Annotated in this window: 425 protein-coding genes, 13 pseudogenes, 2 CRISPR repeat arrays, 13 riboswitches and 1 other annotated feature (2 of these 454 running past the window's edge); of the genes and pseudogenes, 93 read left to right on the top strand and 345 right to left on the bottom strand. The window is 42.8% G+C overall.

All coding sequences use genetic code 11. From position 1 onward, the window contains the following. On the top strand, positions 1–428 hold the 3' portion of the coding sequence (locus E4K67_RS10845) for an ABC transporter ATP-binding protein (protein ID WP_135546474.1). The gene continues 322 nt to the left of window position 1, outside the view; the window shows 428 of its 750 coding nt (coding positions 323–750); its start codon lies off the left edge, out of view; the stop codon is at positions 426–428. Then, on the top strand, positions 415–1,107 hold the full coding sequence (locus tag E4K67_RS10840) for an ABC transporter ATP-binding protein (RefSeq protein ID WP_135546948.1): 693 nt from the start codon (positions 415–417) through the stop codon (positions 1,105–1,107). The genes E4K67_RS10845 and E4K67_RS10840 overlap by 14 nt, the downstream gene beginning before the upstream one ends. A 168-nt stretch (positions 1,108–1,275) precedes the next feature. Here E4K67_RS10840 and larAH10 read toward each other — a convergent pair whose 3' ends face one another. Genes larAH10 through E4K67_RS10825 form a run of 3 tightly spaced genes read right to left on the bottom strand, consistent with a single transcriptional unit; the run spans position 1,276 to position 5,327 of the window. Continuing rightward, entirely contained in the window at positions 1,276–2,559 is a 1,284-nt protein-coding gene (larAH10, locus tag E4K67_RS10835; RefSeq protein WP_135546473.1) for an NPN-dependent 2-hydroxyacid racemase, LarAH10 family, read from the bottom strand. Beyond that, positions 2,552–3,931 carry a (Fe-S)-binding protein gene (locus E4K67_RS10830; RefSeq protein ID WP_135546471.1) on the bottom strand — a complete coding sequence of 460 codons (1,380 nt, stop codon included), beginning with the start codon at positions 3,929–3,931 and terminating at the stop codon, positions 2,552–2,554. The genes larAH10 and E4K67_RS10830 overlap by 8 nt, the downstream gene beginning before the upstream one ends. Before the next feature lie 4 nt (positions 3,932–3,935). Next, positions 3,936–5,327, bottom strand: a complete 1,392-nt coding sequence (locus tag E4K67_RS10825; protein ID WP_135546469.1) for an FAD-binding oxidoreductase — start codon at positions 5,325–5,327, stop codon at positions 3,936–3,938. Positions 5,328–5,618: 291 nt separating this feature from the next. Here E4K67_RS10825 and E4K67_RS10820 point away from each other — a divergent pair, with 291 nt between their 5' ends. Then, entirely contained in the window at positions 5,619–6,431 is an 813-nt protein-coding gene (locus E4K67_RS10820; RefSeq protein WP_135546467.1) for a carbon-nitrogen hydrolase family protein, read from the top strand. Positions 6,432–6,562: 131 nt separating this feature from the next. Here E4K67_RS10820 and E4K67_RS10815 read toward each other — a convergent pair whose 3' ends face one another. Together E4K67_RS10815 and E4K67_RS10810 are read right to left on the bottom strand one after the other, a co-directional pair. Next, positions 6,563–7,228 carry an NUDIX hydrolase gene (locus E4K67_RS10815; protein ID WP_135546465.1) on the bottom strand — a complete coding sequence of 222 codons (666 nt, stop codon included), beginning with the start codon at positions 7,226–7,228 and terminating at the stop codon, positions 6,563–6,565. A 92-nt stretch (positions 7,229–7,320) separates the two neighbouring features. Continuing rightward, the gene (locus tag E4K67_RS10810) at positions 7,321–7,755 is read right to left on the bottom strand and encodes an acyl-CoA thioesterase (protein ID WP_199242512.1); all 435 of its coding nucleotides are present in this window, start codon (positions 7,753–7,755) and stop codon (positions 7,321–7,323) included. A 246-nt stretch (positions 7,756–8,001) separates the two neighbouring features. On the opposite strand from E4K67_RS10810, the gene E4K67_RS10805 reads away from it, so the two are divergent. Further along, a complete protein-coding gene (locus E4K67_RS10805) occupies positions 8,002–9,303 on the top strand; it encodes an aminotransferase class I/II-fold pyridoxal phosphate-dependent enzyme (protein WP_135546463.1) in 1,302 nt (433 codons plus the stop codon). A 153-nt stretch (positions 9,304–9,456) separates the two neighbouring features. Here the strand turns inward: E4K67_RS10805 and E4K67_RS10800 are convergent, their stop codons facing one another. Continuing rightward, positions 9,457–10,299, bottom strand: coding sequence for a class I SAM-dependent methyltransferase (locus E4K67_RS10800; RefSeq protein ID WP_135546944.1), 843 nt, complete (start codon positions 10,297–10,299; stop codon positions 9,457–9,459). Between the two features lie 279 nt (positions 10,300–10,578). Next, a riboswitch (SAM riboswitch) is annotated at positions 10,579–10,677 on the top strand. Between the two features lie 88 nt (positions 10,678–10,765). Here E4K67_RS10800 and E4K67_RS10795 point away from each other — a divergent pair. From E4K67_RS10795 to E4K67_RS10785, 3 genes are all read left to right on the top strand, one after another. After that, on the top strand, positions 10,766–11,791 hold the full coding sequence (locus E4K67_RS10795) for a methionine ABC transporter ATP-binding protein (RefSeq protein ID WP_135546461.1): 1,026 nt from the start codon (positions 10,766–10,768) through the stop codon (positions 11,789–11,791). Beyond that, on the top strand, positions 11,781–12,467 hold the full coding sequence (locus tag E4K67_RS10790; RefSeq protein ID WP_135546460.1) for a methionine ABC transporter permease: 687 nt from the start codon (positions 11,781–11,783) through the stop codon (positions 12,465–12,467). The genes E4K67_RS10795 and E4K67_RS10790 overlap by 11 nt, the downstream gene beginning before the upstream one ends. A 66-nt stretch (positions 12,468–12,533) precedes the next feature. Further along, on the top strand, positions 12,534–13,388 hold the full coding sequence (locus E4K67_RS10785) for a MetQ/NlpA family ABC transporter substrate-binding protein (RefSeq protein WP_135546458.1): 855 nt from the start codon (positions 12,534–12,536) through the stop codon (positions 13,386–13,388). A gap of 368 nt (positions 13,389–13,756) precedes the next feature. On the opposite strand, the gene E4K67_RS10780 is transcribed toward E4K67_RS10785, so the two are convergent. After that, positions 13,757–13,876: a DUF4023 domain-containing protein gene (locus tag E4K67_RS10780; protein ID WP_135546456.1), complete on the bottom strand. Its 120-nt coding sequence runs from the start codon at positions 13,874–13,876 to the stop codon at positions 13,757–13,759. 217 nt (positions 13,877–14,093) lie between these two features. Continuing rightward, positions 14,094–17,195 carry an isoleucine--tRNA ligase gene (ileS, locus tag E4K67_RS10775; protein ID WP_135546454.1) on the bottom strand — a complete coding sequence of 1,034 codons (3,102 nt, stop codon included), beginning with the start codon at positions 17,193–17,195 and terminating at the stop codon, positions 14,094–14,096. Between the two features lie 72 nt (positions 17,196–17,267). Beyond that, positions 17,268–17,501: a binding site (T-box leader), on the bottom strand. A gap of 431 nt (positions 17,502–17,932) precedes the next feature. Here ileS and E4K67_RS10770 point away from each other — a divergent pair. After that, positions 17,933–20,173 (top strand): ATP-binding cassette domain-containing protein, encoded by a 2,241-nt coding sequence (locus tag E4K67_RS10770; protein ID WP_135546452.1) that lies wholly within the window; start codon positions 17,933–17,935, stop codon positions 20,171–20,173. Positions 20,174–20,182: 9 nt separating this feature from the next. Here the strand turns inward: E4K67_RS10770 and E4K67_RS10765 are convergent, their stop codons facing one another. The 10 genes from E4K67_RS10765 to hisG form a co-directional block, all read right to left on the bottom strand. Then, positions 20,183–20,623: a DUF6773 family protein gene (locus E4K67_RS10765; protein WP_135546450.1), complete on the bottom strand. Its 441-nt coding sequence runs from the start codon at positions 20,621–20,623 to the stop codon at positions 20,183–20,185. Continuing rightward, positions 20,620–20,820 (bottom strand): helix-turn-helix transcriptional regulator, encoded by a 201-nt coding sequence (locus E4K67_RS10760; protein ID WP_135546448.1) that lies wholly within the window; start codon positions 20,818–20,820, stop codon positions 20,620–20,622. The genes E4K67_RS10765 and E4K67_RS10760 overlap by 4 nt, the downstream gene beginning before the upstream one ends. A gap of 218 nt (positions 20,821–21,038) precedes the next feature. Beyond that, positions 21,039–21,710 carry a bifunctional phosphoribosyl-AMP cyclohydrolase/phosphoribosyl-ATP diphosphatase HisIE gene (gene hisIE / locus E4K67_RS10755; RefSeq protein ID WP_135546446.1) on the bottom strand — a complete coding sequence of 224 codons (672 nt, stop codon included), beginning with the start codon at positions 21,708–21,710 and terminating at the stop codon, positions 21,039–21,041. Between the two features lie 171 nt (positions 21,711–21,881). After that, positions 21,882–22,667, bottom strand: coding sequence for an imidazole glycerol phosphate synthase subunit HisF (hisF, locus tag E4K67_RS10750; protein WP_135546444.1), 786 nt, complete (start codon positions 22,665–22,667; stop codon positions 21,882–21,884). After that, the gene (hisA, locus tag E4K67_RS10745; protein ID WP_135546442.1) at positions 22,657–23,436 is read right to left on the bottom strand and encodes a 1-(5-phosphoribosyl)-5-[(5-phosphoribosylamino)methylideneamino]imidazole-4-carboxamide isomerase; all 780 of its coding nucleotides are present in this window, start codon (positions 23,434–23,436) and stop codon (positions 22,657–22,659) included. Before hisA ends, hisF begins: the two co-directional genes overlap by 11 nt. Next, entirely contained in the window at positions 23,414–24,043 is a 630-nt protein-coding gene (hisH, locus tag E4K67_RS10740) for an imidazole glycerol phosphate synthase subunit HisH (RefSeq protein ID WP_135546440.1), read from the bottom strand. The genes hisA and hisH overlap by 23 nt, the downstream gene beginning before the upstream one ends. Before the next feature lies 1 nt (position 24,044). Then, positions 24,045–24,629 carry an imidazoleglycerol-phosphate dehydratase HisB gene (hisB, locus tag E4K67_RS10735; RefSeq protein ID WP_135546438.1) on the bottom strand — a complete coding sequence of 195 codons (585 nt, stop codon included), beginning with the start codon at positions 24,627–24,629 and terminating at the stop codon, positions 24,045–24,047. 52 nt (positions 24,630–24,681) lie between these two features. Next, the gene (hisC, locus tag E4K67_RS10730; RefSeq protein ID WP_135546436.1) at positions 24,682–25,767 is read right to left on the bottom strand and encodes a histidinol-phosphate transaminase; all 1,086 of its coding nucleotides are present in this window, start codon (positions 25,765–25,767) and stop codon (positions 24,682–24,684) included. Positions 25,768–25,770: 3 nt separating this feature from the next. Continuing rightward, positions 25,771–27,072: a histidinol dehydrogenase gene (gene hisD, locus E4K67_RS10725; protein ID WP_135546435.1), complete on the bottom strand. Its 1,302-nt coding sequence runs from the start codon at positions 27,070–27,072 to the stop codon at positions 25,771–25,773. 23 nt (positions 27,073–27,095) lie between these two features. Beyond that, on the bottom strand, positions 27,096–27,776 hold the full coding sequence (hisG, locus tag E4K67_RS10720) for an ATP phosphoribosyltransferase (RefSeq protein WP_135546434.1): 681 nt from the start codon (positions 27,774–27,776) through the stop codon (positions 27,096–27,098). Between the two features lie 315 nt (positions 27,777–28,091). Here hisG and E4K67_RS10715 point away from each other — a divergent pair, with 315 nt between their 5' ends. Together E4K67_RS10715 and E4K67_RS10710 are read left to right on the top strand one after the other, a co-directional pair. Further along, entirely contained in the window at positions 28,092–28,955 is an 864-nt protein-coding gene (locus E4K67_RS10715) for a response regulator (RefSeq protein ID WP_243454411.1), read from the top strand. Then, positions 28,946–29,419, top strand: coding sequence for a chemotaxis protein CheX (locus E4K67_RS10710; protein WP_135546433.1), 474 nt, complete (start codon positions 28,946–28,948; stop codon positions 29,417–29,419). The genes E4K67_RS10715 and E4K67_RS10710 overlap by 10 nt, the downstream gene beginning before the upstream one ends. Before the next feature lie 212 nt (positions 29,420–29,631). On the opposite strand, the gene E4K67_RS10705 is transcribed toward E4K67_RS10710, so the two are convergent. The 12 genes from E4K67_RS10705 to E4K67_RS10650 all read right to left on the bottom strand — a co-directional run bounded on the left by E4K67_RS10705 (position 29,632) and on the right by E4K67_RS10650 (position 42,540). Further along, entirely contained in the window at positions 29,632–30,114 is a 483-nt protein-coding gene (locus E4K67_RS10705) for a type I restriction-modification system subunit M N-terminal domain-containing protein (protein ID WP_135546432.1), read from the bottom strand. A 25-nt stretch (positions 30,115–30,139) separates the two neighbouring features. Then, entirely contained in the window at positions 30,140–31,219 is a 1,080-nt protein-coding gene (locus tag E4K67_RS10700) for a 6-phosphofructokinase (RefSeq protein ID WP_135546430.1), read from the bottom strand. 218 nt (positions 31,220–31,437) lie between these two features. Beyond that, complete coding sequence (gene hisZ, locus E4K67_RS10695) at positions 31,438–32,601, bottom strand: ATP phosphoribosyltransferase regulatory subunit (RefSeq protein WP_135546428.1); 1,164 nt, start codon at positions 32,599–32,601, stop codon at positions 31,438–31,440. 66 nt (positions 32,602–32,667) lie between these two features. Continuing rightward, positions 32,668–32,970, bottom strand: a complete 303-nt coding sequence (locus E4K67_RS10690; RefSeq protein WP_135546426.1) for a YerC/YecD family TrpR-related protein — start codon at positions 32,968–32,970, stop codon at positions 32,668–32,670. A gap of 209 nt (positions 32,971–33,179) precedes the next feature. Then, positions 33,180–35,105: a PAS domain S-box protein gene (locus E4K67_RS10685; RefSeq protein ID WP_135546424.1), complete on the bottom strand. Its 1,926-nt coding sequence runs from the start codon at positions 35,103–35,105 to the stop codon at positions 33,180–33,182. 265 nt (positions 35,106–35,370) lie between these two features. Then, a complete protein-coding gene (locus E4K67_RS10680) occupies positions 35,371–35,829 on the bottom strand; it encodes a pyridoxamine 5'-phosphate oxidase family protein (RefSeq protein WP_135546422.1) in 459 nt (152 codons plus the stop codon). 85 nt (positions 35,830–35,914) lie between these two features. Continuing rightward, entirely contained in the window at positions 35,915–36,841 is a 927-nt protein-coding gene (locus E4K67_RS10675; RefSeq protein ID WP_135546420.1) for a 3'-5' exoribonuclease YhaM family protein, read from the bottom strand. Between the two features lie 239 nt (positions 36,842–37,080). Beyond that, positions 37,081–38,058 carry a helix-turn-helix transcriptional regulator gene (locus E4K67_RS10670; protein ID WP_135546418.1) on the bottom strand — a complete coding sequence of 326 codons (978 nt, stop codon included), beginning with the start codon at positions 38,056–38,058 and terminating at the stop codon, positions 37,081–37,083. Then, complete coding sequence (locus E4K67_RS10665) at positions 38,045–39,241, bottom strand: helix-turn-helix transcriptional regulator (protein WP_135546416.1); 1,197 nt, start codon at positions 39,239–39,241, stop codon at positions 38,045–38,047. The genes E4K67_RS10670 and E4K67_RS10665 overlap by 14 nt, the downstream gene beginning before the upstream one ends. An 18-nt stretch (positions 39,242–39,259) precedes the next feature. Continuing rightward, positions 39,260–40,021: an acyl-[acyl-carrier-protein] thioesterase gene (locus E4K67_RS10660; RefSeq protein ID WP_135546414.1), complete on the bottom strand. Its 762-nt coding sequence runs from the start codon at positions 40,019–40,021 to the stop codon at positions 39,260–39,262. 23 nt (positions 40,022–40,044) lie between these two features. After that, on the bottom strand, positions 40,045–41,844 hold the full coding sequence (locus E4K67_RS10655; protein WP_135546412.1) for an ABC transporter ATP-binding protein: 1,800 nt from the start codon (positions 41,842–41,844) through the stop codon (positions 40,045–40,047). Between the two features lie 231 nt (positions 41,845–42,075). Then, positions 42,076–42,540: a NapC/NirT family cytochrome c gene (locus E4K67_RS10650; RefSeq protein ID WP_135546410.1), complete on the bottom strand. Its 465-nt coding sequence runs from the start codon at positions 42,538–42,540 to the stop codon at positions 42,076–42,078. Positions 42,541–42,931: 391 nt separating this feature from the next. Here E4K67_RS10650 and E4K67_RS10645 point away from each other — a divergent pair, with 391 nt between their 5' ends. From E4K67_RS10645 to E4K67_RS10635, 3 genes are read left to right on the top strand one after another with little or no spacing between them, the layout of a single operon-like run. Beyond that, complete coding sequence (locus E4K67_RS10645; RefSeq protein ID WP_135546408.1) at positions 42,932–43,198, top strand: FeoA family protein; 267 nt, start codon at positions 42,932–42,934, stop codon at positions 43,196–43,198. After that, a complete protein-coding gene (locus E4K67_RS10640; protein ID WP_199242511.1) occupies positions 43,195–43,968 on the top strand; it encodes a FeoB small GTPase domain-containing protein in 774 nt (257 codons plus the stop codon). Before E4K67_RS10645 ends, E4K67_RS10640 begins: the two co-directional genes overlap by 4 nt. Then, positions 43,956–45,356, top strand: coding sequence for a nucleoside recognition domain-containing protein (locus E4K67_RS10635; protein ID WP_135546404.1), 1,401 nt, complete (start codon positions 43,956–43,958; stop codon positions 45,354–45,356). The genes E4K67_RS10640 and E4K67_RS10635 overlap by 13 nt, the downstream gene beginning before the upstream one ends. A 70-nt stretch (positions 45,357–45,426) precedes the next feature. Here E4K67_RS10635 and E4K67_RS10630 read toward each other — a convergent pair whose 3' ends face one another. Further along, positions 45,427–45,852, bottom strand: a complete 426-nt coding sequence (locus E4K67_RS10630; RefSeq protein WP_135546940.1) for a metal-dependent transcriptional regulator — start codon at positions 45,850–45,852, stop codon at positions 45,427–45,429. 138 nt (positions 45,853–45,990) lie between these two features. Next, positions 45,991–46,183, top strand: a riboswitch (cobalamin riboswitch). Positions 46,184–46,324: 141 nt separating this feature from the next. On the opposite strand from E4K67_RS10630, the gene E4K67_RS10625 reads away from it, so the two are divergent. The 4 genes from E4K67_RS10625 to E4K67_RS10610 all read left to right on the top strand — a co-directional run bounded on the left by E4K67_RS10625 (position 46,325) and on the right by E4K67_RS10610 (position 49,298). Further along, positions 46,325–47,110, top strand: coding sequence for an energy-coupling factor ABC transporter permease (locus tag E4K67_RS10625; RefSeq protein WP_135546402.1), 786 nt, complete (start codon positions 46,325–46,327; stop codon positions 47,108–47,110). Next, entirely contained in the window at positions 47,107–47,517 is a 411-nt protein-coding gene (locus E4K67_RS10620; protein ID WP_135546400.1) for an energy-coupling factor ABC transporter substrate-binding protein, read from the top strand. Before E4K67_RS10625 ends, E4K67_RS10620 begins: the two co-directional genes overlap by 4 nt. Next, positions 47,514–48,287 (top strand): cobalt ECF transporter T component CbiQ, encoded by a 774-nt coding sequence (gene cbiQ, locus E4K67_RS10615; protein ID WP_135546398.1) that lies wholly within the window; start codon positions 47,514–47,516, stop codon positions 48,285–48,287. Before E4K67_RS10620 ends, cbiQ (E4K67_RS10615) begins: the two co-directional genes overlap by 4 nt. Before the next feature lie 141 nt (positions 48,288–48,428). Beyond that, a complete protein-coding gene (locus tag E4K67_RS10610) occupies positions 48,429–49,298 on the top strand; it encodes an energy-coupling factor ABC transporter ATP-binding protein (RefSeq protein WP_135546396.1) in 870 nt (289 codons plus the stop codon). Positions 49,299–49,747: 449 nt separating this feature from the next. Here the strand turns inward: E4K67_RS10610 and E4K67_RS10605 are convergent, their stop codons facing one another. Further along, the gene (locus E4K67_RS10605; protein WP_135546394.1) at positions 49,748–50,182 is read right to left on the bottom strand and encodes a Fur family transcriptional regulator; all 435 of its coding nucleotides are present in this window, start codon (positions 50,180–50,182) and stop codon (positions 49,748–49,750) included. 240 nt (positions 50,183–50,422) lie between these two features. Between E4K67_RS10605 and E4K67_RS10600 the strand changes: the two genes are divergently transcribed. The 5 genes from E4K67_RS10600 (at position 50,423) to E4K67_RS10580 (ending at position 54,368) form a co-directional block, all read left to right on the top strand. Then, positions 50,423–51,340, top strand: coding sequence for a metal ABC transporter substrate-binding protein (locus tag E4K67_RS10600; protein WP_135546392.1), 918 nt, complete (start codon positions 50,423–50,425; stop codon positions 51,338–51,340). Further along, positions 51,337–52,170: a metal ABC transporter ATP-binding protein gene (locus E4K67_RS10595; RefSeq protein WP_420841530.1), complete on the top strand. Its 834-nt coding sequence runs from the start codon at positions 51,337–51,339 to the stop codon at positions 52,168–52,170. The genes E4K67_RS10600 and E4K67_RS10595 overlap by 4 nt, the downstream gene beginning before the upstream one ends. Then, positions 52,154–53,011 carry a metal ABC transporter permease gene (locus tag E4K67_RS10590; RefSeq protein ID WP_199242510.1) on the top strand — a complete coding sequence of 286 codons (858 nt, stop codon included), beginning with the start codon at positions 52,154–52,156 and terminating at the stop codon, positions 53,009–53,011. The genes E4K67_RS10595 and E4K67_RS10590 overlap by 17 nt, the downstream gene beginning before the upstream one ends. 196 nt (positions 53,012–53,207) lie before the next feature. Next, on the top strand, positions 53,208–53,897 hold the full coding sequence (locus E4K67_RS10585) for a hypothetical protein (RefSeq protein WP_135546388.1): 690 nt from the start codon (positions 53,208–53,210) through the stop codon (positions 53,895–53,897). Between the two features lie 156 nt (positions 53,898–54,053). Continuing rightward, the gene (locus E4K67_RS10580) at positions 54,054–54,368 is read left to right on the top strand and encodes a CC/Se motif family (seleno)protein (RefSeq protein WP_135546386.1); all 315 of its coding nucleotides are present in this window, start codon (positions 54,054–54,056) and stop codon (positions 54,366–54,368) included. A 22-nt stretch (positions 54,369–54,390) separates the two neighbouring features. Here the strand turns inward: E4K67_RS10580 and E4K67_RS10575 are convergent, their stop codons facing one another. The 3 genes from E4K67_RS10575 to E4K67_RS10565 all read right to left on the bottom strand — a co-directional run bounded on the left by E4K67_RS10575 (position 54,391) and on the right by E4K67_RS10565 (position 56,101). Then, entirely contained in the window at positions 54,391–54,945 is a 555-nt protein-coding gene (locus tag E4K67_RS10575) for a manganese catalase family protein (RefSeq protein ID WP_135546384.1), read from the bottom strand. 425 nt (positions 54,946–55,370) lie between these two features. Then, complete coding sequence (locus tag E4K67_RS10570) at positions 55,371–55,559, bottom strand: ferredoxin (RefSeq protein ID WP_135546382.1); 189 nt, start codon at positions 55,557–55,559, stop codon at positions 55,371–55,373. 344 nt (positions 55,560–55,903) lie between these two features. Beyond that, entirely contained in the window at positions 55,904–56,101 is a 198-nt protein-coding gene (locus E4K67_RS10565) for a hypothetical protein (RefSeq protein ID WP_135546380.1), read from the bottom strand. Positions 56,102–56,648: 547 nt separating this feature from the next. On the opposite strand from E4K67_RS10565, the gene E4K67_RS10560 reads away from it, so the two are divergent. Then, a complete protein-coding gene (locus E4K67_RS10560; protein WP_135546378.1) occupies positions 56,649–57,554 on the top strand; it encodes a LysR family transcriptional regulator in 906 nt (301 codons plus the stop codon). A gap of 12 nt (positions 57,555–57,566) precedes the next feature. Then, positions 57,567–57,797 (top strand): hypothetical protein, encoded by a 231-nt coding sequence (locus E4K67_RS10555; protein WP_135546376.1) that lies wholly within the window; start codon positions 57,567–57,569, stop codon positions 57,795–57,797. Positions 57,798–57,923: 126 nt separating this feature from the next. On the opposite strand, the gene E4K67_RS10550 is transcribed toward E4K67_RS10555, so the two are convergent. The 3 genes from E4K67_RS10550 to E4K67_RS10540 all read right to left on the bottom strand — a co-directional run bounded on the left by E4K67_RS10550 (position 57,924) and on the right by E4K67_RS10540 (position 61,818). Beyond that, positions 57,924–58,235, bottom strand: a complete 312-nt coding sequence (locus E4K67_RS10550) for a hypothetical protein (protein ID WP_135546374.1) — start codon at positions 58,233–58,235, stop codon at positions 57,924–57,926. A gap of 158 nt (positions 58,236–58,393) precedes the next feature. Further along, entirely contained in the window at positions 58,394–59,239 is an 846-nt protein-coding gene (locus E4K67_RS10545; RefSeq protein ID WP_135546337.1) for a 4Fe-4S dicluster domain-containing protein, read from the bottom strand. Further along, entirely contained in the window at positions 59,236–61,818 is a 2,583-nt protein-coding gene (locus E4K67_RS10540; protein ID WP_135546372.1) for a molybdopterin-dependent oxidoreductase, read from the bottom strand. Before E4K67_RS10540 ends, E4K67_RS10545 begins: the two co-directional genes overlap by 4 nt. A gap of 421 nt (positions 61,819–62,239) precedes the next feature. On the opposite strand from E4K67_RS10540, the gene E4K67_RS10535 reads away from it, so the two are divergent. The 3 genes from E4K67_RS10535 to E4K67_RS10525 all read left to right on the top strand — a co-directional run bounded on the left by E4K67_RS10535 (position 62,240) and on the right by E4K67_RS10525 (position 65,417). Then, positions 62,240–63,391, top strand: coding sequence for a 2-deoxy-scyllo-inosose synthase (locus E4K67_RS10535; RefSeq protein WP_158408452.1), 1,152 nt, complete (start codon positions 62,240–62,242; stop codon positions 63,389–63,391). A 134-nt stretch (positions 63,392–63,525) separates the two neighbouring features. After that, on the top strand, positions 63,526–64,353 hold the full coding sequence (locus tag E4K67_RS10530; RefSeq protein ID WP_135546369.1) for a sugar phosphate isomerase/epimerase family protein: 828 nt from the start codon (positions 63,526–63,528) through the stop codon (positions 64,351–64,353). A gap of 35 nt (positions 64,354–64,388) precedes the next feature. Next, a complete protein-coding gene (locus E4K67_RS10525; protein WP_135546367.1) occupies positions 64,389–65,417 on the top strand; it encodes a zinc-dependent alcohol dehydrogenase in 1,029 nt (342 codons plus the stop codon). Here the strand turns inward: E4K67_RS10525 and lpdD are convergent. The 45 genes from lpdD to E4K67_RS10310 form a co-directional block, all read right to left on the bottom strand. After that, on the bottom strand, positions 65,369–65,800 hold the full coding sequence (lpdD, locus tag E4K67_RS10520) for a prenylated flavin chaperone LpdD (RefSeq protein ID WP_135546365.1): 432 nt from the start codon (positions 65,798–65,800) through the stop codon (positions 65,369–65,371). The genes E4K67_RS10525 and lpdD overlap by 49 nt on opposite strands. Continuing rightward, entirely contained in the window at positions 65,787–66,365 is a 579-nt protein-coding gene (locus E4K67_RS10515; RefSeq protein ID WP_135546363.1) for a UbiX family flavin prenyltransferase, read from the bottom strand. Before E4K67_RS10515 ends, lpdD begins: the two co-directional genes overlap by 14 nt. A 153-nt stretch (positions 66,366–66,518) precedes the next feature. Continuing rightward, on the bottom strand, positions 66,519–68,000 hold the full coding sequence (locus E4K67_RS10510; RefSeq protein WP_135546361.1) for a UbiD family decarboxylase: 1,482 nt from the start codon (positions 67,998–68,000) through the stop codon (positions 66,519–66,521). 131 nt (positions 68,001–68,131) lie between these two features. Next, positions 68,132–69,478, bottom strand: coding sequence for an MFS transporter (locus E4K67_RS10505; protein ID WP_199242509.1), 1,347 nt, complete (start codon positions 69,476–69,478; stop codon positions 68,132–68,134). Between the two features lie 1,033 nt (positions 69,479–70,511). Next, positions 70,512–70,643, bottom strand: coding sequence for a hypothetical protein (locus E4K67_RS31085; protein WP_274594843.1), 132 nt, complete (start codon positions 70,641–70,643; stop codon positions 70,512–70,514). Between the two features lie 25 nt (positions 70,644–70,668). Continuing rightward, complete coding sequence (locus E4K67_RS10500; RefSeq protein ID WP_135546359.1) at positions 70,669–72,159, bottom strand: sodium:solute symporter family protein; 1,491 nt, start codon at positions 72,157–72,159, stop codon at positions 70,669–70,671. A 665-nt stretch (positions 72,160–72,824) separates the two neighbouring features. Beyond that, positions 72,825–74,357, bottom strand: a complete 1,533-nt coding sequence (locus tag E4K67_RS10495) for a sigma-54 interaction domain-containing protein (protein WP_135546357.1) — start codon at positions 74,355–74,357, stop codon at positions 72,825–72,827. Positions 74,358–74,721: 364 nt separating this feature from the next. Then, the gene (locus tag E4K67_RS10490; RefSeq protein WP_135546355.1) at positions 74,722–75,546 is read right to left on the bottom strand and encodes a methyl-accepting chemotaxis protein; all 825 of its coding nucleotides are present in this window, start codon (positions 75,544–75,546) and stop codon (positions 74,722–74,724) included. A gap of 66 nt (positions 75,547–75,612) precedes the next feature. Then, entirely contained in the window at positions 75,613–76,554 is a 942-nt protein-coding gene (locus E4K67_RS10485; protein WP_206752190.1) for a branched-chain amino acid ABC transporter permease, read from the bottom strand. A gap of 69 nt (positions 76,555–76,623) precedes the next feature. Continuing rightward, positions 76,624–77,493 (bottom strand): branched-chain amino acid ABC transporter permease, encoded by an 870-nt coding sequence (locus tag E4K67_RS10480; RefSeq protein WP_135546352.1) that lies wholly within the window; start codon positions 77,491–77,493, stop codon positions 76,624–76,626. Positions 77,494–77,544: 51 nt separating this feature from the next. Continuing rightward, complete coding sequence (locus tag E4K67_RS10475; RefSeq protein ID WP_135546350.1) at positions 77,545–78,264, bottom strand: ABC transporter ATP-binding protein; 720 nt, start codon at positions 78,262–78,264, stop codon at positions 77,545–77,547. Further along, positions 78,261–78,986 carry an ABC transporter ATP-binding protein gene (locus E4K67_RS10470; RefSeq protein WP_135546348.1) on the bottom strand — a complete coding sequence of 242 codons (726 nt, stop codon included), beginning with the start codon at positions 78,984–78,986 and terminating at the stop codon, positions 78,261–78,263. The genes E4K67_RS10475 and E4K67_RS10470 overlap by 4 nt, the downstream gene beginning before the upstream one ends. 105 nt (positions 78,987–79,091) lie before the next feature. Then, entirely contained in the window at positions 79,092–80,399 is a 1,308-nt protein-coding gene (locus tag E4K67_RS10465) for an ABC transporter substrate-binding protein (RefSeq protein ID WP_135546346.1), read from the bottom strand. 236 nt (positions 80,400–80,635) lie between these two features. Further along, positions 80,636–81,976, bottom strand: a complete 1,341-nt coding sequence (locus tag E4K67_RS10460; RefSeq protein WP_135546344.1) for a uracil-xanthine permease family protein — start codon at positions 81,974–81,976, stop codon at positions 80,636–80,638. A 79-nt stretch (positions 81,977–82,055) separates the two neighbouring features. Further along, complete coding sequence (locus tag E4K67_RS30100; protein WP_199242508.1) at positions 82,056–82,223, bottom strand: hypothetical protein; 168 nt, start codon at positions 82,221–82,223, stop codon at positions 82,056–82,058. A gap of 59 nt (positions 82,224–82,282) precedes the next feature. Further along, positions 82,283–83,464: an acetyl-CoA C-acetyltransferase gene (locus E4K67_RS10455; protein ID WP_135546342.1), complete on the bottom strand. Its 1,182-nt coding sequence runs from the start codon at positions 83,462–83,464 to the stop codon at positions 82,283–82,285. A gap of 125 nt (positions 83,465–83,589) precedes the next feature. Further along, positions 83,590–84,234 (bottom strand): 3-oxoacid CoA-transferase subunit B, encoded by a 645-nt coding sequence (locus E4K67_RS10450; protein WP_135546341.1) that lies wholly within the window; start codon positions 84,232–84,234, stop codon positions 83,590–83,592. After that, a complete protein-coding gene (locus E4K67_RS10445) occupies positions 84,224–84,898 on the bottom strand; it encodes a CoA transferase subunit A (protein ID WP_135546339.1) in 675 nt (224 codons plus the stop codon). Before E4K67_RS10445 ends, E4K67_RS10450 begins: the two co-directional genes overlap by 11 nt. A 110-nt stretch (positions 84,899–85,008) precedes the next feature. Further along, a complete protein-coding gene (locus E4K67_RS10440) occupies positions 85,009–85,854 on the bottom strand; it encodes a 4Fe-4S dicluster domain-containing protein (RefSeq protein WP_135546337.1) in 846 nt (281 codons plus the stop codon). Then, entirely contained in the window at positions 85,851–88,433 is a 2,583-nt protein-coding gene (locus tag E4K67_RS10435; RefSeq protein WP_135546335.1) for a molybdopterin-dependent oxidoreductase, read from the bottom strand. The genes E4K67_RS10440 and E4K67_RS10435 overlap by 4 nt, the downstream gene beginning before the upstream one ends. Before the next feature lie 15 nt (positions 88,434–88,448). Further along, entirely contained in the window at positions 88,449–89,276 is an 828-nt protein-coding gene (locus E4K67_RS10430; protein ID WP_476728665.1) for a beta-keto acid cleavage family enzyme, read from the bottom strand. A gap of 81 nt (positions 89,277–89,357) precedes the next feature. After that, a complete protein-coding gene (locus E4K67_RS10425; protein ID WP_135546332.1) occupies positions 89,358–90,299 on the bottom strand; it encodes a cyclase family protein in 942 nt (313 codons plus the stop codon). 32 nt (positions 90,300–90,331) lie between these two features. Next, a complete protein-coding gene (locus tag E4K67_RS10420; RefSeq protein ID WP_243454410.1) occupies positions 90,332–91,276 on the bottom strand; it encodes a 3-hydroxyacyl-CoA dehydrogenase family protein in 945 nt (314 codons plus the stop codon). Between the two features lie 19 nt (positions 91,277–91,295). Further along, complete coding sequence (locus E4K67_RS10415) at positions 91,296–92,081, bottom strand: SDR family NAD(P)-dependent oxidoreductase (RefSeq protein WP_135546331.1); 786 nt, start codon at positions 92,079–92,081, stop codon at positions 91,296–91,298. A 33-nt stretch (positions 92,082–92,114) separates the two neighbouring features. Then, positions 92,115–92,456: a cupin domain-containing protein gene (locus E4K67_RS10410; RefSeq protein WP_135546330.1), complete on the bottom strand. Its 342-nt coding sequence runs from the start codon at positions 92,454–92,456 to the stop codon at positions 92,115–92,117. 312 nt (positions 92,457–92,768) lie between these two features. Then, on the bottom strand, positions 92,769–94,046 hold the full coding sequence (locus E4K67_RS10405; RefSeq protein ID WP_135546329.1) for a molybdopterin molybdotransferase MoeA: 1,278 nt from the start codon (positions 94,044–94,046) through the stop codon (positions 92,769–92,771). A 20-nt stretch (positions 94,047–94,066) separates the two neighbouring features. Then, a complete protein-coding gene (locus E4K67_RS10400; protein WP_135546328.1) occupies positions 94,067–95,089 on the bottom strand; it encodes a molybdopterin-binding protein in 1,023 nt (340 codons plus the stop codon). Positions 95,090–95,197: 108 nt separating this feature from the next. Continuing rightward, positions 95,198–95,328: riboswitch (molybdenum cofactor riboswitch) on the bottom strand. 207 nt (positions 95,329–95,535) lie between these two features. Beyond that, a complete protein-coding gene (gene purD / locus E4K67_RS10395) occupies positions 95,536–96,804 on the bottom strand; it encodes a phosphoribosylamine--glycine ligase (RefSeq protein ID WP_135546327.1) in 1,269 nt (422 codons plus the stop codon). Between the two features lie 109 nt (positions 96,805–96,913). Then, positions 96,914–98,458: a bifunctional phosphoribosylaminoimidazolecarboxamide formyltransferase/IMP cyclohydrolase gene (gene purH, locus E4K67_RS10390; protein ID WP_135546326.1), complete on the bottom strand. Its 1,545-nt coding sequence runs from the start codon at positions 98,456–98,458 to the stop codon at positions 96,914–96,916. After that, positions 98,459–99,073, bottom strand: coding sequence for a phosphoribosylglycinamide formyltransferase (gene purN / locus E4K67_RS10385; protein ID WP_135546325.1), 615 nt, complete (start codon positions 99,071–99,073; stop codon positions 98,459–98,461). Next, on the bottom strand, positions 99,070–100,083 hold the full coding sequence (gene purM / locus E4K67_RS10380; RefSeq protein WP_135546324.1) for a phosphoribosylformylglycinamidine cyclo-ligase: 1,014 nt from the start codon (positions 100,081–100,083) through the stop codon (positions 99,070–99,072). Before purM ends, purN begins: the two co-directional genes overlap by 4 nt. A gap of 12 nt (positions 100,084–100,095) precedes the next feature. Then, a complete protein-coding gene (purF, locus tag E4K67_RS10375; RefSeq protein ID WP_135546323.1) occupies positions 100,096–101,508 on the bottom strand; it encodes an amidophosphoribosyltransferase in 1,413 nt (470 codons plus the stop codon). Positions 101,509–101,657: 149 nt separating this feature from the next. Continuing rightward, on the bottom strand, positions 101,658–102,377 hold the full coding sequence (gene purC / locus E4K67_RS10370; protein WP_135546322.1) for a phosphoribosylaminoimidazolesuccinocarboxamide synthase: 720 nt from the start codon (positions 102,375–102,377) through the stop codon (positions 101,658–101,660). A 118-nt stretch (positions 102,378–102,495) separates the two neighbouring features. Next, positions 102,496–103,791: an adenylosuccinate lyase gene (purB, locus tag E4K67_RS10365; protein WP_135546321.1), complete on the bottom strand. Its 1,296-nt coding sequence runs from the start codon at positions 103,789–103,791 to the stop codon at positions 102,496–102,498. 93 nt (positions 103,792–103,884) lie between these two features. After that, a complete protein-coding gene (gene purE / locus E4K67_RS10360) occupies positions 103,885–104,385 on the bottom strand; it encodes a 5-(carboxyamino)imidazole ribonucleotide mutase (protein WP_135546320.1) in 501 nt (166 codons plus the stop codon). A gap of 262 nt (positions 104,386–104,647) precedes the next feature. Continuing rightward, positions 104,648–104,749: riboswitch (purine riboswitch) on the bottom strand. Positions 104,750–105,055: 306 nt separating this feature from the next. Beyond that, positions 105,056–105,874 carry a TIM barrel protein gene (locus E4K67_RS10355; protein WP_135546319.1) on the bottom strand — a complete coding sequence of 273 codons (819 nt, stop codon included), beginning with the start codon at positions 105,872–105,874 and terminating at the stop codon, positions 105,056–105,058. Positions 105,875–106,027: 153 nt separating this feature from the next. After that, the gene (locus E4K67_RS10350) at positions 106,028–106,837 is read right to left on the bottom strand and encodes an iron-sulfur cluster loop (RefSeq protein WP_135546318.1); all 810 of its coding nucleotides are present in this window, start codon (positions 106,835–106,837) and stop codon (positions 106,028–106,030) included. A gap of 557 nt (positions 106,838–107,394) precedes the next feature. Beyond that, a complete protein-coding gene (locus E4K67_RS10345; RefSeq protein ID WP_135546317.1) occupies positions 107,395–109,743 on the bottom strand; it encodes a coiled-coil domain-containing protein in 2,349 nt (782 codons plus the stop codon). A 162-nt stretch (positions 109,744–109,905) separates the two neighbouring features. Further along, positions 109,906–111,453 (bottom strand): B12-binding domain-containing radical SAM protein, encoded by a 1,548-nt coding sequence (locus tag E4K67_RS10340; RefSeq protein WP_135546316.1) that lies wholly within the window; start codon positions 111,451–111,453, stop codon positions 109,906–109,908. Positions 111,454–111,499: 46 nt separating this feature from the next. Further along, on the bottom strand, positions 111,500–112,834 hold the full coding sequence (gene bzaD, locus E4K67_RS10335; protein WP_135546315.1) for a B12 lower ligand biosynthesis radical SAM protein BzaD: 1,335 nt from the start codon (positions 112,832–112,834) through the stop codon (positions 111,500–111,502). A gap of 6 nt (positions 112,835–112,840) precedes the next feature. After that, positions 112,841–114,388: a DUF2284 domain-containing protein gene (locus tag E4K67_RS10330; protein ID WP_243454409.1), complete on the bottom strand. Its 1,548-nt coding sequence runs from the start codon at positions 114,386–114,388 to the stop codon at positions 112,841–112,843. Positions 114,389–114,434: 46 nt separating this feature from the next. Continuing rightward, complete coding sequence (gene purE / locus E4K67_RS10325) at positions 114,435–114,926, bottom strand: 5-(carboxyamino)imidazole ribonucleotide mutase (protein WP_135546314.1); 492 nt, start codon at positions 114,924–114,926, stop codon at positions 114,435–114,437. A 24-nt stretch (positions 114,927–114,950) separates the two neighbouring features. Beyond that, positions 114,951–116,249, bottom strand: a complete 1,299-nt coding sequence (bzaB, locus tag E4K67_RS10320; protein ID WP_135546313.1) for a B12 lower ligand biosynthesis ThiC-like protein BzaB — start codon at positions 116,247–116,249, stop codon at positions 114,951–114,953. 123 nt (positions 116,250–116,372) lie between these two features. Then, positions 116,373–117,659: a phosphomethylpyrimidine synthase ThiC gene (gene thiC / locus E4K67_RS10315; protein WP_135546930.1), complete on the bottom strand. Its 1,287-nt coding sequence runs from the start codon at positions 117,657–117,659 to the stop codon at positions 116,373–116,375. 150 nt (positions 117,660–117,809) lie between these two features. Further along, positions 117,810–117,990, bottom strand: a riboswitch (cobalamin riboswitch). 66 nt (positions 117,991–118,056) lie between these two features. Continuing rightward, the gene (locus tag E4K67_RS10310; protein ID WP_135546312.1) at positions 118,057–118,926 is read right to left on the bottom strand and encodes a 3'-5' exonuclease; all 870 of its coding nucleotides are present in this window, start codon (positions 118,924–118,926) and stop codon (positions 118,057–118,059) included. 116 nt (positions 118,927–119,042) lie between these two features. On the opposite strand from E4K67_RS10310, the gene E4K67_RS10305 reads away from it, so the two are divergent. After that, complete coding sequence (locus tag E4K67_RS10305; protein ID WP_135546311.1) at positions 119,043–119,207, top strand: cation-transporting P-type ATPase; 165 nt, start codon at positions 119,043–119,045, stop codon at positions 119,205–119,207. Between the two features lie 235 nt (positions 119,208–119,442). Here the strand turns inward: E4K67_RS10305 and E4K67_RS10295 are convergent, their stop codons facing one another. From E4K67_RS10295 to E4K67_RS10285, 3 genes are all read right to left on the bottom strand, one after another. Next, entirely contained in the window at positions 119,443–119,613 is a 171-nt protein-coding gene (locus tag E4K67_RS10295; RefSeq protein WP_135546310.1) for an aspartyl-phosphate phosphatase Spo0E family protein, read from the bottom strand. 177 nt (positions 119,614–119,790) lie between these two features. Beyond that, complete coding sequence (locus tag E4K67_RS10290; RefSeq protein WP_135546309.1) at positions 119,791–121,161, bottom strand: ATP-binding protein; 1,371 nt, start codon at positions 121,159–121,161, stop codon at positions 119,791–119,793. Between the two features lie 175 nt (positions 121,162–121,336). Then, a complete protein-coding gene (locus E4K67_RS10285) occupies positions 121,337–122,272 on the bottom strand; it encodes an ATP-binding SpoIIE family protein phosphatase (protein ID WP_135546308.1) in 936 nt (311 codons plus the stop codon). Between the two features lie 190 nt (positions 122,273–122,462). Between E4K67_RS10285 and E4K67_RS10280 the strand changes: the two genes are divergently transcribed. Then, positions 122,463–122,765, top strand: a complete 303-nt coding sequence (locus E4K67_RS10280; RefSeq protein WP_135546307.1) for an STAS domain-containing protein — start codon at positions 122,463–122,465, stop codon at positions 122,763–122,765. A 123-nt stretch (positions 122,766–122,888) separates the two neighbouring features. Here the strand turns inward: E4K67_RS10280 and guaA are convergent, their stop codons facing one another. From guaA to E4K67_RS10265, 3 genes are all read right to left on the bottom strand, one after another. Next, entirely contained in the window at positions 122,889–124,421 is a 1,533-nt protein-coding gene (gene guaA / locus E4K67_RS10275; RefSeq protein WP_135546306.1) for a glutamine-hydrolyzing GMP synthase, read from the bottom strand. A 25-nt stretch (positions 124,422–124,446) separates the two neighbouring features. Further along, complete coding sequence (gene hpt / locus E4K67_RS10270; protein WP_135546305.1) at positions 124,447–124,989, bottom strand: hypoxanthine phosphoribosyltransferase; 543 nt, start codon at positions 124,987–124,989, stop codon at positions 124,447–124,449. A 190-nt stretch (positions 124,990–125,179) separates the two neighbouring features. Beyond that, complete coding sequence (locus E4K67_RS10265) at positions 125,180–125,842, bottom strand: LolA-like protein (RefSeq protein WP_135546304.1); 663 nt, start codon at positions 125,840–125,842, stop codon at positions 125,180–125,182. 200 nt (positions 125,843–126,042) lie between these two features. Between E4K67_RS10265 and E4K67_RS10260 the strand changes: the two genes are divergently transcribed. Further along, a complete protein-coding gene (locus tag E4K67_RS10260) occupies positions 126,043–127,041 on the top strand; it encodes a DUF3231 family protein (RefSeq protein ID WP_243454407.1) in 999 nt (332 codons plus the stop codon). Positions 127,042–127,257: 216 nt separating this feature from the next. On the opposite strand, the gene E4K67_RS10255 is transcribed toward E4K67_RS10260, so the two are convergent. The 8 genes from E4K67_RS10255 to moaA form a co-directional block, all read right to left on the bottom strand. Further along, positions 127,258–127,944: an SGNH/GDSL hydrolase family protein gene (locus E4K67_RS10255; protein WP_135546303.1), complete on the bottom strand. Its 687-nt coding sequence runs from the start codon at positions 127,942–127,944 to the stop codon at positions 127,258–127,260. Positions 127,945–128,549: 605 nt separating this feature from the next. Next, a complete protein-coding gene (gene groL, locus E4K67_RS10250) occupies positions 128,550–130,187 on the bottom strand; it encodes a chaperonin GroEL (RefSeq protein ID WP_135546302.1) in 1,638 nt (545 codons plus the stop codon). Between the two features lie 35 nt (positions 130,188–130,222). Then, positions 130,223–130,507 (bottom strand): co-chaperone GroES, encoded by a 285-nt coding sequence (gene groES, locus E4K67_RS10245; RefSeq protein ID WP_135546301.1) that lies wholly within the window; start codon positions 130,505–130,507, stop codon positions 130,223–130,225. 265 nt (positions 130,508–130,772) lie between these two features. After that, positions 130,773–131,606, bottom strand: coding sequence for an NYN domain-containing protein (locus E4K67_RS10240; protein WP_135546300.1), 834 nt, complete (start codon positions 131,604–131,606; stop codon positions 130,773–130,775). A gap of 202 nt (positions 131,607–131,808) precedes the next feature. Beyond that, on the bottom strand, positions 131,809–132,306 hold the full coding sequence (locus tag E4K67_RS10235; RefSeq protein WP_135546299.1) for a MogA/MoaB family molybdenum cofactor biosynthesis protein: 498 nt from the start codon (positions 132,304–132,306) through the stop codon (positions 131,809–131,811). Further along, the gene (locus tag E4K67_RS10230; RefSeq protein ID WP_135546298.1) at positions 132,306–132,740 is read right to left on the bottom strand and encodes an MOSC domain-containing protein; all 435 of its coding nucleotides are present in this window, start codon (positions 132,738–132,740) and stop codon (positions 132,306–132,308) included. The genes E4K67_RS10235 and E4K67_RS10230 overlap by 1 nt, the downstream gene beginning before the upstream one ends. Before the next feature lie 195 nt (positions 132,741–132,935). Further along, complete coding sequence (gene moaC, locus E4K67_RS10225; RefSeq protein WP_135546297.1) at positions 132,936–133,406, bottom strand: cyclic pyranopterin monophosphate synthase MoaC; 471 nt, start codon at positions 133,404–133,406, stop codon at positions 132,936–132,938. 3 nt (positions 133,407–133,409) lie between these two features. Beyond that, on the bottom strand, positions 133,410–134,381 hold the full coding sequence (gene moaA, locus E4K67_RS10220; protein ID WP_135546296.1) for a GTP 3',8-cyclase MoaA: 972 nt from the start codon (positions 134,379–134,381) through the stop codon (positions 133,410–133,412). Positions 134,382–134,482: 101 nt separating this feature from the next. Next, a riboswitch (molybdenum cofactor riboswitch) is annotated at positions 134,483–134,614 on the bottom strand. 153 nt (positions 134,615–134,767) lie between these two features. On the opposite strand from moaA, the gene fdhD reads away from it, so the two are divergent. Next, complete coding sequence (fdhD, locus tag E4K67_RS10215; protein ID WP_135546295.1) at positions 134,768–135,553, top strand: formate dehydrogenase accessory sulfurtransferase FdhD; 786 nt, start codon at positions 134,768–134,770, stop codon at positions 135,551–135,553. Here the strand turns inward: fdhD and mobA are convergent. The 18 genes and pseudogenes from mobA to E4K67_RS10125 form a co-directional block, all read right to left on the bottom strand. Then, positions 135,543–136,103 carry a molybdenum cofactor guanylyltransferase gene (gene mobA / locus E4K67_RS10210; RefSeq protein WP_338031861.1) on the bottom strand — a complete coding sequence of 187 codons (561 nt, stop codon included), beginning with the start codon at positions 136,101–136,103 and terminating at the stop codon, positions 135,543–135,545. The two genes, fdhD and mobA, sit on opposite strands and share 11 nt — an antisense overlap. Positions 136,104–136,152: 49 nt before the next feature. Continuing rightward, a pseudogene (locus tag E4K67_RS30610) lies at positions 136,153–136,338 on the bottom strand (glutaredoxin family protein); the annotation flags it as partial. A 203-nt stretch (positions 136,339–136,541) separates the two neighbouring features. Beyond that, positions 136,542–137,216, bottom strand: a complete 675-nt coding sequence (locus tag E4K67_RS10200) for a class I SAM-dependent DNA methyltransferase (RefSeq protein WP_135546924.1) — start codon at positions 137,214–137,216, stop codon at positions 136,542–136,544. Positions 137,217–137,252: 36 nt separating this feature from the next. Beyond that, positions 137,253–138,275 (bottom strand): radical SAM protein, encoded by a 1,023-nt coding sequence (locus E4K67_RS10195; protein WP_135546293.1) that lies wholly within the window; start codon positions 138,273–138,275, stop codon positions 137,253–137,255. Positions 138,276–138,277: 2 nt separating this feature from the next. Further along, the gene (locus E4K67_RS10190) at positions 138,278–139,378 is read right to left on the bottom strand and encodes a radical SAM protein (protein ID WP_135546292.1); all 1,101 of its coding nucleotides are present in this window, start codon (positions 139,376–139,378) and stop codon (positions 138,278–138,280) included. Beyond that, positions 139,371–139,793, bottom strand: coding sequence for a glycine cleavage system protein H (locus tag E4K67_RS10185; protein ID WP_135546291.1), 423 nt, complete (start codon positions 139,791–139,793; stop codon positions 139,371–139,373). The genes E4K67_RS10190 and E4K67_RS10185 overlap by 8 nt, the downstream gene beginning before the upstream one ends. 68 nt (positions 139,794–139,861) lie before the next feature. Continuing rightward, positions 139,862–141,031 (bottom strand): (Fe-S)-binding protein, encoded by a 1,170-nt coding sequence (locus E4K67_RS10180; RefSeq protein WP_135546290.1) that lies wholly within the window; start codon positions 141,029–141,031, stop codon positions 139,862–139,864. Then, positions 141,028–142,539 (bottom strand): FAD-binding oxidoreductase, encoded by a 1,512-nt coding sequence (locus tag E4K67_RS10175; RefSeq protein ID WP_135546289.1) that lies wholly within the window; start codon positions 142,537–142,539, stop codon positions 141,028–141,030. Before E4K67_RS10175 ends, E4K67_RS10180 begins: the two co-directional genes overlap by 4 nt. 2 nt (positions 142,540–142,541) lie before the next feature. Continuing rightward, positions 142,542–142,973, bottom strand: a complete 432-nt coding sequence (locus E4K67_RS10170; RefSeq protein WP_135546288.1) for a glycine cleavage system protein H — start codon at positions 142,971–142,973, stop codon at positions 142,542–142,544. 14 nt (positions 142,974–142,987) lie between these two features. Then, entirely contained in the window at positions 142,988–144,562 is a 1,575-nt protein-coding gene (lipA, locus tag E4K67_RS10165) for a lipoyl synthase (RefSeq protein ID WP_135546287.1), read from the bottom strand. Between the two features lie 18 nt (positions 144,563–144,580). After that, positions 144,581–146,173 (bottom strand): 2-oxo acid dehydrogenase subunit E2, encoded by a 1,593-nt coding sequence (locus tag E4K67_RS10160; RefSeq protein ID WP_135546286.1) that lies wholly within the window; start codon positions 146,171–146,173, stop codon positions 144,581–144,583. Positions 146,174–146,231: 58 nt separating this feature from the next. Further along, on the bottom strand, positions 146,232–147,257 hold the full coding sequence (locus E4K67_RS10155) for an ATP-NAD kinase family protein (RefSeq protein WP_135546285.1): 1,026 nt from the start codon (positions 147,255–147,257) through the stop codon (positions 146,232–146,234). A gap of 83 nt (positions 147,258–147,340) precedes the next feature. Continuing rightward, positions 147,341–148,312 carry an alpha-ketoacid dehydrogenase subunit beta gene (locus E4K67_RS10150; RefSeq protein WP_135546284.1) on the bottom strand — a complete coding sequence of 324 codons (972 nt, stop codon included), beginning with the start codon at positions 148,310–148,312 and terminating at the stop codon, positions 147,341–147,343. A 24-nt stretch (positions 148,313–148,336) separates the two neighbouring features. Further along, positions 148,337–149,299, bottom strand: a complete 963-nt coding sequence (locus E4K67_RS10145) for a thiamine pyrophosphate-dependent dehydrogenase E1 component subunit alpha (protein ID WP_135546283.1) — start codon at positions 149,297–149,299, stop codon at positions 148,337–148,339. A 317-nt stretch (positions 149,300–149,616) separates the two neighbouring features. Further along, positions 149,617–150,675 carry a 2,3-butanediol dehydrogenase gene (locus E4K67_RS10140; protein WP_135546282.1) on the bottom strand — a complete coding sequence of 353 codons (1,059 nt, stop codon included), beginning with the start codon at positions 150,673–150,675 and terminating at the stop codon, positions 149,617–149,619. A 13-nt stretch (positions 150,676–150,688) separates the two neighbouring features. Continuing rightward, positions 150,689–151,840 carry a hypothetical protein gene (locus E4K67_RS10135; protein ID WP_135546281.1) on the bottom strand — a complete coding sequence of 384 codons (1,152 nt, stop codon included), beginning with the start codon at positions 151,838–151,840 and terminating at the stop codon, positions 150,689–150,691. A 475-nt stretch (positions 151,841–152,315) separates the two neighbouring features. Continuing rightward, positions 152,316–154,190, bottom strand: coding sequence for a sigma 54-interacting transcriptional regulator (locus tag E4K67_RS10130; protein ID WP_135546280.1), 1,875 nt, complete (start codon positions 154,188–154,190; stop codon positions 152,316–152,318). Positions 154,191–154,345: 155 nt separating this feature from the next. Next, positions 154,346–156,316 (bottom strand): sigma-54-dependent Fis family transcriptional regulator, encoded by a 1,971-nt coding sequence (locus tag E4K67_RS10125; RefSeq protein ID WP_135546279.1) that lies wholly within the window; start codon positions 156,314–156,316, stop codon positions 154,346–154,348. 108 nt (positions 156,317–156,424) lie between these two features. Here E4K67_RS10125 and E4K67_RS10120 point away from each other — a divergent pair, with 108 nt between their 5' ends. Continuing rightward, entirely contained in the window at positions 156,425–157,507 is a 1,083-nt protein-coding gene (locus E4K67_RS10120) for a lipoate--protein ligase family protein (RefSeq protein ID WP_135546278.1), read from the top strand. Here E4K67_RS10120 and E4K67_RS10115 read toward each other — a convergent pair. Next, on the bottom strand, positions 157,504–158,616 hold the full coding sequence (locus tag E4K67_RS10115) for a geranylgeranyl reductase family protein (protein ID WP_135546277.1): 1,113 nt from the start codon (positions 158,614–158,616) through the stop codon (positions 157,504–157,506). The genes E4K67_RS10120 and E4K67_RS10115 overlap by 4 nt on opposite strands. Further along, positions 158,592–159,650 carry a lipoate--protein ligase family protein gene (locus E4K67_RS10110; RefSeq protein WP_243454406.1) on the bottom strand — a complete coding sequence of 353 codons (1,059 nt, stop codon included), beginning with the start codon at positions 159,648–159,650 and terminating at the stop codon, positions 158,592–158,594. Before E4K67_RS10110 ends, E4K67_RS10115 begins: the two co-directional genes overlap by 25 nt. Positions 159,651–160,258: 608 nt before the next feature. Here E4K67_RS10110 and E4K67_RS10105 point away from each other — a divergent pair. The 7 genes from E4K67_RS10105 (at position 160,259) to E4K67_RS10075 (ending at position 165,831) form a co-directional block, all read left to right on the top strand. Continuing rightward, the gene (locus E4K67_RS10105; RefSeq protein WP_135546276.1) at positions 160,259–160,567 is read left to right on the top strand and encodes a DUF6506 family protein; all 309 of its coding nucleotides are present in this window, start codon (positions 160,259–160,261) and stop codon (positions 160,565–160,567) included. A 94-nt stretch (positions 160,568–160,661) separates the two neighbouring features. Continuing rightward, positions 160,662–160,762, top strand: a riboswitch (TPP riboswitch). Between the two features lie 133 nt (positions 160,763–160,895). Next, positions 160,896–161,096 (top strand): sulfur carrier protein ThiS, encoded by a 201-nt coding sequence (thiS, locus tag E4K67_RS10100; protein WP_135546275.1) that lies wholly within the window; start codon positions 160,896–160,898, stop codon positions 161,094–161,096. Positions 161,097–161,100: 4 nt separating this feature from the next. Further along, positions 161,101–161,904, top strand: coding sequence for a thiazole synthase (locus E4K67_RS10095; RefSeq protein ID WP_338031860.1), 804 nt, complete (start codon positions 161,101–161,103; stop codon positions 161,902–161,904). A 3-nt stretch (positions 161,905–161,907) separates the two neighbouring features. Next, positions 161,908–163,047, top strand: a complete 1,140-nt coding sequence (gene thiH / locus E4K67_RS10090) for a 2-iminoacetate synthase ThiH (RefSeq protein ID WP_135546274.1) — start codon at positions 161,908–161,910, stop codon at positions 163,045–163,047. A 63-nt stretch (positions 163,048–163,110) separates the two neighbouring features. Then, positions 163,111–163,764: a thiamine phosphate synthase gene (thiE, locus tag E4K67_RS10085; protein WP_135546919.1), complete on the top strand. Its 654-nt coding sequence runs from the start codon at positions 163,111–163,113 to the stop codon at positions 163,762–163,764. 96 nt (positions 163,765–163,860) lie between these two features. Beyond that, positions 163,861–165,141, top strand: a complete 1,281-nt coding sequence (thiC, locus tag E4K67_RS10080; protein WP_135546917.1) for a phosphomethylpyrimidine synthase ThiC — start codon at positions 163,861–163,863, stop codon at positions 165,139–165,141. Positions 165,142–165,375: 234 nt separating this feature from the next. Further along, the gene (locus tag E4K67_RS10075; RefSeq protein ID WP_135546273.1) at positions 165,376–165,831 is read left to right on the top strand and encodes a ferritin-like domain-containing protein; all 456 of its coding nucleotides are present in this window, start codon (positions 165,376–165,378) and stop codon (positions 165,829–165,831) included. A gap of 130 nt (positions 165,832–165,961) precedes the next feature. Here E4K67_RS10075 and E4K67_RS10070 read toward each other — a convergent pair. From E4K67_RS10070 to E4K67_RS10005, 15 genes and pseudogenes are all read right to left on the bottom strand, one after another. Beyond that, positions 165,962–166,120: pseudogene (locus E4K67_RS10070) on the bottom strand (DUF3102 domain-containing protein); the annotation flags it as partial. Positions 166,121–166,400: 280 nt separating this feature from the next. Then, positions 166,401–169,082 carry a formate dehydrogenase subunit alpha gene (gene fdhF, locus E4K67_RS10065; RefSeq protein ID WP_135546272.1) on the bottom strand — a complete coding sequence of 894 codons (2,682 nt, stop codon included), beginning with the start codon at positions 169,080–169,082 and terminating at the stop codon, positions 166,401–166,403. Between the two features lie 86 nt (positions 169,083–169,168). Next, a pseudogene (locus tag E4K67_RS10060) lies at positions 169,169–170,095 on the bottom strand (NADH-quinone oxidoreductase subunit G); the annotation flags it as partial. A 16-nt stretch (positions 170,096–170,111) separates the two neighbouring features. Further along, positions 170,112–171,902, bottom strand: coding sequence for an NADH-quinone oxidoreductase subunit NuoF (gene nuoF / locus E4K67_RS10055; protein ID WP_135546271.1), 1,791 nt, complete (start codon positions 171,900–171,902; stop codon positions 170,112–170,114). A gap of 13 nt (positions 171,903–171,915) precedes the next feature. Then, entirely contained in the window at positions 171,916–172,398 is a 483-nt protein-coding gene (gene nuoE / locus E4K67_RS10050) for an NADH-quinone oxidoreductase subunit NuoE (protein ID WP_135546270.1), read from the bottom strand. 21 nt (positions 172,399–172,419) lie between these two features. Further along, complete coding sequence (locus E4K67_RS10045) at positions 172,420–173,007, bottom strand: 5-formyltetrahydrofolate cyclo-ligase (protein ID WP_135546269.1); 588 nt, start codon at positions 173,005–173,007, stop codon at positions 172,420–172,422. 470 nt (positions 173,008–173,477) lie between these two features. Beyond that, on the bottom strand, positions 173,478–174,377 hold the full coding sequence (locus tag E4K67_RS10040) for a formate/nitrite transporter family protein (protein ID WP_135546268.1): 900 nt from the start codon (positions 174,375–174,377) through the stop codon (positions 173,478–173,480). A 519-nt stretch (positions 174,378–174,896) separates the two neighbouring features. Then, a complete protein-coding gene (locus E4K67_RS29720; RefSeq protein ID WP_158408451.1) occupies positions 174,897–175,049 on the bottom strand; it encodes a hypothetical protein in 153 nt (50 codons plus the stop codon). A gap of 262 nt (positions 175,050–175,311) precedes the next feature. After that, on the bottom strand, positions 175,312–176,337 hold the full coding sequence (tsaD, locus tag E4K67_RS10035; RefSeq protein ID WP_135546913.1) for a tRNA (adenosine(37)-N6)-threonylcarbamoyltransferase complex transferase subunit TsaD: 1,026 nt from the start codon (positions 176,335–176,337) through the stop codon (positions 175,312–175,314). Further along, complete coding sequence (gene rimI, locus E4K67_RS10030; protein WP_135546267.1) at positions 176,337–176,804, bottom strand: ribosomal protein S18-alanine N-acetyltransferase; 468 nt, start codon at positions 176,802–176,804, stop codon at positions 176,337–176,339. Before rimI ends, tsaD begins: the two co-directional genes overlap by 1 nt. Next, positions 176,797–177,522, bottom strand: coding sequence for a tRNA (adenosine(37)-N6)-threonylcarbamoyltransferase complex dimerization subunit type 1 TsaB (gene tsaB / locus E4K67_RS10025; RefSeq protein ID WP_135546266.1), 726 nt, complete (start codon positions 177,520–177,522; stop codon positions 176,797–176,799). Before tsaB ends, rimI begins: the two co-directional genes overlap by 8 nt. Positions 177,523–177,682: 160 nt before the next feature. Next, positions 177,683–178,162: a tRNA (adenosine(37)-N6)-threonylcarbamoyltransferase complex ATPase subunit type 1 TsaE gene (gene tsaE / locus E4K67_RS10020; protein ID WP_135546265.1), complete on the bottom strand. Its 480-nt coding sequence runs from the start codon at positions 178,160–178,162 to the stop codon at positions 177,683–177,685. 105 nt (positions 178,163–178,267) lie between these two features. Beyond that, on the bottom strand, positions 178,268–179,203 hold the full coding sequence (locus E4K67_RS10015) for a DMT family transporter (RefSeq protein ID WP_135546264.1): 936 nt from the start codon (positions 179,201–179,203) through the stop codon (positions 178,268–178,270). Further along, on the bottom strand, positions 179,200–180,351 hold the full coding sequence (locus E4K67_RS10010) for an amidohydrolase (protein WP_135546911.1): 1,152 nt from the start codon (positions 180,349–180,351) through the stop codon (positions 179,200–179,202). The genes E4K67_RS10015 and E4K67_RS10010 overlap by 4 nt, the downstream gene beginning before the upstream one ends. Positions 180,352–180,641: 290 nt before the next feature. Then, positions 180,642–180,998: a helix-turn-helix domain-containing protein gene (locus E4K67_RS10005; protein WP_135546263.1), complete on the bottom strand. Its 357-nt coding sequence runs from the start codon at positions 180,996–180,998 to the stop codon at positions 180,642–180,644. Between the two features lie 125 nt (positions 180,999–181,123). On the opposite strand from E4K67_RS10005, the gene E4K67_RS10000 reads away from it, so the two are divergent. Together E4K67_RS10000 and E4K67_RS09995 are read left to right on the top strand one after the other, a co-directional pair. Then, entirely contained in the window at positions 181,124–181,483 is a 360-nt protein-coding gene (locus E4K67_RS10000) for a response regulator (RefSeq protein WP_135546262.1), read from the top strand. 25 nt (positions 181,484–181,508) lie between these two features. After that, positions 181,509–182,174, top strand: a complete 666-nt coding sequence (locus E4K67_RS09995) for an HD-GYP domain-containing protein (RefSeq protein ID WP_243454405.1) — start codon at positions 181,509–181,511, stop codon at positions 182,172–182,174. Positions 182,175–182,273: 99 nt separating this feature from the next. Here E4K67_RS09995 and E4K67_RS09990 read toward each other — a convergent pair whose 3' ends face one another. The 17 genes from E4K67_RS09990 to E4K67_RS09910 all read right to left on the bottom strand — a co-directional run bounded on the left by E4K67_RS09990 (position 182,274) and on the right by E4K67_RS09910 (position 201,296). Continuing rightward, on the bottom strand, positions 182,274–184,445 hold the full coding sequence (locus E4K67_RS09990; RefSeq protein ID WP_135546261.1) for a Tex family protein: 2,172 nt from the start codon (positions 184,443–184,445) through the stop codon (positions 182,274–182,276). A gap of 125 nt (positions 184,446–184,570) precedes the next feature. Continuing rightward, entirely contained in the window at positions 184,571–185,272 is a 702-nt protein-coding gene (locus E4K67_RS09985; RefSeq protein ID WP_135546260.1) for a DUF2225 domain-containing protein, read from the bottom strand. Positions 185,273–185,399: 127 nt separating this feature from the next. Beyond that, positions 185,400–185,493: riboswitch (cyclic di-GMP riboswitch) on the bottom strand. 133 nt (positions 185,494–185,626) lie between these two features. Beyond that, complete coding sequence (locus tag E4K67_RS09980) at positions 185,627–186,976, bottom strand: MATE family efflux transporter (protein ID WP_135546259.1); 1,350 nt, start codon at positions 186,974–186,976, stop codon at positions 185,627–185,629. A gap of 164 nt (positions 186,977–187,140) precedes the next feature. Then, complete coding sequence (locus E4K67_RS09975; protein WP_199242506.1) at positions 187,141–188,310, bottom strand: aminotransferase class I/II-fold pyridoxal phosphate-dependent enzyme; 1,170 nt, start codon at positions 188,308–188,310, stop codon at positions 187,141–187,143. Between the two features lie 31 nt (positions 188,311–188,341). Next, a complete protein-coding gene (locus tag E4K67_RS09970; RefSeq protein ID WP_338031864.1) occupies positions 188,342–188,848 on the bottom strand; it encodes a peptidylprolyl isomerase in 507 nt (168 codons plus the stop codon). A 274-nt stretch (positions 188,849–189,122) separates the two neighbouring features. Continuing rightward, positions 189,123–189,332, bottom strand: coding sequence for a hypothetical protein (locus tag E4K67_RS09965; protein WP_206752189.1), 210 nt, complete (start codon positions 189,330–189,332; stop codon positions 189,123–189,125). A 100-nt stretch (positions 189,333–189,432) separates the two neighbouring features. Beyond that, positions 189,433–190,575, bottom strand: coding sequence for an ABC transporter permease (locus E4K67_RS09960; RefSeq protein ID WP_135546256.1), 1,143 nt, complete (start codon positions 190,573–190,575; stop codon positions 189,433–189,435). After that, positions 190,575–191,348 carry an ABC transporter ATP-binding protein gene (locus E4K67_RS09955; RefSeq protein ID WP_135546255.1) on the bottom strand — a complete coding sequence of 258 codons (774 nt, stop codon included), beginning with the start codon at positions 191,346–191,348 and terminating at the stop codon, positions 190,575–190,577. The genes E4K67_RS09960 and E4K67_RS09955 overlap by 1 nt, the downstream gene beginning before the upstream one ends. A 13-nt stretch (positions 191,349–191,361) precedes the next feature. After that, positions 191,362–192,384 carry an HlyD family secretion protein gene (locus tag E4K67_RS09950; RefSeq protein ID WP_135546254.1) on the bottom strand — a complete coding sequence of 341 codons (1,023 nt, stop codon included), beginning with the start codon at positions 192,382–192,384 and terminating at the stop codon, positions 191,362–191,364. A gap of 86 nt (positions 192,385–192,470) precedes the next feature. Next, positions 192,471–193,100: a TetR/AcrR family transcriptional regulator gene (locus E4K67_RS09945; protein WP_135546253.1), complete on the bottom strand. Its 630-nt coding sequence runs from the start codon at positions 193,098–193,100 to the stop codon at positions 192,471–192,473. Positions 193,101–193,339: 239 nt separating this feature from the next. Further along, on the bottom strand, positions 193,340–195,415 hold the full coding sequence (locus E4K67_RS09940; protein ID WP_135546252.1) for a sensor histidine kinase: 2,076 nt from the start codon (positions 195,413–195,415) through the stop codon (positions 193,340–193,342). Then, positions 195,390–196,076, bottom strand: coding sequence for a response regulator transcription factor (locus E4K67_RS09935; protein WP_135546251.1), 687 nt, complete (start codon positions 196,074–196,076; stop codon positions 195,390–195,392). Before E4K67_RS09935 ends, E4K67_RS09940 begins: the two co-directional genes overlap by 26 nt. A gap of 278 nt (positions 196,077–196,354) precedes the next feature. Beyond that, positions 196,355–196,627: a PDDEXK family nuclease gene (locus E4K67_RS09930; RefSeq protein ID WP_135546250.1), complete on the bottom strand. Its 273-nt coding sequence runs from the start codon at positions 196,625–196,627 to the stop codon at positions 196,355–196,357. Between the two features lie 1,142 nt (positions 196,628–197,769). Next, positions 197,770–198,174 (bottom strand): coenzyme B12-dependent isobutyryl CoA mutase small subunit, encoded by a 405-nt coding sequence (locus tag E4K67_RS09925; protein ID WP_135546249.1) that lies wholly within the window; start codon positions 198,172–198,174, stop codon positions 197,770–197,772. Between the two features lie 20 nt (positions 198,175–198,194). After that, a complete protein-coding gene (locus E4K67_RS09920; protein WP_135546248.1) occupies positions 198,195–199,832 on the bottom strand; it encodes an acyl-CoA mutase large subunit family protein in 1,638 nt (545 codons plus the stop codon). After that, a complete protein-coding gene (gene meaB, locus E4K67_RS09915; protein ID WP_135546247.1) occupies positions 199,825–200,781 on the bottom strand; it encodes a methylmalonyl Co-A mutase-associated GTPase MeaB in 957 nt (318 codons plus the stop codon). The genes E4K67_RS09920 and meaB overlap by 8 nt, the downstream gene beginning before the upstream one ends. After that, positions 200,778–201,296, bottom strand: coding sequence for a cob(I)yrinic acid a,c-diamide adenosyltransferase (locus E4K67_RS09910; protein ID WP_135546246.1), 519 nt, complete (start codon positions 201,294–201,296; stop codon positions 200,778–200,780). The genes meaB and E4K67_RS09910 overlap by 4 nt, the downstream gene beginning before the upstream one ends. A gap of 480 nt (positions 201,297–201,776) precedes the next feature. On the opposite strand from E4K67_RS09910, the gene E4K67_RS09905 reads away from it, so the two are divergent. The 6 genes from E4K67_RS09905 (at position 201,777) to E4K67_RS09880 (ending at position 206,466) form a co-directional block, all read left to right on the top strand. Further along, the gene (locus tag E4K67_RS09905; RefSeq protein ID WP_135546245.1) at positions 201,777–202,790 is read left to right on the top strand and encodes an ABC transporter substrate-binding protein; all 1,014 of its coding nucleotides are present in this window, start codon (positions 201,777–201,779) and stop codon (positions 202,788–202,790) included. A gap of 19 nt (positions 202,791–202,809) precedes the next feature. Further along, complete coding sequence (locus E4K67_RS09900) at positions 202,810–203,670, top strand: ABC transporter permease (RefSeq protein WP_135546244.1); 861 nt, start codon at positions 202,810–202,812, stop codon at positions 203,668–203,670. Then, positions 203,655–204,401 (top strand): ABC transporter ATP-binding protein, encoded by a 747-nt coding sequence (locus tag E4K67_RS09895; RefSeq protein ID WP_135546243.1) that lies wholly within the window; start codon positions 203,655–203,657, stop codon positions 204,399–204,401. The genes E4K67_RS09900 and E4K67_RS09895 overlap by 16 nt, the downstream gene beginning before the upstream one ends. A 238-nt stretch (positions 204,402–204,639) precedes the next feature. Further along, complete coding sequence (locus E4K67_RS09890) at positions 204,640–205,029, top strand: GntR family transcriptional regulator (protein ID WP_135546242.1); 390 nt, start codon at positions 204,640–204,642, stop codon at positions 205,027–205,029. Then, positions 205,022–205,717, top strand: a complete 696-nt coding sequence (locus tag E4K67_RS09885) for an ABC transporter ATP-binding protein (RefSeq protein ID WP_135546241.1) — start codon at positions 205,022–205,024, stop codon at positions 205,715–205,717. The genes E4K67_RS09890 and E4K67_RS09885 overlap by 8 nt, the downstream gene beginning before the upstream one ends. Continuing rightward, on the top strand, positions 205,714–206,466 hold the full coding sequence (locus E4K67_RS09880) for a hypothetical protein (protein ID WP_135546240.1): 753 nt from the start codon (positions 205,714–205,716) through the stop codon (positions 206,464–206,466). Before E4K67_RS09885 ends, E4K67_RS09880 begins: the two co-directional genes overlap by 4 nt. Positions 206,467–206,560: 94 nt before the next feature. Here E4K67_RS09880 and E4K67_RS09875 read toward each other — a convergent pair whose 3' ends face one another. The 11 genes from E4K67_RS09875 to E4K67_RS09825 all read right to left on the bottom strand — a co-directional run bounded on the left by E4K67_RS09875 (position 206,561) and on the right by E4K67_RS09825 (position 222,129). After that, the gene (locus E4K67_RS09875; protein ID WP_243454427.1) at positions 206,561–208,147 is read right to left on the bottom strand and encodes a methyl-accepting chemotaxis protein; all 1,587 of its coding nucleotides are present in this window, start codon (positions 208,145–208,147) and stop codon (positions 206,561–206,563) included. A gap of 501 nt (positions 208,148–208,648) precedes the next feature. Further along, complete coding sequence (locus tag E4K67_RS09870; RefSeq protein ID WP_243454404.1) at positions 208,649–209,284, bottom strand: acetate uptake transporter; 636 nt, start codon at positions 209,282–209,284, stop codon at positions 208,649–208,651. 240 nt (positions 209,285–209,524) lie between these two features. Then, on the bottom strand, positions 209,525–210,715 hold the full coding sequence (locus tag E4K67_RS09865; protein ID WP_135546238.1) for an acetyl-CoA C-acetyltransferase: 1,191 nt from the start codon (positions 210,713–210,715) through the stop codon (positions 209,525–209,527). Between the two features lie 126 nt (positions 210,716–210,841). Continuing rightward, positions 210,842–212,239: a GntP family permease gene (locus E4K67_RS09860; RefSeq protein ID WP_135546237.1), complete on the bottom strand. Its 1,398-nt coding sequence runs from the start codon at positions 212,237–212,239 to the stop codon at positions 210,842–210,844. 27 nt (positions 212,240–212,266) lie between these two features. After that, positions 212,267–213,013 (bottom strand): 3-oxoacyl-ACP reductase FabG, encoded by a 747-nt coding sequence (fabG, locus tag E4K67_RS09855; protein WP_135546236.1) that lies wholly within the window; start codon positions 213,011–213,013, stop codon positions 212,267–212,269. Next, positions 213,010–214,590 (bottom strand): acyl CoA:acetate/3-ketoacid CoA transferase, encoded by a 1,581-nt coding sequence (locus E4K67_RS09850; protein WP_135546235.1) that lies wholly within the window; start codon positions 214,588–214,590, stop codon positions 213,010–213,012. Before E4K67_RS09850 ends, fabG (E4K67_RS09855) begins: the two co-directional genes overlap by 4 nt. 321 nt (positions 214,591–214,911) lie before the next feature. Continuing rightward, positions 214,912–216,309 carry a GntP family permease gene (locus E4K67_RS09845; RefSeq protein WP_135546234.1) on the bottom strand — a complete coding sequence of 466 codons (1,398 nt, stop codon included), beginning with the start codon at positions 216,307–216,309 and terminating at the stop codon, positions 214,912–214,914. A gap of 66 nt (positions 216,310–216,375) precedes the next feature. Continuing rightward, on the bottom strand, positions 216,376–217,140 hold the full coding sequence (fabG, locus tag E4K67_RS09840; protein ID WP_243454403.1) for a 3-oxoacyl-ACP reductase FabG: 765 nt from the start codon (positions 217,138–217,140) through the stop codon (positions 216,376–216,378). A 23-nt stretch (positions 217,141–217,163) separates the two neighbouring features. Continuing rightward, a complete protein-coding gene (locus E4K67_RS09835; protein ID WP_135546233.1) occupies positions 217,164–218,717 on the bottom strand; it encodes an acyl CoA:acetate/3-ketoacid CoA transferase in 1,554 nt (517 codons plus the stop codon). A 367-nt stretch (positions 218,718–219,084) separates the two neighbouring features. Next, positions 219,085–220,818, bottom strand: coding sequence for a sigma 54-interacting transcriptional regulator (locus E4K67_RS09830; RefSeq protein WP_135546232.1), 1,734 nt, complete (start codon positions 220,816–220,818; stop codon positions 219,085–219,087). Positions 220,819–220,839: 21 nt separating this feature from the next. After that, on the bottom strand, positions 220,840–222,129 hold the full coding sequence (locus E4K67_RS09825; protein ID WP_135546231.1) for a DedA family protein: 1,290 nt from the start codon (positions 222,127–222,129) through the stop codon (positions 220,840–220,842). A 143-nt stretch (positions 222,130–222,272) separates the two neighbouring features. On the opposite strand from E4K67_RS09825, the gene E4K67_RS09820 reads away from it, so the two are divergent. Continuing rightward, on the top strand, positions 222,273–222,959 hold the full coding sequence (locus tag E4K67_RS09820; RefSeq protein ID WP_135546230.1) for a phosphatase PAP2 family protein: 687 nt from the start codon (positions 222,273–222,275) through the stop codon (positions 222,957–222,959). Between the two features lie 140 nt (positions 222,960–223,099). Here E4K67_RS09820 and E4K67_RS09815 read toward each other — a convergent pair whose 3' ends face one another. Continuing rightward, positions 223,100–223,318 (bottom strand): ammonia-forming cytochrome c nitrite reductase subunit c552, encoded by a 219-nt coding sequence (locus E4K67_RS09815; protein WP_243454426.1) that lies wholly within the window; start codon positions 223,316–223,318, stop codon positions 223,100–223,102. Between the two features lie 534 nt (positions 223,319–223,852). Between E4K67_RS09815 and E4K67_RS09805 the strand changes: the two genes are divergently transcribed. Next, the gene (locus E4K67_RS09805) at positions 223,853–225,049 is read left to right on the top strand and encodes an anaerobic nitric oxide reductase flavorubredoxin (RefSeq protein ID WP_135546228.1); all 1,197 of its coding nucleotides are present in this window, start codon (positions 223,853–223,855) and stop codon (positions 225,047–225,049) included. Positions 225,050–225,299: 250 nt separating this feature from the next. Here E4K67_RS09805 and E4K67_RS09800 read toward each other — a convergent pair whose 3' ends face one another. The 25 genes from E4K67_RS09800 to E4K67_RS09680 all read right to left on the bottom strand — a co-directional run bounded on the left by E4K67_RS09800 (position 225,300) and on the right by E4K67_RS09680 (position 252,965). Next, entirely contained in the window at positions 225,300–225,950 is a 651-nt protein-coding gene (locus E4K67_RS09800; RefSeq protein ID WP_135546227.1) for an HD-GYP domain-containing protein, read from the bottom strand. A gap of 23 nt (positions 225,951–225,973) precedes the next feature. Beyond that, positions 225,974–226,282, bottom strand: coding sequence for a DUF2325 domain-containing protein (locus E4K67_RS09795; RefSeq protein WP_135546226.1), 309 nt, complete (start codon positions 226,280–226,282; stop codon positions 225,974–225,976). Between the two features lie 37 nt (positions 226,283–226,319). Continuing rightward, positions 226,320–226,472, bottom strand: coding sequence for a FeoB-associated Cys-rich membrane protein (locus E4K67_RS09790; protein WP_135546225.1), 153 nt, complete (start codon positions 226,470–226,472; stop codon positions 226,320–226,322). Between the two features lie 29 nt (positions 226,473–226,501). Then, positions 226,502–228,550 (bottom strand): ferrous iron transport protein B, encoded by a 2,049-nt coding sequence (feoB, locus tag E4K67_RS09785; RefSeq protein ID WP_135546224.1) that lies wholly within the window; start codon positions 228,548–228,550, stop codon positions 226,502–226,504. A gap of 95 nt (positions 228,551–228,645) precedes the next feature. Next, positions 228,646–228,873 carry a FeoA family protein gene (locus E4K67_RS09780; RefSeq protein ID WP_135546223.1) on the bottom strand — a complete coding sequence of 76 codons (228 nt, stop codon included), beginning with the start codon at positions 228,871–228,873 and terminating at the stop codon, positions 228,646–228,648. A gap of 21 nt (positions 228,874–228,894) precedes the next feature. After that, positions 228,895–229,110: a FeoA family protein gene (locus E4K67_RS09775; RefSeq protein ID WP_135546222.1), complete on the bottom strand. Its 216-nt coding sequence runs from the start codon at positions 229,108–229,110 to the stop codon at positions 228,895–228,897. 186 nt (positions 229,111–229,296) lie between these two features. Continuing rightward, entirely contained in the window at positions 229,297–230,694 is a 1,398-nt protein-coding gene (locus E4K67_RS09770) for a methyl-accepting chemotaxis protein (RefSeq protein ID WP_135546221.1), read from the bottom strand. A gap of 364 nt (positions 230,695–231,058) precedes the next feature. Further along, positions 231,059–232,216, bottom strand: coding sequence for a metallophosphoesterase (locus E4K67_RS09765; protein ID WP_135546220.1), 1,158 nt, complete (start codon positions 232,214–232,216; stop codon positions 231,059–231,061). A 439-nt stretch (positions 232,217–232,655) separates the two neighbouring features. Further along, the gene (locus E4K67_RS09760; RefSeq protein ID WP_135546219.1) at positions 232,656–234,566 is read right to left on the bottom strand and encodes a heavy metal translocating P-type ATPase; all 1,911 of its coding nucleotides are present in this window, start codon (positions 234,564–234,566) and stop codon (positions 232,656–232,658) included. 128 nt (positions 234,567–234,694) lie between these two features. Further along, positions 234,695–235,114, bottom strand: a complete 420-nt coding sequence (locus E4K67_RS09755) for a MarR family winged helix-turn-helix transcriptional regulator (protein ID WP_135546218.1) — start codon at positions 235,112–235,114, stop codon at positions 234,695–234,697. Between the two features lie 134 nt (positions 235,115–235,248). Continuing rightward, positions 235,249–236,340, bottom strand: coding sequence for a sulfite oxidase (locus E4K67_RS09750; RefSeq protein WP_135546217.1), 1,092 nt, complete (start codon positions 236,338–236,340; stop codon positions 235,249–235,251). A 238-nt stretch (positions 236,341–236,578) separates the two neighbouring features. Continuing rightward, positions 236,579–236,779: a hypothetical protein gene (locus tag E4K67_RS09745; protein WP_135546216.1), complete on the bottom strand. Its 201-nt coding sequence runs from the start codon at positions 236,777–236,779 to the stop codon at positions 236,579–236,581. Positions 236,780–236,861: 82 nt separating this feature from the next. Beyond that, positions 236,862–237,476, bottom strand: a complete 615-nt coding sequence (locus E4K67_RS09740) for a nitroreductase family protein (protein ID WP_135546215.1) — start codon at positions 237,474–237,476, stop codon at positions 236,862–236,864. Between the two features lie 99 nt (positions 237,477–237,575). Continuing rightward, complete coding sequence (locus E4K67_RS09735; protein ID WP_158408450.1) at positions 237,576–238,196, bottom strand: DUF3793 family protein; 621 nt, start codon at positions 238,194–238,196, stop codon at positions 237,576–237,578. Positions 238,197–238,647: 451 nt separating this feature from the next. Continuing rightward, positions 238,648–239,691: a [FeFe] hydrogenase H-cluster radical SAM maturase HydE gene (gene hydE, locus E4K67_RS09730; protein WP_135546901.1), complete on the bottom strand. Its 1,044-nt coding sequence runs from the start codon at positions 239,689–239,691 to the stop codon at positions 238,648–238,650. 32 nt (positions 239,692–239,723) lie between these two features. Continuing rightward, positions 239,724–240,992, bottom strand: coding sequence for a [FeFe] hydrogenase H-cluster maturation GTPase HydF (hydF, locus tag E4K67_RS09725; protein ID WP_135546213.1), 1,269 nt, complete (start codon positions 240,990–240,992; stop codon positions 239,724–239,726). Positions 240,993–241,010: 18 nt separating this feature from the next. Next, entirely contained in the window at positions 241,011–242,444 is a 1,434-nt protein-coding gene (locus E4K67_RS09720) for an aspartate ammonia-lyase (RefSeq protein ID WP_135546212.1), read from the bottom strand. Positions 242,445–242,605: 161 nt separating this feature from the next. Further along, complete coding sequence (gene hydG, locus E4K67_RS09715) at positions 242,606–244,021, bottom strand: [FeFe] hydrogenase H-cluster radical SAM maturase HydG (RefSeq protein ID WP_135546211.1); 1,416 nt, start codon at positions 244,019–244,021, stop codon at positions 242,606–242,608. 3 nt (positions 244,022–244,024) lie between these two features. After that, positions 244,025–244,279 carry a TM1266 family iron-only hydrogenase system putative regulator gene (locus E4K67_RS09710; RefSeq protein WP_135546899.1) on the bottom strand — a complete coding sequence of 85 codons (255 nt, stop codon included), beginning with the start codon at positions 244,277–244,279 and terminating at the stop codon, positions 244,025–244,027. Between the two features lie 171 nt (positions 244,280–244,450). After that, positions 244,451–246,193, bottom strand: a complete 1,743-nt coding sequence (locus tag E4K67_RS09705; RefSeq protein ID WP_135546210.1) for an NADH-dependent [FeFe] hydrogenase, group A6 — start codon at positions 246,191–246,193, stop codon at positions 244,451–244,453. A 24-nt stretch (positions 246,194–246,217) separates the two neighbouring features. Further along, on the bottom strand, positions 246,218–248,104 hold the full coding sequence (locus E4K67_RS09700; RefSeq protein WP_135546209.1) for an NADH-quinone oxidoreductase subunit NuoF: 1,887 nt from the start codon (positions 248,102–248,104) through the stop codon (positions 246,218–246,220). Positions 248,105–248,173: 69 nt separating this feature from the next. Next, positions 248,174–248,662, bottom strand: coding sequence for an NADH-quinone oxidoreductase subunit NuoE family protein (locus E4K67_RS09695; protein ID WP_135546208.1), 489 nt, complete (start codon positions 248,660–248,662; stop codon positions 248,174–248,176). A 276-nt stretch (positions 248,663–248,938) separates the two neighbouring features. Beyond that, positions 248,939–250,111, bottom strand: coding sequence for a cache domain-containing protein (locus E4K67_RS09690; protein WP_135546207.1), 1,173 nt, complete (start codon positions 250,109–250,111; stop codon positions 248,939–248,941). 517 nt (positions 250,112–250,628) lie between these two features. Beyond that, positions 250,629–251,519 carry a formate/nitrite transporter family protein gene (locus E4K67_RS09685; RefSeq protein ID WP_135546206.1) on the bottom strand — a complete coding sequence of 297 codons (891 nt, stop codon included), beginning with the start codon at positions 251,517–251,519 and terminating at the stop codon, positions 250,629–250,631. Positions 251,520–251,852: 333 nt separating this feature from the next. Then, the gene (locus E4K67_RS09680) at positions 251,853–252,965 is read right to left on the bottom strand and encodes a cache domain-containing protein (RefSeq protein ID WP_135546205.1); all 1,113 of its coding nucleotides are present in this window, start codon (positions 252,963–252,965) and stop codon (positions 251,853–251,855) included. 375 nt (positions 252,966–253,340) lie between these two features. Here E4K67_RS09680 and E4K67_RS09675 point away from each other — a divergent pair, with 375 nt between their 5' ends. Beyond that, complete coding sequence (locus E4K67_RS09675; protein ID WP_135546204.1) at positions 253,341–254,270, top strand: magnesium transporter CorA family protein; 930 nt, start codon at positions 253,341–253,343, stop codon at positions 254,268–254,270. Here E4K67_RS09675 and E4K67_RS09670 read toward each other — a convergent pair. Together E4K67_RS09670 and E4K67_RS09665 are read right to left on the bottom strand one after the other, a co-directional pair. Further along, positions 254,239–255,390 carry an ATP-binding protein gene (locus E4K67_RS09670; protein ID WP_135546203.1) on the bottom strand — a complete coding sequence of 384 codons (1,152 nt, stop codon included), beginning with the start codon at positions 255,388–255,390 and terminating at the stop codon, positions 254,239–254,241. The genes E4K67_RS09675 and E4K67_RS09670 overlap by 32 nt on opposite strands. A gap of 15 nt (positions 255,391–255,405) precedes the next feature. Next, entirely contained in the window at positions 255,406–256,764 is a 1,359-nt protein-coding gene (locus E4K67_RS09665; RefSeq protein ID WP_135546202.1) for a sigma-54-dependent transcriptional regulator, read from the bottom strand. Between the two features lie 334 nt (positions 256,765–257,098). On the opposite strand from E4K67_RS09665, the gene E4K67_RS09660 reads away from it, so the two are divergent. The 8 genes from E4K67_RS09660 to E4K67_RS09625 all read left to right on the top strand — a co-directional run bounded on the left by E4K67_RS09660 (position 257,099) and on the right by E4K67_RS09625 (position 266,027). Next, positions 257,099–257,749: a hypothetical protein gene (locus E4K67_RS09660; protein ID WP_135546201.1), complete on the top strand. Its 651-nt coding sequence runs from the start codon at positions 257,099–257,101 to the stop codon at positions 257,747–257,749. Between the two features lie 2 nt (positions 257,750–257,751). Then, entirely contained in the window at positions 257,752–259,119 is a 1,368-nt protein-coding gene (locus E4K67_RS09655; RefSeq protein ID WP_135546200.1) for a 4Fe-4S binding protein, read from the top strand. A gap of 142 nt (positions 259,120–259,261) precedes the next feature. Beyond that, positions 259,262–259,849, top strand: coding sequence for a DUF2318 domain-containing protein (locus tag E4K67_RS09650; protein ID WP_135546199.1), 588 nt, complete (start codon positions 259,262–259,264; stop codon positions 259,847–259,849). A gap of 119 nt (positions 259,850–259,968) precedes the next feature. After that, on the top strand, positions 259,969–260,652 hold the full coding sequence (locus tag E4K67_RS09645; RefSeq protein ID WP_135546198.1) for an ABC transporter ATP-binding protein: 684 nt from the start codon (positions 259,969–259,971) through the stop codon (positions 260,650–260,652). Between the two features lie 12 nt (positions 260,653–260,664). Further along, positions 260,665–261,828, top strand: coding sequence for an ABC transporter permease (locus E4K67_RS09640; protein ID WP_135546197.1), 1,164 nt, complete (start codon positions 260,665–260,667; stop codon positions 261,826–261,828). Between the two features lie 218 nt (positions 261,829–262,046). Further along, on the top strand, positions 262,047–263,183 hold the full coding sequence (locus E4K67_RS09635; protein ID WP_135546196.1) for an ABC transporter permease: 1,137 nt from the start codon (positions 262,047–262,049) through the stop codon (positions 263,181–263,183). 773 nt (positions 263,184–263,956) lie between these two features. Continuing rightward, positions 263,957–264,649 carry a response regulator transcription factor gene (locus E4K67_RS09630; RefSeq protein WP_135546195.1) on the top strand — a complete coding sequence of 231 codons (693 nt, stop codon included), beginning with the start codon at positions 263,957–263,959 and terminating at the stop codon, positions 264,647–264,649. Between the two features lies 1 nt (position 264,650). After that, positions 264,651–266,027 (top strand): sensor histidine kinase, encoded by a 1,377-nt coding sequence (locus E4K67_RS09625; RefSeq protein ID WP_135546194.1) that lies wholly within the window; start codon positions 264,651–264,653, stop codon positions 266,025–266,027. Between the two features lie 130 nt (positions 266,028–266,157). On the opposite strand, the gene E4K67_RS09620 is transcribed toward E4K67_RS09625, so the two are convergent. The 3 genes from E4K67_RS09620 to E4K67_RS09610 form a co-directional block, all read right to left on the bottom strand. Continuing rightward, on the bottom strand, positions 266,158–266,415 hold the full coding sequence (locus E4K67_RS09620) for an SHOCT domain-containing protein (protein WP_135546897.1): 258 nt from the start codon (positions 266,413–266,415) through the stop codon (positions 266,158–266,160). Positions 266,416–266,488: 73 nt separating this feature from the next. Further along, on the bottom strand, positions 266,489–266,710 hold the full coding sequence (locus E4K67_RS09615) for an SHOCT domain-containing protein (protein WP_135546193.1): 222 nt from the start codon (positions 266,708–266,710) through the stop codon (positions 266,489–266,491). Beyond that, entirely contained in the window at positions 266,710–267,135 is a 426-nt protein-coding gene (locus E4K67_RS09610) for a hypothetical protein (RefSeq protein WP_135546192.1), read from the bottom strand. The genes E4K67_RS09615 and E4K67_RS09610 overlap by 1 nt, the downstream gene beginning before the upstream one ends. Before the next feature lie 856 nt (positions 267,136–267,991). Between E4K67_RS09610 and E4K67_RS09605 the strand changes: the two genes are divergently transcribed. Then, on the top strand, positions 267,992–268,192 hold the full coding sequence (locus E4K67_RS09605) for a ribbon-helix-helix protein, CopG family (RefSeq protein ID WP_135546191.1): 201 nt from the start codon (positions 267,992–267,994) through the stop codon (positions 268,190–268,192). 96 nt (positions 268,193–268,288) lie between these two features. On the opposite strand, the gene E4K67_RS09600 is transcribed toward E4K67_RS09605, so the two are convergent. From E4K67_RS09600 to E4K67_RS09520, 17 genes are all read right to left on the bottom strand, one after another. Continuing rightward, positions 268,289–268,606, bottom strand: a complete 318-nt coding sequence (locus E4K67_RS09600) for a TusE/DsrC/DsvC family sulfur relay protein (RefSeq protein ID WP_135546190.1) — start codon at positions 268,604–268,606, stop codon at positions 268,289–268,291. A gap of 588 nt (positions 268,607–269,194) precedes the next feature. Continuing rightward, positions 269,195–269,500 (bottom strand): 4Fe-4S binding protein, encoded by a 306-nt coding sequence (locus tag E4K67_RS09595; protein ID WP_135546189.1) that lies wholly within the window; start codon positions 269,498–269,500, stop codon positions 269,195–269,197. A gap of 18 nt (positions 269,501–269,518) precedes the next feature. Continuing rightward, the gene (locus E4K67_RS09590; RefSeq protein ID WP_135546188.1) at positions 269,519–271,279 is read right to left on the bottom strand and encodes an adenylyl-sulfate reductase subunit alpha; all 1,761 of its coding nucleotides are present in this window, start codon (positions 271,277–271,279) and stop codon (positions 269,519–269,521) included. A 20-nt stretch (positions 271,280–271,299) separates the two neighbouring features. Continuing rightward, on the bottom strand, positions 271,300–272,793 hold the full coding sequence (locus E4K67_RS09585) for an SLC13 family permease (RefSeq protein ID WP_135546187.1): 1,494 nt from the start codon (positions 272,791–272,793) through the stop codon (positions 271,300–271,302). 300 nt (positions 272,794–273,093) lie between these two features. Next, a complete protein-coding gene (locus E4K67_RS09580) occupies positions 273,094–273,747 on the bottom strand; it encodes a Crp/Fnr family transcriptional regulator (protein ID WP_135546186.1) in 654 nt (217 codons plus the stop codon). A 683-nt stretch (positions 273,748–274,430) separates the two neighbouring features. Further along, positions 274,431–275,081, bottom strand: a complete 651-nt coding sequence (locus E4K67_RS09575) for an amino acid ABC transporter permease (RefSeq protein WP_135546185.1) — start codon at positions 275,079–275,081, stop codon at positions 274,431–274,433. After that, complete coding sequence (locus E4K67_RS09570) at positions 275,078–275,749, bottom strand: amino acid ABC transporter permease (RefSeq protein WP_135546184.1); 672 nt, start codon at positions 275,747–275,749, stop codon at positions 275,078–275,080. The genes E4K67_RS09575 and E4K67_RS09570 overlap by 4 nt, the downstream gene beginning before the upstream one ends. Continuing rightward, positions 275,749–276,561, bottom strand: a complete 813-nt coding sequence (locus E4K67_RS09565; protein ID WP_135546183.1) for a transporter substrate-binding domain-containing protein — start codon at positions 276,559–276,561, stop codon at positions 275,749–275,751. Before E4K67_RS09565 ends, E4K67_RS09570 begins: the two co-directional genes overlap by 1 nt. A 96-nt stretch (positions 276,562–276,657) precedes the next feature. After that, positions 276,658–277,383, bottom strand: coding sequence for an amino acid ABC transporter ATP-binding protein (locus tag E4K67_RS09560; protein WP_135546182.1), 726 nt, complete (start codon positions 277,381–277,383; stop codon positions 276,658–276,660). Between the two features lie 316 nt (positions 277,384–277,699). Then, positions 277,700–279,325 carry a putative ABC exporter domain-containing protein gene (locus tag E4K67_RS09555; protein ID WP_135546181.1) on the bottom strand — a complete coding sequence of 542 codons (1,626 nt, stop codon included), beginning with the start codon at positions 279,323–279,325 and terminating at the stop codon, positions 277,700–277,702. Further along, on the bottom strand, positions 279,318–280,058 hold the full coding sequence (locus tag E4K67_RS09550) for an ABC transporter ATP-binding protein (protein WP_199242505.1): 741 nt from the start codon (positions 280,056–280,058) through the stop codon (positions 279,318–279,320). The genes E4K67_RS09555 and E4K67_RS09550 overlap by 8 nt, the downstream gene beginning before the upstream one ends. A 113-nt stretch (positions 280,059–280,171) precedes the next feature. Beyond that, the gene (locus E4K67_RS09545; protein WP_135546180.1) at positions 280,172–280,882 is read right to left on the bottom strand and encodes a gamma-glutamyl-gamma-aminobutyrate hydrolase family protein; all 711 of its coding nucleotides are present in this window, start codon (positions 280,880–280,882) and stop codon (positions 280,172–280,174) included. A gap of 85 nt (positions 280,883–280,967) precedes the next feature. Next, a complete protein-coding gene (locus tag E4K67_RS09540; protein WP_045574608.1) occupies positions 280,968–281,318 on the bottom strand; it encodes a type II toxin-antitoxin system PemK/MazF family toxin in 351 nt (116 codons plus the stop codon). Continuing rightward, a complete protein-coding gene (locus E4K67_RS09535; RefSeq protein WP_007778956.1) occupies positions 281,315–281,593 on the bottom strand; it encodes a CopG family ribbon-helix-helix protein in 279 nt (92 codons plus the stop codon). The genes E4K67_RS09540 and E4K67_RS09535 overlap by 4 nt, the downstream gene beginning before the upstream one ends. Before the next feature lie 258 nt (positions 281,594–281,851). Beyond that, a complete protein-coding gene (locus E4K67_RS09530) occupies positions 281,852–282,628 on the bottom strand; it encodes a type 1 glutamine amidotransferase (protein WP_135546179.1) in 777 nt (258 codons plus the stop codon). After that, positions 282,625–284,031: a Mur ligase family protein gene (locus E4K67_RS09525; protein ID WP_135546178.1), complete on the bottom strand. Its 1,407-nt coding sequence runs from the start codon at positions 284,029–284,031 to the stop codon at positions 282,625–282,627. The genes E4K67_RS09530 and E4K67_RS09525 overlap by 4 nt, the downstream gene beginning before the upstream one ends. 279 nt (positions 284,032–284,310) lie before the next feature. After that, on the bottom strand, positions 284,311–284,562 hold the full coding sequence (locus E4K67_RS09520; RefSeq protein ID WP_135546177.1) for a hypothetical protein: 252 nt from the start codon (positions 284,560–284,562) through the stop codon (positions 284,311–284,313). A 380-nt stretch (positions 284,563–284,942) separates the two neighbouring features. On the opposite strand from E4K67_RS09520, the gene E4K67_RS09515 reads away from it, so the two are divergent. From E4K67_RS09515 to E4K67_RS09500, 4 genes are read left to right on the top strand one after another with little or no spacing between them, the layout of a single operon-like run. After that, entirely contained in the window at positions 284,943–287,609 is a 2,667-nt protein-coding gene (locus E4K67_RS09515; RefSeq protein WP_135546176.1) for a sensor histidine kinase, read from the top strand. Between the two features lies 1 nt (position 287,610). Beyond that, positions 287,611–288,294 (top strand): response regulator, encoded by a 684-nt coding sequence (locus E4K67_RS09510; protein ID WP_135546175.1) that lies wholly within the window; start codon positions 287,611–287,613, stop codon positions 288,292–288,294. Positions 288,295–288,318: 24 nt separating this feature from the next. Beyond that, on the top strand, positions 288,319–289,653 hold the full coding sequence (locus tag E4K67_RS09505; RefSeq protein ID WP_199242504.1) for a TrkH family potassium uptake protein: 1,335 nt from the start codon (positions 288,319–288,321) through the stop codon (positions 289,651–289,653). 12 nt (positions 289,654–289,665) lie between these two features. After that, positions 289,666–290,316 (top strand): potassium channel family protein, encoded by a 651-nt coding sequence (locus E4K67_RS09500; protein WP_135546174.1) that lies wholly within the window; start codon positions 289,666–289,668, stop codon positions 290,314–290,316. Positions 290,317–290,401: 85 nt separating this feature from the next. On the opposite strand, the gene E4K67_RS09495 is transcribed toward E4K67_RS09500, so the two are convergent. The 8 genes from E4K67_RS09495 to E4K67_RS09460 all read right to left on the bottom strand — a co-directional run bounded on the left by E4K67_RS09495 (position 290,402) and on the right by E4K67_RS09460 (position 304,999). Beyond that, a complete protein-coding gene (locus E4K67_RS09495) occupies positions 290,402–292,636 on the bottom strand; it encodes a HelD family protein (protein ID WP_135546173.1) in 2,235 nt (744 codons plus the stop codon). A gap of 406 nt (positions 292,637–293,042) precedes the next feature. Next, positions 293,043–294,527 carry a glutamate synthase subunit beta gene (locus tag E4K67_RS09490; protein WP_135546172.1) on the bottom strand — a complete coding sequence of 495 codons (1,485 nt, stop codon included), beginning with the start codon at positions 294,525–294,527 and terminating at the stop codon, positions 293,043–293,045. A gap of 105 nt (positions 294,528–294,632) precedes the next feature. Next, a complete protein-coding gene (gene gltB / locus E4K67_RS09485) occupies positions 294,633–299,195 on the bottom strand; it encodes a glutamate synthase large subunit (protein ID WP_135546171.1) in 4,563 nt (1,520 codons plus the stop codon). Between the two features lie 587 nt (positions 299,196–299,782). After that, positions 299,783–300,733, bottom strand: coding sequence for an MraY family glycosyltransferase (locus tag E4K67_RS09480; RefSeq protein WP_135546170.1), 951 nt, complete (start codon positions 300,731–300,733; stop codon positions 299,783–299,785). Between the two features lie 326 nt (positions 300,734–301,059). Continuing rightward, on the bottom strand, positions 301,060–302,181 hold the full coding sequence (gene alr / locus E4K67_RS09475) for an alanine racemase (protein WP_135546169.1): 1,122 nt from the start codon (positions 302,179–302,181) through the stop codon (positions 301,060–301,062). Continuing rightward, on the bottom strand, positions 302,151–303,773 hold the full coding sequence (locus E4K67_RS09470; protein WP_135546891.1) for an NAD(P)H-hydrate dehydratase: 1,623 nt from the start codon (positions 303,771–303,773) through the stop codon (positions 302,151–302,153). Before E4K67_RS09470 ends, alr begins: the two co-directional genes overlap by 31 nt. 250 nt (positions 303,774–304,023) lie before the next feature. Beyond that, positions 304,024–304,380 (bottom strand): holo-ACP synthase, encoded by a 357-nt coding sequence (acpS, locus tag E4K67_RS09465; protein WP_135546168.1) that lies wholly within the window; start codon positions 304,378–304,380, stop codon positions 304,024–304,026. Positions 304,381–304,396: 16 nt separating this feature from the next. Beyond that, positions 304,397–304,999 (bottom strand): GntR family transcriptional regulator, encoded by a 603-nt coding sequence (locus E4K67_RS09460; RefSeq protein WP_135546167.1) that lies wholly within the window; start codon positions 304,997–304,999, stop codon positions 304,397–304,399. 246 nt (positions 305,000–305,245) lie between these two features. On the opposite strand from E4K67_RS09460, the gene eam reads away from it, so the two are divergent. After that, positions 305,246–306,493 carry a glutamate 2,3-aminomutase gene (gene eam, locus E4K67_RS09455; RefSeq protein WP_135546166.1) on the top strand — a complete coding sequence of 416 codons (1,248 nt, stop codon included), beginning with the start codon at positions 305,246–305,248 and terminating at the stop codon, positions 306,491–306,493. A 36-nt stretch (positions 306,494–306,529) separates the two neighbouring features. Further along, the gene (locus E4K67_RS09450) at positions 306,530–306,712 is read left to right on the top strand and encodes a hypothetical protein (protein ID WP_135546165.1); all 183 of its coding nucleotides are present in this window, start codon (positions 306,530–306,532) and stop codon (positions 306,710–306,712) included. Between the two features lie 141 nt (positions 306,713–306,853). On the opposite strand, the gene mnmL is transcribed toward E4K67_RS09450, so the two are convergent. After that, positions 306,854–307,768 carry a tRNA modification radical SAM protein MnmL/YtqA gene (mnmL, locus tag E4K67_RS09445; protein ID WP_135546164.1) on the bottom strand — a complete coding sequence of 305 codons (915 nt, stop codon included), beginning with the start codon at positions 307,766–307,768 and terminating at the stop codon, positions 306,854–306,856. A 320-nt stretch (positions 307,769–308,088) separates the two neighbouring features. Between mnmL and E4K67_RS09440 the strand changes: the two genes are divergently transcribed. Together E4K67_RS09440 and E4K67_RS09435 are read left to right on the top strand one after the other, a co-directional pair. Continuing rightward, on the top strand, positions 308,089–308,304 hold the full coding sequence (locus E4K67_RS09440; RefSeq protein ID WP_135546163.1) for a small acid-soluble spore protein Tlp: 216 nt from the start codon (positions 308,089–308,091) through the stop codon (positions 308,302–308,304). Positions 308,305–308,536: 232 nt separating this feature from the next. After that, positions 308,537–309,532, top strand: a complete 996-nt coding sequence (locus tag E4K67_RS09435) for a D-cysteine desulfhydrase family protein (RefSeq protein WP_135546162.1) — start codon at positions 308,537–308,539, stop codon at positions 309,530–309,532. Here E4K67_RS09435 and E4K67_RS09430 read toward each other — a convergent pair. The 18 genes and pseudogenes from E4K67_RS09430 to E4K67_RS09345 all read right to left on the bottom strand — a co-directional run bounded on the left by E4K67_RS09430 (position 309,523) and on the right by E4K67_RS09345 (position 325,423). Next, the gene (locus E4K67_RS09430; RefSeq protein ID WP_420841536.1) at positions 309,523–309,900 is read right to left on the bottom strand and encodes a VOC family protein; all 378 of its coding nucleotides are present in this window, start codon (positions 309,898–309,900) and stop codon (positions 309,523–309,525) included. The genes E4K67_RS09435 and E4K67_RS09430 overlap by 10 nt on opposite strands. Positions 309,901–309,966: 66 nt before the next feature. Next, positions 309,967–311,130 (bottom strand): annotated as a pseudogene (locus tag E4K67_RS09425) (DVU0298 family protein); the annotation flags it as partial. Between the two features lie 264 nt (positions 311,131–311,394). Next, positions 311,395–312,825 carry a HEAT repeat domain-containing protein gene (locus E4K67_RS09420; protein ID WP_135546161.1) on the bottom strand — a complete coding sequence of 477 codons (1,431 nt, stop codon included), beginning with the start codon at positions 312,823–312,825 and terminating at the stop codon, positions 311,395–311,397. After that, the gene (locus E4K67_RS09415; RefSeq protein WP_135546160.1) at positions 312,788–313,405 is read right to left on the bottom strand and encodes a 2-oxoacid:acceptor oxidoreductase family protein; all 618 of its coding nucleotides are present in this window, start codon (positions 313,403–313,405) and stop codon (positions 312,788–312,790) included. Before E4K67_RS09415 ends, E4K67_RS09420 begins: the two co-directional genes overlap by 38 nt. After that, a complete protein-coding gene (locus E4K67_RS09410) occupies positions 313,398–314,210 on the bottom strand; it encodes a 2-oxoacid:ferredoxin oxidoreductase subunit beta (RefSeq protein ID WP_135546159.1) in 813 nt (270 codons plus the stop codon). The genes E4K67_RS09415 and E4K67_RS09410 overlap by 8 nt, the downstream gene beginning before the upstream one ends. A 1-nt stretch (position 314,211) precedes the next feature. Continuing rightward, positions 314,212–315,327 (bottom strand): 2-oxoacid:acceptor oxidoreductase subunit alpha, encoded by a 1,116-nt coding sequence (locus E4K67_RS09405; protein ID WP_135546158.1) that lies wholly within the window; start codon positions 315,325–315,327, stop codon positions 314,212–314,214. After that, complete coding sequence (locus E4K67_RS09400; protein ID WP_075366122.1) at positions 315,320–315,535, bottom strand: 4Fe-4S dicluster domain-containing protein; 216 nt, start codon at positions 315,533–315,535, stop codon at positions 315,320–315,322. Before E4K67_RS09400 ends, E4K67_RS09405 begins: the two co-directional genes overlap by 8 nt. Positions 315,536–315,550: 15 nt before the next feature. After that, positions 315,551–316,432, bottom strand: a complete 882-nt coding sequence (gene sucD, locus E4K67_RS09395) for a succinate--CoA ligase subunit alpha (RefSeq protein WP_135546157.1) — start codon at positions 316,430–316,432, stop codon at positions 315,551–315,553. Between the two features lie 5 nt (positions 316,433–316,437). Beyond that, a complete protein-coding gene (gene sucC / locus E4K67_RS09390; RefSeq protein ID WP_135546156.1) occupies positions 316,438–317,556 on the bottom strand; it encodes an ADP-forming succinate--CoA ligase subunit beta in 1,119 nt (372 codons plus the stop codon). Between the two features lie 408 nt (positions 317,557–317,964). Next, positions 317,965–318,744 carry an energy-coupling factor ABC transporter ATP-binding protein gene (locus tag E4K67_RS09385; RefSeq protein WP_135546155.1) on the bottom strand — a complete coding sequence of 260 codons (780 nt, stop codon included), beginning with the start codon at positions 318,742–318,744 and terminating at the stop codon, positions 317,965–317,967. Beyond that, a complete protein-coding gene (cbiQ, locus tag E4K67_RS09380; protein WP_135546154.1) occupies positions 318,741–319,550 on the bottom strand; it encodes a cobalt ECF transporter T component CbiQ in 810 nt (269 codons plus the stop codon). The genes E4K67_RS09385 and cbiQ (E4K67_RS09380) overlap by 4 nt, the downstream gene beginning before the upstream one ends. Before the next feature lie 15 nt (positions 319,551–319,565). Then, positions 319,566–320,618 carry an energy-coupling factor ABC transporter permease gene (locus tag E4K67_RS09375; protein WP_135546153.1) on the bottom strand — a complete coding sequence of 351 codons (1,053 nt, stop codon included), beginning with the start codon at positions 320,616–320,618 and terminating at the stop codon, positions 319,566–319,568. A 367-nt stretch (positions 320,619–320,985) separates the two neighbouring features. Beyond that, on the bottom strand, positions 320,986–321,540 hold the full coding sequence (locus E4K67_RS09370) for a TlpA disulfide reductase family protein (RefSeq protein WP_135546152.1): 555 nt from the start codon (positions 321,538–321,540) through the stop codon (positions 320,986–320,988). A gap of 15 nt (positions 321,541–321,555) precedes the next feature. After that, positions 321,556–322,272: a cytochrome c biogenesis CcdA family protein gene (locus tag E4K67_RS09365; protein WP_135546151.1), complete on the bottom strand. Its 717-nt coding sequence runs from the start codon at positions 322,270–322,272 to the stop codon at positions 321,556–321,558. A gap of 637 nt (positions 322,273–322,909) precedes the next feature. Continuing rightward, positions 322,910–323,125: a hypothetical protein gene (locus E4K67_RS09360; RefSeq protein ID WP_135546150.1), complete on the bottom strand. Its 216-nt coding sequence runs from the start codon at positions 323,123–323,125 to the stop codon at positions 322,910–322,912. 317 nt (positions 323,126–323,442) lie between these two features. Then, positions 323,443–323,903: pseudogene (locus tag E4K67_RS09355) on the bottom strand (DUF3842 family protein). A gap of 118 nt (positions 323,904–324,021) precedes the next feature. Then, entirely contained in the window at positions 324,022–324,993 is a 972-nt protein-coding gene (locus E4K67_RS09350) for a biotin synthase BioB (RefSeq protein WP_135546149.1), read from the bottom strand. A gap of 196 nt (positions 324,994–325,189) precedes the next feature. After that, entirely contained in the window at positions 325,190–325,423 is a 234-nt protein-coding gene (locus tag E4K67_RS09345; RefSeq protein ID WP_135546148.1) for a helix-turn-helix domain-containing protein, read from the bottom strand. Positions 325,424–325,526: 103 nt separating this feature from the next. Here E4K67_RS09345 and E4K67_RS30095 point away from each other — a divergent pair, with 103 nt between their 5' ends. Together E4K67_RS30095 and E4K67_RS09335 are read left to right on the top strand one after the other, a co-directional pair. Then, entirely contained in the window at positions 325,527–325,697 is a 171-nt protein-coding gene (locus E4K67_RS30095) for a hypothetical protein (protein ID WP_199242503.1), read from the top strand. Between the two features lie 297 nt (positions 325,698–325,994). Continuing rightward, entirely contained in the window at positions 325,995–326,381 is a 387-nt protein-coding gene (locus E4K67_RS09335; RefSeq protein ID WP_135546147.1) for a type II toxin-antitoxin system HicB family antitoxin, read from the top strand. 532 nt (positions 326,382–326,913) lie between these two features. Here the strand turns inward: E4K67_RS09335 and E4K67_RS09330 are convergent. From E4K67_RS09330 to E4K67_RS09320, 3 genes are all read right to left on the bottom strand, one after another. Beyond that, positions 326,914–327,102, bottom strand: a complete 189-nt coding sequence (locus E4K67_RS09330) for a hypothetical protein (RefSeq protein ID WP_135546146.1) — start codon at positions 327,100–327,102, stop codon at positions 326,914–326,916. A gap of 3 nt (positions 327,103–327,105) precedes the next feature. Next, positions 327,106–328,275: a YibE/F family protein gene (locus E4K67_RS09325; RefSeq protein WP_135546145.1), complete on the bottom strand. Its 1,170-nt coding sequence runs from the start codon at positions 328,273–328,275 to the stop codon at positions 327,106–327,108. Positions 328,276–328,383: 108 nt separating this feature from the next. Next, a complete protein-coding gene (locus E4K67_RS09320; RefSeq protein ID WP_135546144.1) occupies positions 328,384–329,871 on the bottom strand; it encodes an alkaline phosphatase in 1,488 nt (495 codons plus the stop codon). Between the two features lie 418 nt (positions 329,872–330,289). On the opposite strand from E4K67_RS09320, the gene E4K67_RS09315 reads away from it, so the two are divergent. Next, positions 330,290–330,889: a type III toxin-antitoxin system ToxN/AbiQ family toxin gene (locus E4K67_RS09315; protein WP_135546143.1), complete on the top strand. Its 600-nt coding sequence runs from the start codon at positions 330,290–330,292 to the stop codon at positions 330,887–330,889. A 116-nt stretch (positions 330,890–331,005) separates the two neighbouring features. On the opposite strand, the gene E4K67_RS09310 is transcribed toward E4K67_RS09315, so the two are convergent. From E4K67_RS09310 to E4K67_RS31500, 4 genes and pseudogenes are all read right to left on the bottom strand, one after another. Continuing rightward, positions 331,006–331,410: a type II toxin-antitoxin system HicB family antitoxin gene (locus tag E4K67_RS09310; protein WP_135546142.1), complete on the bottom strand. Its 405-nt coding sequence runs from the start codon at positions 331,408–331,410 to the stop codon at positions 331,006–331,008. Between the two features lie 53 nt (positions 331,411–331,463). Next, the gene (locus tag E4K67_RS09305) at positions 331,464–331,652 is read right to left on the bottom strand and encodes a type II toxin-antitoxin system HicA family toxin (protein ID WP_135546141.1); all 189 of its coding nucleotides are present in this window, start codon (positions 331,650–331,652) and stop codon (positions 331,464–331,466) included. Between the two features lie 73 nt (positions 331,653–331,725). Next, positions 331,726–331,926 (bottom strand): annotated as a pseudogene (locus E4K67_RS09300) (DUF3102 domain-containing protein); the annotation flags it as partial. Positions 331,927–332,021: 95 nt separating this feature from the next. Next, positions 332,022–332,216: a hypothetical protein gene (locus tag E4K67_RS31500; protein WP_420841535.1), complete on the bottom strand. Its 195-nt coding sequence runs from the start codon at positions 332,214–332,216 to the stop codon at positions 332,022–332,024. A gap of 186 nt (positions 332,217–332,402) precedes the next feature. Between E4K67_RS31500 and E4K67_RS09290 the strand changes: the two genes are divergently transcribed. From E4K67_RS09290 to E4K67_RS09270, 3 genes are all read left to right on the top strand, one after another. After that, positions 332,403–332,591: a CooT family nickel-binding protein gene (locus tag E4K67_RS09290; RefSeq protein WP_135546139.1), complete on the top strand. Its 189-nt coding sequence runs from the start codon at positions 332,403–332,405 to the stop codon at positions 332,589–332,591. A gap of 176 nt (positions 332,592–332,767) precedes the next feature. Next, the gene (locus tag E4K67_RS09285; protein ID WP_135546138.1) at positions 332,768–333,076 is read left to right on the top strand and encodes a ferritin family protein; all 309 of its coding nucleotides are present in this window, start codon (positions 332,768–332,770) and stop codon (positions 333,074–333,076) included. A gap of 555 nt (positions 333,077–333,631) precedes the next feature. Beyond that, a complete protein-coding gene (locus E4K67_RS09270) occupies positions 333,632–333,916 on the top strand; it encodes an AbrB/MazE/SpoVT family DNA-binding domain-containing protein (protein ID WP_135546137.1) in 285 nt (94 codons plus the stop codon). Between the two features lie 422 nt (positions 333,917–334,338). Here E4K67_RS09270 and E4K67_RS09260 read toward each other — a convergent pair whose 3' ends face one another. The 5 genes and pseudogenes from E4K67_RS09260 to E4K67_RS09240 form a co-directional block, all read right to left on the bottom strand. Further along, positions 334,339–334,854 carry a DUF1648 domain-containing protein gene (locus tag E4K67_RS09260; RefSeq protein ID WP_135546135.1) on the bottom strand — a complete coding sequence of 172 codons (516 nt, stop codon included), beginning with the start codon at positions 334,852–334,854 and terminating at the stop codon, positions 334,339–334,341. A gap of 217 nt (positions 334,855–335,071) precedes the next feature. Continuing rightward, the gene (locus tag E4K67_RS09255) at positions 335,072–335,587 is read right to left on the bottom strand and encodes a GNAT family N-acetyltransferase (protein WP_135546134.1); all 516 of its coding nucleotides are present in this window, start codon (positions 335,585–335,587) and stop codon (positions 335,072–335,074) included. Positions 335,588–335,704: 117 nt separating this feature from the next. Next, positions 335,705–336,292: a GNAT family N-acetyltransferase gene (locus tag E4K67_RS09250; protein ID WP_135546133.1), complete on the bottom strand. Its 588-nt coding sequence runs from the start codon at positions 336,290–336,292 to the stop codon at positions 335,705–335,707. Positions 336,293–336,451: 159 nt separating this feature from the next. Further along, a complete protein-coding gene (locus E4K67_RS09245) occupies positions 336,452–336,916 on the bottom strand; it encodes a hypothetical protein (RefSeq protein WP_135546132.1) in 465 nt (154 codons plus the stop codon). Positions 336,917–337,093: 177 nt separating this feature from the next. Continuing rightward, positions 337,094–337,249, bottom strand: a pseudogene (locus tag E4K67_RS09240) (tyrosine-type recombinase/integrase); the annotation flags it as partial. Positions 337,250–337,393: 144 nt separating this feature from the next. Between E4K67_RS09240 and E4K67_RS31495 the strand changes: the two are divergent. Next, a pseudogene (locus E4K67_RS31495) lies at positions 337,394–337,654 on the top strand (tyrosine-type recombinase/integrase); the annotation flags it as partial. A 129-nt stretch (positions 337,655–337,783) separates the two neighbouring features. After that, positions 337,784–338,899 (top strand): annotated as a pseudogene (locus tag E4K67_RS09230) (IS91 family transposase). Positions 338,900–339,134: 235 nt separating this feature from the next. On the opposite strand, the gene E4K67_RS09225 reads toward E4K67_RS09230, so the two are convergent. Then, complete coding sequence (locus tag E4K67_RS09225) at positions 339,135–340,028, bottom strand: LysR family transcriptional regulator (protein WP_135546129.1); 894 nt, start codon at positions 340,026–340,028, stop codon at positions 339,135–339,137. Between the two features lie 131 nt (positions 340,029–340,159). Between E4K67_RS09225 and E4K67_RS09220 the strand changes: the two genes are divergently transcribed. From E4K67_RS09220 to E4K67_RS31490, 4 genes and pseudogenes are all read left to right on the top strand, one after another. Further along, on the top strand, positions 340,160–340,750 hold the full coding sequence (locus tag E4K67_RS09220) for a DJ-1/PfpI family protein (protein WP_135546128.1): 591 nt from the start codon (positions 340,160–340,162) through the stop codon (positions 340,748–340,750). Positions 340,751–340,791: 41 nt separating this feature from the next. Next, positions 340,792–341,547, top strand: a complete 756-nt coding sequence (locus E4K67_RS09215) for an MBL fold metallo-hydrolase (protein WP_135546127.1) — start codon at positions 340,792–340,794, stop codon at positions 341,545–341,547. Between the two features lie 252 nt (positions 341,548–341,799). Continuing rightward, a pseudogene (locus tag E4K67_RS09210) lies at positions 341,800–342,659 on the top strand (tyrosine-type recombinase/integrase). Continuing rightward, positions 342,652–342,876 (top strand): annotated as a pseudogene (locus E4K67_RS31490) (transposase zinc-binding domain-containing protein); the annotation flags it as partial. The pseudogenes E4K67_RS09210 and E4K67_RS31490, both read left to right, overlap by 8 nt. On the opposite strand, the gene E4K67_RS09200 reads toward E4K67_RS31490, so the two are convergent. From E4K67_RS09200 to E4K67_RS09180, 5 genes are all read right to left on the bottom strand, one after another. Then, complete coding sequence (locus tag E4K67_RS09200) at positions 342,833–343,144, bottom strand: hypothetical protein (protein WP_135546124.1); 312 nt, start codon at positions 343,142–343,144, stop codon at positions 342,833–342,835. The pseudogene E4K67_RS31490 and the gene E4K67_RS09200 sit on opposite strands and share 44 nt — an antisense overlap. A gap of 67 nt (positions 343,145–343,211) precedes the next feature. Beyond that, positions 343,212–343,991: an ABC transporter ATP-binding protein gene (locus E4K67_RS09195; protein ID WP_135546123.1), complete on the bottom strand. Its 780-nt coding sequence runs from the start codon at positions 343,989–343,991 to the stop codon at positions 343,212–343,214. Beyond that, a complete protein-coding gene (locus E4K67_RS09190; RefSeq protein ID WP_135546122.1) occupies positions 343,988–345,031 on the bottom strand; it encodes a FecCD family ABC transporter permease in 1,044 nt (347 codons plus the stop codon). Before E4K67_RS09190 ends, E4K67_RS09195 begins: the two co-directional genes overlap by 4 nt. A gap of 31 nt (positions 345,032–345,062) precedes the next feature. Further along, on the bottom strand, positions 345,063–346,025 hold the full coding sequence (locus E4K67_RS09185; protein ID WP_135546121.1) for an ABC transporter substrate-binding protein: 963 nt from the start codon (positions 346,023–346,025) through the stop codon (positions 345,063–345,065). Between the two features lie 224 nt (positions 346,026–346,249). Continuing rightward, a riboswitch (cobalamin riboswitch) is annotated at positions 346,250–346,433 on the bottom strand. 163 nt (positions 346,434–346,596) lie between these two features. Next, the gene (locus tag E4K67_RS09180) at positions 346,597–347,235 is read right to left on the bottom strand and encodes a class I SAM-dependent methyltransferase (protein ID WP_135546120.1); all 639 of its coding nucleotides are present in this window, start codon (positions 347,233–347,235) and stop codon (positions 346,597–346,599) included. 672 nt (positions 347,236–347,907) lie between these two features. On the opposite strand from E4K67_RS09180, the gene E4K67_RS09170 reads away from it, so the two are divergent. Then, positions 347,908–348,705 carry a sugar phosphate isomerase/epimerase family protein gene (locus E4K67_RS09170; RefSeq protein ID WP_135546118.1) on the top strand — a complete coding sequence of 266 codons (798 nt, stop codon included), beginning with the start codon at positions 347,908–347,910 and terminating at the stop codon, positions 348,703–348,705. Positions 348,706–348,948: 243 nt separating this feature from the next. Then, positions 348,949–349,740, top strand: a complete 792-nt coding sequence (locus E4K67_RS09165; RefSeq protein WP_135546117.1) for a lipid II flippase Amj family protein — start codon at positions 348,949–348,951, stop codon at positions 349,738–349,740. Positions 349,741–349,866: 126 nt separating this feature from the next. On the opposite strand, the gene E4K67_RS09160 is transcribed toward E4K67_RS09165, so the two are convergent. From E4K67_RS09160 to E4K67_RS09140, 5 genes are all read right to left on the bottom strand, one after another. Then, on the bottom strand, positions 349,867–350,916 hold the full coding sequence (locus tag E4K67_RS09160; protein ID WP_199242502.1) for a DMT family transporter: 1,050 nt from the start codon (positions 350,914–350,916) through the stop codon (positions 349,867–349,869). A gap of 312 nt (positions 350,917–351,228) precedes the next feature. After that, a complete protein-coding gene (locus E4K67_RS09155; protein ID WP_135546115.1) occupies positions 351,229–351,660 on the bottom strand; it encodes a class I SAM-dependent methyltransferase in 432 nt (143 codons plus the stop codon). Positions 351,661–351,954: 294 nt separating this feature from the next. Next, positions 351,955–352,138: riboswitch (cobalamin riboswitch) on the bottom strand. A gap of 200 nt (positions 352,139–352,338) precedes the next feature. Next, the gene (locus E4K67_RS09150; RefSeq protein ID WP_135546114.1) at positions 352,339–353,091 is read right to left on the bottom strand and encodes an ABC transporter ATP-binding protein; all 753 of its coding nucleotides are present in this window, start codon (positions 353,089–353,091) and stop codon (positions 352,339–352,341) included. Further along, a complete protein-coding gene (locus E4K67_RS09145; protein ID WP_135546113.1) occupies positions 353,088–354,167 on the bottom strand; it encodes a FecCD family ABC transporter permease in 1,080 nt (359 codons plus the stop codon). The genes E4K67_RS09150 and E4K67_RS09145 overlap by 4 nt, the downstream gene beginning before the upstream one ends. A gap of 16 nt (positions 354,168–354,183) precedes the next feature. Next, positions 354,184–355,320, bottom strand: a complete 1,137-nt coding sequence (locus E4K67_RS09140; protein WP_135546112.1) for an iron ABC transporter substrate-binding protein — start codon at positions 355,318–355,320, stop codon at positions 354,184–354,186. A gap of 377 nt (positions 355,321–355,697) precedes the next feature. Here E4K67_RS09140 and E4K67_RS09135 point away from each other — a divergent pair, with 377 nt between their 5' ends. Together E4K67_RS09135 and E4K67_RS09130 are read left to right on the top strand one after the other, a co-directional pair. Beyond that, entirely contained in the window at positions 355,698–356,228 is a 531-nt protein-coding gene (locus E4K67_RS09135; RefSeq protein ID WP_135546111.1) for an FmdE family protein, read from the top strand. Positions 356,229–356,231: 3 nt separating this feature from the next. Continuing rightward, on the top strand, positions 356,232–357,053 hold the full coding sequence (locus E4K67_RS09130) for a class I SAM-dependent methyltransferase (protein WP_135546110.1): 822 nt from the start codon (positions 356,232–356,234) through the stop codon (positions 357,051–357,053). Positions 357,054–357,244: 191 nt separating this feature from the next. On the opposite strand, the gene E4K67_RS09125 is transcribed toward E4K67_RS09130, so the two are convergent. From E4K67_RS09125 to E4K67_RS31080, 21 genes and pseudogenes are all read right to left on the bottom strand, one after another. Next, positions 357,245–358,291, bottom strand: a complete 1,047-nt coding sequence (locus E4K67_RS09125) for an XdhC family protein (protein ID WP_135546109.1) — start codon at positions 358,289–358,291, stop codon at positions 357,245–357,247. Between the two features lie 46 nt (positions 358,292–358,337). Next, on the bottom strand, positions 358,338–358,991 hold the full coding sequence (locus E4K67_RS09120) for a metal ABC transporter permease (RefSeq protein ID WP_135546108.1): 654 nt from the start codon (positions 358,989–358,991) through the stop codon (positions 358,338–358,340). 336 nt (positions 358,992–359,327) lie between these two features. Next, positions 359,328–360,668 (bottom strand): FAD-dependent oxidoreductase, encoded by a 1,341-nt coding sequence (locus E4K67_RS09115; RefSeq protein WP_135546107.1) that lies wholly within the window; start codon positions 360,666–360,668, stop codon positions 359,328–359,330. A gap of 237 nt (positions 360,669–360,905) precedes the next feature. Next, entirely contained in the window at positions 360,906–361,094 is a 189-nt protein-coding gene (locus E4K67_RS09110; protein ID WP_199242501.1) for a hypothetical protein, read from the bottom strand. 26 nt (positions 361,095–361,120) lie between these two features. Beyond that, positions 361,121–361,537 (bottom strand): iron-sulfur cluster assembly scaffold protein, encoded by a 417-nt coding sequence (locus E4K67_RS09105; protein ID WP_135546106.1) that lies wholly within the window; start codon positions 361,535–361,537, stop codon positions 361,121–361,123. A gap of 218 nt (positions 361,538–361,755) precedes the next feature. Continuing rightward, positions 361,756–362,112 carry a NifB/NifX family molybdenum-iron cluster-binding protein gene (locus tag E4K67_RS09100; protein ID WP_135546105.1) on the bottom strand — a complete coding sequence of 119 codons (357 nt, stop codon included), beginning with the start codon at positions 362,110–362,112 and terminating at the stop codon, positions 361,756–361,758. A 168-nt stretch (positions 362,113–362,280) separates the two neighbouring features. After that, positions 362,281–363,168, bottom strand: a complete 888-nt coding sequence (locus E4K67_RS09095) for an ATP-binding protein (RefSeq protein ID WP_135546104.1) — start codon at positions 363,166–363,168, stop codon at positions 362,281–362,283. Continuing rightward, positions 363,146–364,004, bottom strand: a pseudogene (locus tag E4K67_RS09090) (nucleotide-binding protein). Before E4K67_RS09090 ends, E4K67_RS09095 begins: the two are co-directional and overlap by 23 nt. Before the next feature lies 1 nt (position 364,005). Further along, positions 364,006–364,374 carry a NifB/NifX family molybdenum-iron cluster-binding protein gene (locus tag E4K67_RS09085; RefSeq protein WP_135546102.1) on the bottom strand — a complete coding sequence of 123 codons (369 nt, stop codon included), beginning with the start codon at positions 364,372–364,374 and terminating at the stop codon, positions 364,006–364,008. Positions 364,375–364,575: 201 nt separating this feature from the next. Continuing rightward, the gene (locus tag E4K67_RS09080) at positions 364,576–364,824 is read right to left on the bottom strand and encodes a DUF5320 domain-containing protein (protein ID WP_135546101.1); all 249 of its coding nucleotides are present in this window, start codon (positions 364,822–364,824) and stop codon (positions 364,576–364,578) included. A gap of 816 nt (positions 364,825–365,640) precedes the next feature. Further along, positions 365,641–366,444, bottom strand: a complete 804-nt coding sequence (locus E4K67_RS09075; protein ID WP_206752187.1) for a DUF1835 domain-containing protein — start codon at positions 366,442–366,444, stop codon at positions 365,641–365,643. 56 nt (positions 366,445–366,500) lie between these two features. Then, a complete protein-coding gene (locus E4K67_RS09070) occupies positions 366,501–366,938 on the bottom strand; it encodes a hypothetical protein (protein ID WP_135546099.1) in 438 nt (145 codons plus the stop codon). Continuing rightward, positions 366,919–367,140: a helix-turn-helix transcriptional regulator gene (locus E4K67_RS09065; RefSeq protein ID WP_135546098.1), complete on the bottom strand. Its 222-nt coding sequence runs from the start codon at positions 367,138–367,140 to the stop codon at positions 366,919–366,921. The genes E4K67_RS09070 and E4K67_RS09065 overlap by 20 nt, the downstream gene beginning before the upstream one ends. Positions 367,141–367,317: 177 nt before the next feature. Next, positions 367,318–367,935, bottom strand: a complete 618-nt coding sequence (locus tag E4K67_RS09060; RefSeq protein WP_243454401.1) for a class I SAM-dependent methyltransferase — start codon at positions 367,933–367,935, stop codon at positions 367,318–367,320. Between the two features lie 48 nt (positions 367,936–367,983). Beyond that, positions 367,984–368,154 carry an iron ABC transporter substrate-binding protein gene (locus E4K67_RS31310; protein ID WP_338031854.1) on the bottom strand — a complete coding sequence of 57 codons (171 nt, stop codon included), beginning with the start codon at positions 368,152–368,154 and terminating at the stop codon, positions 367,984–367,986. Between the two features lie 51 nt (positions 368,155–368,205). Further along, positions 368,206–369,120, bottom strand: a complete 915-nt coding sequence (locus E4K67_RS09055; protein ID WP_338031853.1) for an iron ABC transporter substrate-binding protein — start codon at positions 369,118–369,120, stop codon at positions 368,206–368,208. 332 nt (positions 369,121–369,452) lie between these two features. Continuing rightward, positions 369,453–370,430, bottom strand: coding sequence for a biotin synthase BioB (locus E4K67_RS09050; protein WP_243454400.1), 978 nt, complete (start codon positions 370,428–370,430; stop codon positions 369,453–369,455). A 502-nt stretch (positions 370,431–370,932) separates the two neighbouring features. Then, positions 370,933–371,430: a PaaI family thioesterase gene (locus tag E4K67_RS09045; RefSeq protein WP_243454399.1), complete on the bottom strand. Its 498-nt coding sequence runs from the start codon at positions 371,428–371,430 to the stop codon at positions 370,933–370,935. Positions 371,431–371,456: 26 nt separating this feature from the next. After that, positions 371,457–371,843: a hypothetical protein gene (locus tag E4K67_RS31730; RefSeq protein WP_476728667.1), complete on the bottom strand. Its 387-nt coding sequence runs from the start codon at positions 371,841–371,843 to the stop codon at positions 371,457–371,459. A gap of 300 nt (positions 371,844–372,143) precedes the next feature. After that, a pseudogene (locus E4K67_RS09035) lies at positions 372,144–372,725 on the bottom strand (MGDG synthase family glycosyltransferase); the annotation flags it as partial. A 228-nt stretch (positions 372,726–372,953) separates the two neighbouring features. Then, entirely contained in the window at positions 372,954–373,085 is a 132-nt protein-coding gene (locus tag E4K67_RS31080; protein ID WP_274594840.1) for a hypothetical protein, read from the bottom strand. A gap of 846 nt (positions 373,086–373,931) precedes the next feature. Here E4K67_RS31080 and E4K67_RS09030 point away from each other — a divergent pair. Then, a complete protein-coding gene (locus E4K67_RS09030) occupies positions 373,932–375,077 on the top strand; it encodes an NAD(P)/FAD-dependent oxidoreductase (protein WP_135546883.1) in 1,146 nt (381 codons plus the stop codon). 396 nt (positions 375,078–375,473) lie between these two features. Further along, positions 375,474–375,917 carry a hypothetical protein gene (locus E4K67_RS09025; RefSeq protein WP_135546095.1) on the top strand — a complete coding sequence of 148 codons (444 nt, stop codon included), beginning with the start codon at positions 375,474–375,476 and terminating at the stop codon, positions 375,915–375,917. 347 nt (positions 375,918–376,264) lie between these two features. On the opposite strand, the gene E4K67_RS09020 is transcribed toward E4K67_RS09025, so the two are convergent. Both E4K67_RS09020 and E4K67_RS09015 read right to left on the bottom strand, forming a co-directional pair. Next, a complete protein-coding gene (locus E4K67_RS09020) occupies positions 376,265–376,738 on the bottom strand; it encodes a DinB family protein (protein WP_135546094.1) in 474 nt (157 codons plus the stop codon). Positions 376,739–377,244: 506 nt separating this feature from the next. Further along, positions 377,245–378,036: a DUF3102 domain-containing protein gene (locus E4K67_RS09015; protein ID WP_135546881.1), complete on the bottom strand. Its 792-nt coding sequence runs from the start codon at positions 378,034–378,036 to the stop codon at positions 377,245–377,247. A gap of 269 nt (positions 378,037–378,305) precedes the next feature. On the opposite strand from E4K67_RS09015, the gene E4K67_RS09010 reads away from it, so the two are divergent. Both E4K67_RS09010 and E4K67_RS09005 read left to right on the top strand, forming a co-directional pair. Continuing rightward, positions 378,306–378,497 carry a DUF1659 domain-containing protein gene (locus E4K67_RS09010; protein ID WP_135546879.1) on the top strand — a complete coding sequence of 64 codons (192 nt, stop codon included), beginning with the start codon at positions 378,306–378,308 and terminating at the stop codon, positions 378,495–378,497. 69 nt (positions 378,498–378,566) lie between these two features. Further along, positions 378,567–378,806, top strand: coding sequence for a DUF2922 domain-containing protein (locus tag E4K67_RS09005; protein WP_135546093.1), 240 nt, complete (start codon positions 378,567–378,569; stop codon positions 378,804–378,806). A gap of 324 nt (positions 378,807–379,130) precedes the next feature. Here E4K67_RS09005 and E4K67_RS09000 read toward each other — a convergent pair whose 3' ends face one another. The 10 genes from E4K67_RS09000 to E4K67_RS08945 form a co-directional block, all read right to left on the bottom strand. Continuing rightward, the gene (locus E4K67_RS09000) at positions 379,131–379,361 is read right to left on the bottom strand and encodes a hypothetical protein (protein WP_199242500.1); all 231 of its coding nucleotides are present in this window, start codon (positions 379,359–379,361) and stop codon (positions 379,131–379,133) included. 388 nt (positions 379,362–379,749) lie between these two features. Beyond that, a CRISPR array of direct repeats spans positions 379,750–380,846; the repeat unit is 32 nt; unit sequence ATTTCAATCCACGCTCCCATACCGGGAGCGAC. A 167-nt stretch (positions 380,847–381,013) separates the two neighbouring features. Beyond that, positions 381,014–381,304, bottom strand: a complete 291-nt coding sequence (cas2, locus tag E4K67_RS08990) for a CRISPR-associated endonuclease Cas2 (RefSeq protein WP_135546091.1) — start codon at positions 381,302–381,304, stop codon at positions 381,014–381,016. Positions 381,305–381,314: 10 nt separating this feature from the next. Further along, positions 381,315–382,346, bottom strand: coding sequence for a type I-C CRISPR-associated endonuclease Cas1c (cas1c, locus tag E4K67_RS08985; RefSeq protein ID WP_135546090.1), 1,032 nt, complete (start codon positions 382,344–382,346; stop codon positions 381,315–381,317). Beyond that, positions 382,343–383,020: a CRISPR-associated protein Cas4 gene (gene cas4, locus E4K67_RS08980; protein ID WP_135546089.1), complete on the bottom strand. Its 678-nt coding sequence runs from the start codon at positions 383,018–383,020 to the stop codon at positions 382,343–382,345. The genes cas1c and cas4 overlap by 4 nt, the downstream gene beginning before the upstream one ends. After that, positions 383,017–383,898 carry a type I-C CRISPR-associated protein Cas7/Csd2 gene (gene cas7c, locus E4K67_RS08975; protein WP_135546088.1) on the bottom strand — a complete coding sequence of 294 codons (882 nt, stop codon included), beginning with the start codon at positions 383,896–383,898 and terminating at the stop codon, positions 383,017–383,019. Before cas7c ends, cas4 begins: the two co-directional genes overlap by 4 nt. Next, entirely contained in the window at positions 383,898–385,688 is a 1,791-nt protein-coding gene (cas8c, locus tag E4K67_RS08970; RefSeq protein ID WP_135546087.1) for a type I-C CRISPR-associated protein Cas8c/Csd1, read from the bottom strand. Before cas8c ends, cas7c begins: the two co-directional genes overlap by 1 nt. Then, on the bottom strand, positions 385,685–386,341 hold the full coding sequence (cas5c, locus tag E4K67_RS08965) for a type I-C CRISPR-associated protein Cas5c (protein ID WP_135546086.1): 657 nt from the start codon (positions 386,339–386,341) through the stop codon (positions 385,685–385,687). Before cas5c ends, cas8c begins: the two co-directional genes overlap by 4 nt. Positions 386,342–386,576: 235 nt before the next feature. Further along, entirely contained in the window at positions 386,577–388,745 is a 2,169-nt protein-coding gene (cas3, locus tag E4K67_RS08960; RefSeq protein WP_135546085.1) for a CRISPR-associated helicase Cas3', read from the bottom strand. Between the two features lie 618 nt (positions 388,746–389,363). Next, complete coding sequence (locus tag E4K67_RS08950) at positions 389,364–389,702, bottom strand: hypothetical protein (RefSeq protein WP_206752186.1); 339 nt, start codon at positions 389,700–389,702, stop codon at positions 389,364–389,366. A 439-nt stretch (positions 389,703–390,141) separates the two neighbouring features. Beyond that, positions 390,142–391,444: direct repeats of the CRISPR family, unit length 32 nt; unit sequence ATTTCAATCCACGCTTCCCTGTGGGAAGCGAC. A 372-nt stretch (positions 391,445–391,816) separates the two neighbouring features. Further along, complete coding sequence (locus tag E4K67_RS08945; RefSeq protein ID WP_135546083.1) at positions 391,817–392,038, bottom strand: helix-turn-helix domain-containing protein; 222 nt, start codon at positions 392,036–392,038, stop codon at positions 391,817–391,819. A 129-nt stretch (positions 392,039–392,167) separates the two neighbouring features. Between E4K67_RS08945 and E4K67_RS08940 the strand changes: the two genes are divergently transcribed. Then, positions 392,168–392,386, top strand: a complete 219-nt coding sequence (locus E4K67_RS08940) for a hypothetical protein (RefSeq protein ID WP_135546082.1) — start codon at positions 392,168–392,170, stop codon at positions 392,384–392,386. A gap of 306 nt (positions 392,387–392,692) precedes the next feature. Here the strand turns inward: E4K67_RS08940 and E4K67_RS08935 are convergent, their stop codons facing one another. From E4K67_RS08935 to E4K67_RS08840, 20 genes are all read right to left on the bottom strand, one after another. Continuing rightward, positions 392,693–393,655, bottom strand: coding sequence for an Rpn family recombination-promoting nuclease/putative transposase (locus E4K67_RS08935; protein WP_338031852.1), 963 nt, complete (start codon positions 393,653–393,655; stop codon positions 392,693–392,695). Positions 393,656–393,879: 224 nt separating this feature from the next. Further along, positions 393,880–394,662: an ABC transporter ATP-binding protein gene (locus E4K67_RS08930; protein WP_135546080.1), complete on the bottom strand. Its 783-nt coding sequence runs from the start codon at positions 394,660–394,662 to the stop codon at positions 393,880–393,882. After that, positions 394,659–395,672, bottom strand: coding sequence for a FecCD family ABC transporter permease (locus tag E4K67_RS08925; protein WP_135546079.1), 1,014 nt, complete (start codon positions 395,670–395,672; stop codon positions 394,659–394,661). The genes E4K67_RS08930 and E4K67_RS08925 overlap by 4 nt, the downstream gene beginning before the upstream one ends. Before the next feature lie 46 nt (positions 395,673–395,718). Next, a complete protein-coding gene (locus tag E4K67_RS08920; protein ID WP_199242499.1) occupies positions 395,719–396,840 on the bottom strand; it encodes an ABC transporter substrate-binding protein in 1,122 nt (373 codons plus the stop codon). 33 nt (positions 396,841–396,873) lie between these two features. Continuing rightward, the gene (locus E4K67_RS08915) at positions 396,874–398,073 is read right to left on the bottom strand and encodes a nitrogenase component 1 (RefSeq protein WP_135546078.1); all 1,200 of its coding nucleotides are present in this window, start codon (positions 398,071–398,073) and stop codon (positions 396,874–396,876) included. Beyond that, on the bottom strand, positions 398,070–399,311 hold the full coding sequence (locus tag E4K67_RS08910) for a nitrogenase component 1 (protein ID WP_158408441.1): 1,242 nt from the start codon (positions 399,309–399,311) through the stop codon (positions 398,070–398,072). The genes E4K67_RS08915 and E4K67_RS08910 overlap by 4 nt, the downstream gene beginning before the upstream one ends. Before the next feature lie 32 nt (positions 399,312–399,343). Beyond that, entirely contained in the window at positions 399,344–400,195 is an 852-nt protein-coding gene (locus E4K67_RS08905; RefSeq protein ID WP_135546076.1) for a nitrogenase iron protein NifH, read from the bottom strand. Between the two features lie 212 nt (positions 400,196–400,407). After that, on the bottom strand, positions 400,408–401,214 hold the full coding sequence (locus tag E4K67_RS08900; RefSeq protein WP_135546075.1) for an ABC transporter ATP-binding protein: 807 nt from the start codon (positions 401,212–401,214) through the stop codon (positions 400,408–400,410). Continuing rightward, positions 401,192–402,043, bottom strand: coding sequence for an ABC transporter ATP-binding protein (locus E4K67_RS08895; protein WP_135546074.1), 852 nt, complete (start codon positions 402,041–402,043; stop codon positions 401,192–401,194). Before E4K67_RS08895 ends, E4K67_RS08900 begins: the two co-directional genes overlap by 23 nt. Continuing rightward, complete coding sequence (gene nikC / locus E4K67_RS08890; protein WP_135546073.1) at positions 402,021–402,854, bottom strand: nickel transporter permease; 834 nt, start codon at positions 402,852–402,854, stop codon at positions 402,021–402,023. The genes E4K67_RS08895 and nikC overlap by 23 nt, the downstream gene beginning before the upstream one ends. Continuing rightward, positions 402,851–403,843 carry a nickel ABC transporter permease gene (gene nikB, locus E4K67_RS08885; RefSeq protein ID WP_135546072.1) on the bottom strand — a complete coding sequence of 331 codons (993 nt, stop codon included), beginning with the start codon at positions 403,841–403,843 and terminating at the stop codon, positions 402,851–402,853. Before nikB ends, nikC begins: the two co-directional genes overlap by 4 nt. Then, on the bottom strand, positions 403,791–405,341 hold the full coding sequence (locus E4K67_RS08880) for an ABC transporter substrate-binding protein (protein ID WP_135546071.1): 1,551 nt from the start codon (positions 405,339–405,341) through the stop codon (positions 403,791–403,793). Before E4K67_RS08880 ends, nikB begins: the two co-directional genes overlap by 53 nt. Before the next feature lie 667 nt (positions 405,342–406,008). Beyond that, a riboswitch (cobalamin riboswitch) is annotated at positions 406,009–406,191 on the bottom strand. Positions 406,192–406,713: 522 nt separating this feature from the next. After that, positions 406,714–407,067 carry a NifB/NifX family molybdenum-iron cluster-binding protein gene (locus E4K67_RS08875; RefSeq protein WP_135546070.1) on the bottom strand — a complete coding sequence of 118 codons (354 nt, stop codon included), beginning with the start codon at positions 407,065–407,067 and terminating at the stop codon, positions 406,714–406,716. Between the two features lie 259 nt (positions 407,068–407,326). Next, complete coding sequence (locus E4K67_RS08870; RefSeq protein ID WP_135546069.1) at positions 407,327–407,476, bottom strand: FeoB-associated Cys-rich membrane protein; 150 nt, start codon at positions 407,474–407,476, stop codon at positions 407,327–407,329. Continuing rightward, positions 407,473–409,482, bottom strand: coding sequence for a ferrous iron transport protein B (feoB, locus tag E4K67_RS08865; RefSeq protein ID WP_135546068.1), 2,010 nt, complete (start codon positions 409,480–409,482; stop codon positions 407,473–407,475). The genes E4K67_RS08870 and feoB (E4K67_RS08865) overlap by 4 nt, the downstream gene beginning before the upstream one ends. Before the next feature lie 77 nt (positions 409,483–409,559). Continuing rightward, the gene (locus E4K67_RS08860; protein WP_135546067.1) at positions 409,560–409,775 is read right to left on the bottom strand and encodes a FeoA family protein; all 216 of its coding nucleotides are present in this window, start codon (positions 409,773–409,775) and stop codon (positions 409,560–409,562) included. Positions 409,776–410,300: 525 nt separating this feature from the next. After that, complete coding sequence (locus tag E4K67_RS08855; RefSeq protein WP_135546066.1) at positions 410,301–411,038, bottom strand: precorrin-6A/cobalt-precorrin-6A reductase; 738 nt, start codon at positions 411,036–411,038, stop codon at positions 410,301–410,303. Between the two features lie 209 nt (positions 411,039–411,247). Beyond that, positions 411,248–411,544, bottom strand: coding sequence for an energy-coupling factor ABC transporter substrate-binding protein (locus E4K67_RS08850; protein WP_135546065.1), 297 nt, complete (start codon positions 411,542–411,544; stop codon positions 411,248–411,250). After that, positions 411,541–412,335 carry an energy-coupling factor ABC transporter permease gene (locus E4K67_RS08845; RefSeq protein ID WP_420841529.1) on the bottom strand — a complete coding sequence of 265 codons (795 nt, stop codon included), beginning with the start codon at positions 412,333–412,335 and terminating at the stop codon, positions 411,541–411,543. Before E4K67_RS08845 ends, E4K67_RS08850 begins: the two co-directional genes overlap by 4 nt. Before the next feature lie 388 nt (positions 412,336–412,723). Then, positions 412,724–412,906: riboswitch (cobalamin riboswitch) on the bottom strand. A 167-nt stretch (positions 412,907–413,073) separates the two neighbouring features. Then, positions 413,074–413,796 (bottom strand): nickel/cobalt transporter, encoded by a 723-nt coding sequence (locus E4K67_RS08840; protein WP_135546064.1) that lies wholly within the window; start codon positions 413,794–413,796, stop codon positions 413,074–413,076. Between the two features lie 307 nt (positions 413,797–414,103). On the opposite strand from E4K67_RS08840, the gene E4K67_RS08835 reads away from it, so the two are divergent. Beyond that, positions 414,104–414,334, top strand: coding sequence for a CooT family nickel-binding protein (locus tag E4K67_RS08835; RefSeq protein ID WP_135546063.1), 231 nt, complete (start codon positions 414,104–414,106; stop codon positions 414,332–414,334). 58 nt (positions 414,335–414,392) lie between these two features. On the opposite strand, the gene E4K67_RS08830 is transcribed toward E4K67_RS08835, so the two are convergent. Next, the gene (locus E4K67_RS08830) at positions 414,393–415,208 is read right to left on the bottom strand and encodes a manganese catalase family protein (RefSeq protein ID WP_135546062.1); all 816 of its coding nucleotides are present in this window, start codon (positions 415,206–415,208) and stop codon (positions 414,393–414,395) included. A gap of 209 nt (positions 415,209–415,417) precedes the next feature. Then, a riboswitch (cyclic di-GMP riboswitch) is annotated at positions 415,418–415,528 on the top strand. A gap of 607 nt (positions 415,529–416,135) precedes the next feature. On the opposite strand from E4K67_RS08830, the gene nhaB reads away from it, so the two are divergent. Continuing rightward, a complete protein-coding gene (gene nhaB / locus E4K67_RS08825; protein WP_243454397.1) occupies positions 416,136–417,641 on the top strand; it encodes a sodium/proton antiporter NhaB in 1,506 nt (501 codons plus the stop codon). A gap of 320 nt (positions 417,642–417,961) precedes the next feature. Here the strand turns inward: nhaB and E4K67_RS08820 are convergent, their stop codons facing one another. The 4 genes from E4K67_RS08820 to E4K67_RS08805 all read right to left on the bottom strand — a co-directional run bounded on the left by E4K67_RS08820 (position 417,962) and on the right by E4K67_RS08805 (position 422,465). Further along, positions 417,962–418,234 carry a CC/Se motif family (seleno)protein gene (locus tag E4K67_RS08820; protein WP_135546060.1) on the bottom strand — a complete coding sequence of 91 codons (273 nt, stop codon included), beginning with the start codon at positions 418,232–418,234 and terminating at the stop codon, positions 417,962–417,964. Between the two features lie 83 nt (positions 418,235–418,317). Next, on the bottom strand, positions 418,318–419,748 hold the full coding sequence (locus E4K67_RS08815; RefSeq protein ID WP_135546059.1) for a carbon starvation CstA family protein: 1,431 nt from the start codon (positions 419,746–419,748) through the stop codon (positions 418,318–418,320). 159 nt (positions 419,749–419,907) lie between these two features. After that, positions 419,908–420,711 (bottom strand): LytR/AlgR family response regulator transcription factor, encoded by an 804-nt coding sequence (locus tag E4K67_RS08810; protein ID WP_199242497.1) that lies wholly within the window; start codon positions 420,709–420,711, stop codon positions 419,908–419,910. Then, the gene (locus E4K67_RS08805) at positions 420,708–422,465 is read right to left on the bottom strand and encodes a LytS/YhcK type 5TM receptor domain-containing protein (protein ID WP_243454396.1); all 1,758 of its coding nucleotides are present in this window, start codon (positions 422,463–422,465) and stop codon (positions 420,708–420,710) included. The genes E4K67_RS08810 and E4K67_RS08805 overlap by 4 nt, the downstream gene beginning before the upstream one ends. 159 nt (positions 422,466–422,624) lie before the next feature. Here E4K67_RS08805 and E4K67_RS08800 point away from each other — a divergent pair, with 159 nt between their 5' ends. After that, a complete protein-coding gene (locus E4K67_RS08800; RefSeq protein ID WP_135546057.1) occupies positions 422,625–423,404 on the top strand; it encodes a transposase in 780 nt (259 codons plus the stop codon). Here E4K67_RS08800 and amrS read toward each other — a convergent pair. The 6 genes from amrS to E4K67_RS08770 form a co-directional block, all read right to left on the bottom strand. After that, on the bottom strand, positions 423,401–424,408 hold the full coding sequence (amrS, locus tag E4K67_RS08795) for an AmmeMemoRadiSam system radical SAM enzyme (RefSeq protein ID WP_135546056.1): 1,008 nt from the start codon (positions 424,406–424,408) through the stop codon (positions 423,401–423,403). The genes E4K67_RS08800 and amrS overlap by 4 nt on opposite strands. Before the next feature lie 102 nt (positions 424,409–424,510). Beyond that, complete coding sequence (gene amrA / locus E4K67_RS08790; protein ID WP_135546055.1) at positions 424,511–425,779, bottom strand: AmmeMemoRadiSam system protein A; 1,269 nt, start codon at positions 425,777–425,779, stop codon at positions 424,511–424,513. A gap of 311 nt (positions 425,780–426,090) precedes the next feature. After that, on the bottom strand, positions 426,091–427,836 hold the full coding sequence (locus E4K67_RS08785) for a methyl-accepting chemotaxis protein (RefSeq protein ID WP_243454395.1): 1,746 nt from the start codon (positions 427,834–427,836) through the stop codon (positions 426,091–426,093). Between the two features lie 681 nt (positions 427,837–428,517). Beyond that, entirely contained in the window at positions 428,518–429,822 is a 1,305-nt protein-coding gene (locus E4K67_RS08780; protein ID WP_135546870.1) for an amino acid permease, read from the bottom strand. Between the two features lie 299 nt (positions 429,823–430,121). Continuing rightward, the gene (locus E4K67_RS08775) at positions 430,122–431,504 is read right to left on the bottom strand and encodes a tryptophanase (RefSeq protein WP_135546054.1); all 1,383 of its coding nucleotides are present in this window, start codon (positions 431,502–431,504) and stop codon (positions 430,122–430,124) included. Between the two features lie 206 nt (positions 431,505–431,710). Beyond that, on the bottom strand, positions 431,711–433,312 hold the full coding sequence (locus E4K67_RS08770) for a sigma 54-interacting transcriptional regulator (protein WP_135546053.1): 1,602 nt from the start codon (positions 433,310–433,312) through the stop codon (positions 431,711–431,713). Between the two features lie 267 nt (positions 433,313–433,579). Between E4K67_RS08770 and E4K67_RS08765 the strand changes: the two genes are divergently transcribed. Beyond that, complete coding sequence (locus E4K67_RS08765; protein ID WP_135546052.1) at positions 433,580–433,960, top strand: RidA family protein; 381 nt, start codon at positions 433,580–433,582, stop codon at positions 433,958–433,960. A gap of 59 nt (positions 433,961–434,019) precedes the next feature. Here E4K67_RS08765 and E4K67_RS08760 read toward each other — a convergent pair whose 3' ends face one another. The 23 genes from E4K67_RS08760 to E4K67_RS08650 all read right to left on the bottom strand — a co-directional run bounded on the left by E4K67_RS08760 (position 434,020) and on the right by E4K67_RS08650 (position 459,949). Beyond that, entirely contained in the window at positions 434,020–434,817 is a 798-nt protein-coding gene (locus E4K67_RS08760; RefSeq protein ID WP_135546051.1) for a methyltetrahydrofolate cobalamin methyltransferase, read from the bottom strand. A gap of 154 nt (positions 434,818–434,971) precedes the next feature. After that, on the bottom strand, positions 434,972–435,781 hold the full coding sequence (locus E4K67_RS31075; protein ID WP_135546050.1) for a methyl-accepting chemotaxis protein: 810 nt from the start codon (positions 435,779–435,781) through the stop codon (positions 434,972–434,974). Between the two features lie 84 nt (positions 435,782–435,865). After that, positions 435,866–436,732, bottom strand: a complete 867-nt coding sequence (locus E4K67_RS08750) for an isocitrate lyase/PEP mutase family protein (RefSeq protein ID WP_135546049.1) — start codon at positions 436,730–436,732, stop codon at positions 435,866–435,868. A gap of 13 nt (positions 436,733–436,745) precedes the next feature. Further along, entirely contained in the window at positions 436,746–438,191 is a 1,446-nt protein-coding gene (locus tag E4K67_RS08745) for a glutamate mutase L (RefSeq protein WP_135546048.1), read from the bottom strand. 39 nt (positions 438,192–438,230) lie between these two features. Continuing rightward, entirely contained in the window at positions 438,231–439,370 is a 1,140-nt protein-coding gene (locus tag E4K67_RS08740) for a 2-methylaconitate cis-trans isomerase PrpF family protein (protein WP_135546047.1), read from the bottom strand. A gap of 1 nt (position 439,371) precedes the next feature. Next, positions 439,372–441,219, bottom strand: coding sequence for a cobalamin-dependent protein (locus E4K67_RS08735; protein ID WP_135546046.1), 1,848 nt, complete (start codon positions 441,217–441,219; stop codon positions 439,372–439,374). Between the two features lie 33 nt (positions 441,220–441,252). After that, on the bottom strand, positions 441,253–441,759 hold the full coding sequence (locus E4K67_RS08730) for a LeuD/DmdB family oxidoreductase small subunit (RefSeq protein WP_135546045.1): 507 nt from the start codon (positions 441,757–441,759) through the stop codon (positions 441,253–441,255). Next, positions 441,743–442,969, bottom strand: coding sequence for a 3-isopropylmalate dehydratase large subunit (locus tag E4K67_RS08725; protein WP_135546044.1), 1,227 nt, complete (start codon positions 442,967–442,969; stop codon positions 441,743–441,745). The genes E4K67_RS08730 and E4K67_RS08725 overlap by 17 nt, the downstream gene beginning before the upstream one ends. A gap of 20 nt (positions 442,970–442,989) precedes the next feature. Next, positions 442,990–444,411 (bottom strand): L-serine ammonia-lyase, iron-sulfur-dependent, subunit alpha, encoded by a 1,422-nt coding sequence (locus tag E4K67_RS08720; protein ID WP_135546043.1) that lies wholly within the window; start codon positions 444,409–444,411, stop codon positions 442,990–442,992. A 25-nt stretch (positions 444,412–444,436) separates the two neighbouring features. After that, entirely contained in the window at positions 444,437–445,324 is an 888-nt protein-coding gene (locus tag E4K67_RS08715; protein WP_135546868.1) for an NAD(P)-dependent oxidoreductase, read from the bottom strand. A 41-nt stretch (positions 445,325–445,365) separates the two neighbouring features. Then, entirely contained in the window at positions 445,366–445,944 is a 579-nt protein-coding gene (locus tag E4K67_RS08710) for an amino acid synthesis family protein (protein WP_135546042.1), read from the bottom strand. A gap of 1 nt (position 445,945) precedes the next feature. Further along, the gene (locus tag E4K67_RS08705) at positions 445,946–446,803 is read right to left on the bottom strand and encodes a UPF0280 family protein (protein ID WP_135546041.1); all 858 of its coding nucleotides are present in this window, start codon (positions 446,801–446,803) and stop codon (positions 445,946–445,948) included. 18 nt (positions 446,804–446,821) lie between these two features. Then, complete coding sequence (locus E4K67_RS08700) at positions 446,822–448,300, bottom strand: indolepyruvate ferredoxin oxidoreductase subunit alpha (RefSeq protein ID WP_135546040.1); 1,479 nt, start codon at positions 448,298–448,300, stop codon at positions 446,822–446,824. Between the two features lie 33 nt (positions 448,301–448,333). After that, positions 448,334–449,494, bottom strand: a complete 1,161-nt coding sequence (locus E4K67_RS08695; RefSeq protein ID WP_135546039.1) for an amidohydrolase family protein — start codon at positions 449,492–449,494, stop codon at positions 448,334–448,336. A 33-nt stretch (positions 449,495–449,527) separates the two neighbouring features. After that, positions 449,528–450,526 (bottom strand): xanthine dehydrogenase family protein molybdopterin-binding subunit, encoded by a 999-nt coding sequence (locus tag E4K67_RS31070; RefSeq protein ID WP_135546038.1) that lies wholly within the window; start codon positions 450,524–450,526, stop codon positions 449,528–449,530. Beyond that, positions 450,523–451,797: a xanthine dehydrogenase family protein molybdopterin-binding subunit gene (locus E4K67_RS31065; RefSeq protein ID WP_135546037.1), complete on the bottom strand. Its 1,275-nt coding sequence runs from the start codon at positions 451,795–451,797 to the stop codon at positions 450,523–450,525. Before E4K67_RS31065 ends, E4K67_RS31070 begins: the two co-directional genes overlap by 4 nt. Beyond that, positions 451,790–452,284, bottom strand: a complete 495-nt coding sequence (locus E4K67_RS08680; protein WP_135546036.1) for a (2Fe-2S)-binding protein — start codon at positions 452,282–452,284, stop codon at positions 451,790–451,792. The genes E4K67_RS31065 and E4K67_RS08680 overlap by 8 nt, the downstream gene beginning before the upstream one ends. A gap of 1 nt (position 452,285) precedes the next feature. Further along, positions 452,286–453,161 carry an FAD binding domain-containing protein gene (locus E4K67_RS08675; RefSeq protein WP_135546035.1) on the bottom strand — a complete coding sequence of 292 codons (876 nt, stop codon included), beginning with the start codon at positions 453,159–453,161 and terminating at the stop codon, positions 452,286–452,288. 217 nt (positions 453,162–453,378) lie between these two features. Beyond that, complete coding sequence (locus E4K67_RS08670; RefSeq protein ID WP_135546034.1) at positions 453,379–454,836, bottom strand: trimethylamine methyltransferase family protein; 1,458 nt, start codon at positions 454,834–454,836, stop codon at positions 453,379–453,381. A 44-nt stretch (positions 454,837–454,880) separates the two neighbouring features. After that, positions 454,881–455,516, bottom strand: a complete 636-nt coding sequence (locus E4K67_RS08665) for a cobalamin B12-binding domain-containing protein (protein ID WP_135546033.1) — start codon at positions 455,514–455,516, stop codon at positions 454,881–454,883. A gap of 303 nt (positions 455,517–455,819) precedes the next feature. Next, complete coding sequence (locus E4K67_RS08660) at positions 455,820–457,352, bottom strand: sodium:solute symporter family protein (RefSeq protein ID WP_135546032.1); 1,533 nt, start codon at positions 457,350–457,352, stop codon at positions 455,820–455,822. Next, positions 457,353–457,622 (bottom strand): hypothetical protein, encoded by a 270-nt coding sequence (locus tag E4K67_RS08655; RefSeq protein WP_135546031.1) that lies wholly within the window; start codon positions 457,620–457,622, stop codon positions 457,353–457,355. A gap of 716 nt (positions 457,623–458,338) precedes the next feature. Beyond that, positions 458,339–459,949, bottom strand: a complete 1,611-nt coding sequence (locus E4K67_RS08650; protein ID WP_135546030.1) for a sigma-54 interaction domain-containing protein — start codon at positions 459,947–459,949, stop codon at positions 458,339–458,341. 449 nt (positions 459,950–460,398) lie between these two features. Between E4K67_RS08650 and E4K67_RS08645 the strand changes: the two genes are divergently transcribed. Continuing rightward, positions 460,399–461,373: the 5' portion of an MFS transporter gene (locus E4K67_RS08645; RefSeq protein WP_135546866.1), read on the top strand. It continues 342 nt past the right edge of the window; only the first 975 of its 1,317 coding nucleotides appear in the window; the start codon lies at positions 460,399–460,401; its stop codon lies off the right edge, out of view.

Here is a 461,373-nt window from a genome sequence, read left to right as displayed (position 1 = left end):
ATCGTAATTATTTCACTCCCTCTAGAAAACTGCTTATCCCAGAGACTTTGGAGGTACTGGAAAGCTTTGGACTGTTAGACTTCAAAGATCGTTCGTGTAGCGCTCTATCCTATGGGGATCAAAAAGTCCTGGAAATTGCAATTGCTCTGGGAAGCAAACCCGAACTTCTTCTCTTAGATGAGCCCACTGCGGGAATGTCGTCAGAAGAAACTCGTAAAATTGTCAATCTTATTAAGCACTTATCTCAGGAAAAGGGTCTTACTATTTTGATAACTGAGCATGATATGGAATTAGTCTTTGATGTTGCGCAAAAAATAATGGTGCTTCACCAGGGAAAAACCATTGCTCAAGGCCTTCCTGAAGACATTAGAAACAATAAGTCGGTTCAAAATGCCTATTTGGGGGAACAGAATGATGTTAGACGTTAGAGATATTCATACCTATTACGGGTTAAGCCATATCTTATTTGGTTTATCCTTACAGGTAAGTAAAGGCGAAGTCGTCTGCCTGCTTGGTCGTAATGGGGTTGGCAAGACAACAACACTCAGAAGCATTATTGGACTTACGCCGCCAAAAAGCGGACAAATCTATTTTAAGGGCCAGGAAATTACTAAGACTGCCACCAACCGCATGGTTAAATTAGGACTTAGCTTTGTTCCTGATAACCGCAGGATCTTCGCAGACTTGTCTGTGCGTGAGAATCTCGAGATTGCAGCAGGCATCAAATCAGGTGCTTGGGATTTAGATAAAGTTCACGGGCTATTTCCGGTCCTGAAAAGAGTAGAGAATCGCAGGGGCGGGAACTTAAGCGGAGGGGAACAGCAAATGTTAAGTATTGCTAGGGCTCTGCTGGGAAATCCTGAGCTTCTTATTCTGGATGAGCCGACTGAGGGACTGGCGCCGTTAATCGTTCGAGAATTGGAAGAGCAAATTCTCGAGCTTTGTTCAACTGGAATATCGATTCTCTTGGCAGAGCAAAATCTCAAATCCGCCTTAAAATTAGCCAATCGATGTTATGTCCTTGAAAGGGGACAGGTTCGTTTTGAAGGAACCGTTGAGGAATTAGCCGAAAATGAAGACGTTCGCTCAAAATATTTATTGGTTTAACTAGAAATATTAAATGCCAAAAGCCAGCACTTAGTGCTGGCTTAAACTATGCTATAGAATTACTCAATGCTTCTAAAAATTACATAAATTCCGATAGCTTCTCTATAAGATTAGTTGCCAGGGAACTCGTCTAACTAAAGTTAAACATCGAGACTTCGTCTATCACAACTAACCCAAGATCGGAAAAGTGCTTCCACCGTGTGGCATGATATAGACGGATTCCGGTTGACGTCCAAGGATTTGACTAGCTAACTGCAAGGCTTCTGAAGGACTATTAGCAGGAATCATCTTGACCCGTTTAACCATCTCCTCGGATAAGGAACTGATCAAAATGACGGGCGTCTTCTGACAGATATTCGCTGTTTTCAAGCTTATGAACCCAGGCATAGTAAAATCAGCATGAAGCCTAGTGTTCATCTCCTCTACCTCGCCATGATTAAAAAACTCCAAAAAAGGTTGTGAACCTCCCCCCTCTGAGCATTCACTGACTAGGATAATAACTCCACCTTCTTGCACCGCATAAGAAGCATTGTCCAAGGCTTTAATTGTCTGGTAAAGCTGAGTATCTTTAGGATACCCACCGCTTGAAACGATGACTAACTCCGCTTTTGCTCCGATTTCAATGCCAAAGACTTCTTCGGTAACCCGACAGCCCTCTAGATGAGCCTGCTGTAAGTCACCCGCTGCAAGATAGATAAATTCTTTTTTCTCGTTAACAACGACGTTAAGTATGAAATCCACACCTACTGTACGAGCAATTTCTAACATATCCTCGGCAACCGGGTTGCCATCCATTTTTCCGGTCTCTATGTTTGGATTAAGACCCGTGGGGCCACCGCCAAGAAGTGCCAAGGCATGATTTTGCTGGATCATTTCGTAGCCACAGACCCCCGGGGCTATGGACTTACGGCCACCCCCAAAGCCTGCAAGCAAATGATAGGCAATTCCACCGGTCAGAATCACTTTGTCCGCTTCCCATACTCGGCGATTGACAAGAATGGGTGTCCCCATTGAGGATTTACCCAAATCCACTAAGTCCACGGCTCGACACTCATGATCGAAAATGGGGACCCTTGCCAAGACCCTTGCCCCACAAATTGCAGTATGTTCTTCTAGCGTCTGCAATCGATGATCGCCGGTCGCCGTGACAATAGAAATGTCCTGATCTGGTACTCCGGCCCCATTTAATACATCCAGCAAGATTGGCAAAAGAATATCTGCGCGTACCCACAATCGAGTAATGTCACTAACGACAACGACTACTTTATCCCCTGGTTTTACCAGCTCAACAAGTGGTGTCGTTCCAATAGGGTGCGCCAGGGCGTCGAGGATCGCCTGGTCTACATCCAAAATCGGCTGACTGGCTTTTGCTTCAATCTCCTTAACGTTCAGCGAATCAGGAAGACTAAAGGACAACTTTTCTTTTCCATAGGCAAGGTCATAATTATTCATCCTTTACTCCCTCCGGCTCTATCTCTACAAGATCTTTTAGCATATTTTCTTGATTTCCCTTGTATTTCTTATTCCACTTAGTGTCCTTTTCTTCCTTGAATTCCTTGGCTTCATAAGACATCTCCAAAAGTTGAGCGGTATGCATCACCTGTACAGGATGCTCAGCCTGGCGGTTCAAGCCGTCCGCGATGTGCATTCGACAGGCAGAACACCCTGTCACCAACACGTCTGCACCCGTTTGATTAATATCCTCAACTTTATGGTCATTGATTTTGGTCGAAAGTTCATAGTGATACAAACTGAAGGAACCCCCACTACCACAGCAGGTATCCGGTTTATTCATTTCTTTAAAGTCAATTCCTGGGATACTTCTAATAATCTGTCTGGGTTGTTCTCTGACCTTTAACCCTCGAACAAGGTGACAAGGATCGTGGTAAGTAACCTTGATTGGCAAACAACCCATTTTGTCCCTAAACCCCTCCAAAGAAAGCACCAGTTCTGTGAAATCCTTGACCATACCCCCAAGCTTCTTGGCTTTTTCTGCATAGATCGGATCATCCTCAAGTAACTCTGCATACTCTTCCTTCAGACTTAAACCACACGTGCCACAGGCCACCACGACAGCATCAACCTCTTCCTTCAGGAAGACATCGATATTGGCCCTCGCCATCACTTTAGCCGTTTCATAGTCCCCATTAATCCGAACAGGGGTACCACAACAGTTTTGGAGTGCCGGAATGACAACCTCTACCCCATTGCGTTTAAGGACGTTAATGACGGCCCGACCAGTATCCGTATAAATGTAGTTGATCATACACCCTGTAAAAAAGGCGACCCGCCTGGTTGCTGCTGGGACTTTGGCGACTTCTGAATACATCGATTTAAATGGTTTTGGGGCAAGAGGAGAAAGAAGTCTTCTCTTGTCAATCCCTAATGACATTCTCGGTAACATGCCTTGCCCGTTAGGCCCTTTACGGAAGACTAAGCCTTGAAATACACTTCCCGTTCGCAAACACGTGTTGAAAACCCAACGGTTTTTTAGAACCAAACGAAAGATTAAGTTCTTAAGCAGAGAAAGTCCTTTCTTCTCTGTGATTTCCTTGCGGGCTGCTTCTACCAACTTATCGACTTTCACTCCACTCGGACAGTTAACGACGCAAGCCTTACACATCAAACACAAAGACATTTTGTCAATAAAGCCTTCCGTCAGCTCTAATTCATGATCAATAACTCCGCGAATCAACTTAACTCGTCCTCTGGCAACCGTAGATTCTGCCTGCAATTCTTTAAAGACTGGACAAACATTTTGACAGGCACCACAGCGAATGCAGCGAATGACTTCTTTCTCCCAAGACTTAAATGAACGTTCCATCTCATCACGCTCCAAACATTACGCCGGGGTTTAGAATATTATTAGGGTCAAGGGCCTTTTTAATTTGATGTTGGACTTCCAGACCAACATCCCCGATCTGTAAGGTAATAAACTTGGATTTCGCCCGACCGATACCATGCTCACCGCTTAAAGATCCACCCAGTTCCACTGTAGCGATAAAAATCTCGTCGATGGCCTTTTCTACCCTCGCCATCTCCTCTAAATTCATTTCATCAGTAAGGATCGTGGCATGCAAGTTGCCATCTCCGGCATGTCCGAGTATGGCGATGATAATGTTATACTTAGCGGCAATTTCCTGAATACGCCTCACGGCAACTGGAATGCTGCTCCTGGGAACGGTCGCATCCTCACCAATAATAGTCGGCTTTACCCTCGACACAGCTGCAAAGGCCGAGCGACGTGCACGCCATAGTTCTTCGGCTTCTTCTTTTGTCTTGGCAACTCTAATCTGAACAGCTCCTAGCCGCCTGCAGATTTGCTCTATCTTTCCGATCTGCTTCCCTAAAATCTCCGCATCCCCATCAACTTCTATTAAGAGCACAGCGCCCGCATCCGTAGGTAACCCAACCTTAGCATATTCTTCAATGTTTCTAATATAAATATTATCCAACAATTCTAATGCACAAGGAACTAAACCAACTGCAATGATTTCAGAAACCGTCTCACACGCTTGTTCGATCTCAGAGAAAACCGCCATCATGGTGCTCTTCGCTTCCGGTAAAGGGATAAGTTTGACAATAATCTTAGTGATCACACACAAAGTTCCTTCTGAACCGGTGAATAACTTGGTCATATCGTAACCCGTTACGTTCTTGATCGTTCTTCCTCCGGTATTCATTACTTCTCCACTAGGAAGCACTACCTCAAGCCCTATAACGTAGTCTCGAGTTACTCCATATTTCACGCCACGCGGCCCTCCTGCACATTCGGCCACATTTCCTCCCATCGTTGAAAAAGCTTGACTGGCAGGATCTGGAGGATAAAATAAACCTAGGCGTTCGACTTCGCTTTGTAATTGACTAGTGATCACACCAGATTCCACTACAGCAATCAAATTTTTCGGGTCAAGTTCTAGTATTTTGTTCATTCTCTTCAGAACTAAGATAATGCAATCCCCTACAGAAATAGATCCTCCACTGACATTTGACCCTGCGCCCCGTGGAACGACCGGAATCCTCTCTCGATTTGCCAGCTTAAGAATCTGCGCTACTTCTTCAGTGTTACCCGGATACACTGCAACTCCCGCTAGATCCTTCTTAAGATCCGCCTTGACAAACGAAGCGTCATACGTATAACAATATAGATCCTCTAAGGAGGTATATATGTTGTCTTTGCCAACAATGTCACTTAGCTTCTGAATAACCTCTGACCTCAAAATAGTTTCCTCCTTCAGTGTGATTCCTTCATTCCTTCGTTCAACAAAATTTGTCGAACTATATAACAATATATTATTTCGCTGTCTGTTGTAAATATCCTGCCTGTCTCTCTTGCGCAGGAGACCGAAAAGCTTCATAATATATTGAATAAAGCATTGTTATCACACCGTCTGTAAAAACTTACCAAGAGTAAACTCGAGGATATTCTATCACCGAACCGCATATCCAAATGGAACAATTTGCGGCGAAGGGGGAGTCTCCCGATTGGATTTAAAGGGGGCATTATTTCAGTGACAACTCTCAAGATCGCATTATGTCAAATGCTGATTACAGCTGATAAGCAAGCGAATCTCAAGCAAGCTGCGGGGAAAATTCAGGAGGCTGCTTCAGGAGGAGCACAGCTGGTAGTCTTGCCAGAAATGTTTAATTGCCCCTACGATATCCATTGCTTTCAAGACTACGCTGAGGAAATCCCTTCTGGGGAAACGACAAACCTCCTCGGCAAACTAGCACGCACCCATGGTCTTTTTCTCGTGGGTGGTTCGATTCCGGAACTATCAGGTGAATTACTTTACAATACAAGTGTCGTATTCAACCCTCAAGGAGAGATTATTGCCCGACACCGCAAAGTCCACTTGTTTGATGTCCGAGTCAAAAATGGGATAGAGTTCACTGAATCTCTTGTGCTGTCCCCAGGTAATACTGCCACTCTATTTGATACACCGTGGGGCAAAATCGGTCTAGAAATTTGCTATGATATTCGTTTCCCAGAACTAACCCGAAAAGTGGCTAAGGACGGTGCCCGCCTAGTAGTTGTCCCAGCAGCTTTTAATTTGACCACTGGTCCGCTCCACTGGGAATTGTTATTCCGCAGCCGCGCCTTAGATAACCAAGTCTTCATGTTGGGTGCTTCTCCCGCCCGCGATCCTCAGTCTTCCTATGTGGCCTATGGCCACTCCTTGGTCGTCAATCCGTGGGGACAGGTACTGTCACAGCTTGACGAAAAGCCAGGAATACTGCTGGTTGAAATTGATTTGACTCAAGTTGAAGAAGTTAGAGAGGCTCTTCCGGTCTGGAAGCAGCGGAGAGAAGATATTTACTAAAGAAAGTGCTTGATAGCCTAGTCATATTTAGACACGGCTTTCAGCACTTTCTTAACACTATATTTCGAGTAACACTACTTCAAGGACACTCCGAGATATCAATCATTTTAAAATTTACACATATAAGTACCCTATAAGCTCTTTAATTTAGCAACGACATCTTTAATTAATCTTGCCGTCATACCCCATATTATGACTTCCTCAACCCTATAGACAAAAACATTACTCAAAACATTGCCCCATGGTTTGGTATAGCGGTCCGGTAATCCTAATTCTCGCGCTGGAAAAATAGTGACTTCTTCACCAGCCTGATTAAAGTATGAAGGATGAGCAATCATGTTTACCTGATACACTTCTGGTTCATTGGCCTCAAAGTATGAGACTGGAACCATAAAAACCTTTTCAACTTCTTGCAAGTTTATTTGTAAATCGTCCAAATTCCTTAACTCAAGAATGCCAAGAAATGCGTCGGCAGTTGCACCCATTGTCGAAACAACGGTATCGAGATTACCAATTATTTGAATCTTTTCAGAGGAAACTCCTAACTCCTCTACTGTTTCTCTGATGGCTGTGTCCCGTAAACTAGTATCTATAGCAGGCTCGAATTTTCCGCCAGGAAAGCAAATTTCACCAGGTTGCCTAATATTTGCAGCTCTTTTTTCAAATATAAAATGATATTCTTCGTTCACATACATAAGTAGCACTAAGACCGCAAAATTGAAATATTCTTCTTTTCCATTAAGACCTGGTACGACGGGCAGCTTGTCTTTTAAGCCTTCTATTACATATTTATCCATACAATCCCCCCCGAACCCTCTCTGGGGTTAAACAGCGTTTAGTTCACATCTTTGCAAAATCCAAACATCATTCTAGGAAACAAAAAGCCAGTTTAGATCAAAGAGTTACCCTTTTCGATTTTTTCAATCGCTGCTTTAATGAACGAGGGTAATTCTACTTTTTGGGATATATTGTAGTTATACATCACTGTTACCGCTTCCCCAGAGGCCACTACTCCCAATTTTTCACTAACAATGAGGTACTCCATGACAAAGCTTGATTTGCCCATGGACTTGACTTTCGTACCCACGACTATTTGATCAGGAAACTTAATCGGCTTGTGATACTTACATGTAGTTTGAGCAATTATCGCACCTACACCCGTCTGAGCTTTTAAATCAATTAACCCGATTTCTTGAAAATATTGAATCCGAGCAGTTTCGAAATATCGCAAATAAAAGATATTATTGATATGACCATTGGCGTCCATATCTCCCCAGGCAACCGATATTTTCACTTGAACTGGGAAATCTGTCAATTCCAACATTGCTAAATACCTCCTAAACATAAGAGAACGAGTTCCCTTGAACCCCTAAGACGAAGTATATCGTTAAGTAAATGTGTCGTCAACGCAACATTAAGCGACAATCTGCCCCATACCAACGTAATATAGCTAAAAAAACAAATATACGACTGGAGGAAATTTCAGTTTTAGTGTAGAATTTAATTAACTACTCAATACAGAAAAGCGAAAATATCCATGAGACTTGCTGAGTGAGGGAGAATTGAATAAATGAATGAAATAGCGCAAGAATTAAATCGAGATATACTACAAGGAAATCCCTATGTTTACGAATTATTATCGGAACTCGGAAAGAATTTATACTACCCAAAGGGGATCCTAACTCAGTCTGCAGAGGCTAAACAGAAAGCTCATCGTTTTAATGCCACGATAGGAATTGCGACGGAGAAAGACCATCCGATGTTTTTGCCCTTAATCCAGAAAACGTTAGCTGATTACAATCCTAAAGACCTTTATCCCTACGCTCCTCCTGCTGGAAAACCTGAGCTAAGAGAGCTTTGGCGGAAAAAAATATTAATTGATAATCCTTCTTTACAGGATAAATCCTTTAGCAACCCCATTGTTACCAATGCGTTAACCCATGGTTTAAGTATTGTTGCTGACCTCTTTATTAACGCAGACGATCCATTGGTTTTACCCGACAAATTATGGGGTAATTATAACTTTATCTTTGGAGTTCGCAGAGGAGCTAAAACCGTCCAATTCCCTTTCTATACTAAAGAAGGCACCTTTAATACAATAGGCATGAAAGAAGCAATACTCAGCAAGAAGGACCACGGAAAAGCTGTCCTTGTACTTAATTTTCCAAATAACCCTACTGGGTACACGCCAACTGAACAAGATGCAACCGAGATTATAAAGGCCTTGAGAGAAGTCGCCGAAGAAGGAATGAACTTGGTCGTAGTTACGGATGATGCCTATTTCGGACTGTTTTACGAAAACTCCATCAAAGAATCTCTATTTGCTCGGATCGCCAATATTCATCCTAGAGTATTAGCCATCAAAGTTGATGGTGCTACAAAGGAAGACTATGTGTGGGGCTTTCGTGTTGGATTTATTACATACGCGTCAGAGCATCCAGCTGTCTTAAATGCCTTAGAAAAAAAGACGATAGGGATCATTCGCGGTACTATTTCTAGCGCTTCTCATCCATCCCAAACGTTCCTTATAAAGGCTCTTCAATCGCCGGATTTCCAAATTCAAAAACAAGAAAAATTCAAAGTATTAAGCCAACGTGCTTCTAAGGTCAAACAGATCCTCGAACAGGAGAAATATCATGATGCTTGGGACTACTATCCGTTTAATTCAGGATACTTCATGTGCCTTAAACTCAAAGGAGTAAAGGCTGAAGTATTGCGCAATCACCTTCTTGATCAATATGGGGTGGGCGTCATATCACTTGGCGAAAACGATGTGCGTATTGCCTTCTCGTGTGTCGAGGAGCAGGAACTTGAACATCTTTTTGATCTAATTTATCAAGGCTACAAAGATTTATCGGTGAAATTAAAATAATGGGGACGGTCACGAACTTATTCACTTGCCTAATATGACAAATTTAAACGTAGAGAATCTGTATTTTTAACTTACGGATTCTCTCTACGTTTAAATTTCTAATCAATGTTTCTGACTTTCCCTTAGATTTTAGTTAATAAGATCATTTTGCTATTAAAGGACTTTTGTAGAATAACTTCTAGTATATTTCCATTGTAATGCCTGCCTTATCCAATCTCTGAAGCCTGCTTTCTTAGGAGGCGGCGTTGGAGTTGGCTTTCGCCCACAGACAAGACCAAATCCAAAGTAGGCCCGATTCTTCTTCATGAAACCAGCATTTTTTTGTAGTCTGGTAATTAAACTTGGCAAGTAGGCTGCTTTTTCCGCAAGCCCTTTTACAAGTACCCAATCCTTTTTGAGTTCGTTCATGATCACGTTGCCGTTATTCTTCATGCGTTGCGGATTCTTAATCATCACATCCTGAAAGCCCGCTTGTGTTAAAGCATTGAGCCACTCTTCTGGGGGCAATGGATTAGTATCTGAACCAAAGCACGCCTCCATCTGCCTCCTAAGGTGAGGCGGTAATTCAGCGAGCAGAACCATTTCTAAATCAGCAACTCTTCCCTCTGGCTTGAGAACTCGATAGAACTCCTGGTACACTTTAACTTTGTCTAAAAAGACCGTGATCGATTCAGCAATTACCAAATCAAAGTGGTTATCAGCAAAGGGTAGATTATTAACATCCGCCTGCTTAAACTGCACTAAATGAGAAACGCCTTCTTTCTCCGCCCTTAAGCATGCTTTTTCAACCATTTGAGGATTAATATCCACTGCTATAATTTTACACCCTCTAGTTTTGGCCAAGTGACAAGCGGTAAGACCGCTGCCACATCCAGCATCCAGTACATAGTCCTCAGCTTTCACTTGAATTACTTCCAGATTCTGTTGCGTAGCAGGAAATCCTCCCGGATGAGAACTGCCTATACCCAGCCAAGCCAGAAGTTCAAAATAGTTCATTTCTTCCACTCTCTTGCCTTCTGCAAACACAATTATTACCCTCCTTCCGCGGGTTTATGGTATTATATTCCATTTAAAGATTTGATGTCATCCAATATCTGAGAAACTTAAATTCGGATACTATCTACCTTTTCGAACAGCTATGAAATATTTGCGACTTTCAGTCGTTCGATCAACAGAATTTCCATTAACTTCTCCCCCTTGCCAAATCCTTACCCTCTGTGCTATAGTAGTTACATTCACTGGTAATGCGCTAAACACAATAAAATTTCATAAAAACTCTTATTCAGAGTAGGTGGAGGGACTGGCCCGATGAAACCCGGCAACCGGCATTTATGTACGGTGCTAACTCCTGCAGAGAAATCTGGGAGATAAGAGGAAAACCGAATGGTCACTCCGCGGGTTTTCTTCGCGGAGTTTTTTTGTTGTGTTTATTCCAGAAAATACAAACGAAGGAGGCCTGCACTTGATTCAGATTAAAAAATTAGTGAAAGAATATTCTTCCCGTCAAGGCACCTTCCTCGCCCTGGACAATGTTTCCTTACACATTCCAAAAGGGGCAATTTACGGAATTATCGGATTGAGCGGCGCAGGAAAAAGCACACTGGTACGCTGCTTGAACCTTCTCGAAAAACCCTCAAGCGGTCAAATCATCATTGCTGGCCAAGACCTGACCCAGCTTTCTGGAAAAGCTCTCCGTCAAGCGCGTCAGAATATCGGCATGATCTTCCAACACTTTTACCTCCTTCAATCGCGGACGGTTGCTGAGAACATCGCCTTCCCTCTAGAGATAGCAGGACTACACAAACGGGAGATCACTGCTCGCGTGGAGGAGTTGCTTCATCTTGTCGGTCTCAAAGACAAAGCGACCTCTTATCCGGCTCAATTAAGTGGTGGACAGAAACAACGGGTCGGCATTGCCCGATCGCTCGCCACAAAGCCGCAAGTCCTCTTGTGTGATGAAGCTACTTCTGCACTTGATCCGCAAACAACCCTTTCAATCTTAAATCTCCTCCGCGATATTAACCAAAAACTAGGTCTAACGATTGTCATGATTACACATGAGATGAAAGTGGTCAAAGAGATATGTACCGACGTTGCGGTTATCCACGAAGCCCGCATCGTTGAATACGGTCCGATCGAGTTCGTTTTCACTCAACCACAGTCGGATATCGGAAGAGAATTTATCGCAACTGTTTTTCCAACTGAACTTCAGGCTGACGTGTTAAGCGAAATCGCAACTCACAAGGATTCTGAAATTGTGCGCATTCAATTTCTCGGTTCACGAGCGTCAGATCCTATCATCACTGATCTCCTCAAAGCTTGCGATGTTCGTGCCAATATCCTCTATGGCAGTATTGACCATATTAGATCAACTCTGTTTGGCACTCTTACATTAGAACTTCTAGGAAATCCAGAGCAATTACAACAAGCTCATCAATATTTAGCATCCCGCGAATTAAAGGTGGAGGTGATACAACGTGCCCTTTGAGCCATCCCTTCTTTTCCAAGCATCTTTTTGGGGCGATTTATCCCAACTTATTACCCCAGCTGTGGGTGAGACGCTCTATATGGTCGTCGTCTCCACGCTCCTTGCCTACCTCTTAGGACTTCCCTTAGGCGTTATTTTGGTTGTAACCTCGCCAGGACACATTTCACCAAACCCATGGGTCGAACGAATTTTAGGGACTTTCATCAATATCTTGCGTTCTGCTCCGTTTATCATCCTGTTAGTGGCCTTCATCCCGTTCACTCGATCACTTGTTGGCACGTCCATTGGCACAACCGCGGCAATTGTCCCTCTTGTCATTGCGTCAGCTCCTTTTGTAGCAAGAGTGGTGGAAAGTTCTCTCAAAGAGGTCCCTTATGGCGTGATCGAGGCGGCTTTATCCATGGGAGCCTCCCCTCTACAAATTATAAAGAAGGTCCTTCTCACCGAAGCAAAGGCTTCTCTGATTTTAGGCATCACCATTACAACGATAAGCATCATTGGCTACACTGCCATGGCTGGCGCTGTAGGCGGAGGTGGCTTAGGGGACCTGGCCATTCAATACGGCTACAACCGTTTCCGAACTGACATCATGATCGCAACCGTCGTTATTCTCGTGGTAATTGTGCAGGGACTGCAGTCACTAGGAACCACGCTAGCTCGAAGGCTTTCTCATTAAGTTCAGAACTATCGATCGAACAACAAGCTCAAACCCACTAAAATATACTATTTGGAGGCAAAAATTATGTTTAACCTTAAAAAAACCAAACGTTCTGTAACCGCTTCATTCATTATCTTAGCTACCCTTTCACTCGCGCTCGCCGGATGCGGGAGTGCGGCCCCGACCTCGAAGGCTGGGTCTGACACACCTGCTACAACCGTGCTTAAAGTCGGAGCTAGCCCACTCCCCCATGCCGAAATCCTAGAATACATTAAGCCAGCCCTACTCAAAGAAGGCATTGAGCTCAAAGTTGTCAGCTACACCGATTACGTCCGTCCAAACTTAGACTTAGACACTGGAGATATTGACGCCAACTTTTTCCAACACACCCCTTACCTAGATTCCTTTAACAAAGACCACAACTTAAGTCTTGTTTCGCTCACCAACGTACACATCGAACCGATGGGAATCTACTCCAAGAAAATCACAAAGTTAGACGAATTTAAAAATGGAGATACCCTTGCAATTCCCAACGATCCATCCAACAGTGGTCGTGCCTTAGCGTTATTAGCTAAAGCGGGTCTCATCCAGTTGAAAGACGGAGTCGGGATCAAAGCAACCGTCCAGGACATCATCGGTAATCCGAAGTCGCTTAAAATCACTCCTCTCGATGCGCCTCAACTTCCCCGAGTACTCCAAGACCCTAAAATTGCTGGCGCGGTAATCAATACAAACTATGCTCTAGAAGGTGGACTAAACCCGACAAAAGATTCCCTCTTTACGGAAGACAAAGACTCTCCCTATGCTAATATTCTAGTTATCAAAGACAGTAGAAAAAACGATCCTGCTTTACAAAAGCTAGCGAAGGCCCTCACCTCTCCAGATGTTAAGAAATTTATTGAAGACAAATATAAAGGATCAATTGTTCCTGCGTTCTAAAAGAGAGTTTAGGCCAGGGGCTGTTACGAAACTTGAGATTATTTAAGCCGGTGGTGCGTTATCCCAAAAAAGAGGATTGTACACCTTTGAAGTGGTGAACAATCCTCTAAATATATAAAGAATTAAACTAGTTTAGTTACAGCCCCTCCTTATTCTTGATTACTACATTCTGAAATCTAGCTTTAGCATCAGAGCATCTTGGTCTTCCATATCTTGTACAATCGCCGTTGAACGAGACCATGAAAATCCCTGCCAATCTCTGATAATCTAAGGCTGTATTTGATTGCATCCATACTTATCTCTTCCTTTCTGCATATGTCGATCAAAAGAGGACCATGATCTCTAACGACCATGGTCCTCTTAAAAGGTTATTTATTCGTACTGTGCTGCTTATTAGGTAACTTCTTACCTGGATTTCCTTTGCCTTGATGCTTTTTATTTTGTTCGGCTTTTTCTTGTGTCTCATGCAATTTATCCAATTTATCCATTGGTTACCCTCCTTGCTTCATAGAACCTTGTGTTAATTTAACCATACGTCGCTGAAAACATGCTTTTTTATTCTACTAAGTTGAAAGAGTTCACTTCACATTGGATTCGCATCATTCCCCCTCACGCTTTACAAAAAAACAAGGCTAGAAGCGAAAATTGCTTCAGCCTTATTCCTCTAAATTATCTTAGGATTTCCCGTCTTTCTAATTCAAATTCTTAAATTTTTTCCAACATCAAACCTGTCTCATGACCATTAAGATTCTGCTTTTCCAAGTCAGCATCCTTGATTCTCTCAATACAGTCTGCCAAGGTTTCTTGTTTTATATAGTCCTCGTATAATTTGACGGCCTCAGCTATTTCCTTATCTCCATCAAAGTATATATTAATTCTATCCATCATCTCATAGCCATTGTTTTTCCGCATTTGCTGTACCTTAGAGACAAACTCCCGCGCATATCCTTCATCGATCAGCTCTTTGCTAAGCGTTGTATCCAGTATAACAAATAAATTGTCCTCCACTGTCATTGTAAAGCCTTCTTTGGCCGCTATTGTGGTAATCACATAGTCCTTGACTAGATCTAGGCGCTCGCCCTCCACCTCTATCGAAATCGTCTCTCCCGCTTCTAATTTAGGCACAACGGAAGAAGCGTCTAGGGCTGACAGTACCTTGCCTAATGATTTTACTTTAGGTCCAAAGATAGACCCTGCCACTTTAAAATTAGGCTTTAAGCTAAAGTTCATATACTGGCTCAAATCCTTGGCAAATACAACCGCCTTAACATTAAGCTCTTCCTGGATTAAGGGAAGCATGTAATCGATGAGTTTTTCATATTTACCGTCAATCAAGATCTTTTGGACAGGTTGTCGCACCTTGATTCTGACCTGTTCCCTTGCGGCTCTACCTAGACCGACTAAATTTCTCACCAGATCCATTCTAGTTTCCAACTCACTATCGATCAACAGTAAATTGACGACAGGGTAATCTGCTAGATGAACAGAAAGTTCATCAGTCAAACTTCGATAGAGTTCTTCGGCAATATAGGGCGCAAATGGAGCCACCAACTTAGATAATCCCACGAGTATTTCATAGGTTGTATTGTTAACCGCTTTCTTGTCATCCGTAAGCTCTGATCCCCAGAAGCGTCTGCGGGAACGTCTTATATACCAGTTCGAAAAATCCTCATTAACAAACGCTTGTATCTTTCGCACTGCTTTGGTCAGATCAAAGGCACACAGATCTGAGTCGACGCCTTTTAGAAGGCTGTTATACTTTGATAGTACCCATCGATCAAGCTCTGGTCGGTTCTGGTAATCAACAAAGAAGTCTCGTGGGTCAAGTTTATCCGTTTCGGCATACAAGGAAAAGAACGCATACACATTTCTCATCGTGCTGAAAAATTTACTCTGAACTTCCTTGATCCCTTCGATATCGAATTTCGTTGGACTCCAGGCTGGAGAGACGTGGAGTAAATACCATCTTAAAGCATCCGCTCCATGCTGATCAAACAATTCAAAGGGATTGACGGTATTCCCTTTGGACTTAGACATCTTATGCCCGTCCTTATCTAGGACCAAATCATTAACCAATACTCGTTTATAGGGAGCGACTCCTTTGATAAAGGTTGAAATCACGAGTAAAGAATAGAACCAACCTCTGGTCTGATCGATGCCTTCACAGATGAAATCGGCGGGAAAGAGTTGATCAAAGTTTTCGCTGTTTTCAAACGGATAATGATGTTGGGCAAAAGGCATCGAGCCACTGTCAAACCAACAATCAATGACATCTTTCACTCTAGTCATTGCTGCGCCACATTTTGTACATTTAATGTGAATATCATCCACAAAAGGTCGGTGCAATTCAATCGTCGTTTCCTCCAGCGTCTCCACCGCGTTTTCTACCAGCTCTTTGCGAGAGCCAATCGATGTGGTGTGTCCGCAATCGCATCTCCAGATATTAAGAGGCGTTCCCCAGTATCGGCTTCTGGATAAAGCCCAGTCGTTGGCGTTTTCCAACCAGTTACCAAACCTTTTTTCTCCGACATAATCCGGATACCACTCAACTCGATTATTGTTTTCAACTAATTGATCTTTGAATTTTGTAACTTCGATGTACCAGCTTGGTTTGGCATAATAGAGAAGTGGGGTCTGACATCTCCAGCAGTGAGGATAGTTATGCTCCATTTTTTCTTTCTTAAATAGTTTTCCTTCCGCATGCAACCATTTGATAATATCGAGATCAGCATCCATGACAAAACTGCCTTCCCATGGTGTGCTCACAAATTTCCCTGTTTCATCAACGGGCTGAAGCACCGGCAAGTTATACCTTTTGCCAGTGTTATAATCATCCTCTCCAAAGGCTGGGGCAGTATGCACAATTCCTGTGCCATCCTCTGTCGTTACATAATCGCCAACCGTAACGAAAAAGGCCTTCTTATCCGCTTTAACAAAAGGCATCAGCTGTTCATATTCTACGAACTCAAGGTCTTTTCCCTTGATTTCTTCCACTACTTCAAACTCTTCTCCCAATACTTTATGAGACAAAGTCTTGGAAACATAATAAATCTCCTCATTTTGCCTAACCTTTAGGTAGATCTCTTGAGGATTCACAGTCAATGCCACGTTCGAGGGAAGCGTCCAAGGTGTCGTTGTCCAGACCAGAAAGTACTCTTCAGCATTTTTTCTCTTAAACTTTACGACGACCGTGTTACTCTTGATTACCTTATAACCCTGGGCTACTTCATGGGAGGCCAACCCCGTGCCACAGCGTGAGCAATAAGGCAGGATTTTGTGTCCTTCATAGATCAAACCTTTTTTGAAAAACTGATCAAGAATCCACCAGACACTTTCAATGTAATTATTGTCGAGCGTGACGTACGGATGGTCCAAATCGATTGAATATCCCATTCGTTTGGTCATTTCACGCCATTGCTTCTCATAACTGAAGACCGATTCCCGACATTTCTGATTGAACTCCGCAATTCCATAGGCTTCAATTTCTTGCTTGTTAGTAAGTTTAAGTTGTTTCTCTACTTCGATTTCCACAGGAAGCCCATGAGTATCCCATCCGGCCTTACGCTTAACTTGATAGCCCTGCATTGTCTTGTACCGGCAAACTGAATCCTTTAACGTTCTGGCTATGACGTGGTGTATTCCTGGTTTGCCGTTGGCTGTAGGAGGACCTTCATAGAACACAAAGGGTGTTTGACCTTCCCTGATTTCGATACTTTTATCCAGTATCTTATTTTCGTCCCAGTAGTCTGCTATTGTGCTTTCCTTTTTTGCTATAGGCAGATTCATTAGCGGTTTGAAGTTAGACATATTAATTTTCTTCCTTTCGTATTGGGTTTATAAGAGCGAGTAAAGAACATCAAAAAATCCCTAAGTCAATGACTTAGGGACGGATTATCCGCGGTACCACCCTTGTTATTAATAGATAGCTTAAATAAAATAAGCAATCCATCAATCGCTTTAAAACATGTAACGTATGCCTACGGAGCAGCTTAGTTATTTCAGCCGCCCAACTCCAAGGTGATCTTCATAAAAAACCTTCGTCATAATCTTTCACCCGAGGATTATGTCTCTAAAATCCAAGTCCTTTATTACTATCCTTTTCATAGTTGTTATCAATATTTTAACCTATATCCAAACGATTTAACCTTATATGCATCATATTCCATTTGCTCAAACATTGTCAAGAAACTGCAAATCCTTAAGACTTACTCAGTCAACCCCCTGGTGGGACATCCTGTATTTCTGTAAATCTTAATTTGAGACTATTTAACTTGGTATCAATTAACCGTTCCATACATTCTCCTGACATTTTTTCACAATTTGTTCACGTACATACAATCGCCCCTCCTCCTTTACCAACTAGAAGTTTTCAACAAGCTTACACTGATTGGTTCTATATGAATATGGATATGGATATGGATAAAATATATTTTTAGGATAATAATAAACGTTTAAGATAAAATGTTTAAAAAATGACCACTATTTTGCTCTACGATCAATGATATGATAGTTAAATAAAATATCGTTATGATGGGGGTAACCTGATGGAAACTGAATTTATAGAAATACTAGGTGCTAGAGAAAACAATCTTAAAAATGTCAGTCTGAAAATACCGAAGAGAAAGCTAACGATTTTTACTGGGGTTTCGGGTTCAGGAAAATCATCGATTGTTTTTGAGACGATAGCACAAGAGGCGGGTAGAGAGTTAAATGAAACCTTTAGTAATTTTGTGCGAACTTTTCTGCCCAAGTATGGGCGACCTGACGTTGATTCGATTTCTAACTTATCAACAGCCATTGTCGTTGACCAAAAAAGGCTTGGGGGGAATTCACGCTCTACACTGGGTACAATTACGGACATTAACTCATTATTGCGGTTGCTTTTTTCCAGATTGGGTGAGCCAAGGATTGGCCTATCCTTTAACTTCTCCTTCAATGACCCACATGGCATGTGTCCAACCTGTGAAGGCATCGGACGAATCATGACCTTGGATCTAGAAAAGGCGCTAAATACAGACAAATCATTAAACGAAGGAGCAATTTTACTTCCAGGGTACGGTGTCGGTACGTGGCAATGGAAAATGTATGCCAATCACGGTTTCTTCGACAATGACAAGAAGATAAAGGACTATACTTTAGAAGAGTATGCTAAATTAGTTTACGCAAAACCCGAAAAGGTTTTGATTAATATTATGGATGGTGAAATGAATTCCACCTATGAGGGCCTTATCGGAAGGTTTTCTCGCCAAAACATTAAAACAGATCGGGAAAAGTCCCAAGCTAATCAGAAAAAGATTGAAGCCTTTACTTCCATTCAAAAATGTAGTGATTGCAATGGAAAAAGGTATAACGAAATGGCGCTCTCCTCGAAAATACTGGGATATAACATTTATGATATGACCTTGATGCAAATTGATGAATTGGTTGAGGTACTTAAAAGAATAGATGATAAAGCCTTTTCTCCAATTGTGCAAAGCATCCTTGAACGGCTGGAGAACTTAATTAATATCGGACTTGATTATTTGAGCCTTACAAGAGAGACAACTACATTGTCAGGCGGAGAATCACAGCGTGTCAAAATGGTTAAACATTTATCAAGTAGTTTAACGGACGTTATGTATATTTTTGATGAACCAAGCATAGGGCTTCATTCAAGAGATGTTCATAGGCTAAACGAGTTGCTACTAAAAATCAGAGATAAGGGGAATACAGTAATCGTTGTTGAACATGACCCTGAGGTTATAAAAATAGCCGACCATATTGTGGATGTAGGCCCAAAGGCAGGCTCACAGGGCGGCAATATTGTGTTTGAGGGCTGTTTCGACGATTTAAAACATGCAGATACATTGACTGGAAAGTTTCTAGGAAAAAAGCTTACTATTAATGAGAACCCAAGGATAAGCAATAAATTTTACGAAACAAAGAAAAGTAGTATTCACAATCTAAAAAATGTTAGTCTGCAAATACCTAAAGGTTTGTTTACGGTAGTCACGGGCGTCGCTGGTTCGGGTAAGAGTACCATAGTCAATGAGGTTTTTATAAAAGAATATCCCGAAACAGTTGTGATTGACCAAAGCGCTGTAAGTGCTAACATTCGATCCAATTCAGCCACATATACAGGAATAATGGATTTGATTCGCCAGCTATTTGCAGATGAAAATAAGGTCAGCGCTGGGCTTTTTAGCTATAACTCCGAAGGTGGTTGCCCTAATTGTAACGGAACGGGAGTTATCGAAACAGACCTCTCATTTATGGATTCAATGAAAACTGTTTGCGAAGATTGTGGAGGAAAACGATATAAAAAGGACGTTTTAGGGTATCAATATAAGGGCAAAAATATTGTCGATATTATGGAAATGAGCATAACAGAAGCAAATCAGTTTTTTGAGCGTAAGGACATTATGAAAAAACTGAAAAGTATCATTGATGTAGGGCTTCAATATATGACCTTAGGGCAACCGTTGAACACTCTCTCAGGTGGCGAGTGCCAACGATTGAAGCTTGCCAAGGAATTAAACAAAAAAGGCAACATCTATATTATGGACGAGCCCACAACAGGGCTTCATATGTCGGACATAACGAATATTCTATCGATTATTGATAGGCTTGTAAAGAAAGGAAATTCCGTAGTTGTAATTGAGCATAATCTTGATATTATCAGAAGAGCCGACTGGATTATCGACATGGGACCTGACGGTGGAAACCGCGGTGGCGAAATTCTTTATAGCGGGAATTTAATGGGGTTGAAGAAATTTAAAAGGTCTATAACTGGAAAATATATTTAACTCGTTTATTTAGTCATCAAATTCTTTTTCGTACTTATGACCTTTGTGCTGATTAAACTTATTGGCAATAAAAAAGATTGCTACAAATAATGCTAAAAATATGAATAGGAAAACTACTGGGCTTTGCCAGTCATACACTGCTGAGTTCTTCATTGAATTATAAATTAACACCGCCGATGCAACCACTAGGATTACAATTGTTATAAGCAGATTCTTTATAGATTGCTTATTCCCACGCTCACTGTAAATACTTACTTTCATCATATGCATTCTTATAAACTGATAGAGCGGGAAAAATATTAAAATTAAATATTCAATAATACTTTCTTGAAAATTCATTTTAAACACCAAATTTTTCACTGAAAATGATAAAGCTACGCCATATAAAATAATAATTGCCATTTCGCTTCTCATTTTTAACTTAGCCTGTTCAATTCTTTCATCTTTCATGATTGTACCTCCCAAAAAATCTCGTCTAATGTTTTACCTAACGTTTTGCATATAGCTATACACAACTGTAATGATGGATTGAATTTCCCCGCTTCAATCATTCCGATTGTCTGTCTTGTTACGCCGACTGCTTCTGCCAATTGCTCTTGAGACAAATCTAAAATAGCTCTTGCTGATTTCAATTTAAGATTCTTCAAATATCGCCCCTCCTTACATTGCATATCATACACTATAATATTCAATATGTAAACTATATATTCCATATTGTTGGTAATGCTGGCTAAAACGATGCATTTAAAGATTCCATCAATGCCAATCTGCAAGCATAAAAATCCGGCAATCCTCATAGAGCTAGGATTACCGGATTTTTCATTCTATAAAAACGTCTGAACCTGTTTATAGGGATATAGTACGCCTACTTCCGTCTCTTAAGAAGCTCTCTTGCAACTTCTTTAACCCCAACCCTTCGCTCTTCCATCATCACTAGGACATGATAGAACAAATCCGACACTTCACATTTGATCTCCTCTGGATCTGAATTCTTAGCAGCAATAATAACTTCAGCGCATTCTTCTCCGACCTTTTTAAGGATTTTATCAATCCCTTTTTCGAAAAGATATGTCGTATATGCCCCTTCTGGCCGTTCAAGGTTTCGAGAGTGAATCACATCGGTCAACATTTCCATGGTTCTCCCTAGTGTTGGCTCGGGCCTTACTTCTGGCTCCCCAGTGACCTTGAATCCCTCGTTGCTCAAATCATAGTGAAAACACGAAAAGTGGTTTTCATGGCAAGCCATCCCAGTTTGTTTCACAGTCAGCAGCAATGCATCCTGATCACAGTCAAACTTGATATCGATGATCTCCTGGAAATGACCTGAGGTTTCCCCTTTCAACCACAAGGATTGCCGACTCCGGCTATAATAACAGGCCTTACGTTCCTGCAGTGTTCGCCGCAAAGACTCTTCGTTCATATAAGCGAGCATCAGAACGTCTTTAGTCTCTACATCCTGGACAATCGCAGGAACAAGTCCGTGAGAGTCCCAGCAGATCCCCGATAAATTTAAGTCCTCGATTTGATTCGCATCCATTTTATCTCTACCTTCCATCTCGTAGTTCGAGGTTCGTGGTCCGCCCTTAGGGGCTAGACGGTGCACATGAAATGTGCCGTCCCCCTAACCCTTCATCCCCAAATACCTTTACTATCTTCATTCAGTTCCAGAACCGTCCCCGAAAGGCACAAGCCCAGGAGCAGTTCTATGTCATAGAAGTTCCTCCACAAGTCCCCCTGTTTTACGGACTAGGATCCCCCGCTGAGCCAAATACCGTTTAGCTTCCTCTATACTGAACTCCTTGTAGTGAAAGATCGATGCTGCTAAGACGGCATCAGCTTCCCCAAGTGTTAGCCCTTCTGCTAAATGCTCCAATGTTCCTACCCCACCACTGGCTATGACGGGCAGAGAGACAGCTCTGCTCACAGCTCTAGTCAGTTCTAACTCATATCCAACCTTAGTCCCGTCCCGGTCCATGGAAGTTAGGAGGATCTCTCCTGCACCGAGTGCTTCTGCTTCTGCAACCCATTCCAAAACATCCTTGCCCGTCGCCGTTCTTCCTCCGTGAATATAGACTTCCCATTTACCCGGTACCGTACTTCGTGCATCAACGGCTAATACGATACACTGACTTCCAAAGGCATGAGCCCCTTCTTGAATGAGCCGTGGATTCTGGACTGCTGAGGTGTTAAGGGCGATTTTGTCCGCTCCGGCTCTGAGCATACGGCGAATATCCTCGATAGTCCGCAGTCCACCTCCGATCGTGAAAGGAATAAAGACTTGTTCAGCCGTTCGTCGTACCACATCCACCATTGTTTCGCGGTTATCTGATGAAGCAGTGATATCGAGGAAGATCAACTCATCGGCACCTTCTTGGTCATAGAGGGCCGCTAGTTCCACTGGATCCCCAGCATCGCGCAACTGTACAAAATTAGTCCCTTTGACCACTCGCCCGTCATGGACGTCTAAACAGGGAATGATCCGCTTACTTAACATGACCTTCCCTCCCGTTCCCATTCTCTCCATCGCGGGGGATGAAATGAGCCGCTTCCAAAGCTTCTCTCAGGGTAAAAGCTCCGCTATAAAGTGCTTTTCCGGTAATTGCCCCTTCGATGGAAACTCCTTTAATGGCCTCGGCCTGCAAGTTTTTCAGGTCTGCCAAGGTGGAAATTCCTCCAGAGGCAATCACAGATAGACCAGTTTCTCGGGCCATTTGTACTGTACTTTCGATATTTGGTCCTTGAAGCATCCCATCCCGTGCAATATCTGTGAAAACCACACTTTGGACTCCCATTATTTTCATAGCCTTTCCTAAATCTATGGCCTTCATTTCCGTTGTTTCCGCCCAGCCTTGAACCGCAACCAAGCCTTCTTTTGCATCAATGCCCACAATGACTCGATTTCCGTAGCGACGTGCTGCTTCAGCCACCAACTCTGGGTTTTTGACAGCGATCGTCCCTAATATAACCCGTTCGACCCCTAACTCTATAAGTTCCGTTATCCGCTCCATCGTGCGGATTCCGCCCCCTATCTGGATTTTCAACGCAACACTACCGACAATTCGTCGGATCATTTCATCATTGACTGGCTTCCCCGTAAAAGCCCCGTTCAAATCAACAATATGTAGATACTCGGCACCTTGACTCTCAAAGCTTTTAGCCAAGTCAACGGGGTTATCGGAATATACTGTGGAATCCTCCATCCGCCCCTGTAACAAGCGCACCGCTTTCCCCTCTTTTAGGTCAATGGCTGGAAAGAGCAGCATAGTCATTCACCCACTTTCCAAAATTAGTCAGTAGTTGAAGGCCCCAGGGACTTGATTTTTCTGGGTGAAACTGTGCCCCCCAGACATTATCCTTGCCTACGACGGCAGGAAAGACGATTCCATAATCGCTACTCGCTATAATATCATGCTTCTCACTCGGTTGCGCATAATACGAATGAACGAAATAGAAATAGGATTGGTTAGGAATCCCTTCTAATAATCGAGAAGGTTGTTCATGGCTTAAGGTATTCCAACCCATATGCGGGATCTTCCCACCAGGCGGGAATTTAACAACACGACCCTCTAGGAGTCCTAGGCCAGCATGTTCACCATGTTCTTCTCCAACCTCAAAGAGAACCTGCATCCCAAGGCAGATCCCCAGAAATGGGTGCCCGGAGCGGGCAAACTGAATGAGTGGTTGGATCCACCTCCCACTGTTTAAAGCTTCCATGGCATCAGCAAACGCGCCAACGCCTGGAAGTATGAGTCCATCCACTCCGTCTAGGTCCTCAGGAGAGGTCATAATAGTTGCCTCAAACCCGACCTTTTCCAACGCCTTTTCAACGCTTCTCAAGTTTCCCCGTCCATAATCTACAATGCCTATCACTTTATAAAACTCCTTTGGTTGAAAGTATACCACTATATCGAGTGTTCTTGCGCACGGCAAGTCCTAGGGCTCTTCCGACTCCTTTAAAAGCAGCTTCCATAATATGATGACGGTTCTTACCTGAAAGTTGTCTAACATGCAGGGTAAGTCCGCTCTGTACTGCTAAGGCTCGGAAAAATTCTTCTGCCATCTCGATTGGAAACTCGCCGAGCATACCATCTTGACAATCTACAGCCCAAACTAGGTAGGCACGATTGGAGATATCCAAGGCCACTTGAACAAGGGCTTCGTCCATGGGAAGAAGAGCCTCCCCGATCCGTTCGATCCCTACCTTGTCACCGCAAGCTTCTCGTAATGCCAGTCCCAAAACGATCCCACAATCTTCGATCGTATGGTGAGCATCTACCTCTAAATCCCCGCTGGCATGAAGCACGAGATCAATATAGGCAAATCGAGCAAAAGCTATCAACATATGATCAAAGAAACCAATCCCTGTTTCGACTTGAGCTTCTCCCGTTCCATCAAGATTCAAGCGAACGCTGATCTCTGTTTCCTTCGTTTTTCGTTCAATATTAGCTTCTCTCATGGTATTGGTCTCCTCTCGATCCTTACATGCATCTTAGATGTGTAACACTGCCTTAAGTGTTCCTAAAACCTTTACTGATCTCTCGAATCGCTCGTAAAAAACCCTCATTTTCTTCGGGTAAACCCGCACTAATGCGCAGGCATCTTCCGAGAACGGGGAGAACTCCCATGTTACGGACGAGAAATCCCCGCTTCAACAACTCATCAGCCCATCCATCAGGGTCCTCAGGCTTAAAGAGGATAAAATTCGTCCGAGTCGGATAGACCACAACGTCTGGAAGTTGAGTTAGTCCTTCATGTAACTTACGGGTTTCCACCTTGATCTGCTGAATTTGCGCTTGATACTCACCTAAGTAACCTAAGGCAAGTATCCCCACCCTTTGGCTAAATGAATTGACATTGAACGGTGGCCTCACCTTGTTAATAAGGTCAATAGTCTCTGGTTGTCCCAGCAAATAACCTAAACGAAGTCCAGCCATGCCAAAGGATTTAGAGAACGTCCGCAGGATCACTAAGTTTGGGTAGCTTTCCAGCTCGGGAATGAGAGTTTCCTCTGCAAACTCTGCATAAGCCTCGTCAACCACCACTATTTTACCACTTTCCCGTACTAGTCGGAGAATGTCTTCTCTAGGGAACAGTGAACCGGTCGGGTTATTAGGATTACAGATGATTATCACATGGGCTTCCGGGGACTTTGCTGCCTCCAACATTTTCTCTGTGTCTAAATCTAGCCCATTTAACAAAGGAACTGGCACTACTGTAGTGTCGGTCAAACGAGCGTAAATCTGATACATGCCGAAGGTCGGCGGGTGAATAATTAAGGATTTCCCCGAGCCACCAAAGGTCAGTAAAATAAGTTGGATCAATTCATCTGATCCGTTACCTATCAGGATACCTTCTGGAGAAACTTTCGTGTAAGTTCCTATGGCGTTTCTGAGGTCCCCGCCCATTCCGTCCGGATAGCGGTTAAACGCTAGTTTCTCTTTATACAATGACTCTTGCATCCCTGCTGGCCAGGGAAAGGGATTTTCATTAGCGTCGAGTTTAATGCACTCGGGCAGATGCTTAGTTTCATAAGGAACGAGATGTAGGACTTCAGGGCGAACTAAGCTCTCGGGGTTACATAACACTTTTTCCATCGTTTACCTCTCCCTTTCTTCAAACTTTTCTTTAAATCTCACTTCCACGGCGCGGGCATGCGCTTCTAATCCTTCGCTGCGAGCGAGTAAGGCAATCTGCTTAGCATCCCTTTTCAGGGCTGCTTCCGAATATCCGATGACACTGACCTTCTTCATAAAGGTATCGACATTTAGGGGAGAGTAAAACCGAGCCGTTCCTCCGGTCGGTAAAACATGATTTGGTCCCGCAAAGTAATCACCAACTGGTTCAGGGGAATACCTTCCTAGAAAGACCGCGCCGACATTTCGGACTTGCCCTAACCAGGAATATGGGTCCTCCACGACCAGTTCAAAATGTTCTGGAGCTATTTTATTGGCCAAATCCATGCCTTCTTGAAGATCCGACACAAGAATTGCTGCCCCATAACTTTCCCAAGAAGCCCTGGCGATTTCAGCACGGGGTAAATCTTTGAGCTGCCGCTCTACTTCTAATAAGGTCTGCTCGAGAAGGGGACGAGAAGGGGATACTAATATAGCCGAGGCTAAACGATCATGCTCAGCCTGGGAAAGCAAATCAGCGGCTAATTCTTCTGGGCGTCCGGTCTCGTCTACTAAGATTAGGATTTCACTCGGTCCGGCCAACATATCTATATCGACGATTCCGAAAACTTGCTTTTTAGCTAAAGTCACATAGATATTCCCCGGTCCAGTTATCTTATCCACGGGAGAAATCGTCTCCGTCCCGAACGCTAAAACACCAATCCCTTGAGCTCCCCCTACTTTGTAAACTTCCGTCACCCCAGCTTCAGCCGCTGCCACCAAAACTTCAGGTAGTAGCGTGCCATCGGCCCGGGGCGGGCTGACCATCACGATTTCTTTAACTCCAGCTACCACAGCGGGCAAAGCGTTCATCAAGACCGAAGACGGATAGGAAGCCGTCCCTCCGGGAACGTAAATACCTACGCGCTTGAGAGGAAGTAGTAGTTGCCCGAGAATACTCCCGTCTGGATCTGGCTCTAACCACGAGGTTCGTTTCTGCTTCTCATGATACCTCAAGATATTTCTCTTCGCAGTTCGCATTGCCTCTAAAAAATCCTTACTCACGTCTTGATAGGCCCCTTGGATTTCTTCCTCTGATACTCTCAAACCGCTTAGTCGCAGGTTATTGTGATCAAATTCTTCAGTCAGTTGATATACCGCCTCTTCACCATCTTCACGGACACGCTTGAGTATGTCTGCTACACGCTGCTCTAGGTTTGCATCGTCTCCATAGGATTTTCGAGTGAGACGGTTTAAATCGATGTCCTTAATATTCTCAATCTTCATGAACGTCCCTCATTCTCTTCATCTTATTTTGCCAATAAGTTCTCTTGTAAGTCTTCACGTAAACGTTCTACTAAATTTCTAATCCGCTGGTATTTCATACGATAGGATACACGGTTAGCGATCAAGCGAGACGTAGCCTCAAGAATTGGAGCAACCTCAATCAAGTGATTTTGCTTAAGAGTTTTTCCTGTAGAAACAATATCTACGATCATTTCTGCAAGACCGACGCACGGCGCAAGCTCAATATTTCCATGTAATTTAATAGGATGTACCTGCATGCCCAATCCGTTAAAAAAGGTCTCGGCCACACGAGGAAATTTCGTAGCCACTCGTTGGTGGTTCAGCCCACTTAAATCATATTTACCATTAGGAAGCTTGGGCGGAACACTCGCTTCCGGCATAGCAACTACAAAACGACAATAACCAAATCGGAGGTCCAGTAATTCAGCCACATCTTTATTCTCTTCTAACAAAGTGTCTTTTCCTGCAATACCAAGATCTGCAGCCCCATATTCGACAAACGTTGGAATATCAGTGGCACGACAAATAATAATTTTAACTTTACTATCTGGGAGATCGTAGAACAGCTTCCGAGAATCTTCGTTAACATGGCTACATTCTATTCCAATACGACTCAATAACTGGATGGAGTCAATCAGTAACTTTCCTTTAGGCAATGCAATGGTCAAAAAATCTTGTTCCACTAGGTTATCCCCTTCCAATATCCCGTTATAACTAAAGTTTTATGGGTAATTCAATCCAGTTCATTACTTTAGTTAGTTAAAGCATTAACATATTAGTATTATAACAATGTCCTTTTGCTTTGGCAACATATTATTTATTTTTGACAAGAGGTTTTCGTCAAATTAATTAAGTAAATAACTAGATTGTTTTATTGCCTAAAATGGCCTAAAATGGCCTAAGAACATGCTATAATAGAAATTGTTGATGTTTTAAGGCAAAACATCATACTTTGGATTTATTTATCATAAATTGAACTTTGAGAGGAATGCGTGTAGATGAGTGTAACTAAAGTAATGATTGTTGATGACTCTTTTTTTTCCAGAACACTTATAGCAGAAACCTTACGTCTAGGAGGGTGTGAAGTTGTTGGGGAGGCAGAATCATTTGATACTTTACTAGAAACATACGATAATTGCCAACCAGACATTGTTACGATGGACATTGTCATGCCTGGAGCTGACGGATTTGAATGTAGTAGAGCGCTCCTACTGAATGATCCCTCGGCCAAAATAATACTTGTAAGTTCAATGAAAGATGAAGAAACAGAGGCAGAAGCTAAGCGTATAGGAATTGCTGGTTATATTCAGAAGCCAGTCGATGGAGAGCTCCTCATTAATATAATTAAGAATATATTGTCGCCTGACTCTCTGTATGAGCAATTAATTGAGTTGGGCCTTGAGACTTTTAATGAAGCTCTCTCTCAGAATATTACTCGCATGAGCAAAACCCCAGTATCCTTTGTTCCTATGAACACTTTTGAAACTCAATATGTGTCTCAGGGGATCACAACAGTCATAGGCATAATTGGCAGACATTCCGGATCAATGATTATGGATTTATCGGTTGAAACTGCGGATAAAATGGTTGAAGCTCTTTTGCGGCGTCCCAGTAAAAGCCGGGAGGAAGTATTGGCTATGGTAGCGGAGCTTTCCAATATTGTGGCGGGAATAGCTTGCTCGATACTGAATAAAAAGGATAAAGCGTATAGTTTACGAGTCTCTCCTCCAAGTGTGTTTTACAGTACTGAAACCGAGATTACGAGCCCAAATTTAAAAATTAATGCATCCTATGCCCAAACAACGTTTGGACCTATCTTTTTAGGAATTGGCTTCAAAAAGGGGGCAACATCGTGGATATAAATATAATAAATCCACTGGTCGTTTCTTTTACAGATATACTTCCTCAAATTGGTTTTCAATCGGTAGAAAGGCGAAGTATTTCTCTAGTTGGATCAACGTTAGACTATGATGGGGTTTTGGTACATATCTCTCTGGTTGGGGTATTAAAAGGTGCAATATTGATTGGTATGAGTTTGGATTCCGCAAAACAATTCGCTTCAAAAATGATGATGGGTATGGATGTGACAGAGTTGGATTCCTTAGCTCAGAGTGCGATCTCTGAGATGGGTAATATGGTTTGTGCAAATGCATGTACTCAATTTGCCAAGGCAGGCATCAGCGGTCTAGATATTTCGCCACCACTCCTATTGATTGGCAAGAACGGACAAGCGACTTTGCCTGTACCTCAGACAATAGCAATTCATTTTTCAGTAGACGGCATTGATGTTCATGTCTATGTAGGCTTACTACAAGTAAACAGCTAGAACCAATCTCCTCAAAAAAGTTGGATACTATGATTCGAATTATCTAGAAATTATACTTTCCGAATTCCGCTTTATGGTTATCGAGTATTCCTTCTATAATTTAAACTTATAACATGCGACAGTACAAAGAAGAGACAGGCCTTATAAAGGCTTGTCTCTTCTTTGGGATAATGTTTAAACAAAACAAAACAAAATAAATAAAACCTTGCAAGTTAGAAAGCTAAATGGTCATCCGTTAACTGTAGCTCGTCAAAATCTTTAATTAACTCTAGCAGATCAGCATTCGTAATGTATTCATCCCCATTTTCTAGCCTCTTATTAAAGTCTACTGTGCTTAATAGACCAAGGCAACCCCGATTCATCTGCTCAATCTCAGCGAAAACCTTGATTAGATAAGGTCCCAACTCTTCTGTCTGGTGTTTTATGTTCTTCCAACGAGCGATCTTAGGTACAAAGAAGCGATAGACTTCCCTTTTTTCTAGTTCATCTTCAATTTGAGCTTCAGTTAACCCCTTCGCCTTAAGCTTATTACGCCTAATCTCACGTTCTAAATTAAAGCTATCGTTTAAACGTTTTAAAAAAAGTATGGCAATAACGTATTCCTTTAGTTCCTTAGCGTCCCTATCCTTACGTAAAGAATCGCAGGTGTCATCAAGGAAGCTCTCCAGCCCAGCTAGAGTTAATTTCTCACCCATTGTTCATTCCGCTCCTCATTAAGGATTAATCTCCCATTTCTAGACCTAGATTACGAGCCGCTATCAGCAAAGGATCAATTAAGAGCACTTGTTTAAGCTTATCGACCGCTTTGTTGAGTGGGACTCTTACAATATCCCTGCCCCGCAGGGCGACCATGATCCCAAATTCCTCTTCTAACGCTGCATCAACCGCAGCTACGCCATAACGAGAAGAAAGTACTCGATCATACGAATTGGGGGACCCCCCGCGTTGGAGATGTCCCAGCACCGTCACTCGGGTTTCCAGCCCATATTGTTCTTCGAGGTCATTGCCTATTTTAGCTCCAATGCCTCCCAACTTGATCGGATCGAAGCGTCCCGAGACCAGTCGCTCAACCACAATCTCGCCGCCCCGGGGTTTGGCGCCCTCTGCCACAACAATGATACTGAATTTCTTCCCTTGTTTTGCCCGTTTTTGAATGGCTTGCGCCACCCGGTTAAGAGTATACGGAATTTCCGGAATTAAGATCACATCAGCTCCTCCGGCGACACCCGCATACAAGGCAATCCATCCTGCATAGCGCCCCATAACTTCGAGCACCATGACCCGGTGATGAGATTCCGCTGTAGTGTGTAGACGGTCTAAGGCCTCAGTAGCTGTATCCACGGCTGTCTGAAAACCAAAGGTTTGATCGGTAGCCATCAAATCATTGTCAATTGTTTTGGGAATTCCGATCACATTGAGCCCAAGATTGGCAAACTTAAGAGCGATATTTAAACTACCGTCCCCTCCGATCACTAGTAAGGCATCTACATCGTGATCTTTTAAATTACGTATTACATCCCCTGAACGGTCGAGTATCTGAGCTGTCCCATTTACTATTGTTTCATATGCAAAGGGATTGTCTCGATTTGTTGTACCTAGAATTGTCCCACCACGCGGTAAAATACCTGAGACCTCCTTTAACGTCAAGGGCATAAAATCCCCTTCTACCGCTCCACGAAAACCGTCCCTAATTCCAAGCACCTCTAGTCCATATTGGTGCGCGCTTTTAGCAACCGCCCGAATCACAGCATTAAGCCCCGGACAATCCCCGCCACCAGTAAGTACAGCAATTTTACGCATTCTAACACTCCTTAATCCAGATGTATTTTAAACGCAACGCTAATATTAGTCATCATTGTTCTGTACACTATAGTAGATTGACCCACAAAGAGAGGAAGCGCGACAATGAACTCAGCCGCTATGGCGTTAAGAAACGCAACAGTCGCACATGCAGTAAGTATAAGGTTTTTGAGTTTTAGCCTTAGCGACAAGTGAATAGCGCGGGAACATGTGCGGGGCTAAGATACTGACTCCCTGACACACAAAACCTCAGAAATATTCTTTCTTAACGCCATTTTCTGAGCAGCTTCACCATCTATCGATCCAAGTGACATTTCCACTCGTTTTCCCTGTGCCCTTAACGCTTGGCACTGATGAATGACCTGCGTGACATTTGAACCATAAACCAAAACATCGGCTCCCTTCACAGGTGAAAGTGAGAATTGTTCTAACAGATTTCCGAGGTGAATAGCAAACCCAGTTGCCGGTTGTGGAACTCCGAAATCTGCGTACAACGTATCGTAACGCCCTCCCTCAACCAATGGAAAGCCCATTCCTGGAACATATCCTTCAAAAACCGCCCCCGTATAATATGAAAAACCGCGGAGTATTCCTAAGTCTAACGATACATTTGCCTGTACACCAAAGTCGTCTAAATATCGATATATTTTTCTCAAACTTTCAACCGCCTCGCGAATCGCTGGTCGCTCACTCCAACCGAGAACTTCATCGAGAATTTCCTCTCCCCCGTGAAAATGAGGTAACCGAAGTAGTAGCTCCTGAACGCGTTCCGGTAACCCACTTAGACTTACCCAGCTTTCCACGCCAACCATGTCTTTGCGCGCTAACGCTTCTTCCAGTTTAGCTTGCATCCCTTCGTCAACCCCGGCTTCCAGCATGAGTCCTGAAAAAATCCCCATGTGTCCAAGATTAAACTGATAGTTTTTTAAGCCCAATGCTGCGATAGCTTCCACAGCGAGCGCGATCACCTCTGCATCAGCTAGTTCTTGGTCAGAACCGACAAGTTCTACCCCTACTTGCCTAAACTCTCTATGCCTAACACTGGTATTTCGATAAACATCCGCTCCATAACACAGACGAAGTGGTAACTCTGCTCCGCGCATGCGCGTACTAACAAGACGGGCTATCGGCATCGTCAGTTCTGGACGCAAAGCTAGAATACGTCCTTCACGGTCAAAAAATTTGTATAATATGTTGTCCTGCTCGATATCTGGTTGAACACAAGCGCAAAATTCAAGAGTTGGAGTCAACACTTTCTGATAAGACCACTGACGAAAAAGCGCAAGAATATCATTCTCTAGGCGCTCTTGCACAGCAACTTCCTCCGGTAATAAGTCACGCATCCCCTCTGGTATGCGTTGTCCTAGATTTGTTCTTAACATTATTCTTATACTCCTTCTATCTTAAATAATCAAGTTTTCATTAGTAAAACTCCCACTAGAATGAGTTCACTTGCTTTGCTCCTGCAAACGTTTTAGTATCAGTTGATACCCATCAGCTCCAAAATTCAAACAGCGCTTAACACGGCTGATTGTCGCCGTACTCACCCCTGTCACATCCCCAATAGCAGTGTAGGTGTCATTTCTCTGCAGCATTTTGGCAACTTCAAGACGCTGGGCCAGCGCCCTAATTTCTGCGATTGTCGCAATATCTTCAAAGAACCGATAACACTCTTCTTTATCTTTTAGCAATAAAACGGCTTCAAATAAGGCGTCCGTTAACGGATTCTGTAAACGTTCATCGCTAGACATAAGTTTACCTCCTTGAGCAGTTACTTTTCCCCTTTAATATATTAAAGCATCACTCTCCTGTCAAGGGCTTTTTTAGTTTAGCCATTGCAAGACTCCAATCAGTATAAAAGAGAGAACCGAACCCCTAGTCTTATCTATTAGATTCCTTCCTCTCTTTTTATGCAATTTCCAAGACCCCAACACATTATTTCAAACCGTCTCTTTACTCTTTACTTAACTCCTGGAAACTTAACGGTAACGGTTGTTCCTGACGAATTTGATTCATAACTAATAACTGCATGATGACGTACGGCTATTGTCTGGCAGATGGCCAGCCCTAATCCAGTCCCTTGATCTTTGGTTGTCATAAAAGGAGTACCAAGCTTTTCGAAGATCACCGGATCAATTCCCGCTCCCTGGTCGCAAACTCTAAGTATTATATCCTCTTCTACCCTTAGTGTTTGAATCGTTAGAATCGTGCCGACTGGCATTGCTTCAAGTCCATTTCTTGTTATGTTCAAAAGTAACTGCCGAAGTTCGTTTATATTTCCTAAAATATCTGGGACTTGCTCAAGCTCTAGGATTATTTCTTTGTCTTGATTGAGTGCATCTGCTGCCAGAAGAGGAAACAGGTTCCTTACCATCTCCGAAATATTTGTTAATTCAAAATCAAACGTTTTATCATGAGCCAGACTCAGAAAGTCGGAAATGATAAAATTTGCCCGATCAAGTTCTTCAATCATTAATTCATAGAATTCTTGATATTGCTTAGTATTTTCCTTAGTGGTGAGCAGTTGCAAAAAACCGCGTACCGTCGTCAAAGGATTTCTCACCTCGTGGGCGATACCTGCTGCCATTTCCCCAACCATATTAAGTCTTTCCAAGCGGGCTAATTCCCGATCAGCATTCTTCCTCTCAGTTATGTCGAGAAGTACTTTGAAGACTAACCTTGACCCATCAGCATCGGTAAAAGGCTGAGCATATACTTCGTAAAACCGATTATCAAAAACTACCTCTTTCCATCGAGATTTAAAGTCCTTTGTATCAATTCGGTGTAAACAATCACTGCAGGGGGTATTCAACCCAACGATAACTTCATAGCAGGGTTTCCCTTCGTATGGACCAAACTTCGCTTGAAAATTACTGTTAGCAAAACGTATGTTGTGATTATCCTCTTGGACATATATAAGGCCGGGAAAGCTATGAAATAGCGAATATAGACGTTGATGTTCTTCCTCTACCGCCTTTTCGATTTTCTTGCGTTCGTCAATGTTGCGAGAAAAAATTGAAATCCCACTCTCTGTTGGAGAAATACTTATTTCCAACCATTGTCCAATTTGTGTTACAAAGGCCTCAAATCGTTTTGGCTGCCCTTCTTTCATCACTTTTAGACAATTGTCATCGATAATCTTCCTATTCACATGAGGATACACTTCCCAAAAGTTTGTTCCTATGAAATTATCGTGAATGCCGTTCTCAACGAGTACTTTAACTATGGCCTTATTAACAAAAGTTATAATCCACTGACGGTTAATGGTTATAAATCCGTCGCTAATACTTTCCATCGTATTAATTATTCGTTGATTTGTTATAGCGAGTTCATTTTCGGCAGCTTTTCTTTGAATGATTTCCATTCGCAGCTGTTCATTGCTGTGTTCTAATTCCCGTGTCCGAGATCTGACCAATTCCTCTAAGCTTTCCCGATACTGACACAATTCTTTTTCTTTCAACTCACTCTCGGTAATATCCCAGACAGAAACAATCCTTAAGCGCCGCGCATCGACAGTCACTTCATAACTATCAGTATGTACGGGAAAACAACTTCCATCTTTTCTAATATGAACTGAATTATACTCATGATGACCATGATCATGTATCCTGTGAATGATTTCTGGAAGGTCACTATGATACTCTGGCGCAAAAACATCGTATATTGTTTTGCCCAATAATTCCGAGATGCTATATCCATGCATTTCCGCATAACAAATGTTCACTTTAATCAATTCATCAGTGATCGCGTCGCAAACCATTATGCCCCAATAGCTCTCTTTGAAAATACGTTCCCAAGTCCCACTATAGTTCCGTGCCTCCACTAAAGCCGCTTCCAATGAGGCAACTCTTTGTTCGAGTTCGCTGATCACCTTGTTTGTAGACATCTTCCACCCCACTCTTTTCAATAAGTTCAACCAGTGACCCTTGCCTTTTTGTAATACCTAGTAAGATTCTATTAATAAACTGGATTATCCTTGAAAAAAATATCTCACAAATTAAACATTTATTGACAAAATAAAAGAAATAAAAAAAATTAGGAGTATATTGCGTTAAATATACTCCTAATCGACAAATAGTTCTAAAGGAAAGCCACCGGCATTCCCTTCGACAACACAGCGTTATTAAATCTATGCGAATATCAAACCCTATCTAATAACCTGATTTCTTACCCGTCATTGAACTAACTACTAACTTAAAAATAGTAATTCCCGACAATCCAGCATCCTCAACCATCTTCAAATCACCCCCATACTGTTGCATGATGATTTGAAGGGCTTTTCTCTTCCCATCGATATCCTCAATGAATTCAACCTCTCCGAACCCAATGACACTCTGATACCGCATCGACCAGTTGCACCCCTTCTCACTTGGAATAACCTCCGTATCAATATCTACTTCAAAACAGGCCTTGGGATTTTCCTTAAGGATTAATAACTTCAGACCTTCTGGTCCAGAATGGAAATACAGCACCCGATCCGCGTAGCCGAAGCTCATCGGGATTATATAGGCCATACTTTCATACGATACTCCTAGTCGACACACCTGAGCTTTCTTCATGATCTCGTCTAACGCTTTCTGTTCAGTGATTTCCTTATCATTTCTACGCATTGTTTTACCTCTTTTCGATCATTTTATTATTATGGTGTAAGCAGCATATACTTTTCTTACCTTCATCTAGGGCCATTTGCGCAGGCTATTTTAAATAAAGACAACGCTCCATACTAGGAATATAAGGAGACCATTCGTCTTCTGGATGGTTCTCTATGGCTTGCTCAAAATGGAAAAGTTCAGCATCCATGGCATCTGCATAGTGGATCACCAGCGCTTCCATTAACTTTGGTCTTTTTGGAGATTGCCATTCATATTTCCCATGGTGACTCGTAATAACATGCAGTAACTTTGATCGCAACTCACGTGAGAAACCTGGGATTTTGGAGATTTCCTCAGTTAAAATTTCGATCCCTAAGATAATGTGCCCAAGGAGTCGCCCTTCGGTTGTCACTTTTATCCCTCTGGTGTAAGAATACTCCCCGATCTTACCGATATCATGTAAGAGTGCGCCAGTTATAACTAAATCACAGTCCATTTTTGGGTAATTCCCAGCAATCCCTATTGCAATCTCAGCCACCCTGACACTGTGCTCCCAAAGACCGCGCAGATAGGCTTGGTGGATTTTCATGGCCGCAGGGGCTTGTCGATAGGCGGGACCCCATACCGGGTGGATTAAAAACTGTTCTAATAAGGCTTTAAGTTCAGGTTTTTTGATCTTATCTAAAAGGGAGTTTAGGCGATCTTCCAACTCTCGCGCAGTGACAGGAGAACTCGGCAAAAGGTCGGATAGATCAACCTCTTCCCTAGGGATCCGTATTGTTTCAATCGTAAGATCCAGTGTGCCACGGTATTCAGAAGCAACCCCTTTGACGCGGAAAATATCTTGATCATTGAGCCATTCAAGGACTTTCGGGTCATAGTTCCACATTTTTCCTTGAATCATCCCCGACCGATCTTGGCACGTCAAGGAGAGATATGCTCCAGGCTTTTGTCGAAAGGGAACTTCTTTCCATTCATTGACAAGGAGAATTCCTTCAAACCGTTCCCCATCTTTACAATCTTTTAGCATATAAGAATCTTCCTTTCACATTTCAATCCTACTTAAACACTATTTAACAGAGCGGGGAGACATTTCGATGCATACCCATATTTCTGTCATTCTCGGGAATATTAGATATCAGGTATTAAAAAACTAAACTAAATAAGGTGCATTTCTCTATCATACCCCGTAATCGTTGATGGGGAGGTCTATGGAAGTTATTAATTAAACCGATCTATCGAAGAATTGGCTCGAATTATTAAACCGGGCTAATATACTTCCTCTTGATAATTGCCGAGTGTCTCTCTAACTCGTTTAAGAATAAGTTCTCGAAGCTCCACCGGTTCTATAATTTCTGCCGCAGAACCGAATCCTAAAACCCAGGTAATAAACTCATTGACACCGATAATGTCATCTTCAAAGAGAAGTGATCCGTCCTCTAACGTAGTCAATTCACTTGCACGATGAGCTACGTCTTTGTGTACCTTGGCAACAGTTTGCGAACGATTCAAGAAACGTACTTTGACACGGATCAAATCCCCATATTCCATCCCCCAACGGGGTCCAAACCAAGCCTTCAGTGAAAACCCTTCCGGGTAAACAAACGACTCACCAGTTTCCTGCACTTCCAGGACCTTGTTCAAATGATAAGTTTTGATAGTATCACCCTGTCGAGCAACCAAATACCAACACCTTAAACGCGAATAGTAGACAATACCAAGTGGGTCCACTGTTATCTTGCGCCCATTAAACGCAATCGTTAACCGTTGGTTAGTCCGTATAGCGTTTTCAATAATGGGGAAAGTTTTTCCCTGAATAGGCTCTAAAGGGGCAAGTTCCCCTTTGATATAGCGATAGGTCTCTTCCTCCCCCAAGTCAAACCCAGACAGAATTTTTTGTCTTAGCCCTTCTTTCAAACTATTGTCTTCTTGAAGAAAATCAAGTGTTGCCAGTACTCCTACTCCTTCTCGAACGTTCAGATGAACGGGTGTGTAGCATTTTTGGGCTGTAGCCATGAACCATTTGACCTCCGGCAGAAATAAATCCTCTTCAAATGCATTATTTTCTTCATCACGATCAGTGTACAAGGGGATAGGATTTTCGACCGTGGAAACCAACACTTTCAAATCCTGTTTCATCGTCCCCCATGGAACACCGCATCCATCGGCTAAGGCGCGCCCGCATATCCCCTCGGGGTGGGCTTCAATTAAGGCCAAGATTTTCCCCATACGCTCAATCGAGTCCATGCACATCACCTCCGTACATTTGTAGGAGTCGCGTGAATTCCTCAGTCACCTTTGCCCGGAGCAGAGCAGGCTCTATAACCTCTGCCCCCGCTCCAAACCCTCGTAACCAAACCGCTAATTCATCGAGCCCTTCAACTTGGTCTTTCATCAAGAGGCCGTCTTTATCTTCGGTCAAGGTGCAGGTTTCCCGTTTGGCTAGTTCCGCTCTGACGCGGCTTAACGTCGAGTAATGATCATGGAAACGTATTATTACCGGTACTGGGGATTGATCTCGGTATACTCCCCAGGCATATTGATACCATTTTTTTAAGTCAAATCCTTCAACAGGAGAAAATGTCTCGGCCAACCGAGTGACATCTAAGATGCGATTCACCAGGTAGGTTTTTATCTTTTGATCCCCTTCATCCTGAGCAATGAGATACCAATTATCAAGGCCCCAATAATAAACAATCCCCAAAGGGTTCAGTTTGAGGTGTCGCGCTGACCCCTCTTGCTTGCGGTAGAGGATATTAACTTTATTTTTATTGCGAGCTGCTTCTTCCAGATGAACACAACACTGACTGTGATGTACATCTTGGGTCGGGGTTCTCCCGTGAACAAACAAGGTTTCGCGGGGATTGGCATTTTCACCAATCCATAGTTTGAGTTTAGCCTCTAGAGATTTCATTTCTTCTGGGATTGGAGCAAGGGCACGAGCAACTTTTAAGGCCTCAAAAAGCAGGGTCTTTTCTCGCTCCGCTAACTGGAGAGGGGGTAATAAGTGTTCCGCACAAACCACATACTCCTCCCCCCTTCGCTTAATGAGGTTTTTCTTCTCTAAGTCTTTCAAGGCCCGCTCCAAAGTTTTAGTGCTGACGTCTTCCTCATCCCGTCGATTAAATCGCTTGTAAATTTTTGTAAGGGTCACCCCTTGAGGGGTAGCTGTTAAAATCCGCAAGAGTTCCATTTGTCTGAGCGTCGATGCTTTAACTGGCATGACCCCATTCCAACCGCTCACCTGCAGATAGATGGTTGCTCGTTCATCCTGAATGAACTGAAAACCGTTATCCTTCATTTCTTCAAAATCTCTGACCACCGTGGTTTGGGTCACTCCAAGTGTCTTGGCTAAGCTTTGCAAAGTATGTACCCACGGTTCAGTGGCAATGCTTTTGACCAGTTCACGTTGACGAGTTAACTTATCCAAACTTATACCCCCAATCACTTACCGCCCAACCCAAACAGTTTTGGCTATCGCAAGCTCTTGACCCGAATCTTCTGCGAGTATAACATGTCTACACACTGATTGTTGGCGATCCGGACCCTCTCTTAGGCATTTCGAGCAAATGCTCGACCCGTACGTTGTTTCTTTCTTATATTGGATTTCTAAGGAGGCAAGCTTACTATTCTGATAGGTGTCCTCAGGAACAACTTCAATCATCCACTGAAGATAGCTGGCATTATTGACATGCCCATTGGTATCAATATCACTCCGTCTGACAGAAAACCCCTGTTCAGCTTCCCCGGCACCTGTCCCAATAGCTTGAAGGGGAGCAAAGGGGTCGTCAATTGCTCGCACGGGATCAAGACCATAGGCCTCTCCGAACTCAGAGCGAATTCGGGAGGGTCGCTTTGTTACTATATTATAAAAAATCCACAAAGAGGTAGCCCTGCCGATGATCTCTTGGTTCATATTCCAAATCAGGAATTCTCGCCTACCATAAAAGCGTTCAAAGCTAGAGGGCCATGTTTCAATGGTGACCTTTTCCCCGAGTATTGGATACCGATCCATTTGGAGATGCCAACGATTTAAGATCCAAGCAAGCCCTTCATCCTTTACCTGGGCAAGCCCATATCCTACTGACTCCGAATGAGCAATCGCAGCATCCTCTAAATAATAAAGCAGGGTCAAGGGCGTCGCCTGCTCTTCAGGGTTGACTTCATGATAGTGAACTACAAACTCCATCCTATATTTCTGACTTTGCATGGTTTTACCACCCACTCCGCTACTTATCTTTTTTGAGACTTAAACTGGGTTTCATATAATTGTTGATAAAGACCTTCTTTATGGACCAATTCCTCATGTTTCCCGTGTTCTGCGACCATTCCATTTTCGATGACTAGAATTTGATCTGAGGCGAGTACCGTCGACAGTCTATGCGCGATGACAAAGCTTGTTCGATTGCTTAATAAAGGTATCATTGCCTTTTGGATATACTCCTCGGATACGGAATCCAAGGAGGAGGTAGCCTCGTCAAGAATAATAATTCTTGGATTTTTTAAGATTACTCGAGCAATCGAAACTCTTTGCTTTTCTCCACCGGATAACTTTATCCCTCTATTTCCGACCACTGTTTTATAGTTCTCAGGCAACGTCATAATAAAATCATGAATGTAGGCAGCCTTACACGCCTTGATGATCTCATCTTCTGTGGCGTCACTTTTTCCATACCTTAAATTTTCTTCGATGGTGTCATTAAAAAGATAGGGTTCTTGCATTACGATCCCGATCTGCTTACGCAGCGATTCCAAGGTTACATCCCGGATATCCTGATCATCTATTTTTATACTCCCATCGATGACGTCGTACAAGCGGGGGATTAAATTAGTTATGGTGGTTTTCCCCGCTCCACTGGAGCCGACCAAGGCGACCATAGTACCGGGATCCACTGAAAAGCTGATATCTTCTAAAACTCTAACCTCACTGTTATAAGCGAAATGTACTTTATTAAAATCCACCTTCCCTTTTATCTTCTCTAAGTGAAGAGCATTTGGATTATCTTTAATCTCTTGTTTTTGATCAAAATACTCAAAGATTCTTTTAAATAAGGCCAAGGACCTTGTAACATCAATATGAATATTTGACAACTGTGAGACTGGTGAATATAGCCTACCTAACAAAGCTACAAAGGCTATGATGCTGCCGATGGTTATCTCTCCCTGAATGTATAAATATCCTCCATAAAAGTAAATGAGCATCGGTCCGATTGCTATAAATGTGGTTATGGTCATCCTAAACCATCTGCCCACAATCGACTCCCTGATTTGCAGGCTTGCAACCTCTTGATTCATACATTTGAACTTTACATATTCATCCTTCTCTTTAGTAAAAATCTTCGTAAGTATAGCTCCACTTATACTAAATGTCTCTTGGATAATCTGGTTAAGGTCACTTATCCGTTCTTGACTCTTAGTGGCGATTTTCCATTTTAGCTTTCCAACTTTCCTCGTAGGGACGATGAAGGTGGGTAAGATGATCATCCCCACAAGGGCGAGTTTCCAGTTCATAGTAACTAAGACTATCGCGGTAGAGATTAGCACGAAGATACTACTTAAGGCATTCACGACAGTTGAGTTAAAGATGTCTTGGATTCCTTCTATGTCACTCGTTAGTCTTGTAGTAATCTCACCAGGCTTAGCAGCAGAATAGAAGTTTAAGGACATGCGCTGCAAATGCGAGTACATTTGATTTTTCATGGTTACCATTATATGTTTTGAAATCCAAACGCTTAAATAGGACTGAGCTACCTGGAGAAGTCCAAGGACTATGGTAATTCCTATGGAAACGAAGATAAACAGACTTAAGAGCTTTAAATCCTTCTGCGGTAAAGCTTTATCGATAATATTCTTGATGAGGATCGGTGGAACAAGCCCTAGGATAGAGGACACAATAATACAGCCAATGACTAGCAGCATGCGCGTCCAATAGGGAATAAAGTAGCTCAATATTCTTGTTAGCATTTTTTTTGTAACCTTGGGCATTTCTATGTTTTCATCTGCAAATCTTAATCTGCCAATTCCTTGTTTCATGGTATCCACTCCTATAACTATGACGACTGCTAACCTTCAACAATTATATCATAGTTTCCTTCAGAGTCCGCCTCACCGAAACTCTACTCAAATAATAGATACAATCATATCGACACGTTAATTCTAGACCAGAACCGTGAACTCATCAACTAAGATGAATCAATAATGATACACATAAAAAAAGACACCAAGTGTCTTTTTTTATGTGTATCATTCGGCAATTGACTTAATTCAATCATTTTCAAACTTAGCTTCAACGCCGAGACCGTTTTTATGTCCCGTATCTCTGTGGCAATTGTTACACCCGTCGCCATTTTTAATTATCTTAGCGTGGTTTTTTGGCATAAGTGGCGCTTGACTCTCAGGCTTGTAATCGCCTGTATGGCAGTTGATGCAATTTGCGTCGTAGTAAACAGCCTTTATCGCAAGATAATCACCCTTGATATGATTACTAAGGTCCTTTAATCCGCGAAATGTTGTATCTAACCTCCGAAAGGGCCCTCTGGTTTCGTGACAGTTCCTGCAATCAATATTTTTGTGGGGATATTTCTCCCATGATTCATGATAGGCTTTAACTTCATGGCATTTTAAACACCCTGATGGAGCAGTAAACCACGCATAGGTGAATCGGTAAGGAATGTAGAGGGCTAGAATAACTAACACAAGAATGATCAACCCTTTATAATAAGATTTCATTTTTCCCCCTTTTACATACCCCTGTCTTATATTCTATAAATAGGACGCTCAATTTTTCATCATAATATAGGATGCTCAATTTTTCATTTAGAAATTCTAGTTTATAATTCTAGTTAGAAGAAAAATAACACCAGCCGACGGAACTAATTGGCCTTCCGTTGACTGGTGTTATTTTTACTTTTAACACATGTACTGGTGCTTTCGTCACCGAAATCTTGATGTTCAACTTTTTCTGAACGCTCACTTTCTTATAGGAAGTATAAGCCTGTGGGTAGCAAAAAAATCTCCCCAACATAACATATTCAAAATTGACTTTATCGAAAGTTAGCCATGGCTAACCTATTGTTTGAAAATGTGAGTTAGCTTGCATAACTAAAAGGGGGTACATAGTGTGAAGGACGCAGAACGAATCGACCCGTTAGTAACCCTATCTCCAGGTTCTGTCTGCCAGATCGTATCCTTAGAATTGAGTGGACTACTGAGGCGGCGTATTCTCGACCTGGGAATCGTCCCTGGAACGTTGATCCGCTGTATACGACGAGGTCCTTCTGGTGATCCGACCGCATATCTAGTGAGGGAAACCCTCATTGCCTTGAGAAATGAAGACGCTGCCCAGATCTTTGTTAGAAAGCTAGTGAATGGAGAGGAATGTGTATGAATCTGTCTATGGATCAGAAAAGGGTATTATGGCAGGATCAGTTTGGAATTTCCTTAGCAGATGGCCAGTTCGGCGTTGCTTTGGCAGGAAATCCAAACGTTGGAAAGAGTACAATTTTTAACGCTCTAACTGGGCTACATCAGCATACTGGGAATTGGCCTGGTAAAACGGTGGATAATGCCCAAGGGGGCTTTCAATATCAGCAGCACTCATTCCTACTTGTCGACTTACCGGGTACTTATTCCTTACTAGCTCATACTGTGGAGGAACAAATCGCACGGGACTTTCTGTGTTTCGCGAATCCCGATGTAACGGTGGTCGTCCTTGATGCAACTTGTCTTGAAAGAAATCTCAACTTGGCTCTCCAAGTCTTTGAAATAACTCCCAAGGTCATTGTCTGTCTAAATCTCATGGATGAGGCTCAAAAGAAACGTTTGATGATCGATGTGCCTTCTTTGGAGCGCGAATTGGGCGTACCCGTCGTTGCTTCTGCCGCTCGCCAAGGTGAAGGACTTACAGAACTTCAAGAGAAAATACTACAAGTTGCGACGGGGTCCTTGCAAACAAACCCCCGTCAGATCGTCTATTCCTCTGAAGTGGAAAAAGCGGTAAAATACTTGTTGCCCCTGGTGGGCTCTCTCGCCAACAACGCATTATCCCCCCGCTGGCTCGCCTTGAGGTTGTTGGACGGAGACAGAAGTTTTCTAGATAGTTTAACTAATTATCTTGGGGTTAACCAAGGTTGGGAGGGGGCAAGATGTGCGCAATGACACCAACAAGAAGTCTAAGTGAAGTTTGGTGTGAGGCAGAACATGTTCGTATGTCTTATCCCAATTCTTTCAGCGACCAGATCGTTGCCGACATCTATGGAAATGCAGAACAAATCACCAAGCAAGTTCTCTCCAGGAAGGGAAGGCAACGAATAAGCTTCGATCATACAATTGATAATTTTGTAACCTCCAAGTGGTTAGGCTATCCCCTCATGATGCTCTTATTGGTCGGAGTATTATGGCTAACGATAGAAGGGGCGAATGTCCCTTCCAGCTTCCTTGCCACCTGGCTCTTTGCTTTCCAAGACCAGCTTACTCTTTGGTTCCAATGGTTCGGTGCACCAGATTGGGTACATGGGGTTCTTGTCCTAGGCGTTTATCGTACGTTAGCCTGGGTTGTTGCCGTGATGTTACCTCCTATGGCTATCTTCTTCCCCCTGTTTACCATCTTGGAAGATTCAGGGTATCTCCCTCGAATCGCCTTTAATCTAGATCATATTTTTAAAAAGGCAAAGGCCTGTGGCAAACAAAGTCTGACGATGTGCATGGGGTTCGGGTGTAACGCCGCAGGAGTTACTTCCTGCAGAATTATCGACTCTCCCCGCGAGCGCTTAATCGCTATTTTGACTAACAACTTTGTCCCTTGTAACGGCAGATTTCCAACCTTAATCGCTATCTCCTCAATATTTATTGGCGGTGCTGTCGCATCCTTGTCAGGACTGATCAACGCCTTGGTCATTTCCGGAATAATTTTGCTGGGTATTGCGGTTACTTTGTTAGTCTCTTGGTTCCTATCTGTGACAATTTTGAAAGGTGAGCCCTCTTCCCTTGTTTTAGAATTGCCATCTTATCGTCGCCCAAAGTTTGGAGCAGTGATCTACCGGTCTATGATTGATCGCACCTTATTTGTTTTAAGACGTGCCATCATAGTGGCCGCTCCAGCAGGTGCCGTGATCTGGATTTTAGCGAACGTTTATATTGGGGAACAAAATATTCTCTCCACTGTGGCTCATGCTTTAAATCCGCTTGGACACTTAATCGGGCTCGATGGATTTATCCTAATGGCTTTTATTCTGGGGCTACCTGCCAACGAGATTGTCTTACCAATTCTCATCATGAGTTATCTTACAACTGGCGCTTTGCAAGATTTCTCAAGTTTAGAAGAGCTGAGGAATATCTTGGTGAGGAACGGATGGACTTGGTTAACGGCGATTAACGTTATGTTATTTTCCTTACTTCATTGGCCTTGCGCTACAACATTGCTTACCACTTATAAGGAAACAGGTAGTAAAAAATGGGTCTTCCTATCTTTCCTGATTCCCACCCTTATTGGATTTACCGTTTGTTTCATTCTCACTCAAGTAGTGCGCCTCTTAGGCTTGGCTTAATTTAACTAGTGCCAGAAAAAGTCTCCCACTTCTATAAACTAGTAGGTTCGGCACAATTTAATATTATACCTTATGATTCAGTTTTACTGGAAGATACAATGTGTTCTAGTAAAATCCTGTGCCATTCTGGGTTATGCTTAAGGAAAGTAACAATAGCTTGGATCGAGCGAATGGTGGTATCTGAAAGATAATGTTCCATAGCTTCGGCTTCTGCTACAATATCGCAGTTAGTTTGGATCAGAATCAGGAATTCCTGTAACACCTGGTTGCGTTTTACTAAGAAATCACCAAGTTGTTTCCCTTTTTCTGTAAGAATTATCTCTCCGTATCGTTGATAGGTAATAAACTCACCCTTTTTAAGCTTATGCAAAGCTTTTGAAACTGAGGGCAAAGAAACTGCCAATTTATGACTGATATCAGTCACTCGCACGGAATCTGAAGAGAGTGAAAACCGATATAACTCTTCCAAATAGTCTTCTAAACTGGGAGTGAGTATTGTCATAGCTGCTCCTTATCAAGCTTTTTTTGTAAATGAGTGCTTATTGTACTATTCTACTCCTCTGCTTTCTCTCTAGACCCTCAACCAAAACCCATTGACAGACAAATTTATCTATGCTAGTCTTTAAATAATTAATTGAATGCCTTAAGAACGAGTACACTTTCTTCTAGTAAAAGAAAGTGTTTAAAAGGGAAGTCAGCTTAAATCTGACGCGGTCCCGCCACTGTGATAGGGAGTAGCCTTACAACATGTCACTGGATTTTATCTGGGAAGACGTAAGACTATGATGAACTAGAGCCAGGAAACCTGCTCGTTTTGGACTTCACCTTGAGCACCCACGACGGATGGGTAGTAGGTAAGGATATCTATGTTTTGTAGACATATTTATAACCTCCTGCCTTTGAGTGCAGGAGGTTATTTTAGTTCCATTTAAATCTTCGTTCTACATAAACAGGAGGAGTGAAATACAATGACCATTCGTAAGCTTAAGATGATTAGTTTATTAATAACCTACGTTATTGCTGTATATATCTTCTTTCCTAATGACGCATACGGGATGCATATCATGGAAGGCTTCTTGCCCTTTAACTGGGCCGCTTTCTGGTGGCTTGCTATGATCCCATTTGTGATTACTGGAGTACGTTCCATCAAGAAAACAGTCGCGCTCCATCCTAGTTTAAAGATGTTGCTCGGAATGGCCGGAGCCTTTGCCTTTGTTTTGTCTGCTTTGAAAATCCCTTCAGTGACCGGGAGTAGCTCCCATCCGACAGGCGTGGGTCTTGGTACGATTCTGTTCGGACCAACCGCGATGACTGTTTTAGCGATGATTGTCTTAGTCTTCCAAGCCGTGCTACTCGCCCATGGGGGAATTACGACCCTCGGAGCAAACACATTTTCCATGGGGGTTGTTGGTCCTTTTGTCTCCTATGCCATCTATAAAGGTGCCAAGAAACTTGGGGCTCCTCTATGGCTTTCAGTTTTCTTGGCCGCTACTATAGGAAATATAATGACCTACGTTACCACCGCTATTCAGTTGGGATTAGCGTTCCCCGCTGCAACCGGAGGAGTAATGGCTTCCACCGTTAAATTCCTGAGTATTTTTGCCTTCACTCAGGTTCCACTAGCCATCAGCGAAGGTATCCTTACCGTCATGGTGATTAACATCCTTAGTGCTTACAGTCAAAAAGAGTTGCAAATTCTAGCGATCTTTACTGGAAAAGAACTACCTAAGACCAAACGGAGGGTAAGCGAATGAAACTGATGACAAAGAATGGGCTATTATTAATTCTGGTCATTGGACTAGCCTTCGCTCCGCTATATCTTGCTCGTACTTCCGAATTCGCGGGCGCTGATACTCAAGCATCTGACGCCATCAGCACGCTCAATGCCGATTATAAGCCTTGGTTTGAACCCTTTTGGAAACCACCGAGCGGAGAAGTTGAATCTTTCTTGTTTGCCTTGCAGGCAGCCATCGGGAGCGGATTCGTCTTTTATTATTTAGGGTATGTCAAAGGGAAACACAGTGCAAGTAAGAGTGAACTCGCTAAACTAAAGTTAAACATCGAGACTTCGGCTGGGGAGTCTCCCCCCACTGAAGCAGAGTACGGAGTCCCACTCCCGCTTGGAGAAGTGGGAGTCTCACGATTGGATGATCAGCCATGATTAATATTGATTCTTATGCCTACAGCAATAATCTTAAAAAAATACACCCTGCTGAAAAGTCTGTCTTTGCTGTGTGTACCATGACAGTTTGTCTGACCTCTCCTACCGTCATCACCCCACTCATCATCTTAACCTTAATGGCTGGAGGAATAATTTCAAAGGCAGGCATCCCGGTACGGGTTTTTCTCAAGCTGATGCTAATTCCCCTCTCTTTTCTCCTTTTAAGTGTCTTGACCATTGCTTTTTCAATCTCAACCAATCCTTCGGGATTTTGGATTTCTCAAACCATGTATGGCTTTACCATTGGGATTTACTACCCTGATCTGATCACAGCCATTCACCTATTCCTACGATCATTGGGGGCTGTTTCCTGCCTTTATTTTCTAGCACTCACCACCCCCATGACTGAAATCATCTCAATACTCCACAAGTTGAAAGTCCCGGCCATTATCACCGAATTAATGATGCTGGTTTATCGGTTTATATTTGTCTTAATGGAAACCGCCATCACCATTCATCGAGCCCAATTATCACGTTCGGGGTACGTCTCCCTGAAAGTTTCCTATCGATCCCTGAGTCGACTCTTTTCTGCGCTCTTAGGCAAAGTCTTTGTGAAATCCCAAGAACTTTATAATGCGATGTCAGCTCGATGTTACACGGGAGAAATTAAAGTTCTTACCAAGAAATATCCTATTAGCCTGAGGAATTATATTCTAATAGCTGGTCTCGAGCTTCCTTTGATCTTGATTAATCTTTTTAATCGAGTTTAATCACATTTAATCACGTCCAAGAAACCCACTTCTATAAGTGGGTGTTCCAGGCTCCACTTCAGTGGGGGTATAGTCCCCTGCCACGAAGTCTCGATGTTCAGCTTTAGCTAAAAAGAGTTCACTTACTTGGGAGGGATAAATTTGCCGGAGATTATACTTGAAGCAGCTGCTTTAGATTACTCTTATCCAGATGGTACAAATGCCTTACACAACATCAATCTACAAGTTAAAAAAGGTGAAAAACTGACTATTTTGGGATCAAACGGGGCCGGGAAATCAACTTTATTTATGCAATTCAACGGACTTTATCACCCATCTTCTGGGTGTATCAAATATCAAGGACAGGCCATTTCGTATAAAACTAAGGCTCTGATAGAATTACGCAAAAAAGTAGGGATCGTCTTTCAAGATCCAGATAGTCAACTATTTTCCTCAAGTGTCTATCAAGATGTCTCGTTTGGTCCTCTTAATCTTGGACTTTCAGAACAAGTTGTGGAAGCCAGAGTAAAACAAGCCCTGATTGATACGGAAACCACCGATCTTGAAGACAAACCCACTCACTTGTTGAGTTACGGGCAGAAAAAAAGGGTTTCAATCGCGGGCGTTCTGGCGATGGAACCGGAAGTGATAATTTTTGATGAACCAACGGCTGGACTGGATCCCCGTCACGCCCGTGAATTTATGCATCTTGTGAAAAATTTAAGTTCTGAGGGTAAAACAATCATAATTTCCACTCATGACGTGGATTTAGCATATTCCTGGTCGGATCGGTTAGCCATTATGTCGAGCGGAGAGATCATTGCCCACGGAAAACCTGGTGAACTTTTCCTGCAGCCTGATCTAATCGAGCGTGCAGATTTGGCCCTTCCTTGGCTGATAGAAGTGCATTGTGGGTTGGTGGCAAAAGGATGGTTACCGCCCTCTACCCCTTTGCCTAAGAGCAAGGAAGATTTGCTTATGATCATTCCCCATAGCCCAGAACATCTCACCAATTGTCCTATTATACCCTGATAACCTATTCTTCTTGATTCACCAACTAATTATGTACATTAGGCCTTTCTATCTCATTCAAGTCCAAGTCATATCAAAAAGATAAACCGCTAACTATAGCTAGCGGTTTATCTTTTTATTTCTACGATCAAAAAATTTCGTTAATTCCCATTTATAAGCATGATATAATGCAATAGAAATCCATAACGGGAACTTCCGGTGTCTTGCTGGGGCTGAGGATGCAGGCGTCCAAAATGTGTACGTATATGTTTTGTTAGTTAAATCTGCAAAATATACCATGTAATATCATTCCAACCCTTAACTCCAACACAGTCGCCAAAACAGAGACAATGCTGTTTACAGTTAGTTGGCGAGAAAATTCGCGGCCTTGGCTGATTTTAGAAAATAATGCACCCAAGGGGATGCTTTGATTGCCATATACGGCAATCAAAACGTCTCCTTTACTTTACCTAACCCTTTTTGCAATTATGACAGTACCCATATATCTCTAGCTTATGTCCAGTCACATCGAAATCTATCTTCTTTTTTAAGCTCTCCTGAAGCTCTCCCATAGGACAGTCTTCAATAGAAATCACCTTATGGCAACCAACGCAAAAAAGATGATGTTTATGCTCATGGTGGTTAAGTTCATACCGTGCTTTACCATCATCCATTGTTGATTTTATCACCAAATTTTTAGATGCAAATGTATCCAGAGTCCTATAGACGGTGGACAAATTTATTGTAGCAGTTTTTCCCTTTAAAGATATATAGAGTTCCTCGGCTGTTATTGGATGTTCAGACTGTTCCAGGAGAAGAAGGATGGCATTTCTATGCCTAGTACTCTTCATCCCTTCACGTTTCAGAATTTCCGTATAGTTTGTGTTTTCTTCCAACAAGATCATCCCTCAACTCTTAATAGCTTAACACTTGTTCTCTTTATTTTAATCGTTTTAAAGATTTTAGCAATGTTTCACCAATAAATTTTGTCGACCTATCAACATAATTGTACTACTAGGTCTAGATTTTCCTTGTATTCGATGATTAAGAAGGAAACTAATGGTTTACAATTGTAGAGAATAGAGTATAATTTGATTATAGAATGCAAATGCAAGGCGTTTGCAAATGAAAAATGGGGTGGGTTCATGAATTCAAAATTATTCAAACTTCTTTGCCTAGGGTTATTAAGCATTTTTTTGGTAGGGGGATGCGGAGCTAACAACGAATCAAAGGCTACAGTAAGTCCAACTGTAAACTCAAGTTCAACGATGACAATAGCTACTTCCTTCTATCCTATGTATATCTTTGCTTTGAACGTTGCTAAGGATATTCCTGATGTAAACGTGATCAATATGACTCAGCCCACGGCAGGATGCCTTCATGATTATGCGGCAACTCCTCAAGACATGAAGAATCTTGAGGGAGCAAAAGTTTTCATAACCAATGGAGCAGGAATGGAATCCTTCATGGATAAGATTACGAGCCAAATGCCGAATCTAAAAATAATTGAGTCCAGTAAAGGCATCGAACTCATTAAAGGTGATGGGGATGAGGGCGATAATCCACATGTCTGGGTGAGTATTTCTAATGCTATTACTCAAGTGCAAACTATTGGCGATCAGCTTGCGATATTAGACCCCCCTAATGCCACGAAATATCAAGAGAATACCAAGGTATATATCAAAAAACTCGAAGCCCAAAGAGATAAAATGCATCTAGCCTTGGATGGTATAAAAAACCGTGATATCGTGACCTTCCATGAGGCATTCCCCTATTTCGCTCAAGAATTCAATTTCAACATCGTTGCGGTTATTGAACGTGAACCGGGTTCTGCTCCCAATGCCAAAGAATTGAGTGAAACGATCGACCAGGTAAAGAGCCTTAAAATCAACGCTCTCTTTGCAGAACCACAGTATGATGCAAAAGCAGCAGAAACCATTGCAACTGCGACAGGCGCTAAGGTTTATACCCTTGATCCCGTTGTCATGGGACCTATGGAAGCAGATTCCTATATTAATATTATGGACAGCAATCTTAAATCATTACAAGAGGCTCTCAAATGAATATAAACATGATACAACCTAAATGTAATCATAGTTCTCAAGGGACCTCCTGTCAGTGTGGGCTATGTTGTACCAAAATCACCAACTTTGGTGTTTCACGAGGTGGTACAGAAATATTACGCGATGTCAATCTCCACATTCACTGTGGGGATTTGACGGCGATTATCGGTCCTAACGGTGCTGGAAAAAGCACGCTGCTTAAAGCAATTTTAGGTGAGATTCCTCATACGGGTGAACTTCAATTTCTGGATGCCAAGAATAAAGGGACAACGAAGCCGTCTATGGGTTATGTTCCACAGAAGCTTGATCTCGATTCTAGCTCTCCAACTAGCGTCCTTGACTTATTTGCCGCTGCTCATACGAGGGTGCCGATCTGGTTCTCTTACCCCCAAAGAATACGTGAGCGCGTTCGAGAGACTTTAGCCCGCACTCAGGCAGAACATTTAATCAATAAACGTTTAGGAGCCTTATCTGGAGGGGAGTTACAACGAGTTTTACTGGCCCTAGCCCTCGATCCCATTCCTCACCTTTTACTTTTGGATGAACCAGTATCGGGTATCGACCAAAAGGGTTTAGAACTGTTTTATAAAACTGTTTCGATTCTTCGGAAAGATTACGACTTATCCATCATCCTAGTCTCTCATGACCTAAATTTGGTCGCGGAGTATGCGGATCGTGTGGCCTTTGTCGATCATAAAACGATTGAATGCAGTGGCACTCCACAAGAAGTATTCAGTAATGATAAAGTAGTCCAAGCTTTTGGTCTAGATTGGTCGGACCGTTATCTACGAACAGAGAAGGATAGGGTGGATAATGCACTTATGGTATAGTTTGGTAGACTTACTTCTGCCTTTTGGTTGGCTACAGCATGCGTTTATGAAGAATGCTCTCCTGGGTGTTTTATTAGTTACGCCTATTTTCGGCTTGTTAGGTACAATGATCGTCAATAACCGGATGGCCTTCTTTTCTGACTCGTTAGGTCATTCCGCCCTAACAGGGATTGCCATTGGGGTTATAATTGGAAATGCGTTTCCTCTGCTGAATATTGATCCTATTTGGTCAATGCTCTTTTTTTCAGTATTGATTACTTTCGCCATTCTAGTGGTCAAAGAAGCCAACACGGCTTCTACGGATACAATAATCGGAGTGTTTTCTTCTACTGCGGTAGCCCTAGGTATTGTAATACTTTCGCACAACGGTGGATTCTCCAAATATTCCGTCTATCTAATTGGAGACTTGTTAAGTATTAGTCCATCAGATCTTCTGACACTCGGAATCGTATTCTTATCTGTTATCGTATTATGGATCGTGATTTTCAATAAACTTCTTCTGGCAAGTATGAACCCTTCTCTGGCACGTAGCCGAGGGATTAATGTCCGACTTTATGAATATTTATTTGCTTTGATTATGGCCGTGATCGTGACAATATCTATTCAATGGGTTGGAATACTCATAATAAGTTCCCTCTTGATTTTACCGGCTGCTTCTTCCCGAAATATTGCAAAAAACATGCGACAATACCATGTATATTCTGTTTTAATTGCTCTTATCTCCGGAGTATCTGGGTTGATCCTATCCTACTATTGGGGAACAGCTACTGGGGCAACGATAGTTCTAATCTCCTCGGCATTTTTTGCTGTAACTTTGATTATGAAGTTGCGACTTAACTAAAAATTATTCTAACTTTCGCCCTCTAGCTATACGTTAAGCGCTCACTTTAATTGATACTAAAGTGAGCGCTCTTTTTTTGTTCCCACAAACTTGAAGCCCAACTTGACAAGCTAAATTCTAGGATAGAACCCTACAAATGACATAAACTACACTAAAAGTATGCTTTATCGATATTTACTACGGAGGAGGACCTTCGATGGATTACACCGATACTAGGAAATCTACTCCAGTAGCCGTGCATCCTGAATTACGACGCATCTTACTAGCAAACCCAACTACTGAATCCCTAAGCACAATTATCAAATACCAACTCTTTGATCAACCATGTCAACCTCTCGCGGACGAGATCTTACGTCTACTACCCTATTGGGAACACCAGGCCTGTGCAGGGAACGGGATTTTAGCGCCTTTGATTCAATACATGTTACAGAACTCTCCACTACTTAAAAACAACAAGATAATAGAAGCTAATCTCCTACGCATTCGGATTTTAGCCTCAACACCAGGAATTTTCTCATTTCCACCGCTTGAAATGCAAGAATACCTCGTTCAATCTTTGCTTATGTCTGACATCCTAGCAGACCTTCCTGAATTTGAAGTTGTGTCGTTTTCTGCGGCAGAGATTGATCCACTCATGTTTGATTTAACACGTTTTAACCCTTCTCTCCACACTCGTCGCTATATACAAAACCTATTTTACCTTGAGCGTCGTGAAGCTATCCTATCTGTTCTCGCACATATTGCGAAGAACTATCCGTTAATACGAACTTGCCGAAAAGCATATGCCCTTATGCTTTCTCTAGATAACCCAAATAATTGGGGAAAACATCCCTTTTGTTTACGACTCCTCGCCAATCGCTTTTTGGACAATAAATTAGTGAACTGAAGGGTACCACTCCCACTTGAAGTGGGAGTCTTATGCTTGGATCAAATAAAACCTTACTGAAACATAATAATCTCTTGCAACAAAAATCAGAAATGTTAGAATGGGGGTGTATGAACTCATTCAGCTAAGATCAAACGTTGAGGAGATGAATCCGCCATGGATCTTAACCTTAAAACGGTCATGAAAATTAACATTACACAGCAGGCTATGAAATTCCTTCAAAAGGCTAATAAGCAAGAATTTTACATTGAACGCCTTGTCGTTACACAATGCTGTATTCCCATTGCCACTCCTCCCACCGTGCGTAAAGGCAGTCCACGCAAACCAGAAAATTTTTATGTGTTTGAAGTTGACGGAATCACAGTATATTATGACCGCAACCTAATCTGCAAGGCTGAAATAACCGTTGATGCCCAAGGATCCGGGTTTAGCAAAGGCCTACTCGTCACAGATTGGGTTATTAAATACTAACGACCTTTAGTTGAGATTTTGGCTATTCTAAAACCTGTAAACTCATCTTATAATCGTAAATCAACTCGCTGAAATCCTCTGGTGAGCCAGTCTCTCTGATGAGTATTTGGGCTCTTTGTAGCAATCGTTTATGTACCTCTTCCCTACCAATAAGAAAATTAATCATTCGCTTCATATTCGGGTCACTAGTGAGTTCCAAATGCTGTTGATATAGATGGCTCGCCCTTGTTTCTGCTTGCACATTCACCTGTAAAATGGTGATCGAGTCTACATTTTGATCAATATAGTTAATCACCCATGGAGCGCCCTGAGAATTAACGCATTTAAGCGGAGGGCCTCCTAATTTTGTAATGGCTACTGCAATTAATTCCATATGCCCCAATTCCTCAGCAGCGAATAACCCTAGAAGTTCTCGAACATAACGGTTTGATATATTATGACGATGATTTAAGTACTGTATGGCTGACGATAATTCGCTATTTCTTCCTGCGTAATGTTCAAGTAACACCTTTGCAAACATCGGATCTTGGCGTTCAACATGGATCGGATAGAATAATTGCTTGCGAAAATTAAACACTTTTATCCCCCCTTATATAGAGCACCCTACCTATATCATATGAAGGAGAATCGTAACCGTCACAAAGCAAGATTTTTAAAGCTGGTGAGTACTGTTCAGCTTTAATTGAAGGAATTCAGACTCAGATCTCGCAAACTTTTCTTTGACAAGAGCAATAGCACATACAACATTTAACAGGTATTCCAAAGGGCATACTACAGAAACTAATCAAGTGCCCTTCAACCCGGCTGGTTTGTACTCCACACTGTCCTTATAGCTGTCGCAACCATGCTGTAAGGCTTGAGGAAGAAGAAGGTGGTAGTCCCGTATTTCGCTTTTGTTGGGAGTAAACCTATCCTCTTTGATACAAAAAACCGCCGATAGAGATGCTGTGCATCTCTATCGGCGGTTTTCTTTCTTCTATATTCCTATTCAAGTTCCATCCCTTATGTAAGATGAATACAGTGCGCTGGGCAGCCCTCTACAGCTTCTTTGACGGCTTCCTCAAATTCACTAGGAACCGGGTTTGTATAAGCAACTGCTAACCCGTCTGCCTGCATCTTAAATACCTCAGGGCAGAATTCAGGGCATGATTCACACCCGATGCACTCCTCTTGGTCTACTTCAGCATACATAATGTATCCTCCTCAAACTTTTTTCTCTTAGCAAGACTAAATCCCAGAATCAGTTTATCATAGGTTGCGTTTCAAGAACAAGACCCTTTACCCCAATATCTCGCCCATATCGCTTCTTCTATGATCTTGCATTGATCAATCATAATCCCAATGAACATTTAGTGGACATGCAGAATAGCATGTATTAAAGAGAGGTGAGATTTATGCTAACCATTATTACAGGAATTTTAAGGGCATTGCAGGCAATAATTATCTTTTTGGCAAGAATTATTGGAAGAATCGTTAGCGGAATAGTCGTCCCTGCTTAAACGTTTAGCCTAGGTATTTAGCCTGGGCTTTCATACTTAGTTAACCCCGACGTATCTGTCTGATTCAACCGCGAGACCCATCATGCCGTATGAGGTTCTCGTCTCCTTAAACCTATCCATAAGCGGTTTCTCATCCTTGCATCTAGTCCAGCCCCGATGAGTACAGTTCGGGTTGTTAACCTTCTTTTCGTCAGGGTCAATAGGCTCGTAGTGCCAGCACTTAAGATCCTCCACTGCAATCACCGCCTTAAGCGAAATAAGAAAAGACACGAATTTCTCTACGCCCTCGATAATAAAGTTAACTATTTTACTGTAAACTGTATCCTTTTAATTCAAATAACAAAAACTAAGAAATGTTAATACCAAGTAAGGAGGTTTATATATGAAAATGATGAAAACTATGAAACAAAATTGGCATTGGCTAACTGTCTCTGTTGTCGGTATAGGTGGCGCTATGATGGTTGCTTGGAGAAAAATGATTAAATAGTTAATTAGAGCCGCCCTTATGGACGGCTCTAATTATGTAATAATAATTGGATTGAGGTTAAGCAGGCCTCTCAAAAATTCCGAATTCAATGAGAAGTAAAATGGGCATTTGGAAACTGATACAGTGAAACGCGAAATCGGAGACATACTGGAATTCTCATTAGCGCAAAGTTATGGATGATCTTATTTAGGGAAAGTTGCCAATGCCTACTTAACTCAAACCAATATAATGCATAAGTTTTTCTAATAGTAAGATTTATGATATAATTAAGATAAAAATCATACTGGAGGAAAAATGGATATCCAAACTTTAAAGTATTATGTTTGTGTCGCTGAATCACTGAGCTTCACGGAAGCAGCATCCCAAACGGGCGTTTCACAATCCGCAATAAGCCAACAAATCTCTGAACTAGAAAAAAATTTAGGAACACAATTGATTGTAAGGAATAAACGTCCGTTACAATTAACGTGGGCTGGAAAAGTATTGTTTGAGGAGGCTTCTATTCTAATATCTTCTTCTGAAAAAGTCCTCAAAAAAGTTCAACTAGCAGCCAATGGGACAACTGGATATCTCAGCATTGGTTTTTTAGGTGGGATTGAAAAAGTTTTTTTACCCCAGGCAATGAGAGACTTCCGAAACTTATACCCTGACATTTACGGAAGTTTACATCAATACAACTGGGCTGAAATAAATGAGGCGCTGATGAAGGAAGAGCTAGATGTCGGATTCACTTTGTCACATCGTCTCAAGGATTTTCCTGACCTTGTAGGAAAAAGCCTAAGGAGTGACGTCCTATGCGTGGTCGTGCATCACAGTCATCCTTTTGCCTCACAAAAAACCATCGATGTTTCGACACTAGCCAAGGAACCCTTTGTAATGTTTACTCGAAAAGCTGACTACCTCTTGAATGATTTAACCTATACAATATGCGCAGAGTATGGATTTATACCAAACATAGTTAATCAGAGTCGAGACTTATCCGCCTTATTGTTTATGGTTGAAGCAGGTATAGGAATCATGATTATTCCAGGACCTGTCCGCGAAGTTGCCGGTCCAGAACTTCGTGTTATCGAACTTAGCTATCCTAATAGGTATTTCGATGTCATGGTTGCTTGGAATCGCAACAATGTCAACACATCAATACCTTTATTTGTTGAGCATTTAGCGAGTTATCCACATAAGACATTTTTAGATAATTGAGAGAGTCTCAACATGATCAAGAGAATTTTCGAATTACTGCAGAATGCACCAGTTTCCACCCCTAACTCCTTCATTTATCCTTTCTGGAGATTGTCATGGAGTCTATTTATCCATATGACAGTCATATGTACACGAAACTACAAATCAGATAAAGAAAACTTGGCTAGCGCCAAGCCTTCAGTAGCCGGCGGTCGCCTTAATTGCACTGATGCGCTGGCCATGGATGGCCGAGTGTCCCTGTAGCCAAGGATGGCGAGAAGGGACCTTCCAGAAAGTATGTAACTGTATGTTTTACTTTCTGACTAGTACAAGAAAAAACGCTCCTTTAATGTCATTAAAGGAGCGTTTTTATTATTAGTTACGAACTAGCTAATCATCAATTTTCTGTCTAGGTTGCAGTCGTAGTAAACATATTTCTTGAACGTTATCCGCCTCATAATTTACACTAAAAACACGATTATCCTTAGCTGCTGCATCAAATTCATCTTTTGTATAAGTTAGGCTTCCTCCGTTTTTATAACAAAGCACCTTTAAATGCGTCGCTAATAATTTCGACCCGTTTTCTATTTCCTCTGAGTGTTTCATCAATTCCGTTAAAATCTGTACTATTTCTTCCCTGCTCATTGTCTCTAGTGTAGAATTTAGTTTATTTTCCTGATTCTGATTAGATTCTTCTCTCATTTTAAACCCCCTAAATTTTGATAACCTGTATTCTTCCCAACAACCTAATGAGACCGTTTCTCGGCCATTAATTCGTTTATACTTATAATATCTAGATTGAACGGTCTACCACAAGTAAACCCATGGCAGACCGTTTACGAATTCTTTTCTTAAGGAAGTTACCTTGTTAGGTAAACCGACCCTACATTGATACTTGTGATTAAATCAACCTTGATTGTTTTAGAACCGTAACCTGGATACTCAACCATCAACGTATACTCTCCACTGTTAGGTTCCAACTTATCTACTTTAAAGTCGCCATAGTTATTCGTTTCCGTGACGATATTCTGTTGGGTCCCGACATTAGTTAGAGTAACTATTGCGCCGTCCGCGCAGTCTTTTTTGTCATGCAACTCGACACTGCCCGTGACATGGCATTTTGTAAATCGATACAAATTCTTGTAATAGACGCGCGGCTTAGTGCCATATTCCGGATGGTAGACTTCTAGATTTTCAGCCTTAATCTTTTCTGCCATCTCGTCGTCCTCAAGATATAGGAAGTTCAGCGTTCCTGTCGGACACGCGAACGTACACCTTGGCTCTTTCCATGTCCCATCATCCAGCAGATGAGCACACATTGTACATTTTTGCGGCAATTGGCTTTCTTCATTCCAGTAAATCACCTTATAAGGACAGGCTTCTACAAGTTGCTTTTGCCCCTTTGCTTTGACTGGATCGATGATTACAATACCGTCTTCCCTTTTATAAACTGCTCCATTCGTCGCTGCCTTAATACAGGGAGCATTATCGCAGTGCATACATGGGAGGGGTAAATACGCCACATCTTGGAGCGGATACTGCCCTCTTTCAATATTTAAAATATCCATCCAACGATGCCCAAACCGTGGCTGAGATACCGCGATTGGTAGATTGTCATTGTCCCAATGCTCGTCTTTACAACTGAGGAAACAATTGTTACAGTCGCTGCATCTTGCAATATCAATCATCATGTTAACTTTTTTCATGATTCCATCCCCTCCCACTTTTCCACTTGTACAAGGAGTGAATTGGAGGCCATTCCATATGAATTTTTGCCCATAAACCGTTTTGAGTTCAAGTTATTGATGCAACCAGCTCTCTCCGGTGAATTGCCGGGTTCTCCAAGCGGCAGATAGTCCGCACAAGATTCATAGGAATGCGCCGTGCCGGGAGGGACCCGCTCAGTCACTTGAGCAGCCATTATAACAACCCCTCTGTCATTGAATACTTTGATCAAGTCGTGGTGTTTAATGCCTCTTGCTTCCGCATCCTTGGTGTTAATCCTGAAAATCCAGTAACGATGTCCATCGGCTGCTAAGACTCGATGGTCTCTTATTTCATTTAAATGGCTTTCTTTACTATCGCCCATCGTATGGAAGCTAAATCTGGGATGCGGCGATATGACCTGCAGCGGGTATTGAGCATAATGTGGGGAGTGATGCCCTTCCCAAGACTCAATATATCGCGTCACGGGATGTCTTTCCATATCATTTGGATCGAATCTCTCCAAGCTGGTACTGACAAATTCGATCTTACCCGAACCCGTCTGAACTCCTTTGCGTGCTACCTGCTGCGAAGGCATTGGACCCCAATCTGGAGTGTCAATTTCTCGATCTTCGGCATACCATCTCATGGCTGGCGTAGATTTGGAGCCTTTCGGCTTGTTGGGTACCACATAATAGCCCTTTTCCAGGAATTTTTCCCACGTTATTCCCTTCGGCAGGTCGGTAGCATAGAAATATTGTTTAATCCAGTCCATCTCTGTTTTACCACCATCGGTAAAGATATCTCCAATGCCCAGTTTGTAGGCCAAATCGGCAAAAATCTGGTAGTCGGACTTGGACTCGCCCAGCGGCTCGATGCATTTCATCTGCAAGCTGATGACACGGTGGTTACATTGGCTGTAAGTGTGCGGAATATATCCGGAGCAGTTGGCAAATTCACTGATATCCCAGCGTTCAAAGTTTGTGCAAGCTGGCAGGATGATATCTGCAAAGCGCGCTTCTCCTTCAAACCAAACGGATTGGTTGACCACGAAGGGCAGTTTGTCCGTCCGATACATTTTGACATAACGTTTTGTTTCGGTCATTGTTCCGATGAAGGAACCGCCATAACGATAATACATTTGAATTTTCGAATAGCCTGGAGCCGGATATTCATATTTCTGGAATTGTGCCTCGACATTCGCGCCACAGAAACCTTTTCCCCTCCACTCCAGCTTACCTTCCAGAATGGCTTCTGGAATCCTCAAACGAGGTATGTGCTGACCTTGTGGAGAATTGATGGGATTTCGGGTAGGACGGTCATTGGCGAACATTCGGTAGGCAAACTCGTATCCGGATGCGGCATTATCCACATCGCCTGAGATTCCTCCCTCAGCATAGCCTGGGAAAAAGAAACTTTCGTCAACAGGTGCGCCTTGAGTCGTTGACCATACGTTGATACCGGGTTTCCCCATACCTTGCATAGCAATCAGACAAATCATCATACGCGCCCATTCGTTACCGGTTGTCGCACGGCATGCGCCGCCCCAACCGCCAAGACCGCCGGCACCCAGCATGGTCTTCTTGGATGCCCATTCGCGAGCTAAGGCCTTGATTTCTCGCTCTGGAATTCCTGTTTCATTTTCCGCCCATTTGGCATCTTTAGGTATTCCGTCTTCTTTACCTAGGATGTATTCTGTCCACCGTTCAAAACCATGCGTTCGTGTTGCTACGTACTCTTTATCATACGTTCCTTCAGTAATCCAGATATAAGCGATACCCGCTGCTAAAGCAGCGTCTGTTCCTGAGCGAGGTGCCAACCATTTATCTCCAAACAATGCGGCACTGTGGTTGTGGTATGGATCAATGAACACCATTTTCACGCCCAGTTCCTTCAGCCAAAAACGGCGAGGAGTGCTCTCAAAGGCAGCATAAATCCCGTTATTGGTTTCTGGGTCAGCTGACCAAAAAACGATCATATCAGTATTCTGCAGGCCATCTTCCAATAGATCATATTGTTCTGGGTTGCCAAGACGCCAACTGAACCCCCAGTTATGCATCCCACCCCAGTGCCAGCCTTCCCAGCTATCCGGATTGTGGTCAGCATAGGTGAAACCGACTAAGTTCATAAATCTAAACAGAGTACTGAACCGGTAGCCAATATTCCCCCATAGGTGATGAGAGCTCGCAGTACTCATAATAGCACCGGGTCCAAAATCCCGCTTAACGCGGATAATTTCACTCGATACGATATTTAATGCTTCTTCCCAGCTAATTCTTTCATACTCCGAAGAACCACGATTTTCACAATTTCTTTCTCCATTGACATCAAAATCCACTCGTTTCATTGGATATAGAACGCGTTTGGGCGAGTAAATCTGTGACTTCCAGGCTGCGGTAACGGGGGTAATGGTCGTTTTGCGCGATGGAGTGAACGTTCTGCCTCGCGCTTCGATTTCCCAATTCGGTGCATCTTCATCCGTCAATTCCATGGGATACATCCGTACGATCTTGTCGTCTTTTACATCAACGAATACCGGGCCGCCTGTTGTACTATTCGTATATCGTTTTGTTTCTCCCATTGCCATTCTCCTCTCTATTTTTAATCTATGGTGATAATCATTTTTATCATAACGAACCACTACCATAATGAATTTCGATGTTGCTTATATCTCACCCCCGTATAAGTAAATCTAATAATTTAATAAGTTATTCTTTTTATAGTGTAATATAATTTCACAGAAAATTCAATAGCCTTCTCTAACAGTTAAACATTCTTTAAAAAAAATCTCACTAACTACAAAATATCTATTGCGTTATTATTCAGCATATATTACACTAATCTTAACTGCTACTTATACTTATATTAGTTTTGCTTATGTTAAATCAATTTCTATATTAATTATGGGAGGTGGATCAGGACCAGATCTTAGTTAGAATAATTTCCAATATGATTATCCAGAAAAAATTGAACAGATTATATTTAATAAGGAGATGTATCAAATGACAAAAGAAATTAAAATGATTGACTTTAAGACCCACTTGATTCCAGACCCTACATTTTATTTTGGAAACAGAATAACACACGAATTAGGGAGCCTTATAAATCGATACGACTACGACAAAGTATATTTCGTAACTAATGAGCTGTTGTTAAAACTATATGGAAAAGATATTTTGGATATGTTTAACCTAAATGCCATCACGCATGAAGTAGTTATTCTAACAGATGGAGAAGATCACAAAAACTTTCGGAATTTGGAGTACCTTTGTGAAACTTTAATAGAAAAGAACATTTCCAAAGGATCTATTATTTTAGGGTTCGGAGGGGGATGTCTAACCAATATTGTTGGTTTGGCGGCTGGATTAATTTTCAGAGGAATACGATATATAGAAATACCTACAACTTTGATGGGGATAACTGATAGTACCCTTAGTAATAAGCAGGCCATTAACGGAAAATATGGCAAAAACCAATTTGGCATGTATTATGCGCCAATTTTTATCTTCGGCGATACTCAATACTTGAAAACAGAGAGTATAGCTGGTAAAAAGTCAGCTATTGTCGAAGGGATAAAAAATGGATTTATTTCGAATAAGCGTTTGCTAGAGTATTTTGAAACTAAACTTGAAGAAGATATTGAAAATTACAGTGAAGAAAAATTGAATGAGCTTGCACTTAAGATTATTCAGTCAAAACTAAAAATTTTAGAAAGAGATCCCTCAGAGAAAGGCTATTGTATGACATTAGAGTATGGCCATACCTTTGGCCACGCAATGGAATTTTTCACTAAAGGAGGCATAACCCATGGTCTCGCGGTGGCCAAAGGCATGTGCATCGCTGCAGAGCTTTCACATCATTTAGGATATATTCCAAAGAGCCTACTAGATAGGCATTACTATCTAGTAAGCGAGAAATTAGGGTTAGATGTCTCTATTCCTGATTACATTTCGGTAGAAAATATTATGCAAGCAGGTTTGGCAGACAATAAGAAAACTGCACGTGGAATCCAGTATGTATTATTAAACGAAATCGGAGAGTGTCTAAATCCGGATGGTAATTTCCAAATTTCTGTTGATCCCGAAGTAGTAAGAAAAGTATTAACTGATTATAAGAAGAAAACAATTAACAGTAACGTCGCCGAAGCAGTTTAAGCTGCATATTGTGATGGTGTTTATTTGAACCTTGCGACAGGGTAGAGAATACTTGCCAAGAAATTCAGCCTATGTACTCCTACCTTGGATAACGTTTTACAGATCATGAATAAAAATATAGGAGTTGATACAATATGTTCAAATATAGCTTTAACTCAACGACTCTTAGAAATATGGATGTAATCGTAGCTTTAAAAAACATTAAGTCCTATGGCTATGCTGGCGTTGAGCTAACTTTGAATGATAATCATCTTCACCCCTTACAAAGTAGCCGAAGTAGGCTATCAGAAGTGAAAAACTGTTGTTCAGAAAATGACATCGCTATTGTTTGTGTTGCTGCAGGGGGAGACAGATTGTTAAGCAATGAACCATATGAACCTTCCCTAATCAATCCTGAAAGAGAAGGCAGGACAAAAAGGCTAGACCTGATAAAACGGTCAATGGAAGTTGCCACTTATCTTGGATCCCCAGTTTTGAACATTAATAGTGGAAAACTCAAAGAAGATATAGATGAGGAACAGGCATTCGAGTACCTTTATACAAATCTGGAGGAATTATTGCGTGAAAGCAGTGAGCTAGTCCTTGTGATGGAGCCCGAACCAGGGTTCTTTATTGGAACCTCTTATGACGCCATTAATTTAATTCAAAAAATCAACCATCCTCGTTTTAGATTAAATCTTGATATAGGGCATGTATTCTGTAGTGAAGAAAACTGTTATTCTGCTATTGAAAAGGCGTTACCTTATTCTAGACATATTCATATCGAAGATATTAAGCAAGGAATACATCACCATGAGATACCTGGTGAAGGAGATATAAATTTCGAAAAAGTGATTGAAATTCTTAAAAAATCCAGCTACAGCCATTATGTTAGTGTCGAATTGCACCATCATGCAGATATGTGGCAGAGGGCTTTAAAGGAAAGCTTAGAATATTTAACCAAGCTAGATAATCTTAAATAAGTACAAGATATTCAAAATATACTGGAGGGGATAAAATGCTTGAAAACAATGGCTTGGTAATAGAATCTCCCGGAGAACTAAAACTAATCAATCTACCTTTAAGAAAACTTGAAACTGACGAAGTTTTAGTAAGAGTCAAATATGTAGCACTTTGTGGCTCTGATATAAAATTATATTTAGGTAGTTATACAGCACCCCATAAGTATCCCATTGTTATTGGACATGAGTGGGTTGGTGAGATCGTACAAGTTGCAGCACAATCAGCACAAAATTGGAATATTGGTGATGTGATTACAGGAGATTGCTCAATTTTTTGTGGCTCATGCAGCTATTGTGGAATTAATAAAAATCATTGCCTTGATATAGAAAAAAAGGGCATCTCTCGAGATGGCGCATGCTGTCAAACTATTATAGTAAACGAGCGACATATCTATAACTGCCCAAAGTTACCAGATATTAGAGTTCTAGCTCTTGCAGAACCATTAGCGGTAGCTGTTCAAGGAATTATTAACCGAATATCTGAAGAAGACCTTAGACAAGTGAAAAGTGCGTTGATTATCGGTTCCGGTGGCATAGGAGTCATGGCATTGTTTTCTCTTCTTGAGTTTCAGATGCCGAAGATTACTATTGTGGATAGGGAAAAAGAAAAACTATCCCTTGTCTCTTCCTTTGGTTATTCAAATGTAACTACCCTTGAAACCGATTTGTCCGATAACACTCTGAATTCAGGCGAAGGTTTTGATTTAATTATTGAAGCGGCAGGAAGTAACACTGCTCTGAAGAGAGCAGTTGAGTTAGCCAATCCTTGTGGAAAAATAGTCTGTCTTGGACACCAAAAAATTACAGAAATAGATTTCGGATTGGTTATGAAAAAGTCTTTAAGTATCTTGGGTAGCATGGGGAGTACAGGTGGCTTTGAAAAGGCAATTAAGATTATAGAAAATAATTATGTCAATATTTCTAAACTTATTACGAGGATAGTTCCACTCGAAAAAGCTGAAGGATATTTTAAAACTCAGCTAAAGTCATCAAAAGATATTAAAGTTCTTATTGATTTAAAATGATCTATCAAGCTTCTTATAACACATTTACAATTTTCCAGAAGATCACTAAGATCTTCTGGCTTAGCGTCATCAATATGAATTCCCGCAATAACTGTTACAGTCCGATTTAAAGCAGCGGCTATTTGCAACGCAGCATTTCTAGCTAATTCGTCCTCTTTATGTCCCGTGACACATAAAACAGAAGCGCTTGCCGATACTTGGTTCGGATCAGCTAGACTCGGTCGAGGTATGGCCAACGCAACTGCCCCAACATGATATCGAGTTCCTCCTTCTATGACAACCACAAGGTCCTTACCGCAGACAAATGCTGCAACTTCAACTATGTGGTTCCCCGTACCACAGTTTTCCCGAAACAACTCAACACGATCATTAGGTTTGTCCATCTTCTTTTACGCCTCTCCAAGGGACAAACCCTTTAAACTCAAGATCAAACTGCATCATGATCTTACCCACCAAGTGGTCAATCATGTCCTGTATTGAACTCGGATTGTTATAAAAAGTTAGCATTGGTGGGAGAATAACACAACCATGTTCGGCAGCTGCAGACAGGTTTTTTAGATGTATAGAATTTAAGGGGAGTTCCCTAGGTACGAGGATTACTCGACGTCTTTCTTTAAGACAAACATCGGCAGCACGTAGCAAAAGGTTGTCCGTATAACCTGTAACTACACCTGATAAGGTTTTCATGCTACAAGGAATAATAACCATACCGTCTGTTTTAAATGACCCGCTGGAAATAGTTGCCGCAAGATTATTAATATCATAATAATAATCTGCCAAAGAGACTACATCTTCAAGCTTCAAATCGATTTCGTATTGAAATGTTCTCCTTGCCCCCTCTGTTATTATTAAATGAGTTTCACACTCTGGATGTTCAGATAAGGCTTTAAGTAAATTTACTCCTAATATTACGCCACTTGCTCCAGTAATTCCGACGATGATACGCAAAATGATCAACTCCCTGTGAAGTCAAAGTAGAAATAAGCAATTATCAAGTCGTCTTTATGAACAGCCATAAGTCCGTTCTCTAGACGACTCCTCAAGATAGTTAAATTAAATACATTAAGTGTTACTTTTCACCTAGTCGTTTTACAACTACCATCAGACGTTTGGTACAAAACGGCTTAAGTCGACTTCCTTAAATTTAGATCTTTGGAAATGATCCTTTAGTTTAAAGGGCACAGTGCAATCAAAAATTACCTTGCAAGAAATCCCTACATCATCAATCATTGGGTTATAACTTGGAGTCTGGGAAGGATCTAATGGATGACAGCGTACACCCGGTATGAAAACTGTATCAATATCCCCCTGATAGCGAGTATTGAGAGCCCACAAAACATCGTTGCTATCGAACGGATCTACATCTTCATCAACTAGAATCACGTGTTTAAGTTCCGAAAATGCCGCAAATGCTAATAGTGCAGCTTGTCTCTGGCGTCCTTCATCGCTTGGTATACTCTTCTTAAACTGTAAAACAGCCATGTATTTACCGCCTCCAGCAGAATGTGCATAAACATTCAATAGTCGGCCTGGCATTGCTCTTTCTACCATTTGCAATATACTCGCTTCTGTTGGTATACCTGCCATAGTAACATGTTCTTCACTTGCTCCAATGACAGTTTGCATAATTGGATTACGACGATGAGTCACCGCTTTGACCTTTATCACTGGCATTGAAGGGACCGCAAGCCCTGTGTAACCTGGAAATTCGGGCATGGCCTTCCCTGTATTCGTGTTTTGATCCTCCCTAATCCGCACTCCCGGAAGCAATTCACCTTCGATAACATATTCAGCATTGGCAATCGCTTTTTCGTTGATCGTTAAACATTGAACCATTTCCACTGCTCTATTTCTGATTGCTCCAGCTACACTCAATTCATTATAACCTAGAGGAGTTGTCGGTGCTTCAAAGCAAGATCCAACTTCAATAGCAGGATCCACACCTATACTAATAGAAATAGGGAGCGGTATTCCAAGTTCTTCTGCTTTATTGAAAAAATGACCGATATGACGAGCTCCGGGTGTTATCCACATGGACATTTCGTCGCTACTTTGCAAGCATAAGCGATGTATGGTAACGTCGGATTCACCAGTTTCTGGATCAGAAGCATAACACATACCCATCGTAATATATGGACCTGCATCCTCTTCAGTATTGGTGGGTGCAGGGACTAATTTTCTAATATCAAAACCTGGTTCCGTTGCATAATGGATAACTTCCTGACATAGAGCTTGCTCTTGGGGAATCGTTATTGGGGCAATGGGATGTTTAACTGCATCGTTTAAAAGAAAACCTAGTTTTTCTGACTTTGTACCAAGCAATAAAGCTACTCGTTCACGACTAGCTAGCAGTCCAATTATTACTTTTGCCCCTTCATGGCCTTTTACATTGTTGAAAATCATCGCTGGTCCGATTTGTGTGGGACGCATTACTGTTCCACCAGCACCAACATGACGGTAAACCCCAGATAATTCAGCATGTGGATCCACCGGTTCGTCAGTTTCAATTAATTGTCCAGGTACTGTCCTTAACAGTTCCAATGCCGATCTTAAATCTATGACATTGAATTTCTCAGTAGACATAAATAACCACTCCTACTCCTTTAGTTCTTATCTTGTTGCATAGTCCATATCTTGCAACCTTTTAAGTTCAACTTGACTTCGGACGGAGTAACTATTCCATCTGAAGTCAAGTTTCCAATCGACTACTGAAATTATCCTTTAATGTCAACTGTGTCGCTTGAAATGTCTGTTTTGAAGATAGTCCTGTCGGTCGATAGGGAAATAGCAATAGCGCTAATAATAGGGATACAAGCAAATACCCTTAGCGTCATAGAACCGGAAAAACCATAAGTCAAAAGTAAAGCAGCGATCATTGGCCCAAACACTGCACCGACACGACCGATGCCATAACCCATGCCTGTTCCAGTGCCGCGGAATGCAATAGGATAACTTTGAGCAATATAGGAACCGGCTACTCCACTCAGACCATGCTGTGCAGCGCCAGTTAAAAATAAAGCAATCGCTAATGCGAGAGCATTCTTGTTACCACCTATTACGCTGTCAACGAAAACAAGTGCAGATAGAACAAGTAAGCCTATGGATAATGTACGCTTACCACCAAACTTATCTTGAAGCCAACCACAAAGAGGAATACCTAATATAAATCCTAAGTTCCACACCAATGTAAAGAATAGACTCCATCCCAAAGACCAACCCTGTATCTTCAGTAACTGAGTAAGCCAGGTCAGGACGCCATAAATAAAAATGTAATTAAAAAACATCATTATCCAAAAGATAATTGTATTTTTGGCCAAGCCATTGGAAAATAAGCTTACCAGACTAACCTTACCTTGGTTCGATTTATCTAATTGATATTTATCATCCTTGAGAGGAACAAACGCTGGATTAGCGGCTTGCAATACTTTAACTATTTTATCATTTTGACCTTTGTCAATATAGTAAGCCATGGATTCAGGCAACCTATATTGAAACATAAGTAGTAACAACGGTATAGCAGCTAAGAAAAACATGCCCCGCCAACCGTAAGCCGGCAGCATCTTAACGGCTATTAAAGCAGCAATTACCGTTCCTAGAGCCATCCCGGAAGTAGTCCAAACCGTTAAGCGACTTCGTATGGCTTTGGGCGAATATTCTGAGACGTAAGCAACGACTACAGGAAATGCACCAGCAAGGCCTATTCCAGCAATAAAACGACATATCGCAAACTGGGTAAATGTTTGTGAAAAGCCCACCCCAACTGTAAATACGCCATAAACTGAGGTAGCTAGCATCAGTGCCCTTGCTTTTCCGAACTTATCAGCTATCGGACCGAGTACTAGCGAACCAAAGATCATTCCTGACAAACCAATACTTCCAAGCATACCGACCATTACAGGAGTTAAATTCCATTCTTTGATGAGTGATGGTACAACAAGACCAAAGACATTGATGTCAAATCCATCAGCTACTGCGGTCAAAAGGCAAACCATAAAAACATATCTAAAAAACTTATTAAATTTCCCTTCCTCGATGATATGATTAACAAATACTGGACGCATGTTTTCATCTCCTTTTTGAAATTATAATTAACACAACATAACCTAGTGTTTTTTAGTAGTAAATATAAAGTATTCAAGTTGTGTGCTATTCACCCAACGGAGCAACAAAACGCAAATATCCTCCCTTCCGTAAATATGTTAACATATTATGTCACGCCCCCACCCCCTTTATAGAAAAATATATTTAGTAATTCGACTTAGTCAATCTATTGATTCATCTTACTGTTTACTTTTCACTGAGCCAAAATTTACGATAATCACGTCGCAAACCACTTTCTCCAGCCCTATATCACCTCTATCTTTTTAAAACTATAACAATAAGTTATACAGTCATTACTTTTACTTCTATATAAACATTTCCATTAAAAATAGTCAATACATATATTTTACCATTCAAAATATTCAGATTTCATTCTCATTATCTATAGCCAAAGTCGTTTTTAAGGATGGATTGCGTCTATTTGGAAAAGAACATTGTTTTAATTCTGGTTTTCAGATGCAGTCTAAACGCCGCATATCCAGTTATTTCAACTCCTTTTTAATATGGAATTCTTAAAAGGACTCTCCCCTATGATACTTATTGCAATAACTATGCCAAACAGGACAATCTGATAGATGCACACTTTTAAACAAAGGCTTCTGAAAATATGATACTTTTTTGTATCATATTTTTCCTAGATCAAAAAGAAAAGCGCCTATTAGGCGCTTTTCTTTTTGATGCATTTACATATCACCTACAAAGCATTATTGTATCACTGTGCACTGTTTAATGCTCCCGCTCCTATAAACATTCGCCCCGTAAGCTGCTAAACCATGTGCCATCGCGATCCTACGCCACCAACACTAATAATCAGTCGTTAAACGATCATTAGTGTTGCTTTTAACGTTTATTGTTTATTGAAAGTTTTGTCTGGTCCCCATTCCATCTATTTTTGGGAATCTTTTTTTTGAGCATCTTGACGAGCTTGCCCAACTATACCTATAGCAAAAAGCACAATCATTAGAATAGTAATATAAGAAGCAACACCTATATTTACACCCATACTATTTCATCCCCTTTAACTACCATCTTTTTCCCGGATGGGAAACTCTCCATATACCATAAATGATCAATGATAGAACTGCCGCAAAAACCACTACTTCGACTAAAACCCAAATGACCCACATATTTATACCCCCTCGTATAATCTCTACTTCGCACTGATTGGAACATTATTCACTTTAGCAGCACGAATTCTTGATAAATAGCCTTCCTCTCCAGGAAGAATAGCAAACAATATAGTCCCTAACATAAATGCTACCACAGTAACCGGGTACATATTTAATGCCCAAGGTCCTTGTGCCCAAGAAGGAGTAGCAAATGTCCACCAGAAGTTAACTATGGTTGAAACTATAACCGTAATCCATGCAGCTGATTTGCTGGCTTTCCAAACAAGACCATACATGAAAATCACGAATATCGGAATACTCAAGGAGAAAGCCCACAAAAATACAGGGAATAGAATAGGAGCAAATAAAGCGGGAACCGCAGCCAGTAAGGCGACAAGAATAATCATCGGCCGCATTAGCTTCATTCTGGTTTCATCAGTCATATTGGGGAATACAGCTCTTTTTAAAATATCATTTACCAGTACTGTAGCATTACCAAGGACCTGACCCGCTCCTGCCGATAATACTGCTGCCAGCAAGCTTACCAACAACAAGGCGTATAACCATCCAGGAAGAGCTGCCATAGCTAATTGGAATACTACAAGTTTAGGACCCGCTGCAGCGAATTGAGGTAGTGTCATCCCTACTATAGCAATGATAACCCAAGGGAAAGCAGTTATTACGTTAGACATAGTACAAATAAAGAAACCTTTACGGCAATCTTCGTCGGATCTAGCAGCCATTAAAGGTACATACATTCCCTGAGCAACGGAGGCTGCTGCAATATGCAGTACGGTCACAGGTATGATGACTTGGTATATTACACCGGGCGAAAAGTTAAACATACTTAATTTGAATAATTGATCAACAGCTGCGTAAGAATGAACTACACCATCCCACCCTGCAGCATTTGCAGTAATCCAAAGACCAATGAAAAACAGTGAAAGATAGGAGCCTACAGTCATGACTACGGCATTGATCGTGCTTACCCATACAAGCTCCAATACACCACCAAAAACAACGTAGCAAACCAATAAGAGAAAGGCTATTACAATACACCAAGGGAATAAAGGTATTAACCCACCGGTTAACCCATACATAGCGCCAGCAATAGCGATGGTTTCAGCCATTGAAATTGCGGTCCAGCTCGCTATATTCACAGCCGCATGCATATAGCGCATTTTAATACCATAAAGTTTCTCGGAAACTTCAACAACAGTTTCTGCCCCCGTTTCACGTACCCAAGGTCCGAACCAGAGCATAAGTAACGGGATAAAGGCACCTCCAGCGATAATCGCCCACCAATAAACCGAAACCCCGAACATACTGGATGACTCCCATAATGACATTGTATGACCGGAGCCATGAGGAACTAATGACAATGTTATAGCAACAAGAGTCCAGGTAACAGTTCCTCCGCCCGTATTAAAATCATCAATATTTTTTATTTTTTTATGTGTATAGAAGTTTGCCAAACCAATCAAAATAACAAAATATAAAAGTGCTCCTATAATTGGACCCCACTGACCCATATAATAACCTCCCTCATTTTTCGAAGAATTCAAGTCATGTTTTGTTTTCCATAACTCCACAAAATTCTACTTGCCTTTTGTAAACACCTCTCCCCTCTTTACTCAAAAATTCTTCCCTCCTTTGTAGGACGTTTTGTTGAAACATTAGTATAAGTAAGAATACTAATACAATTTATAACAATGCAATTTTCATACCAATTCTCCATACATCACTTTTTGTATAAATGCGAATTGTTTACAACCACCCCCCCTCATTTTTTGACCCCTTCTTTCATTCCTCCTTCCAAGATATACTTGTCTTTTTTATGTATAATCAATTAACTATTAAACAAGATACATACCAACGTTCGATACACCTAAAAATACCTTAATAATGCGGGTTATATCGTTTATTCCCAGTTATTTTTGGGAATTTACCCGTTTTAGTCTCCACAATTCCGAGAGGCTATTATAATGTTCGGTTTTTCTAAGAATGACTCTCCTCATCGATACTCATTGCAATAACTATGTCAAACAAGATAATCTGATAGGTGCTCACTTTGCAACGATGACTTCCCCTATAAGATACATTTTTAAATCACATTTGTTCTAATCAAAAGAAAAAGCGCCTAATAGGCGCTTTTTCCTTTGATGCATTTACATATCATCTACAAATCATTATTGTATCATTTTGCCATAATACCCAGTTCCTTCGCTTTTCGCAAAACGGTTGGTTGGCTAACTCCCAAGGAAGGCGCAGCTTTATGCGTACTTCCATAGGTTTGTAAAGCATTCATTATCATCTGTCTTTCTAATATACTAACTGCTTCTTTTAAAGTTAAATTATTCTTGTCAAAGCAAACTGCGGCTAATTTCTCATTGTCTACAATTTTCACTATATGGTCTGAGTCAATCACAGGCTCATTAATGACTATTATCAGTCGCTCGATGATATTTCCTAATTCTCTAACGTTACCTGGCCAGTCATATTGTTGAAGCACTTCCATAGCCGAATTATTTATATACTTATTTACCTTATATTTTTCATTATACTTATGCAAGAAGTGATTAACTAGTAAAGGAATGTCCTCCAATCGTGAGCGAAGTGGAGGAATTTGGATTGGAACTACGTTTAATCTATAATAAAGGTCTTGCCGAAACATTCCCTTCGACACCTGTTCTTCCAAATTTTGATTTGTCGCCGCAATGACTCTCACATCAATCTTTATTGGTTTAAAACCACCAATTCGAGTGATTTCTTTCTCCTGTAATACACGTAGAATTTTTGACTGTAGATTAAATGGCATCTCTCCGATTTCATCTAGGAGTATTGTCCCTGAGTTAGCAATTTCGAACAAACCTAACTTATCCTTATTTTGAGCTCCAGTAAACGCTCCTTTCTCGTAGCCAAATAACTCAGACTCCAATAAATTTTCGGGAATCGCAGCACAATTCACCTTAATGTATGGCGAATCTTTTCTCAAACTGTTTTTATATATATCATTAGCGACAACCTCTTTACCAACCCCAGTTTCACCCGTAATTAAAACTGTAACCTCCACTTGAGCAACCTGATATATAAGCTGCCTAACTTGGCTCATACTTAGACTTCTACCAATCAATCCACTTTGGGCTGATTCTCTTTTGCGCAAGTACTTAAGTTCATCCACATACTTTTTAGTTAGTTTTTCCGAATTTTCCAGTTTATCTTGTAATTTTCTCAGTCCTGTAACGTCTCTCATTATTGTTAAAACTTGAGTTAATTCTCCTAATTCATTAAATATTGGACTGGCTGTAATTACTATTTTCTGGTTATTAATAACCGTAACACTAGAGGCCTTTTCCTTCTCCTTTAGGACCAACAATCCAGATTCCGTAACTAATTTTCTTTCTATTAACCACTCCAGACCTTGACCTAATATTTCTGATTCCACAATCCCAGTCATTTCTATAAAAGCTTTATTAACCGCAGTGATGATTCCAGTCTTATCAATAACATATATCCCGTCGTAAAGGGCGTCGCCAATAAGTAGGGCTTCAAGCTCTCGTTCTTTATAAGATTTTAAGTCCTTACTCATGTCTTCTATCCTATTTCTATATGTTTCATTTTCTTTAATTATCTGTTTTATTAATGTGCTAACATCTAATCCTGTACCCTCGATCAATTGACAAATTTGATTCTTAGCCATAGTATCCAAGACTAAAGTGTTATTTTCCATCACTTAGCTCCTTTTCAATTCAATAATTAGAAATATTAAGGGCTCTAACGTCAAACTTATCGCAAAAGTAAAGACAATAATGACGTTATATATTGTTGGACGACATGCACTTAATCGAGATATGAATTGGCCGGGAATGCTCTGTCAAAGAACAGAATTAATAAAAGGTCATTAGAGAATTCTCTTACTTATAATCCAGCTCAAACTCCAAAATATCTGGCTATTCATCTTTTAGATTGGCTATTAAGTGTGTTGACATGTGTTATCTCCATAAGAATCTCTTTGCCTGGACCAAAGCTCTTGATTCACCGCTTGCTAATATTGTCTAAAAATAAATTTACAGAATATTCACTTGGTTATTAATTTAAAAATTGCTTGAGATCTGTCTCAAATACTCAGCCGTTGCGCTTAGTTCTTGAAGAGATGCAGTAATTTCCTCCATACCAGCCGCTTGTTCCTGAAAAACATCATGTACATTTTTTACTTGTTGATGAATGCTAGATATAGAGTTTTTGGTTTTATCAAGAAATTCATTAATTTTATCGATTGATTCTTTACTTGTTGTGGAAAGTTTGCGAATCTCATTAGCGACCACACTAAAGCCCCTACCAACATCGCCCGCTCTGGCTGCCTCAATAGCCGCATTTAAACCTAATAAATTAGTCTGGTTCGCAATAGTTTTAATAAATTTTAATATTTCATCCGCTTTTGTATTTTCCTCATTTACCAGAGCTACATGGGATAATATTTCCGAGCTTGAGACTACAACATCCTGGATACCGAATGATATTTGGCCTATAGTAGTGGATATTTGCAATAATGACCCAGCCAATACTTCTGACACTTCAAGAATCTTAACTTGTTTGTCTAAGCTCTTGCCCATAGCTAGCGTTCCGATTACCTTACCATCAACGTCTTTAATAGGAAAAACGATTGAGCGAAATGAAAAGCCAAAAACCTCTTTAGGTAATATTTCAATAATCATTTTTCCTGATTTAAATACCCTATAATTTGTATCTTCCTTCGGTACGTTATCTCCTTCCTTAGCTGGTATTGGAATATCATTTACTATGAGTCTAAGGAATTTTTCCCCATCTGTTATTGCGAAACAAGTATCACTACCCATTGTAACTATTAAATACGGGAGCAAGGTATCCAATGATTTAAGAACCTCATTCTCTAAATCCATTTTAATTGCCTTCCCTTCTTAATTGACATGATTAAACAATACGATGCCAATCTCCGCCATGCAGCTCTAGATTCTTCGAGATGAGAAGATTTCAAATCTCAACTTTTGCTGTAGGGTCCCCATGATCCCCTTTGGTGCTATCAGTATGACCGTAATGGCCATCACACCCAGAATCAGCATTCCTATTCCGACATATTGGGAAAGAAATTGTTGTAAGAGGACATAGATAACCGCACCCACAATGGGACCCACCACCGTCCCTATTCCACCTATGATGACAATGAAGATTACAGCCACCGTCCAACTTATACTAAATGCTGCCGTCGGTTGAATAAAAGCCTGTGATAGATACAATACTCCTCCAGTAAATCCTGTCACCACTGCAGAGATGATAAAACAATAGAGTTTAGACTTAAAGATCTCCACACCCATCGTTTCCGCGGCTCCTTCGTTATCTCGCATGGCCATCAACCCTAATCCCAACTTCGATCGCAGTATGATCTGAACGAGGATAACTGAACTAATTCCCAAAGCAAGGGCTGCATAGTAGATATCATTGGTTGATAATTTATAGGCAGATCGAATGAAAATCCCCATACCCTGACGCACATAGGCCCAATTACTAAACACCACAACCATTATTTCCGCTGTAATCCAGCTAGCGATAGTAAAGTAAACGCCTTTCATTCTAAATAGTAGGAATGCTAGGAATGCAGCAACCACTCCTGAAATCAATCCACCCATTAGAATGCTCTGCCAGATGGTTAAACCATAATATTCAGTTAATACTGCCAGTGTATATCCTCCCAATCCGATAAAAATCTGCTGTCCTAAAGAGATTAGACCTGCGTACCCAGCTAGCAGATTCCACATTTGAGCAAACGCTACGTAAAGTGAAATCAAAAGAAACAGCATAACCAGATATTGAGTACCCCAAAGAGGCACTGTCAGAAGTACGAGCACTAGTAACCCTAAAGCAGAATACTTTATGGATCGGTTTGAGGTCAACCTCTTTAACATGAGGTTTAAATCACGTAATAAGATAGCTAAAACACCCCTTTCCGAATGAGATCAAACTCAGTTATGCCCAAAAAGCCCCTGTGGTCTCAAGACAAGCATAGCTAAGAGAACAATGTATCCTGACAGAAGCTGCATCTCAGTACCAAAAAAATGAGCTCCCAAAACTTGTGCCAAACCTAGGATGACTCCGGCTACCAAAGTACCTCCAATACTGCCCATCCCCCCAATAACAACCACACCAAAAGCGATGATCAAGTACTGTGTTCCCGTGTAAGGATAGAAATTATAGGTCATACCTACTAGAACACCTGCTATAGCTGCCGTCATCATCGCTATACCCATCGCAATACTATAGATTCTTTTAATATTAATCCCCATAAGCTTCGCTACATTTCCGTCATCCGAAGCTGCTCTTATTGCCCGACCTGGATAAGTTTTTTTCAAAAAGAAGTTAAGAATCAAGATGACAAAACAGGCGGCAAAGAAATCGACTAAATAGATGACTGGAATACTCAAATAATTCGTAATAATAACACTTTGGCTGGCAAGATTACTTGTTAAAGCACGAGCATCCGGGCTAAAAATCGCCAACAAGGAATTCTGAAGGATGATCGAGATTCCAAATGTGACAAGCATGGGTGATTCCGCCCCTTTTCCCAGCATTCGATTCAAGAGTAAGTTCTGGAATGCATACCCAACGAAGAACATTACTGGGGTAACAAGAATCACAGTTAGCAGGGGATTTAGTCCTAAGGATTGCGTTATACCAAAACTGAGATAGCTCGATAAGATCAGCAGATCACCGTGAGCCAAATTAGTTAGTTTCATAATTCCAAAAACCATGCTCATACCGATCCCAATCAAGGCATATAGACCACCTAATAAGATTCCATTCACCAACGGTTGTGCTAGACTTTGAACCACCATTATCGCCTCCCAGAAACCACCTTAATAAATAACTCTGTACTCTAGCTCTCCTCAGATTCCGAAGTATGCCTTGCGCACACTCTCTTCTGAGAGTTCCGAAGACTTTCCAGACAAAACAATTTCTCCCGCCAGCATGACATAACTCATTTCTGACGCTCTTAGGCTTCTGCGAACATCCTGTTCCACCAAGACAAACGTTGTTCCTTCTTGATTGATCGCCTCTATCTGTTTATAAATGTCTTTTACGACCAATGGAGCTAGTCCCAGCGAGACTTCATCAAAAAGTATTAACTTTGGATCTGACATCAAGGCCCTCCCGATCGCCAACATCTGCCGTTGACCTCCGCTGAGATTGCCCGCAAGCTGGTTTGCTTTTTCCAAGAGAATCGGAAATAAATCATAGGTCCGACGTAAGAGCTTTGTCTTCTTTTTTCTAGCATCCTTAGTGTACGAGCCAATAATGAGGTTCTCCAAAACACTCAATCCAGGAAATACCCTGCCTCCTTCCGGAACCATGGAAATGCCCTGCGCCACAATTTCATGCGCTAAACAGCCCGTGATGTCGTTATTCATAAAGCTAATTTTCCCTTCACTTGGCTTTTGGAGACCGGATATGGCTTGGAATAAAGTGGACTTTCCTGCTCCGTTCGCACCGATGACGGAAACTACCGTTCCTTCTTTAACCTCAAGTTTGACTTTTCGCAGAGCCTGAAAATCACCATAAGAAACGTCAATGCCCTCAACTTTCAATAGTACATTGTTCGATGTCATGCATCCTCAACTCCCAAATATACCTCTTCTACCAGTTTCGAAGCCAGAATTTCTTGCGGAACCCCACACGTAATGTTTTTACCCTCTGCTAAACACATCAATTGGTCGGTTGCTTCTAGCATGGTCTTAAGAATGTGTTCGATCCAAATAATCGTAACACCCATATTCTTGATGTTTTCTACGATTTGCATCACTGCTTTTACTTCTACTTCGGTCAGCCCCGCGGCCACTTCATCCAACAAGAGAACTTTGGGGTTGGTAGCAAGAGCCCGCGCCACTTCCAGTCTCTTGCGATCCATGAGAGTCAGTTTTCCAGCCAAAATATCCCTTTTTTCCGCAATTCCTGTAAAGGACAGAATTTCCAGACATTTATCCCGTGCTTTTCTTTCCGAAAATCCTGCCCCATGAACTCCACCAACCAAAATATTTTCATAAACCGTTAAATTTTCAAACGGGCATGGAACCTGATAGGTCCTGCCAATCCCCATTCGACATCGCTGGGCAGGGGATACTCTGGTAATCTCTATCCCTTGATAAACGATTCTGCCTCCCTGCGGCTTAATCCGACCACTCAAAGTGTTCAACAAAGTTGTCTTGCCCGCTCCATTTGGACCAATAACGCCCAGAACTTCTCCTTGCTGAACCCCCATAGAAAGAGAATCTAGAACTTTGTGTTTACCAAACGCAACGGTTAGGTTCTCAACTGTTATTATTTCACTCATAGTACAGCCCACCCTAATCTGTTTTTCGGTGAGAGCTATGTGGAGGTCTTCTCACCGAAAATCTATTTTGTCAGTACTATTGTTAAGTTACCCTCCCACCTCACATTAAGGAAGCGGGAAAATAATTTTAGCTGTTGTGGGACTATCAGGATGCTGCGTATTATTGATAATTTCTAAGTTCCAAGATCCTCCCTGCCCCTGTGTCCATTGTCCGCCCAGTAGCGGTGTCTTTGAATAATGATCTTCATTGTACTTAATAGGACCCACCATGGTGTTCAAATCAGTTTGGCCTATGGTCTGTCTGATTTGTTCCTTGTCGAGAGATGCGGTTCGTTTCAACACATCAGCAACGATTTCCATTCCTGCATAGTTGAAGCCAAGGACTGGAGTCCACTGCTTTCCTGCGGCTTGTGTCCAAGCGTCACAAAGTTCTTTGGAACTTTCACCTGTCAAGGATGACTTATATGAATTATACGGACTCCACCAGACCTCTGAAGTTAATCCTTGAGCAAGTGTTCCGCCGATGGCCTTCACATCTGTGGGGAAAAGATACGCCTTACCTACCGTTACAATCTTAGGACTATATCCCAATTGATTAGCCTGTTTCAAAAAGGCTGCAAAATCTGGAGGAATCATAACACCCGTTAAAATTTGAACGTTCTCTTTCTTAAATTGATTTATGATGGCACTATAGTCTTTGGTGCCATTAGGAAATCTACCTGGATCGACTATTTTATAGCCTTCGGCTGGAAGTTTTTGCGAAAATATTTTCTCAAAAACTATACCATCTGAATCATTTGGAAATAAATAACCTACAGTTTTGTTCTGATCACTGGCAGAACCCCAAATAGACATAAATTGCTTGGAAAGATCATCTACCGTCCAAAAGGCGTGATAGCTCCACTTATACGGTCCCCCTGCCAGCCACGCATCCACAGGTTCATCAAGTGAGACCGTTGGAATTCCGTAGCGTTCGGCAACGGCACTCACTGGGTTAACTGTGTCAGGTGTGTGTAAAACCAACAACATATCAACCTTATCGTCCAAAACGAGCTTGGAAGCAACATCCGCAGCTTTGGTAGGATTACTTTCAGTGTCCACGATCTTGATTTTAACTGGAAGTTTCTTGTTAAGTTCTTTAACAAGGATTCCCCCATCCTTGTTAATCTCAGTAAGAGCCCGATTTTCGACCCAAGGAGAAGCTTCACCAAAACCTGCTAGAGGACCGGTCGACGGACTAGGAATACCAATCAGAATATAGCCCCGTTTGTCAGCACGCTGGGCTTCTGCTGATATCCCCCCAGATGACTCTGAAGCTGACTTAGTGCCACAACCGCCCAATATCAATAACGTGCTCGCCATTAGCAAGGCCAAGAACCATACCCCCGACTTGGTAGCTACTCGTTTTTTCATAAATATACCTCCCTTATATTATTTATTAACTCTTGTTATGGTCTGGATCGCCTTCTCCAAGCCTTCAGATATCGCCAATTACCAATTTATTATAAATCTCACCTCCATGTATAAGTAATTCTAATTGTTCAATAAGTAATACTTTTATTACAGTGTAATCTAAGATCACAGAAAATTCAATAGCTTTCTGTGAAGGTTTAAGTAATATTTTTTAATAAATCATATTGTTGAAGGCTCTATTTCAGATTAACTCTAAAAATAACATGCTCCAATAAAATTGCAATAGTTACCCCAATAATCAGTCCGTTTGCCATCAGATAAATCAAACTTGATGGCAATATTGAGAAAGCCTGGACAGGGAGAACTGTAATGACATTACTTAGGAGGATAGAAAACCCCAAAATAACTGTCTTACGCGTATCCATACCTTCTTTGGCAGCATCTTTGATTCCCATCCCCATGATCATGATGAAAACAGAAAACATTACTGCGTAGCCAACTGTAATGGGCATAGCCGCAAAAAAATTGCCCACTGAAGGTATTAGCCCCAAGAACACCATAAAGACGCTACCAATGATAAACGGTAAGATATCTAAAACACCCGTTAGTGATGCAAATCCGATCGAAGATGCATAGGGGATAAAACCTACAACAGAGCCGATTGCGGCCAAAATATCTGCCACCCCTGTACATATCGCAGTCTTACTGTAAATCGAAACTTTTTCTTTTCGTTTATATAATTCATCCATACCTGATACACTAGCAACCAAGTTACTCAACACTACTAGACCTGCCATCAGTGCCGTTATCGTTACACCCACATCAAACGTCGGCCTACCCCAGGCAAAAATCTGTGGAAAGGCCAAAGCCGGTTGGTGCTGTGCGGCTATAGTCTGAAGTGACTGAGCCACTCCCGTAGCATAGGCAACTATCCAGCCTACTACTGTTCCAATCAGCACGGCCATACTTCTTATAAAGCCTTTGGCTTTCAATGACAACATAAGGATCGTTCCGATGGCAACAAAAAATACCCCTAATTTATCAATTGACAAGATGGCCTTTCCATCTACTGTCGTTAGAAGTCCCCTTGCAATCGTGGAGGAAAATTGTAGAGACATAATGATTAAAAAGGTCCCATTAACAATTGGGGTAAACAACTTTCGGATATAGGGCATGAGCTTAAACACACCCAACAGGATCGTCATAATTCCTGCGGCAAACAGTCCCGTCATTAAATCCGTCCGTAGCAATTCCAAGGGTTTCCCTGCCTGAACCGCCGTGGCAGCCAACAGGACAAAGGTCGTGTACCAAACCCCTGCCGGTCCCTCATAGATTGGATATTTGTGTCCGAAGAATGCCTGAGTCAAACTAGCTATCCCAGCAAAAAAAAACGTTCGTTGGGCCAAGGCCCCGATTTCCACTGCATCTAGACCCAATGCTGAACCCACCACGACCGGTATTGCCGCAGCATTGGCTACACCGAAAATAAAATGTTGCAAACTGTAAGCCATTGTGTCAAGCCGAAAAAGCCTTTCTCGAACACTTCCTAACGCCGCATGCGATAATTCATCTGACATATAATCCTCACCTAATACCTCAATTATTTTCACAGTTTGGCATTAAAATATATTACTTTTGGTCAAACGGGGAGTTTACCTAATTAGTTTCGAGCCTATTTTCTTTTATTTCTGCCATTTCTTCTATCTCATCATCAATATCCATTAGTGCAGTTAACCATTTCGCACGGTTTCCTTTATTTTTTACGAAATTTTTTAAGACTATTTCGCGTTCTTTTAGCAAAACTTCTGTTCGCTGTATAAGCATAATTTTCATTGACCTCCTCACTTGAATTTCGGATGAACTTCCCATAGGGTAAGTTCTCTCTATCTCCGCTCTACAATCATTGCAATCCCTTGACCGCCGCCGATACAGAGTGTAGCAAGTCCACGATGTGCTGCCTGGCGCTTCATTTCATGGAGCAGGGTTACTAAGATCCGCGCTCCTGACGCACCGATGGGATGACCTAAAGCAATGGCTCCCCCATTGACGTTTGTTTTTTCCATATCCAATTCAAGTTCTTTGGCCACTATCAACGTTTGTGAAGCAAAGGCTTCATTGGCTTCCACAACATCCAGATCAGCAATGCTTAAGTGAGCCTTTTCCAACGCTTTACGAGTGGCAGGAATTGGACCTGTCCCCATGATAAGCGGATCGACCCCTGCCGATGCCCAAGAAGTTATCGTCGCCAAAGGTGTTAATCCTAGTGATTCTGCCTTTTCTTTCGACATCACAACCACCGCGGCCGCTCCATCATTGAGCCCGGACGCATTTCCAGCTGTCACCGTACCGTCTCTCTTAAAGGCAGGACGCAACTTAGCTAGTGCATCATAAGTCGCTCCAAAGCGGGGAAATTCATCTTGAGCTACGACCAGTGGCTCGCCTTTCCGTAGCGGAATAGTTACAGAGACAATTTCTTCCTCAAATTTGCCAGCTTTAATGGCGGCTTCCGTGCGATTTTGGCTGGAAACCGCATAGTTATCCTGTATTTCTCGTGTGAATCCATTCTGTTCTGCGATGTTTTCTGCAGTAATCCCCATGTGGATATTATGGAAAGCATCCGTCAATCCATCGTGTACCATGGTATCAACCAAGACATCATTGCCCATACGGTATCCAGTACGCGCCTTGGGTAAGGCATAAGAAGACAGGGACATGCTTTCCATTCCACCGGCAATGATGATATCTGCATCCCCTGCTAATATAGCTTGCGCTGCGCAGACGACCGCTTTCAAGCCAGAACCACAAACTTTACTAACTGTCCAAGCGGGTACTTCAATGGGAAGTCCGGCTTTTACTGACGCTTGCCGAGCAGGATTTTGTCCTAGAGCTGAAGATAGAACGTTTCCCATAATAACTTCATCAACTTGATCCGGGGTGATTCCGGCCCTGTTAATAGCCTCTTTGATTACAATAGCTCCCAGTTCAACGGCAGCGATATTCGCTAAGACTCCATTAAAAGAACCGACAGGTGTCCGAACTGCACTTACGATGACTACTTCATTCAAGAATAAGACTCCCTCTCTAAAACTAATCTTCTATTTCGCAACGTAATTGGCTATTTAAGATTTCTAGCTATGCTTTAACGTCACACTGCAACTGTTTCCGTTGTGAGCTGTGGAGGCTCTAACAGTCAGGCTTCGGTGAGTAGCTGGGCCTCTGTACAGGCCTGCACTCCCTCGAAGGTTACGCCCGGTGCCATCTCCGTAAGAACCAAGCCGTTCGGCGTCACTTCCATGACTCCCATATCAGTGATAATCAGATTGACTTGCTTTGCTGCTGTCAAAGGCAATGTACACTTTTTCAAGACTTTTACTCCACCATTTTTAGCCGTATGCTCCATAGCAACAATAACGCGACGCGCACCAACTACCAGGTCCATTGCTCCGCCCATTCCTGGAACCATTTTTCCTGGGATCATCCAGTTTGCTAAATTCCCTTCTTCATCCACTTGAAGCGCGCCGAGTACTGTGGCATCCACATGACCGCCCCTGATGATAGCAAACGACGTAGCACTATCGAAGCAACAACCGCCTGGTAAGATGGTAGCATATTGCCCACCGGCATTCACTGTATCAGGATCTTCTTTTCCAGTTTCCGGTGCAGGACCGACACCCATATAGCCGTTTTCAGACTGAAGAATTAGTTTTATCCCTTCCGGTAGAGCATTTGCCACCTTCGTAGGAATTCCGATCCCTAAGTTGACGACATCTCCCGTTTTAAACTCTTGAGCCACTCTGTTTACGAGCCACTCCATCCTCACTTCCTTATCCAACATCGGGCACCTCCAGCGGTTTCTTCTGAACCAAATAATCAATAAAAATACCCGGGGTCATGACTTCATCCGGATCGATCTCCCCAACTTCTACGATGTTATCCACTTGAACAATCACTAGATCAGCAGCCATCGCCATTACTGGATTAAAATTACGAGCAGCTCGACGATAGACGAGATTTCCGGCCTTATCCGCTTTATAGGCATTTAACAAGGCCACATTAGCGCGAATAGGAAGTTCTAAAAGATATTCGGTACCATTGACAACAAGCTTCTGCTTCCCGTCCTCCACAATCGTCCCGATTCCTGTAGGAGTTAAAATTCCGCCTAAACCCGCGCCGGCAGCTCGAATCTGCTCGACTAACGTTCCTTGAGGCACCAACTTTACATCAAGTTCGCTAGCAGACATTTGCCTTCCGGTTTCTTTGTTCGTGCCAATGTGGGTTGCTATAAGCTTACTCACGCAACGCTTCACAATAAGTTGGGACATCGCGTCCCCAAGAATACCAGTATCATTCGCAATAAGTTTTAGATCTTTAGTTCCCTTCTGGCAAACTTCTTCCAGAAGTTGGTCGGGGGCTCCACATCCAATAAACCCGCCTACCATTACAGTCATTCCATTCTGAACCTTACTGATTGCTTCTTCTAGACTTACTACTTGTGCCATTTGCTAATTTCAACCTCCTTAATCTACCGGACTACAAGCTTACCTAGATTGAACGGTCTACCACAAGTAAACCCATGGCAGACCGTTTACGAATTCTTTTCTTAAGGAAGTTACCTTGTTAGGTAAACCGACCCTACATTGATACTTGTGATTAAATCAACCTTGATTGTTTTAGAACCGTAACCTGGATACTCAACCATCAACGTATACTCTCCACTGTTAGGTTCCAACTTATCTACTTTAAAGTCGCCATAGTTATTCGTTTCCGTGACGATATTCTGTTGGGTCCCGACATTAGTTAGAGTAACTATTGCGCCGTCCGCGCAGTCTTTTTTGTCATGCAACTCGACACTGCCCGTGACATGGCATTTTGTAAATCGATACAAATTCTTGTAATAGACGCGCGGCTTAGTGCCATATTCCGGATGGTAGACTTCTAGATTTTCAGCCTTAATCTTTTCTGCCATCTCGTCGTCCTCAAGATATAGGAAGTTCAGCGTTCCTGTCGGACACGCGAACGTACACCTTGGCTCTTTCCATGTCCCATCATCCAGCAGATGAGCACACATTGTACATTTTTGCGGCAATTGGCTTTCTTCATTCCAGTAAATCACCTTATAAGGACAGGCTTCTACAAGTTGCTTTTGCCCCTTTGCTTTGACTGGATCGATGATTACAATACCGTCTTCCCTTTTATAAACTGCTCCATTCGTCGCTGCCTTAATACAGGGAGCATTATCGCAGTGCATACATGGGAGGGGTAAATACGCCACATCTTGGAGCGGATACTGCCCTCTTTCAATATTTAAAATATCCATCCAACGATGCCCAAACCGTGGCTGAGATACCGCGATTGGTAGATTGTCATTGTCCCAATGCTCGTCTTTACAACTGAGGAAACAATTGTTACAGTCGCTGCATCTTGCAATATCAATCATCATGTTAACTTTTTTCATGATTCCATCCCCTCCCACTTTTCCACTTGTACAAGGAGTGAATTGGAGGCCATTCCATATGAATTTTTGCCCATAAACCGTTTTGAGTTCAAGTTATTGATGCAACCAGCTCTCTCCGGTGAATTGCCGGGTTCTCCAAGCGGCAGATAGTCCGCACAAGATTCATAGGAATGCGCCGTGCCGGGAGGGACCCGCTCAGTCACTTGAGCAGCCATTATAACAACCCCTCTGTCATTGAATACTTTGATCAAGTCGTGGTGTTTAATGCCTCTTGCTTCCGCATCCTTGGTGTTAATCCTGAAAATCCAGTAACGATGTCCATCGGCTGCTAAGACTCGATGGTCTCTTATTTCATTTAAATGGCTTTCTTTACTATCGCCCATCGTATGGAAGCTAAATCTGGGATGCGGCGATATGACCTGCAGCGGGTATTGAGCATAATGTGGGGAGTGATGCCCTTCCCAAGACTCAATATATCGCGTCACGGGATGTCTTTCCATATCATTTGGATCGAATCTCTCCAAGCTGGTACTGACAAATTCGATCTTACCCGAACCCGTCTGAACTCCTTTGCGTGCTACCTGCTGCGAAGGCATTGGACCCCAATCTGGAGTGTCAATTTCTCGATCTTCGGCATACCATCTCATGGCTGGCGTAGATTTGGAGCCTTTCGGCTTGTTGGGTACCACATAATAGCCCTTTTCCAGGAATTTTTCCCACGTTATTCCCTTCGGCAGGTCGGTAGCATAGAAATATTGTTTAATCCAGTCCATCTCTGTTTTACCACCATCGGTAAAGATATCTCCAATGCCCAGTTTGTAGGCCAAATCGGCAAAAATCTGGTAGTCGGACTTGGACTCGCCCAGCGGCTCGATGCATTTCATCTGCAAGCTGATGACACGGTGGTTACATTGGCTGTAAGTGTGCGGAATATATCCGGAGCAGTTGGCAAATTCACTGATATCCCAGCGTTCAAAGTTTGTGCAAGCTGGCAGGATGATATCTGCAAAGCGCGCTTCTCCTTCAAACCAAACGGATTGGTTGACCACGAAGGGCAGTTTGTCCGTCCGATACATTTTGACATAACGTTTTGTTTCGGTCATTGTTCCGATGAAGGAACCGCCATAACGATAATACATTTGAATTTTCGAATAGCCTGGAGCCGGATATTCATATTTCTGGAATTGTGCCTCGACATTCGCGCCACAGAAACCTTTTCCCCTCCACTCCAGCTTACCTTCCAGAATGGCTTCTGGAATCCTCAAACGAGGTATGTGCTGACCTTGTGGAGAATTGATGGGATTTCGGGTAGGACGGTCATTGGCGAACATTCGGTAGGCAAACTCGTATCCGGATGCGGCATTATCCACATCGCCTGAGATTCCTCCCTCAGCATAGCCTGGGAAAAAGAAACTTTCGTCAACAGGTGCGCCTTGAGTCGTTGACCATACGTTGATACCGGGTTTCCCCATACCTTGCATAGCAATCAGACAAATCATCATACGCGCCCATTCGTTACCGGTTGTCGCACGGCATGCGCCGCCCCAACCGCCAAGACCGCCGGCACCCAGCATGGTCTTCTTGGATGCCCATTCGCGAGCTAAGGCCTTGATTTCTCGCTCTGGAATTCCTGTTTCATTTTCCGCCCATTTGGCATCTTTAGGTATTCCGTCTTCTTTACCTAGGATGTATTCTGTCCACCGTTCAAAACCATGCGTTCGTGTTGCTACGTACTCTTTATCATACGTTCCTTCAGTAATCCAGATATAAGCGATACCCGCTGCTAAAGCAGCGTCTGTTCCTGAGCGAGGTGCCAACCATTTATCTCCAAACAATGCGGCACTGTGGTTATGGTATGGATCAATGAACACCATCTTTACGCCCAGTTCTTTCAGCCAAAAACGCCGAGGTGTGCTCTCAAAGGCAGCATAAATCCCGTTATTAGTTTCTGGGTCAGCTGACCAAAACACGATCATATCTGTATTCTGCAGGCCATCTTCCAATAAATCGTACTGTTCTGGGTTGCCAAGGCGCCAACTGAACCCCCAGTTATGCATTCCACCCCAGTGCCAGCCTTCCCAACTATCCGGATTGTGGTCAGCATACGTGAAACCGACTAAGTTCATGAATCGAAACAGAGTACTAAACCGATAGCCAATATTCCCCCAAAGGTGATGAGAGCTCGCAGTACTCATAATCGCACCAGGTCCAAAATCCCGCTTAACGCGAATAATTTCACTAGATACGATAGTTAAAGCTTCTTCCCAGCTAATTCTTTCATACTCCGACGAACCACGATTTTCACAATTTCTTTCCCCATTGACATCAAAGTCCACTCGTTTCATTGGATATAGAACACGTTTGGGCGAATAGATCTGTGATTTCCAAGCTGCGGTAACTGGGGTAATGGTCGTTTTGCGCGACGGAGTAAACGTTCTGCCTCGCGCTTCAATTTCCCAGTTCGGTGCGTCTTCATCCGTCAATTCCATGGGATACATCCGTACTATTTTGTCGTCTAATACATCAACAAATACCGGGCCACCTGTTGTACTGTTGGTGTATCGTTTTATTTCTCCCATTGCCATTCTCCTCTCTCATCTTTTAATACCAAGAATCTCTCGGGCTTCATCTGGAGTAGCGATCTCTTTGCCCATTTCTGCAGCTAGCCGTTTAACTCGCTCCACAAACTCAACATTTGATTTAGCCAAAACACCTTTGGAGTAGAAGATATTATCTTCCATTCCCACTCGGATGTGACCACCAAGAGCTAAAGTAGCATAAAGAATTGGGAGGTGCATCCGACCAATTCCTAAGGCACTCCAAGTCGCATCTTTGGGAAGCAAGTTTCTAAGAAAGATCAGGTTCTCGACGGTAGCATCCATTCCGCCTGGTACTCCCAAAACAAGTTGAAAATGCGCCGGGGCTTCCAAGACACTTTTTTTTAGATAATACAGGGCATTATAGATCATGCCTCCGTCAAATATCTCGATTTCGGGTTTTACATTATTCTTCTTCATAGCTGCTCCGAGTTTTTCGAGAAAATCCGGGCTGTTAATAAATGTTGTGCTGTGCGCCCAGTTCATGGAACCGCAGTCATAGGAGGCAAGATCCGGCTTTAACTCAATGAAGGGTTTCATCCGTATTTCATCGGTCAAACCCAGCCCGCCGGAAGTCGTTGTGTTAATCACGATATTGCAGCGTTCTCGGATCAAGGTCACCGCTTTTTCGAATTTGGCATACTCCATGCTAGCTTTACCTTCGTCATCACGCACATGGATATGGGCCACCGATGCTCCCGCTCGATAACAAGCATAGACCTCGTCTGCTATTTCCTCAGGCTGTAAAGGTATATAGGGAGTATCTTTTTTGGAGGGCCAGGCCCCCGTCGTAGCAACCGTTAAAATTACTTTATCCATTATCATTCACCCCGAATTCTTTTAGGTTGTTCCATAGCGATAGACCCTTGTAGGTACATCGTTCATGTCAGCTTCGTGAATTTAGGATTAAAATCCACCGAATTTGTAAGTTCTGTCTGGTACATCATTCAAATCATCTTCATCTATTTCAGCAACACAGCGAACCATAGCGCCGTCGCCCAAGTACCAGCGAATTGGGAATGCCATGAATTTAAATCGTTTGCCTACAACTTTTTCAAGATCTCCACCGAGGTTTTCCACACCTACAATACCGTTGCCCATCATGTACTTATGGCAAGGCTCCCAGGTTCCCGGCTGACCGGCAGCTTCCAGCTTGCCATACACTTCCATATATCTTTCTAAACCAAATGTTTTGATGTAAGTATCCTTCTCGAATTCTGCATATGCCTCCATACCAAATTTCTCAATGTATTCTTCAGTAATCGTTTTGCCTGATTTACCTGCAAGATTCATTGCTAATGTCAAAGGACCATTCTTACCCATCGTTGTATGAAGAGGATGGTCGAGGGCCTGCTGATCCATGGCTACACATTTGGGTTGGTACTTCTCAAACCATTTTCCTGCTTCTATGCCGCATCCGCAGGAATAATGATAATAATCTTTGCTATCATCAAATTTCAGGTGCATACCTGTTCTTAAACAAATAACCATACCTTTGAGTTCTTCCGGTTTGATATTTGCACGTTTGCAAGCGTCGTCAAGATGTGAGGCTTTAATAAGCCCCCAGTCCTCAATTTTTATATCCAGACAGACCGCATCGCCATAATAAGCATCAACCGGAAGCTCGTGGGTATAACGTGCACGTTTACCATCAAAATCGTATTCCATAACATGACGGGGTGCATCTGCATGTGTACCACAATGCATAACAACATCTATTTTTTGAGTTAGTACTCCGCTTTTTGCAAGGTTATGCATGGTATCAATTTTAGGTTTTGCAAAATACGGCCATACGGGCATGTCGGCGCTGAATGGATGACTTAAATCTACACATACTTTTTTCCCCATTTAAAATTCCTCCATTATTTTGGTGTTTTAGGTTATTCGATAGGTCTTAATTGCCTTAATAAATACTCGATCAAGCCCTTGCGTGAACTTTCTACGTCCACTGCAGACCAATCACTAAAGCCCTTACCCGTCTTAAAACCAAGCTCTCCGTTTACAACTTTCTCTCTCAAGAGTGGAGAGGGTTCTGGCGAGCTTTCCAGATCCTTTAGAATATAGTCGTGGATTGCCAAGGTCAGATCAGTTCCTACCATATCGGCGTTTTCTAAGGGTCCGAGCACGGGAAGCCTTAATCCAAAGCCGTAGCGTACACACTCATCAACCGTACTCGCATCAGCAATTCCGTGTTCTACAATAGAAATAGCTTCTCTCCAGAGCGCATGTTGCAACCGGTTGGCCACAAATCCAGGCACGTCCTTGTTAACTCGAACAGGATGTTTTCCTACGTTTGATAACAGTTCAAAGGTGGCTTCAAACACTTCGTCGGACGTGTTTTTAGCTCGGATGACTTCCACCAGGGGAATTAGAAACGGTGGATTCCAAAAATGCGTTCCGACAATTCTTTCCGGATGATGCTCCGCCTTTTGGGCGATCTCTGTAATACTGATCACGGATGTATTGGTAGCTAAAATAGTTTCTTTCGGACAGATAGCGTCCATTTGACAAAAGAGCGCTTGTTTTAGTTCTAAGTTTTCGGAAACACATTCAAAGACAAAATCGGCGTCCCTAACGGCTTCTTCCAGATCCATCGTTAGCTGTATATTGTTGATAGCCGGCTCAATTTCGCTTTGATTTCCAATGCCATTCTGTGCCATTAGGCTCAAGTTAGTTCGGATGTTCTCTATAGCTTGGGATAAGGATTTTTCCTGAGTATCTAGCAACGTTACATTATAGTTTCTGGTGGCAAAAATCTGAGCTATGCCGCTCCCCATCAACCCTGTCCCTACGATAGTTATCTTCTTCATAGTTTTGTTCTCCAAGTGCCTACCTCCTCAACCATCACCCTGCTGTACATCCACCATCGACGTATAGAATCTGCCCCGTGATAAAATCGGATGCAGCAGATGCAAGGAATACAGTACTGCCGACCATATCGTCTGTTTTCGCCGGCCTCCCCATCGGAATTCGGGATAAGAAAATCTGTTTGAGCTTTTCATCTTCCAGTACTGGTTGGGTTAGTGGTGTCCATAAAATCGTGGGTGCAATAGAGTTTACGTTGATGTTATATTTAGCCCATTCGGTAGCAAGTTGCTTGGTCAAGGCATTGATCGCACCTTTACTTGTACCATACGCTGCGTAACCACCCGGATGTCCGGCGAAGGCTCTTACCGACGAAACGGTAATGATCTTCCCGCCTCCTTGTTCCTTCATCACTCGACCAACTGCCTGACAACATAAGAACGTGCCTTTGACATTAACGTCCATAACCTGGTCAAAATCCTCGACTGGAAAATCCTCGGCAGGGAAACGTTTAGCAATTCCAGCAGCGGTGACCAAAATATCGATTTTTCCAAACATCGCCATGGTCGCCTTGACTAGGTTTTCTACATCCTCTTTCTTGCTTGTATCGCAGGCCACGGCCAAGGACTCGACACCCAGTTTTTCGAGTTCGCTTACCGTTGTTTCAAGTGTAGATAACGTTCTGCCTGTGACGACAACATTTGCCCCATAGGCAGCCATGCCAAGTGCCATAGCGCTCCCCAGTGCGCCTGCTCCACCTGTGACAACAGCCACCTGACCCTTTAAATTAAACATATTCCTGAGGTCTTCAACCGTTTGTTCCATTACTTCTTACCTCCAATAGCGTTAAATCAATTTCTATTTCTCTGGGTAGTTGATCACTACCAGCATACTTGCGGGCTTGTTCGAGGCATTAATCAGTTCTCTTCCCTCATTAGGTCCAATATGAATTGAATCCCAAGCTCTTAAGACAATGGTTTCCGTCTCATTTTTCACGGTCACTTCCCCTTCTAGAACAAAATAGACCTTCTCTGTTGGGGATGCGTCGTATTCTGCCCCTCCACCTGGGAGAAAATGGGATAGACCCATCCAGAACTTCTCCGCGCCTGTTTCTTCTTTGCCTTGTAGTCTAAACGCCGACATATTGAAGTGCTTCAACGCCTGATATTGTTTAACATCTTTAAACTCAACCTTTTTCACTATTTCACCTTCTTTTTAATATAATGTTTAATTCTCGTAAAAGGGCTCTCCTTTTGATACTCATTGCAATAACTATGCCAAGCAAGACAATCTGATAGATGCTCACTTATAAACAATGGCTTCTATTTACGAAGATACATTTTTGTATCACGTTTTCTAGATCAAAAGAAAAAAGCGCCTAAGGGGCGCTTTTTTCTTTTGATTCATTTACTTATCACCTAAAACGTATTATTGTATCACTTTTGCCAAAATACCTAGCTCCTGCACCTAGGGTCAACCACAGAGAAGAGAAGAGAAGAAAGTAAATGCCTGTTAAATAGAAGATACAACCGATTGTGTAAAGGCAGGTTCTTTATGAAAAGCATCAGTAATATTTCCCACAATATGACCAGAAACACTTTGTCCAGATATTACTGGACCGCTACCAGCAGGTATATCGACTAGAACATTACAACCAATCATAGACATTAATACCCCATTACCCTGAGCCCCGGTAAGCTTCAGGCAATCAACGCCATCTTTTCTCTCCAATTTCGCTCGCAGGAATCTCCTCTGGGAACTTGCTTTCAAGAAGTTATCCGCAAATACTCCCTGGATTTTATCAGGCAGCGGATTATTTATTCCCATCAACCTCTTTATTAGAGGTATTACAATCAAATCAAAGGTCACCATAGCCGCGGCTGGATTTCCCGAAAGACCAATGATAAGTTTTTTATCCTTGACGGCTGCAACGACTGGCGATCCAGGCTTCATAGCAACTTTCCAGAAAATAATCTCTGCACCGGCACCTACCATCGCATCTTTCATGACATCGTAGTCCCCAACCGAAACACCGCCAGTGCTTACCACGATATCTGCTTTCTCCAGACCTCTTGATATCCGAACAGTGGTGGCTTCTATTTCATCAGGTACAATCCCCAAATCTAGAGGTTGAGCTCCCATCTCACTGCATCGTGCCATCAGTCCATAAAGGCTACTGTTGTATATCTTCCCTGGTTGTAGTTCTTCTGATGGATCCAGTAGTTCATCTCCGGTACTCATAATAGCAATTTTTGCTTTTGCGTAGACTGGCACCTGGCTTATACCAAGCCCAGCCAGTAAAGCGACCAGGGGAGGCGTAACCAAACTACCTTTATGGGCAATCACCTCTCCCCGTTCGATGTCATCTCCCATCATAATTACATTATCTTGCGCTTTTAAGGCTCGGAAAATGGATATGAGATCTCCGTTTCTAATCACATCCTCATATTTTATAAATGCGTTAGCTCCGCAAGGAATGGGAGCACCCGTCATCACTTTAATAGTGGTACCAGACACAACCTTTTCCTTAGCCACAAAACCAGCCCTAGTTTCCTCAATTACCCTAAGCTGAACTGGTGCAGAAGATTCTGCTTGCCGAGTGTCACTAGCAATCAAAGCATAACCATCTAATGCAGACTTACTGAATGGAGGAATGCTAGTGCTTGCTTTAATGGCCTGACTCAAAACCCTTCCGGATGCTTCCAACAACGCTACTAGGCATTTCCCAACTGGTGTTATGCTATCTAACAATAAATTTTGGGCTTCTTCCAACTGGATGTTATTCTTCATTCTTATCCCTCCTATTTCTACTAAGCGCCGGTGCCGAATGTACAGATAGGGTAACTGCAAACCTTACAATTCAAGCAAAGCCCTCCCAAGCCGAGCTTGGCCACCATGGCTTTGGTAATCCTTTCGCCTGTAAGAACCGATGGGATCATTAGGTCGAATATGGTGGTCTTGTGATACATGACGCATCCAGGTAATCCGAGGATCGTAACATCTCCCAGGTAGGCCACCATCAACATGGCTCCTGGTAATACAGGCGCTCCATAGGTAATAATTTCGGCTCCAGCTTCTCGAACAGAGCGGGGCGTAACATCATCTGGGTCTACCGACATCCCCCCAGTCGTCAATATTAATTCAGCTCCCTCTGCTTTTAAGCTGTGAATCGCTGCAGAAATTTGTTCTACATCATCAGGAACAATAATTTGTTTAAAAACCTTGCACCCATATGATTCTATTTTTATCTTTACCACCGGTCCAAATTCATCCTTAATACGACCATGATATACCTCGCTACCCGTGGTAATAATCCCCACTTTGAGAGAATGAAAGGGTTTTACACTTATCGTCGCCTGGCCCCCACTCAAGTGCTCCACCGTTTGAAGCTTATTCTCATGGATCACTAATGGCACCACTCGAATGCCTGCAATCATATCCCCTTTTTTTACAGGTCTTCGATTGCTTCGAGTAGCGACCACCATATCTTCAAGCATATTTACCTGGAATAGTAAATCTTCGTTGATCGTACACATACCATCAAAATCTGCAATGAGACTAACTTTTCCTTCCTTGGGTTCAGTAAAGCTGATCCCATGGCCCCCTAATGCCCGACTAAGCCGGATGGCAGCATCGTCTTCATGCACCTGGTCCTTTTTCACTTCCCAGACATAAACGTGGGATTTCCCCATTTTAAGAAGCTCTGAAATGTCTTTTTCAGTTATTACCTGGCCCTTTTTAAAGGTAGCCTCCTTAATCTTGCCTGGAACGATTTTGGTGAGATCGTGGCATAAAACAGTCCCGACTGCATCTTCTACTCTTATTGCCAGCAATTTAAGCACTTCCTTCCATTTTGACGTTTGTATTCAAATTTAATAAATTTAAAAATCCTTTACTTAAATAAAATGCTTCAGTTTTTTATGGAAATACAGAAGCAGACTGAATTTATTTTATGCTCTCCTTTCCATGCATGGAGGCTGCAAGATTTCCCTTACAACCCTGTGGGCTAGAAGCCCAGGCCGCGCTACCATAGTCTTACCTTAGATAATGCAGCTCGGAGTAATATAATTGTCTGAATAACTTAGTTTTAAACTCTCACCTCCACAATAAGTAAAACTAGGAAATATAGTTCCCTGCAACAAATTAACATGCAATAAGTATGCCAGGGGGTAACAAAGACCCCCGAATAAAAAAAGACCTCCCAAAGATTCCACGAATCAATGAGAAGTCTCTAGTTATAAAATGTAGTCATACAAGATTTTCACAGATAAATACTTTGTTAACTAGGCACAAGACCCTTTACCCCGATATCTCGACGAAAATGGGCATTCGGAAACTGGATTTTATCCACCAGCACATATGCCTTTTCCCTAGCCTCATGAAGGGTTTTACCTTCGGCAGTGATTCCTAACACCCGTCCGCCAGTACTTACAAGTTGGCCCTCGCTGATTCCAGTACCTGCATGAAAGATAACCGAATCCTGTTCCTTGAGTTCTGGTAAGTGGATAGGAACCCCTTTAGTATAGGCTAAAGGATAACCTGGAGCCGCCATCACAACGCAAACTGCGACATCCTCTTTCCACTCCAGCTGGGCTTCTGACAATCGCCCCTCTGTACACGCCCAAAGAATAGGTAAAAGATCTGATTCTAGTCGTTTCATCACCACTTGGGTTTCTGGATCTCCAAACCGGACATTGTATTCCAGGAGTTTTGGGCCCCGTTCCGTGAGCATTAGACCTAAAAATAGTACCCCTAGAAATGGAGTCCCACGTTCGCGCATCACCGTTAAGGTCGGAGAAACAAGGTCACGCATAACGTTGGCTTCAATCTCAGCAGTCCAAATCGGAGGAGGGCTATAGGTTCCCATTCCTCCAGTATTAAGTCCTAGGTCACCGTCTAAGGCCCGCTTGTGATCCTGAACTGGAACCATAGGGTACGCCGTTACTCCATCAGAAAAGCACAGCAAGCTCACTTCTTGCCCTTCTAGGAATTCTTCAATGACAAGTTTTTTACCAGCGGTTCCAAAACCGCCCTCCATGATTTCATCAACGGCCTGCAGTGCTGTTTCCAAATCCATCGCTACAATGACACCCTTACCCGCTGCTAAGCCATCTGCCTTTAAAACACAGGGGGCTCCTATAGTTCTAACATAGGTTTTCGCTTGTTCTGTGTCTTCAAACATCTTCCACTCAGCTGTAGGGATCTTTGCACTTTCCATAATAATTTTGGCAAAGGATTTGCTTCCCTCTAGCTGAGCTGCAGCCTTGCTCGGTCCAAAAATCCTCAGACCAGCCTCCTGAAAGGCATCCACGATCCCTAAGCTTAACGGGTCTTCTGGACCAACCAGGGTTAAATCAATCTTCTCCTTGAGCGCAAACTCTAATAACCCCGAAATGTCCTGAGCCGAAATGGGTACATTCCACAACACGGTCCCTGCATTTCCTGGCGCAACAAAGAGACGTTCAAGGTCTGGACTTTGCGCCAATTTCCAAGCCAACGCATGTTCCCGTCCTCCATTACCTACGATTAAAACTCGTTTGTTACCCACTATTCCACCTCGTCTTCTCGATAATAGGCTAGGATAATACCTTTTGCCTCAAGCATTGCGTTTACGACCGCCGTGTAGGGGTAATTCATGAATCCCTACGACGATTTAATCAATGTTGAAAATGCCGCCGATGAGTAAACACCATGATAATATTTAGCCGATTGGCTGCCTCGATGACCGCAGCATCATGGATAGATCCTCCTGGCTGTACGATTGCCCGGATCCCAGCCTTAGCTGCCTCTTCAATCGAATCTGGGAAAGGAAAGAAAGCATCGGAAGCCAAATAGGCGCCTTTAACGTCAGCTCCAGCTTGTTCAATGGCAATCTTGACGGATCCTACCCGATTCATTTGTCCTGCTCCAACTCCAAGAGTTTGCCGATGATCAGTCACCACTATGGCATTCGACTTGACATGCTTCACGACCCGCCAAGCAAAATTCAATGCTAATAGATCCTCTTCAGTAGGTTTTATATCTGTAACAAAGTCCCATTCGCTACCCGACGTTGTTCCACGATCAACCTCTTGGACAAGATAACCCCCGTCGATACTTCTAAGGGCCCAGCCCGCTTTGATTTTACTAGCGTCTCCTCTTCCGACTACAAAAAGCCGTAGGTTTGCTTTTGAGCTAAGAATTTGCCGAGCTTCCGGACTAAATTCTGGGGCGATAATCACTTCATAAAAACGCTCTTTTAGCGCCTCGGCACAGGTTGTATCGACGACTCGATTAAAAGCCACAATTCCGCCATAGGCGGACAGTGGATCAGCTGCATAAGCTGTCTCATACGCCTCAACTGGTGTCTTGCCCAGAGCAACTCCGCAAGGGTTCGTGTGCTTGATAATCGTAGCTGCGCATGATTCAAACTCGCGCACAATCTTCCAAGCAGCATCCATATCTACCCAGTTATTGTAGGAAAGTTCCTTCCCCTGTAGTTGTTTCCCGTTGCCCAGAGTTCCCTCTCCAGCTTCCGAGTTAATATAAAACGCTGCCTTTTGCTGAGGGTTCTCTCCATAACGCAGCTCTTGTACTTTTTGAGCCGTAAAGCGGAGTGTCTTCGGAAAACCGCTAGCGGTTTCTATTTGCCGTTCTAAGTAACTGGCAATAAGACGATCATACTCGGCAGTATGTGCGAAGGCTTCGGCTGCAAGTCTCTTGCGCATGCCAGCCGAAACGGTTCCCGCTTCGCGTAGCACATCCAAAACTTCTCCATAGGATTCTGGGTTGACGAGAACGGTGACCCGTCCGTGGTTTTTCGCTGCAGCACGCACCATCGTCGGTCCGCCGACATCAATATTTTCAATTGCCTCTTCAAACGTCACGCCAGGCTTGGCAATGGTTTCTCGAAATGGATAAAGATTGACAACCACTAAATCGATAAAACTAATTCCATTTTTCTCCATTTGTTCACGATGACCCGCACTATCTCTTGCTAAAATACCACCGTGAATTAATGGGTGAAGTGTTTTTACACGGCCATCCAGTACTTCTGGAAATCCCGTGATCTCACTCACATATTTAACAGAGATATTAGCTTCGTCCAGTGCTTTGTAGGTTCCTCCGGTAGAAATCAATTCAAAGCCTAACTCCACAAGTTCATGAGCAAAAGCAACAATCCCAGTCTTATCTGAAACGCTGATTAAGGCCCTTTTCTTCATCTAAATAACCTCCTGCTGCAAAATCTGAACTCGGCGCCCAGTCCGTACTACCTTTCCTAAAACCAACAAACGGACGGCCTCTGGATAGAGTCGATGCTCCACCTCTAAAATTCTCTGCGCCAAACTCTCTTCTGTATCCTCTGACAACACAGGTACCGCTTCCTGCAAAATGATCGGTCCACTATCTAAACCCTCATCCACTAAATGCACCGTGCACCCACTTACTTTGACCCCATACTCAAGAGCCTGACGCTGAGCATGAAGTCCGGGAAATGCGGGAAGCAAGGAAGGATGGATATTCATGACCGGAAAATTGGCCTGGCGAATAAACTGAGGACCTAACACCTTCATATATCCTGCTAGGAGTAAAAGTTCCACTCGGTTCTCGCGCATCCAGATCAGGATATCCTCCTCTTGAGCTTGACGATGAGGGTAATCACTCACTTGAAATACGCGAGTAGGGATTCCTACAGCCTGAGATCGCTCTAGGGCAGCTGCTCCTGGTTGGTCTGACCCCACACCTACAATTTCTATTGGAAGACTACCATTACTACATTCGTCTAGCAGGGCTTGTAAATTGCTCCCACGCCCCGAAGCCAGTACTGCAGTCCTCAATAGGCCACCCCTTCTCCAGATACAACACTGCCCATAACAAAGCAATTTTCCCCCAACTCAACGAGTTGCTGACAGATTTTGTCCGCCTCTTCTGGGTGAACAATAATGACAAACCCAACGCCCATGTTAAAGGTCCGATACATTTCTGGCCAAGCCACATCTCCCAGACGTTGCATCAAGGTGAAGATTGGAGGATGTTCCCAAGTCGAAGTATTGATCTGAACACCTAAACCTGGAGGCAAGACACGGGGAATATTGTCCGTTAACCCTCCCCCAGTAATATGGGCCATACCCAAGATTTCTCCCCCTGCAAGGAGCGGTAAAATCGACTTAACATAAATCCTAGTCGGTCGAAGCAAGGTTTCCCCGAGTGCTTCCCCTAACTCTGGGAACACTTTCTCTAAAGAGTAAGCTTCAAAGATCTTACGTGCTAAAGAAAACCCGTTACTATGAAGTCCGGTAGATGCTAAGCCAATGAGCACATCCCCAGCCTGGATTTTCGAGCCATCAATCAGCTGATTACGATTCACGACGCCCACTGAGAACCCAGCAATATCATATTCATCCTCGGCATAGAAACCAGGCATTTCTGCCGTTTCCCCTCCGATTAGGGAGCATCCTGCCATTTCGCACCCTTTAGCAACCCCGCCGACTACTTCAGCAACGCGCCCAGGCTCTACTTTACCAACGGCCAGATAATCCAGAAAAAACAAAGGTTCTGCGCCCTGAACCAAGATATCATTGACACACATAGCAACTGCATCTTGTCCGATGCTATCATGCTTATTCATTTGGAAAGCGAGGCGTAGCTTAGTCCCCACCCCATCTGTTCCAGATACAAGAACTGGGTCTGGATATTTTTCCAGATCCAGTTTGAAAAGTCCGCCAAATCCGCCAAGCCCGCCAAGGACTTCCGGACGAAGTGTTCGAGCGACTGCTGGCTTTATGCGCTCTACAACTTCATTCCCCGCTTGAATGTTGACGCCCGCGTCTTTGTAAGAGTATCCCAACGTCTATTCCTCCTAGCATTTCTGTATTTCAAAATCGTTTTTACCCCTGTCCAAGTTGGAAACTGGGATAGGATACTTTCCATTAAAACAAGCCAAACAAACAGCTTCCGTGCCAAGTGCCCGCAGCAAGCCTTCTTCGGAGATATAATGCAGGGAATCTGCCCCGATAAACTTTCGAATTCCTTCGATATCCAATTGATTAGCAATTAGTTTTTCCCGTTCCGCCGTGTCAATCCCATAGTAACACGGATAGGCTACCGGAGGAGAACTGATTAAGAAATGTACTTCTTTGGCCCCTGCTTTCTTGACCATATCCACCAGCTTGCAACTAGTCGTGCCGCGGACGATCGAATCATCAATCATCACGACGCGTTTATCTTTCAGGACGCTCACGTTAGCATTAAGCTTGAGACGAACGCCCACTTCTCTCATTGCCTGAGTCGGTTGAATGAAGGTACGACCGACATAGCGGTTTTTGATAAGCCCTTCTCCGAAAGGAATCCCCAGTGCCGTGGCGTACCCCAAGGCAGAGGCAGTCCCTGAGTCTGGGACTGCAATCACTACATCCGCCTCAATCGGGCACTCACGAGCAAGTTCTATTCCCATCTGACGTCGGCTAGCCGAGACGTTCAACTGATCTATACTACTATCCGGTCGAGCAAAATAGATGTATTCAAAAGCACATGACGAACGAGCAGTCTTAGAAAGTGCCTGGCGCGAATGTAAACCCTCTTCATCAATCACCACAATCTCGCCAGGTTCAACATCCCTGATAAACTCTGCGCCAATGGTATCAAGTGCGCAACTTTCTGAAGCTAGGCAGTACCTGTCTCCGATTCGCCCAACACATAAGGGACGAACCCCATGAGCATCTCTAAGTCCAAACAGTTTATCCTCTGCCAAAATAACCAAAGCATATGCTCCACGGAGGTCCATCATCGTCTTAACGAGCGCATTCTCCAAGGAGTCCCTGCGATATCGAGTAATAAGATTGATAATCACTTCACTATCCACAGTCGTTTGGAAAACTGCTCCGTTTTTCCCCAGTTCTTCTCGAAGTTCTAAAGCATTTGTTAAATTCCCATTATGCGCCAAGGCCATCATCCCTTTTTGATAATGTACTACCAAGGGCTGAGCATTAGCAAGGAGACTTGACCCTGTCGTGGAGTAACGAACATGTCCGATCGCCATTTTCCCCTTCAAACGATCCACAACTCTGTCCGAAAACACTTCCGACACCAAACCCATTCCTTTATGCACAGAAATGCTCCGTCCATCCGAAACTGCGATTCCGGCACTTTCCTGCCCACGATGCTGTAAAGCATAAAGTCCGTAGTAAGTTAAACGGGCTACCTCCTGATCGGGAGCGTAGATTCCAAAGACGCCACATTCATCTTTCAGCTTGTCCTCTCCAAATTCAAACACGTTCAGCCGCCCTCTCTACTTTGTCCAGTGCTTTCCGCGCAACCAACATCTTTCGTGCATCCTGACTCATTCATTTAGTCGTGATACTCCAATTTCAAGATCACTGTGACTTCAAACTACAGGGTTACACTTGAATGATGACTATTACTTTAAGCCTTTGCGAGGACCTTTTTCACCCTTCGAAAGACTTCTTGATAAGCTTCTTCGACTCCTCCGAGATCCCTCCGGAAGCGATCCTTGTCCAACTTTTCGCGTGTTTCCATATCCCAATATCGGCAGGTATCTGGAGATATTTCATCACCTAGATATACTTTTCCATCTAGGACCCCAAACTCGAGTTTAAAGTCAATCAGATCTATTCCCGCTTTGACTAAAATAGCCCGTAATATTTTGTTAATTTCTAAACCCAAGACTTGAATTTCTTTAGTATTTGCGTCACTTGCCCATCCCATCGCAGCAACATGGGACTCATTAACCAATGGGTCACCGAGTTCATCATCTTTATAGTACAATTCCACAACTGGTTGAGAGAGAACAAAGCCCTCCTCCACCCCAAGACGCTGAGCTAAACTACCAGCCACAATATTACGCACAACGACCTCGAGAGGGATCATGTCTAAACAGCGCACGAGCATATCCCGATCGCTTAAAACCTTTACAAAATGGGTTAAGATACCCGCTTTTTCTATCTCTTCAAAGAAGAGCGCCGATAATTGATTATTGACCTCACCCTTATCCGCAATCTGTCCTTTTTTCTTTCCGTTTAAAGCAGTCGCATCATCTTTATAGGCTACCCAAAAATACTCGCTTTGATCTGTAGCATATACTCTTTTTGCTTTTCCCTCATATCGCAATTCTAACTTTTCCATAATATTAATCGTACTCCTTTCAATTTAGGGACCTAATTTTGCTCTCCGTGCTCCTACACTCACCGGCTTGCTTGGGTTTACCCCGTTTACCCCTACATTCACTTGCTTGGATTTATCCCTATATTAGACCTAACCGTTGGAAAATATCCGCTACGTGCTTAGTATGGTAATCATAATCAAACAAAGCTGCAATCTCTTGCTCATTTAAGTATTCCCGTACACTGGCATCTCGATTAAGTAGGTTTTGAAATTGCTCTTTTGTATTCCAGGCTTCCATGGCATTGCGTTGTACCTGAGCATACGCCGTTTCTCGACTGACGCCCTTCTCAACTAAGGATAACATCACGCGTTGAGAAAAAATTAAACCGTATCCCTTATCAATGTTCGTTTTCATTTGCTCTGGAAAAACCTCCAGACGGTCTATTAGCTGAGTCATCTTATGGAGCATATAGTCTAAGGCGATGGTGCTATCTGGTAAGATCATTCGTTCAGCAGAAGAGTGGGAGATATCCCGCTCATGCCATAAGGCTACGTTTTCCAAGGCTACTTGGGCATTCGCACGAACAACTCGGGCCATGCCACAAATTCTTTCAGGCGTGATGGGGTTTTTCTTGTGGGGCATCGCCGAGGAGCCTTTTTGACCTTTTCCAAAGGCTTCTTCTACCTCATGAACATCCGTACGCTGTAAATTCCGAATCTCGGTTGCCATTTTATCCAGTGAACTGGCGATTCCAGCGAGTGTCGTCATATAACACGCGTGTCGATCGCGTTGTAATATTTGAGTCGAGATTAGAGCTGGCTCTAATTGAAGTACTTGACAAACATGCGCTTCAACTTGAGGATCAACATTGGCAAATGTACCTACTGCTCCAGAAATTTTCCCTACCCGTATCTCCTCACGAGCGAAGGCTAAGCGCCTTTTTTGGCGTCTAATTTCGTCATACCACAAAGCGAACTTTAAACCTAAAGTAATCGGTTCGGCATGAATCCCATGAGTTCGTCCCATCATAATTGTGTCGCGATGTTCTAACGCTCTGCGGCGCAGGACAGCTTCCAACCCCTCCATCTTAATTAACAATATATCGGACGCTTCAACTAATTGCAGAGACAACGCCGTATCCAGGACATCTGAAGACGTTAGGCCTAAATGAATGTGTTTTGCTTCATCTCCCACATTCTCTGCAACATTGGTCAAGAAAGCCAACACATCATGTTGAGTCACTTCTTCTAAGGCTTGTACCCTTTCCCAAGAAAAAGAAGCCTTCTCTCGAATGACCTCAACAGCTTCATTCGGAATCTTGCCAAGTTTGGCCCATCCTTCGCAAGCTGCAATCTCTATTTTTAACCATAAGGTTAGACGATGTTCGTCTGTCCAAATCTCTCCCATTTCAGGAAGCGTATATCGTTCGATCATACTCTAATCTCCTTTCTTGGCTCGTGGTTCTATTTTCAACTAAACGCAGATGGAATTGTAAATTATATATGAAGTAATTTCTTGATTTGCTCCTCAAATCCCTTTGCTTAATCTTAATTGCAACGCTTCGTCCTTGGCCTCGATATCCTTCAACATTTGGGCGCGGTAATTTTTAACTTTATTGCTCAATACTTCATCCTGAACCGCTAGTATTTGCACTGCAAGCAACGCCGCATTACGTGCCGCACCAATGCCCACGGTCGCAACAGGAATCCCTGGGGGCATTTGCACGATGGAGTAAAGAGCGTCAATACCTTCCATGGCACCACTGCTCAGAGGAACACCGATAACAGGTAAAATCGTTGATCCCGCTACAACCCCTGGCAAGTGGGCGGCTAGCCCTGCAGCAGCAATGATAAGTTTTCCTCCTTGGGCTTCAAAATCTTTCACCCATTCCACGGTTCTTTCCAATGTCCTATGAGCTGAAGAAATTTTAACCTCAAAATCAAGTTCAAATTGACGGAGAACTGTCAGTGCGTCCTCCATAATCTTAATATCTGAATCACTTCCCATTATGACACCAATCTGGCTCATTTAATCTTCGGCCCCTCTCTTTTCTTCGTAAACAGAAACCCAGGCAAGGCAAATTCCCCCCTTTAATCAGAGTGAAACCTACCCGCCTGGGCTTTTATCCCTTCGGTGTAATTTGATTTGTCAATCAAACCTGTACCACTCGGACAAAGAAAACTTGACTAACGCCAAGCCTTCAGGCGACAGCGGTCGCCTTAGTTACACTTGTGCTTCCAGAAAGTATACAACTGTAAGTTATACGTTCTGACTAGTACAAATGGATTGCCCTAGGTACACTTTCGCTCATAGTCAGGCCATTTACGGCAGCCTGGTAGAAACTTGCGGACCATATCTCCGCGGTTATATGAACTCCTTATGAATTTATTAAGTTCATTTTACAAGAAGGCGCCATGAAGGTCAAGGGAAAATCGAACATTAATATATTTTTTAATAAAATCGTTCGATTTGACCCGGAAATGTTAGAACCTAACATCGTTCAACCTATCACCTATGAGCATTTGACTATGTCCCTATCTATTCCGATTGTATCTACTTTTAATATCTGTGATTACTGTGGGAAAAGATGAAACCTTATGGTTTGCGGAACAAAGGGGAAATAGAGTTAATCGAATATCGTCGGAATCATGATTTGGATAATTCGAGTTGCTACGTTTGTCTATTATCTAAACTCGAATCAAAACTTTTCGAAGGTTTCCTTTAGTAACAGTGCATCTTTTTCCACCATGGGACCTTCAGCTATTATACAACCTTTTACGTTAAAGTACCTTATAGCCTTTAGACAATCCACATAATTAAAGTCACTTTGGAGCAATGGGAGATGGTTCCGTTCACCTTTTTCATTGTAATTTACTCCTCCCATATGAATATGCAAATCTTCCAAAGCCGATTTTCCGAGTTTATCCGAGACATACTGAAGTATTGCTGCAAAATCGTTAAACCTCTTTAGTTTGCCGTTGTATCTTGCGTGTATATGTGAAAAATCAATACACAATTTACACGAGCTAACTTCTTTACACAATGACACTAGTTCCTCAAGTGTACCGAATTGTGTCCCCTTTCCAGTTGTCTCTAATCTATAATCTACCCCGGTTAGGGGCAGGCGTGATAAATTGTCCCTAATGGTATCATACGCATCCTCTTTGGAGTCTCCTAAATAGAAGCCTGGATGAAAAATTAGACTCCGCCCCCCAACTTTGGACAACCCTTCCTGAGCTTTCAAGATTCTTTCTATGGATTGTTCCTGTTTATCCAACTCATTTGCATTTAAATTTATGTAGTGCGAGCCATGTGCGGATAAGTAAAAATCATTTTTTAACTTAGCTTCTAATATTCGACTCTTATTGTTATCCGTAACATTAACATTTCTGACAAAAAGAAGCTCCATTGCATCAAGGCACATTGACTTAACATACTCTATCCCACTAGTATAATTAAATTTAGTAGAACCGTTTCCTAGTGGAAGACCAGATATGCCAAATATAAGTGTATCCATTATCATCATCCTTTTGACCTTACGGCTAACCAATTCTACGCCAATCGAATTTAGAGTACACGTAGAAATGGCAATTCAAACAAAATCTAGATTAAGGATTTCAAGATTAGATCATTTAGCTGATCTATGCTCATCAACCCATCTCACTAATCATTATGTCCAAATATTAATCTCACTTTTGACTTCTTTTTTACAGAATTCTGCGAAAGAGCAGATATTACACTTAGGGTTACGAGGATTACAGTATTTCCTGCCAACCTTCCAGCACAAATTGCTAACAATTCCTGGAAACTCCGGGTTCAGCTCCCTAGCCTTTACAATCGTATAGATGCGTGCAATCTCCAGATCAACCCCATAAGGTGTAAATCCTAGCCTTTGGAATACTCTCATTGTATGAACATCAGGTGCAATATCAATAAAACTATAATTAGAAAACTCCACTCTAAAGTATCTGTATAAAATATTGGCTGCCATGTTTGCGATCTTGAAGCCACAGCCTTTGAAATCCATAAAACGAAGCACCACATCGTGACTACTGGGCTTGCCAGCCCAAATTTTCGAAACATCTCCATCCAGGAACTTTGTATCAACAATTTTATGTACGGCATCATGAAAAACTTTTGCTTTTATAGCAGGGTATCGATGCCACTTCTTCTCACCACTGAACATCCTAGCATATTCCTGCTCACTGAGCCTATAAAGGTCTAGTATCTCAAAGGTTCCAAGCTTCATAAATGCCTTATAAGGAATAGTCCAAGCAACATCAGCATCAACTCCGGTGTCCATTAGACAAGCCAGCACAAATGCATGTGGGTACTGCTCAATATTTCGCACAAACTTATCAGCCTGCTCCTTGAATTCCTGCTCTTCAAGTGAGGAAGCTTTTCCCGTGATCAGTAATTCTTCAATATGCGACTTATTAAAAAACTCTTTACATGCCAAATCTACCAAAGGGTGTCGCATCACAATCTCTCCTCATATCTCCATGACGTAAAATTTGCTCTAGGCGTCCTAACTCGTGCATTTAAACTTAAACCTTCCTGAATGAGATATGGACTCGCCATTCTTTTTTAAAGGCGTTTTAGATTTCTTTGATGAACTCAAATTATGACACTACTGGCGAATTATTTCAATATGATCAAGTTCACTAGTATCAAAGGTAACTCTGGCTCTGTCATTACTTTACACATAAAAAGTGGTTCATTATACAAGGAGGCTTACAAATGAAGGGTAAATCTTCAATACTGTTATTAATACCTGTAGTATCATCAACAGTATTGCTTAGTATTAAATATTAGTTCTTATACGGCTTTTGCAACAAAATCTAATACTCCAGCAAAAAAAGAACGACTTCAACAACTAAAGCCGCATGCTAGAATTAATATCCACCATGTGGCTTTAGTTTCAAACGTATGTCGACTCTAACCGCAATTCTGTCTAAAATTCCATGTTACTTAACATATTCGAAAGCACTTTAAATTCTCTCTGAAGTGCTTTCACGAAGATACCAAGAAGTAATGTTATACAGTTGCGGACATCTTTCCAGAACGCTGGATTTGTCTAATTTCTCTTTCCAATCTGCGAGGGAATGTTAGATCTTCATCACTGCAAACTAAGACCTTCCAGCCATCCTTATTAAACTTTTTAAGATTACACGGATGCTCTGGGTCTTGAAGGCAAATCAAAATATCTTCTACTTGGGCCAGAAATGTCTGACCCATTATTTTTTTGTTCCAATAAACAATACCTTTTGGAAAGATATTGTTTAGAACCTTTCTAAGAAGATCCGCCTGATGAGGAACAAGAGAAGTGCTGAATACTTGAGAGATTTTAGAGTTAATAGATGTTAATAAAGCAGGGACCTTTATTAGTGCAATTGGTTCAAGCTCAGGTCCAGTCTTAGTAGTATTATTTGCCTTAGGTGCGTGTTCTAAGCGATCTATCTTAATTATAGCCTCTAACTTCGTGTCAACTTGGGCAAGTGCATCAGCAATCGCCAACGAGTCAGCTTTTGCTTGTTTTTCCGCGTTGGTAAGAGCGTTAACTTGAGCCAGCGCATTAGTAAGCGCCTCAGCATCTGCTCTTGCTTGTGTTTCCGCTTGAGCAAGAGCCTCTGCTAGTGCCTGCGCATCTGCCCTTGCTTGTGTTTCGGCCTGGGCAAGAGCCTCCGCGTGTGCCTGCACATCTGCCCTTGCTTGTGTTTCCGCTTGGGCAAGAGCCTCCGCGAGCGCCTGCGCATCTGCTCTATGTGTTTCGACTTGGGCAAGAGCCTCTACGAGCGCCTGTACATCTACTCTTGCTTGTATTTCCGCTTGGGCAAGAGCCTCTGCTAGTGCCTGTGCATCTGCTCTATGTGTTTCGACTTGGGCAAGAGCCTCTGCGAGCGCCTGCGCATCCACTCTTGCTTGTGTTTCCGCTTGGGCAAGAGCCTCCGCATGTGCTTGCGCATTTACTCTAGCCTGTGTTTCGGCTTGGGCAAGAGCCTCCGCTAGTGCCTGCGCATCTGCCCTTGCTTGTGTTTCGGCCTGGGCAAGAGCCTCCGCTAGTGCCTGTGCATCTGCTCTTGCTTGTATTTCCGCTTGGGCAAGAGCCTCCGCATGTGCTTGCGCATTTACTCTAGCCTGTGTTTCCGCTTGAGCAAGAGCCTCCGCGTGTGCCTCAGCATCTGCTCTTGCTTGTATTTCTGCTTGGGCAAGAGCCTCCGCTAGTGCCTGTGCATCTGCTCTATGTGTTTCGACTTGGGCAAGAGCCTCTGCGAGCGCCTGCGCATCTACTCTTGCTTGTGTTTCCGCTTGGGCAAGAGCCTCCGCATGTGCTTGCGCATTTACTCTAGCCTGTGTTTCGGCTTGGGCAAGAGCCTCCGCTAGTGCCTGCGCATCTGCCCTTGCTTGTGTTTCGGCCTGGGCAAGAGCCTCCGCTAGTGCCTGTGCATCTGCTCTTGCTTGTATTTCCGCTTGGGCAAGAGCCTCCGCATGTGCTTGCGAATTTACTCTAGCCTGTGTTTCGGCTTGGGCAAGAGCCTCCGCTAGTGCCTGTGCATCTGCTCTTGCTTGTATTTCCGCTTGGGCAAGAGCCTCCGCATGTGCTTGCGAATTTACTCTAGCCTGTGTTTCGGCTTGGGCAAGAGCCTCCGCTAGTGCCTGCGCATCTACTCTTGCTTGTGTTTCCGCTTGGGCAAGAGCCTCCGCATGTGCTTGCGCATTTACTCTAGCCTGTGTTTCGGCTTGGGCAAGAGCCTCCGCTAGTGCCTGCGCATCTGCCCTTGCTTGTGTTTCGGCCTGGGCAAGAGCCTCCGCTAGTGCCTGCGCATCTGCCCTTGCTTGTGTTTCGGCCTGGGCAAGAGCCTCCGCGAGCGCCTGCGCATCTACTCTATGTGTTTCGGCCTGGGCAAGAGCCTCCGCTAGTGCCTGCGCATCTACTCTTGCTTGTACTTTTGTATACTGTATATCTGAGTAGGATACTTCCAAAGGGCTGTCGGTGTAGACATCATGAGGTTCGAGGTTAATATCTTCAGTGTTTATAGTATCAGAAATACTATGGAAATTCTCTTTCTTTAGGGTATCAGTGGCTTTCAATATTCCCTCGCGTAACATTCTGTCCATGATATCTTGGAATACAGGAAAGTTATTAATAACCCGGGCATCCGGAAGCTGTTGTTCAAGGAGTTGTTTAACTCCATCCGCTAAGAATTCTGATGGTACAGTTGGGATATCTTGTAATAATGATGTAAGTTTCATGACGATTTGACAACCCTTTTGAAATTCTTCATCTGAATCTACTCCCGTTAATATGCAGACCGTGAAGATTCTTTCAATGATCTGATTAATCCATTTTCTAATTCGGGGATCATTATGAAAATAAGTCTCCAAGATTATCCACCTCCAGTTAATACCTTGTAAATAAACTATGCTTGTCACTTCGGAATGAGTACCTGAAAGTTTAAACACAGAATATTTTATACGAAAAAGGGAACTCCCATTAGGCTGGAAGTTCCCCTTCTATTTACCCCTTTTGTTCGATTTCGTCAAAACTTAGTAATACTGGTCATCGGTTTCTTCTAATTTTAAAATTCCTGTTATCTCTATTTCGGTTGTCTTAACCAAAGTCTCAATCTGCACCTCTGTAAATTGTTCCCCAGACTCCAACGTCATTAAACCATTTTCAAATAATTTGACTAACAATGCATTAATTTTCGAATACCTTTCTTGGGCATTTTCGGGTTCCGGAACCTTCCCACCCCAAATTCCAGCCATACAGTCGAAGAGAAAGTTAGTAATTCTCCTCATGATCATGGCCAAGTTCGCTACTTTAGGATCAGTAAGGGTCACCATACTTTCATACGATGATGCTTGAACCTCAAGACGCCCTGCCTCCTGTAGATCTCGATGAGCTTTTGTTCCTTTTAAAACAATCAAGTGATGGTAGAGCATGTTTGCCGTAATAGCTAGATTTCTCATTAGGTCATTACGCTTTAGAAATTCAAAGTTGACTCGGATATCCTCCAAGGATGAGTCGGGTTCAAACATGATAAACCCAATATTAGGTTCGATTCCGTGTTTACGGAGAATTCTAATAGCCCTCTCGTTCTGGGCAACCGTCGTCATCTTATTTATCCGCTTCAGGGAACGATCACTGCCGCTCTCCAGCCCTATAAGAATATGACGTAGGCCTGCTTCAACCAAGGCACTTACGGTTTCGTCATGAATATCATTAACTCGGGCCTCAATGCCAAACCGAATGTTCTTAGCTTTAAGCAGAGTAGCCAAACGCAAGGCTCGTTGCTGACCCCTTTCGCCTGGTCCAAAAAAATTGGGATCAGTAAAATAGAAATCTTTGATATTATGTTTCCTAATTAAATCATCGATTTCCTCTATGATATTTTCCGGAGTTCGCCCACGCCACTGAGAGCCCTGTCCATAAAAAGGATTGATATAGCAAAAAGTACATCCGCCATAGCAACCCCTACTCCCCTGTAGGTTTACCTCCGGCAGTCGGAACAGCGCTTCCGTTCTCACCGGAAAAGGCAGATCGTTCAAGTCTCTCACAAGTTCGCGACGCTGGAAAACGATCCTACCCGATTCATCCCTCTGAGCAAGACCGGAAAGGTCTTTTAGACTCTCTTGGTAAATGTATTTTTTTGTAAATTCTCTGGTTAAAGCTTCTGGCACCTTAGCAAAGGTTAGTTCTGGTTCGCCCAAAATCACAGAATCAATAGCTGGGCATTGTTTTAAAATTTCTTCAAAGTCAGTGGTCGGATAATACCCGTATGCAGTGATATAGGATGAGTACTTCTCAACTTTAACCTTGTGGAGAAAATCGTACAGGGCCGTGTCAGTCTGCCAATGGTAGACCATATGTACTCCCAGTATATCTGGTTGCATTTCTTGTACCCTGCGCTCAATTTCTGGGTAGTCGAGTCCCTCTAAGAAGCCTTCTATGATTTCGACTTCATGTCCTTCTCTTATGAGCATGCCGGCGATATAACCTGAATGTAAGCACGAAGAAAGTGGAGTGTTAGCGATGTCATTACATCGTTCCGGACAAACCATTCGTGGGTGCTCCAATAAAAGTATCTTCATTTTTTACCTCCTCACTACTCAACCACGCCTTCACAAGCCCTCAGCTTCACTCCGTGGGATAGTTGACACCCTGCCACATGAATACATTTCTGCACTGTTGCAGTGTTTCCAGCTTGTATCTGAAAGTATTGAACGGTTTAGGATTGTAATACGTCGGATAGAGCAGATCAGTCTCTAAGCCGATTACTCCTCCTGCCCTAGCCATCCCTTCGATCGCAGTGCCTGGTAGAATGCGAATATTGTTGAGTATGATGGTTCCTAAATTCTTTTTCTTGTTGTGAACTTCATAAAGTCGTTCGACAAATTGAATACTTTTTTCACAGGTCACTACCGTCTCTCCGGGTACATTGACCATGAAATGATAGACACTGACCACGTCCGTTTGAGAGACGAGATTTGCTGCTCTTAGTATCTGAGCCTCACTGAGATTTTTTTGTAGAATATCCAGGGATTCTTGGCACAGACCGTCAGGCGAGAAGGAAAAACATTCACACCCGGCCCGTTCAAATAGGGCGACATTCTTTTCATTAAGCTGGTCTTCCCGCATGAACCCGTCCCACCGAACCTTCAGCTTTCGACGCAATATTTCCTCGCAAATCCCCTCGAGATGACCGCGGGGAACGTTAAGTACAGGGTCGGTAAAATGAAAACTCTCAATCCCATAATCCTTGTATAGGCTTTCCATTTCATCCACAACTGCCGAGGCTGGGCGGCACCGCAATCTCTTCCCTTGAAGTTGCGGATAGACGCAATAAGCACAGTTAAGGGCACATCCTCGTTTAGCTTCAATTCCAATAGTGGGAACGTAGTTGTTAATCCCTTTATAAAGCACAGGGTCCAGTAAAAGCCTATTAGCAGGGACATATTCCACCATATTGAAATCTGTGTACGGAGGGGTAATCCTCACCCTCGAACCCTCCCGCCAGCAGAGCCCAGGCAAAGAGGGTGGACTGTCTATGGACCGGAGCAGAGCAGGAAAGGTTACTTCTGCTTCTCCGATAATACCGTAATCTAATTCTGAAATCTCCAACATTAGGCGTTCTGGAAAAAGGGAAAACCCAGTACCACCTACAATCAGCCAAGCTTGCGGCAGAACTGCGGCAATCAACCGAACCGTGACAATAAAGGGGGAAATAAGTGAACTGGTTTTATTGCCCAGCGGGTCAATATTACGTAGAGATAACCCTATAGCCTCAGGTTGGAACTCTAGTAGTTTTTCTTTTAACGCTCCGTAAGGATCTCTTTCCAAGTTCATGTCCAAGATACTCACCTCATGACCATACCTTTGAAGGTAGCTGGCCAAAAGGACAATCCCAATCGGATAGACTCTTTCCTGAGAGAGGTCTTCTACTGAAGGGGTTTGGACCATCAGAACACGCACATTAATTCACTCCAATAGCAACAGGGCAAAATATCTTACAAACTCACCCTTATTGCGCAAAATCTTAAGATCAAGTCCTGCCCTTTTGACGGTTTCATAGACATCGATGCCTGCTCCCTCCATAGAGGGTCTAGCATCCCTTGTATTGCGACACGTCCCGTCATTAACGCCTAAAGCGCAAGGATTACAAAGCACGCATGGGCCAGCCCAATAAGCAAACGCTTTATGAAAGCCCACTAAAAAGGCTTCTCTTTCGGCGGCCAAAACTCGGCTCTGAAACATTTTTCCTGGAGGTTCCCCCTCAATCAGTAGAGCGTGTGAAAAGTCTCGTAGAACGTTTCTCGTTTTTTCGGGAGTTGGACTATTGGGTGGGCAATGGCCTTGCCCGTACCGATCACAACCATACTGACAACGGAGATCTGTCCAGTCAGCAACATGGATGGTTTCCTTGTCAATGGGAAGAACTCGCTCAAATCCCATGCCCTTAATCCTAGCTATCAGACGGATTCTTTCATCTAAGCGGAGATTGGCCAGCAACGTCTCGTCTTTCGCTGCGAAAATAAGCGCCGTGTCCGTAGCTAAAGGGATGAGCTCGGTTGTGTAAAGTTTTGACATGGCTAATTGTTCTCGAACCCATATCCCGGAAAAGATTCTGCCATTGTAGGTATTGATAAACATATTGAGATCTAGCAGAGCAGCCTTGGCAGTAAAGTGCTCTGGGAAGAAATCATGGATGATAAGGAATCCTCCGGATTTAAGACAATTGGCAGCTCGGTCTAAGATCAGAGGAATTTCTTCTTCTGAATAGGCATGGATAATATTTGAGAGAATGACGAGGTCAAACCCTCCCTTAGCTACGGGCCAAGGTTCCAAAATATTTGCTGGTACATAAGAAACCCGTTGTCCAAACCCCTTCTTATTCATCAACTCCCGTGTATAGTTGAGGACTTCTTGGATGTCCACTACGGTTGCCGATAGCGAAGGAAATCTCTCCAAAAAACCACTGGCTATCGCCCCAGAACCTGTCCCAATATCGAGAATTTTCCCATTCAACTCAAGTCCCTCAAAAAAGGGCAGAATCTCCGCCACTTTAGTTCTAGCAATATTATCCATAGCATCGATATACTTGCGAATCCGCCGGGCAAATTGCTCTGGCCCCTCATTTTCCACGGGAAAATTCACTCTGCCTCCGGCCCTAAGACACTCGGTAAGGTTCTGCCACTCAGACTTAAGGCCTTTGCGCCAGAGGATCGAATCTCCTTGGTAATTACTTTTACCTAGGACGATATAATCACTGGCAAGTTTGGTGTTATAGTAACGTTCGCCATCATTAACCACAAGCCCTATAGCGCAAAGGGCCTGAAGAAATCGCCCCAGACCCGACGTAGGCATATCCAGTACTCCGGCAATTTCTGTAGTCGTCATGCCTTCAGACTCCAGCAAAGTAAAGACGTCTAGTTCAATGGCTGTAAACAGCACCTCAGAAAACCAGTACCCTGTTGCCAAATCTTCCAAGTACTGAGGGCCGACATCCTCGGGATTGTGCCACATCATTTATCTCCTCCTACAGGATTTCCATTGAGTTCTAAAATCAATTCACTTAACTTAACCTCTTCTGCAACGCTTCATCCTTTGCCTCAATATCTTTCAGCATCTGAGTTCGATAATCTTTAACCTTTATACACAATGCTTTATCTTGACTAGCTAAAATCTGTACCGCTAGTAATGCTGCATTCCGTGCAGCCCCAATGCCTACGGTCCCAACAGGAATTCCTGGGGGCATTTGTACGATAGAGTAAAGGGCATCAATTCCTTCCAAGGCACCACTACTCAGCGGAACACCAATCACCGGCAAAATTGTTGCCCCTGCTACAACTCCTGGCAAATGAGCGGCTAAACCTGCCGCCGCGATAATGAGGTTTCCACCTTGAGCTTCGAAACTTTTCACCCAATCGACAGTTCGTTTCAAGGTCCTCTGAGGGGATGAAATGATCACTTCAAAAGACACTTCAAATTGACGAAGAACTTCTAGCGCTTCCCCCATAACTCCATAATCTGAATCACTTCCCATGATGACCCCAATTTGGCTCATTTAACTCACCCTCCTTGAATACTGTTAACAACTTCCGCCGGTTTTTCCAAGATGTTCCCCGACTAATTTCATCGCACAGAACCCACCACACATCGAACAGGCTTCTGCTCCCTCTTCGTTACGCTCTCCTCGTATCCGGCGAGCTGTTGGAGGATCAATTGACAATTCAATTTGTTTTTCCCAATCTAGGGCTTTACGAGCATGAGCCATAGCTAAATCCCATTCCCGTGCGCCCTTAACCCCAGTCACTATATCCGCAGCATGCGTGGCAATGCGCGTAGCTATAACTCCTGCGTGGACATCTTCTGCGGTTGGCAACCTAAGATGCTCCGCAGGAGTAACATAGCAAATGAAGTCTGCTCCTGATATAGCAGCAGTCGTAGCCCCGATTGCTCCTGCGATATGGTCATAGCCCGCTGCAATATCCGTGACCAAATTGCCAAGTATATAGTACGGAACATGGTGACAAAGTTGTTTTTGAAGCAAGATCGTTGCTGGGATTTGATCTAATGGTACGTGACCTGGTCCCTCTACCATGACTTGCACTCCAGCTTCTAGGGCGCGTTGCACCAGTTCTCCAGCCACAATCAAACCTTGGACTTGGGCACGATCCAGAGAATCTTCGATACACCCAGGTCGTATGGCATCCCCAATACTGAGAGTTACATCATATCTTTTACAAATTTCAAGCACACGATCAAATTGAGCATAGAGAGGATTCTCTTGTTCGTTGTGGAACATCCAGCCTGTTAAAAAGGCTCCTCCACGACTCACAATGTCCGTGATTCGCCCTTGATTTTTTAATCGTTCAATGATTGACATGTTTAAAGCAGCATGAATAGCCATAAAGTCGATGCCCCGCTTCGCCTGGCGTTCAATCATTTCGAACATATCATCAGCCTTCATACCGACAACACTTCCATGCTTAGCAATGCTTTCCATACCTCCTTGATAGCTCGGCACAGAACCGATCGGTAATGTGAATTTTTCGAGCACCTGATGGTGGAAAGCATCAACATCTCCGCCAATACTTAATTCCATGATTGTATCAGCACCCGCCGCTACAGCAACGTTGATTTTATGAAGCTCATCCGCAAAGTCCACACAGTCTGGCGACGTTCCGATGTTGGCATTTACTTTGGTGCGAAGCCCTTCTCCTACCGCGATCGCGATACAATTCTTGTGTTGTTTGTTCTTCATGATCACGACTCGGCCTGAAGCTACCTTCGCACATAACTCATCTGATGTTAATCCTTCTACTTTTGCTAATCTTTCTACCTCAGGTGTAATAATACCTTGTCTTGCTTTAATAAGTTGTGTCATTTTAATCTCTCCATTCTTAATTTTATATTTTTAATGCACGATGCATCTCGTCCTGTCCTTGGGCGCGATGCTCGTGTTGTTCACATAGCATTCCGACCTCCGGCCTCTGATTTCTGACCTCTGTCAGCACTCCCACGGGAGTTCCAGAAAAAATTCTCCAGCCACAGCCATGGCACAACCTTTTTCACATTTCTGGCAGAATGGTTTTTCGCTGGAGTGAAAATCTGTAAGTCTTTCTTGATCTAAAGCTAACGTTTTCTGGGCCTCAACATTCTGTTCCCGTCGTGCTTGACTCATTTGGAGGTCCCAACTGTCCGCCCCGGGGTAACCTTTAGCCAGATCAGCCACATGAGCAGCGATTCGTGCTGCAACTACCCCGCGATAAACATCCTGCGCATTGGGGTAAGCTATATGTTCAGCCGGTGTGACGTAACAGAGAATATCTGCACCAGCAGCGCCGGCCATCGCTCCACCAATCGCAGCCGTAATTTCGTCATAGCCTGGGGCAACATCCGTCGACACTGGTCCGAAAACAAAGTAAGGAGCACCTTCACACACTTGTTTTTCTAATTGAACGGTTGTCGCAATTTGCTGGGGTGGAGTGTGACCAGGTCCCTTAATCATGATTTGCACCCCTGCTTGTCTACTACGCTTTACCAACTCACCCAATACAACGAGTTCTTCGACCTGGGAACGACATAATGAATCGGCACCTGCACCCGGTCGCATACCATCAGCTAAACTTAAGGTAACTTCGTACTTTTTAGCAATTTCCAGGACGCGGTCGAACATCGTATACAAAAAGTTTTCCTTGTTATGAAAAAGCATCCAGCCCATCAATAAGGACCCACCTCGGCTTACTAGATTGAGTACTCGTCGATCTTCCTTAGCCGTTTTAAATAATCCTGAGTGTAGGGCGCTATGCAAAGCCATAAAATCCACTCCATCGGCAGCTTGGCGTTCCATAACCTTGAAAAAGTCTTCTGGCTCAAGTGCCAATGCTGAGCCCTTAGTATGTACAGCTTCAGCAAAGGCCTGATAAACGGGGAGTGTACCCAAGGGCAACGGTACTCGTTTTATAATAGCCTGCCTGGCCTCATCCATATTGCCAGCTGTACTCAAATCCATAATGGCATTTGTTCCTGCTCGGATTGCCTCATCTACTTTAAATAATTCATCCGTTAGGCTGTCCTCGTCTGCTGCTAAGCCAATGCTGGCACTCACCTTGGTACTTAAGCCCAGACCAAACCCTTGGGGTCTTTTGGGCTGGTGATGACTGTTATAGGGAATAACAATCCGACCGTTAGCGACCTGTTCCATTAGAAGTTGGACATTCATCTGTTCATTTTGGGCTATTAGGGTAAACAACGGGATTTCCTGACCCTTTTGAGCCATTTCCATTAAAGACAACACCATAAACTCTCCTCTCTGTGTTTGGCGTGATTACCTTGCAAAACACTTTGGCAGCGATAAAAAAAATAAAAAAAGTCTCTAATCACAAAGTGACTAGAGACTTTTCCATAATCTCATCCACACTACACTTGGTTCTTCGACAAGGTAGGCTTGGCTTAACTACAGGCAGGTATCCTGGCTTACGGATCAACACGTCTGAAGCACCTTCCGGGAATTACCCCGTGGTTCATACTTCTTGCTCCCCGTTTACAGTGGCGGGACCGCGCCGGACTCACACCGACTTCCCTATTCTCCTCTTTCATGAGGCACCTGTAATTTTAAGTTTTCTAGGCATAGTATAACCAATAGACTTGTGTTTGACAAGAGTTATTTATAAAAAGATAGCCAAATGTAGCTATCTTTCAATTTTAATATTTGCCAATTCCTGTGTTATATTTGCTGTAGCTTCTGCCTCATCTGTTTTATAAATAGTATTGTTCGAAACAATACTGTATTCACCGTCTCTGTGTGTGATTCTCGAAACATGTCTTATCTGAAGCATACAATCGGGACAATAACCAAAAGCAAAATACTTTTTTGATTTAGTAACTTCCGTATTTTTTTGCACATATTCGTTACACTGCGGACAGTGTATATCGACTTTCTCTATATATTTTTTGAGCATTTCTATCTTTTCTTCATTTTCTTTTTGGGCTCTTTCCCAATTCACAATTCCATTACAAGAAGGGTCGTAAATCTTCCTGAAAATATTAGCAGTATAGGTTGCGTCACTTAAGGCATCATGAAAAGGTGTGCTTATTTCAATTTCCAGACTTTCTACTGCACTTTCTAAACTTGGTTGTTTAGCTAGTGTCCCAATATTCATGTAAATTTGTTGAATATTTATGAACTTGTCAAAGAGTATAGCGTCAAACCCGAAAAATAGGCAATTATCTCTCAAGGCCAAAATATCATCGTGTCCCCAAGAACATAATACAGAATCATCTCCGGCCCATGCATGAAAGCTCTCAATCGCTTTAATAAAAGGAGTCCCTTGGACAACCCTGCTTGTATTTATATTCGTCTTCCGCTTTACATAGGGATTCATTCTTCGATATATTACAGGTTTTATGATTAAATCGAAGCTACTAACGATCTCCAAGGCCTCATTTAATTTGACTGCTCCAATCTGGATAATCTCGTTTTTTAGCTCCGGATTAGCTAAATCACCCTCTTTAAATTTAAAGAACATATTAAACTCCAAATCAAACACAATATAATTCATATAACGTTTACCCTCCTATGCCATGTACCTATTATAATCCCTCCAAAGAATAAACGCACATCTTAGAAACAATAATATATATGTGTTTCTGCAATAATTAATGAAGAGGTGATATTATGTGGTCCAAGAAAAGCACTGAAGCAGTACTAAAGGAATTGGAAGTAACCTCAACAACCGGTTTATCTGAACATGAAATAGTTCAAAGACGAGAAAAATATGGTGCAAATGAGTTAGCAATAAAAAGCCTAAAGCCTTACTTAGAATTTTTTTCTCTCAATTAAACAATACCATGATCTATATCTTAATTGGTGCTGCCCTCATTTCAGGGTTTATCGGAGAGATTAGCGATGCAGTTATTATTGGAATTGTAATTCTTATTAATGCATCGTAGAAAGATTAATCAAAGAACACGCGATCGTCAGAAAACTCCCCACTGTGGAAACTTTAGGGTAAAAAGGTTAGGGACACCTGCAAGAAGACTTCTTGTGGTGTCCCTTTTTACTATATTTCTGATTATTACCAAAAACTAAGCTGTTGATAAGTACTAATTCTGTAGTATTGGTTGAGCAAACAATCCAACTGCTGACTCACTTCAACCACTTCGTCATCAATAAGATTATGAGTATAACCGAATTTATTGAGTTTCTTACGTAGTCCTTCTATTCTTTTTAAAAGTTTCTTTTCCACATGGATTCCTCCTGAAATGTCATTCCCAAGAGAATCTTATTGCTTTTTAGATGAAATGGCAAGAATAAATTATCCATAATTAGGTAGTCATTTGTCGAAATATGGCAATTTCGCCCTTTGACGTTGGTACCCATAAAGCAAAAGACAGGATCAAGTGGATTTTCGAATAATCACATCCTAATTAGGCTTAAACCTAACAATAAAAACCGTACCCGAAGAGGAAGATTCTACATTTATCTTCGCATTATGTCTTTCTGCGATACTGTAACACGTTGTTAAGCCCAATCCTGTCCCCCCCTCCTTGGTGGTCAGAAACGGTGTGCCTAATCTCCCAATATTATCTTCACTAATTCCTATCCCTTGGTCCTCAACCGCAAGGACAATATTGTCGGCTTCCATATACGTCATTATTGTCAGTACACCCCTTGAAGGCATCGCCTCAAGTCCATTTCTTGTGAGGTTCAAGATTAATTGTCGAATCTCTCTTTCGCTCATTGCTAGTTCAGCCACTTCTTCAGCTACTAATACAACTTGTTTATCTTGGTTCGTAGCATCAGCAAGTATTAAAGGGTACAAAAAGTTGACTAATTTGTTTAGTTTTACCCTAGTATATAATTCTTTTTTTATTTTTGTATTTGAATTTGTTTTAGCTATGGACAAGAATTCAGTTAGAATATTATTCGCTCGATCTAATTCGCTAATCATCAAATCGAAATACTCTTCGTTTTCGTGTATGGTATTTCTGCTTTTAAGGATCTGTAAAAAGCCTCGTACTGTGGTCATCGGGTTACGAACTTCATGGGCAATACTCGCCGCCAACTGTCCTACAAGATTTAATCGCTCTAGTCGGACAATTTCCTCTTCAGCAACTTTACTTTTGGTAATATCCAGCAATTGCATGAGAAACAATTGTTGACCATCTGAATCTTGATATGGGTGTTCAAACACTTCATAAATTGTATCTTTTAGAACAGTTTGCCATTGCCTTGAAATCTCATGCTGAGAAATAGGTTGTGTAAGTTTCGTACGGCAATTGCTACAAGGTGCATCTTGATTGAAGAGTATTTTATAACACTTCTGATCATTTGGTTCTCCATGCATGTCTTTAAATTTACGGTTAGCATAAATTACGTTGCCATCGCTTGCTCGAACATAAACCAAACCAGGTAACCCGTCTAATAAAACATAAAGACGTTTTCGTTCATCTTCCAAAAACTTCTCTAATTTCTTTTGTTCATCAATATCTTTAAAATAAATTGTAAGGCCTTCTGAGGATGGATAAACATTAACTGAGACCCATCCCTCTGTTAAAATAGATAATGCTTCAAATTGCAAAGGTTTTTGCAAAAGATTTGCTTCAGAAAACTTCAAAGAGTAAAGGTCATCCTTTTGCGGGAATATGTCCCAATAAGATTTCCCTAAGATGTTCTGATCCGTAACCTTAGAAAATGCAGTAGCTGCAGACTTGTTAACATAAATAAATTTCCAGTGTTTATCTATAGCATATATAAAATCGGAAATATTATTGAAAATAGTTTCAGGTAACATCTTTTCTGCAGCCCCCCAACTCTTTATGCTATAATCGTTCGACAAAATACCTTCAATTCCTCTAATTTTATTATATAGCGATGAGTACTATTGGGCAGTGTGACTCCAATATCGACAAGTAAACTTTCAAACACTAATTGAGGGCTAGGAAAACCGGTTTGACGTATCCAAATAATCACCTAACTAATTTCTTCATCAAGAGCACTTCGTTGCCCTTGGCGTTAAATATTACTTTGTCACAAAAAGTTCTCATCAAGAGAACACCACGCCCACCTTCTGCCTCCAAAAGTTCGTCAAACTCCTCTGTATTCATTTCATTTTTAGGTTGAAGATTTACTACCTTAGTGTCAAAGCCTGGACCATCGTCTTTAACCCTAATAATAAGGGTATCACCCATCTGCCTTAATCTGATGTGAACTCGCCCACCTGCGTAGAAGCCATTATTCATAGCTTCGTTGATTGCAACCTCCAGCGTGGGTGCGTGGCTTGGCGCATTCCGCTCCAGGAATTCGCTGATAAAGACCTGAGCATGTTCGAGATCCTTATCATTTTTAATATCTAACTCACCTGTCTCCTTGTTTCCGTTGATGATCTCTATGCAAATAACGGAAAAGTCATCGTTCCGGTCAGGACTTTCGGACAATTTCTCAAGCCACCTCTTATACTCTGCAGCACTTCTCTGCATACTTATACCTTGCGATTCTATGAGATCAGAGGCTCCATCACTCATCATGCAATATATCTCACCTGTTTTGATAGGTATTGTCACTATTTCAATTTCCGGAACATCAACAATGCCCAGATAACAACCAGATATAGGAACTAGCGAACACTCTTGGGGCTTGGCAACCAAAAATAGCGTTATTCCTGCAGAAATAAGTTTAAGGACCCCTGCTTGTAAATCAAATTCAAAGTAAAGCAAAGCGACAAAAGAATCCTCATACAAGTAGTCCATCACTTTATGATTAATATTCTGTATGGCATCCTCTTCTATCTTCTTACCGTTAAGTAGAACATTATCTAGCATCATTTTAAAAGTTGCAGTTTGCAAGGCTGTAGCCACTCCATGGCCACTCACATCAACAATGTATCCGCATAGTTTATTTTGCACCTCAAACCACTTGTAGTTAAAGAAATCTCCACTGACGACATTTCCTCCGCTGCTGCAGCCAGTTCAGATGAGCTGTCTCACACTGCTTTAACAATTTCCAGTTGCAAGTTCCGAGCAGGCCAGTGCTATGGCTCAAAATCTGCACAGTCTAATTACGAGGTTTAAAGTTGATGCATAAGGGGGAGAAATCATGAAACACACTATTAATATCAGCGGCAATCAGGCGACCGTTTTTTTAACAGATAAAATATACGTTCACGATGCTTCACTACTAAGGGATGATCTATTAGATATAATTGCCCAAGGAGTTACGGATGTTAAGATTGATCTCTCTGAGCTTACTTATATAGATAGTTCGGGATTGGGGACTTTAGTTACTATAAATAAACGCACAAAGGAAAGAAACGGCAGTCTCGTGCTGGCTGGTGCTAAAGGGCTTCCATTTGAGCTAATCAAACGGACTAGACTCGACAAAGTATTTACGATTGAATAATTGCATATTTTATAAACAATAAACAAATACCTTGGGGGACTCTAAGAATCCCCCAAGGTATCTTCAAATAAACGAAAGCCCATTAGAAGGAGTCCTACTTCCTCTCTAATGAGCTATGTGACCCTACTCCCACTCAATCGTTCCAGGAGGTTTCGAGGTAATATCATAAACAACCCTGTTGACCCCTTGTACCTCGTTCACAAGCCGCGAGGAGATGCTTTCTAAGAGATCATATGGAAGCCTTGCCCAATCCGCTGTCATAGCATCTTCGCTGGTGACTGCTCTCAGGATAATAGGGAACTCATAGGTTCGGCTATCTCCCATTACTCCGACACTCTTGATCGAAGGGAGAACAGCGAAACTTTGCCACAATTCACGATACATTCCTGCACGTCGAATTTCCTCTATAATGACGGCATCTGCTTCCCGTAAAATGTCGAGCTTTTCACGGGTCACTTCCCCAAGAATACGGATCGCTAGTCCAGGTCCAGGGAAAGGTTGACGCCAAACAATCTCTTCACTCATCCCGAGTTCAATTCCGAGTTCACGCACTTCATCTTTAAAGAGCATCCGTAACGGTTCAATGAGTTCAAATTGAATGTCCTCAGGCAAACCACCAACATTATGATGGCTCTTAATCGTTTCCGCAGTATCTGTCCCGCTCTCCACAATATCTGGATAAAGAGTTCCTTGAACCAAGAAATCGACCTGACCAAGTTTTAAGGCCTCATCTTCAAAGACGCGGATAAACTCATTGCCGATCGCTTTGCGTTTCAATTCAGGCTCGGATACCCCTTGTAGCTTTTGCATAAATCGTTCATGGACATCCACAAACACCAGATTCAGCTGGAACTGTTCTGTGAAAACCTTCCTAACCTGCTCCGCCTCATTTTTGCGCATAAAACCATGGTCGACAAAGACACATGTCAATTGATTCCCCACTGCCCGGTGCACTAAAGCCGCCGCCACAGAAGAATCTACTCCACCGCTCAGAGCACAAAGGACATGTTTCTTTCCGACCTTGGCACGGATCTCTGCCACTTGTAACTCGATAAAGGACTCTATAGTCCAGTCCCCAGCACATTTACAAATGTCATAGAGAAACTTTACTAACATCTCTTGCCCATCGGGAGTATGCTTTACTTCAGGATGAAACTGGACACCATAAAAATGTCGTTCTTCATCCATCATGGCTGCAATCGGAGTATTCCAAGTATGAGCAGCTACCACAAAACCCTCAGGCAATTTGTGCACGGAATCACCGTGGCTCATCCAACACGGGCGCTCGCCACCTAAGTCTTTCCACAGATCCTTTGTAACATCAACTGTCAGCATTGCTTTCCCATATTCGCTCGCTTCAGGATGTTCTACGATTCCTCCGAGTTGAACAGTCATCAGCTGCATCCCGTAACAAATCCCCAGTATGGGAATTCCTAAGTTATAAATTTCGGGGTCGACAACAGGTGCATTCGGTTGATTGACACTTGCTGGTCCGCCCGAAAAGATAATTCCTTTTGGCTTGCGAGCCCGAATCTCCTCAATCGGAATTTTATGAGAAACCATTTCAGAATACACGTGAGCTTCCCTTACACGACGAGCAATTAGTTGATTGTATTGTCCTCCAAAATCCAAAACCAATACGACTTCCTTGGGCACTTTTCATCATCCATTCCTATTAAAATTAGTTAATCTCATAAGCTTCTTGTTTTAGCACACCGATATAGGGGAGATTCCGATACTCTTCGTTGAAGTCAAGACCATAACCCACAACAAATTCATCTGGAATCGAAAATCCGTTGTAATCCGGAGTAACATCCGCTTTCCGACGAGCGGCTTTGTCGAGTAGGGTAACTACCTTTACGCTCAAAGGATTCCTGGCTCTTAAGTTTTCTTTTAGGTACTTTAAAGTTAATCCCGTATCTACAATATCCTCTGCAATTAAAATGTGAACATCCTCGACGCTACGTTCTAAGTCCTTAAGGATGCGCACTACGCCAGAAGACTGAGTTGAGACGCCATAGCTTGATAGGGCCATAAAATCATAAGCTAAAGGCAATTTTATCTCTCGGATAAGATCCGCCATAAAGGGAACAGCACCCTTTAAAATCCCAAGAACTAAGATTTTCTTTCCTTCGTAATCTCGAGTAATCTCAGCACCTAGTTCTACTACACGCTTTCCCAATTCTTCCTTGGAAATTAAGACTCTATCAATATATTCTTCCATTAAGGACACCTCCACTTTACGATAAAACTTATCTTAGAACTATATCAGAGGCTTGTCCATTGTGCAAACGTTTTAAGCGTCTATATTGAGCTAAAGTACTAATTTATTCGCTATGATACTAAAGGGACAGGATAGTACCCATGAGAGGGTATATTCCTGCCCCTTTTCTAGCCATTGTAAGAAATCCACTTTATACATCCGGCGCTTGTATAGTTATCTTCTTTCCAATATCCTTAAACTCCAGTGTCATTGTCATAGGATCTGACTTCAATTTATTTTTTGCTTCGATTGTTGCTTTTACGACAATCTTATCAGACTTACGAACATAAAGTGTATACTGGAAATCGGTCCAAAATACCTCCATCATTTGATTCTGCACACTGGGCGATAAATGACATACCCATACTTTTTCTCCGTTAACTTTCTCTTGGTTGCTAAGCATCACCTCTCCAAGCTCTTTGATTTGAAGCGAAGATAAGGGGTTGAGCTCCGCCAAAAAGACTTCCTGAGCTGCTAGAGCGTTTTCAAATCTGATCCACTTCTTACTAAAAGGATCTTTGCTATAGGTAGAATCCCCGATTTTGATCATCTCTACTTCGCTTCCAGCCAGTTGTCCCAAGATTCGAGTATTCCCACCATCTTTTTCTCCTAAAACTTGCGTGAGTACCCGATCCTTTCCCTCGACCCATTGATGCTGGGTTAAACTGTAGCGAAAAGAGGTCGCTGCGTTCAATTGTTCCAAACCGTGTTTGACTAAATCACTAGGGTCTGGTTGCCATAAAAGGCGTCCTAGAAGCCCCCCCATCAACACGATTCCGATTCCGATGACTAACCCAATTCCTCTTTTCTTCATCTCATGCCCCCTTGGCGGAGTTCTTACCCTATTAATATGATAAACCAGCCTGCCCTATTCCAATGATGTTGACATTCAAATATTATCTTTTCCAGAAAAAGAGGCTTGAGTCCACTCTAGCGATTAACTAAAAACATGCAGAATATCAGAAATCAAAAGGGTAACTAATAGAAATGAAATGTGATAATGGAGGATTGATTATGAGCGACTTACAACAACAATATACTCGAAGCGATTCAGAGCAAGTTCCTTTCGGAGTCGTCCAACACAACTTGACAGATATTTTGCCTTCAGCTTCTGAAGTTGGTCATCTTTGGACAAGTTACTTAGCGGAATGTATGTCTGTGTGTTTTCTCAAGTATTATGTGGCTCAATCTAAAGACCCCGACATTCACGCTGTTTTACAACGCGCACTTGATGTCTCAAGCCAACGAGTAAACACTATGGAGGACATTTTTAATTCGATTCATCATCCCATCCCTGAAGCTTACGGTGAGTGTGATGTCGAGGTCAATACTAAGCAGTTATTTTCCGAGAGTTTTACACTTAAATATACTAGACTTATGCACAAGTTTATTTTAATAAATTATAGCAATTCGTTAAGCCTATCTTCGCGCTCTGACATTCGCAGTTATTTTTCTGAATGCCTAACTACTTCATTAGAAATACATCAAAAGGCAACGGAGATATTATTAGCAAAAGGCCTATTACTAAAATCCCCCAGCATTGTGACCCCTGATAGAGTAGACTTTGTACACAATAAAGATTACCTTGGCTCTATTTTTGGTGCCAAAAGACCTCTTAATGCAATGGAAATCAGTCATATCACCTCGTTAATAGAAACTAAGGAGTTATTAAAAACCTTAAATTTAGGTTATGGTCAAGTCGTTAAGTCTGAGAAGGTTAAGCGTTTTATATCTGAGGCAAAACAAACCGCTGATAAGCAACTAAAGAAGCTAAGTTCTTATTTAGATGATGAAGATCTACCTCATCCAATAATATTATCAAACCTAGTGACCGAATCTACTGAATCTCCACATAGTGATAAATTAATTTTATGTCACGTCACCGTTGTTATAGCAGCTATTATTGCCGAATACGGACTTTCGGTGTCTAATACTGCTAGAAAAGATTTGGCTATTACCTTCACTAATTTCTCAATTGAGGTTCTTGCTTTAGCTAAGGATGCGCAGAGTTAATGATTGAATGCGGATGGCTAGAGAAACTTCCCCAAACAGCAAGCCGTAAGGAATTGATGAACTAACTATATGTAGAATTCTTGCAGCAAGCATAAAAGATATCAACAAGAAAAAGCCTTTTAAGAGTTCTGTGAACTCATGAAAAGCCTCTAATTTTTTAAAATTCATCGTGGTCAAGACGTGGAGATTTTATATTACTATTGTCATATTATAGTGTTACTTTCGCTCGACAGCGTTTATTACCGTAACTAATCGTTTATACATGAAGTCTGACATCAGATAATAACCTGCGTCATTTGGATGAAGTCCATCCATCAAAAATGCACCCAAGGTAACTTCATCTTGCGGAAATGCACTCCATACATCTAATAAGTTTGATCCAGTCTTAACAGATGCATTAATAATTGCTGTTCTGATACCCAAAAATAAAGATTCATCCAAGGAAACCATAGGAGGTTCAACAATGCAAAATATATCCGCGTTGGGGGCCTTGCTTTTAATGTCATTGATCAACTGTATATATTTCTTACTGAACTGATCTGGCGTGTCAATAATTCTATCTATTCTTCCTGCGCAAATAAATACAGCATCTGTAGTACTTACTATCTCTGTTGCTCTCTTTAAGCAAGAATCAATAGTAGTTCCTGCTGAAGCTTTGTTGTCCCACACTATTTTGTTTGAATACTTATTGAATAAAGATGTTTCAAGATCGGAATTCCATCCAGTCGTTAAGGGATTTGAAGCACCTTGACTAACAGCAATTGAGTCCCCAAGAATCACAGCGTTAACTGTACCACTTTTCAGCTTGCTAATACCTGTCAAGACATGGTCATTAGTAACTATTGCAATGGCTATTCCTAACACCAGTATTACTGTCAATAAATATATAATTATCTTCTTCATGGATCTTACTCTCTTTCTTATGCAAGATACAACACCTGTTTTATTTCAATTTAGGTCAAGCGTCCCAAAGACATATAAGTTGTACTCTTATTACCTATAATGGACTATGTTACTTTGTTTTTTAATATAAATCAATTCCTCCCTTCAATTATTTGATAGAAATATTACGAGCTCAGAGCAATACCGCTTCTGGTAGCTTTACTGTACGTTTTCATCTCAACTTAATGTCTTTAGCATTAAAATCCCTTCTCATTAATGTGTGAAAATAACATACTTTTAGCTGAGTAATAAATGTTGATTTAATTAAGAGGAAAGAATTAATCATCCCCTTACAATGCGTCATTTTATCCGAATGAATATTAACGTTTGATTGCATCCCATATCCCATCTAGTCCCGCATTAAGAGTAGGTTCGTCCAAGACGATGAAAAAAGAGGCTTCCCACAAGTTCAGCGAACTCATGAAAAGCCTCTAAGATTATTTTACCCATCGAAATGCAAAGAATAGGTGTACCCTATAAGGGCATCATTTTTCTAGCATTTTAATGTGAGCATTTAGGTTTCGAAATAAGGCAAGTTCTCTGATACCAAAGGTTTCAGAACAACCTTACATCATGCCGCCCATGCCGCCCATGCCACCCATGCCAGCCATAGCGCCTGCGCCGCCATCCTTAGATGGAATGTCAGAGACTAAGCACTCGGTGGTCAGAAGCATAGCAGCAATGGAACCTGCATTTTGTAGAGCTGACCGAGTGACTTTAGCTGGGTCAACAATACCAGCAGCAATCATATCTTCATAGACTTCAGTTAACGCATTAAAGCCAATTCCTCGTTTACCTGATTCACGAACTTTCCCAACGACAACGGAGCCTTCATGCCCGGCATTGTTGGCGATTTGACGAAGGGGCTCTTCGAGTGCACGGCGAATAATATTCACACCAGTTGCCTCGTCACCGACTAAATTAAGGGCATCAAGTGATTGAATGGCATCAATTAGAGTTGTACCTCCACCAGATACAATACCCTCTTCAACAGCAGCACGAGTGGCAGCCAAAGCATCTTCAATTCGGAGTTTCTTCTCCTTCATTTCGGTTTCAGTTGCTGCACCAACTTGAATAACTGCAACTCCACCGGATAGTTTTGCCAAACGCTCTTGGAGCTTTTCACGATCGAAGTCTGAAGTAGTTTCCTCAACTTGTCGTTTGATAGCCTCTACACGTTGCTTGATATTTTCGGAGTTACCAGTTCCTTCTACAAGTGTAGTTTCCTCTTTGGTTACCCTAACTTGACGGGCACGTCCGAGCATTTCAATAGTCGTATTTTCCAGCTTTAAGCCGAGATCTTCTGTGATAACAGTTCCGCCTGTAAGCACTGCAATGTCTTCAAGCATAGCTTTACGGCGATCGCCAAAGCCTGGTGCTTTAACTCCAACACATACAAAGGTACCGCGGAGCTTGTTGACTACGAGGGTTGCTAACGCTTCTCCATCGATGTCTTCAGCAATGATCATCAGTTGACGACCAGCTTGTACTACTTTTTCCAGGACTGGTAAAACGTCTTGAATCGCACTGATCTTCTTATCGGTAATCAGAATGAAAGGATCATTAAGTATTGCTTCCATTTTTTCTGTATCGGTAATCATATACGCCGAAATATAACCGCGGTCAAATTGCATTCCCTCAACCACTTCAAGTTCCGTCGTCATGCCTTTTGCTTCTTCAACGGTGATAACTCCGTCTTTACCGACTTTCTCCATTGCCTGAGCAATGAGGTCACCGATATTTTTGTCGCTTGCAGAGATTGAAGCAACTTGAGCAATGGCTTCGCTTGTCTCGACGAGTTTGGCATTCGCTTTAATGTCAGCGACTACAGCCTCAACTGCTTGCTCAATTCCACGTTTAATGCCCATTGGATTTGCACCAGCCGCGACATTCTTGAGCCCTTCGCGAATGATCGCTTGTGCTAATACTGTAGCAGTCGTTGTGCCATCTCCAGCTACATCATTTGTTTTGGTAGCTACTTCTTTAACGAGTTGAGCTCCCATATTTTCAAATGGATCTTCCAATTCGATGTCTCGAGCAATCGTTACTCCATCGTTTGTGATCAGAGGAGATCCGAATTTTTTGTCAAGGACTACATTGCGACCTTTAGGCCCTAGAGTTACACGGACAGCCTCAGCCAGCGCATTAACACCGCGTTCTAAAGCATGACGAGCATCTTGATTAAAAATTATTTGTTTTGCCAACGTAATTCCACTCCTTAAATTTTAGTCTTATTTAATTAGCCGATAATTGCTAAGATATCTGCCTCTTTTAGGATTAAGTACTCTTCACCATCAAACTTAACTTCTGTACCTGCATATTTGGAATAGATTACGCGATCGTTCACTTTAACATCAAGAGCAACGCGAACACCCTTTTCCATTTTACCAGGACCCACAGCGATAACTTCGCCTTCTTGTGGTTTTTCCTTTGCGGTATCTGGCATGTAGATTCCACTCTTAGTTTTTTCTTCCATCGGGAGCGCTTTGATGATCACTCGGTCTGCGAGAGGTTTAATGTTCATGAAGAAAAGTCCCTCCTATTATTTTATTTAATATTTGTTAGCACTCGACTCAGTTGAGTGCTAACAATATATCTATAATAATATGCAAGGGGGCACCGGAAAGCAACCCCCTATATGCCCCAAATATAAGCATTAATGCTATATTTTCTCTATCAATCGAGTCAATGCTCATTATTTCAGGCGTTATATATTATTAAGTCCAAGCCCTCCCCCTGGGCGCATTTCCACATCCTCTAAACACTATAATTGCCAGATTTCCATGTTTCTATGCATGATTAGGCTCAGTAATCAACTTTTGACGCTGAAATACTTCTTCCCGCATGGATCCTAACGCTTCCAATACTATAGAATTCTCCAAATTGAGAAGATATATTTTTGTTTTACCAATTTTGAGATTTGGATCAGGGTGCTCCCTCTCAATGAGTATCGATTCTTTTAACGTATACCGAATAAACTCTTTAACTTGTGAAATAGATCGACCTAGAAGCTCTGTTAAAGCGGCTCTCGCCTTTGTTGATGCAACATAGGGCAAGCGAGTCTGAAGAGTTCCCAAGATCTGAATCCCTTGCTCCAAATCCTGCTCAGGATAATACTCTGTTTCAGGTTTTTCGTGGATAACCCACTGTAAAAGATCTTCCCCCTCACAATAAGGGTGTAGAGCATGATGAATACTGCCTGCTACCCCAATCACTCTGACTTCTTTCCCCCAGGCTCGGACTTTTCTGAGTAAGGAAAGAAAATCTCCATCCCCCGTAAGCAATACAAACATGTCAAACGTTGAAGCTCGCGTTAGTAAGATTTCCTGAGCCTCAAGCATTAATTCAAGATCTGCGGCATTACGGCGCAGTCCCGTACTAGCATAATTATTCTTTCCAAAGACATGACGCGTAAAGACATTCGTTTTCTCAAACGTCGTTTGTGTTCGCCAAAACTCTTCCCGGTCAAAGTTGGCGTAAAGATAAATGGCCAATAAGTCGATATCGTTCCGTTTTGTATAAATTTGTAAAAACTGTACCAATTGTTCCGGAGTTAAGTCATAACCCCGCTCTAAAAGACCTGTCCAGATGTTTTCATAATCGACAAATGCAATGGCTTTCACAATATTCACCTCGCAAGCCATATGTCTACCCTATTATACGCAAAACTATGGACAGTGGTGACAAGCATCATAATCAAGACTAAGGGCAAGCTCGTACAAAAAAGGGTTGGCAATTAGCTGCCAACCCCTTTTTGTTTTGTAGGTTCGATTATATCGTGGACTCCTCACCGAAGTTTCGATATTCAATTTTAGATGAATGAGTTCACTTGACGTTTGTCGCACACTCACTGGCTTCCCCTTTGAGGATTTGAATTCCATGTGGAATGGCTGGGGCAATTGCTGCAAAACATTCGCGTACCGCCTTCGGGCTACCAGGCATATTGATAATCAGTGTCTGCTTACGAAGGACGGCTACAGCTCTGCTTAGCATAGCCTTACTCGTCACTTTTAAGCTTTCCATCCGCATCACTTCAGCAATCCCAGGCACTAAACGATCTGCGACAGATAACGTGGCTTCAGGCATCACATCACGCATCGAAAAACCCGTCCCTCCGGTCGTTAAGATCAAATCCAGGCGAAGTTCATCCGCCCACTGGCGCATTTTTTCTGCAAGTAATGTTTGCTCGTCCGGGAGAACCACATACTCCACGACCTCCCCACCAATCTCTTGAACAAGCTTAATCAACGTCGGCCCAGAGAGATCCTCTCTTTCTCCACGCGATCCTTTATCACTAGCTGTGATCACCCCAACACGAATCATTACTCTATCACCTCGATGCTGTCTCCGACACGAACCGCTCCACCTTCCAATAAGCGAATAAAGATTCCTTCCTTCGGCATGACACAGTCCCCAGCCTGATAAAAAATTGCACATTTCGTATGGCATTCTTTACCGATTTGAGTTACTTCTCCGATACTAGATTCCCCTATCTTTAGTTTTGTTCCAACAGGTAGTGTGAATAATTCCACCCCTTCTGTTGTCAAATTTTCAGCAAAATCCCCTGGTCCAACATCCAATCCTTTGTCTGTCATCTTCTTAATGCTTTCCATCGCTAACAAGCTGACCATACGGTGCCAATCTCCGCCATGCGCATCTCCTTCAAGGCCAAAGCCAACTTTCAGAATTCCTTCGCCCACATTTTTTTTCCGCATTCCCTTACGTTCACTTGTACAAACAGCAATTATTTTGCCCATTTTATAAATCCTCGCTTTCATTAAACCTCATTCTGATTTTTCTTACTTATCATTAAGGAAACTCGCGTTTGCGGGAACTCAGATTCATCCAATCGCGAGGCTCCCACTTTTACAAATGGGAGTAGGAGCGGACTCTTATCCCTAAAGCAATAGTTGATCTTGCCCATGACTTGTGCGACGTGCAATAATCACGTGCTACGAACTACGATAATGTCCGCTTTTTCCCCCTGACTTTTCAACGAGATAAATATCCCCAATAGTCATTGTCTTATCCATGGCTTTACACATATCGTAGATCGTTAACGCAGCAACACTGACTGCCGTTAGCGCTTCCATCTCAATTCCGGTTTTGCCATTTACTTTCACGATCGCTTCAATATTTACCTCATCAGGTTCCACTAAGTTAAAACTAAGCTTAGCCCCAGTAATCATGAGCGGATGGCACATCGGAATTATCTGTGATGTCTGCTTTGCTGCCATGATCCCAGCAACTTGAGCCACTGCCAAAACGTCCCCTTTGGCGATTAGTCCAGATCGAATGCGTTCAAACGTCTCTGGTTTCACCGTGATTTTCCCTCGAGCAATTGCCATACGGGCCGTTTCCGCTTTGTCACTGACATCCACCATTCGGGCGCGCCCTTCTTCATCAAAATGCGTTAAATCCATTTCTTACCCTCCGATCTGAGACATTACACGTCGGCCCTGCAATGCTTCGTCATTCATATGATGCTCCGCTGGTTTATGCCAAACTGCTTGGGCAAAAAGTTCCATTATGTCTTCGTCCGCAGTTCCATTTCGAAGGGCATCACGCAGACTTACTTCATGTTTACTATGCAAGCAAGGGCGCAATTTCCCATCCGCCGTTAAGCGTACACGATTGCATGTATCGCAAAAATGACGGCTCATGGCGCTGATAAAGCCAATACTACCTTTAAAGCCTTTTGGCTGAATATACTCAGCTGGCCCCCCACCCAGGATATCGTGCGTTGGAACGTACTCTTCTAGTCCTAGGATTTCTTTCATTTCTTGAATTGGTACAAAATCAGCCCTATGCTCGGAACTAATACCAATTGGCATAAGTTCGATGAAACGAACATGTAGCGGGTACTGCTTTGCTAACGTCAAGAAGCTGGGCAACTCGTCCGTATTAAACCCACGGACAACCACGACATTGATCTTAACCGGGTTCAGGCCAGCCTCAAGCGAACGAAAGACTCCTTGAACCACAGTGGCAACATCCCCCCCACGGGTGATATCGAGAAAACGCTCTGGATCCATGGTGTCCAAACTGATGTTGACTCTCTGTACGCCTGCCGCTTTTAAATCAAAAGCCATTTCTGGGAGTAACAGTCCGTTCGTTGTAATCATCAGGTCATCAACTCCAGGGATTTTAGCCGATTCCCGCAGAAAGTCCAAAATCCCTTTGCGAACTAAAGGTTCTCCCCCGGTAATACGAAAACGACGAAACCCTAATTGCGTACTTATCCTCATTAGTCGAAGTATTTCTTCAAAGGAAAGAATGGATTCATGCGGCATCCACTGCACTCCTTCAACTGGCATACAGTATTTACAGCGTAGATTACATCGATCAGTCACTGAGATTCTTAGATAGTCGATTTTCCTTTGAAATTGATCCTTCATAATAATCCTCATTTCAAGAATAAATTCTCTGCCTCAGCGGGTGCGGTCTATTTTATTGCACACAAAAAAACCCGCGGTCTGTAAACAACCGGGGGATTCAATCCACCTGTCGACAGACTCCTTTCCTACAGGAGATATTACGGTTTCCCATAATACCCGAGTGCCTTGAAGGCACTTGTCTGGTCACCATAGCTTCTGCTTTAGGTAATCCAGCTTTGGAGCGATGACGAATATTTAATCTCTTCGATATTGTATTAATTCGCGATATATTGCAATATTCCTTTTTTCTGAGTTACCAAATTCATTTTGTCAATTTTTTAGTAAAACCATTCAGATTTTACTAAAAATATTGTAAACTAGAGAGAGCAAGCTCAGAGGAGGTAAAAATGCCAAACGAAACGGTTACACACTCCATTCTCAAAGCCAATGGTCTCACCCTCGAATGGGTAGAAGACGAAGTGGTTCGAGAGGTTCCGTTAACCATCCACTACAATGGCGAGGAAATCGCGACGCTTTTGTGTTCCCCTTCCCAAACTGAAGAACTCGTCTATGGATTTCTTCTCAATGAAGGGTTTATCCGCGTTCCACAGGACGTGCAGGAGCTTCGCCACGATCCCTCCGACCATTTAGTTTGGGTTGAAGGAAAACCATGCAACTTGCAAAAAGAGCTGATGAGCAAACGCTTTGTTTCCGCCTGCTGTGGTAAAAGTAGAGCCTCATTTTGCTTTGCCAACGACGTTCTAATGGTTACACCACTCACATCGACCTACTCCATTCCACTCCAAGAAGCCTATAGTTATGTCCAGTTTCTACAATCCAACTCGAACCTCTTTGATTTAACGGGAGGCGTTCACAGCGGAGGGGTCGGCTATCAAGGTAAAGTACTCCAGATGAGCTATGACATTGGTAGACATAATGTCTTTGATAAACTTAGTGGTAGCGCCTTTAACACAGGCTTAAATCTCGAAAACCATGTGATTTTTTTTAGTGGTCGAGTTTCCTCAGAGATCTTGCTCAAGGTAGCTAAAATGAAAGTTCCTATCCTCATTGCTCGTGGTGCACCAACAGATATGGCTCTTTCTCAGGCGGCTGCTTTGAACATCACTGTTATAGGGTTTGCGAGAGAGCAGCGCCTTAATATCTATACCTGTCCTGACCGAATTATCCCTTAAGGATCGCCGACCAGTCTTCTGGGGTGTTCACATTGCAAAAGACTTTACTCAAATCAGAAAACGCCTGCAATTCCGTTTCTCCCACATACCGTACAGAACAAGATGGATAAAAATCAATAATCTTGAGGCGACCCGCCTCAAGATTACTTTTTATTGTGGGAAGGCAACGCCGATGATAAAAGGCGTGTAGTGGGTGGAGACCGGATTGAAGGTGTGGAACGACAACATCATACTCTGGAATCCATGAAGACAAAAAGCGGATAAGCTCTGCTCTTAAAAAAGGCATATCACAGGCCACAAAAAAAACCTGATCATAGGTCGCTACTTTTAAACCCTGATACAGCCCTTCTAAAGGACCTTGACCAAGAGTCTCGTCTAGAATGATCGGTACTTCGTAACCTTCATACAGTTCGGATTTGTTGCTGCTGATCAAAACTTCTGCAAATACTGTTTTTAAGACAGTTAAACTCCGCTCTACTAGAGGCTTTCCTTCAAGTTCAAGGAAGGCCTTATTTCTTTTCATTCGCGAACTTTTCCCGCCTGCTAGCAAAATACCAGTCGCCTTCAACTTTGGAAGTTGATCATCGGCCTGCAGTATATTAGTAATTTTTAAAGACCTCCTCGTATTCTGCAGACGAGAAGCGAGTCAGAATCCGATCCCCCACAATAGTTACGGGAACTCCAATCTTATCGGTCACTTTTCTCAGTTCTCTTAAGTGCTTAAAAATTAGAATATTTCTTTCAGTATACTTAATCCCTTTGCCCGAAAGGAATCGCTTAGCGCTAAAGCAGTGTGGTCAAAGGGGTACGGTATACATAATTACATCTTGTTGTATTATAAGTCTTCACCCCACAACTATTTTATTTCTATCTGAAATTAGACTATTGTTCTGAGTTCAATGTACCATATAGGACTTTTATTGTCACGTTACAATAAAAGAGAGAGTCCGCACAATATTTGCGTCTCTCATTTATCTAATATCAACAATCATTCTTTTACCCACTTAGCGACCATAAAACTCGGGGTCGTATTTTTTTGTTCTTCCATTGTTAAAGCTCGTTCCACCGAAGAAACCTCCGGCGGAAAATAAAGTGCTTTGCCAAGTACCAGCCGTCCGCCTACCTTCCATTGACGAATTTCAGCTTCCGTATAAAGCCGTGCGTGCGCAAAAACGGATTCAGGTTTCGCAATAGCTTTTTTACGATAGAACTCACCCCAGGACGCGTCTCCCGCAATAACTCCAATCACCAGACATCCATTGGGCTCTAGATGCTCAAATAATCGAGCTAAAATCTCCTCCGCATTTGGAACGAACTCGAAAGCGCTCATCGTAAGAATACCCTGATATTGCTCGAGTTGATCCATAATTTGAGTAATATCTGCATTGAGCCACTTAACCTCATATCCTAGGTTCGTAATTTTCTCTCGCGCTAGGGCCATCATTTTCTCAGATATATCAACCGCCGTGATCTGATAACCCTGTTCTGCTAGCTTAGTGGTGTATTGTCCTGTTCCACACCCTATTTCTAAGATCTTGGGACCAGAGGGTTGGAACAACTGAAAGGCCAGATCCCGCTCTACTTGATCGGCGACTCGTCCTATTTCTGTATCGTACCACTTGTCATAATCATCAGCGATCCGGTCAAACAATTCAATTGATATTTTAATCACTCCCTACTTTAATACTTTCTACTTTTTCTACAGTCCACCACAGCACATCTCACTCATGACTGATTTTAACCCATGCGCTACAGCGGAGTCTATGGTTTCATCAAGAGGAAAGGCCAAGGTATTAATTCCCGCCGCTATGAGCCCCCGCTCCAACCAAGCCTTTTGAGTATAGGGTCGAGCACAACCAAAACTTAGTTTAAGCGCAGGATTCCAGAGCCGAGTTTGAGCTGTGATCCGTATGATATCGGCCGCATCGGGTCCAAGCACACCGCCCATCGGAGTATTCAGCACAGGTCGTAAAGCCACTAACACCAGCGTTTTCAAGGGATAGTCACTTAACGTTTGAATAAGGTTCTCTTCTCCCATTATTTTCCCGTAATTTAAGCCAATAACCACATGGGGGACGACATCTAAATCCTCAGCTAGCAGAATCTCCAAAGCCTCTCTAAAGGCGCTAGGCTGGCGATCAAGATGATAAACCCGCTGAATTGTGGCGGCATCACCGATCATATCCAGAAAAACTTTATCAACCCCAGCCTTTTTCAACCCCACTGCTGCTTCCTTATCTGCTAAGCCGGTATGCACATGAATCGTAAAGTTCAGCGATTTCAAATATGCTATAGCCTCCAAAAAAGGCTTTAGTGGGATCATTCCCTCTGGATTACATCCACCAGTAATCAAAAGTCCTGTTGCACCTTTTTCACGCAGTCTAAGTCCTATTTCCTTTAGCTTTTGCGGGGTTGGGGCTGGAATCATCCCCTTCAGCATTGTCCCCTGGCAATGGTCACAGTGTAGAGCACAAGCGTCTCCTGTGATGCTCACATTGAGGAAGCGGCCTGAATTGCTAAAGTTCTTACCCTCATAGTGCCTGCCGCCGGGAACTGCAAAGTTTATAACATCAGGGAAATTTCTCCTGCGTAAGCTCCAGGCTTTTGAGAGCAGCTTAGATAAGTTCGCACTTTCATCAAATTCCTTCCAACCTCCGGCGAAAGTCTGTTCTAACTCTCTTGTAGGAATTTCAATTGTCAACAGGTCATCCCTGAAATTCACGATTATCCAACCCCCTCCATGAGCCCAGCGTAGAGTTCACCCCTTATCTTCTCCACATCTTGTAGGTTGGGAACAAACGGATAATTGGCGAGGGTAATACCAGGGCGTTCATTGCCATAGGGACGATTACAGGCAGTTTCCCCATCACGCCCGGGACAGCCGGACGTGCGAAAAGGTTGACCGGAAGCGACAAAAGCTTCGACCACTATCCCAAAATTACAAACTTGTCCAGAACTATTAAAGCCCATAGTTTGGGCACTCGAAATATCATTCATAATAAGATAACGAGCTAATTGCATACGGCGGTATTGACCAAGGGAGGGTGCCGTTTCTTCAGCCATGGCACTGCCTGGTTCGGGATAGAACGAAAACAGATGAACCACCGCGCCTAACTCGTGTACTTGCTGAAAAGCCGTGACCATTTCTTGTTCGCTTTCTCCTAAGCCGACAATCAGATGAACACTGACCTTGCCTGATCCAAAAACGTCTACACCTTTTCTTAGAATCTCCCAGTAATGCTCCCATTGATGAGGTCCCCGAACACCTTTTCCTCGGTATTTTTGGAAGATTTCTGGGGTAGCTGCGTCAATCGACACCCCCAGTTGATCGGCACCAGCGTCTTTGAGTTTTTGTAAGTCTTCCGTCTTATGTATCAGCGTCGGGGCACATAGAACACTAATCGGCAAATTAACTTCCCTGTGTAAACGGGCTATAAGCTTTAATGAATCCTCCATGGCGCTCTTATGGGTGATCATGGATAGGCAAATTCGTTTCAAAGAGTTTTGATAGTGTTTCGTCCGTTCGAGGATGAGATCAAAGGAGTAGGTAGGCCAAGCAACTCGGATGAACGTGGTCCCTTTGGTTTTTTCTGAACGTTTTTGTTCCAAACCACAATAACCGCAGCGTCCCTGACAGCCCCCTTGATAAGTCAGGAGCAAGTTTAAGCAGGTGAGCTTGGCATTACGATAGAAAATACCGCCCTTTAAACCGAGTGTCATCGCGGCCGCAAGACTGGTTTGGATAACCTCCGGACTTTCTAAACCCATATCCTCGATCTCTAGGTTAAGTTCACCCTGGGAACGATCAGCGTGAGTGTTAGACATCACAGGCCTTCTCCCTTTCTAACTCCAACTCTAACCATACCTTGTGTTGCTCTACGTTCATATGCCTTTGGCCTTCAGAGGAATCAGTTTTTATTTTAAAGAGCCAACCGTGCCCATAGGGATCTTGATTAATCAAGCGTGAGTTTTTCAGGACCTCCGCGTTCACGGCACAGATTTCCCCTGTCTGGGGAGCATAAAAACGTCCGACCCATTTCCCTGTTTCCAGAGAACCTACGGCCTCTCTTGCCTTCACCTGAGTACCCAATTCTGGCAAACTCAAGTACAAAATATCCCCTCTGGTGTATTGCCCGTAATCGCTTAAGCCAATGGTTATAGTTTTCCCTTCTCTTTTGAGCCACTGATGGTGTTCATCATAGAGTAAGTCTTCTGGGAAATGCCACTCACCGATTTTCATATACTCACCCTCTTTATTTTATAATGCAAGCAGCTAATATCCTATTCTGTATCAGGAACATTAATAAACTATTCTTCTAAGGATCGCCATAGTAACTCAGTAACGTCTAAAACTTCAAGTGTTAATTTTTCCTGTCTTGCCGCCATTTGCAAAGTCTGGACACATTGCTGGCACGCAGAGGTTAAAATAGTTGCCCCTGTAGCCACCGCCTCACGGGCCCGTTTCAGCGCAATTGCTTGACTTAAACCCTTATCTACCGCAGCTAGATTTCCTCCACCACCGCAGCAATCGGCCAAATCCCTACGATGAGGCATTTCGACAAAGCTAAGACCCTCTATGGCCTGTAAAATCTCTCGGGGCTCATCATAGATCCCACTGTTGCGACCCAAATCGCAAGGGTCATGATAAGTGACAGTTTCCTCTAAATTGCCAGGCACTAATTGCTTTGTACGAATCAATCTGGCCATATACTGAGTAGCGTGGAGCACCTCAAAGCCCAGATTTTCCCCAAGGATCGTCGGATATTCGTGGGTCCAGGTATGATAACAAGAGGCACAGCCCGTAATTAAGGTTTTGACCCCCAGAGCGCGTACCTTTTCCACATTGTGTTTCGCTAATTCATTGACTTGTTGAGAGTTTCCCGAAGCGATCAGCGGGAATCCACAGCACCATTCGTCACTTCCTAGAACGGTATAATTAACGTTTGTGTGGTCCAATAAGCTTACAATACTTTCAGAAATCCCAACCGACATGGGATAGAAGGAAGACACACAGCCTACAAAGTAAGCAACCTCACTCCCGACTTTTGAGACTTCTACTTCAACCTCATCTAAATCTTCCGCCCAGTCAAGGCGGGCTTCATTAGAGAACGTGCTGATATTGTGTGTCGCTTTAATTTGCAGGGCCATCTGGGTTAAGTTAGGATGCTGCATCCCCCGATCCCTTAAATCTTCCCGCAGCTTCAACCAAAGCTCACGTGTATTAATCCCAGCTGCACATATTTCCGCACATTTACCACACAAAGTACACTCCTGCAAACGCTGGGCATATTGGTTCGTGGCTTTTTTCTCTTTTTTCTTCAGGAATACTTCTTTGGCCAACGCAATTTTGGCTCTTGGTGCAGAGGATTCCCAACCGATTTCTCGGTAAACGGGACAGACGCTTCGACAACTGCCGCAGCTACCGCAGACATAACTGGTTTTGGCTATTTGCTCACGAAGTTGTTCAATCGTTTTCATCGACCTTTTCCTCCTTTGAGGATTTTGAGGACCAATGGTCGAAAGAGACCAATCATGATCATACCAAACCCAAAGACATAGCTGTTCAAAATAATATTCGGGGGATTGTAACCCTTTCCGGGATTGAGCATCGCGTGGGGATCTACCGCATGTTTGCGCTGGAGGCGACAGTCTCTTTCTTCCTTGTCATATATTTTTTTCAAATAAGGAGTATTCCAAAAGCCGATGACGTAGGGTTTACCACCCAAGCTTTGCCCCAACCTGTAAAGGTTGCTGGTGAAACTAAGATCGACGATGTAACGGATCAGGTTAAGTTCATCAGAGGGATAAAGAACCATCACCAAGACCCTTTCAGGAGACACGAGATGGGCATACGTAACGCACAGGGTATTGGTCTTTTGACCCAATTTACTTAACCTCTCATAAAAGGCCGCAAAATTACTGACCGAGAGTGTCATTTCTGCCGCTAGAAGGGAAGGAAGTGTTTGTTCAAGCCTGAGAGATTTAAAGCGATCATTCCATTCCTCCGCTCCTACCTTCTCAGGTAATAAACTACCCCTTAGGAATTCCACCTGTTTTCTGATTTGATCAACCTCTTTATCCACTACATCACGCTTGCCCTCTAGATCAATTTCCAGGCTGTACTTTCCTGGCGGAATCGCCTCAGCGTAGCCAGCTTTCTGGAGCGACATGATGAATTCCGGGCTACTAAAATGAACATTATACAGAGACGTAAAAAGCTCTCCACCTAGCCAGGCCATCATTGATCCAGTATCAGTTACATTATTAAAGACCGCTAGCAGGTGCTCCTCTTTTTCTGGAACGTCACGTACCAACAACTTAATCTCCGTAATAATTCCCCGGGTTCCTTCAGTGCCCATCAGGTCATAAAATTGTAAGCCTGATTGCTCAGATCTGTTGTTCCTTGTAGTGCCTTTCTCAGGTCGTGATAGTTCCACTATTTCCCCAGTGGCCGTCACACCCCGTATGGCCATAACTTGATCGTGAACTGAACCATAAGAGACAGAGCCGATACCTAAGCCTCCCATGGAAATCCATCCTCCGATTGTAGCGGAGGGGGCACTGCTAGGGCTAGAACAAACCGCACAGCCTTGTTGTCTCAATCCATCATCGAGGTCTTTCCAAGTCATTCCTGCTTTGACCCAGACCGTTTTTTGATTGTTCTCCTGGTCTAACTCTAGTTCCAAAAATCCTTGGAGGCGATTCGTATCAATCACTAAACCACTCTTGATCGGAATGCAATTAAAATAGGCAGTAGAGCCTCCGCCTCGGACTGTGACTGGTATTTTACCTTGCTTTGCCCACTTGATCAAACTAGAGATTTCTTCTGCCGAGATGGGCTGAACCACGGCTTTAGGAAGGGGATTTGTGAGTAAATGGACAAGAATAGCGGGGACATAGGCCACATCTTTAGCATATGGGGCAAGTTCAAAAGGGTCGGTTGTGGCCCTTTTTTCTCCGCATATTTTTTGTAAAGCTTGTTCCATGACTACCCCTCCTTACCGGGAACATTCTTGGCAATCTCGCCCTTAATCCACTCTGCAACTTTCACACCATCCATGAGTTTGCCTAAGTCCTCCTGGAGATTGTTAGGCTCAATCAAGGCAATCCATCCAATTCCATAACAATCCTGGTTCATCTTTTGCGGTTCATGCAATAACTCTTTATTGACCTCCACGATCTTACCTGCTAAGGGTACCTCGATACGCCCGGCCCACTTTCCCGACTGCATAGAGCTGAGAAGTTTACCTTCTATTACGTCTTTACCGAGTTTGGGTAGCTTAACAAATGAGATATCTCCCGCTAATTTCTGAGCAAAATCATTCATGCCTACTCTGACTAAGTTCCCCTCTACTTTCACCCAGGCATGGTCTTCCGTATAGTAGAGGTCGTCCGGTAAATTGTAGCCTTCAATAATCATACTTTCCACCTCCATTAAGGTTGCGCATGATAGGAACTACGGACTAAGGGGCCACATTCGGCTCTTTCAAAGCCCCGTTCTAGCGCCTGCTCCCTGTACCAAGCAAACATACTCGGAGAAATGTATCCCATGACAGGTAAGTGCTTCGACGTGGGCTGTAAGTATTGACCGATGGTCAGGTAATCACACCCTGCCTTGCGCAAGTCCTCCATAACACAACAGACTTCCTGTGTTGTCTCTCCTAGGCCTACCATCAAACCACTTTTAGTTTTGATCGTAGGATCCAGTCTTTTAACCTCCGCCAGGACCTTCAACGAGCGCTCATAATTTGCCCCCGGCTGCACATGAGGATAAAGATCAGGTACCGTTTCGATATTGTGACCGATGACCTCTGGTTTAACCGCAACAATCGTTTCCAGTGCTTGAATTGAACCTGCTAAATCAGGGATCAACAGTTCAATACTCGTTTTTGGCGTTTTTTGTCGCAAGGCTCTTACAACTCGTGCGAACTCCCCTGCTCCGCCGTCTGGTAAATCATCTCGAGTCACTGATGTGACGACTGCATGTTTAAGGTTAAGGCTTTTGACGGTTTCAGCCAGCGCTTCCGCTTCTGTCGGATCGGGAAGACATGGGATTCCTTTGCTTACTGCGCAGAAACGACATCCCCTGGTACATATGTCACCAAGAATCATAAACGAAGCGGTGCCTAACGCAAAGCATTCACCCGCATTGGGACAACATGCTCCCTGACAAACCGTATGCAAGCGACCCTTTGCTAAAACATCTTCCATTTCTTCCATCACACCCGCTAAAGGAGCCGCAACCGTTAACCAACTTGGTCGAAAAGCCTTTGCTTCTAGGCCGTCAGACGTCAACAATCGTTCCACATCAGAGGAGGGAGGACGAATTTCCCATTGGAAAAGCGCACACATTTCTTCAATGATTCTATTTTTAGCCTCGGAAATACTAATCGAGCGGTTCAATTCTTCAGCCATCGAAGTCATTTGCACACCCGACAGACCGCAAGGAACAATGGTCTTAAAGTGAGATAAATTCGGGTTAACATTAAGAGCAAAGCCATGAATGGTGACCCAGTGAGTTACCCCTAATCCAAGACTGGCAATTTTCTTCTCCCCAACCCACACTCCAGGAAACCCAATCCGTCGATCCGCTTTGATTCCAAAGGTAGCAAGCGTTCTGATCAGCATTTCTTCTAATTTACAAACCAACAAATGGACATCTTTTTGGTATTCATGGAGATCAAGGATTGGATAGCCTACAAGTTGACCCGGACCGTGGTAAGTAACATCTCCGCCCCGTTCGATCTGGAAAACCTGGAATTTATGAGCCGAGAGCCATTTTTCACCAGCCAGGATATGGTCAAGGCTACTGTCTTTCCCCAAAGTGATTGTGGGAGGGTGTTCTACCAAGATAAAACTATCAGCGACTTCACCCTTGATTCTGAGGTTTTGCAATTTCTTCTGAAGTTGCAAAACCTTTGTATAGTCCGCTTTCCCGAGGTCAAGAAGGTACGTGGGATGAAAACTCACCTCCGTCTTGACACTCTTCGCCTTTACTGACCCAACCATCAGTTATCCCCGCTTTCTTTACCCTCCAAAAGCTTTGATACACTCACGAACTTTTGTAACGGTATAAGCCATGGCCGGCCCGCCTCCAAATGCAACAGCGACTCCAGCTGCCTCGAGCACTTGATCACCTGAGGCTCCGGCATTCATGGCATTATAGACATGAGCAGCAATACAGTACTCACATTTGCCATAAATCGCGACGGCCACCGCCATGAGCTCTTTTTCCATGATTGATAATTCACCTTCGCAGAAAACCGGCGCCATGAGGCTTTCAAAGCCAATCGCCAATTCTGGCGCTTCTTCCTTCAGCTCTGCCAAGCCACCGGAAAACGCCTCTAATAGTTCGTGGGGAGATTCGTTCCCACCAGTTTGGATGACAAGGTCTTCCATTTCTTTGGGTTCTAACTCGAACCAAGGATAAGGATTTTCTAACATTTCTTTCAGACGGCCCAGAAACTCTGCCGCCAGTGAACCATCGATGATCCGATGATCCAAAGAAAGGCTCAGCGTCATCAGATGTCTGTTTTCTAAACGTCCGTTGACCATGATCGGTTTCTGTTTGATGGTCCCAACCCCTAGGATGGCGGTTTCTGGCCGATTAATAATGGGGGTAAACCCTTCCACTCCATAGGATCCCAGATTGGTGATCGTGAAGGTCCCTTGCTGGATCTCCTCCGGATTGAGTTCAGAATTACGCGCTCGCGCGGCAAAGTCTTTAATTTTGGCCGAAATCTGTTCCAGGGTAAGCATGGGAACATTCTTTAAGTTAGGAACGACAAGCCCTTCTTCTAAAGCTACGGCCACCCCAACATTAACCGTTGTTGGTATTTCAATTTCCTCTGCGGTACTGCGTGAGTTCACAAGTGGAAATTCTAATAACGCCTGGCCGGTAAACTTGACGAGGAAATCCGTATAGGAGAATTTAACTCTTTTTCCGCTGCCCAACTCATTTAATTGCTCCCGCACATCTTTGAGAGCGCTCAAATCCACGTCTTCCATGAGGGTGACATGGGCAGCGTCTCTCCGGCTCTTCGACATGCGATCCGCGATGACTCCACGCATGCTCAAGGGATCAATGGGACGCAGTTCAGCGTTAGTCTCTCCATTAGCTTGGGCCAGGTAATTTAAGATGTCCACTTCAACCACTTTGCCATTTGGGCCGCTACCATTAATTAATCCAAGATCAACGCCTTCTTTGTCAGCGAGTTTGGCAGCACGAGGAGATATCTTGCCAACGCCGGCAAAAATTGCAAACGGTTTAATGGGTTTTGTCTCTTTTTTCTTCCCTGCGTCGTCGCTCCCGCCGGCTAATGCCGCTTGTAAAACACTTAACGCTTCAGCGAGGGCACTTTCTAAAGAAGCCGGTTCTTCCCCCTCTTCCCTCAAAACAGCCAGTGGAACAGAGATTGGGTAGCTCGAACCCTTATCACCGATAATCTTATAAAGTACACCACTATAAGGTGAATCAACTTTAATGTTTACTTTCTCCGTCATGACCTCTAGGAGTGGTTCACCGAGGGCAACCGTCTCCCCTTCGTTTTTTAACCAGCTGACTACTTTTCCTTTTTTCATGGTTAAGCCTAATTTAGGCATAAGCATAATATGTGCCATTTTTCTTTACCTCCTAATTTTTTTAGACTGTCTCGAGTGCTTAACCATTCGGCCGATTTTAGCGATTGATGAATAACCCTTTCTCAGTCGCCCGGTTTAAGGTACTTTTGACATCGACCACAAACGGTCCTGTCTGCACTAGTTCTACTTCAGCAAAGTCGTTTGGACCGATCAGAATCTCTCGTTCTCCATCAACCGCTATAACACAAGGGACATGACCTACAACAACTTTCTGACCGGGACTCATTAATTCGTATGAGCGAACAGGAACCGATCGAATCAGACCAGGTCCTACTGCTGCTTTTACATAGATTAGGGAGCCTTGGGTTGGATCCAGCGTTTGCTCGCCACTTTCTGCGATGATTAAGTTTATCCCCTTGGCTTCCCTCCTATTGATGGGATGCAGGGCACCGACGATGGCCGCAATACCAATATGAAAGGGCTCGCCGCACGTAGCCACAATCTGCCGGATCTTACCTATGTCCCAAATTGCCCGGGAACCGACGAACTGCTCAGCTAGCACAACAGCATCTATTAAGGCTATATCCACCACTTTACCGTTGATATAGATAATTAACTTTTTGGTCCGAATAACAGAATACTCGTGTTCTACCGCACCTGTTGCAACTAAACCAGCTGCCAATCCCGCTATTGTTCCTTCCACCATAACTGAGAAAACATTATTGGTTCCTGTGGAAACAGGCATGATAGGAACCTCCCCGGCTCCTTTAGCTACAACCCGGTTCGTTCCATCACCACCCAGGGTAACCAAGCAACGAACGCCCAGTTCTGCCATGTTGGCTGCTGCCAACAGCGAATCCTCTTGATTTGCCTTGCACTGCATGGGTAAAAGCTTTGTCTCCATGGTTAGTTGATTCTCACCGCTGAAGACATCTAAAGCACGCTCGTAGAAACCATAATAGTCCGGCATAAACCAAACTTTATTAACCCCTGCCGCTTGAAGCCCAAGCAAGATTCTCCTGATCAAATTGGTTTTTTCCTGATTATCAAAGACAGTGGCATGCGCCACCAAACGTCGGATATCTTTTCCTGAAGCTGGATTTGCAATAATTCCTGCAATCATATACATATCCTCCTACCCAAGAGTTAAGGGCAACCGAACGATCGGCCGCCCTTCTCGGAGAACGATTAACCCTACGGAATATCTTAGAAAAAGGATTTCACCGCTGCGATGATTTTTGCCTCATCCGGAATAAATGCCGCTTCCAGGTTAGCTGCAAAAGGAATAGGAGTAAAAGGTGCTGCTACCCTTTTGATGGGAGCATCGAGAGAATCAAAACATTCCTCCGCGACCATTGCTGCGATTTCTCCCCCAAATCCTCCCTGTTTGACCGCTTCATGCACAATAACCAGTCGTCCGGTTTTTTCTATCGATTTATACAGCGTTTCCTTGTCAAACGGCACAAGGGTGCGAGGATCAATCACTTCAGCTTCGATTCCCTCTAGAGCTAAGGTTTCCGCAGCCGCTAGGGCTTTATGAAGCATCATGGAATAAGCTAAGATCGTGACATCTTTTCCTTCTCGTTTGATATCCGCCTTTCCCAGGGGGATGGTATATTCCCCGTCGGGGACTTCCCCCATTACCCCATAGAGGGCTTTATGCTCTAAGAATACGACCGGATTATCATCACGGATAGCAGATTTTAACAAACCTTTAGCATCTGCTGCAGTCGCAGGCATAACTACTTTAAGCCCTGGAACATGGCACATTAATGCTTCTAGGCTTTGAGAGTGCTGGGCCGCTGCACCCACTCCGGCCCCGCAGGCCATCCTTAACGTCAGCGGTACCTTAGCCTTTCCACCAAACATATAGTGCATCTTGGCAGCTTGGTTAATTAACTCATCTAGACAGACACCTACAAAGTCGACAAACATTATTTCTGGAACTGGACGTAAACCAGCGACTGCAGCCCCTACCGTTGAACCCATAATAGCAGTCTCAGAGATCGGAGAATCCAACACTCTTTGATCGCCAAATTTTTCAAGCAGCCCTGTTGTGACTCCAAAACATCCCCCGAATGCTCCAACATCTTCTCCTAGTATATAAACTTTCTCATCCCTACGCATTTCTTCCTCGAGTGCCTCATTAATCCCTTGGGAGTATGTCATTTCTGCCATAATCATCTCACCCCTTCAAATTCCTTAATCGCAGTAAACGTCGCTTGTTAGTTCATCCAGAGTGGGCACAGGACTATTCTGAGCAAACTCAACCGCATCGGCAATAACCTTTTTAACCTCAGTCTCGATTTGATTGATTTCCGCCTCTGTCGCCATTTTCATTTCTTGCAAACGGCTCGCGAACCGTGGCAAAGGATCTTTCGCTTTCCAGGCGTTCACTTCTTCATCACACCGATATACGCAGGGATCTCCTTCAAAATGACCGTGATGTCGATATGTTTTACATTCAATTAAGACGGGGCCTCCACCAGCACGAGCACGCTTCACGGCTTCTTCCGCTGCTTCGTAGACAGCCATAACGTCATTGCCGTCAACGACCATACCAGGCATTCCGTAGGACCCTGCACGGTCTGCAATGTCCGTAATGTTTTGATGCCTTTCCTGACTCATCGAAATACCGTACATATTATTCTCGTTGACGAAAATCACAGGCAATTTCTGAATACTCGCCATGTTCAATGACTCGTGGAAAGTACCCCGGTTCGATGCTGCGTCCCCGAAAAAGCAGATCGCAACTCCATTCGTCTTCAAATATTTAGTAGCAAAACCTGCACCTACCGCTAAGGGTAAACCAGCACCCACAATTCCATTCGCGCCAAGAAAACCCAGTTCTACATCGGCAATATGCATAGAACCACCTTTTCCTTTACATTGCCCGTCGATCCTACCGAAAATCTCAGCCATCATTTTGTTGATCGATGCTCCGCGGGCAATCCCATGCCCATGCCCCCGATGAGTACTCGCGATATAATCCTGTTTTTCTAAGTTCGCACAGACTCCGGTAGCCACAGCCTCTTCACCGATGTACAGATGAACAAAACCAGGAATTTGACCTTGCGAAAAAAATTTAGCCACGGTCTCTTCAAATTCACGGATCGTACGCATTTGACGATATAGATCAAGCATTTGCTCTTTATTAAGCGCCACTAAAAATCACTCCTCATCCAAATAAGTTTTTTCGTTAGATCATCCTCAACGCCTTTGACTACGTTACTAAAATATCTCTACTTTTCTCCTCCTTTGCTAAATACCATGTTTTTCTGCTGAACGTGATTTGATTTACACTTCCTTATATAAAATACCTATTCAGGAAGGGGCAAGTTCACGCCCATATCTATAAGGTCTTGTAAGCTAAAATCTACCCAATATCATTAAATATGCAAACGACGTGCCAGCCTGGAGAGTTTTTTGGAAGTCTTTATCAAATCGACAAGTGAGTCCATGTAAAACAGGGAGGGCTTGCTTCAGAACGGTGAAACCAGAATTTTAATATTTTCTTCTTTATGGTTAACTAGTTCTTCAAACCCCTTTTCAATGATATCCGCAAGTTTAATTTTTCCCGTAATCATGGGCTCTGCTTGAATCCGACCATCATTCATTAAAGCAATCGCCGTACTAAACTCTCCATTATAGGCTAAGGATCCAATAATGTGTTTTTCATTCGCAGTAACCTCAAAAAAGTTAAACGAACTTTCACGTTCAAAGATACCCACCATGACAACCTTACCGCTCTTTCGTGCCAATTGTATGGCTAATGGTGCTGTCTTCTCATTCCCGACACATTCGAAGGTAATATCTGCTCCTAATCCATTGGTAAGTTCCTTGATCTTGGCCACAACGTCCACTTCTCTCGGATCGAAGACCGCCGCCGCCCCCATATTTAAGGCATATTCTTTTCTAGCTTTAGCCATTTCAATCACATAAACTTTACTGGCTCCAGCTGCCTTGGCAGCTTGTAATGTCGCGAGCCCGATTGTTCCCGCGCCCACGACAACGACTATATCTCCTTCGATAACAGGTGCCTGTCGAACGGCATGAATCCCAACTGCTATCGGCTCGATTACAGCTGCTACTTCGTAGGACATATCATCCGGAATTTTATACATCGTATAGGCTGGTACATTGACATATTCTGCAAAGGCGCCATCGGTCATCAGCCCAGTAAACGCCAACTTTTCACACATACTATAATTCATGCGTTTACAATGATAACATTCCCAACACACTTGGCATGCATCAGGTGCAACCCGATCTCCCACCTGAACATTTTTCACTCCCGGTCCGATTTCCACCACTTCTCCGGAAAATTCATGTCCAAGAATAATTGGAGCTTTACTACCTGTGAGCGCATCTGGAACAGAAACGGGAATAAAGATTGGTCCAGCTAAGTATTCATGGAGATCGGAACCACAAATTCCACACCATTTAACCTTAACTTTTACCCACCCTTCACCCGGGGTAGGTGGCTCCGGTACATCCACAACTCGAACATCTTTTCTTCCATACCAAACTGCTGCTTTCATTGATCATCTCTCCTTATTTGTTCTTTTTGATTAAGCCATAAGAACCAAAATACACGGCATAAACCAGCATGACTAAAATCATCAAATCAATCCACGTTAAAGGATCTCCGCCAAATCCTGGGCTGATCTCCGCTTCATGCAGTACCGAAATGGCAAACCACCGGGTATAAACCAAAAATGTTATTAGCCCCAGCCCGTAAGTAATTACTACTCTAATAACCTTTTTTGAGGCGGTATTTAGAGGTTGATTGTCAAAGACAGTCGACCACGTTAAGACCCAAAACAAGATACAAACCCCTAATTGAGCCGGCCACATGGTAATCGCAACTCCCAGAGATTCCTGTGCCTCAACAGGGATCAGAAAATTTTTAAGCAAAGCCAAAAACAAGAAATAAATTCCTGTACCGATGATAAAGTTGCCAAAGAATGATACCAGAGCAGTTTTGGCTCTGGAACCCAATTGGCTCCACGGCCAGTTATCTAGGGCATTAGCGGTCGTAAGCCAAGAGACAACCACTGAGTAAAACCAACCAACCGCTGTGACCAAGGGAAGAATCACTTTTCCGCTCTGGGACCAACTGGCTACGCTCGGATAAATCAAGACCAGATAACCCAAAAACGCCAGGAAAAATCCTTCAAAAAACTCAATAATCCCAACCCATGGCTGCTTTAACCCTAAATCCACCCATGGCCAATGCCCCATGTTGGTTGCTAAGATACCGAAAAAGTAAAAACCCATTAGGACTATCATGCCGGTTGCCGTCCACCCTGCTCCGCTTGGATCAAAAGCCGGTTCAAAACTTCCAATGCCGTAAACGAGTATTCCCACGGTTAGAAAGGCTAAAACTGCGCCGGTAACAAATGCAACTAATCCTGCTAGAGGTTGCTTTAGCCGCTGAAAGGGCCATAGCTCGCCATTAAATGCCAGGAATACGACCTCTAAAATGAACCAGAACATGATGGCACCAAAGGGCTGTGGGTACAGTTTCCATATCCCTTGCTTTGGATCCGCAAACACATTCCAAACCACAAGACTAACTGCCAGAATTATTGCTAAGTGTGCCATTGCAAACATGATCGGATTAACGGATAAACCGAATTGTTTCTTGGTGCTAATAATCTCACCACCCTTCCCTGCCGCATTAGTTGAAACATCCAAACCCATACACCTCCCAGTTTAATCGCCATTTCTTCCAATTTTTCATTTATAATTGTTCGAAGCAAATTCACTAATGGTTAATGTTTTCTCTCGAAACACCCCCTTATTATTAATTTGGCCAGCCAATTTTCAATATATTGCAAATATTATGCCAACGTCTTAAGCTTATAAATCTTTAAGGAAACCCTCTAAACAGTACTATCTTAATCCAGGTATGTTCAGCTTTTTATAAACTACCTCTAAAAAGAAGTGCTCGGAAACTGAACAGTATGTTCGCTTCCCGAGCACTTACTAACCCCTAGCTTCTTTAGCTTGCCCCATATAGTCTTGCGTCCGAACGAACACAAGTTTTGCAGAAAACTCTAATTATTCAACAAATCGATCATCGTAGCAACCCCCCAGGACAATGAAAAGCGCCCGGAAAACGAACAGTGTTCGTTTTCCGGGCACTTCAATTTACGTCAATTGTGTCAAATCCAGTCTATGCTCTAACCCCCAACTTTCTCAACTTATCATATAACGTATTACGTCCAATTCCTAAAGCCTTTGCCGTTTTGGTAATATTGCCATTAAACCGATTTAATGTTGACTCAACAGTAATCCGCTCTATTTCTGTTAATGAGATGACCGTCCCCACCTCTTGCAGAAAGTTCGGCTCCCGGTGTATGCTGCGGGGTAAATCCGTAACGCTGAGATATTCCACCTCAGCCACATTCATAGCATATTCCACCGCGTTTTGTAATTCTCTAACATTCCCAGGCCAGGAATAATTGCGAATGGCCTCGAAAAACTCCAGCTCAGCTCCATCGATCTCTTTACCCAAGTTTTCTGAGAAAATGTTTATCAAATGAATGGTTAAGAGGTCAATATCTTTCCCTCTCTCCCTTAAGGGTGGAATGTGAATGTTTAATACATTTAAGCGGTAATATAAATCTTCTCGGAAACGCCCTTCCTCGACAGCCCTCATCAGATCCTTGTTGGTAGCTGCAATAATCCGAACGTTAACAGGAATTACCTTTTCTCCACCAACTCTCGTTACTTTCCGTTCCTGTAAGACCCGTAAAAGGTTTACCTGCAATTCCATGGGCATATCGCCGATTTCATCCAGAAAGATAGTCCCCTCATTAGCAAGTTCGAACTTACCAGGATTTCCTCCCCGCTTAGCCCCGGTAAAAGCTCCCTCATTATAACCAAATAGCTCACTTTGAATTAGTTCTCGTGGCAGCGCTGCACAATTGACTGCGACAAACGGCCCCTCCGAGCGACCGCTATGATTGTGGATTGCTTGGGCAAACAATTCCTTCCCCGTACCGCTTTCACCTGTAAGCAATACATTGGAACGGGAATTAGCCGCAACCGAGATCAGCTTAAATGCTTTCTTCATTCCCTCACTTTCCCCAATAATATCTTCACAGGTAAAGCGGGCAGTTGCCCCTACCATTCTGTTGACTAAGTTGCGCACCTTTCTTATTTCCCGCAAAGTAAACACTACGCCAGCGATAGTGCCGTTTTCCTTCAAGATCGGCCTGGAAGAACTTGTACAATGAATGCGCTCGCCGCCTTGGTCAAGGACAATTTCTTCATCTGTGTTCCAGATGCAGTTTCTGGCTGTTTCACTAAATTTATTGTTAGAACCTAGAATCAAACTCAATGATTTGCCAACGACATCTTTGTCCGACAATTTCATTATGGCAAATGCTGCAGGATTAATGTGAATGATCCTTCCGTCGTTGTCTACAGCCATCAATCCCTCCGTAAAACTACTGGTCGCGGCGGCCAACAATTCGTAGGCCTGGTTTCTTTCCTCTTGAAGTTCTTCATTGCGTATCTGATTTTCTATCATTTTTGAAATTTTAGAGCTTACTAAATAAAGTAAATTTGCCGCTTCCATTATTTTTTCTTCCGGAATAATTTTGACTTTATTTAAAGCTTCTAAATACTCATTAGGATCTACTCCAAGCACTTCGGCGTGTTTTATAAACTTTTCCTTTTCCGGTTGCTCGGATAATACCTGTCCTCCCAGGATTGCTCCGATTCGTACACCGTTCAGCATAATAGGAGCGGCAAAATCAACCATGCCATTTTCACAGTGGTACACCGCAGGCTTTCCGGTTCTGGTTGATTCTTCAGCGCCTTTCTTATCACTAATTTTACAACGTTTCAAACCTTCAGAGCAGCTTCGATTATACTTCATACAAATATCAATAAAATTTATCGGCTGAGTCACTGGGTTGTTATTCTTATCAAAGATTAAAGCGGCAACACCCGTAACACGAGCAAAGGTGTCCTGAAACTGCTGCAAAAATTCTAAATCAATAACATCCAGTAAATTAATTTCCTCCCCGTTAAAATCCATTAATATTTACCTCCTTGTAAAAAAGACTATAATTTTTGTACTATTCTGATCCTTTAAGGCAGGATTATTACTTATTATTCCGAATGTCTTTGATTTGAAAAACCTAACTTACGCCCCATTAGACCATGGTATGGACTAAGGCACTTGTTAAGTGTCTAAGCTCTGACCCCTAACTTTTTTAGCTTATCATATAAAGTATTGCGTCCGATTCCTAAAGCTTTGGCAGTTTGCGTAATATTACCGTTAAACTGGTTCAGTGTGGATTCAACGGTAATCCGTTCTACTTCCAACAGAGAAATAACTTTGCCTTCAGTTCTTATCAGCCTTGGATAGCTAACAACGGTACGAGGCAATTCTTTAACGGTAAGATAATCTTCTTCAGCAATATTAATGGCAAACTCCACGGCATTTTGCAATTCCCTGACATTCCCAGGCCAGGAGTAATTTCTGATTGCCTGTAAAAATTCCGTGTCTGCTCCTTTAATTTGTTTGCCCAGGCTCTCCGAAAAAACTCTGATCAAGTACATGGTCAGGAGTTCGATATCTTCTTCCCTTTCCCTTAAAGGGGGGATATGAATGCTAAATACATTCAAACGGTAGAATAAATCCTGGCGAAAGCGTCCCTCCTCAATATCCTTGAGCAAGTTCTTGTTGGTAGCAGCTATGATGCGCACATCAACCGGAATTTCTTTGTTTCCACCGACCCTCGTTATTTTCCGTTCCTGCAAAACCCGCAAAAGGTTTACCTGCAATTCTATGGGCATATCCCCGATTTCATCCAGAAAGAGGGTCCCCTCATTGGCAAGTTCGAACTTGCCAGGATTCCCCCCCCGCTTAGCCCCGGTAAAAGCTCCCTCATTATAACCAAATAGTTCACTTTGAATGAGTTCTCGTGGCAGAGCCGCACAATTGACTGCGACAAACGGTCCATCCGAGCGACCGCTATGATTGTGGATCGCTTGGGCAAACAATTCCTTTCCCGTACCGCTTTCTCCTGTCAAAAGAACGTTTGAACGGGAATTCGCAGCGACAAAAATTAATTTCAAGGCTTTTTTCATAACTTCAGATTCCCCGATAATATCCTTACAGTAAAAACGCGCAGTAGCTCCTACCATTCTGTTTACCAACCGGCGAACCTTATTGATTTCCAGCAAAGTAAACACTACACCGGAGATTGAACCGTCTCCCTGGGTAATCGGTCGGGAGGAACAGGTAAACTGAATGCTTTCTCCACTGAGCTCCAGAACCATTTCCGCGTCGGTTTTCCAGGGATGGTGAACGAACATATCCGTCAAATTGTTTTGCGAACCAAGAAGCGAATTCAGGAACTCACCAGTCACATTCTTGTGACTAAAACGGAGCATTTTTTGGGCAGCCAGGTTAATATGAATAATCCGCCCTTCATTATCCACAGCCAGCAAGCCTTCAGTCACGCTCTCTGTAACAGCACTTAATAATTCATAGGCCCGGTTCTTTTCCTCCTGGATTACTTCCTTTCTCAATTGATTCTCTATAGCTTCTACCGCCGCGACAACCATACCATATGTATGCAGATACACATATTCGGCGGGGCCGGAGATATCAAAGCATCCGATAATTTCCCCGAGATAGTTATGAATCGGGGCTCCAGAACACGTCCAGTAATGATGCGATTGGCAAAAGTGTTCGGGCCCAGAAATTTGAATGGCTTTATTGATGACCAACGCTGTTCCGATCGCATTAGTCCCCACGGCCTGCTCCGACCAGTTTGTACCCTTTATAAACTGAATTGTACTTGCAGCTTTATCCAAAATTCCAGTATCTCCACAAGTGTGCAAGATCCTCCCTTCCTTGTCCGTAATCACGACCATAAATCCTGAGCCTTGAACACTTTGGTAAACGGTATGCATGAAGGGTTTGGCTACCTCAACTAATTGAGAGTTGGAAATGAAAAGTTGTTGTAATTCACTGTGACCCAATCTATCTTTACCTATGCCATCATAAGGATCTACGTCAAGTACCCGACAGCGCTGCCAAGATTCCATGATTTCCGGACGTGTAACCACTGCATCAGTGATACCCCTCTCGACAAAATTTTTCCACGTCCAAAGCGGATCTTTTACATATTTCACGGATTGGGTGTACATCCTAAGCACCTCCAAAACTTTAAGGTTTAAGACGAAATCATTTTTGGCACAGGATTTGCATTAAATATAAGATGAAGGTTTAACTCTTTGAAGTTAGGAGTTCTCAGTATGGAATTTTACAATCTTGGCACCGTTCCTTGGTTTGAATCACAGGTTATCTATCACGCTTTTGCCCACCTGAACCGAGAGGCCTTAATACTCTGTACCCCGGCAGCACCTTATGTTTGTGCTGGGTTCCATCAAGATATACCCAGTGAAGTCGATTTAAATGTTTGTAAAGAATTCGGAATCCCCTTATTTCGTCGCGAAGTTGGAGGCGGATTAGTATTTCTAGATCAGAGGCAGGTTTTTTTTCAAATTGTCCTACATCGAAAAAATCCAATCGCTCCCACCAACCGGGAGCGGTTTTACAGGAAGCTCCTCGAACCAGTAGTGCAAACGCTTAAGGATTTCAGCTTAGCGGCGGAGATACTCTCGCCCTGTGACTTGATTGTTAACTCCAAAAAGATTTCTGGCAACGGCGCAGGTCAAATCGGAGAGTGTTATGTCTTAGTTGGAAATATACTCCTAGATTTCGATTATGAGGTTATGTCTTCTATTATTCGAGTCCCATCAGAGGGTTTCCGCCAAGAGTATTTACATCAAATGCAATCAAACCTTACGACATTGCAGGCGGAAATGGGGAGAGCCGTAAGTAGAGAGGAAGTTATCGAAAGACTCAAAATCAACTTCTACGGAGCCTTCTCGCTTACTTCAACCCAACTTGACAATCAGGTCCTTGAAGAAATCCGCAAACTCACCCCTATGTTTCAATCCAAGGAATGGCTGATGGAAGCTGGGCGTCGCCTCCTCTATCGGGAGATTAAAGTAGCGGAAAACTGTTCTATCAGAGAATACCAAGTCTCTCTTGATATTACTGACCTGACATGCCGTTTAGTCCTCGCTGGTCAGCGAATTACCAAAATTGACCTGAGTGACTCCAATCGCTTAATATCTCCCCTATTTTTACGACGGTTGGAATACTGCCTCCACGGAAAAAAGATGGATTTTAATACCTTAAATGAGGCCTGTTTGGAAGCACATGCCTTAAACGCCTTTAATGCAAAAATTCTAGCCTATACTCTTAGCGGAAAAACCGCTGTGGAACGACGTGATGATCCCTTCAGTATGACAGTTAAACTACCAATCTAAGATTCAAAGTACTCTGGGAATGCAAACCAAGTTCTGCGTACTAAGACGGAGAAATTCGCCTTTTCCCAATTATCATTATATTCTATTTTCTTTTCGAAACCCCTTTTTATAAATTCTCCAAATCGTTTCAAATAGTCCTCAGAATACCGGGTTAACACGTTAAGGTCTCCTGACCGAATACTTTCGGCGGCTAAAGAACCCGCGATTTTTCCAGCCACTATTGCCGGAAAAATTCCCTCGCCACTGATAGGATGAGTATGTCCTGCCGCATCCCCAATTAACATTAGGTTTTTCTGTTGCATCCTAAGCCGGGGTCCTCCGATAGGAATCGCTCCTCCAGTCGTTCGTATCACCTCTTCACCAATCACCCCTTCTTCGACTAAATATTGTTGAAATTCTGTTAAAGCAGTTGCTACACTTCCACCTAAACTCAAATCGATGCTAACCCCGACATTTGCCAGATCATTTTTAGGAAAAAGCCAAGCATATCCACCGGGGATGGATGGACTAAAGTATATTTGAGCCCATTGCGACCTTTTCCTTAACTTGACCGTGATTTGCTTAGCATAGGCCAAATGCTGAGGTGGGCAGCGTATTGCCTGGGCTACCACGGATTTTGGTCCTTCCGAACCAATAATAATCCCCGCTTTAACCATGGATAATTCCCCTTGATTATTGATTAAAACGCCTAGGTTCGTAACCGCTACTGCCTGTGCTCTAGTTAATAACTTAACCCCAGATTGAACCGCTCTCTCAGCTAAATAAGGGTCAAAGACATCTCGGTTAAGGATGTAACCAGGTGCCCGTGTTTGAGCTACTTGTTCTCGCTGAATATAGGTGATGAACCCTTCCACTCTTTGAGCTATGCAAGCCACTGGAATAGGTACTTCTTCAGCTAAACTCAAGGGTACATACTCTGCACATTGAACTGGTAAACCTATTTGTTCTTTTTTGTCCAACATCAACACCGAAACCCCACCGGCAGCTGCAGCAGCGGCTGCCGAGCTACCCGCTGGGCCAGCTCCGATTATTACAACATCAGATTTAGCCAAAATAGGCAGCGCGTCAATTCCAAACTCTTCCTTCATCTTAAGGCTCTGCGCACACATGACTCCACATCCTGAGCACTCACACCGGGAATTTGATCTGGGTAAGCCTTAAAAAAAGATCTGATTATCTCCTCGATTTTGTCCCCTTCCAGGGGGCAATCCTTTAAACAAGCCTCAAGCTCATAGATGACCGACGGATTATGGGTAAAGAAATCCCCGCTAATTAATACGCTTTTCAAAACTCGTGCCTTTAACTCCGTCTTGGCAACTACCCGGATTAACCCACCTGGTGTTTTAAGGCAAGCTTCCTTTATTTCTCCCGCCTCGCTCGGTAATCGGACTTTATAAATCCATTCAGGCGAATGAAAATATATTCTTTTCTCTCGAAATAATGCCTCTTCCCATGAATTAAGTTCGGCCTGAATAAATTGAATATCCATAACAGATGCGAATGCCGCACAAATAGCTTCTTTGATCTTGGACATATCTGGAACCTGACCGAGCTCTCTTTTAAGCCACGTTACCCGGTCCTCTACCGCGCTCATATTTTTATCGCTTATTTTTTCCATAGGAATTTTTAGTACCTTGACCATGCTCTTAACGTCAAAATCAATAAGTAAAGAGCATTGGAAGACAAAGGCATTGTCTAATTCTGCCCCCCCTGTACCGCAAATCTTACGATTACCAACTTGAATATCGTTACGGGGACGGAACATTGCCTTTACTCCAAGATCAGCCAAGGCTTTGACCATAACGTCACACAACAGCTTATAAACCTCATCGATATTTCTTCCCGCCAGCCAATCCTTACCCGCATAAATTTCCCACCCTAGTTCGGACGGTCCCCAAAAAATTGCTCCCCCTCCTGTGATACGACGGTTGATTTCAATACTTTGTTTCCGACAATAGTCTTCATCAATTTCTAACTCTACTGCTTGATGCAAACCCAATAGGGCGCAACGGGGAGAAAATTGGAGAAAACGCAAGGTATTCCGACATTCTCCTGCGCTTCGGGAAGCAAGCAAGACTTCGTCTAAAGCCATGTGGTCGGCTGAATCTAATGGGTTATTATCAAGTAGTCGCCAATTCATCATCCCTAAAGTCCTCCTTGATATTCATTAGATGTTTGTTTATCACGAGAACTGTTCGATTTTCGAACAGTGCTCGAAAGTCGAACAGTGCTCGTGCCTCTTATAATAAGTATTGCGCTAGTAATTAAGCCAATTTTACCTTCGGTATTTTTATCCTTATATCTAATATGCAATTCATATGCCAAGCCCAACTAATTTTCCTGGCATATGAATCGCATATAGAATAGTTGTCATCATCGGTATCCTGGCTTGTTTTCCTGTATTATTCTCACTAATCTGGGTGTTGTTGTCGGAACTCTTAATGCCTTTGCCACACTGTACTACGGAGGGGCTCCAGGCAGTCAATTAACCTTACATCTTTATTTTCATCGAAGCTATGACCTTGTATATCGCCTTTAAAGAACAACTTATTGCACTCTTATCATCAAAGGAATAATATTTTCCACCCATATCTTCCTATATTTTTATACGTAATTGATAAGCCAAACTCAATGGGATATCCTGGCATACGAATTGCATGATTATATAGTCATCACAAGTGTGCTGCTTGTTTTTTAGTTCTACTCTGGTAATGCCAAAATATATTCATGTATGGAAAGGATGTGATTTAAGTGTCACTAAAAGCCGCCTTTATTTTCCTGGCACCTCAAGCCGATCCTTCACAACATCAGGCGGATATTAAAACCCCACAGGTTACCTTACTCATACGGGGAGTCCAAAATTATCAGGAAGCGGTTATTCTTGCAAAACAGCTGGTTACTGAAGGAGTTCAGGCGTTGGAATTATGCGGAGGATTTGGAAACATTGGAACGGCGAAAATCGTTGAAGCTGTGGAGCATAAAATTCCAGTGGGTACAGTGCGATTTGATAGCCACCCCGGTTTGAGTGGGAAAAGCGGGGATGATCTATTCCTAACTTAGAATTTTTCATCTGTTTACACTTATAACTTTTAGGTATATAGTGGTTATTAATACCTAAAAGGATAAGTATTAATAACCATCCAAAACTAAATACGTTGTTTGCTAGGGGTGCCCTTCGGGGCTGAGATGAGGAAACTCGATCCCTTTGAACCTGATCTGGTTAATACCAGCGGAGGAAAGCTAATCATCATACTTATATTAGGAATATAAGTGAGAACTGCTTACCGCAGTTCTCACTTTTTTTATTGTTTGGTTTAGACCTCCCTGGTGCCTAGCAAGATGGGATCCACCGGCAAACACGTGTGACAAGTGAAAGGAGGACAGTCCGTTGCAAATTGTTGTCAACGGTAAAGCACTGGAAATTCTCTCAGAATGTACTGTATTCCAGTTGCTCGAAAACCTGGCTGCGACAAACAAAGCAGTTGTCGTAGAACTTAATGAAAAAATACTCACACCAGAACATCTGCAAAGTACTCTTTTACAGGCTGGTGACCGTTTGGAAATTTTAGTATTTATGGGAGGAGGCTGATACCGTGAACGATATTATACAGAGTTTTAATCTATCGGATGATAGTCTCATCATTGGTGGGGTAAATTTACACAGCCGTTTGTTTGTAGGCACTGGTAAGTTTTCGTCTCATGAAATAGTTCCTCGGGTGTTGGAAGCTAGTGGCAGCCAGGTAGTAACAATGGCTTTACGCCGAGTCGACTGGAAAAACCCACAAGAGAACATTCTCAACTACATGCCTCAAAACACCATTTTATTACCTAACACCTCTGGGGCTCGCACTGCCGAGGAAGCCGTACGCATCGCTCGTTTGGCTCAAGCTGCTGGCTGCGGAAACTGGGTAAAAATAGAGGTAGTCCAGGATCAGCGTTACCTATTGCCCGATAATTGGGAAACGTTGCGGGCTACTGAACAACTAGTCAAGGAAGGGTTTATAGTACTACCTTACATGAGTCCTGATCTAGGTGCTGCTAGGCGTCTACAGGATGCTGGCGCGGCAGCTATCATGCCTTTAGGAGCTCCAATTGGCAGCAACCGTGGCTTACAAACCAAAGAACTCATCCGAATTCTAATCGAAGAAATTCCCCTACCAATCATTGTCGATGCTGGCCTCGGCCGCCCCTCCGAAGCAGCCGAGGCTATGGAAATGGGAGCAGCCGCAGTGCTTGTGAATACAGCCATTGCCACCGCAAGTGATCCAGTATCCATGGCCCAAGCCTTCCGCTTGGCCGTAGCCGCAGGACGATTGGGCTATTTAGCTGGGCCTGGTGAACGGCAGATTGAAGCCTCCGCTTCTTCTCCCTTAACCGGTTTTTTGCAGGAGGGTTAACGGATGTTTTACGAGCAAATCACTGAATGGCAACAAAGGCTCTCCGATTCGAGCTGGGAGAGTTTTAACGGGATTGATGTGGAGCGGGTTTTAGCCAGAGAAACTCTCCACCCACAAGATTTGGCGGTCTTGCTTTCCCCAGCTGCCATAACTTACCTAGAGCCCATGGCGAAAAAGGCTCAGTCTTTAACAATTCGCCATTTCGGCCGCACGATTGGTTTATTCACCCCCCTATATCTTGCTAATTTTTGCAGTAATAGTTGTCTGTATTGTAGTTTCCACGCTGGAAATGAGATTGTACGGTGCAAGCTTACCATCGAACAAGTCATTAAAGAAGGCGAGGCCATCTCGTCCACTGGGCTTCAGCATTTGCTACTCTTGACAGGAGAATCCCGCACACAGAGTGGACCCTCTTATATGGGAGAATGCGTCCGCGCTTTGCGACCAATGTTTGCCTCTCTCGGACTTGAAGTGTATCCTCTTTCCACTGAAGAGTACCGACATTTATTCGAGGAGGGGATTGATTCGGTCACTCTCTTTCAAGAAACCTACGATGAAACTACCTACGCTCTGGTACACCCCGCAGGACCAAAGCGGGATTATCACTATCGCTTAGGGGCACCGGAGCGAGCATGTTCTGCAGGAATCTCTTCCGTAAACATCGGAGCGCTCTTAGGTCTTTCAGACTGGCGGCGAGATGCCTTTTATTCGGCACTCCATGCCGACTACTTGCAAAGAAATTTCCCCGGAGTCGAAGTTGCTATCTCCGTACCACGACTCAGACCCTATGCCGGCAGTTTCAACTCATCTGCTGCACCCGTCACGGATGAGGCCTTAGTCCAAATCATTCTGGCATACCGACTGTTTCTTCCCCGAGCTGGCATTACCTTGTCCACTCGGGAAAGTCCACAAATGAGGGAAAATTTGCTTCCCCTCGGAATTACTCGAATGTCGGCCGGCGCTCTCACTTCCGTCGGTGGTTATAGCGAAACAGACAATGTAGGCAGTGCCCAATTTGAAATCGCCGACGAACGGTCCGTTCCAGAAGTAGTACAAATGATCCGGGCCAAAGGTTATCTACCCACTTTTTGTGACTGGGTTGATATGCGGGCGGGAAAGGATGCACTGAACTCGTTCAAGTAAAGTGAAAAGGCACTTTCATTAAATTTCCGTGCCTTGAGCACAGTGAAAGGAATGAACCCTATGATGAACGGAATTTCAAGAAGACCTACCCTTCCGTCTGGTATCTATGCCCTTACCTCTGAACTCCACTCTCAAGGTAGGAGCAATATTGAAGTAGCCAGTGAGATCTTGGCCAGCGGTGTACCGATCCTTCAGTATCGCGAGAAATCCAAGAAGGTTAGGAAGATGTATGAGGAGTGTCTGGTGCTACGCGCTCTGACTCAAGAATACGGCGCCTTGTTCATCATCAATGACCACTTAGACCTGGCATTGGCGGTATGTGCCGATGGCGTGCATATCGGACAAGACGATTTACCGTTATCAAAGGTGCGCGAGATAGTCGGCCCCAATCTCATGATCGGTGTCTCTACTCATTCGCCGGATCAAGCACGGGCCGCCGTGAGCGGTGGCGCAGATTACATCGGAGTAGGACCCATACATGCCACCCATACCAAAATCGATGTATGTGATCCGGTGGGACTGGACTATTTAGACTACGTCGTCAAGAATCTGGAGATCCCCTTCGTTGCGATCGGCGGAATTAAAGAACACAATCTAGCAACAGTCCTCAAAGCGGGCGCTCGAACTGTTGCCTTAGTCACCGAAATTGTAGGCAACCCGGACATTGCAAGCAAGATTAAACGTTTACAACGTATCATGGAAACACAGACCTTATAATGACATGGCAATCAAAGCGTCCCCTGCCACGCTTTCTTGAAGTGTTAACCGCATTATGGAGTCATTGAATAAGACAAATAAATATGAAAGAGTGTGATTTTGATGAGTACACAAATGGAACAGGCCAGAAATGGAATAATAACCGCGGCAATGAAAACGGTCGCTGGTAAAGAAGGTCTTACTGCTGAGGAAATTAGGCTCCGGGTAGCGGCGGGCAGCATTGTCATCCCCTCGAACCATAATCATACATCGCTGAGTCCCGAGGGTGTTGGTCTTGGACTTAGGACGAAGATTAATGTCAATTTAGGTATCTCCCCGGAATGTGCCAATCTCGACAGCGAGCTAGCCAAAGTACGCATGGCTTTAGACATGAAAGCGGAAGCAATTATGGATCTAAGCAACTATGGCAAAACCGCTGAATTCCGTCACAAGCTCATTAGCATGTCCCCAGCAATGATTGGTTCTGTTCCTATGTATGATGCCCTTGGCTATTTAGATAAAAAATTAGAAGAGATTACTCCCCGAGAATTTTTAGATGTGGTAGAACAGCACGCCCGAGACGGTGTTGATTTTGTTACTATCCACGCCGGCATCAACAGGGAAACTGCCCAGCATTTCCGTAAGACCTCCCGAGTTACCAACATTGTTTCCCGAGGCGGGTCTTTACTGTATGCTTGGATGGAATTAACTGGACACGAAAACCCTTTTTACGAGTATTTTGACGATCTCCTGGATATCTGCGTAAAATATGATGTCACGTTAAGTTTAGGAGATGCTTGCCGACCTGGAAGTATTGCTGATGCCACAGACGGAGCTCAAATTTCAGAATTAATCGTGATGGGAGAATTGACTCAAAGAGCTTGGAAACGCAATGTTCAAGTCATGATTGAAGGACCTGGCCATGTTCCCTTGCAGGAGGTTGTGACTAATGTTCAATTGGCCAAAAAGCTATGCCACGGAGCACCCTTCTATATTTTAGGGCCATTAGTCACGGATGTTGCTCCCGGTTACGATCACATTACCAGTGCAATCGGCGGAGCTTTAGCCGCCTCGGCAGGAGCAGATTTTCTCTGCTATGTAACGCCAGGCGAACACCTTCGTTTGCCTACCTTGGACGACGTGCGCGAAGGGATTGTTGCGGTCAAGATCGCAGCACATTCTGGGGATATCGCTAAAGGGGTACCTGGAGCCGCCGAATGGGACATGAAGATGAGCCAAGCCAGACAAGCTTTGGATTGGGAGAAAATGTTTAGTCTAGCCTTGGACCGTGAAAAGCCAGAGCGTTATCGCAAAGAGTCCGCCCCCGAGCATCAGGACAGCTGCACCATGTGTGGAGAAATGTGTTCGATGCGCCTTATGAACCGTATTATGGACTAAACGTGTTGCGGGGACGGTCAACAAACCAGTTTAGCAATTGAGCACTCCCAGTTCGATTAGAAATAATATTTATTTTTAACCATTAAATTCTATGCGACCATGTATGCTATGCTACACTTTACATGGTCGCATAGAACGCCCCTAGTAGGCGTAAAACTTGTCCCAAAAATGCATATAGTGTAGTACAATACTTATGATGAGTAATTATTCCAAATAAGAAAGGTGGAATTCAGTATGACAGGGGAAGAATACAAAGCAATACTAACAATGGCTATTGACAATGAAGTTGAGTCTTATGCATTTTATAAGGGAGTTTCTGAAAGAGTCGTCGATCCTTACATTAAGAAATTGTTTTCCGAATTTGCTGCAGAAGAACTAGGACATCAAAAACTATTAGAAGGTTTTCTTGCCAAGGATATCAAAGACATGCATTTTGATGAGTCCGCAGATTATAAAGTTTCTGAAACAGTTGACAAACCCAAATTATCTTTGGACATGAAACCTGCAGACGCTTTAGCCTTGGCCATGAAAAATGAAGAAGATGCTATGAACATGTACTCAGCATTTGCCACTGCTAGCTGCGATCAAAGTCAGAAGGAAATGTTCCATGATCTGTCCATCATGGAACAGGGTCATAAAACAAAAATCGAAAAATATTACGTGAATGTTGCTTATCCTGAGGTGTGGTAAGCTATGTGCATGGAAAAACAGCCTTTGCGTCAAAAACCGTGCCCATTGAGTTAAAATCAAATGGTGCATCGATGCACCATTTGGCCTCTCTGCCCCGATGGGGGGAGTAACTCACTGATTCAGTCAGCTATTTGCGCCACTCCCCATGGGGTACCAGCTCTTTGGTTTCCGTCAAACGCCGTCCGATCTCAACGGCGTTGCTAAGCAGCATTTTGCAGCTTTGTTCCTTGATAACGTTAATCTCGGACGCGATTTGCTCAGGCGTCCTGTTGGAAATTTCCATCCTCATACCGACTGCCCAGCCATTTGCGGAATGTCTTTTCATATCCCTCTATAGGATATGCCGAGCCCCAGACAAGCGTGAGGGCTATAGCGCCAATCCACCCTTGTCTAATTGCCCAAGTTTGAGTATTTTTGAAATCATCCGCTTGTTTTACTGCTTAATATTATAAAAAAAGAACTGGAATTACGCATTTTAAATCGTAATCCCAGTTCTTTCTTTATTGATCTTCAGTTTACATTAAATTTTTAGTGGCCTCCTGCAGAGCCCATCTATTTTGAAATTAAAGTTAACTGATTTTTGAAATCTGTACGCCACACACTTTATACTCATAGGTTTTTGTGACTTTATCATAGGCTCCATTGGTCAGTTCATTAGTTGGAGCATCGAAATAGTGGAAGGTCATAAAGACCATACCTACGGGCACTCGTTTGGTGATCTTAATTTTGGTCTTTACCTCACCACGACGGGATGAAACTTTAACAATTTCACCCACTTCGAGTCCTAGCCGTTTGGCATCTAAGGGATTCACTTCCGCCAGTTCTTCTGGTGAATGCCCTTCTAACGATGGAGAGTATTGAGTGAAAACGTTATAATGGGAAAGTTTACGCCCAGTATTGAGTAAGAACGGATACTCTTCATCTGGTAATTCAGCAGGTAACTGATTTTCGATCGCCACAAATTGTCCTAAACCCCGGTTGAACCTTCCTTCATGTAAGAACTTTGTACCAGGGTGTTCAACCGTCGGTACTGGCCACTGCAAGCCTTGTGTTCCTAGCCGTTCATGGGTAATCCCTGCAAAAATAGGGGTAAGCTTAGCAATTTCCTGCATAACTTCTTCTGAAGATTGATACTCGAAGGGGTAACCCATACGAGTTGCCAGGTCACAAATGATCTCCCCATCGGCCCTTGCATTACCGATCGGTTTAATGGCCTGATTGACCATTTGCACTCGCCGCTCAGTATTTGAGAATGTACCCGTCTTCTCAGCATAGCTAGCTCCAGGTAGGACGACATCTGCCAACTTAGCGGTTTCAGACAAGAAGATCTCTTGGACTACAAGGAAATCAAGGGCTTTAAGGCCTTTGCGCACATGGTTAGCATCAGCATCTGTGATGACTGGGTCTTCGCCTAAAATATACAAAGCCCGCAAATCTTTAGTAGCCGCCGCTGCAAACATATCCGGAATCATAAATCCATTATTGGGGTCTAGAGGAACTCCCCAAGCGGCTTCGAATTTTGCCCGTGCTTCAGGGTTTGTGACTTGTTGGTAACCAGGGTAGACGTTCGGCAATGCGCCCATATCGCAGGCACCCTGAACATTATTTTGCCCGCGCATTGGGTTGACGCCCGAACTTTCTTTACCGATATTACCCGTAAGCATGGCTAGATTCGCCAAACTCATCACGTTATCCGTGCCACAGACGTGTTCTGTGATCCCTAAGGTATAGAAGATCTCTGCACATTCTGCGGTTGCATAAAGTTTGGCAGCTTCCTCGAGCTGCTCTACAGGAACTCCTGTTATTTGACTAACAACTTCAGGAGTATATTTTTTCACAATTTCTCGAACTTTTTCAAAACCTTCTGTGCGTTCTTCAATGAACGCTTGATCTTCCCAGCCATTGGCCAGAATAATGTTCATAATTCCGTTGATCAGAGCAATATCCGTTCCCGAACGAAGCCTTAGCCAAACATCTGCATGCTCTGCGATGTCGGTGCACCGAGGATCCACCACAATCAGCTTTGAGCCCTTAGCTAACGCTTGCTTCATTTTTGTTCCGATCACGGGGTGAGCTTCAGTCGGGTTTGAACCAATCACGAACATTGCTTTGGTGTTTGGAATTTCGTTGATAGAGTTAGTCATCGCTCCGGATCCAAATGAGGTGGCCAGACCGGCCACAGTGGGAGCGTGTCACGTCCTGGCGCAGTGATCGATATTGTTGGTACCGATCACCGCGCGCATAAATTTTTGCATAAGATAATTCTCTTCGTTAGTACAATGGGCACAACTTAAAGCAGCTATCGAGTTCGGGCCATAGTCCTTCTTGATCTCCCCTAGCTTCGTAGCAACTAAATCTAAGGCCTCATCCCAGCTTGCAGGAACTAGCACCCCATCTTTGCGGATCAGAGGCGTTGTCAAGCGATGGGGACTATAAATCATGTCCATACCAAAGCGACCTTTGACACATAAAGCCTTGCCATTGACAGGCGCATTCGGATTTGAGGTCACACCAATGACTTTACCGTCTTTGACATTGAGGTCAAAGTTACAACCTACCCCACAAAATGGGCACGTCGTTTGGACTTTGCTTACTTCCCAAGAATGCCCTTTACCGACCATTTGCTTTTCTACCAGGGCTCCTACTGGACAGACCGAGACACAGGAGCCACAGAAATCGCAAGCGGATTCATTATAAGGAAGATTGAAAGCTGGGCCTACTTGAGTATCAAAACCCCGGAAAGAAAAGTCTAGAATACTTTTCCCCTGAATCTCCGTACACGCTTTAATACATTTTCCGCACGAGATACATTTATTCGGGTCCCGCAAAATGAAAGGATTTCCGCTATCAATCGGAAGGGCACGTTGCTCACCTTTATAAAGCTCACCAGAGGCACCATATTCATAGGCATACTCAGCCAAAGAGCAATTCCCCATTTTCTGGCACGTCATGCAATCTAGAGGATGATTTGCTAGCAACAGTTCCAGAATTGTCTTGCGTGCTGCCCGGACTTTAGGATTTTGAGTTTGCACTACCATACCCTGCGTAACTTGAGTAACACACGACGGGGGAAGATTGCGCATGCCTTCGATTTGAACTACACACAAACGGCAAGCGCCGGCTGGGGTAAGCTCTGGGTCATGACACAAAGTAGGAATCGGGATATTATGCATACGACAGGCTTCAAGTACGGTCGTTCCCTTCAGAACACTGACTTCCTGTCCATCGATCGTTAAGGTAAACCACTCCAATGCATTTCACTCCTTTCCGGTAATCATTCTTATTCAGAGGCTATTTCTATGAAGCAATTGAATCTTAAATAGCTTCGCTAACACTATTTCAGTGAGTTAATTTTTTCGACAATATTACCGAGACCTAGAAATTCTTCCCATGCAACCTGGATGAACTCACCGTCTTGATTAATGAAAGGTCTTTCCGTTCGGTTAGGGTTGTACTTGAAATCAGACCCGATACGCCCTTTTAGGCATAGCGGTCGGCCATTGGCCGCCGATTTTGCAGTTACCCCAATAATTTTACCATTCTTATAGTTAATGTCAAAATTGCAACCAGATTCACAAAAAGTGCAAGTGGCTTCTTCCTTAGTGAACTCCCATGTCCTACCTTTACCCATCATGCTTTTGTCAACCAGAGCTCCGACTGGACAAATAGCCACACATCGGTTGCAATAAACACAGCTAGAATCATTCAGATCAGTGTCATTAAAGGTGGCCACCTTTGTATTGAATCCTCGATAAGCGTAATCAATCACGCTTCGTTCTGTTACAGCGTTACAGGTTGCAACACACTTGCCACACAAGATACATTTATTGGGATCTCTTAGGATATAAGGGTTTCCATCATCGATCGGTTGATTCCGTTTCTCACCTTGATAAATTTCGCCTGTAACACCATATTCATAAGCATATTTAGCCAAGGAGCAGTCTCCCAGTTTTTCACAAAGCATGCAATCTAAGGGATGATTCGCTACCAACAACTCTAGAATTGTTTTGCGTGCTGCCCGAACTTTAGGATTTTGAGTTTCTATTTTCATACCCTGAGCCGTTTGAGTGACGCAAGCTGGAGGAAGATTACGCATCCCTTCAATTTGGACAACGCACAATCGACAAGCACCAGCAGAGGTGATTTCCTTATCATGGCACAAGGTTGGTATGGAAATATCATGCATCCGACAGGCCTCAAGTACGGTTGTCCCCTTAGGAACGCTGACTTCGCGCCCATCAATTGTTATAGTAATCAACGCCAAAGCACCTCCCCTCAGTTTATGCTCGAATAACTGCATTAAACTTGCATTTATCCACGCAAGTTCCGCATTTAATACAATCCTCTTCTTTAATGACATACGGGGTTTTCTTTTCCCCTGTTATACAAGTCACTGGACAGTTTTTAGCACATAGCCCGCATCCTTTGCATTTTTCTGCATCAATTGTATAACTAAGCAAGGCTGAACAGGCGTGTGCGGGACACTTATGATCAAAAATATGAGCCTCAAACTCATGCCTAAAGTATTTCAGAGTTGCTAATATTGGACTCGGTGCGAACTGACCTAATCCACAGAGGGACGTTTCCTTGATCGTCAAAGCGAGATTTTCTAAAATATCGAGATCTTCCGCTTTTCCTTCGCCCTTTGTAATTCTGTCTAGAATTTCGTACATTCGCTTGGTACCTTCTCGGCATGGCGTACATTTTCCACAAGATTCTTTCGTTGAAAAACTTAAGAAGAAGCGCGCAATGTCTACCATACAGGTGGTCTCATCCATGATCACGAGTCCACCCGATCCAACCATTGCCCCTGCTTTGGTTAAGGTATCATAGTCCACGGCCAGATCCAGCATGTCTTCAGGCAAACATCCACCGGATGGTCCCCCAATTTGCACAGCTTTAAAGGCTTTGCCGTTCTGAATTCCGCCCCCGATGTCAAAGATGATTTCTCTGAGGGTTGTCCCCATCGGAACCTCGACTAGACCTGTATTATTCACTTTTCCGGTCAGGGCAAAAATTTTCGTCCCTTTGCTTTTTTCCGTTCCGAATTGGGAATACCACTCCGCACCGTTTCGCAAAATATGAGGAATATTGGACCATGTTTCTACGTTATTAATATTGGTTGGTTTTCCCCATAAGCCACTTACTGCTGGAAAAGGTGGGCGAACACGTGGCATTCCACGTTTACCTTCGATAGAAGCCATTAACGCTGTTTCTTCTCCACAGACAAAGGCTCCTGCACCAGCGAAAACATTCAGTTTAAAGTTGAAGCCCGAGTTCAGAATATTATTTCCGAGGTAGCCTGCTTCCTCAGCTTGCCGAATTGCAATTTCCAGATGTTTAATGGCCAATGGGTATTCAGCTCGGCAATAGACATAGCCTTCATCGACACCCATTGCATAGGCTCCGATGAGCATTCCCTCGATCACAGAATGAGGATCCCCCTCCAGTACACTGCGGTCCATAAAAGCCCCGGGGTCCCCTTCGTCTGCATTACAGATAATGTATTTTTTATCGCTCGGCGTTGCACGGCAAAAGCCCCACTTTAGACCCGTTGGGAAGCCTGCACCACCACGACCACGAAGCCCAGATTTCTTGACTTCTTCTAGGGTTTCCTCCGGTGACATCTCTTTGAGCACCTTCTGTAAACCAAGATATCCATCCCGTGCCGTGTATTCTTCAATCTTCTGGGGATCAATAACACCGCAGTTTTGCAGAACAATCCGATGCTGCTTAGCAAAAAACGGGATTTCGGATAGAGTGCTCAGTGGTTTTTGAGTTACCTGATCTTGAATCAGAAGGCGTTCAACCCGTTCGCCTTTCATAATATCTTGCGCAACTATTTCTGCAACATCATCTGCTGTAACCGAAGTATATAATACCTGCTGTGGTTCTATAACCAGCGTCGGTCCCTTTTCACAGAACCCTTGGCACCCAGTACCAACAATGCTCACGGTTTCTTCGAGTCCTTGTCGACTAAGCTCCAATTTCAAGGCATCAATAAGTTTATGTGCACCCGATGACGCGCATCCTGTCCCCGCACAAACTAAAATCCGTTGGTTCTCTGCCATCCCTTTAATCCCCCTACTCGTATTTGGCTAATATTTTCGCAATACTCTCCGGTAACAATCTGCCGTGAACCTCATTGTTGATCGAAATCACTGGTGCAAGTCCACAGGCTCCAATACATGCCACAACTTCTAATGTAAATCGCCTATCTTCAGTCGTTGCCCCATCTTTAATCTTTAATGCTTTCTCAATAGTTTCTAGGACCTTGGCTCCACCTCGGACATGACAAGCCGTTCCCAAACAAACGTTGATCACATTTCTTCCTGAAGGAACTAAACGAAACTGAGCATAAAAAGTAACAACTCCATATATCCTCGCTAGTGGTATACGCAAAGATTTACTAATGTGTTTTAGCACGTCAGTTGGCAAATATCCATAAACCTCTTGAGCATGCTGCAAAACTGGGATCAACGGTCCATTTTCATTTCTGTATTTGGTAATAATCTCATCTAACTTAATTTGCTTAGGGTCTACTAAATCTTCACACGCGGTGCACAAATAAATCCCCCCTACTAAATTCTAACTATTAAAGTTATATACGCCATTTTCTGTGATCAACATCGTCATTAGAGCGTCGTGCTTGCCGACCGGCACTTGTGGAATGACTTGACATTCGAAACCTAGGGCGATCCTCGGTGTTAAGGGGTTCAACAGCATAAAAAAGCGGTCATAATAGCCGCCCCCATACCCTAAACGATTCCCTTGCAGATCGAACCCTGAACCAGGTACGATAATCAAATCAATTTCTGAGGGTTCCACAACTCCAAGCGTCAATTTAGGCTCTCGAATCCCATAAGTTCCTGGTTCAATATCCTGTATCAGATCATGTACTTCGATTGGAAGGAGTATGCTATTAGGTGCACAGCGGGGTAATACTAGTTTTTTCTTACAGGCTAGCGTTGCCTCTGCCATGGCCGTAGTCTCTACTTCTTCACGAAAATTAAGAAATAACATCACAGTTTGAGCCAGTTTGAACTCCTGTAGATCCATAAGTTTTTGCTGAATAATTCCACTTTTTCTTTTTCTTTCCTTCTCTCCTAAAGAGGTCCTCTGACATAAACACGCCTGGCGCACTTCGGCCTTTAAAGACTGTTGGTCCTCACTCATGTCAATTCTACCTTTCAGAAAATCTTGTACTTATTAGAATTATTCGATTAATAGAGTGAAAATCCTTCCTATTTTTAAAATTTCATAATAAGTGTTTTCTGATATTTCTTGAGCAGTAACAGAACAAGAATTGAATATATCAATATTTTAGCCTAAAAGTTATCCACCTTCTAAAACTAGTTATACTGCCTCCTTCCCCAAGTTATCCACATTATCCACAGGCATTGTGGATAATGTGGCCGCCAATTGAACCTATTTACACAAAACCGTAAAACAGCTACCACGACTTATCTACAGACTTATCCACATTATCCACAGCTCAACCTTATCCACAGAACGTACGCTCGTGGTACTTGGGGGAGACAAGCTCGGCACTTACGACCGAAGAGCAAACTAACCGTTCCTGAGGTATACACACTCATTGTCGTGCACCAATAGCGAGCTTTGGCTACGCGTTGCTGACGCTACGCTTACTTTACTGATACTGCTACAGATGTTGACGCTGATGATGCTACAGATTCTTGTTTTGAATCGTTTTTCAGATAAACAAACCAATAAACACCAGCCACAAAAATCGATCCCCCTACAATGTTTCCAAGGGTTACCGGAACTAAGTTATTTATGATAAAAGTCCCCCAGTTTAAGTTTGCAAGTGCTGCTGGTGCAAGATGAGATTCAGCTACCCAGCTTGGATTTGATTTAGCTAGTATTCCAGCAGGAATATAATACATATTCGCTACACTATGCTCAAAACCAGATGTTATAAACAGCCATATTGGGAAGAAGATAGCAAGTATTTTACCTACCATGTCCTTCGCTCCGTAGGCCATCCAAACTGCTAGACAGACTAACATGTTACACATAATTCCTAAATAGAAAGCAGACATGAACGATAATCCTACTTTATAGGATGCTATTTTAATAGTTACTCCACCCAGAACATTTGCCCCACTGTTAAATAGCCCAGAATTCACCATCATATAGGCAAGAAATAATGACCCGATAAAATTGCCACTATAAACAAAAAACCAATTTTTAAGCATGTCATATAATTTGATTTTCCCATCTAAGACTCCGCCTAAAATCATTGTGTTTCCTGTGAACAATTCTCCTCCTGCTAAGACAACTAGCATCAATCCTGTTCCAAATATAGCACCTGCTAGAACTTTACCAAGACCATAAGTTTCCGGCTTTGCAAATAAATTAAAGGCTGCCATATTTGACCCTTCAGCTGCAAAAGCAATAAAAGCTCCCGCTAAAATTCCTAACACGATAATATTCAAACTTTTCATTTCTACTTTTTTGATTCCTGTCTTTACTGTGGTGTTTGCAATTTCCGCTGGTGTTAAAAAGCCCTTTGTTTCTTCCATAGTTCCCACTCCTTAACTTCAGATTTCTTCCCAGGGAAAGTTCTTACAATACAATGTCAATCTCCTTTCTAAAGTAATGTGTTAAGAATCTTACTTCTGCATAGCACCTTGATCCTTGAAACTTCTCCTCCTAAAGGTCGACTTGTTCTTGGGAGTATAATCCCTGATGTATATTATAAAGTTTAACTTGCTTTGCGCTTCCTGTCACGATTATGGAGATTAATAAAGTGTTTTGTGATTTAAGAAAATAGTTTTTATATTTTGTAAATTATGAAAGGGGCCCAATAGGATAAGCCACTCGAAGTATATGCCTTTTTGCTGCCACATAGTTATCCAAATTTTAAATAAGAGTTCAAGTCAGGGTACAAGCCGGGGCACGGGTCTTCGACTTGCATTCAAAGGTATGTGAAGACAAAAAACACTGCCCTAAAAAAGCAGTGCTATTAAAACATTATTTCAAAAAAGTCGGTCGGCACTTAACTACAAGTTAAGAGTTAATAATTCACCAACAATCGTGGACTAATCATCATTTGCATTCCATAACGGTAACTGTCCAAGGCCCATCTCTTCACCTTGAGCTTCGGTTAAACTAGACAATACACGATCGTTGAGGATCACTACCACAAAGAAAGCAGTCAAGAACGGTCTCCTACTTGCATAGACGGTGCACATGAAATGTGCCGTCCTCCCACCCCGGTTCTCCGTTCCCCAACCCAAGCCCAAGACTTGTGTGACACGAGCGCGAAGTCTTTACGTAAGCAGACTAGCAAACTTCCATGTAAGCGACCCCAGATACGGGGCTGAGCACAGGACGTGCGAAGCCCCATAGCGCCATGGACGGCGCTTATAGCGGGAATTCCATTCCCCCTTTAGGAGCTTACACGGTTAGTTTGCTCTGCGTCGTAAGTACCGAGTGTTGTGTCACACAAGTCCCTCATACAAGTCCCAGCCCTGGCACGGCATTCAGTGTCCAAGGCGAAAAATCCCCAGCTAAATAGTGATAATACCCCGTGATAGCAATCATTGCACCATTATCTGTGCAAAAAAGTGGTGGTGGATACACAAACCTTACACTCCGCTCAGACAACTCTTTGTTTAATGTCTCACGCAGCAAACTATTCGCTGCAACACCGCCTGCGAGCACCAAGGTCTTAGCTCCTGTCTGATCAATAGCTCTCAAAGCTTTCCAGACCAACACGTCCACAACTGCTTGCTGAAAAGAAGCCGCAAGATCCGGAACGTTCAGTGTTTCACCCCGCATGCGAGCAGAATTCAAGGTATTTAAGACAGCCGACTTCATACCACTAAAACTAAAATCTAAGCTGTCCTTTTCTAACATGGCCCGTGGGAACTTAAACGCTTGTGCATCTCCATCCAAAGCGACTTTTTGAATCTGGGGACCTCCAGGATAGCCTAAGCCTAAAGTCCGGGCTACTTTATCCAGTGCCTCACCAGCCGCATCATCACGTGTGTGCCCCAAAACCTGGTACTGACCGTGGGCTTCAAAGAAGATGAGGTGAGTATGTCCACCAGAAACCAAAAGAGCTAGGAATGGAAATTCCAGATCCGGATTATGGAGAAAATTAGCATAAATATGCCCTTCCAAATGATTAATGCCAATCAACGGAATTCCAGCGGCATAAGCCATAGCCTTCGCACCTGAAACCCCTACTAAGAGGGATCCTACCAGCCCAGGACCATAAGTCACTGCAATGGCCGATAAATCTGAAAAACTAACCTTTGCTGAATCCAAAGCTTCCTGTACGACAGGTTGAATGTGAAGACTGTGTTCGCGTGAAGCGATTTCTGGTACAACCCCACCATACCTCTGATGAGTCACTATTTGAGAAGAAATAATATGACTGCGCAAATCCGTTCCATTAACTAGAACAGCTGCAGATGTCTCATCACAGCTTGTTTCGATCCCTAAAATTACAATCTCACTTTTTTGACTCCCCATCACGTCACATTCACTTTCCTTCCCAATTCCGCCCACATAATCATCGCATCCTCTCCAGTATCCGCATAATACCCCTTGCGAACACCCGCAATAACAAAGCCTAAGCGCTTATATAGAGATTGCGCCGGGCTATTGGAAACACGAACTTCTAACGTCATCCGCTCCATACCCTGCTCAAGCATTTTTCCCATCACCGAACGCATCAAGAACTCCCCCCAATGTTGCCCTCGGTGGTTCGGAGTAATAGCAATGTTGGTAATGTGTCCTTCATCAAGGATAAACCAAAGACCCATGTACCCGATCACTTGACCTTCCAACTCTAAACAAAGATAACGAGCATACTCATTATCTTTAAGCTCTGCTTTAAAGGCCTCTATAGACCAAGGTGTCGCAAAAGAGACACGCTCGATTTCTAGAATAGCTTCAAGATCGTCTGGGTGCAGGGGACGTACAATCCCTTTATTCATGCTCTAATCTCCTGCGGGCTTCCTCTTTCTTCGCCCAATTGACCTCCGCCTCAGAAAAACGAATGTAGAGCGGTTCAACTAACTCTCCAACGCCCGTTTCTTGCCAACGTTGCCAGATCGCTCGAGCCGCATACGCACCACGGGGTAAGCTAACATACTCTGGCAAAATTACAGCGTTCTCTCCCAAGACCTCCTCGATTCGGGTCTTAGCCTTTTCGGTAGCATCTCCAACAAAACAAATCGGACGGTCCAGACTTCTCAAGTGTTCCAGCCAAAGCTCTGTAGGTACGGCTTGGGGTAGCGTCAAGCACTCGACTTCCTCTTTCCCTTTCACCCAACGGTAACGCGCCGTGTACCACTCATTCTTGCGCGCATCCAAGATAGGAACGAGGTCTTCTACTCTTCCCAATCCAGCCCAAGCTAGAGCATCAAGCGACAACACAGCAAGAAGCGGGAGTTTTAAAACTTGAGCTAAGCCCTGAGCTGTTGCGATTCCTATCCGAATTCCAGTAAACGAACCCGGACCTCGTACTACCCCGATCATCTCTAAATCCTGCAGAGTCCAAGAGGCAGCTATAAGCAGTTGGTCAAGCATTGGAATGAGACGCTCCGAATGGGTCTTGGCAGTATGTAAAAAGCTCTCAGCTATAAGCCGACCGTCTTCCGCCAAGGAGACTGCTGTAACTTTCGTTGTCGTATCAATGGTTAAATATTTCATCGGTTCCACCGAGCCTTTTCATCTAATCGTGAGACTCCCACTTCTAAAAATTGGGAGTGGTGCCCCATACTCTGGTTCGGTTGAGGTTAGACTCCCACCGATCTCGATGTCCAACATTAGTTGAACAAGTATACTTTTGCACGATAGCCTGTAACTTCCATTATATGACTTCAGTCATACCTTTTATACGGTGCTCCCATTCGAATCCCTTAGCTCTGAATATTATCTCACGTGGTTGTTCTCCACTTCCCGAGATCTCGACAATTAAACGATCATCTGGCAAATAGTCTTCGATAATTTCAGGCCACTCGATGAGACAAACAGCATTCTCCTGGAATGCATCTTCCACTCCAATTACTTCCGCCTCTTCCGGGTGTTGTAATCGATACAGATCCATATGAACTAAACGCACTTCTGTACCTTCGATTTGTCCTAAATACTCATGTATTAAGGTAAAGGTAGGGCTAGTCATAGGGCCTTTTACACAGAACGCCTCGCCAACCCCTTGCGCAAAAGCTGTCTTCCCTGCACCGAGGTCCCCGATTAGCGCTACAACATCTCCACCTCGCAAACACCCGCCCAGTTGTTTTCCCAATTTTTGCGTTTGCTCAGCCGTTGCACTCGTAACCTTATTTTCCATGCTACTTTTTCCTCCTCATACAAACATTTTTATTGTATCCTGTTCGGCTAAGGAATTAAACCTATAAGGGCAATTCAGAATTGCCCTTATAGGTTATCAATATATCTAGGCGCTCTCCATAAGTGGAGGCATGGCGGTTCTACCAAAAACGTTCGTACCCCATACTCCCAGAATAATCAGAGTTATCCCCACTGCATGAATCCAACTGAACTGTTCTCCCCGAAAAACCACTCCAGAAAAAACTGCCACCACCGTAATAAGGTTAAAAATCGGCGCGGATTGAGAAGCGGGCAGTGCCGCAAACATATAGTTTGATAGAAAGAAAGCCAGTACAGATGAAATAGCGCTCAGGTAAAAAATTGCCCATAGCACACTCGACAATTGAAGGGGCCTAAGATAAGCCGCTAACGAGCCTTCAAAAAAGCTTTGTCCAATCCCCAACCCATTGAAAATCAGAGTACCTGCCCACATCATCACAAAAGTGATTTCCAATGGAGTGAATTTTTTAGAGGAATGTCTAGCCAAAATACTATACGCACCCGCAGCGAGAACTGCCAGGAGTAGCGCCAGAATTCCCCAGAGATGTTCTCCAAACTGAAGTTTCCCTTGCGTTGAAACGATGACGAGCACCCCAAGAACTGAAGCGGCTATCGAAAGAATTTGCTTAGGATTAAGTTTTTCTTTGAGAAAAATTGCGGCCATGGTTGCAATTGCTACTGGAACCAAAGCGATAACCATCCCCGCCTCAGACGCTGAAGTCCACTTGACTCCCCACGTCTCCCCTATAAAATAAAGTCCTGGTTGGAAGAGAGCTAAGAGGAGCAGAGAAGATGTTGGTTTTCCTTTCAGATTAATCCGTATTAAGCCGGTCAGCTTTAAGACGGTCAGAAGGATTGCTGCTGCCCCAAAGCGAAAGCCTAATAGCTGGAGCGGAAAGGTGTGATCCAAGGTTTCTTTGGTAAATAAAAAAGAAAAACCCCAGATGACCGCCATCCCAATTCCTGCAAAAACCGGGAGTCCTGAGGACACTTTTGAACTCATGGGTTCGTACCATCTTCCGTTGACTCTGGACAAACGATCACTCCATTAATGATGACATAGAGAGGACGTGAGGTGATAATAAACGGATGTTCACTCCATATGACAATGTCAGCATCTTTCCCGACTTCTAGAGACCCTATTCGATCCGATACGCCCAAGATCTCTGCTGGATTGATCGTAATAGCCTGTAGAGCATCTTCAATTTCCATCCCTGCCTTGCAGGCTAAGGCAGCACAGAGCGGAAGTTGTTCAATCGGGGTCACGGAATGGTCGGTCATTAAAGCCACTTTAACCCCGGCTTTGGTCAATATGCCTGGTGTTTTAAAGGATTTATCCTTAAGTTCAACTTTTGAACGGTTCGTCAGCAGTGGTCCCACAACAGCAGGATAGCCAAATTCAGCTAACTCTTCGGCGATTTTGTGCCCTTCCGTGCAATGTTCAATGACCAAATCTACATTGAATTCTCGAGCGATTCGAACCGCCGTCATAATATCGTCAGCACGATGGGCATGGGCTCGCAAAGGGATTTCACGGTCAATCACCTTCATAAGAACTTCGAGTCCTAAATCCCGCTCTGGGAGTTTATCGGGATCTTCTTTACCTTGATCTAATTTATCCTTATAAGTCTGAGCATCTACCAAAGCTTGACGGAGGAGTGCTGCAGTTCCCATCCTTGTCATAGGCATCTTCTTTTGTTCGCCGTAAACCATCTTAGGATTTTCTCCGAAGGCTATTTTTAAGCCAGCAGGATCACGCACAATCATCTTATCAACGATAATTCCTGCCGTCTTCATGACAACCCCAGTCCCCCCAATGACATTCCCACTTCCAGGTCCTGTAAAGACAGCAGTAATCCCACCCAAGCGGGCATCACGAAAGCCCTCATCTTCTGGGTTGATTCCATCTATCGCTCGCATGTCCGGTGTCACAGGATCTGTCATTTCGTTAAAGTCTTCCCCTTCCCACCGATAGATCTCTTCGCCAATCCCTACATGACAATGCGCATCAATAAATCCTGGCAAGACAAGACACCCCATTGCATCGATCACTACCGCATCCGATAAAGCGTCAACGTCCAAAGTTTCCCCGAGCGCTGTAATTTTTGTTCCCTCGACCAGAAGACTTCCAGCAAATTCACGTCCCGTCATCGTTTTAATTTGCCCGTTCTTTATAACAATTTTCTGTATTCCCTTGTTCACCGTTACGCCTCCAGTTAATAATAGACTAAGCTTCTACTAACCCATTGATCCCTGTGGTCAATAGAAACAACCGTGGCGAGCCTGAGTTGATTAGCGAACCGATCCAAGATTGTAGCCTTCACATGAACAGCTTACTTCTTCTCGCAATCTCCAAAGCTCTAAGCCATTTGATCATTATATCAAATTATTGCTATTATCACAGCTCGGATTAAAAAAGAATGCCATTTAACGACCAGTCATCAATAATGTAGCTGACCTTTTTGAGTGTCATGGTCTTCGAGAGATTTGAAGTAAGCCGTCGCAATGTCATGGACGAAGGTAACAGAATACGGTGGTTTACCTGATAATAAGGATATTAAACGTTTAAGTTCATCATTGCCCTTATCGGGCGAAGTTAGCAGTAAAGCAGGTTCAATTTCCAGTGCTTTTGATATTGTAGAAATTAGTTCCAATGAAGGAGATTTTTGACCCCTTTCCAGATATCCGATATAGGTACTACTTACATCGACCTTTTCAGCAAGGCCTTCCTGTGTATGACCTTTAGACAGACGGTAGAACCGTATGTTTTTTCCTACCACTTTTCGGATGCTTTCCATATTATCACCTCCAATACCATTGTAAAGGTCTGCGTTCAACTCTCTCACAAACTAAAAGTTTATATATTATGTTGAATATATAAACTTTTAGTCATAGAATGTATAATATAAGGGGGAGAATAGTCGTGGTCGATTACATATTAGTGGTAGATGATAGATCGTCCATTCGCAGGTTATTAGTGGAGGTACTTACTTATGCGGGCTATGAATCAAAACAAGTGGGCAGTGGTGACGAGTGCTTAAATTATGCTATGTCTGATAACAAACCAGCTCTTATTCTACTAGATAATAACATGCCAGGTATCTGTGGCTTAGATGTATTACAATTGCTAAAGAAGGATGGGTCCGCCAAGAGTATTCCAGTAATTATGGTTAGCGGAGAGAACATAGAGGAACAAGCTAAAAAACAGGGAGCACAAAGTGTGTTGATGAAACCATTTGATATTTACGACCTTATTGATAGGGTTCAAACTGTTATCAAATAAGCCTGTACTTTTTTGGAGGTGGCACATGCGCTTAGGAAATATCAGCATCGTAGCTTCGAAGCAGATTCAAAAATATCGTTTTGAAAGTATGGATAGCGTTACTGATGGAAATGACAAAGCACTTTCAATTAACCAGTTTCTACAAGCTTTAGCAATGACCCTCGCCGTAAGGAACAAAGATACTTGGGAACACTCAGTTCAAGTGACAAAATATGCAGTCAGGTTGGGTCTTCGGTTAGAGCTCTCTGTGGAGGAAATAAAACAACTTCATATAGGTGCTTTGCTCCACGACATAGGCAAAATCGGAATCAGAGATGATATTTTACTCAAACCATGTGCCTTGACAGAAGATGAATATTGCCAGCTTAAAAAGCATCCCGAGATAGGTTCAAAGATTTTAGAGCCAGCAAGTGCTTTAGACTGTATTATTCCCATTGTCCTTCATCATCATGAACACTTTGATGGAAAAGGTTATCCACAGAAACTTCGAGGGGAAAAGATCCCATTCTTGGCGCGGATTATATCTTTAGCTGATGCTTTCGAGGCCATGACATCAGATAGGCTTTATCGAAAAGCTATGACTCCTCAGCATGCTTTAGAGGAAATACAATTGCAATTAGGGAGACAGTTCGATCCTTACTTAGGAAAGGCTTTTGTCAAGATGATAAAGGAAGTCGATTTTACACTTTGATAAATATTTTCTAACCAGTTTGTTAAAAAGAATAACCACGACTTATCAAGCCGTGGTTATTCTTTTATATAGAATTTAAAACCATAAGATCCCCAAAGTTTAAATCACAGGCGTAATACTGGCTGCAAGATCACGCATGGAAAGACTCACTCGATCTCTCCCCTTATCAATTCCGATCACACGAACCTTGACTATATCACCCACAGCCACTGCTTCCATAGGGTGTTTGATGAATTTTTCAGTCAGTTGGGAAATGTGCACAAGTCCGTCGTGTTTGACACCGATATCCACAAACGCTCCAAAATCCACGACATTGCGCACAGTTCCCTCTAAGATCATCCCCTCGCTAAGATCTTCCATGTGCGTGACGTCCCGCCTAAGCAAGGGACGAGGCAAATCCTCCCGGGGATCTCGGCCTGGGCGTTGGAGAGCATCTAAAATATCGCGAACGGTCGGAATTCCAGCGTGGAACTCCTCTGCCAGCTCAATAGGTTCTAAGAGGGCCAGCTTTTTGCGTACATCAGCTAGGTGATCCTTCAAATCCACGGAAGTATGACTGATCTTCTTTAAAATATCCTCGGCCAGCTGATAGGATTCAGGGTGGACCGGTGTGTTTTCTAAAGGATTAATCCCATCCGGCAGACGAATGAATCCGGCACACTGGATATATGTTTGTGCTCCTAGACGCGGAATTTTCTTAAGCTGATCGCGACGGCTGAATTTGCCATGTTCATCTCGCCAAGCCACAATATTTTTGGCAACTGCTGGCTTTAACCCAGCTACGTATTGGAGTAGAGATGCTGAGGCAGTATTTAAGTCGACTCCTACGACATTAACACAGGATTCTACAACTCCGTGCAGGGATTCTTCTAACCGTTTAGGTTGGACATCGTGTTGATACTGTCCCACACCGACGGCTTTGGGTTCAATCTTCACCAGTTCTGCTAGGGGATCTTGTAGCCGCCTGGCAATGGACACTGCGCTCCGCAAAGAGAGATCGAAGTCTGGAAACTCTTCCCCTGCTAGTTTGGAAGCTGAATACACGGAAGCCCCAGCTTCACTCACGAGGATAAATTCCGTAGAAATCCCGTCCTCTCGGATCATTTCAGCCACGACTTCTTCCGTTTCCCGAGAAGCAGTACCATTCCCGATGGCAATAATATTGGCATTATACTCAGCGATCGCCTTCCGCAAAATCACTTTTGCTTCTTCTCGTTTGCTCTTCCCAGAATGAGGATAAATCACGCCAACCTGAAGGAGCTTTCCAGTCTCATCGACAACCGCCCACTTACACCCTGTCCGAAATCCTGGATCGAGTCCAAGAACCATTTTCCCCCTTACTGGGGGCTGAAGTAAAAGCTGTCGGAGATTGGCTGCAAATACCTTTATCGCCTGTTCTTCTGCACGATCAGAAAGCTCAGCACGAACTTCTCGTTCGATTGAAGGCTCTATCAATCGTTTATAAGCATCAAGGGCCGCTTTTTGGACCCATGAAGCACACGGTCCTGTCTTAACATAGCGCAATTCAATCATTCTATGAAGAGTTTCTAACGGTGCTTCAATCTTAACGGATAAAAACTCTTCTTTTTCCCCACGGTTCAGGGCCAAAATTCGATGCGGTGGAATCCTCCTCACAGGTTCCCGGTAATCATAATACATCTCAAAGGTGGATCGCTCTTTGGCTTTCTTTGCCACCGCAGCAGCCACCACATCCGCGATGCGAAACGTTTCTTCTCTGATTCGCTTCCGTAGAGCCGCATCATCCGCAATAGTTTCAGAGATAATATCCATCGCGCCAGCCAACGCTTCCTCCGTTGATTTCACGTCTAACTCCTCGTTCAAATACTTCTCTGCCTCTACTTGGGGATCTGCTCTAATATATTGAACTAACAACCAAGTAGCCAAGGGCTCAAGCCCCTTTTCTTTGGCAATCGTTGCCCGGGTGCGACGTTTTTGTTTATAGGGCCGGTATAGGTCTTCGACGTCCTGAAGTACCGTTGCTGCCGTAATTTGAGTCGACAATTCTTCCGTTAGCTTTCCCTGTTCATCAATCAGGCGCAGGACTTCCGTTTTCCGCTGGTCCAAACGGCGCAGATAGTCTAAACGCTCCACGATATCGCGCAAGACATTTTCATCAAGTTCTCCAGTTGCTTCCTTGCGGTAGCGGGCAATAAAGGGGATCGTATTTCCTCCATCTAATAAGTTCACCGCTTCTTTGACTTGAGTTATCTTCAGACCAAGTTCCTTGGCTATGACTTGATTAAATTCCAAAGGTTGATTCCTCCCGTATAATATCGCTTAATAAGTACATTCTCTAGATTATATCACTCTTCATCGACAGAAGAAAACAGTGGAGGGAGCCTAAGCAACCCTCCACAGCATGTTGTTTTGATATCTTACTCCTGAATTGTTCCCTGACGCTTCTCTTCCATAGTTAATCTCCATTGTTCTCGTGCCATGTTTACTATTTTCTGTTCGTCTTTAGCATTTTTATGTTGAATAACCTTAGAAAAATATGATACTGACTTTTGAAATTGTCCCAAGCGACGACTTAATTCACCAATCATAAACAGCACTCTTACCTCAGACATGGATGTACCCGCAAAATCCGAAAGAACATACGATTCTTCATACGCTTTAAGTGCCATGCTCATAAAACGCTGCTCTTGCTCCGAATTGTTTTCCGATCGATAGAGCCAGACTAACCGAAGACAAAGTCCTGCGAGAACGGCATTTTTCTCTTTTTTTAGAGACCCTGCTAAAATTGCCAGTTTATAGGCTTCTAACGCTTGTTGAATGTCCCTTACTTGACCAAAATTCCTTTTTGTCCAATGACTAGTAATTTGTACACGAACTATTTCCTCAGTACCTTTTGGAAATTGCTCTGAAAACTCTTCGGAAAAGGCGAAACCGCACTCTGGGCAGACATTCACAAAATAGAAATGGGGATTATAATTTCCTGCTCGATAATGTGGGCAGAAATCACTATCAATTTGATAAGGGATTGCAAAGCGTGAGCGCACCCTTAACGTATTAAACGGCTTTTTACAATAAATACACGTTATTTTCTTTTCATAAAAAGATTCTATTTTTTTCATTTAAGAGCCCTCCTATCAATCACTTGAATTTTGAAAAATCCTACAACATACATACTCTACAGTCTATCCTTAGAACAAGAAATGCCTATCTGCCGAACCCTCAGCAAATAGACACTCACAATGCACGTTCTGCAACCCGGCTATCTATGACAGAATGAAGTACTATCGGTAGACCCGTGGCTTTGCGTCTCTACCTTTCGATAGATTTGCCCACTATTCTTTTTTGTACTGTCAGCAAAATTTAATATCCTTATCAGCATGGCCGATAAACATCAAAGTTTGATAATCCCTCTATAATTCTCTAATATTCTACATAATAAGGGATTTTCCTTTAATATTTAATGAAAAATTTACTTAAATTTCCCCTTGCGATTGACCTAGTTGTTCAAAGTCCTTATATAACCATACGGCCGTTAACGCGGCAGAGGCTAAATCCGAAACAGGAGCAGCTAACCAGACACCAGTTAGGCCTAAAAACTTTGGTAAAATCCAAAGCGCCGGCACTAAGAAAATAAGTTGACGAGATAAACTCAAGAACAACGATTTTCTTGGCTTACCCGTTGCTTGAAAATACCCCACAACCGTCACTTGGAAACCAATGATCGGTAGCATCAATAAATAAAGACGCATCCCATTTGCCCCGACTCGGATAAGTTCTGGATCTTTGCTAAAAAGGGACATTAACGCGACAGGAAACAATTCTACCATTAGGAAACCCAAAGTCATCACACCCGTAGCAGCAACCACCGATAACTTTAACGTTTGTTTTACCCTATCATAGTTTCTGGCTCCGTAATTGTAACCTAGAATCGGCTGTGCCCCTTGTCCAATTCCAAACATAATCATAAAAATTAGCATGGCAACGCTGGTAATAATACCCATAGCCGCGATTGGGATATCTCCACCGTAATTAGCTAAACTCCTATTCAGGAACACTGTCACTAAACTACCAACCAACTGCATCGAGAAAGGAGAAATTCCGATTGCGAGTATGTCTCTAATAAAAATCCATTTGAGTTTGAGGTTTTTCAGACGGAGTTTAAGCATCGCCTTATCCCCTAAGAAATAATACAATACCCAAACAGAGGTAACAAACTGAGATATAACGGTAGCTAAAGCTGAGCCCGCTACGCCGAGGTGTAACCCGAAAATAAAAATAGGATTTAGGATTGTGTTTAATATCGCTCCTAAAATCATTGTATACATTGCAGCTTTCGGGTTTCCTTCCGCTCGGATAAAGTTGTTCATTCCAAACCCAATCGATTGAAAAACAGCGCCGATTAAGATGATTCTAATATAATCCTTGGCATAGGGAAGAACGTCAGCGCTTGCCCCAAAGCTGACCAAGAGTGGCTCCATAAAAAGATAACCTAAGAGGGAGATGACCAGCGTAATACCAACAAGCAGGACAAACGCATTCCCCACAATCTGTTCTGCCTCTTCTCTCCTCTGCTGACCTAAGCGTATGGAAATCACAGAGGTTGCGCCAATTCCGATTAACATTCCAAACGCCATAATAGCCAACGTAATAGGGAAGCTGATCGCAATCCCTGAAAGTGCCAACGACCCGACGCCTCGACCCACAAAAATACGATCTACAATATTATAAAGACCATTCACCAGCATTCCAATAATAGCTGGTATTGAAAACTTGAGTAAAAGCTTTCCTACCTTTTCTTCTCCTAGTTCGTGAGAGCGGTTCATAGAGACCTCCATTGTCTTTATCTTCTAATGTGCTTAGTTATTATACCAGAATCTCGTCATTTGAACAGTCAGAACAAATAGAGGTATAAGCACAGACCCTAAAGGCTGCGGTTATACCTCAAAAAAATTGCTGATAACTCTTACCTAGCAATTTTCCAGTCAATCTAATTCTTACTTAAAAATTGCTGAATCCTCCGCACAGCTTCCTGCAAAACACTTTCATCTTGAACCATGGCTATGCGCACATACCCTTCACCGTGATCGCCAAAAGCTAGCCCAGGCACTACAACCACGCCCGCCTCACGAGCTAGCTCAATTGCAAACGATACTGAATCTTGCTTGGACGGCACAGGTGCCCAGATAAACATAGAACCTTGGGGGATTGGTAGGTTCCAGCCAGCGATTGCACAACCCTCGATCAAGAGATCCCGTCGTCTTTCATACGCAATTTTATTGTCTTCAATCGAGTCTTGCGCAGAGCTGAGGGCATAAGCCCCAGCTGTCAACACCGGACGAAACACTCCATAATCGATATTCGCTTTGAGTTGAGAGAGATTACGAATGACCTCAGCATTGCCGACGACAAACCCTAAACGCACTCCCGCCAAGTTAAATGTTTTAGAGATGGAATGAAATTCAATTCCGACGTCTTTTGCCCCCTGTGCTTGCAAAAAGCTGACTGGTTTATACCCCTCAAAGGCCAGTTCAGAGTATGCCGCATCATGACAAATAAGTAGATCATACTCTTTAGCAAAGGCCACGACGTCCTCAAAAAATGAAAGTGGGGCCACGGCTGCAGTGGGGTTATTCGGATAATTCAAGAACATTAGTTTTGCTTTGCGAGCCAGATCTGGATTAATTTGTTGCAGGTCTGGTAAAAATCCGTTTTCCTTCAGCAACGGCATCGATACCTTCTCGCCACCAGCCAGCATTAAACCTGCCGTATAAATTGGATAGCCGGGATCCGGGATCAATGCTAAATCACCCGGATCAATGTACGCTAGAAAAATATGTGCTAGCCCATCCTGAGAACCCATGAGAGGCAAAACCTCAGTTTCAGGATTCAGCGTTACTCCAAATCGTTCGAAATACCACTCCGCACAAACCTTGCGAAAATTCGCAGTTCCACGAGTCAGAGTATATCCGTATTGGGACTCGTCCAAGGTCGCTTGACTAAGAATCTCTCGAATTTCTATGGCTGGTGCTCGGTCAGGACTGCCAATGCTAAGGTTAATTAATTGATTTCCTGCTTTTTCTAATTCTCGTCTCAAATTGTCCATTTCGCTAAAGACAGACGCTCCTAAACTGTCTAAACGTTTTGATGGTATTAGCATGTCTCAAGTCTCCTTAATTACCCCAATCTAACTATTTCTTAATAACATCCGGTTCAGCATAGGTGACCCCCATTGTGTCGACGGTTACGCTTTTCATGACCTGGTCTTGGTTTGGTTTATCCTTCGCCTTTTTACCCCTCGGAGTATTTACAATTTTGTCCACAGTCTCCATCCCTGTAAGCACTTTACCAAAGGCAGCATAATCTTTATCTAAGCTTGGATTAGTCGCTACCATAATGAAAAATTGGGAACCCGCTGAATCCTTGCTTTGAGATGTTCTGCCCATCGAGATTACACCACGTTCATGCTTCAGATCGTTTACAAATCCATTATTGGTAAATTCACCCTTGATGCTATAACCCGGTCCTCCAGTGCCATTGCCACTAGGATCTCCTCCCTGGATCATAAACTCAGGCATCACTCGGTGAAAGATTAAGCCGTTGTAAAATCCCTTTTTCACCAAGGAGATAAAGCTTTTCACGGTATTCGGAGCAACGTCTGGATATAGTTCCATCTTGATCTGCTCATCGTTAGCCATCGTAATCGTGACAACCGGATTGTTTTTCGACGTGGGTATACCCTCATTGCTCTGTGTTTGGGCATTGTCTTTAGTGGTCGTTGGTGCAGTGGTATCTTTTGGGGCCTGAGTACCACACCCAATAGTTGTTAAGATAACAACGAACGTTAAAAATAATAGCCCAAGTTTAAGCTTCTTCATTGATATTAAATCCCTCCAATAATCCTCTACCTCAAGTTACATTGTCTATGATGTCTAGTCCTAAAACCTATCTATAGTATTATATCATTTTTCTTCATTCAGAACAGCCATGCAGAAAGCCCAGAGGTTTTGCCGTTCTCGCCGAGTTATCAAGCATGCTAGCGACAGCGCCTAGGGTGAGCGCCGCAAATTCACACCCTCCCAAAATCACACCCTCAAAGCCAGAGGGTGTGATTTTGCAGAGCGAACCCTTCAGGCAGAGTCGCGTCAAGCATGCTTCGATAACTCGGCGCCAGAACGGCATTGGTTCACATGCAGAACAACCCAGAGGTTTTGCCATTCTCGCCGAGTTATCAGCGTTCTAGCGACGGCGCCTAGGGTGAGCGCCGCAAATTCACACCCTCCTAATCCAGATTCTTCTTAAACTTCTTCGATGCGATCGCCAACAAAATAACCGCAAATGCACACAATACCAACGTGTCTTGCCACAGGTACTGGATACCAACCCCTTTGAGGAAGATACCCCTGACGATTTTAAGAAAATACGTTAGAGGTAATAGACCACCCAAGAGATGTAGAAACTTAGGCATTGTTTCCCTAGGAAAGATAAAGCCAGACAATAGGATGGACGGCAAGAGCATAATGAAGGTCATTTGCATGGCCTGTAGTTGAGTCTTTGCAATGCTAGAGATCAAGAGTCCAATGGCCAGAATAGTCACTAGGAAAAGCGTGGACAGCAAGAAAAGGAGCGGAACACTCCCGATGGGCACAACGCCGAACCAGAAAATTCCTGTTGCCATAATCAGAGACATTGACACAAATCCGATCACCACGTAGGGAAGAAGCTTACCCAGCATCAATTCCAGCGGGCGGATCGGGGTCACAACCAATTGTTCCATGGTGCCGCGTTCCTTTTCCCGCACAATCGAAAATGAGGTCAGCATGGCAATCACACTTTGTAGGATCAGACCGATTAAGGCCGGAATGTTAAAGACCCTAGATTTCATGTCCGGGTTGTACCACACCCTCGTCTCTAAATTAAGCGGCATTTCTTGGCCTGAAGCAGTCCCCAAGGCCACAATGCGCTCACTCTGAAGTTGCAGCGATTTATTCAAGCCAAGCATTTGCACCGCGGACATAACCGCTCGAGCCACGGTGGGATCGGACCCATCGACCAACACTTGAACGCTGGCCTTTTTCATACCCTGAATTTTCTTACCGAAATCCGGAGGAATAATGACTGCAGCCCGCGCTTTACCACTGTCCAGATAGCCTTCGATCTCCTTATAGCCTTGGACGTAATTATCCGGATCCATATACTGAGTATTCCGAATGGAAGTAATCAGTTCTCGGCTATCGACCGTTTGTGCTTGGTCCCAAACCACCGTCGGAAGGTGCTCGACATCAGTGTTGATAGCATAGCCAAAAATGAGAAGCATGGCAATCGGCATAGCAACGGCCATGATTAAGCTAGCACGGTCCCTAAGGATATGGAGAAATTCCTTTTTCAAAACCGCGCTAAAACGCACCCAGACAAAACGCTGCATCAGCCTCGTCCTCCTTTATTGATTGCAAGGTTGCGAGGGTCGTCCGAAGCTTCATGCTCCACATAATAAATGAAGAGATCGTCCAAATTATCTTTCGCTTCTTGTTTCTTCATATCCGCAGGAGAACCAAAGGCGATTAACCTACCGTAAAAGACAAAGCCCAGATAGTCACAAGTGTCTGCTTCATCCATATAATGGGTACTTACCAAAATGGTCATTCCTTCTTTGGCTAACAGATGGATTAAATCCCAGAACACCCGTCGGGAGACAGGATCCACCCCAGCCGTCGGTTCATCCAAGATGAGCAGCTGGGGTTTATGCAATAAAGCACAGCCCAAGGCTACCCTTTGCTTCCAGCCCCCGGAGAGAGAAACGACCAGTTGCGACGTTCTGTCTCCTAAACCGATCAGTTCGATCACTCGCGCTTTCTCGGCACGAGCAACTTTCCCTCGAAGACTATATACTCCAGCATAAAAATCAAGATTCTCACCCACAGTTAGGTCTTCATACAAGCTAAATTTTTGGGACATATACCCGATCCGTTGTTTGATTTCCTCAGGCTGAGTCCGGACGTCAAAACCAAGCACCGTGGCTTGCCCGTCTGTCGGCACCAAAACTCCGCACAACATACGAATGATCGTTGTTTTCCCCGCCCCATTCGGTCCAACAAAACCCATGATTGTTCCAGGAGGGATCTGAAAATTCACCCCTTGGACAGCAGTATAGTTGCCAAACCGTTTGACCAGGCCCTGGCAATCAATGGCTAGCTTCATCTTCCTCACTCCTCTATTGCAGCAGGGTCACATCCGCAGGCATACCTGCCTTCAACTGGTCTTTTCCTTCAGTTATACTTAGTTTAACTGCGTAGACGGTGGTCGTCCGTTCTTCTTTTGTCTGTACGTTCTTGGGCGTGAATTCTGCTTGGTCACTGACGTATAGAATTTGACCTTTAAACGTTTTGCCCGGGTAAGAATCGACAACGATATAAGCTGTCACGCCTACTTTCACCTGATTCAACTTGGCTTCCGGAATATAGATTTTTATCCACAACTCATTCGGATCTAGAATCGTCACCAGCGTTGTACCCGAGTTGACGACTTGACCTTGCTCAACATGTTGATAGAGAACCTGGCCTCCGACGGGACTCTTAATGACTAGTTTACTTAAGTTCAATTCAGCTGTTTTAACGGACTGAGCGGTAATATCCACGGCCGCTTTCTGGGCCTGAATCGCGGGTTGTGTATTCCCTGCATGAGCTTGGTCGACGCCTGCCTGAGCTACATCGACACTCGCTTGAACGCTCTGATATTGGGCTTTTAGTGTATCAAGCTTAGTTTGCTGAGCATCCACGACCTGTTTACTAATCGCGCCACCTTCATAAAGTTTTTGATTCGTTGCCAGATTATCTTCCTCAAATTTGAGATTTGGTTCAAGCGCGGCTAGATTGGCCTTCGCCTGCGTCACTACGTACTCCAAACGCTGGATTTCCTCCGCGCGCGCGCCTCCTAGGAGATCGTTAAGTTTTGCTTGAGCTTGGGTCTGCTGGCTCTTCGCAGAATCCAGAGAAATTTTAGCCTGACTGTCATCCAGTTTAGCAACGACATCACCGACTTTGATAACTTGCCCTTCACGCACTGGCAAGTTAATAATTCTACCGCCTAACTCTGGCTGAACAGGCATAGCTGTCCCTTCAATCGTACCAGAATAAGTGGTGGGGTCAGCCGGTCCGTTAAAATAGTTCCTGTACCCTAAAACCGACAGAGTGATAAGGACTAGAACAACGACAATAATTGCAAGTTTCTTTCTCATATTTCCCCCTCCTACTCCTTTAAATGAGCCTTAAAGTCTCTCTTGAGGAATTTTAACTAGCTTTCATTTCTTACTGTCTGACATTCTTACTTTGCGAGCAACCCATGAAAAAGGAGCTCAAGCAACTGATCAGCAGCTTCTTCCAATGTTTCTTCCGGAGATAACCCTTCGAAAACGTGATTAAACATCCCTTGAAACATTACCATCCCCATAAAACCTCTCATCGTGGGTATAAATGGGAGTGGTTTGAAATCCCCTCTTGCGACACCCATATCAAACCATGGTTTGACGATACCTATACCCTGCTCTAGTATCCCTTTAAACAAGGCCTCTCTAACTTCACTATGATACTGAGCTTCAGCAAACATAAAGCGAAAAAAACCGTCATTTTCGTTGATTAACTCCAAGCGATTCCTCAGAAAAAACCGGAAAAATTCCACCGGAGTTGCTTCTTTCTGTTCCTTATCAAGATCGATGATCCCATTTAGAACTTTAGGTTTCAGAACCGCAACCAGTAAGTCTTTCTTAGTAGCAAAATGGCGGAAAATAGTCCCTTCAGCGACACCTGCTACACGGGCAATTTCCGCAGTGGTTGAGCCATTGTAACCTTTGCGCGTAAAAACTATGAGGGCTGCTTCCAGAATATCTTGGTGCCGCTCCTCCGCTGTTTTTCTTAGACTGATTTCCCGTGGCTTAGTTTCTTGATTTGACTTCATACGCCCCTCCAAACTTTAGAATTCACCGCTATTATAAATAATGAGTGATTACTCACTTATTGTAACACTTATTGAATTCCTGTCAATAAAGAAAACTTGGCAAAGCCAAGTCCAGAGGCGCTGACGGTAGCCTTAGTGCCCTTAAAATATATAAACTTTTAATTTATACTTTATGATTGTACCAAATTCGAGGATTATACGCCCACAAAGGGGCGTATAATCCTCGAATTTATTGTCATTTAGTTGAACGAGTTCAATTGTATGATAGCCTTAAATAAATCTCCGTCAATTTCTATATTGAAACTTCCTTTTTGGATCTCTATCAGACTCTTAGCAATCGATAATCCTAACCCACTCCCTTGACTACTTCTGGATTCATCGCCTCTTTTGAAACGCTCCATCAGTTCATCAGAAGAAATATTCAGTTCATAGGCCGAGATATTTTTAATGATGAGCGTTACCCCAGTTCCTGAATCTATAATCTCAATATAGACCCTTGACCCTTCCAGGGCATATTTGAATATATTGGACAACAGATTCTCGATAGCTCTCCATAATAATTTCCCGTCAGCTTTGATATATACTTTATCTCGAGGATAATTAGTCTTAAATTCTAATTTACGCTCTTGAATTCTATCATCAAGTTCACCTAACCCCTGGGTTATTAACGATACAAGATCTATTGTTTCAAAGTTCACAGCTATAGTTCCACTTGAGGCCTTAGCTGCTTCAAACAAATTCTCAGTCAATACTTTTAACCGTTGCGACTTCTGATCGATTATTTCTAAATATCCTTCGACCTTCGTCTGATCCTTCTCATGTTTCAATAAATCAACATAGGTAATAATTGAGGTTAAGGGGGTTCTAATATCGTGAGATACATTCGTAATTAGTTCACTTTTTAACCGTTCACTTTTGGTCTCATTTTCGACTGCTTTGTATAAACCGTCAGTGATGCTATTAATATCACTAGCAAGTTTGGCAAATTCCCCACCTCCAGCCACATTTATAGTGTAGTGTACATCTCCCTCTTTTACCTGCTTTACCCCTTCTTTTATGGCCTCAAATTCTTTTACTTTCTTAAGAGTAAGCCAGGCTGCAACGCCTATAGTTATTGGGAACATAAAGAAGGTTATAGCTACAATTATTGGATAGCCTATAACAATTAATACAACTTTTACTCCTACTCTCCCACTATTATAGATATCGTTAATAAATCTAAAAAGTCTATAAAAGATCTTGAAGGTTAAAGTATGCTTAATCAATGACCTGTTTTTAAGATGTTTTACTAGTGACAGAACCAATATTACGACGAGGGTAGTAATTAACAAAGTTATTGGGAATATAAGGTAATAGATCTTTAAATGGTCCAATATATTTATGGCTCCAACCCATGATGCAATCAACAAAACACACATGCCAATGTTCAAATCATTGTAGATTCTATCGATAGAGTTTAAATACACTTCGTGATCTTTTAGTGGTTTTCTACCAATTACTAATACTAGATAGATAAAGGCTATTGCTAGTACTAATAAAAAACCCGCCATTTGATAGAGACTATTCGTAACAAATAGTTTATTCTCTTTCCATTCTGCAATTCTGGGATTTAAATACTCGGCAGTAAAAGCAATATACATAACCTCTTTTTGACCTAATTGATTTATATTTGATGTAATCCAGTTATATTGACTATTTTCTTTAACTTCCTGCGGAAATACCTCTTGTTTATAACCATCAAATATCATATAGGAAGGAAAAGATCTGAAATAGTCTTCTGCTTTGTTAGGAGTATTAGTAAATTCGGTTTCATCGTTCTTTGCATAATAAATAAGACCCTGAGCTTGATGTTTTTCTAATCTTTGTATGGTTGCCTTATAGTTATTCAGCTCTTCTTTAATTAAATTTGTTCTTATCTGCAATATTTTTTCTGCGTAGACTTCCTTGAATTTCGTATAATTTTCCTCATCGCTCAGATTAAAGTTATAGCTCTTTGAGTTATATCTAAATTCTCTAAACAAGTCTTCTTCTTCATTCAAAATTCGATCTTCTATAAGAGTTCCACCGTTTAAAATATGTTCCTCACTCTTATAGTTTCCTATCCTCCTTAAACTTTCAATGACCTCTGAGCTGTCACTTAGATAATCTTTACCATTATAATAGCCATCTTCAAAAGCTATACTTACGTCGGCATTATGCACCAGTTCAATATTTAGAAATATTGAACTGGCACTCGTAAAACACAAGATTGCAAGCATAAAACCAATCACCTTTGTTATCACTGAATGGCTATATTTTCTCCAATTTATACCCAATTCCCCACACCACCTTCAAGTATTTTGGCTCTTTAGGATTTATTTCAATCTTTTCTCGTATTTTTCTGATATGGACGGCGACTGTGTTTTCTGCACTAAAGGCCGTTTCCTTCCATACTCTCTCGTAGATTTCATCAATGGAATATACTCTTCCCGCATTGGCAGCCAACAGCAGTAACATCTTATATTGGACGGGAGTAAGTTTTACTTCATCGCCATCTACCGTTACTATCTTAGACTCATCATCTATTACAAGTCCACCTGTTTTATAGACATTGTTTTTTGTCTCCAGGCTCCCTAGTGTCGTATATCTTCTTATCTGGGACCTTACCCTTGCGATTAATTCTAAAGGATTAAAGGGCTTGGTAATATAATCGTCGGCCCCCATATTTAAGCCCATTATTTTGTCAGTATCCTCGGATTTTGCCGAGAGCATAATAACTGGTATATTTTTATCTTCCCTGATCTTCACAGTTGCTCTCATTCCATCCATTTGAGGCATCATAACATCCATAATAACCAAATGTATTTCTTTTTCTTCTATTACTTGTAAAGCTTCTAGTCCATTTGAAGCTTTAAAAACTTTATAGCCTTCGTTTACTAAGTAGATTTTGATTGCCTCTAAGATTTCTTTATCGTCATCGCAAACGAGTATATTCATGATGTATCACTCCCACATATCGATTTGCACAAATCATATCACACCTCTATTATTTACTTTAAGATAATAATATCAACTAAATCTTACGATAAACTTAATCTAATTCTTAAGAACTTCTTAACTTTAACCACGTGGGGCAAGATCTCCCAACTCTAAACTACCGTGCTCACGCTAGTGAGTGCGTTGACGGGAGATGACTTTCTACCTTTTTTTTCTAATAAAATTGATAATCGCCAATCACCCTGCGTGGCGAAACAACACAGAGAATCCCTTCAGCTTCAGAGCTGAAGGGATTCTTGCCTGTAGAAAGATGCAAATTGTGATTCCCACAATAACGATCTGTTAAAGATTTGCAAAAACTGACTTAAATCAACTAATAATTCTGGGAATGTGGTCACCTTTATCTTATCTTCATCGGAATAAATATCTGGTCTTCCATATCGTTTACTTTCTTGCAAAACAAACACATTTACAAGCTTGTTCTCGGGTTCAACAATCCAATACTCTTCCAAACCGACAATTTCAAATTGATTGAACTTGATTAGCCCCATTTTCAGTTCTCTTAGGTTATCGCCAATACCATATTACACCATAACAACTCTGACTGAATAGTACTTGATAGAAACGTTAATTACTGCTGATAGACATCCAATTTTGAGTGTATAGAATGTTTCAGTTTTTAAGAGACTATTCAGATATTCTCTCACCGGAGGCGACATTTAATGAATTCAACTTTTTGGAGTAATACGATAGGTACCTCTTATTATTTATGACGAGCGTCATCTCGATTATCTTAATCCTTTACAAAACTCAAAATTTGAAATTCATTATCGCATTTCTTTTTTCAGTAATTGGTTTTACCCTCGCATTAGAGGCAATTCTGGCCATTGGTCTTCAAGCTTATATCTATCATCCCAAAATTGTATCGGACTTATTTCTTGATTCAGTTTTTGGTAATTATTTTTCGCAAATCTCAATTTCATCAACTTCTGTGTTAATACCTATTTATAATCTTTCCTACCTTTGGTATTTCGTCTTTGCCTTGCTCTATTACTTAATTGAAGAATTATTTATTAAACTAGGAATCTACGAACATTTTTGGTATAGGTCAATATATACATCAATGGGTCTTTTGCTACTATTTTGGACTGTAAAGAAATGGTATGGGAAAGCCTTAAACTCTACAAGCCATTTTGTTAATTATCTATCTCTTTTCTTAAGTATTTTTGCCATCAATAGTTTTACTATAATTTTGAGTCAAAGACTGTTAGGTGTCCAAATCTTTAAAGGTAACTTATTTGCAGATATGTCTAAAGATCACACGACTACAGGCTTGGTTTATCAATTTGTTCTAATCAACACACTAATAATGTTATATGAATTAAGGTTGCACTGGACAAAAAAAGGACTGGTTTTTCTATGTTTAGTGATTATGCAATTTTTATTATATAGGATGGGTATTATCTATATAAGTAAAGGGTTGTTTTTCGTAGTTACTGTCTTGGATTTACTTGGCTGTTATTGCTGGATCGCCATATTTCATAATCTATATAAACAACCTTCAATGAAATAGCGCATATCAACATTTGACATGCGCTTGAGTGGTTTCGTAGATCCTCTATATGGAGTGTAGCTCCAAAACGTGCTATAACATCATCTAATTTAACCCAAATCTCACCTAGCTAACTTCCGCTTAGTTATTTGCTACTCTATCTCGAATCCAGCTCACGATATCAGTCGTAGTTGCTCCCGGCGTAAATAACGCTTCCACGTGTCCATTTGTTATTAACTCAGCAATGTCTTCCTCTGGGATAGTTCCCCCGCCCATTAACAAAATATCTTCAGCATTCTGCTCTTTGAGAAGTACTTTAATTCTCGGGAAAATTGTCATGTGTGCTCCCGATAGAACACTTATCCCAATTAAATCAACATCTTCTTGGATCGCTGCTTCTACTAGTTGTTCTGGGGTTTGGTGTAATCCAGAATAGATGACTTCCATTCCCGCATCACGCAGTGCACGAGCGATCACCTTGGCACCTCGGTCATGCCCATCCAGACCTGGTTTGCCCACCAGAACACGAATTCGAGTTTTATTCATATCGTTCCCTCCCAACTATCCTAAAATACGGCTTGTTCTCGATACTCTCCAAACACTTCTTTGAGGACCGCAATCATTTCTCCCTCAGTGGCATAAGCCCTTACAGCATCCATGATTTTCGGTATTAAATTATCGTCACCCTGAGCCGCTTCCTTCAAATCCGTCAAGGTAGTCTGAACACGGATGTTATCCCGACTTTGTTTTAAAGCCGTAAGCTTGCTTACTTGCGACCGTTCAACTTCAGGGTCAATTTTCAGCAAGTCCATTTTTTCCTTTGATTCACTGACGAAATCATTAATACCTACAATAATCCGATCTTTGCTCTCGATTTCTTTTTGATAGCGATAAGCCGCATCGGCAATTTCTTGCTGGAAGAAATTCTCTCGGATTGCACCCAAGACTCCCCCAAGTTCATCAATCTTGCGGAAATACTCTTCAGCACCTTCTTCCATTTGATTAGTCAAGGTCTCTACGAAATATGAGCCAGCCAATGGATCGATAGTATTCACTACACCCGTTTCATAAGCAAGCACTTGTTGCGTTCGAAGGGCAATCTGAACTGCCTTTTCCGAGGGCAACGCTAAAACCTCATCCATGGAATTGGTATGCAGTGATTGAGTTCCTCCGAGGACGGCTGCCATAGCCTGATAGGCTGTTCGCACAATGTTATTTTCCGGTTGAGGACCTGTTAGCGAACAGCCGGCGGTCTGAGTATGGAAGCGCATCAAGAGACTTTTTTCATTTTTCGCCCCGTATTTTTCCTTCATGTGGCGCGCCCAGATCCGGCGTGCCGCGCGATATTTGGCGATCTCTTCAAAGAAATCCGTATGGGAGTTAAAGAAAAATGACAAACGAGGAGCAAAGTCATCCACATCCAACCCTGCTTTAATACCTGCCTCAACATAGGCAAATCCATCAGCAAGTGTAAAAGCCAATTCTTGAAGTGCTGTTGATCCTGCCTCTCGAATGTGGTAGCCGCTGATACTTATGGTATTCCACTTCGGCACATGATCTTTGGAGAACTTGAAAATATCCGTAATCAGACGCATTGAAGGGTCTGGAGGGAAGATCCAAGACTTTTGCGCAATGTATTCCTTCAAAATGTCATTTTGGATTGTTCCTGTTAATTTATTGGCAGATATCCCTTGTTTCTCCGCAGCAACAACATACATAGACCAAATGATGGAGGCTGGCGCATTGATGGTCATCGAAGTACTGACCTTGTCAAGTGAGATGTCTTGGAACAAGGTTTCCATGTCTTGAAGCGAATCGATGGCCACCCCAACCCGGCCAACCTCTCCGTAGGCGCGCGGGTGATCTGAGTCGTAACCCATGATGGTTGGCATATCAAAAGCCACACTCAGACCCGTCTGCCCTTGGCTTAGTAAAAACTTATACCGCTCATTAGATTCTTTAGCTGTAGCAAACCCCGCAAACATCCGCATAGTCCAGAGTCGTCCGCGGTACATATTGGGTTGAACTCCACGAGTATAAGGATACTCGCCTGGATTTCCTAAATCTCGTTCATAGTCAATATCCGCTGTATGACCGGGTGCATAAAGCGGGTCGATCGGAACACTAGACACTGTAAAGAAAGGTCCTTTTCGCTCCTTTTGAGCATCATAGTTCGCTTTCCAGCTCAAGAAGTTATTACTCATCCCATTTTTCCTCCTTAAAACGCTCTTCCCATAACATTTCAGCTATTTCATAGGGATCATTATTTTCTAGAGCAACCCATTTCCCTTGGGCTGCTTCCCAAACGTCTTCGAAGATTGTCTGCAGTTTATCTTCCCATTGACGCCAAACTTCCTGACGGAGGCGTTGCTTACAATGCTCATTCCTTTGCCCAGATTCCAGCAAATAGGAGCGGTGAGCCTCGATCTTTTCAAATAAAGTCTCTAATCCAGTTTCATTAATCACACTCGTTAAGACTACCGGTGCACGCCAGGCTGAGCCATCACAACTTAAGTTTAACATCATCTCGATGTCACCCTTCATACGTTCGGCACCGGCTAAATCTGCTTTATTGATGACGAAAACATCAGCGACTTCCATAATCCCTGCTTTAATGGCCTGTATTCCATCTCCGGTTCCTGGATTAAGCACGACGACGACGGTATCTGCCATTTGCATAATTTCCAGTTCAGACTGACCAACTCCAACCGTTTCCAAAACGAGTCTCCCATACCCTCCGCCCTCTAAAATGCGTAAGATATCTGAAGTTGAACGTGTGACCCCCCCTAAATGCCCCCGGGTCCCCATACTGCGAATAAATACGTCCCGGTCTGTCCCATGGGCCTGCATACGAATACGATCCCCCAAAATAGCCCCTCCCGAATATGGGCTACTAGGATCTACAGCTACAATTCCTACTCTTTCGTCTTTAGCACGGTAAAGCTTTGTCAAAGCCTCAACTAACGAGCTTTTTCCCGCTCCCGGTGGGCCCGTAATTCCTACAACCATTTGCTGTCCAGTTTGTTTGAAGATAGAACGCATAATATACGCCCGCTCTATATCATCTTCGACCCAAGAAATGAGTTTGGCAGTTGCCCTGCGATCTTGGTCATAAAGGCGTGCAATCCATTGATCCAGTATTTCTTTGTTCAAAATTCCATCCCCGCCTTTGCCTCGACCCCTCGTTGATAAGCATGTCGTTGCTCAGTCATTTCAGTTACAGTATCTGCAATTTCCATAATCTCTGGCGCTGCATAACGACCTGTCATAACTAAATTAAGGTGAGGTGGTCGCTTGCGGACTAAATCCAGCACCTGCTCAACCGATATTAATTTGAAGGCAACTGCGACTAGGATTTCATCGAGTACAATAAGGTCAAAATTATCCTCTTCAAACCAGTGCCTAGCAAGTTCAAGCCCATCTTGGGCCATCTGAATATCAATTGGATCTGGATTTTCGTACGAAACAAACGATTCCTGCCCCGATTGTACCAATGTAAAGTTTGGCAAAATAGCGGCTATCTTTACTTCTCCGTAATTCTTACTTCCCTTCATAAATTGAAGAAATCCAACAGTTTGGTTATGTCCGAGTGCTCTCATACTTAAGCCTAAAGACGCTGTGGTCTTTCCCTTGCCATTCCCAGTATAAACCAGTATAAGTCCTGACATGCCTCCTTACCTCCTTCCCTTCAAGTTGATCCAATCGTGTACTCCCACTTATACAAGTGTAAGTGGAACCTCATTCAATTGAACGAGTTCACTTGGAATTCGCCCTTTATAATTGATCTATTCGGAATATACTGAATTATCATGCAATTATAGTGCCAACGATTTCTTATTCCATTTCGAGTGTTTAGCATATGAGCAATGCCAAGGGTTATAGGTCCTTTTTACCTTAGGAATTCAAAAAATGACCTATTTCAATAGATGTGCACTGTAGTTTACACTTTTATGCTAAAAGCGCGTATCCTTCTTTATTGTCCTAGTTTCCGGTGTATGTAAACTAATGGATACATGTAGCGATTGGTTTACATACATGAATAGCCAAGTTTTATAACGGAGTGGTTCACATGAATTAGTTTTATGATAGACTATATTTATGAAAATACAGTCTAAGATTAATGCCAAAACAAAGGATTGTGATGATTAATGTTTCGCCCAAAGGTACTCTCTATTTTTTGCTTAAACGCCTTTATCCTTCTTGGAGCAATTTTTCTTGCAGGGTGTGCCCCAACTCAAAAAGCAGATACTCAAGCCCCAGCTGACAAACCCAAAATAATTAACGCCTCATATGTCTCTCGCCCCATTAACGTCCCTTCCATAGTCGCCCAGGAGAGAAAGCTGTTTGAAAATGAATTTTCTAAAGACGGCATCGAATTCAAATGGCATAATATTACTGCCCCGAGTAATCAACTGGAAGCCCTCGCGGCCAAATCACTCGATTTTTCCAATAGTCTAAACTATGTTTCAGCTATTTTAGCAAAAGCGAATGGAAATGAAATCAAGATCGTTTCCTCCTATTCCCGCTTTCCCAAAGGAATAAGTCTGGTAGTTAAACCTGATGGGGCCCTAAAAACAGTTGCTGACCTCAAAGGGAAAAAAATTGCTTTGCAAAAGGGAACCATGTTGCACGAGATGTTAATACGTGCTTTATCCGAAGTAAATCTGACGACTCAAGACCTTGAACTAGTGGATATGGATTCGACCACTGCAACCGCCGCTATTGCAGCAGGGCATATAGACGCCACTATTCTCCCCGAACCTCTACTTTCTCAAGCAATTGCCTCCGGTAGGGTTCAGAAATTACGTTCAGCAGAAGGCTTGATCCCGGGCTTAACTGTCATTGCCGTCCGAAGCGATTTTGCCAAGACTCAGCCCGAGCTAGTGAGACGTTACCTACAAGTCCATAAGGCTTCGATTGATTGGAGCCAAGCTAACCTAGAAGAAGCCTTGGGGATGACCGCAAAACAAAATCAAATGGATATCAAAGGCGTGAAGTCCCTCTTTCCTGTATTTACCTTCGAGATGAATCTGAATCAGGTTAAAAACGATTTACTTAACTCGGCGACCTTCTTACAAAAAGAGGGTATGATCCACCCCAACGTAGACCTAGCTAAGCTCGTAGACGAGCTAGTCGATCCCAGTTACCTTCCCACAGAGTAATTTTTATGGAGGATTTTATATGAAGGCTTCCGCCCATTACAAGAGACACGAAACATTAACTTTGACGGGAGCAATTAGTCAACCTGCTCTAGTACGGTCTTTCAAGAAACTGTTACAGGGATTAGTTCTCCCCGTTTTGATTATCATTCTTTGGGAAATCCTTAGTGGTTTGGGCTGGTTGAATATCTATCTCATTCCTCCGCCCTCACAGATTTTAGACCGTCTTTTGATCATAACGGGGAATGGTGAACTCATGAAACATATAGGAGCCAGCCTGTACCGCGTGGTTTGCGGGTTTAGCCTAGCTCTATCTATCGCTCTTCCGTTAGGTTTCTTACTGGGCCTAGTGCCAGCTGTTCGAGGCTTTCTAGCGCCCATTCTAAGTTTTTTTCAACAAATACCAGGTATCGCCTGGATTCCTATGTTCATCCTCTGGTTGGGGATCGATGAAGCCTCCAAAATTGCCATCATTGTTTATTCCGCCTTTTTCCCCATCTTCCTCAATACTCTGCACGGTATTGCCAGCACAGATCCAAAGCTGAAAGAAGTAGCATACACCTACGGCCTTTCTCGCTGGGGGATGATGACCCGGGTCTATCTCCCCTCGGCTGCTCCCTCCGTCTTTGTAGGTATGAGACTAGGTCTGAGCTATTGTTGGCGTTCCCTTGTGGCAGCCGAACTACTCGGTGCTTCTAAGGGTATTGGCTATTTAATTCAGGAGGGCCGTGAAATGGCTCAGCCTGATTTAATGCTCGTGGGAGTCTTGGTAATTGGCCTAACTGGTCTCACCCTTGATTTTATGTTTAGCCAACTCGAAAAGAAATTTTTACCTTGGCAAGAAAAAGTTGATCATGAGGTGCCGACATGGCAAATTTCTTAGAAATCCAAGGAATCACAAAGCATTTCAACCTAAGCAACGGACAGGTTGAGGCTCTTGAGGATATTCACTTTGATGTTACTAAAGGCGAGTTAATTTGCCTAATCGGCACCAGCGGCTGCGGAAAGACAACCCTACTCAGAATCATTGCCGGTTTAGAAAGACAGACGTCTGGACGAATACTGCTTGAAGGTATAGCAATTGGGGCTACTGGACGAGAACGTGGGATGATCTTTCAAGAAGCCCGCCTTTTTCCTTGGTTGACACTGGAAGATAATATTGGATTTGGGATTAAGGGACGAGTTGACAAAAAACTTTTACGAACAATCGTCCGAGGGCTGCTAGAAATGGTCGGATTAAGTGATTTTGCTAAAGCGACGCCTAACCAACTATCCGGTGGCATGGCCCAAAGGGCGGCTATCGCTCGTGCTCTGGCAGCGGACCCCCAAGTTTTGTTACTGGATGAACCATTTGCTGCTCTTGACGTCCAAACGCGGACGAAGTTACAAACCGATCTTTTAAAAATATGGCAGTCTACCCGTAAAACCTGCATCCATGTCACCCATGATATTGATGAAGCCTTAATTCTTGGGCAAAGGATTATTGTCATGCACCCTTCACCTGGCCGAATTCATGAAATCATCTCAGTACCGTTTCCTTATCCCCGTTGCTCGGATGAACCTGATTTCATCGCTCTGAAAAAGAAACTAAGAGACTTATTTATCTCCGTTTAGTGGGTCTAGACCGACTGAAAACCCCCGAACAAGAGCCAACGTTTATTGGCTCTTGTTCCTTTTTTTCTCCTCTGGCCTCTAGCCTCTCCGCCTCTTTCATCCTCCGCTTCCTCCTCCGCTTCAATCCCGCCTTTAAGCATTACTTAATTAGCAAAATTCCCTCCGCCCTATTGAACCATGTGTATCAAGTGATATAATACACTTAATATTAGGAAATCTACTCAAAGGAGGAGCGTTCGTGGAAATCATCCAAGTCGGTGATTTTAAGTTCTCATTGGATTTGTCCAAACCATTGTACGAGCAAGTCCTTCAGCATATACGCCAGGCCATTGCCAGAGGAGATGTCCAGTTGGGAACAAAGTTACCCTCCGTGCGCGATCTTGCGCTACAATTAAAACTCAACCCCAACACAGTTATGCGCGCCTATCAAGAACTTGATCGTGACCACCTAACAGAAACTCGCCGGGGACAGGGAACTTTTATTACGACTGATTCTAAAACTGTCAAACACGTGAAAAAGGCACTGGCCAGTGAGGCAGTAATATCCTTTGTCTTGTCGATGGAAAAACTGGGGATTGACCGCTCTAGCGCAGAGTCCCTTCTTAAGGAGGTTACTTGGCATGAGTAATGCTATTGAAATCAAATATCTAAACAAATTCTACGGTTCCAAGGTTGCCCTAGACGACTTATACGTTACCTTTCCAGAAGGGCAAATCACAGGGCTTCTAGGCCCCAACGGTGCTGGGAAATCGACACTTTTCAAAGCGATCATCGGGCTCGTCAAACCTCAATGCGGGAACATTTTGGTTTTTGGTCAACACCCCCACTGGAAGTTAAACGCGGAGATTGCCTACCTCCCTGATCGTGCCAAATGGTACAAAGCCCATACTATTAAACAAGCCTTAACCTATGCTTTCAATGTTTTGCCAGGCTTTGACCTACCACGCGCTCTCGAACTGGCCGATCAGATGCAACTTGAGCTTGATGATCAGGTATCAACCTTGTCCAAAGGTCAGGAAGCCCGCTTACATATCATTCTCTGCTTAGCACGAAAGGTTAAACTCGTACTCCTTGATGAACCCTTTTCCGGGATCGACCTATTGTCTCGAGAACAGATTATCCAGTCCATCATCGAATCTATGCTGGATCAACCGCAAACTATACTGATCAGCACCCATGAAATCCACGAGGCAGAGGGCTTGTTTGATCATGTCGTATTTCTCAACAGAGGGCAGCTTGTTTTAGAAGGAAATACGGATATCCTTCGTCAAGAAAAAGGATCTATAGAATCCATCTATAGGGGGTTATTTCGATGAAGGTCTTTTGGGCTTTGGTGAGAAATGATTCAAAACTCGAAAAAGACGATCAACGAACCTTTTTAAATCAGGTTTTTTCAATTTTTACAATCATCTTGGTATCTGCTGGATTGTCTTGGACCGCTGAATTTATCAACCTGGGTTTTATTGTGTGGTGCTTGCTAATTCTAACTCCTTTTGGAAACGCCATCTACCTACTCAATAAAGAATGGCAAGAGGGGAGCACCGGGTGGTGGCTAACGCTTCCTTATTCTAAAAGCGTACTGCTTAGTGCCAAATGCATCGCCAGCTTCTGGCGCGTTTTAAAGATATATGGAATCCTCTTTGCCACAACACTAATAATGCCGTTTGTTTATAACTCGTTTCAGCCTGCTTTTCTCCGCGCTCAACAACCACAATTTCTTGACTTGCTTCAGGCTTGTGCCAAGGATCTAAGTTGGTTGCTTATTATCAGCCCCTTCTCGATTACTTTAGGTGCTCTTATTGTGATTATTTCAAGATCCCATTGGGCACATGCATCATCCTTATCCTGGACTGGGGTCGGGTTTGGCATACTAATTAATTTGTATGTGGCTAAGGCTTTTGCTATTTCTCCATTGAATAATCTTTCTAATCGCAATCTTGAACAAGGCTATTTCTTAAGCGTGAACGAAAGTTATTTCTTCACACCCTTACTCATCTCTCTCACAGTCTCAGCGCTTATGTTTATTTTTTCAGTGTACCTGCTTAATCGACATGTTGAGGTATAGGTTGAGCTGACTATGGAGCATGTCCAAACATAAAAGTGCTCACACCTCTAATTATGTAGAGTTGTGAGCATTTAGAAAATGTTTCTGTTTTGTACTAGAACTTAAACTTTGTAATTTCCTCTTGTAACTTTTCTGAACTATCCTTCGATTTTTTGGTTAGTTCTAAAATACCATTCGATTTCAACGTTATATCTGTGGTCTTTTGCGCAATATCGGTGGTTGCCCCAGCTCCTTGGTAAGCTGCCTTAGAAACTTCATCAATCGTCATGAAAACCTGCTGCATGGAAGCTGAAATTTCTTCTGAAGCAGAACTAAACTCTGCAACAAGGTCATCAACAAACTTAGCATCTTCACTGTACTTATCTGCAACGTCAAGCATCGTATTATAATCAGCGCTTACATCCGCGGACATAAATTGGAGCAATTTATTTGAACTGTTTGAAAGAGCATTAACCGACCCAATAACCTTAACTGTAATATCTTGAATTTTAATGACAGTGTCTTTAGACTGCTCCGCTAGCTTTTTGATTTCTTCGGACACGACTGAAAAGCCTCTTCCGGCTTCTCCCGCTCTCGCTGCCTCAATAGCCGCATTTAAGGCAAGCAGGTTTGTTTGGTCCGTTATCTGCATGATGGATTCCGATAAAACGCTAATTTGGTTCACTACTTTTGAATTTTCAATGGCAATTTCAAGTTCGTCTTTTGTTCCTAAGAAAATCTCCAGAGCCTTTTTTTGAGCTTCATTAACCGTTTGTTTTGTGTCAACGGCTCTTTTACTAATCTTAAGAACTTCTATTGCACCATTTTGGGCGCTTTTCGCCAATGATTCAACGGTTTTTTCGATTTCTTGTGCTGTAGCTGTCATTTCCTGGGCCGATGCTGCTGTTTCTTCCATTCCCGCAGACAACTCTTGTGTGCTTGCGGATACATCTTCCAAACTCGAATTTAAACCGTCAACATTTTTTGCAACACTATCAACGGCATCTTCTATATTCAATGCTTCATTTCGCACGTTTCTGATCATCGTTTTAATGTTATCTACAGTACTGTTCAGGCCCTCTGCAATTTCATTAATCTCATCCTTTGACGTCACCTGGCAAGTGTTTGTTAAATCTCCAGCTGAGATTTCCCGTAAAGAAGTTTGGATTTTATCAATATTTTTAGAGATACCTCTAACCAGTACCACAGACAGAATAATCCCAATTATTATTGCGACTAGCGAAAACATAGCTATGGATACAATAATTTTAGTTACTTGAGCATCCATACTCTCTTTTTCAACTCCAACAAAAAAAGCGCCTATTACTTTACCCGCAGGGTCCTTAATAGGTATGTACTTAGTCTGGTAAAGTATATCTGTTACAGTTGCTTCCCCCTCAAAATTTCTCCCTTGTTTTAGAACGACATCTGCAACCTCCACAGACATTTTGCTACCTGTCGCTCGTTTCTCATTGGCCATAACGTTCGTAGCAATTCGTGTATCATTTAAAAATATCGTGCTAATCGAACCTGTATCATTTTTTATAGCATCAACCAATTCAATATCATCATTTAATAATTTCTGACCTTTGAAGAGTTTATCTTCATTGACTTGCCAATCGCCCGGATATTTTTCTTCCAAAAGTCTTAATCCAATATTAGCACTGCTTTGAATTTGTTTTTCAGTATTATTACCGACCATTTCATTCACGCTGTAATATACGTCCAACAATATAGCTACGGCCAAAAACAGTAGCAATGAACTAATCGTTAAGATAATTTTACCCTTGAATTTGAGACTAATTCCCTTCATAAGTCAATACTCCTTCAAATTCTATTCAATCATGAAAACTCCTACTACTACCTTGTATGATTAATCGCCTAGCCACCTATCTCAAAAAGAACACTTCGTGGCTTCGGTAGGAACATACCCCTACTAAGCAGAGTACGGGTGCCACTCCCACTTAAGTTTAACCAGAGTCTACTTTGTCTTAATAGCTTCGACAATATATGTCAAATTCCTCCTATATATTATATTTATCGAAATAATCTTCCGATTTACGGTATAATTTGATCATTCATCAACACTGAAGTATAAAAGTGAGTGATTCCTCTTTTACTATATCGGAATTTAAATGGAAAAACTCCAAGGCTTTATGCCCTGGAGTTTTTATCGTATATTAAGAGTTTGTCTGATTGCTTATCATTTGTTTTTGATCTTGGCTACTCCTCGCGGTCCGGTTGGCAAAAGTGCCCGTCCATATAGTGGATTAAGAATACCAGCTGCCGAGGTATACCAAGCGCAAGACGCGGTAATTAATCCGAATAAGCCTCCTGGAACACTAGATATAAGACCATACTCTGCAAAAACCAAGAGTATAAATGTAATTTCCAAACTAGAAAACACTGCGACCAAAGCATTACTGATTCTAAATGTTGCAATCCACATGTAGGAATTGAAGATTGTGAAGGCAATCAGATACAAGCCTATGGCTTCATGCCCAAAAGCACCAAAATCAAGAATATTGAGAGTCTCTAAAAGGACCGTCGTAGCCAATCCAATCCAAAACGCCCCATAGGTTGTGAAGGCTGTTGCGCCAAACGTATTGTTCTTTTTGAATTCCCACATACCGGCAAGAACTTGGCACATTCCACCGTAGAACAGGCCCAAGGGAACAAACAACGTACTGAACTCTTTGGACACAAGATGAGCATTAGACATACTAAGAATGAACGTTGTCAGGGCAAAAGCTGCCAACCCAAGAGGGCCCGGGTCAGCAATTGAGCTTTCGCGAATCTCCATAACCTCTGCCAATTTAGATACTCTCCTTTTATCCATTTTTTTGACCTCCACTATTATAAGCGGGGGTTGGACTTTTCGCAAACTTCAGGATGGGCAGAGTCTCCTTCGCCAGTATGTGTTACTTTTGGGAAACGTGGCTTGGGCGGAAGTCTCTCCTCGCGGTAAAGCGCTCCTTTGGAATCATGGCTTCGACGATACTCCCATAGGAGACTTCGTACTGGAGACTTTCGCACTAGATACTAGCCGTATCTGAAGACTTGAAATTGAGATAATATTCTACGAGTTCAGTGATCGTTCGACAACCATTGCAGTACCTTGTCCTCCACCAATACAGAGTGTAGCAAGACCTCGCTTGACATCTCTGCGCTTCATTTCGTACAAGAGGGTCACCAGCACTCTTGTACCACTAGCGCCAATCGGATGTCCCAGCGCAATCGCACCGCCATTAACATTGGTTTTGTCTGTATTAAGTTGAAGCTCTCGAGCGACAGCAATAGTTTGAGCTGCAAATGCTTCATTGGCTTCTACAAGATCGATATCCAGAATGGTAAGTCCGGATTTGGACAGGGCTTTGTGGCTTGCTGGAATCGGACCAGTCCCCATAATTTTAGGATCCACCCCAGCGGAAGCAAACGACACTATTGAAGCCAGCGGCTGCAATCCTAATTCGAGGGCCTTTTCCTTTGACATAACGACCACAGCAGCTGCTCCGTCATTGATACCCGAAGCATTCCCAGCGGTCACTGTCCCATCCTTTTTAAAGGCAGTACGCAGTTTTGTCAAAGAATCTATAGTCGTGCCATGCTTGGGATATTCGTCTTTATTGAAAACTACTGGCTCCCCCTTGCGCTGCGGAATAAGGACAGGAACAATTTCCTCCTCAAAAACACCTGCCTTAATAGCGGCTTCTGCCCGATTTTGACTCAGGACCGAATAAGCATCTTGTTCTTCACGGGAAATTCCAAACTGTTCAGCGATGTTCTCTGCTGTATTACCCATGTGAATCTCATCAAACGCATCCATTAATCCATCTTGAAGAATGGTATCAATCATCGTGCCATTTCCCAATCGATAACCCGTTCGGGCCTTTTCCAAAACATATGGTGCCATCGACATACTTTCCATTCCACCAGCTACGATGATCTCTGCATCTCCCGTCATAATGGCTTGAGCTGCACTCTCGACTGATTTAAGCCCAGATCCACAAAGTTTATTCAGAGTCCATGAGGGCACTTCCTGGGGAATACCAGCTTTTATTGCCGCCTGTCGCGCAGGGTTTTGTCCTAAACCCGCTTGCAAGACATTTCCCATAATCACTTCATCCACCTGTTCGGGCGCTATGCCTGCACGTCTCATAGCCTCTTTAATAACCAGTGCCCCTAACTCAACCGCAGGAATTTGTCCTAAAGCTCCTCCAAAGGATCCGATCGGCGTACGAACTGCACTTACTATAACTATCTCTTTCATGTCAACAACCTCCTGTATTTTTAAAAATAATGACCAAGATCCAAAGTTCTACTGACACTCTGGACCTTGGTGGTTATTGTACCGATCAACGTACATTGGCATTAATTAAGAGCGTATTCCTTAAACTCAGATGAAACCTATGATGCTTTGGAGGAAAATAAGGATAAATACTGTTAGAACTGGTATAAGCAGGGACGTAACAAAAATGTCCTTATATGAGTCCTTATGAGTGAGGCCAACGATCCCCAACAACGTGATAACTGCGCCATTGTGAGGCATCGTATCCATCCCGCCTGAGGCTACGCTGGCAACTCTGTGCAGGAGTTCGGGACTTATATTTACCCTAGTAGCCCATTCTAGATATTGTTTTCCAAACGTATCTAGGGCAATACTCATGCCTCCAGAGGCGGAGCCTGTAATTCCTGCGAGAACGGTAACTGTAGCAGCTTCGGAAGGAAGCGGACTGCCGCTTTGCCCAATCCCCAATAAGAAATTAGCAATCGATTTAAAACCTGGTAGAGTTTTGATAACATTGCCATAGCCAACTTCGGAAGCAGTATTCATTACCGCTAGCAAGGAGCCGATTGCTCCAGCATTAATCGCTTTGGCAAGATTCCCTTTCATCGTTTTAGGGTTGATCAGGACTGCAAGCGTTATCCCTACAACGAGAGCAATCATTAAGGCCCAGTTATTCATGGTTCCAACAATCCCAGCGTTGGGAATATTATATGGTGGTTGACTTACCCAACCAGCAATAGCCCAAGCTGGAAAAACAAACTTCTGAAGAATCAGCGTAACTAATAAAACAGAAAGCAAGGGCAGTAAAGATAGAGAGAAACTCGGTAATTTTTTGCCTTGTACATGTTCGGGTTCCTGCAGAGTATGCTGACCATATCCTTCCCCTTTAGCCTGTGCTTTCCGTTTACGATATTCTAACCAGAACATACCACCTCCAAAAATCATAAGAGCGGCTAGCGTTCCAAACACCGGGGCAGCAAACAAATCCGTATTGAAGAACTTCATTGGAATAGTGTTTTGGATTTGTGGAGTACCTGGTATTGCTGTCATGGTAAATGTAAAAGCACCTAAAGCAATCGTTCCAGGTAGAAGTCTTTTCGGGATATCAGCTTCTCTAAACAAAGAAGCTCCAAAGGGATAAACCGCAAAGGCGACCACAAAGAGGCTAACTCCTCCATACGTCAGAATGGCTGCAGATAAGACAACCGCCAAAATAGCCTGCTTGGGTCCAAGTTTGTTCACAATTGCTTTAGCGATCGACTCGGCTGCTCCGGATTCTTCCATTACTTTACCGAAAACGGCACCTAGCAGGAAGAATGGAAAATAGACCTTAACATAATTCGCCATATTCGGGAGAAATACTTCTGTATAGGTTGGCATTAAAGCCATGCCTGACAGAACCGCTGCCAACAGTGCAAAGACTGGCGCAAAAAAGATGACTGAAAAACCACGGTAAGCCATGTACATTAGCAATGCTAAACTTAGAATAATTCCAAGAACCGCCAATTAAATGCACCTCCAATTTCAATTATTTTATATGAAACTTCCGCCATTAATATCTAGCACCGCACCTGTAATGTATGCTGAGGAGTCTGCGGCCAAAAATAGAGCTGCGTCCGCCACTTCTTCTGGTTCAGCAAAACGCCCAACTGGAATCGTTGCAATCAGAGTCTTTAACTGCTCTTCAGGGTATTTATTCATCATGTCCGTGTTAATATATCCTGGTGCCAAGGCATTACACGTAATTCCCTTTGTCGCATTTTCAACTGCAGTCACCTTTGTTAAACCAATCAACCCTGACTTTGAGGTTGCGTAATAGCCTGTCCCAAAGATTCCTATGCGGGCTGTCAGGGAGGAGAGATTCACAATTCGTCCATATCCCTGCACGCGCATTGACGGAAGCACCGCTTTTGTGCAGATAAATGGTCCAGTCAGATTAACCGCCATGACAGCTTCCCAGTTGGCTAGATTGCCTTTATGAAGTAACCCGTCCCGATTAATCCCGGCGTTATTGACGAGAATATCAACCCTTCCGAATCGCTCAATAACCTTTTCTACCATGCTGTTTACTTCGTCTTCTTGGCTGACATCAGCGAGGAAAAGCTCAGCCTCAACCCCTAGTTTGCGGAGCTCCTCCACAGTTTCCAACGCCTTGACCTCATTAAACGAAATATCATTGACCGCGATCTTAGCTCCTTCACGGGCAAAGGTAAGCGCAATGGCCTTACCAATTCCTTGACCACTTCCTGTAATTAAAGCAACTCTATTGTGTATTTTCATTTTGCTGCACACCTTTCATTAAGTTCCTCGTCGATTTTCATGAGTTCAGGATAAAATAGTTTCGAGTCCATTGTTTTTAACGATTCCGAGATAACGGGTTTGAACGCCATCAGATCTAAAATGTCCTTTTGAAGATCAACTCCCGGGGCAATCTCCTCAAGCACAAGACCCTGGTCTCCAAGTCTAAATACAGCTCTCTCCGTAACGAACAACACCGTTTGCTCTTTCTTGCGCGCATAATTACCACAGAACGTGATATGCTCGACGTTTTGGATCAGCTTGAAAATTTTCCCCTCTTGAAGAATGATGAGCTTTCCGTCCTTAACCTCTACCTTTAATCCGTTAGCTGTAAAGGTCCCACAAAAGATAACTTTTTTTGCTGTTTGCGAGATATTGATAAACCCGCCTGCCCCGGCAATGCGCGTCCCGAACCTGCTTACATTAACATTTCCTGCTTCGTCCAACTGGGCCATTCCCAGAATCGCGATATCAAGGCCTCCACCATCATAAAAATCAAACTGATACGGCTGATCTACAATACAGTCCGGATTGAAACTTGCTCCAAAACTTGCTCCTCCAGCTGGGACTCCTCCAATCGGACCGGATTCCACGGTCAGAACGAATTGTTCTAGAACCCCTTCTTCCGCCGCAACTGACGCCACCCCTTCAGGAACACCGATTCCTAGATTTACAATCGCTTCCTTATTGACTTCCATGAAAGCCCTACGGGCAATGATCTTTCGTTCATCAAGTGGAATTGCTCTGAGCTCGGTTAAGGGAAGTCGTATTTCACCACTGTAGGAGGGATTATATTGCTCACCAAACGTCTGCATATGAAATTCAGGCCGACTGGCGATCACCACCGCATCCACTAAAATACCAGGTATTTTAACATCTCTGGCTTTGATACTTCCTGCTTGAACAACACGTTCCACCTGAACGATTACGATACCCCCACTGTTTTTAACCGCTTGGGCAATGGAGAGGCCTTCAAGTGTGAGGGCTTCTCGTTCAAATGAGATATTTCCAAATTCATCCGCTGACGTTCCTCTTATGAAGGCTACGTCAATTGGGAAGGAATGATAGAGGAGATACTCCTTCCCTCTAAAACTCGTGAGTTCCACCAAATCCTCTTGGGTAATCTGATTGAGCTTTCCTCCACCATGGCGGGGGTCAACGAAGGTCTCTAGGCCAATATGAGTTAGAGTCCCGGGCTTACCTGCAGCAATATCTCGGAAGAGATGGGTAATCACCCCTTGGGGGAAATTGTAGGCTTCAATTTTATTTTCAACAGCCATCTTCCCTAATTTTGGTGCGAGGTTCCAGTGTCCACCTACGACACGCTTGATCAGACCCTCATGCGCTAAATGGTTCATGCCACGATCTTTGGCATCCCCCTGTCCTGCAGCATACACCAAGGATAAACTCCTAGGTGTACCCGTCTCAACAAATCTTTTTTCCAAAGCCGTCGTCAATTCTTCCGGGTGTCCAATGCTGACAAAGCCATCAATGGCGACCATACTTCCGTCTTTAATCAACGCGATCGCTTCATCTGCCGTTAAGACTGCTTTCTTCATCTATTTCCCTCCTTTACTCATCCTTTAGTGCATCTTGCAGAAAAGTCGAAATTTGCGCATAACTTACATATAAGCAAGATCCATGCCAACCACCAAGGAAAGCCTATAGAGCCTGCGATCTCTGGTTTTTCCACAATAAATTAAAATAAAACAACAAGCCCCGTGTAGCATTTCAACTACATGAAGCTTGTTGTTTTTGACAAATACTCTTAAATTACGCATTATTCAGCACTGTGATGCGTTTTCACTACACGTATCTATAGCGCTACACTCTTTAATTATTACGCATCCGGCGTTCAATCTAGAGGGACTTCCTTGATTTTAGTTGAAACCGATGATGCTTTGGAGGAAAATGAGGGTAAAGACCGTTACAACTGGTATTACTAGGGACGTCACAAAAATGTCCTTATAAGAATCCTTATGAGTGAGGCCAACGATACCCAACAACGTGATAACTGCACCATTATGGGGCATCGTATCCATCCCACCTGAGGCTACGCTCGCAACTCTGTGTAAGAGTTCGGGATTTATATTGACCCTAGTAGCCCATTCTAAATATTGTTTCCCGAAGGTATCTAGAGCAATACTCATACCACCAGAGGCAGAGCCTGTAATTCCAGCCAGGACAGTAACTGTAGCTGCTTCGGAGGGAAGCGGACTGCCGCTTTGGCCAATCCCCAGTAAGAAATTTGCAATCGTTTTAAATCCTGGTAGAGTTTTGATAACATTGCCATAGCCTACTTCGGAAGCAGTATTCATTACCGCTAGCAAGGAGCCGATTGCTCCAGCATTGATCGCCTTAGCGAGATTCCCTTTCATGGTCTTAGGATTGATAAGGACTGCAATCGTTATCCCTACTACTAGCGCAATGATTAAGGCCCAGTTATTCATGGTTCCGACAACTCCAGCTTTGGCAATATTGTACGGTGGTTGACTTACCCAACCAGCAATATCCCAAGCTGGAAAGACAAACTTTTGCAGGATTAGGGTAACTACTAAGACAGAAAGCAAGGGCAATAAAGCTAGATAAGGATTCGGCAGATTTTTACCTTCAACTTGTTCAGGTTCCTGCAGAGTATGTTGACCATATCCTTCCCCTTTGGCTTGTGCTTGCCGCTTACGATATTCCAACCAGTACATACCACCTCCAAAAATCATCAAGGCGGCTAGCGTACCAAACACTGGTGCAGCATACAAATCCGTATTGAAAAACTTCATGGGAATCGCGTTTTGAATCTGTGGGGTACCAGGTATTGCTGTCATTGTAAAAGTAAAAGCACCTAAAGCGATCGTTCCTGGTAGAAGTCGTTTCGGGATATCGGCCTCTCTAAACAAGGAAGCTCCAAAGGGATAAACAGCAAAGGCGACCACAAAGAGGCTAACTCCTCCATACGTCAGAATGGCTGCAGATAAGACAACCGCCAAAATAGCCTGCTTAGGTCCAAGTTTGTTCACAATTGCTTTAGCGATCGACTCGGCTGCTCCACATTCTTCCATCACTTTACCAAAAACGGCACCTAGCAGGAAGAATGGAAAATAGACCTTAAGATAATTGGCCATATTCGGGAGAAATACTTCCGTATAAGTTGGCATTAAAGCCATGCCAGAGAATACCGCTGCCAATAACGCAAAGACTGGCGCAAAAAAGATGACTGAAAAACCACGGTAAGCCATGTACATCAGCAATACTAAACTCAAGATAATTCCAAGAACCGCCAATTAAATGCACCTCCAATTTAATTAAGTTAGCTTCACTTCCACTCCGTCCGTCTCTCACCTCCTATTTTAGATATAGAGTCCACCATTAATATCCAGCACCGCCCCCGTGATATAGGAGGAGGAATCTGCGGCTAAGAAAAGGGCAGCGTCCGCAACTTCTTTCGGTTCAGCAAAACGTCCGACTGGGATTTTAGAGATCAGCACTTTTAATTGATCTTCAGGATATTTGTTCATCATATCGGTATTGATATAGCCTGGCGCCAAGGCATTACAGGTAATTCCCTTAGTCACATTTTCAACAGCCGTGACTTTTGTTAAGCCAATCAACCCAGCCTTTGAGGTTGCGTAGTAGCCAGTTCCAAAGATTCCTATGCGGGCTGTCAGCGAAGAAAGATTGACAATTCGTCCGTATCCTTGCTCGCGCATAGACGGAAGCACTGCCTTCGTGCAGATAAACGGACCCTTCAGATTGACCGCCATAACAGCCTCCCATTTGGCTAGATTCCCTTTATGAAGTAATCCATCCCGGTTAATCCCGGCGTTATTGACGAGGATATCAACCCTTCCGAATCGCTCAATAACCTTAACCACCATGTTGTTTACTGCGTCTTCTTGGCTTACATCCGCGAGAAAAAGTTCAGCCTCCACACCAAGTTTTCGGAGTTCCTCCACTGTTTCCAATGCTTTAACCTCATTAATCGAAATATCATTGACTGCGATCTTTGCTCCTTCAAGGGCGAAGGTAAGCGCGATAGCCTTACCAATCCCTTGACCGCCTCCTGTGATTAAAGCAACTCTATCGATTATTTTCATTTCATGCACTTCTTTCATCCGATTTTAGGACTCCCACAAATTCACTGCCCGATTTTCATGGGTTCTGGATAAAATAGTTTCGAGTCCATAAATTTTAAAGGTTTAGCAATACCGGGCAAAAAATCCATCAGAGTTAAGATGTCTCTTTGAAGGTCAATGCCTGGTGCAATTTCTTCAAGCACAAGCCCTCGTTCTCCTAAGGAAAAAACAGCTCTTTCAGTAACATACAAGACCCTCTGCCCTTTCTTTCGCGCGTAGTTTCCACTGAACGTGATATGCTCGACGTTTTGGATCAGCTTGGAAATTTTCCCCTCTTGAAGAATGATGAGCTTTCCGTCCTTAACCTCTACCTTTAATCCGTTGGCTGTAAAGGTGCCACAAAAGATAACTTTTTTTGCTGTTTGCGAGATATTGATAAACCCGCCTGCCCCGGCAATGCGCGTCCCAAAGCGGCTTACATTGAGATTTCCGTGTCTGTCCAACTGAGCCATTCCCAGAACCGCGATATCAAGTCCACCGCCATCATAAAAATCAAACTGATACGGCTGATCCACAATACAGTCTGGATTGAAACTTGCCCCAAAGCTTTGCCCTCCGACTGGCACTCCTCCAATTGGACCAGATTCCACCGTCAAGACAAATTGGTCTAAGACCCCTTCTTCCGCCGCAACCGATGCTACCCCCTCAGGAACTCCGATCCCCAAATTTACAATCGCTTCCTTATTGACTTCCATGAAAGCCCTTCTGGCCATAATCTTTCGTTCATCAAGAGGAATTGCTTTAAGCTCAGTTAAGGGAAATCGTATTTCGCCACTGTAAGAGGGGTTATATTGCTCGCCAAACGACATCATATGAAATTCAGGCCGGCTGGCGATTACCACTGCATCCACTAAAATACCAGGTATTTTGACATTTCTGGCTTTGATACTTCCTGCCTGAACAACACGTTCCACCTGAACGATTACGATACCCCCACTGTTTTTAACCGCTTGGGCAATGGAGAGACCTTCAAGGGTGAGGGCTTCTCGTTCAAATGAGATATTCCCGAATTCATCCGCTGACGTCCCGCGTATGAAGGCTACATCAATCCGAAAGGAATGATAGAGGAGATACTCCTTCCCCCTAAAACTCGTAAGTTCCACCAAATCCTCTTGGGTAATCTGATTGAGCTTTCCTCCACCATGGCGGGGGTCAACGAAGGTCTCCAGGCCAATATGAGTTAGAGTCCCGGGCTTACCTGCAGCAATATCTCGGAAGAGATGGGTAATCACCCCTTGGGGGAAATTGTAGGCTTCAATTTTATTTTCAACAGCCATCTTCCCTAATTTTGGCGCGAGGTTCCAGTGTCCACCTACGACACGCTTGATCAGACCCTCATGCGCCAGATGGTTCATGCCGCGATCTTTGGCATCCCCCTGCCCTGCAGCATACACCAAGGATAAATTCTTCGGTTTACCCGTTTCTACAAATCTCCTTTCTAAAGCAGTCGTCAATTCTTCCGGGTGTCCAATGCTTACAAAGCCATCAATGGCGATCATACTTCCGTCTTTAATCAATGCGATCGCTTCATCTGCCGTTAAGACTGCCTTCTTCATCGAATCCCTCCTGTCTCACCCTTTTCTACTGATAATCACGGTTCTTATCTTTTATCCAATCGTAAGACTCCCCTTTCTGGAGTGGGAGTGGGAGTGGTACTCCGCTTCTCGAAGTTCAACTTAAGTTTAATAAATAAACTGACAGAAAACTCTTAATATACTAATAATTAAATATAGCAAGATTCATGCCAAGATCAACGAACCCCAGAAGCCCTTTGATTAGTAGGGTTTCTGGGGTTCATGAAGTAATAAAACAATCACCATCGTGTAGCTAAGAAGCTACACGATGGTGATTGTTTTACGTGAAAGTCCCTCTGTTCCTCACCCTAACCTCAATGTAGCTACATCGCTACACGTTGCGACGTCACTACACTAACCCTTCGTTATCCGCCCCCCCTAAGCCGTATTTCTCCATTTTTCTGTACAGATTGGTCCGATGAATTCCCAAAATTTCTGCGGCATTAGTTTTATTACCACCCGTTTTCTTTAGGGCCTTTAGGATGGCCTTACGCTCTGCCTCCGCAAGTTCGAGCGCTAATGGTTGCAGTGATGTGTTTCCTCTCCGTCCCTCTAAATCTTGAAGATATAAGGGAAGATCTTTAAGCTGAATCATCCCGCCCTCCGCTACATTAATAGCTCTTTCAATCGCATTCTGAAGTTCACGCACATTTCCGGGCCAGGCGTACAGTTGAAATAGTTCAACAACCCAACGATCGAGCTTTCTCAAAGATAATCCCAGTTCGTGTTGAAATTTTGCCAATAAATATTCACTTAACAGCAAGACATCCCCCGCCCGCTCTCGTAAAGGAGGTATCGTCACTGTAAAAACATTGAGACGATAATAGAGATCGCGGCGAAATTCTCCTTCCCCAATCATTTTTTCCAAGTCGCGATGGGTGGCTGCTATAACCCTTATGTCTAGCTGTTGCAACCGATTACTTCCAACTCTTTCAACCTCTTTTTCTTGTAAGATCCGTAACACTTTAGCTTGCATAGAGATCGGTAAATCACCGATCTCGTCTAAGAAGATCGTCCCTCTATTGGCCAATTCGAATTTTCCAGGTTTACCGCCTTTCTTGGCTCCAGTAAAAGCCCCTTCCTCATATCCGAAAAGTTCCGCCTCCAAGAGCTCCGCTGGAATTGCCCCACAATTTACTCTTACAAAAGGTTGATCATGGCGCGTACTTGCAGCGTGAATTGCATGAGCAAAAAGTTCTTTTCCCGTCCCACTCTCCCCACGCAAAAGTACGGTTGCCTTACCTTGAGCTGCCTTTTCCGCCAAAATTTTCGTCCGAAGAATGGATGGACTTTGACCAACAATGCTACTAAGCGTATAACGATATTTTTGATAGTGTTTTAATTCCTTCTCATAAAATTTCAATTTATTCTCAAGTAGATCTAACTTTTCTGCCAAAGTACGAAGTTCACGGACATCACGAAACATAACCTTGCCCACTGCGCCGATGATTTTACCCTCTTCTCTCAGAGGAAATCGCATTACCATAGCTTCTTTACCATTAATATCCATGACCTCTCCAACTTCGGCTTCTCCGGTCTGGGCAACAATATGCATGCGACTATTTGGGAGAACCTCAGTACAATGGCGACCAATCGCATCTTCTTGCTCAATATTAAGAAACCGACAGTAACTCTTCGTAATCCGAGTTATAATTCCTTTAGAGTCTACGACCATAACGCCGTCATAGGCCTGTTCAAAAATACTTTCCAGGCTAGTAAGACTATTTTGCGTATTATCTAAACGAGACAATAAACTGTGTAACTGACTACCATCCTGGAAGATCGCAACCGCGCCTACGGTTTCTCCGTCTTGATTTATTGGGGAACGGCCCGTAATAACCATCCGTTCCCCAATGAACAGTTGATCAGAATTAGCGGTCCCATCTTGTATTACCAAATTGAGTTTAGAATTTGGTATAACATCGATAACATTCTTGCCAATAATATCTTTCACATCTAACCCGATAATTTTTGCCGCGACTGGGTTACAATAATACACAACATTATGATTATCAATTACAATAATGCCAGCGTTAATGGCCTGAAAAACCTGATCAAGTTTTATTATTTGAGTTGACTTCATGGCTATCACTTCCCATTCAACCTATTTTGATAGAACAGCTTTATTTCGATAAAGATGAAACTCGTAAAGAAATACGCAAACAAGAGCCCATAGACTGCCAACTGTTAGAGCAGTGACCATTGCGCTCGGAGTATGAATCCGAAGAAGAATAGGGCTTGATCCTATAAGGAGTAATAACAAAAGTTCCCCCATCAAGAAAAACAATTGGGTTTGCCAAGAGTTTTCTCGAACGATTAGATAGCCAAGGACCGCATAAAATGAAAGGCCAGCAAGTAGAAACCCTGTATTTGGCACTTGGAAGGGAACAATGATTTCAAGAATATTTATAGATCTGCCACTAAATATCAATCGGAATAGTTGGTCGACAACGGTCCCCCCTCCCCATGCTAGTGTTAGAGGCAGCACATGGGCCCAGCGCCTAGTTATTCGTCTTAAAACGAAAACCGCAACTAAAAAGACACTAATAATCACAACATGAGTACCCAAAGCATTGACTTGCTGCATAAAGTCGATGACCCATGGTGGTGAAGCAAGTTCTAACCAAGAAACGACAAGTTCATCAAACTCAGCGACTTCATGAGCGACGAAATCTTGTATCAAAGTAATCAGAATGATAAAGAGAACAATGAAGGCAACTCCGTTAATAGTGATCAGGAGACGCCGTTTACCTAACGAGAGATAACGGCCAGGTAAGCGCAAAAATTCCGTCGCTAGCCACTCTACCCAACGCTCATGATTCTTGTATAAAAGATAAAACCCTAAAAATAATACTACAGCAATGACCCCGAGCAGAACTGAATAACGATGGATGATTGGAAGAATAGTGTTCCAGCGACTTCCCAAACTTCTTCCCAGTAAGATAAAGAAGCTTGTCCACACTATGGCTCCGAGATATGCATAAAATGCAAATTTTCTGTAGGCTAAATGACTTAATCCTGCAATATAACCTGAAAGATGGCGAACCCCAGGTATAAAATACCCTACCATTAGAACCTTACCACCATGCCTCTGGTACCATCTTAGAACTTTTTCCAAACGTTCACCGCCAGCATATTTTTTAAGATAATCCAATACTTTTGCTTCGAAAAAACGACCCAACAAATATGCAACAGTAATCCCTGTAATACTTCCCGAGGCCGCTGCAAAAATTGCTAAAACAGGATTTAGTTGACCCGAAAAGCTCAAAAAACCAACAAAGGTCATGAGAAATTCATCAGGGGTTGGTAGGGCTAGAATCGAAAGCCCTATTATGATGTATAGCCCGAGATAACTATATTCAGTGATATATCGAATAAATAACTCTGAATACATGAAAGTCTCCTTTCTCAGCCTTTGTTGACTCCACTTTAGCAAATTCTTGAACGTTTAGCCACAAACGCTATTTATTTGGAGAAATATATAGCAAATTTTTAAGGTTTCGCTACTATTTAGAATAACCAAGGAGTGATCTACAAATGCCTACCCAAAATACTTCATCTGCTTTTTCAAAGCAACTTGCAATATTTAGTAAATCCTTAATATGGGGATTATGTATAAGTGTTTTGCTTCTAACGATATTCGCAAAATTAAGCGAAGGTCTTCTTTATCATGAGCTAGAGATGTTCGACAAGGTTATGGGAGAACTTATCAGAGGATTCACCACCCCAAGCTTAACAAGAGTTGCCATAATTATAACCTATTTAGGTTCAGCCTATATAGAGATTGCCTTAATGTTCATACTAGGTGCTGTCTTACTCTTCCGTTTAAAGCATATATGGGAAACAATTCTTCTCGCTATAAGCTTAAGTGGAGCATGGTTACTAAATATTATTCTGAAAGAGCTATTTCGTCGAGCTCGCCCAGATATTGTTCATCTTGTCCAAGCAGGTGGCTATAGTTTTCCAAGCGGCCATTCGATGGTCGCCGTTGCTTTTTACGGAGTCATAGGATACTTAATTTGGTTAAACCTCAGAAATCGCTCTAAACCTTCCTGGTATGTCGTTGTGTTCACATTCGCACTTATCCTTGCGATAGGAATTAGTCGCATCTATCTTGGAGTGCATTTTGCCAGCGACGTGATCGCTGGATATGTCACAGGGGGCGTGTGGGCAATTACCTGCATCGTCGGTTTAACGGAGATTAGGAATAGTGAACACGTTTAACAAGTATGAGACCTTGCACCTGTGGAGTTTCCCAATTATGGGTTGCTAAAAAAGGCAGTCTTTTGTGCAAACTGCAAAAAGACTGCCTTTTTCTATATACTCCACAAGTTTTAGATAATCACCCGAGCGATAGGAGAGGACTACTGAACGGCATTCATGGCTTGAGTTGCCTTTTGTTGAGCCTGATGGCCAAGGTCGATGGCCTCCCCAAGCACACGCAAGGCCTCTGTCGGATTATGAAAGCCCGTACTGTTTTCCGAAGCTACGAAGTCCCAACGGTAATTAGCATCACGGTGAAGCTGACGGGCCTCTTCCAATAACTTCTGATCTGCCTTCGGGTCGTTGGTCGCATTACAAATTGAGTCGTCCTCATCCAGTGCGGAGAGGGTTCGCTTTTCTAGCGATTGTATATTTTCTGCCCTTTAGCAAATACTCTTTTTAGAAGAGAGGTCTCAATTAGAGCACGCTAATTAAGCATTAAATCTTCTTTCCTCTGTTGATGGTTTAACTGACCAATCGTAGACATTTCGATCAATTCCTTCTCAACTATGGTGCTCGGCAGCACATAATGGTGAATCCGCAGCACTTAAATGTGTGACATCGACTTCTTTAAAGCGTATAATAATACTTATGGTCACTTACAGGGATGTATGTCTTACTGGATGGCATAAGTCGCTACAATTTAGCAATTGCTCCACATTGAGGTTATTTATTCAATTAAATTTATTTCAAATTAGTTATATTTTTAATTGCAGAATCAACCTTTGTAGTGTAAAATATATTTATCACTTGTGCAATGTATAACAATGTATTTACTTCTTGACTTAATTATTCTGGCATCAGCATAAAATGACGTTGCAATATCCCCCCAAAAAATATTAGGAGGTATTATCATGAGTTTTGAAATTAATAAGAGTGTAAAATGGGTAGGAAAGATCGACTGGGAGTTAAAAAAGTTTCATGGTGACGAACTTTCTACACACCGCGGTTCCAGCTATAATTCTTACCTTGTCCGAGACGAGAAGGTAGCCCTTATCGACTGTGTATGGGGACCATTTTCCAAAGAATTTGTCGCTAACTTAAAGAAAGAAATCGATCTGAATTCGATCGATTATATCATTGCTAATCACGGGGAACCTGATCACAGCGGTGCTTTACCAGAATTAATGAGGGAAATTCCTAATACCCCCATTTATTGCACCGCCAATGCTATCAAATCCTTAAAAGGTCAGTACCATCAAGATTGGAACTTCATACCCGTCAAAACGGGCGATAAATTAAGTCTTGGATCCAAAGAGTTCATCTTCATTGAGGCCCGTATGCTGCATTGGCCTGATACGATGTTCACCTACTTGACTGGAGATAATATCCTGTTCAGCAATGACGGTTTTGGTCAGCATTTAGCTTCTGAGCATATGTTTAACGACTTAGTAGATCAAACCGATTTATACTACGAAGCTCTTAAATATTATGGCAATATATTAGCTCCGTTCAGTAAAATGGTTGTCAATAAAATCACTGAAATCTTAAGCTTTAACTTGCCTGTTGATATGATCTGCCCAAGCCATGGCCTTATTTGGCGAGATAATCCCTTGCAAATTGTCAACAAATATATGGAATGGGCTAAGGATTACCAAGAAAATCAAATCACCATCATTTACGATACTATGTGGAACAGTACTCGCCAAATGGCCGAAAAAATAGCCGCTGGTATAAGATTGAGTGATACTGATGTTACAGTTAAATTGTTCAATTGTAATTCAACCCATGCTGATAAAAACGACATCATTGCAGAAGTCTTTAAATCCAAAGCCATAATTGTTGGTTCCCCAACCATTAATAAAGGTGTATCTTATGCCGTCGCTGGAATACTAGAAATGATCAAAGGATTAGCGTTTAAAAATAAAAAGGGCGCTGCCTTTGGTAGTTATGGTTGGAGTGGTGAGGGTAACAAATTGATTTCAACAGAATTAGAACACGGTGGCTTTGAATTACTCAATGAAGGGCTCAAGGTAACCTGGAACCCGGATGACGAAAGCTTCAATAAATGTCTGGATTTTGGACAAAGTATTGGACAAGCACTCAAGTAAATCAGAGAAGTTATCAAGACAATTAATAAGCAGGAGAAGCATTATCAAAATGCTTCTCCTGCTTTATTAAATACCCTTCGATTGTTTAGGTTGAAAGACACGTAAGACACGGAAGGGGCTGGGAAGACACGAAAACACGGGAAAAAGACACGGGGACGGTTCTCCTGTCTCAAACAGGAGAACCGTCCCCGTGTCTTCGTTGGGAGGACCGTCCCCGTGTCTTGAAGAACCGTCCTGTGTCTGTTTGTTTTCACTTGATAGCCTTTAGTTTTGCCTCATTACAATCCTTCTCAGATTCCTGCCATCGGACCTTCCATTTCTTCCACAACTTTTCAGATGCTTCCACGGCTACAGGGTCAAATTGTAGCCCTTTGTTGATGAGTATCTCTTCCCAACATTCCTCCCAAGACATAGCTCTTCGATACGGTCTTATTGAGGTAATAGCATCGATAGAATCTACCACCCCAATAATTCTTGAACCAAGGGGAATCTTATCCTCCCGCAAGCCATTAGGATACCCTCCGCCATCCCACCTTTCGTGGTGATGCAATACTATTTCTGCAATTTTATGAAGCCCTTTCGATTTAGCCAAAATCTTATAGCCGATCTCCGGATGTGTTTGTATTTGAGCAAACTCATGGGGAAGGAGTCTTCCTTTCTTGTTTAAAATATTTTCTGAAATACCCATCTTACCTATGTCATGGAGATGGGCGGCGATATGGATATTTTCAAGTTCTGAACCTTTCAGCCCCATAGCTCGCCCTAGATCGTTCGACATATCTCCAACTCTCGAAGAATGTCCGCTAGTATATAAATCTTTTGCTTCCAGTGCTGCCGCTAGACATTCAATAATATCGTGGAAATGGTGAGGGCGGAAAATTCTTTGAATGTATTGGAACATACGCGTAAGTACCTTTCAAGTCTTTACTTTCCTGTGGTTACACCGCCAGCTGTTGCCTCAAGCTCCAGCAACAATACTTCCAATGAAGTTCCACTACTGGTATGACATCTAAAGACCGGAATTTTCTTTCGTTTCGCCTCTTTTACCGCTACATGAACCATTTGATGGGAGACCGTCGAGGTGAACAGAACGATCCCATCAGGATTTCCGATTGCTTTACCAAACTTCGCTGGCATTTGCGTATATACCTTAACACGATGTCCACGCTTTGAGCAGATTCCCATGTATTCACTATGCATCCGATCATGACCTCCAACAAGCACGATACTCATCTAAATCCCCTCCTTTCGCTGACATTGTTTTAACCACTCACTTCGTACAATCGCACTTAGCTTCACCGCAGCCACCTTGGGTACATCCTCCACAGCAAGCGCTTCCACCTTTCCTCATACGCCCTACTGTCCGTAAAATAATGAAAGCAGTCACTCCAACAATGATACTACCTAGAATCCAATTGATCATTCCATCACCTTATTTCGTTTAGATTTCAATCAACTAAAGCCCAATATTTTTCCACCCTGGAAGATAAGAAATGCTATTACCCAAGCTACAGTAGTTGAATACCCTATGGTTATGAAAGTCCACTTCCAAGAATTCATCTCCCGCTTAATCGTTGCAAAGGCAGCCATGCAAGGGCAGTAAAGTAGGGAAAATACCATGAAAGCATAAGCTGTTAACGGGGTAAATGCTGTTTGAAGAGCTGTTATCAGGTCCGTGGAGCCCTCGGTTGCTTCTGCAACTCCATGCAAGATCCCCATAGTGGACACAACTGCTTCTTTGGCGATGAAACCTGTGAGCAAGGCAACTGCAGATTTCCAGTCTCCAAAGCCCAACGGTGTAAAAATAGGGGCTATTGTCTTACCGATGGCACCGATCATACTATCTCCTGGGTCCGCCACCGCTTGAAAGGAAAAGTTAAAGTATTGTAAAAACCAGATCATAACTGCTGCCACAAAGATGATCGTCCCTGCTTTTTTGACAAACCCTTTCCCCTTGTCCCACATATGAATCATCAAACCTTTGATGGTGGGAATTCTGTAGGGAGGCAATTCCATAACGAAAGGAGGAACTTCCCCTTGTAAAATGGTTTTCTTAAGCAAAACTCCTGATAAGATGGCAATCACGATACCTAATAGATAAAGAGAGAAGACTACCATAGTTTGGTTACTTGCAAAGAATGCTGCCGTGTATAAGGCATAAATAGGGAGCTTAGCGCCACAGGACATAAATGGTATGAGCATAATTGTCAAGCGTCGATCCTTTTCGGTTTCTAAGGTTCTGGTGCTCATGACCGCTGGAACACTACATCCAAAACCGATTAGCATGGGAATAAACGATTTCCCACTCAACCCGAGCTTTCTGAGCAGTCTATCCATGACAAAAGCCGCTCTTGCCATATAACCAGTATCTTCGAGTATGGAAAGGAAGAAGAATAAGATCATGATTTGTGGGACAAATACTACCATACTCCCCACTCCACCGATAATTCCGCCTACGATGAGATCCTGTAACCAAACGGCAACTCCTGCTCCCTCAAGCCAACTTGAGGCAAACGCAGCAACCGTTTCGTTGACTAATACGTCCAAAAAATCGATAGTAAAAGAGCCAATCGTACCAAAGGTTACTGAGAAAATTCCAAACATCGTAGTTAAGAACAAAGGAATTGCCAAAATCCTGTTCGTCACCACTTTATCTATTTTATCCGAAGCTGTTAAATTGGAGCCTCGCTCTTTCTTCTTCACAGCTTTGCGTGTCACAGAGGTGGTAAACTGGTACCTACTGTCGGCGATAATCGTTTCTATATCCATGTCATACTTTTTTTCCAGTTTTTCCTGATACAACTTAATCTCACTCAGCATAGCGTCGGGAACTTTTAACGTTTCCTGAACCTTCTCATCACCTTCCAAGAGCTTCAGCGCTGTCCAGCGCGAATTCTGGATCTTGCTATTTAGCTGCGGGATTATATTTTGCTCGATTTCTTGGATACAACTTAGGATACTTTCATCATGCATTTCTGTAAATACTGGCGCTACCTCTGCAGAAGCTGCTGCTTGTGCAACATTTAGTGCGCTTTCTAAGAGTTCTTTTACACCGCGACCTTTACTAGCCGCAATGGGTATAACTGGCACTTTTAGTTGAGTTTCAAGGATTCCTATGTTAATTTTGTCGCCTTTGGCATCTGCCGAATCCATCATGTTTAAGGCAACGACTACGTTGACACCCAATTCGAGCAATTGAGTCGTCAGATATAGGTTTCGTTCTATGTTTGTTGCATCGATAATATTAATCACGACATCGGGCTTTTCATTCAGGATATAGTCTCTGGCAATGATTTCTTCCATTGAGTATGGAGATAAGGAATAGATTCCAGGCAGATCAACTATCCATACATCTCCCTCGATCTTTCTCACTTTACCTTCTTTCTTCTCGATGGTGACTCCTGGCCAGTTTCCAACATACTGCGTACTCCCTGTCATTTCATTAAATAAAGTAGTCTTACCGCAGTTTGGATTTCCCACCAGTGCAAACTTGAAGGACATAGAATATATTCAACTCCTTTAACCCCTAGAGCATTAATGATAACCATTCTCATCTTATGTCTTAAAATAATGCTCCTCTTATTCAGGAACATTATTTAGGCAACAACAATGTTTTCTGCTTCGGATTTTCTAAGCGTTAGCTCGTAACCGCGAATGTTCACTTCAATAGGATCTCCCAAAGGCGCTACTTTCCTAACCAATACTTCTGCCCCACGGGTCACACCCATATCCATGAGCCTCCTCTTGACTGCACCTTTATCTCCTAAAACTTTGGTGATGATCGATTTCTCACCTGGCTTTAATTCCTTTAAAGTCCTTTCCAAACTATGTACCCCCTTTTATTATCAAATCTGCACAAGCACCTGCTGGGCTACTCCCCTATTTAAGGCCAATCTCGATCCTTTTATGGATACAATAAGGTTCCCACTAAATTCAGAGATTACCGATATAGTGACACCAGGAATAATACCAAGCCCTTCTAAGAACTTTTTCGTTGTCTCTTTAGTTCTACAGACTTCAATTACAGCCTCTTTGCCTGGGGAAAGCATTGTTAATGGCATTTCCTCACTCCTCACCTCAGTTAGTTGCAATTGATAATCAGTATCATTATCTATGTGATTATTTTAGCATTAAACATTCATTTCGTCAATCAAAGTTTTTACCCCTTACGTCGAATTGTTAGGAGGCCAAAATCTCCATACTTTGGTAGATTAATATAGCTTTAGAGACAGTTGTATCTTAGGGTGTTAGCTTAGTTTTCCACATTCCATCTGCAGTGCTTTAAGCATTTCAATCAACTGAGCTGAAAGAACATGCATCTGTCCAAGATACCTCTGGGACTCTTCTTTCTGCCCTGAGCTCATTGCCGTTACTGCTTTCTGTGCAAGGGCGTGAAAATCAGCATGCGGGCGATGAATTTTCTGAAAATCTTTTCGACCTTTTAATTTCTGCTCTGAATTTAACCATATACCAAGCCGGCAAGAATTAAAATCACCCGCAACGTGAGAGTCTAGCATATCATTATTTAGTATCATCGAATCGATTCGCCAAATCCATAGTTGGTGGTCTGTTATGGCCAAATTAATTACCTCTGCAGTCGTAAGATTTACTTTAAAGCGCAAATTATCTTTACGCATCTGTTCAATGAGTATCCCTGTCTCCCTTTGTTTTCTGGCTGACTCGACTGAGTTTTTCACAGTTTGAGCATAGGTATCTGAAATATTGTCAATGGTTGCAGCAATTTCCTCGAATGTCGCGGATTGCTCTTGGATCATAGGGGCAATATTATCTACCTGTTGTTCTGTTCTTTCAATACTCGTGATTAATTTATCAAGTGATTCCTCAATAATAGAAGCCTTTGATGATGTCTCATCTGTAGAATTACTAAGCATCTCTATGTGCGACGTCATTTTTAAGGTTTGTTCCGTTAAATTTGAAACCTTACCAGAGATATCTTGGACAGACAACTGAGTTTGCTCTGCGAGTTTACGTACTTCCTGAGCGACAACTGCAAACCCTCGCCCTGCATCTCCAGCTCTAGCAGCCTCGATGGCTGCATTAAGTGCAAGTAAGTTTGTCTGTTTTGCGATATGACCAATAAATCCTGTAATTTGTTCGATTTGCGAAACATACTCTTTCTGCTCCGCATTTTCGCCGCGGAGTACGTTGAAGCTTGTTTTAATACTATTAATCTGTTTGAGCATATCCCTGACATTAGCAACGCTGACGTACGAACTGTTTTTTGCTTCAAGAGCAGAATTCGTAATCTCTGTTGTTGTAGATAAAGAAACGTTTTCGATGGAATGGGCTGTATTGTATACCGCACTCGTGATTTGTTTTATTTGCTCCACCTGCTCAGTTAAGCCTTGGTTTTGCTCATAGATTACTTTTAGTTCCTCATATGTATCTGAAACAATCTTAGTAAGTCCTTGAGTTGTACTTTTGATTGCCAATTCATATTCATTAATGAGATGATTAACTTTTTGGGATAGTTCTTGCGCTTGCGTAGATGTCCCAAATTCCGAGGCAATAATCCGTTTGCTTAAATCCCCTGAACCTACGACATCAATCATTGCCATAATCGATGTTAATTCTTGATCATTTTTCTGGGTAAGTTTGTTATTACCTCTTATTCTGTCAAACACTTATATCAACCTTTCTATACTATTTTACAAGGTCTATCTAACTTAAAACCAAAACAATTAGAACACCTGTTGAACGACAAAATCTCAACACCCCACTCTAGATTAATAAGTGTTCTTTGTCCTTCATAAATGGAGGATGCTTTATCAGTATTTAGTTGATAATGATAATCATTTAGACTATTGCAATTATACAAAATTGATATAACCCTGTCAACCCAAATTTAGCCGTTCTCCACTTCGAACTAAGTGATTTCAAAAAACAGTAAATAAAACTAAGAGCAGAAATTAATCGAAGTAATAATTTCTGCTCTTAGTTATTCTTTTAAAATATTGTCATAAACTCATTTTGCAAAGCCGGCATTATTTAATCAAACTTAATCATAATATCAACCACTTCCGGAGTATTGCCAAGTCGGATAGGCGGTCCCCATGTTCCGTATCCTGACGAAACTATGATTTGGAAATTCTCCTTGCGCAGCAAACCCCAGTCCTTTTCAAAAATTCGATTCGTAATATACCGAATTGGAAACAATTGTCCAGCATGGGTATGCCCTGACACTTGCAAATCTACACCTTGTCCAGCAGGCTCTTCTAATTGGGATGGTTGATGATCCATTAATATAATTGGCAGAGCAGGGTCGACTCCTTGCATTAGGGTCTTTAAGTCCTGTCTCTGGACCCCATTGTATCGTTCTCCCGCACGATCATCTCGCCCCATAATATAAAAACTTCCGGCAATCTCCTGCAAGCTGTCTCTCAATACCTTAACCCCTGCTTCGCCCAAATAAGTAACTGCTTCCTCTGCGTTACCACCGATGTATTCATGATTCCCAAGTACAGCAAATACGCCATATGGTGCACTTAATTTTCGAAAGTTATCAGAGACTTGTTGTTTATTTGATGATTCAATATTCTCATCGAACACATCTCCCGCAAACAGGATCAGGTCAGGTTTTAGTTCATTCACCATATTGACCATCTTTGTCAGATTGCCATTATGAACGATTGTTCCTAAGTGAATATCCGAAACCATGACAACGTGTAACTGTTTTAATGACCCCGCTTTCTTAGCGATTGTCACATCGTAATGGTTCACCTGGGGATGTCGGGCATTCCATGCCCCGTAACTTACTATACCGAAGACCATTATAACAACGGCTGATCCCAAAGCAGGGTTTAGGTTTCGTTTTTGTTCTATGGGTATAAGTCGTAACCACCGATCAAAAAAACGCAGTAGATCTAAGGCTGAAATCACTAGTAAAAAATACCACATAAATGCTAACCAGTAGGCTCCAATTAGCATCAGCCATTCGTAAAGCACGGTCGGAAGAAATTTCTCACTAAACCTACTTAATAAGTAAGAGAAGGATAGTAGCGAAAAAACCGGCCAATATACTTTAGAACTTAAGAATGGTATATAACTAAATAAGGCTTGCCATCCCCTTAGCCCAATATAGTAATTAAGTCCACCGTAAATTAAAAAAACAGCACTGACAATCACTATAGTAATGGGGTTCATCATTGTAGGTTTTACCTCCTGATTCAAGGTTATTGGCAAGGGCTTCATACTAGTGGTTATTATATAACTTTTTTGGGCCTACGTCACAAATTACTTAGAAAACTAATTTGGTATACAAATTTATGCTTTAGGTAGTTTTAGCAGCCTTAACCCACGTTCATAGGATCTTCATCTTTCTAAGGTATACTTACCCTATATTATTGAAGGTGAAGGATTTCATGATTGGATTAGCTTTAGCACAATGTATTCAACAATGTGCTGCAACTGGTCAACAATTAGCCAACTGTATTTTAAAAATGTTAGGAGTCTAGCCAACCTCACGGCTAAATGTGTGATTTTTATAAAGACAGTTGAACCAGCTCTTAGTTCAACTGTCTTTATATTTCTTTCACTTGTTAGTTTTAAACTCCGAAGCTGTCAATCCCACTTACTACTCCCACAATTACCGCAGTAAGCGTAGGCCGCTAATGATGACGAGGATGGTACTTCCTTCGTGTCCGATCACGCCAAGTGGCAGATTAATACTCCCGAGAAAGTTAGATAGCACCAACAAAAGCATGACGGCTACAGCAAAGGCCACATTTTGTTTGACTATCCTAGAAGTGCGTCGTCCTAAGGCAATGGCATAAGAGACCTTAGAAAGATCGTCAGCCATTAGGACTACATTAGCGGTCTCCAACGCTACATCGGTTCCGGCAGCACCCATAGCAATTCCCACAGACGAAACCGCCAAGGCTGGTGCATCGTTAACGCCATCGCCCACCATGGCTACTTTACCATATTTCCCTAATTCTTTTATAATGTCAACTTTATGTTCCGGCAACAGGTCGGAATACACTTGGTCGACGCCTACTTGCTCACCTATAATTTGCGCCGTTGAAGAGCTGTCGCCAGTCAACATTACTACCTTAATCCCCATTTTTTTAAGTCTATCTATTGATTCTTTCGCATGTGCCCGTATGGTATCTTTTACCGCTAAGATCCCTATTAGTTCTGTTCCCACCTGAGCAAAGATTACCGTATTCCCTTGCTTCTCCAGATTCAGGGCGGCTTTCATTTTCTCATCAGATAGTTTTCCACCTACAACCAAATCTCCTAAATCAAGTTTCCCGATTCGATATACTTGACCTTCCACGACACCATGTACCCCAAACCCAGGCACAGCCTCCATTTTTGAGGCAGTGCTAAGGGTGAGATCCTTTTCGTTAGCCTTACGGACTATTGCCTTAGCAATAGGGTGTTCTGACCATGTCTCAAGAGAAGCAGCGATACTTAATACTTCATTTTCCGTATAGTTTCCGTAAGGTATTACCTGAGTAATTCTTGGTATTCCCTCGGTGAGAGTTCCAGTTTTGTCAAATGCTACTACGCTTACAGCCCCGATTGACTCTAGATAGGCGCCTCCTTTAAATAATATGCCATTGCGTGCTCCATTTGAGATTCCGGATAAAACAGCAGGCATAATGGAGGAAACCAAGGCGCAAGGCGAGGCAACGACGAGAAAAATCATTGCTTTGTAAATTGTCGCACTCCAAGACCACCCTAAGACAAAGGGTGGCAAGACTAAGATCAAAACTGCACCCGTAATTACAATTTTTGCATAAATGCGTTCAAACCGCTCCATAAATAATTGGCTTGGAGGCCTTTCGCTTTGCGCTTCCTGGACTAGATGAATTATTTTAGCAAGCAACGTTGCCTCTGCTGGTTTGGTCATTTCGATGACTAAAGCTCCCTGTCCGTTCATCGTTCCGGCAAAAACCTCGTCCCCCGTAGATTTGTCGATGGGAATCGATTCTCCCGTAATCGAGGCCTGATTCACTGAAGAATATCCTTCTCTCACAATCCCATCCGCAGCAATCCGCTCTCCCGGTCTCACCAATAAGCGGTCACCCTGCTTCAATTCTTCTACTCGTACTCGCTTTTCCAGTTTTCCTTGTAACACGATCGCCTCTTCCGGGCGTAGTTTCATAATGGACTTAATTGAGTCATTCGTTCGTTCCAGAGTATATCCTTCCAGAGCACCACTTAGGGAAAAAATGAATATTAAAATAGCCCCGTCTGCCCAATATCCTATACTAGCTGCACCAATTGCAGCTACAACCATAAGCAAATCCACATCTAAATCTTTTTCCTGAATTAGGGTTTGCAGACCTTCCCTGGCTTTCTGATACCCGCCTATGACATAGGCCAAAAGGTAGAAAGGAACTTCCAAACCAGAATAACCATATTTACCGGAAAGCCATGCCAGGAAAATAAATCCTAAGCAGAGAACTGTAACAATCAATCCTTTGTGCCTCGACCAAAGAATATTTTTAAACCCTGATTTTTCCTGAACTAGATTAATAGTACTCATTTCAACTTCCCTCCTTACTAACTCTTTTTACTTGAAATGTACGTATTTATGTACGTACCACGTACACATACTCTCATCTCTGTATCTATCCATACTTGATCTCTCGGTGTCAGAACGATCGCACCTGGTTAGAAAGTTTCCGCATTAATCTTTTTCAAAGTGTGCAAAAACTGGCTGATCTCTTCGTCGTCTAGGATGGACGTCATTTGCTCTGTCAGACGTAGATGGAAGTCATGATGCTCCTCAAAGACGTTCTTTCCGATATCCGTCAAAACAATAAAATTCACGCGCCTATCTTCTTTCGTAGATTGGCGGTAAGCGAGATTCTTCTTTTCTAATCGATCCACCGTGACTGTTGTTGTTCCGGTCGTAACCCCGAGTTTCTGGGCTAAACCCTTCATATTCATTTTTTCATGTTCACCGAGGACTTCTAAGGCATGCGCCTCAGACACCGTGAGCTCACTGGATCGCACGATTGAATTTTCCCAGGAAGAAAATCCATTGAAAAAAGCTAAAAGTTCATGGGTCAACTCTTCATTGATAGTCACTAAAATTCCTCCTTCAACTATTGTTAGTATATGATAATGTTTTACTATGATAATGTTTGATATTCAAGATATATGATAACAAAAATACTCTCCGCTGACAAGGGGGGAGCGAAGAGTAACGCTTCAATCGATTGTTAATGAAGAATTTGAGGTACAGTAATTGTAATTTGATGAATTGAATTGTTCCCGTATCCTTTTGCATTCCAGGTGGCGGCTTTCGGTTGGACATTACCGTTATTATCATGAGCCCGCGCCTGTAAGAAATATTGGCCCGGTACTGGGTTATCCCATTGATATTCCCAGAACGTCCAGGTATAAGGTTTATGTTCGGGACTAGTCAACCGGGCTGTATTCCAGGTCATACCATTGTCTATACTTATTTCCACTTTACTTATTGTTGTTTTTCCAGCCCAAGCAAGGCCACGAACTGTATGTGACCCCAGATGAACCTTTTCTCCCTTGGAGGGCCAGGTAATAATAGAGTTCACTTTCATTTCCGTAACTGGAACTGCGTTATTATAATTCCCTTCGTTGGTTATATAGACATAGTCAATTGCCTGGAATGGACCTTTAAAAGGTATGGGGATTGCCGTGATGCGGGAGATCCATTTGACATGGGCCATTCCATACCACCCTGGGACAATTAAGCGCAGTGGGAACCCATGTTTATGGGGAATCGGTTCGTCATTCATTTTCAGAGCTAACAGACACTCTGACATTAAGGCTTTGTCCAGAAGTAAACTGCGCTCATAGTTCACCGCATTGTCCATATCCGGTCGAATCCCAGAATCAGCTCCGGTAAACACCAGTTCCACAGCCGTTTCCTTAACTTTAGCCTGGTCAAGGATATAAGCTAAAGGAACTCCTGTCCATTTCGCATTACCAACAGCACCCGTCTGCCATTGTTCCCCAGGGGTAGGTGGTTCCATCAAAGCTCGTTTATTTCCTGAGCATTCCATCGTTACAAATTTATCTACTTGAGGCATTTTTTTTATTTGTTCATAAGAAAAATTTAGTGGCCTTTCTACTTCTCCGCCTAGAAACAAAGCCCAAGATTCAAGCTGTATCGTGGGATAGGGCAAATGGTTGCGAGCATAAAATTGTTCATTCGGAGTAATCCAGGTTAGAACATCACTAATAGGTGATTCCATGTTTTCCGGCATCACTTGGAGAGGTATTAGGCCAGGTTTGTCATTAATAGTTCTCGGTAAATCCTGATTTGTCATTGGTAACCCCTTTCTCGTAATCTGCTTCGGTGGAGGTAGAGTCCCTCACCGAGTCTCGATGTTCACCTTAGTAGTTGAACGAGTTCATTAGCTATTTCCTTTTTGTAATCTTAACGATATGGCTATTTTAACAACTTTATAGTGTTTTCATGCTTAAGTACTAGGTTCGTACGATATTCGTATCCCGTGCCCCTCCATTCTTGTTTGAGCAATAGTAATATAGCCTTTCTAACGAATTTTATGCAGCCACTAATTCATTTTCGAGAAAGACAAGCATTGATCGAGGGGGGCTATCATTGGTCTGAAATTCAACGAAATAAAGTATAGATATATCATCACTGCCTAATTCTATTTTTTTAACAACTCCAGAAAGTCCATAAAAACCCTCGTTCCCCTGATCGTTGATTTTCACGACCTCACCAATTTTGTAAATTGACATGTATCATAACTCCCTTCCTTCGCATTTTCGCACCCTTGATCTTTAAATAATGGCATAGATACGACACGCATCTTAAATGTTATTAAAGGCAATCACACTTACTGTAGGTGCTAAGTCCAGAGTTTATGCCTAAATTGCTATCCTTAAGGAGAATCTTGCCAGAGTTACAACATGGCGGAGGCAGTTGTACCGTTGGATAGCCAACACTCAATGCACACATCAGTTTATAGTGGTCAAGTATCTTGTATTTCGATTTAAATTCTGCTGTATCACAGACATGTTCTGCAAATCCAATCCAGCAGGTACGCAAATCATGTTCAGTGGCATCCTCCATGATATTACCCGCTGCCAAAATACAGTTGTAAACATTCCAGCGAGAATTAGTATCACCATATATTAATAGTAAACATGGTGCATTAAAGAAAATATTATATTTTTCACTATAAAGCCTGTTCTCATTGTGCTGAAAATATGGATACTTTTCAAGATTATTCAGCAGATATTCCCTCGACTCATCTGATAATCTCTTTATTTCACTTTTATCGGTAATAACGGCAAAACTCCATGCTTCATTTCCTGAATTGGTAACAGCTTTTGTCCCAAGCGTAATTAACTGACTAATTACATCCGATTTTATTACTTGATCTGTAAAGGCACTTATATTTCCACCACTATTATCACAATCTGAAGTCTTCATAATATCCTCTCTTTTCTGAATTCAAGTATCAATGATAACCATTCTCATCTAATTATCTAAAAAATTGCTCCATTTATTCAGGAGCATTCCATTCGATACTTAATGGTAGTTAGCAACCGGGTAAATAAATTCTCTCACTTTTATCCGGGCTTGTAAAAAGCTCTCATACCTCTTATTAGACAACTTGTCATTACCATATATTTTCCACCCATTTATCTTAACCAGCTTCAAGGAGGGATGGCCAATATATCCTAGTACGTCTTTTAATGGATAGCCTAGAAATAGACCTATTTCGTGAGGGAAATCTTTTTTATTCAACCTAGTAACCAAATAATTAACATAGCCTTCTACAGAATATTGTTGTGGGTAGCCCAAACCTCGAAGAAATTTTAAATTCACTTTGTTGCAGAGTGCATTATCTAGAGAAGTGGAATGGTAAAACAAGACTTGTACTCTTCCATTCTGTGTTTTTATTTCTCTTAACTTGATGTTTTTATCTCGTAAAAAGTAAACTCTTAGTTCTTCCAAAGCCAAGTTTTTTGTTCCGCCTTCATTAACTGGAATGTTTAGTAATTCAGCTGGTTTTACTCCCACCATGGTAGCGCCAATAAGGTCCAATAAACGAATTAGATAATCATCATAGCATGTTTTTTTCTGAAGCCAATCACACATTCCTTTTAGTTGTTCAACTATCTGGTCCTCTAGTATTGAAGTTTCCATTGCACCTTCCCCCTCTTTCATTTTAAACGTCATATATCTTGATTGATTAATTACTCAACCATATGTTAACCCCTTCTACTTCTTTTATTAAACTTATTTGTGTCTATCCCTGAAGTAATATAACACACATTTACCAAGGCCCTTTTTTAGTAGAACGACCTTCGAACAGTTGCAATTGATAATCGATATCATCTATATGGTAATATTAGCACTTATAATTAGTTTGGTCAATGAAAATTTCGACACTTCTAAGCTTTGAGTATTCTTTCGATGTATAACTTAGTTGAACGAGTTCACTCCCTAATTGAGATATTAACTATTCTTCTGCTGTATATTTGCTTCTTTTAGTCATGAAAATGCTCCCCTTTAAGGTTAATAGATTGTAATTATTAAATCTATCTACCTTAGGAGAGCATACTAAAATGTTTTGGCGATGTCTTTCATCGATTCCTCATGAGCTAAACTGCCAACTATCCCCTCTACCCAGATCCATTTCAAACCCCGCCGCCTGAATTCTTCGCTCTATGCAATATCGGCAATCTTCTGGTTTATCATCCCCACAAATCTTGTTCTCGTAAAGTGCGTATTGTTTTCTTACTGAAGTTGGAGTAATGATGGGCATAAGAACATTGGCACCCGCTTTCAAGGCAAGCTCTCTGCCCTGAGGATTCAGAGTACCAAGTGCTGTCGTGGCAGGAATAAGACTCCCTGGAATAAGTAGCCGCGCCAATGCCACCATCACTAACGTATCTTCGAGCGTTCCTCCCTTTTCTGTCCCTAACGGGGTCTCACTGTGAGGAATAAACGGTCCGATTCCTATCATGTCCGGACTGATTTCACTCAAATATCTTAAGTCCTCTGCCAAATCAGCGAATGTTTGTCCAGGAAGCCCCACCATAAACCCCGCTCCCACTTGGTAGCCAATGTCCTTTAAAGTGCTCAAACAGGCCTGACGATCCTCAAAGTGCATTGTCGGGTGTAACTTTTCATACAGGTCTTTCGAAGCCGTTTCGTGGCGCATCAGAAAACGATCTGCCCCGGAGGCAAAGAGACTTTGATAGGTTTCCACTCTTCGTTCGCCGATCGATAGCGTGATGGCTACCTCTGGATAACGTTTTTTGATCTCTTGAATCAGAGCACCGAGAATCTCAGCCGTATACCATAGATCTTCACCACTTTGTAAGACAAACGTCCGATAGCCTAAATCATAACCTATATCACAGCAACCTAAGATTTCTCCTGGAGTTAACCGATAACGTTCCACTTTAGCATTGGAAGCACGGATTCCACAGTACAAGCAATCCTGCCGACAAATATTTGAAAACTCGATAAGTCCTCTCAGAAACACTTTATTTCCATAATACTTTTGCTTTGTCTTTAGGGCATGGCTATATAAGATCTCTCTGTCCTCAGGAGTAATATTTTCCAAGAGATAAATTATTTCAACTTTTGTGAGACTGTTCGTTTGATAGACTTTCTCTAATAAATTATGCATGTCACTCACAAAACCACTCCCCATTCGAGTTATCATAGTATGAACATCTCATCTTCTTCCAATATCATCTTAGCTAGGGGGAATGGTTCCAGTGCTCTCGGCAGTAATCCCTGAACATAGGCAATGAGAATACCGTAGTTTACAATGGGAACGCTATGAAATTTTGCAGTTTCTACTCTGCTGAGCATCCCTGTCCTGTTCATCATACAGGCTCCGCAGTGAACTATAAGGGCATATTTCTTAACGTCTTCCGTAAAGCTAGTTCCAGCAGAAAATTCAAACTCTAGCTGCTTACCAGTTCTCTGACGTATCCACCGGGGTATCTTCACACTACCTATATCATCCGATTGCTTGTGATGTGTACATCCTTCTGCTATCAACACCTTGTCTCCGTCCTTAAGCTTGTCGACCGCCTTAGCACCTTTTATGAATTCTGTTAAATCTCCCTTTTGTCTGGCAAACAAGATTGAAAACGACGTCATTAAAATATCCTTAGGGGTATCAGCAGCGACCTTCAAAAAAACTTGAGAATCGGTTATGACTAACTTCGGTTTTTTTGCCAAATTACTTAAAGTTTCTCTGAGTTCATATTCCTTAGTGACGATCGCCATAGCATCACTTTCTAGTATATCTCTTATGGTCTGCTGTTGAGGAAGGATAAGCCTCCCCTTAGGAGCTGCTTTATCAATCGGAGTAACAAGCACCACAAAATCACCCGGGTTAATTAGATCTCCCACAATTTTAAACTTATCTTCATCCTCAGGAATTACTGAGATGATGGCATTCTTTAACTCTTTAATTCCCTGCATCTTCAGAGCTGACACCGCAACCACTGGAGTGTTTAATTCTGCTTGAACCAAAGTCTGGATCTTCAACTTTTGTTGAACGAGTTGACTTTCGTTTTCAAGAGTATCCATCTTATTTAAAACCACGATAAGTGGTTTCTTCTTTTCCTTAAATTTATCAATAATAACCTGATCATCGTCACTAATTCCAGCCTTGATATCGACGATTAGCAAGGCCACATCTGCGATATCTAGAACCTCCAAGGTCTTCTTAATCCTGAGCTCTCCTAATTCTCCTACATCGTCTAGGCCAGCTGTATCAATGATCACGCACGGTCCTATAGGCAATATCTCCATTGATTTAAAGACCGGGTCAGTAGTTGTACCTTTCACTTCCGAAACTATCGCTGTTTCCTGTCCTGTGATGGCATTGATCACGCTGGATTTGCCTGCATTTCTCTTGCCAAATAACGCCAAATGTATTCTCACGCCTCTTGGCGTTGCATTTAAGCTCATGTAAACTCCTCCACACAATCAATTTCCTAGCACTCCAGGGATACTTGGACCTCCAGAAATTCCTGGTATTCCTGGTTTTGTGACTCCGAACGGATTCAGAATCTCGTCAATCCTAGAATCTTCAAAAATATTTTCTTCCATTAGTACTTCTCTTATTGTCTTATCCTCTCTTAACGCTTTCGTTGCTATAAGAGCTGCTTTATCATACCCAATATGATGAACTAAAGCTGCAGCCAGTACCGCCGACTTTTCAAGATTCTCTTGGCATTTATCTCTATTGGGGATAATTCCTTCAATGCACTTCTCCCTAAATATTATAACTCCATTATTCAGAAGCTCTAGAGATTCTAGCAAGCTTTCTGCAATGAGGGGTATAAAGGCATTGAGTTCAAGCTGACCTGAAGAGGCCGCCATCGTAATAGCATAGTCATTAGCCATAACTCTCATGGCAACTTGGCCAATCATTTCAGGAATGACGGGGTTAACCTTTGCCGGCATAATTGTTGAACCTGCCTGCATCTGAGGAAGTTCTATTTCACCGAACCCTCCCTTAGGTCCAGAAGATAGCAATCTTAAATCATTAGATATTTTCAAAAGGTTCGTGCTGCAAGCTTTTAAGAGTCCTGAAACTTCGACAAATACGTCATTGTTTTGGGTTATATCCATGGGATAGTCGGACCTGGCTAACCCTAATCCGGTCAATTCCTGAATAGTATCTGTGATCATAAAGATATATTTTTGAGAGGCATTGATTCCCGTGCCGATGGCAGTCCCTCCCAAATTAATTTGCCTCAAGCGCTCTTCTACTTTGTAAACTCTCCATCGATCTCTTTCTATGGCCTTGGCATAAGCACCAAATTCCTGTCCGAGCATCATCGGCAAGGCATCCATAAGCTCTGTCCTGCCAAGTTTAATCACATCACTAAAGTCATTTTCCTTTCCCTGCAGCGCCTCCTGAAGTTGCGCCAGGGAAAGGCTTAACTTTCTGAGCATATGAATCGCGGCAATTCTCAGCGCTGTCGGATAAACATCATTGGTCGATTGCGACATGTTGACATCATTTAGAGGATGTACAATGTCATAGTCGCCTTTGGTTCCTCCCAATATCTCTATAGCCCTGTTAGCTATGACTTCATTGACGTTCATATTTGTTGAGGTACCTGCTCCCCCTTGAAAAGCGCTTACGACAAACTCTTGATTAAATTTTCCTTCAATAACTTCCTCACTTGCTTGAATAATTGCCCTTGCTTTATCCTCTGAGAGTTGCTTTAAGTCTTTATTCACCAGAGCTGCCGCTTTTTTAATCAAGGCAATTTCATAGATCAGCTTCAAATTGACGCTTTTTGATCCTAAATCAAAGTTTTCTTCAGCTCTTTTTGTATTAATACCATAATAGGAAGTGTCCGGAATTCTTCTTTCGCCGATCGAATCCTTTTCAATTCTAAAGTCCACTTTATCCCCCCTGACTCAGACTGTATCCAATCGTGAGACTCCCACTTCTTGTAAGGGGGAGTGGTACACCACCGTGTTCGAATTTAATTGTACGAGTAAACTATGGAATTTTTATCAGCCCTACTTGTCAACATCACAGTTCTCCAGAAAATGCTACAATTTTAGAACCTTAAATCTCGCTCTCCAGCTTCGATTCTCTTAAGTTTTTCAATGGCCGCTTTTCTAGTTGCCTCTTTAGGGATATCCTGAAGACCCTTTTCAATGACTTTCTCACCTATTTCTTTGAGCTCATCATCGGCATAATCTATAAGAAATTCTCTAAAGGTAAGCAACGCATTTGGTTGACAAACATTACCTATTTGTCCTACCTTAGCCAAGGCCATAAACCGATCTCCCGTTCTTCCTTCTCGATAGCAAGCAGTACAGTAGCTTGGTACATATCCAGTTTCACATAAACTCTTTATGACTTCCATCGGTGAACGATGATCTGCCACTTCGAATTGAGGTTTTTCATCGGTTTTATTAATTCCATGTTCCTCTGAGTATCCACCGACTCCAGCGCAGGAACCCGCACTGAACTGTGAAATTCCTAGAGCTAGAACTTCTGCCCTAAAATTTGGTTCTTCTCTTGTGGATAGGATCATTCCGGTATAAGGAACAGCCAATCTCAAGACAGCAACAATTTTTTTGAAGTCACTATCCTCAACAAGGTAAGGAAGATCTTTAAGATCCACTCCCTCAGCCGCTCTAAGCCTTGGAACTGAAATTGTATGTGGTCCGACACCGAAGGCTTCCTCGAGATGTTCAGCATGCATAAGCATTGCTATTGTCTCGTATTTGTGGTCGTATAAACCATATAATACGCCAATACCCACATCTCCAATTCCCGCTTCCATTGCCCGGTCCATTGCCGTAGTATGCCAATTATAATTATGTTTAGGACCCGTTGGATGCATTCTTTCATAAACTTCCTGATTGTAAGTCTCTTGAAAAAGAGTATAGGTACCTATATCAGCATCTTTTAACCGTCGATAGTCCTCCACAGTCGTAGCGGCAACATTTATATTAATTCGCCTTATACTTCCATTATCGAATTTCAAAGAATATATTTTCGTGATGCACTCAATCACATAATCTAAAGAGCAATTAACGGGATCTTCTCCAGCCTCTATTACAATTCGTTTGTGGCCCAACGATTCTAGTATTTTCACTTCCGCCTCTAATTGTTCCATGGTCAGTTTGCTTCTCTTTTGAGTCTCATTACAAGCCTGATATCCGCAATATAAACAGCCATTAATACAATAACTACTAATATAAAGTGGTGCGAATAATACGATCCTCTTGCCATAAATCCTTTCCTTGATCTCTTTTGCAGTCCTAAACATCTCCTCCAGAACATTTGTATCTTCAACATTTAACAGCACTGCTGCTTCTTTATGCGTCAATCCTTGGCAGCTCTTTGCCTTTTCAAGAATCGACCTTACATAGTCTTTGTTCTTAGCCCTTTTGAGTCCTTCTTCCATGGAAGCCTTAATTTCTTCATCTATAATAAATTCCTTTGCTAAAAATTCTCTCATTTGTTAGTCCTCCAATTTTTTAGTTAATGCTGATTTAACATTGATTCCTTGGATTTTCCCTAATCTACCTGTCATCGCACTAATTTCATCTGAGGTTCCCTCCACTATCAAAGAAATTATTGATATGCCTCTCTCCGGACGAGGTATTCCCATTCTTCCAACAATGATGCTCGCTAAATCGTGCAAAGTCTCATTAACCTTATTAGCACTCTTAAATTCTTCAATGACTATACCAATAACGCCTATTCTAATTTCCATGTAATTTTCCTCCAAATAAAAAAGCCTCCTACAAATAGTAAGAAGGCCGCAGTAATATAATCCTTCTCCTTTTGCTCAGAATAATCCTCACAATCAGGTAACAGTTTTGTGGATCCACTGTGCCAGAAAGCTCCAGCACAGCAGATATATCCTATTGGTATGAAATTTTGACTAGATTTTCTTACGTCCCGTATAGGTGGTATGCAGCAATTGATGTGCTTTTTTTCCATACGGTTCGCCCAAATAGTCTTTATACAGACCTTTGATAGCCAAATTTTCGTGTGACTTACGCAAGGGCTTAGCACGGTCTTCTCTGTAAATAGCAGCAGCTCTTGCTGCGAGAATCTCCATGTTTCCATGGTGATAAGGCTGTCCACCGCCCCCGATGCATCCACCCGGACAGGCCATAATCTCAATTACATCATAATTAATTTCCCCAGCTTGAATTTTTTCCAGAACACTACGGGCATTACCCAGACCATGGATGACAGCAATCCGATAATCGCGTCCGGCTATCGGGATGACCGCTTCCTTGATCCCATCCATTCCCCGGAGAGCTTCAAATTCCACCTTCTCCAGAGTATCACCGGTTAGTACTTCGTAGGCTGTGCGTAGGGCCGCTTCGAGGACTCCTCCAGTTGCTCCGAAAATCACGGCAGCACCGGTTGATTCCCCTAACGGGTGATCAAACTCTTGGTCTTTAAGGTGATCAAAATGAATGCTAGCCTCCCGGATCATGCGAGCAAGTTCGCGTGTGGTAATGACGATGTCCACATCTGCAGTTTCAGCACCTTGCGCAAGTTCAGGGCGGGCCGCTTCGTATTTTTTGGCGACGCAAGGCATTACTGAGACAACGGTAATGTTTTTGGGATCAATGCCTAACGTTTTAGCATAATAGCTTTTGATTAGGACCCCTAACATTTCATGGGGGGATTTACAGGTTGAAGGAATGTCTAAGAGATCTGGAAATTGATGCTCGAAGAATTTGACCCAGGCTGGACAGCAACTCGTGAGTAGAGGTAGACGACCGCCATGTTGTATGCGGTGAACAAGCTCTGTTGCTTCCTCCATAATCGTCAGGTCAGCCGCAAAATCCGTATCGAAGACGCGGTCAAAGCCAAGTCGTCGAAGAGCAGCCACCATTTTCCCCGTAACAATCGTCCCAGGTTCTAAACCAAATCCTTCTCCAAGAGCAACGCGTACGGCTGGTGCAGTTTGAACAACGACAAATTGGTTGGGATCGTTGAGGGCTTTCCAGACTTTGTCGACTTGATCTAGCTCGACCAAAGCGCCTGTTGGACAAACCGCGATACATTGTCCACAGAACGTGCAGGCAGTTTTGCTAAGCGGTAAATCAAAGGCCGTTTTAATCACTGTTTCAAAACCACGCCCTACCGCAGAGTATACGCCAACCGTCTGAACCTCATTACACATTGTTTCACAGCGTCGGCAGCGAATACATTTGTTAGGATCTCGGACTATAGAAGAACTCGAATGATCAATTTCAAACTCAGATTCTGCACCTTCATAGGAGATATGGCGTACGCCTAATTCTGCCGCGAGAGTTCTAAGGTCACAGTCCATATTTTTAGCGCAGGTTAAACAAGATTTAGGGTGGTCTGAAAGTAACAGTTCGACCATGGCTCGTCTAGCCTGGATGGCACGAAGGGAATCAGTTTTAACGACCATACCACTGGCTACTGGAGTTGAACAGGAGGAGGCTAAATTACGTCGCCCCTCAACTTCGACCACACACACTCGGCAGGAAGCGATGTTATTATTATAATGCATTTCATTGAGTTTTAGATAGCATAAGGTTGGAATATCGATGTTTATCGTTCGGGCGGCGTCTAAGATGGACATTCCCTCCGGTACTTTGAGGGATATGTCGTTGATAGTTAGCTGTATATCCATATGGAGTCCTCCTTCAGGGGTACCTTAATGGTGGATAATGGCGCCGACGACACGGCATTGTTCCATGCAGGCCCCACATTTTAGGCAACGTTCTTGCTCGATAACGTGGATTTTCTTGAGTGTGCCAGTGATGCAATTCATAGGACATTTCTTGACGCAAAGGGTACATCCCACACATTTATCTGTAATTTCATATTTCAGCAAGCTCTTACAGACGCCCGCTGGACAGGTTTTATCCACGATATGGGCAATGTATTCATCTCGGAAATACTTTATGGTAGAAAGGATCGGGTTGGGTGCACTTTGCCCAAGCCCACAAAGGGCGGTATCCTTGATGATATGGCACAGGTTCTCCATATTATCCAAATCCTCTAAGGTCCCTTTGCCTTCTGTAATCTTAGTCAGGATTTCATGGAGACGTTTAGTCCCAACACGACAGGCGGTGCAACGACCACAGGATTCGTCCATGGTAAATTCTTGGAAGAATTTTGCGATATTCACCATGCAGTCATCTTCATCTAAGACAATGAGCCCCCCTGAGCCCATCATCGACCCAATTGCGGTTAAGGACTCATAATCAATGGGGGTGTCTAAAAATTTGGTTGGAATACATCCGCCCGAGGGACCTCCAGTTTGGGCTGCTTTGAACGTTTTGTGATGCTTAATTCCTCCACCGATTTCAAAGATAATCTTCCGAAGAGTTGTCCCCATGGGGACTTCCACAAGCCCGACATTGTTGACTTTCCCTGCTAAAGCAAACACTTTTGTTCCTTTGCTTTTTTCCGTGCCGATTGAGGAAAACCAATCTGCTCCCTTTAAAATAATAGGGGGAATATTGGCCAATGTTTCCACATTGTTGACACACGTTGGTTTACCCCACAGCCCCTTTTGGGCAGGAAATGGAGGTTTGACAGTAGGTTCCCCTCTAGCCCCTTCGATGGAATGAATCAGTGCCGTCTCTTCACCGCAGACAAAGGCCCCTGCTCCATATTTAAGTTCAATGTCAAAGGAAAAATCACTGCCTAAAATTCCTTTTCCAAGCAACCCATATTCCCGAGCTTGCGCAATCGCAATTTTCAAACGATGAATGGCTGCAGGATATTCTGCTCGGACATAGATATATCCTTCGGAAGATCCAATGGCAGAACCCGCGATAATCATCGCTTCTAACACGCTATGTGGGTCGCCTTCTAGGACAGAGCGATCCATAAAGGCACCTGGATCTCCTTCATCGGCATTACAGATGATATAACGTTGATCCGCTTGGCTCTTACGCGTAAATTCCCATTTCATGCCTGTTGGAAAGCCAGCTCCGCCACGTCCCCGCAACCCACTTTCTTTAAGGACGTCAATAACCTCAATTGGCGTCATGCGGAAAAGCACTTTAGCTAAAGCTTGATAACCATCAGCGGCAATGTATTCCAATATATTCTCTGGTGCAATATAGCCCACGTTACGTAAGGCAATGCGAAGTTGACCATCATAAAATGGGATGTTGGTTGCAAAACGTTCTTTAGTGTTCGGATCCATATAGAGGAGGCGTTCTACCTGCTTTCCCTGGACAAAGTGTTCTTCGACAATCGTTGCTACATCTTCAGCGGAAACCTCACAATAGGTTGCGTTATCGGGGTGAATTTCGATCATCGGACCCTTTTCACAAAAACCGAAACAGCCGGGTTGAAATACTTTTACTTGTTCGGATAATCCCAAGCGGTCCAGTTCTTCTTCCAAAAGATCCGCGATTCGGGGACTACCTGAGGAATGGCAACCAGGCCCTCCACAGACCATAACGTGTCTAACTAGGCCTTGAGCATTTTTGGTGCTAATAGATTGAGCAACGCGACGTGTTTCAATGAGCTTGAGGCTTTGGGCCTTTAAGGCATTTAATTCATCGGTATTTTTAAGTTTCATACGGCTTTTCCCTTCCTTCGGTGACGCTTCTTACATACCCATGTACTTGCAAGCGTTGATTTTTCCGGTTTAACTTTCCGGGCGGTACTTTGCCAGGACCTCGTTAATTTCCTGGGCCTCGTGCATGCGTCCATGGACTTTGCCATCAATGATCATGACTGGGGCTAAGCCACAGGCTCCAACACAGCGCAGTGTTTCTAAAGTGAATAGATTATCCGGAGTGGTTTCTCCAGCTTTAATTTTTAGTTGGTTTTCAAGTTCATTCTTTAATTTTTCTGCGCCTCTTACAAAACAGGCGGTACCCGTGCATACGTTGACAACGTGTTCCCCCCTGGGGATCATTGTGAAAAACGAATAGAAACTCACAACACCATAGACTGTGGCGGAAGGTATATCAAGTTTCTGTGCAATATGCCACTGTACATTATCGGGCAGATAACCATATATTTCTTGGGCATAATGCAAAATCCCAATCAGGTTTTCTTTTTTGTAAGGCAAACTGTCGATATAGTCATCCAGCTTTTGAGCAAATTCATTCGGCGAAGCGCTGTCACACATGGAAATCCTCCTTTAATTAAGTGAAATTTTTAGGCTGCGTTCCAACCTCCTTTTACTATTTATTGGACATATAACCTACTCTACAAGCTACTCAGTTCGAGGTAGAGTAGTCAGGTCTCTATGGGTTTAGTTTATCTTTCTAAATTCGTGCTGTCGTGTTTAAAAACTTTAAAAAAGTATTAAGTGAATAAAGATAATAGACTGAATTGTCCCATTAATTTGAGAAATATTGCACAAGGATCTTGATGGATATAAAAATAAGACCCCAAGGGAGCCTTAGAATGGCATAAATAGCTTAACCGGCCGGCCTACCGTACCGTATTTTAGTTCAGATTTTAATATCCCACGCTGTTCTAGATATTCAAGGTAGCGGCGTACAGTGACCCGAGTCATCTTAACTCCTTCCGCAACTTCCTCTACAGAAATAGGACGGCGAGTAACTTGCAAAAAATTGACTATCTGCCCAAGGGTAGCTTTACTTAAGCCCTTTGGTAGCCCTTCTTCTCCATTGAACCAAGGACTATCCAGTCTCCATAGCGGCTTAGGTGTGGATACAAAATCATTGTCAATGGTTGACTCAGTGGTTATCTCATTACCATTAATTTTCTCTATTACTGTTTCAATATTACTTTCAATTGGGACATCCTCTAGATTAGTATTGGTCGCTAGGTTAATTTTCCCTGTCAAAGATTGAATTTGCTCCACCATTTGGTTAAAGGCATCCTCAAGTTCACCTATTTCTTTGGCACTGGAAACTTTAATCTTTTGGGTAAGTTGTCCTGTTGCTACCTCTCGAGTTCCTACCACGATATTATGCAAGGGATTGACGATTACTCTCTGAAGGAAAAACCAGGTGAGAAGTGCTACTATGATTGTTAAGAGCAATCCTAGTACGGTCATTGTGATTAAAGATCGAGTGATAATTTCCTGTTCATAGGCATGGGAAATTCCTACATAAAAAATTCCAATAATGTTACCGTTTTCTGCCCGTAATGGAATATAACCCGTTTGGGACCACTGACCAACTACGTTAGCCTCACCTACATAAGTCTGACCATCTTTCAGTACTTTCTGGGCTATATTAGCAGAAACTTTGGTACCAATCGCTCGTTCTCCGTTTGAGTCACGTACCGTGGTAGCCACTCGAGTCTCCCCCAGAAATATAGTAACAGTATCCCCCGTCAAAGTTGACAGATGATCGACTAGGTCATTGTTGAGACTGATCTTAAGAGGTCCTTTATAGAGTTCCCCCTCTCGCTCTGACCATGAGCCAGGGTATTTCGTTTCAATAATTTCTCCACAAGTTGCCAAATCTGCTTGAGCTTTGATCATAGCGGCGGTCACAGCACGATCTTTCATATAATAACCAAGGACCAAGATAAAGCTCGCTGACAATATCACCAGCGAACCTAGGAGCATTATGAGAATGCGATGTTTTAGCGAGCGCACAAATTCACTTCTTTCGTTGACTTTAGTGGTTATTTTCAATTTCAGCGGACAATTCTGATTATATGAATTCGCGAAATATATTGAAAAACCTTTTTTACATTATTAATTTAATTATTCATTAGAACATAACTCTTGACTGAGACTGAGACTGAGCAAACACTTATCCTTAACAATCCTCATATTCACTTAATAGTTAACACGTTCGACTAAAGTTGAACATCGCATCTCCACTGACAAAAGCCTCGGGTGCTATAGTCCCCGGTCGAGACTATCACCGAAGCCGTGATCCCTAACAAAATACCGAATGAGGTAGGAGACTATAGTCGAGCAGCCTATGCCAAAAGAAATAACTTTGCGTCGAAGAGAAAGGAGTCTACCCCACCGAAGCAGAGAAAAAGGTACCAGTTCCATGTACAGTAGTGGTACCCTCATGATTTGATAAACAAAAAAGAAGCTGAAGCACTTGCTCCAACCTCTTTTTGTCACCTATTACTTATAATTTTTCCGAAAAAGGATTTTACTTAGCGGCATTTTGTCTAGCCTGATTGTATGGTACACACTCTCCCTTGGTATCATTTTTAATATAAACGAACCAATAGATACCAACCACAAATATCGATCCTCCGACGATGTTTCCAAGGGTTACTGGAATCAAGTTATTGATTATAAAGTTCCCCCAGTTTAAGGTTGCAAGTGCTGCAGGGGTAAGATGAGATTCAGCTACCCAACTTGGATTTGCTTTTGCTAATATTCCAGCTGGAATATAATACATATTTGCGATGCAATGCTCAAATCCTGATGTGATAAACAGCCATATTGGAAAGAAGATTGCAAATATCTTACCGACCATATCCTTAGCTCCATAGGCCATCCAAACTGCTAGACAAACTAACATATTACACATAATTCCTAAATAGAAAGCAGACATAAAAGATAATCCCACTTTATAGGATGCTATTTTGATGGTTACCCCACCTAAGACATTGGCACCACTGTTAAACAATCCAGAATGCACCATCATATAGGCAAGCAATAAGGACCCAAGAAAATTACCCATATAAACAAAAAACCAATTTTTAAGCATATCATTGAGTTTAATTTTCCCATCTAAAACTCCGCCTAAAATCATGGTGTTTCCAGTGAACAATTCTCCTCCTGCCAATACAACTAGCATAAGACCGGTTCCAAATATTGCACCTGCTAGAACTTTACCAAGACCATAGGTTTCTGGCTTTGCAAATAAATTAAAAGCTGCCATATTTGAACCTTCAGCTGCAAAAGCAATAAAAGCTCCCGCCAAAATTCCCAATATGAACTGATTTGAATATTTCATACCTACTTTTTTGATTCCTGTCTGTATAGTAGTATAAGTGATTTCAGATGGTGTGGAATAATTATTTGTACTCAAAGTTATCACTCCTCGAACTTAAAATTAATTGTACCATTGAGATCTATATCTTTTTAAGCAGCAGTTCTACATCGTAGTGGCAGTCAAGACAAAATTTTGAGAACTTAAAATATGCTCCTTTCTTAAAACTGTTATCGAGCGACCAGCAGCTCACGATATCAGATGGATAAAGCTAAGATCTTCTTGCTTTAGTGTATCTTTCTTCACGCGACCTGTCGTGTTTATGGAAATTTAAAAAGTATTTTGATAATTTATAAAATGTTAGGAAAGTTTAGTAAATTTGCAAAAGTACTTAGAATTATGAATAAAAAAAAAAGCCCCCTCGGGGGCTTTTTACAATGGGATAAATAGCTTTACTGGTCGGCCAACTGTACCGTACTTTTGTTCAGATTTTAATACCCCGCGTTGTTCTAGAAATTCAAGGTAGTGTCGTACCGTGACCCTAGTTAGTTTAACTCCTTCGGCGACTTCCTCTGCAGAGAGGGGACGTTTGTTTGCTTGTAAGAACTGAACTATCTGTCCGAAAGTGGCTTGATTTAAGCCTTTCGGCAATCCTTCTACTCCGATATTCTCTGCAATGCTAAGGGTGGATAGTGACAGATCTCCAGTAGCTAAAGTATCATTGAGCTCAGTTAAGGTATTTTCAGGATTGCTAGCAGTCGTCTGGTTAATCTTCCCTGTTAGAGATTGGATCTGCTCTACCATTTGGTTAAAGGCATCCTCCAACTCTCCAATTTCTTTGGCGCTGTGCACTTTGATCTTTTCTGTCAGATGACCGGTTGCCATATCTCGTGTACCTAACGTAATATTATGCAAGGGATAAAAGATAACTCTCTGAATGAAAAACCAAGCAAGCAGTGCTACCAAGATTGTTAAGGCTAAGCCTATCGCAGCGAATGTAATCAAAGATCGAGTGATAATTTCCTGTTCATATGTATGGGAAATTCCAACGTAAAAGATCCCAATAATGTCACCCATTTCTGACCGTAAGGGAACATAACCAGTATGGTACCACTGCCCCACTACATCAGCTTCACCTATATAAGTCTGACCATCTTTCAGTACTGTCTGGGCTACATTTGCAGACACCATAGTACCTATTGCGCGTTCGCCATTTGAACCACGTGCCGTGGTAGCTACTCGCTTCTCTCCAAGGAATACGGTCACAGTATCCCCAGTAAGTTGGGATAAATGATCAACTAAGTCATTATTGAGACTAATTTTATTGGATCCTTTATATAGATTCCCTTCTTGGACTGACCAAGAACCAGGATATGTCTTATCAATAATTTCTGCACAGGTTGCCAAATCCGTCTGCGCTTTTATGTTAGCAGCCGCCACGACGCGATCTTTCATATACCAGCCAAGGACCCCGAGGAAGCTAACCGCCAGTAATACGAGCGAACCTAACAGCATTATAAGAATTTGATTTTTAAGCGATCGCATACATTCACTTCTTTCGTCGAATTTAAAAACTTAGATATATCTCGAAAAATTAGTATTTGTGCAAGGATTATTCTGAATAAATATTAATTCGCGAATTAAGTCCAAAAACCTCTTTTCAAGATTAATTAAGTAGTGAAGAAACTATTACCAAAGCACAGTTAGCGCTAATAATCTGCCCAACCAACTAATTTCCGTAATTCTGAGAAGTTATGAAAATAATTGTAAAGGGACCTAGTTAATGGTAACCTATAAGCATAGTACATAATAAATACTATTAAGCTTATTTCAAAGGGTTATGCTTGCTTTGAGGCATAACCAAAACGACCATAGATTAGCCAAGACTGGTCCGAAAGATCCATAGGTGGAGGGCAAAAAATGATAGCAGTGTATAATACCATTAATGATATCATCGTTAAAACAGATAACCCCAAAGAAAAGGGCACCTGGATAAATATGGTACATCCCTCTGAGGAAGAAATTGCACTAGTAACAAAGGCAACTGGAATTGAATGTGATTTCATAAATGACGTTTTAGACGATGATGAGCGACCCCGGATTGAATCAGAGATGAACCAAATCTTAGTCATTATTAATGTGCCGATCATTCAAAATGCAACAGTCATCTACGAAACGATTCCTCTGGGAATCATATTGACTGAAGATCACTTTGTGACAGTGTGCTTGCAAGAGGTCGATGTCCTTAACGATTTCATCAATGGGAAAGTTCGTGCTCTGAAAACCCATAAAAAGACAAGGTTTTTATTCCAAATCCTCTATAAAAGTGCATCGTTTTATTTAACCTTACTTAGAGAAATTGAAAGAAAGACCAACGAAATTGAGTCGGCTCTTATTAGATCGATGAAGAATAAGGACTTAATTAAGTTGCTGAACCTACAAAAAAGTCTTGTGTATTTTACTACTTCCTTGAAATCCAATGAACAGGTCATGGACAAGATGTTAAGGACGAAGGTCCTAGAAATTTATGAAGAGGACCAGGATTTGTTAGAAGATGTCATTATTGAAAATAAGCAAGCATTAGAGATGGCAGAAACCTATAGCAACATTTCGAATAGTATGATGACCTCTTTTTCTTCTATTATTTCGAATAACTTAAACATAGTCATGAAGTTTTTGGCATCCATAACGATAATTTTAGCCCTACCTACTATGTTAGCCAGTTTTTTTGGAATGAACGTAAAAATCCCTCTACAAACATCTGAAGATGGTTTTGCGATTATCGTCGGCATGTCTATTGTCCTTTGTTTTGGTGGAATTATTTTTTTAGCGAAGAGGAAAATGTTTTAGTCTTAACGCAGGGCAATTGTATCTCCACCCGAACCCCACGTTCTCCCCGATTTGTGGTCACGATCTTTCCTCCGTGCTGATCAAGAATGCGGTGTACAACAGACAGCCCTAATCCGGTCCCTGTCTCTTTCGTCGTAAAAAACGGGTCATAAATATAAGGCAAGTCGTCTGGTGAAATACCGGATCCCTCGTCACTGACGGAGAAGCCTACAAAGCCAGCTTGCGAGACTCTCTCAAGCTGGATCACACCACCTTCTCCCTGTGCATCGATGGCATTAATTAAAATATTGAGTATGACTTGTTTCATCTGATCTGGGTCTACCTCAACCTCTTTCTCGTCAAGTTGGTTTCGCACTTGCTTTAACTCGATATGGTGTTGTCGCAGGGCGGGCTGAATCAAGGTAACTCCTTCGTCCAAAATTGTTTCTAAGGTAATCCTTCTTCGGACTGGTTCTTTGGGCCGCGCAAAGGACAGAAACTCGTTCACTAAGCGATTCAACCTTTCACACTCTTCCTGAAGCACCCGGCAATATTCTGAAACTACTCCATCGTCAACTTTCTCCTGGGCCAATAGTTGGATACTTACCTTCATAATCCCCAGCGGATTGCGTATTTCATGAGCCAACCCAGCGCTCATATGCCCCAGAGCCGTTAAGCGCTCTGTTTGCCGAATCTCACCCTCTAAGCGCTGACGTTCCTGGCTCTCTTGCTTCAATTTCTCCACCAACTCTTTTTGAACCGTCAGGGCGAGGCGATATTTGCGTGACGCCTTCCGCTCCTGTTCAGTCAAGAATCCTGTTAACCAGCCTATTACGTTTATCAGGCCGATTTCCACCCATTGCGTGTAGACGGCGGAGGGGTTCATTGCATGAAAATGTGTTATAAACGGTAAGATGAGGAGCGTAATGAGCAAGCCCGATAGGATTCCCCCAGCAGGACCAAAGCGCATGGCCGCATAAATAACTGGGAGATAGTACGCGAATTGGAGTAGAATGTGATAATTCATTTCATAATGGTAATTCGTGTAATGAATGGCCGTCAAAATCGACACTACAAGCGCGATTGCGATAAGGTCAAAAATAGTCCGGGCATGATTTTGATCAGAGGGTACGTGATTCAAGAGCGCTCCTCCTTGCTAAATACCCCAGTGAGGATCTATTCCATATTTTTCTAGACGGTATAAGAAGGCATGCCGAGAAAGACCTAAACGTTTTGCAGCCTGACTCTGGTTCCCTCCCGTTTGTTCCATGGCTTGTTGGAGAAAAGATTTCTCAATTTCTTCAAGGGAAACCCCCTCTAGTGGTAGCATAAAGACTCCAGGGCTCTTTCCTTCTATTAAGGGAGAGTCAAAAACGGGTAATGCATCTACACCGATCACTGCCCCTTGGGAAATAATGAGCATACGTTCCATAACATTTTCCAATTCACGAACATTTCCCGGCCAGCTATAGGCCTCTAGTTGAGTAAGCACTCCAGGACCAAGAGCCTTGCTTCGACCATAGGTCTTAAGTTTTTCCAGAAAATGTTCGACTAGGAAAGGAATATCCTCCCGATGTTCTCGTAAGGGAGGAACGGAAATAGGAAAGACACTGATTCGATAGTAAAGATCCTCCCGAAAACGCCCTTCCTGAGCCTCTTTAAGCAAATCTCGGTTCGTTGCTGCAATAATCCTTACGTCTACCTTGATGGTTTTTACTCCACCGACCCGCTCAAACGTCCGCTCTTGAAGGACCCTTAACAACTTAGCTTGAACGTTAAAAGACAATTCCCCGATCTCATCAAGAAAGAGTGTGCCCCCATCAGCTAATTCAAAACGGCCCGCCTTGCGAGCTTGAGCTCCGGTGAACGCCCCTTTTTCATGTCCGAACAGTTCACTTTCCAGCAAGGTCTCCGTCAAGGCAGCGCAATTCACTCGAATAAACGGTCCATTAACGCGCGGACTTAAAGTATGAATAGCGTGGGCTACCAACTCCTTTCCCGTCCCCGATTCCCCTTGAATAAGCACAGTGGCAGGCGTTAGCGAAACTCGTTCAACCAAGTGTTTAACCGCTTTCATCGTGTCACTATTCCCTACCAGTTTCCACCCAACACGTTGGACCTCTCCCTTTAAATAATCCACCTGTTCACGTAAGCTTTCTACTTCAAAGGCTTTAGCCACTGTGATAAGCAGTTCGTCAATATCGAAGGGTTTCATTAAATAATCATGTGCTCCAGCCTTCATAGCCTCAACGACAGTGGCAGTACTTCCATGAGCAGTCATCATAACAATTAATAGGTCTGGATAATGCTCTTTCAATTTGCGCAGGACGCTTAAACCGTCTCTCTTCGGCATTTTTAAATCTACAAGGACAAGATCTGGCCGTTCAGCTAAAGCTCGATCTAAGGCCAGTTGCCCATCTTCTACTGTTTCCACGTCATAGCCGGCTTTACTTAATGCCCGTTCTAAAACCCAGCGCATATTTGCTTCGTCATCTGCGATCAAAATCTTCCGCATGTTCATCCTCCTCGACTGTGGGATATCCTGCACCTTAGTGTGGGAAATCCCACAGTTTTTTGACCCAAACACTGAGTTACTAATCTATTACATCATGATTTCTGTTTTCTGATCAAAATTAACCCTATTAATTTAAAAAATCTATTTAGTTTAAACTTCTTTCGAAATTAGACTTTTCTTCGATATACCTTTCATGGCTCTGTATGTAAACGGTTCGATGCCCTGCTTCGCTGGAGATATCCTCACAATACGTCGCTTTTGAAACCTTTAACCTCAAACTTGGTACAGCTTTTGCATATATCCTAAAACATAATAAACTTTGGGAGTGTGCTTCATGAAAAAGAAATTGTCATCTCTGATATTCTTAACTCTTGTCACTGTTTTGCTATTTGCCCTTCCTACAATGGCCGATACTAAACCGGCCTCATCTAACACCGTGACCGCGCCTGACATGTCAGACATGTCAACCCAGGAAATGTCTGACCATTCTTCTACTGAAGCTGCACACGAATCGGAAGTGATCCTTGCCAAGGAAGGCAAGTTCCAAGTGAGTGTGCAGTCTGCACCTGAGAAACCTGAGCCTAATAAACCAGTTAACATCATGATTACTGTAAAAAATGAGGCTACTGGACAGCCTGTCCTCGATGCATCTGTAATTGTCGATATGATGCTAATGGACAGTGGTTCACACAGTAATATGTCCGGAATGAGTACGGACTCATCCGCTACACTTAATGGACAGGCGAGGCTTGACAACATGGAATCGGGAATGTACTCAGTCACCCTTACCCCAACAAAACAAGGAGAATGGACCCAAGACATTCATATTAGTTCCCCGACTCTTGGAGAAGCCACAGTTACTCTGCCCCTTAACGTTTTCAAGTCTGGACCGAACTGGATCCTCATCGGAAGTGTTGGCGGATTTGTATTACTGGCTGGTATTTTGGCCCAAATCCTAAAACGCAAGTCTTCTAAGGAGGTTTAATAATGAGCCAACCATTAAAACCTAAATCTCCACAAGATAGGAACTTTCTTAAGTTTAAACCCCTCAAGTGGTTTTTGCAAAGTTCCCTTTATCCGCGAATTTTCCAATGGGCAGCCGTGCTTGTTTTCGCGGTTATCATGGTACAAACTTTAGCAGGACCCACAAGCGCCCACGATAACTTCGGGACTGCAGCTACTTGGGTCCTTTGGTGGCCACTCTTACCCCTCTTCTTCTTTCTATTCGGAAGGTTCTGGTGTGCTGTTTGCCCCTTTGCCTGGGTGAGCGATTTGACACAGAAGATTTTCGGTGCCAACCGAAAAGTCCCGAACTTCCTGAGAAAATACGGACTATGGATTATTGATATCACCTTTATTTTCATAACCTGGTCTGACCACGTCTGGGGGATAGTGGAATCGCCTCGGGGATCAGGCACACTCTTGTTACTCATCCTAGGTGGTGTCATGGTCACCGCAATGCTCTTTGAACGTCGTACCTGGTGCCGTTATTTATGTTTCCTCGGTAGTTTGTCCGGTAACTATTCTCGAGCCGGTATGCTTGAGCTTCGTGCCGACAAAGACATCTGCAAAACTTGTACTACAAGAGATTGTTACAAGGGCAATACAAAAGCAGCCGGCTGTCCGATGTTTGAATTTCCGATGGCTATGGAAAACAACGCTAACTGTAATCTTTGTGGGAACTGCATCAAAAGCTGCCCCCACGATTCTATTCGACTAACCCCTCGCAAACCAACCAGCGAGTTTTGGTCTATGACCAGGGCGAATTTCGAAGAGTCTTTCCTAGCGATTGTTATCGTCGGGATTGTCTTTGTCCAAAATATCACCATGTTGGACTTTTACCAGTCCTACCTTAAGTGGGCCGAACTGACATTGGGTATCGGTAATCAGGATATCGCCTTTACTATTATCTTTATCATCGCGATGACTACTCCGGTATTATTACTTTTCGCAGCGACTGCAGTTTCCAAGCGCTATACCGGTGAAACTATACGTACTGGCTTTGCACGTTTTGGTTATGCTGTCATTCCACTTGACCTTGCTTCCCACATGGCCCACAACTTATTCCACCTTCTGGCCGAAGGAAAGTCAATCTATTACACCTTCATGGGGCTATTCGGAGTGCATCTTGAGGGACCAACTAACTTCGTTTCTGATCCGACGATTCAAATAATGCAATACTTCTTAGTCATCGCCGGAACTATCGGATCTCTTTACGCGGCCTATAGAATTGCCAAAAAAAATTACGGAACAGAAAAAGCCCTATCCGTCGCTATGCCGTATCTAGTCATCATCTCGATCTTCGGTGTACTAAATTTCTTAACCTTCATGGTTAGAATGAGTATGCGGATGTAACAGCAACGAATGGTACGCACGTAAGCAAGCTATAAATCCTATATGATATGATATATCTAAAATATTCCTGTATAAAAACCTGATTAACAGCCCTATAATTGGCTTGTTGCTCTTTGATTATATAAAATAGGGGGATATACATTTGAAAAATAACTTATCAGATAAAAATCAAAAATTTACTCAAGCAAAGAAAAGTAATAAAGCAGTGCTCTTCAGCACTGTAGGCATTGTAGCGGTCATCCTTGTTATTGCTTCCTATTTGGCATTTGGTAATACTAATAATCCTAGCACCTCGGTCAATACGCCTGCCAATGCTGGACAAAAAGTGGATTATAGCCCTAACGATAAACTAGAGCAAACAATTGTCGAGAGCAAGGTTGAAAATGGGAAGGCAATTGTTACAACTCTAAGTAGTGTGAAAGAGAAGAAATTTATTTGGACAGAATATAAAGCAAACGGCAAAAGAATTCCCTTAACAGCCTTTATACAACCTGATGGTAAAGTCATGGTGGCAGTGAGCTTTTGCGAGCCATGCAAGGGCGAGACTTTTCATATTACCGGTAATAAATTAGTTTGCAACGTCTGCGGAACCGTCTGGGATCTTCAAACACTCAAAGGAATAAGTGGCGGTTGTCAAACCTATCCGCCGGAGGCTCTGACCTACTCTCTAAACGGGGACAATCTGGAAATTCCTCAATCTGTGCTCGATGCCTGGGCTCCTAGAGTTTAATTCTCAAAAGCCTGGGTCATTTAAACAGTTAATTAAAACGCACTCGTTCTTACGGGTGCGTTCATTCTAACCAAATTCAACGTCCTTATAGTTCTTGCGATTTTAGGAGGAATTACTCTATGTCTTTAATAAGAGTCTGTGCGGTCACCAAAACTTACAAAGGTGGGGACGGGGTTGTCGAAGCCTTGAAAAATGTTAGTCTAGAAATATCTGAAGGGGAATTCCTAGCCTTAATGGGTCCTTCCGGTTCTGGAAAAAGCACCTTACTTAGCGTTCTGGGTGGGTTAAATCCGCCTACCTCTGGTAAACTAATCACCGATGATATTGATGTTTATGCCTTAGATTCTGAACGGTTAGCCGATTTCCGCCATGAGTACGTTGGCTTTGTTTTTCAACAATATCAATTAATCCCCTATCTTACAGCCCTGGAAAACGTCATGCTCCCTCTGGCAATAACTTCCCTCCCTGGTAAAGAACAACGAGTTATGGCTCAAACTGTGCTCGAAAAAGTGGGTCTAGGTACCAAAGCTTTCCGATTGCCCAATCAGTTATCTGGCGGCGAGCAAAATCGAGTAGCCATTGCTCGAGCGATCGTTAACGAGCCCGCTATTATCTTTGCCGATGAGCCCACGGGCAGTCTAGACTCTAAAACTGCAAGGGAACTGTTGGAACTATTTCAGACCCTTAACCAAAGTGGCTTGACCATTATAATGGTGACTCATAACCAAGAAAATCTCAATTGGGTCTCCCGCTCAGTTTACATCCATGATGGAGTTTTGGTTCCAATTCCTGAAGAGGCCTAAGGGGGAAAATACATGCGTTTAACCGATATAGCGCTTCAAAATCTACGTCGCCGTAAAATGCGCTCTGCTCTATTGGTTCTCAGTGTCGTCATCGGGGTCGCTTCAATTATCTTCCTCTTTACGACAACCCAAGCCATGAAAGAAGATGTCGCCAATAAACTTGATCAATTCGGTTCTAATATCCTCATCCTTCCTGATACAGGTGTAGCGATGACCTTTGGCGGGATAACAGTTGAAGCTCCAACTCAGGTCAAAGAACTCAACATGTCTCTTATTCCGCTTATGAAGACGATTAAGAATAAGGAGACTTTGGCTACAATTGCCCCTAAACTTTTGGTAGATACTAAAATCAATGGACAAACTATTTTATTACTCGGGGTGGATTTCCCACAGGAATTGCATCTTAAAAAGTGGTGGAAACTGGATGGTCTCACCAAGAACCAAATTCCATTAGCAAACGAAGTAATCTTAGGCAGTGACGTTGCTCGTTCCCTAGGCCTTACCACTAAGCAAACGATTACGATCAAAGAACAAAATTTTAAGGTGGCAGGGATCATCCAACCTACTGGGTCGGTGGAAAATGACCAGGCCATTTTCATGGACTTAACTGTGCTCCAGAAACTGGCTAACCGCCCCAATGCCATCAGCCTCATAGAAACTGCTGCGTTGTGTTATACCTGCCCAATTGAAGAAGTCACCCAACAGTTAAGTGCCAAACTTCCGGGTACCAAAGTTACTGCTCTCAAATCGACTCTGGAATCTCGGGATGACACCGTCAATCGGTTCAACCTATTTGCCCGAATCGTTTCTTTGATACTCTTTCTAGCCAGTAGTCTTGTGATAACGATGACTATGAAATCCTCTGTAGCGGAGCGGACTCGGGAAATTGGTATCCTAAGGGCAATCGGATTCCGGAAACGCCACATCATCCGGATCATTCTGACTGAGGCGGGCTTATTAAGCAGTTTGGGTGGTCTATTGGGTTACTTACTTGGGATGGGTGCAGCCGTTCAGTACGGATCCCTTTTAGTCAAGACCCAAGTTCATATCCCTTGGCAATTTAATTTGCTCGTCTATGCAATACTTGCCTCTCTATTAATAAGCCTAATCGCAAGTCTTAATCCTGCTTGGCAAGCAGCTAGACTTGACCCGACAGAATCTCTGCGCTACATGTGATGTCAGAGCCTGGGATCAGACCAGAGATGGATCGTAATTTGATATATGATGAGCGATGCGCGGATATCTGAGATCTGGTCGTGCTTTGAGACACGATAAATAGAGGTCAGATTGGCCGGATCATAAGCTCATGGTTTTAAGCATGATGCACGAGATATGCGAGATTCGGGGCGTGAAGTTTGAAAGTCGTACATCGAACTTCGATTAGGAGGTACTTTATGACACTAACAGATATCGCTATCCAAAATTTACGCCGACGTATTGGGAAGACGACCTTTATATTTCTAACGTTCCTATTGGTAGTCGGCTTAACCGTCACGTTGAATACGCTGTCCAAAAGTATGCAAGACGATTTACAAAAAAGTTTAACCCAATATGGTGCCAACGTCGTCATTACCCCAAAATCCGAACATTTCACACTCAGCTATGGCGGGCTCTCTGTTCCTGGAGTTGATTACGAAATCAAACATTTGAATTATGACGTATTAACTAAAATTCAAATGACTCAAGATCTTATAATCGGCGGAATCGCGCCTAAAATGATTGGTTCTGTCGCCGGGATTAATACACGTTACCTTATCATCGGCGTAGACTTTCCCAGCGAATTAAAAATGAAACCATGGTGGCATATTAAAGGACAACTGCCCAATGACCGAGAAGTTATTATCGGTGCAGATCTTGCACGCCAAGATAATCTTGTTGTTGGGAGTACTTTAGAACTCGATCACCAGAAATACCCCGTTGTCGGAGTGATGCAGGAAACAGGTGGCTCAGAGGACAATGGAGTATTTTCGAATTTTGAGACGTCCCAACTAATAACCGGACAAGACTCTTGGTCTATGATTGAACTTAATACAGCTCAACCCGAGCGAGCAGCGGCCTATTTAAGGGAACTTTTACCTGAGGCCAAAGTCGCTGAAATATCCCAACTGGTTCAGGGTAACAAAGAAAGTATCGATCGCTTTTCAAGTTTCTCCCTAATAGCCTCCTCTCTCTTAGGCATTATTGGTGTTTTGATTGTGTTCGTTACGACAATGGGTAACATTAATGACAGGGTTGCCGAAATCGGAGTCTTCCGAGCGATCGGTTTTCGCCGTCGCCATATTCTAACAATTCTAATTCGCGAAATTGCCTTGGTTAGCTTTGCAGGAGGGGTTCTCGGCTATCTTTTGGGTGAATTCGCCCCCACTTTACTCGGTCCCATTGCTTTCCAAAAAACTGTTGCGTTTCAATTTCACCCCTTAATGGCCTTAGTTGCAGTTAGCGCCTCTGTCCTAATCGGGGTTGTCTCTATAGTTTTCCCAGCTAAGCAGGCCATTAGGTTAGATCCCTTAGATGCACTTTCCTATATTTAGCTTAGGGGATTATTGACCAGTCTAAGTCCCTGCATACTTATAGCGTTAGGTTTATACTTCTTTGTACGAACAGGTTCGTAACCATTAAAAGGATATTATTATCCTTCCATTGATTCTTCAGAGTTATCATTATGCGTTCTGAGTTTATTATTACTTGAAAGAGTAAGGTAACATAATACATAACCCAATATAGAGAAACAAATGGATGTTACCAATAAATCTAGCCCTTCCATATAGACTCCTCCTCCCAATAATATATTTTCCATATAGACCTACTACAAATTCCTTAGGAGTCAGGTTTTATAACATCCTGTTTCAAACTATACCAAATCCTGTTCAAACTTATCGTGACATAGATCATATAACTGATATAAAATTTTGCCCTATTCTCTCTTTTTAAGAACTTGCAAGCTTATCTAAAATCTTTTTATATTATTTATTATATTATAATTATTATAAATGTCAAGTAAATTTATAGACTTATTTTAATCTCGGGGCCTCTCTAAAAGTATTTTTTCTTCGTTTGATAGAGAACAATGCGCCAATTGTCCCTTTGATCCAATCTTGATGATTCCCGCCTTCTACAAATGGCACTCCAATACTCTGCTTCAGTGGGACGAGTTCACTATCCCTTAGGTAAAGCCTTAGCGAGGTTTTCGACACATCGGGGTGTAGAATTGCGGGAATTCTACTCCTTCTACCTGCGAATTGGTTTATGAAAAATTAAAGAAAATCTGACTTACGGGATCGAGGTCAGCGAGAGGAGTCCATCCATGAGGATTTTATTAGTTGATGATGAAAAAAAAATTACTACCGTACTCAAAGCTTATCTTCAGCAGGAAGGATTTCAGGTAAGTACGGCCATCAACGGCCTAATCGCTTTAACCATGTTTAAAGAAAATCCTTTTGACTTACTTATCCTTGACTTAATGCTCCCTGGCCTGTCTGGAACAGAGATGTGCCGCGAGATCCGCAAAATATCCTCCGTCCCTATTATTATGCTCACAGCTAAGGTTGAAGAAGAGGACCGCATCCAAGGCTTAAGTATCGGTGCCGATGATTATATTACAAAACCTTTTAGCCCTCGTGAAGTGGTTGCCCGTGTTCGGGCCGTTCTCCGACGAACTAATAACGAAGCTGCGCCCCTTGCTGACGTAATTTCCTATGATAATGGACTTACCATCGATAACCTCCAGCATGAAATCCGGCTTAACGATCAAGAGGTCTCGTTAACTCCAACAGAGTTTAAGATCCTTGGAGCCCTAGCGAAACATCCTGGACGAGTGTTATCTCGAGGTCAGTTGGTAGAAATTGTTCAAGGGCACGACTTCGATGGAGATGACCGTGTTATTGATGCCCATATTAAAAAGATTAGGCAAAAGCTCGAAACGACTCCCAGCGATCCACAACTAATTTTGACTGTTTACGGCATCGGCTACAAGTTTAATCCAAGGGCGGGTGGATAAGATGCGTACGAAATTGTTTCTTTCCACTCTGATCATCGCGGTTATTACTTTAACCTTAAGCATGCTTGCCGTGAATTTCGTATTCAAACAACAGTTTAGTGATTATTTAACCCAGGCGAATGAGGCAACGTTAGAACAGTTGCCTTCTCGTCTGAGTGCCCTTTATCAGACTAAGGGGACTTGGGATTCTACGTCTTTGAACGAAGTTTCCCACGCCCTCCCTATGGGCACAGTTGTTACTTTGACAGATCCAACCGGTAAACTTATCGCTACGTTAAGCAACACTATGGAAGACATGATGCACGGAAATGCCGAAATGGGTATGATGGGAATGTCCTCGAATTCCACAACAAGTTGGAAAACAAAAAAATATACTGTGTCGGGACCTCTAGGGACTATAGCCACTGCAGAAGTTCGCTACCCTGCAACCGCACAGATCCTCAATCCCCAAGATGTCCGCTTCCAATCTACAGTTTTCCGTTCACTACTCTTCGCTGGAGGATTGGCGCTTCTTTTTGGAATTATCCTCAGTTTCTTTACAAGCCGCCAACTCGTCGCTCCACTCAGACGATTAACGCAAGCAGCCAATCGTATTGGGCATGGCCACCTTGACGAGCGTGTTTCCGTTCGCTCCAAAGACGAGGTAAGACTACTTGCAAATGCTTTTAATGCGATGGCAGACAATTTAAATCGCCAAGAAACCCTCCGCAAACAGTTTACTGCCGACATCGCCCACGAACTGCGCACTCCCTTGACCTCGATCAAAAGTTATATTGAAGCTTTTCAAGACGGCGTTCTTCCTGCAAATCAGGAAAATCTCGCCTCTATTCATGAGGAAATCAACCGTCTAGTTGACTTGTCCAGCGATCTAAAAGACTTAAATGTGGCTGAAATCGGTGGATTACAGCTAAAGCTTGAGCCTGTGGACATAAGGCATCTTCTTGAAAAAATTATGCGTAGCCTTCTTCCTCTTATCCAGGAAAAGGAATTAACTCTAACTTGGAATGCTCCGGAAGAATCTGTGACAACATCCGGGGACGAGCACCTTCTTACTAGGCTATTCTATAATTTGATGCATAATGCCTATAGGTACTCAAATTTAGGAGGTCAGATTACCGTCGCCCTTACAAGCACTCCGACATCCGCTGAAATTAAGATTAGCAATACTGGTATAGGCATCTCTGAAGAAGATCTTCCTTTAATATTCGAGCGATTTTACCGTGCCGACAAATCCCGGACCCGTGAGACAGGGGGAACAGGAATCGGTCTTGCGCTGGTCCGCCAGATTATAGATCTACATCAAGGCACGATCACCGTACAGAGTAAAGTCGAGCATGAGACTGTATTCATCGTCCAGCTTCCAAGAAAGAAAAAGTGACTGAGGATTAGATCCTCGGCCACTTTTTCTTTCAAACATTTAATGTATGATAACTATTCAGGTAAAAATCTGTCCCTCTCGGGCAAAACACTTAACAAACACGTGCTCAATGATGGCCCCAATCACAGACTCATTTACCCTCTAGATCTCTTTTCCGACTCTGATACTCAGCGGAATCTATCTCACCACGTGCATACCGCTCTCGCAGGATGTCCATTCCACTGTGCTTATTTAGTCCTCCTGTATGAACGTGCGAGGCATGGCGACGAAATAGATAGATAGCCAGTAAAATAATCCCAATCCCTAAGATAAGTTGCATTCCTATCCCCGCCATCCCCATCATCCCATAGCCGCCACTTCCATATCCACCATATCCCCAACCACCCATCATATAAATTCCTCCTTCAAATTTTTGATATTCAACCTTAGATATTCCCATTCATCCATAAAGTAAACGCTATTTATTCTTTTTTAATAGATATTTGCTGCTTTTGCCCAGACAGCTCTTGTTTCCTTTCAAGGTACTCCTCTCTTTGAATCTCACCGCGTGCATATCGTTCACTCAATATATCTAGTGAGCTATTTGACTGAGATTGATGGCCCACGCAGCATGACCCTCCAGCATTCGATGAACTAAACATGTAATACGCAATAAAGATTAATAGGATTATACCAATCATCATTATAGCTCTCCCCCTTTGACTCCGTTCATCATATTACCTCGTGAACCAGTCATACCATTCCCGTTAGTCATCATGCTCCCTCCGGAATTACTCATGATTTCGTTCATTTTATCAAGGTTTTCTTGCCCCATTTGTGCTCTAACCGCTGAATCTAAATTCATGAATTCTAGCATCTGCGTAACGTCTCCTGTTTGCATTGCCTTTTGCATTCCTTCCGAGTTATGAAGGTTTTGCATTTCAGCTGAATTCATTAGCTCTTGGTGTTGCTCTGGCGAAAAGGTTTTCTGCATGTAACCTTGCATTTGTCCAAACCACCCGTCCCCTTGTTGCCGGGTCGTCTCTGCTAAGGCCGGTAAAGCCATGAGGCCCACTGCTAATGTTGCGGTTGCGATAATCGCGGTAACTTTCTTATTAAATCTTCTCATTGTTTATACCTCCCAATTGATTTCATTTACTGCTTGCTTCGTTCGTTTGCAGTTCTTCCATGTCCTTAGTGTAACGCTTGGATACGATTATCTCATGAAAAAGTTGTGAATTTCTCATGAATAAGGAGCCCTGATAACAGGATCGCACTTGGAATAAGACGCTCTATGATGTTCCCTCATAAACGCACAAAAAGATAGGACAGGCGCTTATTGTCAAACCGCCTGTCCAGAGAAAAAATAGTTGTTCAAAATCGGTACTTCGCAAGGAGAGCAAAAATCCTTGGTGGGGAATACAAATGTCACTTTAATTTTTAAGACTAACAGCGTGCGATGGCGTAAAATTCGGATGAGCACTCAGCTAGGGATTGAAAGGATTCATATGCACCTTTATCCTGAAGTGGCACTATCTTAACGTCGTATTTTCGCAGTTAACGTTTTGCATCTTTAATTTTGCTATTACATGAAAGAGTAATGTAACATAGGGCATAACCTAAAACAGAGAAGCAGATGGCAGTTACGAAAAAATCTAGTCTTTCGATATAGACTCCTCCTCAAAAAAAGATCTTATATTCTAATACGTAATTAAAAATTGTTTTCTGTCGGTCTGTTCGACAAGGTAGAAGATTATTTAGCAATAAAAGTGGCTGGGGATTAAATCCTCAGCCGCTTTTATCCAATCGTGAAGACATCCACTTCTTCAGTGGGACTGAGAGTGGTGACTAATAATCATAAGTTAAATATGAACGTATTTCACTTGAAGTATAGGTTGTTGTTCGCTAGCATTGTAGTACAATACAGATATATAGATATATAGATTTATAGATTTATAGAGATGTGATAAAGAGGAGCGGACAGATTGAAAATAAGTACACGAAAACAAAAAGTCAAAATAAGTCTTAGTATAGATTCAGAGGTCCTGAGGAGATTGGACAAACTTTGTGAAAGTAAAAACCTAAGTCGTCCACAAGTAATTGAAATGATTTTTTCCACGGACGATGAAACAGTAGATTTTATGACTGGGCAGATTAAACGAATCGACTCCGAGATTGGGTTTTAGCGACAATCACTCTTTGGGGAAATATACATAAGAATAGCTGAGGACAAGTCCTCAGCTATTCTGTGTTAAACGTCAATCAATTTCCGAATACTACTTTCACATACAGCCCGATGGCTTGGGGAGGCCAGCAATTTTACAAGCACCCCTTCTTGGACCGGCCGGAAATAAAACGTAGATCTTGTCACGGTCAAAGCCAGTATCTTTAACTATTTTACGAACCATAGGAGCAACCTCATACTCCTCATAATAGTCCCTAATGTAGTTAATCATCGTCCAGTGTTCTTCGGTAAGTTCTTCTACAGCCTCAGCGATAGCAAGCGCTTTGGCCACATCTTCATTCCATCTTGATTGATCTGCTAGAAAGCCCTCATCATCCAATTCCACAGTTAAAGTGCCTACCTCAAGTTGCGCCATTGATATTTCCTCCCTGCTATTTTTTGGGTCTGTATTTCTTGATGGGTATTTGTAGCCTTATTTCAAGAGTGTCAAAGTTATTTATTTGAATAATTTATCGATCGTGATAAATCAGTTCTCTTTATTTTATGTTTTAAGAGGAGGAAAAGATATCCATTTCTTGTCGAAGCACATATTTTATATCTATTATCTCAAAAATGCACTCTACATATGTATGATTCATCTTGAACCCCCCCGCATATATCTTTGTTGACTATTGTGAAGATAGTCAATAGCCTGAATATTTAATATTTATATTCATTATACAACAATATAGTTAAGCAGGGCAAGACGTAAAAAATGTCATTTATAGTCATAGATACGAATTGTCACAAAAAAGGAGCCCTGATAATTAAATCACAGCCCCCAATACTTTAGGTCATTACACCCTTCAGCATAATCCCATTGAAAACAAAATTTCAGTATATATTTGAATACTATCTAAGCGAGAAGGGGCTAAACCTCATCCCACTCGCTTAGAAGAACGTATCGTAGGTAGTAAATCATTAACAATAAATAGAAATCCTATCCTGATACATGTTGTGATTTCTATTTATTATGGGTCTTAACTAGGAACTTATCAACCTTACCATTGATATCAATGCAGGTCCACTCAATTTCTTTCTCACTGACTTTAGGAATAAGTCTAGCTGGATAGTACCCCAATTGATACGGAATTCTAGTTTCAATAGCCTGGAATTGGCAGGCCTTTACACAAGCCATACAGTCCCAGCAATCTCTTTTAGCCCGACAAAACGCTTTCTTATCCTCATTTAATTCCATCAAATCCCCAGGACATATCTCTTCACATTTTCCGCACCCTTGGCATTTATCTTGATTTACTACTGGTGGCATCTTCGTTACCCTCCTTTCTTAAGCTTTTAAACGATCTCCTGAGATAATTTGTTCGTAGGGACGAGTAAACATTTCTACTTCTCCGGTTTCGGGGTTATAACGGGAGTTTACAAAGCAATCGAATTTTTCATCATTCTTTTCCGGGAAATCGGCACGGGTTTGCCACCCTGCCCATCTGGTTTCTTCACGGTACATTAAGTGGTGCACTAATACCTGCGCTACGTCTAATCGGTCAATGACTTCATGAGCATCCATCAACTCGTGGAGATCAGCGGCGATTAGGTATTTGACTTGCTCTTTTAAAATCTTAAGGTTGCGCAGGGCATATTCCAACCCTTCTTTGTTCATTCTGAAAAACTGGTGCACACCCCCGGCATATTCATCCATCAACCGCTGCAACCTTTCTTCCATTTCTCGAGGGGCAACACCGTCACCCACAGTAATATTGCGGAAACCAGGTGCAAAAACCCTATTCTTCTCCTGAGAAATTTGCTCCTCGTTAAGAACACCCTGCTCTACACAAGCCACATAGTCAACGGCGGCCCTAGCAGACAATAGCCCCTCAGCGGCACAACCACCCACAAATTTATTAGGTGTGCCACCCGCCACATCTCCACAGGCATACAATCCTGGTAAGGTGGTCGCTCTTTTAACATCAATCCAATAACCACTTGCCGTATGTCCGCCTACAATGTATGGGTCAGAGCCATAGATTTCGATAGGTTCCTTACTCAAATCCTGAGCTCGGCTGGCCAGAAACAAGACATAGCTGGGCCGCTCGTTTAGATAATCGTGTTTCATGTCATGGATTTGGTCGGGCGTCATGTGGGTAGTATCCACATAGCAGGGACCACGACCCTCACGCCACTCATCCATCGGTGCGTTAGCCCGGATATAGCGGGGAGCGGCATCCCCACCTAGGTGAGCATAACGGGTTTTCAGAATTTGCTCGCCTTTACAATTAATCATTGGTGTTTTATAACCCACTGAAATTGTATCGATAGGGCCGTTAAAATCTTTGGTCCGAGTGGCACACCAGCGCATTTCAAAGGTTGTCATTTCTGCACCCTGACGAATACCGAGCGCAAAACCGGTTCCGACATTAAAGGGGGCATACCAGAGCTGATGGTGGCTGTCATTACCATCGTTTTGATAGGGCTTATACAAACCAGCCGCACCACCTGTGGCTATAATGGTTGCTTTAGCCCGAATGATATACACCTTGCCGTCTCTAACCCCAAAACCAATAGCACCAATGACTTTATTTTCCTCCATTAGGTAATTGGTAGCTACTACACGATTTATGATTTCACAGCCAGTTTGACGGGTTTTTTCTGCCAAAATGACTTTCATCTCAGAACCACTAATGGTTATATCCCATTTACCCCTAGTTTTATATTCTTCACCGTCTTCTTCATATTTAATGGGCATACCCCACTCTTCCCATTCTTCAATAGGCTTGTTTAAGACTTCTGCCATCGAAATAGTCAAATCTTCACGGATCAGCCCACCGGCCTGAGAACGACTCCAACGGACAAAATCTTCGATGGTGCGATCCTTTTTAATATAGGTGTTAATTGCATCCATACCACCTGCTAGACATCCGCTACGGTCAATGTGTGCTTTTTCCATTAATGTAACTTTTAAATCAGGGTTGAGACGCTTAGCCTCAATGGCGGCAAAACAGCCGGCATTTCCTGCACCGATAATCAGAATGTCGGTATCAATGCGAACCTCTTCAATTTTATCAACGGATTGGGGTAAACTTGCTCTCGACATCAAATCTTCCTCCTTTTAGATTAATGAGTGGGTACCCAGATGGGATATCCTGTTACTGCATACCAAGGTACCATGATCAAGACCATATAAAAAATCACGATTAAGGTGAAAGGGGCACCGACTTTAACAAATTCGCCAAAGGTAAATTCCTCGGTTCCATAAGCGATTAGACAGGCTGTTACCGAGATGGGCAAAACAAAAGCGTAACTATCCACATTTAACACCATCATGGTGAAGGCTACAGTGTTTAGCTCAAGCATCGGAGCCATTGCTGCCACAATGGGTGCCAGTAAGGTTACGGCTGCTACGTTGCTCACAATGCCGAGTCGGCTAATTTGGACAACTACACATATGAAGAGACTAACTCCCATCCAGCCCCAAGCCGGTGCCAAACCAACCAAGTGGGAGGCAATCCACTTGTCCACACCAGTCTTTTCAAAAGCTGATACCAGTGACAAAGAACCACAAAGCAACAACCAAGTACCAAAGATCGTATTGGATTGCACCTTTTTCCAGGAAAGCTTGGTAAGCCCAGGAATAAAGAGTACCATTACTGCTAACAGGGCAACCAAGGCCATTTTATAACCATGAATTTGTTCCGTCGCCCATAAGGAAATTGCAATACCAAAGGTGACCAAGACAATCCATTCAGCGGCAGTCATTTTACCCATGGCATCTTTTTGGCGTCTGATTTCGGTGATGCCGCCAGGGACTTCAATATTTTTAGATTTCATTACCCAATTAACCCAGTAATACATGATTACCAAAACACCGAGTAATGGCCAATTCATCCAAGCCCAAGTACCCCAAGTGATCACGTCTTTCTTCATCGCCTGATTAATGGTTTGGGCTACGATGACATTCGACATATGGCTGTGCATCAGAATCGTTCCACTCGCCAGTGAAGCGAAACCGATACCTACCATTGTAAATACCTTTCTTGCCCTAGCGCCTTCGCCTGTCTTCTCAAACAGACTATTCAGACCTTGAATAATTGGCAGAAATAGTGCTCCCCTGGCATTAGTGGCAGGAACGAGAATGGCGGTTACTAAGTGTGCACCAATCAAACCTTTTAAAACACTCCCTACGGTGGGTTTAACTCGTGAAACAATACTGAGTGCAATCCGCTTGTCTAAGCCAGTGGTCTGCATAACAGCGGCTAGAATAAAACAGCCAAGAATAAGGAAAGTAACGTTACTTGTAAAGCCGCTAAAGGCATCGGGGAGCTTTGGAGCTGCTCCCGTTAAGGATAATAACACTGGTATCATCAGACCTGAAACTGCTAAAGGCAATCCATCGCTCAACCAGATAACTGTAGCCCAACCCATCACTGCCAAGGCTGCTCGTCCACCCTCAGTAAGACTCTCAGAAGTGGGAACCATTGTTAAGATTGCTGCAAATACTAGCCAAGAGAAAATAAATCCAGTTAATGCATACTTATTTTTGCCAGTTTCAGTTGCGTTCGCCTTAACTTCCGTGCTCTGTTTTGTTGTTTGTAAACCGGGCTCTGACATTACAACCCCTCCTTTTCTTCTTCGGTAATGCAAAAGTAACCATAATTCTTAACAAATTTAATAAGCTCACTCCTCCACTAACTGTTTTCTTTGTATGTGAGAATTTTAACAATAACCACCAATGGTTAAAACCGCGTTAGAGACACAAATGTGTCATGTTGATGACATAAAAAAATAAATCCAGCTGACAAAACGAAGGTCTTTCAGGCGACACTTGTTTTGTCAGCTGGATGACCAAGACCCCCACATCAATAAGTGGGGGTCCCATAATCTCGCTGTATGTTTAGCTGTATGAGTTCCTTATTTCTGAATCCAGGCTTTTAGTTTGTTAGGATTCACACCAACAATTTCCCGACCTTCATATTGGATGCTGCCGTCTTCCCTAAGCAAGTTGAGCAGGGACGAAATTGTTTGACGTGCCGAACCTATTACACAGGCAAGTTCCTCCTGGGTAACCTGCAATCGAACATGAATAATACCATCTGCGCCTTTATTTCCAACACGTTCTGCCATATTTAGCAGAAGCATAGCTAGCCTCCCTTGAATAGGGTTCATGATAAAATCGTAGATCGTGTTCTGTGCTTCTCTCAATCGATCACTCATCAGCCTGATTATCTTTTCAGCAAACTCGGGCATTTCTGCAAGCATTTCTTTAAAGCTATCCTTCCAGATAATTAAAATTGAAACTCTGTCCATTGCTTGAGCACCATATTCTCTCTCATTAACATTACTAAGGACTTCAGCTAAACCGATAAAGTCACCAGGATAACGTAGTGCCACAGACACCTGACGACCGTCTGAGGTAGTACGGTAAATTTTGACCAAACCACTTTTAATAAAGTAAATTTCATTAGTCCTTTGACCAGTAGAAAAAATAATCTGCCCTTTGGGATATTTAATTTCTGAAGCTATTTTAGTCAAATGGGTCAGCTCTTCATCTGTTACCTGAATCATGTCTTCCCCCCTCATGTAATACTGTTGGAACATAATTATTTTCTAACTCTTCTTCCAATCCTAAGCCTTCCATTTTGATAAGTAGCTAGGGTGGTACTGTGAACTCTGCTTCGGTGGGTGGCGAAAGTAATCCAACGCCGATAGGTATTCCTTTGAGGTTAGCAACTCCAGTATTATTGTCTCCACGAAGTCTATCGTCAGCTAAGTCTCGATGTTCAACTTTATCTGAACGAGTTCACCTAGTTTTGGCTTTTATTTATAGCGTTCGTAGACGGTACGGGAATTATTTACGTTAACAATCTTATCTTGAAAAGCCTAGTGAATTACCGACTATTTTCTCTCGAAATTATACCACCTTTACATAGGTAGGTGAACTGAAAGATGCCATATTATCCCTCGACTGATACTCATGAAGAAGAGACTAGTCTAAAATCCCTACTTCTCGATTTATTCATCAGACCCACTGGAGTCATTCTCTAGAATCTTTATTTAAGCTACAATCCCCTCCTCAACATCCTTCCCTGGGATCTTCAACGAACCCATGACATCTCAATGATGTCTAAAAACAACAATTACTTGCCCTATGCAAGAATTCAACCAAGGTTAAAAAAAAAATTGGCGACCCCAATTGGGGTCGCCTACTATCAAAATTAAAATTGCCTTGAAGGCCCTTTTTCATCAAGTTAATAACTTTGATGCCTCATTTTGAGCTGTTGCCTCCGGGCTAAAATCGAAAGTGAATAATTCATTACGAAATACGTTAAAGCAATCATGCCAAACACGGCAAAGATCTGACTGGTAGAAACGAGTTGTCCTAAAATGATCATACCCTTACCCGTGAGATCTTCCACGCCGATAAGCCAGACAAACGATGTGTCTTTAATAACCGTAATAAACTGAGATACTAAAGGTGGAATCATCTTGTGCATAGCTTGTGGCAAGATAATATAAATTAAAGTATGGCGATAAGAAAATCCCTGCGACTTCGCCGCTTCCCATTGTCCTTCATCGATCGAATTTAAGCCACCTCGAACAATTTCGGCTATGATTGCCGACGTGAAGACCGCGATAGCGGCTATCCCGGAATTAATTGGTTTTAGCGTGGTCATAAACCGAAAAACCAATATAAACAGCAGCATAGGAATATTTCGGACACATTCAATGTATATAGCCGCGAGTCTTCCTAGAACAGCTTGCTTGGAGTACCGAGCAATGCCCAGGAACGTTCCAAAGACAAAACTAATCAAAATGGCCATGACAGCAATGTAAAGAGTAGTCAAAAGTCCTTGACCAAAAAACCGAAATATCTCGGGCTTTAAGAGTTCTTGAATCATGTTGACACCCCCGCCTTACGTTCTAGGCGACGTGTCAGTGTCGCTAGGGGTAAACATAGTAGGAGATAGAGCAGACCGACGACAACATATGCAGGTCCGTAATAGATATTATCGCTTGACCAAGAGTCTGCACGATACATTAGGTCACCGCCTGCGACCATGGCTAGTACCGATGTATTTTTAATTAAGTTCACCGCTTGATTTGTGAGCGGTGGCAGAACAATGCGAGCTGCCTGTGGCAAGATGACATGTCGCATGGCCCCCCAGAAATTAAATCCCTGGGATAAGGCTGCTTCCATCTGTCCTCTGTGGATCGAGTTGATTCCTGCTCTGACCACTTCCGCAATATAAGCACCATGATACACACCGACACCCAAAACACCCACTGCAAAAACAGGTAACATAATGCCCAGGTGAGGAAGCACATGATACAAGAAGTAAACCTGGATTACAAGTGGCGTGTTTTGAATAAATTCCACATAAACACGACTCACTACCTTGGCTAGTGTCCACTGAGAGGTTCCCAATACCCCAAATATGATCCCGAGTATGAGTGCCAATGTAAGGGAGAGGACTGTTACCATAATGGTAACTTTAAACCCTTCAGCAAATACTGCCCAGTCACGGAAAAGCGCTTCCCATTTAAACCAGGCAAAAGGTCCGACCACTATTTAAGCCCCCACTTTTCGATCATTTTATCAAGTTCTCCTGATGTTTTCAGGTCAGCAATCGTCGTGTTAACCAATTTGGCTAATCCGTCATTTCCTTTTTTAGAGGCAACTCCATAATCTTGAGGACTAAAACTATCTGCTAAAATAACTGTCGAATCATCCAAATATCCAGAAAGAATGGAGCCATCTACGGAGAAACAATCCACCCTACCGGAAACCAGGGCAGTCTTTATTTCTGGATAGGTAGCATACTCCAAGAAGCTGATTTTTGCTCCAACCTTATCCGCTTGTTCCTGAATTGCTTTCTTGCTGGTCGCGCTTTGCGCTACACCAATCTTTTTCCCGTCCAAATCTTTTAAGCTTGCAATACCAGCATCTTTTTTAACCATTAGTCTTACACCATCTACAAAATAAGCATCAGAAAAGTTGTAACTCTTTTTGCGTTCTTCTGTAACGGTAAAGGTCGCAATAACTAAGTCTACCTCCCCGCTATCTAGCAAAGGTCCCCGAGTTTTTGCAGTAACCGCTTGGGTTTCAATTTTTTCAGTTCCAATAATCTTCTTGGAGATTACATTAGCCAAATCAATTTCAAAACCTTCAATTTTTTCCGTCTTGGGGTCTTTATATCCGAAATTGGGAACATCTACTTTAACCCCAACTTTGAGGACACCCCGGTCTTTAATAGCCTTGACATCGGCCGACATATCCGTTGCAGCATTTGGAGTAGCCGCAGGTGGAGTTGACCCGCACCCAGTTACCAAACCAACAACTAATAATAAACTTGTTAGCACCAATCCAGCTTTCTTCATTCAAAATCCTCCTCATTTCATTCTCTTGTCGCAGTAAAACTGCGCTTTCTTAGTAACCTAGACCAACTCACGTGAACGATTTAAGCCGAAATATAGTTAGCGCAAAATACGGCTTAAAAATGACTTAGTACGTTCATTCGTTGGATTGTCGAAAAACTGATGCGGAGTATTGGATTCTACTATAAATCCATCATCCATAAAGATGACACGATCAGCAACTGTTTTAGCAAAGCCCATTTCATGGGTGACAACAACCATTGTGATACCCTCATGAGCTAAATCAATCATAACATCTAAGACTTCCTGGATCATTTCCGGATCTAGAGCCGATGTTGGCTCATCAAAGAGCATAATTTTCGGTCGCATAGCCAACGCACGAGCAATAGCCACACGTTGCTGCTGACCACCAGAAAGTTGTGATGGATACACATTGAATTTTTCACTTAACCCAACACGCTTAAGATAAGCCATTCCGTCCGTTGTAGCTTCTTCCTTAGAGACTCCCTTAATCAGCATTGGAGCGAGGGTTAAATTTTCTAGGACCGTTTTATGAGGATAAAGATTAAATTGTTGAAAGACCATTGCCACGGACTGACGAACTTTGGCAACTTGGGCCTTATGAGCTGTAATTTCCACTCCATCAACAGTAACTTTTCCAGAACTCGGTTTTTCCAGAAGGTTCATGCACCGTATCAACGTGCTCTTGCCTGATCCACTAGGGCCAATGACAACTAGTTTTTCCCCCGATTTTACATTTAGATTGATATCTTTGAGAACGTGTAAATGACCAAAGTGTTTATTGACGCCTTCTAATTGAATCAAGCGGGTACTCCTTCCATTTTTCTAATTTTGCTCTCCAAATTTAAGCATTTATTTTAGTTTAATTCGTTGTATCCTCTATTAATTCCTCTATTAATATACTGAGTATAATGTATACATGAAACATTGATTCTATAAGCGTATTATATACAATTTTCTCTCTCAATATCACATCTCTTATACATCTATGCTTTTCCGGATTGACAAAGAACCACCCATATTTTAAACTACAGATGAGCTGACATTGAGATCGCGCTGATGGCGCGACACCAAAAATGGAGAAGGCACCTGCTATGGACGGCAGGTGCCTTCGTTTTTGTTACGAATCATTAAACTCCTGCATTTCAATATAGCCAAACAGTTTGTCTGAGAATCCTAAGAGCAGAAAGCCAATCCCGAGATTTGCCAGAATAACTCCTAACTCGAAGGCTATTTCACTTCGAAAAATCCAATAAAGGCTCCCTCCGATAAGACCAGCCGGGACAGCAATAACTATGATTTGCACAAAAATAAGTAAGGGATAGAAAATCTTCCGATCTAAGGAGGATGGAAGTAGCACGTTTCCTAGAATTAGAGAATTCCCTAACTCGAAATAAGTAGATACCATAATCAAAGAAAGGGCAATAGCCGCGATCCAAAGCTTCCTACCCCCCTCGGCCATAAAGGTGTAGCTTAGATTAAGTAGCAAGATATTGATAGCAAAACGTATCAAAGGTATAGCATTAAGAGCTAAGATCTTTTTGTAAAATGTTCCAGGAAGAACATAAATATAGGGTAGCGCCAATTCTGAACTGACAGGACTGGTCGTGCTGCTGAGAAGGAGGATATATGCGATAATTCCATTGAAAGTAAAAAGCCATTCCGAAGGATCACTCCCTCTCTGGCTAGCCATAAAACCAATTAATACTCCAGCCAGCACCGCCAGCGGAGCTAGAAAACCGAAATACTCATTAAACCCCGTTGAGCGGTAACTGACGATTTGTTTAAATAAAAAGGCCTTGCTTTCAGCATACGTTCCTTGGACAGTGATCTTCCGTTCCCTGCGAAGCTTAGCAAAGGCGTCGGAAAGTTGCGGTCGGCGACCACTCCTTTTAAGACTACGGGCTTCTTCAATTTTGGCGGCGTGATCAAGTACATCTTCATAATAGTCCTTAGCCAGTCCAAACACTGCAAAATTTACAATTCCTAAAGTTAACACGATCCCAAAGAGAGCTAGATAAGTGTCGCGACTCGCCCCATAAAAAGCAGCAACTGCAACCTGAAGTATCCAACCCACTACGGGAAACTGCCTCACCCCTCCGGCCTGGTAGCCCGTTATTAGGTTCAGAAGGCTGAGATCTCCTCTAACCTGCCAAACCCAGCAGCCAACCAGCCATATTACAGAACACGTTATTATACTTGCGACCCACTGTCCTTTTTGGTAACGCACAGAAAGCAAAAAGACTAAAAATGCCAGTGGAGACATGAGGAGAGCTAGGGAGACAAAGGATACATAAACAAAAAAGATACCTTGCGGCCGAAGACCTAAATTTAACAGGGTCGGGGTCAAAAACAATACCGGCAGGACAGTCTGAGCAAGCGAAATGGGGATCTTTTTTAACATACTCCAAAATAAAATACGTTGAGGTTCCAGCGGAGATGGAAAAAGCAAGTTCACATCTCCCATCCCAAACGTATAGGATAGTTTCTTAAGTGCGGAAAAAAGTGTGAAGAAAACAAAAGCACTCAACAATAGTGCAAAACCGCCCAACATAATTTGAACAACTGTATCATTCATCGCAATAGAAATGCTTTTTTTATTCTTTAACTGAGGAAACATGACAATGACTATCCAAGCCACAAACAAAAAATAGCTGATCAATTTCTTGGGGGTACGTCGAATTTCTACGATATAGTTAATGAGCTTCCGCATGTCAAACTTGAGCATCAGTAGATAATCAGACATCAGCTGTCACCTCAAGGAAAACTTCCTCAAGGGAAGCGTGTTCTTCCCCTAACTGGTGTCGCAAATCTTCTAAACTACCTTCGGCAATGATTTTCCCTTTTTTGAGCACAATTACACGGTTGCATATGCTCTCAATGGGATCGAGCAAATGTGTACTAATGAATAACGTTTTCCCCTCGTCTTTCAGTTGCTGAATCAGATCCTTTAAGTTCTTGATCGCCTTCGGATCTAATCCCACCATAGGTTCATCTAGAAAGACAAGCTGCGCATTTGAAATCACGCCACAGCAAAGTGAAAGTTTTTGACGCATTCCTTTAGAAAGTGTCTTTACAAATTCATCTTTCTTATCCCAGATTTCAAACGTCTTTAATAACGCTTCCGCTTTTTCCTCCCAGTGTTCAACTTCGTAAGCACTAGTAATAAATTGAAGATGTTGCCATACCGAGAGCATGGCATATAGCTGAGGAATTTCCGAAACGTAGGCGCTCGTTTGCCGGGCTGCTCGAGATCCCCGGGCATGTCCGTTAATATGAATCTCACCACTGGACGGCCTCAACAATCCGACGATACATTTGATCAAGGTGCTTTTTCCCGCCCCGTTAGGGCCTAATAAACCAACAACTTCTCCTCTATGAAGCATAAAGTTCAATTGGTCGACGGCTAGGTGCTTTCCATATTTCTTAGAAAGGTTTTGCACTGAAAGCATAGGTTGACTGAGTTCAGATTCTGTCATAGTCGTCTCCCTTCTACATAAGTTTCTCAGGATTCTGCTCATTAAATTAGAGAGAACTCTGTGAAGAGTCATCTCTAATTTAATGAGATATTATTAGCTAGCCTATCCTACATCTAAGCTATACATGCTTTAACAAAGCCTTTAAACAAGACCTTGCTGTGAGCTTCCGTTTCCATCATGCTTTCAGGGTGCCACTGAACCCCGAGACAAAACTTAGCGCCTGGCTTCTCTATCCCTTCTATGATTCCATCGGAGGCTAGTGCACAGTGGATAAATCCTTGTGGGATTGCTGATACAGCTTGATGATGTAGACTATTGACACTTATTTTCGTCTTATTAAGAAGACGAAAAAGAAGCGATTCCTCTACGATATTTACATCATGCCAAGCGTATTGTCGTGGGGCAGTTTGGCTATGTTGCATCGCACTAGGATATTGGTTGAAAATGTCCTGATAGATTTCTCCCCCAGCTGCGACAGCCAAAACCTGAATGCCGCGACAAATACCTAGAATGGGAAGATCATGTTGCATGGCCAACTGAGAAAGCAATAATTCACTAAAATCCCGTTCGGGAAAACATTCACCAACTTCGCGCTGAGGATCCTCTCTTAAGTACACGGGAGAAATATCCCCTCCACCTGTTAAAAGCAAACCGCTAATGAGATTCAAAACATCAGTAGCCTCTTCTGTTGTCCGGACTGGCGGAAGAATTAGCGGAATCCCACCCGCCTTTCGAATACTCTCAACATAATAATGCCGCGGAAATGTCTTTAGTTCTTCCTTACAATGAGCCGCTGTAATTCCAATCACTGGTTTCCTTAACACCCACCCACGTCTCCTCTCACGAAATCTTGTCATAAAAATAAATAAAAACAGCGTCGGTTGTGTCTCCGCCACGCTGCCTTATTCCTCAAATATCCGCAAGTCCCAGACTAATTTCGATGGCTTGATCAACCCTAAGCATCACTTCTTCATCCAAAACAGCAACTTTTTCTTTAAGGCGACTTTTATCAATCGTCCGAATCTGCTCTGTTAGAATCACGGAATCCCGTTCTAAACCGCTCCGCTTAGCTCGGACTTCGACGTGAGTGGGTAATTTTGCTTTTGCAATCTGAGAAGTAATTGCAGCAATAATTGTCGTCGGGCTGAATTGATTCCCTATGTCGTTTTGAATCACGAGGACTGGACGAGTTCCTCCTTGTTCCGAGCCCACGACGGGGTTAAGTTCTGCGTAATATATTTCCCCGCGTTTTATGATCATCTCTGATACGCCACCATCGTTTCTTCATAGTACTCTAATACTTCTTGTTCCGTAGAAAACAACTCCCTAGCTATCGACAAATTCAGTTGCGCCATCTCCAAGTATCCTTTACGCATTTGCTCGTGGATTCCTTTTTTCCGACGTTCGTGAAGGATGCTGTTAAGTGCTTCTCGAATAAATTCGCTGCGATTGCGTTTCTCAACAGTGACGATCCCGTCCACTTCCGCAAGCAAACTTTCCGGCAAACTGATCATAATCCGCTTACTTTCTGCCACATTAGCACCCCCAAGTCATTTAGCTAGCTAAAGCTATACTCTATTATAGACAGTAATGCAAAAAAGTGTCAACGAACTATAAGGGTAAATTAGCCTAAACCCCTTGAAATTATGGCTATTTCAGCATGTAATTTTTGGTAAGAGGGAAAAATCAAGTCCAAATTATTGAGAAACAATGTTTACTAACGATAGTATATCAGTATATCAATCATGCTATACTGTTTTTTACCTTAAATCAACCATAGCAATGAATTAAGGTTATTTCAATAACCTTTTAAGCATCGCCTCATGGGCTAATTCTTCCAAACTGTCGTCTAGTTTCTTTAAGGTAGTTTCTGATTCACGCCTCAAAATCGCTAATGTCAATAACAAATCAGCAAAGTGTGGGTTTTTGGGGAGAAGTGGTCCATGCAAATACGTGCCGAAGACATTGCGGTAACGGACTCCTTCCTCACGGTCATCTCCGTTATTACCATGCCCAAATAAGACTTTTCCTAAAGGCATAACCCCTTCACCTAAATACGTTTTGCCAGAGTGATTCTCGAATCCTACCAAAGTTTTTAATTTTAGGCCAGTCGCTCTTGGGGCCACAGTTTGACCCGAGTTAACATTCTGCACTCGTTCATCAAGCTCCACAACAACATTCCCGATTAAACGCTTCTCTCCAGCGATGGTCCAGATATCTATTATGCCCAACCCCTGAATTTTTTCTCCATTAGCCATTTGATAATACCTACCCAACATTTGATACCCACCACAGATTGATAGAACGACCAGACCATTCTCTATGGCACTTCGAAGTTCCTTTTCCCGCCGCATCAAATCCTGAACCAGCAGGCCCTGTTCACGATCAGAACCCCCGCCAAGAAAAAGAATATCCATACCCATAAAGTCCAAGTCTTCACCTAAAGAGGCGTGCTGAATTACTGGTTCTATTCCTCGCCAACGGCAGCGGGCCGCTAAGGCTAAAATATTCCCTCGATCTCCATATAGATCGAGTAAATCTGGATACAGATGGCAAATATTCATTTTCATGCGCTTGCCTCCTCACCACGATCCTTCGTCTTGGAATCGGTCAATCCCGCCTTCTCTTGACGATCTTCTAGGATCTCACGCAACGGAAATAACAATGTATAGGTGGGTAAGATAAAGGCCACCTCTTGCACTGTTCTGCTTGCTTGCAAACGATCGAGCGCATCAGCCAAAGTATGTTCAATGACCAGCTTCTCGACAGATACTCCTGCATATTTGAGCCTCAAGGCTATGTCCTCCGCACGAAGCCCGGTGCAAATCACTTGATTTATACAAGCCTCATGCATCCCTAAGCGTTCAAAATTGACGTCCCACAACCAGGATATATCCCTTCCATCGGCTGCTAAATCATTAATGCCGATTAAAATCCGAAGGGGTTTATTAACTCCAAGCATCGTCTGAATCACTTGATCAAACCCTGTGGGGTTTTTCACGAGAGTTAAGGTGATTTCCCCTTCTGGTAAATAAAAACGTTCCATCCGCCCGGCTTGAGGAATAAAGCCCCGCAACCCTATTTCAATCAAGACATCGTTTATATTCAGCTGACGAGCAGCGGTAACTGCTGCCAACGCGTTGTACAAATTATAGTAGCCTTGTAGAGATAAAGTAAATGAAGTTACACCCACCTGGAACAAAAGCAAACCCTCCTCCAGGCGGACTTTTTGAGCTAGTATTTCCGGTTCGGGGCGGTGAAATCCACACCCTAGGCAATTAAAAATTCCCAATTGTCCATAATGAAAAAGCGTATAATCAAGGGCAGTGCCGCATGCTGGACAAAACCTTGCTTCCCTGGTTTCTTCGCTTTCACTACGACTATCTGGGGTACGTTCCACTCCATAGTAAATCACAGACGCATGATCAGTACCAAACTGGGCAACCAAAGGATCATCCGCATTTAACACCAAGAGAGTTTCTTTCGGTAGAGACGCTCTGACCATACGAACAGTGGTATCCAACTCTCCATAACGATCAAGCTGATCACGAAAGAAATTAGTGACAATAGCCAAGGTAGGCGACACCTGTTCGCAAAATTTAGGCACCGTTGCTTCATCCACTTCCAGTAAAGCAAGACTCGCCCTCGAAAAACCGTTCCAACGCGTATTTTGGATTAAAGCACCCGTAATTCCAGTCACAAGATTTGCCCCAGCCTGGTTAAAAGCAAACTCTTTCCCGGATTGACGGAGTATGCTTGCGAGGAGATTAGCAGTTGTTGTTTTGCCATTAGTCCCTGTGATCATAATAATCCCGTCCGTATAAGCCACACTCAGATGCCTCATAATATCAGGATCAATCCAATTAGCGATTTTACCAGGTAAGGTTGTCCCCTTTTTCCCAGTCGCTAAAAGTCCCTTATTTATCATTTTACCAGCCCATAAGGCAACCCAAAAACGCCATGTTCGCTTCATCGTATCTCCTTAAATCCTAATCATAATTTCTAAAATTATAACACTCTTACTTGTATTATCAACCAAAAACCCTTTACTGCAAACATCACCACAGAAGATCCAAAGAATATCCCGCTCACCATAACTGCTACCTATTATAGCACATACACATTAATACTGACCTACTCATCACGGACATTACTTAAAGCTTCTTCAAAAGAAAAACCTCCTAAACCTTATAGAAAGATTCCAGAGGTTATACGTAATATTGATTTTTTTAAGTGAACGTTCAACAAAAGATCAATACGCCTTAAAACCATTGATGCTTTGATGAACAAACATATCAAGCATAGGGCCAAGCACAAAGCTTAAAAAAACTCTAAATCCTTCCGCCAATACCAAAGCCACGCCGACACGCAGTAGAAAACGCACCCCCCGAGACGTCGATCGCCGCAAAATTCCATCGAAATCAAGGGCTCCGGCAGCGCCCCAACCAAGGGCCAGGCAAAGAACAAAAAATGCATAACTCATCCAAGTGGTTAGATCTAACATACCCTCTACCCCCTTGCCACAACTTATGATAGAGCAAGGGATTTTATGCGCTAACTATGCTCAGTTTCCAAAACTTTAGTAAACTCCTTCGACCACGTTATTATTCGTCATTTCATTGTTTCAAGGAGTTTTGCTAATTTTCCTAGGACAAATACGTTTTTACTTTGCAAATATGTCCCTAATAGGGTAGACTTTTTTAAACCACCTACTCTGATAGAATACCTATTATTGGATAAAAATCTTTATAATTTCTTTATGCTCTTCACTATTATCTTTACGCCTTTTATATGAATAATAGATTTATAATAAGGCAGCACTCAGTATGAAAAGTTGCGTTTGTTAGACAATAAGATGTACGCAGAAAACCGAGGGTGAAATAAATGACAAAGGGAAACCTAACAATATTCTTAGGGGCAGCTTCAGGAGTTGGGAAAACTTATGCAATGCTAGAAGCGGCCTTAGGCAGAGTGTCAGAAGGTGTAGATGTGGTTGTGGGTTTGGTAGAAACTCATGGAAGAGTGGATACCGAGGCTATGCTCAAAGGATTAACAGTCATCCCCAAAAAATCCCAAGAATTTATGGGTACTTTGGAAATGGATTTGGATGCAGTCTTGACACGTCATCCTCAACTTGTCTTGATTGACGAACTAGCCCACACAAACGCAGAAGGATCTCGGCACAAAAAACGGTACAAAGATGTCAAAGAATTATTGTCAGCGGGAATACACGTTTATACTACCTTGAATATTCAAGACTTAGAGACACTCAATGATATAGTAACTCAAATAACAGGTGTTACCGTACGGGAAACAGTTCCTGATCAAGTCTTAGAAACTGCGTCCCAAATTCAACTAATTGATATACCGCCCGAGGAGTTAATTCAAAGGTTGAAAGATGGTAAAGTCTATGTTCCTAATCGGGAAAAAGAAGATTTTAAAAAATTTTATCGACCTGGCAATATCAATGCTCTCAGGGAATTGGCCCTTCGCTATACAGCGCAACGAGTGGATCGTCAGCTAGAGTCTTATAGGCGAGCCCATGGGATCGACGGACAGTGGCCAACGGGAGAAAGGATTCTAGTTTGCATAAGTGCTAGTCCCTTCTCAGCTCAGTTGATTCGGATTGCAAAAAGAATGACAGAGAAGGTTCAAGGGGAATTATTTGCCGTTCATGTCGAAACCCTACGCCGCTTCCCTAGTGAGTCTGAAAAAGATTCTATGGCCAACAATCTTCGGTTAGCGGAGGAACTGGGGGCAGAAATAATCGGGCTAACCGGAAATAGTATCGCCGAAGCAATTTTGGAACTGGCAAAGAAACGCAATATTTCCCAGATAATTATTGGAAAGCCTGAGCATACTCGTTTCTGGGAGATAATTCATGGATCGGTAGTGGATAAAGTGATTCGGCGAAGCCAGGGTATTAGTATTCATGTTATTCCTGGGTGTCAACAAGAGTCAAAGGCACTTGAAATTCAGTTAGGGAAGAAAGAGGAAGAAGTAAGAACTAAAACGCAACGGTGCAGTTTGACGGAGGTAATTCCTTATTTGGCATCAAGTCTCATGGTCGTTGTCATGACTTTAGTGTTTGCCTTAGTTAATCCATTTTTAGGCTTGGTCAATATTTCTTTGACCTATCTTCTTCCTATTCTAATAAGTGCTGCCCTCTGGGGAACCCTACCTGCCATTGTAACTGCGTTAATGACGACGATTGCCTTTGATCTTTTCTTTGTTCCTCCATTCTTTCAATTTACTGTTGCGGATTTTCGTTATCTAATTAGCTTTGGTATTTTCATGTTGGTCGGTTTGATTACTGGAACTCTATCGGATCGATTAAAAAAACAGATAAATTATTCTCGACAGCGAGAAAATAACATCTCAGCACTTTATTCTCTAAGCCGTGATATCGCTGCAGTCGATAATCTAGATGCTGTGTTAGATTGCATCGTTAGTAATGTCTCCAAGACATTAGAAGGGCAAGTTCTCTTACTTTTACCTAATGAAAAAGCTCAATTGGTGCTCAGGAAGGACTCTGGACTTAACAATTTCTTAGATAAACATGAACTTTCTGTTGCCACCTGGGTCTTTGAAAGAGGACTAAAAGCGGGTAATGGTACTGAGACTTCAGAAAATGCTCAAGCCCTATATTTGCCACTAAGTACAGAACAGGGAACCCAAGGAGTTCTTGGAATATATATCAAGGATAGTAAAGCGCAATTTGACTCTGAGCGAATTCGCTTATTAGAAGCCTTTACGGGACTATCGGCCATGGCCATCAATCGAGTAAAATTGGCAGAACAAGCCAGAGAGTCTCTTTCTTTAGTAGAGTCTGAACGTTTACGCACAGCACTTTTTAATTCACTTTCGCATGATTTGCGGACACCCCTCGCTTCCATCATCGGAGCTGTCACTGGACTTTTAGAAGACCAAAATCTGGTCTTTGGCCCTGAGGCCCGCATTGAGTTGCATAAAACGATTCTACATGGGGCTGAACGAATGAATCGATTTATTAGTAACTTATTAGATATGGCCCGGCTAGAAAGTGGCATGCTTCGCCTAAATAAAGAATGGTGCGATCTACAAGATATCGTTGGAGTAGCAATCAATAGGCTCGGAAACACCTTAACTCGACGACCATTGGGCATTGATATCCAGGAAGGTTTGCCTTTGGTGCAAGCCGATGGGATTTTAATAGAACAGGTTTTGATCAACCTGCTAGATAATGCACTTAAGTACTCCGAAGCCTCTAGCAAAATAATGATATCCATCCGGCAACAAGGAAAGCAACTAGAGATCGTAGTCGCTAATCGGGGCCATGGCATTCCTGAGACGGATTTAAGCAAAGTCTTTGATAAGTTTTATCGACTCAGTTCCCCTCTACAGGTGAGTGGAACAGGGCTCGGACTTGCTATCTGTAAAGGACTTATTGAAGCACATGGTGGGGATATTTGGGCCGAAAATAATAAACTTGGTGGTGTGACAATTACATTTACCTTACCGTTAACCGAGCAATCGTTTGGGATAGTGCCTGAGATGAGTGAGGGAGAGTAAGATGGAAAACAAAGGTCAGCGAATTTTGATTATTGATGACGACACACAGATTAGGAGATTTCTACGGGTGGCCTTAACCAGTCATGGATATTTTGTTAAAGAAGCCAGGACAGGCAGAGAGGGTCTTGAGGCTGTCGCGATGTTCAGCCCGGACTTAGTCGTCTTAGATTTAGGTTTACCCGATATCGATGGACTAGACGTAGTGCGTCAGTTGCGAGAATGGGCTAAAGTTCCCATAATCATTCTCTCGGTCAAGGAACAAGAGAGTGATAAAATTGCTGCCTTGGACTTAGGTGCGAATGACTATGTCACGAAACCCTTTGGTATGGGTGAATTGCTAGCTCGAATTCGAGCGGCAATGCGCCACACTGTCGGAGTGGAGGAACAGCCGGTTTTACATTTTGAGGACTTGACCCTTGATTTATTACATCGCCGGGTCACACGGGATGATGAGGAGATCAAGCTTACCTTAACGGAATATGAGATTGTAAAAAATCTGGCGATCAATACAGGAAAGGTTATAACCCATAGTTATTTACTTCGTACTGTATGGGGACCGTCCTATGAGAAGGAAGTACAGTATTTACGAGTTTACATTGGTCAGATCAGAAGAAAGCTCGAACGTGACCCATCCCGCCCACACCATATTATCACCGAACCGGGAGTTGGATATCGCTTGCTCTAATGACTTACTTGGAGGGAAAAGGGATTGAACACACTTGGGAAAATCATGACACCAGCTCGAGTCTTAGTTTTTGGCTTTGCTGCAGTTATTCTGTTGGGAGCTTTATTACTGGCCTTACCACAAGCAACTCAGGATGGATTGGGCTTACCTTTTTTGAATGCCGTCTTTACAGCTACCTCGGCAGTTTGCGTTACAGGGTTAGTGGTTGTGGATACAGCAACCACCTTTACGTACTTTGGGCAATGGGTCATCCTTTTAATGATTCAAGTGGGTGGTCTCGGCTTTATGACTTTTGCCACCCTGTTTGCCATGATTTTAGGGAAGAAAATCACCTTTAAGGAACGCTTGTTGTTGCAAGAGGCCCTAAACCAAGTTTCAGTTGAAGGTATTGTTCGATTAACGAAGTCTGTCCTACAGATTTCCTTTGCTATTGAAACAATGGGTGCCCTCATTCTAACCTTACGTTGGTATTCTGATTTTGGGTGGAGTAAAGCACTTTATTATGGTATCTTTCACTCTATTTCAGCTTTTAATAATGCAGGGTTTGATCTCTTTGGTAACTTTTCCAGCCTTACTGCTTTCGTCGGTGATCCCATTATTAATATTACCATCATGCTTTTGATTATTTTGGGAGGGTTAGGCTTTATTGTTTTGGCGGACCTACTAACACCTCAGAAAAAGTTAAGACTTCATACGAAAATAGTCCTACAGGTTTCTGGAGCTTTGATCTTATTTGGGGCGGTGTTTATTTTAATCATGGAATTTGCAAATCCCAAGACTTTAGGCCCTCTTCCCATAGGTACAAAGGTTTTAGCCGCTTTCTTTCAATCGGTGACTACTCGGACAGCAGGATTTAACACCATAGACATTTCAAATATGTATGAGACTACCTTACTTTCTATGATTGTATTCATGTTTATTGGTGCTTCCTCTGGTTCAACGGGCGGGGGGATTAAAACTACGACGTTTATAGCGATAATTCTATCTGTATTGAGTACGTACCGAAATAATCTTCATGTTGTTTTAAAGGGCCGAACTATACCTAGGGAAGTAATTGCTAAGGCTTGGGCTATTACAACTTCAGCAATATTTTTGATCTTCATAGTATTATCGATACTTTCGCACTCGGAAAATTCAGATTTACAGACTTTACTTTTCGAGGTGACGTCCGCCTTCGGAACGGTAGGTCTTTCTCTAGGAATCACTCCCCATCTTTCAGTAGCCGGTAAAATCGCCATCGCTTTAACGATGTTTATCGGAAGAGTGGGTCCGTTGACCCTAGCCTTTTTCCTAACCCAAAAACGCAATAAGCTATCCACCCAAATCAAGTATCCGGATGAACGAATCATGATTGGCTAGGAGGAAAAATCAGTGCGCAAACAATTTGTGGTAATTGGCTTAGGCCGTTTCGGAACGAGTGTTGCTAAAACCCTCAATACACTAGGCCACGATGTCTTAGCGATGGATAAGGACGAACATGCCGTTCAAGTCATAACGCAGGATGTGACCCAAGCGGTACAGGCCGACGCGCGTGAAGAGGAGACGCTCAGGGCATTAGGTGTACGGAATTTTGATGTAGCTATCGTAGCGATCGGGGATGACCTTGAGGCAAACATACTAATCACCTTGATGCTCAAAGAAATGGGAATACCCTATGTTGTCGCAAAAGCCCAATCAGTTCAGCACGGGAAGGTTTTGGAAAAAATTGGGGCAGATAAAATCGTTTATCCGGAACAAGATATGGGCATCCGCTTGGCCAATAATCTAATTAGAACAAATGTCATGGATTTTATAGAATTGTCCTTAGATTACAGCATTTTTGAAATTATTGCTCCAACTGAGTTTATTAACAAAACCCTTGGAAAATTAAATTTGCGGGCGGTTTATAAGATTAATGTAGTGGCTATCAAAAAAGGTGTAGATCAGATTGTTATTGCGCCGGGAGCGGACGAAGCCATCGAGGAAAAAGACATCTTAGTGATTGTGTGTAACAAAAAAGCACTTTCACGGTTACCGGACTAATATATAAACGTAGCACTTCTACACAATAACCCAACAGCCCCCCTGTCTAATTAAAGACAAGGGGGCTGTCACTTTGCATAACCTCTTAAATCAATGGGCTCTTATCTCCTTGATAATAAATAACGAGCCGGTGGAGCGCTCGCGTACAAGCAATGTAGAGTAATTTCTGATCAAAATCGCTCGAATAGTTTTCCTTATTAACATCGTAAACGATCACAACATCAAATTCTAATCCCTTCGCCATATAAGATGGAATGACCAAGGCACCTTTTATTACTTCTCCGCCCCGTGGTTTAATAAGCGTAATTTGCACTGATTTTTTCAGCCGGCAATACACCTTTTCTGCATCATTCTGAGTTTTACAAATTACGGCTATGGATTCATACCCTTGCTCTGTAAAATGAGCAATATCCTTGATGATAGCCTCATCAATCGACTCAGATGTTTCTCGATGGAGAACCAAAGGTTCTTCACCATGCCGTTCAATAGAACAATGATTTTGTTTGGTACCTTCATCTAGAAGCTTCTGCGTGAAGGTGTTGATTTCACGAGTTGATCTATACCCTTTATCTAATGACAGCTTAACCGTGTTGCGTTTATTGAGTATCTCTGAAATATCCTCATAGAGGGTGCGGTCTATCGTCTTTTCAATCGTCTGCTGAATATCTCCCAGGACCGTATAAGTCGCATTTTTATACAAAAGTTTAAAAACCTCATATTGCAGGGGAAAGTAGTCCTGCGCTTCATCAATGACCACATGTTTAATTTCGGAAAACAAATGATTCCCTTCGATTTTTAACTTAAGATAAAGAAGTGGCGCATAATCCTCATAGTGCACTTGTCCCTTTTGAAGATTTTGTTGAGTTGTTGTAACAATTTCTTCAATATTCTCTGGAAGTCCTAGACCTCGCGACAGCTTAACCAAAAGCCCACGGTTATTGAAAAGCAGCTCGTATAACTGACCATAATCAACGTTCGTAAATCTTTGAATTCGTTCCCGAAATGCCTTGGCTTGTTTAATCGCTAATAATCGGCTGAATGACTTTATCTCAAATTCATGTCCTTCACTTTTTGCAACAATCTTTTCCAATCGTTTGAGCCTTTTTTTCTGTAAGGGGTGGACCTTTTCTAAGAGTGTCTTTTCGATTATTTTGAGCTGTTTTGCCATTGGAATACCAATCTCATTGTGTAAAAAACGGTTCTTTAACTGTTGCCTCGTCGCAATAATCGTTCCGTTATAGTATACATCCTCGAAGACAATGAGACTATGCGCATAATGCCATAATAGTCTATCAAGAATTTGCTTAAACATCCTTGAACCTTTGAAATCGATGCTTTGCCACCTTGGGTCTCCTTCGTTCTTCGCACGGGAATGTATCAATGTTTCAAGCTGCATATCCCTAGTTTCTTCACCAAACCTGCCTTTAAAAGCATCTAGTACCAGATCATCGAAAATGCTTTGCCTCACGTTTTCTTCTCCGAGCTCGGGGAGGACACTTGAAATATAGTGACTAAAAACGGCGTTGGGGGAAATGATGATGACATTATTAGACTGTAGATTGGAATTAAGACCTTCATAAAGAAGGAAAGCAATCCTATGCAGGGCAATCGATGTTTTGCCACTCCCCGCTACACCTTGTACGATTAAAAGCTCATGCTCCCTATCCCTAATAATTACATCTTGTTCCTTTTGAATAGTTTCTATAATATTTTTCATTTTAGGGGAAGTATTATGACTTAATACTTCCTGCAGTATTTCGTCGGTGATCCTAACACTACAATCAAAAAAGTATTTGAGCTTAGAATTTCGTATTTGATACTGCCTTTTCAACGAAACATCTCCCCGACTAATCCCTACCGGAGTGTCATACATTGCTTTACCCAATTCGTACCTGTAAAATACGCTTGAAATGGGCGCGCGCCAATCATAAACGTATACTTGACCTGTGTTCCTATCCATTAAATTGTAAAGTCCGATGTAGATTTTTTCTTTTTCACTAAAACCCGTTTCTATAAAGTCAAACCGTCCAAAGTAAGGAGTGCTTATCATTTTCTTGAGTTTCTTAATACGCTGTGAATTTGTATTGTAATTAGAGATTTGATTATTAATCTGCGAATGATATAGGTTCATATCAACAAGACTCTCAAAGTCGCTCGAAATATGAACAGTGTTTTCATACACATCCTTTCTAGCGGCAATTAAATCACTCTTTTTCTCTGCTAAATCGCCCTCTTCCCTTTCCACCTCTTCCTTAATAAAAGCGATTGTTTCCCTAAGGTACTCAATTTCCTCTTGATGATTTTCATGATAAAGGTCCATTGGAATCACACTCCTAAACTCATAATCTTAAAAACCCATTTGACATTCATATAGCTTTGTGGTATAATATTATTAAGAAATAATTAATATTATGGAGTTTCATGTCTATTTCTCATTATATAGCAAAAATATCTTCAAGTATAGTAAAAGTTGGCTTACTAAGCTAACTTTTAAATGAAATATGAAATGCGGTCTGTGACAATCAGTCACTATTAGCATTCACTCCGCAAACAAAATCAAACCCATGTGTGCCCTTCCTGATAGCACATACATGGGTTTGATTTTGTTTATATTAAACCATGACCGTCGTGGCGAATTTGTCGGGAACCCGCCCACATTCATTAGGCGATTGAACAACTAGTTTGGTCCGCGAGCTTCCGATGAGCGGTGCTAATGTGAGGTCTCCCTATTTTAGCACGCTCTTGCCCATCAAAAATTTATCAACTTCCCGTGCCACAAGCTTTCCTTCTTGGATAGCCCAAACAACGAGACTCTGCCCTCTTCTCATATCGCCTGCGGTGAATACCTTCTCCACATTGGTCTCGAAAACCTCGTATTCCGCTTGCACATTGCTTCTGGAATCTCTCTCAAGCATTAGCTCATTCGGAATCGTATCTTCCGGTCCTAAAAATCCCATAGCAAGTAGCACAAGGTCTGCAAGCCATACTTTTTCGCTGCCCGGAACTTCTTGAGGAACCATTCTTCCAGAGGAATTCTTAACCCAAGTAATTTCTACAGTATGAACCTCCTTGACCTCACCGTTCTCATTTCCCATAATCTTTTTCGTGGAGATAAGGTAATTTCTCGGATCTTTCCCATAAAGACTTATGGCCTCTTCCTGGCCGTAATCCACTTTAAGCTTCAGAGGCCATTCCGGCCATGGATTAGACTCCGCTATTCTCCTTTCAGGCGGTTCGGGCATAATTTCGAACTGGTGGACGCTCTCGCACCCATGTCGTATGGAGGTCGCGACACAGTCAGTTCCGGTATCCCCACCACCAAGGATGATAACCTTCTTGCCCTTGGCACTTATATAGTTGCCGTCCTCAAGTTCGGAGTCTAGGAGGCTTTTAGTATTGGCCTTCAGGAAATCTATCGCAAAATGAACTCCCTTAAGTTCTTTCCCCTCAACATCCAGCCCCCGCGACTTGGTTGCCCCAGCACACAGCACAACCGCATCATACTGATCAAGCAATGTCTGAGCAAGAATGTCCTTGCCTACCTCTGTATTGAGCACGAATTGGATTCCGGATGCCTTCATCAGCTCGATGCGTCTTTCCACGATTCGTTTTTCGAGCTTCATGTTAGGAATCCCGTACATCAGCAAGCCACCAGCTCTGTCGTTTCTCTCGTAAACCGTTACGTCATGACCTACAATATTTAAATAATAGGCTGCTGACAGTCCGGCTGGACCTGAACCGACAATAGCAATTTTTCTCCAGGTAACTTTGGTTTTTCTTGGCACTACCCAGCCTTCGGCAAAGGCTTTCTCAATAATTTCATATTCAAGATTATTGATAGTAACGGAATCCATAATATAGCCTTCTGTACATGATCCTTCACAAGGCGCAGGGCATACTCTCCCCGTAAACTCTGGAAACGGGTTGGTTCTAATCAACCGTTTGTAAGCGGCCTCCCACTGTCCTTTATAAACTAGCTCATTCCACTCCGGAATAAGATTGTGCACAGGACATCCTGCTGCCATGCCGTTTAACAGAACTCCGCCATTGCAAAAAGGAACTCCACAGTTCATACATCTCGCGCCCTGAGTTTTTACGGCCTCAAGATCCTGGGGAAGCCTTAGTTCCTGCCAATCTTTGATTCTTTCTTCTGGAGGACGTTTCTTCGGATTTACTCTTTCATACTCTAAAAATCCAGTCGCTTTTCCCATTGTAGGTCCCACCTTTTCAAGACCCCCACTTCGGGTGGGGGTGGATTCTTCGTATCTGAAGTCTTGATGTTCAGCTAAGCTGAACGAGTTCACTCTTATAGTTCGCTAATTTTTAAGACTCTCTTCGAAAGCGACCATTAAGGCTTCTTCACCGCCGAAACCCGCCTTGTGAGCCTTATCAATGCTTTCAAGCATGCGTTTGTAATCCTTAGGAATGACTTTACTGAATCTCTGCGCGTAACCTTTCCAGTCCTCAAGAACCCGCTTACCCAATGGACTGTCGGTATACTCCACATGTTTTTCAATCATGATCTTGATCTCATGCAATTCTTCTTCAGATTCGATTTTTTCCAGTAGAACTAGGGACTTGTTGCAGTATATTTCGTCAAAGTCCAGAATATAGGCTACACCACCCGACATTCCAGCTGCAAAGTTTCTTCCTGTTTTGCCCAAAACGATCACTTTACCGCCTGTCATATACTCACAACCATGGTCACCTACACCTTCAACAACTGCTTTAATTCCGCTATTCCTCACGCAGAATCGTTCCCCAGCGATTCCGTTGATATAGGCCTCTCCTGAAGTTGCTCCGTAAAAGGCCACATTTCCGATTAGAATATTTTTCTCCGGGTCAAAGTCAGACGTTTTGGGAGGATATACCACAATTTTGCCACCGGAAAGGCCTTTTCCTAAATAATCATTAGAATCGCCTTCCAGTTTGAGAGACATTCCTTTGGGAATAAATGCTCCAAAGCTCTGTCCTGCTGAGCCTACAAAGGTAAGTTTAATAGTATCTTCGGGAAGTCCATTGACGCCATAGCGCTTCGAAATTTCACTTCCGACGATGGTTCCGACAACCCTGTCGACATTATTAATCTTCAGCTTAGCCCTTATGGGTTTCTGGGTCTCGATCGCTGGCCTGCACATCCTCAGTAGTTTTTTCATATCAAGTGATTTTTCCAGCATATGGTTCTGTGACTGGGTGTTGAATCGACTGACATCGGCACCAGCATAGGGTTGATACAGAATCTGAGACAGATCAAGATTTGTTGCTTTCCAATGCTTAATATTCTCTTTAGTTTTAAGTCTATCTGTCCGTCCAACCATTTCAGTGATTGTTCTAAAGCCCAGTCTAGCCATAATTTCGCGCATTTCCTGAGCGACAAATCGCATAAAGTTCTCTACATATTCGGGTTTACCTGTAAAGTTTTTTCTTAGCGTTTTATCTTGAGTAGCTATCCCTACAGGGCATGTATTGAGGTTGCAAACCCTCATCATCACACATCCTAAGGCAATAAGAGGGGTTGTCGCAAAGCCGAATTCTTCGGCCCCAAGCATTGCCGCGATCACAACATCCCTACCTGACAGCAACTTGCCATCAGTTTCCACTACTACCCTGTCCCTTAACTTGTTAAGAACTAATGTCTGATGCGTTTCGGAAAGCCCAAGTTCCCATGGAAGACCTGAATTTCTAATGCTTGTTCTCGGAGAAGCCCCTGTTCCTCCGTCATATCCGCTGATCAGTATGACATCCGCTTTTCCTTTGGCTACCCCTGCAGCAATTGTCCCTACACCCACTTCAGAAACGAGCTTGACGCTAATCCGCGCATCTTTGTTAGCATTTTTAAGGTCATGAATGAGTTCCGCCAAATCTTCAATCGAGTAGATATCATGATGTGGGGGTGGTGAAATAAGATCGACGCCTGGCGTTGAATGCCTTACTTTGGCAATTTCCGGATAAACCTTACGTCCTGGAAGCTGGCCACCTTCACCGGGTTTTGCTCCCTGAGCCATTTTTATCTGTATCTCTTTAGCATTTACCAAGTAGTTACTGGTCACGCCGAAGCGTCCTGAGGCAACCTGCTTGATGGCACTGTTTTTAGTGTCCCCATTAGCCATCACAGTGAATCGTTCGGGATCCTCTCCGCCTTCACCAGTGTTGCTCATTCCACCCAGTCTATTCATTGCGATCGCCAGACATTCATGGGCTTCCTTGCTGATTGAGCCATAGGACATTGCCCCGGTCTTAAACTTTCTGACGATTGAATCAACCGATTCCACTTCTTCGATCGGAATCGTATCCCCTGCATTACACTTAAAATCAAGAAGATTCCGTAGCGTGCATATGTTTACATCATTTACCTTCTTAGAGAAATCTTTAAAGAGTGTGTAATTTCCTTCCCTGCATGCTTTTTGAAGCATGTAGATGGTTTCAGGATTGTAAAGATGGATTTCTCCGTCCTCTTTGCACTGGAAACACCCACCAACTTCCAACGTATCTGTATACGGTGAATTTTCAAGATAGGCGCTTTCATGCCGCATTTGATTTTCCAGAGCAATTTCCTCAAGTCCAATGCCTTCCACTCTTGAAGGGGTCATCGTAAAATATTTGTCGATGAAATCTTTTTTAAGACCGACAGCCTCAAAAATTTGGGCTCCATGGTAGCTACGCACCGTTGAAATACCCATTTTAGTAAGAACTTTAAGAATGCCTTTTACAGAAGCCTTAATGAAGTTCTTTATACCTTCTTCATAAGTTAATCCGTCCAGCAACGCTTTCTGGGAAAGATCCTTAATAGTTTCATAAGCTAGATACGGATTAATGGCGGTAACACCATATCCAATGAGGGTACAGAAATGGTGCACTTCTCTTGGTTCTCCGGATTCGAGTACGATTCCCATGTTGGTCCTGATCTCTTTTCTGATCAAGTGGTGGTGAAGCCCTGAAGACGCCAAAAGTGCTGGAATGGCTGCATAATTCTCATTAACCCCTCGGTCAGAAAGGATAATAATATTAGCTCCTTCGCTGATCGCTTTATCCGTTTCTCTATAAACTCTATCCAAAGCCTTTTCCATCGACTTTACCCCTTTAGAGGCTTTATAAAGGATGGATAATGTCACTGTTTTTAGCTTGTCATTGTCGAGTTGCTTAATCGTATTCAGCTGTTCATTGGAAAGGATCGGATGCTCCAAGAAGATACTCGCTGAATTTCTTTGATCAGGATCTAGCAGGTTGCCAGTATCCCCAAGGAGAATGCTGCTTGAAGTCACGATTTCTTCTCTTATTCCGTCAATAGGGGGATTGGTGACCTGGGCAAAAAGCTGTTTGAAGTAAAGGTATAGCATCTGAGGTTTCTCAGATAATACTGCAAGCGGCGAATCCATGCCCATGGCTCCAATCGGATCAACGCCTTGTATCACCATAGGTTGTATTGTTGACGTTATATCCTCATACGTATATCCAAAGGCTTTCTGTTGCTTTAACAGGTCTTCCGCTACTCCCTCATTCTGGATTTTCTCAACCGGTAGATCGCTCAGATGAACTATATGCCGGTTATTCCATTCTGCATAGGGATGTAATATCGAGACACTTTCTTTGAGTTCTTCGTCGGAGATGATTCTTTGCGCTTCGGTATCAATCAGCAACATTTTGCCCGGCTCAAGTCGGCCTTTATATTTTATGTTTTCAGGCTTGATGTCCAAAACCCCAACTTCCGAAGCTAGGATGACCTTATCATCTTTAGTTACATAGTATCGAGAAGGTCGGAGTCCGTTTCTGTCTAAGACTCCGCCGATAACTACACCGTCAGAAAAGCCCATTGCCGCCGGCCCATCCCAAGGCTCCATTAAGTAGTCATGGAATTGGTAAAAGTCCTTCTTTTCCTTTGACATCTGCTCATTCTTTTCCCAGGTCTCAGGAATCATCATCATCACAACATGTGGAAGCGATCGTCCAGTAAGGTGAAGGAATTCAAGACTATTGTCGAACATCGCAGAGTCACTACCAGACTCGTCGACAATAGGATATACTTTTTTGAGATCCTCAAAAAGCGGTGAATCGATACATTTCTGTCTCGCCTTCATCCAGTTGACGTTCCCTCTAATAGTATTGATTTCCCCGTTGTGAACGATATATCGATTGGGATGTGCTCTCTCCCAACTTGGGAAGGTGTTGGTGCTAAACCTTGAATGAACCATCGCCAGCGCAGATGTGAAATCTAGATCTGCAAGGTCAAGGTAGAAATTTCTTAGTTGTTCTGCTGTAAGCATTCCTTTATACACGATGGTCTTTGAGGAGAGGCTGGCGATATAGAATGCGCCCCCCTTGTCTTCACACATCGGAACGATAACTTTTTCTGCCCTCTTTCTGATAATATAAAGCTTTCTTTCAAAATCCATATGATCCGATATGCTAGGATCTTTCTCTATAAAAACCTGGATTAATCTGGGCATTGCAGCTTTTGCACCTTCGCCAATTGTGGTCTTATCGATTGGAACTTCTCGCCAACCTAGGATCTTCTGACCTTCCTCCACAACGATTTTTTCAAAGGTTTCTATCTGCGTTTTTCTAAAATCCTCATACCTGTGTGCAAATACCATACCGACGCCGTAGCTACCTTTTTCCGGCAAATCAAATCCCAGCACATCACATTCTCTTTTGAAAAAATCGTGAGGTATCTGGATCAGTATTCCAGCGCCGTCTCCTGTATTTTCATCTGCTCCACTTGCCCCTCTGTGGCTTAAATTTTCCAGCACAGTTAAGGCCTCATCTATAATGTTATTAGACTTTTCACCCTTGATATTTACGACAAATCCCATACCGCAAGCATCATGTTCTAAAGCTGGATCGTAAAGACCCTGTTTCTTTGGTAAACCATAACTTTGCATAATACACTACACACCCTTTATCCAATCGTGAATCTCCTACTTCTAAAAGTTGGAGTGGTATCCCGTATGAAGGTTGATGTTCAACTATAGTTGAACGAGTTCACTTAGGTCGACAGTTTTCTATGTTGAAAATTGTAACATAAATATTTGAATTGAATAACTGGTTTTGCTAATTAATAATGTATTCATAGTCTTTTTATACACCGTTCGCCAATTATTCCCATATTTAAATTAATTTTAGGGACTTTCGTCGAAAATTCCTTATCATAGATGTCATAATATCTCATCCTTCAACATTATTTTTTTCAGGATCCTCCCAAATTAAAAGAATAACCAGCAGAGGAACACGCTACTACAGCCTAGTGAGTATAATTTTAATACTAACATATTTGAAGATTTATAATAACAACAAACCTATAAGTATTTTGTATTATCCGATTCTGAGACTCCACTTGTACAAATGGAGTCTTAGAACTCCATCAAGTCTCTCTTACGCATTAGTAGAATAGGCACTATTTATATTGCCAAGTATCTGTACATGAAATCAGAGTCTCCCATAGAATTGGAAGACCCTAAGATGAATGAACTTACACCTTTAACAGTAAAATGACAATAGATAATAGACTAAAGCAGATACCCATTAAACTAATGAAAGCTACCACTTGTTTCTGGTTTAACCCAGAAGAAAGCAATCTATGATGTATTTGGCCTGCATCTGCCTTATAAATCGGTTCTCCTTTAGAAAATCTTTTGAATACAACAAAAAGATTGTCAAAAATCGGCACCCCCAAGGCCAATACAGGGATTGATATGGAAATTAAAGTAGCTTGCTTAAAAGCACCATTCAGAGCAACAATTCCTAAAATAAATCCCAAAAAATTCGCACCAGAATCACCCATGAAGATTTGAGCAGGATGTTTATTATACCTCAGGAAGCCCAGTGCCGCACCGACAATTAATGCTGACATTAAAGCTGAGTCATGTTGACCTTTTGCTAATGCAACAACAAACAAAGTGGAGCCGGCAATTGCAGATAAACTTCCCGCGAGACCATCCATGCCGTCGGACCAATTAATAACCGTCGTAACTCCTAAAATCCACATAATAGTTAAAACAAACTGCAAAAATACTGGGAGAACAATATATTGGTGTGTTAAAGGATTTGTAAATCCATAAAATACAATTCCAGAGGAATAAATAATGACCGCTGCAAAAATATGCACAATAAGTCTGGGCCACACTGGGAATTCTTTGCCTAATGTCTTAAACCAATCATCAACAATTCCAATTAGCAAAATCAAAACAGAAGCAATAATTACAAAAATGAATTCTCTATTGATGGGTCTAACAAAAGTAACATAACCACATAAAAATCCGATAAATATTCCTACACCGCCCAGCAGTGGAATAGGTTCATTATGCTTTTTTCTTTCTGTTGGCTTATCGACAAAATTGAGTTTTAATGAAACGCGCTTTAATATCGGGATAATAGAATATACGATGATAAAAACGAAAAAGAATGCGAATACATAATTCATTAAGTATTTCCTCCATAAGTTATACCTAAAAAGTCTTTTCACTCAGTCTATATTATAGCATATCTGAGGTTTCTTCAAATAACGTTATTAGTTCAGTTATAGATAAGAATTACATTTCAATCCGCGTTGGAATACTTTCCCCCATATATATGGACAGGCCTAAGATACTTAAATTACACTGGCAGATATTAAACAAACCCCTGTATTCCATATGGTGAATACTTGGGGTTTGTGATTTAGTACAATCTTGTATCGTCATGGGGTTATTGCTAATTTTTATTGATTAAGTATGAGCTTTTTGAATAACTAAGTGAAGGTAATATTAGCTATTCTTCCGTTAGATCAACATATACTCGCGGAACACGTTTGGAAATTCCACAAACCACTTCATAGCTGATGGTGTCGATCCACTCTGCCATTTCTGTCGCAGTAATTTGATCATAACCATCTTTCCCCAAAATAGTTACGACATCGCCTACTTGTACCCCTGGTATCTTGGTCACTTCAAGCATGGTTTGATCCATACAGATTCGCCCAATCATTATGGAACGTCTTCCATGAATTAGCATTTCGCCCTTATTGGAAAGTGCTCTGCGGAGTCCATCTGCATACCCGACAGGAATAGTTGCAACACGCGTAGGGTATGCTGCCTGGAATGTGCGACCATAACTTACTGCTTCACCTGTTTTGATTCCTTTGACATGAGACACTTTCGCCTTCCAAGACATGACTGGTTCCAAACCAACAGTCCCGCCAACCTGAGAAGAAGGTGTCAGTCCATAAAGACTAATTCCTGCACGAACCAACTCAAAATGGGATTCCGGGAACTGGAGAATCGCCGCACTGTTAGCCGCATGACGAATTGGAATAGTCAACCCAGCCTCCTTGAGTTTGTTGTAGAAGGTTTGAAAACGGTCGAGCTGCTCCCGGACAAACGAGAGATCTCTTTGATCTGACGTAGCAAAATGAGTGAAAATGCCTTCAATAAATAAATTAGGTAAAGATCCGATTTTCATGATATCAGCGAAATCTCTCTCCCTAAATCCGATTCGGTTCATTCCAGTATCAATTTTTATATGTATTCTCGCTGCTTTACTTTGTTTCACGGCCGCCTCGGAGAGAGCTTGAGCCTGAGACAATTGAAAAACAGAAGGGATAATCTCTTCTTTGACTAAAGTATCCGACTGATCCAGCTCGGTAGCTCCGATGACCATGACCGTAAGCTCTGGAAACACCGCTCTAATCTCTAGTGCTTCTTGCATTAGAGCAACACCAAAGCGCTTTGCACCACACGCCATTAACGTTTTTACAACAGGGATCACTCCATGCCCGTAAGCATCAGCCTTAACAATTGGCATCATTTCACTTTTGGTATACGCTTGAAGTTTGAAATAGTTTTCTTTCAGTGTTTGAAGATTTACTTCAGCCCAAACCTGTCGCAACCCCATAAACTCATCCCCTCTTTCCCCGTATTTGACTTAAGCTCTAACTCTCGCCGCACTTTAGGGAGCTTATCCGCAACTTCCGATGCAGTGAATCCAGACCAGCCATACTCACCCGCTAAGAGATCCGCAGATTTCCCATGCAGGTATACGCCAAGGCACGCCGCCTCGAGAGGTGCAACCCCTTGTGCCAACCAAGCTAGAATGCTGCCTGTAAGCACGTCTCCTGTCCCCCCTGTTCCAAGTCCCGGATTACCAGTAGGGTTGAAAAAGGCACGACCGTCTGGTGAAGCAATAATGGTCACAGACCCTTTTAAAACAACCACTGCTTCCCATTCCACCGCTTTCGCCACTGCCAGATCAAGTCGATTGCTCTCAACGTCTTCGACGCTACACTCGCAAAGCCGAGCCATTTCACCTGGATGGGGGGTAAGAATTAGCGGACCTTGGCCATTTCTTAAGCCTAGTAAATCTGGTTCTATTGCAAGCTGATTGAGGGCATCTGCGTCTAAAACCACCGGGCAACTTAGGCTACTCAAGATATCCCCTAATACTAAAGTAAACTCTAGATTTTGGCCTAAGCCAGGACCAACTGCAAAGGCTTGGGCCTTCTCAGATTGTTTTAAGATCACAGACCAAGCTTCTTCGTTCAAGAAATCATCCCCTGGAGCGGACCAAATAGTGGCCTCTGTGATTGCTGTATCCACTTCCTGCGCAATTCCTTGGGGAGTAACAATTTGCAAAAGGCCAATCCCGCTTCGCAAAGCACCCCTTCCAGCCAAAACAGCCGCTCCGCTCATTCCTTTAGACCCAGCCACCAGAATCCCTTTGCCATGAGTTCCTTTATGTCCTTTTAACGTGCGGATGGGAAGCATTTTCCGCACATCGTCATCCGTTAAGACAAACGCAGAAATTCCTTCATCCTCAAGATAGGAAGCAGGGATAGAAATAGGATCCACAACAACCCTTCCACTATACTCTGGCCCTTCGCCGAGAAAAAGACCCCATTTCGGAAGCCCAAAGGTCACCGTAGTTTGGGCCCGAATTGCAGTACGATAAACCTTACCAGTATTGGCATCCACCCCACTCGGAATGTCAATAGCAACCACCCATCCCGGCGCACGATTCACTTGATCCACATACTCCTCCACTAAACTAGGCAACGCACCACGCATCCCAATCCCAAATAGTGCGTCCACAACAACGTCTGCTTGTGCCAAAGCTAAACGTGTTAAACGACGTTGTTTTTCACCTTCAATGACAAAACATTTTCCCGTTGTGCCCTGAAATAGGCATAAATTTAAAGCTGCATCTCCTTTTAATTCCTTCAATTCAGCAAACAGAAAAACCGTCACGTCCATGCCTTGAAGAACTAAATGTCGAGCAACAGCCAAGCCATCTCCGCCATTGTTACCTTTCCCCACTAAGATCACTGCTTTTCGTCCGCTAAAATCCACCTGCCCTTGGGGGAGACACCGTCGTATTTCTTCGACAACTGCCCAAGCCGCATTTTCCATCAGGAGCAGACTTGGAATACCATAATGATGAATGGCCCTTTCCTCGATCTGTCGCATCTGTTCCGCATTGACCACACGCACTTTCCCCACCCCGTTTCTCTTTATCTTTTAGACAGGGGGACGGTTCCTCTGTCTTCCAATCCGTTTCTCCGTCGTAGACAAGGGGACGGTTCTTCTGTCTAATAAATCCGTTTCTCCATCGTAAAACTATGCTTTAACAGATGAAGACAAGAGAACCGTCCCCTTGTCTTTTTCCCAATCTATTAGCCAATTCCTAAGAATCACTCCTTTGAAGCTTTGGTGAACGTTTAATTCATTTGCATTCATCCAATTAGCTTAAAATCGCAAAGGCCATTGCCTGCGTTCGATTATGGGATAAACTGACTCGAACTTTGGAGCCGCCGCGAGCCAATACCAAATCCATGGCTCTAGAGCTTAAATAGACCTTAGGTTCTCCACTTGAGTCACTTAATATTTCTATATCATGCCAAGATAGGCCTCGCAGACCCGTTCCTAATGTTTTAAGAACTGCCTCTTTTCCAGCGAAACGAGCTGCATAACTCTGGATACCTTTGTTTATTAAATTTTCTTGCTCACGAGTCGTGAAAAGACGTTCATACAACTTAGGTTGTCGTTTAAACGCAAGCACCACTCGTTCTATTTCAATAATATCAGTTCCAGGATACATTTTGCATAACTCCAAATCACAGAATTAATTGTTGCAACATTTCTTGCCCCTCTGGGGATCCTGCCGCCAGTAAAACATCTTGTTCACGTAGAATAAAACCGGCTTCCGGGGAAAACTGTTCAAAGCCATCCCGAACCACTGCTACAATGGTGGTTCCCGTACGCTCCCGAACTTTTAATTCCTTTAAGGTTTTTCCAATTGCAGGAGAAGTCCTTCCAATTACGATTTCCCCAACATCCAGCCAACGAGACATTATGCGGTCTGCATATCCCTGCAGTTTATTAAGATGGCTCTCAATTTTCAGATCATTCTCACGCCTTATATCCATTAGACTTTTTAAATCTTCTAGAAAGACCTGGATTTCTCCTTTTTGATTAAACGATTTAACAAATTTTTCTGCCATAGCTTTAGAGGTTACAGTAATTCCAACCCCTTGATTAACCATAACTACACCGACATTTTGTAATATTGCAATAGCCCTGCGTATGGTTTCCGGTGAAACATTATAACGCCCTGCTAGGGTAGAACGGCCGTGAATCTTTACCCCTTCACGGTATTCCCCCATCATGATCGCATGAGCTATGTCAATGGCAATTTCCTGATAGCGTGCTTGCTCCATTATGTTCAACCCCTCACCCTTATGTAGTTCGTAGTATGTTGTATGTAATCTGAATAACGAAACTATAATACCGTGTTCTTTCCTATTATAGCATAGCCAACCCCATGTGACATCATCCTCTTGACAGGTAACAACTCATTTGATATTATTAGGTTGTTAGTAGGAATAATGTTATATAAATTTATATATTGTCCCCCCTCATCTGAACTAAAAAAGTGCTCAAACTAAACACTAGGAGGGATACAAATGTCGGTTCAATTACAAAATCGCCCAGAAATCTCTCGTCAATACGCACTGCATCGAGCCGAAGAACTCAAACAAATGGTTATCCCTTATCTAGAGCAAGCGACTATCATTCCAACGGGAACCTCCTGTTCGGAAATGTACGAATCCCGGCGTTCAAAGCTACTAAGCTATTTCGGTGCCACACTTGAAGACTGGGACAATTGGCATTGGCAAATGACGCATAGAATATCGGATTCCCAGGTCCTGGCATCACTACTACCCTTAACAGACCTACAACGTTTAGAAATTGAACGTGTCGGAAAAACCTTTCGTTGGGCTGTCTCTCCGTATTATCTAAGTTTGATGGATGAGACCGATCCCTTCGATCCTATACGTCTACAGGGATTACCCACTGAAGCAGAACTTTTCGACGACTTTGGTGAAGATGATCCGATGGGAGAAGAAATTACATCCCCCGCTCCCAGCATCACACGACGTTACCCCGATCGCCTAATCATCAACGTCACCAATATGTGTGCTATGTACTGCCGACATTGTCAGCGCAGACGTAATATAGGGGAAACAGATACCCACTCTCCAATAATCCAGCTTAAAGCAGCACTTGACTACATTCGAGCAAATCCCGAAATTCGAGATGTCTTAGTGACTGGTGGAGATGCCCTCCTTCTAAATGATCTAACCTTAGATTGGCTTCTCGGAGAACTCCATGCCATCCCCCATGTAGAAATCAAGCGCCTTGGGACACGGGCTCCAGTTACGCTACCCATGCGCATTACGGATGAATTATGCACGATTCTGGCAAAATACCCGCCGCTCTATATTAATACCCAATTTAACCATCCGAAAGAAGTCACAAAAGACGCTAGAAAAGCGGCTGACAAACTCGTTGCAGCCGGAGTGGTCTTAGGAAATCAGGCTGTTTTACTCAAAGGGATCAATAACCAGTCCCAAGTTATGAAAAAGCTCAATCAGGAATTACTAAAAATCAGGGTTCGCCCATATTATATCTTTCATGCTAAAAACGTCAAGGGAACACGTCATTTCGTTCCCAGAATCCAAGACGGAATTGCAATTATTGAACAGTTACGAGGACATACATCAGGACTTGCTGTGCCGACTTATATTATTAATGCCCCTAAAGGCGGAGGCAAGACGCCCATTTCTCCTCAATACTTGGTATCCCTTGTTGAAAATAAAGCAGTTTTGCGTACTTGGGAAGGAAAATACGTCCAGTATGAAACACCTTAACTAATTAGTAACCCAATTCGAAAGGAGCTGTTTGGCATGACAGAACGTTTAAATAACGACCAAATAACCCAACGGATTATGGATGCGAATTCAGATTTGAAACGGTATTTGAACTTGGCTCCTGGTATTAAACTAACCCCACCTACCCCTAAAACTACGAACAATTCTCAAAATTACAATTACCCAACCTTGGCCTCAAGGCCTAATTTGAGGCCATAACTATAATCTCATACTCTCCTCCGTTAAGCGACCTCTCGAGGTCGCTATTTTTTCATGTTAGTCATTCAGTTGTCTTTCTGGAAGCATAAGCGCATTAAGGCGACCGCCTGCGCTTAAAGGCTTGCGCTAGCCAAGTTTTCTTTATATTTTCTTTTTTCCTTGCCAAGAGTCTCGTCGTTTTAACTCAGCATCGATAGAGTTAAGCACCTCCCATTTTTTACGACTCCATAAAGGTCCAATGAGATCATCCGGTGGGCCATCACCGGTTAAACGATGAATAACTATTGACGGCGGTAGGATCTCTATAATATCAACAACAAGTGAAACATACTCCTCTTTCGTCATAAGCTCAAATGGCTGATGCTGAAAAGTTGTTGCCAATGGGGTTCCCCGCAATACATGCAGTAGGTGAATTTTAATCCCCTCTAATGGCAGTTTGGCAACCAGATGCGCGGTTGCCATCATTTCCGCTTTCGTTTCTCCAGGTAGGCCTAGGATTATATGAGCACAAACCTGTATTCCTCTGGTGTGTAACTGCTCAAGACCCCTGAGAAATTGGGCATAGTTATGCCCTCTACCAATCCATTCCATGGTTCGATCATGGCTACTTTGCAACCCTAATTCTACCCATAAATAGGTTCTCCGGTTCAGTTCCTCAAGATAATCAAGCACATCTTCTGGCAGGCAATCTGGTCTTGTTGAGATGGATAATCCTACAACGTTTTCCTCTTCTAAGGCCTCTTCATACACCTCACGCAATCGTTCAACCGTAGCGTAGGTATTGGTATACGCTTGAAAATAAGCGATATACTGTGCATTGGGCCATTTTTTCTTCATCCGTTCCTTTACTTCAACAAACTGATCTGAGATGGATGCCCCCTGATCTCCCGCGAAATCCCCTGAACCCCGTTCGCTACAGTAGACACACCCGCCCGTGCCCAGTGTCCCATCTCGATTTGGGCATGTAAATCCAGCGTCCAAAGAAACTTTAAATATTTTCCCTCCGAACTTTTGACGCAACTGTTCATTAAATGTATGATATCGCTTCTTTTGCATAATTTAATTCCATTCTTATACTAATTATCAGCAGCTCTAACTTTATCTAGAATATCAAAATTTGCTGTAAAAGGCCAACTTCTATCCCAATCACCCCTTTACCATTTGATGCTTTATTCAACGGCAATCACTGTTTTAATGGACTGGCTATACTACTGCGATCCTAATCCCAATCCCAATCCCAATCCCAATCCCAATCTTAGCGTATTATCTATTCATATTATCCTCAAATATATCAAGAGAAAAGCTTTAACTCGCATAGCATTATCCAGTTTAGGTCATTATAAAAACGAAGCAATGATTGGATAGGAGGGATTACTTTGTCTAAGCCGGATAATCGAGCGGATAATGTTGCACATCTGCAAAAACATATCGACAACACTGTAGCTAACCTGCATGAAGCAGAGAATTATCTAGACGTGCATACAGATGAGATTACCGATGGCAAGAAGCGACAGATCGAATCTCAAAATGAACGACGCGAAGAAAGTATCAAAGGGTTTTCAGCGAAAATGAATCACGAAACCCAACAATAAAAGCACTATTTCACCCCACGTTCCGCGAACGCAAGCAACCTCTTCCAGCTTAGGAAGAGGTTGCTCTTTCTGTTTGCACTATTCTTCATTTGAAGCTAATGTAAATCTTTTTGACTGTTGATTATAACTATAGAAGGGGTTTTACAATTACAAATAGAATGATTATCATTGACACAATTTCGCTTGATATACCCTCTGTGGTTCCTAATACGCTTAACATTGGAGGTACAATATGTTCACTGCATTATTGGAAAGTTTGCCCTTTCCCCCGCGAATCCCCTTGATGGGAGGGCCTACACCCATACAAAAGAGTCGCCTCGCTTGGAACGATGATTCATTATATTGGAAACGAGACGACCTGACCCCTTACGGCTTGGGGGGAAACAAACTCCGCAAACTAGAGTTTCTCATGGCTGAAGCACTCAGTCAAAGGGCGGATCTCATTATTACCTCTGGTGCATCTCAATCTAACCACGCCCGCCTTACTGCTGTCGTTTCCGCGATGTTAAAGCTTCCCTGTGTGCTCGTGATACCAGGCGAAATCCCTACTGAATGGAATGGCAACCTACTTCTTGACCGATTAGCCGGGGCGGAAATCGTGGCCTGTGGCGAGGAGCCCCTGGATAAGGCTGTTACACGCATCTCTAACGCAAGAAAATCTCAAGGATATCATCCCTACACAATCCCTCTGGGCGGCTCCAATGCGCTCGGATCAATGGGATATTTTCTGGCCTTTTTTGAACTCCTCAAACAAGCTGAAGAGCAAGGATGGGTTCCACGTACTCTCGCCTGTTCTGTCGGAAGTGCGGGTACTCTCGCCGGATTAGTCGCCGCGAACGCCTTCCTCCCACAGCCTCTTCGAATAGTAGGAGTCAGTGTCTGGCAGAGTGCAGATCAATTACGTCCTCAAGTAGAAACATTGGCAATCGATATTTTAAGTTTACTCCACACCCCTTGTCCCCTAGCACCCTTTGAAATCGCCGACCAGTTTATCGGCCCAGGCTACGGTCTACCTACTCAGGAATCTTCCGAGGCTTTAATTGAGTGCTTCCGAACCGATGGAATCCTCTTTGATCCTGTTTATACCGCTAAAGGAGTTGCGGCTGTCAAACACCTTCTTCAACATGAACCTCGTAAATGTCCTGAAGCCATTGTTTTTTGGCACACTGGAGGAGGACCTGCTGTCTTTGACAAACATTACTATACGGACCTTCTCCGCTACACCTGATACAGTTCAAGTTTTTCCCCGCTCGGGCCACGGAAGAAGAAGTTGTACCGCCCTTCACCTAAAGCCATTGGCTCAGAAGAGGTCAGCTCTACCTGTTGAACTTTTAAATGCTCGATGGCTTTGAAGATATCTGAGACACGGATAGCCAAGTGATTGACAACCCCATCCTCAAAGCGACGACCATCGATCACTTCGACCAGTTCCACGACCGTACCCCCTAATTCTAGAAAAACTAGTTCTACTTCTCCAGGCTTAATCCTATAAAGAAATTTAAAGCCAAGAGTCTTGGTGTAAAACTGAATGGCCTTCTCAAGATCTAAGGCCTTAATCCCGATATGTTCGACCCCTATAAAAAGTGCTTTGTCCATGATTTCCTCCTTTGACTTCTTTTTCTTAGTCGTTTCACTAATTAAAGGCAAAATAGCACCTTCCAATTCGAGAAGCCTTTGCTTAATGTCCAAACCTCCAGCATATCCCGTCAGATTCCCATTTTTACCGATCACTCGATGACAGGGCACCATCACTCCAATTGGATTCCTATGGTTAGCCATACCCACTGCTCTCTGCCCTTTGAGATTGTTGACCTTTGTGGCTATCTCCCCATAGCTTCGTGTCTCTCCGTAGGGAATACGCAAAAGTTCTCCCCAGACTTGGCGTTGAAAAGGGGTTCCGATCTGATGAAGAGGGATTGTGAATTCCTGGCGTTGTTCAGCAAGGTACTCTTGTAGTTGATCAATTGCTTCACTATTCGGCTCACGCTTCCGTATGACAAAGGATTTTGCTAACCAGCGTGCCGACCATGTTCGCAAGGTCTTTTCTTCCTCCAGAGAAGGTCCAAGTCCTAGCCAGCATAATCCAGTTGAAGTAGAAGCAACTGTTAACTCAACCTCAAGGTCCTTGATAGTCATCCGTTCCGTCCAAAAAGCAACGGTTTGGGCGCTCCAAAGTTCCTGAACGCGATAATTAGTTAATTGACCATCTTGATAAATTTCTACGAGCGTCTGGTCGTCCTTTAAACGGGTATCGAGATCTTTGGGAACACTCCAATTAAGCCCTCTAGCTCGGTAAAGTTCAAGGCCATTTGGGGTAACCCTCATCAGCGCATAGATTAACGCTGCTAGCCCTCGAGCTAATGGCCCCTCAGACTCCAAGAAAGGTCTTATTCGCTCTTCGAGTGGATCTACTAAATGAGGATCAACCTGGGCGAGTTGTGCTAGACCCCACAGTGCACCCTCGTTTAAGCTTTCATCGTCTAGTAACCCGGAAAGCATCCAATTAAAATGACCACACGTCTTTGGACTATGAGCCACTAAGCTTCCAATGGCCTCAGATGCATTCCAAGCTGTCCCCCCTGATTCCTCGTTAAGCATCCAGAAGTAACGTCGCACGAGTTCGAGAGCATACTTTGGATCTTCCTGCTCAACTTGATGTGCGAAAACCCCCAAAGCCTCGACTGCTCGCCAGAAAACAAGCCCATCTTTAACATATATTCGCGCCATCAATTGCCGGTAGACATTCCTATTTTTTTGAGCCCATATGTTAAGTTGCGTCCAATCCCGGTTCTCCAATATATGTTCTACTTCACTTTTAGTAGGCATTGGATACCCTCTCTCTTTCGTCAGTTATCTTGATTCAAGTTCCTCACAGACCTTCAAAAATTGTTTTTATTTCTATTACCCCTTCGTTCCTTATTAAGAATAATCTTATCACACCTCATGGTATAAGAAAACGCAAGATATGCTAAACCTGATTCGTTCTTCACTATTAAAAAAACAACCACAATTTGTAATCAAGTCGTGGTTGTTTTAATAGAACCCCTTATTTTAAAACAGAGATCTTCAATACCTTGTGATGAAGATGAATCAGGGACTTTCCGTTAATTTGACCTTGTCTAAATTTAGACTTTCAATCTTACGAACCGCTCCCCGGGCTCGCTCTCTTACATTGATTGACTCTCCATAATCCTCGGCAACTCTTACTAATTCTTTGACTGCTGGGACAGCTGCCATTTCTCCAAGTGCTTGGGCAGCCATTTCCTTTACCCCAACGACTGGATCTCGCAGCAATTGGATTAAAGAGAAAACAGCAGCCTTATTTCCTATTTGACCTAAGGATTCGCATGCTCTAGCTCGGACTAAGCTGTCATTGTCACTCAAGCATTTCATAAGAAGATCAAAGGCTATGGGAAAGTTGGCGAACACCTTTAGTAAGTATAGATCCACCCGTCTGCTAACCTTTTTATAGATACCACTCAGTGCTTCAAACGTCGGCTCCTGGTTCAGCTCACGTAAAGTCCAATCAATTAGATGAAGTAAAACGGCCTCATTTTGACTCAGTAGAATTCTACTAGCCAATTCAGAATCATGAATGGCTATAGCCCTCTTCAACTGTTCCCCAAGTTTTGGGAGTAAATAACCCGCTATAGTTTGAGCGCTTTTTTCACTTAGCGTTAATTTTCCGGCTTTGTTTTTTTGGATATAATGGAGTGAAATCAAGCCATCTATGACACACGAAAACAGATTGCCACGTCGGTCGCCAACAGAGGCCCCAATTCCAGATCCCCATATTCCAGCAACCTCACTCATGGAGGAACTTAAAGAGTTCTCATCCAACTCTCCTTCATGAGTATGAATTAGTTCAAGCAGATTCACCAGATCTGGTACCAGCAAAGGCATCCCTAAGTCCCAAATCACCTGCTCCAAGATTAATCGTTCCTTATATAAGGGTTCTCCAGCTACCGAAGTTTGGAATTGGTAGAGGAAACTTAACTGTTCGAAGCCAAATTCCCTCAACTCTGTATTCTGCTGGCATTCTAAGAGGCTGGCCCTAGTATTAGCCGTGAAAGCTTTGAGTTTTTTTAATCTTAGGACCAACAAATCCAGATAATCCAAAGGATAGCCAGTCTTTTCTGCGATATTGGGTAAGGATTCTTCACCGATCCAAAGGCGAAAAATTCGACGCCAAGGTTCCTTTGGATCCGTAATTTGCGGACGATTGATAATCCTTTGCGCAGGTTTTAGTAAGTCTTTGGCTAAATCCACGACGACAGCGGAAGGGTTGGCAAACTGGTTTTTTAATTTCCATTGGATAATCTCCGCAAAGGTGGAATTTGTCAGTAAGTCCGTATTATTGCAGAAACAATAAACGAGATCTGGTATGATCGTTTCATTTATATATTTAAGTGCCAGAGGACTTCTGGGCCCGCCCCACTCCTCTAATAAAACGGCCGCTAGGCTTTCCGTTAAACTGGATAAATCATTCTTGCTCCAGTCCCAATTCATTAATTCCGCCACTGCTCATCACCTCGTTTTGACAACGTCTAGTTTCTAGTTTAGCCTCAGCGTCCCTGCCCATTTGCCACCCTAATTCCAGAGCTTTGATGTTTCGTTCCGCCGTACCTCTTGGAGCCCGTTGCTGGACTGCCAGCATAACATTCTCCCAAGGGATGCTACGACTCATCGAAGCCACAACGCCCAATGCCACGACATTAGCACTTTGTTCGGACCCAAATTGAGTGCGGGCAGTTTTGGTGATCGGCAATGAATACAAATTCTTACCGCGCGGCTTGACTTCCGTCACCTGGGAATTATCCACGATCAAGATGGCCTCTTCCGTGAGATGCAAGCCGTACTTTTTATAGGCTTCTTGACTGAGGGTTAAAACAAAATCTGGTTTTTCAACCTTCGGGTAATAAATCGCTTCATTGCCGAGGATAACTTCAGCCCGACTGGCGCCTCCCCTGGCCTCAGGACCATAGCTTTGACTTTGGGCAACATTTTGGCCCGCATTAATTCCCGCCTCAGCCAACATAATTGCAGCTAAAATCAGCCCTTGTCCGCCCGTTCCGGTTAACAAAAACTCTTGCTTAGCCATTAATACTGCCCCCCTTTAATCTCTGTCTTAGCAATTCGTATTCTTGCGTATACTCCGGTGCTTGTGACCTAAATATCTCGCCAATCTGAAAATCTTCCTCACCAACTGCCCGTTGCCTTTCTTTGAAAGCGTGCTCCTTTTGCCAGAGCAGCATATCTGCTGGAGTTTTAAATTTGTTGCGCCGTCCATAGGAAACAGGGCACTGAGAAATGGCTTCCACAAGCGAAAAACCTGGATTGTTATAGGCATCCATCACTAATGTCGTGAGGAGTTGATTATGGTAAGCCGTAGCTCTAGCTCCATACGTCCCACCTGCTGCCTTAACCAATTCTAGAATTTGAAAGGGTCTCTCCAAATTGCCAAAAGGAGAGGTCGTTCCCCGTTTGTCATGAGGGGTTAAGGGTGAAGTCTGACCACCTGTCATTCCGTAAATGCTATTATTTATTACTATGGCTGTTAGATCAATATTGCGCCTGGCGGCATGAATTAAATGATTGCCACCAATCGCCGTCGAATCTCCATCTCCCATGATCACAAAGACATCCAACTCTGGTCGGGCCGCTTTGATGCCCGTGGCGAACGGTAACGCTCTTCCATGGGTTGTATGAATTGTATTAAAATCTAAGTAGCCAGGCAGACGAGAGGAACAGCCAATCCCGGACACGAAGATCACTTTATTTTGGTCAAGCTGAAGAGTTTTGATGGCCCTGACGATAGCTGCTGCAATCGTTCCGATGCCACACCCTGGGCACCAGATATGAGGTAAGGTCTCGGTTCGGTAATACTGAGCAATGTCACTAAACATCTTATATAACCTCCCGAATTCTGTCCAGAACTTCCTTGGGAGTAATTAATTCCCCGTCAATCCGGTTCAGACGCTCAACAGCTTTGTAACCAAAGAGGCGTTCGATTTCCCCGACTAATTGACCACTGTTCATCTCTGCGACTAAGTACTTCCGGCCCTCATATTTCTCTAGCTGTTTTTGAGGAAAGGGCCAAATCGTGATGGGCCGAAAGAGTCCAACTTTCAGACCTTCACTGCGGGCAATATGAATCGCCTCCAAGGCCGAACGGGCGATACAGCCATAGGCTACCACGATCAGTTCCGCATCGTCAATCTCTACCTCTTCGACTAATTGGATCCGATCTAAATATGGATTGAGCTTCTGAGTCAAACGCTGCATAAACTTTTTAGTTATTTCCGGGTTCCCAGTTGGCAAACCCTTTTCATTATGAGTTAATCCGGTCACATGGTAGCGGTAACCGTCGCCAAAGTTCGCCATGGCAGGAATCATGCTTTCATTGTTTTCATAAGCAATATATTCACTTGGCGGTACATTCGGCTTTTTCCGGTCAACAATGCTTAATACTTCAGGTAAGACAACTTTTTCCCGTAAATGTCCAATCACTTCATCCATCAACAAGATGACAGGAATTCGAAACTCTTCGGCCATATTAAAGGCTATTACGGCAAGTTCATAACATTCCTGCACAGAGGATGGCGTTAAAGCTATGATCGGATGATCGCCATGAGTGCCCCAGCGAGCTTGCATAACGTCCGCTTGAGCGGGAGCCGTTGGTAGTCCCGTGCTGGGTCCTCCTCTTTGTACATTGACCACAACACAGGGAACTTCAGTAGCAATGGCATACCCCAAATTCTCCTGTTTTAGGGAAAATCCAGGACCACTCGTAGCCGTTAAACTTTTAAGCCCAGTCAATGAGGCTCCGATGATCGCTGCCATACTCCCTATTTCGTCTTCCATTTGGATAAAGGTCCCCCCGATCAAGGGCAGTCTCTCAGCCATTATTTCTGCGATTTCTGTCGAAGGGGTGATCGGATATCCTGCGTAAAAACGAACCCCAGCCGCCAGAGCCCCTTCGGCTACAGCTTCATTGCCTTGCATTAAGCGAGCTTTATTCATCTTTCGTCACCTCAATATTGATAGCAAAGTCAGGGCAAAGCCGCTCACAGATCTTGCAGGCTATGCACTGGTCTGGCTTAGCAACCACAACCCTCCCAAATTCGTCGCTTTCCAATACTTTTTTGGGACAAAAGGCTATACATATTCCACACTTTTTACACCAATCTTGACTAACCAAAACAGTTGCAGTCTGAATCGCTAATACCAAAACTTAACCATCTCCTTATGCGTTGCTTTTCTCAGCCAACGCTTTTTTAACGAGATCACTCACTTCCCAAGGAAGTGAGGCTACATAAGCTCCTGCGGCCTTTAAGGCGACGACTTTGCTGTCATAGGTTCCTTTGCCACGTTCAATAATGGCTCCAGCATGACCCATTCTCTTGCCAGGAGGAGCGCTCTTGCCAGCTAAGAAAGCAATCACCGGTTTGCTCATCGTTTTAATGAAAATAGATGCTTCTTCTTCGGCATTACCGCCGATTTCTCCCACCAAAACAACCGCTTTTATTTCCGGATCTGCTTCGAATTGAGCCAACACATCAATAAAAGATAAACCGACGACTCGGTCTCCCCCTAACCCAACTACCGTCGACTGACCAATCCCAGCATTGGTTAACTGGGAGACAATTTCATAACTGAGAGTCCCACTCCGTGCTACAACTCCTACTGAGCCAGGGATAAAAATGCTGTTCGGCATAATTCCTATCTTACATTTGCCCGGTGAAATCAAGCCGAAGGTGTTTGGCCCAACGACTTGTACTTGTTTCCTTTCTGCAAAGGCCATAATTTCCATGGCATCATGTAACGGCACATGCTCGGTAATAATCACGAGAATTTTGATTCCACCATCGATAGCCTCGAAAGCACAATCTTTGACTTGTTTTGCAGGTACAAAGATCACAGAAGCCTCGGCTCGTTCAACCGCCATAGCTTGCTCCACAGTTTCATAAATAGGGACACCGTGGACTTCTTGCCCTCCCTTGCCAGGAGAAATTCCGCCAATTACCTTGCTACCACTGGCCAGCATTTGAGTAGTATGAAACTGCCCCTGTTTCCCGGTAATGCCTTGTACTAAAATCTTCGTCGTCTCATTAATCATAATAGTCATGCTTCCTATGCTCCCTTCGTTTTAACGAAGGCGACAACTTTTTTAACTGCCTCGTCAATGTTTCGATACGATTCAATCCCATGTTCGCGTAGAAGGGCTATTCCGGTTTCTTCATTGGTGCCCACCAGACGGATGACCATCGGGATTTTTATATCTATGGATTCTTTAACTTGAATAATAGCCTTGGCTACCTCATCGCAACGAGTAATTCCTCCGAAAATATTGATTAGGAGGGCTTTCGGCTGGGTGGAAAGTAAAATTTCCAGAGCACTAGCTGTCGCTTGCATGCTCGAACCACCGCCCGCATCCATGAAATTACGAGGACTTGAACCAAATTCGTGAATTAAGTCGAGGGTCGCCATTGTAATACCGGCTCCATTGGCCATCACTCCGATCTCCCCATCCAGTTCGACATAGGAAATTCCAAGTTCAGCAGCTCTTTGCTCCACGGCGGTTTTTTCTTCGACATGAAGAACATCTTCACCAAACCGAAAAGCAGCGTCATCGTCAACCGTCATTTTGCCATCTGCTGCCAGAATCTGAGAATCCACAACGACCAGAGGGTTGATCTCGATCAGTTCGGCATCGTACTTCCGGAAAAGTTGATAAAGTTTTACCATAATAGAGGCAACCTCTTGGGCAATCTTACCTGTCAGGCCAAGCTGTCGTGTAATCTCTCGAGCGGCATAAGGTTGTAAACCGATATTAATATCGATCAGCCGTTTAATCAGTAAATCCTCAGCGACTTGTTCAATTTCAACGCCCCCAGCTGCCGAAGCAATCAACAACGGTTTACGGCGCGCCCCATCATAGGTAATCGCCAAATAGAGTTCCCTTTCAATGGTTAGTTTTTGCTCGACAAGGATTATATCAACCTTTAGTCCCTTAATCTCTGTTGCCAAGAGTTCCTCTGCCTTTTCAGTCGCCTCTTGAGGATCCGACGCGAACTTGATTCCACCAGCCTTACCTCGCCCCCCAGAGAGAACTTGGGATTTAATGGCCACAGGACCAATTTGGGCGACAAAATCCCCTACTCCTTCAGCACTGTTAAACACTTGTCCCTTGGGAACTGGGATCCCGTTATTCCTAAAAATCTCTTTGGCCATGTACTCATACAATTTCACCTTGATGGCTCCTTTCAGCTTATCTAATTACCTGCGTGAGCGAGTGTTAATTCGGAATTTGTCACTTTAGTGGTATTATTGAAAACATTCTAAATATTTGTTTCTTTGTATTTCTAGGTCATCAGGTCGAATACCTTCTCACAGCAAATATTTTGTATACTTTATTATGAATTATCATTGTCACAACCCTCATTATCTTTTAATTAAGTACCTAATCCAGCGGGGGTTAAGTCAACAGGATCATCAAGCAAGCCAGTCCACTGTGACATATTTAAAACGACCCCATAAAAGGGGTCGTTCCATACGAAAATTAAATACAATTTTATGCCGCTATACTAGTGTTAATCTAGCGTAAGTGTTAATCGACACAGTGATACATGCATGTTTTTGGCCAACAAAGTCTCCTCATTAACTCGAAGGGACTTTGGGTTCTGTCTTTTTCAGCCCACAGACCGGACAGTTTTGCAGAGCTAACGGCACCTCGAGCCCACACTCATCCATTAAGTCTGCATTGATAAGAATCTCTGAAGTCAGCCCATCAGCTGCGATTTCTCCGTTTTTTATCACAATAGTCCTTTCACAGGACTCGAAAATCATATCCAAATCATGACTTGTAATAATTTTCGTATGTTCAAAGCTCTTCAGTAGCGCCATGACCCTCCGTCTAGATTTGGGGTCGAGTGCAGCCGTGGGTTCATCCATCACAAGTACGTCTGGCTGCATGGAAAGCACAGAGGCAATAGCCGCAGCACGTTTTTCTCCTCCAGACAGCTTAAAGGGTGCACGGTCTTTCAAATGAAGAATTCCTACCATCTCCAAGGAGTGAAGAACGCGTTTTTCCACTTCTTTCTCGTCTAGTTTATAATTACGAGGACCAAAGGCGACATCATCATAAACTGTCGTCATGAATAACTGGTCGTCTGGGTCTTGAAAAACCATACCCAACCTTTGGCGAATCATGGGAAGAGTCTTTTTGGTAACACGAACGTCTCCCACACAAACATCACCCTGGCTGGGAAAAAGAACCCCCATGAGCAACATTAGTAGCGTCGATTTCCCTGCTCCGTTTGCTCCTATGATTCCCACTGATTCTCCATGATGAATACAAAAGGACATCCCTTTGACCGCTTTATGTTCATCAGGATAACTATAATGCAGATCCTTAACCTCAAGTTTATGATGACTCATCTTATCACTCCCGTTATCAATGAACCTAAAACCATAGGAATATTGTAAATCCTCGCCACAGCAAAAAATACCACCCATCCTGTCAAATAAGCCAAATCCCAGACTCTTATACTTCCAAAGCCTCCAGTATGGTACTCTCCTGTAAATCCTCTTAAACACATTGCTTCATAAATACGCTGTGCTCTATCAAACGTCCGCAGTATTAGCTGTCCGGCCAGTGATCCCCAAGCACTCCTGTGGACGCCCTTTTGATTGGGAGCCCGCAGTGAATACGCCCTTAAACTCCGAGCAACTTCCTCCATCAAGACCGATATATAGCGGTATGTTAAGAGTAACTGCAGTACGAATACACGAGGAATTTTCAACATCCTCAATGCCCCGGCTAAACGGTCCATCCCTGTCGTGGCAATAAGGAGAAGGGCCGCAGTGACCGTTAATCCGCTCTTGATCAAGATGGCAAGAAAGGTCACCCACCCTCTTGATATTTCTCTGCCACCCAGCAAATAAACTTGCTGGTCGAAGAAAGGGTTTAGAATGCCTATACCAATAATAAACGGTGAAACAAGCAAAATTCTTAAAAATATCGGCTTAAGAGGAATTTCTGCCAAAGAAAAGATCATAACCGGGTATAGAAAAAACGGCAACAAACCACCGATTTCATATCTTCCAAAGGAAACAACCACAGTCAGATAACTAACTGTGGTTAATAATTTCATAAGAGGATGTAGCCTGTGAATCACGGTTTCCTGCCGGGCAAGATCATCAAGAATCCGCATATTATACAAGGAGTTCATTATATTTGACATATCAACAATCCAATCTTAAGCCCTTGCTCCATTCTTTCTTCGCTTTAGCAGACTGATACCCGCACCCACAAGGGCAGCTAGGGCAAGCGTCAAACCTCCGCCAACTAGACCGGATGTACTCGTTCCTCCACTGACAGCAGGCCAAGTCTCTTCGGCTTCTCCAGCAATTTGTTCCGTATCATTGACGGGTGCCTTAAAGGAATAATCAGGTAGAAAGGCTGTTTTGCTTTGTAGTTCAGACAGTTGCTGATGTATGCCATCGGGTGCTTCCAGTTCAGCTGTACCAGCAGTCTTAGTCATAGCCCATTCCAAGCCATCTGGATTGGAAGAGGCAAACCACGATAATCCTCCCCCTGTAATCACTGCGATTGCGACCATTCCCGCTACAACCTTTTTGATGGAGACATTACCAATCGCTTGTCCAGAGGCTGCCTTTTCAATAATTTCTGGGCGCTGGTTCCAAATATAAGTTACAATAGCTGCTGTGACAAGGCCTTCTACTGCACCGATTGCCAGGTGAATCGGCTGCATTAATAAGACAAACGTCCCAAAAGGCAACTCGGTCTTACCGGAAAAGAGCGTTTCTAGCACGACCCCGAACGCACCCAACTGAAGGCCAATGATCGCCGTAAGTACAGAGGCAAACAATATCCGCCTCGTCGAATAACCTTTTGCCATAAGTCCTTTATAAATTAACGGATAGGCAATAAAGCATGAGAAAAATCCCATATTAAAGATATTACTCCCTAGGGCCAGCAACCCTCCATCTGCAAAAAACAAAGCTTGGATCGTGAGTACTGATGCCATAGTCAAAAAGCCCGCATAAGGACCTAGTAAGATCGCTAGAATTAAGCCTCCTCCAATATGACCACTCGAACCTGTCGCCGGTATCGTGAAGTTGATCATCTGAGAGGCAAAGATAAACGCACCCATAACTCCCATTAAAGGAATTTTCTTTTCATCCATTTCGGTTTGAATCTTCTTAATCGAATAGGCCGCAACACCCGCTGTTGCCACCCACATGGTTCCACCCACTAACGGTGAAATCAAGGCATCTGCCATATGCATAACAAATATCCCTCCAATTATATTATAAGTCCATATCCCATTCTTTATCAACTTTAATCTGAAGATTTCTCTAATGTCTGATATTGTTTATTAATGAAGTATTACTCCTTTCTTCACATATAAAAAAAACCACAAAGTTGACCCTAACGAGTCAAACCTCCATGGTTTTTGCAAACACCTTCATGGTCTTGCCCTGCAATATCATATTAATATACTAATTCTACAACATTCATAGAATTCCTGCAGAGATAAAATATTTTTTAGTAACTTATTTACACTAGGCTTTTGGCAAAGCACCTCCGATATCCACAATCCGGGTGCAAATTCGTTCAACGAGGGCAAGATTATGAGTTACAACCAATATGGGTTATTTAATCGTCCCCAACATCTTATTCATCGAATCGTAGGTCATAGGTCCAACAATTTTCTCTCGAATCACTCCCTGAGTATCAATAATGTACGTGGCAGGAATGGAGGATACTTTGTAAAGCCGGGCTACATCTCCCTTTTCATCCATGATTACAGGGAAGGTAATACCATAGGCTTTTATAAATTCTGGAACATCATTTCGACTCTTTTCCGCTTGAGTCAGATTAACAGCCAGGATTTCAATTCCATCCTTTTTATTCTCAATATAAAACTTTTCCATATCCGGCATCTCCTGGCGGCAGGGTGGACACCAGGTTGCCCACATATTGAGAATCAATTTTTCCCCTCGCAGACTGGAAAGTTTTATTGTCGTTCCATCGATGCTCTTTAACTCGAAATCCGGCGCTAGATCCCCTTTTTCCAGACCGACTGTCAACTGTTGCTCTTGACCTGCTTTGGTTGGCAGCTCGGCTGAATTAGACTTTGTTCCCACATCATACAAACCCCAAGCCACCAGTCCTATCAAAACAACAATTGCTAAATACTTTTTCATGCTTGGTCTTCCTTTCTAATACGCAAAAAATGTAAAACTAGCTAACCAAGCGCTTATCTTCTGCAACTGACCTGTAAATAACAATAAGCCCATTCCAATGAGAACCCAGCCGTTAATTAGGGAGAGAAGGCCCAAACTTCGATTGATTTTTCTCACAACACGCAGAGAATAAGTAATGATTAGGGAAATGCCCAGAAACGGGATACCTAAACCCAGCGAATAAATGAAAAGCAAAAACATCCCATTATAAACAGTATTTGAAGATCCAGCCAGCAGAAGAATTGAGGAAAGCGCCAAACCCACACAGGGTGTCCAACCAGCTCCAAATGAAATACCTAGAATAAAGGATTGCCAAACATTTTTCTCCTCAGTTTGTTTAGCTTCCCAGTGTTTTTCCATCATTAAGAAACGCAGGTTTAGTATTCCAGCCATTTGTAAACCAAAGACAATGATCAAAAGTCCGCTAATTTTTTGGACAATATCACGGTTATGGGTAAAAATCTGTCCCAAGACGCTGGCCGATGCTCCCATCATCACAAAGATTAAACTAAAACCCATAATAAAACTTAAAGAACGAGCCAACAACAAGCTTTTGGAAACCTCTATTCTATTGTTTCCAAGCGTTGACCCAGTAAGATTGGCAACATAAGCCGGAATTAACGGAAATACACACGGCGATAGAAACGATAGCATCCCTGCCGTAAAGGCAAATAGAACTGAGACATTTTCCACAGAACTTCCCCCTATTTCTTGGTTGGTATGTTTAGACTTATCCTTTTCTCAATTTCGAAGAGATTGAGAAAAGGGATTGTGATGGGGAAAATCCGGACACAAATTGCCTAGATTTCGTGGAATGTCTCGCGGAAATGCAACTTAGTGAGAGCCCGGTTGAGTCGTCAAACCATCGCCGGGCTCAGTAACTATTTATGCGAATGCTTAATGTAACATGTTCTGCGGGAAATATCTTCGCCCGTCAATACCCCCCTATACCCCCTACCTGTATGTAATGGTCTTGTTAATATTTATCATAGATTTATTCAATTTACAAGAGATACTTTTTATAAATTAGGGATTTCCCCATAAACCTACCCTTTGTTCGGAGACAGGTTTACTTTGGTTTAGCACCCTTTGAATAAATAACTGGTCGCTGGCTTTCAACCAGTTGAAGACATATCGAAATACTATCAACTTAAGACCTAATGATATTTCTGATCCGTCCGTCTGATTCTACTGGCGTGGGCATAATCAAACCTAAACTTGATATGTCATAAATGAACCTCTCAACCAATTGGTTAAGAGGCTTAAAATCCTGATAATCATAGAAACCTTCCGTCATAGCGGCGGTCCGTGCAGGAATTAAATCTGCTTCCTATCCTGAATACTTATCAATTCTGCGTCTGGAATCTCCTGATGAAGTTAATTTCCCTTTGATAGTCCATTGGCTTTGCCGATGGGCTAATTCTTCGAGTTCGTCTTCAATATCTATAAACTTCATTAGCCACTGAATACGGTGCTCAGTCTCTGAATTTAACTTCCCCAGAATTTTTCCTCGCGCATCAAGCAACGCTTGCCTATGCTTTTCCATCTCCTTATTCTTGTCTTGATGTCTTACCTACCACTCCTCCTTCCAAGAGAAACAAAAAAACCTCTACAGAACACCTGTAAAGGGATATAGTGACTCCGCTAGCCGGATAAAATACGCTGATTTTCCGACATAAACGACACCTCCCCTATCTTCCGTAGGCTCTGTGTTGATTCGTAACGAGCAGGTCTCCTGGCTTAAGTTCATCGCTTCCTTACGTCTTCCCGATTGCCCAGTGAAGCTGATATATTTCGCCGATATTCTCTACTGTGATCACATCCTTGTAATCTCCTTCTGCACTGATAATACTTTTTATCATGTTAGATTTTTCCACTCCCGATAGATCGAGGGGAAGTGTTCTGTTCATGATTATGCTTAAGCCTTTCTTCTACTTCTATATACCAGGGCCTCAATCTGGTGAGGCAGAGGGGTGCGAGGGATTCCAACCAGTAAAATATTTCCACGTTGTATAGGCAGCAGTAATTTGTCCGCTTTACTAACCGATATTGCCGTAGCCACTGCGGGAGTAATTTCTCCCAATAGACCATAAACCATCATTACCGAAACCGAACCCACAATTAGATCCACCCGATCTACATTATAACAAAATCGCAGAATCCCCTGAAGCTCCCTCAGTGGCCCCGGCCCGCAACATAGCTCCGGTTGCTAGGGCATTGGTTCCCAGAGCAAGTATATCCAACTCTGGCATTTTTTTGCGCAACTGCTCGACTATGTGTTTACCAATGCCCCCACCCTGTCCATCAATAACTGCTATCCGCATAATTCCCCCCCTGACTCAAGCACCCCCATGATAATCTCTTCGCCAGGCAAAATCTGCTCTGGAGCAACTTCTATTGCAGTTTAAGCAGGGACTCCTTTTAGGACCGGTTAATCGGTGATTATTGTTTAGTCGTATCATAACCGGCTTCCCACAGCATGTTCCAGGCTTGCGTTACAGAGAAGCCCCTATTCTTTTCAGTTTGAACTTCTGTATCTCTTGGATTAGCTCCATATTCTGCATAAAGCTGATTAATACCCGCTAGTAAAGTCATTTGAGTAACCTCATGAGCATTCATTGCTCTCTGAGGACGAGTCACAAGTCTGGCCACTGCGGCTATTTTAGTTAATTCTATAGCAGATATTTGTCCTTTTTCGTATAGGGGTGTTCCTTTTACGGGTGTTCGTCGCATAACTGCCATAACTTTTACATTATAATCTCTTGCTCTAATCATTTCTGTCGCTATTTCATCATAGGAATGCTCAGGTCCAATAGGCTCGACACAATAATATAATTCCAAACCAGCATCACGAACTGCATTTAGAGTATTTAGTCTAGTCTCCGGTTTTATACTCGTGTCGATACCTTCTCTTAATCGATGAATATGATAAACTCCTGTAAAGCCTATTTCCTGAAGGCTTCTTGCTGTTTCATAATCGAAATCACCTATGTTAGCAACAAATCTAATACTGTCAGGCAATCTCTTTCTTATGACTTTCGCTATGTCCATAAAATCATCGACAGGATAATCTGCAGTGGTCATTAAGAAGAAATCATTAATGCCATTAGCGATCAATAAATCTAGCTCCGATAGTATCTCATTAATATTTCTCCTCCCTGTAACTGGTAAGGAATAGTGGGCTTGCCCCATTGAACAGAATTTGCAATTAGCTGAACAAGGCTCTGCATTGATACCTATTTGAGCAAAAACCAAGCCTTGGTTATTGTATTCCGTTCGAGATAAGAAATTGGCAGTTGCTAGTAGTTCATAGAATTCATCCGAGTTGTAATCCACATTCAATAATCTAATCACATCGTTTTTAACAATAAGTTTTCCTTTTTTAGCAGATAACAAAAGATCACGATATGTCATTACTACACCCTCCCGATTCGGTATCAGTAATCTATTGCCTAAAACAACGGATAACTGCTCTGTCTCCCTCTCTATTGTTTCCTTTAAGCCATTCCATAAAGTATAGTCAATCAATTCTCTTAAGTTTCGTAAGAAATAATAGAAATAGTGTATCGTAAATTCACCTTACGCTCTGGAATTGCTTCAATATCTCGTTTCATTTAGTAAAAAAATCGTCGTAAGTGATCTCTAATACTGCCTTTATCGCATGTAACTCATCAGAAGAAATATGCCTGATACCAGCCTCGATTTTTGCCAGTGTTCCCCGCGAAATATCGCAGCCATGTATCTGCAATTGGGCCGAAAGCTCCTCTTGAGTCATGCCCTTGGTGCCTCTCCATTTACGAATGTTATCGCCAATACTTTTATCTGCTTTGATATTTTGTCCCATAACAATATACCTTTCTTTGTTCTGATTTCGGAGCACATTTACCTTGATTATAGGGGGGAACCATGCTATAATTGCTCCGATAACGGAGCAAAAGGTGGTCACCATGGCAAATTATAAAAAAATGTATTTCGCACTTTTTACTGCAGTCACAACTGCGATCAATGATCTGCAGGATGCGCAACGTGACGGAGAAAATGAGTATATTGAGACGCAGGATGTTTCTTTAACTATTTTACCCACTTCTGCTGATGAAAAGCCGGAAACCACCGAATAAACGGTGGCTTCTTGTCAGGAGATATGTTATTGCCGAACGAGTATTCCTTTTTGGCTCTTATGCGAAAGATAAAACATTCGGTTAAAAGTAGGGAATTATAGTAATATAGACATTTTTATGAATTTTATTTTTTATGGCATTTAGCCTTGATATATACACACTTGTTGTGTATAGTATAACGGCACATACAATGAACCGATCTCAAGACAACCAGAAATTGATGACATACTGGCAAAGAAAATCATTAAGCGACGGGGTTTAAAATAAACTTCGTTGCCAACCAAAGGAGTGAACAAAATGATTAAGGCATACCCTATTGTTCTCACCCCTACGCAGACAGGTTACGTCGTAACTGTCTCTGATTTAGATATTAACACTCAAGGAAAAGATATCGCTGAGGCTATTTATATGGCCCGTGATGCGATTGGGCTTTGGGGAATTACCGAACAAGATGATGGCAGAAAAATCCCAGAACCTTCAAGTATTGAGCCAGAGCGCCAATCCAATGAATTGGTGACATGGGTAGATATCGACTTCGATAAATACCGCAAAGCAAATGATATGACAACCATGCGCATCAACGTTTCCGTACCGAAATACCTCAAGGTCTTAGGCGATGAAGCCGGGGTCAATTTCTCTCAAGAATTGCAGGAACGTTTAAAAGAAAAGCTTATTCAAAACTAACTCAGCGGCCTTAACCGGCTGCTTTTTTTATACTTTTAGTCTGATAAGCTTCTGCTGCTGAGTAATACCCTACCGCTGATAGTATAAATTTGCTTCTTCTCGGTCAGCATTCTGCCAAAAACCGAAATCTAAAACGATATTTAAGCCATTTGTCCGCGAATGTCATCGCCGTGCAATAATATCCCACTTTCGAACAGTTCCACCATACTGAAACTGTCTAATAACTATCGGTGACTCGCTGTCCGCTCGTACCCCAATATACTGTCCGTTTGATTTTCTTGCCAAGAAAGGCTTTGCCGGTTCTGTTTTAAGAGGGGTTCAAGCCTATAATTTCCTCCCCTTAAAAAGGTTCACACTATTGTATTTGAGCATTCTCTGTATTCATTATTATAGATGGTATCTGCTACTTTCCTGTAATCCCAATTAGTAATCTCTATCCTTTTAGTAGGCATGACCTCCTTGAGGCTTTCGAAAGACTGAGAAGATTATCTTGCCACTCCATGCTCTCTTGTTTCTGGCCATCTTATAGAGTTTAATTGGCTCCGAGCCAGTTCTTTTCTTGCAGATTCACCGTGTGCCAGTTATCCGCCGAAAAGCACACGCTCGACGTCACACCGAATAGGACGCAAAAAATTTCCATTAAAACATGTTTAATATTCATCATGGTACTTAGATCATCGAAGCGACTAATATCTATCGGAATTCCTACTACCGCTATCAAAGCTTAGACAGCTCTCTTGGTTAAAAGGATTCCTGAGGCAAGGGCTGTAAACGGAGCGACTGCAACAAGTCCAAAACTTCCCACAATAGTATGCATAATCTCCATTGAGACATACTTTAAATTCAAGATGTCAACAACAGGCGTTCCTTGAGCCATGAAATACATCAGCAAGGAAATATATCCTCCGGTGTACGCGAACAATAAGGTTGTCGTCATGGTTCCCACTACTTTCCTGCCTACGTTTAGACCTGAGAGTATTGCTTCGGCCGTGGTGATATCCGGTTTACTTTCCACAACCTCATGAACAGCAGCAGCAATGTCCATAGCCAGATCCATCACCGCGCCTGCTGAAGCGATAAAAACTACAGCAATCAAGATCTGGGTCAAATCTAAATGTGCGTATCCCGCATAGAGCAGGCTTTCGGAATAAGGCAGCACTGCACCATGAATTTTAAAACTGTGACCAGAAATTATGGCCAAAATGGTGGTGAGCAAAGTTCCTGAAAGAGAACCCAGCACAGCTGCAATAGATTGACGATTAAGCCCCCCCACCAAAAAAATAATAATGGAGGTGGCTGTTACTACAAAATACAAGGAAATAATGATCGGATTCCACCCTTTTAGAAGTAACGGCACCAATAATTTCCAGATCATTAAGACAGTCATTAAAAAAGACAACAGTGCTTTTGCTCCAGTCCAACGCGCAAACAGAATTAAGAAGATGGCAAAAATTCCGATGAGAATGCTCTCCAAATTGATTCGGTAATGATCAATCATCGTGACATTTCTGATGTTTTTGTCAGTGTAGTCAATGACTACCAGTGCTTTGTCCCCTTGAGTGAACGATTTATCCATTTCCATTCTGCCCATGAACCGGTTGTGGGCCAACGTTTGTTGCCCTTTAAAGGGACCGTCTAGAATTTCCACTTTACAAACTTGTTCCCCTTCAAAAACAAAACTTGCGGTCTTCAAAAGGTTATCATTATTAACCTCCAATACTTTAGCCACTGCTCGCATACTATCAGAATAGGTATTCTCTTGAAATCCAGTTGGCATGAGTGCCAAAAATACTACAAAGGTTATGACAATAAGATTAAAAATAAGTTCCCTTAACGGTATTTTTTTTAAATAAGCAGCTTTCTTCTCTAACATTTCAAGAAGTATCTTCTGCAAAATATCCCCTCCTGATGATTACAAAGACTAAAGTCCTGAGCGAGTTTCTCCCGCTCAGGACTGATACGTTTAAAACAAGCTAAATTCATGGGCGTCTTTACTTGCTATTTACTTCGCCCGTGCGCTTTTGGTGATAGCCGACAGTTTGTGGTAAACCTTGGTATTATCATAATACCCATCAAACATCTCTGAACCTGTACCTACTGCATAAACCGGTACGGGTACCCCTGTATGGGAATAGGTAGCGAAGCTGATTCCGGCCCTGTTATTTATTATATGAGAGAGAGTCACAGACAAGGGGTTATAAGTCCCATAAAGGACACTTTCTTGATCATTTGACGGTTTTGTAGTTGTTGACATAAACTTGGAAAAAGCATTGCTCAGCAAAGATGATTCGTAAGAAGTCAGAGTGGCTATATCCAGCCCATAGGCAGATTTAATCTTATCGCTTAAATCTTCTAGTTTTGGAGTAACAGGATTAGTTTCTTTATATAGTTTACTGATTTCGTCAAATTCCTGATAAGAGATGGTTACCGGCTGAAGCTTCTCGAAATGAGTGCTGTAACCTGTTAACGAATAACCAATGCTCATACCGCCGCACTCGTGGTCAGCCGTGACAAGAATCAGAGTATCCTTAGGATGGGCGTTGTAGAAATCAAAAGCAACTTTCACAGAGTCATCAAAGGCGACGGTATCATAGATGGAAGCCGTGGCATCGTTGGCATGGTTGGCCCAGTCTATTTTTCCGCCTTCCACCATCATAAAGAACCCTTTATTATTATCTAATACTTCAATTCCCTTTTTGACATAATCCGCCAAACCGAGTTCGTCTGCCTCGCGGTCGATTTCATAGTCTAACGCTGCTTCATAATTGTCTGGATCAATGGCAACGACTTTGCCTGAACGGTTATTTAAAGCCAGGATTTCTTCTTTGGTGTTGGCTATGGTATAGCCTGCTTTCTCAACAATCTCGTATATAGGTTGATCGGCTCCCTTTGGCCCGCTTTTTTGATCAAAATCACCACCGCCAAAATAATCAAATCCACTACCTGCCAGTTGTTTTCCGATTTCATAAGCATCATTCCTATTGGCCACCTTGGCATAGTAGGCTGCCGGAGTAGCGTGAGTGATGGGAACGCTGGTTACAATACCAATCTTATAGCCTTTTGCCTTCAAATCTTCCGTGATCGGCGTGTAGGCATTGGTTTTAGTCTCGTCCATGTTTATTACACCAGACAAAGTTTTGTGACCTGAAGCAAGAGAAGTAGCAGTTGAAGCAGAATCAGGAATAAATGAAGAAGAATCCTGAGTCATAAGTGCACCGTGAACAGGATACTTAGTGAAGCTCAATTGCTCAGGAGTGACCTTTCCAGGCATAGATTTTTCGCCGAGATACATTTCAGCGCTGCTAATTTGGGCATAACTCATGCCATCTCCGATAAACATAAAAACATATTTTGGGGTTTTTCCTTTATAAATCTCCTCGTTCGCTGACTTTGCTATCCCCAGGTTCGGCTGGGCAGCCAAAAGGGATATAAGTACTGTACCAATAACAACTATTGACGCGATACCTTTGGAATTCTTTCTTTTGAACATACTTATTATTTACACCTCCAAAAAATTATTATTGTTATTGTATAACACGAGTATTAAGTACCCATTATGCTTTTGTAAAATTATTGTTAAATTTTTCTAATTTTTAATTTTAATAACCAAAACAAAATGGCGTTAGCGAGAGAATCTCCTGTAAGAAGTGACAAAATTATACAAAAAGGTAAAGTTTTTATTGACAACAAATTTATTAAACTGCATAATATGAATAATAAGATTTACTGCAAAGTAAATTCAGGTGAATTCCTACCAATAAGTGGAATGCTGTAAATTCAGGTTATTCTCAACCAAAAAATGAGGAACTGTAAATTCAGGTGAGTCCCTACCAGATAGTGGGACACTGTAAATTCTACAGAAACAAGGGTAAGGTTGAAACTTATCCTTGTTTTTTTAGGAGAAGAAAATGGAGAAAATAAGATTATATAATGTATTAGATGAGTATGTTAATTATCTAATTCAATTCGATAAGAGAGTTCTTTCCTGTAAAGAAGATGATAGAAAACATGGAAGAAAATATTTAGGAGCGGTATTACAAATCAAAGATTTCAAGTATTTCATACCGCTCTCTTCTCCAAAAGATTCTGATTATATAAAAGTCGATGGTATTCTAACAATTCGCAAAAGTGTTCCACCTCTAATGAGAATTGTTGTAAAAGATAAAGTAGGAAACAATGAATTAAAAGGAACTCTAAAATTCAGTAGTATGATGCCAATTCCAGATATTGCATTACTTAATTATGATGTAACAAAAGAAGAAGATGAGACTTATAAGATACTTGTGTTAAAAGAAATTTCCTTCATTAACTCTAATTCTGAAGCAATAATTAAGAACGCAAGTGTAATTTATAATCAGAAAATGAATAATTATAATATTGGTTATGTGAAAAGTATTGTTGACTTTGAACTTTTAGAGAAGAAATGTAAAGAGTATGAGATTATTAAACAAACCATAACAGAACCATCTAAACAAATCGCCTCAACTGGAATTCAACTAAAAAAGTAGTTACTTAGCCAAGACCTCCATCGGAGGTCTTTTTGCGAGGATGTAAAAAACTTTGTGTGAATGGTTAAAATTACCATAAAAGGAGTTGACCTTTTAGATTTAAGGCTGCTGTATTATTATTTTTGATTTGTTTGAATTCCTAAATGTTCTTTTAATGCTTCCTGAAGAATGGCTGAAAAATTCACATTGTGAGCTTCCGCCTCTTCATTAAGCCATGAGGGAATCGATAATGTTTTCTTTACAGCCTTTGAGCTCTTATGCCGGCGATAGGCAGTCATATCGATATCTATCATTGTCGTAAACTGTCCGTCATCTAAAGGAATATCCCTTGCCCTTGACGGAGTTGGGATAACCTCATTTTCGTCTATGAGATAATCTAACCAAGTCGCTAAGGCATCACGTGCCATATAAATAGCGTTTGTAAGATCGTTGCCCTGACTATTGGCTCCGGGTAAATCGGGAAACCGTATGGCATATCCATTTTCGGTGGGTGTAAATATAGCGGGAAAAACGTAAACCATAGCGTTGCCTCCTTTATTATTTTTTATCTATTGATAGATCCTTGAGATGGGGTCTATTTCAGCCCCGCATCTTTTAGGATTTGCCTTGCTGTCACTTCGTTGATTTCTCGGTGTCTTGGGACTTGTACGGAGTTTCTTGTTCCAACTGGGTTGTCGTGTTTGTATATGTCATGTTCGTCTCCGTGACGTTTAAGGTACCACCCAGCGGATTCAAGCTTTTTTACTAGGTCCCGTCGTTTCATTAGCATCACCTGCCATCTGATAATTATATTACGTATTTTACGTAACATCAATATGGTTGGTGCATAATTTATGCGCTGACGAATTTGAGCTGCCGCTGTCATCGCCGGAAGCGAATAGTTTATCTCCATATTCTTCAAAGAGCTGCATCAGCCTGTTGGCTGTGCGCTGGGAATAGCTCACCGATTCCACTAGCCATTTACCCCATTCTCCATGGGGGAGCAGGTCCTTGGCCTCCTTCAGGCGCTTACCGATCTCCATGGCATTGCTAAGCATCTAAGTCTCTACTCCTTCTTTCAAAAAAAATTATTTTCTTGAAAGAAGGAATTAACACTTGCCTGTAGAATATTATTAACATAGTAAACTATTCATTATGAAAAACGAGACCATGGAGGTCTTGACCTGACATTAAGTCTGGTCATACTTTCCATGGTCTTTTTCATTTTTCGAAGGAGGTGATTATTGGCATATAAGCCCATGCCAGCTGTCTTTCCATAGTTTGCAAAGCAATGAATTTCGCGTTCCAAAATACCCTCAACTTCTTCCTGCATCTTACGTGTGGAAATGTCGACTCATAATCCTTAAGGAAAGTTTGGATCCTTACAGAAACATCAGACCTAATAATATTTTGATCTGACCGTCACAATATTATTAGGTCTGACCTTAACTTAAATTGAGCCTTTCCCAGGCAACGACTTATAGACTTGTTCTGGTAAAGCTTTTATAATTCTTAAAAGAAGGAGCTAAGTACAATGTGTGAATCAAATGCCTTTCTCAAAGATGGAGAAAACGAAGTAATGCTCATGGAGTCGGTTGATACCATTGAGCCCTGTGAAGATGGCCTTAAACTAATGGATATTTTCGGAAAGCAAATATTTATTAAAGCCAAAATTAAAGAAATGACCCTTCTCAATCACCGTATTATCTTAGAAAGTTTTTAACCTACACCCCAGCCTACCTCTTTTAGCTTAGGGTCAGCATCATGCGTTTAATATGGGAGTCCACCTTTAAGCCACCCACTAAACCTAAGTGACCGAATAAGATAGGGCATTAAGATTGACAAATTGTTCCTACAAAAATACAATGATAGTTATATAAAATAAGGAGGTATCTATTTATGCCGGATTTTGGAAATTCATTTTCAGGGCTTGCAAAAGACCGCAAATTGACTGAACAAGAATTAATTAGAGCAATTAGATTTATGATTTCCGCGGAATATGAAGCGATCCAATTGTATATGCAGTTAGCCGAATCAACGGACAACAAATTAGCGATTGAGGTATTAACGGATATTGCCGATGAAGAAAAGGTCCACGCCGGAGAGTTTCTTAGACTATTAAAAGAGTTAGCTCCCGACGAAGAGAAATTCTATATGGAAGGCGCTCAGGAAGTTGAAGAAGAGATTGAGTCGCTAAAAAATAAATAAGTTGATGCTTGAAGCCATGCAGCTGATTCTACTGATCAGTTTCATGGCTTTTACTCTTCAAAGTCCCTCCAATTCTGGATTATAGTCTGGTGGAAAACATCCTCAAAAGCTCCTCCCCTGTCGGGTTCCTTTAAAGACTCCATCCTAGGCTTTGCTGCTGAACGTCATATAATCTCTCATACAATCCTTTTTTCGCAATCAGTTCCGAATGGGTACCTTCCTCCACCAACTGCATTCGTAACTTTCTCTACCGAAGCATGTGTCATCCCGCATGTTTTGATCAGTGAAAAGCCTGCCTCCAGCATTTGGACCTTCGTATTCTCTCTTTCTTGAAGTGCAAATATCTTAGGCGACATCAATCGAAAATTCAATAGTAAGTACATTGGTTATGTTCGGGTTATTACATTCAGATTCTCTCCGATGTTGCTAAACCCTCTGTTTATATGAAGGTCGGCGCTCCAGAGGAATACCTGACTAAAACAGCTCTCTTTTCACTAGCAATATTACGTAATAACGCATATACTATAATAACAAAACATTAAAGAGGTGATAATCATGTCAATTGACTCCCATAAAATTTTCGTTCAAAAACGAAACCTCATAAGCCTTCCCAGAGATATCCGTGAACAACTTAATATCAATGAAGGCGATGTACTCGACATTAGGATGGAGAACAATAAAATTATCATTGAACCTATGAAACTTGTTCCTTCTAGCCAAGCATACTTTTGGTCTGATAAAGTCCAAAATGATATGCTCGAGGCCAAAAACGATGTTGATTCCGGTAACGTTCGTGAGTTTAATTCCGTTAATCAATTTCTTGACGGTATTAAACAATGACCAGGCGCTTTAAATCTACTCGAAAATTTGATAAGCAATTTAAGCAACTTGACTTTAAGACTTCGAAACAAGCAGAGAAATCTATTGAGTTATTCATCTCCGACCCAAGCCATCCCTCACTACGATATAAAAAAATTCAAGGAACAGATAACTTCTATGAAATTAGAGTCAATAAGTCGGTACGGATCATCATCGAAGTAACGTCCGAGGCAAGTGACCAGATAAACACTCTTTATATTATCGGAACCCATGATGAAGTTTTCCCATCAAAGTAGCCTCAAACAGGTTGCTTTTTTTTCGTTCCGCCGACTTTCATATAACGTCCCGAGGGTTTGCGACGTCGGGTTACTACATTCATATTCTCTCCGCTGTCGCCAAACCCTCTGCTATCTGGAGTTGCGGGCAGTCATACCCAATAGCGACTATTTGACCCGAAACGCCCGCCAGATGTAAACACCTATCGTACTAAATACTAATATTAAGGATATAATCATAAAGGCTTTTCCCAGCCCCATCGCTTTACTCATTGCAGCTTTAATACTTATCCATTCAATATAAAAGAAAATCCATATGACTTCTACTTTTAGAACTTGAACCATTAACCTTGCCAAACGATATTGTTCTTCTGCATTTTGCTCAGTAATAGCAAATGGGTAATTAAATCGGTGTGGATAATGGTTTAATACAGTTAGGAATATGTACATAAGAATGATGATGGGAACTAACAGGAATATTTCTCCCTTCGATCCCCATCGGTCAATCTCCCCATAAATATTGTAATGAGCTGGAATTTTGCTAGGTAAGGAAGACCACGCTCGAATAGGACTAATCAATGAAGCTATTACTCCAATTAACGCCCCTATCTCAAAAATATTTTCTAGAAAAGACCGATGAATTTCTAACCGAGGACGTTTTTCCGTCGAAGAATTCTCAATCATGAAAAACCTACTCCCCCTTTAATGACCTAGCAATTTCTGATAACGTGCCGCGAATTGCCGACGCGTCCTGCCCACATGCATCTTGACGAAGTATCGGCAATTCGCTGTTCTACGACGTATCGTACCCCAGACTCAGCAGCGCCATGAAGGGCGCTGCCTTAAGCATTCACATAAAGATATCCAGATTACACTATGATGTTATTAACTCATTTCATAATCATTTAGTACAACTGTTAAAAGAATAAACATATCGCACATCAATAAGCTGCTCCCCCATAATTTCTAAAACATATTCATCATTGTTACATCGTATCCCATTTTTTTCGTAGAAGCGTCTTGCCCGTGGATTATCCTTTAGTACCCATAAGTAGATGCTTTCATACCCGGATTCTTTTAAATCTGATAATGCAGAATCTAACAGCTTATTACCATATCCTTTGCCGAAATATTCCGGCAACAAATAAAGAGAAACAATTTCTCCACAATCTGGGAGTGACTTATCTCTGGATTTTCCATATGCAACACAGCCAATTGGCTTACCGTTTTCAAATACAATCTCTGCAGTTAAAACATTGTCTTTTATCCAATCTACAAATACTGATTCCCAATGATCCTCTTTTAGCTCATCTAAGTAGGCTTGAGGAATTATCCCTTTATATGCAAATTTCCAGCTTAAAGCATAAATACGGCTAATATCTTTAACATCGTCAATTGTTGCTTTTCTGATTTCCATCTTTACTCCTCCATAACACATTCCCAAGCATTATTCGCGCCATGGATGGCGCGTTCGTGCACGATATGTCGTAGACGTCCTGGGTGTTCCCGTAGCGCCATACTACATTCATATTGGCTAAGTTACGGGAACACCTTGTTGTACGACGGGTCGCGCTTGCATCTTGCTTTCAAATTCGTTCTTAAGCATCGAAAGAACAATTGTATCAAAATACGAACCATGAATATAATAGATCTGTCTCAATCTTCCTTCCTCTATGAAACCACTCTTCAAGTAGCATTGATATGCCCGAGTGTTATATGAATGAACTTTAATCTCAAGGCGGTTCATATTGAGCCTATTAAACGCAAATTCCTGCAACACCCTTAGAGCTTCGGCACCAATCCCTTTTCCTCTATTTACTTCTTCCCCAATCACAATACCTATTTCTGCATATCGGTTTTTCCAATTGATGTTGAATAAGTCAATTTGCCCAATATAAGTTTCTGATTCTTTATCAGCAATAACAAAACAGTATGTATTCTGCCTGGTGCCTTTTAGTACGGAATTAAGAAAGTCCTCTGTTGCGTCCAACGTATGAGGTTGGAGAAAAATGTCCGAAAGGTTATTGACGACTTCCGGATCGTTAACCCATTTCCTTATATGTTTTAAATCTTCTCTTTTGTATTCGCGCAGCATAATTTCTTCACCAAATAATCTTGGCATATTATTACCTCCCCTCAAAGTACTGCCTGAAGGCGGCCGGTCGTATAACGGTTCACGGGTTCCCGAAGTCTGCTTACCACCTTCATATTCTCTCAAATTTTGGAAACCCGCTGTTGTCGGACGTCGGTTAATGCTACCCAGACGTTCGTTTCCTTATTGTCAGAATGGGATATCATCTTCTTCATCAGTCTCATCCCTGTTTTCTAGTGGACCTACGTCTAAATAGTTTTCATCCCAATGTTCATTGGCATCCATCTCTTCCCATGTTACTCCATAAGGTGCACCGCTAGATGTATATCCCGCTATGTAACAAAATTGATCATCAGATTCAGACGATGTAAACATTTCCTGCTCCGCTTTCAACTTTTTCCGTTCTTGATTTTGCTCTATTTGGACTGCAATAGCCCGCTTCAATTGATCAACATACTCAGGCTTAAACTGATGACCCAACATTTCCAATTCCTTAACTGCACAAAGTAAATCTACTGCAAAGTGCCTAGCATAACCCCTTACAATATTTTTCCCTATGTACGTGGGGAGCCAATGTCTACCAGCTTGAAGCCTCTCTGTTCTCTTCATTCGTTTGTGCCTTGGAATGGATGAATCATTCTCACTTTTTCCCATTTTCTACTTCTTTCCACCTTCTGTTCTTACCGAGATGATCCCACCCGAATTATAAAAGCTTAGATGTCCGATAACTATGGGATTACCGAAATTAATTTCGGATATTCTAACATTTTAGGGGAATACCCGAAGGTAATTTCGGGTAATTCCCCTTTCTTACTACATTAACCGATTAAGCTAATTAAGTTCCAAAGAGTCTAAAGGACTTTGGATATTCCCTATGCTCTTCTTAGAAACATGGGTATAGATCTCCGTTGTTTTAGAATTTTGGTGCCCTAAAATTTCTTGAATATATCTAAGGTCTGTTCCCCTCTCTAAGAGGTGGGTTGCAAAAGAATGCCGGTTATGGGGAGCTCTCCATAAGAGACATTGTACTAAACCGCTGCGCGGTGGCTTTTTCTCAAATTAACTAAGGTCTATAATCCATGATATCATTCTTTCTGCCAATAACTTGTAATGCAGAAAGGATGATATTTTATGTTGATCCGGGTTAATCATGGTAAGGGTGACAAGGATCGTTTAACGATTCTATCTCATGAAAACCTCAAATTGCTCAGACTTTACTGGAAACAATACAGACCCACCGGTCTACTTTTCCCAGGTCCCATTGAAGGTCAACCCATGTCCACAAAAACTCCTCAAACAGTCTTTCAAGTTGCTAGAAAAAAAGCCGGTATTACGCAGCCTGTGACGATCCACACACTTCGTCATTCCTTTGGAACTCATCTTCTGGAAAATAATACTGACACAACGCATCGATCCAAGTCCTTATGGGGCACACCAATATTGCATCGACTGCAATCTATCTCCACCTATCAAAGAAACATATCTCCTCAGTTAAAAGTCCTCTTGATGGGCGTGATTCGTTTGACTGAACTTCAGGATATTTTTAAACATGTCAAGCTTAAGCCTCTTTCTCCTGATCAGGCAAAAGCCTTTCATATGATTCGACTTTGCAGAACCTCAGCACTGGGTTCCCATGCCCAAGTGTGTAAGGAATGTGGCTCAACCGACGTTTCCTTCAATTCCTGCCGTAACAGAAATTGTCCAAAATGCCAACATTCTGTTCAGGAAGAATGGGTTGAGGCTCAAATGTCCAAACTTTTACCTGTCGGTTACTTCCACGTTGTTTTTACAATCCCGCATGAACTTAACAGCCTTGTTTTGTAAAATCAGAAACTTCTTTATTCCCTTTTAATTAAATCTGCAGGACATACGTTGATGGAACTAGCTAAAGACCCTAAATATCTCGGTGCTACGATTGGAGCCACCACGGTCCTCCATACGTGGGGACAAAATCTCTCATTCCATCCCCACGTTCATTGTATTGTCCCTGGCGGGGGACTTTCCAACGATGGACTTCGTTTCGTCCGTTCTCGTAAGAAGTTTTTTATCCCTGTTAAAGTTGTTTCGAGAAAGTTCAAAGGAAAATTTCTTGACCTTTTAAAAAAGGCCTATAACAATGGGGAAATTGCGTTCTTTAACGAGGCTACCAAACTTGCGTTAAGAAGCAATTTCCTTTCTCTTATCAACATATTATACAACAAAAATTGGGTTGTTTTTTGCAAGAAACCGTTTAAATCTCCGGGTCATGTTGTTCGTTATCTTGGACGGTATACTCACAGAGTCGCGATTAGTAACTCTAGAATTCTGGCATTTGACGGTCAATCGGTGAGTTTTTCCTGGAGGGATTATAAGGATGGCAATAAGTCCAAAGTCATGACTCTTAATGCAGCTGAGTTTTCCAGACGGTTCCTTCTTCATGTTCTACCAAATCGATTTGTTAAGATCAGACATTATGGTCTGCTTTGCAGCCGAAATATTAAGTCAAAGCTTTCTAAATGCATGAAGATGACTGGGCACAAGCCCTTGCCTCCAACTATTAAAGTCCAGAAAGACGCGAAAGCCTGCCGTTCCTGTGGAAGTGCTGATGTTATTACGATTCTTGTTCCTAATTCTTTGGCTACGACCTCAAGTGCATGATCGCTGTGAAATTGAATAGTTTTGGAAAACTACCTATCTTGGGAGGGGGGAAGTCTATCCAATTTTAGGGGTTTACCTTAGTATTTTTAATGTGAAGGAAAATTACCCCTTGTCACATCGTTACCCAGATAATTTATAACCCAAATAGAAAAGATTGAATTCCCATATACCAAGTGTAGCACGGCAGAGGTTACAGGTCCTATGACCCATTGGGGTCATATAAGTAAATGCTATGTTAAGTATGTGAGCCAATAAAAGCTTGATCAACTGTTTCAATAAAAGCCCGTAGTGCAGGTGAAAGCCACTTTCTTTTGTGATAGATAAGCTGCGTCATATATTGAGGAAGAGGTAGATGGTGTGTTGCTACAGCCAGTTGGTTATTTTGAAGTTCTTTTTCAACAGTAAAACGAGGGAGCATTGAAATACCTAAGCCCAGCATAACCAACTGCTTAATAGACTCTATACTATTTACTTCCATACGGGAGCGAGGCGTGACATCGGCCGTATGAAGCAGGTTTTCAATCGTTGCCCGATAGCTGCAACCTGGTTCGGTCAAAATAAGACATGTTTCACTCAGGTCTTGTAGTGAAATTGTTTTTTTAGCAAGAGGATGATTCGGGGCGGTAATAAAAAGCATTGGTTCAATCGACAAACATTTTACTATAAAGTCTGGATCTTCAACTTTACGGTTAATGATTAGGGCAATATCCATTTCGTTGTTTCGAATACAGTCGCGGATTTTACTGCAATTCTCAAATTTTAGAATGAGCTCCACGTTAGCGTAATCATGTCGATAAGTCTGTAATAAAGTTGGAATTTTATAAGTACTGAGTGACTCACCTGTTCCGAGGATTATAGTTCCATGAGGAATAGGTGAGGGTGTGACCGCTTCTTTCGCCTCATCAATGAGTTTTGTGATTTTCTCTGCATAAGCTTTAAAGGTTCTGCCTTCAGACGTTAGATTGATTTTATGACCTAGGCGGTCGAAGAGTTTAATACCCAGGTAACTTTCTAAGTTTTTTATATGAGTAGTTACCGTAGATGGCGTATACCCAAGATGCGTGGCAGCTTCTATAAAGCTGCCCATTTTTGCAATGCTGAGGAAGGTTCTTAACTGGCGGAAGTCCATATTAGTATATTCTCCTCTTGAATTCGAAATAATAGAATGTTTTGTTTGAAATATTCAATTTTACGCTGATCTAGCTGTATGTTACTATAAAATCATAGAATTTCCAGAAATGAAAGAAAGGAAGTAAAGTTATGAAAAGAGTATTACTTTTACTGGCTAACGGTTTTGAAGCTTATGAAGCTAGTGTTTTTACAGATGTATTAGGCTGGAACGAATATGAAGGAGATGGAACCACTCAAATAGTGACTTGTGGAATGCACAAGCAACTCAAAAGTGCTTGGGGTTTTACTGTCATTCCGGAGATGCAAATAAATACCGTGGACGTGTCAAATTTTGATGCCTTAGCTATTCCAGGTGGATCCGAAGAGGATGGTTTCTATACAGATGCCTATCAGGAAGAATTTCTTTCCTTAATCCGTCAATTTAATGATGCAGGCAAATATATAGCGACTATCTGTGTAGGAGCGTTGCCTGTGGGCAAGAGTGGGGTTCTCAAAAGACGAAAGGGGACTACCTATCATCTTAATGGTGGCTTACGACAAAAGCAATTGGCTTCATATGGAGTAGACGTAGTGAATCAACCAGTAATAGTTGACCAAAATATTATCACCTCTTCTTCTCCGTCCACGGCATTAGAGGTAGCTTTTATTTTACTGGAGAGGCTAACATCGGCAGAAAACTGCCGTCGTATAAAGTATCTTATGGGATTCCAAGGTGAGTGAATAACTTAGGCTAACGAAAAAAAAGGTAGCAGGAGGTACTAATGAAAATTAGGCTTATTCGCAGTGCTACAATACTATTGGAATATGCGGGAAAAAAATTTATCATTGACCCTTACTTAGCAGCAAAACACACAATGCCGTCGTACACAGGTAAATCGCTAAATCCTTTAGTGGAGTTACCTTGTGAGCCATTTCAAGTGATAGCGGGGATAGATATGGCTATTATTTCACATCTGCACTCAGATCACTTTGACCCAACTGCTCAAAGGTTGCTACCAACAAATTTACTGATCTTGTGCCAGCCAGGAGATGAGTCTGAAATTAAAGCTGTGGGGTTTCAAAGTGTTGTACCAATCATAGACCAAATAACTTGGGAAAACATAGAGATTATCCGTACCGCATGTCAGCATGGTTCAGGCGAAGTTTTACAAGAGATGGGGGCTGCATCGGGGTTTATATTTAAGAATGAAAACGAGCCTACGGTATATTGGGCAGGGGATACTATTTGGTGTAAAGCTGTTGACAACACTATTTCTCAAGTGAAACCGTCGATTATAATAACACATTCGTGTGGTGCTGTATGGGGTGATAATATTCCAATCGTAATGGATGCCAAACAGACAGTTAAAGTTTGTTTAGCTGCGCCTACTAGTACGATCATTGCCACGCATATGGAATCGCTTGATCATACTACAATATCTCGTGAATGTTTAAGGAAATATGCTGAAGCAAATGGTATTAGGGTGGAACAATTGTTGATACCCTCAGATGGTGAAACATATCATTTTGATTGCTAACACCTAATGGATCAGTTTTCTGGAAGGGATAAAGTATCATATGCAAGCTGTACTAGTCAATTCCTAATTACATCGGCTCCTAAAAACCTTCCAGGACCAGCGATATTTTCTACTTTTGTTCCTTTTGAGTCCAATAACCCACATTGTACTAAACCGCTGCGCGGTGGTTTTTTCTCAAATTAACTAAGGTCTATAATCCATGATATCATTCTTTCTGCCAATAACTTGTAATGCAGAAAGGATGATTTTTTTATGTCCCAAAAATCCCAGGCTCTTTCCTCTCATCTTCAAAAGATGGTCTTCGAAATGGAACTTAGAGGCTATGCTCCACATACCCAGAATCATTATCTCGGCCATGTAAAGCTTCTTGAAAGGCATACTAGTAAGCCTGCCCCCGATATCACCCCCGATGAGCTTAAACAATATATTCATGATCGTATTAAATCCGGAATTGGCTACAGCAGTATCACTATCTCTTGCAGCGCGTTTACACTCTTTTTTAATAAGGTCCTCGGCTACAACTGGTCTGATGACGTTATTGTCCGTCCCAAACGGCCTAAATCCCTTCCTCATATTCTTTCTCAAGACGAGATTTTATCCATCACTGATCAGGTGCGAAACTTAAAGCACAGAATGATTCTCCTAACGACGTATGCTTCAGGCCTACGAATTAGCGAAACGCTTAATCTACGCATCTCTGATATTGATTCATCGGCTATGTCGATCCGAGTTAATCATGGCAAGGGCAACAAGGATCGCTTAACTATTCTATCTCATGAAAACCTTAAAATGCTTAGACTTTACTGGAAACGTTACAGACCCACAGATCTGCTTTTCCCGGGTCCTGTTGAAGGTCAACCTATGTCCACAAAAACTCCTCAAAAGGTCTTTCTAGATGCTAGAAAAAAGGCTGGTATTACTAAGCCTGTAACGATTCATACGCTTCGCCACTCATTTGCAACCCATCTTTTGGAAAAAATACTGACCTGCGCACAATTCAAGTTCTTATGGGGCATAGCAATATTGCTACGACCTCAATCTATCTTCACCTATCAACAAAACATATGTCCTCAGTAAAAAGTCCTCTTGATGGGCGTGATTCGTTTGACTGAACTTCAGGATATTTTTAAACATATCAAGCTTAAGTCTCTTTCTCCTGATCAGGCAAAAGCCTTTCATATGATTCGGCTTTGTAGAACCTCAGCATTGGGTTCCCATGCCCAGGTTTGCACGGAATGTGGCTCGATGGATGTTTCCTTCAATTCCTGCCGTAACAGGAATTGTCCTAAATGCCAACATTCTGCGCAGGAGGAATGGGTTGAGGCTCAATAAGCAAATTATAATATTCTCGATAACGAAGTTCTGGAATAAGGTCATAAATTAAATCATTGACTACCTTATCGACAATAATCTCTTCCTGGGCAAACAAATCGTAGAAATTCCTTACTGACTCATGCTGAAAGGGTATCGTCCAATGTCTTTCTTTTTGATTCCAAGACCGTCCAACGATACTTCTAATCTTTTTCACTCGGTCTTCAGTATAATCGAATCTGATAATCAGCCAGTCATCTCTTTTCATAGATACAAAAATAGACATCGAATACCTCCTTCCATGATTTTACTATTCCCCATTTTTCTACAAAACCTTTTGTTTAGTTCTTGTACTATTGACTGGTGAGCAAAAATTGAGGTACATGCTGTACAGGGTGTTCAATCATAATAACTTCGGTTTTATAGACAGTCGAAATAGTTTCTGGTTTTAATACGTCGTGAATTTTGCCATAGCTTTGAACGTAGCCTTTATCTAAGAGGAGAAGGCGGCCACAGTATTGACTGGCAAGATTTAAATCATGCAAGACCATAATAAGGGTGATGTCCTGGGATTGGTGCCACTCTCGAACGTGGTCCATCACGAGCATTTGATGCCCAATATCCAAGAACGTGGTCGGTTCATCTAGGATTAATACTTTTGGCTGCTGAACCATGGCTCTTGCTAATGAGACCATTTGACGCTGACCGCCGCTCAGAGCATTAACCGCTTGGTTCTTTATTTTCCAGAGGCCTAGGTTTTTAAGGACATCTTCGACAATCTGTTCGTCTAGATGAGATAGGTCCGCAAGGGGCTTTAACCACGGATAACGCCCCATAGCAACGACCTCTTCGATCGAGAAGGATAGGGGAGGTATCCCTTCTTGCTCTAACACGGCAATGAGTTTTGCAAGGTCTCGTTTTCTGTACGAACCTATCGCTTTATTATAGAAGAGGATTTCTCCTTGATTTGGTTTTAGTAAGCCACTCATAGTCCGAATAAGCGTAGATTTGCCACTGCCGTTCGGACCGATAATCCCAAAGGTCTCTCCGACTTTTACTTGAAAACTGATATTATCAAGAACCGGGACATTCCCGAAATGATGCTGAACTTGCAATACGTCAAAAAGGTTCATACCTGCCCCCTCCTCAGTCCCTTTTTTAGTAAGTAAGCAAAGAACGGTGCTCCGATAAACGCGGTAATAACGCCAATCGGGATTTCTCGCGAGGGAATGATGCTACGAGCCACGGTATCTGCCCAAAGCAAGAAAATTGCCCCCGCTAGAGTGGATAAGGGCAACAAAATGCGGTGGTCGGGGCCCACTATTAAGCGCATTAGATGGGGTACAATAAGACCCACAAATCCTATGATTCCGACAACAGAAACAGCAGCGGCTGTTAGTAAGGACCCAGCAATTAAAATCTTGATTTTCTTCTTCTCAACATCCATCCCCAGATGAGTCGCAGCGCTTTCTCCCAAAGAAATGAGGTTGAGGTCACGCTGCTGGAGAGATAAGTAGACGAAACCGACGAGCATATACGGGGTAAGCATGGCGACGTCAAGCCATGTACGGTTGGCTAGGCTTCCCATCATCCAGAACACAATTTGTTGCATTTGCTGTCCGGAAATAGCAATCAAGAACGAGATAGCCGCACCAATTAGCGATTGAACAACGACACCTGCTAGGATTAACGATTCTCTGTCGCGTTGGCCGTGATGACTGGCCAGTGACAAGACGAACCAAAGAGAGAGTAAGGCGCCAATAAACGCAAAAATGGGGGTCGTGAAGTATCCAAGTAGTGCTAAATCCCGGAAGAAGAGCATTGATGATGCTGCCCCAAAAGCCGCACCCACCGACACACCTAGGATGTAGGGATCAGCAAGGGGATTGCGCAACATGCCTTGAAAGGCAACTCCTGTTGAAGAAAGCATAGCCCCTATCACAATGGCCAAGAAAACCCGTGGAAGACGCAAGTCCCAGACAATAGCATCTTGGGCTAATGACCAAGTGGGGGCCAAGTTAACCAACGGGAGGTGGCTGAGAAGAATTTTCAGCGTTAGCGCAAACGGTAAATTGACTGAGCCAATCATAACACCTAACACAAGGGACACTAGGAGCAGAGCGACAAAGCCAGTCAACCAAAATATTCGTTTAGTCTTCAGTTTTTGCTCCATTAGAATCCCACACACCCTTTACCTGAAGAAATTACTTGAAAAGTTCAGGATACAACGCTTTAGCAATTGATTCTAAGCCATCGACGATTCTAGGCCCAGTTCGTGTCACCATGTCACTGTCTAACTCTATCACGCGTTCGTTCTTAACGGCTTGCACGTTTTGCCAGCCTTTACGAGCGATAATCTTCGCAACCGCGTCTTTTTGATAGTAACCGTAGGTTGAGAAAATCACTTGGGGATCCTTGGCTATCACTTGTTCACTATTGAACTGTCCCCACCCTTGGACATCCACCGCGATATTCTTCCCCCCCGCTTTGGTTAGTAATTCATTGAGAAAGGTTCCTTCCCCAGGCGTGTACAGGTTCTCATCGACCTCTATCCAGACCTTTAAGCGATCAATGTCCTTGATTGTTCCGATTTTCTCCACAATAACTCGTTCTTTTTCCTTCATGCCAGAAACGATCTTGTGGGCTTGTTCTTGAGAGTCGGTTAGTTTTCCAAACATTTCAATGGTCTGGTAAGTTTCTACGAGGGTTTGAGGGTTAATTGTGACGACCGGAATTTTTAGATTGCGAATTGCTTCGATATCCTTTTGGTCATTGCCCATCAAGCCCATAACAATCAGGTCAGGCTCTAATTCCAAAATCTGTTCCGTATTCGGACGTATGCTGTCTTCAAAGGCATAGTCTACTTTTTCCTGAACGCCCACAGGATAATTATCCCACTTTGTGACGGCGACTACGTTATCTCCTAATCCCAGAGCGAAGAGGGTTTCTGTGGCCGAGGGAACTAGGGAAACAATGCGTTTCGGTTGGGCGACTAGGGTCACACTAGAGCCCGAGTCATCATTGATGGTTAGAGGATATGTTGTCGGTGTCGCTAGGTTCTCGTCAGTGGGCATGTTCGCTTTAGGTGTTGTACTTCCACAACCAGCAAGGAGGAGGGTGAAGCAAAGGATTAGAGCAATTAATGCGAGACTCTTTTTCTTTGACATAAGTTTAACATCCTTTCTATTAATCTCCATTAAAAAATTGCCCTTTAAATATAAAGAGACAACCCTTATTGCTAATCATATGACAGCATGCCTTGGTTGTCTCAGACGAGACGCTCGCTTCCGCTTCCAAGTTGCATTCACGTTTTTGGCGTCTAAAAACATCTAAAAGCCCTTCATAAAATGAAGGGCTGGATTAAAATAATTACTGCCACCCATTCATCGTGAGTAAAGCATATGAGCAATCAGGTCTCCTGGCTTAGGTTCCTCGTTTAGTGCCTCCTTCCCAAGTTTCCTCCGTGGATATGGCACCAACTCCCCATTACAGTGGCGGGACCGCGCCGGATTTGAACCGGCTTCCCTGCTACGATTTTTCAACTAAGAAAAACCGCGTGCTCATTTATTAATTTAAAATCAACCTATCACATAAGCATTGTATAGTCAAATCAGCAACCAACAATGGCTCCCCTTTCAGCTCTGCTCACTCATACTTCCGGAATCGGAATCAACAGGTCACCTCTTTTGTACATTTTCAGGCAAGAGTACACAGACAATATCAGAGGCTTAACCCAAACTATTTATGCAAAACATAGTATATTGAGCGGAACTTTTCAGGATACTTCTTGATTTCAGCGATTTCGTTCATTTCGTTTCCGAAGAGCGAAACATTTTTTTCTTGTTGAATTAATTCCTCGAGGCAAGCATAATAATCCTTCCACCATACATTTTCATCCAACTCAAAGGCATCGAGCAGTTGTAAATGATATCTTGCAAAAATCCTTTTCTTTTCCGTATCATCCTTTAATTCGTCATGAATGATGAGATATCCCCCGGGTTTTAATAAATTGACCAAAATCGGCAAACCCTTGTCAAAACCGACTACATTGAGCAGGCCTTCCGCTAAAAGGATATCAAAGAAACCGGCAGGCAGATTGGCCTCAAATAAAGAGGCGTGGATGACTTTGATTCTATCGGTATAGTTTAAGGCCGCCACTTTCTCATTTAGCCATTCTAAACTTCCCGAATCAGAATCAACAGCATAAATGCTTCCATTGCCAATATCCAGCAAAGCTAAAGACGGTACGCCGGTCCCGCATCCCATGTCCAGGATAAGGGGATGATCGATTGCCGGAATCATAGAAAACGCTTTGAGCGTGTATTGAATTAAGTTTTTTCGGCAATTGTCTCTTAATTGATTAATACGTAAACTCATCAGTTTTCTCCCTCCTTAACACATCATCTCAATCCCTACGGCGGTAATTTTGATTACCCCTTCTTTAAGAAGCCTGCCGCCGGCTACTTTTATGCTCATTTGTCTATCAGATTACATACTACGAATGTTCGTTCCTTCTCGGATTATGATTGTTCCACCGTCCGGGCAGTGGTAAGCCTGCTTATATGCACCAACCCCTCTAGAATATATTCCGCATATTTCCTTGATTTCCTTCAAATAATACAAAATTCCAGTAACACAAAGCCGGGTATGGCTATCACACCACTGTGCCCAAAGCCCAGAGCAGGCCCATCCGTTTCTTCTTAAATTTACTCTGATGTACGCACTAAGTTCCAGTTGCCAGCCCAACTCTGTTCTTTCCACATGTGAGCATAGGCGCTGCCATTTTTCAACAATTCGTCGTTCTTTCCCGTTTCCTTAACCGCTCCGCGCTCCAGCACAATGATTCGATCCGCATTGCTGATTTTAGGATGTGAATCTTTTGTTATTCACAAAATAACAGCTACAGCCCTAATACCTTTCGAAAGGTCAAGCGGTATGGCTTCCACAAAATCACACTTGTGATAGTTTCTGTAACACTATAGACTAGGTACAAAGCTACTTTCTTTTCTCAATCGTTCATTGAATAGCTGAAATTTAGGAGGCAATTTTATGCAGCATCAATATCCACTGGGGATATTTTCGTGGTTTGGTTTTGTACTTCCTTTTCAAGAACGACTTAGATTAATCAAGGAGGCAGGGTTTGCAGCGACCTCACTATGGTGGGAAGACGAGGACACTCCATGGCAGATCAAGAAGGAAAGTATGCCTCAGTTGGTCAGAGATATTGGTTTAGTATTGGAGAATTTGCATGTCCCTTATAATAACTCTAGTGAGTTATGGTCAGAGTTCAAATCCGTGAGATCCGAATTTATTCATAGACATATCCGCTGGCTTCATGATTGCGCAAACTATCATATACCGATGATGGTCATGCATTTGACAGAAGGCGTCAATCCACCAGCGCCAAATAGCGATGGTGTGAAAAGTTTCAGAGAACTCGTGAGAGTTGCCGAGGAACTCGGAGTAATGATCGCCATCGAAAACACCCGTAGACGGGATAACGTTCCTTATTTACTTTCCGAAATTCCATCGGACCACTTGGGTTTTTGTTTTGATAGTTCTCATCATTGTTTGTCGGACAAACAGGACTTCAGTCTACTTGGAAATTTTGGAGATCGCCTTATAACAACTCATTTGTCAGATAATGACGGACTAGAAGACCGGCATTGGCTTCCTGGACATGGCATTATTGATTGGGTTATGGTGGCCCAACACTTTCCAGCTGGTTTTCGAGGGTGCTTGACGCTGGAGGCCTATCCAATGGCTGGGGAACGTGAGGAGTCTCCTGAGCTCTTTCTTAAAAGAGCGTTTGAAAAAGCAAAATATCTGCGCGACCTATTAGGTTAGAAGACCCCTAATAATGCCTGCATTACGCAAAAGAGTTCTCGTATACTCTTCTTTTGGGCTTAGAAAAACATCCCCTAGGGCACCTTGCTCAATGATGACCCCTTGGCGCATTACATAGATTTTGTCCGCAATTTTTTGAGCTAAGTAATAATCACGGGGCCGGGTCAACACCCGGTCTTTTGATACGTCTGAGCATTTCTATCCCCTATCCAGCATAGCTATATTAAGTATGGGGGTGGGCAAATGCAGTTTAATATAGTCCATCTGCTTTATTTAACGTTTATCATTCACATGATAGATACATTTGCCTACTCCGTACGACTCAATTACATTAAAAGCGGACAATTCGCCTTATCTCTGACCGTTTTCAACTTATTTTATTTAATCTCTCTTATTGCCCATACTATGCAGGCTCCTTTAATTGGAGGTTTGATGGATAGTTCCATTTCTCAAAGTCTTGATCCTCTACCCAGTATCCGCAAGGTCATTTTTGTAGCAACTGCAGGAACATTCTTCGGTATAATCTTAACCCCCACTTTTTTAAATGCCTTTAACAGAGTCGTCAATCGACTGGAACAGACAGGCTCGGTGCCAGCTGTTGTCATCGATGCGTTAAAATTTCGCAGTATCCGAATATTTTTCGAAAGTGTTACTTTACCTTCAAGAAAAATGGTAAATCATCTGCCCTATCATAAAATCCCCGCTAGTTTAATCATTCTCAATGCACTGGTCACTGGAATTTATACCATCGGAGTAATGTCGGCCTATTATGCTACTTTACTGGTTGCCCCTCAGCATCGTCTGGCAGCTTCAGCTTCAGCAGGAATAATAAACACTGCCGCAAACATTATCTTTATGCTTTTTATTGATCCCAAATCATCGATTATTACTGATCAAACTTTGAGGGGAAATCGTCCCTATCCAGAAGTCAAAGCCCTTGTAGTTATGTTAATGAGTGCCAAGCTCATCGGAACCTTAATGGGACAATTGCTCCTTATCCCAGTAGCACAAGCCATTGCGGCTATTTATAAATAATTGCGACTAATCCTCCCTACGGAACAGAAGAGAACACTGTGGACCTAACATTTTCAAACTACGTCCTGTGAATACATAACATAATTTCTCTTGATCATTGGTATGATCCCTCTCTCATTATATCCCCTAATGGTCATGAGCATGGTGCATATCGGGTGTATGTTTGTGTATATGCGCTGTCATATCATGGATATGAACATGATTGTGTTCACTTTCACCTTCGCAATCGTGTGTATGAGTATGGTGATTATCCTTGTGATTGTGCCTGTGCTCGTGAGTTATTTCTTCATGGATATGGGCATGCTTGTGGTATTCAGCCACTGCAAAATATGCACCAATTGTCATGATTAATAAAGAGATCATAAATGACATGGTAATTTGTTGACCAAAAATTATTGCAGATAATAGCACCCCAATAAAAGGTGCTCCTGCGTAATAAGCACTTGTTCTCGCTGCCCCGAGCTCTCTTTGCGCAATAATATAGAAGTATATACTAAGACCATAAGATACAAATCCCAGTGATAAAGCCGTTGATAGATATAAAATATTTGTGCTGTACTGCTTTAACGCAAGTGCAATAACAAGTGACACCACACCAGAGCATAAACCCTTGACTACAACTATTTGTTGAGGGTCTTTCAACGACAACATACGAGTACAGTTATTTTCAAAACCCCAGCAAAGGCAAGCAAGTATAACAAATATTGAGCCAATTGAAAACGAAAAGCTATTTAAATCCTCAACCGATAAAACAATACTTGATAAAGTTATTAGTGAAATTGCAATCCACATACTCTTGCCAATACTCTCTTTAAATATTAATAAGGCGACAAGTGATGTAGCCACAATTTCAAAGTTGCTTAGTAGTGAAGCGTTTGCAGAGGTTGTCATAGTTAGCCCCATCATCAAGCAAACAGGTGCGGCGACATCAAGGATAATCATACCTATGATATACGGCATTTCTTTTTTTGTCATTTTAGCTTCAATCTGTTCTTTTTTACGAACCATCTTTACGATGTTAATGACTAACATTCCGAACCCTGCACCGAGATAAAGTGCTGCTGCCATCAAAGTAGATGGTATTTCTACAAGCAATAACTTAGATACAGGTAAGCTTATTCCAAAAAGTGCAGCCGCCAAGATTGCCATAAATATTGCTGTTGTTTTATTGTTCATAATGTTAACAATCTCTCCCTATATAGTTATGTGAACCACTTCCCTCCCATCTAGTGATAATTGCTTTCAGAGATTCTCTATAGAAGGGATACCAACTAGTGAGGGATGTCCTGCCCTTGCATCGCTACGATATCCTTCAGGGAATCTTCCGCAGAAGTTAACCTGATTGTGTCTGTCACCTATCTCTATGTCAAGGCCTGATTTCAGATCATCATCTGAACCAATTTGCAGGTGTATTTCTCCTTGGGAGATTTGAATACCTCCGCAATCGTCCCATGTTCAATGATTTTCCCCTTATGCATGACGTAAACCCTATCGGCTATTTTTCGCGCCAAGGCTCATGATCGCCGCCGCAAAATCGAACTTCTTTGTCCAGCCCAAGACATCCTGATCCAGATCTACCTCTTCCCAAGGCATTTCCAAGAACTCTACGTTAGTCACCTCTTGCCTTGCGGCATTTTCCCGAGCATAATCCAACATCTTCGGAGAGAAATCCATTGCCGTCACACTTTTGGCGATTATAGAGAACTCAAGGGCGTACTTCCCCGCACCACAGCCGATATCAATCACATCATAACCGGGGCAGAGCATGCCCTTTTCCATGAAAAAATCCACAACATTACTGACAATTTTCTGAGACTTACTAAGGTTGAACTCCTTGGCCCTGAAATCCCAATTCATCCTACTCTCATCAACGGTGCCTCTGTCCTTGCTCCAGAGTCTGTCAAAATACTCAACATCCATTGCTTACATTCCCCCTTCAATATGTATGATCTCTCTAACTCCTAAAAAAAAGAGACAACCCCACATTACTCATCATAAAGACAGTAATGTATCGGTTGTCTCGGACGACGCGTTCTCTTCCACTTTCAAGTCGCATTCACATTTTTGAAAGCAGATCCCGCTTGAACAAGACGTTTACTTTACAGATCAGCTTCCCTCGAGAAACCATTTATCTAAGCTTAAAGAATAAACAAAATAAAGCCCTTCAAACTATGAAGGGCTGACTTAAATAATTCCTGCAACCCATCCATCGTGAGTAAAGCATATGAGTAATCAGGTTTCCTGGCTTGGGTTCTTCGTTTAGTGCCTCCTGCTCAAGTTTCCTCGGTGGATATAGCACAAACGCCCCTTCACAGTGGCGGGACCGCGCCGAATTTGCATCGGCTTCTCTGTTATGATTTCTCAGCTAAGAAAAATCACTTACTCATTTATTTAATTATAAATTAAACTTATCACAGAAAAAAAGCTTGGTCAAGCTCCTTACAACAAATGAGTGATCCCCACTTCCTTATGGAACAGACCTGCTTTAAGACTGCCGTGATTCGTTTTCTTTTTAGCGCTCCAAAAAATCAATTTCTATTTTTGAACCGCTTCTAGTAAATCATTTCATGGCTTTTGCTCTTCTCTTGTCGCTCGTGGTTAAATCGGGATCACAACCATTTGATTCTGTACCCTTTCCACGCTGACTGGAACCCCATACGCCTGAGTGATATTTTCTGCCGTCATCACCTCTGGACCACCGGCCACGAAAACCTTTGTGTCCTGTAGCAATACAAACTTATCTGAGAAACGCAAGGCCAAATTTAGATCATGCATGACAGCAATCACCGCAATATTTTTCTCTTTTGCCGCAGTCCGGATGGTTTCCAACACTTCCATTTGATTTCTCAGATCCAAATTACTAGTTGGCTCGTCCAATAACAGCACCTCGGGTTCCTGGGCCAAGGCCCTAGCAATAACAACCTTTTGCAGTTCTCCCCCGCTCAGTTCATCTAAGTAGCGCAGGGCAAATTTCTCCAGACCTGTTTTTACCAAGATTCCCTGCACTAACGCCAAATCCGTCGCTGTCGCCTCCCACTTGATGTAGGGTTTGCGGCCCAAGAGAACGGCGTCAAAGACGGTCTGGCGGTTGCTTTCGTAGTTTTGCGCGACATAGGCCATTTTAAGGGCTATGGCCAAACGACTAAGCTTAGCCACTTCCTGACCCTCCAGTAAGATACTTCCCTTTTTCGGTGACAATATCTTGTTCAAGGTCTTGAGCAGCGTCGATTTCCCCGCGCCATTGTTGCCCAAAATAGATAGGAACTCTCCCCTTTGTACAGTAAAGCCTATATTTTCTAAGATTGTACGGGAGCTGTATGTGAATTCAAGCCCATTTACTGATAAAATCATCGTAACTTCGACCCCCTTACCAGAAGATAGAGAAAGAGCGGTGCTCCGAGAAAAGAAGTGACTGCCCCAACGGGCAAAACCACAGGCGCAATAATCCGCCGGGACAGAGTATCCGCTGCCAGAAGTAGCAAGGCACCCATCATTCCAGACGCTGGAATAAGAAAACGATTGTCCCCTCCAATCAAGCGTTTGACGAGATGGGGGGCCACGAGACCAATGAAGGCGATGATTCCCAAAAAGGAAACGACGGTGGCTGTGATCAAAGAAGCAAAGAACATCCCCAACTGTCTCGTTTTTTCCACGTTAACTCCGAGCCCCTTGGCGGTTTCTGCTCCACTGTTCAGAGCATTGTAATTCCAACGATTAAACAGGAAAAAGATTAAGGATCCAAAGACTACAATAGACATGATTCCTAATTCACCCCAAGATACCCGTCCGACGTCACCGAACGTCCAAAAGACGACGGCAGCGACATTCACATCATTGGTGAAATACTGCAAGAGCATTATTGCTGCCGAAAAGAGAGAGCCCAAAGCGACCCCAGCTAATACCATCGATTCCGGTGAAACACCCTTATATTGAGCTAGAAAGAGAATGATCAGGGTCGTAACCATGGCTGCTACGAAGGCTGAAATTGTGACAATATAGGGGCTATTGATTAACAGTGCTCCTCCACCTGTACTTGGAGTACTACCTGCCCCCAAGCCAATGATAGCCAGTGCTGCCCCAAAGGCTGCGCCTTGAGCAATACCCAGAGTGCTAGGAGAGGCTAAGGGATTTCTGAGGATATTTTGCATGACTGTACCAGCAACGGCTAACCCCATCCCCGCCACCATGGAGGCTAATACCCGAGGCAGGCGGATGGACCAAATGATAATCTGAGAGTTCCCCTCGGTTTGACCAAGTAGGGTTCGTAACACTTGCCTGGGTGAAAGCTCGGCTGAACCAGCACTGATAGCATATAAGGCAAGCACTGCTGTCATTGCAACCAGACCGAACATAATTAATTTTTTCTTCCAGGTATATCTTAAATAATGGCTTATTCCACCATCCGGCATAGTTTCATCGCGAACCAACTCTAATCACCTCAAATCATTTTCCTAGTTCCAACTTTTTAAAGCCACCATAATCCCGTACCATTTCTGCATACAGGGGTTTCCCTAGAAGAAACTGATAAATTTCATCACTCTTCTTGATCGGATCGATGTCTTGAAACTGTTGCGGAAAGATAATCTTTCCCGCGTAATAGGAATCTGCAAACGCCGTCTCAATATTCGTTGTATAGTTATTATAGGGAATTTGGCTATAAACTTGGCCGTTTTTCACCGCACTCAACGATTGGTAGAAAGCTGGGTTATTTTTAACATCCTCCGTGACTAGCGCATACCCACCGGCATCAAGAAACAGGATATCCGGATCCCAGCTAATGAGTTTCTCCTTGTCAATCAATAAACTCCCACTTTTCCCAGTTTCATCGACAACATTTTTTGCCCCAATGAACACTAGTGGCGGATAGTTAGCCTGAGTGTATTCAATTCCGCGCACTCCTTTCGAACTCACAGCTCCTACATAAACGTTGGCCTTTTCCTCTGTAGGAACGTCCTTCGTTCGCTCTGCCAGATCCTTTTCACATTGTTTGAGATATGCTACCACCTCTTGTGTCCTCGTCTCCTTACCGATGATCGTGCCGATCATACTTAAGGAACGGTATAGATTCTCGTCAAACGACGTGGTTCCACTTGTCACACTGCCATAACTCAAAACGATCACAGGGATGCCAGTCTTGGCTTGGAGTTGATCCGCTTTCGCTTTATCGACGAGAGTGCTAACGAAAATCACATCGGGGTTGACGCCGACCAAGCTCTCCTCGTTCGGCGCAGTATCTGGACCTCCCTGCCCGATACTCGGGAGCTTCTTTAATTCGGGATAAGCTAGCATATAAGATCTTCCCGGTGAAGCTTTTTTCTCAATGTCTTCAATCCCCACCACCATGGAGGCTCCTTCGGCATAGGTCACTAAGCGCAAGGCACCCGGTCCGATCGCCACGACCTTTTGAACTGGGACCGCTAGTTCAACCTCTCTTCCCGCCAGATCTGTAATTTTTTGTTTCTGAACCTTAGCCACTGTTGGAACTGTTCCCGAGTCCTTCGGGGATGCACTCCCTCCACAGCCCGATAGAAGCAGCGTAGGCATAAGCAGGGCCAACATTAACGATAAAAGCTTCTTCATCTAACCTCTCACTCCTTAATTTTCGAAAAAAATAGACCATGAAGCTGACTTCTGTAGTGAAGCCAGACCTCCATGGTCTAATTTTTTCTTATTTATATTAATAGTGGTATTCTGCAAAAATTCAGAAATTCCTGCTTTTCACTAACTTCTTTTTGATTAGTTTCACCCGTTATTCTCCTAATGCATAGGGATTCGGGGTTAATTTATTGATTTTAACCTAAGCTAAGCAGGAATTCATGAGATAGTCTAGAATACTAAGCTTAATCATAACCTGCAGGACCACGAAGGTGTTTGCATAGACCATGGAGGTCTGACCTTGATAGTCAGTTTTCTGCGGTCTTTTTTGGTTTCTTCTAAAACGAAAGGGGATTAATCGTATGTGTAAGGAAAAAACGTTGTGGGAAAAATCAGTGGAATTTCATGGGCATGAATGTCCCGGACTTGCGATCGGCTATAAAGCCTGTGAGGCGGCGATTACCAAAATGGGCTTACGATTTTCTGTCGATGAAGAAGTCATATGTGTCACCGAAAATGATGCCTGCGGCGTCGATGCTGTTCAGGTCATCACGGGCTGTACCTTTGGCAAAGGGAACCTTCTCTATAAAGGCACTGGCAAAATGGCTTTCAGCTTTTATAATAAGTCCAATGGCGAAAGCCTGAGAATGATACTAAAGCCCTTAAACGGAGAAATGGACCGTCAGCAACGGCAGGACTACCTACTGAACTCACCTGTCGATGAACTCTTTAATTTCTCGAAGCCGACGTTTGTGTTGCCCGAAAAGGCAAAACTATTTACGACAATCGTTTGTGAACTATGTGGGGAAGGTGCTCCAGAACATAAGATGCGAATTAATGACGGAAAAAAGGTATGCTTAGACTGCTTCAAAGACTATTCGAGAGGATGGTAGGGCATGGACATACAGTACTTCACCCGTCTTTGGCGCGAGGGAAAGGGTGCCAAAGTATCCGTCCAGTCGTTTTGGAACAACAGAGCGGAAGAGTTTAATAAGTTAGTTACTCAAGGTAGGCCTGATGAGCGCATTCGCAAGATCGTTGAATTTTTGTCAGATAACGGCCTTCTCTCCAAGGATTGTAGCGTCCTAGACATAGGTTGCGGTCCAGGACGCTTTGCCGTTGAATTCGCTAAGCAGTCAACCGATGTTACCGGCTTAGATATATCCGACAAAATGTTAGACTATGCTGTGAGGAATGCCGAAGCTGTCAACCTCACCAATACCACATTTATAAACTTGAACTGGGATGATGTCAATCTTGAAGACTACGGCTGGAATAAGCGGTTTGACTTGGTTACCGCGATCAACAGCCCAGGAATCCATGATCGAATCACCTTAGAGAAGATGATCGCGGCCAGCAAGGGATACTGCTTTCTGTCCAATTTTGTCGATCGGATCGACTCTGTTCAGGACATTCTTCGCACGGAAATTCTGAAGCTTGAAGAGGTCAGATTTTACAGCAATACGATTTACAGTATTTTCAACATCCTTTGGCTAACTGGCTACTATCCCAGTATTACCTATGTCGATACGGATCGTGAAACTGTCCGAACGGTCGAAGAAGCGTGTGTTTATTATGGTACGCTCTTCGAAACGGAGAATTGCCCCAGAGATGAGAAGAACGATTTAATAAGACACTACCTTGAAGAGATCTCTGTCAATGGACATGTTATGGAGAAAGTTCAGACGAAAACTGCCTGGATTTATTGGAAAGTTTGATCTCAGCTAGAATACATGACACTCTCATTTCTGGGCAATAAAAAGACCATAGAGTTTGACTCCAATGAGTTAAACCTCTATGGTCTTTGCAAACACCGTCATGTACTTGCTTTACAATATTTTCCGGCAAATTTTAATAGTCTACGCTCTTTCGCGAATTCCGTGGTAAATAGTTCTTCTTTTTAAATAAATTATTTAGCTCTTCTAACAGAAATGATCTCGGCTAGTATGCTTATCGCGATTTCTGACGGAGTTTGAGCGCCAATAGCTAAACCTATTGGCGCCTTTAAACGTGCTAGATTTTGCGCAGTGTACCCTTCCTCTTGCAAGTGTTTGACAATAGTGGCTACTTTTTTTGTACTGCCGAGCATACCCACATATTTAGCTGAAAAATTGAGAACATCTTTCAGACAATTTTCATCTGTTCGGTGACTCCAGGTCACAATGACTACATAGGTATCCCCATTGGGCCGATAATTTGTAATACCTGTCTCGAAATCGCTACAAATAACTGCATGAGCCCCGGGGAAAAACTCTGGCAATGCATAGACCGCACGATCATCAATAACAGTTACTTGAAAATCAAGCGGTTTTGCATAATAAGCAATTTCTCTGGCAACATGGCCCGCTCCTAAAATTAATAACCTCGTTGTTTTTAAGACAGGTTCTACCAACCAGCTTGATTCCTCGCTTATTTCTAGAACGTCTGCTTGCATGGATGAGAAAATATTTACTAGTTTCTCCGCAGAAAGCTCCAATCCTGTTTGAGGCAACCCCCATAGAACATTGCCCTTTGTATCGAAAATACTCTTAGTATATGGAGGAACCAAAGAAGTAACCATCACGACATCTTTTTCGCTCATCTGTAGATTCAGAACAAATTGCCAAAAACCCTTTCCCTGAATGGGCTCCAATAGAATCTCCATGTTAGCCCCACAAACTGATAATTTAGACATACCGGTCTCCTGATTAATCACGATACGATGTACTTCACCTCGACCTTGACCCAGACCCTGACCTTCATTGTCAACCGTCATCAGTGCCAATGCTCTTGTAAAGATAAGATTCTCTGCCGTTCCGCCTCCAATAGTTCCTATTGCCGGGCCATTTCCCATGATCAACATGTGAGTACCCCGCTCACGGGGAGTAGAGCCCTCCGTGCGAATAATCGTAGCAAGAACCGCCTTTTCTTCCGTATCTTGTAGATTGCAAATGGCCTGTATCATTGTTTCATCCAAGAAAAGCACCTCTATTTCTCATGTTAATTGACCAAGATGTTGACCCTTATGGAACAGACCTGCTTAAAGCTGCCGTGATTCGTTTTCTTTTTAGCGTACAATATAGTGAATGTACTACATAGGAAAACAGATAGCCTATGACCGATATAATCACGATAGAGGCTCCTGAGGCGATGTTCGCTTGATAAGACACCCAGAGGCCAGAAATACAAAAAGCATTTCCCCAAATAATCGCATGAATCATTCTTGATTTAAGGCTTGAAGCAAGTATTCCCGCAACTGCCGCAGCTGCCGTCAGTAGCGCTAGGACTAGAATGATTCCTACTACACGTATTAATACTACCACCGTCATTGCAATAAGTAAAAGAAGCAAATACTCAAGAAAAGCAGTGTTTATTCCCATTATGGCAACAAATTCCTCGTCAAACAGATAAGCCTTCCAGTAGTTGAAAAGCATAATAACCACAAGCATCACAAGCAAGGTCAAACCTAACATTAAATAAATATCTGCCCTAGTGACAGACAAAATGCTGCCGAAAAGGTAGGAAGACATATCGGGAGGATACCCAGGCATTAAAGCTACAAAAAGGATGCCTAAAGCCATTCCTAACGACCAAAATAAGCCAATCACCACATCCGAACGCGCGCCGCCCTTTCTTTTGATATACCCTATAACCAGTGCAGCGCAGGTGACAAACAAAAAAACCGATTTGTTTTAGTCAACATTTTTCAGGGCATATGCTCAATAATTTTCTGAAATCCAACGACTATAACTCCTTTCCCCAAAAAGCCATGAAACTGACTCCATTGAGTCAGTTTCATGGCTTTTGTTCACGTCATATGCTGATCCTCCTGAACGTTGAACCATTTCTGTCGGTATGGTAACCGATAAAGGTGATGCGAGGATTGCCAAACCGTTCTCTTACTACCTCCACCAAATGCTGAGCGCAAAGCCCAGGCTCCTGATCCCGGCAGTGCACAGTTTTTATTGTATTATGGTTCTCCTATAATAATAATCGATCGTAAGCCCGCGCTGTCATTTTGTCATGGCATCTAGCGCTGCTGCATTAATTGGATAAGCGATTGGAGATGACGTTATTAGAGGGTGTGTTGCAACCTGGAACGTATTCAGTTCATTAGCAGTGAGGCCCTGTTGGATGGCAAGGCTTAAAATATTAATCATCTCTCCTACAGAATCGCCTCCCACGATCTGAGCACCGAGCAGAACACCTGAAGTCTTAATGAAAATCATTTTTAATTCAATTTTACTCGCTCCCGGCAATGATCCTGGGTGCTTATCCATGGTTGTAAACTGCCCAATCACAATTTCAAATCCTTCTTCAGAAGCTCTTCTTTCTGTAAGTCCAGCGGCAGCGTATGTTTTATTATATATCTTAGTAGAAAAGGCACTAATGGTTCCTTTGTTTGCTCTAACATACTTTAATCCGAACAAATTTGCCGCCGCAACCTTCGCTTCCATAGCGGCTGTCGAGGCAAGCATTATCGGTATGTTTTTATTCGTGAAGAAACATCTTTTTTCAGCACAATCACCAACGGCAAAAATATCTTTTTCACTGGTTCTCATATATTCGTCGACCAAGATCGCTCCTTGAGCGTTGATTGATATACCGGCCTCTTGTGCCAATGCAGAATTCGGGATCACGCCCATTCCTAAAATAACGGCATCTGCCTTTATGCTTTCTCCACCTTCAACTTCAACAGACTGAACTTTATCAGTGCCTATGATCCGATTGACCTTTATCCCTGTTTTTATTGTGATTCCATTGGATTTCATTGCTTCTTCAGCTGTTTCACAGGCTTCATTGTCAAAAGCTTGCCATAAACATCTTTCGGCCACTTCTACGAGAGTGACGTTCTTTCCATTTTTCTGAAGTTGTTCGGCAAATTCTACACCAATGAATCCGCCACCAATAACAACAACATCCTGCATGGCCTTTAATTTCTCTAATAAATCTTGAAGATATACCTCACTCTTTAGAATAGGAAAAACATTTTCCAGGTTAAACCCTTCAATGAATTTCGGAATGATCGGAGTCGACCCTATCGCCAATACTAATTTGTCATAAGCAATTTCTTCACCATTGGACAAAAAGACAGTTTTGTTTTCTTTATTTATTTTAGTAACTTCATCCACCACAAGATTGACCCCAACATTTGTGATTATTGTATCAGGAATCCTGTTCTTTGCAGTATCATTTAAGGTCCCAAAAATATACGGGATTCCACAAGGTACCATAACAGTACCGGTCTTTCTTACAAGCAAAACGCTCTTATCTTTGTAAACCTTTTTTGAAGTCGTTGCTGTTAATATTCCTCCAGCGCTTCCTCCAATAACCAATACATCAGTTTTTCTCATGATAAATCCTCCTCAAAAATACGTTTTCAAATCGAATCTCGCTGAAACTACAGTTTCAGTAACGGATACCAAGGTTCCCATATATCTCATAATTTGACCGAATGGTGTGCACAAGGCATTGTGAAAATTATAATATTTATATCCCATTTTAGGCATATGTCAATAAATCTGTTTTTAACCGGTTGGACTTAGTGTTGCAGATTCAAATAATTTCATAACAGTCCTTCAATTTCCGCTTCATGATTTAGGATCGGTTTGCACTCCGTCTTCATCACTGTTCGCCTTAATCTGTTCTGCTAAACATTGCGCAATTTGATCAAAGGATGGAGATTGATATTCTTCAATTTTACCGGCATCTGATAACTCAGCCAAAAGTGGGTCAATCGCAAGTTCCGCAGCTGAACAACTATTACACGAATCGCTCACGATACTGCCTCCCTAAACTACGCCTTTTAATCGGTTAGTGCCTTGTGATCATTAGATATTCCAAGCGTTTGTCGATAATTATGAATAGCTTTACGCAATGCGCCTACTCCCAGATTAGAGCAATGCTGTTTCGCCATAGGCAACCCTCCCAAGGCATCAATGATATCCTGTTCGGTAATCCCCAGGGCAGCTTCAAGGCTCTTGCCTTTTGCCAAAACTGTTGTCATGCTACTAGTTGCAATCGATGCAGTACAACCAAACACTAAAAAGCTAATCTCTATGATGACATCATCCAGCACCTTAATGTATATAGTCAAACAATCCCCGCAGTTTGGATCTCCTACAGTTCCTTCGCTATCTGCATCTGGCATGCTGCCAACATTCTGCGGACACATAAAATGCTCTATAACTTTATCCGAATACAATTCTTTCCGCCACCTCATTTCAAATGTACCGGTTTAGTTTCAATCACTTAGAGGAAGTTTTCATTACTTCTACCAGATCACCAGCTCGAACAATACCGCCACGGCAAACTCGACCCTCCACCGGAGTAAAACTCGTTCAGCTTTAGCTAAACGAGTTCACTTTCTTGAAGCTACAAGTTGTTGCAGACTACCATCTTCAAGGAATTCAAGATCAAGCAATTGCTTAAGCCGATCTCCTAATTTCCGCATTCATCGTGATGCTGATGCTCGTGACAAACAGAGCCAGTAGATTTAAGCGCACCCTGTAAATAGCTATTTGCTGCGGCCTCAGAACTTCCTTTAGCCCCTGTAATAACTTCAATACCTTTCTCGTTGAAGATATTAACGGCACTACCACCCATGCCGCCAGCAATGATAACATTCACGCCCATGTCATTTAAGAAATTAGGTAAAAAGCCAGGCTTATGTCCAGGGTTTGGTATGCTTTCATTCTTAGTAATTACATTGTTCTCTGTTTCAAAAATACTAAAGCTCTCACAATAGCCAAAATGCTCCGTAACCATACCATTCAAACTTGCAACTGCGATCTTCATTTTGTTTCCTCCATTTTTTTCTTAAATTTAGCTATATAATCGAGCCAGTCACCGTCGACATCCATCATGCATTGATCACAAACATAAAATCTGTAGTTTTAGTAATCAATCGGCAACTGGACAAGAATATCAATGTTAGGCCATATGTCTAATGATTTCCTTTAAGCTCTAACGTTTGACCTGTAACGTCAAACCTCCATCGAATAATATTTTAATTGTCTTATCAAAAACTTCTTTTGTAGCACGCCCGGATGAACAATCGATATCGACAATACTTTGACTATTATTGATTGCTTTCACAGCTTCTGGATCAAAGGGTATTCTTCCAGCAAAAGGAATCTTGTGTGTTTGACAAAATTCTTCAATTCGTTCAGTGTTTCCAAGGTTGGTATCATATTTATTGATGCAAACCGCAATGCTGGTTTGAAATTTTTCAGCCGTTTTAATAATGCGTTCCATATCGCTGATGCCTGATATTGACGGTTCTGCAACAATCAAGACCATATCGACACCGCTTAGTGAAGCAATGACTGGACATCCTATCCCTGGCGACCCATCAATGATTGCCAAGTCAATATTTTGGGCAGCTAACTTCATCGCCTTTTTTACATTAGTGACCAGCATCCCCGAAGTGCCACTCCCCATTTTAAGCTCTGCCGTAGAAAACACTGTATCATCGGCATATAGCATTAATTCTCCTGCTACGGAACGTTTGAGCGTTACAGCACGTGCTGGACAAACCGCTTCGCAAACGCCACACCCTTCACAGGCGTAGTAATCAACCTTATATTCAGCTCCCGCATGAATGGCATCGAACCGACAATTTTGTCTGCACAAATCACATTGCACACATAAATCTAAATCGATCTCTGCCTTAGGTAATCCAAAATAGTCGGTTCGTTTGGCTTCTGATACCTGATTCATGACCAGATGCAAATTGGGTGCATCCACATCACAATCGGCATAAGCTTTGGCCTTTGATAACTTTATAAAAGCACTGGCAATCGTTGTTTTTCCTGTACCACCCTTGCCGCTAAGGATTAATAACTGTTTCATGTTGTCACCTCCTTAGTCACTGTTTGAAGCAAGGAAGAGAACATATCCCGATACTTCTCAGCCTCTCTTACTGAGATTAACGCATTTGAGTTCAATGTTCCGAGCTCATTGTCATAGGGGATCTTGCCTAAAATCGTTATACCCTTTTCTATACAGAATTTTTCGGCAGGATTTTCTCCATCGAGACACTTGTTCAGCACTACACCATGCGGTTTGTCAAATAACGTTACCAGCTCATGAACCATATTGAGATTATGAACACCAAACAAGGTTGGCTCTGCCACAAATATACAATAATCGGCATCCTTGATACTTTCCATGACAATACACGCACTCCCGGGTGGACAATCGATCAACGAGACTCCTTTATTGTCAGTAATATCCTTTAAAAGCTTTTTAATAATCGGGATGCCCGACGCTTCACCAGGATTCAAGATGCCGGTAATTACCGTGACATTTTCCGAAGCCCCTGTTTGAACTTCTCCGATGGGTTTTTCCATTTCCAACAAGGCTTTCTCAGGGCAAATCAACACGCATCCACCACAAGAATGACAAACCTCATCAAAGATTAACAGCTTGTTGTTGATATAGGCTAAGGCGTTAAATTTACAAAAATCAGCACATTTACGGCAGCCATTACAAAGTGTTTCATCGACTACAGGAATCTTGATCAAGATTTTTTCTGATGCAATATTCACTGGCTTGAAAAACAGATGCCCGTTTGGCTCTTCCACATCACAGTCAATATAGATCGATTGCTTAGCTACTGCAGCCAGGTTTACCGATACAAGTGTTTTCCCTGTGCCACCCTTGCCACTTAGCACAGCAATCTTCATGTTATTTCCCTCCATGGTTATGGAACCCAGCATGGATATCGACAAGCAACGCTAATTTTCCATCCTTTAGTGCCTTAACATTATCCTCAACAGAATCATTGATCACTTTAAACATTTGAATATTGGCCTTATTAATTACCTCCGCAGCATTTTCGCCACATCTTGGGGTAAGTAAAGCAGTCACCTTGTTATCTACGATAGTTTGTGCAGCCTTGATCCCTGCGCCACCTTGGCTGGCTGCTGCGCTATTATCTAGAAATAGGCTCTCTTTCGATTCTGTATCATAAATAAGCAAATAGGGTGCGCGTCCAAAGGATTGGCTGATATTCGTTTTGATTATTTTGTCGTCTACTGGCATTGCAATTTTCATTGAGTATCCTCCTTTTGATTTGTCATCGTTGTTTCATTCTCTTCACGCAAAACTCTGCCGCATCGATGTCTTCGACAGCTGCCATTTCCGCATGATTTTTCATGGTCATCACAAAGTTTGTAATCTCCGCCCTCCCCCCTTAGTACTTTTCCATTGACTAACGACTCTGCAAATCCTACCTCTTGCCACTTTTGATACCTTTTACAGGTTATTTAGCTGCTTGCTTATGCTATCAAGTCTGCGTTCAAACAATTCTTTTTGCTCTTGCAACATTTCCTTTTGTGTTTGAGATACTGTTGAATTGGTTACAGCCTTTGGATCACCTCTTCTGTTCCCTAAACCTAAACCACCACCGTTGCGAACAGCAGCATTTGCTCCCTTGCAATTCCCTAAACCTCTTCCACTCTTCGCGCCTTGTCCCATAACACCTGTTCCATCTCTACCCGGCATGTTCATCACCTTCTCATCAAGTTATGAACATATGCCCTTAACGTTTTTATTATACTCTGTTTACGACATATGTCAATAACAATCTTGGAATATCCGTGGGAAAGGCAACTTTTGTAACGAAATGTCTGTGAGTAGCTTTGTGATAAAGAACGTTCTAAGAGATAGTACAACTGCAGAAACAAAAGCTCTGAAGCTGATTCTCTAATGAGCCAGCTTCAGAGCTTTTGTTTCTGCAGTGAGCAGTCCAGTCTTGACCTTACAATTTCTTCCCTTTCATCACGTACCAGTCTTTATTGCCGTGCTTATCTTTAATTCCCTCAAGCATGATTCCTTGCACCTCAGCGAGGATATAACTATGCTAAGAAACACAAATATCCTTACATCTCTCATCCGTCGTGGGTGCTAAAGGTAAATTCAACCAAGCAAGTTTGTCGAAAAAAGGGTCACCAATGTCACAAGAACATTGGTGACAAAATCAGGAGGAATTTTTTTGTAAGTATATTGAACTCTGCAAAAGATTCAACATACAAAAACACGATGAACTGTCGATCGTCGGCTTTGGCTAATCAAGAAACAAAAAAAACCACGAAGTTGACTCTAATGAGTCAAACCTCCATGGTTTTCCAAGACCTTAATGGCCACATACATTTATGTAATTACAAGTGTTGTTAATCAAACAACTGCAACACCAGCTGTTGCCGTCATCCCAAAAATAAAACATTTAGGTAAAAATCCCTAAAAAAGCCTTCATGACTTTCCTTAAGGTTATATCCTTGTTGGTCAATAGATTTATTGGCTCAGTGTTGTTGATCTGTGTTAATTCGATACACTGCCTCTTTTTATCTCCATCTCTCTCATAACACCTAGCTTCCCTCTATATAATATTTTTTTAGTCTTTATCATCCCCAATACCCTCCAAAAGATAAAATAATCCGTCACAGGGATCTCGCTATGTCCAAGCGCCTCTCCCACTGTCCTTGCACATTTCCTAAACGATGTCTCTGTGTATTGCAATATAAAATCATCTAGGTAATCTTCAGAAACACCAATGACTTCAGTGCCGTTAGGTATTCTTAATACCGCATTTTCGGCTTTTAACGTTTCCCAAGACTCGATGAGCTGAAGATAATAATCTGGCGTCATTAAATGTTTATACGGCAGTAATTCTATAAACCTTTTCGGAGCAATCTCTCCAACCCATCGAGGAGTAAAATGATTCTGATCGATGACAAACGTCTTTTCAGACACATCAATAGTATGTATCTGACCGATTTTATTCTCTAGCAGCGAAAGAATATAGCGCAAGCCGCACATTTCTTTCCCATTTCTTGCGTACCAAAGGTAGATCTCCTCATTGCTTATTCTCTTGATTTCTTCATGGAATTCCCGATAATCGGATTTCACGCCTTCAGCAATGTCCTTAAATTCCTGTGATAAAGTACTCAGACACCAATCTATTCTGCTATTAGCATCGTCAATCCATTGAATTGGACCATTGGATAAATCGTCGACAAAGCTAATCACTCTTTCACCTTCAATCCAGTCTTCCTTAATTGCCTGTTTCAAGCCTCCTCTTCCGCTATCAGAACAGCAGATGTGGATTATTTCTTTCATGTTCATAACCATTCCCTTCGGGTCATCATTGAAGTTCTTAGAATACTTATTTTCTTGAACACTTAAGTTCGTTTATCATGATAGAAATAACAACTTATTTCCGTAATTATCATAATTGTAGGAACGATTCCAATTCCAATAAAAATACCCATAAATTCCTCTTGTCTTGTTTTTGTAAATGCAAGAAGGGTTAACGCGGCAATAGTAGCGCAAATGTAAAACGTAATGCTAAAGGCACTGCTTTTCGATTTTAGAGTAACTAGTTTTTCGCGCTCATCATCATTTTGTTGATCTTCTTTGGTGCAACTATTGCTTAAACTTCTATAGACTGATGTTACACCGGCTAGGATGCAAAAAGTATCAATTAGAACATGTTTAATATTCCTCATGGTACTGAGCTCCTCAAAGCGTATAATATCTAGTGGAATTGCAATCGCCGCCAAAAATAAAAATCCGATCCCACTCCAAAATTTCTTTTTGTTATATATCTTTCTCTTCATTCTCTAGATTCTCCTTCAAATCATATAAATCTTCAATCGTTGTGTTGAACACGCAAGCGATTTTATAGGCTAGCATAATTGACGGGTTGTACTGTCCTTTCTCCAGTGAAATAATCGTTCTTGAAGAAACACAAACCAAATCAGCTAATTGCTGTTGGGTCAAATTTGCGACGGTTCGCAATTCTTTCACTTTATTTTTCACCAATTCACCCCCATGGGATATGAAACACGCTTCACGTGAAGTATCTTTCATATTATAATTATAAACTCTTATACCGTCAAGTAAAAAAAGGCTGTTGTATTACCATTTGATAATACGACAGCCTTCAATAAAACAAAGCACATTAACACCCGTATTTAACGTCCTCACAAGCCATACTCATGCTTTTCTTGCCGACAAGTGATACCGCCCGGCCACATCTTCAAGGGTGATACTCTCGAAACCCGCCTCATAAAAAATAGCGCGCATCGCCGCTTCTTCCGGGATCAGACAGTTCCTTACCGCACCGCCAAGGGACACGTGTAGCTCATTAATATACTCTCTGCTATGCGGATGAATAACAAAAACTCTTCCCCCACGTTTCAGCACTCGAGCCATTTCTTGGGCTGCCAGGCTGAAATCATCAAAATGCGGAAAGGCCGAGTTACACACGACTTCATCGACTGACTGATCTGCCATGGGAATATCCTCAGCAACACCCTCCAGAAACTCCAAATTTGGCCACTGATACTTCTTTTGGGCTTCTGCCAGCATCTGCGGGGCAAAGTCGATACCCACCACCACGCCAGATGGACCGACGGCCTCAATCAACATCGGAATAAGCACTCCCGTGCCAGTACCTAGATCCAGCACCTTACAGCCCGGGGACAGCACAAGCTCTTTTACCATATCTTGCAAGCGGATTATCACCTCATCTTGGATAAGGGTATCCCACTTTGCGGCCTTCTCGTCAAAATAAGTTTTTTTATTCACACCCAGCCAGCTCACTTTCTCCACTAAATGATCACCGCTCACGTTCACCCGTGGCATACACCGACTCATTCTTTACGGCAGCGTTAAATCGAGTTTCTTGAATCCCCCATAATCCTTAGCCATTTGTTCATAGACAGGGTTACCTAAGAGGAAACTATAGATTTCATCACTCTTTTTGACGGGATCGATATCCTTAAATTTCTCTGGAAATATCACTTTCCCGGCATAATATGCGTCTGCCAAAGCCGTATCAATGTTCGTGGTATAGAAATTGAAGGGGATTTGGCCGTAAACCTACCCATTCTTGACGGCACGCAGAGACTGATAAAAGGCTGGATTCTTCTGAGCATCGGCAAGCACCTTGCTGAAGCCTCCTTCATTGATAAAGAGAATCTCTGGATCCCAGCTTACCAGTTTCTCACGTTCGATCATAAAACTACCACTTTGCCCAGTCTCATCGGCGACATTCCGTGCTCCAATGTTCACAAACGGCGGATACTTAGCTTGAGTGCTTTCTATGCCCTGAGTTCCTTTCATCCCTAACGCGCCCACATAAACGCTCGGCTTATCTGAGTCTGCAATATCCTTTGTGCGCTCTGCCAAATCCGCCTGACTTTTCTTCAAGTAACTAATGACTTCCTCTGTCCTCGGTTGTGTTCCAATAACTCTACCGACCAAATCCAAGGAACGATAAATGTCCTCTTCATTAAACGTCGCCAATGCCCCATAACTTAAGACAACAACAGGAATTCCAGTCTTGGTCTGCAGGTCATCTGCCTTAGCCTTGTCCACTAAATAGGAAACAAAAACAACATCAGGCTTGACGCTCAGCAACGCTTCTTCGTCGGGCATGGTGTCTATGCCACCCTGCCCAATTGTCGGAAGATCTTTAAGTTCCGGATAGGCAAACATATACGGTCTTCCGGTTGGCACTTTCTTTTCCATATCCTCAATGCCCACAACTCGATCAGTTCCATTGGCGTAAGCCACCAGCCTTAATGATCCAGGTCCGATGGCCACAATCCGTTGAGCGGGAACTTTCACGTTTACCTCACGTCCGACCAGATCCGTCACTGCAACGTTAGCTGCCTCCGACTTTTTGACTTCCTTTCCCGCTTGAACAGCCGAACAACCTGTCAGCAGCAATCCTACGAGCAGCAAACTGAGAAGCCATGCGCTTCCCTTCATGATCCTCTTACTCATTCTCATTCTCATTCTCACCTTTCCTTTTCTTATCCTATATGCATCTGAACTTAGACTCTCTAAATCAACATCTTCCCGAAAGCAACCACCTCGATTCTAATAATAAAAGACCATAGAAATCACAGGCGCCGTCTTGCCGCCTAATGACCTCCATGGTCTTTAATGCAATTATTAATTTTATTTTCTCTATTTACTAACAATAAGTATATTCTACATTAACTCCGTAATTCCTGCTTCAACCGCCAATGACTTCTTCAATGGGGAATAAGCAACTCTTGGCTAAGGGGAAAGCTTAGGCAGCTCTCAGAGAGGGAGAAAACGAAGTAATGCTCATATGATTATTGTTTAGTCGTATCATAGCCTGCTTCCCACAACATGTTCCATGCTTGCGTTACAGAGAAGCCTCTATTCTTTTCAGTTTGAACTTCTGTATCTCTCGGATTGGCTCCATATTCTGCATAAAGCTGATTAACACCCGCTATTAAAGTCATTTGAGTAACCTCATGAGCATTCATTGCTCTCTGAGGACGAGTCACAAGTCTGGCCACTGCGGCTATTTTAGTTAATTCTATAGCAGAGATTTGTCCTTTTTCGTATAGAGGTGTTCCTTTTACGGGTGTTCGTCGCATAACTGCCATAACTTTTACGTTATAGTCCCTTGCTCTAATTATTTCTGTCGCTATTTCATCATAGGAATGCTCAGGTCCAATAGGCTCGACACAATAATATAATTCCAAGCCAGCATCACGAACTGCATTTAGAGTATTTATTCTAGTCTCCGCTTTTATACTCGTGTCGATACCTTCTCTTAATCGATGAATATGATAAACCCCTGTAAAGCCTATTTTTTGAAGGCTTCTTGCTGTTTTATAATCGAAATCACCTATGTTTGCAACGAATTTAATACTGTCAGGCAATCTCTTTCTTATGACTTTCGCTATGTCCATAAAATCGTTGACAGGATAATCTGCAGTGGTCATTAAGAAAAAATCATTAATGCCATTAGTAATCAATAAATCTAGCTCTGATAGTATCTCTTCAATATTTCTCCTCCCTGTAATTGGTAAGGAATAGTGGTCTTGCCCCATTGAACAAAATTTGCAATTAGCTGAACAAGGCTCTGCATTGATACCTATTTGAGCAAAAACCAAGCCTTGGTTATTGTATTCTGTTCGAGATAAGAAATTGGCCGTTGCTAATAGTTCATAGAATTTATCCGAGTTGTAATCAACATTCAATAATCTGATCACATCGTTTTTGACAATTAGTTCTCCTTTTTTTGCAGATAACAAAAGATCACGATATGTCAATGTCATACTCCACCCTCCTCTAAGATAAAAGCGAGTTAGCCACAAAACCTTATATATAGGGTTTTGTCGCATATAATATATGTTTGATTAATTATAGTCAATGTTCACTGGTTTTCACACTTCTCCTCTGTTTCGATTTTTCAGTGCAGTTCTCCTTACTCACAGGTTTTGTTTCTCTCCCACCATCCTAAAGTGTTATCTCTAGTAAAATTTGGGGTATTCGTCTTATTCTTAAACATAAGAATAATGACTGTGGTGGCCTCTCTTCCCTGAAACGTATGGACTGTTTCAATATTAGAATAAATCCATGAATTGATTACCGTTTAAGGTTATATATTCCCGTAGCGTCTTTCAACATTCACATTACAAGTTGTGGGACGATGAAGAACGGCATTCATTTCCGTTTTAACGACAGATTATTAGGCGAAGGTACAAATTGAGAGAACCAGCCTCTAACCGTATAATGTTTTCCAAACCTTTCGTCATCTTTTTTATACAACGTTTGGGGTTACCCCACTTTGAAAATCAGGCATGTGCTCACCCCGTGAGCATATAATTCATCATTTCCGCCCTTTATGCGTCCTTCAACAGTGGCTAGTTTTCTTCCGATATGGATGATCCTAGCCTCACAGCGTACCAGTTTGCTTTCAGCACTGACCGGTTTGATAAAATTCACTTTAATCTCAACCGTCGAACAGGTTATGTTCTGTGGGAGCGTTGTAAGCACCGCTGAAGTCATTGTGGTATCCAGCAGCGTGGAAAGGATTCCCCCATGAACGGTGGCAAAAGGATTATAGTGGTGCTCTCCAGGATGAAGTTCAAATGCCGCAAAGCCATGGTCTACTTCCTTGATCTGGTACCCGATCAGTTTTGCAACCGGAGGCGGGCTGATTTTACCGTCCCTTATGGCCCTCAGATAATCAAGTCCAGAAAGGGATGACACCGCATCCCTTTTGTTTATTTGAGGATCGTCCCAGACGATGGTCCGCTTTCTTTCCATATCCATAAAAAAATCCCTTTCATGCATCAAAGTTACTTTTTATCGTCTAACGTCTTCGCCTTATTGGAATAGATATCCTCTTTCGTCCAATAATTAACATTACGTCTATATATTTTAAACCAAATTCCTCGTTTGTGGCCATATTTGGCTGTGAGCGACGATTTAAATGTGTCCGGATCAACTGGTTCACTTTCTAACGCCAGTACCACAAACACACATTCATGTACCCGATAAAGAGGTTCAAGCTTTACAAAACGTTCCAAAGCCTCAATACCCAGCGCAAACTCCCGCAAAGCCAGGGAACGTTTCCTGCCCAATGAGCGGTGGCGCAACCTCTTCAGATTTTCTGGCAGTGTATATTCCAGTCCATAAATAATCCGCAAGTACTCCCCTCCCCGACATTTTACTGCGGGTTGGATAGCATTGAATCATGTATTTTAGGTTCCATAACATCGGGGCATGAATTAGAAAGTTCTTCCGGATCAAGATCCAAGCATTCAGTTGGGACAAATTTCCCCGCGATGTCCCAAGCTAATGTATGGTTTAAAACTGTACATGTATCTTTAAAAAAGTTTATATCCTAAAGTTTCTGAAGAATTTTAAGGTGAAAAAGAGCCCCTATTCTGGAGATCGTTGAATCTTAAATCACTGCCCGTTATTTTCTTGAGGTTGTTCTAGAAGTAGCAAGATTTCGTCAATCGCTAGTTCAGCCGTCCGACCTGCAATAGTTTCAGTCGATCTAATTTTAAGTCAAACTTAGGGCTCACTGGGATTCCTGTAAGCCGAATCAAGTTAGGGTTGATTCCCCCAGCTACCAATCCCTCATATACCTCTTCACACCCTACAATATAAAGGTCTACTCCTAGATGAATCCATTGGCTGTGCAAAGTATAGTCTGTTACAATTGTGACTAAAGGCACCTTCAAAATACCTTTAAGCCGCTGTTGCGCTAATACACCTGCCGCGGTCGGATAGGTACAAATCACGACATCCGGCTGTAACTTCTGAAGTAATTTCTCAAATTCGTGTCGACCCAGACCGTTTAAAAACCGTTGTAATAAGGAATTTGGGGGGATTTTTGAGGTACGGTAGTAAAATTCTCGCCATAGTTTTGGTGTATACTTAATCACCTCAATGTAGGTGTTCTTCATAACAGAATTAACCGTTTTACTGAGAAATGCTCCAAAATCTAGATGAATAATTTCAGCGCTCGGTTCCTTGATCCGCAACTCCTCAATAATTGCTTCAGCAGCTCGCACATGCCCGGCACCAAACGATGCCGAAAAGATCAAAGCCTTCATCGTTCCACTCCTCACCTCTAGGATTTAAGTCACTCCTGTATCGTTGTCGACCTGCTTTTTGTTGATCGATATCATGTTCGGCTTCAGCCATCACCAAAATATTCTGCGCCTGTGATTTCACGTAAAATTGGTGAGCTACATCAAAGGCCCAAAGAACCGTAGAACTTTCCCGATAGTGCGGCTAGTGAAGGAAAATGCGTTATTCAATCACACTTTCTAAAATCCGAATCAAATATCCCCAAAACGCTTTTCTAGTGGTTCAAAATATGTAGTTCCTGTTTTTACTTTCATTTTTATACTATCCATTCCAGTAAAGACTTTTTTTCTTGTATAAGGTTCTTCATCTAAATCAAATTCCAAAGTACCTCTCCGATGCCATCAGCTACGACCAACTGGGGATATCGTCTTTTCTGCTCAGTGCGAGAACTTTGGAATCACATAAATTATTCCACCCTAATATTTCTACATTTTCCGCTCATATCCTCCCATGATAGTAAAAATAATCCAAGAAACAGAAAATCCAGACCTTATGATCTGGCAAATTTGTGATACATACTATTTACGGAGCTGCTACGGCAACACTATTAACAAAAATGGCTGATCAGAGCGTGTTTAATACAAATCTCCAAAATATTTTATCTCAGCAAGCTACATCTTTATACGCAAATGCTGCTAAATAAATCAATGTCTCAACCACACTTCGACCTAATCCCTGTAATGCACTCGGAGCATCCGCCAACTCGGATGATTTTGTTTTGGCAGACGGGACATTTGTTATTCTCAATGAACCATTCTTCACAGGGATGCATGCAGTACGACGCTCAGTTGCAATCAATGCCTACATCTGTCATCAAATAGCCTCCTATTCGGAAGATTGAGCAGGCGTTGCTAATTAACTAAAACCAAGATCGCGGCACCGACGAAGGGCCACAGTTTACGAGATTTCAATTTGTCAGACATATCTTATTCCCCTTTCTAAATGTAGATACAAACTTACCCTAAATACTTCGCCAACGCTGCAGCCTTTGGTACTTTCGATGCCCAAGAGTAGCACTTATTTGGATTTGTGATTCCCCGCAACAATTAATTAAGCTTAAGGCCTCAACAGTAATGGAATGATTTCCAAAAGCCATTCTCTGAACATAATAAAAATCTCAAAGGATAAAGTAATTTCTTTAGGGGGAAAATAATCCTGAGGTGGGATTAATGAAAAAAACTCTAATTCTTGGCGGTGGAATTGGTGGCATAGTTGCTGCAAACGCTCTTAAAAAAGCCATGGGGTCTTCGATGCAGGTAACAGTGGTTGATCGGGAACCAAATCACTATTTTTCTTCTTCTTTTCCTCTCTTAATGATCGGAGAGAGAAAAGCCTCAAAAATAACCCGAGATTTGAAACAATTAGAAAGAAAGAAAATCAAAGTTTTGCGTAGTGAGGTAATAAAACTCGATTTACCCGGTCATCGGGTAACTACTGATGAAGGAGATTTAGATTACGATTATCTCATAATATCTCTTGGAGTGGAGTACCATCAGGAGACAGTACCAGGGTTTAGTGAATTTGCCTTAAATGCATATGATTTTAACGACGTTATAAAAACAAATCAAAGGTTAAGCAGTTTTTCTTCCGGCCAGATCGTATTTTTCATTTCCAGCTTGCCTTATAAATGCCCCCCTGCTCCTTATGAAATGATGTTTCTTCTTGATCAATTTTTCCGCCAACGTGGGCTTCGCCATAAAGTTAAACTTACTATAGTTACCCCGGATTTTTCACCTGAGCCTTTGGCTTCACCAAAAGTTGGCCAAAGTGTTAGAAAAATGCTTAACGAAAAAAATATAGAAATAATTACTGAGGCTAAGGTTTTGAGAGTTGAAAAGAACGCCCTGATCTTAGATCATGGCACAAAAATTCCTGCGGATCTTTTGTTGGGTGTCGCTCCCCATTGGACCCCGGAAGTGCTACGTAATACAGACTTGGTAGACAACAGCGGATTCGTGGATGTGAATCTGCGCACCCTGGAAACATGCTATCCCAGTGTTTATGCTATTGGAGATGCTACTGCAATTAGGTTACCAGTAATTGGCGCATATGCTCCAAAAGCAGGAGCTTTTGCCCATGCCCAAGCCGTTGTGGTGGCGAAAAATATCATTTCATTATCAAAAGGGTTAAAGCCTAGATTTTTTTATAAGGGAAAAGGTATGTGTATGATGAATACCGGGTTCGGTCGAGCCCGCTATTCAACAGTTCATTATTATAAGAAACCTCAGCCTTATATTACTTTGTTACGACCAACCAGGCTTGCCTATTGGGCTAAAGTAGCGTTCGAAAAATACTGGTTTAAACGCTGGTTTTAGCTACTGGCACACAACGCATCGGAGCTAGCATGTGCCCCAAGCCACTTTAATCGCTAAAATCTTTTAAATGCTTTCATTGGACCTTATTATATAAGGTTCTTTTTTCGTATGTTCGGTCCCAGCTAATGTCCCCGCCATAATGTGGTCCACAATGGCCAGATCGGCTACCTCTTGTTCACTCAGTGCTCCCCCCCTTTTTTAGGCAAATAAATAAATAAATAAATAAATAAATAAGTGATTGAATGCCTAGAACTTCTTTTTGGCTTTTAACTTTTTAGCCATTTTTCCACCTCCTTTCAAAGGCAAAATAAAAAGCACCCAATAGGTGCATAATTTATATGTATAAGTGATTATGTCGAGAGTTATTAATCAAAATAGAGAGTGAGGTAACCTTCATTGGGACAATTATTATTATGGGCATTACTTATCGTACCGTGGTTTTTACTTATACCATTAGATTCAAAACGGGTAAGACATTTTTCATCGGTTGCATTCTTTACTATATTCTTAACTACAATTTACTGGCAAATGGCAGAAGTATGGCATTGGTGGGATGTTACAGATAATGTATTTTTTCTTAGAAATATTTCATCATTTAATTTTGGTCTTCTTCCCGTCACCACAATTCTTATATTCTATTTTACTTATTCAAATGTTTGGTTATTTTTTGGAGCAAATATAATTATAGATGCTTTTCAAGCATTTATAATTAGTCCATTTATTTTCCAAAGATTTGGGCTTTACAAGATGAATAACATGAGTAATTTCGGTCTTTTTTTATTGTTATTAAGCCTTGTTCCTATTATTTTTCTTTATCAAAGATGGTATGAAACAAAGTAAACAATAAAACTCATGTCATATTTCCTAATTCCTTTTACTTAATGGTTTATCCTTCAGACAACTATATTCTAGATTGACAGCGAAACAGGGCGAAACAAGGAATTAACGGATAAAAAAAAACTCCTACACTTCAATTTGTGTAGGAGATCGTAGTAATTAGGATTTATAATTTCTACCCACCCAGAAAGTCACTTAACTACCACAGCACCTCTTTACCAAGCCGGGACACCCTTCCCCATCTGGGAATGAGCCGACAAGTAGATAAGTTACAAAATGAAATGTCTCTAATTACAATAAATTCTTTTTTCGTATCGAGGCATTCGCGTTAACCGGCGAAGGCACAAGCTTTATTCACTAAATCTATTTAACATTTTAATTATTTCAAAATGCCTACCTTCATGATACATAGAAAATGTAAGGAATTCGCCTATAGTCTTTAATGTTAATCCAGAAGGCATAGTGAATGGCTTTGCAACGGTCTCTTCCAGTCGGTTGTTAAGCTTTTCTTCTATTCGATTCGTTTGATCTTGAAGTACTTGAATCAACTCAGGTAATGTTGGTGGGTGTACCTTCCACTCAGAGGGCTTGGTGCCAAGCCAAAATAAATCTTTAAATCCATCCGGTACTATCATTTGTTTTTGTTCTTGTGTAAAGCCAAAAGCAAAGTGTTCTTGAACTAAATAAATATGACCGAGATTCCAGCGGATGTTATTATTGAATCCTACAGGTACCGAATCTGATTGGCTTTCATTGAGTTCTTTCACTGCATTAATGGTGTTACTACGAATTACCTTTAGTTGATTAAATAAAAATTCTCTCAAATCAATCACACCTCCATGATTATTATATAAAAGCATTCACAAAAAACCAAATTATCGCCGCAAGCACCATTTAAGTAGTCTGCTTACTTACAAACGCTTCCCACCCAGAAAATCCATAAACTAACACAGTGCATCTTTACTAAGCCGGGACGCCCTTCCCGATTTCGAATAATCCTGGCGACCTATCTTCCTCAGAGCAAAATCATACTTCTGAATAAAATACGCAACTACGTTATAAATACAGAGTAAACTAAATATCAAATTTGTCGCCCATAGCTCCCTTATCACGCTCAACTGATTCTTCAAATTCCTTTTTGCCACATAAATTATTCCACCCTAATATTTCTACATTTTCCGCTCATCTCCTCCCATGATAGTAAAAATAATCCAAGAAAAAACAAAAAAGGCAGACCTTACGATCTGGCAAAAAGCCCTCCAGCTGTTATATCGATATCAATCATTGTCGTACTCTCCTTCATCTAAAGGGATATCTCTTGCCCTTCGATTTACCACCTTTCATGGGGAGCGTAGGTTTCAACCTTCCTCATATTCATCGTGGGAACAGGTGGCCACTCTTTAAGCTTTTCGACCATATTTTCAGCAAGCTTGCTCGCGTCTTTACTGCATTTCTCCTTCACCGCCAGATCAAGTCTAGCCAGGTGGCTGAGGGCTACCAGGAGCTCGTAAAATGTATCGGCGATAGTTTTGCAGCAAGCGGTGCATCTTTCTTCATACTCCGTAGTAAATGCCTGGGAGGCTGCAGTTTTTGGCCTGCTTATGGGTTTGTCGGTTTTTTTGACGGTTTGATATTCTATCTTGATTTCCCCAGGGTTATTGGACATGGGCGTGACTTGAGCCTGCTCTTTCTCCGGAGGGGTTTGGTTCTGTTCTTTGAGCGCCTGATCCAGCTCCCGGGTGGTCATATTCTTAACATCATGCTGCAATATAAATTTTTCCCGCTCATCTTCCGGAATCCCCAGCAGGAGAATGGCTTGGTAGTAGGTCAAATTCGTCGGCGCCGACGAATTTGACCTGTCGCCCTCAGCGGTGGAAGCGAATAGTTTATCTCCATATTCTTCAAAGAGCTGCATTAGCCTGTTGGCTGTGCGCTGGGAATAGCTCACCGATTCTACCAGCCATTTCCCCCATTCTCCATGGGGGAGCAGGTCCTTGGCCTCCTTCAGGCGCTTGCCGATCTCCAGGGCATTGGTAAGCATAATTTTACAAGTCTGTTGTTTGATCCTATTAATCTCAGCCGCGATGCTTTGGGGAGTACGTTCAGTGCTGGTTTCATCCATTTTGATTCCCGCCTTTTCAATAGCTTTAATTACAGCATACGTAGGCGGGTTTCGAATGGTGAAAGCTTGGCTATGAATCTGGCAAATCACCTTACAAAATTGGGAATCTGGTGACAATCCCGGCTAAGATCATGTCCGAAGCAGGCAACATCAGCTGGTTCGGACATTCCTTTTGTGCCAGAGGATAACCCCCTGGGGTACAAGCCCATAGAATATAGGGACATGCCGGAACAGCCGGTTTGTCAAAACGATCAGAAAGGAGCAAGAAAATGTCAATTATAGCTGAACCTTTGAATTCGGCACTGATAGCAATTTACCAAACCGGATCTACTCCCACCGGAAGCCCGGTAACTAGGCAAAAAAGCCTGAGCTATGTGCGGGCGGATGCCTCCGAAGAAGCCCTTTACGATGTGGCTCAGGCCTTGTTCAGCCTGTCACTGCAGCCGCTGCTGGACGTGTAGTTGAGAAAAAATTTCAGGCTGACAGAGGAGTAACCGTTTAAGAAAATCCAAAGAGAAGGAGGTGAGTTTGTGGCTACAAGCAATACCAAAGTGGTCAGGTTAAGTTTTGCCACCGAGGGAGGAAAGACGTTTACTATAACAATTCCCAATCCCCGGGAAGACCTGAATCAAGCTGAGGTCCTGACCGTTATGAATACGATTGTCTCCAGCAATATTTTCCTGACGACCAGCGGCGCCCTCACAGGCCTACGGGACGTTAAGGTCATCGGAACTGTTACCGATGATCTATTCGACCCGCCTCAGGCTTAAACACCGCTGCATTCCCGGCAAGGGTGAGCGTTTTCTCCTTGGCTTGTCTCCAAAATCGTACGCGGGTATTAATTTTGGAGACAGCCGGCCGGGTCTAAGATAACTGTTTTTATCTTCATCAAAAATCCTCGGGAGCAATCGATAATTCAAAGCCGGCATGCCCTAAGCTGACGAATCGTCCGGAAGCAATCAGTTCAGTTTCCACATACACAATGCTGGCATTGCTGTATTGTTTCATATACGTACTGTATGGGAGAAATTTTCAATCGTCACGGATTTTAAGACCGGAATAAACTTCAAAAACCCCGTGGGTTCTACAGGAGGTTAGTAACATTCCTCGCCTTGCAAATATACCACAAACATTCTACGCAGCCAATTCACGTTAAGAGCAAACTTTTGGCTCCATTTCGAAATCAAATCCGAATCGGGAAAACCAGGATTTTCATCTGACAGCTCCTTACGCTTGGCAAGCAGTGAACAAATTTCCTCGTCTAGGGGGCCAACTCGTTGCGGTAATAATCCGCAGGTGGATAAAAAGGGCATTATTCTCCTCAACTGAAAGACCTTCTTTCCTGCTTATTTGCATATTCTTCTCCTAATTAGTTCCATCATTAGCTTCTTTTTCCTGCCTCAAAAATTTCAATCTCCATGTAGAACCAATTGTATATCCATTGCCAAAAAAGTTAAAAACTTAGAAGCGACCGGAGACCGCCCCAGAGTGCTGCAGTTATTAATCACTTTCTTTGTTAACCATTTTGCACCTGCCACTTCATTGCCGGAGACAATCCATCTGCGGTAATTAAGCTTGATTCCCTGGCGGACAATAAGGCGCATAGCTCCCCTGATAACAATTTGCCTCAGACCATCTGAGTGGCAACGGTAATCTGATAGTTTTTCTGATTGTTATCGTAAATTTCAATATACTGGTCCTGTGCATAGATATAATTTCAATCACGCTCCCATACCGGGAGCGACCTTATGGTGCGATTACCTTGATAGACAAGGATTCTATTTCAATCCACGCTCCCATACCGGGAGCGACTTCCGGGAACATCGGGAGCACGAAAGGCTCAAGATTTCAATCCACGCTCCCATACCGGGAGCGACCTTTGTTTTGATTGCGCCAACATATGTACAAGCACAAATTTCAATCCACGCTCCCATACCGGGAGCGACGTTACTTGCGAAAGTTATTGCCGCGCCTGCTACGATTTCAATCCACGCTCCCATACCGGGAGCGACAAATCCACTCACGGAAGGTCGCACAGCACAGCAATTTCAATCCACGCTCCCATACCGGGAGCGACCCTTTCTTTGGGCGACCACCCTTACTGTTTGATGGATTTCAATCCACGCTCCCATACCGGGAGCGACTTGGCTATGTTCTGTTAATTAAACGACGTATATAAATTTCAATCCACGCTCCCATACCGGGAGCGACACGTTGTTACCTCCGAGTAAGCAAGCGAGTTTAAAATTTCAATCCACGCTCCCATACCGGGAGCGACCGATTTCGTTTTCCGTATAGGTAACGCTGATTAAATTTCAATCCACGCTCCCATACCGGGAGCGACTAAACATTCCGAGGAAACGAAACAAAAGATTTCAATTTCAATCCACGCTCCCATACCGGGAGCGACTTGGTACGGTCAAGGCGTGGACATAGCAGGTGAATTTCAATCCACGCTCCCATACCGGGAGCGACGTTGGTGGACGTAACTCAGGCAAATCCTTCTTTATGATTTCAATCCACGCTCCCATACCGGGAGCGACTGCAAGAGAAAGCTGACCTAGGATGGACCAGGGATATTTCAATCCACGCTCCCATACCGGGAGCGACTGCAATGATACTTGTCTAGCATGGAATGATTGCACATTTCAATCCACGCTCCCATACCGGGAGCGACGGAGGTCCTGATGCAACAAGCCATGGATACAACCATTTCAATCCACGCTCCCATACCGGGAGCGACGGGCAGTAAAGCCAACTTATTTAGAAATGCTAAAAATTTCAATCCACGCTCCCATACCGGGAGCGACCGCAAAAAACTAATAAAACTATCTCCTATCAAAGGTTTTTATTAAAATTCATGCATTCTTTCCACGAACCGCCTTACAAATCCAATATTATCGTCATTTTTCATCAAAATTCCTGTCATCTCGCGGTGCGAATCCCCCAGGGATTTTATGTTCGCTTCACATTCGCACTAAATGATCAGCGTATCCTCAACATCAAAGGAAGCTTTGGCCCCCACATGCTCAACCTTATTCTTGTAATTATTGCCCAACAAATAAAACCTCAGGCTATCCGTATCCTTATCAATAATTTGCTCCAGCTTATGCTGTACCTCACGGAATTTGGCCGCATCCAACACACATTCAAAAACCGAATTCTGAACACGCTGTCCATAATTCACACATTGCCTAGCAATTTGACGCAGTCGCTTTCTCCCCGCCGCCGTTTGAGTATTTACATCATATGTGATAAGCACTAAAATATCTTCTCACCTACTTCCACATAAAGGCCGGGTACCCGTCCAAATCCCCCCGGATAAACCGGGCCAGCAGCATAGCCTGGGCATAAGGCACCAATCCCCATTCCATTTTTTCCTGCAGAAAGGGATGCCTGATTTCTTCCTGCTTCCTGCTTTGCCAAGCTTTAAGAACAGCTTTTCGCGTATCGTCATCCATAATAACTGCTCCATTTTCCATCCGGGTAAAGCCGCTACCATTGACTTCTCGTTTATTAATTAAAGAAATGACAAATCGGTCCGCATAGACAGCCCGCAGCTCTTCCATCAAATCCAGGGCCAGGGAAATCCTCCCCGGCCTATCCCGGTGCAGAAATCCCACATAGGGGTCCAGCCCAACGGTTTCCAACGCCGCCGCAGCATCATGGGCCAAAAGGGTATAGACAAAGGAAAGCATGGCGTTGACATTGTCCAGGGGAGGACGTTTGTTCCGGGAATTAAAATAAAAATCATCTTTTTGCTGAAGAATCAAATCATCCAATACTCGGAAGTACTGGGCCGCGGCTTCCCCTTCAAATCCCCGGAGCTGCTCTAAATTCTGACTATTTTCAACCAGCTTCAAAGCCTTGACCAGGGTCTGACAGACTCCTTTTAATTTATCCACATCCAGCCTGGCCCCATGATCCCTGGTTGCCCGCTCCACCACCCAGCGGGCGTTATATATTTTTCCTAAGATAAAGGATTGTGCAATTTTATGGCTTTCTGCTGCATCCTCCGATAACCTGTATTGAGTCTTGCGCAAGGTAACATTGCCTTTAACTTCGCCAACCACCCTGCCCAGGAATTTTCCGCTGGGCTTCATAAAACTCAAAGCGATATTGCGCTTGGCGCAGGCACCCATCAGAGCCGGACTGGCGCCGGTATAGCCAAAGGCAACAATGCCCTCCAGATTATGCAGGGGAACTCTCAGCAACTCGGCCTCATCCTTTAAAATCACAATATTTTCTCCATCAAGGGATAAATAAGTATTGGGCGAAGTCACATAGAGAGTATTCAATAATTTTCTCATTCATCAACCTCAATTTCCGAAACATTTTTTTTCATATAGGCCAGAGCCGATGGATTTTTACACAGCTTAGGCAAACAAAGCTCACTGAGGGAACAGGCTTTGCAGCCCTTAGTCGGCTTTACTTTGGGCGTATACCTCCTGTCGTACAGCTCATGCATCTCTTTACAAATCGCCTTTACCTGTTCCCGGATCTCCTCGTCGAGCATTACTTTAAGCCTTCGTTTAGGTTCCCCATAAAACAGAAACCCTTCGGGAATCGTACACAAGAGCATTTCTTCCAAGCACATAGCCTGAGCGCATAATTGCAGGACATCCGCATTGTCATGCTTGGGCTTGCCCCGTTTATACTCCACTGGAACCGGCTTATAGGTTCCCGCCCTGCCATAGAGGGTGACTCCGTCCCGAGACTTGTGGAATTCCACCACATCACAAGCTCCGGTAATCCCTAAAGTACGGGAAAAGATTCCCATGCTCCGGGATATGATCAAATCTCCCCGCTTTTCCTTAATGGTAGAGTCATGGGTTTTCTCATGCAGAATTCCACCCTCAACAGTGCGCAAATTCTCCTGCCACTGCTGCTCAATGTGGATTAAGGCCCACTGACGCTTGCAAAATGCGAAGTGCTGTATCCCGGACAAGAGCAGGAAGTCGTCTTCTCTATATTCTTTACTCATATCATGCGCAGGCACTGTACTTCTCCAGGAACTTTTTCGGCGTCAACTCTTACGTCATAATCAGCATATGTTCTGGCTGGCCTTGTTTTATCTTTGCGTTCAACCGTTATCGTAGCAAACAGCTTATAGGCTTGAGTATTGCCAAATTCGCTGTCGTGTTTAAAAACGATTAACTCTCTGACATTCATTTTCCCTCTTGCCGCAGAGTGATCATGCTCAAACATATTAATGATGGCTTCCCACAGAAGCTGTAAATTCTCTTCAGAAAATCCAGTTACATTTTTCGCCAGGTTAGCAGATATATAGCCTTCCGCCCGATAAAGAGCATAAGGTACAATGTACTTTCTGCCCATTTCCGTTTCTTTCTTCTTAAAATCTTCTTCTGTTGTGATCGCGACCCTAGTTATCGTAACTTCTTGTTGAACGATGGGGTCTATGCTTCTGGCAAATCCGATCTGCACAGGTCCTCTGACCTGTCCGCAGTTTAGTTTGGCCTTGACAAAAGTCGTCATAACAGCGCCAAAAGTCCTGATATCAAAAAAGTTCTCACACATGAAATCTCGAATCTGGTTGTCTTTTTCACCCTTGCTCTTTTGTGCTTCTTCCTCCTTGATACCCAAATATTCATAAGCCGACTTATCGCTGGTGTTCAAGGGAACACCGTCTTTAATATATATTTTGTAACCCTTGCTGTCCCCTTTCACAGTTTCAACATAATTTCTGATTTTTCTTTTCAGGCAGACATCGGTGACAATCCCGTAACCCGTTTCAGCATCAATTCTGGGCATATTGCCGGCATCAGGATCTCCGTTTGGATTGCCGTTTTCGACCTCAAATAAAATGACAAATTCATACCTGTTCTTAATAGCCTCACTCATTATTCCTTCGCCTCACTTTTTTTATTATTTTTTTGATAGAATGCATTCCTTTGGTGGTAGTATCCTAAAATAAACACGCCTTGCTGCTCTAACGACAGATTTGCCGGAAATGGATTGTTGGCTATATCCATCTTTTCTAATAGATCGCCGATCCTTCTATCGCTGGTATGTCCATAGTCTGCTTTTGAGATATGGTGCTGCGTCAATCTCAGCAGAACAGGAAAAACCGAGGACGGCGTGGCACAAGCCGATGTAAAATACCGGTCTTTAATGGTTGCACTTATCCCTGGATTGGCATCTAGCTGTGCCTTTTCCAGCACTGCGAATAATCTTCCCAAGATATAGGCGCTATTTTCACTTTGCTCATTCAGGGCCATTGTTAATACCTCCTTAAATTCTTTTGTATTTCTGGATAAATACGCTTTGATTATTGACGCTTTATAATAACTGATCTCTTTTTCCGCTTTAATCCTCAGCATGATGGAATTATACAGACCTGCCGGATATTGGGTGCCTGTAATAATTGCCTTCAGCACAGCGCCGGCAAGTAATGGTGAAGCTGCCTTATCCTTGGACATTGGGGATACTGTTTCGTTTAACACCCTCCATAGAGAAAAGATATCCGGCTCGGTAGGATATTGTTTTTCTATCCTTAAATCTTCGTAATGCCTTCCGACTTTTTTCACAAATTCCCCAAAAAAATTGGCGAAGAAAAACCTGACTGCTAACCTTGCCGCGTTTGGGGATATTGCCAGGATATAAAAGTTTGTTTCTTGATCAAAGATATCCGATAAGTCGCCAATGGGTTTACCTTGCTTTATTTTTTCAAAAACAGACTTTATTTCTCTTGCCGCTGCTTCATCCTGCACTAGATTCTCTCCGTTATTCACTGTTCCACCGTTCAGATAGAGAGTCATAAAATCCTGATAGATTTTTTTGGGGCTTTCTGCCCAAAATACAATCGTTGCATCACCTAAATTCAGTTTATGGGCACTATCCGCCAAGAGATAATTCAACACGGTGGTGTAGGCAAAGGTTGCATATTCACTCACCGGAGCATTCAAACCCTGTTCTTTTTCACGGCCGTATGACTCATAAGCGCGTTCATTGAACGAAACCAGCGATCCCCCTACGGATTGTGCTCCGCGGACCCCTTTGATACTGGGATGCAATCTGGCAATAGGACTCTCTTGGCCGGTTACCAGGCATTGCATTGTATTTGTGTTGTCTAAATTGCTTTTATATGTTTCCCAGGCTTGTCTGATCTCCGGGTTTTGATGAACAAATTCCCCGCCATTAATTTTAAATACAAAATTTGCACCGGATAAAATTTCATCCAGATATTCGGCAAGTGCTGGATGTTCCAGTGCGTGATCAACATCCCAACGGCTCACGTAATTGACGACCGCCTGTGCCGTTGCATTGTTAACATCCTTCAGTATTTGCAGATGTAATTGCTTAAACGCTTCAAAACATGCTTTGGCTCTTTCGGGTTTTCCTTTATTGTCCACGCCGAATACATAGCTTGCGTTTTCACAGAGAAAATTGGATTTTGCTCCAATTCCAGCTTTCTTTTCCTGTTCCGGCACTTCCATGCTTTGCGGAATTTCCACCATTTTTTTGCCGCGCTGGGCGCTGATTTTAAGCGGAATAATGTTTAACGGTTCTCCTTCTAAGGACAAATTAACTGCGTAAGACACGTTCACCTTGCCGTAACCCAGCTTGGGAATGTTGCTGTCCTCATCATTAGCCAGGATTTCATAATACTTAACAAGTGACTGTAAAATCATCTGACCACCTCGCAAGCGGATAAATCAATAATCCCGTTACGCATAACCGCTCTGAAAAACATAGGCTTAATATTTTCGGGATCTGTAAAGTCCATATCATAGAGCATATAGCCAAGGTCTTTTTCTCCAATCAAGCCGGATTCGGGCACGTCGCCCTCAAGCAGCCTGAAATTTGCCGGAAATTCTCTGCAGCCAAAGCAAGGCTGATGGTAACACTGACCTTTTCTCATCCTCCGAAGCGCAATATTATAATGTTTTTCGATGGTATCCGTTTCTCCAGCCTTGTCAGTTAATTCAAAGTGCGCTTCAATAATATAACGGACATTTTTGAGAATCATTGAGGCTCTTTGCTGTCTGTCCTCATTCGTATTGATGTATAGGGGCTTGGCAGCGCCGTTCATTACCGAATCAACGGATCTTGCCGATATTTTGGAGCTGACTTCATTTCTTCTGATATTGGTAAATTCGACCGGATTGCAGACATGTACCTTGTCTATACGCCAGACAATCGCGGGTTTCCAATAAATAGAATCTATAATGCCGCGCGCTGCCGAGGGTGTGATGACATCATAGCTCACTCGCTCCACTTTCATTTCAGGTCTCGAAAAGAGCGCATAATCACCCCACGTCTCCAAGCAAATTCCATAACCCATTTCATCACTCCTACATTCTTATTGTAGTTTTTAATAGATCCTAATTGTTAATTTAATCCATGTCACAAATTTTGTCAATATTAATATTCCAAATCTTTTACATTTGACAGAAAAAAATATAAGTGTTAAAATCCAGCTGTCATTTCAAATGAAATGTGGATTGAAATTTATTCTAGTTATTAATGAAACATTCTGTCGGGTAGCCAATGGTACACATCATTGGCTGCCCGACGTTTTAGGCGAAGATTGCCACGCCGGATTCCGTATTGAACTCTAGTCCTGTTCCTTCATTGTACCTATTCATATCCCGCAGAATATAAATTCCGTCGTCAACAATTTCTATCAGTCCTGCTCCGTTCATCGCTTTGAACTCATTTTCATAAACATTAACGGAATACGGCTGTATCGCCCTTAAGATGCCCCTATACTTGTTGACATAGCGCAGCTTATGAATCAGCTCTTTAGCCTTCTCATCAAACCCAATAATAATCGGTACCGTATTTTCATCGATTAATTTAAACTGACCGGCAATTTGTTTGAAATTAAAATTAAAGTTACAGCCTTCCGCTCCGCTTTCCATTTCTTTAAATACACTATGTATATCAAGTCCTGCCTCACCTTCAAAGTCATATAATTCTTTAAAGTAGGTCTCTATGGCTTGAAGAGATAGAATGTCCTCAAATCTTGTCATAACGCTTTTTGCTACCTCAATCGGTCGTTTTATTGAACTGGGCATATTTTGGGTATATCTGCTTTCCGGTTCGAAAACATTGACGATGCCGACTTCAAGCTTGTTTTCCCTGTTACACCGACCTGCGGCTTGCACAATGGAATCAATTCCGGCCATTGCTCGGTAGACCACAGGAAAATCCACATCAACACCGGCCTCAATTAACTGGGTGGAGACCACTTTACAAGACAGCCCATCTTTTAATCTTCGTTTTATTTCCCCTAACACGTCGCTTCGATGTTTGGGACACATTCTCGTTGATAAATGAAAAACCCCTTCTTCCCGTAGCGCCGAGTATATTTCTCTGGCGTGTTTTTTGTTGTTGACGATGCATAACACCTGATTACATCTGTTCAGTTCCACTGCAATTTGCGTTGTTTCAATTTGTCCTCTGGGGATAACGTGGGTTCGTCTGAAGAATTCATATAAGTCTTCGGTATTTTCACATATTTCATCCACCGTTATTTTTTTCGGAAACCTGTCCTTTAAAGAGGGCTGGGTAGCACTGCATAATACGCAGGTTGAGCGATAATTCCTGACTAATTCGGCAATCGCCATCAGACAAGGTGTAAGGAATGGCGTGGGCAGCATTTGCGCTTCATCAAAAATGATTACGCTGTTTGTAATGTTATGAAGTTTTCTGCACCGAGAAGACTTATGGGCAAACAAGGATTCAAAAAACTGCACGTTCGTCGTTACAACAACCGGGATATCCCAGTTTTCCGAAGATAGCTTCAGTTTGTGCAAAATTAAATCTTCGTCATCCTTAAAATCAAAGTTCGAATGATGCTCTAAGACATTTTCTTGCCCCAATATATCTTTGAAAACTTTTCCCGTTTGTTCGATGATACTTGTGTAGGGAATCACATAAATAATTCGCTCCATATCGTGCTTCAGTACATGTTTCAGGGCAAATGCCAGAGAGGAAATGGTTTTACCCCCGCCGGTGGGAACAGTAAGAGTGTATAAACCTCTTTCTTCCTGTGCTTTTTCGAGACAACAATGAAGTATCTCAGCTCTTTTTTGATTGATTTCACGTTCCATATCCTTGAACGCATTTATATGCGTGTTTAGCTTCTCATTGAAAAATGGATAATCGTAATTCGCGCTTCGAGCCACTTTGCCTATGTTCATGAATCTTTCCGTGTCGAGGAAATCGGCATCCACCAGGCACGAATAAATCATTCTTACGAAAAAAGACAGTGAAAAACCGCCCTTATTTAAGGGTTTTATATTAGGCAGCCTTCCCGGTAAACATTCACGAATATTAATCTCATTTTTAAAATACGAGTAATCATGAAGCTGCTTTGCTCTCTTTAACCGTCCGCTTAATGTTGTTTCAATCGCAGTGTCACTTTTACTCCCACCGTCCGGGAGACCGCCATGATGACCGGCAATACAATAGGCCAGTAACTTCCCCAGCGAAACAAAGGCTTTGTTAATTTCAATCGCACCCGCAGTCGAATGATCTACCCTGGTGTTCGTGCTATTGATCACTTTATCTTGAAATTCCGTCGAATACTTTCCGATATCATGCATTAGCCCGCATGCGTAGGCATAATCGCCATTATGGAAGCTGTCGGCAAACTTCTTGGCCTGATTGGCGGTATTCTCTAAATGGGTTTTCAATCTTTGGGATTCCCAATCATTTTCTCTGCGACGCGCAATATGCATGATATCTGTTCTCCTTTTTTCAGCAGGGACAATAGTGCCACGCTTTTGAAGAGCATCGTTTTATAATTATAATAAGACAATTCCTTGCAAAAAGAACTTATATTAAATCTTGTGGTCTGTAAAATACACATTCCAGCTTTCTAAAATCCTTAACATTCCAAGTCAAGACCGGAATCCCTATTACCTTATTCACCTTTTAACTCCATCAATTTCTTTTTAAACTCTTTTGCCAGTTTTGCCCTGGCCAAATCAATAGGCTTCACCCGCATCAAGGTTTATTGTAAGCTTTAACGCTCCCATTTATCTGCTAACCATTCTCCTCCCACGCTCCATCAAGTAAATTCCACCTCAATCTTACCCATACCGAAAGTTGTATTACGCCCGATATGCAAAGTATGAGCGGCAAACAACTAGGGCACAAAGGGCGTCAATTCGCCTTTCACCTCCATGCTGCTAGTTAAACCGCTGAAATCCATTTTTTCACCTATCCAATTTGAATAACGTGTTATGAGTTTTAGCTCAAAATGATTTTAAATCACAGCCACTTGAGCTGAAAGGGCTTGAATACGAGCTGCCTCCAAGGAATCGACCCATCCACCGCATCGTTTTACAAGGCCCTCAAGCCGGTGGGTAATATTCCGGATAATATGCGAGGGGATCGCAATGCAAATCCTGTCCAACCGCCCCGCGCAGAGTAGAACCTAAATAGGTCGGCAATATGGATGTTTCTATAGATACCAATGATATTTTCATCGGCAGATATTTCAGAAAAAAGACAGCTTGCTGTTCCATGTTTGATACTCCTACGACCAAGTTATAAACAAACTCCTCGGTCAAATTCATTGACTTCGTAAACTTCTCTAAGCTTCGAGTTAATTCCTGCATATTCGCTTTGAAACTTTCTACTACTCTGCAAATGCCGCATGAACCTAAGATGAAAGAGAGCCACACGTTCAATGGGATGTAACTCATGTTTCACCTTATCGTAGTCAGCAAGATGCTGTTCCATCTGAATCGGTATTTCCCAAAGCTGTGGCGGGTGTGAACTGCACTTATAATGCGAACAGGTACAAAGCAATAAACGCCCTTGTCCATCAGCACGATTCTATGAATATCCATAATGATCTTTTCAGAGTAGAATTTTCTCTTTCAGCAATTCTTCTACGCAGAAATAAGCATCTTTGTGCCCAATAACCTCAATGTGATCCTTAAGCAGTTTTTCAGCGATTGTAATACCTTCATTAAGAACCAAGGCTGTTTCCTGCAAGGTAAGAGTATTACCTTCAATGGCATTGGAGCTGAAATGGTCCGAACAGGCAGCCCGTTTTTAATTTCAATCCACGCTTCCATACCAGGAGCGAGGATGAGCGTTCCCATAACAGCAATATTTAAAGAAATTTCAATCCACACTTCCCTGTGGGAAGCGACCGACGGTAAGTGGATTGCTGAGGTTCCAGAATCATTTCAATCCACGCTTCCCTGTGGGAAGCGACAAAGTCAAAGCACTACGAAAAGATGATGAAGCGGAATTTCAATCCACGCTTCCCTGTGGGAAGCGACATGGGTCATTGAGTTCGAGAGGGTGGAGCGGCCATATTTCAATCCACGCTTCCCTGTGGGAAGCGACGGGAGGTTATGCAACTCATCGGAAAGGGACAGGGATTTCAATCCACGCTTCCCTGTGGGAAGCGACGAAATAAGGATGTGTGGCAGCCGATGGAAATCGGAATTTCAATCCACGCTTCCCTGTGGGAAGCGACGGACTGGCATAACCACCGCTGTGGCTCCTGTATTGATTTCAATCCACGCTTCCCTGTGGGAAGCGACTGGTGTGCACACTTTGGCTTTCCGTTTGGGTTATAATTTCAATCCACGCTTCCCTGTGGGAAGCGACAACGATGCGCTTGAACTTACGCAGATATTGACAATATTTCAATCCACGCTTCCCTGTGGGAAGCGACAAGGTTGGCTATGGCGATCTAATTAAACCAGACGATTTCAATCCACGCTTCCCTGTGGGAAGCGACATATCTCCAAAGCGCGCAAGGAGTTCTGTATCTTATTTCAATCCACGCTTCCCTGTGGGAAGCGACGTTAAACATTCCGAGGAAACGAAACAAAAGATTTCAATTTCAATCCACGCTTCCCTGTGGGAAGCGACATAGCCACAACGAAGCCTTGGAAATAGCCTTAGAGAATATTTCAATCCACGCTTCCCTGTGGGAAGCGACCTAGTTGTAGGGGTTGAGTCCTCGTTATAGCAGTAATTTCAATCCACGCTTCCCTGTGGGAAGCGACGGCAATAGCATACTCTCAAGCAGAGGAACGAGATATTTCAATCCACGCTTCCCTGTGGGAAGCGACAGAAGCGCAACGAAAACAAGTCAAATCCTTAAATATTTCAATCCACGCTTCCCTGTGGGAAGCGACAAGATTGGAAAACGGATATAGCGCAAGGATTTAAGATTTCAATCCACGCTTCCCTGTGGGAAGCGACTTGCGACAATAATATGATCTCTAACAATATCTTTTTATTTCAATCCACGCTTCCCTGTGGGAAGCGACGGCGTCAACAAAAAGCGCAATAAATTTCATCCTTATATTTCAATCCACGCTTCCCTGTGGGAAGCGACTATTTACCGATGAGGAAAAGGCCAGGGCATTATCATTTCAATCCACGCTTCCCTGTGGGAAGCGACAGCAAAAAATAATAAATAAACCACTTCACTAAAGATTTCTGTTTAATTTCTCAAACTTTTCATCACAAACTACAATCGCAAATCCAATATTCTACCATATTTCAACAAAATCTTTATCATTTCGCGGTGCGAATCCCCCGGCAATTCTATGTTCACTACACATTCGCACTAGCACTAAATAATGATTGTATCCTCGTTTCCTTGTATGTATCTTCGCCATAAATGCTTGCAAAACCTTGTTCCTTAGTAGTTTTTTTCAAGGAAAGCTGCTCCATCCGTTTTCTGCAAATCAGCATTCTGTTTTATGTTTTTCGTTCTATAGAATGAAGCGTCCCCTTATATCCCCCGATTATCGCCACTTGCGAATCGAAGTTATTTCTCCGGCGGTACAAATTCCAGCAGATCGCTAATGTCACAATCAAGCACTGTACATATCCGGGCCAGAACATCAATGTCCAATCTGCTTATACTGTTATTACAATAATTGTTGATTTGAGAACGCTGCATTTCTGCCCTGTGGCTCAACTTGTTTTTGCTGATACCTTCTTTTTTAATCAGTTCATCCAGCTTTATTTTGATTGTTCCGTATTCCATCAGAACCCCTCCTTGTCCGTTAGAAATCCGCATCATTGACATATATAGTATGCCCTTAGTAGAATCAACATATAAGCTCTAACATGTCTTGTTAGACTTGTTACACACTAACGAAAGGGAGAGAATAAAATGGATACTGCGAAAGCCAAAGAAGCTCTGCAAAAACTTGCCAAGCAGAAGGGCGTAAGCGAAGAAACCCTGCACCATGACATTAAAATTGCCATAACGGAAGCCATTAAAAGTCCTGAACCACAGGCCCAAACGTTTTGGAAGTCCATCCCCCACAAGGGGGAACAGCCAACGCCGGAGGAAGTCATTGCGTACATAGTGAATATGGTAAAGGATTAACGTAATAAACATCGGGTAAAATTGGCCCAAATGTTTTCAGGCAAAGGTATTTGGGCCGAGAAGTTGGCAGCAGAGGACCCTCCTCCATCAAAAACAGCGAGGGAACCGGGTACCACACAGATTTGGGAGCGGCGGATTGCGCTCAACGGTTTCCGTTATTCGATCACTGTCGCCGCCGTTATTATGGCCATTGCCTTCCTTTTTCCTCGGCATTGCGCCGAAGGGGCAGCCAGTAAACTCAGTTTTAGAACTAAAAATTGCCCTTGGACTGCTGAGTTCAGTCCAAGGGCAATATGGCTTCTATGGTTAATTCATTATTTTCCTGATTTCCTCTTCACTCAGTCCTGTAGCCTTTATAATCATATCGATTCCCATACCTAGTCTCAGCAAATTTTCAGCCACTTCCAGCTTACCCTTCTCCATGCCCTTTTCTATGCCTTTTTCTATACCTTTTGCCATGCCTTTTTCCATGCCTTCTGTGATTAGCTTTTCCGCAATAGTCATAACGACTTCACTCCTTTCTAAAGAAATCTCTTTAGCTAGCTCGTAGACCGTCTGAAATTCCAAATCATTTCTGGCACTCATGATGTAGCGAATAAAAGTCTCGAAGTATTCCAGCCCATTACCTTGGTTCTCCAGCTGATTAAAAGCCATGATAGATTCTTCTAAAGTCTTCAGAAATACCGTGTAGTCCTGTTCAAAGATGTCTCTTAACAACTTTAAAAATATCTGAAGCTTAACGCTCCCTTTGATGTCCGCATTACTATAGCGGGAGATATTATACAGCAGGTAGGAAAAATTCGGAAGGCAGCTGGCAACGGCAAGAGGAAGCTGATCATAGTCTTCGATTAGGCCTGAGAGTTTCACCGGACTGTTCCAGCGTGCTTTGCCGTGATAGACCACCAGAGGGATGATTACTGGCAGTTTGGCCGCGGGTTGGTCCGTCGTTTTTTGTTCCCAGATGTTCAGCATGTATTTCAACAATTGGAGGGCTATTTTGGGAGAGGGGTAGCTTTTATGCTCAAAAAGAAGGTAAAGATATCCCTCTTTATGATTGATTTTAGTTTGGAATAGCAGATCGGAAAAGGTTTCTTCCAACTCTTTTTCAATAAAGCTGTCCTTTTGCAAAGCGATGGTCTCCAAGTCCATGAATTCCAGGAATTCCCGAGGCAGGTAGTTTTGCAAAAAATCCTGAGCCGTCTGAAGATCACTGAGGGTCTCTTTGAAAAATTTATCATGGGGTTTATGGATAAGACTCAATTCCCTCACTCCTTTTGACGGATAAAGAGGATACCTGCAAAATAATATCCGGAACCAACGACGCGCCACTAAGGTGTCAGCCATGGAGTTTTAATTATAATATATCATCTACTCCAGATTGATTTCAATCCACGCTCCCATGTATTTTCAAACTCTGGGGGATCAATCAGAGGCAGTGCATCGACTTCCTGACCAACAATGGCTAATTTTAATTTTCCTCCGCCTCTTCCCGTTCAGATATTATCCAGCACAACGAAGGCCTTAATCTCCTCACCTTTATAGGGCACTGGCAAAATCTTTGCCTTAATTCCAAAATATTCTTCAACTCTTTTTTCAGTAATGATCTCCTTCGTCCTACCGAACAAATACGAATTTTGTCCCAAGAGCAACGTAGTATGGGACATACGCAAAGCGTGTTCCGGGTAATGTGTATTCATGATACAAGATAGGCCGCGTTCCCTGACCAACCTCATAATTAGATTGATAATTATAAACTGATTCCTAAAATCGAGATGTGATTCCGGTTCATCGAGAACCAGTACCTTAGGTTCGCTCGCTAAAGCCCTTGCAATGAACACGAGTTGCAATTGCCCGCCGCTTAATTGAGTACACGACTTGTCCCGAATAGAAGTGATGCCGACTTCATCAATCGCCTGGTCCACAATTATTTTGTCTTTTTTAGAGGGCACCGAAAAAAGCCCAATATGCCTGGCCCGACCCATGATCACAAGTTCTCTGACTGTATAGGGAAAAGAGAGCCCATGCGCTTGCGGCACATAACCAATCGGAATTTGCTTTTGCGCTTCCCGCGAAGACCCCATAGACTGGCCATTGATCAAGGTCTGACCTTGCCGCCATTTCAGAATCCCCGTCACGCACTTTAGAATCGTCGTTTTGCCGATACCGTTCTGACCTAAGATGGTCATAATCTCTTTCTCGCCGAGAGTAAAGCTGATATCCTGTAATAGATTATCTGTTGTATATCCGTAATATCCATTCTTGACTTCAAGTATCATTGCCAATCGCCTTTCGATGTTTTAAATAGTATCGCAAAAAATGGCGCTCCCACAAGGGCTGTCAAGATACCGATCGGAATTTCTGCAGCCGTCGCCGTCCGCGCAATCATATCGACAATAATCATAAAGATTGCTCCAACAATACAAGAGGCAGGTAGCAAGTTCTTATGGTCTTCTCCCACAATCATGCGGCAGATATGCGGTATAACCAAACCTACCCAGCCGATGATGCCTGTAACTGTCACACAGGCAGCTGTAATAAAGGTAGCCATAGCAATAATGACCAGTCTTGTCCTCACAGGGTTTATTCCTAAAGAATAAGCCTCTTCATCCCCTAAAGAAAGGATATTAATTCGCCATCTAAGGAGTATCAACACAACAATGCCTAAGAGAATAGGAACTCCAACCAACTTCAAATTACTATAGGAGGAGTTGGCAAAACTCCCCATCAACCAATAAGTAATCGCAGGTAGCTTGTCGTAGGGGTCTGCAACGTATTTGATCAACGAGATTAAGGCGCTGAACACCGCAGATATAATCATGCCGGACAACACAAGCGATAAGGTAGACGATTCCCCGCGTAGCTTAGAAAGGGTATAGGTCATAAATACACTCATGATGCCAAAGACCAGCGCCAAGACCGTGGCCAGCTGATTAACGCCCGAAAGCAATATGCCAAAGGCCGCTCCAAACGCCGCGCCAGAGCTGACACCCAGCACATCGGGACTTACCAGGGGATTTTTAAAAACCCCCTGGAACGAAGCCCCTGCGACAGCCAGCCCAGCTCCGACTAAAGCGTTCAACAACGTCCTCGGCAAGCGGAGATTCCAGACCACAGAAACGGCTATGCTATCTTGTGCCTCGTCGCAGAATCCCGCGATTAATATTTTTCCGACTTCACCCGGAGCAATGAAATATCTGCCCCCGAACAATGATACAAAAAACGTCCCTGCCAAGATTAGCAGCATGGCAAACCACACAAACTTCAAGTTCTTTTGTTTACAAATCATACTGTATTTTCCTTGCCCTTCAATTTGAGAAGAAAGATAGTTTGGCTTATATTTTTAGATCAGGATTAAGTTGGCTGCTCAAGATCTGATCTAATTCTGGGTCAGTCAGTGTGTGATTGAAGTAGTTCTGATAAAAGGTTTTTAGATCTGCTCTCATGTCATAATCTGTGAACACATCTGGGTGAAAAACCTTACCTAGCCATTTGATCATCAAAGGTGTTTCTACACACGGCGCATCCCAGCGATAAATCCCCATAGGGGCTTTATACACTCTTTTATTTTTTACAGCCTCGATTTTACTCCAATCTTGTCCTGATAACTTGTTCTTATATAAATCTTCGGATAATATTTCGGAGAAATTGCTGAGGATAATGACTTCCGGGTTCCAAGCTATCACTTGTTCCATGGTTACTTTCTTCCAGCTGTCTCCTGTCACTTCATCGGCCACGTTCACTCCACCCGCATTATTGATCATGATTTTGTTCACAGATTCGCCGGTGGCTACTTGCAGTTGCTCATCTCTCAGATACAGGGTCTTAGGTTTGTTTTTGCCCGCAAGTGTGCTCTCCTTGGACTTTAGATAGCTGTTGGTATCCTGTTGGTACTTGATAAGTGCAGCTGCCCGCTCTTGCTGGTTCAGTATCTCACCGACCAACTTGATGCCGTTTTGCACATCCTCAAGGGTACCATATTTGATCGCCACAGAAGGGATACCAAGTTCTGCAAGCTTCTTGCCAATTTCCGGCTGATAATCCCAGATAACTACCAAATCGGGCTTCAGCTTGGCTACTTCTTCATAATTGATGTTGAAGTTATTATCGACAAACGTCGAATTGGCGTTGGCTATTTCAGGAGCCATGACCTTTAAAATGTTTTTTTGGTAGGCCTTCATGGCAGACGGATGCATACCCACAATCTTTTTGCCTGATCCATCAACTGCATAAACAATCGTTGCCCAAGGGATGGGCACAACGGCAATTTTCTCCACATTGGCCTTGATCTTTACTTTATTCCCCAAAAGATCTGTGACAATTTTAGTTTCAGACGGTTTCTCGGCGATCGGTTTCCCTTCATCTCCACTAGATTGACAACCCGCAAGGCTTAACATAAAAACAATAACTAGCAAAAGCGATAAAAAGCGCCTTGATTTTTTACAGTGCTCCATCATAAAAATTCCTCCTCTATTATAGTCATCAAAAATTTATAGGCCGATAAAACTGGCTAAATAGTCATACCCACTTCTTCCGATAAACGCGTAATCTTCACCGCTATACATAGGACCACTCAACCCTACATGGGGAATGGGCACGTACCGGACACTGCCTTTGCCTAGCAGACTCTGATAAAGTGGGTCTCCGACAATGATATCCGGCTGAATTCTATTGAGCCACTCTGCCAGTGCTTCTTCGCCTTCAAACAAATGAACATCGGAAAGTGCCTTTTCCAGATATACTTTCTTCATTCGTCTATCCATTTTCATCAAGCTGGTTGGTTTAACATAGTCAAGCCCAAAGTCGTTACGCAGACAAGAGGCCATGCAGGAAGCAAAGAGCGGTTCGCCTATCACGACAGCTCTTTGTCCAGACTTTGCCTTACTAGTTGGAGCATAACGATGCTTGCTTGCATAGCCCAGAGGAATATCGATTATCTCCGCCAGATCCTTAAACAGCTGCTGCATGCCCCACAAACCCACTGGCACATTCATTACATAGGGCATCTCGTATTCTTTTTGCATATATTGAGCAAACCCTACACCCTCATGTGACACGACAAGGTTCAAAGCTGCAGAGGACATGCTCTTAAAGGTTTCCATGTCTATTTTCTCTACTGGTGAACAATTGATGATCAGACCGAATTCCTCCAGTTCGTCAATGAGTCCGGTTAGATGTGTTTCCTTGCCCAGACTTAGGGGCGTATACCCGATAATATTCACTTGATTAATCTTCTTTTCCCTCCTTTCCAGGAAACGCTTACCCAAGGTTAACAGCGTATGGTAAACCCCGGAGTAATAGGTCTCAAACCCCTCCGTAGGAAGTGCCAAAACAGTCAAGCCTGTCCGCTTGCACAGTCTATCCGCCATGGCCCCGATATCGACCCCCGTCAACGCTGGAACTGGCGTACCCATAATTGCCATGAATTCAGCCTGCTGATTTTGCGCCCAGAGCCTTTCTGCCTGAAATAGGAATTCCTCTTCTGCGCCCATGACGGCTTCCATCTCCCCCAGCTTAGAACTGAAGAACAAGGTCTGGCGCAAATCTCTGATCTCATCACATTCGATGACTGCGCTACTACACCCGCCGGGCGAGTATAGCAGGTTAAGTGAAGGTAGAGCAAAGAGAACAGAACAGGCACCAGAATAGTCACTAGCCAACGAAGGCAGGCGGTTCAAAAATCTGCTCATTGCAGGCCCTCCAAAATTTTCATAATCCCCTCATATCCGAATTGATAGTCGGAACTCACCAATAGTTCTTTGGCTTTCAGACAATAAAACGCTGCTTTTTTACCAAGCGCGATATTTATTCCTTCAAACTCACCCAGCTGAGTTTCAACTGTGATGTTGGAAACCAAATAAACTTCCGCCTGACTCCCCATGGTGGAGAGCATAGGAATATACGTCATATCTGCTTCGTTGACTTTTTCGACAAATATTGCAGAAACAAGGAGTCCCATCAACTCCAGCGCATAAGCCAACTCGAAAGACCTAGACCCAATCCCAACCGCAATTCGTTTACCAGCCAACGCCCCAGCCACTTCTGCCCTAACTCGGTGGTACTCTTTAGCATCCTGGCTATAATCCCAGGTGACCTGCAACCCCTCCATCAATGCCGCATAATTATGCTTAATCTCTTTCATATTGTAGCGGGCGGGTAAGTAGATGAAAGGGGTGTCCCATTTTTCCTGCATGCGCACCGCTAAATCATAACCGAAGGGATCCAAGGCGATGTTCAACGTTCCATTAGCCAGGTCCTCAAATTCTTCGTAGGAGTTCAACGCGGCAAATTCTCGTATTTTCTCAGTAGGATAGGTCTTCAGTATTTGTCTCAGCCCAGAATCCTTAGGCAGTTTCCCTGCATCGCCTAACAAATTAATATGGCCTCTCCTCTCTTGTAGGACACTCCTTTGCAGCAAATCGATAAAAATATTAGCTAGTCGTTCTTTAGGAAGTGTCCTTCTCCTGGAAAGTGGCCCCCGCTCAAATACCCTTATCGATATCCCATATTGTTTTTCGATTCGTTTAGTTATGCTCACAAACTCAGTACCTGTCAGAATATCGGCACAAGTAATATAAACGATGATCGCTTTTGACCGTCGCGAACTCACAAGGCCTTCTAGCTCCTCCTCCAAGGTTTTCAGATGATTCCCGGTAGTAAACTCTTTGCTGGAGACCGGAAACAGAAATAACCTTTCGTCTAAACCCTTTTGGGCGGCCCTGAAATATAACACTCTGGAGCAGGATGAGGGACCTACTGCCACGACATCGATGCCCGGCACACATAAGGCCAAATTGACCAGTTCCCCACAATCATCATCTTCTATACCCCTATCAAAGAAACTATTGAGTGGCATTTTGTCTGAGATATCCGCTAGCTTAATCTTTCCTTCTCCGCTACTCGTTTTGATATATCCCGTGCAAGACAATTCTATTTCCTCCAATTTCCGCGACCCGTCTCTCATCCTTTTCGCAATTCCAGATCGAGCACGTAGTGACTAAGTTTCTCCAGTTCATCATCTTCAAGCGCTTTTACTGGCCTATAAACCTGATCCTCAGTGATAACGCCCGCCAAATCTTTGAAGAAACAAGCTACCTCTGAATCCGGGAACTTTTCTAAAACCGTTTTACCTTCGAGTTCCGCAAGAGCAATTTCCCGACTGAAAGGGACTTCAGCCACTACCCGCGTATGCGTTAAATAGGCAAACTGCTCAACGGCTACCCTACTCGACTCGGGATTTCTGCAGTTGTGAACTAATCCCCCCAGAATCACTGGCCTTGTCTCCTGGCTTCTACTGATCGCCTTCATGATATTGTTAGCCGCGTAGACTGACATAAATTCCGAGGAGGTTACAATATAAATGGTATCGGCATACCCTTCCCGCATGGGAACCGAAAAGCCGCCGCATACGACATCCCCTAGAACATCATAAATAACAGTGTCCCAGGCTTCATCCCATAATTCCAGATACTTCAATTCCTCCATCATGGTGATGATCCCCCTTCCAGCACACCCAATACCAGCTTCGGGGCCTCCCGCTTCAATGCAGTTAACACCACCAAAACCGGGAAATACAATGTCCTGCCGAGAAATACCAAGCTGTTTGGCCTGCAATTGTTGCAAGACCGTGGGAACTTTACGCCCTACGAGACATCTTGTGGAATCCGCCTTAGGATCGCACCCAATATGCAATGTCTTAAGCCCCTGCATTGCCAACGCTACCGAAATATTGGCCGCCACGGTCGATTTTCCGATGCCTCCTTTTCCATAAAACGCTATCTTCAGGCAGTCAGGCTCTTTTTGTAGCTTCATATTAATTTCCTCACAATCCCATAAGACTACATACATTGTCGATTACAGCATCTATTTCTTATAATAATTGGCAAATAGCTCTTTCAATTAGCATACTAAATTTGCGCAGCATCAATATCTTTTGTGCTAAGAGGTCAGCTAATTGTGTTTGATTATTCAATGCAAACTGCCCTTATTTTTTGATGTGTTATCCTAGTATTTTGCATTTAGTTTCAGTCCCCATCAAAAAGCTCCAGTAGCTGTTTGGTATAAGAATGCCGGTTCGATGCAAAAAGTTCTTTCCCTTTGCAGACATCGACCATCTCTCCCTGCTGCATGACCATCAGCAGTTCGCTCATAAAGTGAACTGCACTGAGATCATGGGAAATGAAGAGATAGGACAGACCCAACTCTTCTTGAAGGTCTTTCAGAAGGTTCAGCACCCTAGCCTGAATCGATACGTCCAGACTGGCAGTTGGCTCATCCAGTACGATCAGGGAAGGCTCCACACTGATTGCCCTGGCGATAGCGGCCCGCTGCTTTTGACCACCGCTAAGTTCACTAGGATAACGGGCCAGGTAGCTCGCAGGCAAGTGAACTTTTTCCAGCAATTTACTCGCAATTTCCCACTCACTCGTACTTAAGCTGTCTAGAAAGCTCGGACAACCTTTATTCTGGCAGCGAATTGGTTCCAAAAGAGAATCCATAATCGTCAGTTTACTATTAAAAGAACCTGACGGATTTTGAAAAACCACCTGCATTTCTCGGCGGGCCTGGCGAAGCTGGGAAGTAGTCAACTCATGCAGAGGGCGACCGTTCAGCCAAATCTCCCCTTTGTCTATCCGTTCCAAGGTCAGCAGGCAACGGGCCAGCGTGCTTTTGCCACTACCACTTTCGCCGACCAGCCCTAGGCATTCTCCCCGCCGAATGGTGAAGGAAATCCCTTTGACCGCCGGATGGCCACCATGATAAGTTTTCCAGATGTTTTTCAGCCGCAACACCTCCGGCTGCTCCAGCTTAGGCATTTGAAGTAGTTGCATAGAGAGTACCCTCTTCCAATGGTTCTTGACCTAAAATAGGCAGACGCCGGGGCGGATTGTAAAGCGGCGGCACCGAAGCCAACAGATTTTGGGTATAGACTTCGCGCGGATTTTTGAAAACTTCCTGTTTGGGCCCAGCTTCGATGATGGAACCGTTCTGCATGATGGCCACCCGGTCTGCATAGCGACGGACACACCGCAAGTCATGGGTAATGAATAACACTGCACACCCTTTTTCATTTTTCAATCGGGCAAGCAGGGTCAGCACCGTATTGGCACTCATCGCATCAAGAGCACTGGTCGGCTCATCCGCAATCAGAAGTTTGGGCTCCATCATCATCGCCAGAGTCAAAGCGGCTCGCTGAAGCTGCCCACCACTCAATTGGAACGGATAACGCCGGTAGACTTCCGCCCCTTCCAGCCCGACTTCATTGAGAGCTTCCCACGCTTTTGTCTGTCTTTTTCCCTTGCTCCAGTCGGTATGGGCCTGCATAACTTCATCCATCTGCCTCCCTAACCTGAAGTAAGGAGTAAAGGCGCTCTGATAATCCTGAAAGACATAAGCAATCTCCGTGCCACGAATTTTTCTCAATTCCCATTCAGAAAGCTTGCTTAAATCTTTGCCCAACAGCTGAATCTCCTGCACTTCCCTCCGCAGTCCGTTTGGCAGAAGGGCTGACAACGCAAAGGCGCTAATGCTCTTACCACTGCCACTTTCACCGATCAAGGCAAACCATTCACCCGCATGAATAGAGAAATTAAGGCCATGAACCAAAGAACGGTTATCGGGAGTGAAGATTTTCAAATCACGGACTTTCAACAATTCCATGGTGATCCTCCTTCTGACGATCTGAACCAAATTTTTCCACCAATTGATTACCCAAGCTATTCATCACAAATACCACTAAAAAGATCGCTACCCCAGGTACGATCATCAAGTAGGAAGACCGTGAGAAAAAAGCCCGACCCTCGTTCAGCATAGATCCCCATTCCGAAGTAGGTGGCTGGACCCCAAGGCCGATATAGGAGAGGGAGGCTACCAACAGAATTACTTTGCCGACATCAAGCGTCGCCAGGGCCAATACCGGCCCAAGTACATGCGGAATCAAATGTCGCCGGAGAGTGCTGAAACTACCGGCGCCACTAATCTTTGCGACCAGCAGATAGTCTTTGGACTTTTCCTGAAAAGCTACACTGCGCACCAATCGGGCATAGCCGACCCATTTCACAATGAGAATAGCGAACAACAGGTTAAAGAAACCCGCACCCAAAAGGCCGCTAATAACAATAGCGACGATGTATTCCGGAAAGGCCATGAACCCATCCACCAAGCGCATGAGCACCCAGTCTACTCGCCCCCCCAAATAACCGGCAAATAGACCGATCGGCACTCCGATCAGAATCGCCAAAGCCAAAGCCAGTAAACTAATTCCCACAGTAGTCTGACCTCCTGTCAGAATACGAGAAAGCTGATCCCTGCCCAATTGGTCAGTTCCCAGCCAATTTTCCGAGTTCGGTGGTTGAAGGCGGTTGGAGAGATCAACCAAATTAGGATCCATCGGAGCCAACCAGGGCCCGAACAGAATGATCAGCAGAATAATAACCGTCAGCCAAAGGCCCCAAGAAAGATTCCGCATCATCGGCGTTCAGCCTCCTTCAAGGAAATTGCCGGATTCAGATAGCGGTAGGATAAATCGACTGCTAGGTTAATCAGGAAGATCAAAATACCAATCGCTAACACAAACCCTTGAACAATGGCATAATCTCGACGGGTGATCGCTTCAATCGCCAACTTGCCCACGCCAGGTATTCCGAAAATCACTTCGACCACGACAGAGCCACCTAGCAAGCTTCCTAGGCTGACTCCCAAAATCGTCACTACTGGAATCAGGCTACCTTTTAAAATATGCCGGGTAAAAATCCGCTTTTCGGAAATTCCCCGGGAGCGGGCCGCCCAGATGAACTCCTGGCGAGCACACTCGATCAAGCTATTGCGAAAAATTTTCACAAACGGCGGTGCGATAGCAATTGCCAAAGTGAGAGCCGGCAAAATCAACCCCTTCCCGCTGTCCATTCCCACAGCAGGCAGCAAATGAAGACGAACAGCAAATAAATCGATCAACAACAAACCTAGCCAAAACGTTGGAATTGAAGCCCCGATAAGACAAAATCCGGTGCTGAACTTATCCACCCAGCTCTCAGCATAGCGGGCTGCCAAAGACCCAAAAATAGCAACCAAAACCACAGTCAGTCCCAATGAAGTGCCCGCCAGCAAAAAGGTTGCAGGAAAAGCGTGGGCCAGCTCAGATATTACAGAGCGTCCTGTCATAACTGATTCTCCTAGATCGAGGTGTAGCAGATTGTTCATATAGTGAAAATACTTCTGGTAGATTGGATCATTCAGGCCCATTTCCTGACGCAAAGCTTCCACTTGCTCGACCGTCACCGCTACAGTATCAATCCGGAGGAGCGACAGCGCCGCATCCCCCGGTGCCACTTGAACAATACCAAAGCTAACCAGCGAAATGATCCATAAGAAAAGAATCGCTTCACCCAACCGACGGAACAGCCACCCTTTACTCAGAAACCACGTCCAAATCCTTTGTAACCATTTGGAACTCAAATTCATTTGACGGAGTCACCCAACCTTTCACGTTTTTCCGGTAAGCAGCAGTTTCATAGGGCGAAGCAATATAGGCATTATAGGCCCGGTCTTCAATTATAGTGGCAATTGTTTTAGCCATTTGATCTCGTTCTTCTTTAGCGATGGTTTGATTGTAAATATTTATCAATGTCTCAAGTTCCGGCACCTTCAGGCGGCCATGATTTTGCATTCCATTAGACAAGAAAGCACCATTCAGGAAGTAAGCACCATCCCCTCTGGTAGTTGTGAGCAGCGAATAGGTTACCAAATCCCAGTTGCCTTGCGGCAGATATTCATCAATATTTTCAGCCACCTGGATTTCCATTTCGATTCCCACTTGTTTGGCTGAAGCCTGAACAATTTGGGCAATCTGCGGCAATTCGGGACGAGCTATATAAGTAGCCATCCGCAGTTTAATAGGCTGACCGTTTCTAAGAACCTTACCATCCTGTACAGTCATACCAGCCGCCTGGAAATGTTTTAGCGCGTCTTCTGTACTATAGACGTGCGTTTTTGGATCAGGCGAAAACGGATTATTGCCAGGGAACGGATTATAAGCTACGACAGCCTCTTTATTCATAACCTTATCCACAATTTCCTGACGATTGATCAGAGCATCCATCCCCATACGGAATTCCTCATTACTCCATAAGTCCTGATTTTTACCAGCATAATTGTAAAGCAAATGATAAACCCGTTTTCCCGGGTAACTTTCCACTGTAACCTTGTTATCTTCGCGCAAGGTTTGTAAAGTATCTAGCCCCGGACGATAAATAATATCTGCATCTCCTGATTGCAGCGCCAACATCCGAGCATTTGCATCATCGTTAAAGGTCATGGAAACCCGATCCAGCTTAGCAACACCATTCCAATATTCAGGGAATTTTACCAACTCAGCGCTTTTGGCAATATCGAAACTTTCGAACATAAAAGCACCAGTTCCGATAGGCGGCTTATCTTCCGAAGCAGTCACATCCATAATAACCGTATTAAAATGGACTAATTCCGATGGAAGAGCCGGATAGGGAGTTTCGGTAGTGATTTTCAGGGTATTGTCAGCCACTTCGATAGAAGCGATCTTCAAAGACGCCTTTACTCCAGGATTCACTGAAATCGAGCGTTCCAGACTATCCTTAACCACTAGCGGAGTCATATCTTTCCCATTGTGAAATTTGACTCCTGTACGAATCTTGAACTCCCAATGCTGACCATCGTCGGACTTCCAGCTCTCCGCCAGCCAAGGATAAAGTTGGGTTGTTTTGGGATCCAGTCCAACCAGAGTTTCCATGGTCCCAGAGTTCAATATAAAACTAAAATGACTCCTCTGAGGATCCATCGTATTGGCAGGCCAAACTGTGATAAAACTGAGTCTTTTCTCCTTCGTGTTCTTACTGCTCGTCGTTTCAGAAGAACAGCCAGTCCCCGCTGCCATCAAACAAACGATCAGTCCGATAATCACCCCTAGATAAGAACGCTTTTTCATCTTTCTCCACCTTTCTCTATATGTATTATTGCTTCTTATTTTAGCGGTTCAGGCAGTTCGAGACTCCTGCCTTAGACCGAATAAAGCACTTATCTTTAGCTTACTGTTTTTAGACCGCAGACTTGTAGAAAACGTCCCATCATCGCTGTATCTAGCACTCCTAATTAACGGCAAGAAAACAACGTCAATGCAGATAATAATTCCAAGGGGTTAGGAATCACAAAGTTTTTCCACATCGGTCCTAGGCTGATTCCTCGAGCAATAGCCATGCTCTGACGCTGTCTGCTATGTTCATGAGGATAGCGCTAAATGTTCCTATTTGGAAAAGTCAGTGACGAAAGTCTCCAGTAACAACTTTCGTCACTGAAGGGTACCACTCTCACTTTAAAAGTGGGATTTTCGCCATCGAAGAAAAAATAAAGAGACAACCACACATTACTAATCATTACGATAGTAATGTGTGGTTGTCTCGGACCTACGTTCTCCTCCGCTTTCAAGTCACATTCGCATTTTTGAAAGCAGATCCCGCTTGAACAAGACTTTTACCTAAAAGGTCAATCTCCCTCGGGAAATTATTTATGGACACTTTAATTTAAGAAGCAATTAAATAAAGCCCTCCAAAAGCTGAAGGGCCGAATTAACAAAGTCCCTCCACCCATCTACCGTGAGTAAAGCATATGCGCAAACAGGTCTCCTGGCTCAGGTTCTTCGTTCAGTGCCTCCTTCCCAAGTCCCCTCAGTGGATGTGGCACGAACTCCCCTTTACAGTGGCGGGACCGCGCTGGATTTACACCAGCTTCCCTGTTATGATTTTTCCTTAAGAAAAATCGTTTGCTCATCTATTATATTTTTCAAATTAAACTTATCACAATGGCTTTGTATCGTCAAGTGTCGACAGTTTTCCGAATAAGGCTCATCTCTTCGCCAGGAAAAATTTGCAAATTTCTCACTTAAATCATCCTCTCATTATCCAATCACATGTTTAGACATACCAATCGAAATAGGCCTTTCTAAACATGCCAAGGTGATGTCTGGTATGCCTACTCTTCCTGAATACCAGTTGCTATATATTTAACACCAAGACTCGCGACTCATATTTTCCCACACACTCCGGACAAGCGATGCGTCCATCACTAACACTCGCCCGCTGTTTATGACACCCTCTCCATATAAAGCACATTGCATTGTTGGAGTAAAAAAATAGACCATGAAGCTGACTTCTGCAATGAAGCCAGACCTCCATGGTCCTTTTTTACTTTATTTTGTTAATGTTAGCACTTCTACAAAAACATAGGAATCTTTGCTTTCTCTACACAATTTTGGACGGCACAACAAGCCTCCATTGTTGATGATAGAAATAGCAATCAAATATTTATTGATGATGATGCTCACACTCTTCTTTAATTATGTCCAATAACCTTTTTTCAGATAATTCAAGTGCATCCTTTACTGAATGCCCAGCTCCAAAATATCTTGTTACTTGAGCATCAGCAAGTATATTAAATGCCGTCTGATTAATATTTCCTGTAATCACAGCTTCACAGTTATATTCTAATACTTTTCGAGCGAGATTTTCTTCAGGTGAAGTTCCTGATAATTCTTCTGTTTTTATAATAGTCACAGTTAAATCATTCAAATTAACAATTAACATGTACAAGCATAGTTCGAATTTCTCCGATACTTGACTCTCCAAACTTTCACCATCTGCCACAACTGCAATATTCACTATTTTTCCCTCCATTTGCTACTTATTAATACTGACTAGTTGTACTTATGATATCACATCCTATTTGGACATGTCCCATCTCTTCTTCTCATGTTCGTTATCTCCTCATCAGTTTTTTTAAAAATTTAGCTAGACAGGAACGTATATGTATTGTGCGTTCCTGCTTATCTTTTCATAAGGGACTCCTTTTAGGACCGGTTAATTTGGTGATGTAAAAAAAACCTTCTCCAATAATTAACATATTGGAGAAGGTTAGCTGCTATTTAAGTTGGTTCTTTTCGGAGCATTCGGAGCATCCGCTGCATCCAGAACACTTTACACCCCTTTTTTTATCTCTGACAATTTTATATATGGCAAATGCAACGAGTGCCACTACTATAGCAATAACTATAAAATCAACTGTGTTCATACTTTCACCGACTGCATTCCGGCAGATATTTGCGCGCTTTTACTGCCTTTTCTCATTAAGTAAACAACATATCCTACTATAATCGCCACAGCGATTAGTCCACCGATAAATCCTTGGCCTAATGTACCAGTAGTTATTAAAGTACCTATCTGATATACAAGGAAAGCAATTACATAACCCATGCCCATTTGGAAACCAACAGCGCCCCAAAGCCACTTAGACGATTCCAACTCAGACCTCATGGCACCTATCGCTGCAAAGCATGGTGGTGTAAAGAGGTTAAATACCAGATAAGAAAGTGCGGCTACTGCACTAATACCGAATATCGCACTTACTTCCGCACTGCCGCCAACAAGTGCTAATTCTTCAACATCGATAAAGTTCGTTATACTAAAGCAAACAGCTAAGGTTCCGACTACATTTTCCTTTGCGATAAATCCTGTTACTGCCGCTGCAGCAAACTGCCACAGGCCAAAGCCCAAGGGGATAAATAAGAGCGCTAAAGGTGATGCAATACCTGCTAAAATACTTGTTTCAGGCGCAGTCTCCGCAACTACTTGGAATTGCCAGTCGAATGTCTGTAATATCTGCACTACAGCGTTACAAACCAGAATAATTGTACCTGCTTTAACAATGAATGCTTTTGCTCTCATTAACACGGATATAGATGCTCTCTTTAGACTTGGCCATCTGTATTCAGGAAGCTCCATTATGAAATATGACTTAGAATAATCTCCTGTGATTCTTCTGATAATCAATGCACTAATAATTATTACGATAATTCCAAGGAAATACATTGAAGTTCCAACCCAACTATTATCGTTGAAAAAAACACCGGCAAAAAGTGCGATTATTGGGAGTTTAGCTCCACAGGGCATAAATGGGGTTAACATAGCAGTGGTGCGTCTTTGTCTTTCATTTTTAATGGTTCTTGTTGCCATAACACCGGGTATACCACAACCGGTACCAATAATCATAGGTATGATAGATCTCCCTGACAATCCAACTTTTTTAAAGAATCTATCCAAAACAATAGCTACACGAGCCATATATCCACTGTCTTCCAATAGGGCTAAGCAGAAAAACAACACCATAATCAGTGGTAAAAATCCAATGACAGCTCCAACACCGCCAATGATACCATCAAGCAACAAGGCAGCAACGACAGGGTTTACGTTTTCGCCTAACAGGGAGGCTACACCTTCGTACACCTTGTCTATCCATCCGACAAAAATATCTGCGAACAATGGTCCAACCCAGGTCTGAGAGATCGAAAACACTAGCCAGATTATTACTACAAAGATCGGAATCCCCAGCCATTTGTGAGCTATTATCCTATCAGCCTTGTCTTGTAAGGTTTGCTTTTCCGAGCTTATCTTTCTTCTCTCAACGTCCGTGACAACATCGTTTATAAACGCATATCGTTTCTTATCGGCTTTTTCAAATTCCTCCTTTGTTGAAGCTTTTTTTGCAACTCCAATATTAGGGATTTGCTTTTTATTTGACTTACCTAGCGCTATTACAGCATCTATCAGTTCAAGCAAACCGTTATCTGCTGATTTTGTCGCTACGGTTACAATAACGGGGCATTTAAGTGCATCACTCAATGCCGGGACATCTATGGTGTTGCCCTTTTTATCTGTCAAATCGCTCTTGTTTAGTGCAATTACAACGGGTATACCCAGTTCTAGTAATTGTGTAGTAAAGTACAAACTTCTGCTAATATTTGTTGAGTCAACAATGTTGATGATAACATCAGGATTTTCGTTTTGGACAAAGTCTCTGGTTACCGACTCTTCACTCGTGTATGGTGACATGGAGTATGCACCGGGTAAGTCCACCACAACCAGGTCTTCGTTCCTCGGGTTAAGGCTCTGTTTAACATCACCTTCCTTCTTCTCCACTGTGACCCCAGACCAGTTTCCTACATGCTCGATTTGACCCGTAATAGCATTAAACAATGTTGTTTTTCCGCTATTGGGATTTCCTGCTAAAGCGATCTTCATAATTTCCCTCCCCTTAAATAGTTAGCTTTGTCTAACTTTAATTAACAACTCTGCCCTAATGATACCTATAAGATTACTTATACAATAATGGCGTCAGCTAAATCCTTGTCTATGCTGTACCTTGCATCTTTGATGTTAATTATATAGTTAGATGCCAATTTTGAAATAATAGTTACTCTTTCACCAGGATAACAACCAAGCGTAAATAAAAATTCACGAATATCTTCATGATCAGTATTAACACAATTCACTGTATAAGGTGTATTTAGGTTTCCTCTCGATAAAGACATCATGCTCATCTCCTTGATAAGTTAGATTAGGCTAATAAACCTGACTACTTATCTGTTTTATTATGAATCGTTTTGATGCTGAATTAAACTACTAGAATTAGCTTAGGTCTAAACAAGCGCCCTGTTGAATTATGATAATCGTTATCACCTAATTAGGAAACATGCTCTGCCAGTTTCAGGTTCTTTAATGGCCTTGTCAAACCCTTTCCTCCTTACTGTTTAATCATCAACCATTGAGCGAATCCTTTATTGAGACCAACCTTAATCCTCTAACAGTTAAGGTTAAGTTCACCGTTAAAGGCATAACTTCCTCTCCTTCGATGCTTTATCTCAATTTTATCGCTATTGATAATGAAAGTCAATAGCGATTCTAGAGCAGTCAAAAAAAAACGCTTACCGATTCGATAAGCGTTTTTTTTGCTAGTCCTAGCCGTCTATAGATGCATATTTGAAAATCTAGAAGGTCATGATCACCTAACCAAGAACGGGTACAGTCAATAATTTCTTTTGCAGTGGGAGATATGTCTTTCAGCGAAAGTGCTGCAATTCCTCATTAATATCCACCCAATCCAGTAATTCCTGAACACTATTCACAGTCAAACCTACATTCGTCTTAGGTCTTTTCACTAGGACAGTCTCAATCCCCAACTCTAAGGCTGCTGAGATTTTGGTATCGGTCCCACCCGCAGACCCGCTATCTCTGGTTAATATTATATCTGCTCCATAGAATTTAAATAGAGCCTTATTAATCTCTTTCGAAAATTGCCCTTGCATAGCGACGATATTCCTTGGAGCAATACCCATAGCCTGACATTTTTGAACTAAGCGCCCTTCTGGCAGAACTCTTACAACTAAACGGGCAGAGCGAGCAAAGGCACTTTGCACTATGCTTTCCAGTTGGTGACTGCCAGTCGTCACGAAAATCGTTACTATTCGCTCTTTCGCTTCATGTACTGCCCCGATTCGCTGTCCTAACTCAAGCAGCGCTTCCTCCCATGTAAAAACTGGATATATTAAAGAACTGTCTGGAATGACAGTCTCTGGTCTTTCTAACCTTAGATAAGGAATGCCCCGTTGCTCACACCATTGGCGTAAAGGGGCCAACTTTACACTGCTGGAAGGAGGGCTAGCATCAAGGATTGAGGAAGGAATTTGTAAAAAGGCCTTTCCCGTCCATGTTAGTATTCGTTTAAACTCAATCTCCCTATTTTGAAGATACTCACTGATCTCACGTGCTGCTGCCGTTTCTCCCAAAAGAATGATCATTTTTGTTAACCTCCATAGCCCTTATAAAAAAAGCGTAACTCTCCATACAATCCTACGTGTAAGGATAAAACTCGGGCGGGAAAGCCGGAAATGACCACCCGCCCTATGGATTTGGATTTGATATTGATATTGGTACCACTAGCATTGGCCTTTATCTGATCAACCTCTTGACTGGAGAGATTGATAATCAGCAGGGGGGAGTACCTATGTCAGTTACGTTTGCTCTCTCCGACGCTGTATTTTCCTTTCGAATAACCTAAGTAATAAAAGACGAATCCGCTTCCAAGCGCAGCCTGCAAGGCAAACAAGAAGGATTCAACCTCTCCACTCGGAGGTGCCCAAAATGACTCAAACCAAGGGGTGTAATCGGCGTTAAATTCGGAGATCGCATCGGACGCTAAACCATCAGCACCAGCAAATTCCGCATCACTCGCAAAATACAGTGGGGAAAACGCTAATATTGCTACAAATACCAAGATAATCATATTCTTAGTAAAAAGTTTCATGCTTTCACCCCCCGCTTAAGAGAGGATAAGGCTTTGCCAGTAAAGGCAGTTAAAACCTGCAGCTCTTTTTGACTATAAGTAGTGAGAATATTAAAGACCATCACCGTAAGTAGACCTTCGCTAATGGCTAAAGGAATTTGAGTGAACGCAAAAATGCTCATGAATTTGAGTACGGAAGCCATTACTCCACCTGAAGCCGCCGGAAAAGCTAATCCCAACTGAATAGAGGTTGTCACGTAGGTCATTAGATTCCCTAACGTTGCAGCCATAAAAATTGAGAGCCACTGGGGAGCCCCCAGTTTCTTTAAGCCTCTGTAGATACCGTAAGAGACAAAAGGGCCAACGATCCCCATAGAAAAAGTGTTTGCTCCTAAGGTTGTTATTCCTCCATGGGCCAGCAAAAGGGCTTGAAAAATTAAGACAATCATTCCTAAAACAGTCATTGCCGCAGGTCCAAATAGAATGGCGCCCAAACCCACACCTGTAGGATGCGAACAACTACCGGTTACTGACGGAATTTTCAAGGCAGATAAGACAAAAGCAAAGGCTCCTGCCATACCGAGCAGCATCTTCAAATTAGGGTGGAGCGTCACTGTTTTCTTAATGGAACGTACCCCAGCTATAACAAATGGAATCATAGCGATCCACCAGAAGGCGGCCCAGTTGAAAGGCAAGAACCCTTCCATAATATGCATGCCATAGGCATTATTGGGAAAGACGATATAGATAGCCAAAACGTAGGCTATTAATAAACTGATCCGTTTAATCATACGTAGATTCATAATAATCATCGGCCCCTTTCATCCAATCGCGAACTCCCACTTCTTCAAGTGGAAATGGTACCTTCTGCTTCGATGTTCAACTTTAGCTGAATGTGTTCATATTAACGTCAACATAGACTCTGCTCTTACATCCTCACTCCTCCAATTCAAAAAATAAAGAGACAACCTCACATCACTCATCATAAAGACAGCAATGCATCGGTTGTCTCGGACGATGCGTTCTCTTCCACCTTCAAGTTCGCATTCGCATTTTTGAAAGCAGATCCCGCTTGAACAAGACTTTCACCCAAAAGGTCAGTTTCCCTCGAGAAACCTATTATGTACGCTTAACAATATATAAAAGCCCTCCAAAATATGAAGGGCTGAATTAAATAATTCCTGCCACCCATTCATCGTGAGTAAAGCATATGAGCAATCAGGTCTCCTGGCTCAGGTTCATCGTTTAGTACCTCCTTCCCAAGTTTCCTCAGTGGATATGGCACAAACTCCCCGTTACAGTGGCGAGACCGCGCTGGATTTACACCAGCTTCCCTGTTATGATTTCTCCTTAAGAAAAATCGCTTGCTCATTTATTAAATTGTCCTAAATTAAATGTATCACAAAAGCAATACATGGTCAATACTCTATTCCCTCGCGCCCATAATGTCCTTTTCCACTATGATGATCTAATCCAATTCACCGCTAAATGTCGGCCTCTATAGTATAATTCAGACCAATCGCATTTCCCCTTTATTTAACCATGCTCAGTCAGGATATTCCAAGCTGGCTTATGGCCTGCAGGATTAACGCTCCTCCTAGGAATAATATTAAAAACGAAGACACTAGTGCTAAGCGATTTACAACGTGCCACTTTTCAAGCCGCTTTATCGAATTACTAGCCCGTACGACTAATATTCCAAGGCCCACCATAGTGACAGCACTTCCTATCGAAAAGGCTCCAACTAAGCCCAAACCAAAGGGAATTTTATCAGCTGAGACTGCTGCGAGGAGAATGACTAAGGCGGTTGGACAGGGAATAAGCCCAGTGAAAAATCCCGTCAAAAATAGCCCTTTTAATGGAGACATCTCTCCTGAAGAATTTGCAAACCCATGATTATGATCGTGATTACATTGACCATGACCATGATCATGTGAATGTTGTGATGCACTTCTTTCCCCTTGGATCGGGAAAATCCTCTGAGAGATAATAGTTAATCCTATGTAAATAACTATTATACCCGACAGTAGCTGGAACCAATAAGCAAGGTTTTGTGGGAAGAGTATTTTCATGGTCGAGGAAGCAGAAAAGGCTAAAAGTGCGATCGAAAGTGTGTGGGCTAATGCCGAAATAACCCCTAACACAACGGCATCTTTGATCTTGGCACCTGAAGAAATAAGATAAGCTGATATTACCCCTTTTCCATGTCCTGGTTCTAACGAATGAAGTGCCCCCAAGCCAATCGCAGCGGGAATAGTGTACATAAGATCCATAATTCCATCCTCCTTGTCCGATTTCACTAATACCTATGCCATGGGGAGTCTTCTAAGAACTTTCCAACTAAATTCTAAACCCACTCATGTTTCGCTCAGCGGCAGGAGAGGCCGACTGGTATAAAAAAGCCCTCTTTCTTGGGGAATTTCTTTCTTGAGAATTCTATCGTTAAATTTACTAAAATTACAGGGAATCCCTTCTTGCTGTCGAATAAATATATAACTTGATTTATTAAGATTAACTATTTAGATCCGCCCTACACGGGTAATCTCTGACCTTTAAATTTACAAAAAAGGAGTAACTGTGATGTGTGAAGCTAATGCCTATGTTAAGGATGGAGAAAATGAAGTGTTGTTCATGGAATCGGTCGATACCATCGAGCCTTACGAAAATGGTCTTAAACTCATGGATATCTTCGGAAAGCAAATGTTTATCCAAGCAAGAATTAAGGACATGAATCTCCTCAACCACCGTATTGTTTTAGAAAAAACAAGCGACCATAAGCACATTAAACATCCTCACGAATATAACGATTAAATGCTAAAAGGGCACGAGAAATCGTGCCCTTTTAGCATTTCACCCTGTTCTAGAATCGTTAGTTTACTGTCTTATCGCTGTTCTGAGGCTGTGGTTGAGCATATTGTGAATTGTTTCGAGTGTGATCATTATATCCTGGCCCAACTTCTTTTGTTCCGGTCACTTGCGGATCTTTGCCGTACTGGGCTGGCCCACCATACTTCTCATTCGGATTATCCTCATAAGAAATTCCGTTACCCTCGTTCCATGGGCCACGGCTATCTCCCTGCCCTGTCGACATATTCATGTATTTCTTTGAGAAATCGGAATCTCTGAAATCTTTGTTGACTCCACTCCCTTTTATACTCTCGATCGCTTGCATAAAGGAGAAGTTATGAGATTCTTCTCGGCTTAAAAGGAAACGGATCATGTCTTTAACTCCTGCGTCGTCCGTTTGTTGGAGTAGTCTCTCATAAATCAGTTTAGCCCGCAGTTCTGCTCCTGCATTTGACGAAAGATCGGTATAAAGATCTCCCGTTGAATTGACGAAGTTTGCCGTCCATGGTACGCCGGCAGAGTTAACCAATAGAGGACCTCCTCCAAGCAAGGCCATATGATTGGCTGCGAAATCTCTGGGAATATTATCGACAGGACCAATCAGCATTGCTAGGCACTCTCCGACCATCTCTAAATGGCTTAACTCTTCTGCCGCGATATCCTGTAACAAATCTCGAATTTGCACATTATTACACCCTAAGCTCTGCGAGAAATATTGCATGGCAGCTTTAAGCTCACCGTTGCCACCCCCAAATTGCTCCAGTAACAAGACAGCAAAACGCGGATCAGGTCTATCCACATGTACGGTATACTCCATATCTTTGACGTGTTTAAACATCTTAGAAAAACCTCCTTTTTGATATTGTAAAATGAGTAACACATTTTCAAAACATAGTATCTGATTAATGTTTGGTTTTTATCCGTGAATATTTCTCGTGGTGTATGTTGTCGTCTGTTTCTCATATAATTATATATTGACGATTTCATCGTAACTTGTTATACTACAATAGATTCTGTCATAATAATTTTAAGAAACTTAATAGTCTCGTTCGGTTGGGGTAAACTTCGCGAAAGCGAAGGACGCTAAAGTCATGGGTCTAAGGCTAAATTCGGAAATCATTACTTTTGGAGATAAGCTATGATCGCCAGACTACAAGCACAGAACTTCTCAGGGGAGAGCAGTCTTTTTAAGGCTACTCTCCTTTTGTTTTGGGAAGGATATCTTAGTAATATCGGAAGGAACAGCTACTCTTATTAGCGATCCACCTTATATTATTGCCGGACAAACAGCCTCAGTTTTATGGACTTTATTATCCATCCTCGTGAGGTGAAGTTATGCAAAAATGCACGATACATCACACTGGAGTTGAGTTTATACCTCTAATAAGGGCGTTATAATGGATAATCGAGTATATCTTCAAGGACAAGATGATCAGCTATATTTTAAAGGAGGTAATTGAACATTGACTTAATTGTTGTAGTATTTTTCTTCTGACCTACGGACTTATTCTGACATCGCGTAGTAGGTGCTCTTGCGGAGCAGAATTGTTGACTTTGCTGGTGTTACTCATTAGGAACTAGCAAACGACGCTTTTTAAGCCAAACAAGTTTTTTCTGCTACGCTCGTGGGGAGCGGTACGCAGGTTTAGCGATACTTGAATACAAAAGTGGTAATGAAGTAGAATACTACAGTAAGTGACTGATCTGTGAATATTTACAATGTTGTTAGGCGAATATAGAATTTCTCATTTTGGAGGAGTGTCATATGAATAAGAATAAGATGAGTATCGGACAGGCCTTCATGGCAAATTTTCTGGGTCACGCTCCGGACTGGTACAAAACAACAATTCTTGCTTTTCTGGTGTTAAACCCTATTTTGATGTTTACCGTCGGTAAGTACATTACCGGTTGGGTGTTGATTGTCGAATTTATCTTTACCCTTGCAATGGCGCTTAAATGTTATCCACTCCCTGCAGGTGGACTTCTTGCGATCGAAGCCGTTGTGATCGGGCTTACTAACCCGCAGACGGTCTATCACGAAGTTGAACTGAACCTGCCGGTTATTCTGCTTCTAATGTTCATGGTTGCCGGGATCTATTTTATGAAAGAAGGTCTTGTGTACCTGTTTACCAAGATCCTTACTAAAGTACGCTCTAAAGTCGCGCTTGCATTCCTGTTCTCTATACTGGGTGCAGCTCTTTCCGCTTTTCTGGATGCGCTAACCGTAACGGCGGTGATTATCGCCGTGGCATATGGGTTCTACAACATCTTCCACAAGTTTGCTTCCAGCCATAAAGTACACGAAAAGTATGACGTCAATCACGATTGTGATGACAAATATCAGGAGGACCTGGACCAGTTCCGTGGTTTTCTGCGCAATCTTATGATGCATGGTGCTGTGGGTACTGCGCTGGGCGGAGCAACAACACTGGTTGGTGAACCGCAGAACCTACTGATCGCCTCCATTATGAAATGGGACTTCGTCGATTTCTTTTTAAACAGCGCACCTGTGTCTATGCCGGTACTGATCGCTGGTCTCCTGACCGCCATTACCCTTGAAGTCACCAAGTTTTGGGGATACGGCTATCAGCTTCCTGAGTCTGTTCGAAAGGTTATTGAAGATGACGTATTAGCCAAAGATGCGGCGATGGATACTCGCGGACGTCTACGCCTGATTATTATGGCTGTATGCGGCGTTCTGCTGATCTTCTCCCTGGCGTTGCACCTGGCAGAAGTCGGTATTATTGGTCTGATGATCATCATCCTGCTTACCGCTTTCAACGGGGTTATTGAAGAAGGGCGCATCGGTCATGCGTTTGAAGAAGCACTGCCGTTTACTGCGCTACTGGTCGTATTTTTCTCCATCGTTGCAGTTATTCATGACCAGCATCTGTTTACGCCGATCATTCAGTGGGTACTGCACAAGGAAGGACAGGATCAGCTTGTCGCTTTCTTTGCGGTAAACGGTGTCCTTTCTTCAATCAGTGACAACGTATTTGTTGCTACCGTATATATGACCGAAACACAGAAAGCATTTGAAGCTGGAGGCATTGCGCTGGAGCAATACAACAAGCTGGCAGTTGCAATCAACATGGGTACAAACATCCCTTCCGTTGCTACACCAAACGGTCAGGCGGCGTTCCTGTTCCTGTTGACCTCTTCACTTGCTCCACTGATTCGCCTGTCTTACATGGAAATGGTGAAACTGGCTCTGCCATACACCATCGTTATGTCTCTTACAGGTTTGCTGGCAACAATGTACCTGTTGTAATCCTAAAAGTATCCGATTTAAAAACGAATCATAAAATGTTCATCACTTATCAAGCAAAAGGGGGTGTCGCAAAACTACTTTAAAAAGTAGTTAGCGATACCCCTAGTTTGTTTTATTACCATCGAAATCCGTCACAGCGAAACACGCCTCTGGTTTTTAGGCTTTTTTGTAACCTTGCTAGGCCTTTTTTAGTGGATGAAGAGGTTTCCCAATTTTGGAAGACAGAGGTGAAAGACAGAAAGACAGAGGGACGGTTCTTCTGTCTCACCAAAAAAGGTGACTCAAAGCATTTATTTGCCTTGAGCCACCCCTTTTTAGCATTAATATACCCTGAGAGTCTTCCACTTTAATAAACCTTCTAAAACCACTTCATAGCGTTTATCCTTCTTTATGATAAACGTATCATAATAGATCTGAATTCCGTCTTGTTCCTTCACTCCGAAGTACCCTTCTCCTTCAGGCTTCCCAAGGTGCGCCCCGACAAAGGCGATATTTGTGCAACATCCGGTTTGGGGAGCTTCTTCAAGGGTGAAGATTCCACCATGTTCTTTGATATTTTCAATGGCCTGTTCAGACAAATTTACCTGAAGCATCTTAAAATTCTCGCTCCTTTTGTCAAAAAATCTTTAATAGAATTGAGCACTATAAGCAATGCTTCAACACTTATTTCAAGGCTTTAGGAAAGGTTTTCATCTGTCTCAAGTTTACGTTCCTTACGCACTTTGCTCGCAAAGAGCAATGTTATTCCAGCGGTGATTAAGAGTCCGACCGGATAGGAAATGCTAGTGGGTAAACCGAAGCCTTCAGGAGCTTGTAAAAGATAGGTGAAAGTAACTGCTGTCATGAAGACAGCTGGAATTGTTGCAATCCAGTGCAGACGCTTTTCCTTAACGAGAAACATTGCAGCGGCCCAAAGCAGGATCATTGCTGTCGTTTGGTTCGCCCAAGAGAAGTATCTCCAGAGGAAGTTGAAGTCGATTTTGCTCAAGGCGAAAGCGACCGCAAAAAGGGGAATGGAGATAGCCAAGCGTTTAGACATAGGCTTTTGGCTCATTTTAAAGAAGTCAGCGATAACCAGCCGAGCACCACGAAATGCGGTATCCCCTGAGGTAATTGGGAGAATGATAACCCCCAAAATGGCTAGCGTTCCACCGATGGATCCAAGTAAGGTAATCGATATTGTACGGACGACTCCAGCAGGTCCGCCACCCGTTGCTAATGCTTCTTGTAACCCACCCGTTCCACCAAAGACTGCCATTCCAGCTGCAGCCCAAATGAGAGCGATAGCAGATTCTCCGATCATCATACCGTAGAATATTTTGCGACCATTTTTTTCATTTTTAATCGTGCGGGCGATAAGCGGAGATTGAGTGGCATGAAATCCACTAATCGCACCACAGGCAATCGTAATGAAAAGTAAAGGCCACATGGGTAAATTCTTAGGATGGAGATTACTCAAGGTGAGTTCCGGGATTTGATATCCTTTAACGACCAGCCCGACGCCGACGCCAACCGCCATAATAACTAACAAAGCACCAAAAAGCGGGTAAATCTTACCGATAATCTTATCGATTGGTAAAAGTGTTGCTAAAATATAGTAGAAGAAAATCGCAAGCGTCACGAAGCTTAAACTAATCCAAGACGGAGTCAATGTGACAATCAAGCCTGCAGGACCGGCAACGAACACTGTTCCCACGAGTAGTAAGAGGACGACAGAAAAGGCATTAACAAAGTGACGCATTCCTTTGCCGAGATACTTACCGACGATATCCGGGAGTTGTGCTCCACCGTTTCTCACGGAAAGCATACCACTAAAATAGTCGTGTACTCCACCCGCAAAAATTCCTCCGAGAACGATCCAAATAAATGCGACTGGGCCCCATAAAGCCCCTGCGATCGGTCCAAAAATTGGCCCCAGACCGGCGATGTTTAAGAGTTGTACGAGACTCCCTCTGTTTGAGTCCATCGGAACATAGTCCACTCCATCCGTTTTGGAATAGGCTGGAGTTTCAAGATTCTCGTTGATACCAAAAACCTTTTCGACAAACTTACCATAGACAATGTAACCAAGAATAAGTGCTACAAATGAAAGTAAAAAAGTAATCATAAAAATCCTCCTCACAGATTTAATATAGGATCAGGTGAATTTAATGCCTGCCTTTAGTTTAAATCATGCTCAGAGGAAGAGGTTGAATATAAGTCTATCATGTCGAAATTGGCGTCTAAACGTGAGTTTTCTGTGTGTGTTTTGTGAATATGCAATGTACTAGATCTCTAGTGCATCCTTTAACGCTTTGACGTAAGCTCTGCTTACGGGAACTCTGGAACGTTCTTCATCATTTAAAATCAGAGTGTAAGCTCCATTAAACCAAGGGACCAGCTCTTGGGCAAAGTTCAAATTCACCAAGTAACTCCGATGGGCGTGGAAAAAAGGATAATTCGCTAATTTTTCTTCGAGTGCTTGTAATGTGTACTTGGTTGAATACGTTTTGTTAGGTGTTTTAATAAAGACATCCCGGTTTTCACGGTAGACATAGAGAATATCCTTAGGATCAAGCAACACGATACTTTCGTCCCCTTGGACTGCTAGTTTAGATATGATTGGAGCTTGGCTGGCTGTCCCGGGTACACTCTCTCCGGCCATCTTTTTCAGAAGTTCAACGAGAGAGCTATTGAGTGTTTCTTGTCCTGAATCGTTGTTGGGATTTCTTACTCTTTGACGGATTCGTTCCACTGTTTTCAAGACGCGTTCCTCATCAAAAGGCTTCAATAGATAGTCTACGGCGTTGACTTCAAAGGCTTGAATGGCATGCTGATCATATGCTGTAGCAAAAACAATCATTATAGTTTGATCCACTTCCAGCAATCTTCTCGCTACGGTTAAGCCGTCGAGATTGGGCATATGGATATCTAAGAAGGCCACATCCGGTTTGAGGTCTAGGATTATTTCTAATGCTTCTGTGCCCTGAGTTGCCTCTCCCACGATTTCGATATCTTTGCATTGCTTTAAGAGATACATCAATTCATCCCGAGCGAGTGGCTCATCATCGGCGATCACAACTGAAATCACGTCCTATCCCCTCCCTTCTGAAGCGGAACTCTAAACCAGACACATGTTCCATGCTCCAATTCACTGTCAATATGAAGTTGGGACTCCTCGCCAAAATGATACTTAAGACGTTGGTTTACATTATATAAGGCCAAGCCTGTCCCTTCTTGAGATTCAATTCTACTGTAAAGTAATTCCGCAATCCGTTCTGGGGAAATGCCAATTCCGTTATCCTTCACAGAAATGAGAGCGTACCCTTCGGATTCTGTAACCTGAACAAGGATTTCTCCCGTTTTTTCAAGCCCTTTTAAGCCATGACGTATTCCATTTTCTACAAGAGGTTGAAGGGTAAGTGGGGGTAAAAGAACGTTTTCGAACAAAGGATCGATTTCAAGTTTAATACCTAAACGTTCTGTGAAACGAGCTTGTTCAATATCCAGATAGGCACGGGTATGGTCGATTTCCTGTCTTAAGGTAACGAATTCGTAAAGTGAGGCATTTAAATTCTGTCTGAAGAAATACCCAAGTTGAATTAGAAGTTTTCGTGCCATATCCGGTCGTGTCCGGACGAGAGCGACAATTGTATTTAAAGAATTAAACAGGAAATGTGGGTTCATCTGTGCTTGGAGCGCTTTAATTTCGGCCTCTTGGATGAGTTGAGCATGGTTCTGCGCGTCGACCACTTCAAGCTGATGTGAGAGTAGCTTACCTAGACCTTGGGCTACTTCTTCATCGACTGGCTTAATCTGTTTAGTATTTAAATAATAAAATTTCAAAACCCCAACTACTTCATCTGACTTTTTCAAGGGGACAATGATTGCCACCGCAAGCGGACATCCTTTTTGGGGACAGTGGATTTCATCTAAGGATTTGGGTATGTATAGTTGTCCAGTTTTGAGTACTCTCTTCGTCGCTTCAGTTAAAACTGTATGTCCTGGCAAATGATGATCATCCCCGATTCCTACGTGGGATAGAATTTTTTCACGATCCGTAACCGAGACTGCAAAAGCACCCGTCGTTTTTAAAAGAAGCTTAGAAATCTGGGTTGCGGATTCTTCAGTGAGACCTCTGCGGAGATTAACCAGCATCTGATCGGCGATATGGAGGACCTTTTGAGCCTGATTGGCCTCGATTCTATCCTCTACATTAATGACGGATCGTATAATTGCGACAAACAGTGCGATTCCGAGACTATTTGCCAGAATCATCGGAAGGGCAATGACTTGAACTAAGGCAACCGCACTTTCCCAGGGTCTAGCCATGAGAAGGATAATCAGCATTTGGGTCGTTTCCGCAATGACCCCAGTCAATAGTGCTTTTGAAGTAGGGACAATTCTACGATTCCCGACCTTTAGATAAACAAGGCCAGCGAATAATCCTGCCGTTACTGTGGAGATTCCACACGCTAGCCCAGTGAAACCCCCGAGAAGGGTACGATGAATACCAGCGATAAGCCCAGCTCCAAGACCAACCCAAGGTCCACCTAATAATCCACCGATGACGACACCAACGACCCGTGAGTTGGCGAGTGCCTCTTCAAAGCCGATCGCCTCAACGCGTGGAATCCAAAGAAAAGCGCTAGTACTAGGTCGAATCGAAATCCCGGTATACGTACCGACGATTCCGAATAACCCAAATACTATCGAAAGTTGTATGATCGTCCATGGATCGAGTTTGTGATCGATGAGATTACGAAACGTCGTTAGCCGCGTTAGCATAAACGCGATTGCCACGATCAGGCCGATATGTTCGATCATTAAGAATAAAAGTTGCACAGTTAGGAAACTCCTTTCATCCGGGAGAACACGGGAGACGAGGAGACACGGGAAGACAGAGGGACGGTTCTTCTGTCTAAACGAAGCGGCAACACTCATAGTACTTAACAGTCTTGACGCCAATAACTCCGTTGATTAGAATAATAATGGGTGCTAAAAATGCCACGACAACAACGCCTGCAAAGCAAAAGCGGTTATTATCATATTATGCTCCGTGGTAACGAGCGCAGGAACATATTTAACGATGACGAAGATCGATTTCGCTTGATAGATATTCTTTACGAAAAAAAGCAGGGCAATAAATTCTATCTACACGCTTTCTGCCTTATGGATAATCATGTTCATTTGTTCATTAGTAAAGGAATCGAGGACATAGCCCTAGTGATGAAACGAATCACTGTAAGCTACGTCCATTATTTTAATAAAAAATACAACCGGATCGGACACTTATTTCAGGATCGATTCAGAAGCGAGGCTATAGAGGGGGATGGGTATATACTTTCCTTAATTAAGTATATACATCAGAACCCTGTTAAAGCTAATATGGTTAAGACAGCCTCTGAATATCCATGGAGTAGCTACAATAGTTATTCGAGTGAAAACCATTTTTCAAAGATGCTGGATATAGACACCATTCTGGGCCTTTTCTCACCTGACAAAGAAATTGCTAAGAAACTCTTCAAAAATAATATGAATTTGGTTTCTCAGGAATCGTTTATTGATATACCCGATAACGTTAAGATAATTGACGAGGTAGCTGCGAAAGAACTATTTGAAAGAATCATACTAGAACTCAGTATTGATTTTGACAAATGCCCTAGGATAGAACTTACAACGATGTTAAAAAGATTTAGAGAAGAATCAAATCTATCCTTTAGAAAAATGTCAATCATTACTGGTCTGAATAAGGATAAAATCAATAAACTTTTGAAAAGTTAGACAGAAGAACCGTCCCCATGTCTCTCCGAGCCATGTCTCTCCATGCCTACCCCGAAAATGCCCTTGCCACATTTCGGACAACACCCTCGATTTAAGTGATTAACTACAACAGACTCACGCTGAATTACAGCTTCTCCACACTGGGGACAAAACGTCGTGTCTCCTCCTCTCACATTCCCCAAATACACATAAGGAAGCCACTCTTTGCCAATCTTCCATAAGCGATCTAAGGTCTGACGATCCGTTGGAGGAACATTGAGTCGATAGGCCGGGTGATAACCACTCAAATGCCAGGCCAGGGGAACGTTGAGCTGATGTAGCCAGCGGGCTAATTCTGTAATCTCTTTAGAATCATCATTAGCCCCCGGAATAACGAGCGTCGTCACCTCGAGATGAACTCGCCCAGCCAAACGCTCGACATTGTCTAACACCCAAGCTAATTTTCCTCCGCAATAGTGTTGATAAAACTCCTCAGAGAAAGCTTTAATATCAATATTGACTGCATCTAGCCAGGGAATCAACTCTTCGAGAAAGCGTGGTGAAATAGTTCCATTACTCACCAATACCACCTTCCCTCCTTGAGCTCGCACCAAGGGAGCGGTATCCCGGATCATCTCAAACCACACGCTCGGCTCTGAATAAGTAAAACACAGCCCCAATGATTTCTTCTCCTGCCCGACAAGCACTGCAAGCTCGGCAGGAGTTACTTTTTTCCCAGCCTGATGTTGCTGAGATATTTCGTGATTTTGACAAAACGAACAGCTTAAATTGCAGCCAAAACCCCCAACAGAAAAAATCCAAGAACCGGGGTAATAATGATAAAGGGGCTTCTTCTCAATCGGATCCATATTCCAGGCCGCCACTTCACCATAGTTGCGAGATACTACCTCTCCCTCGCGGTTTTCCCGGGCATGACAGCGCCCCGCCTGACCATGTCGCAATTGACAACGTTGGGGACACAATAGACAACTCGCACTATAGGAGTCTTTATTTGCATTAGTCATAGACAGAAGAACCGCCCCCCCGGTCTGCACCTAGACAGAAGAACCGTCCCCTTGTCTGGAGGAAGCACCACGTCTGCCCTGCTGTTTTCTGCATCAATTTTATTACTCATAATGTCTCTTGACCTCAAAGCGCCAAAGTTCTACTGAGTCTTCCCCTGAAATCCCAGCTTTTTGTTTGGCAATACTGATTTGATCTGAAACCGTGTCGACCCCTTCTAAATGGGGCAGTAATAATCCGCTTTTTCCACGTTGACGAACGACTACACCATACCTCCAAGGGTCCAACTCTTCGGGTCCTGCAATCTTCTCAAGTTCACCAAGGACATCCACTGTGAAGCTGAGGGTATCCAGTTCATCCATTCGAACAGGCCGAAAACGTGGATCTTGCGTTCCCGCAGCCACAGCATTATGTTGAATTTCCAAGGCAAGATTTTCTTGCCAAGGCTCAGTTGTCCCAATACATCCGCGCAACTGCCCGTTTTGTTTTAGAGTTACAAAACATCCCCTCCGCTCACCAAACCCAGCTGAGGATAAGTCGGGTAAATCCAGTCGACCAGGATCATCTTTCTTCAAATAAGCCTTCAGGCAACGCCGCGCCCACTGCGGCAAGGGTGAGGAATGATAGAGATCCGCCACCAGATATCCCACACCAAACGTCCCTTCATAGGACAGTACTTCCGGCGCTCCTTCTTTAGCAGCCAATGCCATGCGTAGGCTCCGATACCCACATTCACCTGCTTTTTCGACCAGGGCAACTGGCAAATTGGCGATCTTTTTAGGATCCTTCTGCAGTGCCTGCAGCACTAATTTATCACATTCTGGTCCTGCGGGATCTAAACCATACGGACCGTCTTCCTTCAAGCGATGAGACATATCTCCACTAGCCACAAGCGCATGGCGTCCAGGCAACCTATCGAGAATCCCCCCCATCTGCACACCATACTCTTCGGGACGCTCCAAAGGCATCCCTAACAGGACAACCTTTCCGTTCCACCCTGCTTTTTTCAGGAAATAGAGCGGTACCAGTGCGCCGTGATCAATCGGTCCCTGTACGGGAATAACCCCAGCGAGGTCTTGCTGAAATTGATCAATCATCACAAGGTCGTTTGCAAACGACAAACTTACCTGTACAGCTCCAAATTGAGCGAAATTCCCACGGACAACCTCATCGGTTAAAAGGGTGATCCCTTTCTGGGTTAGCTGTGCATGAGGGGAAATCAGGATCACCGTCTCGACCTCCGCTTGAACGAGACGATTCACTATCTCATAGTAAGCATCCAAACTCGCTTGACACTTAAGCTCCTCACCCCGTCCGATCTCCGGAACGAGAATGGGTGGATGCGGAACAAAAACTGAATAAACTAAACTCATAAATCAAGCACTCCCTTTTGCTTTTGGCAATAGTTAATCTCTATTTTACCCTGAACGCCTGCTAAAATACAGTAACTTCGACTAGCGCCAGCCTCCAGTTAGTTAATACTTTCTGCCGAGTACCGGAAATAGGAAACGCCAAGTCGTAAATCGACCTAGCGTTTCCTAAACTCTACATTTCCTATGACTATCAATAGTGAATTCATTCGATTAAAGTTGATATCGCGACTTTGGCAGGGGACTCTACCTCCACCGAAGCGGAGTACGGGGTCCCACTTCCCACTTGTAGAAGTGGGAGTTTCACAATTGGATTAAACGTTAAACTTATCAATGGCTTGCTGTAATTCGTGCGCTAAATGTGATAAACCTTGACTGGCATTCGCTATTTCAATCATGGAGGCTGTTTGCTCTTCAGTGGCAGCAGATACTTGCTGTGTACTAGCTGCATTTTCCTCTGCGATACCGGCTAAGTTCTTTAATATATCTATGATTTGATTCTTTTTCGTCTCCATATCTTGCCCCGAAATATTCAGATTGGCAACGATTTCTTTAGTCTTTTCTACCGCTTCGGCGATTCCCTTAAATCGTTCATCCGTAATGATAACACTATCCTCTTGTTTTTTGGCAATGAATGTACTTTTAGCAATAATTTCTACTGCATTTTGAGAGTTTATTTGTAACTCATTAACTATCATATCAATTTCTTTAGTTGAATTACTAGATTGTTCGGCTAATTTTTTTATTTCTTCAGCTACTACGGCAAAGCCTCTTCCTGCTTCACCCGCTCGCGCAGCCTCAATAGCCGCATTTAAAGCCAATAGGTTCGTTTGCTCCGCAACGGCTTGAATCATTTGACTGGCGGAATTGATTTTTTCAGCACTTTGATTCGTTTTAATAATTCCTTCTTGGATTCGCTCCATATAAAGTTCTCGTTCTTTGGTTCTTTCCATTAATTCAACAATTGACACACTACCCTCATTTTTCATTTTCTCGACTATTTCAGCTGAATTATTCAAATCAATTAAATAGTGTTGGTCTTTCTCGATGAGGTTTCCTAATTCAAGGATCTGATTGACACCATTTTCTGTATCTCTAGCTTGGTCTGTGGCACTCCCTGCAATTTGTTCAATTGTTCTTGCTATCTCTTCAACTGCTTTTGCCGACTCTTGGGATATGAGTGTTAGTTCTTGAGAAGTATTGTTAACCTGACTGGCTGTCTGTAATAAACGATGAGTTATTTCTTTCTGATTAACATTCGTAGCTTTAATGACCTGTCCAAGTATACCAAGATCATCTTTTCTATCTACAAAAGCTTCCATGATCGTTTCAATATCTAACTTCTTGTATTTACTCTCATATAACACTACATCGCTTTGAATTTCTTTACTTTCTTTTAACTCTATATCGATGCCGATTGAACCCATGAACTTTCTATTTATTATAATTGGAAGCATTATACTGGTCATCAATATCTTTTCACCATTAAGCTCATAGTAATAGGGTTCTATGATTGAGATTTCTCGACTCTTTTTTGGAATGGTATACCATGCTTCAGTATATATATTTTTAAGAGCAACTACTTCGATATTATCGTTTTCCCAATAGACATAGGACGTAAACTTACCTTCATCATACATTTCAGAGTTGAGATAGTTATTATCATTCCCATCAAAAGCATTAGGTTCCCAAAAGGAACTCAATGAAAGTAACCCTTTACTTTGCCTTAATAGCTTTTTTTGTAGTTCAAGAATGCCTTGTCTGTCCACGTTACCCACACTCTTGATCCTGATCAACTCATTAAGAAGGGTTTTAGCAACCTCCACACCTTTTTCTAAAACAACGTAATCCCCAAGGGAACCTCGTTTTAAATATTCTATCGCTAACTCTAATAATTTCGAATCTTGACTTGTTTTAAATAATGCAATAATAAGTAAACCAACGATACTAAACAGCAAAAGAATTAAAACAACATTAGGGTCTCTGAAAACTAGCCCTAATATAATCATAATTCCAGCAAATATTAGCAGCAACTTGTTTTGGATAAAGATAGATTTCACAAAAATACCCCCTTAATTCGTTTAATTGCAAGTTTTATGCCAAAATACGGGCATTTCATTTCTATGTAAATATTTCCCTCAACCCCTCTAGCCTAAAGGATATCTTCAATCAAGTTCTCCATTTCCCAGTTGAATGGACGGGCTAATTAATCTATACATTCTGGGAAAATGATGTCCCTCAAGTCGATTCCAGACCATCAAGTCATAATCAACTCATATTCGACTCACTTCTTTAGTTCAATAGTTTTCGCCAAATCATTATAATTATTTCCTTAGAAATCACACAAAGAATAATCCTAGTAGTAACGCAGATACGTCACAAGGTCCAAAAATACACGAAACGGGGCTGTGTGAAAACTCAGTCTCCAAAAATCTAAGTGGTAACAACAATCAAAAAGCGTCCTCATTTCACTATAAAAGTGGAGTGAGGACGCTTGTATTTTGATGATATAGAAGCAAAAGTAGAGATGTGAAAACAACACAAACAAGTTTTAGCACAGCCCCGTTTCTATTTATACAGCATAAAACGGAACCGGATACAAGGTAATTAAATAGAAGGATCATCCTTTGATCCAATCGTGAGACTCCCACTTCTACAAGTAGGAGTGGTACCTCGTACTCTGCTTCGTGGGGGGTAGAGTCTCCACCGAAGCCTCGATGTTCAACTAAAGTTGAACGAGTTCACTTTAGCGGACCGCGTAACTTGTATCCAACGTACAGAATAAGAATCCAAATCGGACCAATGTAGAGCGAATAGGCCATATCAGGTATGTACGCCATTAGAACGACAACCATCGCTAGGAAGACTAACGTTACATAGTTCGAAATAGGGTAGAGTGGCAGTTTGAACGCCAGATCTTTCTCTGTCCCTATTTCTTGCTTAGCACGTCTGAATTTTAAATGGGTCATTAAAATCATAGCCCAGTTAAAAATTGCCGCGATCGTCGCAACAGACATAAGATACAAGAAGACTTTCCCTGGGACAAGAAAATTGAGAACCACCGCAATTAAGGTAAGGGCCGAAGAAAATAAAACTCCATTGACTGGCGCTCCCGCTTTACTCAGGCGAGCAAACATTTTTGGAGCACTTCCCTGCAGCGCAAGGCTATGAAGCATCCGGCCATTACTGTACAGACCACTGTTATAGGTTGAAAGCGCTGCCGTCAAAACAACCACATTAAGAATTCCCGCTGCCGCTGGAATCCCAATTTTAGAAAAAATCTCAACGAAGGGACTGCCCGTCGTCCCGACCAAGTTCCAGGGATAAATGATGGTTAACACCAACAAAGCTCCGACATAAAAGAGTAAAATCCGCCACACCACTTGATTGATTGCTTTAGGGATTGATTCCTTTGGATTATCGGCTTCTCCAGCTGTAATGCCAATGAGTTCAACTCCTCCAAAAGAAAACATAACAATGACTAACGATAATAGTAAACCCCAAAGCCCGTTGGGCAGATAGCCGCCATGTGCCCATAAATTACTTAGACCGATTGGTTGTCCGTTATTTCCAAGCCCGAAAAATATAATAAACAGCCCAAACAAAATCATCGCCACAATGGCCACAACTTTAATAAGAGAAAACCAAAACTCAAATTCACCGAAGGCTTTAACATTAATTAGGTTTACTAACGTAATTAAAACTAAAAACGCTAAGGCTGAAAGCCAAGTCGGAACAGATGGAAGCCAATAGTTTATGTATACTCCGACCACAGAGAGTTCAGCCATACTTACGACAACATAGCAAAACCAATAGTTCCAACCGGAAAAAAAGCCTGCGAACTCCCCCCAATAACGATAAGCGTAGTGACTAAAGGAACCGGAAACTGGTTCATCTACGGACATCTCCCCGAGAGCCCGCATAATAAAGAAGATCGCAATCCCTCCAATAATATACGATAAACTAATCCCCGGTCCAACCAATTTGATCGTAGTTCCTGATCCATAGAATAACCCTGTCCCGATGGCTCCACCCAAAGCAATCATTTGGATGTGCCTGTTTTTCAATGACCGCTGTAATTCATTACCTTTTTGATTGTCTCTCAAGATTTCCTCCTTATTCCTTTTGTTTTTTTAAATCCTAGAATTCAATCCAAGCTTCTGCTTGGTTTGCTCTAACAGATATGTTTCTCATTTTACACCTAAAATATTGCTAAACCCTAACTTAAACATAAAATTAGGGGACGTATCGAAAACTAAGTTCAACTTAGTTTCGCGACGTCCCCTTTTTGGAGTAAGTTTTGTAACTGCCCTTTTAACGAAACAATGCCCTAAGATCCTGACTATTAACCTTCGATGGGCTTAAGGTTGCACAAGAAGTGACGGAGCACTTTTGGTTCATAAGTGAATTCCAAGCCTTTGATTTGATCCCGACGATCCCAAATCTTAGCTAAAGCCTCAACGACCACATCCATATGATTGTCAGTATAGACACGACGAGGAATGGTCAAACGCATAAAATCTACACCGGCTTTTTTTTGAACTCCGGTCACGGGGTCGCGACCCAGTAATAGAGAACCTACTTCGACTGGCCGGACGCCCGCCTCAAGGTATAGTTCGTTACTAAGGGCTTGGGCGGGAAATTGTTCTGCAGGAATATGGGGGAGAAACTTGCCAGCATCCACAAAAACAGCATGTCCACCAACGGGCCACTGGATGGGAATACCACGCTTGCGAAGTTCTTCTCCGAGGTATTCTACCTGTCCAATTCGGCTTTCGAGATAGTCAAAGTCCAAACCTTCATAGAGTCCAACCGCTAAGCATTCCATATCTCGTCCTGAGAGCCCACCGTAAGTTACGAAGCCTTCCATAGGTACACAGGTCGTACAAGCATCTTGATACACTTCTTTTTCATTCTTAATGCCGATCAATCCGCCCATGTTGACAATAGCGTCTTTCTTGGCACTCATCGTAAAGTAGTCACCCATATCATACATTTCTCTAACAATTTCTTGAATGCTCTTATTTTCATACCCTTGTTCACGTTTTTTAATAAAATAGGCATTCTCAGCGAAACGAGCAGAGTCAATATCGATCTTCAAAGAGTATTTGTCCGCAATTTTCCGAACCCCACGGAAGTTCTCCATGGAAACCGGTTGTCCGCCCGAGGAATTACAGGTTACTGTCACAATAATAAACGCAATATTTTCAGGGCCCTTTTCAACGATGAAGCTCTCGAGTTTTTCTAAATCGAAGTTACCTTTAAAGGGATGCTCTTTTTGAGTATCGAAGGCATCTTCGATAACGAGATCCACTGCGACCATACCATTCATCTCAATATGTGCCATGGTTGTATCAAAGTGCATATTTCCAAGCACAAATTGCCCGTTGTGTTTTTTCAAATTTGGAAAGAGGACTTGCTCTGCCCCACGACCTTGGTGTGTCGGAATTACATAGTCATACCCGAAGATCCCTTTCACTGCATCTTTCACTTTAAAAAAGGATTTGCTTCCAGCATAGGACTCATCTCCAAGCATCAAGGCGGACCACTGTTTATCACTCATAGCGCCAGTACCGCTATCCGTGAGAAGATCAATGTAAACATCTTCTGCTCTTAAAAGAAAGGGGTTATACCCTGCTTCTTGGAGTTTTATCAAACGCTCTTCACGAGAAATCATGCGCATAGACTCTACCATTTTAATGCGATAAGGTTCTGCTTTTCTAGCCATTTATAAAGTGCCTCCCATATTCTCGATATTTATAATTCTAGGCTTGAGTATTGCAAAATACGTGCCAGGGCATACGAAGGGTAGAAGTTAGGCAGCAAAAGGGTTTTTCCTTGATTTCAATCCTATTTGCTTTGGGATTGATAATAAAAAGTGACAAGTATTCTTATCAGTGATAAAAATACTTGTCACTTTTCATGCAGTTGTTCCTATTCAATTCCATAATTCTTCATTTTATTTAAAATCGTCGTATTAGAAACTCCGAGTACTCTTCCCGCTTTTCTAGAGGACGAATGGGTTTCTAATACACGCATAAGAACTTGTTTTTCAACTTCACTTACAATTTCCTTTAAGGTCGGCCATTCTTTTTCCACTGGTATCTGTATTTGAAAATCTCCCTCCTCGCACTCTACAGTGTGTGGAGTCGAAACTAAATCAGTCCACTCATAAAAGAGTTGTGGATTAATCTCAGCGGAATCCATAACATTGATTATGCGCTCAAGTATATTTTCGAGCTGACGCACATTCCCTGGCCATGTTTGACCCATCAATAACTCAACGCTCTCTTTCGTTAAATGAATTTCTGATTTTCCTAGTTTTTCCGAAATCTTGCGAATCAAATGCTGGGCAATCAGGGGAATATCCTCAGAGCGTTCCCGAAGAGGGGGAATCCGCAATGGAATAACATTCAAGCGATAATAAAGGTCTTCTCTGAATTCCCCCTTTTGAATCATTTCTTCCAGATTACGGTGCGTCGCAGCAACAATACGAACATCCACAGGAAGTTCCTTCGATCCCCCGACCCGGCGAATCATACCTTCTTGCAAAACCCGAAGCAAACGAACCTGAACCTGCGTTGGTATTTCTCCGATCTCATCTAAGAAAAGGGTTCCATGATCTGCTTGCTCAAAAAGCCCTTTCTTCCCTCCTCTAGCTGCCCCTGTAAAGGATCCTTCTTCATAGCCGAAGAGTTCGCTTTCCAGCAAGCTATCTGGTAAGGCAGCGCAACTGATCGGAATAAAAGGAGCCTGAACTCGCAAGCTTTCCCTATGAATCGCTCGCGCAAATAGTTCTTTGCCTGTTCCGCTTTCTCCGCGCAATAAGACGGTTGAGTTTCCTTTAGCCACCATCTTAGCGGTTTCGATAACATGGCGCATCTTCTCACTCTGATAAATAATCCCCTCAAAGGACATTAATTGTTTTTTTCGGTCGATTTTTGAAATAATCTCTTCAATTTGGCAAAAGTCTTTCATAGTAGCCACCGCGCCGATGACTTGACCTTTTGCGTTGAGCACTGGAACTCCTGTCGTCAAGAAATGAATAACTTGATTTCCCTTAGTAAATTCCCTCTCCGTGAGGCGATAGGGCAATCCGGTCTTAAGGGTTTCTAAAATGGGTGCATTTTCTTGGAACAACTCCACAGCGCCTAACCCGATCACCTCTTCAGCTGAACAGTGGAATATCTTACAGGCCACTTCATTAATTTGAATGATTTCACCGTCTTTATTGACAGCCACAATCCCTTCGCTGACAGAGTTTAGAATGGTCTTTAAAGCACGCTCTCGCTCTTCGTAGGGCATCTGATCGCGCAATTTTATATATAAAACGCCACTGACAGCTTCTAAATCCTTTATTAATCGTTGAACTAGATCTACGGAAGTACAACGGAATTTAATAAACATGCCCTGATCTGGAATGACTTCCATCCCAATCTTATCAACTTGATTTTTTTCGCATCTCTCAAAGATCTCCATCCCTAAACCCAAGCGATCTTCAAAATCAATCTGAATCACGCGTTCCAGAAACTCCATTGGCTACCTCCTTTAGTGAACTCGTTCAACGAGGAAATATGTCGAATAATATTGTATATAACAATAAATTATACCATATATTAACTCTAGATAGCTAGAATGGTGATAAACGCCTGCCTTAATAAAAGCTGCCGTATTGGAGCAGAATAATCGTATGCCTCGCAAAAGTTCCAATTACTTGCTTGGTTTGTTCAAGCGAAATCAGTTATACTTATATATGTCTGACATAACATAAAGATTGCAGACAAAATTCAAGGAGGTTATACCATGAATAAACAAACTCTCAGTACTCAAAACGCCCCTGCGGCCATTGGCCCTTATTCTCAAGCGGTTAAGGTTGGAAATCTAATCTTCACATCTGGACAGCTGCCGATCAACACGCAAAGTGGAGAATTGATCGCTGATATTGAAGGAGCAACCAAACAATCCTTAGATAATGTGAAAGCGATTTTAGAGTCCGCAGGCACTTCTATGGACAAAGTCGTAAAAACCGTAGTTTTTCTGAAAGATATGAATGACTTTGTAGCGATGAATGCTGTTTACGCCACCTATTTCCCGACTAATCCTCCTGCCCGTTCAGCTGTACAAGTAGCACGTTTGCCAAAGGACGCTGTTGTTGAAATTGAAGCGATTGCTTTGGCTGAATAATAGAACATAAAAGGATCCATGAAAACGCATGCGTTTTCATGGATCCTTTTATGTTTTAACTAAAACTCGAATTGTTTATTGCGATAAGCTTTAAGATATTTAACACAATAGTCATCTCGCCCAGCCAGTGTTTCAGCCGTGATCAAACTTGCCATCATCATCTTGTCCAATGGGTTAATAATTAAACCATCTAATCCTTTGCCAATGGCCATAATGGCAAAGGCATGATTCATGAATTTCCGTTCCGGCAGACCATAAGATATGTTAGACAATCCGCACATAGTATGAACCCCTTTAAACCGTGTCATAATGGCTTCCACGGAATTAATAAATTCCACGGCAAAGGTGCTGTTTGTAGAAATAGGCTGTACTAGAGGATCTACATAAATGTGATCCAGTGGTACATTATTTTGGACGAGCCCATTGATGAGTTTATCTGCAATTCTTAACCGATCATCCATAGTCTCGGGCATTCCTTCATCACTCATGCAAAGCGCAACAACTTTTAATTCTGTGCCTGCAACGACCGGAATCAACGCATCATAGCGCGCTTTTTCCAGGGAGATGGAGTTAATCATCGCAACACCTTTGTGTACGGACAAGGCTTCTTCAATTGCTTTTGGGTCGGGGCTGTCAATACAGCAGGGGCAATCCACGACTTCTTGAACTGTTTTGACCAGCCATCTCAGGTATTCTGGTTCCTTACCGACAAAGATACCAGCATTGACATCAATATAATTTGCCCCAGCCTCGAATTCTTCCCGGGCTACCTTTTGGATATAATCGACATCTTGAGCTTTGATAGCCTCTCCTATGGCCTTACGGCTAGCATTAATTAATTCTCCTACAATTATCATTACGTTTCCTCCTTCAATTAGGGTAGCTTCCACCGCCACCTTGTATAGCCTTAATGACTATCTTAACTTTTCTAACTCGCTCTTTCTTCATAATCTTGGTAAGTACTTCCCCACCCATACCCCAGTTATCAGTATCATTCAATGGAGCAGTCAGTTATCTTTGGGTACCTATCACAACAAGGTTTTCTGCTAAACTAGCAATCTGTCCAAGGGCTAAAGACAGTTCGGTAGCAGCATAAGCTTGAGACTCCGTAACTGCACTCAGTTGATTTATCGCTACAATAAGGTTTTGGACGGAACTTTGTACAGCTTTCAGGTCAATGTCAATTTCCGTTGTCGAGACTCTTGTGGATTCGGAGAGCTTCCGAACCTCATCAGCAACAACCGAAAAACCCCGACCAAGCTCACCGGCTCTAGCGGCCTCGATAGACGCGTTCAATCCAAGGATATTAGTTCGCATAGAAATCTTACGGATCTCGTCCTTCACTTTGCCTGTATGTTCTATCTCCTGCAGAACATGGCTAGTTTCACTATCCATATTTTTCACGGTAGCTGCAAGTTCCTCAGAAGAAGCGGACAAGTTTTCGGCAGAAGCGGATATTTGTTCTACAGCTGCCAAAATATCTTGACCAGCATCGGTCAACGTATCATACTTAGCAACTGAAATGTCAATAACGACACACCCTACTACAATACCGTTTTCCTTGATCGGATAACCTATTCCCACATAGGGAATTCCCAAGACCTCTTTAGGTACACGCCTAACAATACGCTTCTCAGTACGAATGGCTTCTTCGGAAATTCCACCTTTAGGCAAGGGATCGCCAACCTTTACTTTCAGGTTCAGGCTTGGCCCCGGATACCAAGCTAACACTTTCTCTGTATCTAGAATACATACCGCTACCTCATCATCATAGAATTGTTGTAACTCACTAGCGACTTCTAAAAAGGCCTCGAGCTTCACTAGCTTCACCCTCCTCAATTTTCTTCTCACTTATTTTTCATAAGTCCATACGTTAATCGAAAAAGGGGAAATTGGAAAGTGACCCTAACCAATAACGAATTTCGCTTCTAACTCACGAATTTCCGTCAGACCAATTAATTCATTAAATTCCGGAAATGGAATCATTGACGGTATTAAATTTTCAGTGGAACCTGTTTTCATGAGTTCTGCCATCAGATTTTTCATGGCTTGAGCCACCATGTACGTTGAAGCCGTCGGGAAGATGACCATATCATACCCAATTTTTTCTAATTCTCGGGCCGGCAAAAGAGGAGTTCGCCCACCCTCTACCATATTTGCTAAAACCGGAACGTTAAAGCCGGATGTGATTTTCTTCATCTCATCGACTGATTCTGGTGATTCAACAAAGATTATATCAGCTCCTGCTTCTTCATAAGCTTTAGCCCGGCGAATAGCCTCGTCAATCCCATGAATGGTTCGAGCATCTGTACGGGCAATGATCACAAAATCAGGATTTTGCCTTGCTTCGACAGCTGCCCTGATTTTGCCCACCATTTCCTCCATCTGAATAACCTGACGTCCCGTCATGTGTCCACACTTTTTGGGTGCTACTTGGTCTTCTAATTGTATCGCGGCTACTCCTGCCATTTCATATTGACGCACTGTTCTCATAACGTTAATAGCATTTCCAAATCCCGTGTCGCCGTCAGCTATTACCGGAATATCTACGGCACTGGCAAAATTGTTTGCCCGAGATAACATCTCACTCATTGTCATTAAGCCTACGTCTGCTGTACCTAAATGACTGGCCGCTTGGCCATAACCTGTCATGTAAACGGCCTGAAAACCGGCTTTCTCAATGATCTTAGCTGTTAAGACATCATGGGCTCCAGGGGCAACTAAAATTTCTTTAGCTGCCAGTAAATTCCTTAATACCTTGCCTTTATTCATAACGATTGGCTCCTTAATCCAAATTTTTTGCTTCTTTTAAAATATTATTTTCTGCCAAAGTGAGCGCTTCGTTAGGATATTCTTCGGCCATAGCCCCAATGGTATATAACTGATAATTATGATCCACCACAAACTCAGGATTTTCTGGCAGCAACGAAATTCCTCGATTGGCGAAGGATTTTTGTAAAATTTCCAAAGCCTCTTCTTTTGTCGAATGAGCGAAAATGCCCCCCACTGCGATAACTCTCTGAACTTTACGCAAATCACGACCGACAGGTATTCCCGGCACAATACCTAGAACCGGGTCAAAGCTCTGGGCAATATACCCCGCATGCCGCTTAATGGCAATTTCTATGGCACCAATCGCTAACGCTTTATCAAAATTTATCTCTTTTTCATGGGTGCTGATGTGTCCTGTGTGCTTCTCAAGGTACTGTGCATAAACTTGGATTTCCTTGGTTAAACCTTCACCTGCTAAACCAACTTTAGCCAAAACTCCACTTGCTCCAACCGTTTCCACAATGCCTGCAGCACTCACCCTTAATCCTAGGTTACCTTCGACCGTTCTGTAAGATAGCTGCTTCTCATTCGAAACCACTAAACCCTTTTCCTCTTTGGTTAGGTTTGCTAAATCAGGTAAAACAGAGTGGACATCCGTTGTTGCCCCACCAATATCTATAACTAGGATATTGCCATAACCCTCCTTTTCATGGGTACCCAGCGCTAGGAGCTCTGTCCCCATAAGCACCGCACCCGGTGTAGGAAAAACCCGTCCATTAGAGACTATTTCTAGTAAGCGCCCTAAACCTCTAGCCCTAGTAATCTGCCGAATAAATTCCTGATGAATAGCTTCCCGCGCTGGTTTGACTTTCAGTTCATGGATCGTTGGCATAACGTTAGGCACTCGGATCGTGCGAATCCCGCCTATTTTCAAAACCTCTGCTACTTTTGGTTGAGCTTCGATATTTCCGGCAATAATGACCACACTATGCGTCTTACTGTTAACAATCACTTCAGCATTCTCCAGCAGAGAATCCTGATCACCACCATCTGTCCCACCGGCTAAGAGAATAATATCGGGCTTGATTTCCTGTAATACCTCTAAGCGAAAATCAACAGGTGTCTCGTGCGATATAATCTCCAATACCCGCGCACCGGCACTCATTGCTACTTCTTTTGCAGCCTTCGCTGTAACTCTGGGCATATAACCCATCGCTACCATCCGCAGCCCACCTGCGGCAGAACTCGTTGCCAACGTGCGGGAGGAAATCACCTCTGTCCACTGAAGATCATGCGCCAGATTATGACATGCCTTGATAAGTCCTATTTCGATGTTTTCCACGGTAGTTGGAGCTTGAGAACGGCCGATAAACATTAAATTAGTTCCAAAACGATTAAATGCTGATACTTTGGTATAGGTACTTCCCACATCGTAGACTAAGAGATCAACCTGGGGCATAATATTATCACTTCCTTGGCAACCCAGCTTTTCCCTAAGCTAGATTGCAATATAAACATAACCGTCCATAATGCGGCGTGAGGTACGACCAAAGGCTGCTCTTTCGAGCTTAATCCCGTCTCCTTCTTCTTTAGCTTCAACTTCGATATCAATAACACCCGCTGGATGGCCTATTCTAATAAGTGAAGATTTCGAATGAGTTACAAGGTTGACAATCGTACCTGGAATTTTCGCTGCAGCCCCAGTGCAAGTCGTCCCGGTCCCAGCATAGGTCTTGTGTGTCACTTGCATATACATGAGTCTGGATACAAAATCAACTTGATCTGCCTTAATTTTGTTGCCTGTTGTAAAGTTGACATAATCTTGTGGTTCACTGACAAAAGCAATCATCGGAAAGGCGGGGCTGTTTTTCAAAGCATCTGCTTCGTCTTTAGCCATACCGATCATGGCTGCCGCTTTACCACGGATTCTTTCTAACAAATCCAGCATTTCCTTATTTGCGTCGATTTCGGCTGGAGTTTCAATTCCTGTAAGCCCTATATCTTTGGCTCGTACAAAAACCATCGGATTTGCGACATCAATAATTGAAGCCTCTAATTTGCCAAAACCTTTAATATTAAGGACATCAACTACCTTCCCAGTAGGTAACATCTTATTCGTGACGGAACCGGCGGTACCGGCAAAGTCCAACATGATTTTTGCTCCGCTACCTGGAACTCCGGCGATTTTGTAGTCGCCGTTTACTCTAGCTTTACCATCGCGCACAGGAACCTCAGCAACCAGAATCTTACCGGTATTTGTATTATGAATGCGAACCTTCGTGACTGGTTCGACAGCCCTGACTAATCCTTCATCGATGGCGAACGGACCAACCCCTGAAGAGATGTTCCCGCAATTTCCAGAAAAATCAATCAGTTTTGTTCCTATACTCACTTGCCCAAACGTGTAATTGATATCAGCATCCGATCGTGTCGATGGTCCAATAATGGCTACCTTGCTCGTTAGGGGATCTGCTCCACCCAAACCGTCAATTTGTCTTACATCTGGACTGCCAAAGATTGCTAAGATCTCTTGATCTCTTTGATGTGCTTCTGGTGACAAGTCATTTTCCATGAGGAAAACCCCTTTACTCGTCCCTGCCCTTAAAATAGCACATCGTATCCTGCGTTGCTCCGTCATCCTATTTCCTTCTTTCGTTCATTCTCTCTCCTACCCACCTAATGACATCTTGTGGATCAGTTCCAGGGCCAAAGAAGTTCTCGACTCCTAAGAAAGTGGTGCCTTCGTTCTTCATTTTTTGTTCGATCTGGGCATGTTCCTCTTCTTTCTCTGCGATCCGACCTCCGGCTATCAGCACTACATTATCCCTGATGCCAAGTTCCTTTAGGCGTTTTTCCACACGCGGAAATAGTGTCAAACCTAAACCTAAAAGATTGCTGACTCCAACCACATCTGCTTTAGTTTCCGCAGCGACTTCAGCCACTGTTTCAGGTAAATTCATTCCTCGTAAATAGATCACTTCATAGCCTGCTTGCTCAAAAGCCTCACGGATGACGTTAATACCTACCACATGAGCATCCGCACCGACCGTTGCTAAGAGGACCTTTTCTTTTTTAGATATTGGCTTCTCATCTTCCACAGTTACCTTCTCAGTGGTAAAGGAAATTTTATTCACTGGGACATCAACAGGGCCATAACCTGGTATATAACGACGAATCCCATCTTTCCCTCTGTGGGTTTTTACACCCCTCTTTAGATCCCAGGCTGCAGCATTTGGTGCATCGAGAATGCCCTTTTTCCCAGCTGCGACAATGATATTGATAAGTTCTTCGTCCCTATATTTTAACCAAAAATCCGGCCCAATTTCTTTTGAACTTAGCTCCTGAGACAATCCAAAGGTGCTCGTCAAAACAGCCAAAGCCTCTGTCACTATTTCAGCTTGCCGGCGTTCAATTGCCGGATCCATAATTTCGTAGGAAGCGGTATTCTCAAAGACATTTTGCGTGGCCCAAATTGCCTTAGCCATTGATGCTCCCGTCGGAATCCCCACGTTTTCTGCGGCTTTTGGCCTATAGAAGTTTGCTCCACCTAATTTGGCACTGATTGCCATTCGAGCAAAGTGAGCTTGTTCTGCGATCAGGTCAGCCGGAGGGTTCTGAAAAGTCTCTGGGACAACAATCAGAAACTCACTCCACATAAGTTGCCTAAAGGCCCGCATGACAGCTAAGTCAGCTAGTAGATTGATTCCACCTACATTCATTTGAATTCCGCTAAGTGAGCTAGGTAATCCAGCATGGATCGCTAAGCCTTCAGCTAATAGGCACATTGCCAGGGCCATACCGTCTGTTCCGCCAATATTATTAAGGTGCTTATGTGAATCTGTTTGGACAAAAATATTATTATCAGCACAAATTTGCAGCGCCTTATACCCATTGGAGACCTTAGTCTTATAATCATGAATACCCCGTCCACCGAAATGAACGTGGATAACTGGTCCAATATCTGTACCATCGAAGCCAGCAATCAGGGAATTAATAATGGATAAGTGCGGTGTATCCCCGGTAGCGTTAATGCGTAGAGGATGTTTTTCTCCACCACCTAGTTCTACGAATCGGCGTTCTCCATCTGGTGTTATACCACCCTTACCCCGAGACTGTTCAATCAAATCCGCCCCGTCTAAAGGATCAATGTGCCGGGTAGCTTCAGAATGCACAAATTGGAAGAGATCTATTTTAAGTTCCTCGGCTACTTTATACATAGCTATTGATTCCTGATAAGTCTCTTCAGCAGAATTCCTGCCCAAAATAGGGTTTTGGATAGGAATACCCGTCCTGACTGCCTGACGCCCCAATTCTGTAATACGGTAACCACTGCGTTCAACCCCATTAACGACTCGGGGAAAAGGTGCTGGCAAGCCGGTAATCGAGCCATCTGGGCCCAGTTTAGGCATTTCTACGCCAAAAACCTTTTCGTAAGCTTGAACTCGTTCATAGTCCTCTGTAATGATCTGCTTGGTTTTCTCCTGCATTGGTTTCTTCCTCCTAACTTTTGCGGGAAGATATCATGAAATTTTCAATTGTTTTCGGACTTTGGCAATCAGCCCACCTGCTTCTAACGTCTCCAAAACGTTGGAGGCTAAACTAGTTCCGCTGATTTTCCCACCACTCGCACAAATTGTAACTTCAGCCAACACTAAGTCTACCTCAATTTCCTGTCCATTTTCCACCCGCTGCTCCAGGTCACAGACTAGAACTGGCAAACCAATGTTTATCGCATTGCGCCTAAAAATCCGAGCGAAGGATTTAGCAATCACTAATCCCACTCCTGCTTCCTTCAGAGCAACGGGCGCTTGCTCCCGGCTTGAACCGCAGCCGAAATTCTCACCAGCTACGATAATATCTCCATCCTGCACCTTCTTTGTGAAATCCGGAATCTCGCCACCCGCAAGCGCATATTCCTTAAATTTCTCTATGGGAGCCGCCATTGCATATCCTGGGAAAATCTGGTCCGTATCAACATTACCACCCAAGGTCCAAACACGACCCTGTATCTTACTTTTCCAGCTCATCAGCTAAACCTCCTAAAGGTACCACCCTGCCAGGTGCTACGATGGTTCCAGCAATCGCACTTTCTGCTGCCAAGCGAGGGGAGGCCAGATATATTATTCCTTCAAGATGACCCATTCTGCCAGGAAAATTTCGATTGGTTGTCGAAACAGCCACATCGCCAGCAGCTAAAAGTCCCATATGTGCTCCAAAACAAGGACCACATCCTGGGCTAGTTATCATACCTCCAGCTTCACGAAAAATCAGGTTTAAACCTTGATCCTCCATCTGCTGGGCAATATCTACTGAAGCAGGGATTATCAATAAAGTAACACCAGCAGCCACCTTGCGACCCTTAAGCACTTCTGCGGCTATCAACATGTCGCTTAAGCGTCCATTTGTACAGCTTCCAATAACTACTTGCGATATCTTAGTTGAAGGAAGGTCAGCCGCTCTGACTACATTACCAGGATTAGGTGGGCAAGCTACACTCGCTGGAATATTCTCAGCTTTGAAGGTATAAACTTCTTTGACCGTTCCAACAGCTTGATCCTGATCTGCAAAATAACTAATCATGGTCCCCATCTCGATGCCCATGTTAGAAATCGTCATTTTATCATCCATAGTTAGCTGATCCATTAAGCTACCTGAATAAATAACTCCTTGATCGGTAAATCCTGCAGTCCCGTAATGTCCAATCAAGTGTAAGATAACATCCTTAGCGTAAACTCCAGGCAGTAGTTTCCCGTCGATATGAATCTCAAAAACGTCAGGCACCTCTAAATCAATTGTACCTGTGGCCATAGTCGCTGCTAATTCAGTAGCACCCACTGCAATTGCTAAAGCACCGTAAGCACCAGCCGTACAGGTATGAGAGTCTGCACCTACCAAGATCGAGCCTCGTTTCAAACGGTGTTTTTCGGCTATAACTTGATGAATAACCCCTTCTCCTTTGTCGTAAAGTTTAACTCCGTATTCCTGGGAGAACTCTTTGAGAACATTGTGCAATACTTTGGCCTCTACCGTAGCTGCTGGAATGATATGATCTAGGATAAAGACCACCTTTTTCGGATCGAAAACGCGATCTATGCCAATCTTCTTGAATTGTTCAACAGCCATAGGCCCCGTAATGTCATGGGCTATTGCCAGATCAACCTTTACCGTTAGATCATCACCGGCGTGAACCTCGTCCTTACCTGCTGCAATTGCCAAATATCGTTCTATTTGGTTCACTCTACTTCTCCTCCATTCGATCAATCAACGAGAACAATGCCTAACCTCTTCGCTACCATGCAGGCTTCTTCTAAGGACGGTCTGGCATTTTTGAGAACCAGTCGAGCGCCTCCTCTGTTCAAGGCTTCGACCATTGAACTTTGCTCGGTAGCGAAGACAGTAATCCTTTGCATCTGAGGCGCATCCACTTTTACTATTTCAATCTTAATCTTTTCTTCTCGGACTCTTTGCATGATCTCCCGATAGGCTTTACCGTTATCTGTGCTTGCCCCCAAGACTGCAGCCATCAGAATTCCTGGAATGTTAATTCCACGCCGAGCAAACAATTCTGCATACAATTCGATCTTAACTCCCGTGATTTTCCCTTTTGCCAAAGCATGCGCAATACGACCGGTATTCGTCGGTGATCCTACGGCTTGGCTGCTTCCCCCAACCACTGCTTCTCCAAAAGGTTTTACGATTGAATTGGCTTTTTCGGCAAACGCACGAGCTTCTTTTAAGGCCCTGTCCATAGTCACTTCAATGTTTGTCTTTTCTTTCTCCTTGATTGAATCGTCTATGAAGTACTCAACCTCAAGGTTCGTTTTAAAAAACGGCTGCATATAATCGTTAACCACAGGAACTATATGCGTCGCTGAAACCGGGTGTACCGCTGCAGCCATGGCAATCATGACGTCAACTGGTACATCGACCGGAATATTGGTATGCATTGCCAAGTTTGCTGCCAAATTGCCAATAACCACACCACCGCCGATATGAGTGGCGCATAGCCCTGATACCATTACCCGGGGAGTGCAGGGTACACCAATCGTTGGAGATAACGCCAATACGATAGCTTTAGCCAACGCCTGAGGCTGTCCTTGGCGATATTCGACTAATGTTGCAGCTGTAGCAGCAGCACCGGCACCAAAGCCTTCCATATTACAACCCGTAGATGTTTTGGCCGCCCGGAAGATGGTTCCTACTTTTAGCATCACAGATACGACTCGTGCCAATTCTTCTTTATCTTCAATGATCTCCTGCAGCGCCCGGAAAATTCCGGTGTAGGTACAAGAGTCCCCAGTTCCAGCGCAGGGCTGCAGTCCGCAAGAATGGTTGCCCACTTGAGCTGCTAGAGTATAAACAAGTATTTTATTGATGAGGTCATCCTCAAATAAACGATGAGAAAAATCATTATAAGCTAATTCTTGAGGTACTCTACCAAGTAAAAAACTCGAACCAGAAGTAATTCCAACCTCTGTAGCATAAAGGTTGTGTGCAAAGGCATTAATAACCGCATCGATAACCTCTTCTCGAGTCATAGCATTCTGAGCCATTCCCTCGGCAATAATAACCTCACTGACACGTATGCCTAAATCATCCGCGATTTCGACCACTTCGCCGATGGTTAAATTTCCGACTTGGTATCCCTTTGCTTGAATTAGTTTTAGGATCTTTTCCACTTGGCTCACCTCCAGTTTTTAAGTTTTACGCTCGGACTTTAATATTCAACAGATCTTCTAGCGGTTTTATTACGGCCGAAATATCTTCCCGTCCTAGTCCAGCAGCTCGCGCTTGCTCAAATACCTGTTGGGCAACATTCGTTAGCATCATCGGAACCTTGACTTCTTTAGCTGTTTGGATAGCGAGTTCAAGATCTTTATATTGGAGGTCAATTGCAAATCCGGCCTCAAACTGACCTTTAAAAACGAAGTTAGGCATTTTAGCTGCAAGAGCGTAGCTGTTACCCGAACTAACGCTAATGATTTCTAGCAAGACTTTGGCATCCAGCCCAAGCTTTGTTCCTAAGACAAAAGCTTCTGCTCCTGCAGCCATATTCACTCCTAACAATAGGTTATTGACGATCTTTACTGCATCACCCGCGCCAACCTTACCCACGTGGTAAATCTTTTTACCCATTACCTCTAATAACGATTGATAGCGCTCCACAAGTTCTTTCTCGCCGCCTATCATGATCGTTAACGTTCCATCCGTTGCGCCCTTTACCCCACCGCTAACTGGTGCATCGATATAATCAATTTGGTGTTCGAAGGCTAGTTTTGCCATTTTCTGTGTAAACGTTGGCGCAACACTCGACATATCAATAATCGTGAGTCCCGGCTTTGCCCCGGCGAAAATCCCCTGTTCTCCAAGCAGGACCTGCTCTACAATTCCTCCATTCGGCAACATTGTGATCACGACATCGACCTCTTGAGCTAATTCACGTGGACTCTGAATCATTTTTGCCCCTTCAGTCACAAGTTCTTGAACAGCTGCTTCATTCACATCATTGACAAACAACGAATATCCTGCACCGATTATATTTTTTGCCATTGGTTTTCCCATGACACCAATTCCAATAAAGCCTACTTTCAACGTCAATCCCCCCACCCTCCAAAAACCAATCCAAGGTTTCCCTATCGAAGCCCGTCTTCGCCTTCAATTTCATTTTTTTGTAAGCCGCCGATTCGTGGATGAGGACGCCCGGAATCCGTAACCACAAGCGCAACAAGCAATTCATCTGCTCTAGGTGCATCTGCAATTCTCACTTCCATGGCATCATAGTGTGTACGCACAAAAGCTGCATCTTTGTAGTGTACAGGCACATCTAAGCTCGTTCCCATTCCACCAAGCTTTTTAGCAGAAGGGATGATGGCTTTACCGCCCCCAACTTGTTCTCTAAAAGGTTTGCCTAAACGAGGGTGTAAAATAGCAGCGGCATGTTCAAGTTCACCCTTTTCACCAACAATAACTCCCTTGCCGTAGCTCTCAACGTCTTCCTTCGCAATTCCGAGTACTTTTACTGCCCGTTCAGCGAGCATTGAGCCCAATTGTTCGCCGATTTCCATCAGTTCTGTTAAATCTTCCACATACTGTCCTGCAAATGGATTTTTAATAACAGCCATAGCTACAGCCTTACGAGTGGGTTTAGCTACAGTCTTTTCGCCCTCCCTATGTGTTTCTTCAACGACCGTTACAATTTTACGAATTTCCATCTTAGTTTCCTCCCTCAAATTTTGCTACTTGACACAAGTTATCCGGTATCATAACCACCAAGTCATCAAGAAAGAGTACCGCTCCGTGAATGAGACCTTGAGACTTAAGCTCCATGGCTTTACACAAGCCATTCTCTAAAGCTATTGTCTTCGTTTGAAGGCTTAGGTCCCCAACCTTGATTGTAACCAAGTGTCCAGGTATATCTGTATTCGGGTCTAGTTGTTCTGCAGGAAGTCTCAAAATGCCTGGATCTTCAGTAAAGCAATGATTAGCAATCAGCGTTGCACAAGCGTCAGCGACTCGAGCAGTCTTCGCTGCAACTGTCACGGCACTGGCGATACCCTTCGTAAAGCTACGCCCTCCCAAACCACTGGTTGCTACTCCCCCAATTCCATCTTCAGCGGTCAGATTAAGAATATGACTATATCCTGAGGATTCAATACTCGGTGTCAGCCCCAGCTTCGTCTTTTCAAGGCCAACCAATCTTATCGCAATATCCCCACCATTATTGATCAAGACCTTAGTGGCACCTTTTTCCACCAACCAGTCAGCCGCTAAATCAGCAAATGTACCTGCTACAGCAGCCATTGGGGTTAAGGTTCGATCTCCGGTTTCTAACACAGCTGCGACCATCAACCGCAAAGGCAAGGGGTAGACACTGAGATCCCATTCATCTAACGTTAAAACATCTTTTGCTTGTTTTTGAACCTCGGCCAAATCTGATAGAATCTTGATCACGTACTCTGCCGCCTCATGCAATTGTTCTATCATAGGGAGTCTATGTGCTCTAGCCATTAACATCATTTGAACTGGGCCATAATCTAGAAATACTCGATCTTCCGCTAAGACATTGATCATTACCCTACCTTCTCCCGGTCACTCTATTTGAGAGATAATCTGACTTCGCTTCTTGATCGCTTGGATATGACCACCGATTTCCTCATACTTTTTCAAAGGCATTGTATATTCCACTGGAGCTACTGTTGCTGGTGTGGGAACCCACGTAAAGGCTTTGGAGACTACTTTTTCAACATCCACCATGAAGTTAATCCCTCCACCAGGGAGAACATAGACTGCAGCACCACCAATGGTTAATATTGCTTCTCCGTTATGGACGGCCTGAGTTACTTTCAAAGGATTTAAGGCTACACCAGCGCGTGCACTACCGCCTGTTCCTCCAACGTAGAGAGCAGAAACTCGTGCATTTTCACACGTGTCGCGGATAGCATCAACTGCACTCTTTACTTCATTAGTCATTGGAATCTCAATCACTGAACCATCTTTCTGGACTTCCATGAGTGCTGACATGCTTCCAGTAGTCTCAGTAACAAGTACTTTCATACCTTGCTTAGCCAGGGACATATCGACTGACTTAATTGCATCTATTGGATTTTCTATATCAGTACCGCCCCAACCCTGGCCATGTTCCCCAAAATAACGTCCTCGCGTACTTCGTCTGGCATTGGGAATGACTCCACTCCAGCTCATACCGACTGCTTCCCCAGCCATATGTTCTGAGAGTAAGCCAACCACATGGTGATCAAGAATAATCGCTTCATCGACAACTTCCTTGAGTCTTGCAGCGAACATACCGATCGTTGCACTTCCGCAACCAACGCGCATTTTCGAATCTTCCACTCCGTTAATAATGGGTGGACAACCCACTTGAAGTTCCAGTGTGTTATTTTCAACCTTCAAGTTCACTCGTTCACCATTGGCAATTTCCACAATTGTTCGAGCAACTATGAAACCATCTCTACCTGTAAGAAGGTTCGCTCCCCCAATTGAAAGCATTTTAGAACCATACTCTTCTGTATCAACCATTCCTATTACTTTGCCATTACGTTTAACCTTTGCACCCTCTTCACCAACGAACAAATTAGTATCAATCTTAACCTTAACTCCACTATAACTTAAAGGTGCTTCAGTTACGACTGTAATCATCTCAACCCCATCTACAGTATCCTGAGCAATAAACGGTGCTGGTTTACAACATGGGTAGGCAGTTCCAGACCCAACTGCAGTAATCAGCGGACCTCCTGGCGTGACATCTGTCACCAATTTACGGTTACGAATAAGCTGCCCTTTGTCATTCCTATAACGCTGACATGCTCCAGTATATCCTTCTAGAACTTCGCATTGCACTGGGCATGAGGTGCATTTTACAGCCCCTTCTTTGATTTCAGTGACCCTTGCTACGGCATTGCTTGGGCATACTCTAGTACAGATTCCGCAACTTGTACAACTATCTTGAAAAATAGCTTTTTTGCCTATAATTAGAATAGCCTTATTAGGACATTCTTTACTACAGATTCCACATCCCTTGCATAACTCGTTGTCAATCACTATAGCCATTAGTTAACCCCCCTGTCCTCCATTAACTACAAATTATTTTATTGTATAATTACGTGCAGAAGGGGGAGTGTTACGACTCTTTGTCACTTTGATGACTCCATCAACCATAACAAGAGCAACAGCTGGCAAATCTCCAGCCTCCAACGCTTCTAAGGTATTACTCCCTATTGAGCCAATCGGGGCGTCCATGATTACCAAATCCGCTTCTTTACCTTCAGCGATAAGACCTGCCTCCAACCCAAAGACACGTGCAGTATTGCCTGTTGCCATTGCAATGACTTTTTCAGCAGGAATACCCGACATGGAAGCTATAAAGCTTATATTCCGTAAGATTCCCAGCGGAATAATGCCTGTACCGGAAGGAGAATCGTTACCGAAGATGAGTCTGTGCAAAGCATCTTTCTCTGCCAATCTTTTGGCGGTAAAAGCTGCGATTTTTGGATTGCCACATTGTACAATCTCAAGCGTCAAATCCGTAGTATTGATCAGTTTTTCAACTTCAGCAGAAGAAACCGCTGTTGGTCCTCCATTAACATGGGAAACAACTGTCGGCTGAACTGCAATGACATCATCTGCTGAAACTGTTGAGCTCCCTGGAATTGAAGTCCCACCTGTATGCATTGCTACTTTCATTCCATATTTTTTTGCCCAATTTACCATTGGTTCAGCATCTTCTGGTTTTTTTACACTTCCCAAACCAACTTCTCCGACGAGCCAGACGCCTTCCTTGGCCATCTCAGCGAAATCTGCTTCAACCAGCCCCTTTTCTAGAATTACCGCCCCGCCATGAACTTTTAAACCAGATGAGCGTAGATTTTCGAACGACTTATGAACTAGTATCGCTAAGGCCTTTGTTCCAGCTGGATCTTTTGGACGTCCAGGAAAGTGAGGTTCACCTGCCGATATAAAAGTTGTTACTCCGCCATGCATGGCACCATCAAGATAGTCTTGCGTTTTTTGGCGAGGGGTATAATCCCCAATCACCGGGTGAACATGAGAGTCAATCAACCCTGGTATAACGGTCATCCCTACTACGTCAATCGTCTTATCTACCTTGAAACCTGCCAAGATATCTGCGTTACCTATTTTGGCAATTTTCCCTTCTTGAACAACGATCGTATTCGCCTTACTTAACGGTTGTTTAATGTCCCCAGTAACAATCATCCCGATGTTTACAAATGCAATAGTCGCCATAAACTATTCCTCCTCGACGCCTTTATTTTGACTTTATGATTTGTTTTTATTTTCTTTCGCAGATTTAATTGCCGCCACTACCCTTTCAGGGGTTATAGGCAAATCAAAGATGCGAACTCCCAAAGCATCAGCAACGGCATTAGCAATAGCTGCTGCCGTCGGTACCAACGCAGGTTCACCCACGCCTTTTGCACCATAAGGTCCATTAGTTTCACAATCTTCAATGATTATCGTGTGGATTTCCGGAACATCCATAGCTGTAGGAATGAGATAAGTTGACAAAGCTGGATTTTGAATTTTGCCGTCCTTGAGATTTACTTCTTCAAATAAAGCATACCCTATCCCCATAGCAATACCACCTTCAATCTGTCCTTCCACACTTTGTGGGTTAATGGCTGTACCAACATCATGGGCTGCAACAATCTGTATTACTTCAACAATGCCTGTTTCCGTATCTACTAATACTTCAGCCACCTGTGTAGCAAACGCATAGGTCTCATAAGGGACACCCTTTCCTGTTTCCGCTTCCAAGGAAGTGGTAGTGGGATTATATGAACCATGTCCCAGCGTTAAAATTCCTTTGCTACGACACTTGCCAACAACATCTTTAATACTCAGGCCGATAGACTTTCCACTATTCCATACCTCTCCTTGGTAAAGGCTTACTGCTTCTGCCGGAATATCCAACATTTCTGCTGCCATAGCAATAATCTGATCTCGTATTTTTTCAGAAGCCAAGCGAACTGCATTACCAGAAATATACGTTTGCCTTGATGCCGATGAAGCACCAGCGTCAGGTGTTACTCCTGTGTCAGCCGATATGATGACCACGTTATCTAGGCAAATACCCAAAGTTTCAGCCGCAATTTGTGACAAGACAGTGTTCGAACCTTGTCCTATATCAGCACATCCAGTCATCACTATAGCAGTCGTATCATCAAGAAAGTCAACAAAAGCACCTGATGGATTCGGGCTAGCAGTGTTTCCAATGCCATACCACATATTCGCCATACCGTATCCACGTTTCTTCATCTGTTCTCACCCCCTAGGCCAGGCATAACTTGGAGAGCTTTTCCCCAAGCGGCTTCTATTGTTTCACCGATCGCAAAACAGTGATCCAGTTTTTGCTGAGTTGCTGTAAGAGAGCCTTGATGAAAAGCGTTACGACGACGTATTTCCACAGGACTAATATTTACTGCTTGGGCGACCAAATCCATTTGACTTTCAGAGGCAAATGCCATTTGTGGTGTGCCAAAGCCTCGCATTGCACCACTGAACGGATTATTGGTGTAGACACAAGAAGCTTCAATATCCACATTCGGTACTTCGTAAGGTCCGGTTGCGTGCACAGCACCCCTTAGTAATGTTGCAGGTCCGTAAGATGCATAGGCTCCTGTATCGCCAATAATTCTAACTTTTACGGCTAACAACTTCCCATCTTTGTCTGCAGCCGTTGTGTAATCAATGAAAAAAGGATGACGCTTACCAGTAGCAACAAATGACTCATGTCGATCGTACACGATTCTCACTGGTCGTCCCAGCTTTAAAGCAGCTAAACCTAAAAAGCACTGCACGGAAATATCCAATTTGCCGCCGAACCCGCCGCCAGTTGTCGCTTGGATAATTCTAACTTTGTTCATGGGTATACCTAAGACACGGGCGACATCACGTCGATCATAATGAGGATTTTGAGTTCCTGCCTTAATCACAAGCATGTCATCGTCCATATAGGCTACTCCAGCCTCTGTTTCAATACTGCAATGTTCAATACGTTGAGTGGTATATCTATTAGAAATCACCACACTTGCTTCATTAAGCGCTGATTCAACGTCCCCTTTTTTGATCTTGTAGACTCCAAGAATATTACCCGCATCATGTATTTTAGGAGCACCCTCCTTCATTGAAGCCCAAACATCATAAAGAGGAGGCAGTTCTTCGAAGGTAACCTTAATCAAGCTCAGCGCTATATTGGCACTATTTTCATCTTTGGCAGCCACCAAAGCTATCGCATCCCCAATAAAACGCACCTTATCAGCTAGTGCCGGTTGATCTTTGGTAATGATTCCATAACTATTTATTCCTTCTATATCGGCATGAGTGAAAATTCCTACCACTCCAGGAGCCTTCAATGCTTCACTTACGTCTATGTCTTTCACTAAGGCATGGGCAACCTTACTGCGCAATACTTTTAAACAAAGAGCTCCCGGAATCTCTATATCTGCTGAATATTTTGCCTCTCCGGTAGTTTTTTGTAGTCCGTCGACCCGTTGCACTGACTTACCAATAACGCTATATTCAGGCACGGGAGACACCTTCTTTCTTTTCCTTTAATGAAGCTGCTAGTTCAACGGCCTGAACAATCTTCGTATATCCCGTACAGCGACAAATATTGCCCGATATTGCCCTTGATATTTCAGATTTAGAAGGCTTGGGATTGTTGTTTAGCAATACTCTTGTAGTCAAGATCATTGCCGGCGTACAAAAGCCACACTGAACGGCACCTACCTCTAAAAAAGCCTGTTGATAAGGCTCAATTTCTCCACTTTGCGCAAGCCCTTCAATTGTTATTACCTCTTTGCCATGCGCTTGAGGAGCGAGAACTAAACAAGAGTCCACCACCTCGCCATCAACGATGACTGAACAGGCACCGCATTCCCCTTCTGAACATCCCTCTTTAGTTCCAGTCAAATGCAAACAATCACGCAAAATATCGAGTAATCGTAACATGGGATCGATGTCTAGGACTACTAATTTGCCGTTAACCTTCATTTCTAGATGAAATTGAGCCACTTCACACCACCCCCTGTCTGCTTTCCGAGATCAATCTACTCAATAAATCTCGAGCGAGTCCTTTCACTGCTTCACACTTGTATCCTGCCGAAGCCCGAGAACCAAGAACATTTGTTACTTCACGTTCAGCCTCACATGCGAATCGATCTACTAAAGATTCCGAAGGTGTTTGACCCAGCAAACTATCTTCCAATACTGTAAAGCGACGAGGGTTTGGTCCAACAGCACCCAGCCCTACACGAGCAAAACTAATTTCCCCATCGTCAACAGTTATTATTATCGCTAAATTCATTCTCGCAATCGCCAAAGCTTTACGACGACCCAACTTGATAAAACCAGTTTTACTACCAATCGGTGGAATCTTAAAGGTAATATGTGTGATTATTTCCTGAGGTTGAATATTGGTTTTTCCAACTCCACACAACAGGTCACTAACAAGTACACGTCGAGATCCATTGATGGATTCAACCGTCGCCACGGCATCTAACGTTACTAAGGCTGTCACCGTATCCGCAGCAGGTGAAGCATTGGCAATGTTGCCACCAACAGTTCCTGAATTGCGAATTTGGGGTGAACCTACTAAAGACGCGGCTTCTGACAAAAGCAAAGCCTTAGCTCGAATTATAGGAGACGTTTCAATTCGCGTAAAAGTAGTTGTACTACCTATCTTAACCTCATTGCCATCTATACTGATCCCCCGTATTTCTGGTATCTTAGATAAGTCAACCAACCCGTCGGCTTTTATCTCCCCTTTGGACATAGCCGGAACAAGGTCGGTCCCTCCTGCCAAGGGGCGTAATATTCTGTTTGAATCTCCAAATAACTCCAGCGCAACCGACAAAGATTGCGGTTGAAAATATTCATTTAATTTTGCCATAAGATCGCATCCTTAATAAAAATAATGACCTATTATGGTCAGAGTATTTAGCACCAGCTGATTGTTCCCATCATCCTATTAGTTTTTCAGAGTGCAGGAGAATATGCCGAAATTAGGATGGGGACGAGTCGAAATTCATTACGTCCCCAGCCTAATAATAGCCCTACTTTCGGTATCGCTTGAGTAGCTCTTGAGTTATCAAAATTCTTGACTTAAGTTAGTTTTTCTTGCCAAGCTCTTTATCAGCGCGTTTTACGATTGCCTCTACTTGTTGAATAACTTCTTTAGACAGGTTATTTGGCACATAGTTTTCTTTGAGAACCTGATATCGATCTTTAGCCCTTGCAACGAGGTCTTTGCTACCCTTTTCTACCCAAAGAGTTCTCGTATCGCGAGAGAAGATTTTTGTTTTATAACCATCTCTGAAATGCTTGAAGGTATGTTTCTTATCAACAAAGCCTTCATGATCGCCCAGCACCGCAAGATCAGCCCAGTCTACAGCTTCCTCATCAACAACTGCACCGGCTTTTAACTCTTTAACCATACCGAAAACGTCATTATCAATAATTAGTTGGAGGGGATTGATTGCCTTAGCGGTTTCAAGCTGGCCCGCTCCGCCAAGAACAGAAGCTCCTGCTAAAGCAACCATGTGGCTGAGGGAAGCTTGTTCAAATCCGGATTGTGCATCCATAGTACAGCTATCAGTACCTGTACCATAAGTATGGGCAGGAATACCATATCCCTCTTCAAAGAGCTGCATGGCCATCATTCTGCCCATGGTCGTAGACATTGAAGATTGTGTCGTAGCAGTTGTCAGCATATCCATTTGGAATAACAATGGTGTCGCGACACAAGGGGTTCCTGGAGCAATAATTTGGCCCATTAAAATCATCGCCATTACTTCAGCGCTAGCCACGAGGGCTATTCCAGCTGAAGTGAAAGGAACATTAGCACCTGCCGCTGGTAAAGAACAAGGTTGTAGCGGAACTCCAGCTTTACAAGATTCATAAATAATATTCATATCCATATATTTGTACGTCAAAGGTGGGACAGAACAGCAAATTGAGCTAATAATTGGTCTCTCACGAAGTTTATCTTTTCCACCAGCTACAGCAGCAGCCATTTCTATCAAATATTTAATATTATCGGCTTCATAAGGCTGAACCCAACCATGTTTTGTAGTGTTCTTTATAACTGCTTCATAAGTATGAATATCGATCGTTTCATTTGGAAAACCTACAGGATTAGTTGATGGCAACGACCAAAAGTTAATATTTTCTAGAGAGTCAATCAACCTTGTCCACTCTTCAACCTCATCGATCAAGATGTGATGATATTCACCGTTTTCACTCTCGTTTGGATAGTACATGCCGCCTGTGCATGTCCTTGTATGGAACAAGCCTTTTGGGTGAGGAAATTTTAAATCATTTTTAGGGTCGGGAGCTGCCAAAGTGAATTCACGGGGAACTTGTTTTAAAGCTTCGTCGTATAGAGCTGAAGTTAACTTAACATGACCAGTGGACTCCGTTACCTCAGCGCCCGCTTTTTTCAATATTTCCATTACTTCCGGGTGTTCAATTTTAAACCCCTTCACAGTTAGCAATGCTTTTACTTTATCTTTCATAAATTCAAGCTCATCTGTACTCAAAATCCGTACATTTAAATTAGTAGCCATTATTTTGCCTCCTCTAAATATTGATACTTCGTTAATTAGACCCTCTATTTTGCGATAAGCATTTTACAGAGATCCGATGCAGAGGCTGCATCGGCTGCAAAACCGTCAGCTCCAATGGTATTAGCAAACTCTTGTGAAACTGGCGCTCCACCAACAATAACCTTAACTTTATCTCTCAAACCTACTTCTACTAACATTTCAATGGTACCTTTCATGTTAGCCATAGTTGTTGTTAACAGGGCCGACATAGCCAAAATGTCTGGATTATGCTCTTTAATGGCATCCATAAATGCTTCTGGAGAAATATCTATCCCTAAGTCGATAACATCCAACCCGCTACTTTCCATCATAATGCGAACGAGGTTCTTGCCAATATCATGAAGATCTCCTTTTACAGTTCCCAGTAACACTTTGATCTTGACTTTCATATCTCCTACCGGAATCAACGGTTTAACAATTTCAACTCCTGCAGCCATACTCCGCGCTGACATAAGAACTTCAGGAACATACATATCTCCAGCTTTGAAACGAACTCCTACGACATTCATTCCAGCAATTAATCCTTCGTTAATAATTTCCAGAGGACTATTTCCAGCTGCTACGAGGCTGTTAACCTGCTCCATAACTAAATCTTCGTCTCCTAGGACAACACTTTGAGCTAATTCTGCATAACTAATCATAATTTTCTTCCTCCCAATATTCTGATTTCAAATTAGTGGTTATGGTGCCACCGCTAGCACCCTGTATTTTCCCTTTTACAATCCCCTCTCAATAATTTCTATGCTCATCTTTTGGTTCAAAAACTTTGCAGTTTTTGCCACAAGAAGATTGTCGAAATATAACACTGCCAAGGGGAGCACTCAAAGCAATAATCTGGACTTGCTTTGAGTGCTAATCATATAGACCATACAACCTACGATAGACACTTTAATGTCTACTCAAAAATCGAGTACTATCCGACAACTTATGCAACATTGTTGCATCTAGACAGCATCTGGCTCATAATACTCATCTTCAGCTGCTTCCAGATGGCCGTAAAATTCATCCAATGTTGCATCATCCAATGGTTTGGTAACGAGAGAAACCGCAATCAAAACAATCGTTGACACAATCATGCCGAATAGACCGTACCAAGCGTCTCCATAGCCATACTTATAGGTCAAGATTACGCCAATGGTCCCAACCAAGGAAGCCAAAATAGCTGCTGGTTTTGTAGCTCTTCTCCAGTAGAGGGCAGCTACAAGCACTGGGAAAATCGGCATGACGATGGCGATGGCAAACATGATCAGCGTCCAAATTAAACTTGGGGGATTAATGGCAAGCATCATTGCTGCCACTCCCAAAGCGCACACTGATATACGAGCAATAACCATATGGGCTTTAGGTGAGACCTTAAGTTTAAGGGTATGGACCAGAATATCCTCCGAGATGATTGACCCTGCTACTAATAGATGCGATGTAGCTGCAGACAATCCTTTCGCCAAGGTTCCCCAGACGAATAGTGACATTAAAATTACGGCAAAGCCCATAGTTTGTGGCGAAATTATTTTAGTGATCAAATATGGAATGACAAGTTCTGTATCAGCACCTGTTAATCCCGGTACTAACGCAATGGCTGCAAACCCAATAACCATTGTGCCAGTCCAAACAATTAACTGCAATACGGGTTGGAACTGCATAAGCTTGCGCTGTGCGCCCAGGTCCTTCCCGAAGTAACCAGCTCTAATAAAGACGTCCGGTAGCATAATTGTCCACCCAATAGCACAAGCAAGTGGATATCCAAGTCTGGCAGAATACGGAGCCCATTTTTCAGGACCCGGATACGAAAACCAAGAGTTTGTATTGTTCCAAACACTTGCAACCGCATCTCCGAGAGTGCCATGGAAACCGAAGGCTAAGGCACTTATACCAATTGTCCATAAAGCGATCATGAATATCCACCCTTGGACAGTAGCCGCCCAAGCAACAGATTTCACGCCTCCGAACGGTACAAACATTAATGCAGTGATCCCGACAAATATTATGATAGAAGTGTTCGAAATTAGTCCTCCACTTGCAACATTAGCCGCTTGACCACAAGCAACATAGATCGCAGCCGCATAAGGCAGTGAAACACTAAAGAATACTATAGCCAAGATAAATCTTAACACTGGGCTTTTAAAACGATCAGCGTAAAGATCTGCTGGTGTAGAATAATTTCTCCTTGTATTTAAGAGCCAAACTTTGTTCATTACAAAGTAAGTTAGAACTGGGAACAAAGGCATATAGCTTAGCTCCGACATGAAATACCCGAAACCTCCACGATAATATCCCCCAGGTCCCGAAAAGAATACCCACGTGCTCATCAGAGCCGCGATATAAGTCATACAAAGAACAAACCAGTTAATTGAGTTACCAGCAGTATAAAAGTGCTGAGCTGATTTATTTTTTTCACGCCACCACATCCAGACTCCAAAACCGATAAGGGCAGCCATGTAAATAATATAAATAGACCATGTTCCGGTTACAGATAGCATTTAAACACCCTCCTTTTGGTTGCTGATCTTTTCAGTAGAGGAAACTGCGTCCTGTCTAACTTTCAATTTTCTTTGACGGTGTAAAACTATCATCCCAACATAAACGATAATCCAAAGCGGAATGATCGTAAGCGCTCCGTGTATAATAGCACCTTGGGCATCACCATACCGGGGGACACCCGGCAAGTTATACAAGACATAGAACAGGATTACCAGTCCCAACCACCATTTTTCGGTTTTCTTATAGGCCGGTTGCGATTTTTTGTGCATCTCTTTACCTCCATCTTTGTATTAAGTCTAGAGTACCTTTTTGCATTTCTATGATGAATTTTGGACTTCCCACGAAGTCAGTTAAAATTCCTCAGCCTCCAGAATCATACTAACTTTCATCTATATAAATACCTTTCCCCTCCTTTAGCTAAAAATCTCTTTTCTCCTGGTATTTTCATGCATCACCACTGTTTAGAGCATCCAGAGTGACAGAAGAAATGATATCCTTTTACGTTTGATTCCCCTTAAGTTTGCCTTAACAGCTTATAGTCATTGCAATTTGCGTGCCAACAGAACAAATCATAAGGATTACCTTGCTTTTAGCATAAAGGCATCACTCCTTTCAAATTAAGCAAAATGGTGCCTTATGATTAGTTTGTACTAATCGTAAGGCACCATTGCCATAACCCTTTCTTGAAAATTAAGAAAGGGTTTCCGTATTAAGTGATTTTTTAATACTTGTTCACTTACCATTGCAAATTCCATGCCAACAATTATATCCCTAAAATAACCTTTACCCTGTTATTTTAAGGGTATATTCTATTTTGAGCTGGTATTTGCGGTAAAAGATGGGGCTAGTAACTCACTTTTGAAATGCTTTTCCACGTTAAACAGGCATTAATTTAGAAATCATTTCATTGATGGGATTATTCGTTTCATTAATGAAATGAATAATCTGTATTTCAAAATTTAAACTGAAAATAGTGGCTATAAAATTACATTTGTTCTCGTTCCATCCCATAATCAGTCAGTTTTCGCCATAAAGTCGCTGTACTTATTCCTAAAATGCGAGCAGCGTAGACCTTTTTATACTTAGCCATTTCCAGTGCTTTTTGGATAATTAACTTTTCAACTCCTGATAATGCTTCTTTTAAATTAAGCCCTTCATTCCCGATCTCAACTACCACAGATTCTTTCAAAGCCTTTTGACCTTGCCTCAGATAAAGGGGCAAATGTTCAGGCAGAAGCATTGGCTCCTCTCGCACCATATTCATAGCCGATTCAATACAATTCTGAAGTTCACGGACATTTCCTGGCCAAGAATAATTCTGCAAAATCTTTAATGTTCCAATGTCGATATCTTCAATAGGTTTACCCAAGGATAAAGCATACTTTTGAATAAAGTACATGGCTAATAAAACAATATCCCCAACCCGCTCTTTTAGCGAAGGAATTTTCAACTGAACAACATTCAAGCGATAAAAAAGATCCTGTCGAAACTTCCCATCCGCAATGAGATCATTTAATTCTTTATTGGTTGAGGCAATGACCCTAACATCAATTTTTTTAACTTTGAATCCACCAACCCGTACTATTTCTCTTTCTTGAAGCACTCTCAGTAATTTGGTTTGCAGGCTAAGTTCCATCTCACTAATTTCATCGAGAAAGATAGTACCTCCATTCGCTTGTTCAAAAGCACCAGGGCTTCCCCCTTTCTTCGCCCCGGTAAAAGCCCCTTCCTCATAACCAAAGAGATTGCTCTCAATGAGTGAAGCAGGTAAAGCCCCACAGTTTAAGGCCACAAAGGGCTGATAGCGACGTTCACTGGCATTATGAACTGATTGAGCAAACAATTCCTTGCCAGTTCCCGTTTCTCCATAAATAAGAATCGAGGAAACACCATCTGCGACGAATTTTGCCATACTCTTTGTTTTGGCCAATATTTCACTTTCTCCTATAATGTCTTCGAAACAATAGTGCGCACTTTGGAACTTTTTAACTTCATCATATAATTTTTGATGTTGGCGGGTAGCCTTTTCATTATTAAATCCGAAACCGATTTTCTCTGTAATAGGAATACGTACCGCCATTGCACCATTAACGGAAAAAGACTTTCCTACTACAGGCTCCCGGGAAACCATAGCTTGGCAGGCCAGCTTACTCACTTGCCCCTTTAATTGGTGTCGCTCGGTTCCATTCGAGTAGTAACTTAATAACCGTTCACCAAGTTCGTTAAAAATTACGGCTTCCCCACCCGCCACTTGGGCAATCATCGGAAGCGCTTTAATTAATGCATCTTGGAATTTCTGTTCTCTTTTAAGTCGTTCTACATTACTGCACGCCAAGACATACTCACCGATTGGCAATGCCCAGGCATCCGCCTGATCTACTATTTGAGAAACACCAATTAACGAACGTGCCTGTTGAGCCGCATCTTTCGCTAAATCGTATATCTCATCATTCAGTTCCTCTATTTCCGTTCCATTCCAATCAACGGTACATAATCTTCGACCTTCAGAGTCAGTAATCGTTGCATATCCTCCCGTTGTTCTTGCCAAAATCGGCAATATCATTTTAAGTTTTTTCAAATCATAATGATCGCTCATTCCAACCTCCACAATATACATATTAACAAGCAACACGATTTTTTGGCCTCTGCACTTAATGAAAACTTCTCAATCAATTCTTTTCAGAAACCTAAAATTTTCCCATCTCTAAACCCGAGCGGTCTTAAAGATCATTCTGAATCACAGGTTTCAAAAATCCCATTTGTCTACTTCATCTTATAATACTCTTTAGAATAGAGAAATGTCGAAATATATTTTAATTCATCAAAGGAATCCATCCTCACCAGACGTCTGCTTAAGATCCTATGAGTTCTTCCTAGTTAGTTAGCTCGGCATGTCTTTCTTCTGCAAATATTTGCTAAACTTTTTATTTAGAAGGAATTCATGACATAACATGGCGAATAAGTATTGTATTACAGATGGACAAGTTCCAACGAGTACTAAGCACAATACCTATCGTACTTATTATTGTAGAAAGGAACAATGAGATGACCATAACCGAACGCCTGGAATCATTACCAGTATCCAGATTTCATTATCTTCTCCTGATCACGGCTGGTCTAGGTTGGATGTTTGACTCCATGGACACCGGCATTATTTCTTTTGTCCTTCCCGTACTAATGAAGACCTGGCAACTTAGTCCTGAGCAAGTTGGCACGATTGGGAGTATTGGGCTCGTCGGGATGGCAATTGGGGCTATTCTTTCGGGGACAATTGCAGATCTTTTCGGCCGTAAAAAGGTTTTTGCAGCCACACTTGTTATCTATAGTCTCGCAACTGGATTATGTGGACTGTCTTGGAACTACGAATCCCTTTTAGTCTTCCGTTTTTTAGTTGGATTTGGCTTAGGGGGCCAGCTTCCCGTTGCTGTAACGCTAGTGAGTGAATTTTCTCCAATTAAACACCGTGGGAAATTTCTTGTTTTATTGGAAAGTTTTTGGGCCATAGGGTGGCTCTTGGCAGCTTTGATCTCTTATATAATCATTCCTCGCTTCGGTTGGCAAACCGCGTTCTACATTGGTTCCCTTCCAGCTCTCTATATTTTTTATCTTTGGAAGTCTATCCCAGAATCACCTCGCTACTTAGTGTCCAAGGGGAAAATCGTTCAAGCTGAAGCCATCTTGAAAGTCATCGAAGCGCAGTCTGGGATAAGTCGCACGACAACTGAACTGGCTTCACAACCTAATTCTAAATCTCCATCGAAGATAGCGGTCAAAGAACTCTTTTCTAGCAAATTCATTCGGAGAACCATCTTTCTCTGGCTTCTCTGGTTCGGTGTGGTCTACGCCTATTACGGAATCTTCACCTGGCTTCCTTCTCTACTCGCCCTGAAGGGATTTTCCTTAACCAAAAGCTTTGAGTACGTCATAGTAATGACTGTTGCTCAAATCCCTGGATATTTCAGTGCTGCGTATTTAGTCGACAAAGTCGGCCGAAAGCCTACGCTGTCTATTTATCTTATT

The sequence above is a fragment of the Desulfosporosinus fructosivorans genome, assembly GCF_004766045.1.
GTDB lineage: Bacteria > Bacillota > Desulfitobacteriia > Desulfitobacteriales > Desulfitobacteriaceae > Desulfosporosinus > Desulfosporosinus fructosivorans.
The sequence above is the reverse complement of the archived record's forward strand: the minus strand, read 5'-3'. Positions and strand labels throughout refer to the sequence as shown.

Bases quoted from the DNA above. Each gene is read 5' to 3' on its own strand.
- E4K67_RS09530 (WP_135546179.1), bottom strand. From the start codon at position 282,628: ATGAAAATGAATATTTGCCATCTGTATCCAGATTTACTCGATCTATAT.
- E4K67_RS09610 (WP_135546192.1), bottom strand. From the start codon at position 267,135: ATGAGAAGATTTAATAAGAAAGTTACCGCGATTATCGCAACCGCAACA.
- E4K67_RS08850 (WP_135546065.1), bottom strand. From the start codon at position 411,544: ATGAAACTTTTTACTAAGAATATGATTATCTTGGTATTTGTAGCAATA.
- E4K67_RS08745 (WP_135546048.1), bottom strand. From the start codon at position 438,191: ATGCCCCAGGTTGATCTCTTAGTCTACGATGTGGGAAGTACCTATACC.
- E4K67_RS09885 (WP_135546241.1), top strand. From the start codon at position 205,022: ATGAGTAATGCTATTGAAATCAAATATCTAAACAAATTCTACGGTTCC.
- E4K67_RS09370 (WP_135546152.1), bottom strand. From the start codon at position 321,540: ATGAAAAAGTATTTAGCAATTGTTGTTTTGATAGGACTGGTGGCTTGG.
- E4K67_RS09190 (WP_135546122.1), bottom strand. From the start codon at position 345,031: ATGGAGCAAAAACTGAAGACTAAACGAATATTTTGGTTGACTGGCTTT.
- E4K67_RS10330 (WP_243454409.1), bottom strand. From the start codon at position 114,388: ATGATGTGGCACAATCCCGAGGATGTCGGCCCTCAGTACTTGGAAGAT.
- E4K67_RS10460 (WP_135546344.1), bottom strand. From the start codon at position 81,976: ATGTCAGATGAATTATCGCATGCGGCGTTAGGAAGTGTTCGAGAAAGG.
- E4K67_RS09135 (WP_135546111.1), top strand. From the start codon at position 355,698: ATGTGTAAGGAAAAAACGTTGTGGGAAAAATCAGTGGAATTTCATGGG.
- E4K67_RS09790 (WP_135546225.1), bottom strand. From the start codon at position 226,472: ATGATCAATTGGATTCTAGGTAGTATCATTGTTGGAGTGACTGCTTTC.
- E4K67_RS08930 (WP_135546080.1), bottom strand. From the start codon at position 394,662: ATGATACTTGAAGTCAAGAATGGATATTACGGATATACAACAGATAAT.
- E4K67_RS08730 (WP_135546045.1), bottom strand. From the start codon at position 441,759: ATGAGCTGGAAAAGTAAGATACAGGGTCGTGTTTGGACCTTGGGTGGT.
- E4K67_RS09550 (WP_199242505.1), bottom strand. From the start codon at position 280,058: ATGACAGAATCTGAACTCAGTCAACCTATGCTTTCAGTGCAAAACCTT.
- hisZ (WP_135546428.1), bottom strand. From the start codon at position 32,601: ATGTTAAGAACAAATCTAGGACAACGCATACCAGAGGGGATGCGTGAC.
- E4K67_RS09955 (WP_135546255.1), bottom strand. From the start codon at position 191,348: ATGAAGCTAGCCATTGATTGCCAGGGCCTGGTCAAACGGTTTGGCAAC.
- E4K67_RS10800 (WP_135546944.1), bottom strand. From the start codon at position 10,299: ATGAACTATTTTGAACTTCTGGCTTGGCTGGGTATAGGCAGTTCTCAT.
- E4K67_RS09665 (WP_135546202.1), bottom strand. From the start codon at position 256,764: ATGCGGAAGATTTTGATCGCAGATGACGAAGCAAATATGCGCTGGGTT.
- E4K67_RS09320 (WP_135546144.1), bottom strand. From the start codon at position 329,871: ATGTTCAAAAGAAAGAATTCCAAAGGTATCGCGTCAATAGTTGTTATT.
- E4K67_RS08845 (WP_420841529.1), bottom strand. From the start codon at position 412,335: ATGATTATTATGAATCTACGTATGATTAAACGGATCAGTTTATTAATA.
- E4K67_RS10450 (WP_135546341.1), bottom strand. From the start codon at position 84,234: ATGTTGGATAAGGAAGTGAGGATGGAGTGGCTCGTAAACAGAGTGGCT.
- E4K67_RS09975 (WP_199242506.1), bottom strand. From the start codon at position 188,310: ATGCTAATACCATCAAAACGTTTAGACAGTTTAGGAGCGTCTGTCTTT.
- E4K67_RS31070 (WP_135546038.1), bottom strand. From the start codon at position 450,526: ATGAAGAAACGTGGATACGGTATGGCGAATATGTGGTATGGCATTGGA.
- E4K67_RS10555 (WP_135546376.1), top strand. From the start codon at position 57,567: ATGATCAAGAGAATTTTCGAATTACTGCAGAATGCACCAGTTTCCACC.
- E4K67_RS09585 (WP_135546187.1), bottom strand. From the start codon at position 272,793: ATGTCAGAGCCCGGTTTACAAACAACAAAACAGAGCACGGAAGTTAAG.
- E4K67_RS10625 (WP_135546402.1), top strand. From the start codon at position 46,325: ATGACCATTCGTAAGCTTAAGATGATTAGTTTATTAATAACCTACGTT.
- E4K67_RS08945 (WP_135546083.1), bottom strand. From the start codon at position 392,038: ATGGAATACGGAACAATCAAAATAAAGCTGGATGAACTGATTAAAAAA.
- E4K67_RS10480 (WP_135546352.1), bottom strand. From the start codon at position 77,493: ATGGTGGTTCAAAGTCTAGCACAACCGTTGGTGAATGGAATCTTATTA.
- E4K67_RS09195 (WP_135546123.1), bottom strand. From the start codon at position 343,991: ATGAACCTTTTTGACGTATTGCAAGTTCAGCATCATTTCGGGAATGTC.
- E4K67_RS09185 (WP_135546121.1), bottom strand. From the start codon at position 346,025: ATGTCAAAGAAAAAGAGTCTCGCATTAATTGCTCTAATCCTTTGCTTC.
- E4K67_RS09100 (WP_135546105.1), bottom strand. From the start codon at position 362,112: ATGAAGATCGCAGTTGCAAGTTTGAATGGTATGGTTACGGAGCATTTT.
- E4K67_RS10830 (WP_135546471.1), bottom strand. From the start codon at position 3,931: ATGGAACGTTCATTTAAGTCTTGGGAGAAAGAAGTCATTCGCTGCATT.
- E4K67_RS08920 (WP_199242499.1), bottom strand. From the start codon at position 396,840: ATGATGGAGCACTGTAAAAAATCAAGGCGCTTTTTATCGCTTTTGCTA.
- E4K67_RS08695 (WP_135546039.1), bottom strand. From the start codon at position 449,494: ATGGCGACTATTGCATTTGTAAACATCGGGATGATTGTTACTGGGGAC.
- E4K67_RS10185 (WP_135546291.1), bottom strand. From the start codon at position 139,793: ATGAAAATCGGTGAGTGGCATTTCCCAGAAGACTTACTCTATGATGAA.
- E4K67_RS09130 (WP_135546110.1), top strand. From the start codon at position 356,232: ATGGACATACAGTACTTCACCCGTCTTTGGCGCGAGGGAAAGGGTGCC.
- E4K67_RS10600 (WP_135546392.1), top strand. From the start codon at position 50,423: ATGAATTCAAAATTATTCAAACTTCTTTGCCTAGGGTTATTAAGCATT.
- E4K67_RS09895 (WP_135546243.1), top strand. From the start codon at position 203,655: ATGGCAAATTTCTTAGAAATCCAAGGAATCACAAAGCATTTCAACCTA.
- E4K67_RS10640 (WP_199242511.1), top strand. From the start codon at position 43,195: ATGAATCTGTCTATGGATCAGAAAAGGGTATTATGGCAGGATCAGTTT.
- E4K67_RS08860 (WP_135546067.1), bottom strand. From the start codon at position 409,775: ATGATGTCTTTATCGAGAGGAAACCTAAATACACCTTATACAGTGAAT.
- E4K67_RS30095 (WP_199242503.1), top strand. From the start codon at position 325,527: ATGGCAAATTATAAAAAAATGTATTTCGCACTTTTTACTGCAGTCACA.
- E4K67_RS08900 (WP_135546075.1), bottom strand. From the start codon at position 401,214: ATGCAACTACTTCAAATGCCTAAGCTGGAGCAGCCGGAGGTGTTGCGG.
- E4K67_RS10510 (WP_135546361.1), bottom strand. From the start codon at position 68,000: ATGTCTACTGAGAAATTCAATGTCATAGATTTAAGATCGGCATTGGAA.
- thiH (WP_135546274.1), top strand. From the start codon at position 161,908: ATGTTTTACGAGCAAATCACTGAATGGCAACAAAGGCTCTCCGATTCG.
- E4K67_RS10310 (WP_135546312.1), bottom strand. From the start codon at position 118,926: ATGAATTATATTGTGTTTGATTTGGAGTTTAATATGTTCTTTAAATTT.
- moaC (WP_135546297.1), bottom strand. From the start codon at position 133,406: ATGGATTTAACGCATTTTGATGAAGAAGGGCGCGCCCGAATGGTGGAT.
- E4K67_RS09285 (WP_135546138.1), top strand. From the start codon at position 332,768: ATGCCGGATTTTGGAAATTCATTTTCAGGGCTTGCAAAAGACCGCAAA.
- E4K67_RS09880 (WP_135546240.1), top strand. From the start codon at position 205,714: ATGAAGGTCTTTTGGGCTTTGGTGAGAAATGATTCAAAACTCGAAAAA.
- E4K67_RS10040 (WP_135546268.1), bottom strand. From the start codon at position 174,377: ATGGAAGAAACAAAGGGCTTTTTAACACCAGCGGAAATTGCAAACACC.
- E4K67_RS09105 (WP_135546106.1), bottom strand. From the start codon at position 361,537: ATGAGGTGGCGGAAAGAATTGTATTCGGATAAAGTTATAGAGCATTTT.
- E4K67_RS10015 (WP_135546264.1), bottom strand. From the start codon at position 179,203: ATGAGTTCAAAAGTGTCCTCAGGACTCCCGGTTTTTGCAGGAATTGGG.
- E4K67_RS10120 (WP_135546278.1), top strand. From the start codon at position 156,425: ATGGAATTTTACAATCTTGGCACCGTTCCTTGGTTTGAATCACAGGTT.
- E4K67_RS08770 (WP_135546053.1), bottom strand. From the start codon at position 433,312: ATGGAGTTTCTGGAACGCGTGATTCAGATTGATTTTGAAGATCGCTTG.
- E4K67_RS10715 (WP_243454411.1), top strand. From the start codon at position 28,092: ATGAGTGTAACTAAAGTAATGATTGTTGATGACTCTTTTTTTTCCAGA.
- E4K67_RS10680 (WP_135546422.1), bottom strand. From the start codon at position 35,829: ATGCGTAGAAATGATAAGGAAATCACTGAACAGAAAGCGTTAGACGAG.
- E4K67_RS09075 (WP_206752187.1), bottom strand. From the start codon at position 366,444: ATGAACATGAAAGAAATAATCCACATCTGCTGTTCTGATAGCGGAAGA.
- E4K67_RS09030 (WP_135546883.1), top strand. From the start codon at position 373,932: ATGAAAAAAACTCTAATTCTTGGCGGTGGAATTGGTGGCATAGTTGCT.
- acpS (WP_135546168.1), bottom strand. From the start codon at position 304,380: ATGTATCCTGGAACTGATATTATTGAAATAGAACGAGTGGTGCTTGCG.
- E4K67_RS10425 (WP_135546332.1), bottom strand. From the start codon at position 90,299: ATGGGGAAAAAAGTATGTGTAGATTTAAGTCATCCATTCAGCGCCGAC.
- thiE (WP_135546919.1), top strand. From the start codon at position 163,111: ATGAACGGAATTTCAAGAAGACCTACCCTTCCGTCTGGTATCTATGCC.
- E4K67_RS10770 (WP_135546452.1), top strand. From the start codon at position 17,933: ATGGAAACTGAATTTATAGAAATACTAGGTGCTAGAGAAAACAATCTT.
- cas4 (WP_135546089.1), bottom strand. From the start codon at position 383,020: ATGAGTAAAGAATATAGAGAAGACGACTTCCTGCTCTTGTCCGGGATA.
- cas5c (WP_135546086.1), bottom strand. From the start codon at position 386,341: ATGGGTTATGGAATTTGCTTGGAGACGTGGGGTGATTATGCGCTCTTT.
- E4K67_RS08660 (WP_135546032.1), bottom strand. From the start codon at position 457,352: ATGCTATCTGTAACCGGAACATGGTCTATTTATATTATTTACATGGCT.
- E4K67_RS08780 (WP_135546870.1), bottom strand. From the start codon at position 429,822: ATGATTGCTTTGGGTGGAGCCATCGGGACAGGGTTATTCTATGGATCA.
- E4K67_RS09745 (WP_135546216.1), bottom strand. From the start codon at position 236,779: ATGTCAATTTACAAAATTGGTGAGGTCGTGAAAATCAACGATCAGGGG.
- E4K67_RS09735 (WP_158408450.1), bottom strand. From the start codon at position 238,196: ATGGAAACTTCAATACTAGAGGACCAGATAGTTGAACAACTAAAAGGA.
- cbiQ (WP_135546398.1), top strand. From the start codon at position 47,514: ATGATTAATATTGATTCTTATGCCTACAGCAATAATCTTAAAAAAATA.
- E4K67_RS10235 (WP_135546299.1), bottom strand. From the start codon at position 132,306: ATGATTCGTGTTGGGGTGATCACAGCTAGTGATAAAGGATCGCGTGGA.
- E4K67_RS09965 (WP_206752189.1), bottom strand. From the start codon at position 189,332: ATGCCGTTCTGGCGCCGAGTTATCGAAGCATGCTTGACGCGACTCTGC.
- E4K67_RS09010 (WP_135546879.1), top strand. From the start codon at position 378,306: ATGTCAATTATAGCTGAACCTTTGAATTCGGCACTGATAGCAATTTAC.
- E4K67_RS09865 (WP_135546238.1), bottom strand. From the start codon at position 210,715: ATGAAAGAGATAGTTATAGTAAGTGCAGTTCGTACGCCGATCGGATCC.
- E4K67_RS09180 (WP_135546120.1), bottom strand. From the start codon at position 347,235: ATGAGTTTACGTATTAATCAATTAAGAGACAATTGCCGAAAAAACTTA.
- feoB (WP_135546224.1), bottom strand. From the start codon at position 228,550: ATGTCCTTCAAGTTTGCACTGGTGGGAAATCCAAACTGCGGTAAGACT.
- E4K67_RS10675 (WP_135546420.1), bottom strand. From the start codon at position 36,841: ATGCTAAAAGATTGTAAAGATGGGGAACGGTTTGAAGGAATTCTCCTT.
- E4K67_RS10180 (WP_135546290.1), bottom strand. From the start codon at position 141,031: ATGAAAACGATTGAACAACTTCGTGAGCAAATAGCCAAAACCAGTTAT.
- E4K67_RS10175 (WP_135546289.1), bottom strand. From the start codon at position 142,539: ATGGAACAAGCTTTACAAAAAATATGCGGAGAAAAAAGGGCCACAACC.
- E4K67_RS09055 (WP_338031853.1), bottom strand. From the start codon at position 369,120: ATGAGAATGAGTAAGAGGATCATGAAGGGAAGCGCATGGCTTCTCAGT.
- hydG (WP_135546211.1), bottom strand. From the start codon at position 244,021: ATGAGAGAATTTTTAGCAAAGGAATTTATTATAGATGAAGAAATTAAG.
- nikB (WP_135546072.1), bottom strand. From the start codon at position 403,843: ATGAATTTGAGTTCCAAATGGTTACAAAGGATTTGGACGTGGTTTCTG.
- fabG (WP_135546236.1), bottom strand. From the start codon at position 213,013: ATGAAAATACACAATAGAGTTGCTTTAATTACAGGAAGTGGTCAAGGA.
- E4K67_RS10550 (WP_135546374.1), bottom strand. From the start codon at position 58,235: ATGAGAGAAGAATCTAATCAGAATCAGGAAAATAAACTAAATTCTACA.
- E4K67_RS08665 (WP_135546033.1), bottom strand. From the start codon at position 455,516: ATGATTAGTTATGCAGAATTAGCTCAAAGTGTTGTCCTAGGAGACGAA.
- E4K67_RS09795 (WP_135546226.1), bottom strand. From the start codon at position 226,282: ATGAGTATCGTGCTTGTTGGAGGTCATGATCGGATGCATAGTGAATAC.
- E4K67_RS09760 (WP_135546219.1), bottom strand. From the start codon at position 234,566: ATGAGTACTATTAATCTAGTTCAGGAAAAATCAGGGTTTAAAAATATT.
- E4K67_RS08700 (WP_135546040.1), bottom strand. From the start codon at position 448,300: ATGGCTATAGTGATTGACAACGAGTTATGCAAGGGATGTGGAATCTGT.
- E4K67_RS08840 (WP_135546064.1), bottom strand. From the start codon at position 413,796: ATGGATCTTATGTACACTATTCCCGCTGCGATTGGCTTGGGGGCACTT.
- E4K67_RS09595 (WP_135546189.1), bottom strand. From the start codon at position 269,500: ATGCCACCAGTAGTAAATCAAGATAAATGCCAAGGGTGCGGAAAATGT.
- E4K67_RS09705 (WP_135546210.1), bottom strand. From the start codon at position 246,193: ATGGATATACAGCTAACTATCAACGACATATCCCTCAAAGTACCGGAG.
- amrA (WP_135546055.1), bottom strand. From the start codon at position 425,779: ATGAGTTTAGTTTATTCAGTTTTTGTTCCGCATCCACCCATTCTCGTT.
- E4K67_RS10435 (WP_135546335.1), bottom strand. From the start codon at position 88,433: ATGGGAGAAATAAAACGATACACCAACAGTACAACAGGTGGCCCGGTA.
- E4K67_RS09050 (WP_243454400.1), bottom strand. From the start codon at position 370,430: ATGACATTGACATATCGTGATCTTTTGTTATCTGCAAAAAAAGGAGAA.
- E4K67_RS09450 (WP_135546165.1), top strand. From the start codon at position 306,530: ATGACAGAACGTTTAAATAACGACCAAATAACCCAACGGATTATGGAT.
- cas8c (WP_135546087.1), bottom strand. From the start codon at position 385,688: ATGATTTTACAGTCACTTGTTAAGTATTATGAAATCCTGGCTAATGAT.
- cas1c (WP_135546090.1), bottom strand. From the start codon at position 382,346: ATGAGAAAATTATTGAATACTCTCTATGTGACTTCGCCCAATACTTAT.
- E4K67_RS09935 (WP_135546251.1), bottom strand. From the start codon at position 196,076: ATGAATATACTCGTTTGCGATGACGATAAAGAAATCTTAGAGGCAATC.
- E4K67_RS09800 (WP_135546227.1), bottom strand. From the start codon at position 225,950: ATGTTCCAATACATTCAAAGAATTTTCCGCCCTCACCATTTCCACGAT.
- purB (WP_135546321.1), bottom strand. From the start codon at position 103,791: ATGATCGAACGATATACGCTTCCTGAAATGGGAGAGATTTGGACAGAC.
- E4K67_RS08670 (WP_135546034.1), bottom strand. From the start codon at position 454,836: ATGGCTACTAATTTAAATGTACGGATTTTGAGTACAGATGAGCTTGAA.
- purE (WP_135546320.1), bottom strand. From the start codon at position 104,385: ATGAGCCAGATTGGTGTCATAATGGGAAGTGATTCAGATATTAAGATT.
- eam (WP_135546166.1), top strand. From the start codon at position 305,246: ATGTCGGTTCAATTACAAAATCGCCCAGAAATCTCTCGTCAATACGCA.
- E4K67_RS30100 (WP_199242508.1), bottom strand. From the start codon at position 82,223: ATGCTTATACAGCGAACAGAAGTTTTGCTAAAAGAACGCGAAATAGTC.
- E4K67_RS09635 (WP_135546196.1), top strand. From the start codon at position 262,047: ATGACACTAACAGATATCGCTATCCAAAATTTACGCCGACGTATTGGG.
- E4K67_RS09495 (WP_135546173.1), bottom strand. From the start codon at position 292,636: ATGGACCTTTATCATGAAAATCATCAAGAGGAAATTGAGTACCTTAGG.
- E4K67_RS09480 (WP_135546170.1), bottom strand. From the start codon at position 300,733: ATGAATTATGTATTCGCATTCTTTTTCGTTTTTATCATCGTATATTCT.
- E4K67_RS09200 (WP_135546124.1), bottom strand. From the start codon at position 343,144: ATGTCTATTTTTGTATCTATGAAAAGAGATGACTGGCTGATTATCAGA.
- E4K67_RS08925 (WP_135546079.1), bottom strand. From the start codon at position 395,672: ATGATTTGTAAACAAAAGAACTTGAAGTTTGTGTGGTTTGCCATGCTG.
- E4K67_RS10570 (WP_135546382.1), bottom strand. From the start codon at position 55,559: ATGTATGCTGAAGTAGACCAAGAGGAGTGCATCGGGTGTGAATCATGC.
- E4K67_RS10445 (WP_135546339.1), bottom strand. From the start codon at position 84,898: ATGGCACAAGTAGTAAGTCTAGAAGAAGCAATCAGTAAGGTTCAGAAT.
- E4K67_RS10350 (WP_135546318.1), bottom strand. From the start codon at position 106,837: ATGCGACACCCTTTGGTAGATTTGGCATGTAAAGAGTTTTTTAATAAG.
- E4K67_RS09405 (WP_135546158.1), bottom strand. From the start codon at position 315,327: ATGAATAAAGCTCGCTTAATGCAAGGCAATGAAGCTGTAGCCGAAGGG.
- E4K67_RS08880 (WP_135546071.1), bottom strand. From the start codon at position 405,341: ATGAAAAAGCGTTCTTATCTAGGGGTGATTATCGGACTGATCGTTTGT.
- E4K67_RS10535 (WP_158408452.1), top strand. From the start codon at position 62,240: ATGACAAAAGAAATTAAAATGATTGACTTTAAGACCCACTTGATTCCA.
- E4K67_RS09375 (WP_135546153.1), bottom strand. From the start codon at position 320,618: ATGCATATGGCAGATGCCTTGATTTCACCGTTAGTGGGTGGAACCATG.
- hisA (WP_135546442.1), bottom strand. From the start codon at position 23,436: ATGCTGCTCTTTCCAGCCATTGACCTAAAAGAGGGGAAAGCGGTGCGC.
- E4K67_RS10440 (WP_135546337.1), bottom strand. From the start codon at position 85,854: ATGAAAAAAGTTAACATGATGATTGATATTGCAAGATGCAGCGACTGT.
- E4K67_RS09085 (WP_135546102.1), bottom strand. From the start codon at position 364,374: ATGAAAATTGCAATGCCAGTAGACGACAAAATAATCAAAACGAATATC.
- nhaB (WP_243454397.1), top strand. From the start codon at position 416,136: ATGAATAAGAATAAGATGAGTATCGGACAGGCCTTCATGGCAAATTTT.
- E4K67_RS10190 (WP_135546292.1), bottom strand. From the start codon at position 139,378: ATGTCTAACACTCACGCTGATCGTTCCCAGGGTGAACTTAACCTAGAG.
- E4K67_RS10290 (WP_135546309.1), bottom strand. From the start codon at position 121,161: ATGTTACCTGAAACTATTTTCAATAATATTTCCGATTTTATATATGCT.
- rimI (WP_135546267.1), bottom strand. From the start codon at position 176,804: ATGAATAAAGGGATTGTACGTCCCCTGCACCCAGACGATCTTGAAGCT.
- E4K67_RS09360 (WP_135546150.1), bottom strand. From the start codon at position 323,125: ATGGAAAAGCATAGGCAAGCGTTGCTTGATGCGCGAGGAAAAATTCTG.
- E4K67_RS10160 (WP_135546286.1), bottom strand. From the start codon at position 146,173: ATGGCACATATTATGCTTATGCCTAAATTAGGCTTAACCATGAAAAAA.
- E4K67_RS08750 (WP_135546049.1), bottom strand. From the start codon at position 436,732: ATGAATAAAGGCAAGGTATTAAGGAATTTACTGGCAGCTAAAGAAATT.
- E4K67_RS10490 (WP_135546355.1), bottom strand. From the start codon at position 75,546: ATGGATTTAGAGAATGAGGTTCTTAAATCATTGGATACCTTGCTCCCG.
- E4K67_RS08740 (WP_135546047.1), bottom strand. From the start codon at position 439,370: ATGACGGAGCAACGCAGGATACGATGTGCTATTTTAAGGGCAGGGACG.
- E4K67_RS09015 (WP_135546881.1), bottom strand. From the start codon at position 378,036: ATGGATGAAACCAGCACTGAACGTACTCCCCAAAGCATCGCGGCTGAG.
- E4K67_RS10150 (WP_135546284.1), bottom strand. From the start codon at position 148,312: ATGGCAGAAATGACATACTCCCAAGGGATTAATGAGGCACTCGAGGAA.
- E4K67_RS09215 (WP_135546127.1), top strand. From the start codon at position 340,792: ATGAAAATTAGGCTTATTCGCAGTGCTACAATACTATTGGAATATGCG.
- E4K67_RS10810 (WP_199242512.1), bottom strand. From the start codon at position 7,755: ATGTTGGAATTGACAGATTTCCCAGTTCAAGTGAAAATATCGGTTGCC.
- E4K67_RS10075 (WP_135546273.1), top strand. From the start codon at position 165,376: ATGACAGGGGAAGAATACAAAGCAATACTAACAATGGCTATTGACAAT.
- E4K67_RS09655 (WP_135546200.1), top strand. From the start codon at position 257,752: ATGAGCCAACCATTAAAACCTAAATCTCCACAAGATAGGAACTTTCTT.
- cas7c (WP_135546088.1), bottom strand. From the start codon at position 383,898: ATGAGTGAGGCTATTAAGAACAGGTATGAATTTGTCATTTTATTTGAG.
- E4K67_RS09150 (WP_135546114.1), bottom strand. From the start codon at position 353,091: ATGATTTTATCAGTAAATGGGCTTGAATTCACATACAGCTCCCGTACA.
- E4K67_RS09620 (WP_135546897.1), bottom strand. From the start codon at position 266,415: ATGGGTGGTTGGGGATATGGTGGATATGGAAGTGGCGGCTATGGGATG.
- bzaB (WP_135546313.1), bottom strand. From the start codon at position 116,249: ATGACACAACTTATTAAAGCAAGACAAGGTATTATTACACCTGAGGTA.
- E4K67_RS09630 (WP_135546195.1), top strand. From the start codon at position 263,957: ATGAGGATTTTATTAGTTGATGATGAAAAAAAAATTACTACCGTACTC.
- tsaD (WP_135546913.1), bottom strand. From the start codon at position 176,337: ATGGGGAGTCAAAAAAGTGAGATTGTAATTTTAGGGATCGAAACAAGC.
- E4K67_RS09170 (WP_135546118.1), top strand. From the start codon at position 347,908: ATGCAGCATCAATATCCACTGGGGATATTTTCGTGGTTTGGTTTTGTA.
- E4K67_RS08815 (WP_135546059.1), bottom strand. From the start codon at position 419,748: ATGATTACTTTTTTACTTTCATTTGTAGCACTTATTCTTGGTTACATT.
- E4K67_RS08655 (WP_135546031.1), bottom strand. From the start codon at position 457,622: ATGCACAAAAAATCGCAACCGGCCTATAAGAAAACCGAAAAATGGTGG.
- E4K67_RS10115 (WP_135546277.1), bottom strand. From the start codon at position 158,616: ATGTGTGCGCAGAGCCTTAAGATGAAGGAAGAGTTTGGAATTGACGCG.
- E4K67_RS08760 (WP_135546051.1), bottom strand. From the start codon at position 434,817: ATGATAATTGTAGGAGAATTAATTAATGCTAGCCGTAAGGCCATAGGA.
- E4K67_RS09220 (WP_135546128.1), top strand. From the start codon at position 340,160: ATGAAAAGAGTATTACTTTTACTGGCTAACGGTTTTGAAGCTTATGAA.
- E4K67_RS09430 (WP_420841536.1), bottom strand. From the start codon at position 309,900: ATGGACAAAGCACTTTTTATAGGGGTCGAACATATCGGGATTAAGGCC.
- E4K67_RS08835 (WP_135546063.1), top strand. From the start codon at position 414,104: ATGTGTGAAGCTAATGCCTATGTTAAGGATGGAGAAAATGAAGTGTTG.
- alr (WP_135546169.1), bottom strand. From the start codon at position 302,181: ATGGGGTTGCGACAGGTTTGGGCTGAAGTAAATCTTCAAACACTGAAA.
- E4K67_RS09255 (WP_135546134.1), bottom strand. From the start codon at position 335,587: ATGGAAATCAGAAAAGCAACAATTGACGATGTTAAAGATATTAGCCGT.
- E4K67_RS09335 (WP_135546147.1), top strand. From the start codon at position 325,995: ATGATTAAGGCATACCCTATTGTTCTCACCCCTACGCAGACAGGTTAC.
- E4K67_RS08735 (WP_135546046.1), bottom strand. From the start codon at position 441,219: ATGCAGGAGAAAACCAAGCAGATCATTACAGAGGACTATGAACGAGTT.
- E4K67_RS10465 (WP_135546346.1), bottom strand. From the start codon at position 80,399: ATGAAAAAACGAGTAGCTACCAAGTCGGGGGTATGGTTCTTGGCCTTG.
- E4K67_RS10305 (WP_135546311.1), top strand. From the start codon at position 119,043: ATGTGGTCCAAGAAAAGCACTGAAGCAGTACTAAAGGAATTGGAAGTA.
- E4K67_RS10475 (WP_135546350.1), bottom strand. From the start codon at position 78,264: ATGACATCGAACAATGTACTATTGAAAGTTGAGGGCATTGACGTTTCT.
- E4K67_RS09245 (WP_135546132.1), bottom strand. From the start codon at position 336,916: ATGGGAAAAAGTGAGAATGATTCATCCATTCCAAGGCACAAACGAATG.
- E4K67_RS08905 (WP_135546076.1), bottom strand. From the start codon at position 400,195: ATGAAGCTACAAAAAGAGCCTGACTGCCTGAAGATAGCGTTTTATGGA.
- E4K67_RS10495 (WP_135546357.1), bottom strand. From the start codon at position 74,357: ATGGAAAATAACACTTTAGTCTTGGATACTATGGCTAAGAATCAAATT.
- E4K67_RS09930 (WP_135546250.1), bottom strand. From the start codon at position 196,627: ATGGGGCTAATCAAGTTCAATCAATTTGAAATTGTCGGTTTGGAAGAG.
- E4K67_RS10580 (WP_135546386.1), top strand. From the start codon at position 54,054: ATGGATCTTAACCTTAAAACGGTCATGAAAATTAACATTACACAGCAG.
- E4K67_RS10670 (WP_135546418.1), bottom strand. From the start codon at position 38,058: ATGGACTCGATTGAGCGTATGGGGAAAATCTTGGCCTTAATTGAAGCC.
- E4K67_RS10605 (WP_135546394.1), bottom strand. From the start codon at position 50,182: ATGATCTTGTTGGAAGAAAACACAAACTATACGGAAATTCTGAAACGT.
- hisF (WP_135546444.1), bottom strand. From the start codon at position 22,667: ATGTTAAGTAAGCGGATCATTCCCTGTTTAGACGTCCATGACGGGCGA.
- E4K67_RS09070 (WP_135546099.1), bottom strand. From the start codon at position 366,938: ATGAAGAGAAAGATATATAACAAAAAGAAATTTTGGAGTGGGATCGGA.
- E4K67_RS09565 (WP_135546183.1), bottom strand. From the start codon at position 276,561: ATGAAGAAAGCTGGATTGGTGCTAACAAGTTTATTATTAGTTGTTGGT.
- E4K67_RS09910 (WP_135546246.1), bottom strand. From the start codon at position 201,296: ATGTCAGGACTTATACTGGTTTATACTGGGAATGGCAAGGGAAAGACC.
- E4K67_RS10505 (WP_199242509.1), bottom strand. From the start codon at position 69,478: ATGCGTCCAGTATTTGTTAATCATATCATCGAGGAAGGGAAATTTAAT.
- E4K67_RS09435 (WP_135546162.1), top strand. From the start codon at position 308,537: ATGTTCACTGCATTATTGGAAAGTTTGCCCTTTCCCCCGCGAATCCCC.
- E4K67_RS09290 (WP_135546139.1), top strand. From the start codon at position 332,403: ATGTGTGAATCAAATGCCTTTCTCAAAGATGGAGAAAACGAAGTAATG.
- E4K67_RS10650 (WP_135546410.1), bottom strand. From the start codon at position 42,540: ATGAAATCTTATTATAAAGGGTTGATCATTCTTGTGTTAGTTATTCTA.
- ileS (WP_135546454.1), bottom strand. From the start codon at position 17,195: ATGTCTAACTTCAAACCGCTAATGAATCTGCCTATAGCAAAAAAGGAA.
- hydF (WP_135546213.1), bottom strand. From the start codon at position 240,992: ATGAGCTTAAATGCAACGCCAAGAGGCGTGAGAATACATTTGGCGTTA.
- E4K67_RS09460 (WP_135546167.1), bottom strand. From the start codon at position 304,999: ATGGAGCAAGCACGCTATCAGGAAATTGCCATTGACATAGCTCATGCG.
- E4K67_RS09680 (WP_135546205.1), bottom strand. From the start codon at position 252,965: ATGCGATCGCTTAAAAATCAAATTCTTATAATGCTGTTAGGTTCGCTC.
- E4K67_RS09155 (WP_135546115.1), bottom strand. From the start codon at position 351,660: ATGGATGTTGAGTATTTTGACAGACTCTGGAGCAAGGACAGAGGCACC.
- E4K67_RS09575 (WP_135546185.1), bottom strand. From the start codon at position 275,081: ATGATTCAAGAACTCTTAAAGCCCGAGATATTTCGGTTTTTTGGTCAA.
- lipA (WP_135546287.1), bottom strand. From the start codon at position 144,562: ATGGTTGGGTCAGTAAAGGCGAAGAGTGTCAAGACGGAGGTGAGTTTT.
- cbiQ (WP_135546154.1), bottom strand. From the start codon at position 319,550: ATGTCAAATATAATGAACTCCTTGTATAATATGCGGATTCTTGATGAT.
- E4K67_RS09590 (WP_135546188.1), bottom strand. From the start codon at position 271,279: ATGTCGAGAGCAAGTTTACCCCAATCCGTTGATAAAATTGAAGAGGTT.
- E4K67_RS10130 (WP_135546280.1), bottom strand. From the start codon at position 154,190: ATGGATTTTAACGGGGAGGAAATTAATTTACTGGATGTTATTGATTTA.
- E4K67_RS10140 (WP_135546282.1), bottom strand. From the start codon at position 150,675: ATGAAAGCAGCAGTTTGGTATGGAAGAAAAGATGTTCGAGTTGTGGAT.
- E4K67_RS09980 (WP_135546259.1), bottom strand. From the start codon at position 186,976: ATGAACCGCTCTCACGAACTAGGAGAAGAAAAGGTAGGAAAGCTTTTA.
- fabG (WP_243454403.1), bottom strand. From the start codon at position 217,140: ATGAAAGAAGTGCATGAAATGAAAATAATCGATAGAGTTGCTTTAATC.
- E4K67_RS08650 (WP_135546030.1), bottom strand. From the start codon at position 459,949: ATGAGCGATCATTATGATTTGAAAAAACTTAAAATGATATTGCCGATT.
- E4K67_RS09660 (WP_135546201.1), top strand. From the start codon at position 257,099: ATGAAAAAGAAATTGTCATCTCTGATATTCTTAACTCTTGTCACTGTT.
- E4K67_RS10785 (WP_135546458.1), top strand. From the start codon at position 12,534: ATGTTTAACCTTAAAAAAACCAAACGTTCTGTAACCGCTTCATTCATT.
- E4K67_RS09260 (WP_135546135.1), bottom strand. From the start codon at position 334,854: ATGATTGAGAATTCTTCGACGGAAAAACGTCCTCGGTTAGAAATTCAT.
- E4K67_RS10530 (WP_135546369.1), top strand. From the start codon at position 63,526: ATGTTCAAATATAGCTTTAACTCAACGACTCTTAGAAATATGGATGTA.
- E4K67_RS10255 (WP_135546303.1), bottom strand. From the start codon at position 127,944: ATGAAGAAGATAATTATATATTTATTGACAGTAATACTGGTGTTAGGA.
- E4K67_RS09270 (WP_135546137.1), top strand. From the start codon at position 333,632: ATGTCAATTGACTCCCATAAAATTTTCGTTCAAAAACGAAACCTCATA.
- E4K67_RS09555 (WP_135546181.1), bottom strand. From the start codon at position 279,325: ATGTCTGATTATCTACTGATGCTCAAGTTTGACATGCGGAAGCTCATT.
- E4K67_RS09160 (WP_199242502.1), bottom strand. From the start codon at position 350,916: ATGAACAATAAAACAACAGCAATATTTATGGCAATCTTGGCGGCTGCA.
- E4K67_RS10525 (WP_135546367.1), top strand. From the start codon at position 64,389: ATGCTTGAAAACAATGGCTTGGTAATAGAATCTCCCGGAGAACTAAAA.
- E4K67_RS10155 (WP_135546285.1), bottom strand. From the start codon at position 147,257: ATGATTGCAGGAATTATTGCAAATCCAGCTTCAGGAAAAGATATCCGA.
- E4K67_RS10430 (WP_476728665.1), bottom strand. From the start codon at position 89,276: ATGATAATGGATAAAGTAATTTTAACGGTTGCTACGACGGGGGCCTGG.
- E4K67_RS09945 (WP_135546253.1), bottom strand. From the start codon at position 193,100: ATGAAGTCAAATCAAGAAACTAAGCCACGGGAAATCAGTCTAAGAAAA.
- E4K67_RS29720 (WP_158408451.1), bottom strand. From the start codon at position 175,049: ATGTGCACCGTCTATGCAAGTAGGAGACCGTTCTTGACTGCTTTCTTT.
- E4K67_RS08765 (WP_135546052.1), top strand. From the start codon at position 433,580: ATGAATAAACAAACTCTCAGTACTCAAAACGCCCCTGCGGCCATTGGC.
- E4K67_RS10010 (WP_135546911.1), bottom strand. From the start codon at position 180,351: ATGACGGGACGTGAATTTGCTGGAAGTCTTCTGGTCGAGGGAACAAAA.
- E4K67_RS09875 (WP_243454427.1), bottom strand. From the start codon at position 208,147: ATGGTCGGTAATAATACTGAAAAACAAATTCAAAGCAGTGCTAATATT.
- E4K67_RS10595 (WP_420841530.1), top strand. From the start codon at position 51,337: ATGAATATAAACATGATACAACCTAAATGTAATCATAGTTCTCAAGGG.
- E4K67_RS09600 (WP_135546190.1), bottom strand. From the start codon at position 268,606: ATGGCGCAACTTGAGGTAGGCACTTTAACTGTGGAATTGGATGATGAG.
- E4K67_RS10045 (WP_135546269.1), bottom strand. From the start codon at position 173,007: ATGAGTGAGGACCAACAGTCTTTAAAGGCCGAAGTGCGCCAGGCGTGT.
- hydE (WP_135546901.1), bottom strand. From the start codon at position 239,691: ATGCATAATTTATTAGAGAAAGTCTATCAAACGAACAGTCTCACAAAA.
- E4K67_RS09830 (WP_135546232.1), bottom strand. From the start codon at position 220,818: ATGAAGTCAACTCAAATAATAAAACTTGATCAGGTTTTTCAGGCCATT.
- E4K67_RS10005 (WP_135546263.1), bottom strand. From the start codon at position 180,998: ATGGAAAGCATCCGAAAAGTGGTAGGAAAAAACATACGGTTCTACCGT.
- E4K67_RS08800 (WP_135546057.1), top strand. From the start codon at position 422,625: ATGCCACGACAACAACGCCTGCAAAGCAAAAGCGGTTATTATCATATT.
- E4K67_RS09750 (WP_135546217.1), bottom strand. From the start codon at position 236,340: ATGACAAATCAGGATTTACCGAGAACTATTAATGACAAACCTGGCCTA.
- E4K67_RS09825 (WP_135546231.1), bottom strand. From the start codon at position 222,129: ATGTATTCAGAGTTATTTATTCGATATATCACTGAATATAGTTATCTC.
- E4K67_RS09415 (WP_135546160.1), bottom strand. From the start codon at position 313,405: ATGGCTAAGCAAGAGTTTTTGTTAACCGGAACGGGCGGACAAGGGCTG.
- E4K67_RS09615 (WP_135546193.1), bottom strand. From the start codon at position 266,710: ATGATGATTGGTATAATCCTATTAATCTTTATTGCGTATTACATGTTT.
- cas3 (WP_135546085.1), bottom strand. From the start codon at position 388,745: ATGCATATTGCGCGTCGCAGAGAAAATGATTGGGAATCCCAAAGATTG.
- E4K67_RS10705 (WP_135546432.1), bottom strand. From the start codon at position 30,114: ATGGGTGAGAAATTAACTCTAGCTGGGCTGGAGAGCTTCCTTGATGAC.
- E4K67_RS10805 (WP_135546463.1), top strand. From the start codon at position 8,002: ATGAATGAAATAGCGCAAGAATTAAATCGAGATATACTACAAGGAAAT.
- E4K67_RS09520 (WP_135546177.1), bottom strand. From the start codon at position 284,562: ATGTTAGATCTAACCACTTGGATGAGTTATGCATTTTTTGTTCTTTGC.
- E4K67_RS09345 (WP_135546148.1), bottom strand. From the start codon at position 325,423: ATGGGACAAAATATCAAAGCAGATAAAAGTATTGGCGATAACATTCGT.
- E4K67_RS10340 (WP_135546316.1), bottom strand. From the start codon at position 111,453: ATGAAGATACTTTTATTGGAGCACCCACGAATGGTTTGTCCGGAACGA.
- E4K67_RS10690 (WP_135546426.1), bottom strand. From the start codon at position 32,970: ATGTCTAGCGATGAACGTTTACAGAATCCGTTAACGGACGCCTTATTT.
- E4K67_RS10590 (WP_199242510.1), top strand. From the start codon at position 52,154: ATGCACTTATGGTATAGTTTGGTAGACTTACTTCTGCCTTTTGGTTGG.
- E4K67_RS10765 (WP_135546450.1), bottom strand. From the start codon at position 20,623: ATGAAAGATGAAAGAATTGAACAGGCTAAGTTAAAAATGAGAAGCGAA.
- E4K67_RS09920 (WP_135546248.1), bottom strand. From the start codon at position 199,832: ATGAGTAATAACTTCTTGAGCTGGAAAGCGAACTATGATGCTCAAAAG.
- E4K67_RS09960 (WP_135546256.1), bottom strand. From the start codon at position 190,575: ATGCAGCGTTTTGTCTGGGTGCGTTTTAGCGCGGTTTTGAAAAAGGAA.
- E4K67_RS10280 (WP_135546307.1), top strand. From the start codon at position 122,463: ATGAAACACACTATTAATATCAGCGGCAATCAGGCGACCGTTTTTTTA.
- E4K67_RS08915 (WP_135546078.1), bottom strand. From the start codon at position 398,073: ATGAGCAGATTTTTGAACCGCCTGCCTTCGTTGGCTAGTGACTATTCT.
- E4K67_RS09625 (WP_135546194.1), top strand. From the start codon at position 264,651: ATGCGTACGAAATTGTTTCTTTCCACTCTGATCATCGCGGTTATTACT.
- E4K67_RS10700 (WP_135546430.1), bottom strand. From the start codon at position 31,219: ATGCGTAAAATTGCTGTACTTACTGGTGGCGGGGATTGTCCGGGGCTT.
- sucD (WP_135546157.1), bottom strand. From the start codon at position 316,432: ATGACTATTATGATTAATGAGACGACGAAGATTTTAGTACAAGGCATT.
- E4K67_RS09645 (WP_135546198.1), top strand. From the start codon at position 259,969: ATGTCTTTAATAAGAGTCTGTGCGGTCACCAAAACTTACAAAGGTGGG.
- E4K67_RS09805 (WP_135546228.1), top strand. From the start codon at position 223,853: ATGAGTTTTGAAATTAATAAGAGTGTAAAATGGGTAGGAAAGATCGAC.
- E4K67_RS10170 (WP_135546288.1), bottom strand. From the start codon at position 142,973: ATGATTATTGAAGGCTACAATTTACCGGACGACCTCTACTATACGGAA.
- E4K67_RS10560 (WP_135546378.1), top strand. From the start codon at position 56,649: ATGGATATCCAAACTTTAAAGTATTATGTTTGTGTCGCTGAATCACTG.
- E4K67_RS09490 (WP_135546172.1), bottom strand. From the start codon at position 294,527: ATGGGAAAAGCGACTGGATTTTTAGAGTATGAAAGAGTAAATCCGAAG.
- purE (WP_135546314.1), bottom strand. From the start codon at position 114,926: ATGAGCCAAATTGGGGTCATCATGGGAAGTGATTCAGATTATGGAGTT.
- E4K67_RS10405 (WP_135546329.1), bottom strand. From the start codon at position 94,046: ATGAAGAATAACATCCAGTTGGAAGAAGCCCAAAATTTATTGTTAGAT.
- E4K67_RS10265 (WP_135546304.1), bottom strand. From the start codon at position 125,842: ATGAAGAAAAGAGGAATTGGGTTAGTCATCGGAATCGGAATCGTGTTG.
- E4K67_RS10815 (WP_135546465.1), bottom strand. From the start codon at position 7,228: ATGGATAAATATGTAATAGAAGGCTTAAAAGACAAGCTGCCCGTCGTA.
- E4K67_RS09970 (WP_338031864.1), bottom strand. From the start codon at position 188,848: ATGGCTAACGATGAGCAGATCAAGATGGAACTATATCCAGACGTTGCT.
- E4K67_RS09225 (WP_135546129.1), bottom strand. From the start codon at position 340,028: ATGGACTTCCGCCAGTTAAGAACCTTCCTCAGCATTGCAAAAATGGGC.
- E4K67_RS09140 (WP_135546112.1), bottom strand. From the start codon at position 355,320: ATGAAGAAGCTTTTATCGTTAATGTTGGCCCTGCTTATGCCTACGCTG.
- E4K67_RS09045 (WP_243454399.1), bottom strand. From the start codon at position 371,430: ATGGATATGGAAAGAAAGCGGACCATCGTCTGGGACGATCCTCAAATA.
- tsaE (WP_135546265.1), bottom strand. From the start codon at position 178,162: ATGGAAAATAAGGTTACGAGTGCAACGGCTGAGCAAACGCAAAAATTG.
- E4K67_RS09385 (WP_135546155.1), bottom strand. From the start codon at position 318,744: ATGAGTCATCATAAACTTGAGGTTAAGGATCTGCATTATAGTTATCCT.
- hpt (WP_135546305.1), bottom strand. From the start codon at position 124,989: ATGGAAGAATATATTGATAGAGTCTTAATTTCCAAGGAAGAATTGGGA.
- E4K67_RS09950 (WP_135546254.1), bottom strand. From the start codon at position 192,384: ATGAGAAAGAAACTTGCAATTATTGTCGTTGTTCTAGTCCTTATCACT.
- E4K67_RS08870 (WP_135546069.1), bottom strand. From the start codon at position 407,476: ATGAACACAGTTGATTTTATAGTTATTGCTATAGTAGTGGCACTCGTT.
- E4K67_RS09580 (WP_135546186.1), bottom strand. From the start codon at position 273,747: ATGATTCAGGTAACAGATGAAGAGCTGACCCATTTGACTAAAATAGCT.
- purC (WP_135546322.1), bottom strand. From the start codon at position 102,377: ATGGAAAAGTTAGAATTGCGATATGAGGGAAAAGCAAAAAGAGTATAT.
- E4K67_RS09900 (WP_135546244.1), top strand. From the start codon at position 202,810: ATGAAGGCTTCCGCCCATTACAAGAGACACGAAACATTAACTTTGACG.
- purH (WP_135546326.1), bottom strand. From the start codon at position 98,458: ATGAAGAAAAGGGCCTTAATCAGCGTTTCAGATAAGACTGGGATTGTT.
- E4K67_RS09315 (WP_135546143.1), top strand. From the start codon at position 330,290: ATGGAGAAAATAAGATTATATAATGTATTAGATGAGTATGTTAATTAT.
- mnmL (WP_135546164.1), bottom strand. From the start codon at position 307,768: ATGCAAAAGAAGCGATATCATACATTTAATGAACAGTTGCGTCAAAAG.
- moaA (WP_135546296.1), bottom strand. From the start codon at position 134,381: ATGAAGGATCAATTTCAAAGGAAAATCGACTATCTAAGAATCTCAGTG.
- hisB (WP_135546438.1), bottom strand. From the start codon at position 24,629: ATGAGAGAAGCTAATATTGAACGAAAAACGAAGGAAACAGAGATCAGC.
- E4K67_RS10780 (WP_135546456.1), bottom strand. From the start codon at position 13,876: ATGGATAAATTGGATAAATTGCATGAGACACAAGAAAAAGCCGAACAA.
- E4K67_RS08675 (WP_135546035.1), bottom strand. From the start codon at position 453,161: ATGGCAAAATTAAATGAATATTTTCAACCGCAATCTTTGTCGGTTGCG.
- E4K67_RS08940 (WP_135546082.1), top strand. From the start codon at position 392,168: ATGGATACTGCGAAAGCCAAAGAAGCTCTGCAAAAACTTGCCAAGCAG.
- E4K67_RS10635 (WP_135546404.1), top strand. From the start codon at position 43,956: ATGTGCGCAATGACACCAACAAGAAGTCTAAGTGAAGTTTGGTGTGAG.
- E4K67_RS10500 (WP_135546359.1), bottom strand. From the start codon at position 72,159: ATGGGTCAGTGGGGTCCAATTATAGGAGCACTTTTATATTTTGTTATT.
- hisD (WP_135546435.1), bottom strand. From the start codon at position 27,072: ATGAAGATTGAGAATATTAAGGACATCGATTTAAACCGTCTCACTCGA.
- E4K67_RS08830 (WP_135546062.1), bottom strand. From the start codon at position 415,208: ATGTTTAAACACGTCAAAGATATGGAGTATACCGTACATGTGGATAGA.
- E4K67_RS09095 (WP_135546104.1), bottom strand. From the start codon at position 363,168: ATGAAACAGTTATTAATCCTTAGCGGCAAGGGTGGTACAGGAAAAACA.
- E4K67_RS09695 (WP_135546208.1), bottom strand. From the start codon at position 248,662: ATGTGTGACAGCGCTTCGCCGAATGAATTTGCTCAAAAGCTGGATGAC.
- E4K67_RS10135 (WP_135546281.1), bottom strand. From the start codon at position 151,840: ATGGGTTTGGATGTTTCAACTAATGCGGCAGGGAAGGGTGGTGAGATT.
- E4K67_RS10585 (WP_135546388.1), top strand. From the start codon at position 53,208: ATGGATTACACCGATACTAGGAAATCTACTCCAGTAGCCGTGCATCCT.
- E4K67_RS10660 (WP_135546414.1), bottom strand. From the start codon at position 40,021: ATGCAAAGTCAGAAATATAGGATGGAGTTTGTAGTTCACTATCATGAA.
- E4K67_RS09510 (WP_135546175.1), top strand. From the start codon at position 287,611: ATGGAAAACAAAGGTCAGCGAATTTTGATTATTGATGACGACACACAG.
- E4K67_RS09775 (WP_135546222.1), bottom strand. From the start codon at position 229,110: ATGCCATTAACAATGCTTTCCCCAGGCAAAGAGGCTGTAATTGAAGTC.
- E4K67_RS08710 (WP_135546042.1), bottom strand. From the start codon at position 445,944: ATGGAAATTCGTAAAATTGTAACGGTCGTTGAAGAAACACATAGGGAG.
- E4K67_RS09905 (WP_135546245.1), top strand. From the start codon at position 201,777: ATGTTTCGCCCAAAGGTACTCTCTATTTTTTGCTTAAACGCCTTTATC.
- hisIE (WP_135546446.1), bottom strand. From the start codon at position 21,710: ATGGATGCGAATCAAATCGAGGACTTAAATTTATCGGGGATCTGCTGG.
- E4K67_RS10840 (WP_135546948.1), top strand. From the start codon at position 415: ATGTTAGACGTTAGAGATATTCATACCTATTACGGGTTAAGCCATATC.
- E4K67_RS08855 (WP_135546066.1), bottom strand. From the start codon at position 411,038: ATGATCATTCTTTTGGGAGAAACGGCAGCAGCACGTGAGATCAGTGAG.
- E4K67_RS10125 (WP_135546279.1), bottom strand. From the start codon at position 156,316: ATGTACACCCAATCCGTGAAATATGTAAAAGATCCGCTTTGGACGTGG.
- hisC (WP_135546436.1), bottom strand. From the start codon at position 25,767: ATGGAAAAAGTGTTATGTAACCCCGAGAGCTTAGTTCGCCCTGAAGTC.
- E4K67_RS10540 (WP_135546372.1), bottom strand. From the start codon at position 61,818: ATGGGAGAAACAAAACGATATACGAATAGTACAACAGGCGGCCCGGTA.
- E4K67_RS09525 (WP_135546178.1), bottom strand. From the start codon at position 284,031: ATGAAGCGAACATGGCGTTTTTGGGTTGCCTTATGGGCTGGTAAAATG.
- E4K67_RS09765 (WP_135546220.1), bottom strand. From the start codon at position 232,216: ATGATGAACCCCATTACTATAGTGATTGTCAGTGCTGTTTTTTTAATT.
- E4K67_RS09675 (WP_135546204.1), top strand. From the start codon at position 253,341: ATGATAGCAGTGTATAATACCATTAATGATATCATCGTTAAAACAGAT.
- E4K67_RS10655 (WP_135546412.1), bottom strand. From the start codon at position 41,844: ATGAAACAAGGAATTGGCAGATTAAGATTTGCAGATGAAAACATAGAA.
- E4K67_RS09985 (WP_135546260.1), bottom strand. From the start codon at position 185,272: ATGAAAAAAATAGAATCTTTTTATGAAAAGAAAATAACGTGTATTTAT.
- E4K67_RS10685 (WP_135546424.1), bottom strand. From the start codon at position 35,105: ATGTCTACAAACAAGGTGATCAGCGAACTCGAACAAAGAGTTGCCTCA.
- E4K67_RS10230 (WP_135546298.1), bottom strand. From the start codon at position 132,740: ATGGGCAAAATAATTGCTGTTTGTACAAGTGAACGTAAGGGAATGCGG.
- E4K67_RS09310 (WP_135546142.1), bottom strand. From the start codon at position 331,410: ATGGTTTACGTTTTTCCCGCTATATTTACACCCACCGAAAATGGATAT.
- E4K67_RS09740 (WP_135546215.1), bottom strand. From the start codon at position 237,476: ATGAAGACTTCAGATTGTGATAATAGTGGTGGAAATATAAGTGCCTTT.
- E4K67_RS09115 (WP_135546107.1), bottom strand. From the start codon at position 360,668: ATGAGAAAAACTGATGTATTGGTTATTGGAGGAAGCGCTGGAGGAATA.
- E4K67_RS09250 (WP_135546133.1), bottom strand. From the start codon at position 336,292: ATGCCAAGATTATTTGGTGAAGAAATTATGCTGCGCGAATACAAAAGA.
- E4K67_RS08705 (WP_135546041.1), bottom strand. From the start codon at position 446,803: ATGATCAATGTCTTAGCGGAAGATCGAGTATTTCTAGATTATGGCCCA.
- E4K67_RS10415 (WP_135546331.1), bottom strand. From the start codon at position 92,081: ATGGAACAAACGGTTGAAGACCTCAGGAATATGTTTAATTTAAAGGGT.
- E4K67_RS08895 (WP_135546074.1), bottom strand. From the start codon at position 402,043: ATGGAATTGTTGAAAGTCCGTGATTTGAAAATCTTCACTCCCGATAAC.
- E4K67_RS09710 (WP_135546899.1), bottom strand. From the start codon at position 244,279: ATGGAAATTAGAATAGGCGTTATTGGTATAGTCATTGAAGAATTTAAG.
- E4K67_RS09700 (WP_135546209.1), bottom strand. From the start codon at position 248,104: ATGAAACTTAAAAATACCGATGAATTAAATGCCTTAAAGGCCCAAAGC.
- E4K67_RS09835 (WP_135546233.1), bottom strand. From the start codon at position 218,717: ATGAAGAAGGCAGTCTTAACGGCAGATGAAGCGATCGCATTGATTAAA.
- E4K67_RS09410 (WP_135546159.1), bottom strand. From the start codon at position 314,210: ATGTTTAGTGACATTGCTCAGTATTACCGAACCGAGACCTTACCTCAT.
- E4K67_RS10110 (WP_243454406.1), bottom strand. From the start codon at position 159,650: ATGATGAATTGGCGACTACTTGATAATAACCCATTAGATTCAGCCGAC.
- feoB (WP_135546068.1), bottom strand. From the start codon at position 409,482: ATGAAGATCGCTTTAGCAGGAAATCCCAATAGCGGAAAAACAACATTG.
- larAH10 (WP_135546473.1), bottom strand. From the start codon at position 2,559: ATGAATAATTATGACCTTGCCTATGGAAAAGAAAAGTTGTCCTTTAGT.
- tsaB (WP_135546266.1), bottom strand. From the start codon at position 177,522: ATGAAATATTTAACCATTGATACGACAACGAAAGTTACAGCAGTCTCC.
- amrS (WP_135546056.1), bottom strand. From the start codon at position 424,408: ATGACTAATGCAAATAAAGACTCCTATAGTGCGAGTTGTCTATTGTGT.
- E4K67_RS09995 (WP_243454405.1), top strand. From the start codon at position 181,509: ATGCGCTTAGGAAATATCAGCATCGTAGCTTCGAAGCAGATTCAAAAA.
- E4K67_RS09080 (WP_135546101.1), bottom strand. From the start codon at position 364,824: ATGCCGGGTAGAGATGGAACAGGTGTTATGGGACAAGGCGCGAAGAGT.
- E4K67_RS09515 (WP_135546176.1), top strand. From the start codon at position 284,943: ATGACAAAGGGAAACCTAACAATATTCTTAGGGGCAGCTTCAGGAGTT.
- nikC (WP_135546073.1), bottom strand. From the start codon at position 402,854: ATGATGCGGAATCTTTCTTGGGGCCTTTGGCTGACGGTTATTATTCTG.
- E4K67_RS09165 (WP_135546117.1), top strand. From the start codon at position 348,949: ATGCAGTTTAATATAGTCCATCTGCTTTATTTAACGTTTATCATTCAC.
- E4K67_RS09850 (WP_135546235.1), bottom strand. From the start codon at position 214,590: ATGAAGAAAGCAGTCTTAACGGCAGATGAAGCGATCGCGTTGATTAAA.
- E4K67_RS09925 (WP_135546249.1), bottom strand. From the start codon at position 198,174: ATGAATAAAACTCGAATTCGTGTTCTGGTGGGCAAACCAGGTCTGGAT.
- E4K67_RS10545 (WP_135546337.1), bottom strand. From the start codon at position 59,239: ATGAAAAAAGTTAACATGATGATTGATATTGCAAGATGCAGCGACTGT.
- E4K67_RS09870 (WP_243454404.1), bottom strand. From the start codon at position 209,284: ATGGATAAAAGGAGAGTATCTAAATTGGCAGAGGTTATGGAGATTCGC.
- E4K67_RS09350 (WP_135546149.1), bottom strand. From the start codon at position 324,993: ATGACATATCGTGATCTTTTGTTATCTGCTAAAAAAGGAAAACTTATT.
- fdhD (WP_135546295.1), top strand. From the start codon at position 134,768: ATGCCAAACGAAACGGTTACACACTCCATTCTCAAAGCCAATGGTCTC.
- E4K67_RS08820 (WP_135546060.1), bottom strand. From the start codon at position 418,234: ATGCTTCAGGTAAATTTGTCTGAACAGGCCATTGAAAATATCAAAGAA.
- E4K67_RS10620 (WP_135546400.1), top strand. From the start codon at position 47,107: ATGAAACTGATGACAAAGAATGGGCTATTATTAATTCTGGTCATTGGA.
- E4K67_RS08775 (WP_135546054.1), bottom strand. From the start codon at position 431,504: ATGGCTAGAAAAGCAGAACCTTATCGCATTAAAATGGTAGAGTCTATG.
- E4K67_RS09820 (WP_135546230.1), top strand. From the start codon at position 222,273: ATGCCTACCCAAAATACTTCATCTGCTTTTTCAAAGCAACTTGCAATA.
- E4K67_RS10355 (WP_135546319.1), bottom strand. From the start codon at position 105,874: ATGGATACACTTATATTTGGCATATCTGGTCTTCCACTAGGAAACGGT.
- E4K67_RS09305 (WP_135546141.1), bottom strand. From the start codon at position 331,652: ATGAAACGACGGGACCTAGTAAAAAAGCTTGAATCCGCTGGGTGGTAC.
- E4K67_RS10470 (WP_135546348.1), bottom strand. From the start codon at position 78,986: ATGAGTGAAATAATAACAGTTGAGAACCTAACCGTTGCGTTTGGTAAA.
- E4K67_RS09640 (WP_135546197.1), top strand. From the start codon at position 260,665: ATGCGTTTAACCGATATAGCGCTTCAAAATCTACGTCGCCGTAAAATG.
- E4K67_RS09540 (WP_045574608.1), bottom strand. From the start codon at position 281,318: ATGATCATAAAACGCGGGGAAATATATTACGCAGAACTTAACCCCGTC.
- nuoF (WP_135546271.1), bottom strand. From the start codon at position 171,902: ATGGCAGAGAACCAACGGATTTTAGTTTGTGCGGGGACAGGATGCGCG.
- groES (WP_135546301.1), bottom strand. From the start codon at position 130,507: ATGAACATTAAACCTCTCGCAGACCGAGTGATCATCAAAGCGCTCCCG.
- gltB (WP_135546171.1), bottom strand. From the start codon at position 299,195: ATGCAAAGTTATGGTTTACCAAAGAAACAGGGTCTTTACGATCCAGCT.
- E4K67_RS10260 (WP_243454407.1), top strand. From the start codon at position 126,043: ATGAGCGACTTACAACAACAATATACTCGAAGCGATTCAGAGCAAGTT.
- lpdD (WP_135546365.1), bottom strand. From the start codon at position 65,800: ATGGACAAACCTAATGATCGTGTTGAGTTGTTTCGGGAAAACTGTGGT.